This is a genomic window from Paraburkholderia caledonica (assembly GCF_000383275.1).
GTDB classification, from domain to species: Bacteria; Pseudomonadota; Gammaproteobacteria; order Burkholderiales; family Burkholderiaceae; genus Paraburkholderia; species Paraburkholderia caledonica.
Map to the genome: position 1 here is coordinate 1 of NZ_KB911038.1, position 457,976 is coordinate 457,976.

Consider the following 457,976-nt stretch of genomic DNA (forward strand, 5'->3'; position numbering starts at 1 on the left):
GTGTCGCTGAACCTGTATGCCGAGCATGAGTTCAACGCGTCGACGTTCACGGGGCGCGTGATCGCGGGCACCGGTTCTGACATCTACTCGGCAATCACGGGCGCAATCGGCGCGCTGCGAGGACCGAAGCACGGCGGCGCGAACGAAGTCGCGTTCGAGATCCAGTCGCGCTACCAGACGCCGGACGAAGCGGAAAGCGATATCCGCCGGCGCGTCGAGAACAAGGAAGTGGTGATCGGTTTCGGTCACCCGGTATACACGATCTCGGACCCGCGCAACAAGGTCATCAAGGAAGTGGCGAAAAAGCTTTCGAAGGAAGCGGGCAACAACAAGCTTTTCGACATCGCCGAAAGACTCGAATCGGTGATGTGGGAAGCGAAGAAGATGTTTCCCAACCTGGACTGGTTCAGCGCCGTGTCGTATCACATGATGGGCGTGCCTACGGCGATGTTCACGCCGCTTTTCGTCATTGCACGCACGGCCGGCTGGAGCGCGCACATCATCGAGCAGCGGATCGACAACAAGATCATTCGCCCGAGCGCGAATTACACCGGTCCCGACGATCTGCCGTTCGTGCCGCTCGCGAAGCGCGGCTAACGCCGTCAGAGCCCTCGCGCAAGCACGTGGACCCTGGCTCGCCGATACCCCGAGCCAGGGCCGTTCTTTGCCGTAGCGAGCTACACTAGACCGATTGCTTCACCCAGGCAGGAACGCGCCGTTAAAAACGCCCGCTCAATGCGATGGCCGCCGCCCTTGTTCCCGCATCATTACTGTTGGTCCCCACGCCATGAATACTGCCTACCGCAAACGCCTTCCCGGCACCCAGCTTGATTTCTTCGATGCGCGCGCCGCCGTCGACGCAATCCAGGCCGGCGCATACGACAAGCTTCCGTACACGTCGCGCGTGCTCGCCGAAAATCTCGTGCGGCGCTGCGATCCGGTGACGCTCGTCGCGTCGTTGAAACAGATCGTGGAACGCAAGCGCGAGCTGGATTTCCCGTGGTTTCCGGCGCGCGTGGTATGTCACGACATTCTCGGCCAGACCGCGCTGGTCGATCTTGCCGGTTTGCGCGACGCGATCGCCGCGCAAGGCGGCGACCCAGCGATGGTCAATCCAGTGGTGCCGACGCAACTCGTCGTGGACCACTCGCTTGCGGTGGAGTGCGGCGGCTTCGACCCGGACGCGTTCGCGAAGAACCGGGCAATCGAAGACCGTCGCAATGAAGACCGCTTCGATTTCATCAACTGGACGAAGCGGGCGTTCCGCAACGTCGACGTGATTCCGCCGGGCAACGGCATCCTGCATCAGATCAACCTTGAACGCATGAGTCCGGTCGTGCAGGTGAACGACGGCGTCGCGTTTCCCGATACGCTGGTGGGCACGGACTCGCACACGCCGATGGTCGACGCGCTTGGCGTGATCGCGATCGGCGTCGGCGGACTGGAAGCGGAAAGTGTGATGCTGGGCCGCGCGTCGTATATGCGTCTGCCGGATATCGTCGGCGTGAAGTTGACGGGTAAGCCTGCTGAAGGCATTACGGCAACCGACGTCGTCCTGTCGCTGACCGAGTTCCTGCGCAAGGAAAAAGTTGTCGGCGCATACCTTGAGTTCTTCGGCGAGGGTACGGCGAAGCTCACGCTCGGCGACCGCGCGACGATTGCGAACATGGCGCCCGAATTCGGCGCGACCGCCGCGATGTTCTATATCGACGAGCAGACCATCAAGTACCTGAAGCTGACCGGCCGCGACGACGAACTCGTGAAGCTCGTCGAAACCTACGCAAAAGAAGCCGGCTTGTGGGCCGACAGCCTCACGCATGCCGAGTACGAGCGCGTGCTGAAGTTCGATCTGTCCACGGTCGTGCGCACGCTCGCCGGGCCGTCGAATCCGCACCGGCGCTTGCCGGTTTCCGAACTGGCGGCGCGCGGCATCAGCGGCAAGGTCGAGAACGAGCCGGGCTTGATGCCGGACGGCGCGGTGATCATCGCGGCAATCACGAGTTGCACGAACACCAACAATCCGCGCAACATGATCGCCGCGGGCCTGCTCGCGCGTAACGCGAACCGGCGCGGGCTCACGCGCAAGCCGTGGGCAAAGACGTCGCTCGCGCCTGGCTCGAAAGCCGTCACGTTGTATCTGGAAGAAGCCGGCTTGCTGCCCGAGCTCGAACAGCTTGGCTTTGGCGTCGTCGCGTATGCGTGCACGTCGTGCAACGGCATGTCCGGCGCGCTCGACCCGGCGATCCAGAAGGAGATCGTGGAGCGCGACCTGTATGCAACTGCCGTGCTGTCGGGCAATCGCAATTTCGACGGCCGCATTCATCCGTTCGCGAAGCAGGCGTTTCTTGCTTCGCCGCCGCTGGTGGTGGCTTATGCGATTGCGGGCACGATTCGCTTCGACATAGAGAAGGATGTGCTCGGTGTCGATGCCGATGGCAATAACGTGACACTGAAGGACATCTGGCCGTCGGACGAAGAAATCGATGCAATCGTGGCTTCGAGCGTCAAGCCCGAGCAATTCCGCAAAGTGTACGAGCCGATGTTCGCGGTGTCGGTGGACACGCAGGAGAAAGCGAACCCGCTTTACGACTGGCGTCCGATGAGCACGTACATTCGCCGTCCGCCGTATTGGGAAGGTGCGCTTGCGGGCGAGCGCACGCTGCAGGGCATGCGTGCGCTCGCCGTGCTCGGCGACAACATTACGACCGATCACCTGTCGCCGTCGAATGCAATCTTGCCGGACAGCGCGGCAGGCGAATACCTGACGAAAATGGGTTTGCCCGAAGAAGATTTCAATTCGTACGCGACGCATCGCGGCGATCACCTGACGGCGCAGCGCGCCACGTTCGCGAACCCGACGCTCAGGAACGAGATGGTGATCGAAGACGGCAAGGTGAAGGCCGGTTCGTTTGCACGCATCGAGCCGGAGGGCAAGATCACGCGCATGTGGGAAGCGATCGAAACTTATATGGAACGCAAGCAGCCGCTGATCGTGATCGCCGGAGCCGACTATGGCCAGGGGTCGTCGCGTGACTGGGCTGCCAAGGGCGTGCGCCTTGCCGGCGCGGAAGCGATTGTCGCCGAAGGATTCGAACGGATTCACCGCACGAATCTTGTCGGCATGGGCGTGTTGCCGCTCGAATTCAAGCCGGGCGTGAACCGCATCACGCTGGCAATCGACGGCACGGAAACCTTCGACGTAATCGGCGAACGCAAGCCGCGCACGGATCTGACGCTGGTCATTCATCGCCGAAGCGGTGAGCGCGTCGAGGTGCCGGTGACCTGCCGGCTCGACACGGCCGAAGAGCTTTCCATCTACGAGGCCGGCGGCGTGCTGCAGCGTTTTGCGCAGGACTTTCTGGAGTCGTCGAAGGCGGCGGCTTAATCAATATCGTTCAGGACACTGTTTCATGGCGCATAAACCGCAGATCAGAATTCCGGCCACTTACATGCGTGGCGGCACGAGCAAAGGCGTGTTCTTCCGCTTGCAGGACTTGCCCGATGCGGCGCAAACGCCCGGCGCCGCGCGCGACGCGCTGCTGCTGCGTGTGATCGGCAGCCCGGACCCGTACGGCAAGCAGATTGACGGCATGGGCGGCGCGACGTCGAGCACGAGCAAGACGGTGATCATCGCTAAAAGCAGCAAGCCCGATCACGATGTGGATTACCTGTTCGGACAGGTGTCGATAGACAAGCCGTTCGTCGACTGGAGCGGCAATTGCGGCAATCTCTCTGCTGCAGTGGGCCCTTTCGCGATCAGCGCGGGGTTGGTCGAGGCGAACCGGATTCCGCGCGACGGCGTGGCGACCGTGCGGATCTGGCAGGCGAACATCGGCAAGACAATCATCGCGCACGTGCCGATGAGCGACGGCGCAGTGCAGGAAACGGGCGACTTCGAACTCGACGGCGTGACCTTTCCGGCGGCGGAAGTGCAGCTCGAATTCATGGACCCCGCTGCGGAAGAAGCCGGCGCCGGCGGCTCGATGTTTCCGACCGGCAATCTCGTCGACGATCTCGATGTGCCCGGCGTCGGCACGCTCAAGGCGACCATGATCAACGCCGGCATCCCGACGATTTTCGTGAATGCCGAGGCGATCGGCTACAAGGGCACGGAGTTGCAGGACGCCATCAATAGCGATGAAAAGGCGCTCGCAATGTTCGAGACGATTCGCGCACACGGCGCGCTGCGCATGGGGCTGATCAAGCATCTGGACGAGATTGCGACGCGCCAGCACACGCCGAAGATCGCGTTCGTTGCGAAGCCGGCCGACTACGTGTCGTCGAGCGGCAAGCGGATCGGCTCGGGCGACGCGGATCTGCTGGTCCGCGCGATGTCGATGGGCAAGCTGCATCACGCGATGATGGGCACCGCCGCGGTGGCGATCGGTACTGCGGCGGCGATTCCGGGAACGTTGGTGAATCTGGCGGCTGGCGGCGGTGAGCGTGAAGCGGTGAGGTTCGGGCATCCGTCGGGCACGCTGCGGGTGGGGGCGGAGGCTGCAGTTGTCGGTGGCGAGTGGGTTGTCAGGAAGGCGGTGATGAGTCGCAGTGCGAGAGTTTTGATGGAGGGTTGGGTCAGGGTGCAGGGCTAGGCAGAGGCGCTCCGGTGCCGGCCGGATGCATGGCATCGAACTCAGGCTCGGACGTGGACTTTTAGCGCGCCCGGTTGAACGTGCGTGGCTTCGCACTGGTTATAATCCCTGGGCCATCGAGAAACACTCAACGGTCAGGTCTGGAAGCTGTGATCGTAACCACGCATCCGCCCACATGAGGCATGCGTCTGTCTCTGCTGGGCTGTGTTGCCCGTCTCAACCGAATGCCCGCCGACCTACTGAAGTCTTAGCGAGATCGCACAATGAGTAAGAATAAACGCCGATCGCAAGCCGATTCCCGGCCACCCGTCGACGCTCTCCAGTACGAAAAGCTTGCGCTCTCGGCTTTCCATCTCTGTGACCGGCAGATGAGCAAGCTCGACTCGTTGATCACGCTTGCGTCCACGATATGTAGGAATCCTGCCGTCACGATTGACGAGCGCCGCCGGCAGCAGACCATGCTGGAATTGCTCATCAGCACCGGCGAGCAATATCAGCAGGAGCTTGCGTGCGACCGCGAACTCTTCCAGGTGATCGCACTCGATGCCAAAGGAGTGGCTAAGAAGCGCATCACGGCGAGCCGGGCGGCGCGCCTGCTTCAGGAAGCAAAGGAGCCCGCGTCGCGGGTGCCCGACATGAGCACCGGTCCGCAAGAAACCGCTTGCCTCGATGAAGCGTCAAGCGACGACGTGGAAGCCGGACCCGGCCCCGACGTCACGCGCCATTGAACGCACACAGCGTTGCCGGCGACTGAAGGCCGCCGTTCTCCGTGCGGGTGTCCGTCAGACTGCACGTCGCCTTCGCAGGCTTACTTCGCTCCGTGTTTGGCCTGCCAGCGTTGCATGAAGCCGATTTCGTCATGCTGCGCCTTGATGATGTTTTTCGCCAGGCGCTTCAACTCCGGGTCTTTGCCGTACTTGAGTTCGACCTGCGCCATGTCTATCGCGCCCTGGTGGTGCGGGATCATGTGCGCGACGAAGTCTTTATCGGCGTCCCCCGTGTAGGTCGGCGCGCTCATGTCTTTCATCATCTTTTCGTCGGCGGCTTTGAACGCCGGCGTCGAGTCGCCGGACGCCGCACCGGCTGAGGAAGACATGTCCATGCCGGGCATGGAGGCCGGGTGTTGCGCGTGAACAGGCGCGGTGGCGACGGCACATACCACACCGCCGAACACGCACAATGCACGAAAAGCGCGAAGTTTCTTCATAGTCGATTCCCATTAAAAAGTTGTTCGAGCGACGCGCGGCTATCAGTCCCTCACCGACGGATGAAATCCCGCCGCCGCGATGGCTTCCGTGAGTTGCGCCGAAGTTAGCGTCGACGCGACCTTGACGATCTTCGTGGACACGTCGATGTCGACCGCGGCAGCCGGATCAAGACCGGCAATCGCGCGAGCAATCGCGTTTGCGCATCCACCGCAAGACATATCCGGAACGGCTAATTCCAATTTCATTTTCAATCTCCTGAGACAAGTCTCAAGACGATCTTGCACCTTCCCACGGCGGTAAGGTCAAGCCTGCGAGCATGCGTCTTTACCTTTCCCGCTGACGCCAATCTGCGCCCGTCATTGGGAACGGTCCTACACAGGCGCTCGTCTTGGACGTCGATAATCGGCGTCACCTCATGCGCAGGCCAGCGTTCGCAGCCTGCGCCAGTCGAGGTCTCACGATTCATCCACGCAGACTCATCCACGCAGACTCATTCGCGCGAACATGCAAAACCAGTCCCCTGTATCACCCCAAGCCATTTCGCTCTGGTTCAACGAAGCGGAAGAAGCACGCCTCGCAGGTCGCTTCGACACGGCGCAGGCGCTTCTCGATCGAATCATTGTGCATGACTCGGCGCACGCGGCCGCGCTTTACTCGCGCGGACTGGTGGCGCTCGCACAGGACCAGCTGCCATTGGCGCAACGCTGGATCGAGCGGGCGGTCGAAGTCGAGCCGCAGCCGCCGTTCTTCGATATGTTGTGCCTCGTCCAGATCAGGCTGCGCGCGTTCGCGAGCATTGTGCACACTGCCAGCGCGGGGCTCACGTATCAGCCGGATTCGCTTTCGCTTCATTATTACCTCGGCGTCGCGCTGCAGTTGCAAGGGCGTGCGGAAGAGGCGGCAGCAGTCTATCGCAGGTTGATCGAACTCAAGCCGGACTATGTGCAGGCGCACGCTAACTTGGGCATCGTCGTGAAAGACCTGGGTTCGTTGAGCAAGGCCGAGCAGCACCTCAGGCACGCCATGACGTTAGACCCGTCCAATCGCGGCGCTCGCGCAAGTCTCAGTCAGGTGCTGCTGGCAGCGGGTCGCTACGAAGAAGCGTGGCCGTACTTTGAAGACCGTTGGGCCAATTTCGTCGATGCCGACGGGCAACCCGTATCCCAGCGGTCGGAACTCCCATGGCCGCAGTGGAAGGGCGAGGACTCCGGCGTGGCGGGCGGCGCGCGCCTCCTCGTTCTGCCGGAGCAAGGTCACGGCGACAGCCTGCAATTCGTGCGTTACCTGCCGCTCGCACTCGAACGTTTTGCCCAGGTGGGCTACATCTGCCCGCCCTCGCTGCGGCGCCTGTATGAAGAGTCGTTGTGCGTGCGCTGGCCGGGCCTCGTCATGCTCGACGACGTCATGCCTGATGCCAAAGAGTGGGACTGGCAATGTCCGTTGATGTCGTTGCCCCTCGCATTCGGCACGCGCCTCGACAACATCCCAGCAGAGCCGTATCTGCGCGCAGAGCCGCAGCGTTCCGCCGAGTGGCGTGCAAAACTCGGCGAGTTGTCGCGGCCGGACCTGCCGCGCGTCGGTGTCGTATGGGCCGGCGGCCACTCCGGGCTCACCGAAGATCGTGCGCGCAGCCTCACATCGGCGCAGTTCGCCCCATTGCTTTCTTTGTCGCGGATTCGCTGGATCAGCTTGCAGAAAGCCGACGACCTCGCAAAGCGTGCGAGCCCCTCGACAAAAGCGTATCTCACCGACTGGATGGACGGCGTGTCGGACTTTGCGGACACTGCCGCGATCATCGACAACCTGGACCTCGTCATTTCGGTCGACACGTCGGTCGCTCATCTGGCAGCGGCCATGGGCAAGCCGGTCTGGTTGCTGAATCGTTTTGCCGGTTGCTGGCGGTGGCTGCGCAATCGCGACGACAGCCCGTGGTATCCGACAGTGCGCATTTTCACGCAACCGCAACGGGGAAATTGGGACGAAGTAATCGAGCGCGTCGCGGCGCAATTGAAGCAGCGTTATGAACCGGGCATAACTTACCGTTCCTTTGTGCGCTAGCTAACTCAACGCCGCGCCAGATTTACTGGATGGTGAGTTCGGGGTGCTAAGCTCGGGCGCTGTCGTGTTGTGGTTTCTCTCGCCGGTGAGGCGGGTGCCGTTTGCCAAAATAGTCGATTAACAGGGGCCAGGCATGTTGAGAAAAGTCGTCGACAGGGCAAAACAGATCCGAAGGAGCGAGCGATTCAAGCATTCCGTCGCCACGCCTCGCCGCATATCGCTTCATGCGATGCAGCGCCTCAACCGGGGCGTCTTTGCGATCGAAATCAAGGAGAACTCCGGCTTTTTCTCCGTCATGCAAATGGTGTTGTTCATCCTCATGTTTTGTGAGGAAAAATGCCTGATGCCGCGCATTAGCGCTCGCGGCGGCCTGTATGGCGATGCCGATGGAAAGGTCGACTGGTTCTCCGCGTTCTTCGAACCGGTACGCGCTCCGGCTGCCTTGCCGCTCGCGCGCAAGCTCAGGACTTCGACGGTTCGTGACCTCGTGCAGTTGGGCTTCCGGCAACGTTACGAGCACTTGCTGGAACTCGGCAGCGCGAGTGAACTGTTCTTTGCATACTATCGGCCGGCGCAGCATATTCTTCGCGAGGTGGATGCAGTCTGCGAGCAACTCGGCATCGGCGCCTTTACACTGGGCGCGCACTTCAGAGGCACTGACAAAACGCTCGAAGCGGTTCCCGTTTCGTGGAAAGACTTTTGCCGTCACGTCGAAACGACGCTGGCGGAAAATCCGTGTTTGAACCACGTTTTCATTTCAAGCGACGAACAGGCCTTTGTCGACTACTTTGTCGCATGGCCGTTCAGCAAGCCGGTGAGCGTCGCGCCGGCGAGGCTGCTTGCGAACGGTGCGACGCCGGTTCATTTCAGCGGCTTTCCGGGGCTGGAAGTCGGGCGCGAAGCGCTCGTCTCCAGTCTGCTTTTGTCGCGCTGCGGCTATCTGGTCAAAACGCCGTCTTATCTGTCCGCGTGGTCGCGAATCTTCAACCCGGCGCTACCCGTCAAGCTCGTCGCTCCACCGAGGCCAGATGCGTTCTGGTTTCCCGACAGCCGGTTGTGGCTCGAACAGGAGGCGCACGACAAAGCGGCTTGAATGCCGCGTCGCTGACCCCGCGCGACTGCCCGACCTCGCGACATGCTCGAGCGGCTTGCGATATCCTTTTGTGACAAGCCGCGCACTGAGCGCTCAAGCACATCACAAAGGACTCGCAACATGAAAGCCGTCAAGATCGGAACGCCTGCCAGCGTCGACAATCTCCAGTTGGTCGATATCGACGATCCGGGACAGCCAGGCCCGGGCCAGGTTCGCGTGCGTATTCACGCCAGCTCGTTGAACTTTCACGACTACGGCGTCGTAAGCGGCGTGTTGCCCGCCGACGCCGGGCGTATTCCAATGGCGGACGGCGCGGGTGTCGTCGAAGCAGTCGGCGAAGGCGTCGGCGAATTCAAGGCTGGCGACCATGTCGTGTCGTGCTTCTTCCCTTTCTGGGAGAACGGTACGCCCACGATTGGCGACTTCAAAACCACACCCGGCGACGGCGTTGACGGCTATGCGCGCGAAGTCGTCGTGCTGCCGAGCCACTACTTTACGCATGCACCGAAAGGCTACAGCCACGCCGAAGCCGCGACGCTCACCACGGCCGGACTGACGGCATGGCGCGCGTTGATCGTCGACGGTCAGTTGAAACCGGGTGCGACGGTGCTCGTGCTCGGCACCGGCGGCGTGTCGATCTTCGGCTTGCAGCTTGCCAAGGCGATGGGCGCCTCGGTGATCGCGACGTCCTCGTCGGATGCGAAGCTCGAAAAGCTTCGCGCGCTTGGCGCCGATCACACGATCAACTATCGCGAGAATCCCGAGTGGGGCAAAACGGTGCGCTCGTTGACCGGGGGCAGAGGCGTCGATCATGTGATCGAAGTGGGCGGTCCGGGCACGTTGCCGCAGTCGATCACTGCCTGCCGGATAGGCGGCCATATTGCGCTAATCGGCGTGCTGACCGGGCGCGCGGGCCCGGTGCCCACCGCGGCGCTGATGGCACGGCAACAGCGGCTGCAGGGGCTGATTGTCGGCAGCCGGCAGGATCAGCGCGACATGACTCGCGCGCTCGAAGTGACCGGCATCAAGCCTGTCATCGACAGCACGTTCGAACTCGCGAAGCTCGGCGACGCGTTCAGGCATGAAGCGGCGGGCGCACACTTCGGAAAGATTTGCGTATCGATCTGAGCACGACGCGCTTGAGCGTCCGCGCAACGCGGTGAGGCTCAACTGCGCTGCGCGAGATCTGCGAATGTGACGCTTCTGGCCGCGCATGCTTCGGTGAACGCTTCGTCGTAGCTGGAGAAGAACACGGTGCGGGTTTGCGCGAGCGTCGTGAACAGATTCACCAGCACCGCACGCGCGGCGGCGTCGAGTCCGCCTACGGGCTCGTCCGCGATCAGCACTTTCGTTTCGCCAATCACCGCGGTTGTTAGAAAAAACTTTTTGCGCGTGCCGAACGACATCTGTTCAAAGCGCTTTTCCAGATGCGGCGTGAGTCCGAAGCGGTCGGCGAGCGCCAGCGTCGCGTCGCTGACCACCGCGTTTCTCGCCGAAGCCACGCGTTGCAGATATTCGCGACCGGTCGGATCAGGCGACGGCATGCAATCCTCCGGCACGTACGTCAGCAGCGATTGCGCGGCTTTACGCGCCGTGCGCAGTGGAAGGTTGCCGATCCAGATTTCCCCTTCATCAGCCTCGATTACGCCGGCAAGCATGCCGAGCAAAGTCGATTTACCGCTGCCGGACTCGTCGTTGAGCGCCACGCAGCCTGCGGCAGAGTCGTGCCACAGTCGCTGAAAGATGACGCGGTCGCCATAGCGCTTGCTGAGGTTTTCGAAACGAAGCATGAGTGTGACGTGTAGTGTGAATTGCTACGCAATGTCCATTGTGAGGAGCGCGCGCGATTTTAGACGGATGGCGAAGCCTATCAAAAACCGGACGATTGTTCCGATTTTCCGCGTGTTGACGGCGTTATCGCCATACCGCTAGCCCTTAATCTCAAAACTGCATCGCTTTCACAAAAAATAGGGCGGGGTGAAATGATAGGTCTACAGAATACGCGGCCTTTTTTGCGCTGCTAAACTGTGCGCCGGAGCAGTTTTCTTCCGCACCCATGCGCCACTCGCGCCCCCAATTTCCGCCAGCCTCAACCTGCGGGATAAGCGGTAGAAACAGGCCTTTTCTGCGATTTGGAAGAAGCAGCCGCACGGCATACTGGCTTATACGCGGTGGGTGAAAAAGGGACGCATGGTTGGATGTCCTTTCTTCCAGGCAGGCATGGCGTCGCAATTGCCGATTCCTCTCCCAACCGCTCATCCTCTCTAATTCGATATGTATCGGGGCTCGCTTGAGCCCGTTTTTGGAAGTGACTCATGAAGCCGGGAAAGAATTCGCTTGGGAAAACACGCACGCGCAAATTCGTCATTGCGGCGGCATCGGCGCTTGTCGCATTGACGCTCGCATTCAGTTTGTGGCATTACCAGCAGCGCTCCGCGCAGGTTGCGCCCGCGCTGACCGGCGTCGCCAACCAGATGCGCCATGACACGTCGGCCTGGACGCGCGAGGAGAAAGACGCGTCGCAAATGCTGCGCGACATTCATGACGCGAAGGTTGCCGCAATCGGCGTGAGTCCCAGTGCGATTCTCGTGTCGAAGCGCGACGGCTCCAAGTATTTCGTGACCGACCACAACGCGACCTTTTCGCACGCGCTGTTACTCGGCGAGCCGAAGAACGGCGACGCGGCTTCATACCAACTGGTGTGGCTGCCCGACGCGGACATCCGCACGGGCGGTTCGAACTGGGTGCAGGCTTTCGACCAGACGCGCGACGTAATCAGCCTGCTGCTGCCGTTGCTGCTGATCGGCGGCATGGTGTGGTTCATGCGCCGTGAGATGCGCGGCGGCGCGACGCTGCTCGGCAAGGCGCCCACGCTGCGCTTTGACGACGTGATCGGCGCCGGCGAAGCGAAGGCGGCGCTCGCGGACATTCGCGGCTATCTGTCGAACCCGAAGCAGTTCACGTCGATGGGCGTACGAGCGCCGTGCGGCATCCTGATGGTGGGCGGCCCCGGCGTGGGCAAGACGCGGCTCGCACAGGCGCTGGCAGGAGAATGCGGCGCGAGCTTCATCTCGATCACCGGCAGCTATTTCAGCGCGAAGTATTACGGCGTGGGCATCCAGAAGGTCAAACATCTGTTCGAAATGGCGCGCAAGAATGCGCCCACGGTGATCTTCATCGACGAAGCCGACGGCCTCGCGAAGCGCACCGACACGGGCGGCGGTCCCGTCGAAGCGGAGAGCAACCGCATCATCAATCAGTTGCTGGCGGAGATGGACGGCTTTGCCTCGAACGAAGGCGTGATTATCGTTGCGGCCACCAATCATCCGGACAATCTGGACGAGGCGTTGCGCCGGCCCGGCCGTTTCGATCGCACCGTGCAGGTTCGCCTGCCCGATCGCGAGGACCGCGCGAAGATTTTCCGTTTCTATGCCGAGAGGCTGAAGTCGAAGGCCGCGGACATCGACTACGATCAACTCGCGCGCCTTACCACAGGCTTGTCGCCGGCGACCGTCGCGATGGTCGTGAATCAGGCCGGTCTCGTCGCGCGCAAAGCCGGCGACACGGAAATCGCGGCGAAGCATTTCATCGAGGCGATCAAGATCGCGCGGATCGGCGACGTGAGCGGCGCGGAACGCGCATTGACCGAGGACGAACGCACGCGTATTGCCGTGCACGAAGCCGGGCATGGCCTGGTCGCGGCGCTGCTCGGCACCGGCGTACTCGAGGAGGTCACGATTCTGCCGCGCGGCGGCGCGCTGGGCGTCGCGCTTATCACGAAGGCGCAGGACAAGCATCTTTATCGTGAGACCGAAATCCGCAATGAAGTGAAGGTCTTGCTCGGCGGCCGTAACGCGGAAATTCTGGCGTTTTCCGAAGCGTCCAGCGGTGCGGCCTCCGATCTGCAGGAAGCGTCGCGTATCAGCCTCGATATGGTGTCGAAGTTCGGCTTCAACAGCGACGGCAATCTGTTTAGCCTCGCCGCGTTGCCCTCGCAATACGCGGGTTTGCAGATGAAGGGCGCGATCGAGCAGGCGAACGTGCTGCTCAAGGAGTTGAACGAGCAGTGCTATAGCCTGCTGCACGCGTATGAACCCGTGCTGCGCGCTATTGCAGACGAACTTCTCGAGCAGGAAACCGTGCCGGGCGAAACGGTGTATCGCCTGATCAAGGAGCACAAGAGCACGCTGAAGATCGTGCACGAGCCCGAGGCGGCTTGAGCGGCCACGCACTACCACGCCTGAGCGGCTAGACACCACCGCGCTACGCGAAGTCCGACGGCCCCGGAGGCGGAACGCCGGGAGGCGTTTCTGTCTCGCCCAAAGGATCGCGCTTGGCTTCGTCGTCAGCGGCGGGCAACGAGTCGGCGCCTTTTTCCGGCAGAGGCTGGTCGAGCCCCGGTTCGACCGGTGTCGGGATTGCATCGCCAATGGGCTTCGAGACCTCGGTGGGCGGACCGCCCGGATCGGCCGATTTGTCCTGGTCATGCTCGTTCGGGCTATTGGGCTGAGTGGCCACGGCGCATCTCCAATTGGTAACGGTCATTCATCTGTCAGCAACCGCTGTGCCACGAGTGCGACCTACGCAACCTCATGCTGCGTCTGAAGCGGTTCCCTCGTCCGTCAACGCACGCCGGCTATGCTGCTTCTCCTGTGAAGCGGACGTAAGCGTTGCCGCGTGCCTCGAATCAGCACTTACCTTGTCCGAAGCGCCACGCCGCGTCTTCAAACGAAGAATCGGTTCTTCGATGATTCGCCACGACAGCACCGCCATGCCGAGCGAAATCGCAAACGACGCCCCAATCCCGGCCACATGCGCCCACAGCGGTACCACGCCGCCAAACAACGCTTGCGCATGATGATTGCGCGTCAGGTCCGGAACGAGGTTGTGATACAGATAGAAGCCATAGCTGATGCGTCCGAGGCCCGCAAGCCAGCGCGCTTCCAGCAGAGCCAGCACGACCGTATTCCGGCAGCACGCAATGGAACACACCAGCGCCGCTATGCACAGCCCATACGCGCCGCTGACGACGGTAAAGACCAAGGGATTCTCGATGTCGCTCCACGCCGGCTCGGTTGCACAAAAGCCCACGAGACAAAGGCTTAAAACAAACAGCGTGGCGCCGTGTCCGAGCAAGGCCCGCACACCATGCGCACCACGTGAACCGCGTGCACCGCGTGAACCGCGTGCACCGTCTGCACCGCCGGCGTTCTCCGAAATCATCAAGCCGCCCATTCCACCGAGCGCCAGCAACCAGAAGTTGCTCAACGGATGCGTGTAGATCGTGATCTCCTGCCAATGCGCGGCGCGCATCGCCAGAAGCGAAACCAGTCCCGTCATGACGATCAGCGTGCATACCGCCAGATGCCGCCGCGCTGCGAGCAGCAACAGGAGCGGTGCGACCACGAGATAGAACTGCTCCTCGATGGCAAGACTCCACAAATGCGAGTAGCGCCCCGGCCAGTAGTGCAGCACCGAGCCGATCCAGAAGTTCGACAGGTAGGCGAAGTGATACGGCATGCCGCTCGCGAGTTCCGGACTCGCCATGCCCACGAGCATCAGCGCGCTCATCACCGTGAGCATCAGGTAGTAGATCGGAAAGATTCGCAGCGTCCGGCGAAACAGGAAGCGCTTGAGTGCTGCTCCGAAACCGCTGCCGCCTTGCTCGATGCGCTGCCGCTGGGCCGACAGAATGCGGATGATCAGAAAGCCGCTCAGCGCGAAGAAGATCCATACGCCCAGATGGCCTATCTCGCCGATATCGCCGAATAGCCGGTGTTGCAGAAAGACCATCAGGACTGCAATGGCGCGCAGTCCGTCGAAGCCGGCAATCCTGTTGTTCATGTGAGTGTCTTCCAATGCGAGGGCGGTGCGCGGCGCGCGACCGTTCAGGTCGGTAATGGAAGGACCGGTGCCGCGCAAATGAAAGCTCGATCACGCAAACGAGCAGCGGCAAAGAGAAGGCGTCGCACTGACGCTCAACGCGCCCGCCGGACGCAGGTCGGCAGGCAAGCGTGTCCGGTCCACATGAGTGGCCGCCGTGCGGAGAAGCCTGTTGCGCGGGTTGCGCGAACTCCGACGGTCATGCATGAATTCATCCTACGATGAAAAAAAGCGAAAAAAATCGCATCGAGCGATGAGCCGATTTTTTTCTACGACGCGAGTCGGCCGTCTTTGCTCGTTCCACATGAAAGCCGCAAAAGTTGCTGCAAATCCAATGCGCGGCGAATCACTCTTACCGCATGCCGACAAGCGGATTTCAGATTGCCAGCGCGGCGCTTCGAAAGACAGGCTGCTTGTCAGCACCTACAACGTGACCGCACGGCATCGGCAAGAAGGCGATATCTTGACGCGTTGCTGGATAACTTTCCTGCGAGAACATGAATGGAAATTCGCCGCGGACGCTCCCTCGAAGTGGACTTCTTTCGCGGCGTCGTGCTGATCGTCATCGTGCTGGACCACATGCCCAGCAGCACGCTTTCTCATCTGATGCTGCATGCGTACGCATTGTGCGATTCGGCTGAGGTGTTCGTGTTCCTCGGCGGCTATGCGTCGGCGGCGGCATACACAGCGGTGGTTGCGGCCCGCGGAGAGCGGGCGGCCAAGCTGCGCTTCGTGCGACGCTGCTGGGAAATCTACCGGGCTTATCTGTTGACGGCAGTACTCACGCTGCTGTCGGGCGCGGCGCTCGCATTTCTGCGACTGAATCACCCGATGGTCGAGCTTACCGGCTGGCCGCCGTTCGCCATCCAACCGCTGCATCAGACGTTCGAAATCGCGGTGTTGCGACGGCAGCCCTACCTGTCGAGCGTGTTGCCGATGTACCTGTTCTTCGCGCTCTGCGTGCCCCTCGTGGTGCCTCTGGCGCTGCGCTCGCGCATCGCGGCGCTCCTGCTCAGCACGGTTGTGTGGTGGCTCGCGCGGCCGCTGGCCGGGCTATTGAGCATTGACGACATGGCCGAGTGGGCTTTTAATCCGTTTGCATGGCAACTGATGTTCGTGCTCGGCATTGTGTGCCGGCTCGCACCCATCAGCGAGCAGTTTCATGCTGGCGAGGCGGCGCGCTGGTTCACGCGCGCCGCCATTGCCGCAGTGCTCGCGTTTGCCGCCGTCAAACTGTTCGTGCTGACGCAGCCGTTGGCCGGCACCCTTAAACAGAATCTTTCCGTGGATCGCGTGATCAACTTCATTGTCATTGCCTGGCTTGCCGCGCGGCTCGTGCGCATGGGCGCCATAGCGCGGCTCGCGCAGCGGTTGCCCGCCGTGGTCACCGTGGGCCGGACCGGCCTCGTATGTTTTGTCGGCGGCACGCTGGTGTCGTTGATCGTGGACACAGCGACGCCGCATACGTTTCACGGCTTTCGCGGCGTGTTGATTGGACTGGCCGGAGACTTCGTCGCCATTGGTGCGCTGCTCATGCTTGCGCGCGGCTGGCACGGCTGGAAGGGACAGCAGTTGCGTGCGGCTGCGAGCGGCGCGCGTTGCGGATGAGGGCGTTGTCGCGCCGCATGCGTTTCATGCGAATTCGAAGTGTCCGCGCCTGCGCGCTCGCGGCCACCATCGCCGGTACTCTGCTCGGGCCCGGCGCTCATACGGTGTTCGCCGCGCAGAAGGATGCGCCGCTCGCCATGCGTTGCGCCGAATTCGCGGGCGCCGTGTTGCCGCCGGAAGTGATCGCGTTGCCCACGGCCGGCGCGCAGATCGAGAGCGCGTCGATGGTCGGCGCAACCGCGCCGGGCAATCAGCAAGGCGGCGAGTATTGCCGCATCACGGGTCGCATCAAGGCGCTCAAGGCGACTACACCCGACATCCGCTTCGACCTGAATCTGCCGCGGCGCTGGAATGGCCGCGCGCTGCAAATCGGCGGAGGCGGCTATAACGGCGTCGTGGTGAGCGGCACGGGCGTGATGCCGTTCTCGCCCGATCGCGCGCCCCTCGCGCAAGGCTATGCGACCTTCGGCGACGATTCCGGACATGTCGGCGATTCCTCGCTCGCGGTGTTCGGTCTCGTCGACGAAGCGGTGACGAACTTCGGCTATGCGCATCTGAAGAAGACACACGACGCCGCGCTTGCACTGATTGCGCGCGCTTACGGCCGGCCGCCGCAGCGTATGTACTTTGGCGGCGGCTCAACGGGTGGCCGCGAAGGCTACACGGTGATACAGCGCTTTCCCGACGACTACGACGGCGTGATCGCCAATTCGCCCGCGCTCAACTTTTCGGGCGTTCGCCTGATCGGCGTCAAGCTCGGCCAGGCGGAATATGCAACGCCGGGCGGCTATGTTCCGCCGTTGCTGCTGGAGCAGGTCTATCAACGCACGCTCAGCGTTTGCGACAGGCTGGACGGTGCCGCGGACGGTATTGTGAGCGACGTCCCCGCCTGCCGCGAGCATGAATCGGAAATTATCGAGTCGTTGCGTTGCGCGGGACGCTCGCCTTCGAACGAGCAATGCCTGAGCGAGTCGCAACTTGCCACGTTGATGGTGATGCGCGACGGCTTGTCGCTGCCGTACAAACTCGCCTGGGATGTCGCCGGCTATCGCGGCTACAACGTGTTTCAGGGTACGCACCTGACAGGCTCGCTCGGGTTGGGACATCAAGCGGAGCGCCTCGCCGTGCCCAGATTTTTTGCTAACGGTTATCTGTTCGCGCAAGGCGACGGCTACATACGCTACTTCGTTGCGCGTGACGCGGGCTTCGACTCGCTCAGATTCGACCCGCAACGTCCGGGCAAATATCGCGCACAGTTGACCGCACTTTCCGAAACCATCGGCGCGATGAATCCGGACGTTGCGCGCTACATTGCGCGCGGCGGCAAGCTCATTACGCTGCAAGGTCTCGCCGACGAAGTCATTAGCCCGAATCAGACGATTGCTTACCATCAGGCATTGGTCGATCGCTACGGCGTGGACCAGGTCAATCGGTTCATGCGTCTTTACATGGTGCCGGGTTTTCAGCACGGTAGCGGCGCATTCATTCCTTCGGTGGACCTGCTCGGTGCGCTCGATAACTGGGTGACGCGCGGCGCGTCACCGGAGACTTTGATCGCCACCGACATCGCCGCGGCGACCAATGGACGCTCGCGCCCACTGTGCCGCTATCCGCTGTTTCCACGCTATACGGGCAAGGGCAATGTGAATCTTGCAAGCAGCTTCGTGTGCACGGAACCCTGACCATGTTCTGCGATTCTGCTTCGATGCAACGCGCGACTTCTTTACATTGGAGCCGTTGCAAAATCCACTAACTGGCTGCAAGCGTCGCAGCGCGGCTCGAAAAACAAAAGGACGGCGAGGCCGCGCAGCGGCACCGCCGTCCTTCTTAACGCCACTCGTGCAGCGTTAAAAGCTGCACGAACATCGACCTTCGTTACTGGCCGTTCTTCATCGTGCCGTTGGTGCTGCCCGTACCGTTGCTCATGCCGTTACTGGAGCGATTGGTGGTCGCGCTATTCGGCGACGCGCCGGTACCCGTGCCCATGCCGCCACCGGTGCCGGTCACGCCCGGCGAGCCATAGCCCGAGTCGCCCGGGTGCTTCATCGTGCCGGGGCCCACGCCCGGGGTTGCGGTTCCGCCTGCGCCACCCGTCGTGCCGCCGCCGGCGCCCACACCGTTACCGCCCGAACCGCCTGCCCCCGCGCCAGCGCCACCGCCCGCACCGCCGCCACCGGCCCCGCCGCCGGCCTGTGCAAAGGCTCCGCCCGAGAGTGCCACTACAAGCGCCGAAGCGAAAATCGTCTTGGTAAAGCGTTTCATGGTTCATCTCCATTAGAGTCGATCGATGTCACGCGAGCGCGTCGCACTCACATGCCAGGACTGCCGCAAGCACTGTGCCTTAAGTGCCGGCGCTAGATGCGCCGGCGCAGCAGCATGGCGAGGAATCGAGCATGACGCGTTCCTGGGACGGCGCGGGCCATGCATTCTGGAGGTCTTGAACCGGCACGCGCATTGCCGTTGCGCCCAGCTGATATCGCTACGGAAACCGAACTTTCTTGCAGCGCAGCGAAGGCCTCGGCGCCGAGAATCGCAGCATGCGCCGTCGAGGAGGCTTCCACCGCGGCGCGATCCTTTCGCTGCACGCTTTCGCAGATTCCATTACATTGCGGGTGCGGTCGCGCTTGCGCGTCATTTTCTCCACTTTCACAGCGGTGTCTGCCATCGTCGAATCCATGCAGCCAATCGTCTCAGTCACGAACCTGTCGAAAACCTATGCCAGCGGTTTTCAGGCGCTAAAAAACATCAATCTGGCGATCAACCGGGGAGAAATCTTTGCCCTTCTGGGGCCGAACGGGGCGGGCAAGACCACGCTCATCAGCATCGTCTGCGGCATTGTCAACGCGAGCGAAGGCAGCGTGACGGTCGACGGCCGCGATATCGCCGCCGACTATCGCGGCGCGCGCTCGCTAATCGGGCTCGTGCCACAGGAACTCACCACCGATTCGTTCGAAACCGTATGGGCGACCGTGTCGTTCAGCCGCGGCCTGTTCGGCAAGCCGAAGAACCCTGCGTATATCGAGAAGGTGCTGCGCGACCTGTCGCTGTGGGAAAAGCGCGATAGCAAGATCATCACGCTGTCCGGCGGCATGAAGCGCCGCGTGCTGATCGCGAAGGCGCTGTCGCACGAACCGCGCGTACTGTTCCTCGACGAACCCACGGCGGGCGTCGACGTCGAATTGCGCCGCGATATGTGGAAGCTCGTGCGCTCGCTTGCGGCAAGCGGCGTGACGATCATCCTCACTACGCATTACATCGACGAAGCGGAGGAAATGGCTGACCGCATCGGCGTGATCAACGGCGGCGAAATCATGCTCGTCGAAGAGAAAACCGAGTTGATGCGCAAGCTCGGCAAAAAGCAGTTGACGCTGCAGCTGGAAACCCCGCTCTCCGCGTTGCCGGCGGCGCTCGCAGGCTACGGCCTCGACGTCGCGAAGGGCGGCAACGAGTTGATTTACACGTATGAAGGCGACGGCGGCCGCACCGACATCATTGCGCTGCTCAAGGCGCTCGACGACGCCAGCATCCGTTTCAAGGACCTGCACACCACGCAGAGTTCGCTTGAAGACATCTTCGTGAGTCTGCTTCGAGGTAACCAATGAATCTCTACGCCATTCGCGCGATCTACAAGTTCGAGATGGCGCGCACCTGGCGCACGCTGATGCAAAGCATCATCGCGCCGGTGATCTCCACATCGCTGTACTTTGTCGTGTTCGGCGCGGCCATCGGCTCGCGTATCAAGGAAGTGGACGGCATTAGCTACGGCGCGTTCATCGTGCCCGGACTGATCATGTTGTCGTTGCTGTCGCAGAGTATTTCGAACGCGTCGTTCGGCATTTACTTTCCGCGTTTCACCGGCACGATCTACGAGTTGTTGTCGGCGCCAGTGTCGTATCTGGAAATCGTCGTGAGCTACGTGGGCGCGGCGGCGACCAAGTCGATTCTGCTCGGGCTCATCATTCTCGCGACGGCGGGCCTGTTCGTGCCGCTGCAAGTGCAGCATCCTTTCTGGATGATCCTGTTCCTCGTGCTGACGGCGGTTACCTTCAGCCTGCTCGGGTTCATTATCGGCATATGGGCGGATAGCTTCGAGAAGCTGCAACTGGTTCCGCTCCTGATCATTACGCCGCTCACGTTTCTCGGCGGAAGCTTTTATGCGGTGAACATGCTGCCGCCGTTCTGGAAAGTCGTGACGCTGTTTAATCCGATCGTCTATCTGGTGAGCGGATTCCGCTGGAGTTTCTACGGTCTCGCGGATGTCAACGTCGAGGTGAGTCTCGCGATGACGGCTCTCTTTCTGGCCGTGTTTCTTGCGATCGTTGCGTGGATCTTCAAGACGGGTTACCGGCTCAAGAGCTGATTACTTCTGCTGAAAAGAGAACGGCATGACGGCGCTCGCCGTCATGCCGTTCGCATGAGTTACTGCAACACCGACCCGGTCTACGACACGTACGCTTTCGCGACATTGATCAGCTGTACGCGGTTGCGAACATTGAACAATTGCCGCAGACGCCGCAAGTGATAGTCGACGTTATGCGGCGACAGCCCGAGGAAATACGCAATTTCCTTGTCGCGCTGCCCCTGAACCACCGCCTTCAGTACCGCGTGCTGCAACTCGCTCAGCGTGACGCGCTGCTGCTCGGGCGTCATGCCGATTACGCTTTTCGCGTGCGTCCAGATGAATTCATGAATCGTGTGCGCGAACATCAGCGTTTCCGCGACGATCGATTCGGTCATCCAGCGTGGGTTGCCGATCTCCGAATTGAAGCACAGGCTCGCGCTCAACTCCGGCTCGGGCAGCGGCATCTGCGTGAGGATGCCGCTTTTCCGGCCGGTCTCCTCCAGCATGTCGATCAGGCCGCCGAGCCGCTCGCTGCGCATTTGCGCGCGCGGCAGGTCGGCGCGCATGTCGACCGTGTTCCAGAGGAACGGCATGCCGGTCGGCGAGGCCAGCGCCACGCGCGGATCGAGTTCGAAATAGCGCTCGCGGAAATAGCGCGTCAGCCAGCTTTGCGACTCGTAGCTCGTCAGCACGAACATGGTCTTGCGATGCGCGAACGTGCGCGTGGCCGTATAGCTGAACGAGTTGAAGCCCAGTTGCCTGATGCGTTGCCGCACGAATTCGATGCGGTCCTGCGCACTGCCAAAACGCACCAGCGGACTGATGACGGGCGCGCGCCGTGCGGCGGGCGCGGGCGTGCCGATCTCCTCCTCGGTGAAGAGGGTCAGGAAACCAGCGGGCGCCGCGCCTGTTGCCGCGCGGCTCGATACCATCGATGCGTCAGCCGCGTGGGCTGACTTGGCGGGCTGCCGCGTGCCGGCCGGGTAGGCCGGTTGTGCGGTGACCGCCGGGTTGTATGCTGCGGATGCATGGCCGGATTCGCCCTGCGGCGAACCGGTCAGCCAATGCGGCAGCGTATCGCATTCGTGTTCCATGAAACGGTAGCTCCGGCGTTCGAAACGCGTGAAAGACGACACCCTAATGATTAGCTATTTCCGAAAATTGCGGTAGCCGGTTCCTTGCTATCATTTTCGCGATCTTGCGCTGACAGCCGACCGGTAACGCGGGTGTGACAGAGTTCTCTCATTTGCATACGGCACCTCCTTGGGAATGGACGTGATGACACGAATTCCAAAGCTGACAACGACGCTTGCCTACGACCGCTACATGGCGGGCCAAAAACTGGTGTCGAGCGTGGATCGCCCGTGGCGGCACCTGGTGTTGCGCTCCTATCTCGAACCGGACGAGCAGGAACTGCTGGAAGCACCCGGTCTGCAAGACCTCACGCTGATGACGCTCGCGAGCGGCGCCGAGCATCTCGAGCGCAATCTGAACGGGCGCTGGGAAAGCGCCGACCTTCGAGTGGGCGACGTCTGGTACGTGCCGCCCGCGCCGGTCTCCTGGCGGTGGCGTTCGATCAGCGATAAGCCGCTGTCGACCGTCCATTTACATATTGAGCGCAGCCTGATCGACAGCGTGGCCGATCAGATGGAGCTCGACGGATCGCGCCGCGAGCTATCGCTCAGCGACGCAATGCGGTTCCGCGACCCGCTGGTCGCAGCCATGCTGAACGCATTGCACCGCGCCGCCAGCGATCCGGCCGACTCGCGGCTTTATGTCGATGCGCTGATCCACGCGCTTGCCGCGCATCTTCTTCAACATTATTCAGGCGGCCGGCAAGCGGGGACGGCGCGCCTCGCGCAGCCCGAACGGCTGGTACCGCGCCGCATCCGCCGCGTGACCGAATACATACGCGCGAACCTGGGCGCGGATCTGGCCATTGGCGATCTCGCCGCGCAGGCTGGTTTAAGCAGCTTCCACTTTGCCCGCGTGTTTCGCCGTGAAACTGGCGAAACCCCGCACCAGTACGTGACGCGCTTGCGGCTCGAACAAGCGGCGAAGCTGCTGCGTTCGACCGATCAGACGGTGCTGCAGATTGCGATTGCGGTTGGTTACGAGAATGCCAGTCACTTCTCCGTACAGTTCAAACGCGATTACGGCGTCACACCGCTTGGCTACCGGCTGCGCGGCTGAACAGGCGGATGGCGCGCCAGCAACGGCGGGCAAGTGGACAGTGTAGCCGTAGGCGGGGTTCCGGCAACGGCCGGTGAGAAACGGGGACCGCTGCACTCGCAGGTGCAAGCGACGCCCTCCGAAGCCTGGCGGCGCTGCGCCTTTCGTTCGCGCTTTGGGTTGGCGGCCGGTCGACTGCGCCGTACAAGGGAAGGCTTAGCCGGAATGCCGTCTGTAGGAATCACGCACCTTTCGAAGTGTGCTGTGCATTGCGCGGCTTGCAAACTACGAACATTCGTGGCGCTACGGAGGCGAATCTGGCACGGGGGTGCCGCCTCCACCCGCGCACGCTGTGATTGGCGCCGGGCGTTGCGGGTCGAACTGGCCTGACAGGCGGGTTGCGAACTGTATCTGTCTAAGCCTTGCACGGGACGACAGAATGACCGGCCCACGGCTTGGCCCGAGCCGCATCCGACCGACCATCCTCATCCTCATCCTCATCTCACCGACTTACCGGATACCTAGCGATGACCCGACTTCGAATCACCTCCTGCGGCCACGTCTTTATCGCCGAAACGAATCCCGACGCGCCGCAAACCGTGGCCGCGTTCCTGAAGCTGTTGCCGTACCGCCAGAAGATCATCCATGTGCGCTGGAGTGGCGAAGGCTGCTGGGTGCCGCTCGGCGAGTTCAAGCTCGAGAACGACGGCGCGGCGGTCGGCTTCGAGAATCACACGAGCCATCCGTCGGTCGGCGACATTCTGTTTTATCCGGGTGGCTACAGCGAAACGGAACTCCTCATCGCCTATGGCTCGTGCTGCTTCGCGAGCAAGATGGGGCAGCTTGCGGGCAACCATTTCCTGACCATTGTCGAAGGCAAGGAGAACTTGCGCGAAGTCGGCGTCAAAGTGCTGTGGGAAGGCGCGCAAGACGTACTCTTCGAAAAGATCTGAGCGCTCCCAACATTTGGCACCGCGCCGCGACGCTCGCAGCGCCACAGTTTTTCTACTTACGAGCCAGCATTGACTGGCTCGTATTTCTTCCAGGCCGGTTCTCGGCCACTCTCAGCATTCCACTTAAAGCCGCTTAATTACGCAGATTCCGGATTAAGACATTTGGCAGTTTCCGTCTGAATCGCATTATGCCTTTTAGCTAATTAAAGCTAAAAATTAGCTTTTAGGATTAATCGTATTCGCGAATCCCGGAGGCGACTGCACACTCGCGGTTTAAGCCTTGTTTGCCGGTTAATCCGGGGCGTCCTGAGCCTCTTTATTGCAAATGATACTTAGGATGACATAAGAAAATATTGGCAAAAATTAATCGATTCCGAGTGGGAGGAATGTTGAACAAGACCTATAAAACTGTATGGAACGAAGCGAGGCGCGTGTATGTGGCGGCGTCTGAAGCAGCGAGGAGCGGCGGCGCGAGATGCGCTTCGGTATGCCGGGCCGTGGCCGCTGCGAGCGCTGGTCTGGTCGGCGCGCTGGTGTTTGCGCAGCCGGCTGGCGCTCAGGAATGCGCGCCAGCCGGCTGCGCGAATGTGGCCGACGCGTTGTTCTACGATAGCGCAGCACATGACATGGTGACGCTCGGCAACTCGGGTACTCCCGTCAAGCTGACCAACCTGGCGCAAGCTGCGCTGAACGCGAACAGCACCGATGCGGTAACAGGCGCGCAACTCCACGCAACGAATGACGCGGTCTCGCAGAATTCGGCAAGCCTTTCCAGCCTCGCCAGCAATCTCGACAACGGTCAGATCGGGCTGGTTCGGCAGGACCTCGGTACAGGCAATCTCACCGTTGGCGCAGGCATTGACGGCCGTTCCGTGGACTTCACCGGACTCGGCGGGCCGCGTGAGCTGGTCGGCGTCGCGGCGGGCACCGGAGCGCAGTCGGCGGTCAATGTGACCCAACTCAAGCAGGTCGTGTCGACACTGGGCGGCGGCGCATCCGTCAGTGCGAGCGGCTCGACAGTCGGCCCGAGGTACTACGTGCAGTCTGCCACGCAAACCACCGTGGGCAACGCGCTTACTTCGTTGGACGCGGGCATCACGTCGCTGCAGTCGCAAATCGTGTCCGGCAGCATCGGCCTCGTCAAACAGGATCTTGGTACGCGCGACATCCTGGTTGGGCCGTCGTCTACAGGTATTCGGGTCAACGTAGCGGGCTTGAACGGCAACCGCACGGTCACCGGCCTGTCGCGCGGCGCGATCGGCGCGTCGAGCACCGACGCCGTGAACGGTGCGCAACTGTACGGCAACGCGGCGAGTGTGGCCGCGGCGCTGGGCGGCGGGTCGGCGGTCAATGTAGATGGCACCGCAAAGGCCCCTGCCTACAACATCGGCGGAGTTACATATGGCGACGTCGGATCGGCCCTGGCGGCAGCCGTCACGACGAGCGTTGCAACCAGTACCGCGACGAGTACGGCGGCAGGCGCGAGCGCGATCGCGGCGGCCACCGCCAATTCGGTCCAATACGACTCTTCCGTGCACGACAGCATGACGCTCGGCAGCGCCGGCGCGCCGGTTCGCGTGACCAACGTCAGCGCTGGGCAACTCACGAGCGACAGCTTGGACGCAGTAAACGGCGGGCAACTGTTCGCAGCCAATCGGGCGATCGCGTTGAACAGCGACAACATCGCGACCCTCGACGGGCGCGTCGGCACCAACACAACGAACATCGCCAATCTCGATCAGCGCGTGAACGTGAACACAACGAAGATCGCCGGGCTGGACACGCGCACCACCACGCTCGAGGGCAACCTCACGAACGTTGCGAACCAGATCACGAACGGCGAGATCGGGGTCGTCCAGCAAGACCTGGTGTCGCGCATCATCAGCGTTGGACAGAATACGAATGGCGCACGCGTCGATTTTGCGGGCACCGGCGGCGCACGCCAATTAACCGGCGTCGCAGCGGGCCGCACGGACACGTCGGCGATCAACTTCGCGCAGTTCAGTCCGGTCGTGGCCGGACTTGGCGGCGGCGCACAGATCGGTATCGACGGTTCGGTGATTGCTCCGTCGTATCACGTGCAGGGCAGGACGCAGAGCAACGTCGGCGATGCGCTCGGCTCGCTCGACAACGGGTTGACCACCTTGCAGCAGAAAGTCGAGGTGGGCGGCATTGGCCTCGTAACGCAAGATCCGGCCTCACGCGTCATCCAGATCGGCGCGTTGACGGACGGCCGGGCAATCAGCGTGGCGGGCACGCTGGGCAATCGCGTGGTGACCGGCGTCGCGCGGGGCTCGCTGAACGCGGCGAGTACTGAGGCGGTCAACGGCTCGCAACTCTTCGCGCAGGCAGCGAGCACGGCCACGGCGCTAGGCGGCGGGTCCACGGTAAATGCCGACGGCTCGATTAGCGCGCCGTCGTACAGGGTGGGCGGCCAGGTGGTGAACACTGTCGGCGGCGCGCTCAGCAATCTCGATGGCCGCGTCACGCAGAACAGCGGTGATATCGCCGGCTTGCAAAACGCGGTCGGCCGCATCGGCGGAACGGTCGCGAACGCGCTGCAGTACGACAGCTCGGCCCATGACAAGGTCACGCTCGGCGGCATATCGGCTAATGCGGCAACAGTGCAGTTGACCAACCTGAAGAACGGCGAGGTCTCGGCAACCAGCAGCGACGCGGTCACCGGCGCGCAGCTGTGGCAAACCAACCAGCAGATCAGCAGCATCGACAAGAGCGTCAAGAACTATGCGGCCACTGGCAATGCCTACATGGCCGTCAACAGTTCCGCAGAAGCTCCGCAGGCCACCGGAAACGGTTCGCTGGCCTTGGGCGGCGGCGCGCAAGCATCGGCTGCAAACACGGTCGCGCTTGGCGAAGGGGCGGTCGCGGATCAGCCGGATACAGTCTCGGTAGGCTCGCCGGGCAACGAGCGACGTATCACCAACCTCGCGCCGGGACAGGCGGCGGGCGACGCCGTCAACATGCAGCAGCTCCAAAGCGGCATGGGCGATCTCGCCCGGCGCGCCTATGCCGGAACGGCTTCGGCAATGGCGATGAACATGGTTCCCGACGTCGACGCGACGAAGAACCTCGCAATCGGCGTGGGCACAGCGGGCTACATGGGGTATCAGGCGGTGGCGGTCGGGCTGTCGGCGCGCGTCGCGCAGAATTTCAAGGTGAAGCTGAGCGCGGGCATTAGCTCGGTGACGACTTCGGTGGGCGCCGGCGCCGCGTATCAGTGGTGAGGAGGTGAAGCCAGGCGGCGAGAGGTGCCGGTGGCGGGCACCCCACCGTGCAAACGGCGGGGTGCGGGTGCGGCTTACTGGAACAGTTTCATCGCTTGCGCGAGCGTGTTGTACACGCCCCACGCAAGGGGAACCATCACATACAGCCAGAATACGGCGAGCTTGACCTTGTTGGTCGGGTGTACGGGTTGAACGGTCGACATGCGAGTCTCCTTATGCGCCCTTGGCGACTTGTGCGTCGGTCATGTGATGCTTGTCGTCCACACGCTTGACCAACAGATTGCAGATGAAGCCGATCACCAGCAGCACGGCCATGATGTGAACCGTCATCGTGTAGGCGTCCGCTTTTGCCACGCCGTGCGCGACTTCATAGGCGCGAATGTAGTTGACCAGCACCGGGCCCGCAACGCCAGCCGCGGCCCACGCGGTCAGCAAACGTCCATGAATGCCGCCGACGAATGCCGTGCCGAACATGTCGGCGAGATAGGCGGGCACCGTCGCAAAGCCGCCGCCGTACATCGTGAGGATGATGCAGTAGGCCAGCACGAAGAGCGCCATCTGACCGGACGCGGCGAAACTCGGCACCAGGAAATACAGCACCGCGCCGAGCACGAAAAAGATGAAGTAGGTGTTCTTGCGGCCGATCCAGTCCGAAGCCGATGCCCACGCGAAGCGGCCACCCATGTTGAACAGCGACAGCAGGCCGACAAAGCCGGCTGCGGCGGCCGCCGTCACGGTGCCCTTGAAGCTTTCCTGAATCATGACCGAAGCCTGGCCGAGAATGCCGATGCCCGCAGTGACGTTCAGGAACAGCACGAGCCAGATCAGATAGAACTGCGGCGTCTTCAGGGCCTCGTCGATGTGCACGTGGTTGCGCGTGATCATCTTCTGCTGCGAGGTTTGCGGCGGAGTCCAGCCTGCCGGTTTCCAGTCCGCCGGCGGCACGCGAATCGCCAATGCGCCGATCGACATCGAGATGAAGTACACGATGCCGAGCACGATGAAGGTTTCAGCTACGCCGATGCTCGTTGCGCTGCGGAAGTGATTCATCAGCGCGACGGACAGCGGCGCCGCGATCATCGCGCCGCCGCCGAAGCCCATGATCGCCATGCCGGTCGCCATGCCGCGGCGGTCCGGAAACCAGCGTATCAGCGTCGACACCGGCGATACGTAGCCCAAGCCGAGCCCGATCCCGCCGATCACGCCATAGCCGAGATAGAGCAGCACGATCTGGTGCAAGTACACGCCCAGCGCGGAAATAAGGAAGCCGCCGCCGAAGCAGCAGGCAGCCGTGAACATCGTGCGACGCGGGCCGACGTGTTCGAGCCACTTGCCGGCGAACGCCGCCGACAGGCCGAGGAATACGATCGCGAGCGAAAAGATCCAGCCGAGAGAGGTCAGCGACCAGTCGTCCGCAGTGGATTGCGTGATGCCGATAACCTTGGTCAGCGGGCCGTTGAACACGGAGAACGCATAGGCCTGGCCGATACAGAGATGAACGGCAAGTGCTGCGGGCGGAACCATCCAGCGCGAAAACCCGGGTTTTGCGATGGTGGCTTCCTTGGAAAAGAATGGCGCGGAGCCTGAATTGTGCTGCGGCTCGGTGATACTGCTCATGGTCGGTCTCCCGGAAAGCGAAGTCTTTGTTATCGGCGCATCAGACCGAATGCTTTAGTGTTGGCGGCGTAAAAATTGCTACGGGATGCTGGTTCATATATGCGGCTGAGCTTCATATGAACGCGCGCAAATTTCGCTGGAAACTTGCTTGGTCGAACGATAGGGCGGCAGGCCCGGGTTGGCAATATGAGATAGAACTGCATAAGGCATTGCCCGAGGAAATGCGACGGAGATCTGTCACATCGCGGCAGCCAACGCGTGAACTCGAGGTACGGCCTACCGAAGAGAGCCGTTCGACCTGGTGCATAAAGTAAAAAAAGCCGGCGGTGGCCATCGCGCCACGCCGGCTTTTCTTAACTGCGGTCGGTCGTTCAGACAGTGCGCCCGGTTTTCATCTTCGCAGCGACTAGCACTGAAATCAGGCAGCCGATCGCGAGATAGCCCGCCACCGGATGCCACGAACCGCCGGCAAAACTGACCAGCGCGACCGCGATGAACGGCGTGAAGCCGCCGCCGACCACACTGGCTACCTGATAGCCGACACCCGCGCCGCTGTAGCGATATTCGGTGCCGAAGAGTTCGGTGAACATCGGCTGCTGAACGCTTACCACCATGTCGTGCGCGATGTTCGCGAGCATCACGGCGAACACCACGATCCATACGGTCGAGCGCGCTTCGAGAGCAAGAAAAAACGGCACCGCGCTGAACATGCCGACGAGCGCGCCGACAATATAGACGCGGCGGCGGCCGAAACGGTCGGCGAGCATGGCAAATAGCGGGATCGTCACGCAGCTCACGGCGCCGACGAGCAGGCCGACCGTGAGGAAAAATTCGCGCGGCATGTGAAGATTCGCCGTCGAGTAGTTGAGCGCGAACGCGGTCACGATGTACATCGTGAACAGCTCGGCAAGACGCAGCGCAATGATCAGCAGGAACGCCTTCGGATGACGCAGCAGAGCTTCGACAATCGGCAGCCGCACGCTGCGTTCGCCGCGCGCGCCGACTTTTTCGACGAACTCCTGCGACTCTTCCATGCTGGAGCGAATCCATATCGCGATCAGCACCAGCACCACGCTGAACAGAAACGGCAAGCGCCAGCCCCAGCTCATGAACGACGCGTTATCCATCGAGCGGCTGATCAGCGCGACGAGGCCCGTCGCCAGCACGAGGCCCACGCCGTAGCCGACCTGCACGCCGCTGCTGTAAAACGCCTTCTTCTTTTCCGGCGCGCTTTCGACGGCCATCAACGCTGCGCCGCCCCATTCGCCGCCGACCGCAAAGCCCTGAATCGCGCGGAGCGTGACGAGCAGCACCGGCGCGAGCCAGCCGATCGTCGAAAACGACGGTAATAATCCGATTGCAGCGGTAGAAAGGCCCATCATCATGACAGTGAGCACTAACATGCGCTTGCGACCGAGCCTATCGCCAAAGTGGCCGAACACAAAGCCGCCGAGCGGGCGGAACAGAAAGCCGACGCCGAATGTGGCGAAGGCGGCCAGCGTGCCCATCGCCGGGCTTACTTTCGGAAAGAACTCGGCGTTGAAGACCAGTGCTGCAACAATCCCGTACAGCAGGAAGTCGTACCAGTCGACGACAGCGCCGACAAAGCTGCCGAGCGCCGCTTTGCGTGCCCGGTTGCGCGCCGCGCGATTGTCGGCCACTGCGGCCGGCGAGAGGGTGGTGCTCATACGGTCTCCTTGGATTCTCGAAACAACTGCCGACCGGCGCCGTCGCGGCTTATGCGGGCGTGGCTGATCGGTTGCAGGATGTGCGGAAGATTAATACGAGGCAGGCGCCGAACAATCCGCAATTCGGCGATATTGCGCGATCATCGGACGCTGCTGCGCGCATAGCGCGCGTTTTCCGTGTATACACGGAGCGGCGCGAGTTTAATTGAAGGGCAGGCGGGACGGAGCGGTGCGTGCTACCGTAAGAGGTGATGTGAAAACAACAGTCGCTGATATACTACATACCGAATATTGATTTTTGCGGCGATGCAGCATATGATTGAGTCATTCCTTCACTCAATCGTTTGGAGCTACAAATGGAATTTGTTCCTCTCTCGCTGCTGGCTGCCGCTGTTGTTGGCTTGGGCTCTGCCGCCACCGTTCTGCTGGCCCGCTGGATTCCGCAGCCGGTCGCACAACTTGCAGCGCAACATGGCCGCTTCATCGGCCTTGATGAGCAGCGCGCGGAAGCGGCGGTGCCTTATCGTATGCATGTTCAACAAGAGGCGATGAATGTCGTCGGAACTTCAAACTGAAGCAGTGGCAACACCTTTGACATTGTCTTTACAGCCTATCGGCGCAAGCGCGAGCTTGCGCGATCAGGCTTACGCAATGTTGCGTCAGGCTATTGCCGACGCGGACATCTACCAGACTCGAGATGAAATCCGTCTGGACGAGCGCGTGCTGAGCGAAACGCTCGGAGTAAGCCGGACGCCGGTGCGCGAGGCAATGACGCTGCTCGAGCAGGAAGGCTTTCTGCGCATGGTCCCGCGTCGCGGCATTTACATCGTGCGCAAGAGCAAGCGCGAGATCGTCGAAATGATCCACATGTGGGCCGCGCTCGAAAGCATGGCTGCGCGTCTCGCGACACAGCGCGCTACAGACGAGGAAATCGCCCGCCTGCGGCACATGTTCGACAATTTCCGCGACGCGACGCCGGCCGAGCACATTGCCGAGTATTCGGACGCGAACATCGCCTTTCACCAGGCGATCGTCGAGTTGTCGAAGTCGCAGATCATTCTCGACACCATCAAGAATATTTTTATCCACGTGCGTGCGATCCGGCGCATGACGATCTCGCAGAGCGATCGCGCGTCGCGGTCGATCGTCGACCATTTACGCATCATCGAGGCGCTGGAGAAGCGGGACACGGAACTGGCGGAACGTCTCACGCGTCAGCATTCGCTCGACCTGGCGGCGTTCGTGGAAAAGAATTGCGATTTTCTCGACTGACAACGTAAGTTAGACGAGGCCGCTGCCAGCGGTCTTGCATCAGTAGCAAAAAGCCCGCGGTGTTCGCACGCCGCGGGCTTTTTTCATTTGGCGCGTGGCGCGTAGGGAAACACCGCGCTTGACGGCTCTTGAAATGTGGTATGTGATATATCAACAGTGAGCGTTTATGAAGTCCGCTCAGTGTTTTCCCTCGAACCGGTATTCGGGACCAGCCGCGATAAGCGGCAATCGCTCGTCCCGTAAGGCTCTGCAGGGAAATGCAGATGTTGAAAAAGCCGTTGGATAACTCTTGCCTCTTCTTGATATATCACATACCGTATGTGGAGAGGTCAGGCTAAACGCGAAGGCGGGTCCCGGAACGGGGCATCAGTCGATAACCGTTACAGAACCACCAAGCAGCAGTCTTTCATGGGACCGGAGTAAGCGCTCACGCGTAGACCTCCATCGATGCCAAAGCATGGGACCGGACCGAGCGCAAGAGCGCAGGCTCCGGTCGACACACAGGAGACGACCATGTCCGCAGTTGTTTCATCCCTGAACCCAAGCACAGCCAGCACCACCGCCGAAGACACGCTCAAGCAGAAGACGCGCAACGCGGGCGTCGTCTCGGGCGGCCATCTGGTCGCGAAGGCGCTGAAAAACGAAGGGGTCGATACGATCTTCACGCTGTGCGGCGGCCACATCATCGACATCTACGACGGTTGTGTGGACGAAGGGATTCGCATCATCGACGTGCGTCATGAGCAGGTCGCCGCGCACGCGGCAGACGGCTATGCACGGCAGACCGGCAAACTCGGCTGCGTGGTCACCACCGCGGGGCCCGGCTGCACGAACGCGGTGACAGGCATCGCGACCGCGTTCCGCTCGGAGAGCCCGATTCTGCATATCGGTGGACAGGGAGCGCTGACGCAACACAAGATGGGGTCGCTGCAAGACCTGCCGCACGTCGACATCATGGCGCCTATCACGAAGTTTGCCGCCAGCGTGTCGAGCACGGAGCGGGTCGCCGACATGATCTCGATGGCCGCGCGCGAGTGCTTCAACGGCGCGCCCGGTCCGGCATACCTTGAAATTCCGCGTGACGTACTCGACCGCGAAGTCGACCTCTCGCGCGCGGTCGTGCCGCAGCCGGGTCACTATCGCGCGTCGACCAAATCGATTGGCGACCCGCGCGACATCGAGAAACTCGCGGATATTCTCGTCAATTCCGAGCGCCCCGCGATTCTGTACGGACAGCAGGTGTGGACCGCGCGCGGTCATGAGGAAGCGATCGCGCTGCTACGCGGCCTCGACATTCCCGGCTATTTCAACGGCGCGAGCCGCGGGCTGCTGCCGCCGGGCGATCCGCATCACTTCGACCGCACGCGTTCACAGGCGTTTGCCAATGCGGACGTACTCATTGTCGTCGGCACGCCGTTCGATTTTCGCATGGGGTATGGCAAGCGCATCAGTAAAGAACTGACGCTTGTGCAGATCGACATGGACTACCGGACCGTCGGCAAGAACCGCGATATCGACCTCGGGCTGGTCGGCGATCCGGGTGCGATCCTCGCCGCTGTATTGCAAGCCGCAAGCGGCCGCCTGAAGGACGACAAACGCCAGGCACGCCGTAAGTGGATGGCGCAGTTGCAGGACGCCGAAGCGACGGCAACTGAAAAACTCATGCCGCTCTTCAAGTCGAACAGCACGCCGATTCATCCGTATCGCGTGGCTTACGAGCTCAACGAGTTTCTCGCCGACGACACCGTTTATATCGGCGACGGCGGCGACGTCGTGACGATCTCCGCGCAAGCCGTTCGTCCGCGCCGTCCTGGCCAATGGATGGACCCGGGCGCGCTCGGCTCGCTTGGTGTCGGTACCGGATTCGCGCTTGCGGCCAAGATCGCGCATCCGCAGAAAGAAGTGCTGTGCTACTACGGCGACGGCTCGTTCGGCATGACCGCGTTCGACATGGAAACGGCGAACCGCTTCGGCGCACCGTACCTCGCGGTGATCGGCAACAACTCGGCGATGAACCAGATCCGCTACGGCCAGCTCGCCAAATATGGCGACGAGCGCGGCAATGTCGGCAACCTGCTGAGCGACGTCCCCTTCAGCAAGTTTGCCGAAATGCTCGGCGGCCACGGCGAGGAAGTGCGCGACCCTGCGCAGATCGCAGGCGCATTGCAGCGTGCACGCGAAGCAATTCATCGCACGGGGCGCTCGGCTGTCGTCAACATCTGGGTCGACCCGCGCGAGTACGCGCCGGGCACGAAGAACCAGACCATGTACAAGTAATACGGACACCTTAGGAGACACGACATGGGCAAAGCACTCGACGGCGTGCGCATTCTCGATTTCACGCATGTGCAATCGGGCCCGACATGCACGCAATTGCTGGCGTGGTTCGGCGCGGACGTGATCAAGGTGGAGCGAGCCGGAGCAGGCGACATCACGCGTGAACAACTGCGTGACATTCCGGACGTGGACAGCTTGTACTTCACGATGCTCAACCATAACAAGCGTTCGGTCACGATCGATACGAAGAACCCCGAAGGCAAGCAGGTTCTCGAAGCACTGATCCAGAAATGCGACGTGCTGGTGGAGAACTTTGCGCCGGGCGCGCTCGATCGCATGGGTTTTACGTGGGAGCGCATTCAGGAATTGAACCCGCGCATGATCGTTGCGTCGGTGAAAGGCTTTGGCCCTGGTCCGTATGAGGACTGCAAGGTGTACGAGAACGTCGCCCAATGCGCGGGCGGTGCGGCATCCACGACGGGCTTCGACGACGGCCCGCCTGTCGTGACCGGCGCGCAGATCGGCGACAGCGGCACGGGGTTGCATCTCGCGCTCGGCATTGTCACCGCGCTTTATCAGCGCACCCAAACCGGCCGGGGGCAACGCGTACTTGCCGCCATGCAAGACGGCGTGCTCAATCTGTGCCGCGTGAAACTGCGCGATCAGCAACGGCTCGAACGCACCGGTGTGATGAAAGAGTATCCGCAGTATCCGAACGGCAAGTTCGGCGAAGCGGTGCCGCGCGCGGGCAATGCGTCCGGCGGCGGTCAACCCGGCTGGATTCTGAAGTGCAAAGGCTGGGAGACCGATCCGAACGCATACATCTACTTCATCACGCAGGCACCGGTGTGGGCGAAGATCTGCAACGTGATCGGCAAGGAAGAGTGGGCCACCGACCCCGACTACGCGACGCCCGCCGCTCGGCTGCCGCGCTTGAAAGATATCTTCGCGGAGATAGAGCGCTGGACCATGACCAAGACCAAGTTCGAGGCCATGCAGATCCTCAACAAGTACGACATTCCGTGCGGGCCGATTCTTTCGATGAAGGAGATCGCGGAGGAGCCCTCGCTGCGTCAAACCGGCACGATCGTCGAAGTCGATCATCCGACGCGCGGTAAATATCTGACAGTTGGCAATCCTATCAAACTGTCCGACAGCCCCACCGAAGTCAAGCGCTCGCCGCTGCTTGGCGAACATACCGACGAAGTCATGGCTGAACTGGGTTATTCACCCGAACAGATCAGCGCATTGCGTACCGCCGGCGCCATCTAGGCGCATTAGAAAAACCGTAGTGCAAGCCGCCCGCCGCTCGCCATTCAGGCGAGCGCGGTGCCGGGCGGCGCCTTTCGAACCCGCATTGGAGACGGCAGGACATGGCATACGAAGACACGCTCTCACTGAAAGAACGCGGCACCGCCCACACGCCCGACGGCCACGCGCAGGTCGCCAACAAGGACGTCGTGCGGCATATTCTCGATCACGCCAAAGCGGAAGGCCGCACCTCGCTTACCGCGCCGGAAGGCAAGCTCGTGTGCGACGTCTACGGCATTTCGGTGCCGAAAGAAGCGCTCGCCACGACCGCGGCCGAAGCCGCGCAATTTGCGACCGAGATCGGCTTCCCGGTCGTGCTGAAGATCGTTTCGCCCGAAATTCTCCACAAGACGGAGGCGGGCGGCGTGCTCGTCGGCGTGAAGAATGCTGCCGATGTCGTGCAGGGCTTCGCGACGATCATGGAGAACGCAAAGCGCTATAACGCGCAGGCGAACCTGCTCGGCGTGCAGGTGCAGCAGATGATCGGCGGCGGCCAGGAAGTGATTGTCGGCGCAGTCACCGATCCGTCGTTCGGCAAGCTGGTGGCGTTCGGCCTTGGCGGCGTACTCGTCGAAGTGCTGAAGGACATTACGTTCCGCCTCGCCCCGGCTACACGCGACGACGCGCGTTCGATGCTCGACGGCATTGCGGCAGCCGAGATGCTCAAAGGCGTGCGCGGCGGCGAGCCGGTCGATCGCGAGGCGCTCGCGGGCTTGATTGAAAACGTGTCGCGGCTCGTATCCGACTTCCCGGAGATATCGGAGCTGGATCTGAACCCGGTGTTCGCGAGCAAGCGTGGCGCGATTGCCGCCGACGTACGGATCGTGCTCGACTTCGAGCCGCCAGTCGAGCGCTACCGGCCGAGTCAGGAAGACATCGTGCGGCAGATGAACCGCATCATGAAGCCGGATCGCGTCGCTGTCATTGGCGCGTCGGCGGAAGACGGCAAGATCGGCAACTCCGTCATGAAGAACCTGATCAACGGCGGCTATCAGGGAGAGATCTATCCGATCCACCCCAAGGCCGACGAGATCATGGGACGCAAGGCTTATAAAAGCGTGCTGGACGTGCCGGGCGATATCGACGTTGCCGTATTCGCGATTCCGGCAAAATTTGTCGCCGGCGCGCTGACGGAAGTCGGCAAGAAAGGCATTCCCGGCGCGGTGCTGATTCCCTCGGGTTTTGCGGAAACGGGCAACGTGGAGGGCCAGCAGGAAATCGTTGCGATTGCGCGCGAATACGACATTCGCCTGATGGGCCCGAACATTTACGGCTTCTACTACACGCCCAAGAACCTGTGCGCAACGTTTTGCACACCGTACGATGTGCAGGGCAAGGCGGCGTTGTCTTCGCAGTCCGGCGGTATCGGCATGGCGATCATCGGCTTCTCGCGTTCGGCGAAGATGGGCGTGTCGGCAATCGTAGGTCTCGGCAACAAGTCCGATATCGACGAAGACGACCTGCTGACCTTCTTCGAACAGGACGAAAACACCGACATCATTGCGCAGCATTGCGAAGACCTGAAAGACGGTCGCGCATTCGCGGAGACGGCGGCGCGTGTCTCGAAGAAGAAGCCGGTGGTGGTGTTGAAAGCGGGCCGCACGAGTCTCGGTGCGCGCGCTGCGAGTTCGCACACGGGCGCGCTTGCTGGCAACGACCGCATCTACGAAGACGTGTTCAAGCAGTGCGGCGTGATACGCGCCCGCTCTCTACGCGATCTGCTGGAATTTGCGCGAGGCATTCCGAAACTGCCCACGCCGAAGGGCGAGAACGTGGTGATCATCACCGGGGCGGGCGGCTCGGGCGTGCTCTTGTCCGATGCTTGCGTGGACAACCGCCTGTCGCTGATGACCATGCCCGCCGATCTCGACGCCGCGTTCCGCAAGTTCATTCCTCCGTTCGGCGCGGCCGGAAATCCTGTCGACATCACAGGTGGTGAGCCGCCGTCGACGTATCAGAACACGATACGCCTCGGCCTCGAAGATCCTCGCATCCACTCGATCATTCTCGGCTACTGGCACACGATCATCACGCCGCCGATGGTGTTCGCTCGACTCGTTGTCGAGGTGAAGGAAGAGATGAAAGCGCGCGGCATCGAGAAACCGATCGTTGCATCGCTCGCGGGCGACGTGCAGGTGGAAGAGGCGGCCGAGTACCTGTATGCGCATGGTGTTCCCGCGTACGCGTATTCGACGGAAATTCCTGTCGCGGTGCTGGGTGCGAAGTATCAGTGGGCGCGCGGTGCCGGGTTGATCTGACCTGACGCGTAAAACAGGAGGCGGCACGGTTTTCGTCGCGATGAGCGACGAAGATCGTGCCGAAGCGCTCAAGGAGCGGCATATGGATACGTGGATGCGTTTCATGTCGAACGACGGCGGTGTAGTGTTCGGCCGCGTCGAAGGTGCCTACCTGCACGAGTACGAAAGTCTCGATCAGCCGGTGCCGACCGGCGTGGTGTTGTCCACGCGCGCACTGACGCCGCTCGCACCTTGTGCGCCCGGCAAGATCGTCGCGCTGTGGAACAACTATCACGCGCTTGCCGCAAAGCTCGAGAAGCCGGTGCCGACGCACCCGCTCTTTCTGCTGAAACCGGCGGGCTCGGTGATCGGCTCCGATGAGCCGATCCGCCGCCCGGCCAGCTACGCGGGCAAGATCGTCTATGAAGGTGAGCTGGGCATCGTGATCGGCCGGCGCTGCCGGGATGCCGACGTCGAGGAGGCCGCTCAGGCGATCTTCGGCTACACGCTCGTCAACGACGTGACCGCTGCGGATTTGCTCAACGAGAATCCGCATTTTCCGCAATGGTGCCGCGCCAAGGGCTTCGATACTTTCTGCTGCATTGGCCCGGCGATCGTCTCGGGCTTCGATTGGCAAAGCGCGAATCTGGTGACGATGCTCGACGGCGTCGAGCGGCAGAACTATCCGCTCTCCGACATGGTGTTTTCGCCGGCCGAGCAGGTGAGCCTCATTTCGCAAGACCTCACGCTTGAACCCGGCGACGTCATCGCATGCGGTACGTCGATAGGCGTGGGGTCGATCAAGGACGGAGCGACGGTGTCGGTTTCCATCGACGGGATCGGCACGTTGCGCAATACACTGAACGCGGCACGCGCGGCCGGTTCAGAGACGCAGAAACCAGGCGTCGTAGCGGGACTCGTTTGAACGGTGGGTCGGTCCGCGGGCCACGAGCGCGCGGAGTTGCATCGAGAACACGAAGGAGCACGCGTGTCGCAAGCGTCAGACAGTACCGTGTGGCTGGGGATGTTCGTACCGTTGACGGTGACGCTCGCCGGGCTGTCGGCTTGTGCGCTCGGCTCGGTGCTTGCGGCGCTCGGGCAATTGCCGTTACACGGACTGCCTGAGATGCTGCGGCCCTTGCCGCGGATGCCGATTCATCACTCGCGCTCGCGGTCGTGCTCGAATGCGGCGCTCGGAAGTCAGCCTTGCTGGCGTGCCGCCGCGTTGGCCGCCACCGTTTCCGGCGTATTCGCCGCGGGCCTGGGTGCTGGTGTCGCCGATGTTTGCGCGGCAGTTGCAGGCGCCCTTGCCGGTGCGCAGCTCGTGCGTCGGCGCAATCTGGCACGGCAGCCCGCGCTCGTCGCGCTGGTGGCGAGCGGCATGGGCTTGGCGATCGTGGTCGTCGGCGTCGCGCGGTATTTATCGCCGCCGTCGTCACTGCCGTCGTCGATCGAGGCGGTCTTCGAGCGGATCGAGCTTTGCATGGCCGTGTTCGCCGGCGCTTTGATCTTCGCCACATCGGCAATTGCATTCTGCAAATTTCGCGGTGTGTTGCCGCTTCGTGTGGCGGCGCGTCGGGGCCACGACGTCGTCAACGTCGCTGCATTTCTCTTATGTGGATGGCTCGGCTACGGGTTCGCGACTGAAGCGGTACAGCCGTTCGGACTCGCCGCGCTGCTCGCAATCAGTGCGCTTGCATCGTCAATAGGCGTGCATGCGATGCTCAGTCGCGAGTATTCCGATCGTTCCGAGCGTTCCGGGTATTCGGAGTTTTGCGAGTGTCCGAACGTCCACGCGCATGCACATGCCGCGCGCGGCGTTCGCAGCACTGCTGTCGCGTTGGAGTGGCGACATGACGCACAGCCCGAAGACATGCGTGAGGTGTGGGACGCCGGCATGGTGCGCGCGGCAGCATACCGTCACCGTCGAGGCTGGCATAACAGCGGCAACGGGCAATCGCAAGTTCGCGCCTATGCGGCGCGCCGCCTGCCCAGCCGATCCCCGGTAAGCCGACAGCCATGAAGCCCGCCACGATGAAAGCACAGACCTCGACGGCCTATCTGTCAGCAGAGGGAACGGGAACCACAGAGTCTCTACGCGGCGGGAACATGTTCCCGCCGTGCCGCTCATTCGCCAGTAGCGGCAAATTCGCTGTAGTACTGCGCTTTCTTCTGCAGGATCAGTTGAGCGAGGAAATCGGCGTCATAAGCGCGGTGAAGATGCGCGTGAAAGCGCTCGATAAAAGCGGTGATGCGAGCGGCTTCGCTGTTGAACTCGCTGAGAATATCGAGTGTGGCGTGGTCCCAGCGAAAGCGCAGACCCAGATCGCTGAACGCGGCGTTGTAAGCGCTCAGATGCGGGTCGTTGGGATGGTCGGCGTTAGCGCGGGCTGTCCGTGCGCTGGCATGAGTCGCAACCGAAGCGTGGTTCATGATCGGCCTCCTGGGCTGACAAGTGATGGAACTCGCTTGCAGCATAGAAGTACTGATCGATTTGCAATAGTTAAAGTTTTATTGGATTTCCATAGGCTATTGCTTATACACGCTCAGTTCCTTCACCCGAGTGATCTTCTCGATGAGGCTCGCGCCTTCTTCCATCAGGAAGCGCTTGAACGCCACGGCAACGGGCGGCAGACGCTTGTTCTTCCGATGAACGACATACCAGTTGAGCATGACCGGGAAGCTCTCGACATCGAGCACGACCAGGTGGCCCAACTGCAACTCGAGACTGATCGTATGCGCGGACAGAAATGCGATGCCCATGCCGGCAATGACCGCCTGCTTGATCGTCTCGGTGCTCTTGATCTCCATCGCGATTTTCAGATTCGAGAGGCGACCGGCGAAGCCTTCCTCCATGGAGTTCCAGGTGTCCGAGCCGCGCTCACGTACGATAAATGCCTCGTTCGCCAACTGGCTCATCCTGATGTTGCGCTTTTGCGCGAGCGGATGCGTAGGCGCGGCCACGATCACGTACGGGTGTGGCGCGAACGGCTCGTTCGTGGCGTCCATTTCATGCGGCGGGCGCACCATCACCGCGAGATCGGTCTGGTTAGTCGCGAGCTGATGCAGCAACTCCTCGCGATTGTGCACCGCAAGATTCAGCACGACGCCCGCGTAGCGCCGCGTGAACTCCGCGAGCAGTCGCGGAAAGAAGTAGTCGCCCGCGCTGATAACCGCCACATTCAGCTTGCCGCCGGAGACGCCTTTCAACTGGCTCATGGCTTCGTCGACTTCGTGAAACTGCTGAATGATCGCGCGGCTGTAGTGCAGCATTTCGGTGCCGGCTGGCGTGAGGTAAATCTTCTTGCCCAGCTGTTCGAAGAGCGGCAAGCCGGCGTGCTCTTCAAGCTGACGAACCTGTGTGGAAACGGCGGGTTGCGTGAGGTGCAACTCCTCGGCGGCGCGCGAAAAGCTCAGGTGGCGCGCCACGGTCTCGAATACCTTCAACTGCCGGAGCGTGGCATTGCGCATCGTCATGGCCGATGTATAAGCAAACGTGAATCAACATAATAACAAACTTTAATTATTAGTAATTCAGCAATGACCCTAGCATGAGTTTGTAAAGAAAAACAAAGCTGCCAGCCTCACACTCGGGTTAACGCTTGGATTCAGGCGTGGCGGGACCGATAGGGGATCGGCGGAAAGCAGCAGAAAGGATTGGTCGGAATTAAGAACTTCCCAAAAGGCGATGATTAATTCGCTAATTAAAAGGAAGCGATTTAAAGACGCAGAGATTAAAAATTCCCGAATTGCAAGGCTTTTCGGGTCATAACGATAAGGCGGGACACATACAGCACGGCGCATTGGCCGGCTGCACTAAATAATTGCGGAGACAAGGCACATGGACGATATCACTCAACAGACCACGGCCCGCGTATTCTGGGCGAACCGTTGGTGGCAGCTCGTCATCGGCATGGTGTGCATGGCGTTGGTGGCGAACCTGCAGTACGCGTGGACGCTGTTCGTCGCGCCGATGGACGCGCGGCATCACTGGGGCCAGGCCTCGATTCAGATGGCGTTCGCGATCTTCATCCTTACGGAAACCTGGCTCGTTCCACTGGAAGGCTGGCTCGTCGACAAGTTCGGTCCACGGCCAGTGGTGGCGGGCGGCGCGGTGTGCGCGGGCATTGCATGGGTCATGAATTCGTACGCGACGACCTTGCCGATGCTTTACGTCTCCGCGGTTATCGCCGGGATTGGTGCGGGCGGCGTGTACGGCACCTGCGTGGGCAATGCGTTGAAATGGTTTCCCGACCGCCGCGGCCTTGCTGCGGGCCTGACCGCGGCCGGCTTCGGCGCGGGCGCAGCAGTGACGGTGATTCCGATTGCGAACATGATCACCCGCTCCGGCTACGAGCACACGTTCTTCTTCTTCGGTATCTTGCAGGGCGTCGCGATTCTGCTGCTCGCCATGCTGCTGGTGAAGCCTGTGTTGCGCAAGCATGTGCCCGCAAAGAAGAAATTCGCGGTGTCGAAGGTGGACCTCACGCCCGGCCAGATGATCAAGACGCCAGTGTTCTGGGTGATCTACGTTTCGTTCGTGGCGGTGGCGGCCGGCGGCCTGATGGCAACCGCGCAGATTGGCCCGATCGCAAAAGACTGGGGTCTTGCGCGCATTCCCATGACGATCTTCGGCGTCACGCTGCCGCTGCTGACAGCCACGCTTTCCATCGACAATATCTGCAACGGCTTCACGCGTCCGCTGTGCGGTTTCATCTCCGACAAGATCGGCCGTGAAAACACGATGTTCGCGATCTTTATCGGCGAAGGGCTCGCGTTGCTCGGCATGATGGAGTACGGCACGAACCCGTATGCGTTCATGACGTTTGCCGCGCTGATCTTCCTCTTCTGGGGCGAAATTTTCTCGATCTTCCCGGCAATCTGCGCGGACACGTTCGGCAGCAAGTACGCGGCGGCGAATGCCGGCACGCTTTACACGGCGAAGGGCACGGCTTCGCTGCTGGTGCCGGTCGCGTCGGTGTTGTCGGCAACGGGTGGATGGAGCCTCGTGTTCACTGTTTCGGCTGTGATTACGATTGCCGCCGGCGTGTCCGCGAAATTCATTCTGGCGCCGATGCGCTCGCGCTGGATCCACTCGCAGGACGAGCCCCAGCCGGGCGTGCTCGCCGTCGCGGGTAACGGCAAAGCCTCGCGGCTGAGCCACTGGCCCGAGCAAACCGGCGAATAGGCTGCCGAGCCGTTCGCGGCCGGCCATGACCTCATGAATGTTTCGTTGCAGCAACTCAAGGTGTTTGTCGCCGTCGCGCGTGAACGGAGCTTCACGCGCGCGGCGCGCGAGTTCGATCTGACACAGTCGGCGGTGAGCCGGTGTGTGCGTGAGCTCGAAGATGCGGTCGAACTCAAACTGTTCGATCGCACGACGCGCCAGGTTCAACTGACGCACGCGGGCGCCAGTCTCGAACGAAGGATTGGCCGCCTGCTCGATGAAATCGATCTGACGTTGCGCGAAGAGCGGGCCGCTTACGAAGGGCACCGCGGCGTCGTCGCAGTGGCGAGCAATCCGGTGTTGTCGTCGGGATGGGTCGCACAGGGGCTCGCGCGTTGTGCGACCGCCTATCCGGAACTGACGGTCACCGTCGAGGATCAGCCCCAAAGCGGCGTACTTGCGAGCGTCGAGCACGGCGAAGTCGATTTCGGCGTGGTCTCGCTGGCCGCGCCGCTTGCCAACGACCAGTTGCACGCGCAGGTCATGTTCACGACGCCGCTGCACGCGGTGATGCCGTCGACGCATCCGCTGGCCCGCCACGCCAGCGTCGCGTGGGCGGCGCTGCATGACTGGGCTCTCGTCACATTGAACGCGGACGCGGGCGTGCGTGCGGCGCTCGATCCGGCCTTCAACGCGAACGGACTGAAGCGTCGCCCGGTGCAGGAATTCGGACATGTGGCGGCGGTGTTGCGCATGGTGGAACTTGGGCTGGGCGTCGGCGTTCTGCCCGTCGACGCGCGTTGGCCCGCAGTCGGCGAGTCGCTGGTGAGCCGGCCGCTCGTTCCTGAAATCGCATTGACGACGCTACTCGTGCATCGCCGCAATCGCTCACTAAGGCCGAATGCCGCGGCCGCATGGGCGGAGTTCGCGGCGCATGGCGTAGCGCCCTTTACGAACGGAAGTCCGGACGACGGTCCGGACGAGATATCCAGCCCGACCGCACACACGACGTCGGCCGCATCCCCGCACGCGACACCTCGCGACCCTTCCCGGCCTGCGGCCGCGCGCAGCGGCGCGGCGCTTCACGAGCCGTAGCGCTCGATCGACTTGCCGAAACCGGCCTTCGCCCCGAGGCCGGCTAGCAGCAATCAGCCCAAGCAACATTTCAATGCAAGGAGCTTCATGATGGACACTGATACCGGCCTCAGGCGCCATGACCTGTTGATCGACGGCAAGCGGTTGCCGCCGGGCACGGGCGAATATTCCGTCAATATCAATCCGGCTACCGAGGAGCCGATCGCGCACGTTGCACAAGGCAGCGCCGCCGACGTCGACACGGCAGTGCGCGCAGCGCGCGCCGCATTGAAGGTGTGGAACGGAATCAAGGCGGCAGAGCGCGGCCGCATTCTGTCCCGCCTTGCCGGTCTGATGCGCGCCAATCTCGACGAACTGGCCGCGCTCGAAAGTCTCGACGCGGGCAAGCCGATTGCCGCCGTCATGCGCCAGGACGTTCCGGCCGCGATCGATACGCTCGAGTACTACGCAGGCTGGTGCGACAAGATCAACGGCCAGGTGGTGCCCGTTCGCCCGGACGCTTTGACCTATACGTTGCGTGAACCGGTCGGCGTGGTCGCTGCGATCGTGCCGTGGAACTTCCCGCTGATGATCGGCATGTGGAAAATCGCGCCGGCGCTCGCGTGCGGTTGCACGCTGATCGTGAAGCCCGCGGAGATCACGCCGCTTAGCGCGTTGCGCATCGGCGAACTCGCGCTCGAAGCAGGCGTGCCGCCCGGAGTGCTGAATATCGTCACGGGCAAGGGACGTGTGGTCGGCGACGCGCTCGTCGCGCATCCAGGCGTGGACAAGGTGACGTTCACCGGATCGCCGTCGGTGGGGCGCGGCATTCTGCAGGGCGCGGCGGGCAACTTCAAACGCGTGACGCTCGAACTCGGCGGCAAGTCGGCCAATCTGATTTTCCCCGATGCGAATCTCGACAACGCAGTGCGTGCCGCGGCGTCGGGCATCTTCTTCAACACGGGGCAAGTGTGCTCGGCGGGCTCGCGCATTCTCGCGCATCGCGATGTCTACGACGAAGTGGTGGAGCGCCTCGCCGCGCGCGCAAAGTCGATCAAGGTCGGCGATCCGTCGTCGCGCGAAACGTCGATGGGTCCGCTTATCTCCGCCGCGCAAATGAAGACCGTGCTCGGCTATGTCGATGCCGGGCGCTCCGAAGGCGCGTCGCTCGTGACAGGCGGCGGCCGCATCGGCGAGCGCGGCTTCTTCGTGGAGCCGACGGTGTTTGCCAACGTCGAGCACGAAATGCGCATTTCGCAGGAGGAGATTTTCGGGCCCGTGGCGAGCGTGATTCGTTTCAACGACGAAGCGGACGCTATACGTATCGCCAACGGCACGTTGTACAGCCTCGCAGCGGGTGTGTGGAGCGCGGACATTGGCCGCGTGCATCGCGTGGCACGCGACCTGAGAGCAGGGACCGTCTGGATCAACACCTACGGCTATACCGATGTGCGCCTGCCTTGGGGCGGTTCCGGCGATTCGGGCTTCGGCCGCGAGCACGGCGATGTGGCGATTGAAAACTTCACCGAGCCGAAAGCGGTCTGGCTGGCCATCGATCAATAGCAGCTGTATTTTGCTGCGCGAATCAAAAGGATCGGACGCCTTGCGGCGTCCGATCCTTTTTCAACGTACCGCGATGAAGGTGAGAAGCGCGAGAAGCGCGAGAAGCGCGAGAAGCGCGAGAAGCGCGAGAAGCGCGAGAAGCGCGAGAAGCGCAGACAGACCCTATCGGATCAAGCGCCCTGCAATGCCATGCGTTCGCGCAGTTTGACGAGCGCAAGCACGACGTCGATGGTAGGCGTCGGCTCGTTGACGAGGCGTCCCATTTCCTGCACCACGGTCAGAAGCGGATCGATTTCCATGGGCCGCCGGTTCTCCAGATCCACGAGCGTCGACGTTTTATGTGCACCGACCGCGCCCGCGCCGTCAATGCGCTTTTCGACGTCGACCCGAAAGTGCACGCCGAACTGATCGGCAATGCGCTTTGCCTCGAGCATCATGGTGCGCGACACTGCACGCGTGCCCGGGTCGCTCGTTAGCACGTCGAGTGTTGCATGCGTCAACGCGCTGATCGGGTTGAAGCACAGATTGCCCCACAGCTTCAGCCAGATTTCGTCGCGGATGTTGTCGCGGATCGGCGCCTCGAAACCCGCTGCCTGCATGATCTCGTGCAACTGCTGGATGCGCGGCGTGCGCTCACCGCTCGGCTCGCCGATTGGAAACTTCTTGCCGTAAACATGCTTGATGAGGCCCGGTTCCACGATTTCCGCGGCCGGATAGAGCACACATCCGATCGCCCGTTCGGGGCCGAGCTTCGTCCACTGACTGCCGTCCGGATCGACGCTCGCGAGCCGCGTGCCGGCGAACTTGCCGCCGTGCTGATAGAAGTACCAATACGGAATGCCGTTGACACCGGTCACGACGGCAGTGTGTTTGCCGAGCAGCGGCTGCATCGCGTCGACCACGCCAGGCAACGAGTGCGCTTTCAACGTGATGATCACGAAGTCCTGCACGCCGAGCTCGCTCGGGTCGGACGTGCAGCGAACCGGCGCGCTGACCGTCTCGCCGTCGATAATCAGACGCGCGCCGTGCTCGCGCATTGCCGCGAGATGCGCGCCGCGCGCGATGAAACTGACGTCGGCGCCGGCGCGTGCCAACTGCACGCCCATCAAGCCGCCTATCGCTCCCGCTCCGAAGATGCAGATCTTCATGATGCCGCTCCTGTGACTATGAGAAGTCGCTTGCCCATGCCGCCTCTCGCCGAGCACGGCGGCGGGTCACTTAATGAGCATAGGGGCGTGCGGTCAATACAGATAGTTAAACTTTCTCGGCGCAAGCATTAGGCATTGCTTATGGACGGCGCGCTTCTGCTCGCGCTCCACCAAGGTCAGGCACGGCGGACGAGCAGGAAACTCAGTCCGATGGCAGCGAGGAATGCGCCGCAGCAGCGATTGAACCAGCGCCTGACGCGAGGGCGCACAAGCCACTTGCCCAGATGCATCCCCGCCCACGAGTACAGCGCGATAGCCACGCATTCCAGCACGAGAAAGCTCATGCCGAGCGCGGCGAATTGCGGAAGCATCGGTTTCCCGATGTCGACGAATTGCGGTAGAAACGCGGTAAAGACGAGTATCGCCTTGGGATTGCCCGCCGCCACGAGAAATTCCTGGCGTGCGATCCTCGCGAGCGATGCGGGCTGCTCTTGCGTAGTGTCCACCGCAGGCGCGTCGCTGCGCCATAGTTGAATGGCGAGCCAGATCAGGTAAGCGGCGCCTGCGAGTTTGATAGCGAGAAAGAACCACTCCGAAGCGTGCAGCACGACCGCGAGACCGGTGGCGGCGAGCGCAATCATGGTCGCAAACGCGACCAGCCGCCCGGTACCGCCGAGAAACGCGGTCATGAAGCCATGCCGCGCGGCCACGTTGATCGAGAGCAGATTGTTCGGCCCCGGCGCGAGATTGATCGCGAAACAGGCGGGGAGGAAGAACAGCCAGGCGGTGGTGGACATGGAGCCTCGCAGGGAATGAACGCGCGGGCGCGGGCCAGGTGAAAACCCGCAAATGCGCAAGCGCGCGAACACGCAAACGCGCAACGTGAAAACGCGCTGCGCTGCTTCCGATTGTAGCGAAACCGGTGGCGCTTCTGCTCGCGTCTGCGCTGACGGGCGTTTGCAGGTGTCGTTGGAAGACGCCTCTGGCGGAAAGCTCTTGCAGGCCCCTCAGTTCTCAGTTCACTGCATTGATGAACCCGCTATCGCCCACCAATGCGTCGACGCTAAGCCTCACCGTGTCTTCGATCGCAATGGAACTGCTAGTGAATTTCGGCGATTTTCGTTTGACGGTCTTGGTGGTCGAGAACACGACCTTTTGCGTGGCGGAATCCGTCACCACGTAGCGCATCTTCAGTGTCCACAGCGCGGGCGAACGGACGTCGTCGACAGTGAATTTTTCGATGTTGCCGCTCAGCACTTTCCTGCCATCGTTGAGATGGAAGCCAGCAACCTTGAGACGATTCGCGACGCTCTCGCGCACCGTCTGGTTGATATCGTTTTTCAGCACCAGGGCGGTCATCGCCGTGTTTTCGATGCGATTCGGCGACATGCGTCCTTCAATAGCCGGCATGTAGGCGAAATCGCGGGCGGGCGCGACGCTGAGCCAGCCCGTGGAGTGGGCCGCCGCGCGGGGCGGGCTATTCAGCCCGAACCATGACCACGAGCAGGCGGACAGCATCAGGGGCAGCGCGATCACGCCGCAGCCCTTGAGCACGATATTTCCCAAAGTCGCCGGCGTGCCCGCTGCCGGGCGCGCCGGATGACGCGAAAGCGAACCATGCCGCGCCGATTCGGGCGCTGTGCTGGAACAAGCGGCGGTCGAGATCAGAAGAGTGGCCCTTTAAGTGGTGATACATGCCGTTGAAGAACAGCATGGTAACAGCGGGCACCAGCGCGCCATCTTCGAAATAAAAAGCGCCGGGGCGTTGCCATTAGAAGAAGCCGGCTTTGCCCTGTGTCATATCGACTAGCGTGCGCCGTGCGTCTTCGACCGCGTTGACCGGCAAGCGGATGGTCATCTTCACGAGCATTGCGTGCGCGGTATCGGCGAGCGCGTAGCCTTGAGCTTCGATCCATCGCCGCAGTTTCGCTTCGTCGGCGTAACCGACTTCGACGGTCAGCGATCCCTGTGCGATCCGTTCGATTCGCGGCGCGTCCAGCAGCGCCGAAGCGATCGCGTCCGTATATGCACGCACGAGGCCGCCCGCGCCGAGTTTGACGCCGCCATAATAGCGGACTACCGCACCCAGCACGCCGTCCAGATCGTGATGCCGCAGCACTTCGAGAATTGGCCGGCCCGCGGTACCGGACGGCTCGCCGTCGTCGGACATGCCGGACTGACCGCCTGCCAGCAGCGCCCAGCACACGTGCGTTGCGGTGGGATGCTCGTCGCGCAGACGGCGCAATTCGTCCATCGCGGCGTCGCGATCCTCGACCGGCACGGCGTACGCAATGAACCGGCTCTTGCGAATCTCGAGTTCGTGGATGTGCCGCGTGGACAGCGTGTAAGTCACCTTGGGAATCCCAGTCAATAGCGATAATCGACACAACTCGCGAGCGCGTTGAAGCCCGAGACTCGAATGATAGCCAGTTTGCGGCGCCGGCAAGCGCGCTACGTGCGTCGCAAGTACACTGTTCGAACTGTCCGCTTGCATCGGACCGACGCAAACAATCTGGAGACGACATGCTCGAGCTATCCGCGTTAGGCACTTTCATTGCCGTTGTATTCGGCCTCTTTCTGATTCCCGGGCCCGCCGTGCTGCTGGTTTTAACACGCACGGTGCACGGAGGACGCAAGGCCGGCATCTTTACCGGCCTTGGCATTGCAGTGGGCGACTTCATTCACACGCTGGGCGCGGCGATTGGCCTCTCTGCCTTGCTGATGACGTCGGCACTCGCGTTCAACGCGGTCAAATGGATCGGCGCCGCATATCTGGTTTATCTGGGCATTCGGGCATTGCGTGAAAAGCAGACCAACGCGAATGTGCCCGCGAGTGCGCCCGTGTCCGCATCGAAAGCGTTCTTTCAGGCCATTCCCGCCGAGGTGCTGAATCCTAAGACCGCGCTTTTCTTTCTCGCGTTTCTTCCGCAATTCGTTCATCCCGCACACGGCTCCACGTTTTTGCAGTTCACGACGTTGGGCCTGATTTTCGTCGGCATGAGCGCGCTTTACACCACGCTGATCGTCTTGACGATTCGCCCGCTCGGCAGGCTTATCAAGCGCCTGACGTGGCTGCGCCGGTGGCAGAACAAGATCATCGGTGTGCTGTTTATTTCGCTTGGAGTGCGCGTGGCGACGCAAACGCGCTGAGCGCTTTCCCGTTCAACAGTCCTGCATTGCACGAGAATAGAGATGGACCACATCGCCGCTTCCGCAGCCACGCCGGCGCGCCGGATCGAGTTCTGGTTCGACTTCGGCAGCAACTATAGCTACCTGAGCGTCATGCGCATCGAGGCTGAGGCCGCGGCGCGAGGCGTGAGCGTCGATTGGCGGCCGTTTCTGCTCGGGCCGATCTTTCGCGCGCTCGGTTTCGACAATTCTCCGTTCGTTCTGCAAAAGGAGAAGGGCGCCTACGTGTGGAAGGACATGGAACGGCAGTGCCGCAAATACGGCATTGCGTTGACGCGTCCAAGCGTTTTTCCGCGCGCAGCGTTACTCGCGCTGCGTGTAGCGCTGCTCGGTGCAGAGCGCGAATGGATTGCCGCTTACTGTCGCGAGATCATGCAGCAGAACTTCGTGCATGACCGCGATATCGGTTCGATCGAAGTAGTGAGCGAAGCGCTCGCGAAACTCGGTTTGCCCGCACAACAGATCGTCGCCGAAGCGCAGAGCGACGCGAACAAGCTGCGTCTGCGTGAACAGACCGAAGCTGCCGCGTCGAAAGGCATTTTCGGCGCGCCTACTTTCTTTGTCGGCGACGAAATGTTCTGGGGCAACGACCGGCTGGAAGACGCGTTGGACTTCTGCTATTCGTCGCCGCGCTGACAGAAGCGCCTGCCAGGCACATGCGATACGACGGCCTGCGCAATTTCAAGCGGTGTACTTTCGGCGGGCACCACGCGGCGACTTGCTTCGGGCGTGTGCTTCATGGTCCATTCGACGAGCCGGTACGAACGTCCCCAAGGCGGTTGCAGCGGGTCAGAGACCTTGCATGAGTGAATCTGCCGGACCCATTCGTTGTCAGGCATGGCGCGCAGATGCTCGAATACCTTGTTCTCAACCATGGTGTGACCTCTTTCTTTTTCGCAGGCATGCAACCTGTCACTTGGCGCGTCGGCAAACATCGCTGAAAAAAACGCCGCCGGTGATCTGGCGGCTCAACAGGGGATGTTGAGTCACATGGTTGCAGCAAAGAATTAAGCGAGACTTAAGATCGCGCAAATCCGCACGCATACGCGTAGCGGTCGGGTCGAGCGCCACGCGTAGTGTCACGCATCCGGCGGCACGCCGAGCAGTTGCAACGCGCCGCCCGTTACGGCGCTGAACACCGGGCCGGCGACAGTGCCGCCATAAAACGCCTTGCCGGCCGGGTCGTCGATCATCACGGCGACGATCAGTCTCGGGTCGCTCATGGGCGCCATCCCGACGAAGAGTGCACGGTAGCGATTCTTCGCGTACGTCGCGCCGACCTGCTTGCGCGCAGTCCCGGTCTTGCCGCCCACGCGGTAGCCTTCCACTGTCGCGGCGCGCCCCGTGCCGCCGTCGCCCGTGGCCATTTCCAGCATCGAGCGGATCGCGCGTGCGGTGCCTGGCGTGGTAACCGCGTGGCGCGTTTCATCAGAAGCGCCTGCACTATTGCCGCCCGCCTCGGTGCCCTCGCGTAGCAACCGCACGCGGTGCATCGTTCCGTCGCCGGCATAGGCGGTGTAGATCTGCGCGATCTGCAATAGCGAAGCGGAAAGTCCGTAGCCGTATGCCATGGTTGCCTGCTCGATCGGGCGCCAGCGTTTGTACGGGCGCACCTTGCCCGATGCCACGCCTGGGAACGTCAGATCGGGCCGCAAGCCGAGCCCGTATTCCTGGTACTTCGTCCAGATTTTCTCGGCCGGCAAATTGAGCGCGAGCTTGGCGAGCGCAATATTGCTCGACTTCTGCACTGCTTCCGCAACGGTCATCGCGCCGTGATTCGACGTGTCGTGGATCACGGCGGGGCCGATCTTGTACCAACCCGGCGCCGTGTCGATCACGCTTTGCGGCCGCACTTTGCCTTCGTCGATGGAAAGCGCGACGACCACTGGCTTGATCGTCGAACCCGGCTCGAACGTGTCGACCACCGCGCGATTGCGCAATTGCCGCCCGGTCAGACGCGCGCGGTCGTTCGGATCGAAGCTCGGATAATTGGCGAGCGCGAGGATCTCGCCGTTGCGCGCGTCGAGCACGACTACGCTGCCTGCTTCCGCGCGATGTTTCGCAATCGCGTCCTTCAACTGTCCGTATGCGAGTTGCTGAATGCGCCGGTCGATGGTCAGATGGATCGTCTCGCCGTTCTGCGCGGGTACGAGCGGGCGCGTCTCTGACACGACGCGGCCGAGCCGGTCGCGGATGACTTCGCGATGGCCGGGCACGCCCAGCAGTTGTTCGTTGGCCGCCAGCTCGACGCCTTCCTGACCGTTGTCCTCGATGTCCGTAAAGCCGACCACGTGCGCCGCCGACTCGCCCTCCGGATAAAAGCGCTTGGAATCCGCAATCTGCGTGATGCCCGCGAGTCCGAGCTTGGAAAGATGACCGGCGGTATCGGCGTCGACCTGGCGCTTCAGCAGCACGAACGTCTTGTCGCCGCTCAGACGACGACGCAGTTCCGCGAGCGGCAGATCGAGCAGTTTCGAAAGCGGCGGCAACGCGGCTTCGTCGAGTAGTTTCGGGGACGCCCAGATCTCGTAAGTCGCCAGACTGACGGCGAGCATGGAGCCGTTGCGGTCGACAATGCGGCCGCGCGTTGCATCCAGTTCGATCGTGCGTTGGTAGCGCTTTTGCCCTTGATCGATGTAGAAGTCGCGATTCACCACCTGAACCCAGAGCGCGCGGCCGGCGAGCGCGGCAAACGCGCCGAACACCAGCACGACGATGAACTTCGAGCGCCACATTGGAAGACGCGCAACGAGCAACTGGTTCTTTGCGACTGGAGCGTACGGGTCGCGTGGTTGAGACTTTTTCTTCTGGATCATAGAGGCGGATAAACAGCGGATTGACTTGCATCGCTCAAAGGCGGTGCTGCTCATTGTAATGAGAACGTAATCTGTATGAGAGATTACTGCAAGTCAACTCGCGCGACGGGCGAAAAAAAGCCGCGCGGATCCGAAAATCCGTGCGGCTCGTATTCAAGTGCTTCTGTCAGTCGCGTTGTCTAGTTGTCCGTTGCTTCCGTTGTTTCCCGTTGCGTTCTCTCGCGCTTGTTATGCGCTTGTTACGCGCTTGTCACGCTAGTTAGCGTCAGGCCGGCAGCGCAAAGCTGGAAATCGCTTCGCGCAGAACGCCCACCTGGTCTTTCAGCGAATGCGCGGCGGCCGCGGCCTGTTCCACGAGCGCAGCGTTCTGCTGCGTGACCTGATCCATTTCCCCGACCGCGCGATTCACCTGCTCGATCCCCGCGCTCTGCTCGCGCGACGCGTTGCTGATTTCCTCGAGGATCTCGTTCACGCGACGCACCGATTGCACGATCTCGCCCATCGTCGAACCCGCGTTGGACACGAGCGATGCGCCTGCTTCCACGGTAGTCGTCGACGTTTCGATCAGCGCCTTGATCTCCTTGGCGGCCGTGGCCGAGCGTTGCGCGAGGCTGCGCACTTCGGCGGCGACCACCGCGAAGCCACGTCCCTGTTCGCCCGCGCGGGCCGCCTCGACTGCGGCGTTCAGCGCGAGAATGTTAGTCTGGAACGCGATGCCGTCGATCACCCCAATGATGTCGCCGATCTGCCGCGAGCTCGTCGTGATCTCGCCCATCGTACGGACCACGTCGTCGACGACGCGGCTGCCGCGCGTGGCGACGTCCGCGGCCTGACCCGCGAGTTGTGCCGCTTGCAGCGCGCTGTCGGCGTTCTGCTTCACATTGACCGTCATCTGATCCATGCTCGACGCCGTCTGCACCAGCGCGGCCGCCTGCTCCTCAGTGCGCTGCGACAGATCGGTATTACCCGCGGCAATTTCGCTCGCGCCGATGTTGATGTTTTCGGTGCCGGTACGAACGCGCGAAACGGTGTCGACGAGACCCGCCTGCATGGTCTGCAACGCATGCAGCAGGCTGCCCGCGTCGTTGTCCTTGACCGGCACGCGCGTCGCAAGGTTGCCGCGCGCCATCAACTGCGCATGTTCGACGGCCACTTCCAGATCGCCGCCGAGCGAGCGGCGGATGCTGCGCAACACGAGCAGCATGATGGCCGTAGCAACAGCGCCGAGTGCGACGGTGATGGCGAGCCAGCGCAGGAGACTTGAATAAAACGCGCGCTGCACGTCGTCCATATACATGCCGGTGACGACATACCAGTCCCACGGCTGGAAGTGCATCGCATAGCTCGTCTTGGCCACGGGCTTGTCGCTGCCGGGCTTAGCCCACAGATAGTCGACAAAGCCGCCGCCTTCGCGATTGCCTGCGTTGACGATATCCACGAACAGATGGTTGCCCGCTGGATCGGTGAATTGCGCCAGGTTCTTGCCGACCATCTCTTTCTTGAACGGATGCATCAGCATGACCGGCTGGGAATCGTTCACCGAGATGTAGCCGTCCTTGCCGTAGCGCATCGCCTCGATCGTTGCGAGCGCCTGCTTCTTCGCCTCGTCCTCGGTGATGACGTGCTGCTGCGCCAGCGTGTAATAACGGCTCACCACGTGGTTCGCCTGATCGATCAGCGACGTGAGCTGATCGCGCCGGTCGGCAATCATCGACGCACGGTTTTGCCATGCACCGAAGCCGCCGATCAGGATCAGGCCGAACCAGAGGACGGCGATCATTGAGGCCAGTTTTTTGTTCAAAGTCATAGCAATGGGTCGTGCTTTCACAAAGGGTCGATCGGTTGGCTGTTTGCTTTTCGCTGACTGTGTTTACGGCAGTCGCAAGGAGTCTCCTGAGGCAGGGGAAACCCGCTGTTTTAGCAGGGGTTTTGTCTGACTAAATGACCTCTGCGGCTTTGTAAGGCGACGAGTCGCCTGTTTATTAAAAATGCAATGAAGTTTGAACGCGGTAATCAATTAATCGTGAAGCGTTATTCAACTGTATTTCGCGATTAACACGATTTTCATTGGAATACGCTTGTTGCAATTTGCGTCGCTGGAGCACGCCGATTCGGCTGCCAGCGCGTGGGGACAGGGTGTCCTGTCAAGTTTCCACAAAACGCCAATTAACTCCAAAGGCCACGTGGCTGTGGATCTCTGCAAAAATCGACACATTTTTCCACTTAACAGCAAGGCCGAAAAAGCAGAGCCGTCTAAATGACCAATAAATGAAAATTCCGCTATAGTCGCCATTTTCCAGTCGCCAGCCGGGCAAAAAGAGCGCCAATAAGCCCGCCACAAGGAGTACCGAAAATGAATGCCCGCGAACCCGCCTTCGTCTCCGCTTCACGCAGCGCACGTCTGCGTCAGATGCTTGTCAGCAACGAACTCGAATTCATGATGGAGGCCCATAACGGCCTGTCCGCCCGCATCGTGCGCGAAGCAGGTTTCAAGGCGATCTGGGGCTCGGGCCTCGCGATTTCCGCGCAATTCGGTGTGCGCGACAACAACGAAGCAAGCTGGACGCAGGTAGTCGACAACCTCGAATTCATGGCCGACGCAAGCGATCTGCCCATTCTGCTCGACGGCGATACCGGCTACGGCAACTTCAACAACGTGCGCCGCCTCGTGCGCAAGCTGGAACAACGCGGCATTGCCGGCGTGTGTATCGAAGACAAGCAGTTCCCGAAAACGAATAGCTTCATTAACGGCGAAGCGCAGCCGCTCGCCGATATGGACGAATTCTGCGGCAAGATCAAAGCCGGTAAGGACTCGCAGTCGGACGAAAATTTTTCGATCGTGGCGCGCGTGGAAGCGCTGATCGCAGGCTGGGGCATGGACGAAGCGCTGCGCCGCGCGGAAGCTTATCGTCGCGCCGGCGCCGACGCGATTCTGATTCACAGCAAGCTCTCGCGTCCCGACGAAATTCTCGAGTTCGCGCGTGAGTGGGCGGGCCGTGGGCCGCTCGTCATCGTGCCGACCAAGTACTACAGCACGCCGACCGAAGTGTTCCGCGAAGCCGGCATCAGCACGGTGATCTGGGCGAACCATCTGATTCGCGCGGCGACCTCGGCCATGCAGGCGGTTGCACGAGAAATCCATACGAGCGAAACGCTCGTCAATGTCGAAGACCGCATTGCCGGCGTCAACGAAATTTTCCGCTTGCAGGACGCCGACGAATACTCGGAAGCGGAAGACCGCTATCTGTCGAGCGGCCGCGCGGCGAGCGCAGCTGTCGTGCTTGCGGCGAGCCGCGGCAAGGGCCTCGAAGCGGTCACTCAGGACCGTCCGAAGGTCATGTTGCCGATCGCCGGTAAGCCGCTGTTGCGCTGGCTGGTCGACGCGTTCAAGAAGCAGGGCGTCAACGACATCACCGTGGTAGGCGGTTATCGCGCCGATGCAATCGACACGGCCGGTATCAAGCTCGTGGTCAATGACAAGCATGCGGAAACCGGCGAACTCGCATCGCTTGCGTGCGCACTCGACAAGCTCGCGGGCGACACGCTGATTTCGTACGGCGATCTGCTGTTCCGCAGCTATATCCTGCGCGATCTGGTGGAGAGCGAGGCGGCGTTCAGCGTCGTGGTGGATTCGTCGTTGACCGATGCGGAAAACGCGAGCGTACGCGACTTCGCATGGTGCTCGTCGGCCGACGACCGCGGTCTCTTCGGCAACAAGGTGCTGTTGCGTCACGTTTCGAGCGGGCAGCAGGCGTCGTCGGAGATTGCCGCGCAAACGCCGCATGGCCGTTGGGTCGGTCTTCTGAACGTGCGTGGCGAAGGCTGCGAGCGTCTTCGGGCGGTCATGCAGCAGTTGCAGGCGCGTGCCGATTTCGCGTCGCTCGACATGCCCGCTTTGCTGAACGCGCTGATCGAGGCCGGTGAATCGATCGAGGTGCAATACGTGCACGGCCACTGGCGCGGTGTGAACGATCTCGAAGACTTCCGCCGCGCCGGCGACTTCGCGCATGGCCAGACGCCGCTCGCGGCGTCGGTCGGCACGCAGGCAACGGATTCCGCGAACGGAGCCGCGCAATGATCGAGGCGGCACAGTTCGTCGAGGCGGCGCGCGATCGCGGTTTCGACTGGTACGCGGGCGTGCCGTGCTCGTATCTGACACCGTTCATCAACTACGTGTTGCAGGACGAGTCGCTGCATTACGTGTCGGCGGCGAATGAAGGCGACGCTGTCGCGCTGATCGCGGGTGTCGCGCTCGGCGCGCGCGATGAGCGTGGTGGAGGCACACGCCGCCGCGGCATCACGATGATGCAGAACTCCGGGCTCGGCAACGCGGTGAGCCCGCTGACGTCGCTCACGTGGACCTTCCGTTTGCCGCAATTGCTGATCGTCACGTGGCGCGGCCAGCCCGGCGTCGCCGATGAACCGCAGCACGCGTTAATGGGTCCCGTCACGCCCGCGATGCTCGACACGATGGAAATTCCCTGGGAGACCTTCCCCACGGAAGCCGACGCAATCGGCCCGGCGCTGGATCGCGCCATCGCCCACATGGACGAAACGGGCCGCCCGTACGCGCTCGTCATGCAAAAGGGCAGCGTCGCGCCGTACGAGTTGAAGGCCGGCGCCTCCAGCGAGCGTCGCGTGCCGGCGACGGCGCGTTCGCAGTTCGCCAACGTGGCCGCGAGCGAACTCGCGTCGCGCCATGACGCGCTGAAGAAGGTGATCGCGCATACGCCGATCGAGTCGACGGTGGTGCTGGCGTCGACGGGTTTTTGCGGGCGCGAGCTTTACGCAATCGACGATCGTCCGAATCAGTTGTACATGGTCGGCTCGATGGGCTGCGTAACGCCGTTCGCGCTGGGTCTGGCACTCGCGCGGCCGGACCTGCATGTCGTCGCGCTCGACGGCGACGGCGCCGCGCTGATGCGCATGGGCGCCTTCGCAACGCTCGGCGCATACGGGCCGTCCAATCTCACGCACGTGCTGCTCGACAACGGCACGCACGACTCGACCGGGGGACAGGCGACGGTGTCGTCGCAAGTCTCGTTCGCAGGTGTCGCGGCGGCGTGCGGGTATGCGTCGGCGGTCGAAAGCGACGATCCGGCCGTGCTCGACCAGTTGTTCGAATCGGCCCCTCTCGACGGCCCGCGCTTTGCGCGCCTCGTGATTCGCCGCGGCACGCCTGACGGCTTGCCGCGTCCCGCCATCACTCCGCCCGATGTGAAAACGCGCCTGATGCGCCACATCGGCGCCGTGTGAAGTCAAAGTAAAGGAGCGCCCATGCTGCTGCTCAATCCCGGTCCGGTGACGCTCACCGAACGTGTTCGCAACAGCCTGTTGCAGACGGACCTGTGTCATCGCGAAAGCGAATTTTTCGACTTGCAGGAAGAGGCGCGCACGCGTCTCGTCGACCTGTACGGTCTCGACGCGAGCGAATGGCAAGCGGTGCTGATGACAGGCTCCGGCACGGCCGCTGTCGAAAGCATGACGGCCGCGCTGGTGCCGCAAAACGGCAAGCTGCTGGTGGTGGAAAACGGCGTGTATGGTGAGCGCATTTCGCAGATCGCCGCGCAGTACGGCATCGCGCACGAGTCGCTCAAGCACGACTGGATGCAGGCGCCCGACCTCGCGAAAATCGCCGAACGTCTCGACGCGGACAAAGCGTTCACACATGTTGCCGTGATTCATCACGAGACGACGACGGGGCGTCTGAACGACCTTGCGGCGTTGGGCACGCTGTGCCGTGCTCGCGGCTTGCGGTTGCTGGTGGACGGCGTGAGCAGCTTCGGCGCCGAAGCGATCGATTTCGCCGACGCGAGCCTCGACGCGGTCGCCGCGACGGCCAACAAATGTTTGCACGGCGTGCCGGGTGCCTCGTTCGTGCTGGTGCGCCGCGCCGCGCTCGCGCAGGCGGCGAGCCGCACGTACTACCTCGACCTCGGGCGGCTCGCGCGCTTGCAGGATCAGCGCAACACGCCGTTCACGCCGTCGGTTCATGCGTACTACGCGCTCGTCGAAGCACTGCGCGAGATCGCCGACGAAGGCGGCTGGCGCGCCCGTCATGCGCGTTACGCAGCGCTCGCGGAACAGGCGCGCGCGGGACTGGCCGAGCGCGGCATCGGCAGCGTGCTGGCGCCGGCGGAATCGTCGGTGGTGTTGCGTGCATACCGGCTGCCGAACGGCGTCACGTATCCGCAATTGCACGATGCGCTGAAGGCGCGCGGATTCGTCATCTATGCGGGACAGGGCGGGCTGTCAGCCGAGCTGTTCCGTATTTCGACGATGGGCAATATCCACGCCGCCGACATCGACCGGCTGTTGCAGGGCTTTACCGAACTGACGCGCTGAGCGCTGCGCAGCAGGCTCACACAGGGTCTTTGTCCGGCGGCCCTTCGGGGCGCTGCGGCTCTTCGGTGTGATGACCGGGCGATGGCGGCGTCAACGGATCGCCTTCCGGATCGCGGGTCGGATCGGCGTTAGGGTCGGGGATCGGGCTTGTATGCATGTCGTAGCTCATGGCATCACCTGTGGTTGAGAACTCTGCGATAGCGGGATTGCGTCCGGCGTTCTCTTCAAGCGTAGACGCTTCCTGTCAGGCTTGACCGCCAGAGTTGCTGCGCTGATCGTCCTGTTACTTCTTCACGCGACGGCCGACGGTGAGGTGCCAATAGCGCTCGGCGGCAAAAACATCCTCATAGTTGCCGGCGCCGAACGCGCGCAACTGGCTCTGATACGCATTGACCGCTTCGCGCTTGATCTGTCCGCGGCGCTGTGCGTCGATCGTGTGTCCGGCGCTCGGATTGGCCGGCGTCGCCACGATGCCGCGCTGCGCGAGATCGGCAAGCCGTGCCTGCACGACACCCGGCGTGCGCCGGTGAATGGCTTCTTCGTAGCCGAACCATTCGAGATGCGACAGGCGCGGCAGGATCTCGCAGCATGCTTCGAATACGCGCACATGGTCGTCGTGAAACAGGCCGAGCGGCATCAGCAACGTGTTCGCCGTGGTTCGGTAAATGGTTTCCTCTAACGCCGCTGCCATTTTGCTGATCGACGGCGAGTCGGAATACTGACTGTCGCGAAACGGCATTCGCAGCGGAATTGCATCGAGCAATTCAAGCGCGCGATTGTCTTCGAGCGTGCGCTCGTGTATCGCCTCATGTGCGTCGCTGAAGCCCGACTTTTCGTCCCATTCGGTACGCATCGTATGCTCGGGCGGCGCGGCGAAGACCGTACAAACCGCAGCGTCGGGATGCGCGGCGAGCAATGCGCCGCAACTGAAGACGGCGTCGTCGAAATGAGGTGACACGATGAAAAGGCGCGGACTGGTTTCGCTCATGGGAAGTCGGGTGGGTTCGGAACGTGCGCCGCGTGAGCGGCGTAGCGTTGCGTGACAATCGCGGCGTCACATCAGCTTAGGCGGAATTGGAGCGAGTTGCGCGGCTGATTCGCAGTCTACGAACGGTTCCGATTGCATCGAGCATTAATCATGTTCCGCGCAAGCCTCATGCCTGAGACCCTTTCGCTTTCAGCGGGCGGTCAACGCAGAGCCCGCAAATCGTCGGGCGTGTCTATATCGCGCAAGATTCCGGCGTCGTCGACATCTAGCCTCATGACGCGATCGGAGCCGAGCAACGAGCGCGCGCCGCTGTCGCCGTCGAGGCGCAGCAGCGCGTCGCGGTAGTCCACGCCGAACCCTACGGGATGGCCGCGCTGCCCGTCGTAAAACGGCGCCACGATCGGCGCGCCGCCGTCGAGCGCGCGAGCCACCGCTTCGATCGTGGTGATCTCGATGCGCGGCATGTCCGCGAGCGCGACGATCCAGCCCTCGGCGTCCTCGCTCGCCTGAATACCTGCAGCGAGGCTTGCGCCCATGCCGCGTTCGGCTCCGGGCGCGAACGCCACGTCGCAGCCCACATCGTTCAAAAGCCGCGCAAGCGCTTCAGCGCCCGGCCGCACCACGGCCAGCACGTGCGGCACGACCCTCAGTAGCCGGTGCGCCGCTTCCTGCGCGACCGGCGTGCCGTCGGGCAGCCGCGCAAGCAGCTTGTTTTGCAGACCGTGCGGATCGAAGCGGGAGCCGATCCCGGCCGCGAGCAATATGCCAGTGGCGAGCGACGCGTAAGCCATGGATGGGCACCGTTGAGTAAGATGCCACCGATTGTGCGGCGCAACGCACCGCGAGGCAAGCGGCCCGCGCAGCGCGCTCAGACCTGCGTCGTCGTCATCACCTTGTCGAGCGTTATCGGAAGATCGCGCACGCGCACACCGGTTGCGTGGTACACCGCGTTGGCAAGCGCGGCGCACACGCCCGTAATGCCGATTTCGCCGATGCCCCGCACGCCAAGGGAATTGATGTACGGGTCGGGCCGGTCGAGGAACGTGATATCCAGCGCGCCGATGTCTGCATTCACTGGCACGTGGTACTCGGCGAGATTTGCGTTCGTGAAACGCCCATAGCGCGTATCCAGCGAGGTTTCCTCCTGCAACGCTGCACCCACGCCCCATACAATGCCGCCGAGCATCTGGCTGCGCGCGGTTTTCTCGTTGAGCACGCGACCCACGTCGTACACGCCGACCACGCGCGGCACGCGAATCGTGCCGAGGTCCGCGTCCACATGCACTTCGACGAACACCGCGCCGAACGAGTGAAACGAGTACTTCTGCTTCTCGCCGCCCGGCTTGACGGTGGACGTCGCTTCGATCGGTTTGCCGCCGGAGCGCGCAACGATCGCTGCCGCCGGATCGCGCTTCGACGGTTGCGAGCGGCTCGTTACCCAGCCGTTCTCCACGGTGATGTCGTCGAGCGCCATGCCGTGCACGGGCGACGCAGGGTCCGCCAATGCCAGCGCGATGAGCCGCGCGCGCGCCTCGGTCGCGGCGTCGCGCACGGCCGGCGAAACGCTCGCCGCCGATTGCGAGCCGCCCGACACCGGCGCCTTTGGCAGCGACGAATCGCCGAGCGCAAAGTGGATGTTTTCCGGCGCGAAGCCAAGCGCGTCCGCGGCGACCTGGGTCATCACCGTGTACGTTCCAGTGCCGATGTCCTGCGTGCCCGAGGCCACCATCGCAGTGCCGTCGGGCAAGATCCGCGCGATGGCGCTCGCTTCGCTGCGATTGGCCGGGTAGGTGGCGGTCGCCATGCCCATGCCAATCAGCGTATTACCGTCACGCATGGAGCGCGGTGCGGGGCTGCGCCGCGACCAGCCGAATTTTTCCGCGCCGATCTGATAGCACTCACGCAACGACTTGCCCGACCAGGGCTTGTTTTCCTGCGGATCGGCTTCCGCATAGTTCTTCAGGCGCAGCGCTAGCGGGTCCATTTTGAGCGCGACCGCCAGTTCGTCCATTGCGGATTCCAGCGCAAACGAGCCGGTCGTCTCGCCCGGCGCGCGCATGAAGGTCGGCGTGCCGACGTTGAGCGGCACGAGCCGGTGCGTGGTCACCTGGTTCGGCACCGCATACAACATACGCGTGACCATGCAGCACGTCTCGGTCCAGTCTTCGATCATGGACGTGTTCGAAATGCTGTCGTGACGCATGGCGCTCAGCGTGCCGTCGCGCCGCGCGGCCAGCACGAGGCGCTGTTCGGTGCGCGGACGTGCGCCGACCGGACCGAACATTTGCGGCCGCTCGAGCACGAGCCGCACCGGACGCCCGGTCTGTTTCGCGGCCATTGCGCACAACGACACATGCGACCAGGACGAGCCCTTGCAGCCAAATCCGCCGCCGACGAACGGCGAGATCACGCGTATGTCGCCAGGTGAAATGCCGAGCGTTCGGGCCACCGCCTGCGCTTCGCCGCTCACGCCTTGGGTCGAATCGTAGAGCGTAAGCTGCGGGCCGTCCCAACGCGCCATGGTCGCGTGCGGCTCCATTGGATTGTGATGCTCGATGGGCGTCGTGTAGGTTGCGTCGATATGCACCGCGCTGTTCTGCATGCCGTCTTCGAAGCTGCCACGCTGCGTATCCGTTTGACGCCCTTGCGGCTTGTCCGGCGCATGTGCATTTGCCTTCGCCTGTGCGAAGTCGAGCGTGGCCGGCGTGCTCTGATACGTGATGCGCAACCGGCGCGCGGCATCGGTCGCATGTTCGAGCGTATCGGCGACGACTACGGCCACCGGCTCGTTGTTGTAATGCACCTGGTTGTCCTGCAGGAGCGACAGTCGACGCCCCGCAGGCGGGGCCAGTTGCGCCTTGCCGCCGTTCGGCAGACGCGGCGCGTTCTGATGCGTCATGACGAGCAGCACGCCGGGCACGGCCTGCGCGCGGCTTGCATCGATCGACGCAATCGTGCCGCGTGCAATCGTGCTCGTCACGAGCACCGCATGGGCGAGACGCGCTTCCGGAAATTCCGCGGCATAGCGTGCTTTGCCGGTTACTTTGAGAAGACCGTCGATGCGGTCGAACGGTTGACCGATCAGCGTCATGCGACACCTCCTGCGCGGCCGGCGGCCTGATTCACTGCACGCACGATCGCGCGTTGCGCGAGCTGCACCTTGAAGCGGTTGTCGGCGAGCGGCCGGGCATCGCGCAATGCAGCGGCAGCGGCGTTGGTGAGCGCGGCTTGTGTCAGCGGCTGTCCGTTCAGCATCTGTTCCGCTGCACTCGCGCGCCACGGTTTGTGCGCGACGCCGCCCAATGCAATGCGCGCGGTCTGCACGCGCTCGCCGTCCATCTGCAAGGCAGCGGCCACCGAGACCAGTGCGAATGCGTAACTGGCGCGGTCACGCACTTTCAGGTAGTGCGAATGTGCGCTGAAAAGCGGTGGAGGCAAATCCACCGCGGTGATCAGCTCGCCGGGCCGCAACGTGGTGTCGACATCGGGTCTGTCGCCCGGAAGCCGATGAAATTCGGCGAACGGAATGCTTCGCTCCCCGGCCGGGCCGTTCACGCGGACCACCGCATCGAGCGCGGCGAGCGCCACGCTCATGTCTGACGGGTTGACCGCGACGCACTGCGGACTCGCGCCGAGAATCGCGTGCATGCGGTTATGCCCTTCGAGCGCCGCGCAGCCGCTGCCCAATACGCGCTTGTTGCACTGGGAAAAAGCGGTGTCGTAGAAGCATGCGCAGCGGGTACGTTGCAGCAGATTCCCGCCGACCGTCGCCATATTGCGCAATTGCGACGACGCGCCCGACAAGAATGCTTGCGATAACAACGGATACTGTTCGCGCACCAACGCGTGGTTCGCGGCGTCGCTATTGCGCACGAGTGCGCCGATGCGAATGCCGCCGTCGGGCAGCGTCGTCACGCCGTCGAGTCCGCCGATATGCGTGATGTCGATAAGCCGCACCGGCCGCTCGACACCCCCCTTCATCAGATCAAGCAGATTCGTGCCGCCGCCGATGAATACCGCGCCCGGTTGCTGCACGGCGCGCACTGCGCCGGCGACATCGGCGGCGCGTTCGTAGGTAATCGCATCCATGCCGTCGCTCCGTTACGCGTTGTCGCGGTTATCGTGGTTATCGCGATGGTCACGATGGTCGGCGCCAGCCGTGCCCGCATTCTGACCACTGCCTTCATGCGCCGCGCGTATCGCGGCAACGATATTTGAATAGGCACCGCAGCGGCAAATGTTGCCGCTCATGCGTTCGCGAATCTCTTCGTCGGAAAGTTTGGCGGGACGTTGGCGCACATCGGCGGTCACAACACTCGCCGTGCCGTTACGAAACTCCTGGAGCAGAGCGGTCGCCGAGCATAGCTGCCCGGGCGTGCAGTAGCCGCACTGAAACGCATCGTGTTCGATGAACGCGCGTTGCAGCGGGCTCAATGCACCATTGCTCGCGAGCCCTTCGACCGTGGTGATGGTCTCGCCTTCATGCATGACGGCGAGCGTTAGACATGAATTGATGCGGCGTCCGTTGGCGATCACCGTACAAGCGCCGCATTGTCCGCGGTCACAGCCTTTCTTGGTGCCCATGAGACCCGCGTACTCGCGCAATGCATCGAGCAAGGTCACGCGCGGCTCGAGTTGCAACGTATACGCACGGCCGTTGACGTTCAATTCGACGGGGCGTGGCGGCACGGGAGCAGGAGCCTGCGCGGGTGGCGGTACAGATGTTTGCGCTTGTGCGCGAAGGTGCGGTGCCGCACCGACAGTCGCGGCTGCTGCAGCCGATTGTAGAAAACGGCGACGAGAAGGTTGGTGCAAGGCGGCGGCTTCGTCACCCGGATCATGACATTCGTTATCTGTTGCCATAACGTTCTATTGACTCCGCTGAAAGGTCAATGCAGGCTGACGATGCGTCGGTATCCGAAGCTTCGCGTCCAACAACCGAGGGTAACAAATCCGGCGCAGTTGCGTGAACAACGCTGACACAAAACGGTATTGTGAAAATAACGGAGACAGCACATATGAGATCACCCATTGGAGTCGGGCACGCGCTTCCCCTTGCAATCGTTGTCGCTCTCGGTCTGAGCGCCTGCCACGGCGACCACGACGACAGCACGCCCCAGCCGCAAGCCAACGTCCTGCCCAGCTTCATCGCGGGCACCGTCAGGACACAGTCATATGACGGCAATAGTGACGACCTGCTCACGGCCGGACTCGGTAAAACTGGCCTCGCTTCAGCCAGTGTTCCCGCGATTGCAAACGCCGCGCAACCGACAGCGGCGGAGCTGCGCCGACTCGCGATCTGGTCGAACTATCGCGCGCTCGTCGACATGAGTAGCAATGGCGGCTATGGGCGCTTCTGGGGTCCCAATATCGATGTGAACGGCAACGACACGTTGGGCGAAGGAAAGATAGCAGGCAAGGAATACCTCGCTTTCGCAGACGACGGCAGCGGTAAGCAGAATGTCAGCGTGCTCGTGCAAATTCCGGCGAGCTTCAATGCGGATCAACCGTGCATCGTCACGGCAACGTCATCGGGTTCTCGCGGCGTGTATGGCGCGATCTCCGCGGCCGGCGAGTGGGGTCTCAAGCACGGCTGCGCGGTCGCCTACACAGACAAAGGCTCGGGCAACGGCGCGCACGAACTGTCGACGAATCGCGTGACGCTGATCGACGGCACGTTGCAGGACGCGAATGCCGCAGGCAACGCGAGTCTCTTCACGGCCAACCTGGGCAACACGGATGCCGCCACCTACAACAGCCAGTTCCCTAACCGGTACGCGTTCAAGCACGCGCACTCGCAGCAGAACCCGGAGCAGGACTGGGGCAAGAACACGTTGCAGGCGATCAAGTTCGCGTATTGGGCACTCAACGATTCGTATGGAACGTTGAACGGCTCGACGCGCACGGTACGCTATAACCCGGGCAGCATCACGACGATCGCGGCATCGGTGAGCAACGGCGGCGGCGCGTCGCTCGCAGCCGCCGAGCAGGATACCTCCGGCCTCATCACCGCAGTGGTAGTCGGCGAGCCGCAGATCAACGTGCGAGTGCCTTCGCAAGTGTCGGTGACCCAGGGCGGTGTGCCCGTCGGCGCATTCGGCAAGCCGCTTGCGGATTACATGACGCTCGCGAATCTGCTTGAGCCTTGCGCAGCGCTCGCGCCTGCCGCAGTCGGCGCGCCGTATCTGACGGCGCTGCCGCTTGCCACGACCACCGCGATTCGCACCGCGCGATGCGCGGCGCTCGCGGCCAACGGTGTGATCACGGGGGCGGACACCGTCACCCAGGCAACCAATGCGCTCGCGCTGTTGCATCAGAACGGCTACGAGACCGACTCCGACGTGCTCCATGCGCCGATGTGGGATTCGCAGGCGGTGCCCGCCGTCGCCGTGACTTACGCGAACGCTTATGCGAGAGCGAGCGTGAGCGCGAACCTGTGCAACTTCAGCTTCGGCACGACGAGTTCGACGGGCGCGGCGGGCGTGACGCCGGCTGTGTCGCCCATGCTCACTGTGTTCGGCAATGGCAACGGTGTGCCGCCCACCAACGGTATCAACCTCGTCTATAACGCGGGCACGGCGGGCGCATTCGACCACCGGCTCGCAACCGTCGACGCAAGTTATGCGGGCGCAGCCTGCCTGCGTACGCTGTGGACCAACGGCACGCTGACAACGAGCGTTGAAGCGATCAAGGTGAATGCGAACCTGCATGGCAAGCCCACCATCATCGTGCAAGGCCGGGCCGATGCGCTGGTGCCGATCAATCATGCGTCGCGGCCCTATGTCGCAACGAACCAGCTGCTCGAAGGCGGCGCGAGCAAGCTCTCGTTCTATGAAATCACGAACGGCCAGCACTTCGACGCGTTCCTCGGCGTGGCGGGCTTCGACAACCGCTTCGTGCCGCTGCATTACTACAACATTCAGGCGCTCAATCTGATGTGGAGCCATCTGAAGAGCGGCACGCCGCTGCCGCCGTCTCAAGTGGTTCATACGGTGCCGCGCGGCGGCTCACCGGGCGCTGCGCCCGTATTGAACGTCGCCAACTTGCCGGCGATTGCGGCCAACCCTGGCGGCAATGCCATCACGGTGTCGAACGGGGTGGTGAACGTGCCGAACTGATGGCGGCTGTGTGTCGATAGCGGACCACGCGCGCGGTGTCTGATCGCGCGTGTGGCCGCTAGTTTGAATACCAGGCCGGGTATGAACGATGCTACCTGTATTCGGAGTCAAGCGCGTTCAGAGGACAGCCGATGCAGTTCGACTACAAGCATTTCCACATCGATTGCCGCGCACGCCACGCCGACGAAGGCGTCTACTACGCGCGCGCGAAAATCACTCGCATACCGCGGAAAAACGAGCATTTCCGGTCGCACGATTCCGGCGACATCGACGCTTTCTCGAACGAGGCCGATGCGATCGCCTGCGCAAGGTCGTGGGCAATCGAATGGTGCGATGAGGCGGCCGATGCCGTGTCGGGAACGGCGTCGAAATAACTTGCGTTGCAGGAGGAACCGCCGTGGCGAGGCTGCGCATTGCGACATTCAACATCAACGGAATCCGTTCGCGCCAGGCCGCGTTGCTGCAATGGCTGGAGCGCGAAGCGCCTGACATTGTCTGCTTGCAGGAACTGAAGGCCGCCGATAGCGCGTTTCCCGCCGACGCATTGCGCGAAGCGGGCTACCACGCCATCTGGCACGGCCAGAGCGCGTGGAACGGCGTTGCGATTCTGTCGAAGGGCGAGCCGCCGCTCGAAAGCCGCCGTGGCTTGCCGGGCTTCGAAGAGGACACGCATAGCCGCTATCTGGAAGCGGCCGTCGACGGCGTGCTGGTGTGCTGCCTCTATCTGCCCAACGGCAATCCGCAGCCCGGTCCGAAGTTCGAGTACAAGCTCAAGTGGTTCGACCATCTGATCGACCATGCGGCGAAGCTGCTCAAGAGCGGACATCCGGTCGTGCTGGCCGGCGACTTCAACGTCGTGCCCACCGACGAAGACATCTACAACCCGCGCTCATGGCTGAAAGACGCGCTGTTGCAGCCGGAAAGCCGCGAACGTTACCGGCGTCTCATCGCGCAGGGATGGACGGATTCGCTGCGCACGCATTTCGGCGAGGAGCGGGTCTATACGTTCTGGGATTATTTCCGCCGGCACTGGGACACCAACTCCGGCTTGCGCATCGACCATATTCTGCTGAGCCCGGACCTCGCGCCGCGCTTGCGCGACGCGGGCGTGGACCGCTGGGTGCGCGGCGAGCCGCATGCGAGCGACCATGCGCCGACATGGGTCGAGTTGGACATGGGCGCGTCGCGTCGCAAGACACGCAGCTGAAGCACGCGTCTTGCGACTGGCGGTGACGCATCGATGCGCGGGGTAACGCTAGCGAACTATCGTCGCGCCCGGAGCCGGATGCATGCGCGCTGCGACGGCCGGGATAGCCGAGCTGGCAGGCACGTTTTCATCGATCGACGTACGTCCGCCGTCGTGGAAGAACGCCTGCTCCGCGGCCTTGTTCATCACGAGAATGCTGATGCGCCGATTGGTCGGTTCGTCCACGACATTGCTGTTGAGCGGCAGTACATCAGCAAGACCGCGTACCTGCAACAGCTTTTCGACGTGCATGCCGCCTGCCACCAGCGCGCGCCGCGCGGCATTCGCGCGCTCGGAAGAAAGCTCCCAGTTCGAATAGCCGACCGGTCCGCCTGTGTATGCCACGGCGTCGGTGTGCCCCGCGATCGAGATGCGGTTCTCGACGTCGTTGAGTGCTGCGCCGATCTGCGTGAGTATCGCGACCGCGTAGCTCTGCAGTTTCGGACTGCCCGATGCGAACATCGGGCGGTTCTGCGAATCGACGATCTCGATGCGCAATCCTTCGTTCGTGATCGAAATGCGGATCTGGTCCTTGAAGGCCTTCAACGCAGGACTCTGTTCGATCAACGAGACCAGCTTCTCTTTCAGTTGCTGCAAGCGGGCCGTGTCAGCGGGCGCGACGGTCGGCGCCACGTTCACAGGAGTGGCCGGTTCGATCTGGGTTTTCTTGCCGTCGCCGGGGCGCGTGTCCGAGATGTCGCGGCCGCCGCCTTGCACGATGCTCGGCCGTGCTGCGGCCGTGCCTTCGTTGCCGCCGAGCAGGCTCGATAACGGCGTGTTGAAGTAATCTTCGATGCCTTGCTTGTCGAACTTCGACGTCGAGCCGAGCAGCCACATCAGCAGGAAGAACGCCATCATCGCAGTGACGAAGTCGGCATACGCGATCTTCCACGCGCCGCCATGATGCCCACCGTGGTCGTCGCCCTTTTTCGAGCGGCGCACGATGATCGGCGGCGGCGCCTCGTCCTGGGAGCCGCGTGACCTTCTTTGCGTCATGACGCGGCTCCCTCGGTGGCCGGCTTCGGCGATTTGGTCGCGCGCACGGCGTCGTCGAGTTCCTGGAAGCTCGGGCGATCGGCGGTGAACAGCACCTTGCGGCCAAACTCCACGGCGATGGGCGGTGCATAGCCCGACAGCGAGGCGAGCAGCACCGCCTTCACGCACTGGAACGGCTTCGCTTCGGCACGGCCCTTTGCGTTGAGCAGATCGGCGAGCGGACCGATAAAGCCATACGCGAGAAGAATGCCGAGGAACGTGCCGACCAATGCACCCGCGATCATCTCGCCGAGCACGGCGGGCGGCGCGCCGACCGAGCCCATGGTGTGAACCACGCCCATCACGGCGGCAACGATGCCGAAGGCAGGAAGGCCGTCGGCCATCTTCTGGATTGCATTGGCCGCCACCGAAGCTTCCGCGTGATGCGTGGCCAGTTCTTCATCCATCAGGTCCTGTACTTCGAGCACGTTGACGTTGCCGCCCGACATCATGCGCAAATAGTCGACGATAAAATCCAGCAGATGATGGTCGGCGAGGACGTGCGGATACTTCTGGAAAATCACGCTTTCTTCCGGCGCAAAGACGTCGGCTTCGAGCGACATCATGCCTTCCTTGCGTGCCTTCTGAAGCAGCTCATAAAGTAGAGCGATCAGCTCCAGATATTTTTCCTTTGTGTAACCGCCGCCCTTGAAACATTTAGGAATCGCCTTGAGGGTTTTCTTCAATGTCGAAGTCGGATTGCTCACTACGAATGCGCCAATTGCCGCGCCGAAAATGCATAGCAATTCGAACGGTTGAAGGAGCGCCGGCAAATGGCCGCCCACGCCAAGAAAGCTCCCAAGGACGGAGCCGATCACCAACAGCCAGCCAATCGCAACAAACATAAATTCTCCATAATCTTGCGCGCCGCACGTTGTGAGAATGAACCCCTGATCAAGGGCATTTGCGTGCGTCACTGAATTTCCGCATGTACTGGTAAACGGCTCGAAAGGGTGATTGCTGAAGAGCGCGAAGCAACCGGAATTCAAATATTGCGGGGCCCGCTCGCGCATTCATTCGGCATCGGTAAAAGCGCCCGCACCTTTTTACCGGTTGCTCTGCTAGCATGCAGTGCGACCCGCGTCAGGGCTCCTCGACGGTGAACTCTCAAGACGAACGAAGATGACTATGAAAGCCAGCACCATTGCGGAGCGCGAGGCCCGCGGCCGTGCCGCCCGCGAAAAATCGAAGCGGTCGAGTCATAAAACGGTCGGCGCATTAGACCGCGATCCAATCGACCTTATTAAGCAAAGCAGCGAAGGCCGTGTGCAGAACCTCGTGCCGTTGCGCTATGGGCGCATGGCCGTGTCGCCGTTCACGTTCTTTCGCGGCACCGCGAACCTGCAAGCTCACGATCTAAGCCAGGTTCACGACAGCGGCCTGACCATGCCGATCTGCGGAGACGGGCATCTGATGAACTTCGGCGGCTTCGCGACGCCCGAGCGCCAGCTGGTTTTCGACCTGAACGATTTCGACGAAGCGTCGGTGGGTCCATTCGAATGGGACCTCAAGCGCCTTACCGCCAGCCTCGTGCTGGCCGCGCGTCACATGCGCCTGAGTCGCGGCACAGCCGAGCATCTGGTGATGACCGCCGTGAGCGAATACCGCAATCGCATGGCGCAATACGCACAATGCGGCGCGCTGGAACTCTGGTATGAGCGCATTACCTTCGACCGCATGGCGGAGACGGCGCTGTCGCCGGAGCGCCGCCGCGCGGTGCGCCGCGGGATGGAGAAGGCCGCGAGCCGCACGCACGAAAGTCTGTTCGAAAAGATGGCCGAGCATGACGGCGAGCGCTGGGTGATTCGCGATGCGCCGCCTGCGCTTTTTCACGTGCTCGGCTCGAACACGCTCTTCACATCCGAAGAGACCGATGAACTGAAGGGCTCGCACGGACACAAGATACTCGACGGCATGTGGAGCGAGTACATGAAGACGATGTCGCATGACCGGCGCGAACTGCTTGGTCAGTTCAGCGTGCAGGACATCGTATTCAAGGTGGTGGGCGTGGGCAGCGTGGGGACGCGCTGCATGGCGGTGCTGCTCGTCGATCCCACGGGCAAGCCGCTCTTCGTACAGATCAAGGAAGCGAGGCCTTCGGTGATCGCCCGCTACTACAAGTCGCCACCGGTCAAGCATCAAGGCGAGCGCGTGGTGCAGGGGCAGCGCATGTTGCAGGCAGCGAGCGACATCTTTTTAGGCTGGGCGACGAGTTCGCTCGGCCGGCATTACTACTTCCGTCAATTGCGTGACATGAAGCTGTCGGCGAGCATCGAATTGTTCGACAGCGATCTGCTGGACGGTTACGCGAGGCTATGCGGCTGGGCGATGGCGCGTGCCCATGCAAAGGCGAGCGGCCAGGCGGTCGAAGTGAGCGCTTATATCGGGCGCGGCGATCAATTCGCCGAGGCGCTGGCAGCTTACGCGGCGAGTTACGCCGATCAGGTGGAGCGCGACTACGATGTCTTCGTCAAGGCATGTCGAAGCGGTGTTATCGAGGCGCGCTCGGACGAAGACATGGCGGCGGATTTTCACATGTGAATCAACGCAGTGAATCCACACTGTCAAGCGTCGACCCTCGCCTCGCGCAACGTCACGAAGCGCAAGTTCCTGTTGCGAGCCGCTTCTATGACACGTGGCAGCACGGCGAGAATCAGCGGCTTACCGTCGGCGGTCAGCGCGGCGTTGCCGTCGTGCAGCAGCAGTATGTCGCGCGGCGCGAGACCGTCGAGCAGCCTGCGCGTGACGACTTGCGGATCGCGTTCGCGTGTGTCGTAGCCGCGCCGCGTCCATGCCGCTAGCCGCAAATCGAGCTTGCGCAGCACCGGCTCCAGAAAAATATTGCGCAGGCCTGCCGGCGCGCGAAAGAACATGGGCCGCTCGCCGCTGAGTTCTTCGAGCGTGCGTTGCGCGGCATCTATCTCGCGCAGAAGCGCGCCCGGAAACGTCACGGAAAACGTGTGCACGTGAACCTGCGAATGGTTTTCGAGCGCATGACCACGCGCGACGATCTCGCGTGCGAGTTGCGGATAACGCCGCGCCTTTTCTCCTATGCAGAAAAACGTAGCGCGCACGTGCAGCGCATCGAGCAGGTCGAGTACTTGCGGCGTGACTACGGGATCTGGACCGTCGTCGATAGTCAATGCGATTGCATCCGCGTTGCGGGCGGCAGCGGGCAGGCGCGTCCAGTTCGGACCCAGCAGCGACGTACGCGGCAGCAGACCGGCCACGGTAAATACAGCGTGATTCGCGAAGATCGCTGCGAGCCACCACGGCCATGCGCGGGGTACCAGCAGCCATGCGGCCAGCACGAAGACGTGCCATGCGGCGGTGGCGGTGAGCATCGCGGGATAGCCGGTCTGAGGCCAGCGGCGCAGCGGTGGCGCTCCAGCGTCGTGGGGCGTGGAGAGTTGGTTCATAAAGCGTGCTTCCGGTAATTGCGCGGGCAAGCAGGGCACCGCGCGCAACGTCGAACGATACCATTGATGCGCGGACCGGCAAGCTCGCGGACAGGAACCGCAATGAAAGCGCGCCGGTTGCATGATGGAAGCTCTCGCAGGCGGCATTTGTGATCGACCGTCCGCTGCGGTATGGTTCGAAACAGGTGCCGAACAATGGTGCAGGAGCGATGGTGCGGGGCGGCCCTTCATTCATGAAACAGGGAGACGAGCGGTGACGGTGACGGGAATCAGAAAGGTGGCATTGGTAACGGGTGCGGGCAGCGGCATCGGCCGTGCATGTGCGGTGCGTCTCGCGGAGCATGGGTATAGCGTGGTGCTTGCGGGCCGTCGTCAGGCTGCGCTCGACGCCGTAGCCGAGCAGGCGCGCGCCGTGGGCGGAGAAGCGGCCGCGGTGCCTTGCGACGTGACGGACGCGAACAGCGTCGACGCGCTGTTCAACACGGTCCGCGAACGCTATGGCCGGCTCGACTTGCTGTTCAACAACGCTGGGCGCAGCGGCTCGCCGGTCGACATCGACGAACTCGACATAAACGAATGGCGTTCGGTGGTCGATACCAACCTCACCGGTGTGTTCCTCTGCACGCGCGCGGCATTCGGTCTGATGAAAACGCAGAATCCGCGCGGCGGGCGCATCATTAACAACGGTTCGATTTCGGCGCACGCGCCGAGGCCGAACAGCATTGCCTACACAGCGACCAAGCACGCGGTCACGGGCCTCACGAAAGCCGTGTCGCTCGACGGCCGGAAATACGACATCGTGTGCGGGCAGATCGATATCGGCAACGCGGCCACGGAAATGGCCGAGCGCATGGCGCGCGGCGTGCCGCAGGCGAACGGCGAGATCGCGGTCGAGCCGTTGATGGACGTGCAGCATGTCGCAGACGCCGTGCTGCACATGGCGCAATTGCCGCTGTCGGCGAACGTCCAGTTCATGACCATCATGGCGAGCAAGATGCCGTTCGTCGGGCGCGGCTGACGGCCACCCGCGCCGAGCGCGGCGCGGGAGATCAACATATACTGAGCGCTTTCCTTCTTCGCCTTCGCTGCCTCGCATTGCGTGCGTTCCGAGCATGTTCACGTGAAGTCATCAGCCGTGCCCCAAGCCAGCACCGTGGACGATCCAAAGCCCGCACCGCCGGTGCAGCCCGACCTCGAGGATTGTTGCCATAGCGGCTGTAGTCCGTGCGTGTTCGATCTTTATGACGACGCGCTGGAGCGCTACCGCGTCGCGCTGGCCGAATGGGAAGCGCGGCAGGCGCAACGTGCGGCGGTCCCAATCCAGGCGGCGAAGCGCGGCGTGCGCAAGCGCCGGTGAAGCACCGTCGCGCGCTTTTACGCCGCCGCAGTCATCAGTGATCCCGTCATGACCGACCTTTTTTCCGCGCCACTCGAACCCTTCAACGAATCGCACACCCTCGACGATCTGCACGACTTCGTGCAGCGCTATCCACGGCTCTTCGTTCTGACGGGCGCGGGCATCAGCACGGATTCCGGCATTCCCGGCTATCGCGACGACAACGGCGAGTGGAAGCGCTCGCCGCCCATCACGCTGCAGGAATTTCTCGGTACGGACGCAATGCGCCGGCGTTACTGGGCGCGCAGCATGGTCGGCTGGCCGGTCGTTGCACAGGCGCAGCCCAACGCCGCACATGTCGCGCTTGCGCGCCTCCAGGGGGCAGGCCATGTGCCGACGCTCGTCACACAGAACGTCGACGGATTGCATCAGCGCGCGGGTAGCCGCGACGTGATCGAATTGCACGGCGGCATAGACGGGGTCGTTTGTCTTGATTGCGGCACGCAGCATTCGCGCGCGTCGATCCAGCAGACGCTCGAGGCGGAAAATCCCGCGCTGCTGAGCGTGACCGCCGAAACTGCCGCCGACGGCGATGCGCATCTCGAATGGCACGCGCTCGAAGCGTTTCGCGTTCCGGCGTGCACGAATTGCGGCGGCTTGCTGAAACCGGCGGTGGTGTTTTTCGGCGAAAGTGTGCCGCGCGAGCGTGTCGAGGCGGCTTCGCATGCGCTCGATGCCGCGGACGCCGTGCTGGTGGTCGGCTCGTCGCTGATGGTCTATTCCGGCTATCGCTTCTGCGTGTGGGCGCAAAAGCAGCGCAAACCAGTCGCCGCGATCAATCTCGGGCGCACGCGCGCCGATCCGCTGTTGTCGCTGAAAATTGCGGCGCCATGCGCCGATACGCTGACCGCGTTGGCCGGCCGTCTCGCGGTAGATTGAACTGCGGCTCGGCACCAATACAAGCGAATGCAAGCTATGCAACCCGATCCAACGCAAACGATCCACACTACATCCACATGACCGAACCTGTTCCGTCGATGCGGCAACATTCGCCCTCCGCCGAGCGCAATCGCGAACCGATCCTCGCCGTCTTGCGCACGGCGTTGCCGGCCACGCGCCGCGTGCTCGAAATTGCGAGCGGTACGGGTCAGCACGCAATGTACTTTGCCGGCGCGATGCCCGGACTGGACTGGCAACCGACCGACGCCGACGCGCAAGCGCGCGAGTCGATTGCCGCATGGATCGCGCACGGCGCGCCGCCGAACGTGCGCGCGCCGCTTGCGCTCGACGTGCATCAGGCCGACTGGGGCGTAGGCGTGCTCGATGCGGTGGTCTGCATCAACATGATTCACATTGCGCCGTGGAGCGCGGCGCAAGCGCTGTTCGCGGGCGCGAGCCGCCATCTCGCTCGTGGCGGTGTACTGTATCTGTACGGCCCTTACAAACGCGGCGGCGCGCACACGGCGCCAAGCAACGAGGCTTTCGACCGGCAATTGCAAAGCCGCAATCCGGCGTGGGGCGTGCGCGACATGGAAGCGGTCGTGGCGCTCGCGGCATCGGAGGCATTCACGTGCGACGAGCCGGTCGCGATGCCGGCCAACAATTTCAGCCTCGTGTTCCGAAAGCGCGAAGCACAGGCGCATTGAACGCGCGGAAAGGGCGCAAAGCCGTGTTGCGTGCCCGTTAACGAGCGGCAAACCGGCATTTCTTTTATGCTTTCACCCTCGACGTCCGGCCGACGTTCTTTCCGGCGCGGCGTCACGACACTTTTGGACACTGGAGAATTCACATGGGCAAACAGGCAATCGGCGTGGTGGGGCTGGCGGTCATGGGCCGCAATCTGGCGCTCAACATCGAAAGCCGCGGCCACGCGGTGTCGGTCTACAACCGTAGCCGCGAAAAGACCGACGAACTCATCGCCGAATATCCGGACAAGAAGCTGGTGCCGGCGTTCACGCTCGAAGAGTTCGTGGAGTCGTTGGAAAAACCGCGCCGCATTCTGCTCATGGTCAAGGCCGGCGAGCCGACCGACGCGACCATCGCATCGCTCAAGCCGCTGCTGGAAAAGGGCGACATTCTGATCGACGGCGGCAACACGCATTTCACCGACACGATCCGCCGCAACCAGGAGCTGGCGAAGGCCGGCCTGCACTTTATCGGCACCGGCGTGTCGGGCGGCGAGGAAGGCGCGCTGAAAGGTCCGTCGATCATGCCGGGCGGGCAACGCGACGCATACGACCTGGTTGCGCCGATCCTGACCGAGATCGCCGCAAAGGCGCCGGACGGCGAGCCGTGCGTCGCCTACATGGGCCCGGACGGCGCTGGCCATTTCGTGAAGATGGTGCATAACGGCATCGAATACGGCGACATGCAACTCATCGCCGAAAGCTATGCGGTCCTGAAGCAGGTCGTCGGCCTGTCGAACGAGGAACTCGGCAAGGTCTACACCGAGTGGAATCAGGGCGAGCTCGACAGCTATCTGATCGAAATCACCTCGAAGATTTTCAGCAAGAAAGACGAGGAAACCGGCAAGGATCTGGTCGACGTGATCCTGGATCGCGCGGCGCAGAAGGGTACCGGCAAGTGGACGAGCCAGAATGCGCTCGACCTCGGCGCGCCGTTGCCGCTGATTACAGAGGCCGTGTTCGCGCGCGTGCTTTCGTCGCTGAAAGATCAGCGGGTTGCCGCAAGCAAGGTGCTCGACGGGCCGAGCGCGAAGCCGCTCGGAGCTGAGCGCGAAGCGTTCATTGAGTCGGTGCGCCGTGCGCTGTACTTCAGCAAGGTGATCTCGTACGCGCAAGGTTTCGCGCAGTTGCGCGCGGCTTCGGAAGAGTACAAGTGGGATCTGGATTTCGGCACAATTGCCAAGATCTTCCGCGCCGGCTGCATCATCCGCGCGCGCTTCCTGCAGAAAATCACCGACGCCTACACGAAAGAAAAGACGATCGCGAACCTGCTGCTGGACCCGTACTTCCGCGATATTGCGAGCAACTATCAGTCAGCGTTGCGCGAAGTGGTCGTCGCCGCAATCAATGCGGGCGTGCCGGTGCCGGCGTTCGCGTCGGCGGTTGCATATTTCGACGCTTACCGCTCGGAGCGGTTGCCCGCAAACCTCGTGCAGGCGCAGCGCGACTTCTTCGGCGCGCATACGTTCGAGCGTATCGACAAGCCGGGCAGCTTCCACGCGAACTGGAGCTGAAGCGCTGTAACCCCCCAGCGTCGCGCCCGGAGCATGCTGGGCGCGACGCTGGAGGGATTGAAATGCCTGGCTGGCATTATTGCTGCGAGCGTCGGTCATTTCGACACTGACAGGATTCGGACACCGACTATTGCAATTTCCGGAATAGAGTTTCGTCGTTTTAGGGGTTTCCCCTAGATGTTCTCGCTCCTAAACTTCTATTTAAGCGCTAGGGACAACAAAGCCCGAAGCGAATCACAACAAGTTCTGGAGGTTATACATCATGAAGACTCTTATCTCTGCCGTAGTCGTCGCCGCTGCTGTTTTCGCCGCTCCTGTCGCTTCGTTCGCTCAATCGAACCAGCCGGTCACGCGCGCTCAAGTTCGCGCCGAACTGGTCCAACTCGAGAAGGCTGGCTACAACCCGGTCGGCGACCATGTTGACTACCCCGAAAACCTGCAAGCTGCTCAAGCACGTGTCGACGCTCAGAACGGCACCGCGCAAGCCGCGGCTCAAGTGGCCAACAGCGGTTATGGCGCGCCGATCGCAGGCAGCTCGCAAGCAGGCCGCGCGGTCACGACCGATCGTAGCTCGGTTTATTTCGGCAACTAATCTGGTGGTCGAGCGGCGCCGAATCGGGCAGCCGTTCGCGTAGAAGCCAACCGGAGGCGCCGCCTGACTGACAGGTGGCCGCCGATACAAAAACGCCGTCAAGGTTTTTGCCTTGACGGCGTTTTTCTGTTTACCGCTTCGAGGACGCATGGCGCGTGGCAAGCGTTGCTGCACCGCGCGCCTTCTTCGTGCTCTTCGTGCCGGAACCAGGCGATTCACCGAGTCGGCAAATGTGGATCGCTTCGTTGCTCGTCAGATTGAGCTGCTGCATCTGCCGATGCGCCTTGTTCAGATGCGCCTGCGCGGCCACGCGTTGAGCTTCGAGCTGGGACACTTCCTTGCGCACCTGATGCTGCCGGGTCGACGCCGCCTGCTCTTGTGCGCTACGCCGCTGCAAATCGCTGCGTAGCCGTTCGGCTTGCGCTTCAGAGCGAGCAATCTGGCGGGCCAGCTGTTCGTTCTGCGCCTCCAGTTGCGCGCGGCGGGTTTCACAGTCCGAGAGCCGCGTCGCCTGGTCTTCGAAATGATGGAAGGCCGCTTCGGCGGCTTCGAGGTCGGCGGCTTTCAACGCGCGCCAGAGCGCGCCGTCCTGATAGAGCGCGACGTAGTACGTGACCTCCTTCGCATGAAACAGCAGGCTCACCGAATACGCGAAGCTGCGAAACACGCGAAACGGCATGAGCGCCTCTTCTTCGGCGAGCCATTCGACTTCGGCCGTATTCGCAATCTGCACGCCACGCGCGCTCACCTGCGACGGCACGGTCTGCACGGGCCGCAATGTCAACACCGGACGAGCGACGCCGCGCGCCACAGCCGCCTGCGCCGGGTCGGATGCGAATCCGGACGGAGCATCGGATGAAAGTGCAGACGAAAGCGCGGACGGCGCGTCGGACGCCGTCTCCGGCGACGCGTCGTCGGCATCGTCGGGCGGGACGGGCGCGCTGGCATTGTCCTGCGCGACCCTGACGACATGCGATGGGCCTGCCAGCACGCTACGGCGGTTAAGGAGACTTTTCACGGCGGTTCCTCCAGTTGACTCGCCCGAAGGGCCAGACGGCGCCGGCAATAAAGCGTTCCGGCTAACTGGCGGATTGGGCGGTGAGCGAAAAGCAATGGCTCAGCGGCGCGAGTGAGTGGATGCCACGGTTGCGCCGGGGCTGCGCGTGCCTGCGGATGTCGTCCGCGTGCGCAGTCCTAATGCAGGGTGCGATGCCGGCCTATGTCCGCGAATAACGCGTGGCTCGGCTCAAGCGCAAGCAGCCACGATTCGTCGTAGCCGCTCAGAATGTCGAGCGCCTCACGCAGACGCTCGATGGCCAGCGCGGGAATTTCGACGCGCGCCTCCACGCCGCCCGACAATCCCGCGATACTCGCAAGTTGCACGAGTGCGTCGGCGGCCTCGGCCACATCGGCGGCAAAAACCAGATGCGTGTTCAACAATTCGGCCAGTCCAGGCGACGCGGCCACGTCGTCGACATTGAGTTGCACGGCGAGAAATGTGGCTTTGTTCATCGTCGACTCCATGCGGGATCCGGTCGTTTCAGTCCACGCCCCGTCGGCGCAGCAAGGTTGAGTATAGGTGAGCGTCCAGAGGTTTCAATGATCACATCATTGCCGCGGCACTCGCTGACTGGGCGTGGAGCGCGTGTCGCGCGACTTATAATGAGCGTTCAAAAAGCTGCCCGGCAGCGCCCGGCGTGCGCTGCGTCCATGGCCGATTGCGACTGGCGCAAAGGGCTCTCTCTCTACCAAATGCGTTAGCGACCATGAAGATCATTCGCAGCAGGAGCTTCACCGCGACGCGCCCGTGGGGCGCGCTCGACATTGCCAACATGGGCGGCATCACGACACGTCTGCATTGGACGGATCAGCCCTACAAGTGGCACGTGAACGACGGCGAAGAAGTGTTCGCCGTGCTGGATGGCCGCGTCGAGATGCGCTATCGCCAGGACGGCGTGGAGCAGGCGGCAATTCTTGAAACGGGCGATGTGTTCTATGCGTCCGTGGGCACCGAGCACGTGGCGCATCCGATCGGCCCGGCGCGCATTCTCGTGGTAGAAGCCGAGGGCAGTGTTTAGGTTTGCAGGCGCGGTGATGTACGAGGTTGCAGTGTGCTGACCCGCGAGCGGTACGGCAATTGCTATGGGCATCGATCAAGACGATCGATCAGAAGCTCGAATCCAAAAAATGTCGAGGACAAATCACATGATGAGACCATGGCAACTGAAGGGGACCCGTTTGCTGGCGACTGCCGCGCTAGGCGTGATACTCAACGGCTGCGTGAGCGCGCCGTGGGACAACACGTCGTTCTACGGCAACACACAGTCCCGACCCACCACGCTCAGCACGGTGCCCGTGCCGGCGGGTTTCTATCGCGTCAATCCCGGCGATACGCTTGCCGGAGTTGCATCGGCTTATGGACACAGGCCGCAGGACATCGCGACCTGGAACGGTCTGCCGGTCAATGCGGCCGTTGCTCCTGGGCAGGTGCTGCGCGTTGCTCCGCCGATGGCGTCCGGCAGCGTCGCGGCGCCGCCCGTCGCTGCGGCGCCGAGCACGCCCGCAGCGCCGGCCGCGCCCTCAGCACCAGCCGCACCCACGGCGGCGGCGCCGCCGCAGCAGGGCGTGCTGCAATGGCCGTTGCGGGGGCCGATCCTCAAGACCTTCGCCGCAGGCAGGTCGAACGGCATCGTGATCGGCGGACGACCAGGCGACCCCGTCAAGGCAGCCGCCACCGGCCGTGTGGTCTACGCGGGTTCGGGCATCGAGGCGTACGGCCCGCTCATCATCATCAAGCACGACGACTCGCTGATCACCGCTTACGGCCAGAACAGCACGCTGCTCGTCAAGGAAGGCGATGCGGTTGCGCAGGGCCAGACCATCAGCGAAGTCGGCGTGGATAGCCGCGGCGTCGCGTCGATCCAGTTCGAGGTTCGTCAGAATGGCCAGCCGGTCGATCCGCTCGCATGGCTGCCTAAGTCAGGCGGGTAGGCGCGGTTGAGCCTCGCTTGAGCCCGACCTGTGCGAACTGAACTGCGGGCTGAGCCAGGCACGCTTCAACCGACTTTCACGCGGCCATGCGAGCGCCGCGTGAATTGAATACACTGTGTGGCTCACGAGCCGGCGCCGCTGCTGCCGTTGCAACCATTGCACGCGGACGTGGCAAGCCGGCCGTCCGTCATGGCCTCTCACACGAAAGACGCACAGGGACACACAATGATCGATTTGCGCAGCGATACCGTAACCCGTCCGACTCCGGCGATGCTCGCGGCCATGTCGGCCGCCGAAGTCGGCGACGACGTCTGGGGCGACGACCCGACCGTGCTGCGTCTGCAGTCGACGCTTGCCGAACGTACCGGCAAAGAGGCCGGTCTGTTCTTCCCGAGCGGCACGCAAAGCAACCTCGCGGCGTTGATGGCGCACTGCGCGCGCGGCGACGAATACATCGTCGGGCAGTTGGCCCACACGTACAAATACGAAGGCGGCGGTGCGGCGGTGCTCGGCAGCATTCAGCCGCAACCGCTTGAAAATGCAGCAGACGGTTCCATTCCGCTCGACAAGATCGCGGCCGCGATCAAACCGATCGACAACCACTTTGCGCGCACACGTCTGCTGGCGCTGGAAAACACCATCGGCGGGAAAGTGCTGCCGGAGGGCTATGTCGCCGAAGCAGTCGGGCTTGCACGCGAACGCGGTTTGTCGGCGCACCTGGACGGCGCGCGCGTCTTTAACGCGGCGGTCGCGTCGGGCAAGCCGGTTGCGGCGCTGTGCGAGCCGTTCGATTCGGTTTCGATCTGCTTTTCGAAAGGCCTCGGCGCGCCGGTCGGCTCGGTTCTGGTCGGCAGTCAGGCGCTGATCGACGTGGCCAACCGCTGGCGCAAGGTGCTCGGCGGCGGCATGCGCCAGGCGGGCGTGCTGGCGGCGGCCTGCCTGTATGCGCTGGAGCACAACGTCGAGCGTCTCGCCGACGACCACGCGAACGCCGCGCATCTGGCGGCGGGTCTTGAAGCCATCGACCAGGTGAAGGTGCAGTCTGTTGCAACCAACATGGTGTTCGCGCAGTTTCCGCAGCAGCATTGCGCGCCGCTCGAAGCCTGGCTCAAAGAGCGCGGCATTCTTACGCAGATGTTGTACGCGTCGAGGTTCGTTACGCACAAAGACGTGTCGCGTGAGGACATCGACACGTTCATCGCGGCAGTGAAGGGGTACTTTGCCGCACGTTGATTGCGTGCCGCTCGGGAGGCGATCGAGCGAAACGCGTCACGTGACATATTGATCGCCTCAGCGAACCGGCATTGCGCGGTGTCCGTCCGGCCGTGCTGACCCTCGCCATCGAGCGGATATCAAGCTGTAATCAATTGACGAGAACGGGCGCGCTGTCCAATAGCGCGCCCGTTTTCATTTCTCCGACGCTTTCGCGTGCGCGCCCGCGCGATGTGACGGTGCAAGGAGCCGCAATCCGCTCGCCAGACTCGCCGCGCCCGCGAAGAAGGCGCCCGCGCCGAGCGCGAGCGTCGGCCCGTGCCGGCCCGCGATTCCGAAGCTCAACGCGACCAGCGCCGCGCCGGTAGTCTGGCCGAGCAGCCGCGCCGTCGCGACGATGCCGCTTGCTCCGCCGCTGCGCTCGGGCGGCGCGCTCGCCATCAGCGCTTTCAGATTCGGCGACTGGAAAAAGCCGAAACCCGCGCCGCAAATCGCCATGCGAATGCCGATGTCGAGCACATGCGGATGCACCGGCAGTAGCGCAAGCGAGGCCATCCCCGCCGACATCACCGCGAGCCCGACGGCGCCGAGCAGGCCGGGCGGATAGCGGTCGGACAAGCTGCCCGCGAGCGGCGCCGCCAACGCGACGACGACCGGCCACGGCGTCATCAGGAAGCCGGTTTCAACCTGGCTGCGGTGCAGTACATCCTCGAAATAAAAGGGCAGCGAGACGAACGCCAGGCCTTGCGCGGCGAACGAGCACACGGCGGTCACTGCCGACAGCGCGAACACGGGCCGCCTGAAAAGATCGACCGGCAGCATGGGCGCCGGGTGCCCGGCTTCACGGCGAATCAGCAGCAGGCCAAAAATCACCGTGACGGCAGCGGCGCTCAGCACGAGTTGCGTCGATGCGCGCTGGGCCGCTTCGCCCAGCGCAAAGATCAGTGCGGCGAACGTCACCACGTTCAGCAGCGCGGCGAGCGGATCGAAGTTGTGGGCGCCGCGCTCCGTGTGCGGCAGCGCAGGCCATGCGAAGGCCAGCGCCAGCACGCCGAGCGGCACATTGACGGCGAATAGCCACGGCCAGGAAGCGACCGAGAGAATCAGCGACGCGACCGTGGGGCCCACCGCAAACGACACGCCGACGATCAGCGCGTTCATGCCGAGCCCGCGTCCGAGCCGGTGCGGCGGATACAGGAAGCGGATCAGCGCGGTATTGACGCTCATGATCGCGCTGGCCCCCAAGCCTTGCAGCACGCGTGCGCCCGCAAGCATCGGCAGGGTCGGCGCCATCGAGCAGGCGAGCGACGCGATGGTAAACAGCGCAATGCCGCCGATATAAATCCGCCGATGCCCAATGATGTCGCCGAGCGCTGCAAGCGGCAGCAGCGTCGCGACCATTGCGAGCTGATAAGCGTTGATGATCCACACCGATGCAGCGGGCGCCGCGTGCAGATCGGCGGCGATCGCGGGCAGTGCGGTGTTGGCGATCGCCGTGTCGAGCGTCGCGAGCGCGACGGCAAGCATGATCGCCGCCATCGCACTGCGGTTGGCGGCGGACATGGGAGCATCCGCGGGAAAGGGCGGCGCGGATGCCGCGCTCAGCTTGTCGGACAAGGCATGGCTCGTCGGGTGTGCGTGTCGACGCGGCAGAAATCTGAACATGCGGCGCGCGAGTGGCAAGGTTGTGCATAACGCAAGGCGCGGGCTTGTTGGGCGAAGCCCAAGGCCGCCGCGCGGAGAATGTAGCGATTGTTACAGAGCCCGGGAAATCCTGCAGCGCACGCGGGCGCTGTAAGGTGGATGAAAATCGAATGTGCATGCAACTAACTGTCAGCCCCGCGGCGCGCCTTCGAGTTGGCGCGCGCCGTCGCAGGTTGTGCGCTGTCGCCTGTTGCGCACGGCACCGCTAGCCGTCACACGCTTGATACGCTTGTCGCCAGCATCAGCCAGATGAAGCTTGAAACTCAATCGCTTGTTCGGCCGTCCGGACGTTAGGAGCCGAAAAAATAATTGCTTCTGTCACGTGATTTGCGTCGCATCCTGTCACGCTTGCGGCGAACACCTTCACACTTTGGCATCACTGGTCCGATCAACCGATGCACGCGCGCAGTGCCCGTTCACGCGCGCCTTGCACCGTGCGCGTGCGCAAAAGTGGCCGGCTCTGTACGTGGCCGCGCAGACAGGCGGGCATGGCATGTGCGTGACCAGCACCCGCGCTCGCCGGCATCCGGGAGTCGTAAAATGTCCTACTCTGATTCTTAACCCGCCTGACCGGCACGCGCCTCCCGTCCGTCATCTGTGCGGTTCGCGCATGTCGCAGCGTTTTTTCCCGGAGGCTTCGATGACAGCCGTCGATCTGGAATTCGACCAGCTCAACAGTACCGTCGACGCGCTACGGCGCTCAATTTCCAATCGCATGATGTACGGCGTCGGCAAGGACGCCGTCACCGCGCATCCGCATGACTGGCTGCACGCCGCGGCGCTCGCCGTGCGCGACCGGCTCGTCGCACGCTGGATGAAGACCACCCGCCTGCAATACGAGCAGGACGTGAAGCGCGTCTACTACCTGTCGATGGAGTTCCTGATCGGCCGGACCTTTACCAACGCGTTGCTCGCGCTGGGCATTCACGATCAGATGAAGGAGGCGTTGGCGAGCCTCGGCGTCGACATGGACGCGCTCATCGATATAGAGCCCGACGCCGCGCTCGGAAATGGCGGTCTCGGCCGGCTCGCCGCATGTTTTCTCGATTCGATGGCGACGCTCGGCATTCCGGGCTTCGGCTACGGCATCCGTTATGAATACGGCATGTTCCGACAGGAGATCGTCAACGGCGAGCAGGTCGAGGCGCCCGACTACTGGTTGCGCGCGGGTAATCCGTGGGAGTTTCCGCGGCCCGAGATCAAGTACACCGTGCATTTCGGCGGCCGCACCGTGCAGCGCGGCGATCAGGTCGAATGGATCGACACCGAGCATGTGAACGCAACGGCATACGACACGGTGATTCCCGGCTACGCGACCGACGCGACCAACACGCTGAGACTGTGGTCCGCGCGTGCCACCGACGAACTGGACCTCGGCGCGTTCAACCGCGGCGACTACCGCAATGCGGTGGACACGAAGAACATGTCGGAGAACGTGTCGCGCCTTCTCTATCCGGACGACTCGACGCCGGCCGGTCGCGAACTGCGGCTGCGTCAGGAATACTTCTTCGTCTCGGCGACCATGCAGGATCTGATCCGCCGCTATCAGCGCACGCACAGCACGTTCGGGCGTTTCTCCGAAAAGGTCGCGGTGCATCTGAACGACACGCACCCCGTGCTCGCGATTCCGGAGCTCATGCGTTTGCTCGTGGACGTGCACCACCTGCCGTGGGACAAGGCGTGGAAACACGTCACGCAGATTTTCTCGTACACGAACCACACGTTGATGCCCGAAGCGCTCGAAACGTGGGACGTCGAGATGCTGTCGAGGCTGCTGCCGCGGCATCTGGAGATCATCTTTGAGATCAACGCCGGCTTTCTGAAGCATGTCAGCGAGCGTTCGGGCCATGACGCCGAAATGATCCGCCGTATTTCTCTCGTCGACGAATACGGTCAGCGGCGCGTGCGCATGGCGTATCTGGCGATTGTCGCGAGCCATAAGGTGAACGGCGTGTCGAAGCTGCATTCGCAGCTCATGACGCGGGACATCTTCGCTGACTTCGCGCGCATTTATCCCGACCGCTTTACGAATGTGACCAACGGCATTACGCCGCGGCGCTGGCTGTCGCAGGCGAGCCCGTCGCTGTCGTCGCTGATCGATCAGCGGATCGGCACGCATTGGCGCAGCAATCTGTTCGAGCTCGAGCAGCTACGCGAGCTACGCAGCGATAGTGGCTTTGTCGAAGCATTCCGTGAAGCGAAGCGGCAGAACAAATTGCGCCTCGTGCAGCGGCTTGCACATCACACGAAGCTGCATTTCGATCCTGATGCGCTGTTCGATCTGCAGGTGAAGCGCATTCACGAATACAAGCGGCAGCTGTTGAACGTGCTGCATGTGATCGTGCGCTATAACCAGATTCGCGCGAATCCGGAGCACGATTGGGTACCGCGTGTCGTGATGTTCGCCGGCAAGGCGGCATCCGCTTACCGGATGGCGAAGACGATCATCAAACTGATCGGCGACGTGAGTCAGAAGGTCAATCACGATCCGCTGATCGGCGACCGCCTCAAAGTGGTGTTCGTGCCCAACTACGGCGTGAGCGTGGCGGAACTGATCATTCCCGCCGCGGATCTGTCCGAACAGATTTCGATGGCAGGCACTGAAGCGTCGGGCACCGGCAATATGAAGCTCGCGCTCAACGGTGCGTTGACGATTGGCACGATGGACGGCGCGAACATCGAAATCTGCGACGCCGTGGGCCGCGAGAACATCTTCATCTTCGGTCACACGGCGGACGAAGTGGACGACCTGCGTGCAAGCGGCTACCGGCCGCGGCAAGTGTACGAGGAGAACGCCGAGCTGCGCATGGCCCTCGACCAGATCCGCAGCGGTTATTTCTCGCCCGACGATCCGCTGCGCTTCTCCGATATTTTCCACACGCTGGTGGACTGGGGCGATCACTACATGGTGCTTGCCGATTTCGCCGCGTTTGCGAAGGCGCAGAGTGAAGTGGACGCGCGTTTCGTCGACAAGCGCGCGTGGACCGAGAGCGCGATCGAGAACGTGGCGGGCATGGGGCAGTTTTCGTCGGATCGAACGATCAGCGAATATGCACGCGAGATCTGGCGCGTCGATCCGCTCAATCTGGGCTGAGCTTTTGCGTTACTCCGCTGCGGATCGCGTGACTTCCGCAGCGGCGAAAAAAAAGGCCGCGCGTCAGTTGAACGACTCGCGGCCTTTTCTTGTTGAAGCTCTGTTACGGCGTGAGGTTTTCGACGGCCCGATTCGCGTAGAGACCCAATTGAGCACGCGGAAAATCGAACAGCACGTCGATATTCTGCATGCCCATCAGACCGATCACGATGCGGTTCTCGCCCGGTTGCGCCTTGACGATGGTCACTTGCGCGTCTTCGTAGCGGTGCACCCAGTTGCCCGAGCCGACCGCTGTGTTGTAGTTGCCCTGTATCAGCACTTTGCCCACGCTGTCGTCGCCGGTCCAGTTCGGCGCGGTATCCGTTTCAATGCGGATCATGCCGGTGGTGGCCGTGGCGAACACGAGCGGCGCGCAGAACGTCATCTTGTCGCCGACATTGATGCAGCCTCGCGGCCATTGCATCGTGCCGTCGTTCGATACGGTCATCGGCACGATTGTGTAGTCCTTCGTGATGGCGCTCGACGGACTCAATAGCAGATACGGCTTCGCGAAGTTCGAGTGCACGAGATACCGCTCGCCGATGTGGCCGGCCAATGCGCGTAGTGGCTGTGTGCAACAGACGTCGCCCGGTTGCGCTGCGCCCACGCCGAAAAGTCCCGAGAAGGCCCAGCCGAATTCGCCGCTGTAGCCGTCCATCGCAACGCAATGTCTCGAGGTGGCCTGGCAACTGACGGTGTCGACCGCTTGCGCGCCGATCTGTACGGCCTTCGATCCAGCGACGCTCAGCGGCAACTTCACGGCCGCGCCGGAAACCTGCGCGCCGTTCGCGAGCAGCAACGTGCTGGCCGGCGCGGCGCTCGCATAGTCAGACTCCGGCAGCACCGATTTCAATACACGCACACCTTGCGTGCCCGTATCGAGCGCGACGTAGACGGGTTTGCCGTCCAGTTCGACCGGCAGGCCGAGGCGCGCGTGATCCTCGTCGGCGCGTTCCACATGGAGTGGAATCAGCACGCCGTCTTTGCCGCCGTTGATCAGCGAGACCGCGGGAGCCGGCGGCGTGGGCGTCGGGAAAGTGACCGAGCATCCGCTCAACGTCGATAGCGCGCCAGCGGAGACCAGCACAGCAGCGGTGAAACGGGAAAAGTGACGGTGCAGGTGACGGCACGCGGCATCGACAATAGGTAGGAACATGGGGCACGCTCGCAAAAGCGCGGTCCCTGGCGAAGGCGATGCATACGACCGCTTCACGGAAAGAGATGCACCGGCAAGGCGCCAGCACAAGGCACCAGCAAAACGCACCAGCAAAGCCACCGGCTCTTACTGGTTGCTAGCAGTGCGAGCAGAGTGCCCCGATGCCGCGGCACATGCGGCTCGTGCGGCAACGCGAGGCCTGCGCCAGGGAACGCGCGATAACAGAAGCGGCGACTCTACCTGCGCACCAGCGCGCACTTGCAAAGATGTGTGAAGACCTGGAGCGTGGAGCGACGCGCAGCAGCGGGGTCTCTTGACGTCGATGGATATACCGCGCTGTGAGCACTGCCGGCGTTGGTTGCTTGAGCCCGCGAGCGCGGGCCCCGCTTTGACTTGCTCAGGCTTTCTGCGCCGCAGACGCAGCTGCGCTTTTAGCTTCGTTCACGGCCGCGCCGACGCGCTCGACGAACTCACGATCGACGCTCGAAAGCGCCTCGCGTTCGCCGTTGGCCGTTTGCACCATCAGACGATGCGTGATGTCCTGCGTCACCCAGGTGAGCCAGCCGACAACCACCAGCATCACGCCACACACGATGCCCACCGGCGCGTGCAATACGCCGCCAACAATCCCGCCGACGAGCCCCAGCAGCGAAATGGTGACGGGCAATACCTTGTTCTTCTCCACGGTGACGACCTGCACGCTGACGATGTCGCGCAGCGGAAAGACCTGGCCAGCGGATGAGAGCGCGTTGCGCGTGACAGACACGCCGCGATCGTTGAATGGGTTTTCCATCGAGATTGAATGCAAGCTGTTGCAAAGGGCGCAGGGTACCAGACTTCAAAGTTCCAACGGAAATCGGTTCTTTCATTGCCCGGCAGCGGATTGACTAGCGGGTCGCGGCGGGCAAGTACCCGATCCTGGCTGCGCACAGAAAAGCGCAGCATAATCGGAGGCACCAGGCGCACGGGGCGCACTGAATGCAGGTGCTTTCGCAACAGCTTTGCATGTGCGAACCATCAGCGCTTCGCAACGATTCAAAAGGTCAGATCGTGAAATCCGGACAAGGCGCGATATGCGTCGCTCTCATCGCCGCTGCGCTATTCGGCGCCGCCACGCCGTTGGCCAAAGCGTTGCTCGGATCAGTCGATCCGTTCATGCTGGCGGGACTGTTCTATCTGGGCAGTGGAGCCGGGCTCGGCCTGGGTATCGCGTGGCGTTCACTGACGTCGCCGGGCTCGCGACCCAGCACCGGCCATCGCATCAATAAAGGCGAGCTGCCTTGGCTCCTTGGGGCAATTGCTACGGGCGGCGTAGCGGGGCCGGCGCTGCTGATGATGGGACTATCGAGCACGCCGGCGGCCACGAGTTCGTTGTTATTGAATCTCGAAGGCGTATTGACCGCCGTAATTGCCTGGGCGATTTTCCGCGAGAATGTCGACGTTCAGGTCTTCCTCGGCATGGTGGCGATCGTCGCGGGGGGCATGATTCTGTCGTGGCATCCCGGATCGACGCGCATTCCCGTCGGGGCACTCCTGATTGTCGGCGCGTGTCTGTGCTGGGCTATCGACAACAATCTCACGCGCAAGGTCGCTGCAAACGACGCAATGGTGATCGCGTGCGTCAAGGGCCTCGTGGCCGGTCCGGTGAATCTCGCGATTGCGATCGCCGCCGGCGCTTCGCTTCCATCTGCTGGAACCGTGGCGGCGGCCATGCTGACCGGGTTAGCCGGCTATGGCGTTAGCCTCGTGTTGTTCGTCGTCGCTCTGCGCCATCTCGGTACGGCGCGTACCGGCGCTTACTTTTCGGTCGCACCGCTGTTCGGCGTGATGCTGTCACTCGTCATCTGGCCTGCGCTGCCCGATCTGTCTTTCTCAGCCGCCGCTCTTCTGATGGCGCTCGGAATCTGGCTCCACGTGCGGGAAAGGCACGAGCATCGACATAGTCATGAGCGACTCGAACACACGCACCGGCATCGTCATGACGAACATCATCGGCACGAGCACGACTTTCCTTATTCCGGCGACGAGCCGCATACTCACCCGCACGTCCATCTGCCGGTCACGCATTCGCATGCGCATTTTCCCGATATTCATCACCGCCACCGCCATTAGCGCCCGGCCGCGATAGGCAAGGGCAGTCATCCGCTTGCGCTTAGCGCCTTGAAAAGCGCGTGATGATCGAATGGTTTCTGACAGCGCGGATAGTGACGATAGCGTGCATCCACCGCGTCGATTCCATAACCTGTTGCGAAAACGAACCGTATATGTCTCGATGCGAGCGCGTCCGCCACCGGATAGGACGGTTCACCATTCAGATCGACGTCGAGAATCGCCGCGTCAATGTGTTCGTTGCCTTCCTCGACCAACGTGACAGCTTCGCGCGCTCCCGAAATCGGTCCAACAACGCTTGCTCCAGCGCCTTCCAGCACGGTGGAGAGCGCAAGCGCGACCAGGTAGTCGTCTTCGACTACCATGATCCTTTGACCTGTGAGCACGTTTGCGAACCCCATGTTCAACCCCTTTTGACCGCTGCCGCTAATGAACCGCAGGCATCGGTATTTCGATATGACACGAGACGCCGTCCGCATTGAACAGGAGCGCCGTCTTTGCGCCGAGAGTGAACTGCAGCGCCTTTTCGATCAATTGCCGGCCGAAGCCGGTCCGCGTGCTGTCCGGAGCGACACGCAAGCCGCTTTCGATCCAGTCGAACACCAGCGACGCAGCGCCCGGCAGTTCCGTTTCGACGCGCCAGCGCACCGCGAGCCGCGCCTCTTTGTCCTTGAGTGCGCCGTACTTCACCGCATTGGTTGCCAGTTCATGCAGCACCAGTGCAATTGTTTGCACGTTCCGAAAACCCAGCGGCACGACGGGCCCGCGCAGTTCGATGCGCTCGCTGTCGGCCACACCGAGCGCATCCAGTTCGAGGCGCACGATCTCCCGCAGATCGATCAGATTACCGTTTGCGTCGCCGATTAGCCCCTGTAGACGCCCAAGCGCCGCAAGGCGGCTCGTGAACGTGTCGAGTGACGAATCGCCTGCGAGCGTTTGTTGCGCGATTGACTGGATGACCGCCAGCAGATTACGCGTGCGGTGCTGCAGCTCCGCAATCAGAACCTCCTGACGTTCTTCCGCGTGCACCATGCCCGTTATCTCGACGAAGGCGATAACCACACCGTCGGTTTGCCGGTCGCCGTTGCGATAGGGGGCGAGGCGCACGAGAAAATGCGAAAGGCCGTCTTTCCCGCTGACCTGGCGCTCTCTCGGCTGGTTCGTAGTGAAGACAGCTTCGATATCGAGTTCCAGTCCGGGCAGATCGAGATGGCTGACGAGTTCCGTGATAGGGCGCCCCCGGTCAATGGGGCGAATATGAAAGATGCCGCCCATTGCCGGCGTAAACGAGCGAATGACCAGATTGCGGTCGAGAAAAACGGTCGCAACCGAGGTGCTTTCGAATAGGTTCTGCAGGTCGCTGTTGGAGCGGTCGAGCGCGTCGATCTTGCCGTTCAGTTCGAGATTGACGGTGTGCAGCTCCTCGTTGAGCGAAACCAGTTCTTCCTTCGACGCCTCCAGCTCTTCGTTCGACGACTGCAGTTCCTCGTTGACCGATACGAGTTCCTCGTTCGACGATTTGAGTTCCTCCAGCGCCGTTTCATACTCTTCGATCATCGATTGCAGGCGTTCGCGCGTGTCGCGCAACTCCTTTTCGAACTGCACGGCCGTGCCGTCATGCATGGACTGAGCGCGCGCAAGCGCCTCCTCGCGCGCGAGCCCCGGGCCCTGGTCCTCGAAGACAACGATATACATGTGCTCGCCGTGCACCTGCTCGCTCAGCGGTTCAACGGTCAGGCTGATGATCTGCACGCGACCGCCTTCGCCCTCGACCACCACGCCTGCGCGCGTAACCGTGCGGCCCGATTCGACAGCTTCGCGGAACACCGAACGCAGATCGAGGCTCAGTCCCTTGCGCGCCAAGGCGAACAGTTGCCGCGTCGGCACGCCGGGGGCCGGCTCCAGGTACTTGCCCGTGCGGCCCGAGTAATACACGACGTCGCCCTCGCGCGTGACCAGCACGTGCGGCGGCGTGAACCGCTCGAGCATGTGGTTGTCCACCACGTGCCGGAGCCCCGCGCTACCCAGCGAAGGACGCGTGGGCGTGAGTGAAGCAATCTGCCCGATCCTCAGCGCGGATATGGTGAGGGGCAAACGAAGTTGCGGCGCGACGTCGGCCCTGCGCCGGAAAATCCGGTGCTTCTTGTCGACGGGCGTAAAGAGTTCGTCGAACTGGCTGACGTTCTCCGACGTGCCCAGAAACAGATAACCGTCCGGACGCAACGCGTAGTGGAACGTCGGGATCACCTGGTTCTGGATTTCACTGCCGAAGTAGATCAGTAGGTTGCGGCACGAGACCAGATCGATGCGCGAAAAAGGCGGGTCGCGAATCACGCTGTGCGGCGAGAAAATACACATGTCCCGCACTTCCTTTGAAAGCACGTAGCTGCTGCCGTCTTCAACGAAGAAGCGACGCCGCCGCTCTTCAGAGACACCTTCGAGCAGCGGAAGCGGATAGCGTGCCGCGCGCGCGACGCCGAGCGCGCCGTCGTCAATGTCGGTCGCGAAAATCTGCACTTGCGGCGCGGCGGTGCGGCCCTCCATCTGCTCGCGCAGAAGCATGGCGATCGAATAGACTTCCTCGCCGGTCGCACAGCCTGGCACCCACACGCGCACGGTATCCTCGGCGCCGCGTCCGTCGAGCAACTTTGGAAGCACCGTGTCGGCAAGTGTCTCGAAAGCCGGGGCATCGCGGAAGAAACTGGTGACGTTGATCAGCAGGTCGCGAAAAAGCGCCGCGACTTCTTCCGGGTCCGCGGTGAGTCGCGCGACATAGGCGTCCGGAGTCTCGATTTCGAGCACCTGCATGCGCCGCTGTACGCGACGCAAGAACGTCTTGATCTTATAGCCGCTGAAGTCGTGCCCCACCTGATTGCGCAGGATCGCGTAGATCGCGTTGCGGGCTTCGTTGAAGTCGCTGGCGTCGCCTTCGCCGGACGGGCCTGCAGCACGTTCGTCGAGCGTATCGAGCCCGTCGAGCATGAAGGCACCCGCTGCGAAGTTGACGAGCTTGCCGCCCATTTGTTCGGCAGGCACCGCGAAATCGACAAGGCCTGTCGCGATAGCGCTTCTGGGCATGTCCGCATGGTGCGGACCGTAGCCGTCGCTAGCCTGGGCAAGGGTAAGTCCGCCGCGTTCCTTGATCGCCTTGATCCCCAGTGTGCCGTCTGTGTCAGCGCCGGAAAGGATCACGCCGGCAGAGAGTTCGCCGACGTCGGCAGCAAGCGTGCTGAGGAAAATGTCGATGGGTTTGCGCTCACGCCGGCTCCTGTCCTGTTCCTGAACATGGAGCGTTCGATTTGCCACGCTTACGACAGCATCGCTAGGCAGCAGGTAGACGTTGTCGGTCTGGATTCGCATGCCGTCGGTGATGGCGTGCACCGGCATATCGGTAAAGCGCGCCACGATCTCAGGCAGCATGCTTTCGCGGTCCGGGCTCAGGTGCGTGACGATCACGCAGGCGAGACCCGGCTTTTGAGGCAGTCCGCGAAAAAAGCCTTCCAGGGCCTCTACTGCGCCAGCAGAGGCTCCCACGCCGACAATGGGGAAGTCGGTGGCTGGCGCCATTGTTTCTCCTTGGTTCATGCCTCGCTACGGCCGTGGGTGCGCTCGATATGCGTTGTGCGCACCGCGCCGTTGCCGCCGCCGGACACTGCACGACGTGCAACGTCCTCGTTCAGCAAGCACAAACCGACACCCTCGACTTCACTGACGGTGCCGTAGCGGCCTTTATTGATTTCTTTCCGTACGAACGAAGCCAGATGCTCCGCCAAGCTGACATTGGATGCATGCTTGCTGAGCACGTGAGCCTTTCGTGACTGGTGGGATCACTCAATCTTACCCTTTCGATGCCACGACCGGCGCATTTGCCGCTTTGGGAGCCGCCTTGGGATCGGTCATGCAGCTGGTCACGCAACGACCGTTCCCGCTGCGCCGGGTGGATAGCCGGGCAACCGGATATGGCCCGAACCGGCTTGAACCGGCGAGTGCTGCTTACCTGCCGGCAGACGGGCGCAAATCCGCCGGCTTGCGGGTGATGCGTCGATATCCGGCGTACGGGGAGGTCGGCGCGCTGCCGCTTGCGTCGGTCACCGCGTTGGACGATGATGGTGCGATGGTCTTCGCCTGTGTGCGTGGGGGTAAATGTCATGGCTACTTTCGGTATCGACGCTGTGCGTATCGACCCTTCGACCGACCGCATCACGCACGTGCGCTGGGCGGCTGTCGATCCGGCAACACGTAGCTGGCTGTCTCCCACTTCGATTGTCGAGGTGCCTCAGGTCGTGGCCGCTATCCGTCGCGGCGACGCCGTCTGGTCTCTCTTTACGCTCGGCGGCACGCGCTTTCTCGGGCCGAAAATCGTGGCCGTCGCGCATACCAGCGGGCACGACGGGATCGACACCGACGTTCCGGACGGCCACATCGAAAAATGCATTGACGACCTGCCGCGCATCTAGCGCGCGGTCGGCTTTCGCTGCACTTCGTCGGCTACCGCAATTCACCACCTCGGCCGGTGGTCCGACGATTGGTTGCGCGCCAGGCTTGCAGCGGGCCCGCTGCATGTTGTTTATCGAGTCATGTCGATTTCCCAGTAGTCGGATCGTCGTATCGGTGTGTCCAACTTCTCAACTGAAAGGCTGACCATGACTACTGGAACCATCCGACTCCACCGTGTATTGCGCGCGCCTGCGGAACGCGTCTACCGAGCGTTCCTCGAACCGGACGCACTGGCGAAATGGCTGCCTCCGTATGGCTTTACTTGTCAGGTCCACCATTACGAAGGGCGCGTGGGCGGTACCTACAAGATGTCGTTCCGCAATTTCGGCAGCGGCAATAGCCACTCGTTTGGCGGCGAGTATCTCGAACTCGTGCCGTCCGAGAAGATCCGCTACACGGATCACTTCGACGACCCCAACCTGCCGGGCAAGATGTCCGCGACGATCACATTCCGCCGGGTGTCGTGCGGGACCGAGGTCTCGATTCTGCAAGAAGGCGTGCCCGAGGTCATTCCCGTCGAAATGTGCTACCTCGGCTGGCAGGAATCGCTGATGCAACTCGCGAAACTGGTCGAACCCGAGATCGCCGACTGACCAGCGACACCACCGATTTTGTCCGGCGCCATCTGCGCGTAGACTGAATACAGGTCCCGCTTCCGCGTGTAACGTGTCGTTCGTTGCATGCGGACGACGTGCTGCAAAGCGGCGATCTGCTGCAACGCGGCATACGACCAGGCGGGCGCCGGCTCACGACGGGAGGTGGCGATGACCGATTTCAACGAGGCGCGCGAGCGGATGGTCGAGCGGCAGATCGTCCGGCGCGGCATTCGCGATCCGCAGGTGTTGGCCGCAATGCGCGTTGTACCGCGCGAGGCTTTCGTGCCCGATTATGTTCGGGATCTGGCGTACGAAGACAGACCCCTGCCCATCGGCAACGAGCAGACCATTTCCCAGCCAGCCATTGTCGCCACGATGATCGAGGCCGCGGAACTCCAGCCCGGCGACATCGTGCTCGACGTGGGCACCGGTTCCGGCTATGCGGCTGCCGTCGCGGCGGCCATTGCCGCGCATGTTTATTCGGTCGAGCGACACGCGGAACTCGTTGCCACGGCCCGCGACATCCTCGCGCGGCTGAATATATCCAACGTCACCGTTCATCTTGGCGACGCCACGACAGGCCTCGCGGAACACGCGCCGTACGACGCGATCATTGCGGCGGCGGGGGGGCCGCATATTCCCGCTGCATGGCGCAACCAGTTGGCTATCGGCGGCCGGATCGTCATGCCGGTTGGCCGTGAGCTGCATTATCAACGGCTCGTCAAACTGGTTCGCCGCGGCGAAGACGACTATCGCAGCAGTTCGCTCGGCGAGGTAAGTTTCGTGCCGCTGGTAGGCGCCGACGCGTGGCCCGGACCGGATGCGGCTCAGTGCGATGCGGGCGGCACAGTCGGGACCATGGACCCAGGCGGCACAGGCGGCACAGGCGGCGCGGACGACCGGCGTCCGTGCCCGATGAGCGCCGGCGCACACGCCAGCCGGCATCGCTTGCTCGCAGTGGCTTGAACGGTATCGCACGGCGCCGGGGAGGCATCGACATGAACGGTTACCAGATCACGTTTTTCACACAGCACGATCGCCGTCATCGCGGCAAGCCGGTTGCCGACTGGCTCGTCCATCTGGCCGGCGAACTCGGCCTGCGCGGCGCGACCGTGATACCGGCAAGCGAGGGTATCGGCCACCATCGCCGCGTGCACTCGTCGCACTTTTTCGAACTGGCGGACCAGCCGTTGTCCATCGTGATGGCGGTGACGACCGAAGAATCCGGCCGATTGTTCGAACGCCTGCGGGCCGAGGGCGTGCATCTGTTCTACGTGAAGACAGCCGTGGAATTCGGCGTAGTTGGCGACGAGAACAGCGGCGGGGTCGCGAATTAAAGAGCCGCATTGATCGCGACACAGCGATCAATGCGGCTCTCGTGAGCGTGTCGAAACGAATGTTAGCCGTCCGGCTACGCGTTGGCATTCAGCCGTGTTGCTGCTTGCGCGCCCATTGCGCGAGACCGGCGCAGGCAATCAGCAAGCTGCCCGTGACGAAGAACACTGAATGCAATCCCAGGGCCACACCGATCTGCCCGCCGATCACCGGCCCGATCACCTGGCCGCTGAATTGCGCGGATTGCAGATAGCCGAGCATCTGGCCGGTTTTGCTTTCGTCGACGGAGTGCCTTGCAAGCTTTGAGATGGCTGGCAGCAGACCGGCGAGGCTCATACCCATCAACAATCGCAAGCCGGCGAGTTGCCACCATTGCGTGACGAAGGCTTGCGGAATCATCGCGATACCGGTCACGATCAGACACGCGACAATCACGTTCCAACTGCCGATACGGTCGGCGAGTGCGCCAAGCCGGGCCGCCGTCAATATGCTGCCCAGCGCGGAACACGCCATGACTACACCGGCGATACGAGTAATGTTCCCGGGCGCCACGCCGAGCCCGCCAATGTAGACGGTGATGATCGGTTCGATCGACATGTTGGCGAGCAGCACCATCATCGCGGTGGCGAGCAGCGCGGTGACGATCGCGTAGTTCGTGCGACGGGCTGGCGGTGCCGCGCTGGTCGCTTTGCGGGCGGCGGCGTCGGCAGGATGAAAATCTTCTTTGACGACGAAAATGGTCAGCAGGGCCGCGACCGCGATCATGGCTCCTCCCGCGAAAAACGTGCCGCGAATGCCGAGCCACGCAGGCAACACGCCGCCGACCAAGGGGCCGATCAGACTGCCGGCCAGCGCGCCGGTCGACAAGATGCCGAGCGCCCAGCCCGCGCGCTCGCGCGGCACCTGAGTGCCGACCATAACGGTAGACGCGGACGCATAACCGCCGACGAGTCCCGCAATCAGCCTCAGCGCGACGAGTTGATGCACGGTATGCGCGACGCCGATCAGCGACATGACCACGGCCATGCCTACAGCCGCGCGGACCAGCATGGGCTTGCGACCATAGCGGTCGGCAAGCCGCCCCCACAGCGGCGCGGTAACGGCGGTGCCGAGGAACGTCGCGCCGAATGCGATGCCCGACCATTCGATGATTGCCGACTGCGATGACACGCCGAGTTGCTGCACATACACCGGCAGGAACGGCAGCAACATGCTCAAGCTCACGAGCGTGGTGAACGATCCGAACACGCAGACAACCAGATTGCGCCGCCAGTAGTTTTCGTTGCGTTCGGCATAACCTGGCCGCGCGGACTGCAGTCCGGAAGAGAATGGGGAGCTGGCTGTCTGGTTCATGTCGTCCTCTGCGCGATGATCCGACCTGTGTGAGTCCAGTCAGTCTAGATTGCATCGCATCGCGCGAGAATCCACGGCACCCGGAAGATATTCTGCCGCCGAACGGTTTAATCCGGGCCGGTGATACTGCCGAGTACCTTGAAGTGCTTGCGCAGACGTGGCGCGGCAAAGTCGACGAATGCACGCACCTTGGGAACCGAAAGCCGCCCATGCGGTGTGAGCAGATGAACCGGCAGCGGCGCCTGTTCGCTGTTGGGCAAAACGATTTTCAGCGATCCCTTTTTGACTTCCTCGGCGACGTGATACAGGAACATCCGCGTGACGCCGTGACCGGCCGCCGCCGACGCGACGGCCGCACGAATCGTATTGACGATGAAGCGCGGCGTAAACTGAACGACCTGCGGTATCGGCGAGCCGCTCGACGTGGGAAAGGTCCATGAGTCCACGCCGAAGTGCGTCATTGAAATAATCTGGTGCTGTGCGAGATCGGCGGGGACCTTGATGCGCGGATGCTTTGCGAGGTACCTGGGCGAAGCAGCCACGACGCGCCTGACTTCACCCACGGGGACCGCGACGAGCGTCGAATCGGCAAGATGCGCGATGCGCAGCGCCACGTCGATTCCTTCGTCGATCAGGCTCACCGGCCGGTCGAGCAATTGCAACCGGATCGATACGGCGGGAAAGCGTTCGATGAATTCGTCGACGATTGGCCGCAGCAACTCTTCGCCCGCGGCGACGGGCGCGGTCACCGTCAGCAGACCGCGCGGCGCCGAGCGTTCGTGCGCGACGAGCATGTCCGCTTCTTCGAGGTCGGTCAGGATGCGCCGGCAGGCGGACGCATAACGCTTGCCCGCTTCGCTGAGCTTGATGCTGCGCGTCGTACGATGAAGCAGCGCCGTGTCCGTATGTGCTTCGAGGAACGCAATCGCACGGCTCACGGCCGCGGGCGAGCGGCCTAGCCTGCGGGCCGCGCCCGCAAGACTGCCTTCGTCCAGCGCGGCGATGAAAACTTTCATCGCGTCGATTCGGTCCATGGCGATTCCCTCATGCTCGACCAGGTGATGGTGCAAGCATTATCGCTTCACGACCGCGCAAAAATAGCGACGCCGCACCCGTAAAAGTGACGGCGTCGCGACGCTACGTTATTGCGGGCGGTCTCAAACGATCGCGATTACCACGTCGATATTGCCGCGAGTCGCCTTCGAATACGGACACGTTTGATGTGCGGCATCGGTGAGCGCTTGCGCGGTCTCGCGGTCGATTCCGGGCAGGCTGACGTTCAGCCGCGCTTGCAGGAAATAGCCGCTGTCGTTCATCGCCAGATCGATTTCAGCGTCGACGGCGGTGTCTGCCGGCAGTGCGACTTGCAGCTTCTTCGCGGCGAGCCCCATTGCGCCGATGAAGCATGCGGACCATCCGGCAGCCAGCATCTGCTCCGGATTCGTGCCGGTCGCCGACGCGCCGGGCGAGCCGAGCTTGACGTCGAGTCTGCCGTCCGAACTGCGCGATGCACCATCGCGTCCGCCGGTGGTATGCGTTTTGCCGGTGTACAGCACCTTGGTTGATGAGTTCATGATTGAAGTTCGCTTAATAGGTGGTGGGAACAGGTTGATCTCGAGTCTGACGCTTAGCTACCCTGATAAAGCTTGTTCAGTGAAGCGATCTCACCGCTTTTCGTCGCGCGAGCCAGTTCCTGACGCACTTCGGCACGGCTTTTCGCCGCAGTTTGCGTCGGCGCCCATTGGTGCGTTTGCTGCGCGTCCACATTGCTCATCGCAACCGTGGGATTGGCGGCAAAAGCGGAAAGAGTGGTGGCGGAAAGGGCCAAAGCCACAGCGATCGTAGATACTTTCATGTCGTGCTCCGTAAGAGATAAAGTAAAAAGCGTCCGTGGACCAGGAGCGCGCCGCAGTTCCGGTAATGCCGGCAAGATTGCGTCAGGAGCGCTGCCCGTGTTCCGTCGTTGAGGCATTAGAACGGCGGCGGGTATCTGGCTTGTGTCAGCAAAGCGGCGTATTGCAATGCTGTGTATCGCGTAAAGCCGCATATACACTGCGATACAAAGCCGCCGCCCGTGCAGTGAGATTTAGCGCATGACGCATCTGGCGATTTCCCGGCTCTCTGACCTGTTCGCGGATGCCCCCGTGGATGAGCTTTTTGTCTGACCGAACCGCGACGCCGCGGGGCCGCCACGGGCCTTGGTGCAATGTTATGTGTCAGGCGCCAGCCCGGATACATTGCGACATAAATCGCCGCTCTCCGCGCGCTATAAAGCAGACATTGCACTATCAGGAGAGTCCGCATGAACACCCATTTGCTGAAAGGAAGCTGCCACTGCGGGGCCGTCAAATTCGAAGTGAACACGCCTGTCGCACCCGCGGCGCGCTGCAATTGCAGCTTGTGCCGGCGCAAGGGCGCGCTGATGACCCCGCCGTTCACGGCTGACCAGCTGACGATCAAGCAAGGCGAGGATGCGCTGACGCTGTACCAGTTCAACACGCGCGTGGCGAAGCATTTCTTCTGCAAGCACTGCGGTATTTATCCGTTTCATCAAACGCGCAAGGATCCGAAGCTCTGGCGCGTCAATATCGGTTGCCTGGAAGGCGTCGATCCGTATACGCTGGATGCCGGTCTTTCCGACGGCGCCAGTCTTTCCGTCGTGGAGGACGCATGAGGCGGCTGCTGGCAATCATCGCGTTTATCGCGGGCGGCATGGCTGCGGAATGGGCGCATCCGGTGCAGTGTTCAATGCTGTGTGCGAGCCGGGTGCAGGTGAAACGTCAAAAGAGATGATCCATTGATGGACACGATCGACCACGTACTGATCGTCGACGACGATCGCGGAATCCGCGAACTGATCGCCGGCTACCTGGAAAAGAACGGCATGCGGGTTTCGCTTGCCGCCAACGGACGACAGATGCGCGCCGTGCTGGATCAAGGCGCGCCGGACCTGATCGTGCTCGATCTGATGATGCCCGGCGAAGACGGCCTCGTCCTGTGCCGCGAGTTGCGCGCGAGCAAGTTCCGCACGGTGCCCGTGCTGATGCTGACAGCGCGCAACGAGGAAGCGGACCGCATACTGGGTCTGGAAATGGGCGCCGACGACTATCTGCCGAAGCCGTTTGCCGTGCGCGAACTGCTCGCGCGCATTCGCGCCGTGCTGCGCCGCGCGCGCATGCTGCCGCCCGGCATGCAGGTAACGGAAACTGCGCAAATGCTGGAATTCGGCGACTGGCGGCTCGACACCACGGCGCGTCATCTGCTCGACTCGGAAGGCACGATGGTCGCGCTAAGCGGCGCCGAATACCGTCTGCTGCGCGTGTTTCTGGATAATCCACAGCGCGTGTTGACGCGCGACCAGTTGCTCAATCTGACGCAAGGCCGTCAGGCGGATCAGTTCGACCGCTCGATCGACCTGATGGTGAGCCGCCTGCGTCAGCGCTTGCGCGACGTCGCGCGCGAACCGCGTTACATCAAGACGCTGCGCAGCGAGGGCTATGTGTTCTCGGCGTCCGTCAGTGCGATCGAGGATCAGCAATGAGCCTTATTTCGTCGCTGCACTGGCCGCGCACGCTCTTCGCAAGGTTGACGGTGATCCTGTTCTTTGGGCTCGCCTCTGCGCAGGCGTTGTCGTTCTGGCTCACCATGACCGAACGCGACCAGACCATGACGAACGTGATGATGGGCTACATCGAGCGTGAAGTCGCGAGTTCCGTCGCGCTGCTCGACCATCTGCCCGCTAACGAACGTGCACAGTGGCTGCCGCGTCTCGCGCGGCGCAGCTACGAATTCATGCTCGGGCCGGGCGTGAGCGGTGGACCGGTGGACGCCAATCTGTCGGCGCGTGTCGCACGGTCTATCGACGAAGGCATAGGCACGAATTATCCGCTCACGGTGAATGCGGTCCCGGGCGACCGTGAACGGCTGCAGGTTCACTTGAAGCTCACCGACGGCACGCCGCTCACCATCGACATGCGCCCTATGTCCGGCGCGCCGTTATCGCGCTGGCTGCCGCTCGTGCTGCTGCTGCAACTCGTCGTGCTGCTTGGCTGCTGCTGGCTGGCTGTGCGCACGGCCACCCGCCCGCTGCACGATCTGGCCGTCGCCGCCGACGCGCTCGGCCCGGATCTCAAGGCTGCGCGTCTGAGCGAAAGCGGGCCGTCCGAGGTCGCCCGCGCGGCGCGTGCATTCAATGCGATGCAGGAACGCATCGCGATGTACGTCACCGAGCGCATGCAGATTCTCGCGGCCATTTCGCACGATCTGCAAACGCCGATTACGCGCATGCGTTTGCGCGTCGACATGATGGACGCTGAATCTGAAGGCATCAAACTGCGCCAGGATTTGCAGGAAATGGAAGCGCTCGTGAAAGAGGGCGTCACCTATGCGCGCACCTTGCACGGCGCAACGGAATTGCCGTGCCGTATCGACCCGGATGCACTATTCGACAGTCTGGTTTGCGATTATGTCGACGCCGGTCAGGCGGTGTCCTTGCAGGGCCGCTTCGGCATGCCGCTCATGACGCGCCCACAGGCGCTGCGGCGTATCGTCGGCAATCTGGTGGATAACGCTCTGAAGTTCGGCGGCAGCGCGGAGATCGACGTGACGATGTTGCCCGGTGGACAGGCGAGCGTTGCCGTGCTCGACCGCGGCCCTGGCATTCCGGCCGATTCGCTCGAAGATGTGTTCCAGCCGTTCTATCGGCTGGAAGCGTCGCGTAACCGTCAGACCGGCGGAACCGGGCTTGGCCTCGCAATCGCGCGGCAACTGGCGCTTGCCATGGATGCAACGCTCGGACTCCATAATCGTGCCGGCGGCGGCTTGGAAGCGAGGCTCACGTTGCGCAACCTGGTGATGGCGTCGCCTGCCGCGGTGGCGTAGAGCGGCCACGGCAGTGTTCGCTGCAATGCATATCACGATTGATCGTTTGGCCGCGGCGGCGTGCATTGCTAGCATCGTCGACTTCTTCATGAAGCGCCGCTGCCGCAATGACCCCAAGCAAAACGTCGCCCGATCTGCCGCCATCGCGTAGCCGCCGCCGGCTGCTGGGCCGTCTCGCCGCAGGCGGCCTGGTCGCGTCGCAAGCTGCGGCCGCTGGCGAGCTGCTGCGGCCGCTCGAAGTCGCACCGTCTAGCCGCACGCCCGGCGCGCCCGTACTCGATCATCCCTATGGCGTGCCGTCGCCGCGCGAGGCCGATGTGGTGCGCCGCAGCGCACGCGCATGGCCGCTGCCCGGCGCGGCCTCGTCGATGACGCCGCTCGCCGATCTTTTCGGCACCATTACGCCAAACGGGCTCGTCTACGAACGTCATCATGGCGGCGTGCCCGACATCAATCCAGATCAGCACCGCCTCGCGATTCATGGCCTCGTGCGCACGCCGAAACTGTTCACAATGGACGATCTGCTGCGCCTGCCTGCGGAGTCGCGAATCCACTTTCTCGAATGTTCGGGCAACACCGGCAGCGAGTGGAACGGTCCGAGCGGTCTGCCCGTACAACTGACTCACGGCCTGTTGTCGTGTTGCGAATGGACGGGCGTGCGTCTTTCCACGTTGCTGGAAGAGGTAGGCGGCGTGTCGACGCAAGGCAAGACCAAAGACGGCCCATGGCTGCTCGCTGAAGGCGCGGACGCCGCCGCGATGACCCGCAGCCTGCCGCTCCATCGCATACTCGATCGCGCGCTTGTGGTCTACGCGCAAAACGGCGAGCGCTTGCGACCGGAGAACGGCTATCCGCTGCGGCTGATCGTTCCCGGATTCGAAGGCAATACGAACGTTAAATGGCTGCGGCGGCTGAAAGTGGTCGACGCGCCGCTGCAAACGCGCGAGGAGACGTCCAAATACACGAATCTGCTGGCCGACGGCAGCGCGCGCCAGTTCGTGTTCGAAATGGACGCGAAGTCTGTCATTACCCGGCCGTCGCCGGGGCATCGCCTCACCACGCATGGTTATTACCCGATCAGCGGCATTGCGTGGTCGGGGCGCGGCACCATTTGCAAGGTCGAAGTGTCGACCGATGGCGGCGCGTCCTGGCGGCTTGCGCGTCTGGAGAGCGCCGCACGCGATCGCGCGCTGACGCGTTTCGAAGCGGATTGGCGCTGGGACGGCGCGCCGTCCGCGATTGTTTCTCGTGCCACCGATTCCACGGGCTACGTGCAACCCACGCGTGCGGAACTGGTCGCCGCGCGCGGCCTGAATTCGCAGTACCACTACAACGCGATCCAGCAATGGCGCGTCGATGCCAGCGGCGAGGTGCGCAATGCGTGAGCGCCGTTCAACCGGTAGTTCCGTCCGTTCAGCGTGCGTCGCGCTGGTGTCGATCATGGCGCTCGTTGCATGTTCAACGGTTGCTCCCGATGCCCGCAATGTAAGCGTGCCGCACGATATCGGCGCGCCGCTCACGGAGCAGGCTATCGCCGCATGGAACATCGACGTGGCGCCCGACGGCCGCGGCCTGCCAGCGGGCAGCGGCGATGTTGCGACCGGCGCGCATGTGTTCGCCGCGAAATGTGCGGCGTGCCACGGTGCGCACGGCGAAGGCGGTCTCGGCGATCCGCTGGTGGGCGGCCAGGGCACATTGTCGAGCGCAAAGCCCAAGCGCACCGTCGGCAGCTACTGGCCGTATGCAACGACACTCTTCGACTATATCCGCCGCGCGATGCCCTACAACGCGCCCCAATCCCTTTACGCCGACGAGGTCTATGCGCTCAGCGCTTTCCTGCTGAACCAAAACGGCATCGTTCCCGCCGATACGCGGCTGGACGCAGCGTCGCTGCCGCGTGTCGCCATGCCCAATCGCGACGGTTTCGTGTCCGATCCGCGTCCCGGACGACTGTGACGCACCGCGCAAACAAAGGCTCGCGCGCGGCGCTCGCGCGTTGAAACATCGGGTTTATCACTCCAGCAGATATCCGTATCGGATTTGCTTCGTTGTCCTCGCGCGTGTGCGCCGGTACATTCATCTGACTGCGCCGGAACGGCGCTCCGCGAACAGATACGACGAAGAGTTTCCCGTGACGACAGCCTTTGCTCCCACCGCCGCGCACGACGCCGGCGGCGCCATCGCCGATCAGCACATCGAGATTCGCGCTTTCGACGGCCCCGTCGGGGCCGAAGTGCTCGGGCTCGATCTCAGCAAGCCGCTCAGCCCGCAAAACTTCGCGCGCATTCACCGCGCGCATCTCGACCATCATGTGCTGGTGTTCCGCGATCAGCGCATCACGCCGGACGAGCAGATCGCATTTAGCCGCCGCTTTGGTCCGTTGCAAATTCACGTGCTGCACCAGTTCCAGTTGCCTGGCTATCCCGAAGTTCTGGTGGTATCGAATATCGTCGAAAACGGGCAGCCAATCGGCCTTGGCGATGCGGGTCACTACTGGCATTCGGACCTGTCGTATAAGGAAAAACCGAGCCTCGGCTCATTGTTGCACGCGCAGGAATTGCCGGCCGAAGGCGGCGACACGCTGTTCGCCAACATGCACCTTGCGTGGGACACATTGCCCGCGCATCTGCGCAGCGCGGTGGAGGGCCGCTCCGCCGAGCACACCTATCTCGCGAAATACGCCGAGTTGCAAAAGCGCAGCCCGTGGCGGCCGAATCTCTCTGCGGAGCAGATCGCGCAGGTAAAGCCGGTGGTCCATCCAATTGTGCGCACGCACCCTGAGACCGGGCGCAAGGCGCTGTTCGTGAGCGAACATTTCACGACGCGCGTGATCGGTTTGCCGGAAGACGAAAGCAGGCAATTACTCGATGAAATCTTCACGCATAGCGTGCGTGCCGAGCATGTGTACCGGCACCGCTGGGCCGAGCACGACATGGTGTTCTGGGACAACCGCTCTTTGATGCACCTTGCGGCGGGCACGCCTGACCATCTGCGCCGCAAGCTTTATCGCACGACGATTGAAGGCGATGTGCCGTTCTGATTACGCCTCGTGCGCCGAGCGTGGCGCTATAGCTGACATCTCAGACAACTCAAACAATTCACACCTCTCGCCGACCGGAGTTCCGATGTTTGCCAGGTTTCATTCGACCGCCGCGCGGTCGTTGCTTGCCCGCCGTTTCGCTGCCACGTTGATCGCCGTCTCTGTCGGCGCGGCCGGCATGAGCGCTGCCGCGTCTGCGCGAGCCGAAGGGCAGATCCGTATCGCCGAGCAATTCGGCATTGTCTATCTGCTCTTAAACGTTGCGCGCGATCAGCAGTTCATCGAGAAGGAAGGCCGCAAGCAAGGTCTCGATATCAAAGTGGATTGGGTGCAACTCTCCGGCGGGGCAGCCGTCAATGACGCATTGCTGTCGGGCGCGGTGGACATTGCAGGCGCCGGTGTGGGTCCGTTGCTGACTATCTGGGACCGCACGCATGGCAAGCAGAATGTGAAGGGCGTGGCTTCGCTCGGCAATCTGCCGTACTACCTGGTGAGTAACAATCCGGACGTCAGGAGCATTGCCGATTTCAGCGCTAAAGACCGCATCGCCGTTCCCGCAGTGAATGTGTCGGTGCAGTCGCGCGTGTTGCAATATGCCGCGGCGAAGCGGTGGGGCGACAAGGAATACAACCGCCTCGACAAATACACACAGGCACTGCCGCATCCTGATGCGGCGGCGGCGATCATTGCGGGCGGCACCGAGATCAGCGGGCATTTCGGCAATCCGCCGTTTCAGGATCAGGAACTCGCAGCGAACCCGAAGGCGCATATTGTGTTGAATTCGTACGATGTGCTCGGCGGCCCAAGTTCGGCAACGGTGCTCTACGCGACGGAAAAATTCCGCGACGGCAATCCAAAGACTTACCGCGCTTTTGTCGATGCACTGGCCGACGCGTCCAGGTTCATCGCCGCCAATCCGGAAGCTGCGGCCGACATTTATGTGCGCACGAACAAATCGAAAATCGACCGTGCGCTGCTGCTGAAGATCATCAGAAATCCGCAGGTGGAGTTCAAGATTGCGCCGCAAAACACATTGGGGCTCGCGCAATTCATGTATCGCGTGGGTGCGATCAAAAACGAACCGAAGTCGTGGAAAGACTATTTCTTCGACGACCCCGCAACGGCCGCCGGCAGTTGAGCATGACGCGCCGCGTTTTTAACATCGACGGAATGCAGCGAGTGCCTGACGGTTCCGCGCAATCCATATCTCGGGAGCGATCTGATGGTGGCTAATCCTACGCTTCTCTTTCCGGACAACACCGAGCGCACGGCGCGCAGCGGGCCCGCCGTCAGCGAAAAGCTGCTCGCGGTGGAGAACGTCAGCCTGGAATACCGGACGCGCGAGCGCATTGTCCGCGCGACGCACGACGTCAGCTTCGACGTCTTCGGCGGCGACCGCTTCGTGCTGCTCGGACCGTCCGGTTGCGGCAAGTCGACGCTGCTCAAGGCGGTGGGCGGTTTCATCGAGCCGGCGTCGGGCACCATTTCGCTCGACGGTCAGATTGTGCGCGGCCCAGGCGCCGACCGCATTGTCGTGTTCCAGGAGTTCGACCAGTTGCCGCCGTGGAAGACAGTGCTGCAAAACGTAGCCTTTCCGCTGCGCGTTGCGAAGAAGCTTTCTCGCGCGGAGGCCAATGAGCGTGCTCTGCATTATCTGGAGAAAGTCGGCCTCGCTGCGTTTGCGAACGCTTATCCGCATACGTTGTCGGGCGGAATGAAGCAGCGCGTGGCCATCGCGCGGGCACTCGCCATGCAGCCGCGCGTGCTGCTGATGGACGAACCATTCGCCGCACTCGACGCATTGACGCGTCGCAGGATGCAGGAGGAACTGCTGCGCCTGTGGGAAGAAGTGAATTTCACGCTGCTCTTCGTCACGCATTCAATCGAAGAGGCGCTCGTGGTGGGCAACCGCATTCTGTTGCTGTCGCCGCATCCAGGCCGCGTGCGTGCGGAATTGAACAGTCATCAGTATTCGCAGGACAGCTTTGGGCGCAGCGATTTCCAGCGCAGCGTCGCACGTATCCATCATCTGTTGTTCGACGAGACGGAGGCCGTGCAATGAGTTCGCCCGCTACATTACTGCCGCCGGTTCGCGAAGAATACGAGCGCCCTCTGGAACCGCTCGGCGAACTCGTCATTGAGGCGCCGTTGCCGCTGACGAGGCGCATTTTCGCGCAGAGCTGGCTGCGCAAAACACTGATTGCGCTAGTGCTGATCGCTGCATGGGAAATTGCGGCGCGCGTGGTCAACAACGATCTGCTGCTGCCCACGTTCGGCGCGACGTTCAACGCCTCCGTGCAGGGCGTGTGGTCCGGCGAATTGTTGCAAAAGACGGCCGTGTCGATGTCGGTACTGCTGCGCGGTTATCTGCTGGGCGCGGCGCTAGCGTTCGTGCTGACATCGCTTGCGGTGTCCACACGTGTGGGGCGCGATTTACTGTCGATGCTGACGGCGATGTTCAATCCCTTGCCTTCCATCGCGCTGTTGCCGATTGCGTTGTTATGGTTCGGTCTCGGCACGGGCAGCCTGTTGTTCGTGCTCGTGCACTCGGTGCTGTGGCCGCTGGCGCTCAACACGTATTCCGGCTTTCAATCGGTGCCCGCCACGCTGCGCATGACCGGACGCAACTATGGGCTGACGGGAATGCGCCACGTATTGCTGATTCTGGTGCCGGCCGCATTGCCTTCGATTCTCGCGGGCTTGCGTGTGGGCTGGGCATTTGCCTGGCGCACGCTGATCGCGGCAGAACTCGTGTTCGGCGCGAGTTCGGGCAACGGCGGACTCGGCTGGTACATCTTTCAGAACCGCAACGAGTTGTACACGGACCGCGTTTTCGCGGGGCTCGCCGCGGTGATCGTGATCGGACTGCTGGTCGAGCATTTGGTGTTCGATACGCTGGAGCGGGTTACGGTGAGGCGCTGGGGGGTGCAGCAGTAGTTATGGGCGCTGCGGCCGCTGGGCGAACGGCACGCACGCCGCCATGCGCTTCGCTGCACAACCGATCCGCGCACCAACGCAGCGGCGCAGTAAAGTACTGACGCAACGCACCATCACCCGCGCGAACGTGCCGCACCCACCGACAACGGCCGGTCTTTCTCTTCGTCCTTCACTTCGTTGCGTCCTGCGAGTTCGGCCGTCGTTTCCGCGCCGAACAGAAACACCGCTGCGGAGAAGTAAAGCCACATCATCAACACCGCGAGCGAGCCCGCTGCACCGAAAGAACTGGCTGTGCCCGCATGCGTGAGGTAAAGGCCGAAGAGGTGTCGGCCTACCGAGAACAGAACTGCTGCTGTCATCCCGCCAATCGCGGCGTGCATGAAACCCACGTGCGCGTCCGACATCCATCTGAGAAGCGCGGTGAATGCGGCGCCCAGCACGATAAGTCCGATTACCGTTTGCAGGATCGCGGTGACGACGACCAATGGCGAATCGCCGAAAATCGCATGGCCTGCATACGTGATCGCGGTGTCGAGCACGAGGGATACGACGAGCAGAAAGCCGAGGCCAAGCACCATGCCGACCGACACCAGCCGGGTCCGCACGAGCCAGGTGATGCTGCCCTTGCTTTTGGCGTCTTTCGCAGCTTCGAGGACGACATCGAGCGCGGTGTTCAATGAAGTGAAAGTCGCGGATGCGCCGACGATCAGCAGCACGAGGGACACCACTGCGGCGATGCCCCCGCCGCTCGCCCGATGCGCGTGCTCGACGATGGTCTGCATCGCCTCGGCCGCGTCTTTGCCGAGAATGCCACGCATCTGATCGAACAGACGTCCGCGTGCCGCATCTTCACCGAAGAACCAGCCGGCGACCGCGAGCACCATGAGGAGCGTGGGCGCCAGCGAGAAAGCCGAATAGAAGCCGACGCTGGCGGCCATCATCGGGCAGCGGTCCGACATGAAACGCTTGCCTGCGTTGACGCCGACAGTAAATGCGTTACGCAACCATCCGTGGTTTTTCGACACCGCTGCGCGGGATGAGATCTTGTTCATATACGCCTCGCCATTGAACTTGATGACGCTCCGCGGCTCCGGTTAACCGGCGGCTAAGCCCGCCCGGCGGACCGCAGCGCTGGATTGCACTGCGCATCCCTTGTGCCTGCCCGCTACGCGAGCCGAGGCTGTCAGCGTCGGTATCGACCCCGGCAACCGTGGCTTGCCCCTCTACGCTGTCCGATGCCGACTAGCGCCTCATCGAAGCGCGCGCGGCCGCCGTAGTTTTTCTTTTCCGCCGCAGCAGATCTTCTCGTTTGTCCAATGGCCGCTCAAAGCCGATAGTTCAGTCACCGAGGGCGCACTGCAAAACCCGCTCAGCAAGCGGCACCCGGCCAGGCAGCACGCCAGGCAGCGCGCTCTCATATCTGAATCTAAATACTTTGGAGCACAACATGAATACGTCGGAAAAAGTCGCAGTGGTGACGGGCGCATCGCAAGGCATCGGTGCCGAATTGGTTAAGGCTTTCCGTCAACGCGGTTATCGCGTGGTCGCTACGGCGCGCGGCATTACCCCGTTCGACGACCCGAACATCGCCACGGTCGCCGGCGACATCGCCGACCCGGCCACCGCGCGGCGCGTGATCGCAGAAGGTGTCGCCCGTTTCGGCCGGATCGATACGCTCGTCAACAACGCGGGCGTCTTCCTCGCGAAGCCTTTCACCAGCTATACCGCAGAAGACTACGCATTGGTGAAAGGCGTGAACCTCGACGGCTTTTTCAACATTACCCAACTCGCCATTGCCGAAATGGAAAAGCACCAAAGCGGGCACATCGTTACCATTACGACGAGCCTCACGGATCACGCTGTCAGCGGCGTACCGTCGGTGCTTGCATCGTTGACGAAAGGCGGCCTGAACTCAGCGACGAAGTCGATCGCCATTGAATATGCAAAAGCGGGGATTCGTGCCAATGCGGTGTCGCCGGGCATCATCAAATCGCCGATGCATGCGGTCGAAACGCACGCGGCGCTTGGTGCGCTGCACCCGGTCGGCCACATGGGCGAAATGGACGACATCGTTCAGGCCGTGCTGTATCTCGACGCGGCGCCGTTCGTGACGGGCGAAATCCTGCACGTGGACGGCGGCCAGAGCGCCGGTCACTAAACCCATCGAAAACCACCGGGCGCCGATTGGCGGCGCCCGCTTTACCATGGAGGACGACATGCCTATCGTCACGATTCAGGTTACGCGCGAGGGAACGAAGCCTGGCGCATCGTCGGTCACCGCCGACGAGAAAGCGCGCTTGATCAGCGGTGTCAGCCACGTGTTGCTCGACGTGCTGAACAAGCCGCTCGAAGCGACGTTCGTCGTGATCGAAGAAGTGGACATGGAAAACTGGGGTTGGGGCGGCTTGCCGGTTCAGGAATACCGCAAGCAGAAAGCGCTGAAAAGCGGCGAGAGCGGCAAGACCGATTGAGCCGCGCGGCTACCGCGCGCTTGCTTCTGCAAGAAGCCACTCCTTGAATGCGACCACCGCGGGCTCGTTGCCGTTGTCCTTTCGGTGGACCACGTAGTAGGCGAGTTCGCAAGTCTGCGCTTCCGGAAATGGCCGGACGAGACGGCCCTCCGCGATGTCGCGTTCCACCAGACAGGTTCTGCCGAGTGCCACGCCGTTGCCTGAGATTGCGGTGTGGATAGCTGCGGCCGAGTCGTTGATTTGCAGCCCGCGGTCGCAATCGACAACGCCCGCGTTACCCGTCTTCTGCACCCAGGAACGCCAGGTGGGGAAGGTGGGAGCCATGCGCATCGATATGTCGTGTATCAACGGGTGGTAATTCAGATCGGCGGGTGTCTTAAGCGGATGTTCACCCGCGAGTAGCGCGGGGCTGCACACCGGGAAGAACTCGTCGCGCATCAGGAACGTCGCGGTAAGCTCCGGCCACTGGCCGGTGCCGTAGCGAATGCCGGCATCCACTCTGTCGGCGGTGAAGTCGACGAGTTTGAGCGACAGGTCGATACGCAGATCGTAGCGCGGATAGTTGCGCTGAAATCGTTCCACGCGATGCAGGAACCACTTGTCGGCGAGAGCTGGCGGCACGGTGACCGTCACCGTGATGCGCTCCTTGCTGGCCTTCAAACGCTCTACAGCCGTCGCGAGCAATTCAAAACCCGCCTGCAGTTCGGGCATGGCCGCGCGGGCCGCGTCGGTCAGCATGAGCCGCGACGCGCCCGACGTCGAGCGATGAAACAGCTCGATCTCCAACGTTTCCTCCAGCCCGCGAATCATCTGGCCGATCGCGGCGGGCGTCACGTGCAGTTCTTCCGCAGCGGCGACATAACTCAGATGCCGGCCGACCGCCTCGAAAGCGCGCAGTGCATTCAGATGATTGGGTGCTCGCATGGGCCGTCGCCAAGCCTGGTTGGTTAAGATTGACGCATGCTGGCAGGCGGACCTGGCGTCGTCAATACCGGAATGCGGCGGCGCCGCATGACGTCAACCCGGTTGCGCCAGCAACTCGCGAATCTTTGCCTCCGTCTGTGCATAATCGCCTTCGCCGAAGTGGCTGTAGACGACGTGACCTGTCTTGTCGAACAGATACAGCGCGGGCCAGTACTGGTTATTGAAGGCGTTCCACGTCGCGTACTGGTTGTCGAGCGCCACCGGATATTGAATGTCGAACTTCTTGAGTGCCGCGCTCACGTGCCCGGCGTCGCGTTCGAACGGGTATTCCGGAGTGTGAACGCCGATCACTTCCAGTCCCTGATTGCCGTATTGCTTGTACCAGCTCTTCACGTACGGCAGCGTGTTGACGCAGTTGATACATGAATACGTCCAGAAGTCGACCAGCACGACCTTGCCGCGCAGTTGCGGCAGTGTGAGCGGCGGGCTGTTGAGCCACTTGTCGATGCCGGTTATCTGGGGCGCGGCCGGCGGATTGCGTTCAGCGGCGGTAAGCGCGCTGCCGCGCGTCGCAAGCAGACTGGCAAGCAGCGCAAGCGCGATAAATGAGCCGGCAGTGGCGATCGTTTTGAGTCGGGCGTGCATGATCGAATGTCCTTTTAGAAGACGCGGGTTGCGCACAAGGGTTGATCGGTAGACATGACGTCATTGGGCGCCGCCGACGTATCTGGCATGTGTCGCTGCCCAAGCTCGTGCGCAATGTTTTGTGTCAGCACTGCCGCCCGATACGCTGAGATACAAAGTCACGCCCGTCCCGCGAGGCCCAACGACTTTTGTGTCGCACTGTATCCAGGCAGCCGCCGATACATGAGCTTGCACTTCGCCGCATGCACCGACACAAGCCCGATACGTGCCGGTAGTTCAATGCATGTAAGCGTTCCGCCCTGGTCTGCTGACCTGGCCGACGAACTCATTGAACGAAAGGACATCGTTATGCTGCTCATACTTCTCGCCTTTGCCGGCGGCATGCTCACCATTCTCAGTCCGTGCATTCTCCCGGTCGTGCCCCTCGTGTTTGCGCGCGTCGATCAGTCATTCGTCCGGCACGGGTTGCCGCTGCTGGCCGGCATGGCGCTGACGTTCGCGGCCGTCGCGAGTCTCGCCGTGGCCGGCGGCACCTGGGTCGCACACGTCAACGAATACGGCCGGTGGATCGCGCTCGCGTTCTTTGGCGTATTCGGCGCTGCGCTGCTGTTCCCGACGCTGGCCGAGCGGCTCACGCATCCGCTCGTCAGTGCCGGCAATCGTCTCGACGGCGCATTGCGCCGCGACGGCGGCGAACCGCGCGTGGTGTCGTCGGTGCTGCTTGGCGTCGCAACCGGGCTGCTGTGGGCTCCGTGCGCAGGCCCGATTCTCGGTCTCGTGATGACCGGCGTAATTCTGCATCGGCCAGGCGGAGCGAGTGTCTTGCCGTTGCTCGCGTTCGCAGCGGGCGCGGCGACTTCGCTTGCCATCGTCCTCGCAATCGGCGGGCGGCTGCTCACCACGCTCAAGCGCTCGTACGGAGTGAGCGAGCGCGTGCGCCAGGTGCTCGGCGTGGCGGTGCTCGTTTCCGCTGGGGCAATTGCACTCGGCGTGGATACGCGCGCGTTGGCCTATGTGCCTTCGCTGAATACCACCGGCATCGAAGGAAAACTGGTTCAGCGCTGGTCCCCCAGGGCGAGTGCGCAGCGCCCGGACCACGGCGCGTTGCTGAAGGTCAGCGCGAGCGCTGAGGGCAGCGAAGTATCTAATCCGATGCGTGTTGCCGCGCCGCTTGCGCTGCCCGTGGAAGGCGCAATGCCGTCGCTGTCGGGCGCGGTCGACTGGCTGAATTCGCCACCGCTGAACACGGCCGATCTGCGCGGCAAAGTGGTGATCGTCAATTTCTGGACGTATTCGTGCATCAACTGTCTGCGTACGTTGCCGTATCTGAAGACGTGGTCGAGCCGTTATCGCGATCAGGGGCTCGTGGTCATCGGTGTGCACGCACCGGAATTCGCGTTCGAACACAACATTGCGAACGTGAAGCGAGCCGCGGCGGATCTGGGTGTCGATTATCCGATCGCGATCGATAACAAGCTCGCCGTGTGGCAGGCGTTCGACAATCAGTATTGGCCGGCCTTTTATATCGTCGATGCGCACGGCGACATCCGCTATCACCATTTCGGAGAGGGCGGGTACGAGCAGTCGGAAGAAGTCATCCGTCAATTGCTGGCGGACGCGGGCCATACGAAGCTGCCGGCGCCGGCGGGTGCGGCGAAGGCGACGGGAATCGAAGCTGCCGCCGACCCGCGGGATTTGCGCTCGGGCGAGACTTACGTCGGTTATCGGCAGGCGGAAGGTTTTGCGTCGCCGGAAACGCTCGCGCCAGACGTGCTTCGCACTTACACGTCGCCCGCACGACTGCCTTCCGGAAGCTGGAGCCTCGACGGCGAGTGGAATGTCGGCGGCGAGCGCGCGCAATTGGCCAAAAGCGGTGGAAAGATCGCCTACCGGTTCCACGCGCGCGACCTGCATCTTGTGCTGGGGCCGATGGCGGACGGCAAGCCGGTGAGGTTCAAAGTCACCATCGACGGCAAACCGCCGGGCGCTTCGCATGGCGCGGACACGGACGCGAACGGCGTCGGCGTTGTCAATGAAGAGCGGCTTTATCAGCTCGTGCGGCAAAGTGGGCCGGTTCAGGACCGAACGTTCGAGATCCAGTTTCTCGATTCAGGGGTGAGCGCGTACGCATTTACATTCGGCTAGCACAACCGGAGTTCGCTTGCGGAGCCGGCCGGGACAGGCAAGTGCGGCACGCTGTCCCTGCCTGTCCGCCCGCGCGACGCAGGAGAGCGACGCGACGACCTTCCTGCAAGCCCGCCGTGGAATGCGACTTGCTGCGCTGCGATAGTTTTTTATTGCAAATCGTGACACATGTCCCAGACAACGAGTAGCTGCCAGAGATGGAGCGCCCGCCAGGTGCGGGTATTGCACGAGGTGCCGCGCGTCCTCGTGGTCGACGACAACGCGGGCGCCGCGGAAGCGCTTGCTACCTATCTGTCGTACGAGGGGGTAGAAGCGCGTGCGGCGATTGGTTGTAATGAGGCGCTGCGTTGCGTGAAAGACTGGGTGCCCGACGTGGTGGTGCTAGACATCATGATGCCGGAGCGCGACGGCTATGAAACGGCAAGCGCGCTGCGCACCTATCTGCCTACGCCTAGTCTTGGCATTGTTGCATTTACCTCGCTCGACGAAGACCATGTGCGGGAAACCGGGCGTGGCCGTCACAATTTCGACGGCTACTGCCAGAAGGGCACCGCGCCGACCGCTTTGCTTGCGCTGATGCGCAATCTCTGGCGCGAGACAAACTGATTCTCTTTCGTGAAGGCGGCCGCGGCGGTTTCTGAGGACGCGCGACCGGGAAAAATGAGAGCGCTGCCCATGCAGTTCGTGCGGCCCGGTTGACGCCCGAGCCGCACGGCCTTCGTCAGCCCTTGACGTGGCTGCTCGAGAGCCAGCCGCCGCTCACGCCGATCTGCGCGATCTGCTTCGCCACCGCATCGGCCAGCCGCGTTGCGTCGGCGGACACGCCAGCGCGCTTCGTTTCGGAGACCGCGTGCAAACCGCCGCCCACGGCCGCCGACGTCACGATACCTCCCGCCGCCGCGCCCACGCCGGCCGTCTCGGCCATGCCAGGCGTCTTGCCGCTGTCGGCGCTTGCGTCGAAGGTTTGCACGAGCCGCGGCGCGCCGCCTGCGGGCTTATAGAAGATCTGCACCGAACTGCTCACCTGGCTCTTGCCGGCCCCGAGACCGATCAGTGTCCGACGGCGGCGGTTTCCCGCGTCGATCTTATCGAAGCTGCCTTGCACCATCAGCACGTTCTGATCGGCGGGCGCAGGTATGTCGGAGCGGATCGCGCGCAGGCCCATCGACTGCAACTGGTGCACGATTTCGTTCGCGACCTGCTCGCGAACTTCGGTTGCGTCGTTGGATTGCTCTTGCGCTGCCGATGAACCGCCAATATGCGTCTTCAATTTCTGCAGCATGCCGCCGTCGAGCTTCACCTGGTCGGCTTGCGTATCGAACGTGTAGACGTAGATGTTGTCCGGACGCACGGTCGGCTGCGCGGTCGCTGCGCTCGTATTGGTGACGCTGCCGCCCGCGCAGCCCGTCAGCAACGCGCTGACGCTGACAAGTGCGATGCAGGCAACACGGGCAGTGTTCTTTTTGATGAGCTTGATTGAATTGAGCATGGTTGTCTCGTTGTCGGCACGCGGTGCCGTAGTGTTCGAACCTATCTTCCGATGACCGGCAACCGGGGGATCGTGATCATCGGCGACAGGTATCGCACGTAAAGCACTCTTGATCGCTTGCGTTCTGTTTCGTACGCACCGGCAGCGAAACGAAGTATGGGGGAGGCGCTTGTCCAACTCCATCGAACAATTATTTCGCGCAATGTCACGCGCCAGGCGGGCGTTTTTGCGTGGGAGCAATGCACCGTGGACAGCTGAGATGCGTCGCGCGGACATGGCCGGCGCAACGTGCAGAAGGGTTCAGTTCAACGCAAGCGTCACGATGCAGCAGAGCACGAACACAAGCAAAGCGGCGGCAACGGCCACATCGACTGGATAACGCATGCTTCACTCGCACGGGCGTTTAGACAGCCTTTATCGTAATCACCTGACGGAAGACGAAAAAGCGGCCAGTGAGCGGCAATGTGCGAGAACTAACGCTGCGCGACGAACGTCGGCGAGGGCCTGTTCGCGGCAGCGCTTCCAGTGGGAATCACGTTGCTGCGAGTGTTACTGCGGCTTCGTCTGCGGCGCGTTTTCGAATGGCATGCGCGGCGGCTTGCTGGCCGCGGCGAGGTCTTCCGACAGGCTCGTGCGCAACGTCGCGATCGCCTGGTCGGGATTGGCGGGCTTCAACTGTTCGCGGGCGAGCGAGTCGTACACGTAGTGACGCAGCATCGGATCCTGCGTCCTGTTGAGCACGTCGTGATACACGGCGACGATGTCGCCCGGGCGTCCGCTCAGCGCGTACAGTCGGCGCAACTGTTCGAGGTCGTTGATCACGGCGAAACCGGGGCCGATGGGAGGCATTGGACCCATCGGGCCCATCGGACCCATAGCGTCATGCGGTTCTCGCGCGCCCTCAGTATGTGGCGTTCCGCCATGATGAAAGGTAGGCGGCGCCGGCAGGCTGTCTTCCGCATAGGCGGCCATTGCGGCCACGGTCAGCACGGCGGCCACCGCCGCGCCAAAAATCTGTTTTTTCATGAGGTCGCTCCTATCGACAGAGCGCCGGCGCGACAGTGCGCCGACTCATCCTAACGATAGACGAGACGCCGTTGTGCCGGGTTACACACTGGCTTCTCCACGCTTACGAAGTCTTGCGCCCATGCCTTTCGCCAGGCGAGCGATTCGCGTCGCGCGGCGTGCGGGAATGGCGCATGCGCTGGCGCAATAGCGTGGGATGGCGCATGATTGACGCAATGTGCCGTCCGACCCCACAACCGCGCATCGCTGTGGCGGGGCGCGGCGCACCGGATACCGCGGGCGCCTGCATCGCGTGAATCTTGCGGCGAGGCGCCCGTGGCGATTGTTCAACCGTAAAGGAGGATTTCGCATGGACCGACCTGATACCGCCAATCCGTTTGGCGATTTCACCAAAATGCTGGAGCAGTTCAAGCTGCCCGGGTTCGACGTGCCCGCTATCATGGAAGCACGGCGCAAGGACGTCGAAGCACTGGTTCAGGCGAATCAGACAGCGTTCCAGGGCATGCAGTCGCTCGCGCAGAAACAGGCCGAGATGCTGCGCACGACGCTCACCGAGTTGCAGTCGCTAACGGGGCAGCTGGCGGCGAGCGGTTCAACACCTTCGGCGAAGACCGCTGAGTTGATCCAGCAAAGCTTGCACAAGTCGCTCGCGGATATGCAGCAGCTCGCACAGGCGGCGTATCAGACGCAAGCCGAGTCGTATGCGGTGATCGCCAAGCGCGTGGAAGAAAACGTGCAGGAATTGCGCTCGCTTCTGCAACAGCAACAGCAACAGCCGAAGAAGTAACGCGTAAGAGTGCTGAATCGCTTCTCTGCGACTGACGTTGCAGAGCGCCAATGCCGCGAATGGCCGTCGGATTCCGTCGAGCCGTTCGCGGCTTTTTCTTGTATTGAGGCCGCCCCGAATGCGGCGCAATGTGCATCAGCGCACGCTTCTACGTTGCCTGCTTCGACGCCGCGTCCTTCGCCGGACTTTTCGAGCTTTGCGAAGTCGACGATTTATTGCCCGCGTCCGCAATCACGCGATGCACGAAGCGCAGTTTGTCCACTACCGGTACGGCCAAAGTGAATGGATAACCGTCCGGCATGCCGAGGCTGCGGTTCAGGCTGTTCAATGCGTAGGTGAGCGGATACCAGCGCTTCATCAGATTATCGAAGCTTGCGTCTTCAACCGGCGTGCGGTCGGTCAGCGTCGGTTCGCTGGGATCGTCAGGTAACAGCGCGACGCCGTACGAGGTCGATGTGTCCAGCACGTCGACGATCAACATGTAGTGCGCCCACGTTTCCGCCCAGTCTTCCCACGGATGCATCGTCGCATACGCGCTGATGTACGACGCCTGCCAGTCGGCCGGCGCGCCGTCGCGATAGTACGCGTCGAGCGCTTCGCCATAATCGGCGCGCTCGTCGCCAAAAAGCTTGCGGAACGGTTCGAGCCAACGCGGGTTGTTCTCCACCAGTTGACTGAAGTAGTAGTGGCCGATTTCGTGGCGGAAGTGGCCGAGCAGCGTGCGGTACGGCTCGCCCATTGCGGTGCGCACTTTTTCGCGGTGGGCGTCGTCGGCCTCGGCGATATTCAGCGTGATGAGTCCGTTGTCATGCCCGGTCATCACACGTGAACCGTCGCCGCCGTCCTCCAGAAATTCGAACGCGAGACCGTGCTCGGGATCTTCCTGGCGCGATTCGATATCGAGGCCAAATTCGGCCAGCGTGTACAGCAGCCTGCGTTTCGCCACTTCCAGCCGATACCAGTAAAGCCGGTTATCGGGCTCGCCGAGATTGGGAATGGTGTGTGTCAGCTGGCATGACTGGCATAACGTGTCCTCCGAATCGGCGGGGATCATCCAGTTACAGACGTTTTCAACGGAGTAGTTATGGCATTGCCGGTAAAGCGCGCCGTCCGCTTCCGGGTGCAGGCTGCGCCAGCGCCCTTCGCCCGCGTCTTCGAAAGCGCTGATCTCACGCAGTTCCGGCACATAGCCGAGTAGCGCCTCGCAGCGCTCGCACAGGACGTTCTCGAAGAACACGAGGTGCGAGCAGCGATTGCAGTGGAACGTTTTCATGGACGAAGCCTGAGCGGTGGGTGACGGTAAGGAGCGTGGACGTCGCGCAATGTTCATGCCGCATTTGCCAGACGTCACCGCTTTAACGCACAGTATGGGCATGATCGTGCATCGGCGCCGCCTCTATTTGGTGCACGGCGCTGCCAACAGCAGTACCGTGGCCGCATGCGGCTTTCAGACGAACGGCATAAAGCTTGCTTTTGGCGGGCTGCCAACCACAGACCAGGAGTCCGGTGTGTCCATACGCGTCGCGTTGAACCACGTCACACATTACCGTTACGACAGGCTGGTTGCGCTGTCGCCCCAGGTCGTGCGTCTGAAGCCCGCGCCGCATTGCCGGACTCCGATCCTTTCTTATTCGATGCGGGTCGAGCCGGCGCAACACTTCATCAACTGGCAGCAGGACGCGTTCGCCAACTATCAGGCACGGCTCGTTTTCCCGGAAAAGACGCGTGAGTTCAAGGTGACTGTCGATCTGGTCGCCGAAATGGCCGTCTACAATCCGTTCGATTTCTTCCTGGAGCCGTCGGCCGAAAAATTTCCGTTCGACTATTCGCCTGACCTCGCTCTCGAACTCGCGCCGTATCGCGTGAAGCGCCCCATGACACCGCGCTTCGCTGAGTTCGTCGAAAGTATCGACCGCGCGCCGACCGCGACCGCGGACTTCCTGGTCGCGTTGAATCAGCGGCTGCAACGCGAAATCCGCTACCTGATCCGGATGGAGCCCGGCGTCCAGACGCCCGAGGAAACGCTCGTGAGCGCCGCCGGATCGTGCCGCGATTCGGGCTGGCTGCTAGTCGAGACGTTGCGCCAGTTGGGCCTTGCGGCGCGCTTCGTGTCGGGCTATCTGCTGCAGCTTGCGCCCGATATCAAATCGATCGACGGCCCGAGCGGCACTGAAGTCGACTTCACCGACCTGCACGCATGGTGCGAGGTCTATCTGCCAGGCGCCGGCTGGATCGGGCTCGACCCGACTTCGGGTCTGCTTGCGGGCGAAGGCCACATTCCGGTCGCCTGCACACCGGAACCCAGCAGCGCCGCGCCGATTTCGGGCGCGGTGGACGAATCCGAGGTCGAGTTCAGCCACACCATGTCGATCAGCCGCGTGCTCGAAACGCCGCGCGTGACAAAGCCCTATAGCGACGAAGTCTGGAGCGACGTCCTCGCCATGGGCGCGCACGTCGACCGTCGACTCGTGGACATGGACGTGCGCCTCACGATGGGCGGCGAGCCGACGTTCGTGTCGGTGCGCGACCGCGACGCCGCCGAATGGAACACGGATGCGCTCGGCCCGACCAAACGCGGCTACGCCGTCGCGCTGATGGACAAGCTGCGCTCACGCTACGGCGCGAACGGCTTCCTGCATATCGGCCAGGGCAAGTGGTATCCGGGCGAGCAGTTGCCGCGCTGGGCCATGTCGTTGTACTGGCGTGCCGACGGCGAGCCGTGCTGGCAGAACCCCGAGCTGTTCGCCGACGAACGCGAGCCCGGCACCTACACGGCCGCCGACGCGCAACGCTTTCTCACGCACCTCGCCACGAAGCTGTCGCTCGACGAAGACTGCATCCTGCCCGGCTTCGAAGACGTCTGGTACTACCTGTGGCGCGAGCGGCGTCTGCCCGTCAATGTCGATCCACTCGATGCGCGACTCGACGACGAACTCGAGCGCGTGCGTTTGCGCCGCGTGTTCGACGCGGGACTCGGCGGCGCGACCGGCTATGTGCTGCCGCTTGCGCGCGAGCGCGATGTGCCGCTTGAGGCGCCCAAGTGGGTCAGCGGCCGCTGGTTCTTTCGCGACGAACGCATGTATCTGATTCCGGGCGATTCGCCGATGGGTTATCGCCTGCCGCTCGATTCGCTGCCATGGGTGTCGAAGACCGACTATCCGTATCAGCACGCACACGATCCGTTCGCGCCGGCGGTGCCGTTGCGTTCGGCCGCGCAGTTGCGCATGCAGTACGACGGCGAGCGGCACGAAATGACGGGTGCTGACGCGCGGCGCGCTGCGGCGTTGTCGTCGTCGGCGGGCGATCTGTTGAGCGGCATGCCCGGCAGTGCCGTCCTCGCGTATGCGCCGCAGCGTGGCGATACCGGTGCGTCTGTTGCCCCTGCGCGCGGTGAGTCGTCGAAGGAAACGCTTCGCACCGCGATTTGCGTCGAGGCGCGCGATCCGAAGCGCGCGGCCGGTCCCAAAGCGGAAGCCGATGGGCTCGGCAGCGGCCGCTCGCTCCTGCACGTGTTCATGCCGCCGCTCACCGAACTCGACGACTATCTCGATCTGCTGGCCGCCGTCGAAGCGACGGCTTCCGAATTGCGCATGCAGGTCGTGCTCGAAGGCTATCCGCCGCCGCGCGATGCTCGCCTGAAGATGTTGCAGGTCACGCCCGACCCCGGCGTGATCGAGGTGAACATTCATCCGGCAGCGGACTGGGATCAACTGGTCGATCACACCGAGTATCTCTATCAGTCGGCGGCGCAGAGCTATCTGAGCAGCGAGAAGTTCATGACCGACGGGCGCCACACCGGCACCGGCGGCGGCAATCACCTCGTGCTCGGCGGCGCGACGCCCGCCGACAGTCCGTTCCTGCGGCGTCCTGATCTGCTCGCGAGTCTGATCGCGTACTGGCATAACCATCCGTCGCTTTCGTACCTGTTTTCAGGGCTTTTTATTGGCCCGACGAGCCAGGCGCCGCGCATCGACGAAGCGCGCAACGATCAGGTCTATGAACTCGAAGTGGCGTTGCGCGAATTGCAGCGGCAGATCGATCTGCTCGGCGGGCGCGACAGTGCGAATCTGCCCGCGTGGATGATCGACCGCTCGTTACGCAACATTCTGATCGACGTAACGGGCAATACGCATCGCGCGGAATTTTGCATCGACAAGCTGTACTCGCCCGATGGACCCACGGGGCGCCTCGGCCTGCTCGAATTGCGCGGTTTCGAAATGCCGCCGCACGCGCGCATGAGCCTCGTGCAGCAGTTGCTGCTGCGCGCGCTCGTCGCCCGTTTCTGGCACACGCCGTACACGCAGCGGCTCACGCGCTGGGGCACGGAACTGCATGACCGGTTCCTGCTCGGCACCTTCGTGAAGATGGATTTCGACGACGTGCTGGACGAACTGAACCGCGCGGGTTTCGCGTTCGACAGCAGCTGGTTCGCACCGCATTTCGAGTTCCGCTTTCCGCTGGTCGGCGAGACCACGGTGAGCGGCGTGTCGCTGACCATTCGCAATGCGCTCGAACCATGGCATGTGATGGGCGAGGAGGGCTCGCCGGGCGGCACGGTGCGTTATGTGGATTCGTCGGTGGAGCGTCTCGAGGTGCGCGCGCTGGGGCTTAACGAGAACCGCCATGTGCTGACGGTCAACGGCGTGCCCGTGCCGTTGCAGCCGACCGGCCGCGTCAGCGAATATGTGGCGGGCGTGCGGTTTCGCGCGTGGTCGCAGCCTTCGGCGTTGCATCCGACCATCGGCGTGGACGCGCCGCTCACGTTCGATCTGGTCGATACATGGAATGGCCGCTCGGTGGGCGGATGCCAGTATCATGTCGCACATCCGGGCGGGCGCAACTACGAGACGTTCCCCGTGAACGCCTACGAAGCCGAAAGCCGGCGGCGCGCACGGTTCTTCGCGTCGGGCCATACGCCGGGGCCGCTTGCAGTCGATGCGCCGCAACGCAGCCTCGAATTTCCGTTCACGCTCGATCTGCGCTACTGGTAAGACAGCTCACCTTCAATAACGACACGACCTTGGCTTTTCAATCGACTTTTCCCTTCGAAACGTCCGCGACCCGTGCGGACCCTTCGTCCCTGTTGCGGCTTTTACCCGCTCACGAGGGACACTGGGACGAGTTGCGCGACGCGTCCGGCGCGCTGCGCGCCCCGTGGCGGCAGTTCTTCGAACGGCTCGGCGAAGACGGCATCGCGCGGCTCGAAGGTCACCGCGCTTCGGTCGCGCAGCAGATCCGCGACAACGACATCAGCTACAACGTCTACGCGGATAACGGCGAGCCGCGCGCGTGGGCGCTCGATTTGCTGCCGTTCCTGATCAGCGAAGCCGAGTGGGCGCATATCGAGCGAGGCGTCATACAGCGCGCGCATCTGCTCAATGCGATCGTCGCCGACATCTATGGGTCGCAAACCTTGCTCCAGCGTGGACAGTTGCCTCCCGCGCTGGTGTTCGGTCATCCCGGCTATCTGCGCCCCGTGAAGGGCTATGCGCCGCCTGGCGGGCAGTTCCTGCAAGTGGTCGCAGTGGACCTTGCGCGAGAGCCCAACGGCGAGTGGACGGTGATGGCGCATCGCACGGAGGCGCCCTCCGGCCTCGGCTATGCGCTGGAAAACCGGCTGATCGTTTCGGCGCTGTTTGCCGATCCGTTCCGTTCGATGCATGTGAGCCGCCTCGCGCCCACGTATTCGCAGCTGATGTCGACGCTGGTTCAGGCGGCGCAGGCGACCATGCGTCACGATTCGCCCCGCGCCGATGCTTCGCCTCATATTGCGTTGCTCACGCCGGGGCCCTTCAGCGAGACTTATTTCGAGCACGTGTTTCTCGCGCGGTATCTGGGCGTCACACTCGTGGAAGGCAAGGACCTCACGGTGCGCGGCGACATGCTTTATCTGAAGACGCTCGCCGGTCTGGAACGCGTGCATGTCGTGCTGCGCCGTCTGGACGATGCGTTTTGCGATCCCGTGGAATTGCGAGCCGACTCGACCATCGGCGTGCCGGGCCTGCTGCAGGTCATGCGTGCCGGCAACGTGATCGTTTCGAACGTGCCGGGCTCCGGCTTTGTCGAGTCGCCCGCCTTGCACGGATTTTTGCCCGGCATAGCCGAAACGCTGTTCGACGAAGACCTCGTTTTACCGAGTGTGGCGACTTGGTGGTGCGGCGAACAGGCGGCGCGCGAGCACGCGTTCGCGCACCTCGAAGAAGCCTTTATCGTGCCCACATGGCCGGTCGCACCCCGCGATGCGCCGCCGGGCGTCGAGCAGGGCAGACAGCGGCTGTCGACGTGGCGCGAGCGTATCGAGGCGACGCCCGGCAACTTTACGATCCAGCAGGCGCAGCGTCTTTCCTGCACGCCGCGTTACGAGGACGGCACCATTGGCGGGCGTCCTTCCGTGTTGCGCGCGTATGCGATCGCCGATGCGAACGGCGGCTGGCACGTCATGCCCGGCGGGTTCACGCGCATGGGCGCCGAGCGGCAGGCCACGGTATCCATGCAGTACGGCGGCAGCAGCGTCGACACGTGGGTGCTGTCCAGCCAGCCCACGTCGACCTTTACGCTGCTGCCTTCGCCGATGCAGCCTGCGGACCTCGCGCGCAAGCATCGCACCGTGTCGAGCCGCGCTGCGGAGAACCTCTTCTGGGCCGGACGTTACGGCGAACGCGCAGAAAACAACGTGCGTTTGCTGCGCTTCATTCTGGGCTCGCTCGAAGGCAGCGATGCCGACACGATGCTCCCGACGCTCGTCGAACTTGCGCTGCACTGCGGACTTCTGCAGGCAGGCGACATCTCCGTGCCGCATACGCCGCAAGCATTCGAGCGCGCGCTGGTCGCCAATCTGAGCGAGAGCACGGGCGCCGCGAGCATCGGTCAGAACCTGAACTGTCAGGCTCGCTCGAATGGCGAAGTGCGCGGGCGGTTGTCGAACGATCATTGGCGCATCATTCTCGCCGCGCGCAACGACTTCCGCGACGCATTGCAGACGCTGATGCCGGCTGCCGGTATCATCGACGCTTCTCCACCGGCAGCGCTGAACGGCCGTGCTACGAATGGCAGCAGCCGTTACGACCGCGTCACGCTGATGAACGCGCTCGAACGGCTGTCGGTGCAATTGTCGGCGATCAGCGGCGCGCAGGGCGACCGTATGACACGCGACGAGGCGTGGCGGCTCCTGTTCGTCGGGCGGCATATCGAACGCGTGTCGGCCATGAGCACGTTTGTGCGCGTAGCCGCCGACAAAGGCCAACTGGCAACGCCGGCCGGTTTCGATCTGCTGCTGCAGTTGTTCGACAGCACGCTCACCTACCGCTCGCTTTATCCGGGACGCTTCGAAGTGCCGGCTCTGCTCGATCTGCTAGTAATCGAGCCGACCAATCCGCGCGGAATTTATGGTGTGTACGAGCGGTTGCGCAAGAAGCTCGACGAAATCGCGGTGGCTGCGGGCAGCACGCGGCATCGTCCGTTTGCGGAATTGATGCCGCCTGCCGCGTCGTTGCCTACGCTTGCGTCGCTGTGCGAGGTTGACCGGGAAGGCGGATATTGCAGTTTGACTGCGGTATGCGATCAGATCGGCGGGTTCGTCGGCGCGGCGGCGCATGAAATCAGCGCGCGCTATTTCAGCCACGCCAGCACGGTCGCTTCGCAGGTGTGGTCATGAAAAACGCGCCCGTCGTGCTGTCGGTTTCGCACCGAACCACGTACCACTACTCAACCTATGTCGAGACCGCGCAGCATCTTGCGACTATCCGGCCTATTGTCTGCGCCTGGCAGCGCGTCGTATCGCACGACGAACGCATCGAACCGCGGCCTTCGTATCTGAATAGTCGTATCGATGCGTTCGGCAACGACGTTCTCTATTTCGCGCTCGACACGCCGCATGAGCGGCTGCAACTCGTCAGCGAAACGACCGTGGCGCTCACGCCGCGCTGGGCGGATCTCGATCCTCAGGCCACACCGGCGTGGGAAGAAGTGGCCGACGCGCTCGAATTTCGCGTGGGCGGAGAGTTTCGGGCCGAGGCGGAGTTCTGTTTCGCGTCGCCCAATATCGTGCCGCGGCCGTCGCTGCGCGATTATGCGTTGCCGAGCTTTGCGCCCGGCACGCCGGTTGCCGCTGGTGCGATCGATCTGATGCACCGCATTCACAAGGACTTCGCGTACAAGCCTTCGGCGACCATGTTCGATACGCCCGCCGAGCGTGCGTTCGAATTGAAGAGCGGCGTGTGCCAGGACTTCGCGCAGGTGATGATCGGCTGCTTGCGCTCGCTTGGTTTGCCCGCGCGCTACGTGAGCGGCTATCTGCGAAATGATCCGCCAGCGGGGCAGCCGCGGCTGATCGGCGCCGATGCGTCGCATGCCTGGGTGTCGGTGCATTGTCCCGGCAGCGGCTGGATCGACCTTGACCCAACCAACGACGTGCTCGCCGATACCGACCACGTCACGCTCGCTATTGGCCGCGATTACAGCGACGTGTCGTTATTGCGCGGCATGATCCTCGGTGGGGGCGCGCATCGCGTCGAAGTGGGCGTGACGGTTCTTGCGCTTTAACACCAAGCCTCTGCTGCGTAAAAGTACTTGACGAAGTGCATATGCACACCTAGACTGCGAAGCATGAACCGTCCTCTCTCTTACGACGAATGCAATTGCTTTGCGCTGCGCCAGGCGGCGCGGCACATCACGCAGCTGTACGAGCGCCATCTCAGCACGGTGGGGGTCACGGCAGCGCAATTCACCATTCTCGCGAAACTCGCGCGCACGCCGAACTTGCCGATCCTGGATCTGGCAGACGCAATGGTGATGGAGCGCACCACGCTCGTGCGCGCCATGAAACCGCTGCAACGAGACGGGCTGGTGGTTGCTGAATCGGCTGAACACGATGGCAGAACGTATCTGTTCAGCCTGACGGAGAAAGGCGAGAAGACTTTCGATCAGGCGGCTATCGCATGGCGTGCCGCGCAAACTGAGTTCGAAGAGAAGTTCGGACGCGATCGCGCCAAAGCATTACGCGCCGAGTTGTTCACAATTACCGGCTAAGGCCGGCGCATGGCTCGCAAATAGTTGTCGTTTGCGAGCTTTTTTATAGCTACGTGTGTGCGTATGCACTCATTGGAGTTGCAGCGATGGAAGAGCCATTCGACGACGATTGTTTCGCGATCCGCCAGGCGGCGCGTTATGTCTCGCAGATCTACGACCGCCATCTGGCAAGCGTAGGCTTGACGATCACACAGTTCTCCTTGCTTGGCCGCCTCAAGCGCACTGGCCCAATGACGATGAAGCAACTGGCTGAAGCCATGCGGATGCAGCGCACCACGCTGGTCCGCACGATCCAGCCGCTGCGCCGCAGCGGGCTGCTGTTGAGCGAGGCACACGGCCCGGACGCACGAGCGCTGTCGGTCACGCTCACACCAGAAGGTGAGGCGCGGCTCGAGGCGGGGCGTAAGCACTGGCACGCCGCGCAGGCTGAATTCGAGCACAGCTTTGGCGGGCAACGTGCGCAAGCGTTGCGCGGCGAGTTGTTTGCAATCACCGGTCACTTGTGAAATGAGCACAGAGCCATGACCGGCCGATAGCAATCAACGCAATGAACGGGCGCCATGAATCGGCGCTATTTTTTCAACTTCACCAGTGCATACGCACACATATAACCATCATGTCCACTACACCTTCGACTGTTGCGCCAGCGGGCGCCGCGCAGGCCGCCAAACCGGCCAGGCGCGTTCCGTGGATGCTGCTCGCGATCATCACGGTGCTTGCCGTGCTGGCGCTCGCCGCGTCGTACTGGTTCTTCGTGGGACGCTTCGTCGAAACGACGGACGATGCCTACGTGGGCGGCGACGTCACGGTCATGGCGCCGAAGGTGAATGGCTTCGTGGCTGACGTGCTGGTGAAGGACAACCAGTTCGTGCATGCGGGGCAAGTGCTCGTGAAGCTGGACTCGCGGGACTACGACGCACGCCTCGCGCAAGCCACGGCAGAGGTCCGCAGCGCCCAGGCCGCCGTGACCGAATTGCAGGCGAAGAAATCCTTGCAGCTTGCCACGATCGATGAACAGAAGGCGGAAGTTCGCGCCAACGGTGCAGAACTGACGCGCAGCGCAGCGGATCAGGCTCGCTATCGCGAACTCGTGAAAGACGACGCGGTATCGAATCAGGTGGTGGAGCGTGCTAATGCGGATCTCACCAAGGCGCATGCCGCGGTGGATCGCAGCGGCGCGTCGCTGATCGCGGCGCAGCGGCAGATAGCCGTGCTCGACGCGCAGATCGGCGACGCACTGGCCCGCATTGCCACCGCGGAGGCAGCGCAGCGCGTGGCGGCGTTGAACGTCGAGTACACCACCATTCGTTCCCCGATCGACGGCTACGTGGGCAACCGCACCGCGCGCGTCGGACTGCTCGCAAACACCGGCGTTTCGCTGCTGACGGTGGTGCCCGCGAGCGGATTGTGGATCGACGCGAACTTCAAGGAAGACCAGTTGAAGAAGATGAGCGTCGGCGACACGGTCGATGTCGATCTGGATGCTTCCAGCACACGCATTCGCGGCGTGGTGGAGAGCCTCGCTCCAGCAACCGGCGCAACGTTCAGTGTGCTGCCCGCCGAGAATGCGACCGGCAACTTCACGAAGATCGTGCAGCGCGTGCCGGTGAGAGTGCGCCTGGTCGTGCCGCAGAACATGCAAGGCGTGCTGCGTCCCGGTCTCTCGGCGACGGTAAAGGTTCACCTCGACCACGTGGACCACCTCGATCACGCCGGTGCTCAGAGCGCACCGGCTCGCGGATAAACCATCATGACCGACGCTTTCGCGAATCCCGCCGACCAGCCGACGCGCACGAAGGTTTTTGCGTTCGCGCTGATGTGCCTCGGCTTTTTCATGGCGACGCTTGATATCCAGATCGTCGCGTCGTCGCTCAAGGATATCGGCGGCGGCTTGTCCGCTAGTCAGGACGAGCTGTCGTGGGTGCAGACGTCGTATCTGATCGCTGAAATTCTCGTGATTCCGATGTCCGGCTGGCTTACGCGCGTGTTTTCCACGCGCTGGCTGTTCGCGTTCTCGGCACTTGGCTTCACTGTCACGAGCATGTTGTGCGGACTCGCATGGGACATCAATTCGATGATCCTGTTTCGCGGCCTGCAAGGTGCGCTCGGCGCAGCGATGATTCCGACCGTATTCACGACGGCGTTCGTGTTGTTTCCGGGCAAGCAACGCCTGATCGCGTCGACCACGATCGGCGCGCTTGCGTCGCTCGCTCCGACTGTGGGGCCTGTAATCGGCGGATGGATAACGTCGCAATGGTCGTGGCATTGGCTGTTCTATTTGAACCTGGCGCCAGGTCTTGTCGTCGCGTTGACGGTGCCGAAGTACGTGCATGTCGACAAAGCCGATTTGTCGCTGTTGAAAAAGGGCGACTACCTTGGCATTGCGCTCATGTCCGGCTTTCTCGGCTGCCTCGAATATGTGCTCGAAGAAGGGCCGCGCAAGAACTGGTTCGGCGACGACGTGATCGTTCTGTGTACATGGATATCGGCTATTTGCGGATTTCTTTTCCTGGTGCATGCGTTTACCGCAAAGGAACCGATTGTCGATTTGCGCGCGCTGGCGGTTCGCAATTTCGGCATCGGCAGTTTGCTGTCGTTTATCACGGGCATTGGAATCTTCTGCACCGTTTTCCTGACGCCAGTATTCCTGTCGCGCGTTCGCGGTTTCGACTCGCTGCAGATCGGCCTTGCGTTGTTGTCGGTAGGCTGTTTCCAGTTGCTGGCGCTCGTCGCGTACTCGACGCTCGCGCGCTTTGTCGATATGCGCCTCCTGATGGTGTTTGGTCTCGTGTTGTTCGGCCTTGGTTGTTATCTGTATGTGCCCCTCACTCATGAATGGGGCTGGCAGGAGTTGCTGATTCCGCAGGCGCTGCGGGGCATCGGTCAACAGTTCTGCATTCCCCCAATCGTCACGATGGCGCTCGGCTCACTACCGCCGTCGAGACTTCGGTCCGCGAGCGGCCTCTTCAATCTGATGCGTAATCTGGGCGGCGCAATCGGCATTGCAGTGAGCAGCACGATGCTGAACGACAGGCTCAATTTGCACTACGAGCGGCTCGACGAACACTTGACGGCGGGTCGTCCGGTAGTCGAATCGATCTTGCAACAGCAAGCCGCACATTTCGCGGCACTCGGCGGAAACGCGTTGAATGCAGCCAATGCAGGACTCGGCGCATTGCATGCGGTTCTGATGCGAGAAGCCTTGGTGCTGACTTTCTCCGACACTTTTCTCGCCGTGTCGCTGTGTTTTGTCGTGGGCTTGCTGAGCGTGTTTTTCTCGCGCCCATTCGGAAACGCCGCGCCCCCGCCCGATGCTCATTGAGGACCTGATGATGAAAACGATCGCTCTCAAAGTACTGACAAGCGCTCTAACGTTGGCGCTTGCCGCGTGCGCAGTGCAGCCGGCGACGCACGCGGATCTGCCGCAGACGGTGAGCGCGCTCGCGCCGCAAGCGTGGAGCGTCGACGCGCCGCAAGACAGCGTGAGTGCCAACGTGTGGTGGGATCAGTTTGGCGACCCTGTCATGCATCGGCTGGTCGAGTCGGTATTGACCGGCAATCTCGATGTGCAGGCGGCAGTGGAGCGCGTCAGGCAGGCGCAGGACCTGGTCACGCAGAATCGCGCTGCCTTGCTCCCTGAGTTGAATGCCGGCGCCAACGCGTCGTATTCGCGTCAAAACACGCCGCCGCCGCTCGGATACGTGCGCCAGGCGGGTGCCGGCCTCTCGGCCAACTGGGCGCCCGATGTATTCGGCGGCGAGCGTCTGGCCGTTCTGGCGGCGCAAGCGCAGGTGTCGGGCCGGCAGTCGGCGTTGAACGAGGTACGGCTTGCGCTCGCCGCCAATGCGGCAGCAGCCTATATCGATCTGCGTTGGGCTCAGGCGCAGTTGCAGATTCTCAACGAGAACGAGCAGATACGCGCTCGTGCGCTGAAGCTCACGCAGCAGCGTCTGCATTACGGCCTGTCGTCACAACTCGACGTTGCGCGCGCGCAGAACCAGTTGCAGGACTTGCAGGCGCAGATTCCACGCATGCAGACGGCCGTGCAGCATCAACTGAGTCTGATCGCGGTTTACTCGGGACGCACACCGGAGAGCGTGGATAGCCTGTTGCTCGCCGATGCGCGCGACATTCCCGTGCCTGCACAACGAGTGCCGCAAGTGCTGCCATCAGAAGCATTGTTGCAGCGGCCCGACGTGCGAACCGCGTATGCCACCGTCGAGCGGCGCGCCGCGGAAGTGGGCGTTTCGAAAGCAGAGCGCTACCCCAAGTTCAGGCTGAATCTCGCCGATGGTTTGCTGGCCTCTTCGTACCTTGGACTGCCCACGCTGACCGATAACCTGTTTAGCGCCGCATTGAGCGCGACGAGCCCGATTTTCAACGCCGGCCGAATTACCGCGAATATCGACGCGAGCGAGAGCCGCATGCGCGAATCGCAACTTGGCCTGCAGCAGACGATGCTGCAAGCGCTAAAAGAGATCGAAGACACGCGCAGCGAACTGGTGAATGGCGCTGTACAAGTCGAGCGCCTTGGAGGCGCGCTGGATGCGTCGAATCAGGCGTTGCGTTTGTCGAGTGACCTTTACAAAAGCGGTGCGTCCAGTTTCCTCGATGTCCTCGCTGCGCAGGAGGCGTACTTGCGCGACGCCGAATCGCTGAACCAGGCAAGGCGCGAGCATGCGCTTGCCGCCGTTGCCTTATATCGTTCGCTGGGCGGCGGCTGGGATGTTCCTGAAACGGTGACAGCAGTGTCGTCGAATAATTGACCTGCTATGTGACCGGTGCGCTGCGGATTGAGATTGTGCGGGCATGCAGAATGCGTGGCGAAAGTGCAGGCGGGAAGGCGGTTGGCTTACGCCTTGGTAACGCTACAATCCGATGACACGACGAAGCCGACGAGGTCATGATGGCACGGCCGTTCTTCACAATTGGGCACTCCACGCGCACGCTGTCCGAACTGATTGATTTGCTCAATAATTCGGAGGTCGAAACATTAGTCGACGTGCGCAGCATTCCACGTTCTCGTACCAACCCGCAGTTCAACCGCGATACGCTGCCGGAGTCGTTGGCGCCGGCACATATCAAGTACCTGCATCTGGCAGAACTCGGAGGGCGTCGTGGCCGACGCAAAGATGAGGGCCCGTCTCCAAACGGCTTCTGGACGCACCCCGCGTTTCGAAACTATGCCGATTACGCGATGACGGACCCTTTTCAAAAGGGCCTGGCAGAACTTCGCGAACTCGGACATCGCAGGCGCTGCGCGATCATGTGCTCGGAAGCAGTGTGGTGGCGTTGTCACCGGCGCATCATTACGGACTATCTGCTGATGCATGGTGAAACCGTAATGCACATCATGGATGCGCATCACGTGAACCCGGCGACCATCACGCCGGGTGCGAGCGCGCAGCCCGACGGTTTGCTCGTCTATCCGGCGCAGTCCGCTTCGCATTGAAGCGAACTGATTTCAATTAGCCCGCTTTGCCGATAGGCGCAAATCGCCGTTTGCCGCGCGCCGGCGTCAGACGACGGAACCGCTCTTTCTTGTGCTCTTCTTCAAAGTGACTGAGCGATGGCTTGACGAGATCGCTGCGCGAGACGATGCCGACAAGACGCATCGACTTTGCATCGGCTACAACGGGCAATCGTTCGAGGCCGTGCACTGCCAGTCTCGTCGCTACGAGACGACAGGTCTCCGAGGGCAACGCGAACGCCAGTGAACGCTGAAGGAAGACGTCCGCGACACTCATGGCGGGCCGCAGGTTCGGGTCCTCGTCGCGAAACTGTTCGAGCAGCGCGCGATCGGCCACGCCGATTACCACGGCGCCACGCACCACCGGGTACGCACGACGCGTCTGCTTTGCACCGAAGAATCTGTCGATCGCCGCGCCGACCGTCATGTCGGCTTCGATCGACTCGACGGAGGTTGTCATCACCTCGTCCACATGATGGCGCTCAAGAGGGTCCACGCCGTATTCGCGGTAGATGTGATAGCCGCGCCGCGCGATCTTTTCCGTCATGATCGAGCGGCGCATGGTGACCGTGGCAAAGCCGTGAGCGACTAGCGTAGCAGTGAGCAAAGGCAATAGCGCGTTGCTGTCGTGCGTGAGGCCGAACGCAAAGACGATGGCGGTCAACGGCGCACCGAGTGTCGCGCCGAGCGTTGCGGCCATACAGACGAGCGGCCATAGTGCAGGTTGATTGCCGGGCAGCCAGTGTGAGAGAACGGTGCCGAGTCCCGCGCCGAGCATCAGCAGCGGGGCGAGCACGCCACCGGATGTACCCGATCCGAGTGCGACGACCCACATGATGGCTTTCACCGCCAGCAGCACGATGGCGATCTGCAATGCAATGTGTTGATGCAGAAGGTCGCCGATCACGTCGTAACCTACACCAAGTGCTCGCGGCTCCAGCCACCCGCCGATACCCACCACGACGCCACCGAGTGCGGGCCACCACATCCAGTGGATTGGCAGCTTGCCGAACAGGTCTTCGGTTTTGTAAAGCGCGGCGGAAAGTCCCGACGCGAGCGCGCCGGACAAAAGCCCTGCAATCAGGCAAGAAAATAGCGACCACCCATCTGGCGCGGCTGTTTCGAGCGGAAACAACGGACCTGTGCCGAAGAACGCCGCGCGAGCGAAACCGGCCACCGCGCAGGCCACGGCCACGGGCAGAAAACTACGCGGCCGCCATTCGAAGAGCAGTAATTCCACGGCCAGCAGCACCGCCGCCACGGGCGTGCCGAACACGGCGGTCATGCCCGCTGCTGCGCCTGCCACGAGCAGCGTCTTGCGTTCCGCGGACGTGACTTTGAAGCATTGCGCAATCAGCGAGCCGAGCGCGCCGCCCGTCATGATGATGGGGCCCTCAGCGCCGAACGGGCCGCCGCTGCCGATCACGATGCCCGACGACAGCGGCTTGAGCACGGCCACCTTGGGTGACATCCGGCTTTTGCCGAACAGGATCGCCTCGATCGCCTCGGGAATGCCATGCCCGCGAATCTTTTCCGAGCCGAACCGCGCCATCAGTCCGACGATCAGTCCGCCGATTATCGGCACGCCAATGACCCACATACCGAGGTTGTTATGGGCGGGCGAACGTTCGGCGAACGACAATGTGCCGAAGAAAAACAGGTTCGTGAACAGATGAATCAGGTTCAGCAACACAAAAGCTGCGAGCGTGCTGACTGCGCCGATGCAAGCGGCGAGCGCGAAAATGCCCGGCAGTCGCGCGTTGGCGGAGAAGTCGCGCTTGTGGGAGTCGGTGTTCATGATTAGTCGAGGTCGATCTGAGGAACCTGGAAGGCGCCCTTGAGCGATCTGAGCTCGGCGCGATGAAGCTCGGCAAGTCTCGCAAGCACTCTTTCGCCTGCTTTTTCGATGTGTACTTCAACCTGGCGGCGGTCGGTCTCGCTAGTTTGACGGCGCACCAGACTGAGTGCTTCGCAGCGCGACACCAGCGCGACGACGCCATGATGCTGAGCCTGAAGCCGCTCCGCGAGTTCGCCGACAGTTGCCCAGTCGCGCTCCGGATATCCCTTGATATGCAGCAGCAACAGATACTGCAGCGGCGTAATGCCTTCGCTTTGCGCGGCCTGTTCCGAGAACCGTTCGAAGCGTCGCATCTGATAGCGAAACTCCGACAGTTGCTCGAAGTCGGCTTTACGCAATCCTGGAGACCGTTCTTTCATTGCTCACCGCCAGAGTAGATAAGCAAAAATTATATCACGAAATGATGTAATTCTGAGAACGCAACTCGCGCCGCAACCGTTTCCCGCTGCGATGTGGCGTGCAACCGCGAGCAGTGCAGTGCTGCGATCACGCCGCCTGCTGCGCCTTGACCACGGTCTGCCGATAGAGCCCGGAGATGAGATCCACTTGAGTAATCATGCCGACCACGTGTCCCGCGGTATCCAGCACAGGAATATGGTGGTGACCGAAGTTGGCAAACATCGGCACGAGGTCGGTAATCGGCGCATTGGTCTTGACGGTGCAGACGTCGGTGGTCATTACGCTGCCGACGGTTGGCGCACGCAGTGCATCGCCGCGCAGCCAGCCGTCTATATAGGCAATGAACGGCACGAACTGGCCGAAAATTCTTTTATCGACGAGATCTGCACGCGTGACAATGCCGATCAGACCGTGATCCGCGTCGATCACCGGAAGCGCTTTCACCTTGTTGCGTTTCAACAGTGCCCATGCAGCGACCGCGCGGGTGCCCGCCGACACCGACACCACATGACGCGACATGATGTTCTCGCAGGTCAGTTCGTTGAAACTGCGTGAGAAGGCTTGAAGCTGAGTCTCGCGCAGCAGCGATTCCAGGTCGTCCGGGTCGATGTCGAGCATTTCGCTGCGGCGCTTGAGTACGGCTTCCAGGTCGGCGCGTGTGAAGCCGGCGCGCGAGTCGGCGTCTGCGGTACTGCCCGCCGCGCTGCGCGACGCGCGTGCCGAATGAGGATAACGGTGGCCGGTGGCGACGTGATAGGCGATCGCAGCGGCGAGCAGCGCGACCGACTGTATTGCGATCGGTTCGAGCACGAACCGGTAGCCGAGCGCATGAATGGCCGGGCCCCCGAGCACGGCGGTCAACGCGACGGCACCCGACGGCGGGTGCACGCAGCGAAGTGCGAACATACCGCAAATGGCAAGCGCGACGGCCAGCGCGGCCGCCAGTGTGGGATCGCCGATCACATTCGCGCACGTCACGCCGATCGTCGCAGAAACGAGATTTCCGCCGATGATCGACCACGGCTGCGCAAGCGGACTCGCGGGCACAGCAAACAGCAGTACGGCGGAAGCGCCCATCGGCGCAACCAGCAGAGGAATGTTCGCGCCCGGTCCCAACAGCAGATACATCGAGCCGCCGGTGAATGCGATACCGAGCAGCGCACCCAGACATGAGCGCGCGCGCTCCTGCCATTTGACGGTGACCGGAACGGGAATAAAGCTGGAAAGCCAGCGCAGGACGATGGAGCGGGACAAGATGCGAACGAGGAGTTAGTCGATTGTACTGGGCTGCGAAGATACCCGCGAAAGCTGCGCCAACGCGAATACCGTGTGGTCATAATTATATGCCAATATGATATAAAACGCCGGCGGCGCTTAGCGGTGACGCTGGCGGCGAAGGGCATTCACGTAACAGGGCTCTTTGCGATTGACGATCAGCTTGATCGGGTTCCGCACTTCGTCAAAGAACTGAATGCGGATTTGATTTCCGGCGACAGAAACCAGCGGCTCAACGAATTTCGTGACCACCGTTCGCGCGTTCGACCTCGTTGACCCGATCGATAGCACGGTCGCGCGCATACATGTATGTCCGATTGAACGGATAGTCGCTGTGAGCCCATGGCATGCGGCCCGCGTGACCATCATCGGCTTTTACCGACTCTGCGGGGCGCGACGCGAGAATCTGAAACAGCGACGTCCATCCGCGCTCGAATCCCATTGCCGATCCGGCCAGATACAGCCGGTACGCGCGGATAATTTTCTCCGCGTCCTTGCCGAGCACTTCGCGTGCTTGATCGAGATGTGCTTCCAGTGCATCCGCCCAATGCCATAGCGTTTTTGCGTAATGCGGACGCAGGCATTCCGCGTCTACCGGTTCGAGATTGCCGCGCGTCATCGCATTCATCATTACGCTTACGTGTACCAGTTGGCCGCCCGGAAAAATGTATCTGTCGATGAAGTCGCCCATACCGCCGCCGACTTCCGCGTTGTCGGCGCCGCCTGCGGTAATGCTGTGATTCATCATGAGACCGCCCGGTCTGAGCAGACGTCGCATCTTCGCAAAGTACGCCGGCAGGTTCAGGCGGCCGACGTGCTCGCACATGCCGACCGACGCGACCTTGTCGAACGGCGCGGATTCATCGACGTCCCGGTAGTCCTGCAGCAGCATCGTGACGCGGCCCTGAAGTCCCTTTTGCTCGATCAGTCGGTTGACGTACGCATGCTGGTTCCTGGAAAGCGTAATGCCGGTTGCAGCAACGCCGTAGTATTCGGCGGCCCACAGCAACAGCGCACCCCAACCCGCGCCGACGTCGAGAAAGCGCTCGCCGGAGCGCAACATGAGTTTCCTGCAGATGTGGTCGAGCTTGGCCTGCTGCGCGTCGGCGAGAGACATATCCGGCGAAGAAAAGTAGGCGCATGAGTACACGCGTAGCGGGTCGAGCCACAGCGCGTAAAAATCGTCGGAGACGTCGTAATGATGCTGGATCTGAGCGGCGTCTTTGGCGCGGCTATGGTGCGTGCGCTCCCAGATCGCGCGGCGCGCACGGTTCACGTGGTCCAGCAGCCACCCATGTGTTTCGTGTGTGGGATCGCTGCGCAGCAAGGCCGGCGCCGCAGCCATGAGGTCGTGCATGCTGCCGTCTATTTCGAGCCGGCCTTCCACGTAGTCTTCCGCGAGCCGGCCGATCGCGCCCTGAGTGAGATGCAGCAGCGCCCTCGTGTCGCGTATCTCGAACGACAGACGCGGCTCGCGCGCGCCGATGCGCTGACCGTCGGGCAGGGCCACAGAGCAGGGCACGGGCATGCCGGCGATCTGCTGTTCCGCTGGCGAACGCAAGAGGCTCCAGAGCGTCATGGCGTTGGCTCCTTGCAACAACCTGGATGGTTCTTCCGAAGCATCATTCGTGCCGCAAGAACGGACCGCCGGCGGGTTCTGGCGTTGCCGTGCCAATGAACCGGTCTTTACAGTTAGCTATCCGGATCGTTTGCAGACTCGGCATGACTTGCGCCGAGGGTTTTCCATGAGAGTCGAATGCCCGCGAATCGACATTGCAGCGAGGCTCACCGCGCAAGTTCCGTCTGCTTCTACTAATTGCCACGCTTTCAGTGCAGTGACAGGATGCTTACATGATGGTGCCAACGGGAGCGCCATAGAACCATACGTTCATAACATCATGCAGCGCAGGAGCTTTGTACTCGCGGCATTGAGCACGGCCGGCATGCTTGGCCGGCCGCATGCCGGGTCGTCTGCTGACTTCGAGATCGTTCATCCGCGAATCCGCACCGGCGGTGAGGTTCATGCGGCATTTGCGCTTGCAGTGCTGGACCTCGCGATGAGATCGGCAAGAGTCACCTATACGATTCGTCAGGCCGACGTGACCATGGAGCGCGGCCGCGCGCTGGCTGAACTGGCCGACGGCGACTCCATTAATCTTCTTTGGACCAGCATGGACAGCCGGGCGGAAACCGGGCTGAACGTGGTCCACATTCCGGTGAACCGCGGCTTGATCGGCTATCGCGTGTTTGTGATAAGGAAAGACCGGCAGGCCGACTTCGACAAGGTCGACAACGTAGCAGATCTGCGCCGGTTGACGGCGGGCCAAGGGCTCGGCTGGGTCGACACGGACATTCTGCTCGACGCCGGCCTGAAAGTGGAGACGTCCAGCACGGACACGCTATTCGCAATGACGCGCGCGGGACGAATAGACTATTACCCGCGAGGCGTAATCGAAGCGTTCCCCGAACTCGAAGCGCGCAAGCAGGCGGAGCCCGACCTGACGGTTGAAAAACGTTTGCTGCTTAAGTACCGGTCGGACTTTCTCTTTTATGTGGCTCGTCGTGATCCAAAGCTCGCTATGACAATAGAGCGCGGCTTCATGGCGGCTTACAAAGACGGCTCATACATGCGGCTTTTCGATTCGCACCCGTACATTCAGCGCGCGCTGGCGCAAGCCAATTTGCGCGAGAGGAAGGTGATAGAACTGGACAACCGCTATCTGTCCACGGCTGACCGAAAGATTCCGGAAGAGTACTGGGCGCAGTGGCCGGCCATCGTGCGCGCGCGTGTGCCCTAGCGGGGAGAGCAGGGCGTGCCGCGTCGCTCGCGAGAACCGGTTAGCGGGGGTCAGGATTTCCTTACCCTCGAATCAGGATACCCTTGACGGATCATGCGCGCTGCCTGACTGTTGCGCGATGAGTATCGTTCTATGATGGATGAATCAAAATGGCCTAACCGGGTAACAGAGATGATTCCCTATCCGTCGCAGCGTGAAACCGAGGTGGAGCATATCAACTCGATCTGCTTCCGTCTCTTCGACATCTGGTGCGAACGACGCAGCATCACGCCGTTGGGTTATCTGATGCATTGCTGGCCGCTAGTCGATAGCGGACCCAAGGCGATCAGGCGAGTCGGAGAAACGTTGCGGGAACTACGAAAGTCCCATCCAATGGAACTGGATGGCGAGGCAACGGCAATGCTTCGCGAACTGACCGAATGCGTCGACGCTCTGCTGCTTCGTGCGGTTCACGAGCCGCAAGGCGTCATTGAAATCCGGCTGTCATCCTGAGCCGATGCCGGAAATTGGCGCGCACTGCGGCAAGCAATGGAGCAATGGAGTAGGCAACGAAGCAGAGTACATTGCGACGCGCGCGCATGGCGTCATAAGATAGTAACAACCGCTTTTCGGCGCGGGCGCCTGACATAGCAGCGCGCTGCGCCAGCACCGAACGAGTAACGACATCACCATGCTTGCGGGGGCAATATGGCTGTCAACCCCATGGGGGAGTGGTGGTATCCGCTCAGGCGGTTACGGCACAGTATCGTGCTCCGGCTTCTTGCCATCGCGATACTGTTTAGTTGCGTGCTCACCTTGTTGCTCACCGCGCTGCAGATTCATCGCGATTACAGCCAGGGCATTGCGCTCATAGAAAACCGCCTTTCGGACATCGACAAAAGTTACCGCGACAGTCTGGGCGAGGCGCTGTGGCGGCTCGACGAGGCGCAGTTACGACTTGAACTCGGCGGCATTCTGCGTCTGGCAGATATCAGTGTGGCAGAAGTGCGCCAGTCGGGCGGCAGTTCGGCGCCAACGCTCGTGAGCGCGGGCAGACCAGCCGGCGGCCCGGCGATAGCGTGTGAGTACCCGCTCATGCATCGCGTGCTCGGCAACGACCAGCGCATCGGCACGCTATACGTGCAGGCTACGTTGAACCATCTGTACGACGATCTGAAGCACACGGCGTTGCTGATTCTCATCACTCAAGCCGCCAACATTTTCCTCGTTTCGCTTTTCATCGTCTTTATTCTGAATCGGCTCGTGACGCGCCATCTTGCGGTGCTTGCGCGTACTGTCGACGGCTACGACTTTCGCGAGCCAGCCGAACCTCTGAAGCTAAACCGGCGTGTACCCCGCGAGCCCGACGAACTGGAGCGCGTGGTGACGGCGTTCAATTCGATGGGCGCCCGGCTGCATCGCGCTTATCTCGACGAGCGGGAGGCCGGTGCCGAGCGCGAGGCGCGCCGCGCTGCCGAAGCAGCGAATCGAGCGAAGGGCGAGTTCCTGGCCAATATGAGTCACGAGTTGCGCACGCCGCTGAACGCGATTCTCGGCTACGCGCAGATCTTGCGGCGCGACCCGAGTTTGAGCGAGAGACAACGCGACGGCGTCGGCGTCATTCAACGCAGCGGCGAACACCTGCTCGGACTGATTGCGGATGCACTCGATTTCGCGCGGATAGAAGCAGGCCGGCTGCGCGTCGAGATAGGCGACGTGCCGCTCGCCGGCACGCTCGATGCGATTCGTGAAATCATCGAAGTGAAAAATGCGCAGAAGCATGTCGAGTTCATCTGGCGGGTGGGGCCCGATGTGCCCGACGCCGTTCGCGCGGACGAACGGCGCTTGCGTCAGGTGCTGCTGAACCTGCTCGCAAACGCATTCAACTTCACGGATCAAGGCAGCGTGAGCTTGCTGGTCGAAATGACTGCGAAGAACAGCGTATGTTTCGAGGTGCGCGATACAGGCATCGGCATGGACGCCGACAAACTTCAGACCATTTTCGAGCCGTTCGAACAGATTGCGCACTTGGAGCGCGGCGCGGGTGGGACAGGGCTTGGGCTGACAATCAGTCAGCAGTTTCTGCACGCAATGGGCAGCGAAATCCACGTGCAGAGCCAGCCTGGCCGCGGCAGTGTATTCTGGTTCGAATTGCCGGCGGCCTCAGGCGCGTTCCCCGCCGCGCCGGTTATTGCCGATACACGCATGACGACCGGTTACAAGGGAGCGCGTCGCAAGGTGCTGGTGATCGACGACGTCGCGATGAACCGCGCGGTGCTAGTGGAATTTCTCGGCCGGCTCGGGTTCGATATTGTTGAAGCGACAGGCGGCCGCCAGGGACTGGCGAAAACGTTGAGCGAGCGACCGGCGCTGATCGTGACAGACATCGTAATGACCGATATGGATGGACTCGAAGCCACGCGCAGGTTGCGGCAGATTCAGGGTTTTTCGGAAGTGCCGGTGATCGCGACTTCCGCGAGTCCGTCAGGCGCCGACGAACAGCGCAGCCTCGAAGCCGGCGCAAATGCGTTTCTCCCCAAGCCGATCGACTTCGGGAAACTGCTCGCGCATGTCGCGCGCCTGCTCGATCTCGAATGGACCTACGCGCCCGCGGGCGCTACAACCGGCGTGCAGGATGCCCCTGCCGGGCATCCTGTCGCGGTACCCGAAGACGAACTCGAAGAGTTGCATCTGCTTGCGCGCCGCGGCGATATGCAGGAGATAAGGCTGTGGGCCGAACGGGTCGCGACGCATGATCCACATTACCGCGCATTCGCCGCGCGGATTCTGAGCCTCGCCAAAGGCTATCAATCGAAAGCGCTACTCCAACTCGTCGAGGAGCAACTCGAACGCAGGGCGGTCGGATGAACGGTACGGCGCTTCCCGCTGACGACTCGCCCACGGTCCTGATCGCGGACGACAACCCGGCCAATCTGGCGATAGTTGTCGAGAGTCTGGTAGCGCGCGGCTTCAAGGTGCTCGTCGCGCTAGACGGCCCGGAGGCCATCCAACGCGCGCAATTCTCGCAGCCCGACCTGATTCTTCTCGACGTGAGAATGCCGGGCATAAACGGCTTCGAAACCTGCCGGCGTCTCAAGTCGGACGAGCGCACGCGCAATATCGCCGTGATCTTCATGACGTCGCTAACGGGCAGCGAGGACATGGTGGAAGGTTTCTCGGCAGGCGGCGTCGATTACCTGACGAAACCCGTCCACGTCGACGAAATGATGGCGCGCATCAGCACGCATCTTGCGCTCAGAGGCATGCATCAGAAACTCATTGCGCAGAACCGGCAATTGCAGGACGAAGTGCTCGTGCGTCAGCGAGCCGAGGCCGCGTTGTCGCGCGTGCGCGACGGCCTCGAAGCAAGCGTCGCGCAGCGCACGGACGAACTGGGGCGCGCAAATGCGACGCTGCAGTCGCAGATCGAGGAACGCAGGCGTGCAGAAGCGCGGCTCGTCGCGAGCGAGTTCCGTTTTCGAACGATCGTCGAAACGAGTCCGGTGCCGCTTTGCATTACGTCGATGCCCGAAGGGCACGTTCTGTACACGAACAAGCCATTGCGCGAACTCTTCGGCATCGATTACGTGACCACGCATATCGGCAACATCGCCGAGTTGTATGCGGATATCGCAGACCGCGACCGGCTTGTCGAAGACCTGCGTCATGAAGGAAGCTTTCGCAACACCGAAGTTCGGTTAAAGCGTGCGGACGGCTCGACGTTCTGGGCCATCGCGACTGCGCGTGTCGCGACCTACGACGATGCGCCCGCGATTTTCGTCGGCCTCAACGATATTACGGAACGCAAGCGGATCGAGCAGGAACTGGTGGAATCGCGCGAGCAGTTGCGCGAACTGTCCGCGTATATGGAAGCCATTCGCGAAGAGGAAAGAAAGCGTATCGCGATGGAAATTCACGATGAATTGGGCCAGTTGCTAACGGCGCTCAAGATGGACGTGTCGCTGCTTAAAATGCGACTCTCCGGCGATCTAGAAGTGGCGAAAAGAACCGACGACATGCGCGAGCTCGTTGAAAGAACCATCTGGATGGTGCGCAACGTCGCGAGCCATTTGAGGCCTGCAGCGCTCAATTACGGAATCGTATCGGCGCTCGAATGGCTCGTCGACGATTTCGGGCGGCGCAGCGGACTTGCCTGCCAGTTTCGTCTGAATGGCAGAGAGCCCGTGCTCTCCGATGCACACGCAACCGCAATGTTTCGCATCGTGCAGGCTTCGCTGACGAACGTCGCACGGCATGCATGCGCGACGCGAGCGGACGTCACATTGACGAATACGTCGACGGCACTCGACCTGCATGTCAGTGACGACGGCTGCGGTTTCGATCAGGATGCCGTGCGTCGCGACTATTCGTACGGATTGCTCGGCATGAGCGAGCGGGCGCGTCTGATAGGCGGCTCGCTGCTGATCGACAGTGCGCCGGGAACGGGCACTGCGGTCTCGATACATATACCGCTTCAGGACGGGGTTCAGACATGATCAGGCTTCTGATTGCCGACGACCATCCGCTCGTGCGCGGAGGTCTCAAGCAAATAATCGAAACGACGCCCGACATTATGGTGGCGGGCGAAGCGGCGCAAGGTTCTGAAGTAATCGAGAAACTGCGCACCTGTCAGGTGGATTTGCTGCTGCTCGACATGACGATGCCGGGCATCAGCGGTGTCGATCTGATCCGGCGCGTGCGTGCGGAACGTCCGTCACTGCCGGTACTCGTGCTGAGTATCCATAACGAGGCACAGGTGGTCTCTCGCGCGCTGCGTGCGGGCGCAACGGGTTATGTCACGAAAGACAGCAATCCCGACGTGCTGCTCGCTGCAATTCATAAGCTCGCCGAAGGCGGACGCTTCATTGACCCGAAACTGGTGGAGGGAATCGTTTTCGAAACGTACTCGGGCGACGCGCCGCCGCATGAAATTCTTTCCGACCGCGAGTTTCAGGTTCTGCAAATGCTTGCGCTCGGCAAGAGCCTGAATGAAATTGCCGATGCTTTCGCGCTCAGCGCGAAAACGATCAGCACGCACAAGATGCGACTCATGCAGAAGCTCGGCCTTGCCAATAACGCGGACCTGATTCGCTACGCAATAAGGCACGGACTGGTCGCCGAATAGATAGTGGACACGCGTCAGGAAAACCTGAGTACTGAAGCAGGCATTCCTGATCTGACATTCCGCCGCCGCCGATGGAGGCGTTGCCACCGTCGTTCTACGATGCACCATGCGAATGAGCGGAGGAGTTATGGCGGCGTCAGAGCGATCGTTGCGCGAACTGGTCGAGAAGTGGCTGGACACGAGCGGTGCGGCATCGGCTCGAATCCAGTTGCAGCCCTCCGCCGGCCAAGGGAACAGACGCTGCATATGTGTCGAGGCACAACGTGAGACGGGCACGTTGACGCTCTTTTTCTTCCATCACGGCAACGGTTTGTGGCACGTATTCCCGCCTGACGAGCGGCCCGCCATGAGGGTAGCCACCACCGCCGGCCAGGCGGTAATTCGCGCGAAGAAGGGAGGATCATGACCCACGATGAATGGGGTTGGGGATCGCCGAAAGTATTGGCGCTGCGTATGTGGATGAGTGTGTGGTACGACCATGCGGTCGTGTCCGGCTTCATTCGCACGCCCTTCACGCTGAACGACGCGGACGCCGAGCGGCTCGAAGGCTATTTCAATCTCGGCCTGACACCGGAGGAAGGTGCTCGCGTGTTCTTTTCCAAATCGCATTAAATCCTGCTTTAAACATTCTCTCCGGCAGCAGTTTCGTTTAGCATCAGTGCCACTTTCATATGAAGAACCTGAGACATGGCACTCATCGCACGGAACGTACTCGGCATTGCCGTACTGCTCTTCATCGCTTTCATCTTTTCGACGAATCGGCGTGCCATTCGCTTACGGACTGTAAGTAGCGCATTGCTCGCGCAAGTTTGCATCGGCGCATTTATTCTCTTCGTGCCGCTTGGCAAGACGATTCTCGCGGCGGCTGCCGCAGGCGTAAATAACGTGCTTGGCTACGGCAATGCCGGCATCGAGTTCCTGTTCGGCGGACTCGTGCAGTCCAGAATGTTCGAGGTGTTCGGCAACGGTGGTTTCGTCTTTGCCGTACGGGTGTTGCCGGCCATTATCTTCGTGACCGCGCTGATTTCCGTGTTGTACTACCTGGGCGTGATGCGGTGGATCGTGATCGTGCTCGGCACGGTGTTTCAGAAGCTGCTCGGCGTGTCGAAGCTGGAGTCGTTTTCCGCTGTCACCACGATCTTTCTCGGCCAGAGCGAAATGCCCGCGGTCGTCAAACCGTTCACGCGCGACATGACAGGCGCCGAACTGTTCGCGGTGATGTCCAGCGGCATGGCCGCGGTTGCCGGCTCGGTGCTGGCGGGTTACGCGGGCCTTGGCGTACGGATCGAATATCTGCTGGCGGCGTCCTTCATGGCGGTGCCAGGCGGGCTGTTGTTCGCGAAGATCATTCATCCGTCAACCGAGCCGAGCCGCGTTCATCTCGACAACCTGAATTTCGACGAAAAGCGTCCCGCGAACGTGATCGAGGCAGCTAGCTCGGGCGCGACCGTGGGCCTCAGAATCGCGGTCATGGTGGGCGCGATGCTGATTGCGTTCGTCGGTCTGATCGCGTTGCTCAACGGCCTCGTTGGCGGCATAGGCGCCTGGTTCGGCCACCCGCAACTGTCGATGCAATCGGTCCTCGGCGTGGTGTTCGCGCCGCTCGCATGGCTGATCGGCGTCCCGTGGAACGAGGCGGTGATTGCCGGCAATTTCCTCGGGCAGAAGATCATTCTCAACGAGTTCGTTGCATACGCATCGTTATCGCCGTATCTGAAAGATGCGGCGAGCGTGACTGCTGCGGGCTTGCATGCGCTCGATCCGCGTACCATTGCTATTCTGTCGTTCGCGTTATGCGGCTTCGCGAACTTTGCGTCGATTGCGGTGCTCACGGGCGGCTTTAGCGCCGTCGCGCCGGAACGCCGCGCCGAAGTCGCGCGATACGGGTTGCGTGTCGTGCTCGCGGCAACGCTCTCCAATCTGATGAGCGCGACTATCGCGGGCATGTTCATTACGCTCAATTGAATCGAGGATGTCTTGCATGAGCATGGAACAGCTGTTGGAACGCGCGGGTGTGGCGCGAGAAAAGGCCTATGCGCCTTATTCGAAATTCAAGGTCGGCGCGGCGTTGCTGACGAGAGACGGCCGTGTGTTCGACGGCTGCAACGTCGAGAATGCGTCGTACGGTTTGTGCAACTGCGCTGAACGTACAGCGTTTTTCAGCGCGATCGCGGCAGGTTATCAGCGCGACCAGTTTGCCGCGCTCGCTGTGATCGGCGATACGGAGGGGCCGATCGCACCATGCGGCGCGTGCCGCCAGGTGATCATCGAACTGGGCGGTCCCGAGTTGCCGATTCGTCTCGGCAATCTCCACGGCGCAACGCGCGACACGACCGCGCGTGAACAACTGCCGGACGCGTTCTATCTATGAGCACGCCATGAGCACGCACAAGCTGATCTACGACACCGACCCCGGCGTGGACGATGCCATGGCGCTCGTGTTCCAGGCGCTGCATCCGGATATCGAACTGCTCGGACTAACAAGCGTATTCGGCAACGCCACGATCGAGACCACTACGCACAACGCGCGCTTTCTTGCAGGCCGGTTCGCGCCGGGCGTGCCGGTCGCGCGCGGCGCTGCGGCGCCGCTCAAGCGAGCCGCGCCGCAACCGCTCGCGTGGATTCACGGTGACAACGGACTCGGGAACATCGCGCTGGGCGCCACCGAACATGCGCCGCTCGATGCACGGCCCGCGCACCGATTCATTATCGACACGGTGCGTGCGCATCCTGGCGAAGTCACGCTGCTTGCAGTCGGCCCGCTGACCAATCTTGCGCTGGCGCTTGCGGAAGATCCGCAGATCGCGCCGCTCGTCAAGCAGGTCGTGATCATGGGCGGCGCATTCGGCACGGACGGCGTGCTCGGCAACGTCACGCCCGCAGCCGAGGCCAACATTCTCGGCGACCCCGATGCCGCCGACATCGTGTTCGGCGCGGCGTGGCCCGTCGCGATTGTCGGGCTCGACGTCACGCAGCGCACCGTCATGAGCCAGGAGTATCTGGCGTCGATCCGCGATCGTGGCGGCGCGGCAGGCCAGTTCGTGTGGGACGTGTCGCGGCACTACGAGGCGTTTCATCAGCAAAGCGCGCAGCTCCGGGGCATCTACGTGCACGATTCGTCGGCCGTTGCGTATGTGCTCGCGCCGCATCTGTACACCACGCGCAGCGGTCCTGTGCGAGTGCTGACGGACGGCATCGCGGTCGGCCAGACTATTCAGAAGCCGTCCACTATGCCCGTGCCCGCGCCGGACTGGGACGAGCGGCCGGATTGCCAGGTTTGCGTCGGCGTTGACGCGGCCGGCATGCTCGCGCTGTACGAGAGCACAGTGTGCGCAAGAGGTTGAACGGTCGGTCCCGTTGACCGGACGAAGAATGCCGGCTCACGTCAGGCCCAGCATGGGCGCTTGTCCGATGCGTTGCGTCGATCTTTGCTACATTGCTTCGAGCGACGACATTCACTCGAGAGGTCAGAGATGCGAATTCTAGTGGTGGGAGCGGGGGCGGTAGGCGGCTACTTCGGCGGACGACTCGCAGCGGCAGGACAGGACGTCACGTTCCTCGTGCGCGCGGGCCGGGCGGACAGGCTTCAGCGCGACGGACTGGTGATCAGGAGCCCGCGCGGCGATCTCACTCAGCACGACGTCAAAACGATTCTGGCCGGTGTGAACGCCGAGCCGTTCGATCTCGTGCTCCTAAGCTGCAAGGCATACAGCCTCGACGACGCAATCGATTCATTTGCTCCGCTCGTGGGCGAATCAACGCTAATTTTGCCGATGCTCAACGGCATGCGCCATATCGACGTGCTCACGGAGAAATTCGGCGAAGCGCGAGTGCTCGGCGGCCAATGCGTGATTGCGGCCACGCTCAACGCGGACCAGCAGATCGTGCACCTGAACGAGATGCATGCGGTTACGTTCGGGGAACTGGCGGGCGGCGTATCGGAACGTGTACAAGCCATTGCCGATGCAATGGCCGGCGCGAACTTCGACGTCACCGTTAGCGAGAACATCCTGTTGCGCATGTGGGAAAAGTGGGTGTTCCTCGCCACGCTGGCGGCGAGCACGTGTCTGATGCGCGGTTCGATTGGCGACATACTGTCCGCGCCCGACGGCAAGCGCGTCATTGAAGGCCTGCTCGGCGAGTGTCGCGCGGTTGCGGAACAGAACAGCTTCACCATGGCGCCAGACTTCGATGCGCGCGCAACGCAAACGCTCTTCACACCGTCGCCGCTCACGGCGTCCATGTTGCGCGACGTGGAAAATCACTCGCACACTGAGGCGGATCACATACTCGGCGATCTGATCTCGCGCGGCGGCGAAGCGCAAAACGGCGACCACGCTTTGACGTTGTTGCGCATCGCGTATAGCCATCTGAAGACGTATGAAGCGAGGCAGACGCGCACGTCGTAAGTCTTGGGTCGCAAGTCGCGAGTCGTGTGACCGGAGGTTGCCGTAACCGCTCAATGACCGGAGGCGAACATGCCGGCTCCAATCGGATCAGTGCCCGCGCTCAGCGCGGCGTCGGCTACGATTTTCTCGATCGGTATCGCGTTCCTCGGCTACTGGGGAATGTATGAGCCGACCGGGTGGCGTGTTGCCGACATTATTGTGTTCGTACTCGCGCTGATCGGCTTTGGATGCCTCGGGCTTGTACCGTGGATGGCCACGAGCCCCGTGGAGCCGGAGACAAGCGACGTCAGGATACGCATTGCGCGTCATCTGTTTCTTGCTGGCGTCGTGGCAATCTGGCTCGCGGTGGCGATCTCGGTGATCTTCTGAGCCGCCACCCACATGACGTAAAAACGCGCGCCCCGCAGCACGGTGGCGCGCGTTTCATTCAGGCGAAGCGGGAAGCCTAGCGTTCGATCTGCCGGTTCCAGCGCGTGTCCCATTGCGCACGGTGCGCATTGATAGTGTCCCAGTCCACCACCGTGACTTTGCGTACGAGGTCTTCCACGTTGCCGAGGCTTTGCTGCATCGGCGGCGTCATTTTCGCGAGACGGTTGGTCGGAATCTGGCGGCCGGCTTCAGCGGCTTTTGTCTGCGCCGGCGCGGACAGCAGGAACTGCGCGAGCTTTTGTGCAAGTTGCGGATCGGGGTTGTTATTGACCACGCACAGATCGACGAGCAGCAGCACGGGACCTTCCTTCGGATTCACATAGCCGACCGGAATTCCTTTATCGGCCAGATCGCCAACTGCGGTGGGCGTCAGCGGAAAGAGGCCGGCCTCGCCGGTTTGCACCATTTCCGAAATCTTCGCCGAGTTCGGCACGTACTCCACGACGTTGGGGCCAACCGTGCTGGCCCATTTCGTGAAGCCAGGTTCGACGTTCTGCTCGGTGCCGCCCATCAAACGGTTGATCGCGAGGAAACCGTGCAGGCCAAACGTGCTGCTCGAGGCGGATTGGAACACCACCTTGCCCTTGTATTTCGGATCGGCGAAATCCATCCATGACGTAGGCGGCGCCCAGCCTTTTTCAGCGAACAGCTTCTTGTTGTACGCAATACCGGTCATGCCGAGTTGCACGCCCGCGCCCATGTCGTCCTTCATACGCGCGAACGGATAGAGTTCTTTGAGCACCGGCGAGTCGTCGAGCTTTTTGCATACGCCCATGCTGACGGCGCGCGCCATCACGCCGTCGTCGAGAAACACTACGTGAATCTGCGGACTCGCCTTGTTTGCGAGCAGCTTAGCGAGAATATCCGACGACGTGCCCGGCACCACAACTACTTTCACATTGTTCGCTTTCTCGAAGTCGGGCAGCACCTGACTCGTGTACGCCTTTTCCATCGGACCGCCATTCATGCCGATGTAGATCGTCTTCGTTTGCGACCATGCGGGTGCTGCCGCGCCGAATGCGCACAATGCGGCCAATGCCGCGATCGTCCTGAACAATTTCATTGAAGGCTCCTGAGTTTCACAAACGTGATCTAAGCGACGGATGAAGTAGCAAGCTGTGCAAAGCGGCCAATCGAAAAAGCGTCGAGAGGCGTGGCCGTGGTGCCGTCGATAACGAGATCGGCGAGCACCTCGCCAACTCCGGGCGCGAGCAGAAAGCCCCCGCCCGAAAAGCCGAATGCATGCAACAGACGCGGCACTGCGCGGCTCGGCCCGATGATCGGATTGCTGTCGGGCGTCTCGCCTTCCACACCGCTCCATGTGCGAATCAGTAGCGCCTCGCGCAACGCGGGCAGCAGCGCGCACGCGTCGCGCATGACGGCCCGCGTGGTTTCCGTCGACGGTTGACCGTATTCGCCGTCGCCATGCCCGCGTCCGCCGCCGATCACGCAATTGCCGCGCGCCACTTGCCGCGCATAGATGCCGCCGCCATACACGCCCAGATTGTGCGTGATGAAAAGCGGCAGCGGCTCGGTGACCCACATGTTCGGATAGATCGGCTTCATCGGCGCGCTTTCGCCGAAGTAGCCCGCCACCGTATTCGCCCACGCGCCGGCGGAATTGATGAGCCAGTCCGCGCTGATCTGCGTGTCGCCCGCGCGCATATGGAAGCGCTTGCCGTCGTGATGAATGCCGCTCAATGCGGTCTGCTCGCGCACGTCCGCGCCCGCGGCACGCGCAGCGCGCGCAAATGCAGGCGACACGAGGCGCGGATTCGCGTGTCCGTCGCTCGCGCATAACGATCCTCCGACAGCCGCCGCGCCGAGCCACGGATAGCGCTCGCGAAACTGCGCGCCGCTCAGCAACTGCGCATGGAGTCCGTAGTAGCGCGCCATGTCCGCCCATTGCTGAAGCGCGGCAAGGTCGCTCTCGCTGCGAGCGAGGCGCAAATGTCCCGATACCGTAAATTCGCCGTCGATGCCGATCAGGTCCGGCAAGCGGTCCCAGATACGACGCGCGCGCATGGCGAGCGGCATCTGCTCAACCGGGCGGCCCTGGCAGCGTACGCCGCCGTAATTCACACCGCTCGCCTGCGCGCCGCAAAAGCGCCGCTCGAAGAGGCCCACGCGCAAGCCGCGCCTGGCAAGCGCGAGTGCCGCCGACGAACCGACGAGACCACCGCCCGCGATCGCCACGTCGTAGTGCGGTGCGTCACTCATCGCGGGCCTCCTCTGGGATAGCAGCGACGTCGTCGGCATACATCGCGGGCGACAGCGGGATGGGTTTGACCGGCGGCTGGCTACGCAGGCGGCCAACTGCTTCGAGTGGGCGGCCGGTTTCTTCGGCGAGCATTAGAAGCGCGGCTTCGCCGCACATGCGTCCCTGGCAACGACCCATGCCGACGCGCGTCAGCGCCTTCAGGCGGTTGATCTCGTTCGCTTCGCCGCCGCGGATGCAACGCCGTAACGTGCCCGCATCGACTTCCTCGCAACGACAGACGGTCATGTCGTCGGGCCATTGCGCGGCGCATTTCGGGGGCGGTTCGAATGCCGTCTCAATGCCCGCGCGGAAAACGGCGATATGTTGCAGCTTGCGTTCAATCGATGCGGCATCGAGCATGCCGGGTCCGCGTGGATGTTGGATGCCGAGGTCGTCGAGCAAGGCCAGCGCGGCGCGGCGTCCCGCGAGTTCGGCAGCGTCGGCGCCCGCAATGCCTGCGCCGTCACCCGCCAGATACAGGCCGCTCACGGAGCTGCGCCCGGCAGCGTCGAGTTCGGGCAGCCAGCAACGGTTGAGCGCGTCGAACCGGAAACGGCAACCGGCGAGATCCGCGAGCTGCGTTTCGGGCTTCAAGCCGAAACTGATGCCGACCGCGTCACATGCAATTGATTCGGTAACCGAACTATTTTCGGAGGGGCGCCATTCGATGGCCTCGACATTGCACGTGCCGCGAATGCCAACAAGCTTCACGCCCCGTTCGATACGTATGCGATGCGCGTTGAGCCAGCCGACGTAATACAAACCCTTGGCGAATGTCGCCGGAAGCCGGGCGAGTCTGGAAACGGCCGAAATCTGTTGGCTGAGCGGGCTCGTATCGAGCACGGCCATGACTTGCGCGCCCGCTTTGACGTACTGATATGCGACGAGATACAGCAATGGCCCTGTGCCCGTGAGCACTACGCGCCGGCCGATTGCGCAGCCTTGCGACTTCAAAGCGACCTGGGCCGCGCCGAGTGTATAGACGCCGGGCAAGGTCCAGCCGGGCACAGGCAAGACCCGGTCCGTCGCGCCGCTCGCAATGATCAGATGCGAGAACGGCACACTGATTTCGCGCCCCGCCTGAAGTGTGTCGAGTCGACCGCTTTCGCAAGCCCACGCGAGTGTGTCGGGCCGATAGTCGACGTAAGGCAGGAGCGCTTGCATTGTCGTATGCAACGCGTCGGCTTTGCGCGCCTCGAAGCCGTAGAGCGTTTTCTTCGAGCGCTGGAAGCCGCCATGTTCCGGTGGCTGCCGGTAGATCTGCCCACCCCAGCGCGCATTTTCATCTACCACGATGGGACGCATGCCTGCCGCAACCAGCGTTTCGGCAGCGCGCACGCCGGCCGGTCCGGCGCCGACAATCACAATGCGGCGATCGTCGCTCATTGCGCGTCTCCACTGTGGCTTTTCGCTGCGGCGCTAGCCGGTTCGATACGCGTCCGCACCCGCAGTCCCGGGGTGACGAGCGTCGAGCACGCGCGCAGACGTTTGCCGTCTTCGGTGCGCATCCAGCAGTCCTGGCACGCGCCGATCAGGCAGAAACCGGCGCGCGGCGCACCGCTGAATTCGCTGTCGCGCACGCGGCGCTGTTGCATCAGCACGGCGGTCAGCAATGTATCGCCCTGCAGAGCGGACACTTCCCGGCCGTCGAGATAAAAGTGCAGAGGTTCGCGCCGCGTTTCGGCGATGCGGACGAACTGAGCCTCACCTGTGGGCACTGCGGCGTCGGACGGCGAAGAATTGGACTGCATGAGGGCATGAACAGAAGAAGACATCAGTGCTGGCCGATCAGAATGCGGTTGAGTCCATACACGCGATCGAGCAGCAGCATTGCGCCCGCCGTAATGAAGATCACGAGCGCGGAGACTGAGGCCATCATCGGATCGATGGATTCTGTCGCGTACATATACATGCGAACGGGCAGCGTGACGGTTTGCGGCGACGTTACGAAGATCGACATCGTCAGTTCGTCGAAGCTGTTGATAAAGGCCAGCAGCCAGCCACCGGTTATGCCGGGCAGAATCATCGGCAACGTGATGCGGCGAAACGCGGTCCACGAATCGGCTCCGAGCGAATGCGCCGCGTGTTCCACGCTGCGGTCAAGGCCGCTTACCGAGGCCAGCACGAGCCGCATGACGAACGGCGTAATGATGATCATGTGCGCGAGGATCAACCACGCGAACGAGCCAGTCGCGCCGATCAGCGCGAAAAACCGCAGTAGTGCGATGCCGAGTACAAGACCGGGAATCACCAGCGGCGAGAGCAGCAAGCCGTTCAGAAAAGCACGGCCCGGAAAGCGCGTGCGGCCAATGGCGAGCGCGGCGGGCAGTGCGACGATCAGCGAGAGCGTCGCCGATGCAAACGCGAGCTTCAGGCTGTTGAAAAACGCCGAAATGAAGTCGGGGTAGTTGAGAATCGCGCGAAACCAGCGCAGCGAGACACCGTGCGTGGGCAGCGTGAGCGTTTCGTCGGGCGTGAAGGCGACCAGCACGACGATCACAAGCGGCGCGAGCACGAACGCAATGACGAGCGTGTGGAAAATCAACGCAATGGGACCGTTCTTTCTCATGATGTTTCCGCGCGATGAACCGCTGTGTCAGCCCAGGCTTCTGGTGTATCTGCGTTCCAGAACCCGGTAGTAAGTGAGCATCACGATCAGATTCGCAACCAGCAACAGCAGCGCGATGGTGGCGCCGAGCGGCCAGTTCAGCGAGCCGAGGAACTCGTCGTAGACGGCGGTCGCGGCGACCTTTAGCCGGCGTCCGCCGAGCAGTCCGGGAATCGCGAATGCGCTTGCCGACAAACCGAACACCATCAGGCTGCCCGACAGAATGCCAGGCGTGAGTTGCGGCAACACGATGCGGCGCAGCGTTGTTGCGGGCGACGCCATCAACGACAGCGCTGCGTTCTCCGTTTGCGGATCGAGTTTCTGCAACGCGGTCCACACGGGAATCACCATGAAGGGCAGCATGACGTGCACCAGTGCAATGACGATCGCGAAGGTGGTGTACTCGAGCTTGTAAGGGCCGAGGCCGAAGAGGCCGAACGCCTGATTCACGAGACCGTTGCTGTTGAGCAGCATGCTCCAGCCGAACGCACGCACGACGACCGAGACGAGCAGCGGCGCGAGAATCACCAGCAGAAACATCGAACGATACGGATCGCGCATGCGCGACAGCACATATGCCTCGGGCGTGCCGATCACGACGCACAGCAGCGTGACGAGAAACGCAATGCCGAACGTGCGCAGAAAGATCGTGTGGAAATACGATGAGCCCAGCACTTCCGCGTAATTGCCGAACTGGAACGCGGCGAGCGGGCCGCTTGCCGGATCGAAACGATAGAAGCTCAACACGAGCGTCATCAGAAGCGGCACGAGCACGAGCGCGACGAACAGCAGGAACGCGGGCAGGCACATGAGCCACAGCGGCAAGAATGCGCGCCACGGCGCACGCTTCGCGCCTGCGGATGCGGTCTTGCCGTTCTCCGTTGCAGGCAGCGTGCTATCCATGATGCGCATCCCGCTGGATAAAGCGGATCGCTTCGCTGTTCCAGTCGACGCCGACTGCCGCGCCTTCGGGCAACGGCTCATTGCCTTCGTTCTGGCAGCACACCAGTACTTCGCCGAGCCGGCTGTCGAGACGATACAACCACTGACTACCGAGGAAAAAGCGGCTCGTGACCGTGGCCGGCACACGTCCCGCGTCCGGCGGACAGAGCCGGAGTTTTTCCGGGCGAATGCACAGCGTCACCGCGTCGCCTACGCCGACCACGCGCTCGCGCATCGGCAATTGCGCGGTACGGCCGGTCTCGCACAGATCATGTCCGAGGTCGATGCGGATCGCGTCGCCCTCGCGCGCGACCACCGTGCCCGGCAGCATGTTGGCCTTGCCGATGAACTGCGAGACGAAGCGATTCTCCGGGCGCTCGTACGCCTCGTATGGCGTGTCGATCTGCGTGATGCGGCCGGCTTCCATCACCACCACGCGGTCGCTGATCGACAGCGCCTCTGACTGGTCGTGTGTGACCATGATTGTCGTCGTGCCGATCTTGCGCTGAATGCCGCGCAGTTCGAACTGCATGTCTTCACGCAGCTTGGCGTCGAGATTCGACATCGGTTCATCGAGCAGCAGCACGGGCGGTGCAATCACGATTGCGCGCGCAATCGCCACGCGCTGCCGCTGCCCGCCCGACAACTCGCGCGGGAAGCGGTGCGCGAGCTGATCGAGCCGCACGAGCGACAACGCTTCGCGCACCCGTTCGTTGCGCTCCGCCTTGTCGACATTGCGCATTTCGAGTCCGAAGCCGACGTTCTCCGCCACGCTCATGTGCGGGAAGAGCGCGTAGCTCTGGAACACCACGCCGAGGCCGCGTTTGTTCGGCTTCATATGCGTGATGTCGCGACCGTCGAGCGTGATGCGCCCACGCGTTGTTTCGAGGAAGCCGGCGATCATCTGCAGCGTCGTCGTCTTGCCGCAGCCCGAAGGGCCGAGCAGCGAAACGAACTCGCCTTTTTCCACCGACAGATTGACGTCCGCGACGGCCTGAAGGTCGCCGAACGATTTCGTGACGTCTGTAAGTGTGAGGAACGACATGATGTGGCCTTTAGATGCCTCGATGACGCCGACTCTAGCCAGCCAAATTATGCGGCGTCAATTTGAAATTCCGTTTGCCGATATTTAAATCAGAAACATTCCGCTCAATGGAATGCGCAGGCGGAATGCGGTGGCGAGTGTTTCACTGCGCAGCAGTGGTAAAAACCCTATGGAACCGCGGCGGTGTAGCGAGGCGGGGCGGAAGCCCACGATTCCACGAAGCACGCAAACGCTTTATAGTATTCCGGTGATTGAAATACAAACGAGCCCAAAGAGATGAATGCTGCCGCCAAGCGAGACACCAGAAGCGGGACCGCCGAAACCGCCGAACAGGGCGCGGTGCCCGGCACGGGCATGCTGGAACGCGCTTTTGCCGTGATTCGCGCATTGTCGGAAGCGCAGCCCGACGGCGGTCGCGTCACGCGTCTCGCGAAAGCAGTGGGTTTGACGCAGGCCACCGTGCATCGCATCCTGCACGCGTTGATCGCCGAAGGCATCGTCGAACAGGACGAAAACTCGAAGCTTTATCGCCTCAGCGTGAATTTTTTCGCGCTTGCGGCGCAAGCAGGAAACCCGAGTGGCATGCGCACGTTATGCCGCCCCGCGTTGTTGAGGCTTTGCGCGAGTCTTGGCGACACGATCTTCCTGCTTGTCAAAAGCAGTTTCGACGCGGTGTGTCTCGACATCTGCGAAGGCCCGTTTCCAATCCGCTCGTTCACGGGCGATATTGGCGGGCGCGTGGCGTTGGGCGTGGGGCAGGGCAGTCTCGCGATTCTCGCGTTCCTGCCCGAGGCGGAGCGCGAGGAAATCATCCGCTTCAATGTGCCGCGAATTCGCGGCTACGGAGTGCTGGACGAAGTGTACTTGCGCACCGAGATCGAACGCGTGCGGCAGTTGGGATATGCGGGCCGCAATAGCGGCGTGCTCGACGGCATGGCAGGCGTGGCTGTGCCGATTCTCGACCGCACCGGCGTGGCGGTCGCGGCATTGAGCGTGGGTACGCTCGCGGCGCGTTTGAGCGACGACCGCTTGCCGATGGTCGTCGAACTGCTGCGCCGTCAGGCCGAAGCGATCGGCCCGCAAACCAATCCGTTCGATGTCGCGCTGCGCCGGCCGATGCATGGCTTGTCGCGCGCCATGACCAGTGTGCGCATCGCGGGCTCGGAGCAGGAATAAGCGGCACAGGCGTGCGATTGAAAGGCGTCGCGCGCAAACTGCGCAACGCGACGCCCTTGCATCAAACGAGAACGGTGCGCCTAAAACACCTTCACGGGCACGTTCACGACGAGACGGTATTCCATGTTGTTGCCGTCCGAGTAGTGATAGCTGGCGTTATGCCACATCGCGATGAAGGTGACCTTGGTGTCCTTGAAGCGGCCGCTTTGCAGCGTATAGCTCGGAATAAAACCGAACTCGTGATGATGGCCGTGCACCGGCTCTCCGTTCTTCCAGTAGAGATCGTGCAGCGCGGCTGACGGCGACGCGTTTTCCGCAGCACCCGCCGACCCATCTGCGCCCCAGCCATACGCGCCCCAGAACATCGCCTTCAGCCCCGGCACGCCCGCGTATTTTCCGTCGAATGTATAGCGCAGTTGCAGCGACTGTTCATGCGGCGCGTTGTAGTCGACGTCCATCGAGTTCGTCAGGTAGATGCCGTTGGTTTCGTTCACGTAGTCGAAGAACTGGTCGCCGAGTACTTGCTGATAACCGAGCAGCAGCGCGTGCGGGCCGTGTTGCGCGGACACGGACACGCTGTATGCGTTGCTGTTGATGTGCCCCTGACGCGACGCGCCTGTGTCGTGCGTCGAGTAGATGTTGGCGAGCCCGCTCCATTTGATCGTGGTCGGATCGCCGAACGACTGCGCGACCGAGCCGTAGTACTGGCGCCAGACGTCGTCGGCCTGATCGACGTACAGAGCCATCTCGCCGTTCTTCGCATAGTGCCAGGTGCCGCCGAGATAGGTCACGCGGTCGATTCGCGTGCCGCCATACGAGGTGGTCAGATTGCTCAGATTCGTGTGACCGCGTGCATCGACCTTGGTGAAGCTGCCGGCTTCGAGCGTAGTGTGAGCAAGATCGTTGCTGACGAGCGAAACGCCAAGAAAGGTCGGCGGCAGCGCGCGGTTGTCGTGCGGTTCGAGAAACGGGTTCGTCACGTCTTGCAGACCGTATTTCACGACCGTTTCCGAAATGCGTCCTTTGATGTCGTACATGCCCGGGTACGCCCACGCGAGTTGTTGCGACCCGCCGCCGCTTTTCCCGACGTGCACCATGTTGCCCGCGCCGTTGCCGCCGTCGAGCTTCAGCGCCGCGAACAGCGACGCGTCGACGCCAAAGCCGATCAGACCTTGCGTAAAGCCGGATTCATAGTTGACCTGCATGCCTTGCACCCACGCATGACGGTAAGTCGTGGGTGGCGCCTGGAAGTAGTCGGAGTAATTGCGGAATTGCAGGTTCAGGTGGCTATCCGCGATGAAGCCCTGGCTTGCGGCCTGGCTCGATGGCGGCGTGGGCGGCGTGACGATTTGCGAGGCCTCGGCGTTGACGATCGCGTTCGTCGTGTCAGGCTGATCGTTCCGGATCTGACCGCCCTGGTCCGCGCGGCGCTTGTTCGCAGGCTGAGCCTGAGACACCTGCGCGGGCGACGACAACGTTTGCGCGGCAGGCGGAACGATAGCCGGGCTGGTCGAGGGCTGCGCTATGGCGTCGTCGGCATACGCATTCGCGGCAACGGCCATGGCGGGGAGGGTAATTGCACAGCAAAGCGCGGCAGTGAGTCCGGACTTTTTTGACCGGTTTTTTGTTGGGTTATGTTTCATTGGGAATGTCTCGACAGTTGTTATTGAAACTCTGGCTGGCGCTTAGCCAGTCCTTGCTAATCGCTCGTCATGCTGATGACATGACGAGCGAATCCCACGGCGTGGCATCAACGCCGCGCCGGTGAATGTGGGGCCGCTGGTTAAAACGTCCGGAACCTAATCGTTGCTAACGCGGATGCACGCCACTCGTGTCGAGTTCGCGCCGTGCGTCACGGGTTGCGGAATCTGAGCCGCACAAGCGTCGATCGCATCCGGACACCGTGTGCGAAACGCGCAGCCCGACGGTGGGCTCAGCGGCGAAGCGATTTCGCCGCGCAACAGCAGATGGCGGCGCGCTCGCTCGATCGCCGGATCGGGCACCGGCACAGCGGACAGCAAAGCGCGCGTGTATGGATGACGCGGCGTGCCGTACACATCGCGCTTGTCGCCGAACTCCATCACGCGCCCCAGGTACATCACGAGCACGCGGTGACTGATTGCCTTGACCACCGCGAGATCGTGCGCGACGAACAGCAGCGACAGCGACAACTCCCGTTGCAGATCTCGCAACAGATTGACGATCTGCGCCTGGATCGACACGTCGAGTGCGGACACCGGTTCGTCGCAGATCACCAGTTGCGGCTCGCCGATCAACGCGCGCGCAATGCCCACGCGTTGACACTGGCCACCCGAGAACTCATGCGGATAGCGGCGCAGATGCTGCGCGTTCAGGCCGACCCGCTCCAGCATGGTCAGTACGCGGCGCTGCACGTCGGCGCGCGCGATGTCCTTGCCGTGCGTGAGCAACGGTTCGGCGACGATCTGTTCGATCGTCATGCGTGGATCCAGCGATGCGAGCGGGTCCTGGAAAATCATTTGCACGTCGCGGCGCGCGTTGGGCAATACGGTTTCATTGCCGAGCCAACGCACACTGCCGCTTGCGACTGGCGCGAGCCCGATGATCGCGCGCGCGAGTGTCGACTTGCCGCAACCGGATTCGCCGACAAGGCCGATCGTCTCACCGCGTCGCACGTTGAACGACACGCCGTCCACGGCTCGCAATGTCGTCTTGCCTGACCACGGGTAGCCACCGCGTGGCACACCGAATTGCACCTTGAGTTGTTCGACTGAGAGCAAGGTCGTTGCTTCGCCGCTTGCGATGGAAGTCGCGTTCATACGTGTTGTGCCTCGAGTATTTCTCCGACCGGACGGTGGCAGGCGCGCAGTGCTTGCGGATCGCCGTCCGCTGCAACGAGCGCCGGACGCGACTGGCGGCACTGATCGCTGCAGTACGCACAGCGCGGCGCGAATGCGCAACCTGCGCCGACTTCGCCAGGCAGCGGCGGATTGCCGGGAATGGTTTGCAACGGACGGTCGTCGTCAGAGCTGTCGGTGAGACGCGGCAATGCGTTGAGCAGCCCGCGCGTGTACGGATGCGTGGGCGCGGCAAAAAGCGATGCGGCACTCGCCTGTTCGACGGTCTGGCCGGCGTACATCACCATTACGTCGTCGCAGAGGCCCGCGACGACGCCCATGTCGTGCGTGATCAGAATGATCGCCGTGCCCCGCTCGCGATTCAGTTCGCGCAGCAACTCGATGATCTGCGCCTGCACGGTTACGTCGAGCGCGGTGGTGGGTTCGTCGGCGATCAGGATTTCGGGCTCGGACAGCAGCGCCATTGCGATCATCACGCGTTGCCGCATGCCGCCGGAAAACTCATGCGGATACATGCCGATGCGGCGTGCGGAATCGGGAATGCGCACCGTTTCGAGCGTTTCGATCGCACGGCGGCGCGCGTCGCGGCGCGACATCTTGCGATGCAGTTGCAGCGTTTCGGTCATCTGCCGTTCGATCGTCAGGAACGGATTGAGCGAGGTCATCGGGTCCTGAAAGATCATGCCGATGCGATCGCCGCGGATTTTGTTCAGTGCCGCTTCGTTCATCGCAAGCAGGTTTTCGCCGCGATAGAGCGCTTCGCCGGAAACGTTGCCGTTGCCCGCGAGGAGACCCAGCAAGGCCATGACCGTCTGGCTCTTGCCCGATCCGGACTCGCCGACAATGCCGAGGGTGCGGCCTGGTTCGAGCGAAAACGACACGCGTTGCACCGCGTCGACGGGTGCGCCTTCGCGGCGCGTGAAGCGCACGCTCAGGTCTTTGACTTCGAGTAGCGGCATGTCAGCGGTCCTTCGGATCGAAAGCGTCGCGCAAACCGTCGCCGACAAAATTCACGCAATAGAGCGTCACGCACAGCATCACGGCCGGGCATAGCAGAAGCCAGGGCATGGATTCCAGCTTCTGCGCGCCGTCCTGAATCAGCACGCCCCAGCTTGTCATCGGCTCCTGCACGCCGAGACCGAGGAACGACAGAACCGACTCCGTCAGCACGATGTTGGGCACGGTCACACTGGCGTACACCACCACGACGCCGAACAGGTTCGGCACGATATGACGCACGATGATCGACCGCGAACTCACGCCGATGGCCTTAGCCGCGTCGATGAACTCGCGCGAGCGCAGCGACAGCGTCTGGCCGCGCACCACGCGCGCCATGTCGAGCCACGAAAACGCGCTGATGGTCAGCACGACGAGATAGAACGCGCGGCCGAACATCGTCATCATCAGAATCGCGATCAGCATGTAGGGAATCGCGTACATCATGTCGACGATGCGCATCATCACCGCATCGACGCGGCCGCCGAGATAACCCGCGGTCGCGCCATATGCAACGCCGATCAGTCCCGACACGAGCGTGCCGAGCAAGCCGACTTCGAGCGAGACGCGCCCGCCTTGCAGCGTGCGCGCGAGCAGGTCGCGGCCGAGCTCGTCGGTGCCGAACCAGTGCATGTTTTGCAGCGTGGGCGGCAGACTGATCGCGGACCAGTCGCTGTCGATAGGGCCGTTGGGCAGCAGCCACGGACCGGCCACGCATGCGATCACGATCAGCAACAGCACGGCAAAACCGGTGAACGCCGCGCGGTTGCGCACGAAGCGCGCGGCGGCGGTAGCGAGCGGCCCGCGCGAGCGGGGGGCGCTGGCAATGGCCGCGAGCGGATCGGGCGCCGCGGCAGTCGATTGAATGGAGCGGCCCATGATCAGTACCGGATACGCGGGTCGAGCCACGCATACGCGAGGTCGACCAGCAGATTGAAAAGCACTGCAACGGCGGTCGTCAGCACGACGAGGCCGAGCACGAGCGTGTAATCGCGATTGATCGCGCCGTTCACCACCAGTTGGCCGAGCCCCGGCAGTGCGAATACCGACTCGGTCACGACAGCTGCCGTGATCGACGAAATACAGACCGAGCCGAGCAGCGACACGACAGGCATGAGCGCCGGCTTGAGCGCGTGACGCAACACGATCGTGCGGCCCGGCAAGCCTTTCGCGCGAGCCGTGCGAATGAAGTTGCCCGACAGCACTTCGATCATGCTGCCGCGCATTACCCGCGCTATTGCAGCCACGTTGATGAACGTGAGCAGCACGATCGGCAGCACGCGATAGCGCCATTCACCCTCGCCCCAGCCGCCCGCAGGCAGCCACCCGTGACCTTCCGAAGTCTTCAGCAGGATCGCGAAGATCCAGACGAGCACAGGCCCCAGCACGAACGGCGGCACGACGTTGCCGATATTGCCGAGCACCATCACCGCGTGATCGACGAAACGGTCGCGGCGCACCGCGGCCAGCGTGCCTAGCGTGACGCCGATCACGACTGCAATCGGCACCGACACGCCGCCCACGCCGAGGCTCACCGGCAACGCTTTCCACACCAGGTCGTTGACCGACCAGTCGGCGTAGCGGAACGACGGCCCGAGATCGCCGTGCAGCAGCGAACCGAGGTAGTGGAAGTACTGCAGCCACAAGGGTTCGTCGAGGTGATACCTGGCGTTGAGATTCGCGAGCACGGCCGCCGAGAGTTGCTTCTCGGTGTCGAATGGCCCGCCCGGCGTGAGATGCAGCAGCAGATAGCACGCGGTGATGACGGCGAGAATCGTCGGGATCGCCCAGAGCGTGCGGCGCAGCGTATAGGCCAGCATGTCGATGCTCCGCGCTTAGTGCTTGATCAGATACATGTCTTGTGTGGCGCGCTGGTCGACGTAGTTGGTCGACGTATAGCCGCCCACGTACGGCTTCACGAGCCGCACCGCCGAGTACTGGAAGAGCGGCACCATCGGGTAGTCGTTCATCGCCGTGTCATGCGCCTTCGTGAGAAGCTCGGTGCGCTTCGCGTCGTCGAGTTGCTGGTTGGCTTCGTCGACGATCTTGTCCACTTGCGGATTGCAGTAGCGCTGATCGTTCTGCACGCTATTGCAGCGGATCAGGTCGAAGTACGACATCGCGTCGTTGTAATCGACGAACCAGCCGTCGCGCGAGGCCTGCACCTTGCCGTCATGCCGCTGCTTGAGCAGCACCTTGTATTCGACGTTTTCGAGCTTCGTGTTCACGCCGAGCTTGGTGCGCCATTCAGACGTCGCGAAAAGCGCGACCTTCTTGTGCAGGTCGTTCGTGTTGTACGTCAGCGTGAAAGTAAGCGGCTTCGCGTCGGAATAGCCGGCGCTCTTCAGCAGATTGCGTGCGTAGTCGACGCGCTTTGCCATCGGCCAGCCTGCCCAGTCCGGCTTGAAGACAGCCGCGCCTTGCGTACCCTTGGAGATGAGGCCGTACATCGGCAACTCGCCGTCGGCGGTCAGACGCTGCGTCAGCAGGTCGCGGTCGAGCACCATCGAAAGCGCCTGACGCACGCGCTTGTCCTTGAAGATCGGATCTTCGTTGTTCAGGCTGTAGTAGTAGGTGGCGATCTGCAGCCCGGTCTTGAGCTCGGGGCCAAACTGCTTGCTCACTTGTGCATAGATGCCCGACGGAATCGAATACGTGTAATCGAACTGGCCGGCCTGGTACATGCGCATGGCCGTTTCATCGTTTTCGATCGGCAAATAGGTCACTTTCGTGATCACGACCTTGCTCGCGTTCCAATAGGTCTTGCTCTTCGCGCCGACGAGACGGTTGTTGGGTTGCCAGTCGGCGAGCATGTAAGGACCGTTGCCGACGAAGTTGCCCGGCCGCGTCCACTCGTTTCCAAACCGGGCCACGACGTCGCGATTGACCGGCGCCATGGTCGGCATCGCGGCAAGCTGCGGGAAGAAGGCCGCGGGCACTTCAGTGGTGACTTCGATCGTGTATGGATCGACGGCTCGCGCGCCGAGGCTCGCGAGCGGCGCCTTACCCGCGAGAATTGCCTTCGCGTTCTTCACGAATTCGACCAGCACCGTGTATTTAGAGCCTGTCTTCGGATCGAGCACGCGTTGCCATGCGTAAATGAAGTCTGCCGCTGTGACCGGCTGGCCGTTGCTCCAGCGCGCGTCGTGGCGCAGCTTGAAGACCCACGTGTCGGGCCCGGTGCGCGTCCACGATTGCGCGACGCCCGGGACGACCGCGCCGGCCGCGTCGATGCGCGTGAGGCCTTCGAACATGTCGAGCGCAATGGTGTTGCCTGTCCACGATTCGATATGAGCGGGGTCGAGCGATTCGGTTTCCGCCGGCACCTGGCGGGTGATCTCCTGGCTGGCGGCGAGCGTGACGCCGGGCGGCACCGTGACGGCAAACGCGGACGAGGTAAATGTAAGGACGAGCGCACTCAGCGCCGTCGCATAGGCAAACGGGGTTTTCATCGGTTCAGAATCGCAGGAAAGGTCGAGAGAGAAACGCGCTGACGCGGGAGCGCCCGGCTATCTGTCTTATTCGGGCCTGGGCGGCCCTTGTTGTTTGTCCGACATGCAGGAATCCTTACATTTGGTAATGCAGGCTGTCCCTGCCGGATGAACCGGAAAAGGAGCCCGCTTCTTTAAAACAGTCTCGGGGTGCCGACCCAGACGACCACCGACTCCACGCGAGCGGTGTTCACCCAGCTGTGCGGCACCGTCGATTCGTAATGCGCGCTGTCTCCTGCGCGCAGCACAAACGTCTTGCCTTCCAGCGTCAACGACACTTCGCCGTCGATCACATACATGAACTCTTCACCGGCATGCGTCGTGACTTCCGAGCGCTTTTGCCCCGGCGGCATTCTCACGAGGATCGCCTCGAGCTGACGGCCGCCCGTCACATTGGTCAATCGGGCGAACAGATTGGCCGAGTCCGCGAAACCGAAAAACTTCAGCTGATCGCCGCGGCTCACCGACCGCTCTTCGCTAGGCGTGTCGACGAAATACTGAACCGTCACTCCGAGCGCGTGAGCGATGCCGGCAAGCGACGTGATGGAGGGCGACGCCAAACCTCTCTCCACCTGCGACAAAAACGGCTTGGAAATTCCCGCCGCGGTTGCCGTGTCGTCCAGCGTTCGCTTGAGTCGTTGCCGCAACGCGCGGATCTTGCTGCCTATTTCGAGTGCCGCATTGCTCTTATGAATTGTCGTGACCATAGCAGGAGGAAATTAGCCCGTCAAAATTTGTTTGATATATGCAAATATGGTTTGATGACGCCTTGGCGGGACTGCGGGCCTGGAGCCCCGCCTGGATACGCGCCACATTTTTCGAGACAGCACGCTATGTTGCCAGAAGCCACACGACCTCCGGCCAATTTGACCGATAAGGCCGAGGAAACCGGGCGTCTCTTCCGCCAGGTTAGCGCGAGGCTTCGGCGCTGTGCATGGCTATGCAAACTGGATTTCAAGACGTTAACGGCATGACACGAAGGACAGTCTTTCGCACACGCGCGCAACCGCGCGGCCGAATCGATGCCGCTCTCCAATCCCTAAGTATGGGCTGGCGAGATGCATCCCCCACCGCCGGGACCGACAACTCATGAACGCCGGACCGCTCTCCGCAATTCGATTTTTCGCGGCGGCTCGCAAGTCCTTGCCACCGCACACAACTGTTTCAAGCAAGAGGTAGATGATGGAATCATCCAGACGCGCTGGTGCGCATATTTCGCAGACGCGTTCTTTTTCGACCGTCTTTCTGATCGAGATGTGGGAACGTTTCGGCTACTACGGCATGGCCGCGCTGCTCGTGCTGTTCATGATCGACAAGCTTCACTTTGCGGACAGCCACGCGACTCTCACGTGGGGCGCCTTCACCGCGCTCGTCTATGCGTCGCCGTCGATTGGCGGCTGGATTGGCGACTCCATTCTGGGCGCGCGCCGCACGATGATTTTCGGTGCCGTAGTGCTGGCCGCGGGCTATCTGATGCTGGCGCTGCCCAACGACCAGCTTGCGTTCATGTACGCGTCGCTTGGCGTGATCGTCGTGGGTAACGGCCTTTTCAAGGCGAACGCGGCGAATCTCGTGCGGCGCATCTATGAAGGGGACGACGCGCGCATCGACAGCGCGTTCACGATCTACTACATGGCGGTCAATATCGGCTCGACGGTTTCCATGCTCGCCACGCCGTGGATCAAGGACCATTGGGGCTGGCACACGGCCTTCGGCGTCTGCTGCGCGGGCATGCTGTTGTCCGTGGCGAACTACTTCGTGATGTTCCGCACATTGGCGCATATCGGCTCGGCCCCGGACGCCGAACCGGTACGCTGGCGGCGCGTCGGCGCGGTCGCAGTCGGCGGCGTCGCGCTGGGCGTGGCGACCATGTTCGTGTTGCAGCACAAGGCGATCGCAGTCGCCTGCGTGTATGCAGCGGGCGCCGCGATTCTGGCTATTTTTGGCTACATGCTGCTTAAGTGCGAACGCTCGGAGCGCGCAGGTCTCGTGGCTGCGCTGATCCTCACCGCTCAGGTGATCCTGTTCTTCGTGTTCTATGTGCAGATGTCCACGTCGCTCACGCTGTTCGCGCTGCGCAACGTCGATCCGCGGTTCTCGCTGTTCGGCGCGACGCTCTTTACCTGGAGCGCGGCGCAATTTCAGGCGCTCAATCCCATCTGGATCATGCTGTTGAGCCCGTTGCTTGCGCTGCTTTATACGCGGCTCGCGAAAAGCGGCAACGACGTCCCGGTCGCAGTGAAATACGCGTTCGGCTTCGCGGTGGTGGCGGCCGGCTTCTTCGTCTATGCGGCAAGCGGTCACTCGGCTGTCAATGGACGCGTGTCGTCGTGGTTCATGGTCGGCGGCTACGGGTTGTATTCGCTCGGCGAACTGCTCGTGAGTGGTCTCGGCCTCGCGATGATCGCCCGCTACGTACCCGCTCGTATGGGCGGCTTCATGATGGGCGCGTACTTCGTAGCGACAGGTGTGTCGCAGTATCTGGGCAGCGTGGTCGCGAATTTCGCGCAGATGCCGGCCGGCGACATGGACCCGCTCGTGTCATTGCCGCTTTATACGAAGCTCTTCACCGGTCTCGGCTGGCTTGCCGCCGCCGGTGCGCTCGTCGCGGTACTGCTGTTGCCGCTGATGCGCAAGCTCTCGCGTGAACATCAGCGATCCGGCGACGAGACGCGCGACCGCGCAAGGCAATCTGCTGCGGCCGGCAGCGCGGTGACGGAATAAGCGCGGTTCGCCGGAACGCGGTGGACGCAGTTTGCGGCTGCCGTCTTGCTGCCGTCTTGCCTCGCCGAAGTATCATGGCGCGGACATTTCAGGTAGCCGGTCAAATGGAAATCCACATCGCCGTAGAAGGGCATCACGACCTGTCCGGACAGATTTATCGCCAGTTGCGAGCCGGCATACTCGAAGGGCGTCTTGCCGGCGGCACGCGGCTGCCGTCGACGCGCGATCTCGCGTCGCAGTTGGGCGTGTCGCGCAAGACAACGCTCGACGTGTTCGAGCGGCTTCTTTCGGAAGGCTATCTCACCGCGCGAGCCGGTTCGGGAACGTTCGTCGCCGACGGTCTCGAGCGCTTGCCGGTGGAGCGCTCGCCGCATGCGCGCGTGGCAGACTCGTCGCGTGAACGTGCGAAGGGCAGGCGGGACGCCGCGCGCGCACAACCGCTGTGGGAGCAGATGCCCGACAGCTTGCCGGTGCCGCGGCCATCGGTGGCGTCGCCGTACGATTTCATAGGCGGTGCCACCGACAAGACGCTGTTTCCATTCGACGTCTGGCGCCGCTGCGTGAATCATGCGTTGCGTACGCAAGCGCGCGGACAGGGAACGTATCGCGACGCAGCCGGCGAACAGGAGTTGCGTCTGGCGATCGCGCGCTATCTCGCGTTCAATCGGGCGGTGTCGAGCAACTGGGAAGAGGTGATCGTCACGCAAGGCGCGCAGCACGCGCTCGACCTGCTCGCGCGCGTGACGCTCGGTCCCGGCGAAGTCGCCGCCATCGAAGATCCCGGTTATCCGCCGGCGCATGCGTGTTTCGAGGCGACCGGTGCGCGCGTGGCGCATGTGCCCGTCGACCGTGAAGGTTTGATCGTCGGCAAACTGCCGGACAATGCGCGGCTTGTCTACGTGACGCCGTCGCATCAGTTTCCGCTGGGTATGCCGATGAGTCTCGAGCGTCGTGTCGAGCTCCTCGAATGGGCGCAGAAACGCGGCGCGGTGATCATCGAAGACGATTACGACTGCGAGTACCGTTTCGAAGGCCGGCCGATGGAGCCGTTGAAAAGCCTCGATCGCGCCGGCCTGGTCGCATACGTGGGCACGTTTTCGAAAACTATCTTTCCGGAGTTGCGGGTCGGCTACGTGGTGCCGCCCGCTTCGCTTTACGGGCCGCTTTACAAGGCGCGTCAGATTGCGGATTGGCACGGCTGCACGCTCACGCAAACCGCGCTGGCGTCGTTCATGCTCAACGGCGACTTCGCCAAGCACTTGCGGCGCATGCACAAGACGTACGCGGCGCGGCGCGCACGACTGCTCGAACATCTGCAAGGCGGGCTTTCACCGTGGTTCGAGCCGATCGTGCCGACGGCAGGCATTCATATAGCGGCGCGCCTGCGAGCGCCGCTGACGGAGCAGGCCGTGGTGACGGCGGCGCGCGAGGCGTCGATCGGTCTGTACGGACTCGCGCCGTTTTATCAGCGCGCCAAACCGCAGGCCGGTCTGATTTTCGGCTACGGCAACATCGCCGAGCCACATATCGATACGTCGCTCGGGAAACTTGCGGGCATCCTCGCGTGCCTCGCTTCGTCGCCTGGCAACTGAGACGTCCGATGCGACGCGATGGCGTTGCATGGATTCGCGTGGCGCGGCCAATGCGGAGTTACCCGAAGCGCCGGTTGCCGGTCGCTTCGCGAATCGAAGACAAGGCCAATGCCGTCCAGCGAACGTCGAGACGCGGTGCCCGCAGCGCCAAAAATGACCGGGCGATGGCACGTCTCGATCCATCGCGCCGTGCAGAATGTGCCGCTATACATGCACTGAAACCGCTTGTAACGCACGTTACGTGTCCGTGTTGAAGGAGCCGCCGAAGCAGTTTAGCCCTTGAAACAAGGATCAAAATGTGTCGCGCAGTCTGCGCCGCGCAACAAACCTGCGCTGTTATACATAAAAGAGTCGCGCAAATCGCATCAGCGCTTGTAGAATCCGGCGTTGAAGCGTGCACATACCGTATGCGCTTCGTGCAATTCACTGACCACAACAGGTAGGAGAAACATGCCGACTTCCGCAAAAAAGGTGGCCAAGAAGGCTGCTGCCCCGGTACCGACCAAGAAGGTTGCTGCAAAGAAAGTCCCTGCGAAGAAAGCTCCCGCAGCTAAGAAGGTCGCCGTGAAGGCGTCCAGCGCACCGTCGCCGATCAAGGACACCTTCACGAAGGCCTCGCTGGCTGCACACGTTGCTGAACGCGCCGCTGTGGAACCGAAGGCTGCGAAGGCTGTTCTGGCCGCACTCGAAGACACGATCCTCGGCGCTGTTCACAAGAAGGGCGCTGGCGAATTCACGCTGTCGGGTCTTCTGAAGATCGTCGTGCAAGCTGTGCCGGCCAAGAAAAAGCGCTTCGGCAAAGACCCGTTCTCGGGCGAAGAGCGCTGGTTCCCGGCAAAGCCGGCTAGCGTGCGCATCAAGGCACGCCCGCTGAAGAAGCTGAAGGACGCTGCAGCAGGCTAATTGCGCATCGCGCCTCGCCCAGGCGGTTGACCACGTTCGCGTTGGTTGACCTCCGCGGCTCACGCACTGCAATTCCGCACTGCAAGTCGTATGAATCCCCGTGAATGAAAATTCACGGGGATTTTTTTGCGCCCATGTTTGCGCTCGTTCTTGCGCTCTTAATGCGCGCCGCAGGTCCCAAAAGCGCGATGCGGTGCATCCGCCATTCGCGCGTGCACTGTACTAGCGCATCGTGTGCTGCCGCAGTACGATGACAGCGAGACCCTTTGCCCCGCTATGCGCTGTTCGTGTGCACGTCTGCGGTTTCATGCGCTAAAAGCCGAATGGCATAGCGCTTGCTTGAACGAATATCGAACACCGAATGCGCAGCGCATTCGCCTTCTATCCGACAACAAGAGCGGGGCGTGACATGCGATGCTATGACGAGATGCGTCATCATGACGATGCCGTGCGGCCACACTACGCGCGCTTCGAACGGTGGCTCTCGAAGCAGGGAAACGAAGCGATCGCACGCAAGCGTGCCGAAGCGGACCTGCTGTTTCGCCGGGTCGGTATTACGTTTGCGGTGAACGGCGACCTGTCGGGAACCGAGCGGCTGATTCCCTTCGACCTGATTCCACGCATCATTCCGCGCGACGAATGGAAGACGCTCGAAGCGGGTCTACGTCAGCGGGTTAGGGCGCTCAATCTGTTCATCCACGACGTGTACCACGATCGCAAAATCGTGCGCGCGGGCATCGTGCCCGCTGAGCAGGTTTATACCAACGCGCAATATCGGCCGGAAATGCAGGGTGTGAATGTGCCGCTCGGTGTTTACGCGCATATTGCCGGTGTCGACGTGGTGCGCGCTGGCGACGAGGGCGAGTTCTACGTGCTCGAAGACAATCTGCGGGTGCCGTCGGGTGTGTCGTACATGCTCGAAAATCGCAAGATGATGATGCGGCTTTTCCCCGAGCTATTCGTACAGAACCGCATTGCGCCGGTCGCGCATTATCCCGATCTGCTGCTCGATACGCTGCGCTCGGTAGCGCCCGAAGGCGTCGACGATCCGGTCGTGGTGGTACTCACGCCGGGCATGTACAACTCCGCGTATTTCGAGCACACGTTCCTCGCGCAGCAGATGGGTGTCGAGCTGGTGGAAGGCAAAGATCTTTTCGTCGACGACAACTATGTGTTCATGCGCACCACGCAGGGACCCAAGCGTGTGGACGTGATCTATCGTCGCGTGGACGACGATTTTCTCGACCCGCTCGCGTTCCGTAACGATTCGGCGCTGGGCGTGCCGGGCCTCCTGACTGCGTATCGCGCGGGACGGGTCGCGCTCGCGAACGCGATGGGCACCGGCATCGCCGACGACAAATCGATCTATCCGTACGTGCCGGAAATGATCGAGTTCTATCTGGGCGAGAAGCCGATTCTGAACAACGTTCCCACGTTCCAGTGCCGCAAGCCCGACGATCTGGCTTACACGCTTGCGCATCTGCCGGAACTGGTCGTGAAAGAGGTGCATGGCGCGGGCGGCTACGGGATGCTTGTCGGACCTGCTTCGACGAAGGCCGAGATCGAAGCGTTCCGCGAGCGTCTGATCGCGCGGCCGGCGGGCTATATCGCTCAGCCCACGCTGGCGCTGTCTGCGTGCCCCACGTTCGTCGAAGCCGGCATCGCGCCGCGCCACATCGATCTGCGTCCGTTCGTGCTGTCAGGCAAGACCGTCACGATGGTCGCGGGCGGACTCACTCGCGTCGCGTTGCAGGAAGGCTCACTCGTCGTCAATTCGTCGCAGGGAGGCGGGACCAAGGACACGTGGATGGTCGACTGACGCAGTTGCCGCGCGGTTGCAACCACCGCGCCCGCAACCCAGCGCGCCGGGGCGTTTATCACTAAGCCGCCGGCGCATACGGATAACCAGCGCGAGCTTTCACTTCATCGAGCTTCGCGTCATCAGATACGGAACGCCGTCATGTTAAGCCGCACCGCCGATCACCTTTTCTGGATGGCCCGCTACATGGAGCGCGCGGAGAACACCGCCCGCATGCTCGATATCAATCTGAAGGCGCTTTTGCTGCCGCAGACGCCCGATCAGGAGGCGCGCGCACAACGTTCGGTGCTGCGCATTTCCGAACTGGAAACAGCGTTCGCACAACGCTACGACGAGCCGACTCGCGAACACGTGCTCGACTTCATGGTGGCGGACGCGAACAACCCCTCGAGTATTCACTCGTGCCTGCAGGCGGCGCGCGAAAACGCGCGTGCTGTTCGCGGTACGTTGACGACCGAATGGTGGGAGACCATCAACGATACGTGGCTCGAATTCAACGAGCGCATTTCATCTGGCCAGGCGGCTGCCAATCCCGGCGCGTTGTTCGAATGGGTGAAGTTCCGCTCGCATCTTTCGCGCGGCGTGACGATCGGCACGGCGCTGCAGGACGACGCGTTTTTCTTCACGCAGTTGGGTACTTTCCTCGAACGCGCCGACAACACCGCGCGAATTCTCGACGTGCGCTTTGCCGACGTCGAACCGAATTCACGCGACGCCGCGCGCCAGCTCGAAGACTTCTACTACTGGACTTCGATCCTGAGTTCTGTGTCCGCGCTGGAAATTTACCGCAAGGTGTATCGCGACGTCGTCACGCCAGCCCGTGTGGTCGAGCTGATGATCCTGAACCAGCAGATGCCGCGTTCGCTGCTGGCTTCGCTCGAAGGCGTCTGCGCGAATCTGGCGATGCTGCGAACGTCCGGCTCGAACCAGTGCGAGCGTTTCGCCGGCAAGCTGCGCGCCGAACTGCTGTACTCCGACATCCGGCAGATTTTCGAAGCCGGCCTGCACGCCTACCTGACCCAGTTCCTCGCTCGCGTGTTCGAGCTGGGCAATCTCGTCGCGCGTACTTATCTCATGCTGCCAGTCGCCTGACGGAGTGCTTATGTACCTGACGATCCGCCACGACACGTCCTATCGTTACGAAGCGACTGTCCATTATTCAATCCAGCAATTGCGCCTGACTCCAGCCAACGGCGCTTCCCAGATGGTGCGGCGCTGGAGCATCGACACGCCGGGCAAGCTCGACCCGGCCTTCGACGCCTATGGCAACGTGCTGCATACGCTCGTCATCAACAAGCCGCATAGCGAGATCCGGCTGCAGGTTTCGGGCGAGGTCGAGACGATTGCGCTGATTGACGGCCGGCTTCTCGACGACGTCGGCCCGATTCCGCTCGAGCACTTCACGTGCGCGACGCGTCTGACCGAAGCGGACGCTGCGATCCGCGAACTGGCGGACTCGGTCCCGAGCCTCACCAGTTCGGCGAATCTGATCGCGCTGTCGGAACGGATCGTGGAGCGCGTGAAGTATCACCCCGGCATCACCGAGGTCACCAGCACGGCGGCGCAGGCGCTCGCGCTCGGCAATGGCGTCTGCCAGGACCATGCGCATCTGATGCTCGCTTGTTGCCGCGCGCGTGGAGTTCCGGCGCGCTACGTGAGCGGCTATATCGAACCCGGCGACGTGCCGCATGCGGCGAGCCATGCATGGGTGGACGTGTGGGTGGACGGCACGGGCTGGGTCTCGATCGACGTCACGCATGCGGCCTTTGCCAGCGAAATCTACTGCAGGCTGGCGGTCGCGCGTGACTACGAGGCTGCGGCGCCGGTGCGCGGCCGGCGAATCGGCGGCAGGGAAGAGGAGTTGGAAGTCTCGGTAACGGTCAGCGCGCAGATGTCGCAGTAGATTGCGGCAGGGCCGCAACTCACGCAAGGTGGCGGTGTACGCTGCCTTCGGCCGCGTTCGGTCCGCAATTGCCGGGCACGCGAGCCTGTTTTGAGCGGGCGCTTGTCGAGCGCGCGTGCTTTCCCGCTTGACGTTCCGCGTAGCGCCCACAGCGGCTGTCCGGCCGTGCCGGTGTTCGCCACTATCAAGAACAAACCGGCCGAGGCCGTAATACGGTGAAGAGGCGCATCTGCGCCGCATTACAATAGCGCCGTTCAGTCGTTTTTCGCGGGTATCCTCTCTTATGACTTACTGTGTAGCGATGTCCGTCGACGAGGGTCTCGTGTTCCTTTCGGACACGCGGACCAATGCGGGCGTCGACCACATCAGCACCGCCCGCAAGATGTCCGTGTTCGAGCAGCCGGGCGAACGCATGCTGGTGCTGCTCGGCGCAGGCAATCTGTCGCTGACGCAGGCGGTGTTGCACGAACTGTCGGAGCCGAGCGATCCGTCGCAGCCCACGCTCTGGAGCGCGCCCACCATGGCTGACGCGGCGCGCGTGATCGGCCGCGCGGTGCGTTGCGTGCATCAGCGGGAGGCGGAAGCGCTGCAGGAATTCGGCGTCGACTTCAATTGCAGCTTCATTCTCGGCGGGCAGATTGCCAACAACCGGCCGCGACTGTTCATGATCTATGCGGCGGGCAACTTCATCGAGGCCTCGGCGGTCAACCCGTATTTCCAGATCGGCGAGGCGAAATACGGCAAGCCGATTATCGACCGGGTGCTCACGCCGTCCACGCCGCTCGACGAAGCCGCGAAGTGCGCGCTCATCTCAATGGACTCGACGTTGCGCTCGAACCTGTCGGTCGGGCTGCCGCTCGATCTGCTGGTTTATGAGAAAGATTCGCTGCGGGTCACGCGTTTCGTGTCCATCGATCACGACAACGCCTACTTCGAGATGATTCATCGCACGTGGGGCGAGCGGCTGCGTCAGGTGTTCGGCGAGATCCCCGATCCCGACTGGCACGAATCGCCCGATGTGCCGATGCTCCAGCGCGAGCGCGCGCTTGTCATGCATCGCGCGCCGGTGGGTGCTGATGGCGTTGAGCACGATCTCGACGCAAGGCCCGCGCAGACTCTGGCGCAGGCGGAGAAGGGCAAGGCGCAGCGCAGGTAGCCGTTGGGCGGTTTCGTGTTTGCGCATGGCTGCGCGTCGCAATCGACGCGGCGCAGATCTTTGCCACAAGTAGATAAGCCTGGAATGCGCGGCTGACCGGATGCTGCTGCGGCGCGACGGCTTCGAGCCGCGCCGTGTGCCGAACTCGTCCATGCTGGACACCCGCGCCGTTTCCGTCGCCCAATGAAAAAAGCCAGCCTTCGGCTTGCGCCTCTGGCTGGCTTCAAGGTACGGCTCGATGTCTCGAGCCGTAGGCCATGCTGTTCTATTAGAACTTGTGACGGATACCCAGGCTGATGATTTCCTGGCTGCTCGAACCGGCCTGGTAGCCATACGAGCCAACCGATGCGCCTGCGTCGACAATGCCACCGGTCGCTGCGTCGCGCTGGCGACCGCTTGCGTGCTGGTATGCGCCAACGAGGTACAGGTCGGTGCGCTTCGACAGGAAGTAGTCGCCGCCCAGCGAAACCTGGTGATAGTTCGCCGACGTGTCGCCCGCGCCGTGCGTGTAGGTGTAGCCCAGGCCCAGCAGCATTGCCGGCGTCAGCTGGTAGCCAGCGTACGCGCCTGCAACGTGATACTTCTCTTGCTCACCGAAGCCCGAGAACGCGTCCGGCTTGTATTGCGCGAAGCTATAGCGAGCGTTGAACGTGAACGGACCGGTCACGTACTGTACAGCGGCCGACGTGATATCGATCTGCTTGGCCGATGCGTACGCGCCGTTGATGTTCGAGCCGTCGAACGTAGCGTCAGACGTCACGCCCGCGTTCCACGTGCCACCCTGGTTGGTGCCCGGAACGACGCCGCGGCTTGCCAGCGTGTTGCCGTTTTCCATGCGGAAGTAGCCAGCTGCAACGCTGAAGGGGCCGCCCGACCACGTTGCTGCACCTGCCCAGGATTGACCTGCGCCCGTTGCGCCTGCAACGCCGCCCAGTGCGTACATGCCTTCGAACTGGAAGCCGCTCCACACCGGAGAAACGTATTTGATTGCGTTGTTCGTACGCGAGCTGTTGTCGTTGTTGTCAACGTCGCCCGGCGTCGTGAACGTGCTGCCGAAGAAGTTGTCACCCGTCAGCGGCTGAACCAGGTCGACCAGCGGGTCGTACTGGCGACCCAACGTGAGCGTACCGTATGCATCTTGCGTCAAACCGACGTATGCCTGGCGACCGAACAGCTTCGTGCCCGTGCCGTACGAACCCATCTTGCCGTTGTTCGGGTTGAAGCCGCTTTCCAGTTGGAAGATCGCCTTCAGGCCACCGCCCAGGTCTTCCGTGCCCTTCATGCCCCAGCGGCTGCCTTGCAGGTTACCCGCTGCGAGCTGCCACAAGTTGTTGTTAGCCGGGTTGGCATTGTGAACGTACTGGACCGATTCATCGATCAAGCCGTACAGGGTCACGCTGCTTTGAGCGTGTGCAGCGCCGGTAACGCCGAGGAGCGCCAACGAGAGGGTAGACAGTGCGATTCGTTTCATCCAATTCTCCACGCAGATGATTAGTTTACTTGTTGCGGAAAGGAGAATAGCTCAGGGCGTCAATCGGTAAGAACTGGAAAAAAAAGAGTGTCGCCAAAAACCGACAATCGTCGCAAAGCCTTGTATTTAAAGCGGCTTTGGGATTGTTTCTTTTTTCGCAATATTGATTCGTTGTGTTCGCATTATTGTTGTTTCATTGACTCAGACGGTATCGGAACCGGCCGTTCAGGCAATTATGTGTAAGTAAAATGTAATAAAGTCGTCTAAACAGAGACTACGGGTTTTGGAGCGGGTCGAGGCAGGCGCGGAACGACTACGCCGAAAAGCGGACTAGACATGGTGGCTCGATTGTGATCCATGCGCACCATTGCGGGGCAAAAACAGTCGCAACAGCCGTTGCGCTACTTTGGCGCGATGTCGTCGTCCCGGTTGTGACGCGCGATGGTTGCCGCCGCGAGGCCGGCAGCCGCTGCCAGGGCGACTGATTTCCACGGGTGCTTGCGCACGTAGCGATCTGCCTCGACCGCTTTGCGGCTCGCCCCGAGCAACGTGACTGCGGCGAGATGGGTCGCTTGCGCCTCCGCCGAGATTACCGAGCGTCCGACGTTCAGCGCGGTCGCGCGCGCAGACGCCTTCTTTCGCAGTTGCATGCGGCGTAAGTCGTAAGCCGCCTGCGTGCCGGCGCCCGTCTCCGCGTGGGCGCTGCCGGGCGAGGCCGTCGGCGCGTCGTAGCCGGAAGCTTCGGCGCCGGCGTGCAAGGCCGCGTTTGCCGGCACCGTCGACGCCGCCAACACCGATGCGAGTTTCGCGCGGCTGCCCGGCGGCGAGTCGGCTTGCATGCCCCAGCCGCCACGCGGGTCGTTGAGACGGCCCCGCGCGGCCGAAAACTCAGCGCCGAGCAGCAGCACGGCCGCCGAGAAGTACAGCCACATCAGCAGCACGGCGAGCGATCCCGCCGCGCCGAACGAGCTTGCCATGCCGGCGTGCGCGAGATAGAGCGCGAACAGCTTCTTGCCGGCCGAAAACAGCACCGCCGCCACGACCCCGCCGACCAGCGCATCGCGCCAACGGACCTTCGCGTCCGGCAGGAATTTGAGCAGGCCGGCGAACGCAAACGCAAGCACCAGCAAACCCACGCCGAGTTGCAGCAGATTGCCGATCACGACATACGGCGAGTCGCCCCACAGCCATTTGCCGATGAACGTGATCACCGTGTCGAGCACGAGGGAGACGATCAGCAAAAAGGCGACGCCGAGCACCAGGCCGAACGAGATCAGCCGTACACGCACCAGCGCGATCACGCTCGATGTACGTGGACCGGTGTTCGGCCACACGACGTTAAGAGCACTGTTGAGCGACGAGAAAGTGGCTGACGCGCCGATTGCCAGCATCGAGAACGAGATGATGGCCGCGACGCCGCCCGCGCTGCCGCTGTGGTGCGCGTTCTCGACGATGGTCTGCACGCCCGCCGCGGCCTGGTCGCCGAGCAGCCCGTGGATGTGGTCGAACAGTTCACCGCGCGCGGCCTCGGCGCCGAAGAACCAGCCCGCCACGGCGATCACCATGACGAGGGTCGGCGCGAGGGAGAACGCGGCGTAGAACGCAATGCTCGCTGCCATTGCCGTGCAGCGGTCTTCGGAGAACTGCTTGAGCGCTCCGATTGCCCAGTTCGCTTGCTGGCGAGCCGCGTGCTGGAGGTTCTCGGCGGAAAGCGTGTCGATGTCCATGGTCGAAGTCTCGATGGGTACGGGCGCCGGCCGGTACGCGCGAACCGTTCGGCCAGCGCGGCGCAGCCGCGTATCGCTGTCTTCCGCAAACCTTGTGCCTGTGACTATAGCAAGCGCGTTAGTCCGCGAGCCGCTCGGCCACGCGCCGATGCGCATTGCCGCTAGACGCTAGAATGCGATGGCTTACCTCATCTACTTTTATAGACCGCCATGCATTCGCACGAAGCCTTAACGCAGTTGGACGTGATCCCCGCAGAAGAACTCGGAGCGCATCTGCCCGCGCATGTTCTCGCGCAGTTGCCGCCGCAAGGCGTAACGGTTTTCTCCGTGACCGACGACGCTTCGGACACCGCCGCCTTCAGCGCGCGCTACGGTTTTGGTCTTGAAGACTGCGCGAATACGATCGTGGTGCGCTATAAAAAAGACGGCGGCGAGCACTATGCGGCGCTCGTTTCGCTTGGGTCGTTGCGGCTCGACGTCAACGGCGCGGTGAAGGCGGCGCTCGGCGCGCAGCGGCTGTCGTTCGCCAAGCGCGAGGTGGCGGTCGAATTGAGCGCAATGGAGTTCGGCGGCATTACAACTTTCGGATTGCCGGCGGACTGGCGCATTCTCGTCGATGCCGCCGTGATGGAGCGCGCGCAGATCGTCATGGGAGCGGGCATCCGCGCGGCGAAGCTTCTGCTGGCGCCCGACGTGTTGCGTCAGTGGCCGCGTTGCGAGGTGGCCGACCTGACGTTGCCCGCGGAGTGAATCTCGTCAGCGTGCCTATCCAGGAGCACGCCGCAGGAGCACGCCGCATGAGCGCGAGGCATGAGACCCCTGAGGCGAACCCTCAGGCGAGCCCGACACCCGCGCGGCTCAGCAAGCGCCGGTTATGCTCGGAAAGGTTCTTCACGCTAAGTTGTTTGCCGGCTTTGCGATAACGCTCGTAAAGACCTTGCAGCGCTGCGAGCGCGGAATGATCTGCGAGCAGCAGATGACTGCAATCGATCGTGACGTCCGCCGGATCTTGCTGCGGATCGAACAACTCGTGAAAACGCACGGTGGAAGCGAAGAACAGCGTGCCGCGCGGCACATAGGTTCTATTGTCGGCGCGGTCTTCGACATGCGCGTGAATTTCGCGCGCGTGCTGCCACGCGAAGTTCAGCGCTGCGATCACGATGCCGCACAGCACGGCAATCGCAAGATCGGAAAACACGGTGATGAGCGTGACCGCAATGATCACGAGTGCGTCGTTGCGCGGCACTTTGCCGAGCACGCGCAGCGAACCCCATGCGAAAGTCTGCTGCGCGACCACGAACATCACGCCGACCAGCGCCGCAAGAGGAATGCGTTCGATGAGCGGCGACAGGAACAGGATGTACATCAGGATCATCACGCCGCTGACAATGCCTGAAAGCCGTGAGCGTCCCCCCGAATTCAGATTGATCATCGTCTGGCCGATCATCGCGCAACCGCCCATGCCGCCGAACAGACCCGAGGCGATATTCGCCGCGCCCAACGCGAGACACTCGCGGTTCGGCTGACCGCGGGTTTCGGTGATCTCATCGGTCAGGTTGAATGTCAGCAGCGTTTCCAGCAGACCGACAATTGCGATCAGCACCGCATACGGCAGCACGACTTGCAGCGTCTCCAGGTTCAGCGGGACGTCCGGCAGATTGAAACCCGGCAGCCCGCCCGCGATGTGCGCCATATCGCCGAGCGTGCGAGTAGGGAGATGCAGCAGTTGCGCAAATAAGCCCACGCCGACGATCGCTACCAGCGCGGGCGGCGCTGCCCGCGTGACGCGCGGCAGTACATAAACGATCAGCATGGTGAGCGCGACGAGGCCGCACATCATCGCAAGCGCGCTGCCGTGCAGCCATGCTTCGCCTTGCGGCGTGCTCTGCCGGAAATGCGCGAGCTGCGCGGTGGCAATCACGATTGCCAGTCCGTTGACGAAACCGAGCATGACCGGATGCGGGACCATGCGGATCAGTTTGCCGAGCCGCAATGCGCCGAACAGCGCCATCAGAACGCCGCTGAGTATGACGGTAGCGAGCAGATACTGCGCGCCGTGCTGAACGACCAGCGCCACGATAACAACCGCCATCGACCCGGCCGCGCCCGAAATCATTCCCGGACGGCCGCCGAAAAGCGCAGTGATCGTGCAGATGAAGAACGCGCCATACAAGCCCATGAGCGGATTGAGGTGCGCGACGAGCGCGAACGCGATGCATTCGGGAACCAGCGCGAACGACGAGGTCAGACCCGCGAGCACATTGGCGCGGATTCCGGAAAGCCTTGCGGGCCAACCGTGAGTAGGGCTAGCGGTATTCATCTTGAGCGAGGTGGTTTGCCGCGGCGAACGTTGCATCTGCAGATGCGGATGCCTGGCAACATGAGCGTCCTGGCCTGAGCTGTTTCGGGGGCCGGGCGTTTGCGAAAGGGGTGGATTTTACAGCAGGTCAGCGGTTTTGACCGGTGACGCTCTCAGCGTTCGCGGTGGATCGCGGTGGATCGCGCTGGTTCGCGCTGGTTCGCGCGGAGAAGCGCAAGACCGTCGCCACGCGGTCCGCAATGCGGCCGCGTGGCTTCTCACGTCGATCAGATGATCAGGCGCGAGACCTTCGTGCCTTCGAGCGATACGCCGGCCATCAGGCCGCCGTTCGTCAGAACGAATGCTTCAACCGGGCTCGTCGCGGTCGACGTATCGATCGCGCCGTTCGCGCCGACCTTCAGCACGGCAACGGTTGCGTCTGCACCGGCTGCCCAGCCCTGGCTATTGAGGAATTTGTCGAGTGCTTCCTGCGTCATGAAGAGGAAGACGAGCGCTTTCGACTGTGCGCCGATCTGCAAGCCGAACGAGCCGGCCACCGTGCTGTAGTAGCCGCTCGTGCGGCCACCCACGCGCAATGCGCCTTCGCCATATTGGCCGCCGACCCAGAAGCCCGCGGAGATCACCGACGGAAACACCAGCACCCCGCGCGCTTTCGCCACGAGTTCACGCGAGCCGCCGACGTTCGCATACAGACGCGACAGCGTTGAATCGACACCCGCGTTGATCGTGTCGCGCTTGCTGGCGTTGGCGGACGCCGACGCGTTCGAAGACGAGGACGTGGTGGTGCAACCGGCGAGGCCGAGACCCGCGGTAGCGAAAGCCGCGCCGGCCGTCGTGATGAATTGTCGTCTGCGCATGTTATTTGTCCTTTTACGTTATCGAGGTGGTTTTTCTTTATCGATGAAACGGTAATGCCATGACGCCGGCCGTTAGACCGGTGTCCATGATGATGCAGCATTTCCTGTGCCTGCGCATGCCGCATGCGCAAAGGCGGCATGGAGGCCCGCGTGGCGCGGAGTTCGCGCCCGCGGGTATGTCGATTTTCACGTTCCGCCGCTACACGGCTGGGCGAATGTTCTGGTTGTGACTGAATAGATTGTGCGGGTCATAACGGCTTTTCACGGCTACAAGCCGTTCGTAATTCGGACCATACGCGTCGGCGACGCGGCCCGCTTCTTCTTGCGTCATGAAGTTGACATAGACGCTACCGAGCGAGAATGGCGCCGATGCGTCGAAGAATGCGCGCGCCCAGGATATGCAACGGTCGTCGTCGGCGGGATCTTCCCAGCGGCCGTGCACGTTCATCGCGTATTGAGTATCGCGACTCGAATACGCTGTCGCGTTCACCGGTACGCGTTGCGTTTGTCCGCCAATCTGCCCAAAGAAAATTTCGCACTGCGGAGACGGCAGATTCTGGATCGACTGAAGCAGCGCCTCGATCAGGCCATCGTCGATGCTGGCGAGGTTGTGGGACTTCCAGTAGTTGCGCGATCCCGGCGCGAGCAACGGGTCGAACGCCTTTTGCCACATCGCGTACGGCATTTCGCCGAGATGTTCGCCGACCGGTGTGCCGAAGGTCTTCACTGGCGCGACGGCCGAAGGACCGTTTGCGGTCGGGCCCGTGTAGCACATCGCGAAGATGATGACAGGCTTGCCGTGCACGTCGGAGGGCAAGAACGGCAGGGGCGGGGCAAGGCGCAGAACGGCCCACACACTGAGTTCGTCCGGCATGTCCGGCGTTGCTGCGCGATATTTGGCGAGCGCGTCCCGCGCCTGTTCGAGCGGTAATACGACGAGTCCGCCGAACACCATCGGTCCTACCGGATGCAGCTCGAACACAAATGACGTAACTACGCCGAAGTTACCGCCGCCGCCGCGAATCGCCCAGAACAGGTCTTCATTCGATTCGGCGCTGGCGCGAAGCAATTCACCATCGGCGGTGACGACGTCGGCTGAAATCAGGTTGTCCACCGTCATGCCGTATCTGCGGCTAAGCCAGCCGAAACCGCCACCCAGCGTCAAGCCTGCGACGCCCGTAGTCGAGTTGATGCCCAGCGGCGTCGCGAGTCCGAAGGCCTGCGCTTCATGGTCGAAGTCGGCGAGCGTCGCGCCCGGTTCGACGTACGCGCGTTTCGCGAAGGGGTCGATTCGCACGGATTTCATCAGCGAGAAATCCAGCACGAGACCGTCGTCGCACACGGCGCTGCCGGCAATGTTGTGACCTCCGCCGCGAATCGCAAGCGGCAGACCGTTGTCGCGCGCGAAGGCTACGCCGCGCCGCACATCGGCGACACCGGCGCAGCGCAGGATCATCGCAGGGCGCCGGTCGATCATTGCATTCCAGATGCTGCGTGCTTCGTCAAAACCGGCATCGTCGGGCAGCATCAGCTGCCCGCGTATAGTGGTTTTCAGTTCCTCGATGGCGCTGTTCGACACGTGAGCCATGGTTTGTCTCCAAGGTTTGGTGAGGGCGCTCGTCGAGCACCGTTGACTGACCAGGTAGATCGCAAGAATCTTGACAGCTTGGTTCAGCGTTCAGTAAACGGGGCTGTCTTATTTAGTCAAACGCACGTAAACCCGCGTGCGGCTCGACGCTCGTGCGGAAGCCCGCAGCGCGGGCGTCCACAGACACGAGGCGGCACTACAGCGGCGCTCGCGTGGTCAATGGTGCATGTGCTTGCGGAAAAGGTCGTGTCTGAAAGTGTTGGATCGGCAGTTGTGCGAGCGTTGCGCTACGACACATATGACAAAAACGACGCAGCCGTGTGCAGCCCGGATGATCAGCCAGGCACCTCGATCACTTTCTCGTGAACCACGAGAAAGACTCTTTCGCCACTGGCGCGGCCGTCTTCGCGTGCGCCGCCGGTAAAGCTGCCGAACGCGGGCAATACGCCGTGTCGCGGGCCGAAACGAAAGCACGGTACGCGAACCGAGTCGTTGCGTGTTGCGATTCGATAGACGGGATGCAAATGGCCGGCGAGTGCATAAGCACCTTCGACATCCTGTGGGTGATGACACAACGCCCACGGTCCTATGCGCCAAGGCTCCTGCACATAGTCGACATTGAGTGTAGCGGGCAAGGCGCCCGCATGCCGATCGTGATTGCCTTCGACCAACACGACCCGCAAAGCCGCATGCCGGGCGCGCCAGGCGTGCAACGCATTGAGCATTTCGTCGGCGTGTGCCTCGCGCGCATGCAGCAGATCGCCGAGAAAAACGAGCGTGGTCGGTTCGAATTCGGCGATCAGAATGTCGAGGCGCATCAGGTTGTCGGCAGTCGAGCCGACTGGCACGGGAACGCCGCGCGCGCGGAATACCGCGTCCTTGCCGAAATGCGCATCCGCAACGAAAAGGCAGCGCAGCGCGGGATCGAACGCGGCGCGCAAGCTCGACAGCACGAGCGCGTGTCCGGCGATGTCGACCTGCAACGAAGCAGGCTTCATGTGCGAGCCGCCTTTTCCAGTTCCGCGAGCATTCGCTCGACGCGATCCGCGAGCTTCTCCGTGCTGACTTTTTCGCGTAAGCGTCCAACTATCAGCGGGAATGCAAACGGCGTTGGTTTTTTCGGGCGCGTGAGAACGAGGCGGCTTTCATTCATCCGTTCGAGCGCGGAGCGAATGCGTTTGGCGTCGAGTTCTTGCAATAGCACTTCGGCGTCTGCCTGATTGAGTAGTAAATTGCCGCTGTCGTGGTTGCGGAAGATATCGTAAAACAGGCCGCTGGAAGCCTGCAATTGCCGCGCGCTCTTCTGCTGGCCGGGATGTCCCTGGAATACCAGTCCTGACACCCGCGCAATTTCGCGGAAACGCCGTTTGGAGAGCTCTGACGAATTGAGGCTCGCGAGTATGTCGTGGTCGAGTTCTTCAGGGGACAGCAAACCGCTCTCGAGTTCCGCAGCCCAATCGAATGGTTGCGCGGACAACAGCTCAAAACCATAGTCGTTCATTGAAATGGAGAACGTGCCCGGTTTCTCTCGCGCCACTCTCCACGCGAGCAATGCGCCGAGACCGATATGCGCCGTGCGCCCTGCAAATGGATAACAGAAAAAGTGGTGCCCTTCGCGCGATTTCAGTACTTCTGCGACCAGAACGCCGGGCTCCGGCAACGCCGACCACCTCTGCTGCAATTCGAGCAGCGGTCGAACTGCGCGCATTTCCGGTTCGTTATAGATGCCGTCCGCGGCGCGCGCGAGCATTGTCAATGTCGCCTCGGCGAGTTCAGAGGAGAGCGGCATGCGGCTGCCCGCCCATTGGGGCATTGCACCGCGTCCAGACGTCGCGCGCTTGACCCATGCGGTCATGTCCTGCACCCGAATCAGTTCCAGCGCCCGTCCGCCAAAGGTAAAGATATCGCCCGGCTTAAGTCGCGAAACAAAAGACTCTTCTATTGCGCCGATGCGTCCGCCCGCGAGATAAGCGACATTCAGCGTGCCGTTTGCGACGATAGTACCGACGTTGTTGCGATGCCGCCGCACGAGGTCCTCGCGTGGCACGCGGTACAAGCCGTCGCTTTCGCGCACCACGCGATGGTAGTCGGGATACGCTCGCAACGCGGTGCCGCCGCCCTCGACGAAGCCTAGTGCCCAATCGAATTCATTTGGCGTGAGATGCCGGTACGCATACGCGGTGCGAATTTCGTCGTAAAGCTCACGCGCGTCGAAACCGCCGCCGATTGCCACGGTCACCAGGTGTTGAACGAGGACGTCGAACGGTTTCTCCGGTGTTTCGCGGCCTTCTATTTGCCGCTTTTCAACCGCTTCCCGCGCCGCGGCCGCTTCGACGAGTTCCAGCGCGTGCGTGGGCACGATCGTCACACGCGACGGCCGCCCCGGCGCGTGGCCGGAGCGGCCGGCACGCTGCATCAAACGCGCGACGCCTTTGGGCGAGCCGATCTGAAATACACGCTCCACCGGCAGAAAGTCGACGCCCAGATCGAGGCTCGATGTACATACAACTACTTTTAACAAGCCGCTCTTCAAGCCGCGCTCGACCCACTCGCGGACTTCCTGATCGAGCGAGCCGTGATGCAATGCAATTGCACCCGCCCATTCGGGCCGCGCTTCGAGCAGTGCCTGATACCAGACCTCGCATTGCGAGCGGGTGTTCGTAAAGACGAGCGACGTATGCGCTTCGCCAATAGCATCGGCGACCGCCTCGACCTGCCGCATGCCCATATGACCGCCCCACGGAAACCGTTCGATGGTTTCCGGAATAACCGTATCGACGATCAATGCTTTGGGCAGCTTGCCGTGCACGCTCACGCGCGGCGTTCTGACAGGCGCGAGGAGTACTTCGGCCGCGAAAGGAAGGTTGCCCAGTGTCGCCGACAAACCCCACACCTGCAGTTCCGGTCTCCAGTGCGCGAGCCGCGCAAGCGCGAGTTGCGTCTGCGTGCCGCGCTTGTTGCCGAGCAACTCATGCCATTCGTCGACGATCACGAACTTTAAGTGCGACAGTACTTCGCGTGCGTCGGCTCGCGTCAGAATGAGCGACAGGCTCTCGGGTGTGGTGATCAGCGCGGACGGCATGCGCCGATTCTGCCGCGCACGTTCTGCGGACGATGTGTCGCCGGTTCGCAGACCCACTGTCCATGGCACAGCCAGTTCGGTTGCCGAGCTTTGCAGTGCACGCGCGGTGTCGGCCGCGAGTGCGCGCATCGGCGTGATCCAGAGAACCGTGAGTGGTTCGGGCTGAGTAACTGCCGCTCGTTTTCGGGTGGCAGTGGGCGCGGACGACGCGCTCGACGCAAGGGCGGCGAGCGCGCCGAACCACACGGCCCATGTCTTACCCGCCCCGGTGGTTGCGTGCAGCAACCCACTCGCGCCTCGTTCCATTTCGCGCCAGACTTCGCGCTGAAAGTCGAAAGGCTGCCAGCCGCGCGCCTCGAACCACGCGTGAAGCTTGTCGGCGAAAGGGCGGCGCGCCGCATCTTCGTCGATGGCAAATGGCAGCGGCTCGAATCCCGGCTCACGCGCGTCGAGCCGCGCCTGCTCCTCGCGGCTGCGCGGAATGCGTCGTGGCCGGGGCGCGCGACGCCGCTCCGGCATGGCCGTAGGCGGTGGAACTTCGCGGTTGTCGGGATCGGCCGGTTCACTCATCGAAAGCGCTCATTAGCATCGGGTTCGCATCGCAGCGATTCTTCGCAATGCAGCTTCTGTGTGGACCATGCATGTACCGTGCTGGTTCACCATATCCTCGCACTCCCACTTTGTGACCGTCCGTGATTAAATGCCGTGGCTTCACATGTGCTTTGATAACGGAGTCTACGGTGAATAACAAGCTGGCGTCGTTGCCTCGAGTGCCATTGCAAATTGCCGCTGCCCAGGCGCAACCGGTTTGCGGGGACGTGACGGCAAACATAGCAAAGACGGTCGAATTGACCGGTCGTGCCGCCGACCGCGGCGCAAGACTGGTGGTTTTTCCCGAGAAGTTCTTGAGCGGGTATGAACCCGGCCTGATTGCGGGCGACCCGTCGGAATACGCATTCGGTCAATCGGATTCGCGCCTCGACCCGATTCGCGAAGCGTGCCGCCGGCACGCCATTGCGGCGATTGTCGGCGCGGCCACGCGCGACGCCGGTGAATTGCACATTTCATCGCTCGTGTTCGATCGTCGCGGCGAAGACGTCGAGCCTTATCACAAGCAGTACCTGTATAAAAGCGAAGCGGAGATCTACCGTGCAGGCATGCGAGGCTGCATGCTGGAACTGGACGGATGGCGGCTCGCGCTCGGCGTGTGCTACGACTCCGGCTTTCCCGAACATGCACGTCATGCGGCTGTGAACGGTGCGCATGCCTATCTGGTCAGCGGACTATTCAGCGTCAAGTCCGGCTATCACCAGTCACGTATCTGGTTCCCTGCACGCGCGTTCGACAACACAATGTATGTTCTCTTGTCCAACCATATCGGTACCACCGGCGGCTGGGATACGTGTGGCGCGAGCGCGATCTGGAGTCCGTATGGCGACGTGATTGCAGAAGCCGGTCGCGAGCGGGAAGAAGTGATTAGTGCTTTACTCGATCCCGCGGTTCTTGCCGATGTCCGGAAACGCGAAACGGCACTTGCGGACTTCGCCGCGCATGTCGACGCGCCGGAGCTCGACCATGCAATAAGGCGGATAGACCGACGGCACGCAGCAGTCGTTGCGCTAGAATGATCTGTACTACCCATCTGGAGATTCGTTTTGAAATCTATCGTTGCTCTGCTCGCTGCCACTGTACTTTCGTCCACCGCAATGGCCGCCGCTCCGGCTACGGAGAAGCTGCCTTCAGGCGTGATCGTCGAGCACCTCGTGCAGGGTACCGGCGCGCAGCCCGCGGCCACCGATGTCGTCAAGGTCAATTATCGTGGCACGCTTGCCAATGGCACTGAATTCGACGCTTCCGCAAAGCACGGTGGCGCCGCGACATTCCCGCTCAACCGTGTGATTCCGTGCTGGACGCAGGGCGTTCAGACCATGAAAGTGGGCGGCAAGGCCAAATTGACCTGCCCAGCGGCTACCGCCTACGGTAGCCGCGGTGTGGGCGTTATTCCGCCGAACAGCGACTTGACGTTCGAAGTCGAGCTGGTCGACATAGTGAAATAAGGCGGCGCACAATGCGCTGAAAAACAGACCCCGCTACGGATAACGCAGCGGGGTTTTTTTATGGCATGGCATTGGGGCAATGCCAGTTGGCGCACGCGGACAGGAAAACATCATCGAACAATAAGAAAGAATACCGGCAAGCGGCGACATGCTTTTAAGTCACCGCCCACTCGCTCGTTTACCAATGCTGTTGTTGTCATTCATCGTGCATGAGGAGCGTATGCCATGAACATCGACTTCCACTACGGCGTGGTCTATATCGTTGCCCGAGTCGGCGGGATGACGCCCAGCGAGGCGCTGACTGTCGCCCATGCCTGCCAGTATGTCGACGACGCAACTACGCCGGGCATCCTCCGTTTTCAGGGCGGAGAAACGTTCGAGCGCTTCGCCACCGCCCATAAGACGTTCGACTACGCCAACACCGAGAACGACCAGAACCGGCTCGTATGGGCGCCGTTCCATTTTCTGCCGGCAGGAGTGGGCGCAACGCTGGAGGAAAAAGCCGTGTGCCGTGCGGACAGCGCAGTCGCGCGCGAGGTCGTGCGGCGAGCGATCCGTCAGCGCGGCGCAGAGATGGGCTTGCATCGTCTCGGCGTCACGCTTCATACGTATGTCGATACATGGGCGCATCAGGGATTTGCCGGTATCGAAAGTCCGGGGAACCGGGTTCATTCACTCGTGGCGCAGGATTGCACGCGTCATGGCTGGCTCGCCAACCTCACGCTCGCGATGCAGCACCTGATCCAGCACGTCGAGGAGGACGTTCTTACGCTTGCCCTACCCGTCGGACACGGTGCTGCCTTGCACTATCCGGATCAGCCGTGGGCCAAGTGGCACTACATCGACGGCCGCAACACGCTGATACAGAGACATAACCTGCCCGAGTTCGTCGCGGCCGCGGATATGGCGTGCCGCGCGGTGCGCGCGTACGTTGCCGGGCGAGAAGACTTCGAAAACGAAGCGGGGCTGCCGGAAAACGTCAAAGAGGCCGTGACGGAATTGCTCGATACCAACCGTATCATGGACGACAACGAGCGCCTGCGCGCTGTCTGCGAGGTAGTCAGAAACGGCGGTATTCCCGGCTTGAGAGAGTCCATTCCCGATTACGTCCCCAAGGGCGTCGGCTCATGGAAATACAAAGCCACCGGTCTTCGTTCTGAAGACGACTCCGGCGACAAACCGGTCTGGACCGAGGCATTCGAAAAGAGCGATTACCGGCTCTTTCACGACGCCGTCAAACAGCACCGTTTTTTGACGACCCAGGAGATTCTGCCTGCCTATGGCCTGCGGATTGCCTGACGCGCATCGCTTTTTAAAGCTCACGTTTGGGAGGCTGACCTGCGCGCTGGACACGCGTAAAACGGCACCGCAAGACAAGTAACGCATGGTTACCGGCCAAAGCGGCGTTAAAAAACGAACTGGAAGCCTTTGAATATTCGAATGCTTGCCTATAGTAGAAGCGAGTACTGCCGCGACGCATAGTGGCGGCTCTTTCTTTATATAGGTGACGGGGTACCGACATGACGCCATCGAATGCTGCGATCTATCAGTCGCAGACTTGCACGCCTGAGTCGTTGCGGACACTGGCCGGCTACCTGGAACTCGCGCTCGACGAGGGGGAAAGCGTGGTTCTGATGCGGATCGGTACGCAGGTACGCAGCGTTTATGTCGGCGATCCGTCCGGCGCTTTCGAGGACCTGCGGGACGAAGGCGTCATACCTGCCCAGCAGGCGGACGAGATCCTGGCGTTGACGAGAATCGGCCTCAACCGGATTACCGCCGACGACCAGCAGTACCGCTTCTTGCGCGGCGTCAGATACATTGCCGACCGTCAGGTTGCTGTGTTTACGCCGATATGATCTGTGCTGCAACAATTGGAAAGATAAAGAGAAGGCGAATAGCAGAAAGAAGTAAGCCGATAGGGAGACCAAAAAAGATCGAGGGCAAAGAACGAAGGCTCGAAAAAGGCGTCTATTGAGTGCATCGAAGAAAAGTTTCGTACTCCGGCACGCATAGTGGAAATAAACTCGGGTTTTTACGGCCACTCGACTATGCCTTTCTGACGCTATTCATGGCATAGTTCGATCGATTACCACATAAGGAGCAATTCAATGCCCACGTTAGAGCAGATCCAGGCAAAGCTTAGGAAGCTCCAGGCGCAAGCTGACATCCTGATTGCAAGGAAAGCACAAGTTGCAATCGACCAGATCCGCGACCTGATGCTCAAGCACGGCCTGACCACCGCAGATATCGAAGCCAAAGCAAAAGCGCGGCGCGAAGCCAATCGTCTTAATGGCAATAGTGGAAGCGGCAAGGCAAAGCTCGCAGTTGCCGGTCAGAAAGTACCCAAGTATCGCGATCATAAAACAGGCGCGACCTGGACCGGACACGGTCGCGCGCCGGGTTGGATTGTCAGTGCGAAAGACCGGAGCGTGTTTCTGATCGACGGCGCAAGCGAATCGAACGGATTCACGAAGCTTGTCGCTCGTGGCGCGAAAGGCAAAGGTCAGCCCAAAGGCGCGCAACCGCCCAAGTATCGTCATCCCACCACTGGTGCGACGTGGAGCGGACGCGGCCCTGCGCCAGCATGGCTCGCATCGGTTAAGGATCGCACGAGGTTCCTGATAGACAGCAGTGCAGCACCGGCGTCTGGCGCCGCCAGCCAGAAAACGGCAGGCAAGGCGAAGTCGGCAGCCACGAGCGGCGTTGTCAGTAAAAAGGCCGCCGCGAAAAAAGTCGTGGCGAAAAAGGCGAAGGCGGGAGCGCAATCGATAACGGCCAAAACAGCCGCTGTAAAAAAGTCAGCCGCGAAGAAAGTTACTGCGCGAAAGGCGACCGCAAAAAAGGCCGCGAAAAAGATTGCAACAAACGCCGGAACGAAAGCCGCTAGCAAGGCACCAGGCCGCAAGAGGGCGGCAAAAGCGGAAACGGCAGCAGTAAGCGCGTCCGCACCGGTCGCTTCCACCGTGCAAGCCGGCGCGTAAGCGTACTGGAATAACGAAGTACATGACCAACGCGCTCGAATCATCCCAGCAGGAGGACCAGGTTCTTCTGCTGGACTCAGTTCCTCATCCCGCAGACGACGCTGCCGAACCGTTCATTGTCGCGAGCGACCGCCGTGTGATTCTCGCTTATCCCATTGCGGAGTCCGACTTCGAGCGGTTCGGTCCATTCGATCCGGACGACGACCCTTTCTGCACGGTGCTGTTTCCCGACACCACGTTTCATCGACTTGGGCCGCCGGGCGAGCACGATATGCAGATTCATCCGCTTGCGTCGCAAGGCCTCGCTGCTTACTCAGTCCACGAAGTCATCAATTCGTCTCTCGTCGAAGAGCTTTCCGCAGTTTCGTCACCGGAACTCACGAGGCGCCATTTCGTCATTACGTTTCAGCAATCGACGTTCGAATGTGTGGCGTCTGATTACACCGTGGTCGGCGTGTATGGCGCGGCGGAGATCGCCAGCCGCGAAGCATTTGCGCTGGTGCGGTAGGCAAATCGACCGCAGCGTCCATAAAGCGTGCGGCGCGACTCAGCTTTCTTCGCGCTAGTTGCCCGGATCGACTACAGGCCGGTCCGGGTCCGCAAGCGTTTTATACGGCAGTCTTGCGGCACGGGGATTAGTGGTCGTGTCGTCGATCACGCGTTCAACGTCCGCGGTTTTCGCGAGTTCGGAGAGGAATGTCTGCTTATCGAAACCTGCAGCAACGCAACCCTGCACATAAATAAAACGGCGTTGCAACGTGAGCCACAACGTCGACTGTTCGCGCCAATGCGTGGCGGCATTGATATTGGCCAGACGCCGCCGTACGGCTTCGGCGATTTCAGCGTCGTACAAATAGGCGTTCGATAAACGGCAGCGGCCTTCTATCCAGCAACTGTTGCCGCGCTCGATGCGGTAATGACTGTCGGCCAGCCATTCCTGTTCGGTTTCGAGCGGTCCCAGCGGCACTGGGCATCCGTCAATCGCTTTAGATATCTGAAAGAACGGATCGTGTCCGCGATTAATGCGCTCTTCCTGGCCGTGGGCGCCGGGCGAAACTGAAGCCAACGCTGACGCCAGCGTCACCCACATACATAACGCCGCGCATTGCAATGCACTGGCGGGCGTCCGCATTAATCGTCTCATTGTCTTTGTCTCCACTCCGTGTGCAGCGGGACATCGTTTCGTATTAACGGCTAGCGCGCCGATTCTCAACCGCGAACTTGATCAATTCGGCCTGACCTTCGATATCGAGCTTGCGCTTCAAATTCAGACGATGCGTTTCCACAGTACGCACCGACAGATCATTGCGCTGAGCAATCTGCTTGCTCGACAAGCCCTCGGCGAGTGCATCGAGAATATCCCGTTCGCGCGGCGTAAGCCGCTCGACCGGCGATTGCATGGCCGACGCATGAATCAGCCGGGCGCCGAGTCCCGCGCTGAAATACGTCTTGCCGTCGAGCACTGCGCCGATCGCCTGAATGATTTCGGTCGCCGGTGAGTCCTTCAGTACATAACCGCTCGCGCCTGCACGCACGGCCTGCGTGACGTATTCGAGGTTGTCGTGCATGGACAGCATCAACACTCGAATTGCCGGAAAGCGCTCATGGAACATGCCGGCGAGCGCAATGCCGTTCATTCCGTTCATGCCGACGTCCATCAACACGAGGTGAGGTTCATGACTCTCAGCGAGCGCAAGTGCTTCCTGCGCATTGCCCGCTTCGCCGACAACCTCGATGTTGCGCACGGCTTCGAGCCGCGCGCGCAGACCGTCGCGTACGAGTGGGTGATCGTCGACCAGGATAAGGCGGGCCGCTGCGTGCGATATGTCGTTCATAAAGAGGTCTCCTGCAGGCTCCGGGTAGGAAGCTCCGTGGTGCCGACGCCGAGCGGCACGCGCGCCGTGACCAGTGTGTGGCCGGGCTGGGAACTGAGTGCAAGCGTTCCCCCTAGTGCTTCTACGCGCTCGCGCATGTTGCGAAGGCCCACGCCTGAGCGGCGGCCAACGAAGGCGTGCGTGACGTCGAAACCCGAGCCGTTGTCCGCGATTGTCAGTGTGACCGCGTCGTGGGCGATTTCCAATGCGAGCGCCGCGCTTGACGCGTGCGCATGGCGCACGATGTTGGTCAGCGCTTCCTGTGCGATACGAAACAGCACCGTGTTGACCGCATCGGGCAGAGCCGGCGCATGAGTGTGCGCAATTTGCGTGAAGCCGATTTCAATTCCCGACTGTTCGCTCAGTTCGCGGGTGAGTTGTTCGATAGCTGCCGCAACGCCAAGGTCGTCGAGCATCGACGGGCGCAGCGCATGAGAAATGCGGCGCACTTCACGCAAGGTATCGCCGAGACGCGTGAGGCTCGTGGAGAGCGCGGCTTCGGCGGCAGGCACGCGGTTTTCGCTTCGTTCAAAGCGGGCAAGCGCGGACTCGAGCAGCAGTTTCACCGACACCATCATCTGGCTAATGCCGTCGTGCAATTCACGCGACAGCCGCGCGCGTTCGTTCTCCTGCGACTCGACAACCTGTTGCGCGAGCCGCTTCAGTTTCGCGTCCGCGCTGCGATATTCGGTGACGTTGAGCACGAGCGCACACAGTGCAATCGCGGCGAGCCCGGCCAGTGCGATCGCGTCGATCCACATCATGGTGCGGTCGATATTCATCGCCGCCCGTTCGTCGATATGCGCGAGCGTTGTGTCGACGTCGTCGAGATAAATACCTGTGCCGATCATCCAGCCCCAGCGTTCGAGCGGCACGACGTAGCCGAGTTTTGACGCCAGTTTGCCCGTCGACGGACGATGCCACAGGTAACGCACATAGCCGCCGCCTTGCGAAGCCGCGGCGAGCAGTTTGCGGATCGTCGGCACGCCTTGCGGATCGCGCAATTCCGATAGATCGCGCCCGACGAGGTCCGGTTCGCGCGGATGCATCAGCGAGCGGCCGTGCATGTCGTAGACAAAGAAATAACCGTCTTTGCCGAAATCCATCTTTTCAAGGATGTCGAGCGCTCGCGTGCGGCGCAGTGCATCGTCGCGCGCATTGTCCTGGCTTGCTTCATAAAGCGGTGCGATTGCGGAAGTGGCCAACTCCACGTAATGCTTGAGCTCGATCTCCTTGCTGGTCATGTACGCAGCCTGGGTCGTCGCGTGCTGCGTTTGCGCAAGCGCGGTCGCTTCGCGGCGCACACCGATTTCGATGCTGGCAATAGCCGCGAGAAATGGCACGATCGCCAGCAGAACAATCTTGGCTTTGAGTTTCATCGTTGAAAAAACGGCCGGTAGGCTACGTAGTAATACGTAGCCGGCTTACGTAGTTGCGCGCTTGTGAGGACGCTTACGAAGGCGAATACTACATCCCCGCGGCGTTCTGCGTCTTTGCGGGCCCTTTTCGCCCTCATGCCGCCGCGCATTTCGTATGAACGTTTGAGCCGGGCCCTGTTAATGCTGCGGCTGACAGGCGTTAGCAGCGCGCAAGGGCAAACCCGGTTTGGCACCCGGGGTATTGCAAACAGATGCCCGGTGCCGGCTTTCCGCGTGCCGGACCACAAGTCCGCATGCGTGGTGTCAATAATAGATCTAGGAGAAGTACATGGAGACCTCCCCCACCGCCGGCCGGTCATGGCTATGGCTCATTCTTTTGCTCCCGTACATCGCGTTGCTGTGGTTGCCGTTCTATAACGACACGCGTCCGTCGTTCGCCGGTTTTCCGTTCTTTTACTGGTATCAGTTCTTGTGGGTGCCGTTGACCTCGCTACTGATTTACGTCGTGTACCGAGGTGTCAAATGAACGATCTGAATCCCGTCAATCCGGTGGCGATGACCGTCTTCATCGCGTTCTTTGTTCTCGTTACGGTGATTGGCTTCTTCGCGGCGCGCTGGAAGCGCGGCGACCTCACGCAATTGCATGAGTGGGGGCTTGGCGGCCGGCAGTTCGGTACGGTGATTTCGTGGTTCCTGGTGGGCGGAGACTTCTACACCGCATACACGGTGATCGCGGTTCCTGCGCTCGTGTATTCCGTCGGTGCTTATGGTTTCTTCGCGCTGCCGTATACGATCATCGTTTACCCGTTCGTGTTCGCTGTCATGCCGAAACTGTGGAAAGTCGCGCATGCGAAAAACCACATCACGGCAGCGGACTACGTGCACGGTGAATACGGCGGCAAGTGGTTTCCGGCCGCTGTTGCGCTGACCGGCATTGTCGCGACCATGCCGTATATCGCGCTGCAACTCGTCGGCATGCAAGTAGTGATCAAGGGGCTTGGCGTGACCGGCGAATTGCCGCTGATCGTCGCGTTCGTGATCCTCGCGCTCTATACGTATGCGAGCGGCCTGCGTGCTCCGGCGATGATCGCGTTCGTGAAGGACATCATGATCTACATCGTCGTGATTGCGGCGGTGTGGCTGATTCCCGCGAAGCTCGGCGGCTACGCGCATGTGTTCGACGCAGCCGATACGTACTTCAAGGCAAAGGGCGGCGCGACCGGCATCATCCTCAAGCCGACGCAATTCACTGCTTATGCATCGCTCGCGCTGGGTTCCGCTCTCGCCGCGTTCATGTATCCGCATACGATGACGGCGGTGCTGTCTTCTTCGTCGGCGACAACGGTCCGCAAGAATGCGATTTTCCTGCCGGCTTATACGCTGTTGCTGGGTCTGATCGCGTTGCTCGGCTATATGGCGATTGCGGCCGGCGTGCATGTGAAATCGGCGTCGGACATTGTGCCGACCCTCTTTGGCACCCTGTTCCCGTCGTGGTTCGTCGGTTTCGCCGCGGCGGCGATCGCGATCAGCGCGCTGGTTCCGGCAGCGATCATGTCGATCGGTGCGGCCAACCTGTTCACGCGCAATTTGTGGCGCCCGCTGGTGTCCCCGAACATCACGCCGGAGGCCGAGGCGTCGAACGCGAAGATCGTGTCGTTGGTGGTGAAGTTCGGCGCGCTGCTGTTTATCGTGTTCCTGCCCACGCAATATGCAATCGACCTGCAATTGCTCGGCGGCGTGTGGATCCTGCAGATATTCCCGGCTATCGTGTTCTCGTTGTACACGCGTCGCCTGAATACGCCGGGCCTGTTCGCCGGCTGGCTCGTGGGTATCGTGTTGGGCACGGCACTCGCAATTTCGCAGGGGCTCAAGCCGGTGTTTGCGTTGCATCTCGGCGATGCCGTGTACCCGATCTATATCGGCCTCATCGCACTGGTGGTGAACATTGTCGTGACGTTTGTCGTCTCTGCCGTGTCGCCGCGCCGGGTGGCAGTTAGCGCCTGATCGTCCAGTTGCTGTTCAGCTTGGCAGACGCCGCGAGCCGTAAGGCCCGCGGCGTTTTTGCTTGATCGAAAGAACGAAGCGCAGCCTTCAGCAAACGCCCTAGACCAATACTTCGACCGATTGCATTGCCCGGCGAATGTCGCCCGTTCGGGCCCACGATTCGTCGCGAATCGTTTCGATCAGGCAATCGATAAAGCATCGCGACGCGGCATCGGCCGGCTCGCCAGTGCGCACTATGACGCCGACGGTGGAATCATCGAGTTCGTCCCGCAACGGGATCGCACACAGACCGTCACGCGCCGCACAAAGCTCGACAAGAGGCCAGGGAAAAATGCTGAGCATGTCCGTGCGCTTGAGCAGCGCGACCGCGACAGTCAGCGAGTGCAGATAGTGAATACTGCGTGGCTCGGGAAACGCGCGGCGGCCGAATATCTGATACGGCGCTTGCGCATCGGTTTCAGGGTCCAGCGCGACGAGCCAGTCGGCGTCGCGCAATTCCGCCAGCGAGCGGCACTCCGCACACGGATGATCGTGCCGCGCCACGACTGCGCGACTCGATGCGAATAGCGGTTGATAGGTGAAGTCGCAACTTGTCGCGCCCGGTGCCTGTCGGCCCACGTAAATGTCGAGGCTGCCGTCGCGTAAGCGCGGTGTCGCAATCGCCAATAAGCCTTCGAATAGCTCCAGCTGAATGGTCGGCATCTTCGCGCGAAACCGGGCCACTGTTTCCGGCAGAAAGGTAAGCGCGACCCATGCAGTCACGGCGATGGACAGCCGCCCACCCGGCTCCCCGCGTATTGCGTTCATGGCTTGCTGCGCGCGCTTCATTTGCGCGGCCACGAGTCGCGCGTGCAAGAGGAGGGTTTGTCCTGATGCCGTAAGCGTCACGCCGGAAGATGTGCGCACAACGAGTTGCATGCGTACCGCTTCTTCCAGTTGTTGAATGCATTGCGTGACGGCGGCCGGTGATGAATCGAGCACTCGCGCGGCGCCCCTGACACTGCCCGCATCCGCAATGGCGATGAGAGCGCGTAGCTGATGAATTTTCATTATGTTGTCCAGCGGTTTGTGCGGGACGTGGCGAAGCGTTTGCCGTTGCTTTACGCGTTCACCAACGCGACCCATTCTCAGAAGTGCTATGCCGGAATATCTTGGAGGCACGAATACGGCGTTGCAGTGCCGGCCTGTTCTCCCCGCTTTAACCAGATTCGATATACGGAGTCCTTAAGGTAAATGAAGATTCGGTAAATGCATAAAAACAAGCTGAATTTCGGTTGATGTGTAATGCTTATCATAGGAGCGTAGCGATGACTCAGCAAGTCTCGGTATTGCCGGCGAGCCGTTCGCACGCAAAGTCACGCTCTGCGTCTCGCAGCGCACCGTCGCACCATGCGCACAATTCGGGGGTGATAGCGCAAAGTCCGGATCCTGGAAACGTTGCGCGCGCATCGTCTTTCGATCTGCTCACGGGCGTGTACGACCGCGCCTGCGCAACGAGGCGCGCGGGACATTTGCTTGCGGCTGCGAAGGCGGGAGACGTTGCGATGCTGGTCGTCAACCTCGACGGCTTCAGCAGAATCAACGACATTGCCGGCTATGATCTCGGCGACCGGCTCCTGCGCCGCGTTGCGCAGCGGCTTGCAAGCTCCATCTCTGAGGACGAGTTGCTCGCCCGTATCGGCGGCGACGAGTTCGTGATCGTGATGCATAGGTTCGGCGATGTGTCGCGGCTGACCCGATTCGCGCAGCAAGTGCTCGCGTCGTTCGGCGAGCCATTCGTGATCGCCGGGCGCGAGTATCGCGTGCGTGCATCGGTGGGCGTTGCGGTCTCCGGCGACAATGTGCGCAATGCGGCTTCCCTGATGCGTGACGCCGGGGCCGCGATGCGCCACGCGAAGCGGTGTGGCCGCGGCACCGTGTGCTTCTTCACCGGCGAGATGCGGGAAGGCGTGCAGCGCCGATTTGCGATCGAAGGTCTGTTGCACCATGCACTTGCCCGCGGCGAATTCAGACTTGCCTATCAGGCGGTAGTGGATGCGACGTCACGCAAGACGATAGGCGTCGAGGCGCTGGCGCGGTGGACGAGCAACGAACTTGGCGACGTTCCACCCGCCGAGTTCATTCCCGTTGCGGAACAGGCCGGGTTGATGGAAAGCATCGGCGATTGGGTGTTGGAGATGGCATGCGCGCAGGCTGCAGACTGGCGCTGGAGTATCGCGCCGGACATCGCTGTCTCGGTGAACATTTCACCGTCGCAATTCAGCGAGCGTCTGGTGCGACATGTCGCTGCATGTCTCGACAACAGCGGTCTCGAGCCTTCGGCGCTGCAACTCGAAATCACCGAGGGCATGCAATTGCCCGATGACGCGGCCGTGCGCGCCACCACTGCGGCGCTTGCGAAGCTAGGCGTCAAGCTGGTGATCGACGACTTCGGCACCGGTTACGCGTCGATGTCATACCTGAAGCGGTTCCCGGTGGATAGCCTGAAGATCGACCGGTCGATCGTTGCGGGTTTGCCGCGCGATGCAGATTCGGTGGCGATCACGCATGCGCTCGTGACAATGGCGCACGCGTGCAATATGCGCGTAACGGCGGAAGGTGTGGAAACCGAAGCGCAGGCCGTTACGTTGCGCGAAATCGGTTGCGACGCGCTGCAAGGCTATCTGTTCAGCCGCCCATGCAACGCTGCAGAATGCGCGGCCGCATTGTCGCGGCGGCCCATACGAATGAAGAATTGCCACGTGCATAAGTGATCCTAACTAAAAAAAGTAGCGTTTTCTACCGTGGATTCTAGAATCAATTTTATAAAAACGACGAGATCGAGTGCCCGTCGCACGGGCGGTGTTGCACTAATGAGGAGAGAGACTATGTGCGATGCAGAAGTCGCTGCTGTGTTGCTGAACCGTTGCACACTTCAGCCATTGGACGAACCGGAGCCGTCTTATCTCGGCATACTGCGTGAAGGAAATCTGACGTTCAAACACGAGCATGGCTTCGTGGGCTTGCGCGATATTCCCGATAGCGACGCGTGCCGTACCGAGTCGCTGATTTTTGCCGACGGCTCGCGTGCGTTGCGGGTTAGCGCGGCCGAGAGCGAAGGTGGCTGGACCCGCTGGGCGGCCTTGCAACCGCTGCACTGAGCCCGGCGGCCCAATGGTGGCGCAGATAAAAGCGAGCGGCAATGACGCCGCTCGCGCTCGCCGTTAGAACCGGTCAACTCTGAACGGCCGCGGGTCCACCAGCGTTTGCTCTCCGGTCATCATTTCGGCGATGAGGCGGCCTGTCACTGGCCCCAGCGTGAGTCCGTGATGCGCGTGGCCGAATGCGAACCACAAGCCCTGATGTTTTCCAGCGCGCCCGATCACCGGCATCATGTCGGGCGTGCAAGGCCGCGCGCCCATCCACGGTTGATCGTCGACACGCTGGTCCAGTGGGAACAGCGTGCGTGCAATCGGTTCGACAGCGGCGAGTTGCGTGGGCGTTTTCGGCGCGTCGCGCAGCGCAATTTCGGCACCCGTCGTCAAGCGGATGCCGCGCGCCATTGGTGCAAGCAGATAGCCGTTTTCCACGTCGAGCACCGGATGATTGAGGCGTGCTCCAGCCCTTGGCGAATAGTGCATGTGATAGCCGCGCTTGACGCCGAGCGGCAGGGAGTACCCGAGCCTCGAAGTGAGAACGTCCGACCACGGCCCGAGTGCGACGACCACCGAAGAGGCCGCGATAGTCCCCGCGTCTGTCGTCACTTCCCAGCCATTGCGAAGCGTGTTCGCATCGCCGGTGAAGATGCGTCCGCCGAGTGTCTCGAAGTACTTGGCGTAGGCCGTGACGAGTGCGTTCGGATCGCTCACCGAATCAGCTTGCGTGTAGCGCAAGCCACCTTGCAATGCCTTGTCGAGATCGGGTTCGGCCTGCTGCAATCGAGCCGCGTCGAGCGTTTCGAATTCGACGCCATATTCGCGGCGCCATTGCTCCGCGAGACGTATTTCCGCGTCTTGGGCCGCATTACTGCGGAACACCTTGATCCAGCCGGTGGGCCGAAGCAATGCACTCGCGCCTGCGTTTGCGGCCAATTCGCGGTGTTCGCTAATGCAGTGTTCGATGAGCGTCGAGTAAGACTTCGCGATTGCAGCGTGTTTCGCGGGCTCGGAATTGCGCCAGTACCTCCACAGAAACGGCGCGGCGTGGAACAGCGCATCGCCATGGTAGCGAACGTCGAGCGACTGGTTACGCGCGTATCGAAGCAGGGCGCCGAGTCCGCGTGGGAACGCATACGGATAGACGCCTTCGCGCTGGATCAGGCCTGCGTTGCCAAACGAAGTCTCATTGCCGGGCAGCTTGCGATCGACCAGCGCGACCTGACGGCCGCGTTGTTGCAGATGCACGGCGACGCACACGCCGACAATGCCTGCGCCTAACACTACGGTATCGAATTTGATTGCAGTCATCGGTTAAAGCGCTTAAAGGCCCGAGCCATTCGAGCCGGACCGGTTGAGACGATAAGGTACGCGTCGAGCAGTTCCACCGGCGATTGTCTTCACGCCAATCATGCGGCGCAGCTCGACCGCTCCGCGCCGGGGCAATCCGGTGACGGTAGTCGTCGCCTGTTCGCTCATTGCATTCTTGCTTGTTGCCTGTTCATTGTCAGCCGAGCGCTTCGCCCGTACGGTCTCGGAGCCAGATCACGGGTACTAGCGAGATCGCGCAGGCAGCGGCCACATACCAGGCCGGTGCGAGCGGATTGCCGGTGCGCGCGACCAGCCAGCTTGCAATAAACGGCGAGAAGCCGCCGAAGAACGAAGCGCTCACCACATACGTCAACGCAATTCCTGTTGCGCGCACATGTTTCGGGAACAGTTCCGGAATCATCACCAGAACGGGCACGATCTGCCCGGACACGAACACGGCGAGCAGCGCCGAGACCATGCAAAGCGCTGCCATGGACTGATGCGCGCTCAGAAATGCAAACGCCGGATACACGAGCAGGAGCATTGCCACGCGGGAGATCACCAGCACCCGCTTGCGGGTGAAGCGATCGGCCAGCATGCCCGCGAGCGGCGCCGAAACGAAGAGCGCGAGCGAACTGACGATACCCGAGATCACCGCGGACGTGGAAGAAAGGTGCAGCGCGCGCACCGCATGGCTTGGCAGGAAAAACGCGGTGATATACACAGAAACCGAACCGCCCAATTCCGCGAAAGTGCCGAGAATCGTCAGCTTCAGGTGCGTGGTCAGCGCGGCCCTCAGCGCGCCGCGCGGCGCGGGTTCGCCGGGCTTGCGTTCGGTGAGCGTTTCTTCGAGGCGTCTGCGGATCAGCATGCCGGCCGGTGCCGCGACAATGCCGAGCACGAACGGAAGACGCCAGCCCCATTCGAGCACCGCCTCCTTCGGCAACAACACGTTGACGAGCGTTGCGACGAGCGCGCCGAGCACGAGCCCCGCTGCGGTCGCGGCGAAGTTCCAGCTTGCAAAGAAGGCGCGGGTGTCGTCGGTCGCGTATTCGACGAGCAGCGTCGTGCCAGGCCCGAATTCGCCGCCCGCCGCGAAACCCTGGATCAGGCGCGCCACGAGCACGATCAACGGCGCGGCGAGTCCCGCAACCGCATAAGTCGGCGCGCACGCGATCATCGCGCAACTGAGCGCCATTAGCATGATGGTCAGGACCATCGCGTTCTTGCGCCCCGCGCGGTCCGCATAGGCGCCGATCACCACGCCGCCCAGAGGCCGGACCACGAAGCCGACGCCGAATACACCGATCGACAGCAAGAACTGGTTGACCGGCGACGCGCCAGGAAAGAACAACTGCCCGATCTGAATAGCAAAAAAGCTGTAGATCGTGAAGTCGTAGAACTCGAGCGCGGTGCCGATGGTCGTGGCGGTGATGACGCGGGCCTTCGTCAAACCGGGCTTACTGAGAGCAAGGGTAGACACGATAGGGTTCCCACAGAAAAGGTGGAATCGACGTGAGTTATCATATACGAGAAAAAATAAATTTCTCACATACGAGAAATTTTCCTTGCAAGCGGAATCCGGTGAGATGGCCAAAGTAGCAGTGAAACAACAGGCGGCGTTAGGACATGAAGCGCCGCCCTTGCTCGATCACAAGCTGGTGGGCGCGCATTTGCGGCAGGCGCGCAAAACGCGCGGATTGACGCTGGCCGAACTGTCGGAGCGCTCGGGTATTGCGGTATCGACGATCTCGAAGGCGGAGCGCGGCGACATTGCGCTGACCTACGACAAGTTCGCGGCGCTGGCGCATTCGCTGGAACTCGAATTCGACGCGATCTTCGGGCGGCGTCGCAAGCCGGCCGCCGGTGCGATGAAGCCTTCTTTTACGGCGGCTGGCAAGCAGCAGATTTACGACACGCCGAACTACGAGTACGGGATGCTGGCGAACAGTCTGACCGGCAAACGCATGATGCCGATGCGCGCACACATTCACGCCCGCGCCGTGTCCGACTTTCCCGAATACATCCGGCACTCGGGCGAAGAATTCGTTTTTCTGCTGAGCGGCAAACTCGAACTGCGCTTCGAGAACGGCAAGTCGTTCAAGCTGATGCCGGGCGACAGTCTTTACTTCGATAGCTCGGTCGGGCACATCTATCTGAGCGTCGGTGACGAAGACGCCGATGCGCTCGTGTGCTGCGTCGATACGGACGAACATCGTCCCCGCGGGGCCATTTGAACGAATGCGTTTGCGCTCGTGCGTCGCGTGACCACGGGGCCGCGGGCCAGACGCGCAGCTCTACCGAACGCAATATGCTGGGCCGCGACACGTCCCTGTTGCGGACCGATCTTTGGGGGACGGAAGCCGTCGTCCGCGTCAGCGTGTAAACTGCTGACTTTTTTGCATCCGGTGGTATGTTGCAAGCCCTTCAGCGCACAGCTCCCAGCGGCCCGGCGCTCATCCGCCTGCTGGCGCGTTTCGCCGATGCCGATGTCCTCGAACCCCGGCAATCGCTGTCCGACAGGCTGAGCCAGTGGCTCGGCTGGACGGACGCGATTGCGCTGTCTTCGGCGCTTACTGGCGCGCCGCCCTCGGTGCCTGCGGCCGCGCGAGCGTTCGGCAGCGCGGAGGAGGCGGAATGCGCGCGCGTGCGTGCGTCGCTGGTCAAGACCATTACGGGCGACAGCGCCTTTGCCGTCGCGAGGCGCCGCGGTGCCGGGTACGTCGAGCCACAGGCCGTGCCGGCGGACTACGCGTTGTTTCGCCAACGCTACCAGGCCATGCAGCAGTCGATGGAAACGGGTGTCGGCAATCTGCGCGGCCGGCTGCGGGCGCTGCTCGCCGCGAAAACTCCCGCAATGGGCCGCCTTGCGCTGCTGGACGCCGTGATGGAGCGCGCGCTCGGCGAGCGTGAGCGGAATCTGCTGGCGAGCGTGCCCGTGCTGCTCGCCGGGCACTTCGAGCGGCTTCGCGAGGCCGCGCAGCAGGCGCAAGACAAGGACCCGGCGCCGGACGACGGTACGCAAGCGGAGAGTGCAGCGAGCCGCGCCGCAAGCACGGCAGCAGGCAACGCCGCAGCCGCAGCCGCGGCCGGCAGTGCCGCGGAGGGCAGCGTTGAGCCGAAGGTCCACGTCCAGGCTCAGCCCCAGCCCCAGCTGCAAGCGCCCGCTCTTGACGCTGCGCCGATGCCCGCCCAAGCGGTCGCGTCCAATGCGTGGCTCGACGTTTTCCGCAAGGACATGCAGAGCGTGTTGCTTGCTGAGCTGGATGTTCGTTTACAACCGGTCGAAGGGCTGCTCGCCGCCCTTCGTACTCGCTAACTGGGACACTATGTCCAGATTTCGTATTGAATTCGTTGTGTTCGCGGCAGGTCTCGCCGCGGTGTGCGGCATCGCTATCGGCTATGTCGGTTCGAACTGGCTGGCGCTGGCCGTCACGTTACTGATCGGCGCCTGCTATCTGGCGGGCGCGCTCGAATTGCGTCGCTATAGCCACGCCACTGGGACGCTCGCGCGTGCCGTGGCCGGTTTATCCGAGCCGCCGCAGCAGCTAGGCGCGTGGCTCGAACTGCTGCATCCGGGTCTGCGTAACGCGGTGCGACTGCGTATCGAAGGCGAGCGCGTTGCGTTGCCGGGCCCTGCACTGACGCCTTATCTGGTTGGCTTGCTGGTGCTGCTCGGCATGCTCGGCACTCTGCTGGGCATGGTCGTGACGCTGCGAGGCACGGGCATGGCGCTCGAAAGCGCGACCGACCTCGCAGCGATCCGCGCTTCGCTGGCCGCGCCGGTCAAGGGGCTCGGCTTCGCATTCGGCACGTCGATCGCGGGCGTCGCAAGCTCGGCGATGCTCGGCCTGTTGTCAGCGCTCTGCCGTCGCGAGCGGCTCGAAGCGGCGCAACGGCTCGACGTCAAGATTGCGACGAGCTTGCGCATCTACTCGCAGGCTCATCAGCGCGACGAAAGCTTCCGGCTCTTGCAAACGCAGGCTGAATTGATGCCGACGCTCGTCGATCGCCTGCAAACCATGATGGCGGCGATGGAGCAGCACAGCCTCGCTTTCAACGAGCGCCAGCTTGCGAGTCAGGAGGCATTCCACAGCAATGCGCAGGTCGCCTATACGCGGCTCGCGGCGTCGGTGGAGCAGTCGCTGAAGCGAAGTATCGCGGACAGCACGCGCGCGGCCGGCGAGGCGCTGGAGCCCGTCATGCAGGCAACGATGGCCGGCCTCGCGCGCGAGTCCGCGGCGTTGCACGCGAGCGTGGGTCAAGCGGTTCAGCAGCAACTGGATGGCCTGTCGAGCGGGTTCGAATCAGCCGCTGCGACGGTCGCCGACATCTGGAGCAAGGCGCTTGCGGGCCAGCAGCGTTCGAACGAGGACATGACGCAGCAGTTCCGCGCGTCGCTTGAGCGCTTTACACAGACTTTCGACGAGCGCTCGGCCGGCCTGGTCGACGGCGTGTCCGCGCGGCTGGAAGCCGCGGCGGGCAACGTCTCGCAGGCGTGGAAGGAAGCGCTTTCGCGTCAGGAGCAGGCCGGCGAGACGCTTGCAGTGCGGCACGAGCAGGCGCTCGCTGCCGCGGCGGCGAGCTTCGAAGAGCGTTCGGCGTCGTTGGTGCGGACCGTCGGGCAGTCGCATGCGGATCTGCGGACTGAACTGGCTTCTCAAGACGAAGCGCGGCTCGCGGCGTGGACGGCGACGCTGGCCTCGATGGCGGCCAATCTCGGCAAGGAGTGGCAACAGGCAGGCGAGCGTAATGAAGAGCGGCTCACGGCGTGGACCTCGAAACTCGATTCGATGGCGGCCAGCCTCGGCAAGGAATGGGAGCAGGCGAGCGAGCGCAGTGAAGAGCGGTTGACGGCGTGGACCTCGAAGCTCGATTCGATGGCGGCCAGCCTCGGCAAGGAGTGGCAGCAGGCAGGTGAGCGTGATGAAGAGCGGCTCACGGCGTGGACCTCAAAGCTCGATTCGATGGCGGCCATGCTCGGCAAAGAGTGGCAGCAGGCAGGCGAGCGTAATGAAGAGCGGTTGACGGCGTGGACCTCCAAGCTCGATTCAATGGCGGCCACGCTCGGCAAGGAATGGCAGCAGGCCGGCGAGCGCACGGCGAGCCGTCAGCAGGAAATATGCGACACGCTTTCGCGGACCGCGACCGATATCGCTGCGCAAACGCAGGCGCACGCGAGCGAGACCATCGCCGAAATATCGCGGCTCGTGCAGGCAGCGTCGGAGGCACCGAAGGCCGCCGCCGAAGTGGTCGCGGAACTGCGTCAGAAGCTCTCGGACAGCATGGTGCGCGACACCGCCATGTTGCAGGAGCGCAGCCGCTTGATGGAAACGCTCGAAACGCTGCTCGATGCTGTCAACCATGCATCGACGGAGCAGCGCACGGCGGTGGATGCGCTCGTCGCGACGTCGGCGGATCTTCTCGAGCGTGTCGGGACAAGGTTCACCGACAAGGTCGAAACCGAGGCGGACCGGATCGGCGCGATTGCCGCGCAGATCATCGGCGGCGCCGTCGAAGTGGCGAGCCTCGGTGAAGCGTTCGGCTCGGCCGTTCAGCGTTTCGGCGAGTCGAACGACAAGCTCGTCGCGCATCTGGAAAGAATCGAGGCCGCGCTCGACAAGTCGCTCGCCCGCAGCGACGAGCAGCTTGCGTATTACGTCGCACAAGCACGCGAGGTGGTCGATCTGAGCGTGATGTCGCAAAAGCAGATCGTCGAAGATCTGCAACTGCTCGCTGCCCAGCGCGCCACGGATGGAGCCGAGGCAGCATGAGCGTGATGAGCGAGGACATCGACGGCGGCGTGGAGCAGGGCGCGCCGATCTGGGCGGCGTTCGGCGACCTGATGTCGGTGCTGCTCGGCGCGTTCATGCTGATTCTGGTGGCTGTCATCGGCGTGCAGCTCGAACTGTCGAACAAGCTCGACCAGGAGGTCAAGCAGCGTCAGCTTGAAACGCAGCGCCGCAAGACGCTCGAGCAGGCGCTGGCGGGGCCGCTCGCGGCGGGCCGCGTGACGCTGGTGAACGGACGTATCGGCATCAGCGGCAACGTGCTGTTTGCGCTGAACTCCGACCAGTTGCAGCCGCAAGGGCGCGATCTGTTGAAGAGCCTCGCCGGGCCGTTGTCTGCGTATCTGGGCGCGAACGACCAGATCCTGATGGTGAGCGGCTTTACCGACGACCAGCGGCTGCGCGAAGGCAACCGTCGTTTCGCGGACAACTGGGAATTGTCGGCGCAGCGCGCGCTGACAGTGACCCGCGCGCTGATCGATGCGGGGGTGCCGGCGTCGTCGGTATTCGCTGCGGCGTTCGGCTCCGGACAACCCGTTAGCTCGAATGCCGACGAACCAGGACGGGCGCGCAACCGTCGCGTGGAAATAGCGCCGGTTCCGAGGCCGTCGGCTGCGGCAGGCAAGCCCCATGAGTGACAGCGCGAACGTCGACGCAAGGCCGACGCCGGGTGTGCCGCAGGCCGGAAGCACGGGTGAAACGGTGCACGCGTCCGAGGCAAACCACCCACCCGGGACCGCGCCGACGAATTCCACCGTGCAAACCCCGCGCGCCACCCTCGACGCGTGGCGCGAGCGCGGCGCCGACCGCCTTGATCCGCTGCGTTTCGCTTTCATCGACGCGTTCGAACGACGTGCCGCCGCGCACACCGGCGCTGCGCGCCACGTGCTCGACGAGAAGCTTGCCGCGCTGCTCGAAACCTATGCGCGCAAAGTCGACCAGGCGGTGACCACCGCCGGTCATTCGTCGTCTCCGGATGCGCCTGCAAGCGGCACGCTTGCCGAACTCGTCGGCTACATGCAAGACGAGCCGCGGCACCCTGCAAGCGAACGGGCCCCCTACCCGGAGCTTCCCGCTCTCGACTATTTCAGGGAAACCTGGGCCAAGGTCCGCACTGAAAAGCAGTTGCGGCAGTCGCTGCAACCGGCGCCCGGCAATGCCGGTCCGCTCAATTCGAGCAGCCTCGTGCACCGTTCGCTGTCGCTGATGCGCGAGTTGTCGCCGGGCTATCTGAAACAGTTTTTGTCGTATGTCGACGCGCTGTCCTGGATGGAGCAATTGAGCGGCGGCGTCCCGGCCAGCAAGGATGCGCCGCGCGCCGGGGCGTCCGCCAAAGGCACTCGCAGCAAGTCCCGCTGATGCCGGACGGCGTGTGCCGTGGCATATTGGTGGGGTAGCCATCGAAAGGAGCCCACCATGCGAATCCAGACGTCATTTTTATTCGATCTCGACGGCACGCTCGTCGACAGTGTTTATCAGCACGTGCTGGCGTGGAAAGAAGCGCTCGACAGCGAAGGCATTCCCCTGTCGGTCTGGCGGATTCATCGAAAGATCGGCATGAGCGGGGGACTCTTCACCAATCAGCTTCTGCGTGAGACCCACGGAGAGATCAGCGCCGAGCGCAGCGAGCGTCTTCGTCATGCGCACGCGGCTGCCTATCAAAACTTACGCGCGCAAGTATGTCCGCTGCCGGGCGCGCGCGAACTGCTCGATGCCTTGACGCAAGCGGGCACGCCCTGGGCGGTGGCGACCAGCGGGCGCATGGAAACCGCTGCGGTGAATCTCGAAGCGCTCGGCGTCGATCCGGCAAAAGCGGTCGTCGTGACGCGCGACGACGTTAAATATGCGAAGCCCGACCCCGACCTTTTCCTCGCCGCGGCCGAACGCCTTGGCGTTGAGATCGAACACTCGGTCGTGGTAGGCGACAGCATCTGGGACATGCTCGCGGCGCGGCGCTGCCGCGCGCTCGGTGTCGGATTGCTGTCGGGCGGCTACGGCACTGAAGAGTTGGAGCGTTCCGGCGCGCTGCGCGTCTACGACGACCCCGCGGCGCTACTCGACCATCTCGACGAAGTCGCTTCGCGGCCCTAATCACGAGCATCGCGCGGCCGCAGTCAACGCGGCCGCGGTGGCTCGTTCCACCCATGCTCATCCGGTTGATTCAACGCGCATAGGCTGCCGGCGCCACGCGTAACTTTGTACTGTTCGCGCCAAGAGCCCTGTACTATATGGTGAAACGGGGCCGGCCCTGCAACCTGCAATAGTTGACCGGCGTGTACGCATATGGCGGCGCGCCGGTATGTTCCATGAGCTCATGCGGTGGCCGGCGAGCCTGTCACGGTAACGCTCTGCGGCGGCCCGACGAACCACGCTAAAAACATGAACAAGTTTATTCGACCACCCGTCTCCTATCCGACAACGGTTGTTTTCGTCGACGACAACGACAACTACCTCGACGCCCTGCGCCGCTTCTTTCCGGACGTTTCCACCAATCTGTTCTTCTCGCGTCCGCAAGCGGGGCTTGCGTTCATACGCCAGCATGCGCGTGAGAACTCGCTGGAATTCGCGCCGGCTTCAGCATGCTTGAGCGAGACCGGTTTTGATCGCTTCGTCGAGTCATCGCCGCAGCGAGATGTGCTCGCGCGGGCAACGCGTTTCTCGGAAGTGGCAGCCGTCGTAGTGGACTACGACATGCCGGGCGTGAGCGGTGTCGAGTTTCTGTCCTCCATATCCAACCTGCATTGCGCGAAGATTCTGCTCACAGGCGTCGCGGACGAAACTGTCGCTGTGAAAGCGTTCAACGCCGGCATTGTCGATTTATATCTGCGCAAGACCGACGCCGATTCGGCGAACCGGCTCGTCCACTTCCTCAAAGACGCGAAGAACCGCCACTGCTCCGAAATGGGCTGGCTCGCGTTGGGCGAGAACGGCATGACGTATTGCGACCCGCGCACGCGCAAGGTGCTGGACGAAGTGGTGAAGGACAAAGGCATCGTCGAGTATTACTGGCGGCCCGAGCAGAATGCGATTCTCATGTTCGATCGCGAGGGAAGGGGCAGTGTCTTCGTCGCGTGGGCCGAGCACGACTGGATATCTCAGGGCGAGATCGTCGCAGACGAAAGCGGCCCCGCCGAGTTGCTGAAACAGATGGCAGTGCGCGAAGTCATGCCGCTTTTCTGGCCGCATCTCGCCTACCGCTCGGGCGTCGAATTCAGAATGCTCAAGCCGCAACCCATTCCCGGCTGGGGCGACGCGTTCTACTGCTGGAGCCCGATTGAGACGCCCGAAGTGGTCCAGGCCGGCGTCAGGCCGCTCACGTTCGCGCAGTGGCGGAGCGACCGGGCACGCTAACGTCTGCCGGCACGTCGAGCAACATGTACGCCATCCCCACTGCCTTCGTGTCGGCCATGTTCGTCGTGTTCGGCCTCTACGTGGTCATCACGCAAGGGGTGACGCGGCTCTCGGTGCCTTTCCTCCTGATGTGCGCGGCGACTTTCGCATGGCAGGGCACATGGACGCTGCTGTTCCAGACCAAAGATACGGAAGTCGCCGGCTTGCTGGTTCGCGTCGGCTATCTCTTCATTCTCTTTCTGCCGACCACGTTCTATCACTTCGTCACCGAAGTTGCGGCGCGGCGCCGGGAGCGGCCGCTGCTGCTGGCGTCGTATGGTCTGTGTTTCGTGCTCGCGGTGTTGCTGCCAGGCAATGAAGTCGTTGCCGGTTATCAGCATTATTTCTTTGGCTACTATCCGATTGCCGGGCCGCTGCATCCGCTGCATGTCGTGCAGACGGTGCTGCTTGCCGCGCGCAGCGGCCAGCTTCTGCTTGGCGCGCGAAAAAATGCTGGCGGGCAGGGGCGCCGGCGTCTGGACCTGTGTCTCGCCGCGCTTGGTCTCTACTCGTTTGCAGCCGTCGACTATGCGGTCAACTATGGCTACCCGTTCTATCCGCCTGGCGTGTTGTTCATCGCGCTGAGTCTGGGGCTGCTTGCCATCACGATTGTCCGCTACCACCTGATTCACCCGTATGCGCTTGCAGCTACCATCGCGCACGAGATCGCCACCCCGCTAGCCACGATCGGCATGCACGCCGACGAGATCGCGAGCGTCTGGAGTCATGTTTTCAAAGGCTATCGCCTCGCCGTCGCGCACGGCTTGTATGACGACGAAGAACATTCCGGCCAGTCCGAGCGCATCAGCCAGCTTGCCACGGCGATCAGACGCGAGGTGTCCGGCACGAGCGCGATGGTCGAAATGGCGCTGGCTTCGTACACGCTTGACCGGCTCGACCGCAGCCGTTTCAGTGCCCATCCGGTACGGCAGTGCGTGGACTCCGCGCTGGAACGCTACCCGTTTCGCGCCGACGAACGCGAGCGCATCACGATCTTGCCGATCGATCCGATGCTGCGCTTTTCCGGCTCCGATACGGTGGTGGTCTTCGTGTTGTTCAATCTGCTGAAAAACGCATTGCATGCGATTCATGTGAAAGGCGAAGGGCAGATCACGATCAGCGCGCTGGAAGACCAGGATTTCTGCATGCTGCAATTCCGCGACACGGGCCCAGGCATTGCGCCGGACGTTCTGCCGCATATCTTCGACGCATTCTTCTCGACCAAGCGGCACGGCAGCGGCGCGGGCATGGGACTCGCGTTCTGCCGCCGCGCGACGGAGCTGCTGGGCGGCAGTATCGAATGCACGTCGGTGCGCGGTGCGCACACCACTTTTATCGTGCGGCTGCCGCTGCCGGGCTCGGCAGCGGACAGGGCATTGTCCAGGTCGCCGGTACGCGAAGCGCGCCGGCGTTGAGACTTCGGTTGAGCGCTGTGGCTTATTCCGTCAGCGCCGACAACGGCAACTCATACTCCTTCACACGGTCGACGATTCCATCCGGAAAGCGGCGGATCTTCCGGTCGCGCCCGGCATACAGAATCTGCTGATAGCCTTGCGACACCTTGCGCCCGTCGACGCAAAAGCGGAACAGCAAGTACGCCGAGCACTGCCTTACTTGCACCGTGTTCAGGTAGCAATCGACCCGCTGGAACGGAAAGGTTTCATGCACGTATTCCTGGTGCGCCCGCTTGGTCACGAACATGCCGTCCGAGCCGAGCAGGTTGTCGTGAATGCACTCGTGGAACCACCGCTCGCGGCAAACGCCTTGCCACTCGAAATAGCGGGCGAAATACGTGTTCATGAACGCATTCGAATCTTTTAGATAGATGTCGAAAGAATGGACAAAGGTTTTCGGCGAATCCATTACCAGCGGGCTGTCCGAAAGATGAGCATTGCCACGATTCAAAGCGTGAGGGATAGCTTCTCGCATCAACATACGATTTTCCTTTTACAGGAACGGCTGCTTGTGGCAGCCACACATGCCGGCCAGCACGGCGGGCACATCCCATTCTCTTGGGGAAATGGCTGATATGGCTATTCGCGCGCAACAAGCGCCCGCAATTCGTGCGCGGCTCGCACGACGGGGCCCTGGTGAACGGACCATCAGTCCGACGACAGTGTTGATGCAGCGATTCTTTTATTCAGTGGGTCAGCCAACAGAACAAATCGAACTGCGACGCCGAATGCGGCAATGGGTATGAGCGGGAAGGAAACCCGCTATGCAGCGCGTTTCAGGTTTAATGACCGATTGACAAACGGCGTTTATCGAAAGCGCATAAATCACACGGCAGTTGCCGTTCACACCGCGTGAGCATTAGCGGACAGAAAGCGGCAGACTTCGCCATGCATCGCCTGCACGCCCGGGCTCGATTCGATAGCGCGCCAGCATCCATGTACGAGTCCTGTGCCGATCCACAGGTGCGCTTCTCCGCCGGCAGCCTGAATGCGTTCGGCGAACACACGCGCGTCGTCTCTCAGCGGATCGTGTTCGGCGCCTATCGCAAGCGTGGGCGGAAGTGCGTCATAACGCGTGGCGTCGAGCGGGATGGTCCACTTGGGGTATGGCGCCGTTTCGCCCCAATACATGTCGCGAAACGCGTGGACGTCGGTGAGCGTGAGCATGGGCGCTTGCGCTTCGGTATCGCGTGAGGGCGGCTGCGGGTCGGTGCCGAGCATCGGATAAATCAGCGCAAGACCGCTTATTCCTTCGACGCCCTCGTCGCGCAATCGCATCGCCACGCTGGCAGCGAGCGTGGCGCCGGCGCTATCTCCCGCGAGTTGCAGCGTGGCGCCGTCAGGCAAATCGAAGGGCAGCCGCCGTTCCAGCGCCGCGAGCGTGACCTCCATGCAGTCGTCATGCGCGGCCGGTGCGCGGTGTTCGGGCGCGAGCCGGTAATCGACGGCGATTACATCGAGGCCTGTATCCGCGGCAAGGCGCGCCGTGATGACCTGATGACTGTCGAGCGATCCGAGCACGAAGCCGCCACCGTGGAAATACAGCACAGTGCCGCGCGGCATCGCGCCCGCATTCGCACCGTTGCGATACAGCCTTAGCGCAATCGAATGGCCTGCCGCGGACAGGAATTGCGCGTCTTCGGTGACGACTTCTGCCGGCAAAGGCGGAGTGAGCGCAGCCGCGTAGCGATCGTAGATTTCGCGCTGCTCGCGCGGCGTCAACGAGGTGCTATGCCCCGGATAGACCGCGGCGGCTCGCGCGATAAATTCAGCCATCTGCGGCTCAAGCATGTTGGCTCCGGCTACGTTGTGCGGCGGCGGGCAGGCCGATCATGCGGCCCGCGTAGGTCGCGGGCTGCAACGCGGCATGTGCGTCGGCCAATTCCTGCACGCGAGCGGCCACGTCGGCATCGAACGCGACCGAGCGCGGCCCGCTCGTGTCGACGTGCAACAGCATCTGCTCGCCCGCCGCGACCGGCGTGTCGCTGCCGTCGGCGAACATCTCGAGGTAGAGTTGCAGCCGCTTGGCGTCGCACCCGAGCACGCGCATATCGACCCGCACGCGCGTGCCTTCCTTGATTTCGTGCAGATAGTTGATGTGCGCTTCGAGTGTGTAGATCGAGCGGCCACGCTCCTTGCGCACGGCGTCCGGCAAACCGATCTGGTCGATCAGCTGGTCGGTCGCGAAGCTGAAAATCAGCATGTAGAACGCGTCGCGTAAATGGCCGTTGTAATCGACCCAATCCGCGCGCACCGTGTCGCGATAGCAGGGCAGGGCAGCGGTTTGCAGCATGTTGCGGAGTCTCCTTGTCTGATGCCTCGCCTGCTTCGCGCTTGGCGGCGTACATGGCGGAAGCGGCGCGGCACGGTGCGGTGCCGCGCGTTGCGAGGCTCGCGTCATTCCGCCGGCGTCAGTCCGTGCCGCGCCTTGGCTTCGCCGATTGCGGCCAGCACACTCGTGATGCAGTCGTCGCGATAACGCTCCAGCTGCTTGATGGAGCGCGGGCCGACCTGCTCGGCGGTGCCGTCCACGACGCGGTCGATCAGTTCGCCGGTCAGCTTCGGCGCTATCAGTTTAGTCCACGGCAACTCCAGAGCGGGACCGAACTGTTGCATGAAGTGGCGCATGCCTGCATCGCCGCCTGCAAGGGTGTAAGTAAGGAACGTGCCCATGAACGACCAGCGGATGCCGGCGCCGAAGCGGATGGCGTCGTCGATCTCGCCGGTGGTCGCCACGCCTTCGTTGACGAGATGCAGGGCCTCGCGCCACAGCGCTTCGAGCAGCCGGTCCGCGATAAAGCCGGGCACTTCCTTGCGAACCCGCAGCGGGCGCATTGAAAGCGAGCGGTAAATGTGCAGCGCGGCGTCGATGGTTTCTGGCGCTGTGCGCTCCCCGCCGAGCACCTCGACGAGCGGCAGCAGATACACCGGATTGAACGGATGCCCGACGATGCAGCGTTCCGGATTCACAGCCCGCGCGTAGAAGTCGCTCGGCAATAGCCCCGAAGTGGACGAAGCGATGATCGCGTCCGGCTTCGCGGCGCGGCTGATCTGCTCGTGCAACGCGAGCTTCAGTTCTTCCCGCTCGGGCGCGCTTTCCTGAATGAAGTCCGCGTTCGCGACACACGCTTCGATCGTATCGACGAAGCGCAGTCTCGACTGCGACGCGCCCTCGGCGAGGCCGACGCGTTGTAGCGCGGGCCACGCATTGGCGACGTTCTCGCGCAGCTGCTTTTCCGCGCCCGGTGCGGGGTCCCACGCGATCACATCGAGCCCGTGCGCGAGCGCGCGCGCCACCCAGCCGCTGCCGATCACGCCCGCGCCGATCGCGGCGAATGTTTTGATATCGACGATCACTGCCATTGCTGACGTTTCCTTGTTTGCCTATGAGTTCTTCGATGCCCTAGCCATTCGTGAGCAACGCCGCACGCTTAAACGTATTCACCGGCCACGCGTCGTTCGAGTTGCCGTTCTCCGCGCGCGGGCAGGCCGAGCTTGCGTCGCCCTTCGGCGGGTGTCAGCGCACGTCCGCCCAGGCGTTCGATGATTTCCACCGCGCGCTGTACGAGCGTGCCGTTCGTTGCGGGCACACCCTTATCGAGCCAGATGTTGTCTTCGAGGCCCACTCGCACATGGCCGCCGAGCAACATCGCCTGCGCGACCATCGGCATCTGCATGCGGCCGATGCCGAAACCCGCCCATTGCGCGCCAGGCGGGAGGTTGTCGGCCATGGCTTTCATCGTCGTGGTGTCTGCGGGCGCGCCCCACGGAATGCCGAGGCAAAGTTGAAACAGCGGCGGCGCGTCGAGTAGGCCTTCCTTCAGCAATTGTTTTGCGAACCACAAATGGCCGGTATCGAAAATTTCCAGTTCCGGCTTCACGCCGAGTTCCTGAATGCGCGCTGCTCCGGCACGCAGTTGCGCGGGCGTCGAAACGTAGATGTAGTCGCCATCGCCGAAATTGAGCGTGCCGCAATCGAGCGTGCAGATTTCCGGCAGCAATTCTTCGACGTGCGCGAGGCGCGTCAGGCCGCCGACCAGATCCGTGTTCGCGCCAAAGCGCATCGGGTCTTCGCCGGGACCGATTTCGAGGTCGCCGCCCATGCCCGCAGTCAGATTGATGATGACGTCCGTGCCCGACGAGCGAATCCGGTCGACTACCTCGCGATACAACTGCGGATCGCGGCTGCCGCGTCCGGTTTTCGGATCGCGCACATGGCAATGGGCGACCGTGGCGCCCGCTTTCGCCGCTTCGATCGCGGCCTCGGCGATCTGCCTGGGCGTGACAGGGATGGCGGGATGCTTGCCGACTGTGTCGCCCGCGCCGGTGACCGCGCAGGTCACGATGACTTCATGGTTCATGCTTACCAGGTCCTGTAAATGAAAGTGTCACGACTCGCGCGCCGACTCATAGCCCGAGGTAGGCCTTGACCGCGGGCAAACCGTCCTTGCCGTCGTAGGTCTTGACGCCAACAAGCCATGCGTCGAGTACTTGCGGGTTTTTCTTCAGATACGCCTTCGCGGCATCGGAGGGCTTTTGCTTGTTCATCACCGATTGCATGACCAGGTTCTCCAGTTGCGTGGAGAAGCGCAGGTTGCTCACGAGCTTGCCGGCGTTCGGGCAACGCGTCAGATAATCGGGCGACGTCAGCGTATAAACGCGCGCTTCGCCGTCGTTCGGACCGAATACGCCCTCGCTGCCGGACAGGTATTTCATGTCGATCTGAATGTTCATCGGATGCGGCTCCCAGCCGAGAAACACCACCCATTTCTTGTCGCGGATCGCGCGGTCCACGGAAACGAGCATGCCCGCTTCGCTCGATTCGATCAGCTTGAATCCGCCGAGACCGAACTGGTTGGTCGCGATCATTTTCTGGATGGCTGCATTCGCACTGCTGCCGGGTTCGATGCCGTAGATCTTGCCGTCGAGCTGATCGCGATGTTTGGCGATGTCCGCGAATGTTTTGAGGCCCGCGTCATACGCATAGGCGGGCACCGCGAAGGTCGCCTTTGCGCCCGTCAGATTGGGCGGCTGCAACACCTGGATCGATTTCGATTCGACGAACGGCGCGATGGCTTTTTCCTGCACCGGCCACCAGTAGCCGAGCGACACATCGAGCTGCTTGCTCTTCAGGCCCGCGAACGAAATCGGCACGGAAGCGACGGTGGTAACCGGCTGATAACCGAGCCCCTCGAAAACGGTGGACGCGAGTGCAGTTGTCGACGTGATGTCAGTCCAGCCGATGTCCGCGAAATGCACGGCGCGGCAGGTGGCCGGGTCCTGCGCAAACGCAGGCAGTGCGGTAACGGCGCCGGCGAATGCGGCGGCGAGGTACGCAAGCCGGGCCAGCCGCGTTTTGATGCGTAATTCCATGACGTTCCCCTATTGACGCTTGTGCGCGTTTAACCGCGCGTTGTCGAATGGACCGCTTACCGGTGAGGCTGCAAGGCACGGCTGCCATCTCACGAAATCGCCTGCCTCGATGCCCTAACGTTAATGCCCCATATTGCCGCCAAAGCGACCGTCAGCGACCCGTTCTTGCTTCCACGCGACAACAAGGGAAAACCAGCATGCGCCGACGTTGCCGTGCGGTTGCAACGCAGCAATTGGCTGGGAGATTTTTGGCACGCCTTGCCCGCCCGCGACGCGCTTGCTACGCTCGCCCGGAACCGCGGGGCGGCTTGCGCTTGCCGCTTTCGTCTCGCATCTTCGTCTTCGCATCTGACCGGGTCCCGCGCAATGCCTGAAGAGATATCGTTCCTGCTGCTGCCTGGTTTTTCGGCGATCGGCTTCATGTCGGCGGTCGAGCCGTTGCGCGTTGCCAATCGCTTTCGCGGCGAGCTCTACCGCTGGCGCATCGTGAGCCTCGACGGCACACCGGTCGCAGCCAGCAACGGCATTTCGATTAACGCCGACGCGGCCATCGCCGAAGTGAACGATGCGCGGCTGCTGTTCGTGGTGGCGGGCTTCGAGCCGCTCGCCTGCTACACGCGCGAACTGGCCGAGTGGCTCAGGCGCCTGGACCGGGCCGGCGCGACGCTCGGCGGGATAGACACGGGCAGCTTCGTTCTCGCGGAAGCTGGGCTGCTCGGCGGCGAGGACAACGTGACCGTGCATTGGGAGGCGTTGTCGGCGTTTCGCGAGCGCTATCCGTCGCTGAATGCCAGTCAGGAACTCTTCGAAATCGGCGCGAGGCGCATTACATGCGCAGGCGGCACCGCGTCGATCGACATGACGCTCGACCTGATCGGCCGCAAGCACGGCGCGGCGCTGGCTTCGGCGGTGTCCGAGCAGTTCGTGGTGAGCCGCATCCGTCAGCGCTCCGACCATCAACGCATGGAGATCGCAGCACGCTACGGCGTGCACAACCGCAAGCTGATTCAGGTGATCGGCGTGATGGAGCAGCACATGGAAGAGCCGTTGACGCCCGACCGGCTCGCCCAGGAGATCGGCGTGACGCGCCGGCAGCTCGAACGGCTGTTCTGCGCGTCGCTAAAAGACACGCCGACGCACTTTTATCTGCAGTTACGGCTTGCTCGCGCGCGTGAGTTGCTGCAGCAGACCGACATGTCCATTACGTCGATTTGCGTCGCGTGCGGGTTTGAATCACCGTCGCACTTCTCGCGGACCTATCGCGCGCGATTCGGCACAAGCCCGCGCAGCGACCGTCAGGTGACCGGCGGTCTCGTGTCGAAGAACGCGCTAATCAGCGCGCATGCTGCCGAATTATCACAAATACGACAATAGTGAATTCTATGATCTGGGGTTTACCCTAGGTTCTTGGCCTCCTAAACTGTGTCCATCTGCTGAAGACAAACCGCCTTCAGCCCAGCACAGAACAATCTCTGGAGGTAGTAATCATGAAATCCCTGATCGAAGCTGCCGTTATCGCCGCTCTTATCTCTGCACCGCTCGCCGCTTTCGCGCAATCGAACCAGCCGGTTACCCGCGCTCAGGTCCGCGCCGAACTGATCCAGCTGGAGAAGGCGGGATATAACCCGGCAACGTCGAACGACTACGATTACCCGGCAAATATCCAGGCTGCCGAAGCGCGCGTCGCCGCACAGAACCGTGCGGCTCAAACGAGCGGCTACGGTTCGGCAACGAACGGCTCGTCGCAAGCAGGCAACCGCGCTGAAGTGACGTCGAGCTCGTATTCGGCTCCGGTCTACGTCGGGCAGTAACGGAAAGCGGCGCGGCGCCTTTCGCCGCGCGAAAAAAAACGGCACGCTTTTGCGTGCCGTTTTTGCGTTCAGATTCCACCCACGCACATGTATTTGATGACCACGTAGTCGTCGATGCCATAGTGCGAGCCTTCGCGCCCCAAGCCCGACTGCTTGACGCCGCCGAACGGCGCGACTTCGTTCGAGATGAGTCCTGTGTTGATGCCGACCATGCCGTACTCCAACGCTTCGGCGACACGCCAGACGCGTCCGATGTCGCGGCTATAGAAGTACGATGCGAGGCCGAACTCGGTGTCGTTCGCGAGCGCGATGACTTCCTCGTCCGATGAAAACCGGAACAGCGGCGCAAGCGGACCGAAGGTTTCGTCGCGCGCCACTTTCATGTCGGGCGTGACATCCGCGAGTATGGTCGGCTCGAAGAAGCCGTGACCGAGCGCATGACGCTTGCCGCCCGTCACGACGCGCGCGCCTTTGGCGAGCGCGTCTTCGATATGCGACTCCACCTTGAGCACCGCCGCCTCATTGATCAGCGGACCTTGTGTGACGCCTGCCTCGGTGCCGCGGCCCACGGTCAGTTGCTCGACGGCGGCGCGCAGCTTCGCGGCGAACGCGTCGTACACCTTGTCGTGCACGTAGAAGCGGTTCGTGCAAACGCAGGTCTGGCCGCTATTCCGATATTTCGATGCAATCGCGCCGGCCACGGCGGCGTCGAGATCGGCGTCGTCAAAAACGATGAACGGCGCGTTGCCGCCCAGTTCGAGTGACACCTTTTTTACCGTTGGCGCGCACTGCGCCATCAGCAGACGGCCAACGGGCGTCGAGCCGGTGAACGACAGCTTGCGCACGATCGGATTGCCGGTCATTTCCGCGCCGATCGCTTTCGGCTCGCCCGTCACCACGTTGAACACGCCGCGCGGTACACCTGCGCGTTCGGCCAGCACGGCGAGCGCGAGCGCCGAAAGCGGCGTCGCTTCCGCCGGCTTGACGATGATCGGGCAGCCCGCTGCGAGCGCCGGACCGACTTTGCGCGTGATCATGGCGGCCGGAAAATTCCACGGCGTGATCGCCGCGCAAACGCCGACGGGCTCCTTCGTCACGACAATGCGCTTGTCGTTTGCGGGAGTCGGAATGGTGTCGCCGTTCAGCCGCTTGCCTTCTTCCGCGAACCATTCGAGGAACGAGGCCGCATACTGGATTTCGCCCTTTGCCTCGGCAAGCGGCTTGCCTTGCTCGGTGGTGAGAATGAGCGCGAGGTCGTCGGCGTTCTCCAGCATCAGGTCATGCCATTTGCGCAGGATCACCGCGCGCTGTTTGGCGGTGCTCGCGCGCCATGCGGGCCATGCGGCGTTGGCGGCGTCGATGGCGCGGCGCGTTTCCGCGGTGCCCATGCGCGGCACCGTCGCGACGACTTCGCCGGTTGCGGGATTCACAACTTCGAAGGTAGAGCCGTCGTCGGCGCCTTGCCATTCGCCCGCGAGATAGGCGTGGGACTTCAGCAGAGCCGGGTCTTTGAGAGTGAGCGTGGTCATTGGGCGTTTCCTCAAGCTGCGACAGCTACGCTGTCCTTGATGACGTCTTCGAGAATCGCCAGCGCTTCGTCAAAGACCGTGTCCTCGATCGTCAGCGGGAACAGGAAGCGCACCACGTTCGAATAGACGCCGCACACGAGCAGCAGCAAGCCGCGTTTGAGCGCGCGTGTTTGCACGCGTTTCGTGAATTCAGCGTCGGGTTCCGTGCTGCCAGGCTTGCAGAACTCGACGGCCACCATGCCGCCCGGGCCACGCACGTCGGCGATTTGCGGCGCCTCGTTTTGCAGCGCGATCAGCTTCGCCTTGACGCGGTCGCCGAGGATCGTAGCGCGCTCGCACAGCTTCTCTTCGTCAATGATGTCGAGCACCGCAAGCGCGGCGGCCACCGCCAGCGGGTTGCCCGCATAGGTGCCGCCGAGCCCGCCGGGCGCGGCCGCATCCATGACGTCGGCGCGGCCGATCACGCCCGACAGCGGCATTCCGCCCGCGAGACTCTTGGCAACCGTCATCAGATCGGGCACCACGTCGTAGTGATGCATTGCGAACAGCTTGCCGGTGCGGGCAAAGCCGGTTTGCACTTCATCGGCTATCAGCAGAATGCCGTGCTCGTTGCAGAGCTTGCGCAGCGCGCGCACGAACTCGGCCGGCGCGGGATAGAAACCGCCTTCACCCTGAACCGGTTCGAAGATGATCGCGGCCACCCGTTTTGGATCGATGTCGGCCTTGAAGAGGAATTCGATGGCCTTCAGCGAATCGGCCGTGCTCACGCCATGCAGCGGATTGGGGAACGGAGCGTGGAATACGTCGGACGGGAACGGACCGAAGCCCGCCTTGTACGGCGCGACCTTGCCGGTCAGCGCCATGCCCATCAGCGTGCGGCCGTGGAAGCCGCCGGTGAAGGCAATCACGCCCGGACGGCCGGTCGCGGCTCGTGCAATCTTGATCGCGTTTTCAACGGCTTCCGCGCCGGTCGTGAAAAACGCGGTCTTTTTCGGATGATCGCCAGGCGCGCGCTCGTTGAGCTTTTCCGCGAGTTCCACATACGACGCATACGGCACGATCTGATACGCCGTGTGCGTGAAACGGTCCAGCTGGTCGCGAATGGCGGCGACGATCTTTGGATGACGATGGCCGGTATTGCACACTGCGATTCCCGCAGCGAAGTCGATGAAGCGGCGACCCTCCACATCCCATAGTTCCGCGTTCTGCGCACGCTCTGCATAGAAATCGCACATCACGCCGACGCCGCGCGGCGTGGCGGCATCCTTGCGGCTCTTCAATTCTGCGTTCTTCAGGTTCATCGCGTGGCTCCTCTGTGTCGGCGGACGCCGCGCGTCGCGCGGCACATGGAGCGACTATAGTTAGATTTGGCTCTTAGCTTCAGAGCCATTTAAATGAAAACGGTGGAGCCAATTGGGGGCGCTGAGGAGAAGGGCGGCGCCTGCGTGAGCACGCCAGGCGAAGTTCGAGATTGAGAATTTGCAGTTCCGAAGCGGCAACTTGTCAGCGCAAGGCCGCTGACCGCGCCGCCAGCATCAAATGCGGATCAGCACCGCACCCAACGTCACCAGTGCACATGCAACGATGCGCCGCGCAGTGAGCTTTTCCCGCATGAAAAGCCAGCCGATCAACACCGCGAAGATCGAGCTCAACTCGCGTAGCGCGGAGACCATCGCAATGGGCAGATAACGGTACGCCTCGATGATCAGGCAATACGCGACGAGCGCGAGCGCGCCGGACGCCATGCCCTTGAGCACCACCGAGCGGCCGATGAAAAGCCCTTTGGCGCCGCCGCGCCAATGCCATGCGAGCAGAAACTGCGGCACGTTCCAGATCAGATAGACCCACATGATGTAGCTAAGGCCATTGCCTGCGACGCGCGCGCCGATTCCGTCGACGACCGAATATGTCGCGATGAAAAATCCCGTCAACAGTGCGAACGGCACGCTTTCGCCGGAGAAGCGCATGCCGCGGCGAAACGCGAGCGAGACAATCCCGATCGACACCAGCGCGACGCCTATCGCGGCGAGCGGTTTGAGCGATTCATGCGCGAATACCAATGCGCCGACGAAGACGAGCATCGGCGACAGGCCGCGCGCAATCGGATAGATCTGCCCGAAGTCGCCGCTTCGATAGGCGCGGATCAGCGCCAGCAGATAGCCGAACTCCAGGACCACCGACGCGAAGATGTACGGCCACGCGGCGGGCGCCGGCAATGGCAGGACGATCACACCGACCGCGCTCACGGCGATGTAGGGAATCGCCATCATGCCGAGCAGCCACACACGGTCTTCGGACAGATGCAGGAAGGCGTTCCACGTGGCGTGCAGGAGCGCCGACAGCAGGACCAGCAAGACGACAAGGGTTTCCATCGAAGGTCAGGACAGGGCTGGGTTGGCTGGCCTGACTGCTGGCCGCAAGCCCGTGATTATTCCAGCAGAAGACGCAAATGGATGAGTGCACGACCAAAATGGAGGGGCTTTATGAGGAAAAAGGAGGCAATTTGTGGCGCGCCGGATGACGTCATGATGACGTCCATGCGACGTTAATATGACGCGCGTATGTCAGCGTTTCGCCTCTGCGCAGCCGTCATGCATCCCGACCTTCGGCCAGGCTATATTGCTTCATTCGCCGTGCCGTCCCCGATACCCAGCACTCCTCGCGACGCCCCCATGCAGCCTTTGAGCTTCCTTCCCGACAGCTTTGCCGAGTACGAAGATCTCAAGGCGATCCTCGATCAGGGCAGTGCGAGCTTTGCGATCCGCACGCTTTGCGAGACGACGGTGCGCGGCCGGCGTTTCGGCGTGCATACCGCGAGCATCGGTTCGACCGATCCGCGCGCGCCGGCCATCGGCTTCTTCGGCGGGATCCATGGGCTCGAGCGAATCGGCTCGCAACTCGTGCTCGATTACATGCGCGCGCTGCTTGCACGGCTCGAATGGGACGAACTGCTGGTCCGGCAACTTCAGTCGATTCGCCTTATCTTCGTGCCGATCGTCAATCCGGGCGGCATGTGGGCGGCCACGCGAGCCAATCCGAACGGCGTCGACCTCATGCGCAACGCGCCGCAAAACGCGGACGAGCGCGTGCCGCTGCTGGCGGGCGGCCAGCGCGTCGGCGCGTGGCTGCCGTGGTATCGCGGACGCCGCGGCGCTGCGATGGAAGCCGAGGCCGCCGCGCTGCTGCAGGTAGTCGAAACGGAACTGGCCGCGCGGCCCTTGAGCATCGCGCTCGATTGCCATTCGGGGTACGGCTGGAACGACAGCATCTGGTTTCCGTATGCGCGCACGCGCAAGCTGATGCCGCATCTGCCGGAAATGTACGTGCTGAAAACCATGTTCGAGCGTTCGCATCCGCATCATGGCTATACGTTCGAGCCGCAGAGTCATCAATATCTGCTGCACGGCGATCTGTGGGACTTCGCGTACGACCGCGCGCCCGCACCCAACGTCTTTCTGCCGATGACGCTAGAACTCGGTTCGTGGCTATGGATCAAGAAGAACCCGCGGCAATTGTTCTCGCGTCAGGGGATCTTCAATCCGGTGAAGGCGCATCGCACGGCGCGTGTTCTGCGGCGCCACGCGAACCTGCTCGATTTTCTGGCGCGCGCCGTTTTTTCGGCGCAGCGCTGGCTGCCGCAAGGCAATCGCCGCGAGCAATTGCTGCAAAGCGCGATCGATCACTGGTACAGACCGGACAACGCATGAGCACGTGGATCTTGCTGCGCGGACTGACCCGCGAGACACGTCACTGGGGCCGTCTGCCCGATGTGTTACGTGAAGCCGCGGGCGCTTCGGGCGTGAGCTTGATCGACTTGCCGGGCAACGGCGAATTTGCACACTTGCGCGCGCCAGCGACCGTCGCCGGGATGGTCGACTTCGTGCGCATTGCTGCTGTGCAAGGAGTGGCGGACGGCACGAGCACGGTCGGCGCCAATCCAACGGATATATCCACGCGCGGCCCATTCAACGTGCTGGCGATGTCGCTCGGCGGCATGGTCGCGACTGCCTGGGCGCAACGGTACCCCGACGAAATCGGGCGCCTTGTGTTGATCAACACGAGCATGCGTCCGTTCAGCCGCGTACACGAACGGCTGCGTCCGTCCGCATGGCCGGATCTTTTGACAACAGCCATGCATTGGAACGACGCGGTGCGCGCTGAGTCCGCCATTCATCGATTGACTTGTAATAACGTCGATACCCTTGAAGCCGATCTGCAATCATGGAGCATGATTCGCCGCAGCGCGCCGGTGAGCCGCGGCAATGCGTTGCGCCAGTTATCGGCGGCGGCGCGCTTTACCGCAGGCGCGGCCAAACCGGCTTGTCCGCTGCTGATTCTGTCTTCGCATGAAGACCGGCTCGTCGATCCGGTTTGCTCCGCGAAGCTGGCCGCAGCGTGGGGCGCGTGTCATCGCCAACATGCATGGGCAGGCCACGACCTGCCGCACGACGATCCCGCGTGGGTCGGCGAACAGGTGAGTGCATGGCTTGCGCACGAAGCCGCCGAAGCCGCCGAAGCGGACCACGTGCGGCAAATGGCGATTGCGCGCTTGCAGCATAAGGCCGGGCAGCGGGTATAACCTAAGTCGGTGCATGGGTCGCATTGCGGCGTGCAGGCGCATAATCCTTGTTCAGACGATGCATGCGATCCGGGCGATACCCGCCACTGCCGACAGCCGGGGAGTTCATCATGCAAGCAAAGAACGAAGAAGCCGTCACGCACTTGCTGAACGATGTCGTCGAGTTTGCACGAGCGCGCTTGCCCGAGCCGACGTTTCACATCGTCGAGCCCTTTCTGCGGCACTACTACGATTTCGTCGACGTCGACGATCTGCAAAGCCGCTCCATTCCCGATCTGTACGGCGCCGCGCTTGCCCACTGGCAGACCGCGCAACGCTTTGTGCCCGGCAGGGAAAGGCTGCGCGTCTACAACCCGATTCTCGAGCAGCATGGCTGGCACTCCGATCACACGGTAATAGAAATCGTCAACGACGATATGCCGTTTCTGGTCGACTCCGTTTCGATGGCGGTCAATCGGCAAGGGCTCGCGCTGCATTCGGTCGTGCATCCGGTGTTTCGCATCTGGCGTGGACCCGACGGCGACATCGCGCGTGTGACGCAGGGCTCGGAAGAAGCTGCCGACACGCGCTCGCAATTGGCTTCGTTCATTCACTTCGAAGTCGACCGTTGCGGCGACGCGGCGAAACTGGACGCGCTGCGCGACGACATCGCGAAAGTGCTGCGCGACGTGCGCGCCGCGGTCGAAGACTGGCCGAAGATAGTGGAACTCGCACGCGTCACGATCAAGGCCATGAAAGTCGGCGAGAGCGGGCCGGATGCGATGGAAGCTCGCGCGTTTCTCGAATGGATGGTCGCCGACCATTTCACCTTTCTCGGCCACCGCGATTACGAACTCGTGCAGCAGGGCACGGGCTACGGACTGCGAGCGGTGCCCGGCTCGGGCCTCGGCATCATGCGCGATGAACTGCGTGCAACGGATGGAGCCGCAGCGTCGCCAGAGGTGACGGTCTTACCGCCGGCGGCTGCCGAAATCATTTCGAGCGCCTCGCCGATTTTCCTGACCAAGGCCAATTCGCGGGCAACCGTGCATCGGCCCGGATATCTGGATTACGTAGGCATCAAACTCGCGGGTGCTGACGGCAAGGTGGTCGGCGAGCGGCGCTTCATCGGCCTCTATACGTCGACCGCGTATTTTGTGTCGGCGGCCGAGATTCCGATCGTTCGGCGCAAGTGCGCGAACATCGTGAGGCGCGCCGGATTCTTGCCGAAAGGTCATCTGGCGAAATCGCTCGTGACGGTGCTGGAAACGTATCCGCGCGACGAACTGTTCCAGGCCGACGAGAACCAGCTCTACGATATCGCGCTCGGCGTGCTCCGTTTGCAGGAGCATCAGCGCACGCGCCTGTTTGTGCGGCGCGACCGCTTCGACCGCTTCGTGTCGTGTCTCGTGTTCGTGCCGCGTGACAAGTACAACACCGATTTGCGGCAACGTATCGCCAATCTGCTTACTGAAGCATTCAACGGAGCGAGCGTCGAGTTCACGCCGCTGCTTTCCGAATCGACGCTTGCGCGCATTCACTTCGTCGTGCACGCAAAGCCGGGCGGCATGCCCGATGTCGATACGCGCGAACTCGAAGCACGTCTCGTGCAGGTGTCGCGCCGCTGGCAGGACGATCTCGCCGATGCGCTGCTCGACGCGTTCGGTGAAGAGCAGGGCAATCGTCTGCTGCAGCACTACGCGGATTCGTTTCCGCCGGGATATCGCGACGACTACGCCGCGCGCACGGCGGTGCGCGACATCGAACTGATCGAGCGCGTGCAGGGCAGCGAGCGCCTCGCGATGAACCTGTATCGTCCAATCGAAGCCGGGCCGCGCGCATTCCGCTTCAAGGTCTATCGAGCGGGAATGCCGATCGCGTTGTCGCGCAGTTTGCCGATGCTCGAACACCTGGGCGTGCGTGTCGATGAAGAGCGGCCGTATCTGATCGAAGCGCTGGGCGCGACACCGGCGTGGATTCACGACTTCGGGCTCGAAGTGGTCGACGACGCCGAGTTCGATATCGAGCGCGTGAAAGATCTTTTCGAAGATGCGTTCGAGCAGGTGTGGACCGGCGCGATAGAAAGCGACGACTTCAACCGCCTCGTTCTACGCGCGCAATTGAGCGCGCGCGAAGTGACGATACTGCGTGCGTACGCAAAGTATCTGCGTCAGGTGGGCTCGACTTTCAGCGATGCGTATATCGAACGCGCGGTGACCGGCAATCCCGCGATTGCGCGCATGCTGGTCGAACTCTTCATCGCGCGCTTCGACCCGTCATTGGCCGGCACACGTGAGACGCGCGTGGAGAATTTGCTGAAGACGATCGACAGCGCGCTCGACCAGGTGCCCAATCTCGACGAGGATCGGATACTGCGGCAGTTTCTCGGCGTCATCAAGGCCACGCAGCGCACCAACTATTACGTCTTCGATGCTGACGGACAGCCGAAGCCGTATCTATCGTTCAAGTTCAATCCGGCGCAGGTGCCCGGCTTGCCGGAGCCCAAGCCGATGTTCGAGATATGGGTCTACTCGCCGCGCGTCGAAGGGGTGCATTTGCGCGGTGGACGTGTGGCGCGCGGCGGCTTGCGCTGGTCGGACCGTCGCGAGGATTTCCGCACTGAAGTGCTGGGTCTGATGAAGGCGCAAATGGTGAAGAACGTCGTGATCGTGCCGGTCGGCTCGAAAGGCGGCTTCGTCGTGAAGAACCCGCCGCCGCAATCGGAACGCGATGCATGGATGCGCGAAGGCATTGCGTGCTATCAAACATTCCTGCGCGGTTTGCTCGATCTGACCGACAATCTCGCGGGCACGACGGTCGTGCCGCCGCGCGACGTAGTGCGGCACGACCCCGACGATCCGTATCTGGTGGTCGCCGCGGACAAAGGCACGGCTACGTTTTCCGACTACGCGAACGCGATCTCGCAGGAATACGGTTTCTGGCTCGACGACGCGTTTGCGTCGGGCGGCTCGGTCGGCTACGACCACAAGAAAATGGCGATCACGGCGCGCGGCGCCTGGGAGTCCGTCAAGCGGCATTTCCGCGAAATGGGCGTCGATACGCAGACGATGGACTTCACGGTGGTCGGTATCGGCGATATGTCCGGCGACGTGTTCGGCAATGGCATGCTGTTGTCGCCGCATATCAGGCTCGTGGCCGCGTTCGATCATCGGCATATTTTCCTCGACCCGAATCCCGATCCGGCAGCCAGTATTGCCGAGCGCGGACGTCTCTTTCTTCTCGATCGATCGAGTTGGGCCGACTACGACCCTTCGCTGATTTCAGCGGGCGGCGGCGTGTTTCCGCGCACGGCCAAGACCATTGCCCTTTCGCCGGCCGTGCAATCGGTACTCGGCATCAGCGCAGCGGCGCTCTCGCCGGCCGAACTGATGCGCGCGATTCTGCAAGCGCCCGTCGACCTGCTCTACAACGGCGGCATAGGCACGTATGTGAAGGCCTCACGTGAAACGCACCTGCAGGTTGGCGATCGCGCGAACGATGCGATCCGGGTGAACGGCGCGGACTTGCGCTGCAAGGTCGTAGCCGAAGGCGGCAACCTGGGGCTCACGCAACTCGGCCGTATCGAGTTCGCGCAGCGCGGCGGCCGCATCAATACCGATGCAATAGACAACTCGGCAGGTGTCGACTGTTCCGACCATGAAGTCAACATCAAGATTCTGCTGGGACTCGTGGTGGCCGACGGCGAGATGACCGCCAAGCAACGCAACGCGTTGCTTGCGGAAATGACCGACGAAGTCGGCCTGCTCGTGTTGACGGACAACTACTACCAGACTCAGGCGCTTTCCATTGCAGGCCGTTATGGTGTCGAACTGCTCGACGCTGAAACGCGCCTCATGCGCTATCTGGAACGCGCCGGCCGCCTGAATCGCGCGATCGAGTTTCTGCCGAACGACGAAGAAGTGGCCGAGCGGCAGGCCGCGAAACAAGGGCTCACCACGCCGGAGCGCGCGGTGCTGCTCGCGTACAGCAAGATGTGGCTGTACGACGCGCTACTCGATTCTTCGGTGCCCGAAGACCCGCTCGTCAGCGACATGTTGATCGAATATTTTCCGAGGCCTTTGCGCCAGCGCTTCAGCGAGCCGATGCAGCGTCATCCTCTGCGCCGCGAAATCCTTGCGACTCATCTAACCAACGCGTTGGTGAACCGCGTGGGCTGCGAGTTCGTGCATCGGCTGATGGAGGAAACCGATGCGCAACCCGGCGACATCGTGCGGGCCTGCATCATGGCTCGCGATGTCTTCGATCTCGACGATGTGTGGCGCAGCATCGACGCGCTGGATAACCGCGTCGCCGACGACGTGCAGGCTCGCATGTTCGTCGAGGTCGCGCGGCTCGTCGAACGATCGGCGTTGTGGTTCCTGCGGCATCTGTCGTCGCCGGGCGTGAACAGCGACGACGTGACCGGTCTGCTCGCGCGTTGCCGCGACGCCGCGCAGCGTCTCGCGCCACAGTGGCCCGCTTTGCTGCCGGCTGCCGATCTCGAAGCGCTATCCGAACGCCAGCGTGTGCTGGTCGACGCCGGCGTTGATAGCGAACTCGCGGTGCGCATTGCGAGCGGCGAAATTTCGGCCGCGCTGCTCGACATCGCAGAAGTGGCGTCCACGTGCAAGCGCAAGCTCGAACTGGTGGCGGGTGTGTACTTCGCGCTCGGCACGCTGCTCAACTACAACTGGATCAGCGAACGCGCGGCTGCGCTGCCCGCCCAGTCGCACTGGGACATGCTGGCGCGCGCGTCCGCATTGGCCGAACTTGCGCGACTCAAACGCGCGCTCACGATGAGCGCGCTTGCCAGCGCCGACGACGCGGCCACGCCGGACGCGCTGGTTCAGGCGTGGCGCGACAAGCGCGCCACGCAACTGGAGCGTTATGCGCGCCTGCTTGCCGACCTGAGGGCCACTGGCGGAGCGAGCCTGTCGATGCTGCTGGTGATTGTTCGGGAAATGGCTGCGCTCGAGAGGGCATGAGCATTGCGTGGAGGAAGCGGTAAAGAAAGGCTGGCCAAAGGTCCACGCACGCGGTGCGCATAGCACCGCGGTTGGACGCACGCTGCCCGGCATGTCCATAATACGGATTCCCGGCAAGTGAAAGCCTTTTGAAAATCAACTAACGCCCTCCACGACGATGAAAGAAGAATCGCCGAAAGCCATTATTTATGCGCTTGCCGCCAACTTTGGCATTGCCGTCTGCAAGTTCGCCGCTGCGTCGTTCACCGGCTCCGGTTCGATGTTCGCCGAAGCTATTCACTCCACCGCCGACTGCGGTAATCAACTGCTGCTGCTTTTCGGCCTGCGCCAGGCGCGTCGGCCCGCAAGCCCTTTGCATCCGATGGGCGGCGGGCGCGAGATCAACTTTTATTCGCTGCTGGTCGCGCTGCTGCTGTTCTTTGTCGGCGGCGCATTCTCAGTGTACGAAGGCGTGCATCGCCTGGTCGCGCGCGAGCCTCTGCAGTATGCGTATGTCGCGCTCGTAGTGCTCGGCGTCTCCGTGGTGCTGGAGGCGTTCTCGCTGTGGGGCGCGATGAGGGAGATCCGCAAGGTGCACCCCGAGAAATCGCTTTGGCGTTGGTTCCGGGAAACGCGCGAGTCTGAGTTGCTGGTGGTCGCGGGCGAGGATATTGCCGCGCTGGCCGGCCTGGGAATGGCCTTCGTGGCCGTGCTGCTCACTTTGGTGACCGGCAATCCTGTCTATGACGCGTTGGGTTCCATCGCCGTTGGTTTGCTGCTGATGGTGATTGCCGGCCTCGTGGCGCGCGAGGTGAAGTCAATGATCGTCGGCGAATCGGCAAGCCCTGAAGTGCGCCGCGCAATCGAGGCGCATTTGCGCGCCCGCGGTGAGATTCGCAGCATCATCAACATGATTACCCTGCAATGGGGACGTCATGTGGTGGTCGCCGTGCAGGCTGAGATGATCGACTACGCGAGCGGCCGCGCGCTGGTCGACGCGATCAACGTGATCGAGGCAGATCTGCAAGCCGCATTTCCGCAGGTGCGCTGGGTATTTTTTGAACCAGACGTGCCGCGCGTCTAACCATCTTTTTTCCGCACACGTAACTCGCGTAGGGCTTTGCGTGAGTTACGCAATCGACACTTCATGTAGTGGAAAATAATTTCTTCGCATCTATACTTCTTTCGGCTTGAAGGCGGCACTCTCCCAAACTGCATCACAAGCAAAAGGAAGATCACGATGCTGACTCGCACGTTTAACGCTCTCTCGGTCATTGCACTCGCGGCATGCACAGCCTTTACTTCCGGGCCGGCAAGCGCGGACGATAACGACACTTTCTCGCATGACGGCGGCGGCTCGCGCGGGCGGCCAGTCAAGGTGATGATTATTTCGATGTTCGGTCCGGAGGGCCAGGTGTGGCTCGATAAGCTCGGGCCATGGCGCGATATTCCGGTAGACGGCTTGTCACCCGATTACCCGGCGGTACATTGCAACCGCCAGGACGTATGCGTAATGACGACCGGCATGGGTCACACGAACGCCGCCGCGTCGATCATGGCATTGACGTTCTCACCGCGATTCGATTTGCGGCACACGTATTTCATGGTGGCGGGTATTGCCGGCATCGATCCTCAACAGGGCACGGTCGGCTCCGCTGCGTGGGCCAAATATCTCGTCGACTTCGGCATTCAATGGGAAATCGACGGGCGCGAGATTCCGGCCGGCTGGAATACTGGCTATCTCGGCATCAACACAAAGAGCCCGTCGGAAAAGCCGCCGCTCGATTACCGGACCGAAGTGTTCCAGCTCAATACGCAACTCGCCGATACCGCATTCGCCCTGTCGCGCAATGTGGTGCTTTCGGACAACGCGCAGGCGCAGGCCGCGCGGGCGAAGTATTCATACGCGCCGGCTAATCGTCCGCCGACCGTCATTCAATGCGATACGCTCGCCGGCGATACGTGGTGGTCGGGCACGCTGCTCGGGCAACGGGCTCGCGACTGGACCAAGATCCTGACGGATCAAAAAGGCGTGTATTGCACCACGCAGCAGGAAGACAATGCCACGTACGAAGCGCTAAAACGCGCGGCTTCGGTGCACAAGGTCGATTTGAACCGCGTTGCCGTGGTGCGTGCGGGCTCTGATTTCGACCGTCCGTACGACGGACAGACCAGCGCCGACAACCTGCTGAACTACTCCGCGCAAGGCGGCTTCACGATTGCTCTCGAAAATCTGTACCGCTCGGGTAATCCGCTCGTTCAGGACATTGTCACGCACTGGAGCGAATGGCGCGAGGGCGTGCCCAAACGCTAACCAGCTAATTGTGTGCGGGCCGCTTCATGCGGCCCGCACTGCAATGGCGCGCGACAATCAATGTTGTGGTGCGCGAAACGGTGTCCAGACGGCGGCGTCCGTATCCCAATGATCGAGTTCCGAAGGTGTCATGATGTGCTCCTTTATGAAAACTGGAAAGCTAGCGTGGCGATTCGCATTTATTCCGGAAAACTAACGATTCTGGCGTTTACTTTCCTTTTTGCTCAATGCCCCGCTTGTTGCTCCGCTCGTGCTTTGCTTATTGCCCGTTACTGGCCATTCGCGACACGAGTGACGTCGCCGCTCGTGCCTTCCTGCAACGCGATGCGCGCGGCCTGCGTCTGGCCGATCAGACCTTTGTTCGGGTAGCTCGTGCGATTGAGCGCGGGCAACGAACCGTCACGATATGCGGCAACCAGCTCGGCCTGCACTTCGGCGCGCGTTTTTCCGCTCGTCGTCGAAGTCGGTTGAGTCTGGTAAGAACCGGCGTGGCCAATGCCGTTGCCGCCGCCGTTGCTTTGTGCAAATACCGGCGCGCTGGCGAGCAGCGAGAGAGCAAGACCTGCGAGAAGATTGCGTTTCATGATTCACTCCTGTCGATTCGTTTGCAGCACGAGGGGCGCTGCGACAGGGTGAAATGTAGACTTCGAGCCGGCCTCGATAAATCGCGCTTTCGCGAAATGAATTGTCGCGATTTCGGAACAATCGCGCGACGACCCCTACAAACACGGGCTCAAACAACAACCGCGGCATTAGCGCCGCGGTTGGAATTCACTGTTCCAGATTTTGTACTTCAATCTAATTGAATTACGCGACCCATTCGGAAATAATCGGCGTGTCGAGTGCCGGAGCCGATTCGCGTTCTTCCAGTGTGCGTTGCGAGCATGTTGCATCGAGCGCACCGCGGCCGCTCAGCAAGGGGCAGCGATCGAATACTTCGGCGATCCAGTCTACGAAAACACGGACTTTAGGCGACAGATGCCGACTGTGCGGATAGACTGCGGAAATCGGCATCGGCAAAGGCTTGAGTTCTGGCAGTACTTCAACCAGTTGGCCTGAACGCAGATGCGGCAGCACCATGAAACGAGCCGGCTGAATCAGGCCAAAACCTTCCAGCCCGCAGGTCACGTAGGCATCGGCGTCGTTCACCGACACAATGCCCTTCATTTTTACTTCAACCTCTTTGCCATCAACCATAAACGCCCAGTCGAGCGTGCGTCCCGTACGGCTGGAGAAATAATTGACTGCTTTGTGATTTTCCAGGTCGTCGAGCGAAGTCGGCATGCCGGCCCGTTCAATGTATTCCGGGGCCGCGCACGTCACGCCCTCGAATAGGCCAATACGCCGCGCCACGAGCGAAGAATCCTGGAGTGCGCCGACGCGCACCACGCAATCCACGCCTTCCTGCAAAAGGTCGACCTGTCTGTCCGACAAGCCGAGTTGCAGGTCGATGTCCGGGTAGCGCGTGTGGAATTCACATAGTTGAGGAATCACCAGCAAGCGGCCGATCGAGCCGGGCATGTCGATGCGCAGCTTGCCGTGCGGTTTTTTATTGCCGCTCTGAAAACTGGCCTCGGTCTCTTCGACGTCCGCGAGAATGCGCACGCAGCGCTCGTAATAAGCGGCGCCGTCCGGCGTGAGCGACAGGCGCCGCGTAGTGCGGTGCATGAGCCGTGTGCCGAGGAACGCTTCGAGGTTCTGAATGATCGTGGTAACCGATGCGCGGGGCAGGTCGAGCGTTTCCGCCGCACGGGTAAAGCTGTTGGTGTCGACAACGCGTGTGAACACTTGCATGGCCTGAAGCCGGTCCATTGCAAACCTCCAGAAGGGGCAGGCGTACTGATCAGGATTCGAATCCGCGGAGCAATCGGTTGGATTGTTCAGGGGCGCCGAATTGTGTTGCCGGATTATAGGCATTTATTTACGAGTCTGCCGAACCCACAATTCGCACCATTGAAGTTCTTTGCGCATTGCGCGGCTCGACATGCAAGCATTTAAACCGCCGTACTCCTTTGAGCCCACCGGCAGTGCACCGGTAGAGGCCGACAGCACGGCACTCGAAGTCACTGACGTGCAGATAGAAGGGCACGCTCAGGACATCACATTGCGTTTGTATCGGCAGGGAAAGAAAACCGCACTGCCAGTACTGCTTTATTTTCACGGCGGCGGCTTTACGAAGGGATCTATCGATCAAGCCGACTTTGCCTCGCGTTATTTCGCAGAACATTTACCGGCATTGGTGGTGTCGGTCGGTTATTCGCTGGCGCCGGCGTTTCCGTTCCCCGCCGCGCCTGAAGACGCGCATCGCGCGGCATTGTGGGTACAGACGCGGGCGCGCGCTTTTGGCGGCAATAGCAGAAAGGTTGGCGTAGCGGGCCATGACGCCGGCGGTCAATTGGCCAATTGCCTCGCGTTCATCGCGCGTGATCGCGGCGACGTGCAGATCGCCGCGCAGGCTTTGTTCGGGCCGATGCTGGACCCGAGTCTCACCCGCCTCGGCGACGAAAAGCGCCTCGGCTCGGACATCACGGCGAGAGAGTGCGCGGCTTGTTACCGCGCGTACTTGCCGCAAGCGTCGCAACGCATGCATCCGTATGCGGCGCCGCTCGAATCGTCGCGACTCGCGGGCCTGCCGGCCACGCTGATCGCGACGGCGCAAAACGACGTGCTGCACGTCGAGGCGGAGAAATACGCGAGCAGCCTGATCGACGCAGGTGTGCTGACCCAGGTGGTCCGCTATCCGGCCGTCTCGCATGCGGCGTTGGCCGATCATCCGCCCGCCTTGCAGGAAGCGGTGCGATTTTTTCAGTGGCGCTTCGATGCGCGCGCCCATCGATGAAACACAAATAAGCAGAACTTCAATCAACGATACCGGGAGCTTCAAATGACCATTCTTCCTCTTTCCCGTCGCCGTGTGGCGATAGCCGCGCTAGCCGTGATCGTCGTAGCCGGACTGGGCACGTTCGGCGCGATTCGTGTCGACGCCAGTTCGCCTGCCGCGCCGACCATCGTGCCGGAAGTCGATGTCGCCACTGTGGTGCAAAAGACGATTACCGACTGGCAGAGCTATTCGGGCCGCCTTGAAGCTGTCGAAAAAGTGGACGTCCGTTCACAGGTGCCTGGCACGATCGTGTCGGTCAACTTCAAGGACGGCGCGCTCGTGAAGAAAGGCGACACGCTGTTCGTGATCGACCCGCGCCCGTATGCGGCGGAAGTGGCCCGAGCGGAAGCGCAGCTCGCGGCCGCGCAGGCGCGCACCGGCTACACGCAAAGCGACTGGGAGCGCGCGCAGCGCCTGATCACCGACAACGCAATCGCGAAGCGTGACTACGACGAGAAGCAGAATGCCGCGCGCGAAGCGAGCGCGAACCTGAAGGCCGCGCAAGCCGCGCTCGAAACCGCGCGCATCAATCTCGGCTACACGAAGATTGTTGCGCCGGTTTCGGGCCGTGTGTCGCGTGCGGAAATCACGGTGGGCAACGTGGTGTCGGCGGGCGCGAGCTCGACGCCGCTCACCACGCTCGTCTCGGTTTCGCCGATCTACGCATCGTTCGACGCCGACGAACAAACGTATCTGCAATACCTGCGTCGTGCAAAAGACGGCGGCAAGGTGCCGGTCGAACTCGGTCTCGCCGACGAAAGCGGCTACTCCCGCAATGGCGTTATCGAGTCGGTGGACAACCGGCTCGATACGTCGTCGGGCACGATTCGCGTTCGCGCGCGTTTCGATAACCAGGACGGCACATTGATTCCGGGCCTCTACGCACGCGTGAAAGTGGGCGGCAGCGAGCCGCACCCCGCGCTGCTGATCGACGACGCCGCCGTGGGCACCGACCAGGACAAGAAGTTCGTGCTGGTGGTCGATCAAAACAATCACGTTGCGTACCGCGAGATTTCCGTAGGCGATATGCAGGGCAACCTGCGCGTCGTGAAGGGCGGACTGAAAGCGGGCGACCGGATCGTCGTCAACGGCATTCAGCGTGTGCGTCCGGGCGATGCAGTGCGCGCGCACATGGTGCCCATGACGACCGACCAGGACCCGAACAGCGCGCCGCTTGCACAGACGCGCGCCAAAGCGGACAAGAATTCGTGAGCGTCGCCGCCGCGGCATTGAACGCGCGGCGCCTTGCTCCAACCGCTTGCTCCAACATCAAGAGCTTCCAATGAACATATCCAAATTCTTCATCGATCGGCCGATCTTTGCGGGCGTGCTATCGGTATTGGTTCTGCTGGCGGGCGTCATTTCGCTCTTCAAGCTGCCGATCTCCGAGTACCCCGAAGTGGTCCCGCCGTCGGTCGTGGTGCACGCGCAGTATCCTGGCGCAAATCCGAAAGTGATCGCGGAAGCCGTCGCTTCGCCGCTCGAAGAGCAGATCAACGGCGTCGAGAACATGCTGTATATGCAGTCGCAAGCAAATAGCGACGGCAATCTCACGCTGACGGTCACGTTCAAGCTCGGCACGAACCCGGACCTCGCAACGCAACTGGTGCAGAACCGCGTGAACCAGGCACTGCCGCGTTTGCCGGAAGACGTCCAACGGCTCGGCGTAACGACGATCAAGAGTTCGCCCACGCTGACAATGGTGGTCCACCTGATCTCGCCGAATAACCGCTACGACATGACGTATCTGCGCAACTACGCGCTGCTGAACGTCAAGGACCGGCTCGCGCGTATTCAGGGCGTCGGCGAGGTTCAATTGTGGGGCTCGGGCGACTACGCAATGCGTGTGTGGCTCGATCCGCAGAAGGTCGCGCAACGCGGTTTGACGGCGACCGAAGTAGTCAACGCGATTCGCGAGCAGAACATTCAGGTGGCGGCCGGTGTGATCGGCGCATCGCCTTCGGTGCCCGGCACGCAATTGCAGTTGTCGGTCAATGCGCGCGGCCGTCTGAAGACCGAGGGCGAATTCGGCGACATCATCGTGAAGACCGCGCCCGATGGCGGCGTGACTTATCTGCGTGACATCGCCCGTGTCGAACTGGCCGCGTCGGAATACGGTCTGCGTTCGTTGCTCGACAACAAGCCGGCGGTTGCGCTCGCAATCAACCAGGCGCCAGGCGCGAACTCGCTCGCGATTTCCGACGAAGTTCGCTCCGCGATGAAGGACCTCGCGCAAGACATGCCCGCGGGCGTCGAATACAAGATCGTCTACGACCCGACGCAGTTCGTGCGCTCGAGTATCGAGGCGGTCGTGCATACGCTGCTCGAAGCAATCGCGCTGGTGGTGATCGTCGTGATCGTGTTCCTGCAGACGTGGCGTGCATCGATCATTCCGTTGATCGCCGTGCCGGTGTCCATTGTCGGTACGTTCTCGCTGTTGCTTGCGTTCGGTTTCTCGATCAATGCGTTGTCGTTGTTCGGCATGGTGCTCGCGATCGGGATCGTGGTGGACGATGCGATCGTGGTGGTGGAGAACGTCGAACGGAATATCGAAAGCGGTCTCAGTGCGCGCGATGCAACCTACAAGGCGATGCAGGAAGTGAGCGGGCCGATTATCGCCATCGCGCTCACGCTCGTCGCCGTGTTCGTGCCGCTCGCGTTCATGACGGGCCTCACGGGTCAGTTCTACAAGCAGTTCGCGATGACCATCGCGATCTCGACGGTGATCTCGGCGTTCAACTCGTTGACGCTGTCGCCGGCGTTGTCCGCCATGCTGCTGCGCGGTCACGGTGCGAAGGAAGACTTGCTGACGCGTGTGATGAACCGCGTGCTGGGCCGCTTCTTCAAGGGCTTCAACAAGGTGTTTCATCGCGGCTCGACGGCATACGGCCGCGGCGTGACCGGCGTGCTGCGCCGTAAGGGTGCAATGCTCGCGGTGTACGCGATTCTGCTCGGTGCAACGGTGCTGATCTCGCGTGTCGTGCCGGGCGGCTTCGTGCCCGCGCAGGACAAGGAGTACCTGATTGCGTTCGCGCAGTTGCCGAATGGCGCATCGCTGGATCGTACGGAAAAAGTGATCCGCGACATGAGCGCGATTGCGCTCAAGCAGAAGGGCGTGGAAAGCGCAGTGGCGTTCCCGGGTTTGTCGGTGAACGGCTTCACGAACAGTTCTAGCGCGGGCATTGTGTTCGTCACGCTCAAGCCGTTCAAGGAGCGCGGCGACAAGAAGCTCTCGGCGGGTGCGATTGCCGGCGCGTTGAACCAGCAATATGGCGCGATCAAGGACTCGTTCGTCGCGGTGTTTCCGCCGCCACCTGTGCTCGGTCTCGGCACGCTCGGCGGTTTCAAGATGCAACTGGAGGATCACGGTGCGCTCGGTTACGCGGAACTGAACAAGGCAGCAGAGGCATTCGTGAAGAAGGCCGCGCAAACGCCTGAACTTGGCCCGACCTTCTCCAGCTATCAGATCAACGTTCCGCAATTGAACGTGGACCTCGACCGTGTGAAGGCGAAGCAGCTCGGCGTGCCGGTTACCGACGTGTTCAACACGATGCAGATCTATCTGGGCTCGCTGTATGTGAACGACTTCAACCGTTTTGGCCGCGTGTATCAGGTGCGGGTGCAGGCAGACGCGCCGTTCCGTCAACGCGCCGACGACATCCTGCAACTGAAGACGCGCAATGCCGCGGGCGACATGGTGCCGTTGTCGTCGCTCGTGTCGGTCACGCCGACGTTCGGTCCGGAAATGGTCGTGCGTTACAACGGCTATACGGCAGCGGACATCAACGGTGGACCGGCGCCGGGATTCTCGTCCGGTCAGGCGCAAGCCGCGGCTGAGCGCGTAGCAGCCGAAGTTCTGCCGCGCGGCGTCAAGCTCGAATGGACCGACCTCACGTACCAGCAGATTCTCGCCGGTAATGCGGGCCTGTGGGTGTTCCCGATCAGCGTGTTGCTCGTGTTCCTCGTGCTTGCCGCACTGTACGAAAGCCTGACGCTGCCGCTCGCCGTGATCCTGATCGTGCCGATGAGCGTGCTGTCTGCGCTGACCGGCGTGTGGCTCACGGGCGGCGACAACAACATCTTCACGCAGATCGGCTTGATGGTGCTGGTGGGCTTGTCGGCGAAGAACGCGATTCTGATCGTGGAGTTCGCCCGAGAACTCGAACACGATGGACATACGCCATTGTCGGCGGCGATTGAGGCGAGCCGGCTGCGTCTGCGACCGATTCTGATGACGTCGATCGCGTTCATCATGGGTGTGGTGCCGCTCGTGTTGTCGACCGGAGCTGGTTCGGAAATGCGTCACGCAATGGGTGTCGCGGTGTTCTTCGGCATGCTCGGTGTCACGCTGTTCGGGCTGATGCTCACGCCGGTGTTCTATGTGGTGCTGCGTACGTTGGCCGGCGGGACGATTCATGTCGCGCAGAAGGATTCGCCGCGCATTGGCGCACCGGTCACGGACGCCTGAGGAGAAAACAACAATGAAACGCTTTGAAAGTTTGAGTGGATGGGGCCGGGCAGCAGCCAGCGGTTTGCTGCTTGCACTGCTCGCCGCCTGCTCGGTGGAGCCCACCTATAAGCGGCCGGAAGTGGATACGCCCACCGCGTTCAAGGAAGCGCCGGTAGCGGCTTCGGGGGCCACGGAAGCTTCGGCGCCCTCCGCTGCATCGGCACCGGACGCCGGCACGTGGAAGACGGCGCAACCTGCCGACGACGCGCATCGCGGCGAATGGTGGAAGATTTTCGGCGACGCGCAACTCGACGCGCTCGAAGAGCAGGCAGCCGCCGCGAATCAGGACCTGAAGGCGGCAGCAGCGCGCGTGCAACAGGCCCGTGCGGTGACGCGTGCAGCCAAATCGGACTGGTTCCCGAAGTTCGATGCGGGCTTCGGCCCGACTCGCGAACGTGCGTCCGCAGCGTCGCAATTCCAGCCGGATAGCGCGGGCGGCACGACCGGCACCATCTGGCGTGCGCAGGTCGGCGCGTCGTATGAAGCGGATCTGTTCGGGCGTGTCGGCTCTAACGTCAATGCGTCGCGTGCGGACGAGCAGCAAAGCGAAGCGCTGTTCCGTTCGGTGCAGTTGTCGTTGCAGGCCGACGTCGCGCAAAACTATTTCCAGTTGCGCGAACTCGATACCGATCAGGACTTGTACCGCCGCACAGTGGCATTGCGTGAAGATACGTTGAAGCTCGTCGAGCGTCGTTTCAAGGAAGGCGACATCAGCGAGCTCGATGTTTCTCGCGCCCGCAACGAACTTGCGAGTGCGCGTGCGGATGCCGTGGGCGTCGCACGTCAGCGCGCGGCGTCAGAGCATAGTCTCGCGATTCTGCTCGGCAAGCCGCCGGCAGACTTCTCGTTCGCAGAAGCGCCGCTCGTGCCGGTAGCGGCGCGCGTGCCGCCGGGCTTGCCTTCGGCGCTGCTCGAACGGCGGCCGGACGTGTCGGCAGCCGAACGCGCGATGGCGGCGGCAAACGCGCGTGTCGGTCTCGCGAAGTCGGCGTTTTTCCCGAAGCTCGATATCACTGGCGCATTTGGCTATGAGTCGGCAACCTTGGGCAATCTGTTCATGTGGTCGAGCCGCGCGTTCATTCTCGGACCGTTTGCCGGCACTGCATTGACGTTGCCTCTGTTCGACGGCGGCCGGCGTAAGGCGAATCTCGCGCAGGCTCGTGCGAAATACGACGAGGACGTCGCGCAGTATCGTCAGCAGGTTCTGGTCGCGTTCCGCGAAGTCGAGGACAACCTGGCCGACCTGCGCCTGCTCGACGACCAGATGCGCGAGCAGAACAATGCCGTGCAGGCTTCGCAGCGCGCGGCGCGTCTGTCGCGCACGCAGTACACCGAAGGCGCGGTCAGCTATCTGGACGTGATCGACGGCGAGCGGCAGGTGTTGAGTACGCAACTGCAGGCGAGCCACTTGCAGGGCACGCAGGCTGTCGCGACGGTCAACCTGATTCGCGCCCTCGGCGGCGGCTGGGGCGATGTGGCTGCGTCCGACACCGCAGTCGGCTCCGCTGCACCGGCTGCAACGCCGGCTTCGTCAGCGGCGCCTGCCGAGCAGGTGGCCAGGCGCTAGACGTTTTACTGCTGAGGCTGGACTCGAGTGCTGCAAACAGGCCGGATCGCGCGATGAGCGCGGTCCGGCTTTTTTCTGCGCAAATCTTTTTTAGCACTTTCCATTCGAAAATCCGTTCGTAGACCCGTAGGTATCGTGGACTCTATGATGATTCGCACCATGACGCGGGCTGTCGAACAGGCTCGCCGCGAACCACATCACGTATCGACTACTAGAGTCCACCATGCGCAATTTCGCTTCAAACATGCGGCGTTTTTTTCACGCGCCGGCGCTCGCGCTTGTCAGCGCCTTCGGCTTCACACTGGCTGTGCCCGCAATGCACGCATACGCAGCGGACGCGCCGACACTGAAAATCGGCACGGCAACGAGTCCGCAAATCGAGGCACTCAAAGTAGCCGTGCGCGAGGCGAAAGAGCAGGGGCTCGACGTGAAGGTGATCGAATTCACAGACTGGAACACGCCGAACGCCGCACTCGCGAATAAGGATATCGACGTTAATTACTTCCAGCACATTCCGTTTCTTGAGAACGCGAAGAAGCAGGGCGGCTATAACTTTGTCGCAATTGCCCCTGGCACGATCATGAAGATCGGTCTGTACTCGAAGAAGATCAAACGCTTCGACGAGTTGAAGGACGGCGCGACCGTGGCGATTGCCAATGATCCCGTCAATGGCGGGCGCGGCTTGTTGCTGCTGCAACGCGCGGGGCTCATCAAGCTGACGCCCGGAATCGACTATCGCGCAACCACGCTCGACATTATCGACAACCCCCGGCATCTGAAGATCGTTCAACTGGAAGCATCGCAACTGGCGCGTTCGCTCGACGATGTCGATCTTGCACAAGGCTATCCGAGCTTCATCAAGCTTGCGGGTACGACGGACCCGAATAGCGCGCTGCTGTTCGACGGTCTGGAGAACAAGAACTACGCAATTCAGTGGGTCGTGCGTCCGGAGAGCGTGAACGATCCGCGCATTCGCAAGTTCATTTCGATCTATCAGCATTCGCCGGCTGTGCGCGCCGCGCTCGACAAAGCATTCGGCACTCTGTACGCGGTCGCCTGGTAAGCGGTGCATTCCGCGCTGATCAGAAACAACGGGAGTGACGCGATGCCGAAGAAGAAGATTCTGTTGAACGCATTCAACATGAATGCAGTGGGCCATATCAATCACGGCTTGTGGACGCATCCACGAGATCGTTCGGCGCATTACACCGATCTCGACTACTGGACGAGTCTTGCGCAAACGCTCGAACGCGGCAAGTTCGACGGGATCTTTCTCGCGGATATTGTCGGCGTGTACGACGTGTATCAGGGCGGTCCGGACACGCCATTACGCGAAGCCGTGCAGATTCCAATCAACGATCCCTCGCTGATCGTGCCCGCGATGGCGAATGTGACGCGTCATATCGGTTTTGGCGTGACGTCGAATCTGACGTATGAGCCGCCGTATCTGTTCGCGCGGCGCATGTCGACGCTCGACCATCTGACCAAAGGGCGGGTCGGCTGGAATATCGTCACCGGCTATCTGGATAGCGCCGCTCGCGGCATGGGTCTCGCGCAACAGATCAGTCACGATGACCGCTATGACCGTGCCGACGACTATATGGATGTGGTCTACAAGCTCTGGGAACAAAGCTGGGAAGACGACGCGGTGGTGCGCGACCGCGCTTCACGCATCTTCTCGCAACCGGGCAAGGTGCATCGCGTGAAACACGACGGTCCTTTCTATTCGATCGACGCGATTCACTTGAGCGAGCCATCGCCGCAACGCACACCCGTGTTGTATCAGGCCGGATCGTCGAGCCGCGGCGTGGATTTTGCGGCGCGCCATGCGGAGTGCGTGTTTGTCGGCGGACAGAACAAGCAGTTGACGCGTTCGATCGTCGACGACATTCGCGCACGAGCCGTGAGCTTTGGGCGCTCGCCTGACGACATCAAGATCTTCGCGGGCATCACCGTGGTGGTCGGCGAAACCGAACGAGCCGCACAGGAAAAGTTCGAAGAGTACCGGCGCTATGCAAGCGCTGAAGGCGGCATCGCGCATTTCTCCAGCTCGACAGGTATCGACTTTTCGCAATACGAGCTGGATGAGCCGATCTCGTATGTAAAGACGCAATCCATGCAATCGGCGGTCGAAGCCATTTCGAAGAAGAGCGTGAGCGGCGTCTGGACCAAGCGCAAAGTACTCGAACAGATGACGCTCGGCGGTCGCGCAAAACCGGTGGTGGGCTCGCCCCAGCAGATCGCGGACGAACTGGTGTCGTGGATCGACGAAGCGGGCGTTGACGGCTTCAATCTGACACGCACGGTGATGCCTGAATCGTTCGAGGACTTCGTGGACCTCGTCGTGCCGGAGTTGCAGAACCGCGGCGTCTACAAGGAAGACTACGATCCCGCGCCTACGCTGCGAGAGAAGCTGTTCGGCGGCGGCCGCGCGCGTTTACCGGACGTGCATGCCGGCGCACAGCATCGGCGAGCGCCGCAAAGCGGCATCAAACAAACCGTGGAAGCCTGAGAGGAACGAAGCGATGGCTAATCTTTTCGACGTGCCGCAGTTCATCGAAGAAGCACCGTCTGCCGCGGCCGATCATCGTGCGAACGCGGCGCCGGCGCAGTCGGCCGTTGTATTCGACCACGTCGGCAAAGTGTTCGCGGGGTCCAGCGGTGCCCCGACCGCGGCGCTCGCAGAGGTGACGTTGAACGTTGCGCGCGGCGAGGTGTTCGGCATTATCGGTCGCAGCGGCGCAGGGAAGTCCACGTTGCTGCGGCTCGTGAACGGACTCGAAAAGCCGAGTTCGGGCGCGGTGCGCGTGAATGGAATCAATGTCGGCGAACTCGACGAACGCGGACTCGTGACGCTGCGCCGTCGCATCGGCATGGTGTTTCAGCACTTCAATCTGCTCTCCGCGAAGACCGTGCGCGAGAACATTGCATTGCCGTTGAAGATTGCCGGCGTACCGAAAGCGGCGATCGACAGGAAGGTCGATGCGTTGCTCGAACTCGTCGGCCTCGCGGCAAAGCGCGACGCTTATCCAGCGAGCTTGTCCGGCGGACAGAAGCAGCGTGTCGGCATTGCGCGCGCACTCGTCACGGACCCCGACATTCTGCTGTGCGACGAAGCCACATCCGCACTCGACCCGGAAACGACACAAGCGATTCTCGCGCTGCTGCGCGACATCAACCGTCGGTTAAACCTGACCGTCGTTCTGATCACGCACGAAATGCAGGTGATTCGTGAGGTGTGCGATACGGTCGCCGTGATCGAGCGTGGCCGCGTAGTCGAAACAGGCCCGGTGTGGCGTGTGTTCGGCGAGCCGCAGCACGATGCAACGCGGGCGCTGCTGCGCACGCTGGTTCACGACTTGCCTGCGGATCTTGCCGATCGCGTGAAGCCGCTTGCCGGGATCGCGCAAGCCGACGCGCGCGTTCTGCTCGACGTGCGCTTTACTGGCGGCAATGCACGTGACCCGGACCTCGCCAGTCTGACTTCCGCGCTGAGCATCGACGGAGGCGGCGTGAGCTTCGTGCATGGCGGGATCGACCGCATTCAAGGGCATGCTCAAGGGCGCCTCATCGTATCCGCGCAGGTCCGTGCGAAAAAAGGCGCCACGGTGCATGCGCAGGTCGCCGCGTTGGTCGAACGCGCGCGCGGCCACGCTAACCACGTCGAGGTATTGGGTTATGTCTGATCTCTGGCTGTCGGAACTCGTCGGGGCGATACGCGATACGGTTGTAATGGTCGGCGTGTCCGCAGTAATCGCAGCACTGGTGGGCATTCCGTTGGCGCTGGTGCTGGTCACGACCACACGCGGCGGCATCTTCGAAAAGCGCGCGGTGAACAGCACGCTCGGCGCGCTCGTCAATGCGTTTCGCTCGACGCCGTTCATCATTCTGCTGGTCGCGCTGCTGCCCCTCACGCGCTTGCTGATCGGCACCACTATCGGCGTATGGGCGGCAATCGTGCCGCTCAGCATTGCCGCGATTCCGTTCCTCGCCCGCGTAGCCGAAGTGAGCCTGCGCGAAGTGGACCGCGGCCTGATAGAAGCAGCGCAGGCAATGGGCGCGCAACGCAGGCATATCATCTGGCATGTGCTGTTGCCCGAAGCTCTGCCCGGCATCGTGGGCGGCTTCACGATCACCGTAGTTGCGATGATCGGATCTTCGGCGATGGCCGGTGCGGTTGGCGCAGGCGGCCTCGGCGATCTTGCGATCCGCTACGGCTATCAGCGTTTCGATACGACGGTGATGGTGACGGTGATCGTGTTGCTGATTGCGATTGTAACTACGGTGCAACTGGTGGGCGATCGCTTCGTGCGGCGACTCGCGCAGCGCGCGTGAGGGGCGAATTCAAATACTGACTGCCGTGTTCGCGTCGGCCTGCTGACACAGTGCATTCGCATGACGAATGACGCGCGCCCTATCGGTCGCGGATCTCACCGCCTATCATGAAAGCTGCCGGATGCGCCGCAAGCCTCCCGCGAGCCCATTCCACCTGCACTGCAGGGTCGCCTCGAAAACATCATCACGTGGAAATAGCATGAACGATTTTCGCCAGACCGCGGCGCTGCAGACGCGCGAGGCGTCCGCCGCACCAACCGTGCGCGATCTCGCCGGCCTGCTCGCGGCACTGCATGCGAGTGCCGCGGAGCGCGACCTCGCCGGCGGCCACGCCGCGCAGGAGAAGCAGTGGATCGCCGACGCGGGCTTGCTCACGCTTGCCGTGCCGCGCGAATTCGGCGGCGAGGGCGCTTCGTGGCCGGAAATCTACGACACTATTCGCAAGATCGCGCAGGTGGACAGCGCGCTCGCGCATCTGCTCGGCTTCACGTTCTTGCAAGAGGTCAGCGTCTATGTGTGGGGTAACGCAGAGCAGCGTGACCGCTACCTGGGCGGTACGGTAAAAGAGCGCTGGTGGTGGGGCAACGCGGTGAATCCGCTCGACACCCGGCTCGTTGCCAACGCAACCGGCGACGGCGGCTATGTTCTGAACGGCGAGAAAGGCTTTTGCTCGGGCACGCGCGGCTCGCACATGATGACGGTTTCCGGGCACGACCCGCAGACCGGCAGCACGATGTTCGCAGTCGTGCCGACCACGCGCGAGGGCATCACCGTCAACGAAGACTGGAATCCGATCGGGCAGCGGCAGACCGATAGCGGCAGCGTGTCGTTTGTCCAGGTCCGCGTCGAGCCGGAAGAAGTCCTGCAACGTGGCGATACGCCGTATGCGAGTTTGCGCACGCTCGTCTCGCAGCAGGTCATGACCAATCTGTTCGTCGGCATCGCACAAGGCGCGCTCGAAGAAGCGCGTGCGTACGTCTCGCAATACGGCAAGCCGTGGATGACTTCGGGCGTGACGAAAGCCACCGACGATCCATACTTGATCCAGCGTTTCGGCGAGATGCGTATTCAGGCGGTGAGCGCCGAAGCGCTGGCCGTGCGCGCCGCGCAAGCGCTCGATGCCGCATGGCGCGAAGGCCCGTCGCTTTCCGCCGAAGCGCGAGCCCACGTTGCGCTCGCTACTTCAGAGGCGAAAATCGTCGCGCATCGTGCGGCGCTCGACGTCAGCGAAAAACTGTTCGACGCCTGCGGCGCGCGCGCCACACATGCACCGCTCGCGCTCGATCGTTTCTGGCGCAACGCCCGCGTGCACACGCTGCACGATCCGCTCGACTATCGCGTGCGCGATGTCGGCCGTTATGCACTCAGCGGGACATTGCCGGAAGTTTCTTTGTACACTTGAGGCGGTCCGCGGTGCAGCCAGTCTGCGCCGCGTTTATTCCTTCTCAAGAGATCTCCGGATTGCAGTTCAAATTACCGACCACGGCAACAGCGCCGTTTTGCCCGTCTGAAGTGCAAGGCTCGGTCGCCGTCTCGCAAGGCGCGCCTTTCTGGAAAAAGATCCTGCAGTTCGCCGGCCCCGGTCTGCTGGTTTCCATCGGCTATATGGACCCGGGCAACTGGGCGACCGACATTGAAGCCGGCTCGCGTTACGGCTACAGCCTGCTGTTCGTCGTCATGCTGTCGAGTCTCGCGGCGATGGCGTTGCAATGTCTGAGCATGCGCCTGGGTATCGTGACAGGGCGCGATCTGGCCGAATTGTCGAGGGCGCGTTATTCGCCTGCGGTCGCGCGAGGGCAATGGTTTCTTGCCGAGCTTTCGATCGTCGCGTGCGATCTCGCGGAAGTGCTCGGCGGCGCGCTCGCTTTTCATCTGCTCTTCAAATGTTCGCTTACCACGGGCGTGCTGCTGACCGCGTTCGACACGTTGATCGTGCTCGGCCTGAAGGGCAAGAACTTCCGCGACCTGGAAGCGATCATGCTTGGACTGATCGCGACAATCGGCGTCGGGTATATCGTCGAACTCGCACTCGTGAAGCCGCATTGGCCGTCGGTCGCGCAAGGACTGATTCCGTCGTGGCAGGCGTTGAGCTCGCGCGAACCGGTGTATCTCGCGATCGGGATTCTGGGCGCGACGGTCATGCCGCATAACCTGTATCTGCATTCGTCGATCGTGCAAACGCGAGCGGTGAAGCGCGATCCGGCGAGCATCGGCTCCGCGATCGGCATGTCGCGCATCGATACGATCGGGTCGTTGCTGCTGGCGCTGATGATCAACATGGCGATCCTGATTCTCGCGGCCGCCGCGTTTCATGCGACCGGCCATAATCAGGTCACCGAAATCGAAGACGCCTACAAGCTGCTCGCGCCGATTGTCGGCACCGGCTTCGCGGCGGTATTGTTCGCGATCACGCTGCTCGCGTCGGGACAAAGTTCGACCTTCACCGGCACGGTTGCCGGGCAGGTCATCATGGAAGGCTTCCTGAAGCTGAAGATTCCGTGCTGGCAGCGGCGCTTTATCACGCGGGCGCTTGCGTTGATTCCCGCACTGATCGGCGTGCAGATGATGGGCAACGGCGCGGTGGGCAAGCTGCTCGTCGCGAGTCAGGTCGTGCTCAGCCTGCAATTGCCGTTCGCGCTTTATCCGCTGATCCGCATGACCGGCGACCGCTCGCTGATGGGCGAGTTCGCGAATACGCTGCTCACGCGGATCGTCGCGTGGACGCTATTCGCGGTGATTACCGCGGCGAACCTGTGGCTCGTCGTGCAGACGGTGGGACTCGTTGGGGAATGAATGGGCGAAGTGCGGCGCGGCCTGATGCATCGCCGCGTTGCCGCGCGAAGAGCGCGAACGTCGAACAAAAAAAGGTCCGCGCAAATTGGCGGACCTTTTACTTTGAGGCTTCGGATTCGAATCGGGCGGACCAGCCGTCATCGAATTTCAATCTGGCAAGCCGCGTGGCTCAGGCGGCCTGGGCGACCTGCGCGGCTTCGAGTGCTTCCTGGCGAGCGGCTGCGGCTTTCTTCGTCTTGCCGGCACGCGACGGCGGCTGGCATGCGCCGCACACGACGTTGTGCTGCAGGTCGTGCTTGTGTGCGACGAACTTGCCGGTGCAACGGCAGCACTTCGTCAACTGCAGGATGTCGGCGTCGAAGAAACGCACCAGCGTCCAGGCGCGCGTCAGGTCGAGCACCGGCTCGGTTTCGCTGTGCTTGCAGTGTTCGAGATACAGCCGATACCCTTTGGTCAGCGCATCGAGATGCGAGCAACGCGCTTCGTTCTTCAGGAACAGGTACGTGTTGTAGAACAGCGACGCGTGAATGTTCGCAAGCCACGTCATGTACCAGTCCGCCGAGAACGGCAGCATGCCCTTGGGCGGCGATACGCCCTTCACCTCGCGGTACAGGCGGATCATGCGGTCACGCGAGAGCGTCAACTCGCTCTCGAGCACCTGCATGCGTGCGCCGAGTTCGATCAACGCGATCGCACGAAACACTTCTTGTGCATCTTCCGTCAGGCTACGCTTGAGCATCGCAGTCACCCTATTAGGCAAATTGCTCAGCGGGCTGGCCTGCAAGCAGGATGGCCGCGTGAGTCGGTGCAACTGCGGTGTGCTTCGTCGTTTGCGTCAACGCCGACAGCATCGAGTGGTCGTTGAAGCGGAAGAAACACAACAGCTGATCGGAAGAGGCCAGCTTGACGATCTGTGCGAGCGACAGCCCGGCAAGCAGATCAGCCAGTTCCGACGACAAACCCAGACGGAACATTCCGATCGGTTTGTCCTCACGCAACATACGTTGCGCAAGCATGATGTACGACAGGTTAATCTCGCGGATTGAGTCCAGCGTCTCGCTGCTACGGTCCATTTTCTCTGTTTCCGAAGCCCCGAATTACTATGTCGGCTTTTTGCCGTTATGTCTTTTATGCCTCGCCGAAAACGTTGTCCTTCGGCTACAAGTCGTCCCTGATACACATGGCGACCTTTTGATACATCGCGTTACATTTCGTAACAGCTTGGGACGAATTGTATGAAGGGCAAAACTAGAAATCAATCCCTTCTCAAAAAAATATCTCGAAAAAGTACATGAAATTTCGGTAAGAATTTCACGGACTTGTAATGGGCCGCGCTGGACGCCTTTTCCGCCTTGTCGAGCTTTCGTCAGATCCATGAAAACCCTTGTACGGCGGGGATTAGACCGTGTCGTCCGCGCAACACCGAGGCGGTTCGGAGAGAACCGGTAATTAAGACTGAATGGAAACGAAGCGAAAAGCGCGCGCCGGGTCGTGTAATTACTACCTTCCGATTTCCTGTTTCAGGGACGGACCGATTTTGTAACGAAAAGATGGCGCCCCGGTTACAAACTCGGCGAGTTTGTAACCGGATCGGTAAGAATTAGCAGCCCGTCGGGCGAACTCGCTCGACTTCGAGCCCAAACGCGGGCCGCAGGCGCGTGCCGAGCACGTTTCCGATGAAGGCGGCGACGAGCCACAGCCAGCCGTGGAGGCTGCCTGAGACGATGCCGCTGAAGTAGGCGCCGATGTTACAACCATAGGCGAGGCGGGCGCCGTAGCCGAGCAGGAGGCCGCCGACGACAGCCGCGATTAGCGAGCGCGCCGGCACTTTCCAGACCGGTGCGTAGCGGCCGGCGAGCGCGGCAGCGGCCATGGCGCCGAGAATGATGCCGACGTCCATCACCGTGGTGACGTCATGTGTAACAGGCGCTGCCAGCGCGCCCGCGTTCGCGCGGGTCGCCCAGTACGGCCAGCTCGCCACGTTCACGCCCAGCGCGGCAAAAAGCTTGGCGCCCCACAACGCGAACGCCGAGGTCACGCCCCACGGACGGCCCGACAGCGCAAGCGTCGCGAAGTTGAGCAGCACAAGCGCGAGCGCGCCGACAAAGAGCGGCCACGGCCCTTGCAGCCAAGGCGATGCGCGCGGCGCACGTGCCGGCTCGTTGACGAGGCGCCCATGCCGCCGCCGTTCGACGATGACGGTCAGCGCCGCGATCACCGCGAAAATGACCAGGTTCAGCGCGATCGCGGCGCCGGCGCCGAGCGTGTTGACCATCGACAGCGGCTTCAAGGCGGGCAGGGCGGTCCAGAACGGCATGTGCGCGGTCGCCACCACCGAGCCTGTTACAAATGCCGCGAGCGTGACGATCATCCGCGTGCTGCCGCCGCCGACGGTGTACAGCGTGCCGGACGCGCAGCCGCCACCCAGCTGCATGCCGATGCCGAACATGAAGGCCCCGACGAGGACGGACGTGCCGGCGGGCGCTACGAGCCCCACCACCGGATGGCCGAACAAGGTCCCCGACGCGAGCACCGGGAAGAACAGCACGACGCCCACGGCGAGCATCAGCATTTGCGCGCGTAGCCCCGCGCCGCGGCCGTCGGCGATAAATACCCGCCACGCCGACGTGAAACCGAACGCCGCGTGATAGAGCGACATGCCGAGCAGTGCACCGACTATATAGAGCGCGGCCTGACGGCCACTGACGGTCTGAGCCAGATACACGGCACCGAGCGCGATCAGAAGGAGAGCCGCGGCAAGCGGTTTTGGGTTGAGGTCGAAACGGCGTGGCGCGGGAGAAAGAGTAGAGGAAAGTTCGGACATGATGAGATTGACTGTCAACGCACGCGCGCCGGCGGCCCGGCGGGCGGCTGGCGAGCGTTGTTGGCAGACGAGCGAAAGCGCAATGAGGATCGAAAAAGATAGCACGTAGTGCATATCCTCGCAGGCGCGGGGCGCGTCGCTGTTTGTCACCGTTTGCCGCTGCCGCGCCCGATGGCGCCGACGCCGCCGCCCGCAACCCCTCACGTGCCGGCGGTCGCCCCGTGCACGCCGTCTGAGCGCCGGTTGTCGGTCAAGCCGTGCAATGCGGCAGCGGTCTGCGGATCGGCCGGAAAGAACGCTTCAATCGCCAGTTCCGACAAGGTCACGTCCACCGGTGTACCGAACACCGTCGTCGTGCTGAAAAACGACAGCACGCCAAGCGGCGTGCGCAGACGCAGCGGCACCGCAATCTGGTTGAGCGGGCTCTCGCCGGGCTCGGGCGGCTGCGCTCCCGGCGGCGTCGGATAGGCCGCCAGTTCGTCGCGCAGCGCGCTGAGCGTTTGGTCGGCGCTTACGTCGATCTGCCGTTGCAGCCGCGCGAGCACGTGCTCCCGCCACGCATGCCAGTTGACGATGGACGAAGCAATGCCTTCCGGATGCAGGCTCAGGCGCAACGCATTCACGGGCGGCTTCAGCAGATCGGGACTCGCGCCCGACAGGAGCGGCCCGAGGGCGTTATTCGTGGCGACGATGTTCCAGTGCCGGTCGACGGCGAGCGCCGGATACGGTTCGTGGCCCTTCAACACCAGTTCGACGGCTTCGCGCGCGGCGCTCAGTTGCGGGTCCGATAGCGGACGCTCGCGAAACAGCGGCGCGTAACCGGCCGCGACGAGCAACGCATTCCGTGCGCGCAGCGGCACGTCGAGGCGCTCGGCAAGATGCATGACCATCTCGCGGCTCGGCATTGCGCGGCCGGATTCGACGAAGCTCAGATGCCGCGTCGAGATGTCGGCTTCGGCGGCGAGCAGCAACTGACTCATCCTTCGCCGCTGCCGCCATTCACGCAGCAGATCGCCGACGGTGCGGCTGGTCGCGGGCCGTGGCGACGGGGCGCTTTGCGCAGAAGAAAGTGTGTTCATGCCAACGATGATAGCTAAAGCGCCGCGCCGATCCATTACCTGCGAGGTAATGCGCTCGACGCATTGCCGCGCACTAACACCGGGACCGCCGGGACGCGCCGCACAACGATTACCTGCGACGTAATCGACGCGCGGCCCGCTATCCGCGAATCTTCACTCCGAGCCCGCCGCATGCGACGTGTATGCCGAGCGTAGCGCTCAGTCATTGCCAATCAAGGAGTTGCAGATGAACGCGCATACCGATCTGATCGACCGTTATTTCGACGCATGGAACGAGACCGATGGCGAGCGCCGTCGCAAGCTGATCGCCGCGACATGGGCGACCGACGCCGACTACCGCGACCCGCTGATGGCCGGCTCCGGCCACGACGGCATCGACGCGATGATCCGCGCGGTCCAGGAGCGCTTTGCGCATCACACGTTTCGCCGCTCGACCGACGTGGACGGTTTTGGCAACCGCCTGCGCTTTTCGTGGGCGCTCGTCACGCCCGACGGCGAGGCGATCGTCAAGGGCTCCGACTTCGGCGTGGTCGACGCGCACGGCCGTCTGCAGGCGGTGACCGGCTTCCTCGATCAGGTGCCCACGGGCGCCTGATCGCACAGCGTTCGCTGCTTCGCTACTGTCATCTTTGCGTGGAGACGATCATGCACGAGCCCGTCATCAAGTTTGCGCGATACGCACACGCCATCGACGCGCTCTGCGGCGCGATTGCCGGCTTCGCGCTGCTCGCCGGCCCGCGGGCATTCATGTTTACCGCGTTACTCGGCTGGCGCGAACCGGTGGCGGGCGGCGCGGGGCTGATGCTGCTCGCGGTCGTCGGATGGTTGCGGTGGCGTTGCGGCGGCGCGCCGCGGCGCGGGGGCGGCACGTCGTGCACTCTTCACTGGAATCTCCCCGAAACGCGCAACGTTGCTTGCTACAATCGATTGCCGCAATGCGAGCCATTCGAATAACCGCAAGCAACTTGCATGGAGACACAGTGCTTAAGAATCTCGATCCTCTGCTCAACGCCGACATACTGCATGCCCTGCGCTCAATGGGACACGGCGACGAGCTCGTTATTTGCGACGCCAACTTTCCGGCCAACTCCGTCGCGCGCTCCTCGGTGCTCGGCAAGCTGCTTCGTCTCGACGGCGTGAGCTCGCCGCGTGCGATCCGCGCCGTGCTCTCGGTCATGCCGCTCGATACGTTCATCGACCAACCCGCATCGCGCATGGAAGTGGTCGGCGAGCCGCATACCATGCCCGCCGTGCAGCGCGAGGCGCAGGCCGAGGTCAATGCCGCCGAAGGGCGCGACGTGCCGTTTGCGTCCATCGAACGGTTCGCGTTTTATGAGCGCGCGCGCAAGGCGTATTGTGTGATCGCCACCGGCGAGGAGCGCGGCTATGGCTGCTTCGTCTTCACAAAAGGCGTTTTGCTCGCGCCGGACGCCCCTCGCTCGTAGTCGTCAGTCTGCCGCTTTGCGTCGTTCAAATGCTTGCCCGTCTTGGAAAGCGCGGGCAATGCACATATGCTCAGAGGCAAAGTAGGGAACTGCGGCCTTTTAGTCGGGTCTGCTGCTTATTCATCTACAGGAGTCCCCCATGACGCGTCCCGTCGATTCCGGCGTTATTCTCATCGCACGCATTGCTCTCGCTGTTCTGTTTCTATGGGGCGGTGTGATGAAACTGCTGGGCTATGCGGGCTTTGTCGGCTACCTGCACTCCAAGGGCGTGCCCTTCGTGCAGATCGCCGCGCCGATCGCCACCGCGGTCGAGGCAGTGGGCGGGCTCCTGCTGATAGTCGGCTTCAAGGTGCGTCCGCTCGCGCTCATCATGGCGGTTTATACGGTGGCTACGGCGGTCCTCGGCCACGACTTCTGGAACGTGACGGACGCCGCCTTGCAGCGCGACATGGTGATCCATTTCTGGAAAAACATTGGGATCGCCGGCGGTTTTCTGCTGCTGTTCGTGACCGGCGCGGGGCGTATCAGTATCGACGGTGCGCGCGCGCCGCGCAGCGGGTTGGGTCTTTGAGCGCACCACGCTCAGCGATCCCCCGCTGGTTTTGCCTGACTGACGTATTCCGGCTGCAAACAAGGGAGTAAATATGATTCAAAGTTTCGAGCAATCCATTGGCGGCAAAGTGTTGCAGTTGTGCGCGAGTCTTGGAGAAGGGCCCACGCCGCATCGCGTGATCATCAGCCTCGCCGAGTCCGCAAAAACACTCGTGGTGCTGGATGCGTCCGGCTTCCTGAGCGCAATCAAGGCCGAGATCGAGGAGCCCGAAAAACTGATTGCCGACGCAATCAGCAAGGCGCAAAGCGAAGGGCTGATCGAAGCCGCGATCAATACCGGAACGATTCAGGAGGCGTCGCTGTAGCGCGCCTGGCTGCTTTACGCACGCGGTCTTATTCACCGCTGACAATTCTGTCGACGACCCCCGAGGCGCCCGAGCCGCGGGGGTCGTTTTTCATGTGTCGTCGGCAAAGGCCGTCCGGCCGGACGCGCAGGCTCAGCGCGAATTGCCGACTGGCGCAGAATCCGCCTCACGCCTTGCCTGCGACGACGAATGCGGCTGCGGATGCACGAGGCAGCTGATCACGCCAGCGAACGCGAGCAGGCCGACCGAGATCGCGGTCGCCGCTTGCATCCCCGAGACGATTTGCGTGGCCGCCGACCCGCTCGCGAGCGCGCCGAATGCGGCCACGCCCACTGCGCCGCCCGCCTGCCGGGCCGTGTTCAATACCGCCGACGCCGTGCCCGCCCGCGACGCTTGCGCCGACGCCAGCACGGCGGTCGTCATCGCGGGGACGGCGAGTCCCATGCCTGACGGAATCAGCAGGAACGGCAGCAGCAGGCCGATCAGCGGCGTGCTCGCGTCGACCAGATGCAGCAGGCCGTAGCCAAGCCCGGCGGTGATCGCGCCGGCAATCATCGGTACACGCACGCCGAAGCGGCCCACCACCCAGCCGCTTGCGACGTTCGAGATCAGGAAGCCGCCCGTCAACGGCAAAAATGCGAGACCGGCCTGCAACGCTGTGTAGCCGCGCACCCGCTGCAGGTACAGGCTCAGCACGAACACCATCCCGTAATAGGTCATGTTCACGCAGATGCCGAACAGCACGGCCGCGCTGAAGCTGCGCCCGGCGAATAGCGAAAGCGGCAGCATCGGCGCGCTCGCGCGCGCTTCGACCGCGACAAACGCGCTGCCGGCGAGCGCCGCAAGCACGAAACCGCCCGCGACGAGCGGATGGCTCAAGCCGAGTGGCCGCCATTCGATCACCGCGGCGACGAACGCGGTCAACGCGACAATGGCGAGCGTCTGGCCGCTCAGATCGATGCCGCGCGGCGTCGGCGGAGCGGTTTCAGGATCGGCTGTTTCCGGATGAGCGGTTGCCGGGACAGCGGCTTCAGGGCGTGGCACCCATAACAGGGTCGCCAGAAAACCGGCAGCGCAGATCGGCAGATTGACAAGAAAAATGCTGCGCCAGCCGAAGGCGGCGATCAGCAGCCCGCCTGCTACCGGGCCGGCCGCGATGGAGATCGCGCCCGCCGCCGTCCACAGCCCGACGGAGCGAGCCCGCAGTTTCGGGTCGTGTCCGTACGACTGATTCAGCAAGGCGAGCGAGTTCGGCAGCATCGCGGCGGCGCCGATGCCTTGCAACGCTCGCGCGGCGACCAGCATCGGCGCGCCGGACGCGACGCCGCAAGCCAGCGACGCGAGCGCGAACAGCACGATACCCGCCGCGTACAGCCGGCGCGCGCCGAAGCGGTCGCCGAGCGCACCGGCCGACAGCATCAGCACCGCGAAGGCGAGCGTGTAGGCGTCGACGACCCATTGAAGGCCCGCGACATTGGCGTGCAGATTCGCGCCGATTTCAGGCAGCGCAATATTGACGATGGTCACGTCGAGTTGCGTGACGACGAAGCCCACGCTGACAGTCGCGAGCACGCGGCCGAGGGCGGGCGAAACGGTACGTTTTGTGGAGGTCATGCGCTATATCGTAGGCGCGATGTGGCGCACCATGTTTCGGGCCGGCGTGAAGTGTCGATGTCGGTCGAAAACTGTAGCTGCCGTGGTCTCCGGAATGGGGTGACGAGTCGGGCGCTGTCTACAAGCGGACAGGAAAACGCCGCCGCAAATAAAAACGGCGCACCCGAAGGCGCGCCATTCTCTTCACCACCGCGTGCGCTGGATCAGCGCTTCTGCGGCGCATCCTTGATGAACAGCGTGGTCAGTGCACCGATCACGCAGATCGCGCCGACATACAGCGGCGCGGCCATCGGGTTGGACTTCATCATCAGCGACACGGCGATTGGCGTGAGGCCGCCGAAGATCGCATAGGCGACGTTGTACGAGAACGAGATGCCCGAAAAGCGCACGACCGGCGGGAAGGCTTTCACCATCACGAACGGAATCGCGCCGATTACGCCGACGAGCAGCCCGGTCACGCCGTACAGCGGCACGAGCGCCGAGGCATCGACGGAGAGTTGCTGGAACATCACGTAATACGTCACGGCCAGCGCAAGGCCGCCGATGAAAATAGTGCGTCCCGCGCCGATGCGGCCGGCGATCGAGCCCGCCAACACACAGCCGATCGTCAGGCACAGCGTCGCCACGCAGTTGGCCAGCAAAGCGGTGGCCGGCGCAATGTGAAACTGCTTCTGCAGCAGCGTCGGCGTCATCAGAATCACGACGACGATAGCGGCGGACAGCATCCACGTAAGCAGCATCGAGACGATCACCGCGCGGCCGTGGTCGCGCAGCACGGCCTTGAGCGGTACTTCGGCGGCAATCGCCTTGCGCTGCTTCAGTTCGGCGAAGACCGGCGTCTCGTGCAGCCAGCGGCGCAGGTAGACGGAGAACATGCCGAACACGCCGCCGATCAGAAACGGAATGCGCCACGCGTAGTCCGCGATCTCGGCGGGCGCGAAATTGCGATTGACCGCCGACGCGATCAGCGAACCGAGCAGGATGCCGGCAGTGAGGCCCGCCGTCAGCGTGCCGCACGCATAGCCGATGTGCCGCTGCGGCACGTGCTCGGAGACGAACACCCATGCGCCCGGCACTTCACCGCCGACAGCCGCGCCTTGCATCACGCGAAATAGCAGCAGCAGGACCGGCGCCATGACGCCGATGCTCGCGTAGGTGGGCAACAGGCCCATCATCAGCGTCGGCACGGACATGAGCAGCACGCTCAGCGTGAACATGCGCTTGCGGCCGAACAGATCGCCGAAGTGCGCCATGATGATGCCGCCGAGCGGTCGCGCGAGGTAGCCCGCGGCGAAGATGCCGAAAGTCTGCACCTGCCGCAGCCAGTCCGGCATCGCGGCCGGGAAGAACAACTGGCCGATTGCCGGTGCGAAGAACACGAAGATGATGAAGTCGTAAAACTCGAGCGCGCCGCCTAGAGCGGCGAGGCCGAGTGTCTTGTAGTCGCTGCGCCCAAGAGGGCGTGGGGTGACAGCCTGCGCTCCACCCAGATTTGTCGCTTGCATTGCTTTGTCGTTGTCTTGAATTGGAAACCACGTGTCGCGTGGAAAAACGGCGGTCGTCGGGCGAGAAGTGTGGCGGCGGCTGGGTAGAGCGCGGGACACCGGCGCACCGGCCCGGGTAGGGCGGCGCGATGACGAAAGAAGCCAGCGCGGGATTTTACAGGATGAAAGCGATTCGCTTCGGGAAGTGCTTAATTAGATTGGGAAAAGTTCCGCCTGTCCTGCAATTTCCCGGATCTTGCGACGAACCCTGCGTGTCGTGCGAAGGCGGCTGTAGTCCGTCGGCCACTCGTCGATGCGATTCGTCAGAGCGCGCGTCAAATTCGGATTGATCCTATGGGATAGGGGCCAGGCGCCTTTGAGAATCGCGTCCACGCCACCTGTTAAGAGTCATCCCATGCGCATTGCCATTCTTCAACGTGATCCCGTCATGCGTCAGTCGATTGAAAAAATCCTGACGAGTGCCGGCCATACCTGCGCGGGCTACGACGACGGTCTCACCATGTCGAAAACGCTGGCCCGGTCCACCGTGGATCTGCTCGTGCTGGACTGGCACGGCACCCGTCTGTCGGGCACCGAGGTGTTGAGGACGGCGCGGGCGGTCGGCGGCGACCGCGTGCCGGTGATCTTCGTGTCGAGAGACACGTCGGAAGAAAGTATGGTGCGCGCGTTCGTCAACGGCGCCGACGACTACACCGCGCTGCCGGTGCGTCCCGCCGAGTTTCGCGAGCGCGTCGCGGCGATGCTGCGGCGCGCCTATCCGGACCGCTTCAGCACTTCGAGCTTCGACGTAGGACCGTACCGTTTCGACACGCATCGGCAGATCGTCATGCTGCGCGGTCAGCCGGTCTCGTTATCCGGCACGCAATACCGGCTGGCTTCGCTGTTCTTCTCGAACATTGGCCGCGTCATGTCGCGCGATCACATCTTCGCGATGGTGTGGGGCCGTGAATTCCGCGAGTTCACGCGCACGATCGACAGCCATGTGTCGCGGCTGCGCCTGTTGCTCGAGATCGAGCCGCAAAACGAGTTCCGCTTGCAGCCGGTCTATAAGAGCGGCTACAGGCTGCTGCATCTGCGTCAGGAAGAGGCGATACATGAGCAGCAGCAGGCCGCCTGAACTTTGCGGTTAGCTCTCGTCCGCGCTTCTTCAAGCCGTCCTGCTTTCAGCAGTTTGTAGATCGCCACCGTCGCCTGCGTATGCCAGGAATGCAGCGTGACGATCGACGGACGCGCGCACGCGCTCGCGTGTCAGACGCTTTGCCGCGACGGCCAGGCGGTACGCACGCAGCAAGAGGGCGCTCGATGACCCGGCCGCGAGTGTCTACTTCGGCTGGCCGTCGGCGACGCCCCGTCCGCCGTTCAATCCCACGCAAATCGGCACGCTGATCGCGGCAAGCGCACAGCCGCCGCAGGTGGACTGACTCGCACCGCGCGTCCGGCGAGCGGATATTGTCGGTCAGCCTGCCGCTTTATAATCGACCGCGCATGCAGCGCGAATCGACCGCAAGCCAACCGCCCGGCATGCAGCGCTTACTCCTGCGCTCTTATAAACGGCTTGGACCCACGGGACCTGCACGATGAACACGCTGGCTCATCAGTTTTCACCTGACGAAGCAACGTTGTCCGGCATGCTGTCGCACTTCAGGCAGTTGGAGCCCGTGTTCGACGCGCTGCCCGACGTCGTTTTCTTTGTGAAAGACGCGGACGCGCGCTATGCGCTGGTCAACCGCACGCTGGCTTCGCGTTGCGGCTTCAAGGAAAAGACGGCGCTGTTGGGCAAAACCGCGGAGGATGTGTTCCCGCGCCGCTTCGGCCGCATCTATACGGCGCAGGACGAGGGGGTGATCCACGTCGGCAACCAGATGATCGATCAACTGGAATTGCACCTTTATCCTGGCCGCCAGCCGGGCTGGTGTCTGACCACCAAACAGCCGTTGCGCGACGCCACGGGCGTGATCGTCGGGCTTGCGGGCATTTCACGCGATCTGCGGGCGGACGAAAGCAGCCATCCTGCCTATAGCCGGCTCGCCGCGGTGGTGCAGTTCATCCAGGAAAACTATGTGCAGCCGCTGAATCTCAAGCAGTTGGCGGTGATGGCGGACATGTCCGTCGCGCAACTGGAGCGGTATTTTCACAAGGTATTTCATCTGACTCCGCGCCAGGTTCTGCTGAAGACACGGCTCGACGCCGCCACGGCACTGCTGGTCTCGCACGACAAGGTAACCGACGTCGCCGCACTGTGCGGCTACACGGACCACAGCGCCTTCACGCGTCAGTTCAAGGCGACCGTCGGCGTTACGCCGACCGAATACCGGATGCTGCTGCACGGCACTTCGCGGAGTTGAGCGTCGGCATATGGTTCGCCGTAAGCATCATTACTATGTGTACGTCGTCGCACTCGACGACAAGGTCTGGAACGAGGCGCGCTTTCGCCGCGCGAATCCGGATTACCGGTTCGACAAGCCGTGTGTGTATGTGGGGATGACCGGGCTCGATCCCGATCTGCGCTTCGACCGGCATAAAGCCGGCATTCAGGCAAATCGCTATGTGCGCGATTATGGCGTGCGCCTTGTGCCCGAGCTGTATGAAGTGTTCAATCCCATGCCGTATCGCGGCGCACAGGAAATGGAAGTGGAACTGGCGATTGGACTACGCGAAGCAGGGTACGGCGTATGGCAGGCGTAAAGCGTGCGTTACTTGACGCCCAGCCCGCGCAGCACGGCATTGCCTTCAGGCGTGAGGCGGATGCGCGAGCCGCCCGCTTCGTTCGAGATCGTTTCGATCAGGCCGGCTTCGTGCAGTTGCGGAATCTCGGGTTTGGCGGACGCGTCGATAGGCGCGTGCAGCAAAAGCAGCAACGTCGCCAGTTCGTGATGACTCAGGAGGCGCCGCAGGATGGTCGGACGCCTTGCCGGCGCGGGCGTGTCGTTGGTATTCGGTTCGGGTTGGTTCATGGTGCGCACCTCGTGCTGGGTCGTGTCCGAGGCATCATGCGGACGAAGTCTTAAACGATTCTTAAGACCCATTGTCCTGTAACACCGTGACACGAAGATGGCACCGCCGCACCTTACCAACGCTTAACAGCGCCGCGTTTTTTGCCCGCTAGGGCAACCCCGGCTTACGGCGCGCAGGTTTTTCCCGCCGTTTCGATCCACAGATTGTTCACGTGGCGCTTGCCCGCATAGAAACGGTAAGTGGTCGCCCCGTTGTCGCTGCGCACCTTGATGATGTTCGAATCGCCGAAGTCCAGCATCTGGCCTTGCGGAATCGACGTGGATTTGAACGCGGCATTATGATTCGACGCCAACTGCGTCAGGCAGGCGATGACATCGTTGACCGAGCGCTGCGTATTGGTGTCCGTGACCGGCTCGCCGGCATCCGGGTTCTTCTGAAAGTAGGCGCAAGCGCTGAGAAGCACGGGAACTGACAGGACTACGGCAAACTTCTTCATATCTCTCCTGGCGTTTCATTCGGCTGACGGTGGCCGCGGGTTCGAGCTAAAGGCGTCGCGAGCGCTGCTATCGCGTAGCCGCCGCCCTAGCCGACCTGCTTGAACCGCCCGACCCGAGTACCGACGCGGCCGCGCGGCGCGGACCGCGACTTAAGGCGCCATTATATCGGGCGTAGGGCGTACTCCCGCGGATGCCGCACGACGCGTGCCCGCGCCGTCACGTTTCTCAAGGCGGCCGATGCGACGCGACTTGCCGTGAATCTCGATTGGCGTTCCCGGTCCACGCAAGGCGCCGGCGAGCGCCGCCTACTTGCGCCGCTGCGCTTGCGCGGCGAGCCGCACCGCCGCGTTGCTTGCACCGTAGCCGTCGTAACCGCCGCGCCGCTCGACGATCTCCATGAAGAAGCGCTGATCGAGCTGTTCCGTGTAAGCGTGGAAAAACTCGCCGCCGCGTTCATCGCGGTCATAGAGGATATTGTGCTCGCGCAGCGCTTCCAGCATGTCGTCGGGCAGTTCGTAGCGGGCGGCGAGATCCTCGTAGTAATTACGCGGGATGCGCAGCACCGGCAAGCCATCGGCGACGAATTCCGGAATCGCGCTGAAGATGTCGCTCGTGCTGAATGCAACGTGATTTAAACCGGAGCCGTGATAGGTATGCAGCGCCTCGGCCACCGCCGTGTGGTGATCGACTGAAGCGTTCAGCACCACTCGGACCGAGCCGTCGCGGCTGCGCAGCGCGCGGCTGCGAACAAGGCCGTAAGGATCGGGCACGAGCACGCCCGGCTCCGCCTGAAAGCCGAAGGCGGTGCGCAGAAACAGCACCCACGTATCGAGCGAATTCGCCGGCACGGCGAGGCACACATGATCGATGCGGGTCAACGGCCCGACTTCGAACGGGCCGTTGACGTCCGTGAGAACGAAGTCGGCTTCGAACAACGTGGGCTGATCGGGTGTTTCGTCGACGAAATAATTCAGGCTGCCGTCTGGCGCCTGCACGGCCGGAAGCACGCGTTCGTTAGGGCCGATCTGACCGGAAAACGGCGCGTAGCCGAAGCCGGCGGCGCGCTCGAAAGCCTGATTCGCGTCATTCACCCGAAACGCCGACGCGCACAGCGACAAGCCGTGCTGCTGGAAGAACGCATTGGCGAACGAATCCGGTTCCGCGTTCAGCACGATCGAAGCGGCACCGTGCTGATACAGCGTCACATCTTTCGAACGATGCTGGCCTGCCTGGCGAAAGCGCAGCTTGCCGAGCCAGTCGGCGAGATGCGCGCGTGTGGTGTCGTCAACGGCGAATTCCAGAAACTGATAGCCGACGTGCGCGGGAGCCGCGGGCGATTCGTACAGCTCGCCGACCGGCTGGCGCGCGGCTTGCAGCAACGCACGCGTCTGTTCTTCCAGGAACAGCAACGAGCGATGCCCGTCCGCAGCCGTGATGTTGGTGGGCGCGGCGCGAAAGCCGTCGTTGAATATCTCCAGCGAAAGCGGGCCCTTGTAGCCCGTCTTGACGACTTGCGCGGTGAAGTTGGCTACGTCGAAATCGCCCTGGCCCGGAAAGCAGCGGTAATGGCGGCTCCATTCCAGCACGTCCATGGCGAGCTTGGGTGCGTCCGCGATCTGCACGAACGCGATGCGCTCGCCTGGAATGTCGGCGATTGCGTCCACCGCATCGTTGAGCGACAACGTGTGAAAGCTGTCGAGCACGAGTCCGAGATTGCGGTGATTTACCGCGTTCACGAGCTTCCACGCGTGCCGGTACGTCTTGACGTGCCGGCCCCACGCGAGCGCTTCATAACCGGCGACGACGCCCGCCGCCTCTGCAGCTTCCGCGAGCGCGCCGAGCTGGTCGGTCATTAGCGCATCGTCGCAGATGGTGTCCGGCGACACGTTGCTGCATACGAGAATGCGGTCCGTGCCCAGTTCATGCATCACGTCGAATTTGCGTTTTGCGCGGTCCAGATTGCGCGCGAGACGCTCAGGGCTTACGCCGTCGAAATCGCGGAACGGCTGAAACAGCATGATTTTCAGCCCGAGATCTTCGGCGATACGCCGCACGTCGGCGGGCGAACCATCGAAATAGAGCAGGTCGTTTTCGAAGATCTCGACGCCCTCGAAGCCGGCCGCCTGGATCGCGGTGAGCTTCTCTACGAGGGTGCCGCTGATCGAGACGGTGGCAATCGAACGTTGCATGAACAGCTCCTGCAAAAACAGTCGGACGGAGATTGCGAGCGCGCGCCATTGAAGCCTACGCGCCCGGCCACTGCCATGTTGCGGCGCGCAAAATGGGCTAGTTCGTTACTCGTGAAGCAAGCGACAGGCCGCAACTGTCCATAGTAAGCGCATTTTTCGATAGTCTATACAAACTAACTAGATGGTACAAATTCGTATAAACCCCGAATGACGGAGAGGGCTCATGCGAGCACACTTCGCTTTACGTTGAGGAGCGTTTTGCGCTTGTCGCGATCCGCTTCATTGTTCGAGTTTGTTGCAACTGCGTTGGATGGGGCGAGAGTAAGCGCTGAAGCGCTAACTCCCGTCGACAGCTTTGCATGGGACTGGAGTAAGCGCTAAAGCGCTAACTCCAGTCGACAGCTTTGCATGGGGCAAGAGTAAGCGCTAAAGCGCTAACTCTTGCCGACAGGAGATCGATGTCATGAGTTTTGCTTCCGTACTGGTCCTCAATGGACCCAACCTCAACCTGCTCGGCACCCGCGAGCCGGCCATCTATGGCGCCGAAACGCTCGACGATGTCGCGAAACTCTGCCGCGATGCCGGTGAACGCCTCGATCTTTCAATCGACTTCTGCCAGTCGAACGCCGAGCATCAACTGATTGACTGGCTACACGCAGCGCGCACCAAGGTCGACGGCATCGTCATCAATCCCGCTGCATACACGCACACGTCGGTGGCCATCGCCGACGCGCTCAGCGCAATCGAAAAGCCCGTCATCGAAGTGCATATTTCAAACGTGCATCGACGTGAACCGTTCCGTCATCACTCGTATGTGTCTGCGGTGGCGGATGCAATCATCGTCGGGTGCGGCACGCAAGGCTACGTGCTCGCGCTGGAGCGAATGGCCACCATCCTCAAGAATAGGGCGGCGAAATGAACGTGCCAATGAATGAACAAGCGAATGCAAAAACGAGCGCACGGGCCAGTGCAAATTCTTATCTGGTCGGTCTGATCGGATCGGGCATCGGCGGCTCGCTGAGTCCCGCGATGCACGAGGAAGAGGGCAGCAAGCTCGGCTTGCATTACGTGTACCGCCGAATCGATCTGGAAGCGTTGAAGCTCGATGTAGCAGCGCTGCCCGATCTGCTGGTCGCGGCCGAGCGCATGGGCTACAACGGTTTGAACATAACGTATCCGTGCAAGCAGGCCGTCATTCCGCTACTCGACGAATTGTCCGACGACGCCCGTGCGCTGGGCGCAGTCAACACCGTGCTTTTCAAGGACGGCAAACGGATCGGGCACAACACGGACTGGTCCGGTTTTGCCCGCGCGTTCCGCCGCGGTTTGCCGGACGTGGCGCTTGACCGGGTGGTGCAACTGGGCGCGGGCGGCGCGGGCGCTGCGGTCGCTCACGCAGCCCTCGCCATGGGCACACAAACGCTCACGCTGTTCGACGTCGACGCCGCTCGTGCCGCGTCGCTCGCTGCCGAGTTGCAAAAGCGCTTTGCGGATCGGACGGTCACTGCTGGCACGTCGCTCGGAGAGACGCTCGCGGCCGCCAACGGCCTGATTCACGCAACGCCGACCGGCATGGCCAAATTGCCGGGACTGCCTTTGCCCGCGGAATTGCTGCATAGCGGTCTGTGGGTGGCCGACATCGTCTATTTCCCGATTCGCACCGCGCTGTTGCAGGCAGCTGAAGCTCTCGGCTGCCGCACGCTGAGCGGCGGCGGCATGGCGGTGTACCAGGCCGTCGACGCAATGCGCATTTTCACCGGGCTCGAACCGGACGCCGAACGCGTCTACACGCATTTCCAGTCGTTGCTGGAACGCTAACCGGTAGCGCACACCGGCAAACGACGATAGATGATCAATGAGAGGAGACTACAACCCCATGCCGCAATCGACTCAAACCAGACCGGCCGACGTGACGCGTCAGGCCGGCGCAAGCACCACTGCCAGCACCGCGCGACGCTCCAACGCCCGTTACCAGATACTGGGGTTGCTGGCCGTCGGCACGATGATCAACTATCTCGACCGCACGGTACTCGGCATTGCCGCGCCGCAGCTGACCAAAGAACTCGGCATCAACGCTGCAATGATGGGGCTGCTGTTCTCGGTGTTCTCGTGGAGCTACGTTGCTTCTCAGATTCCGGGCGGCCTCTTCCTGGACCGTTTCGGCAGCAAGCTCACTTACTTCCTCTCGATGACTTTCTGGTCCCTGTGCACGCTCGCGCAAGGGCTCGTGCACGGCATTGCCGGACTGTTCGTGTTTCGCCTCGGTCTCGGCGTGTCGGAAGCGCCGTGTTTCCCGACCAATAGCCGCGTGGTCGCGACGTGGTTCCCGCAGAGCGAACGCGCGATGGCGACTGGCACCTACACTGTCGGCGAATATATCGGCCTCGCGTTTTTCAGCCCGTTCCTGTTCATGCTGATGGGCGCATTCGGCTGGCGTTCGCTGTTTTACGTGGTGGGCGGCGTGGGTATCGTGTTCGGTGTGATCTGGTGGCTCATGTATCGCGAGCCGCGAGATCATCCGTCGGCGAATCAGGCGGAGCTCGACTATATCGAGGCTGGTGGCGGTCTCACGCACCGTCACAAGGATGGCGGCGCTGCTGCCGCGCCCGCGAAAGGCGGCTTTGAATGGCGCACCATTGGCCGCCTGCTCAAGCACCGTCAATTGACGGGTATCTGTCTTGGTCAGTTCGCCGGCAACTCGACGCTCGTGTTCTTTCTCACGTGGTTCCCGACTTACCTCGCCACCGAACGTCATATGGGCTGGCTGAAGATCGGCTTTTTCGCGATCATGCCGTTCATCGCGGCGTCGATTGGCGTGATGTTCGGCGGGCTCTTCTCCGACTGGCTGCTGCGCCGCGGCAAGTCCGCCAACGTCGCGCGCAAGCTGCCGATTATCGCCGGCCTGTTGCTGGCCTCGACGATCATTCTGGCCAATTATGTGGAGAGCAACGTCGCGGTGATCGCAATCCTGTCGGTCGCATTCTTCGCGCAAGGCATGGCTGCGCTCGGCTGGACGCTGGTGTCCGATATCGCGCCCGAAGGACTGCTCGGCGTGACCGGCGGCATCTTCAACTTCGCCGCGAATCTGGCCGGCATCGTGACGCCGCTCGTGGTCGGCTTTATCGTCGCGGCGACCGGGTCGTTTGTCGGCGCGCTCGTGTTCATCGGCGTGATTGCGTTGATTGGCGCGCTGTCGTACATCTTTATCGTCGGCGATATCAAGCGGATCGTGCTGGTGGATTGAGCACCCGTTCGACTGCGAAAAAAAAGGGACGTGGCGCAGGCCACGTCCCTTTTTTCATTCGTCCGTGAAAGTGGACTATAAGAGGCTCGTCAATTTTCCTTGCGAACGAAGCGCAGCACCGCATCGACGATCATTGCGCGATGACGCGCGCGCAATCTGGGATGTGACGGATCGCGCCCAAATGCCGTGCCGAACGTATGACGATTGCCGACGCGATGAAAGCACAGTGAGCTGATCAGCAGATGCAGGTCGATCGGGTCGACGTCGCTGCGAAACTTGCCCGCCGCGATGCCGCGCGCGAGCAGGTCTTCGATTGTATGAATGACGGTGACGTTGCGGCCTTTGAAGCTCTTCACCTGCTCGACATACTTTGCGCCGTTGATGTTCTCGATCGTGACGAGGCGCACGAAATCCCGCTGGCGGTCGTGATAGTCGAACGTAAATTCGACCAGCGCACGCATGCCCTCGACCGGGTCGAGCTCGCTGACATGCAGATCCTGTTCGAGCTCGCGAATGTCGCCGTACACCTTCTCCAGCACCGCCTGGTACAACCCTTCCTTGCTGCCGAAGTAGTAGTACAGCATGCGCTTGGTGGTGTTGGTGCGCTCCGCGATTGCATCGACGCGCGCACCCGTCAGCCCCATCGCGGAGAACTCCTGGGTCGCGACGTCGAGGATATTGCGCTTCGTCTGCTCGGGATCGTACTTGCGGCGGGCGTCGCTACGTCGGGCGTCTTTGCGCGGCGCGTCGGACGGGATGCCGTTGGTATCGGGCTCGGCGGCCTTGCTTCCCTTTTTCATTGTGTATTCGAGCGGCAGTGACCGCGCATTCTAGCATGGCGAAAATGGCCTCTGGCGCGGGGTTTTTACGCGAAACGGGCGGCATATCGCAGCGGTCTGGCAGCGTTTCGGGCACATGAGCGGAAGCCGCCTGCATCGACGTGCCGCTGCCTCGGCACACCGCACCGGCAACGCATTAAGCTGTGCAGACATAGCCGCGCGTTTGCAGCCCGCGCGATGTGTTTTCAGACGGAGTGGCGCGCCCGCGTGCGGCGCGCGGCGAATACGTCGCGCGTTTGCATCGCGGTGTACGTGAGTTGAGCGGCGGCGAGACCGAGCGCGCCATAAGCAGGCGTGAGGCCAAACGCGGCGAATGCCTCCGGAACCGCACGCTCGCCTGCAATCGCCGCGGCCAGCAGTTCGCCGGACACGGTGGTCGGTGCCATGCCATGTCCGCCAAAGCCGACCGCATGCCAGACGCCGTCCGCGGTGCGGCCGATCTGCGGCATCTTGTGACGCGCGTAGCTCATGAGGCCACCCCACGCGTAGTCCACGCGCACGTCGTGCAATTGCGGATACACCTTCAGCAGATCGCGCCGCAGTAATCGGGCGATGACTTCCGGCGCGCGGTCGCGCACCGAGATGCGTCCGCCCCAGAGAATGCGCGTGTCGGGCAGAGGCCGGTAGTAGTCGAACGCGAAACGCGTGTCGTAGACGGCCGCGCGCGTGTCGATCGCATCGTGCAGCCGCGCGCCGAGGGGCTCGGTCGCCATCACATAGGTGGCGATGGGCAGTACCGCGCGCTCCACCTTCGCGTAGACGTTGCGCGCGTACCCGCCGCCCGCCATCACGACGTGCCGCGCGTCGATGACGCCTTGCGGCGTGCGCAGGACGAAGCCCGCACCGTCGCGCTGCAAATGCACGACGGGCGACTGCTCATGAATCCGCACGCCGGCGCTGACCGCTGCCTGTGCCACGCCAAGCACGTATTTCAGCGGATGAAAGTGAAACGCGTTGCGCTCGTACAGGCCGCCGTGATAGCGGCGCGTTTTCAACTGGCGCGCCAGATGTTCGGCTGCCACCGGTTCCCAGTCGACGCCGAATGATTCGAGCATGAGACGACGCTGAGCTTCTAGCCGCGCAGGTTCGTCGAACCAGTTCGCGAGAATTACGCCGGCGTCGGTGACATCGCAATCTATGCGGTAACGCGCGATGCGGGCCCGCATCAGATCGACGGCGTCGGTGGTAAGCGCATATAGCTCGCGCGCGCGAGACGCGCCGAGCGTTTTCAGCAGGTCGGCACAATCGAGGCTGTAGCCACCGAAGACAAAGCCGCCGTTGCGTCCCGATGCGCCGTAACCGACCTGCCGCGCCTCGAGTACCGCGACGTTCTTCACGCCTCGCTCAACGAGCCCTAGCGCCGTCGACAGCCCCGCAAGTCCGCCGCCGACAATGCAAACGTCCGCGCTATGTTGGCCGACGAGCGGCGCATAGGCGGACGGGCGTGTAACAGTGGCTTCGTAGAAACTTTCCATGGCGGCTAGCGTAGCGGCAATCGCATGTCCGCGTCCAGCCGCGCCGCTTCTTCTATGGCGCCGATATCGCTTCTAGTGAGCCCAGCGCAGCACCAGCGGATCGAGCCGTCGCGCGATTTTGAGCAGTCCCTCACGCGTGGCCGGGTGCATTGCCGGCAATGGATGACGTACTGCGTCGGAGCGAATCACGCCGCCTTCCTTCATCAACGCCTTGCACGATGCGAGGCCGCCCTGGCGGTTCTCGTAGTTGATCAGCGGCAGCCACTGCTGATAGTGAGCGGCGGCTGCTTCGGTGTCGCCTGCAGCATAGGCGTCGACGATCAGCCGGATACCGTCGGCATAGCCGCCGCCCGTCATCGAACCGGTTGCGCCTGCATCGAGATCGGCCATCAGCGTGATTGCTTCCTCACCGTCCCACGGTCCCACGATCGCGTCGCCGCCCAACTGAATGAGCTCGCGCAGCTTGTTCGCCGCTTGCGGCACTTCGATCTTGAAGTACGACACGTGTTCGATCTCATTGGCCATACGGGCGAGAAACGGAGCGGACAACGGCGTACCGCTGACCGGCGCGTCCTGAATCATGATCGGGATATCGATCGCGTCGGACACCGTGCGGTAGAACTCTTCAATGCCGCGCTCGCCGATACGAATCGTTGCGCCGTGATAGGGCGGCATGATCATGACCATTGCGGCGCCCGCTGCCTGCGCGCGGCGGCTGCGTTCCGCGCATTGATGCGAACTGAAATGCGTGGTCGTGACGATAACGGGTACGCGGCCCGCCACATGTTCGAGCACGACATGCATCAGCGTCTCGCGCTCTTCGTCGGAAAGGGCGAACTGTTCCGAGAAGTTCGCGAGAATGCACAAACCGTTCGAGCCCGCGTCGATCATGAAGTCAATGCAGCGCTTCTGGCCTTCCAGGTCGAGCTGGCCGGCGTCGTCGAAAATGGTGGGCGCAACGGGGAACACGCCGCGCATTGCCGCGGGATTAACGGGTCGATTCATGATATGGGCGCTTTGGAATGTGATGAGGCGGTGGAAGTGTCTCTGTCGGTCGCGATTCGCGCTTCAAGTGCTTCAAGTGCTTCAAGTGCTTCAAGTGCGTGAAGTGCGTTAAGCGGTCTCATGGTGCTTATTGCCGCCGACTATACGACTGCGCGGCACGCAGGTATATTGAATTGTTTCCATCTCGTGATCGCTTTTACGACTCACCCGCCGTCTTCATGAAAAATACGTTGAATGTTCTGCTGGGCAAACTGCGCATGAAGCAACTCCAGTTGCTGATCGCGCTCGACGACCAGAAGTCGTTGCATAAAGCGGCAGGCATGATGTCCATGACACAATCGGCCGCAAGCAAAGCGTTGCAGGAACTCGAATCAATGTTCGAAGCGCCGCTTTTCGAGCGCACGAAAAGCGGCATGATCCCGAACCAGCTCGGGCATTGCGTGATCCGCTACGCGCGCCTCGTGGCGACGGATCTCGCCGCGCTATGTCAGGACGTTGCCGAAATTCGGTCGGGGCACGGCGGGCGCCTTGCGATCGGCGCGATCATGGGCGCGATTCCCGAATGCGTGATTCCGGCCATCAACCAGTTGCATGCGCGGCAGCCGAACCTTTCTATCGAAGTGGTGGAAAACACGAGCGCGCGCATGCTCGCCCAACTCGACGACGGCCGCCTGGATCTCGTGATCGGCCGAGCCGCCGTGGCTGCGGATCCGTCGAAATACCAGTATCGTCCGCTCGCCGACGAGCCGTTGTCCGTCGTGGTCGGGTACGGTCATCCGGCGCTGCCGCGAAAGAATGTGCAGCTGAGCGACCTCGCGGATCACCGTTGGGTGGTGTATCCGTCGCATATGCCGCTGCACGCGCTGCTCGAACGGGAAATGGATCTTGCGGGGCTGGCCATGCCGGACAACCCGATCTCCACTGCATCCACTTTTGTGACTGTCGCCCTGCTGCAAAGCAGTGCGGATCTGGTGTCGTTGTTGCCGACCGCCATTGCTGACATGTTTATTCGGCAAAAAATGCTGCGCCGCGTGCCGGTTGCGCTCAAGTCGCCTTCGCAAACGTTCGGCGTCGTGACGCGTAAAGGCGGCGTGCTGTCGCCGCCTGCGGAGCGCTTCGTGGAATTGCTGCGGCAGCAGATGCAAGTAGAGGAGAACTTGCCGGAAAAAACCCGTCAGTCAAAACGCGCGCCCGGGTCGGCGTCTACCCTGACGCCAAAGCCGGGGCGCAAATTCGCTCATGCAACTGCGAAGCGAAAACTTGCCTGAGTCAGCGTTTTTTCAGAGCCCGACAAGACGTCGAATATCGCACGGCAATTCGCGCTTTGCTATGTTCTTGCGACGGGTGTTGTAGCGGCGACACTGGGGGTAAATCCGAACCAATTGCGCGTGTGCCCCCGCGCTACACTGCTTTGAGGGCGTCGGATTGAAAAGGCTGGCGCCCATTCGGGGAGAGCAGTCATGAATCGGCCATCGGTTCGATTTCCGCTTCGCGCCACCGGCACCGCTTCGGTGCGCAAGTGGTTCAAATGGGCGCTGGCGGCGGCGTTGTTGTTGGGATTGGCGTGGGTTGTGCGCCTGTGCGAACTTGAAATAGAAACTTCCCGACTGCAGGCCCACTACCTCTCCGAACTCACGCGTGACATCGCCTTCTCTGTAGACGACGGTCCGAGCCATTCCATCCGTTTTCCCGAGGCGGACAAAGGTCCGTACGACACCCGCCTCGGCTACGCATTGCTGCCGTCAATCCAGCAGCGCTTGCTGCAGCGCGGCTTCGAAGTCACCGCACAGGCGCGCGGTTCGGAGCGCATGCTTTCGATAGCAGATAGAAACCTTTTCTTGCCGTACGCCGAGAAGGACCAGGCCGGCTTGCAACTGTTCGACGGCACCGGCACACCGCTGTTTAGCGCGAGTTTTCCGGGGCGAGTGTACGACAGCTTCGAGGCGATTCCGCCTGTCATCGTCAACTCGCTTCTGTTTATTGAAGACCGTTATCTGCTCGATCCGAATCAACCTAACCGCAATCCGGCCATCGACTGGGGCCGCTTTAGCCGCGCGCTGGCCGATCAGGGCGCACGCGTATTCAACCATCACCAGGCGGCGCCCGGCGGCAGCACGCTCGCCACGCAGATCGAGAAATTCCGTCACTCGGCGGGCGGCCGCACCGCGACGCCGCCGGAGAAGCTGAGGCAGATTGCGTCCGCTTCGGTGCGTGCCTATCTGAACGGTCCGCAGACCATGCCTGCGCGTCGGCAGATCGTCATGCACTATCTGAATTCGGTTCCGCTTGCGGCGCAACCTGGCGTCGGTGAAATCAGCGGCATGGGCGACGGTCTCGCCGCGTGGTACGGACGCGATTTCGCGGATGTGAACCGCATACTGAACGCGCCTGCAACCACAGAGAACCTGCCGCAGCAAGGCGAGGCATTTCGCCAGGTGCTTTCTCTGATGATCGCCCAGCGCGCGCCGTCGTATTTCCTGCATCGCGGTTACCCCGAGCTTGAACGATTGACCGACAGTTATTTGCGGCTGCTCGCGAACGGCGGCGTGATTTCCGCCGCTTTGCGCGACGCGGCGCTTTCTGCCACGGTCGATTTGCACCGCGCGGGCAAACCCGCTCAAAACGCCGGCTCGTTCGTGTCGCGCAAAGCCGTCACGTCGATGCGCTCGAACCTGCTCGCAGCGCTCGGCATTCCGAGCTTTTACGAACTCGACCGGCTTGATCTGCAAGCCACCGGCACGCTCAACAACGCAGTGCAGCAGGCCGTGAGCGAACGGCTTGCCGCTGCCGCGACACGCGACGGCGCGAAGGCAGCGGGCCTTGTCGGCTTCGAAATGCTGCGCGCATCGGACGATCCGTCGAAAATCGCCTACAGCTTCACGCTATTCGAGCGGCGCGACGGAGCGAACCTCGTGCGCGTGCAAACGGACAGCGTGAACCAGCCGTTCGACATTAATTCGGGTGCACGTTTGAACCTCGGATCCACTGCAAAACTGCGTACTGTAGTGACGTATTTGCAGATCGTGTCCCAGCTGCATGCGCGTTACGCTGCTCGAAGCGCGGCGGAACTCAAAACCATCAAGGCGGATCCGAGCGATCAATTGACACGCTGGGCGCTGGACTATCTCTCGCACACCAAGGATCGCTCGCTTCAATCCATGCTCGACGCGGCCGTGGAGCGCAAGTACTCCGCGAGTCCCGGCGAAACCTTTTACACGGGTGGTGGCGCGCAAACCTTCAACAACTTCGAATCCGACGACAACGGTCGCATTCTTACTGTCCGTCGTGCGTTCCAGCATTCGGTGAATCTGGTGTTCGTGCGGCTGATGCGCGATATCGTCCACTACGAGATGGTGCAAACCACGGGACCGTCGTCGCAATGGCTCGGCGATCCGGCGATCCGCAAAATGTACTTGACGCGTTTCGCCGATCAGGAAAGCCGTGTGTACATGAATCGTTTCTACACGAAGTATCACGGCAAAACGCGAGAGCAGGCATTGGCGCTGTTGCTGCTCGGCGTGCGCAAGTCACCGCCCAAGATCGCGACGGTGCTGCGTAGCGTTGCGCCCGACGAATCCAACGCGTGGTTCAACGAGAAGATGCGCGCCGCGCTGAAAAATACGCCGGCCGCTTCGGTGCTCGACGACGAAGACCTCGCGAACCTTTACGCGAAGTACGCAATCGACCGCTTCAACCTGAACGATCGGGGCTATATATCGAGTGTGCATCCGCTCGAACTGTGGACGCTCAACTATCTGCGCGAACATCCGAACGCCACGCTCAGCGACATTCAGAACGCAAGCAGCGATGTGCGTCTGTCGACTTATTCGTGGCTCTTCAAGACGCGCTATCACGCAACGCAGGATCGCCGCATCAAACGCATGGTCGAGCTGCGCGCGTACGACACAATCGGCAAGTCGTGGCAGGCGCTCGGCTATCCGTTTGCAACGCTTACCCCTTCGTATGCCGCTGCGATCGGTGCGTCGGGTGACAGACCCGCAGCGCTTGCACAACTGATCGGCCTGATCGCAAACGACGGCAACAAGGTTCCGACCGAAAACCTGACGCAACTGGACTTCGCGAAAGACACGCCGTACGAAACGCATTTCCGTCGTGCGTCCGTCGCTCCGCAACAGCAACTTTCGCCTGAAATTGCGGGGATCGTGAAGGCCATGTTGCGCGATGTCGTGACGGGCGGCACGGCACGGCGTCTCGCGCAGGGCATGACATTCCCGGACGGCCGGACCATGGAGGTCTACGGCAAGACCGGTACGGGCGATCAGCGCTTTAACGTATTCGCCAAGGGCGCGCGCCTTATTGAATCGCGCAAGGTGAACCGCAGTGCGACGTTCGTATTCGCCATTGGCGACCGCTTTTACGGCACGCTGACCGCGTGGGTGCACGAACCTTACGCGGCGCACTATGAATTCACGAGTGCGCTTTCGGTGCAACTGCTGAAGTCGATGGCGCCCGCGTTGCAGCCCTTGCTCGAATCTGCGCCTGCAAAGACCGCTTCTATCTCTGTCGAGAAGGTCGTCGCGCAGTGAAGCGGCCGCGGTACGTCAACTTCAATATGCGGCTTCTGTCGCGGGTTTGAGAAATAGTTCGTGCACCGGCGCGAAGTGTGCGTAGAGCGGCAGAATTGCGCCGCCCATTGCACGCGCGTCGGCACCAATTGCGCCTTCCAATAGTTGCGGGCGCACCATGCCTTCCCATTCGAATCGGTCCAGCACGCGCTCGGTACGGCGAATGATTTCGCGCACCATTTGCCGGTCCAGTTCGCCGTCTATCACGACCGCTTCGAGGTCCAGCAACGCGGCGGCGCTGGTGAGCGCGTTGGCAATCGCAGGGCACGCGGTATCGAGCCATTCCTCGGTATGCCGCCACATTTCCGGCGACAGCGCGCGATGATCGTGCGCGGCGGCTGCCGGTTTTCCCGCGTCGCTCAACAGGCGTTCCAGTACGAAACCGGAGGCGGCGTGCAACAGTTGCCGCGCAGGTTTGCGCGCGCCGCCGTCGCGCAGCGGAATCGAGCCGACCGCGCCGGCGTTGTCGTGCGGCCCGCCGTGCAGGCGGCCGTCGATTACCAGGCCGCCGCCAATGAACGTGCCGACGAACAGGTACAGGAAGTTGTGAATGCCGCGCCCTTGGCCCATCACGAGTTCTGCAGCGCACGCGGCTGTCGTGTCCTTCGCGAATTCGACCGGCAGCCCCGTCATGGTCGCGATGCGCGAGCGCAAGTCGATCTCGTGCCATGCGTCTAGCGCGTCGGGCGGCGCGCCGAGAAAATCGCGCCAGCCGCCGAGCCACAACGGCGCAGCCACGCCCACGCCGACAACTTTGCTGGCGTTCGCGCCGAGCGCCTGATTCACGCGCGCGAGTTTGCTTTCGAGTGCGGGAAACAGCGTGCGCGGATCAGGGTACGGGTACTCGAACACATCGCGACATACCACGCGGCCGGCGAAATCCATCGCCAGTACGTCGAGACTGCGGCGGCCTACCTTGATGCCGATCGTGTACGCGCCGTCCGCGCGCAACGCAATCGGCACCGACGGCTGGCCGATCCTGCCGCGCACTCGAGCCTGCTTTTCCAGCAGACCATCGTCGATCAGACGATCGACGATCATCGATACGGTCTGCATCGAAAGACGCGTGAGACGACCCACGTCTGCCTTCGGCAACGGTCCATGCAGACGGATTGTCTGCAACACGATGCGCTCGTTGAATTGCCGCATGCCGACCTGATTGGAGCCGACCGTGCGTTTGAGGGGCGGGCGCATGCCTGTGGTATCCATGCTCATGAGCCCCTCAGCGATGTGATTGCATCATGCAATCGCCTTGACGTCGGCCTCTTTTGCGCCAGTCATGATCGCAACGGCCTCCGACATATGCACGTCTTTCGTATTGACGAGCGCGGCGCGGCGGCCGAGCCGCTGAATATGGATGCGGTCCGCCACTTCGAATACGTGCGGCATGTTATGGCTGATGAGAATCACCGGCAGCCCGCGGTCGCGCACGCGGCGAATCAGTTCGAGCACCATGTTGCCTTCCTTCACGCCGAGTGCTGCGGTGGGCTCGTCGAGAATCACCACATGCCGCGCGAACGCCGCGCTGCGCGCAACGGCAACGCCTTGACGCTGACCGCCGGAGAGCGTTTCGACCGCCTGACGCATCGAGCGAATGCCGATTTGCAGATCCTTCATATGAGCGGTCGCTTCTTCAAGCATGCGGCGTTTGTCGATCATCTTGAAGATCGAACCGCGCCAGCCGGGCTTGACCAACTCGCGCGCCAGAAACAGATTTTCGGCGATGCTCATAGCCGGCGCGACCGCCAGTTCCTGATACACGGTCTCGATGCCTTGCGCGCGGGCATCCAGCGGACTGCGGAATTTGACGGGCTTGCCGTCGAGCAGAATTTCGCCTTCGTCCGGCACCGTCGCGCCGGAAAGTGCCTTGATCAACGACGATTTCCCGGCGCCGTTGTCGCCGATCACTGCGAGAATCTCGCCGGGCAGCACTTCGAAGTCGCAGCCGTCGAGCGCGGTCACATTGCCATAACGTTTGACGAGGCCACGCGCCTGCAGAACGGGCAACGCGGCGGAAGCGGAAGTAGTTGTCGACATGACGGGCTCCTGTCGGCCTGAGTTAGCCAATGCGCTGACTCAGGCTCCATGCAATAAGGTTGCGATTGAATGCTCAACCGCGGCGATGAGAGAGTTTGTCCGCGGCCACCGCGAGAATCACCAGCATGCCGGTGATCAATACCTGGTAGACCGAAGAAACGCCGATCAGGGTCAAGCCGTTGCGGAACACGCCGACAATCAGCGCGCCGAGCAGCGTCCCGGAAATCGACCCGCGTCCGCCGAAGAGACTCGTGCCGCCGAGCACTACTGCCGTGATGCTATCGAGGTTCTCAGTTTGGCCTGCTTGCGGATCGCCCACGCCGGTGCGCGACACCGACAGCAACGCAGCAACGCCGTAAATGGCGCCGGCCAGTGTGTAGACGGTCAGCAGGATCTTCTGCGACGACAAACCCATCAGCCGCGCGGCCTCGGCGTTATTGCCGAGCGCATACAGATGGCGGCCGGGCACCGTGTCGCGCAACACGAACCACGTGGCCAGATACATCAGCAATGTGAGGACGGTGCCGTAGGTGACGTCGGCGGGTCCGAGCTTGAACGTGTTGCCGAAGAACATGATTGCGTCCGGCAGATTCGACACGCTTTCCGCATTCGAATAGATCTGCGTGAGCGCGAACGCAATGTTCAGCGTGCCGAGCGTGACGATGAACGCCGGCAATTTGATGCGCGTAATGAGTACACCGTTGAGAACGCCGAACAATGTGCTCGCGCCGATGCCGCACAGAATCGCGAGTGCGGGCGGCAGGCCCAACGTCACCGCGAACTTCGTCATGATGATGGAGCCGAACGCCATCACCATGCCGCAGGAGAGATCGATGCCGCCCGTCAGCACAATCAGCGTCTGGCCGATTGCGATCACCGCAACGACCATCGTCTGTTGAAGGATCAACGAGAGGTTCTGGAACGACAGGAAACGGCTGCTCTGCGAGATGAAGAAACCGCAAGCCAGCACGAGCGCTATGAGCGGCCCGACTTCGGCAAGCGACGGCAGACGGTCTGAGAAATGGCGCGGATGGCCCGCGGGAGCGGAAGGAGTCGACATGATGGATGTCCTCGAAACATGAGCGTGGCGTGCGCCGCGCGGCGAATCATCCGGCGGCCCGGCGAGCGGGCCGCCGTACAGTGCGTGTTACTTGTTGCCCCAGCAGTTGTCGAGGCCGAAGGTCGTGTCCTTGCTGTCGATGCCGGACATCGGCTTGTCCGTGATCAGCGTCACGCCCGTGTCCTGGTAGCCCGAAACCTTCTTGCCGGTCTTCGCGTAATCGACGCCTGCCGTTACGCCGAGCGCGGCCATCTTCAGCGGATACTGCTGCGAGGTCGCGGCGATCGAACCGGCCTTGACGTTGCGCACGCCCTCACAGCCGCCGTCGATCGAGACGATCATCACGCTCTTGTCCTTTCCCGCTGCCTTTAGCGCGCGATACGCGCCCGCAGCCGCCGGTTCGTTGATCGTGTAGACCACGTTGATATCCGGCGATTTCTGCAGGCAGTTTTCCATCGCCGTCTGGCCTTTGGCCTGATCGCCGCGGGTGTCCTGGCTGCATACGATCGAAGGGTCGCCTTGCTTTACGCCGAACCCTTCCAGAAAGCCGTTATGCCGCAGCACGCCCACCGAGACGCCGGGCGCGAGATCGAGAGTGGCGATCTTCGCGGGCTTGCCGTTCAACGCCGCCTTCGCGTATTTGCCGATCAGCACACCGGCTTTGAAGTTGTCGGTCGCGAAGAGGGCGTCCGTGGCGTCTTGAGGGTCAGTCGGCGTGTCGAGCGCGACCACCATCACGCCGGCGGCGCGCGCTTTCTTGATGCTCGGCACGATCGCCTTCGTATCGCTTGGCGTGATCAGAATCGCCTTCGCGCCAGCCGTCATCATGTTTTCGATTGCCGTCACCTGGCTCGCGTTGTCGCCGTCGAATCTGCCGGCTGCGGTAATCAGCTTGGCGCCGTCTTTCGACGCTGCCGCCTCCGCGCCTTGCTTCATCTTCACGAAGAACGGATTGGTGTCGGTCTTGGTGATGAGACCGACGACCGGCTGGTCGGCTGCCTGACTTGCGCTCGCGCACCAGACCGCCGACGCCGCGACGCACATCGAGACGATCTTCCTGGCGACAGGAAGCCTGCGGGAATTCAGATTCATGGGACGCTCCTCCGGTTATTGGCAATGACGTTCTTGGAACTGCTGGCGGTTGCACACGCGAACGCTGCGCGGGCGCAACCTGGAATGCGGCACGTCCGAGCGGTCGAAGTAGGACCGTGGACGCCGCCTAAATCACTTTGGTTGATTTAGTACAGCAGGCGGGGAGGGGCGCGTCAAGGAATCCCGTTGGACGGGGACCGAGCTTGACGCACCTTGGAAAGTCCGGGAAAGCCTTGTGCGGCGGGGGCTTTGGCGAGATGGTGCAGCGCAGCGCCGGGGCGGCCGGATTGGGGAAAGTCCTGGCTTCAGTGAAAGCAGGTAGAAAGGTGTTTCGTGCGTTTTGACTGCATCGAGGAGGGCGTGAGGGGCGCCCACGCGGCTCACGACGACGAGGTTTCCAGCTTCAATTCGCGTTCAGCGGGAGCGCGGCGTGCCAGTCGACGCACGCACCACGAGCTTCGGCGGCGACGAAATTCGCATCGGCACATTGGCCTCGCCGGGGCCGGCCTGTCCATACGACGATTCGATGAGTTCGCGCAGCAACGAAACCGCAAGCCCGGCGACTTCGACGGTCGGCACGGCGACAGTGGTCAATGCAGGCCGCGACTCGCGCGCGAGCTGGATGTCGGTGATGCCCATCACGGAAAGATCGGCTGGTACGGCGAGGCCGAGGTCGGCAGCGGCATGCATCGCGCCGAGCGCCGGCAGGTCGTTGGTCGCGAAAATCGCAGTGAGTTGCGGATCGGCCTCGAGCAACTCGCGCGCCGCGCTGTAGCCACCCTGGATCGTATCTGCAGCATGTTTGACGCGGTTTTTGCGGACCCCGGCCGCACGCAGCGCATCGACGAACCCTTCATAGCGGGCCGCGTGAATACCGGAAGCCTTGCTGCCGACAATCGCCCCTATCCGCCGATGTCCCAATTCGAGCAGATGCTTTCCGGCAAGCTCGCCGGCCAGACGAAAATCCACCGCAACGCAGGGCAGGCCCGGCGGCTCGTTGGGTCGCTCCCACATGCACAAAACCACAGGAGTGCCGCGCGATTCCGTCACGTGAAGGTCTGCGAACTGCAGGTTCGCGTTGGTCACGAGCACGCCCTCGGAAAGCGTGCCGGCTATCTGGTCGAGGTACGCGCGGCCCGTTAGCGGATCTTCGTTAGTATTGCAAATGATCACGAAATGCCCGCTGGTTCGCGCCGCGCGTTCGACGGCTAGCGCAAACTCGGGATAGAACGGATTGGCGATGCTCGACACCATCAAGGCGAGCGTCGGGGCGCGCCCTTCGGCGAGCGCGCGGGCGGCGAGGTGCGGCCGGTAGCCGAGCGCGTCGACGGCTTCGAGAACGCGTTGACGTGTGCTCTCGCCGACGCGCCCGCGATTGCGCAGCACATTCGATACGGTGGCAGGCGTGACGCCGGCATGGCGCGCGACTTCGCTAAGTGTGGGCATGTCTCTTCATTATTTGGGATGGCTGCCCGGCATTTGCATCGACGGGCAAGGCGCGGCACCATCTGTCGCACAGACAAAACGATAGCGGAGACAGGCAAGGCCCGACGATCGCACGCGATCGATTTTTTAGGCCCTGCTGATTAAGCGCTTAATCTCCGCCGTCGAGCCGATTAAATCACGGAGTCGAGACGATGGCGAGCATTTCGTTAAGAGGCGTGCAGAAAGCGTATGGCGACGGTGCGCCGGTGATTCGCGACGTCGATCTCGAGATCGGCGAGAACGAGTTCTGCGTTTTTCTCGGCCCTTCAGGCTGCGGCAAGTCTACGTTGCTGCGCATGATCGCAGGGCTCGAAGATCTCACCGACGGCGACCTGTTCATCGGCGGCAAGGTCATGAACGACGTGCCGGCGGCGCAGCGCGGCGTGGCGATGGTGTTTCAGAGCTACGCGCTCTTTCCGCACATGACCGTGTTCGAGAACATGGCATTCGGACTGAAGCTCGCCAAAACCCCAAAAGACGAGATCGACCGCAAGGTGCGCGAAGCCGCGCGCATTCTGCAACTGGAAGCGCTGCTCGAGCGCCGGCCGAAAGCACTGTCCGGCGGTCAACGTCAACGCGTTGCAATTGGCCGCGCGATTGTGCGCCAACCCGGCGTGTTTCTCTTCGACGAACCGCTCTCCAATCTCGACGCAACGCTGCGTGGCCAGACCCGCATCGAAATCGCGCGGCTGCACAAGCAGTTCGCGAAGGCGAGCGTGGTGTATGTGACGCACGATCAGATCGAGGCGATGACCCTCGCGGACAAGATCGTCTTGTTGCATGCCGGGAAAGACACCGAACGTTACGGCAGCATCGCGCAAATCGGTGCGCCGCTGGAGTTGTATCACCGACCCAGGAGCCGCTTCGTCGCGGGGTTCATCGGGTCGCCGCGCATGAACTTTCTGCCGGGACGTATCGCTTCTGTCGACGCGCAAGGCGTGGTAGTGACGCTCGATCACACGCACGAGAACGTCCGCGTGCCTGCGGATGGTGCCGCGTTGCAAGTCTCGCAAGCGGTGACGCTCGGCGTGCGTCCTGAACACCTTGAATTCGCCGACTTGTCCTCGTCTCACGACGACGCCGTTCTTTCGCGCACCGTCTCGCTCGTCGAACAGCTTGGCGAGCACAGCTATGTGCACCTCGATCAACCCGGCGGCGTCGCGCTCATCGCGAAAGCACCGGGCGATACGCGACTCGCACCAGGCGATCGCGCGAACCTGCGGGTACCGCGCCACGCCACTCATTTGTTCACCGAAGACGGCTTCGCCGCTCCTTCGCTTGAATCCGTCGAACACTACGCATAAAGGACATTCGGATGCGCCTTGGAGTCTGTTATTACCCGGAACACTGGCCCGAGTCGATGTGGGAAGACGACGCGCGCCGGATGAAAGCACTCGGTATCGAGCAGGTTCGAATCGCCGAGTTTGCGTGGAGCCGCATCGAGCCGACGCCTGGCGAATACGATTGGGCGTGGCTCGATCGCGCAATCGAAGTACTCGGCGCCGCAGGCTTGCAAGTCGTGATGTGCACGCCCACCGCGACACCTCCAAAGTGGCTGATCGACCGCCATCCGGACATCTTGCCGATTGGCGCGGATGGCCGACCGCGCGCGTTCGGCTCGCGCCGTCATTATGACTTCTCGTCGCCGTCGTATTTCTCGGCATCGCAGAAGATTTGCACTGCAATTGCCGAGCGTTACGGCAAACATCCGGCCGTTGCGTACTGGCAGACCGATAACGAGTTCGGCTGTCATCACACAGTCGTGAGTTATTCGCCCGCAGCAGTGGCGCGCTTTCGCGAGTGGCTAAAGGCACGCTACACAACAATCGACGAATTAAACCGCGCGTGGGGCACCGTGTTCTGGAGCATGGAGTACCGCAGCTTCGACGAGATCGACGCTCCGGTGGCGACTGTGACCGAGGCACATCCTTCGCATCGGCTCGATTACCGGCGCTTCGCGTCCGACGAAGTTGCGCGCTATAACCGCATGCAGGTCGAGATCATCCGTGCGCATTCGCCGGGGCGGCCGGTTGCGCACAACTTCATGCAGCTCTTTACCGAGTTCGATCACTACAAGGTCGCTGCCGATCTCGACGTTGCCGCTTGGGACAGTTATCCGCTCGGCGCGCTGGAAGAACAATGGTTCGCGCCCGATGTGAAAGCGCGCTGGCTGCGCAGCGGTCATCCGGATTTTGCATCGTTCAATCACGACGTATATCGCGGTATGTCGAAGCTGCCGTTCTGGGTGATGGAGCAACAACCGGGTCCGGTGAACTGGGCGCAGTGGAATCCGGCGCCATTGCCGGGCATGGTTCGGCTGTGGAGCTGGGAAGCGTTCGCGCACGGCGCGGGCTGCGTATCGTATTTCCGCTGGCGTCAGGCGCCGTTCGCGCAGGAGCAGATGCATGCGGGCCTGAACACGCCGGATAACCGGCTCGACGTCGGCGGTAGCGAGGCGGCACAGGTGGCGTCGGAAATTCGCACGGTGCTTGCGGCTAATGCGCATGCCGATGCCGCGGTCCGTTCGAAAGTGGCGCTCGTCTACGACTATGAAGCTAAGTGGCTGTTCGAGATCCATCCGCAGGGTGCGGACTTTCACTATCCGCGCTTCGCATTCGAGTACTACTCGGCATTGCGTGCGTTAGGTCTCGATGTCGATGTCGTGCCGGTCGACGCGTCGCTCGACGGCTACAGCCTGATCGTCGTGCCGCCGTTGCCGGTCGTGCCGGCGGATCTGGCCGCGCGTCTTGCCAGCTCGGGGGCGCAGGTGGTGCTTGGGCCGCGCACCGGTTCGAAGACTCAGGACTTGCAGATTCCCGCGAATCTGCCGCCGGGTGCGCTCGCCGATGTGTTGCCGCTGCGTGTCTGGCGCGTCGAATCGATGCGGCCTAATGTGACCGAGGCCGTGCGGCTTGCCGGTACGCAAGACGCGAGTGTTGAAGACGGCGTCGCGCGTCACTGGCGCGACTTCATCGAAAGCAAGGACACGAATTCTTTCGATGTACTGGCGCGTTTCGCCGACGGACAACCGGCGTATGTGCGTAGCGGTGCGTTCCATTACCTCGCCAGCTTGTTCGACGACGCGCTGACGACCCGGCTCTTCGAGCAGATCGCACAACGCGCCGGTGTCGAAACGGTGCGGCTCGGCGAGAGCGTCCGCATTAGCCGGTGCGGCGCGCTGACCTATGTGTTCAACTACGGCGACAACGCGCACACGATCACCGGTGCGGCAGATAACGCATTTGTGATCGGCTCAAGTACTGTCGAGCCACAAGGCGTGGCAGTGTATCGAGCCGGATGACAGTTGCGGGGAGCAGGACGATGTGCAAACCGGAATTCCATGCAGTAATGACAACGATGCAAAATCAGGAATAAAGGAGACAGGTAGCATGACAATGAAACCACGCAAGGTTCTGCTGGCACTCGCGGTCGCTGCGGCGGCTCTCGGAACGTCGGTTGTCAGCACTGCTCAGGCCGGCACGCTGACCGCGAATATCGCATTCAAGGGGGCGAGTCAGCGCGCGGTCTGGCAGTCTGTTGTCGATGAATTCAAGAAGGCACATCCCGGCATCGACGTGAAGGTGTCGTTTATCGACGAAGAAGCGTACAAAGTGCAATTGCCGGGTTGGCTCTCCACTGTCGCGCCCGATATCGTCAACTGGCATGACGGCGAGCGCATGGCGTATTACGCACAGCGCGGTCTTTTTGAAGACTTGAGCGGCGATTGGGCGAAGAACAGCTGGAACGACATGTATGCCTCGACGAAGGAAGCGTCGTCGTATAAGGGCAGGCAATATGCGGCGCCTACGGTGTATTACTCGTGGGGCATGTTCTATCGCAAGGATCTGTTCCAGAAGGCCGGCATCTCTGGTGAACCGAAAACGTGGGATCAGTTTCTCGACGACTGCAAGAAGCTGAAGGCCGCCGGCATTACGCCGATTGCCGTGGCGGGCCGCGATGCGTGGACGCTCGCCGGCTGGTTCGACTATCTCGATCTTCGCCTGAATGGCAATGCGTTTCATCAGAAGCTGATGGCGGGTGAAATTGCATACACCGATCCGCGTGTGAAGAAGGTCTATACGACGTGGAAGCAGTTGATCGACGCGGGTTATTTCATCGACAACTCCCTGTCGTACGATCTGGATTCGGTGCAGCCGTTCCTGTTCCAGGGCAAGGCCGCGATGATGCTGATGGGCACCTTCATCACCGCAGGCTTTCCGCCGAATGTGAAACCGGAGATGGGCTACTTCCAGTTCCCGATCATCGACGCCAATGTGCCGACCGCCGAAGACGGACCGGTCGAGTCGCTGCATATCCCGTCGAAGGCGAAGAACAAGGCGGACGCTCACACGTTCCTCGCGTTTGTCGAAACGCCTGAAATCGGCGCGAAGCTTGCTGCCGGTCTCGGGTCGCTGTCGGCTAATAGCAAGTCGCCGGAGCCGGAAGATCCGATCTCCAAGATCGGCTTCCAGATTCTTGCCAATACGAAAGGCGGCATTGCGCAGTTCTACGATCGCGACATGACGAAGGAAATGGCGGATGAAGGCATGAAGGGGATGCAGCAGTTCGTCTCCGATCCGTCGAAGCTGGACAGCGTGCTCGCGCAACTGGAGCAGACGCGCAAGCGCATTTACAAGAAGTAGTGGGCGGTGGCGGCCGTTGAGGCGCCTTTCGGGGTGTCTGGACGGCGACTTTGCACGGGACCGGAGTAAGTGCTGAAGCACTAACTCTGGTCGACCGCTTTGCATGGGACCAGAGTAAGTGCTAAAGCACTAACTCTGGTCGACAGGAGAATGATTTTGTCGCATTCCGTCACTCGTCATACTGTGGGCGGTCCCGCTGGACCAGGCGGCTCGCCGCTGCCTGCGTCGGGCAGCACCACGCGGATCCACGCGCGCGGGCGTCGTCCTTCGCCTACCGCACGGCGTCAACGACGCGCCGCCTTTCTGTTTCTCGCGCCCGCTTGTGTGATGGTGGCCATTTATGTGATCTGGCCGATTCTGTCGACGATACGCCTGAGCTTCTTCAACTGGGACGGCATGACGGAGCCGACTTTCGTCGGCCTCGCCAATTACACCGAGTTGTTCCATACGCAGACGTTCTATACGGCGCTAAAGAACAACCTTATCTGGCTCCTGCTGTTTCTGCTCGCACCGCCGATGGGACTCGCCGTCGCGTTGTATCTGAACCAGGCAGTGGCAGGCATCCGGATCGTCAAGTCGCTCTTCTTTGCACCGTTCGTATTGTCCGGTGTGGTGGTCGGGCTGATCTTCTCGTGGTTCTACGATCCAACGTTCGGCTTGCTCGCGGTAATTCTCGGCCACGGCGTGCCGGTACTCGGCGATCCGCGCTACGCAACGCTAGGCATTGTGTTCGCCGCACTATGGCCGCAAACGGCCTATTGCATGATCCTTTATCTGACAGGCCTCACTTCGCTCAACGCGGAACAGATCGAGGCGGCGCGCATGGAGGGCGCACGCGGCTGGTCGATGCTGTGGCATGTGATCCTGCCGCAATTGCGGCCCACCACCTTTATGGCAATCGTCGTCACGATTATCGGCGCATTGCGTAGTTTCGATCTGATCTCGGTGATGACCGGCGGCGGTCCTTTCGAAAGTTCGACCGTGCTCGCCTATTACATGTACGACCAGGCAATCAAGTACTACCGCATCGGCTATTCGGCGGCAGTGGCCGTCGTGCTGTTCGGCATCATGCTGGTGTACATCGTTTATCACTTGCGGCGGATGCTGCGCGCCGAGCAATAAGGAGCCAACCATGTTTCCAATTCCAATCGACAAGTGGAAACCGGCAACGCGCCGCGTCTACAAGCTGACGCTGCCGATCGCATTGCTGATCTGGCTTCTACCGATGATCGCAGTGCTCGTCACATCGATACGTTCGAGCGAAGAACTCAGCGAGGGTAACTATTGGGGATGGCCGAAGCATTTTGCGCTGTTCGACAATTATCGCGAGGCGCTGACCACTTCGCCGATGCTGCATTACTTCTGGAACAGCGTGCTGATTACCGTGCCCGCGGTGATCGGTTCCATTGCACTCGCCGCAATGGCCGGCTTTGCGCTCGCAATCTACCGCTTTCGCGGCAATTCCTCGCTGTTCGCTACTTTTGTCGCGGGCAACTTCGTGCCTGTGCAGGTATTGATGATCCCGGTACGCGATCTGTCGTTGCAGCTAGGGGTTTTCAACACGGTGAGCGCCCTGATTCTTTTCCATGTGTCGTTCCAGACAGGTTTTTGCGCTCTCTTTTTACGCAACTTCATCAAGCAGTTGCCGTTCGAACTGGTCGAGGCGGCGCGAATCGAAGGTGCGAACGAGTGGACGGTGTTCTTCAGAATCGTCCTTCCGCTGATACGGCCCGCGCTCGCCGCATTGGCGATTCTCGTGTTCACCTTCGTGTGGAACGACTATTTCTGGGCGTTGTGCCTGACGCAAGGCGACGACGCCGCGCCGATCACCGTCGGTGTGGCCGCGCTGAAGGGGCAATGGACGACCGCATGGAACCTCGTTTCCGCCGGCTCGATCCTCGCTGCGCTGCCTTCCGTCGCAATGTTCTTCGCGATGCAGAAACACTTTGTCGCAGGCTTGACATTCGGCGCGACGAAGGGTTAAAGCGGCTACCGGTGACCTTGCCGACTCGTGACCAAAGAAATAGCAAATCGAGTCGCGCGTATTGAGCGTTGAGAGTAGGAGTGGCAAACGTTTGCGCGATCGCCGTCGCGTTTGCCCTCATTAAAGATTGGGATGAGCTTGTCGTTATCTAGTGAAATATGTCAGACCGTCGAACTGACTCGTGCCTGAAGAAGGCACGCGCTGGACCAAAAGCTCATCGGGGGTACCAATCTTGAACCAACAACGCACGCCATGGACGCGCACCGCGGCTCCGGGCGAAGTCATCTATTCAGAAGGCTTCCTGGGTGACGCCGTGATCTACGTCATTGCAGATGGCAAAGTCGAAATCTCCACCCAGTGCGATGAAAAAAAGGTCATTCTGGCCACGCTCGGCAAGGGCGAGTTTTTCGGCGAAGCGGCGTTGTTGCCGCCCGAGCCGCGAGCCCACACCGCGAAGGCACTGAGCTTCTGCCAACTTACCGCCATCGCGGGCGGCATTGTCGAAGAAGAACTCGAGCGCGTCTCGCCGCTGCTGCGCCATATCGTGCGCACGATGATCCGTCGCGTCAAAAAGAAAGACGACATTCTCGCGACTAATACACATGCCGATTTTCTACCCGGCGTCCTTTCCTATGCGCACGTTCTTTCGTTGATGGCCGGAGCCGAACCGAACGACAGATTCGACGGACGCGCGCGCCGTCCTCAAAACGAGGAAATCTCGATTCCGCTTTCCGAAGTCATCAAGAAATGCAACGCGATAGCGGGCCACTCGCGTCCACATGTGATGGCAATGCTCAAGCGCATGGAGAAGCTCAATCTCGTATCCATCGAAGGGGGACGCTCGGAGCGGCTGAACAATACGTCTGGGCGCTATTCGGCAAGTGACGGCGCGGCGGGCCGGCAACTCGTCACGTTCGACGCCGTGAAAATCACTGAACGCGCGCAGCAGGTCGCGGACCACGATCTGGATGTATCGATCAGCAGCGAACTCGAACTGATCGAACTGGACGACCTGGAAGCCCTGATCGGCGTCGACCGGAAAGTGATTCTGAACAAGCTCTCTCACGCGGAGATCGCCGAGGACATCTTCGCGTTCCGCAAGACCAAGGTACTCAACTACGTCGAGGAAAAAGGTCTCAGCTACTTCTCGCGCCGCACCGCGCGTGGCGCAGGCGAGCTGAAATCGCTCGACGATCTGGAGTTTGTCGATCAGCGCACGTTGTTCGAAGCGGTGAGTGCTTTCGATACCTATGACCTCGCGAAACTGCTGTCCGCGTCTGAGGGACAGCCGATTGACGAGCGCCTGCAATCGGTGATGACGGAAGCCCGGAAGAAAGAGGTGTCGTGGGTCATGCGTCGAGAGATCAAGATCGACCCGGTCGAGATCATCGAAATCGAGCAGCGGTTCCTCGATACGGTGCGAGCGCTGAAGTCACCCGTGGCAAATACTGCTCCGGCGGAGTCCTGATGCCTGCGGCGCCCGGTCCGCAACACCGGGCGCAACGCTTGAACGTTTAACTGTAATTCGCAGGCTGCAGCAGCCGGTGGCGAGGACGTATGGATCTTCTAACGATATTTGGCGTAGTGTTCGGCCTGACGGCAATCGTCGCGGGCTTCTCGCTCGAGGGCGGTAACTTCACGTCGCTCTTTCAACTGGAGGCATTTGTCATCGTGCTTGGGGGCACCTTCGGGGCCGTGATGATCCAGAACACGTGGGCGCGCTTCTATGACGGCGTGAAGCAATTGCGCTTTGCTTTTGTCAAGGCGCGGCAAGTGGATCGCGAGAGCCTTTCTGTTCTGCTCGAATGGGGCGATCAGGCGAAACTCAATGGCATGCTGGTATTCGAGTCGATCGACGCAAACGGGATTAGCCCGTTTGCCAAGCGAGGTCTGGAGCTGCTGGCAAACGGCGTATCGACCGCAGTGCTCGAAGATGCGTTGCAACGCGAGGTCGATGCCTATGAGCGTAACCACATGGCGGCCGCGCGAATCTGGCAGCAGGCGGGCGGTTATGCGCCGACGTTCGGCATTCTGGGCGCGGTGCTGGGCCTCATTCAGGTGACGGGCCATATGCTGGAACCGTCGCAACTGGGGCAGGGCATTGCGGTCGCGTTTGTTGCAACGCTGTATGGCCTGGCCGTAGCCAACCTCGTGTTTCTGCCGCTATACGGAAAGATCCGCGCTCAGGTGGACAGCGAATTGCGTTTCAGGCGTTTGTACCTCGACGGCCTACTCGCGATCTCGCGAAAGGAATCGCCGCACACCATCGAAACGCGCCTGGCTGGCGACGTGCGCGAACGATCCGCCGAACTGCTCGGCTAATGGCTCGGCAATGCCTGAGCATCAATTCATAGCGGACTCGCGTGTATGAGCACTTCGACTGGCAGCAAGCGTCTTCCGACGGACAAGACAGCGCATCAGGACGGTCACGATAGCGGCGAGCAGTCGGACCGCTGGCTGCTTTCATACGCCGATCTGATCACCACGCTGATGGTGCTCTTTCTCGCGCTGTATGTGTTGCAACTCGCGAAGAACAGCGAGTTGCAAATAAAAACGCTCCAACATCACCCGGTGAAAGAGGCTGTCGACGTGCAGCCGCCCGTTGCCGCAACGGATGCAAAAGAAGCTGCGAAGAAGCAGCTTCTCTCGTTGCTGGAGCCTTTGCAGGGCAACCGTCAGATCACGATTTCGCACACGCCTCAAGGCGTTGAAATTGCGATCAACGCGAAAGTACTGTTCAACTCCGGCGACGCTCGCCTTTTGCCCGAATCGTTCGCTGTGCTGGATCAGATCGCCAAGGTGCTGCGTGAGCGCGCGAGAAACAACGTTCTGGTTGAAGGACACACGGACAGTTTGCCAATATCGACGGCGAAGTACGAATCCAATTGGGAACTGTCTTCCGCTCGTGCTGGGGCTGTCGTGCGCTTCTTCGCTGACAAGGGTATTGAAGCGCACCGTATGGCCGCCATTGGCCGCGCCGACAATTTTCCGCTGGTTATCGGCAACGACGCGGCGGCCAATGCTGCGAATCGGCGCGTCACCATACTCGTCGAGTATTGAATGTCACGGTGCGAGCGCAAGGTACTGGTGTAGGGACTGAATCGCGGCCGCGCCCTCCCCGACGGCCGCCGCGACTCTTTTCACCGAACCGCTGCGCACGTCGCCCACTGCGAAAATGCCGGGTCTGCTGGTTTCGAGGAAATGCGCGGGACGTTCCGACGTCCACTTGTGAGCGACATCGGGGCCTGTCAGCACAAAGCCATTCTTGTCCAGTTCGACGCAGTCGCCAAGCCATCCGGTACTTGGCTGCGCGCCGAGAAACAGGAACACGTGGCGAATAGCCTTTTCCTCGATTCGCCCCTGCTGGTTCCACTGAATCGACTCGAGATGTTCTTCGCCATTTAGCGCGACGATTTGTGTTCGCACGTGAACCGTGATGTTCGGCGCCGCTTCGATCCGCCGGATCAGGTAGCTGGACATGCTGGCGTTGAGTCCTTCGCCGCGAATCACGATATGCACGTGACGGGCGAATCCGGATAGAAAGACCGCTGCCTGTCCCGCCGAATTGCCTCCGCCGACAATGACGAGTTCTTCATTTCCGCAAAACGCGGCTTCCATGAACGTTGCGCTGTAATAGACGCCCCGACCCTGGAAATGCTCGAGCCGCTCAAGCTCCGGCTTGCGATAACGCGCGCCTGTTGCGATCACAACGGCGCGGGCATAAACATGCTCGTCGTAATTCAGGCGGATATGGAACGGCTGTCCCTTGTCGCATTCGATACCGAGTGCCTCGATCGGCACACCGACTTCCGCACCGAACTTCCGGCATTGGGACAAGCCACGACCGGCGAGTGCCTGGCCGGAGATGCCCGTCGGAAAACCAAAGTAGTTTTCGATCTTCGAGCTGGTGCCCGCCTGGCCACCGGGCGCCTTGGTGTCGAGAACCGCAACCCGCAGTCCTTCCGATGCGGCATACACGGCCGCTGCAAGACCGGCGGGTCCGGCGCCGACCACCACCACGTCGAATCGCTCGCCATTCAATCTGTCGGGGCTCAGGCCAATCGCGTCCGCCACCGCGCGATTCGTCGGCCGCTTGAGAATAGTGCCCTGCAACGTGACGAGTACCGGCAGATCTTCCTCAGTCGCGCCGTAGCGATCGAGCAGTGCTTTGGCCTCTTCGTGCTCGGCAATGTCGAAGTATGCCGACGGTTGCGCGTTGCGGCTCAGGAAGTGCCGCAATACGAGTGTCGGAAAAGAGCCGGAACTGCCGATGACGACTACGCCGCCGCTTTGATCCTGAATGTACGCGACGCGGCGCAGGATATAGGCGCGCATGATCGTCTCGCTCAGTTCCGCTTCGGCAACCACGAGTGCGCGCAGCGATTCCTCGTCGATCACGATCACCTCGCAATCGCTCGTTGCGCGTGTCGACGCCACCGCACCGCGCCCAGCCAGCGTGCCGACTTCGCCGGTAAAGCTGCCGGGCCCGTGAGTACCCAGAAAATGCAGGTTCTCGCCGCTGCCGCGCGTCGCCTCGATGGTGCCTGACACAATCGCGAACATCGGAACGTGGCGATCGCCTTCGGTGAACAGTACCTCGCCGGCGCTCAGCTTGCGCCGCTCGCCGTATCTTTCCAGTACCGCAAACTGCGCGTCGTTCAGCCTGGGAAAGATCTGGTGGTGACGGCTGCCGCCTGCCAGCAGATCTTCACGCTTACCAGAAGTTTTGTCGCTCATGAGGTGTCCAATTAGAAAGACGCACGGTGCAGCACGTCGCTACGCTGCCGGATTGGAACGACGATGCGAATAATCGGCATCATGGGAATGGCGATGGACAGCGGTTTCGGCTGAGATTGTGCGCCAGAGTCGGTCCGCCAGTAAAGAGCGGCGTCAGGCCGGACAGGGCAAGGCGGCGCATGCAGTGGGGTGCCGATGCACCGCGCGGGGCCGGTCACATTCAAGTTCACGCATCATCTGCCGTTAATAACCAGAGAGACAGGCAACGAACGGGTTCGGAAAGCATGCGCGATTTCACAGTAAGAAAAAGCTTACTCGCAGTACTGGTCCTGTTTGCCGCGATGATCACGTTTGGCGGCGTGGTGGGTGTCTTCGCGCTTGGCCGCTCGAACGAGAACGCGCAACGGCTCCAGGAGATTGCGACTCAGGAGATACTCGCTAACGACGGCTACAAAGACAGCACCCGTACCCGCGCAGCCCTCACTCGCGCCTACGCGGCGCTGAAGGAGCGCAACGATCTCGCCACTCGCGATTCTGCACTCGCTAGCGCGCAGCGAACCCTCGATCGCGCGGACGCCGAAACGCGTGCTTTCGCGTCGGCGTCCCGATTCGTGGGACAGGACGATGCGCTGAAACAGCAGCTTGTCGACTCTTCGAATGCGCTGGCCGCAACACTGAAGAAGTCGTTCGACGCACTCCAGCGTGGCGACACCGACGCCTACGTTGCAATCAACGACCGCGACATTACGCTTGCCGGTCAGGTCTATTCGGCGAACGTGGAGAAGTTTCAGAACCTTGCCGGTGCGTTGGCGAAGGAGTCCGCGGCGAGAAACGAACGGGAATACGGCTGGATTGTCACGATGGTCGTCACGGGCGTCGCACTCGCTCTCGCATTGATCGTTGCCACGCACTTCGCGTTGCGTAAGATCGTGATCAACCCATTACAGCAGGCGTCCAGACTGCTCGACCGGATTGCCGGCAATGATTTGACCACCTCTATTCCTGAAGGCAGCAAGAGCGAAATCGGCCAGTTGTTCATGTCGATGTCGCGCATGCAGGCCGGGCTCGCGCAAACGGTGTCGAACGTTCGCGTCAATTGCGAGGCGATTCACGGCGGCGCGCGTGAGATTGCCGCGGGCAACCTCGACTTGTCGAGCCGCACGGAGGAGCAGTCGGCATCGCTCGAAGAAACGGCGGCGAGCATGGAGGAGCTGACTTCCACCGTGAAGCAGAACGCGGATAACGCTCGCCAGGCGAGCACGCTCGCGGCAAGCGCTGCCGACGTGGCGCAGCGTGGCGGCGACGTCGTGCAGCGCGCGGTGCAGACCATGACCGCCATCACCGCTAGCTCGCAGAAGATCGCGGAGATTACCGGCATGATCGACAGCATCGCGTTTCAGACCAACATTCTGGCGCTCAATGCCGCTGTGGAGTCGGCGCGGGCCGGCGAGCAGGGTCGCGGCTTCGCTGTCGTTGCCGGCGAAGTGCGCACGCTCGCTCAGCGCAGCGCGAGTGCCGCGCAGGAAATCAAGTCGCTCATTTCCGCTTCGGTAGATGACGTGCGGCACGGTAATGAACTCGTCACGCAGGCCGGCCACACGATGACCGAAATCGTTGGAGCGGTTCAAGGCGTTGCGACCATCATGGCGGAGATCACGTCGGCAACCGTCGAGCAAACCGCTGGCATCGAGCAGGTTGGCAAGGCCGTGAGCCAGATGGACCAGGTGACGCAGCAGAATGCGGCCCTCGTTGAAGAGGCTGCAGCCGCAGCGAGTGCTCTTGAGCATCAGGCCCAGTCGATGACCGATGCGGTGTCGGCATTCCGCCTCCGCTAACCCAGGTTGATGTTCGTATCCAACTCAATCGGAAAATAAAAACATGGGCGTTAAAGCCGTCTCGCGTGTATTCGCAATTCTGTTAGCCGGTGTAACGATGTCCGCCGCTACACATGCCGCCACCTACGCGTACATGTCGAACGCGGATAGTCAGGACATCTCGGTGTTCAGCCTCGATACAGCGAATGGCGCACTGAAGCCCGTGGAGACGGTGGGGCTCGCCGGCACCGTCATGCCAATGGCTTTGTCGCCGAACCACTTGCGGCTTTACGCAGGGGTGCGTTCGAAACCTTATCGCGTGGTGAGCTTCGCAATCAATCCGCTCGACGGCCGCCTCAGCGAACTGGGCAAGGCGCCGCTCGCGGAAAGCATGGCCTACGTGTCCACCGATGCGAGCGGCCGTTACCTGTTCTCTGCTTCTTACGGCGGCAATCTGCTGGCCGTGAACAGCATCGACTCGAATGGTGTGGCGCTAGACGTTCAGCAGATCATCAAAACAGGCCCAATGGCGCATGCTATCCGCAACGCGCCGGATAACCGTTATGTATTCGCGTCGGTGCTCGGCTCCGACGCCTGGTTGCGCCTGAAGTTCGATCCGTCGAAGGGTTCATTGACCGAAGACGCCACGCCCGCGTATTCGCTTGCCGCCAAATCGGGACCACGCCATTTCGTGTTCTCGCCGGATCACCGGTTTGTTTATCTGATCGATGAACTCGACGGCAAGCTGCATGTGCTCGCATTCGACAATCAGCGTGATTCGGTTAAACCGGTGCAGACCATTTCCATTCTGCCGCCCAATTTTTCCGGCGATAAGCCATGGGGCGCCGATGTTCACATCACGCCGGATGGCCGCTTCGTGTACGCGTCGGAACGCACTTCGAGCACGCTCGCTGCTTATCGCGTGGAGCGGGCGTCGGGCAAGCTGACACGTATCGGCACTTACGCCACCGAAAAACAGCCGCGCGGCTTCAACGTCGATCCATCGGGCAATTATCTGCTCGCGGTCGGACAGTTGTCGACGAGCCTGAGCGCATACAGGATCGACCCGAAGACCGGTGCATTGAGCGCGCTGGGGCAATACCCGGTGGGCAAGGGCGCGAACTGGATCGAGATAGTGCAGTTCGACGGTTCGAACGCAGAGTAGATAACACGGCCAGCTGCGACCGCTCGCAGCCGCCGATGCAAAACCGCGTCGGCGGCCGCGGCTAACGCGGGCATGCTCTTTTACTCGATCCCTTCGTGTTTCAGCGCGAGTTGTACAGCAGGCCGCGTCCGCATGCGTTGTGCGAATTCCGAAAGTTTTTGCGGCACTTCGATGTTCGCTTCTTTGGCCCATAGAAGCATGGTGAACAGGTACGCGTCCGCGACGCTTGCTTCTGCACCGAACAGATAGTCGCCCTTCAACATGGTCGAAACGAGCTGGAAGCGCTGGCCGAGCTTCTCCCGCGCGGCACTTGCTTCTTCATTCGACGCGGGTTTGAATACGCGGCCGAATTGCTTGTGCAACTCTGTTGAAATGAAAGCCAGCATCTCGACCAGACGTGTCGCGCCTAGCTCGCCCGACGGTGACAGTGACGGCTTGCGTTGCGCGACCCATGACAGGATTGCGACGTTTTCCGTGAGCCGTTGACCGTCGTCGAACTCCAATGTCGGGACATAGCTCTTCGGGTTGATTTCGTTGAAATTCTGACCCGTCTCCGTGGTTTTCGTTTTCAGGTCGACGCGTACGCGGTCGAAATCCATGCCTGCTTCGTGCATGGCAATGTGATCGGCCAGACTGCACGCGCCCGGTGAGTAATAGAGCTTCATGATGCGGTCCTCCATCTAGTTAGTTGGCGATTTTCTTTAGGGCAGCATTCGCCATGCCGTACGAAATGGTCAGCTATGCGACTTACCGTTCGCCATGTGAAGCGGTCGATTGCCAGCGCCGCACGCTTACTCGTCGTGGTGACCCGGAAGCACTGCGCCGAGCACCTGCTTCGCGGTCTGCACGATCACATTGCCTTCGTCGGGATCGCCCTTCAGCAAGGTCGATGCAAATGCCTTGGCCTGCGCCAGCGTGATATGCGGCGGCAACGGCGCGATGTTCGGATCCGCCTTCACCTCGATCACGACGGGACGATCGGCGGCCAGCGCTGTGTCCCACGCGGCGCCCATCTGCTCTGCGTCGTCGACATAAATGCCTTTCAGGCCGATCAACTCCGCGAACTTGTGATACGGCACGGAGGGAATGTCCTGTGATGCCTCGAATTTTGGATCGCCTTCCATCACGCGTTGTTCCCACGTCACCTGATTCAGGTCCTGGTTGTTCAGCACCATGCAGATCCAGCGCGGATCGGCCCAGCCTTTCCAGTACTTCGAAACGGTAATGAGTTCGGCCATGTTGCTCATTTGCATCGCGCCGTCGCCGACCAGAGCGATCACTGGGCGCTCTGGATAAGCGAACTTCGCCGCGATCGCATACGGCACGGCCGCGCCCATCGACGCAAGACCTCCTGACAGCGAGCACATCATGCCGCGTTGTACTTTCAGATCGCGTGCGTACCAGTTCGCGCAGGAGCCCGAATCGCTCGTCACAATCGCGTTCGAAGGGACGCGCGGCGACAGTTCCCACACGGTGCGTTGCGGATTGACCGCGTCCTTGCCCGGCTCATGTGCGCGCTTGTCGAGCGTCTTCCACCAGTCGGCAGTCCAGCCTTCAATCGTTTTGCGCCACTCGCGATCCTGCTTGTGTTCGAGCAACGGCAGCAACGCGCGCAGCGTTTCCACGCTATCGCCGACAAGATTCACTTCCATTGGATAACGCAGGCTCAGCATGTCGGCCTTCAGGTCGATCTGCACACCGCGCGCCGCGCCTTCCTTCGGCAGGAACTCTGCGTATGGGAAGCCCGAGCCGATCATCAGCAACGTATCGCACTCGGTCATGAGGTCATAGCTTGGCTTGGTGCCGAGCAGACCGATGGAGCCGGTGACCCACGGCAGATCGTCGGGCAGTGCGGCTTTGCCGAGCAGCGCCTTCGCGACACCAGCGCCCAGTTTCTCAGCAACGGCGATGACCTCATCGGTCGCGTGCAAGGCGCCGGCGCCGACGAGTATCGCGACTTTCTTGCCGGCGTTGAGCACGTCCGCGGCCTGTTGCAGATCTTCCGCTTGTGGAACGAGACGCGGCGCCCGATAGCCGACACCCGAATGCAACGTGCCATGTTTGCGAGCGGGCGGCTCGTAAGGCAAGTCCTGCAAGTCGTTCGGCAGAACGAGCGCGGTCACCTTGCGCTCGGAAAGTGCAGTACGTATCGCACGATCCACGAGATGGCGCACTTGCGCGGGCACCGTGGCCTGCTGGACGAACGCCCCTGCGACATCTTTGAACAGCGAGACGAGATCGACTTCCTGCTGATAATGACCGCCGAGCGCTGAGCGTGCCTGCTGACCTGTTATCGCGAGCACTGGCATGTGATCCATTCGGGCGTCGTAGAGTCCCGTAACAAGGTGCGATGCGCCGGGTCCGGACGTCGCAATGCAAACTCCGAGTTCGCCGGTGAATTTGGCATGAGCCGATGCCATGAAGGCCGCCATTTCCTCATGACGAACCTGAATGAATTCGATCGGCTCCGGCTGACCGGTGGTCTTGCGATGCTTTTTGGCCTCCGTTTGTGCGCGATTCAGCGCGCCGAATACGCCATTGATGCCGTCGCCAGGGTAACCAAAAATACGGCGCACGCCCCACGCCTGTAGTCGCTCGATAATGAAGTCGCCGACGGTAATGGACATGGATGGCTCCTCACAAAAGTAATCACGATGTAGATCCAGACAGCGTTGCAAAGCGCGTTCCGCGTTCTTTCATGCAGAAAGAATCAACATGTCATGCAAATCGAGTGGGCTCGCTTTTTGCTGCACTGCTATGCGGACGTGTTGTGCGCACGAAGCACAAGGGATCGCTATGAACAAAGTTGTCGTCGTAACCGGGGCGGGTGCCGGAGCGGGACGCGCGGCTGCAGAGGAGTTCGCGCGGCACGGCTACGATGTGGCATTGCTATCGCGCGACCCGGCGCGGCTCGCGCGCGCCGCCAACGAGATCCAGCATGCTTATGGCGTTCGCGCACTAGCCATTCCGACGGATGTCGCCGATGCTGAACGCGTAGAAGAAGCCGCCACGCGCACGGAGTCGGAACTCGGTCCTATCGACGTATGGGTCAACGTTGCAATGGCCACCGTCTTTGCACCCATGTCGAAACTTACCGCTCAGGAATTCGAGCGAGGAACCCAGGTAACCTATCTCGGCCAGGTGCATGGCACGATGGCCGCGCTGTCGCGAATGCGTACGCGCAATCGCGGCACTATCGTCAACGTGGGTTCCGCGCTTGGGTATCGCTCGGTGCCGCTGCAGTCGATTTATTGCGGAGCGAAGTTCGCGGTGCGCGGCTTCACCGACGCGTTGCGTTCCGAGATCATCCACGACCGGCTCAATGTGCATTTGACCATGGTCGATCTACCGGCACTGAATACGCCGCAGTTCGACTGGGCGCTCAACAAGATGGGCAGGAAGGCAAAACCGGTCGCGCCTATTTTCCAGCCGGAAGTGGCCGCACGTGCCATCTATTTCGCCGCAACGCATAAACGACGCCAGGTATGGGTGGGATTTCCGACGGCGAAGGCGATTCTTGCAAACCGCGTCGCACCCGGATTGCTCGACAGATATCTGGCAAAGGCGGGCTACGAGGGGCAACTCACCGACGAACCACTCAGCCCCGACGCGCCAAGCAATCTCTTCGATCCAGTACCCGGCGATTTTGGCGCGCACGGACGTTTTGACAGCGAGTCGAAGCCCGCAAGCCTCGAAATGTTAGCGGTTCGGCACCGCGGCGTTTTATGCGCTTTGGCCAGTATCGGGATCGCTGGCGGAATCGGTTTGCTGATCAGAAAGAGCCGAGGCGCATAGCGCGCACGCGTGCAGCGGTGCGCCTTGCCGCGCTGGGAGACGTGAATAGCCGGGATCGGTAACAATATGCCTGTTTCCGACTGTCTCGACCTGTTACCCCATCGCCTTTAGGAAAGCCATGTCCCAACCGCTCACAATTGATTTCGTCTCCGATATCGCATGCCCCTGGTGCGCCATCGGCCTTTCCTCGCTGCAACTCGCGTTGGCGCGCCTGGGAGATGCCGTAGATGCACAGATCGTCGTGCATCCGTTCGAACTGAACCCGCAAATGGGTCCCGAGGGCGAGGCGATCGTCGACTATCTGGGTAAGAAGTATGGGCGCACGCCCGAGCAGATTGCGCAGACGCAAGAGATGATTCGCGAGCGCGGCGCAGGCGTCGGCTTCAATTTCGGACCGCGCAATTATGTCTATAACACTTTCGATGCGCACCGCCTGTTGCATTGGGCCGGTCTCGAAGGCAAGCAGTTGCCGCTCAAGCTCGAATTGCTGCGCGCTTATCATTCCGAGGGACGCGACCCGAGCAACCATGATGTACTCGTCGCAGCGGCTCAAGCGGTGGGACTGGACGCCGATGCGGCGCGCAACGTGCTGCAAAGCGGCGACTACGCGGACGAGGTTCGCGCGGAAGAAGAGGAATTCCAGTCACATGGCATCCAGTCGGTACCTGCGATCATTTTCAATCGCCGCTACCTGGTGAGCGGCGGCCAACCTGTCGAGACTTTCGAGCAGGTCATCCAGCAGATTCTCGCCGAGGCGTAAGCCGGCACTCCCGAATTGAAACGGCCGCATGCCGTCATGCGCGCGGTGACGCAAACGAAGTACCGCTGGAGGCAATCGTCGATGATCACAAAGCGGATCGCTGCCGCGTTGTTCGGCTTCGTGCTAATGGCGCTTGCCTGCGTGTGCCATGCGCAATACACGACCGACTGGCTCGCCAATACCTACGGCACGCTCGCGGCGCACGTAGGCAACGGCGCGCGCTCGATGTGGGTTGCGCCTGAAGGGGTGATTTACACGTCGTCGCTGTGGGACGAGAACGAGGGCGGTGTGGCGATCTATCAGAATGGCCAGAGCATCGGCTCGATCGGCACCCACGCGGACTTTCAGGGCAGCGCGATAACAGGAAATGCGACGTCGATCTTTACGGCGTTGCAGTACAACAGGTCGTTTGGCAGCGGCTCCGTGGGGCGCTATAACCGCGCGACGAAAGCGCTCGAACTTCGTATTCCCGTCAGCGTGTGGACCGGCATACCTCACGCCGATGTCATCACCGGGCTCGCCACGGCAGGCACGCTGCTTTACGTCAGCGACTTTTATGGCAACCGTGTCCGCGTCTTTACGACCGACGGCGTCTGGCAGCAAGACATTAACGTATCCGCTCCAGGCGCGCTTGCGCTCGATAGCGCGGGCAATTTGTGGGTGGCGCGAAAAAGTGCAGGCGTTGTAGCCGAATTCAGTGCGGGCGGTGCGCCTTTGAGCACGATCCAGATGCCTGCTGCATCGCGGCCCTCGGCACTTTATTTCGATGTGTCGACGGGACGACTCATGGTCGGCGACGAAGGGCCCGACATGAACATCAAGATCTACAACGTTGCGGGCACGCCGACATTGGCCGGCACCTTCGGCGTTCAGGGCGGCTATCTGGACACGACGACGGGAATCAAAGGACAGGTTGGCGACAAGCGCTTCACGCGTGTGGCGGGCATTGGCAAAGACGCATCCGGTACCCTTTATGTGCTGAACAATCCGTGGGGCGGCGGCTGGGATCTCGGGCGCAACGGCCCGACGGATCTGCATGCATACGACGGCGGCGGCAATATGAAATGGAAATTGCAGGCACTGAACTTCGAAGCCGTCGCGGCGCCCGACCCGATGACAGACGGCGCCTGGTTTTACAGCGGCGCGCACATTTATACGGGCGGCGCGGGCGGCACCTTCGTTGCGAATACCGTCGATCCGTTCACCTATCCTTCAGACCCGCGACTGAACATTAACGACACCCAGCGCGGGCAGCACTTCGGTCAACTCGTCAGCGTGGGCGGAAACCGTATTCTGGTTGCGTCAGGTCAGAATCCCGATACCTTTAACTTCTATCATTTCAACGCGGCGAGCGGCTACATTGCGATACCTGACGGATCGATCCCGGGACCCGCGTTCAACACGACGGTGAAGATAACGGGGGGCTTTTGCATTGATAGCCGCGGCGATGTGTGGGCCGGTCTCGACAGGACCAATCATATCTATCACTACCCGCTCACCGGTTTCGACGGAAACGGCAAACCGTTGTGGGGACCGGCAATCACGATTTCCATTCCGCTGAGTATCCGGCCGTTGACGCGCATCATCTATCTGCCGGAGAGCGACACGATGATTCTCGCGCAAGGCGTTGCGGGGAGTTGGGACTGGACGGCGATTCAATCGCGCATCGAGGTTTATCACGGCTGGAGTGCGGGCAATACCACGCGGCCGCAGCCGGTGATCAAACTCACCGGTGCCAATCCGAAGTCGATTACAGCAGCGGGCAATTATCTTTTCGTCGGGTACGTGCATACGGTGCCGAACATCGACGCGTTCAATCTCACCACGGGTCAACTCGACACCACGCTAATCAACAACAGTCCCGGTACGGTGGATGTCGGCAACGACGTCGATTCGATGTACGGGCTTCGCGCGTTCATGCGAGCGAGCGGTGAGTACGTGGTCACAAAAGACAACTACAACGGGTCGAGCATGATCGTTTACCGCTGGACTCCGTGAGGCGGCGCGATACAACGGGGCTATCGGATAAGATACGGCCCTCGTGGCAATTTTCCTGCTTAAAAGGAGTGGTTTCAGTGATTCAGGCGAGTAACGTATTCAAAGAGAACCTTGCGCAAATGCCCGCAATCGACGGTATCGTGCGCATCGATTTGATCGACGCGCAAGGCACGGTGGCGGCAAGCATCGAGAACAAGCCTGGCAAGCAGGGCTCGCTCGCGGTGTACAACTATTTGCAGCAGACATTCGGCACGCTCGACGCCAAAGCGGCCGAGCATGGTCTCGCGGTGTTCGGCGAACATACCGCCGACGCGCGCAACCGGCCAGGCGCGCATCCGAATGTCGATCATCTTCTCGCGATTGCAGCAGGCGCGCCGGCTTTGCGCATCGACGTTATTCAGGCGGGCTGAACCGCTTACGGTGCGCTTGAAAGTCTTTCGGGCGCACGGTGTTACCCTTCCGCCGACTCATACGGTGTAACTCGGTCGCGCCGCGAAGCACGTCCGAATAGTACGCGGTCGCCGAGCCACACTACGATCAGCGTGGCCCCCATCAACGGAAAGACGATGCCCAGCATGATTAGGCCGGTCTTCCAGCCGCGCATCGGCGGTGCGGCTCTTTCCCGCGAAGGCGCTCCGAGCGAGCGCTGCGGCCTGCGCTTCCACCACATCACGCAGCCGGTTACGGCCATCATCGCAAGTCCGAGCGAGATCATGGCGCACAAGATCTGATTGGCAACGCCGAAATAGCGGCCCATATGCAATGACGTGCCGTAGGAAACCGCTTTCGATACTGCGCCGTAGTCCGCATAGCGAATGTCCTTGAGCACCGTGCCGCTGTACTGGTTGATATAGATGGTGCGTTCCTTTTGCGGATCGGCCGGGAAGTACGAGACGGTGTACACGCCCGTTGCCGAGGTGGGCAATGCGATGTTGTAGCCGCTCGTCACGCCGAGCGCCGCCGCTTGCGAGACGATCCGCCCGAGCGGTAGCGGGGGCGTTGTTCCTGCATTGGTGGAAGCGGGCACAGGCGCATTGCCGACGGCCCACGGCGCTTGCGGCAACGGCAAGTCGTCCATGACCATGCCGGGCATCGAGTTATCCTGCGCAGCCTGTGTGTCGTGCCCGGCGTGTCCGGCGTGCGTTGCATGAGCTTTTGTTTCCGTCGTGTTCGCCGTCACGTCGCCGCGCGCCGCGACAGGCAGCACGGAGCGCAACGGCAAGCCGCCCCAGCTGCCGGGCGGCGCGCCGAGATTGGCGGCGCTCGCGAGTGCCTTGAACTGCTTGCCCCACGAGCCGGACCATGGAAGACCCGTCAACACGAATGCCAGCGCGCCGAGTGCGAGCCAGATGCCCATTACCGCGTGAACGCTTTTCCACAACGGGCGGCCTTTCAGTGTGAAGCGCGGAACCAGCGCATCGCGTGCCCGCGTCGCTCCAAGCGGCCACCACAGCGCAACGCCAGTGCCGATCATCACGAGAGTCCAGCATGCGGCGAGTTCCATCAGCAACTCGCCGGGCTTGCCCAGCAACAGCTTGCGATGGAGCATGCGGTCGATTTGCATGAAGCGATTCTCGACGCTCAACGTGCCGAGTACTTCTGCGTTATACGGATTCACATACACGCTTTGCTTTTCTCCATCCGCGAGACGGAAGATGAATTCCATGCTGCGCTCAGGCGTGTCCGGGATAACGGTGGTCACTGCAACGGAACCTGTCGGCATCGCAGCCTGCGCTCGCGCGAGCAGTGCGTCGGCTGGCATACGCGGTGCGGTTCGAGATTCGACGACGAGAAGCTGCGGATAAAGCAGCGGTTCAATCTGCGGTTGAAAGCAGTACAGCGTGCCTGTTATTGCGAGCACGACGAGGAACGGCATCACGAACAGTCCGGCATAGAAATGCCATCGCCACAGCGTGCGATAGCCGCTGCTGTTGGTCGCGGTGCCCGATGCAGCATTTTGCTGAATGGTGGTGGACATGAAATCCTCCTGCAAAAATGATCTGGTATTTCCGGTTTGCACGGCGCCGCGCATTACATGCGCAGCTTCGCTTCCACATAGAAGGTGCGGCCCGGATACGGGTGATAGACGTAGTAGCGCTCATCGAAAATGTTATCCACGCCAATGCCCACTTCGCTTAGCTTCGTGGGCTTGAACGTGAACTTCGCGTCCGCCACTGCGTATGAGCTCGTACCGCCGAATACGTCCGGATTCGTGTCGGTGTTAGTGAGCGTGTTGTATTGGCGGCCTGAGTAGCGCGCGGCAAGGGTCAGTGCCGAACGCTCGTCGAAGTGATAGGTCGCTGCAATGTTCGCGCGCCACAATGGAATGCGATAAAAGTACTTGCCGACGCTTGCGGGGTTTTGTGCGTTAGCGAGAATCTTCGACTGCGTATATGCGACGCTCGCAAGCAGATCCAGTCCACGCATGAATACGTTCTCGCCCGCATAACTCGTTTCGACACCTCGCGAGCGCACCTTGCCGATGTTCTGGAAGTTCGTTACGTTTGGAATCACGGTCGTATCCGTCTGGCTGAAGATCGTGTTCTTCACGTCGTCCTGAAACAGCGAGAAGCGGAAAATGCCATTCCAGTGCGCCCATTCGGCTGTGAGTTCTTTCGAGAGATCGTCTTCCGGTTTGAGGTTCGGATTGTTATTGACGATTGACGAACCATTGATTTGCCCCTGGAACAGTTCGCTGACGGTTGGGAAGCGATACGCGCGGCCAATTGAAGCGCGCAACGTCAGGTCGTCGCTCACGTCGAACGAAAGAGAAGCCTTCGGGGAAAAGTGCCGCTGATTCGCGTCGCCCGGCGCGATTGTGGTACCCGAAAGAGACTGAGATCCGTCGTACGCATGCCAGTCTTCGTAACGTATGCCGTACACGAATTTCCAGCGCGGCAGGAAGCGCCATGCATCCTGTGCGTACAGCGCCTGAGTTTGCGTCTTGCCGGCGAACGAGTTGGCAAACGTAGCGGCTGCGCCATCGCGCCAGTTGGGCGTCGAATAGCTTTCGTTGTCGAGAAAGTAATTGTCGTAGTGATAGCCGAAGCTGAGCGCGTGATTGGTCAGCCCCGCCTGCGTCGACTCTGGTGTGTAGGTGGTGCGCAGATCGAGCGTTTTCCAGCCGGTACCGTCGCCGAAAGTGACAGTGCCCGCGCCATTGCCGGGCGCTCCGGAATTGGCGAGACGCGCGACGCTATTGCCCACGTCGTAATACGATGCGATTGCCTCGCCATTCCAGCCCGTCGCATGGCGCGTTTTCAATGACACGCCGTACAGCCAGTTCTCGCTATGTCCGAGGCTCGGTGCAAACGCGGCTGCTGGAACGGTGTACTCGTATCCGTCAATGGCTACCTTTCCGCTGTACACAGGATTGCCGTTTGCGTCGCGCAGAAAGCTCGACGTCTGACTGTTATACGTTTGATGCCAATAGCCCAGCGTGAAACCACCTTGCAGTGTCGGCGTAAAGTCGTACTGCATCTTCAGCTTGAACTGGTCTTGCACCGTGTGTTCAATGCCTTCGCCGTTAATGCCGAGTATGGCTGTCGGCGTATTGGTCTGGTTGTTGTAGAAGTAGGCGCCGGTCACGGGCGTGTCGCCTGCTCTCGCAGGCGTGCCCGATTTGGCGAGTGTGGCGAATTGCAGCGGCTGGCTCGTGTTTTCGAGGTGGTTCACGCCCAGCGAATAAGAGAACTTGCCGATCCGGTCGCCTAGCGAAGCACTCGCTTCGCTGCCGTTGAAATTGCGATTCACGCCGTAGAGACTGAAATGCTGGGTGAATGCTTTTACGTCGGCCTCGGCTTCGAACTTCTTCGGCATGCGCGTGCTGATCAGCACCGTCGCGCCGAGCGAATTGCCCGGATATAGCGCGGAATAGGGGCCGTAAATCACATCGACTCGCTGGATCTCGTCGGGAGAGACCATCGACCAGCGCGGCGGAAAAGAAAAGCTGTTGCCGAGCAGATTGCTGAGCAGCAGGCCGTCCGCATAGACGAGACCGCGTGCGCTCTGTGTGTTGCTTGTGCCGCGTACTGCAATGATCGAATTCAGATCGCCGATAAAACGCTTACGGACCGCAAGGTTCGGCATGTACTTCAACACGTCTTCGGTGTTGACGACATTCCAATTGGAGAATTGATCGCGCGTAACCGTTTCGACCGTGGCGGGCAGATCCGGATCGACCGCGCGCGTTGCGGCGCTCTGATCGGCGGAGCTATTCGCGCTCACGCTTACGGTGGGCAACGTGGTGTCGGCGCTGACGGTATCGGCACGAGCGGGCGACGCTGACAACGCCGCGAAACCTGCCAGGCCCGTCACAGCAGCCGGGAAGAATGCGTGCAAATACGACGCAAATGAAGCGCAATGCAATCGCGCGAATGTGAAACCCCGAAAGGTGTGGAAGGCACGAGTGGCGACGCCGGCGCCACGCTCGAAGCGGACGCGAGCGGGCAACCTTCGCAACGCGAAGATGAACATGACAGTTTCCTTGATGCATTGAACGGACGATCGCGCGCGCCGTCGACGGATGCGACGAATGCGGTCAATGCGCGATCAGGAACAACGACAATCAGGAAACGACAGGGGGTGCTCTTGGGCGCCCGGACGGGAACGCGCCGAGCGGTGTAAAGCGGGTGGAGAGAACAGGCGGTGCAGTGCCCGCAGCCATAACGGCTAGCGGCGCGGGCGTTGCGGCAACCGTGGGCATTGCCACGTGATGTTGCAGGAGATGGCAGTACCCACAAGCGCCGAAGGCGTCGTCGTGACTGAGATGCACCGCCATTGCATCGGCATGGGCTGCCTGATTCGCCGCGCCGGGCTGGACCGTTTGCAGCGCCGAACACAACGCGGCGATCGGCTCCTGCGCGCGGTTGGACGCCAGCACCTGACTCGCGGCAGGCGCAAACACGACGAGCCACATGGCGATGAGGCCAAGCCAGGCGGTCAGACGGTTGCGGGAACGTGGAGTCATGGCGATGAGCAAGGAAACGCGGGCGATTCTAGCATTGCGCGCCGCTTTTTTCTGCCTGATCCCGGCTATAGCAGCGGATTGACGGTGTAAAACCGCTCATTTCGCGCCGTTACAATCGCGCCGCATCGCTTAATCTGCGTGCTACATGTTCGCTTTCGTGCAACATGCGCGACTCCGTGCGCGAATGCCAGACCGCAACGTAACCCGACTCATGAATCTCACGCAGACGCTTGCCTCTTCTATTACCGAACTGAACCAGCAGGCGATGGCGCTTTATTCCGCGGATCAATTTGCTGCGGCATTATCGACCGTCATGCCGGTGATCGAGCGGGACGAAAGCGCGCTGGACGGCGCTGCGATTCACGCAATGGCCGACGCGCTCAACCTTGCGGGCGCTTCTTCGTGCCGTCTCGGCGAGCCGGACGATGCCGAGCGTTATTGGCGCCGGTGTTTGCGCATGATGCCCGGCTACGTCGAGGTATATGAAAGCCTCGGCGAGTTGCTGAAAGCGCGCGGACGTCTGTCCGCGGCAAAGGCAATCTACCGGCAACTGATCGTTCTGCAGCCCGGCCATGCAGATGCCCACAATCAGCTAGGCGCAGTGCTTTATGCACAGGGCTACCACGAAGATGCGGAAGCGTCGTACCGCAGGGCGCTCGTGCTACGCCCGGATCACGCAGAAGCGCATTACAACCACGGCGTCGTGCTGCACGCACTGCAACGCCTGGACGAGGCCGAAGCCGCTTATCGCGAGACGCTCGTCCGATTGCCGGCGCATGCGGAAGCACACAACAACCTGGGCAACGTATTGATGGACCTTGGCCGCGTCGCGCAAGCGGACGCTGCTTATCGCGAGGCGCTCACGATCAGGCCGCAGTATCCAGAGGCATTGAACAATCTTGCAGGCGCGCTCAAGGCAGCGCAGCGCCTGACCGAGGCAGAACTCGCGTGCCGGCTTGCGTTGACCATGCGGCCCGATTACGCGGAAGCCCACGTCAATCTCGGGGCCACGTTGACCGATCTGCAGCGGCTGCCCGAGGCGGAGGCGGCCTACCGCAAGGCAATCGCGCTTCGTGCCGATTACGCCGAGGCGTACTACAACCTCGGCATTACACTCTTCAAGCTCGAACGTCTGACCGAGGCCGCAGAGGCTTACCGGGAAGCGGTTCGTCTGCGGCCCGGCATCGCGCCCGCGCACAACAATCTCGGCTGCGTGCTGCGCCTGCTCGATTGTTTGCCTGAAGCTGTTGAGTGCTTCGAGCAGGCTCTATCCGTTCATCCCGATCTCGCTGAAGCGCATTACAACCTCGGCGCTACGCTCGCGCAGCTGAAGCGCTGGCCCGGAGCAGAGAGTGCGTATCGTCGCGCGCTTGAATTACGTGCGGATTACGGCGAAGCGCGCTTCGGGCTAGCTACGTTGTTACTCGGCATGGGGCGTTTCGACGAAGGGTGGCGGCTATACGAATGCCGTTATCAACTAGCCGGTTTCGTGCATCGGCACTCTGCTCAGAGACTGCGTTGTCCGCAGTGGCAGGGCGACGCGCTGTCGGGGCGTTCGCTGCTCGTCTGGCAGGAAGACGGTCTCGGCGATATGCTGCAATTCAGCCGTTATTTCGCCTTGCTGAAGGCGCAGGGCGCAGCGAATGTCGCGTTCGCCTGCGCGCCTGCGCTGCATAGGCTAATGGCTCGCGTAGACGGCGTTGATGCCGTACTCGACCACGACACGGCCGTCGCGCGCGCCTCCGCTTACCACTGCTGGACGAGTCTGCTGAGCGCGCCGCTGCATCTGCGCACGGCTGTCGACACCATCCCGCGACCGGTCCGACTTTCGGTGGAACCGTCGCTCGTCGAACGGTGGCAGACCGTTATCGACGCGCTGCCGCCGGGTCGCAGAATCGGCCTCGTATGGAAGGGCAACGCGAAGCATCATAACGACGCGAACCGCTCGATTCCGTCACTCGCTACGCTTGCGCCGCTGTGGAGCGTAGACGGCGTGAGTTTCGTGAGTCTGCAAAAGGGGCAGGGCGAGGACGAAGCACGAAATCCGCCTGCCGGTCAGCCGTTGCTTCACCTCGGCTCGATGGTGACCGATCTGGCCGACAGCGCTGCGATTGTCGGGCAACTCGATCTGGTGATTTGCGTGGATACGTCGATCGCGCATCTCGCTGCGTCGCTCGGCAAACCCTGCTGGGTAGTCCTGCCGGAAAAAGATGTCGACTGGCGCTGGATGCACGAGCGTAGCGATTCGCCGTGGTATCCGCACACGCTGCGGCTATTTCGTCGCGAGCGAGGGGAGGAATGGGCCGTGGTCGTCGAAAGAGTGAGGCAGGCGTGCGTGGCGCGATTCGGCGTGCGCAATTAACAAGGAGCGGCGCAAGCGCGCCTCGACTTGCAGGCACTGCGGCCCGGAGCCGCGACTACTTCGCTCGCTTCGGCTTTGCCTTTTTGCTGGACGTGTTCAACGCGATTGCGGCGCGAATGAGGGACTTGAACGCATCCGCGTCGAGTTCTTCACCCTCATGAATGTCGATTGCGCGCCGCACGTTTCCGTCGAGGCTGGAGTTGAACAGCTTCGCCGGGTCTTCCAACGATGCCCCCTTCGCGAAGGTCAGTTTCACGACCGACTTGTAAGACTCGCCCGTGCAGATGATTCCGTCATGCGACCACACAGGCGTGCCCATCCACTTCCATTCTTCCACCACATCCGGATCAGCCTCTTTGATGAGCTTGCGCATCGCGCTCAAGGTCGTCCCGCGCCAGTCTCCGAGGTCCGCGATTCTTTTGTCGATCAGTTCGGAGGCCGACTGGGTTTCTGTGGAAGCGGAGCGGTTCATATCGTTCTCCTCGGCTTTCCGGTTCAAAGGCCGAACTGCTTTGCGTATTCGGTATTCAGGCGCGGCCACTCGAATTTCATTGCTTCGCCGGCAACGATGCGTCCAATCGGATCGTCGGCAAGCAAGCGGTCGAGTACGTCGAGGCAGATGTGCCAGCCGGCCGCACCCATCGATATGAAGTTGCGATCGATGTTGTGCCATAGCGTGAGACGCGTGCCGTCGCCGAGCGCTTCGAGCTGCCAGCGAAGATCGTTCTCGCCCCAGCGATACTCGAGCAGGTTGGGCGCGTCGGCGCGGGTCACTTGAGTCTCGGACACTTGCGGTGTGGGCGTGCCCACCGTGGAGAGCTTGACTGGACCGACCGAGCCAAGGCTGTGGTCCGCGTCGAACGGTGCCCATTCGCGCAGGCTGGCAGGATCTGTCAGCGCTTGCCACACTTTGTCCGGCGAATGGCACAACTCACGCACGAGGACGAGTGTCCATCTGTCTCCGTCTTTCTGAACTTTGGCTCCGGCGGCAGGACCGGGCCGGTAAGACTCGCGATTGCTCATCGTTTCTTCTCCTTGCGGGGCGGTGCGGGATGGGTCTGATCGAGATGACGCTCGAGCGCGTCGAGATGAACCGACCAGAAACGGCGAAACGGAGCGAGCCAGGCGTCGATTTCCATAAGCGGCTCGGGCTTGATCCGATACACACGCCGCTGCGCCTCAACACGCGACTCAACGAAGCCGGCGTCTCGAAGCACTCGCAAATGCTTTGAAACAGACGGCTGCGAGAGCTTGAGCTGTTCCTCGATATCGCCCACGGATTGCTCCGAAGAGGCAAGCAGACTGAGGATAGCGCGGCGGCTCGGCTCGGCGATGACAGCAAATGTTGAGTCCATAGTGTTTATATACCTCGTGGAGTATATAAATGTCAAGCCGCGAGGCATGACGAAACGCGGTTGCCTTACGGTGCTGGTTGCGGCCTTGCTTGCGGCTCTTTAGTACCCGCCCCGCGCGCTGACGCGCGATCCCGCAGTGTTCTTATACGATGCCGCCAGATCTGCTGCCGCGCGGCTCAGCAAACCCGTATCCGTTCCGACAGCGACAAACGTCGCACCGGCCGCAAGATATTCTTCGGCGATCGCCCGATCCGGCGCCAGTACGCCCGCTGCCTTGCCCGCGCGCCGTACGCTTTCGATGCCGCCGCGAATCGCCTCGCGCACGCTGGCCTCGCCGGGTTGGCCAAGCAGACCCATCGACGCACTCAGATCCGCAGGTCCGAAAAACACGCCATCCACGCCGTCGACAGCGGCAATCGCCGCCAGGTTGTTCATGCCTTCCACGGTCTCCACCTGAACCAGTACGCAGAGTTCGTCTGCGGCGCGGGTCAGGTAGTCGGGGATGCGGTTCCAGCGCGATGCGCGCGCCAATGCGCTGCCCACGCCCCGAATGCCTTGCGGCGGATAGCGCGTTGCCGCCACCGCGTCGGCCGCCTGACTTGCGGTGTCGATCATCGGCAGCAATAGCGTTTGGGCGCCGATGTCGAGCAGCTGCTTGATCAACGCGCTATCGCTTCGCACAGGACGTACCACCGGATGCGACGCATAAGCCGCGACCGCCTGCAACTGCGCGAGCGTGCTGCGCACGTCGTTCGGTGCGTGCTCGTTGTCGATCAATAGCCAGTCGAAACCCGCAGTGGCGAGTAACTCGGTCACGTAGGCGTCGGCCAGTGCCGCCCACAAGCCGAATTGCGGCGTACCTTCACGCAGTGCGCGTTTGAATGTGTTCTGCGGCAGGGACATGTGCGTACTCAAATGAAGTTCAATCCGATGCCGCCGAGCGGACCATAATCGACGTGGAAGGTGTCGCCTGCTCTGGCGGGAATCGGGCTCGTGAAAGAACCGCTAAGAATCACGTCGTTCGCATTCAGCATTTCGTCGTAAGGGGCGATCTTGTTCGCGAGCCACGCGACGCCTGTAGCCGGATGATTCAGCACGGCCGCCGCAAGCCCGCTTTCTTCGACGGCGCCGTTCTTATAAAGCAACGCGCCGACCCAGCGAAGATCGACATCGAGCGGACGCACCGGACGCCCGCCCAGCACGATGCCCGCATTCGCCGCAAAGTCGGAGATAGTGTCGTAGACCTTGCGCGGGGCACGCGTCTCGCGGTCGAACTGCTCGATGCGCGCGTCGATGATTTCCACTGCGGGCGTCACATAAGCCGTTGCATCGAGCACGTCGAACAGCGTAACGCCCGGGCCTTTCAGGGGCCTGCTAAGCACAAACGCAAGTTCTACTTCGACGCGCGGCGCAATGAAGCGGTCCGCGCGAATGTCCTGACCGTTTTCAATAAACATGCTGTCGAGCAGCGGCGCATAGTCCGGCTCGTCGATCTGAGAAGAACGCTGCATCGCGCGCGACGTGAGGCCGATCTTGCGCCCCTTGATCACATGTCCTTCGGCGAGCTTGAGGTTCACCCATTCGCGCTGGATCGCGTAACCGTCTTCGACAGTCATCTGCGGATAAGCCGCGGAAAAGTGGCGCAATTGCGTGCGTGTTTTCTCCGCGTTGTCGAGTTGTGCGGCGAGCTCGCGAATGGTTTGTTGGTCTAGCATGATGAGTTCTCTATTGAGCCGCTGTCAGTGTGTTCCGGCTCGCTACTGCGCTTTGAGCCGCGCGTGCAGGTTGTTATGCTTCCAGGTGCCTGCTTCGCTGAATTCGTTGATTTCCAGCGATAACGCTAGCCCGCTCTGTTCGAACTCATTGGCGAAGTGCTGTTTGATGAGCGCGAATAGCGCATCGCCCGTTGCCTTCTTCGTGGCATCGGAGCGGCCCGCAGCGATCTTCAGGTTTGCGTGGAGAAATGCTGCGTCGGCGCGTCCGTCTGCAATGCAATAGTGTTCACACCGCAACGCGCGGACGCGAATGCCGCCAAGCGGAAAGACACGTTGTTCGTTATCGCGCTGTTCAGCAAGACATTGAGCGAGGGTATTGCACAGGCGGCTAATACTTTCTGCGTCAGAAAGATTCGCGCTGTACTCGAGTGTTAGATGCGGCACGTCAGTCTCCTTTACGCAAGTCAGGCGGTCAGTGGAGTCACTGGAAAGATCGCATTGATCTGTCCCGTACCCGAACTGCCGAAATAAGGCGTGACGACTTCCACCTTGCCGTCATAGCGGTCCCAGCCGAGCGCGCCCAGCAGCATTGCCGTGTCGTGCATGCCGCCTTCGCCCCAGCATTTTTCGTTGTAAAGCGGCAGCATTTCGCAGAACGTCTTCCAGTCACCGGCTTGCCACAACTCGACAACCCTGCGGTCCATCTGTTCGAGGAACGGGCTCCATACTTTATGCATGAACTGCTCGGCGGTGCCGTTGTTGGCGAAATGGTGACTCAGCGAACCGCTTGCCAGAATCGCGACCGTGCCGTCGTAACGCTCTTCGATCGCCTTGCGCACCGCGAGACCGAAGCGCGCGCTCGTATCAAGGTCATGCCACATGCACCAGCCGGCTACCGACACCGCCTTGAAGTGCTGATCGCCGTTCATATAGCGCATGGGCACCAGCGTGCCGTATTCGAGTTCGAGCGTGGTCTCGCTATGCGCGCGGCTCTTCACGCCCATTTCGTTGGCCACTTCCGCAATCAGATTGCCGAGGTCCACGTTGCCCGGGTAAGCGTAGGGCATGTTCTTGATGAAATGCGGTAATTCGTTGCTCGTGTAGATGCCCTCGAACTTCGGCGCGCAATTGATGTGGTACTCGCTATTAACGAGCCAATGCACGTCGAACACGACGATCGTATCCACGCCCAGTTCGCGGCAACGCCGGCCAATCTCACGATGGCCGTCGATTGCGGGCTGACGGCAACCCTTGTGCGGACCGTCGAGCTCGGACAGATATAACGACGGCACGTGTGTCACTTTTGCTGCCAGCGCGAGTTTGCCCATCGCGGTCTCCTCTTGTTTATGTCGCGAAACGCAATGCGGCTCGCGCTCGACACGTCGGCGTGTCAGACGCCCCAGCGTGGAATGTGATGCGAGCCGAGCGACACGCAAACGTTCTTCGGTTCGAGGAACACTTCATAACTCCACGTCCCGCCTTCGCGCCCCACGCCCGATGCCTTTGTGCCACCGAACGGCTGGCGCAGGTCGCGCACGTTCTGACTGTTGACGAAGCACATGCCGGCTTCGACGGAAGCCGCCACACGGTGCGCGCGCCCCGTGTTCTCCGTCCAGATGTAGCTCGACAGACCGTATGAGATGTCGTTAGCGAGTCTGATCGCATCGGCTTCGTCGTCGAATGGGATCAGGCACGCAACGGGGCCAAAGATCTCTTCCTGCGCAATACGCATACGGTTGTCGACATCGACGAATACCGTGGGCATCACGAAGTTGCCATGACGCATGGAGTCGGGCAACCCGGGCATGTCGAGACCGCCGCAGGCAAGCGTTGCGCCTTCTTTCGGTCCGAGTTCGATATAGCTGCGCACTTTCGCCAGGTGCCCCTGGCTGATCATCGGTCCAATGATCGTGCTGTCGGCAAGCGGATCGCCAACCGTGAGGCGCTTCGCGCGTTCGATAAAGCGTTCAGCGAATTTCGCGTAAATCGACTTTTGCACAAGGATCCGCGAGCCGGCCGTGCAGCGCTCGCCGTTGTTCGAGAAGATCATGAATACGGCGGCATCGAGAGCGCGTTCGAAATCGGCGTCGTCGAAAATGACGAACGGCGACTTTCCACCGAGTTCCATTGAATACTTCTTGAGTCCGGCGCTCTGCACAATCCGGTTGCCCGTTGCAGTCGATCCGGTAAAGGACACCGCGTGCACGTCCGGATGCGCGACGAGCGGCTCGCCCGTTTCTTTGCCGAAACCATGCACGACGTTCAACACGCCTGCTGGGATTCCCGCTTCCAGAGCGAGATTGCCGAGCATCGACGCGGTAAGCGGCGAAAGCTCGCTCATCTTCAGAACCGCGGTATTGCCGAACGCGAGACAGGGCGCGACCTTCCATGTCGCCGTCATGAACGGTACATTCCACGGTGAAATGAGCGCGCACACGCCGACCGGATGAAAAAGCGTGTAGTTCAGATGCGTGTCGGTAGGGTACGTGTGGCCGTCCACGCGTGTGCACATCTCGGCGAAATAGCTGAAGTTGTCGGCCGCGCGCGGCACGAGTTGTTTGCGCGTCTGCGAAATGGTCTGGCCTGTGTCCTTCGTTTCGGTTTCCGATATCTCGGGCACGTTCTTCGCGATCAGTTCGCCGAGCTTGCGAATCAGCTTTGCGCGTTCCGCAGCGGGCTTGCCTGCCCATGCGGGGAATGCTTCCTTTGCGGCTCGCACCGCGGCATCGACTTCCGCCTCTGTGCCACGGGCCACTTCCGCAAGTACTTCTTGCGTCGCCGGATTGACCGTTTCGAAATAATCTTTCGCGCCGCCTGCTTTGCCGTTGATCAGATGTTCGATTCGCATTGCGTTGTCCTTTGCTTTTTTCTGGCGGTCAGGCGCGGCCGAAGTCCGCGTCGGATGCAATCGTATTGACGAGACGGCCAAGGCCGTCTATCTCGCACACCACTTCGTCTCCCGCGTTCACATTGACAATACCCTCGGGCGTACCTGTGAGGATCACGTCGCCGGGTGCGAGCGTCATGAAGCTGCTGAGATATTCGATCAACGCGGGAATATCGGTCACGAGATCGCGCGTATTGCCGCGCTGTTGCAGCGTGCCGTTGACGAACGTACGCAACTCCAGTTGCGTGACGTCTTCAATGTCGGCGGCGTCGACGAACCATGGGCCGAGCACCGTGCCGCCGTCGCGATTCTTCACGCGCAGGTTGGGGCGGTAATAGTTTTCGAGGTAGTCGCGGATCGCGTAGTCGTTGGCGATCGTATAGCCGGCCACGTGTTGCATCGCATTGTCGCGCGTCACATGGCGCGCTCCCTGGCCTATTACGACAGCGAGCTCGCACTCGTAGTGCATGAAGGCGACGTCGGCCGGGCGGCGCGTAAAGCCCCGATGACCGAGAACCGTGCCCGGTCCCTTCAAGAAAACGAGCGGCTCTTCCTGCTTGTTGAATTGCAACTCTTTCGCGTGCTCGGCGTAATTCAAACCGAGCGCGAAGATGGTGCCGACTTCAATGGGCGCGAGCCAGACGACCTGATCTTCGCGACACACGCGGCCGTCTGCAAGCAGCACGCCTTGTGGATGCGGATAGGCTTCGTGAATCGCTCCGGCAAATGCAACACGGCCGCGCATCATGGCTGTTCTCCGTCTAATTCTTTTGGGCCGGTGAACGACACGTGAAGCGGCGGCAGCTCGCCGATCGAAAGGGTCGCCGCGTCGCCGACGTGGGCAATGGGCGAGCCATGCGGAACGCCGAGCGTGATGACGTCGCCCGCCGCGAGCGTCATGAATTCGGTGACGTCGGCAAGCAGTCGCGCCACACCGCGTACCGACGAAGCGGTACTGGCCGCTATAGCACCGGCACCGTTCAACGACACCGCGATGGCCAGGTCGTCGGGATTCGCAACATGGCGCGCCGCAACAACCGCGGGTCCGACCACACAGAAGCCGTCGCGGGCGCGAAAGCGCACCGACGGTCGATAGACACTCGCATGCGGCACGCTGAGATCGGCCACGACCGTATAGCCCGCGATGTAATCGAACGCGCGCTCCACGCTAACCTGCGTTGCGGTGCGCCCAATCACGATGCCGAGCGACGCGCCTATTTCTACGCCGAGTGTATCGTCGGGTATGACGATTTTCGCGCGATGCCCCGCGAGCGTGTTGCGCGGCTTCAGATAAAGAACCGGCGCTTTCGGCGGTGATTTGTACGGCGCCGCGTGCATTGCATCGCCTAGCGCCTCTAGCGCCGCACGGTCATTGAGCAATGTTCCGTAAATCGCGCCGCTAACCGGCGGACGGCAGGCGATGCCGCGCGCGAGTAACGCCGCTGCGGCTTGCGCGTCGACATCGCGAGGCAGCGCGTCGCCTTCAGGGTGCAACAGATGATCGGCAAGTACAAACATGACCTGACAGTGCCCTTGGATAGATACTTGGCATAAACACTAACATGTTAGTAGTATTGCGCTTGATATGATCCAGGGTCAATAGCCAGTCGGCTGATCGCGGGTTTTCCCTTAAGCTTCGACGGCTGCTTCCAACCATCGTCCACTATGTCTTCGTCCGCTTCCACACGAGTTCTGCACCGCAATCTGCCGATGCTGTTGCTGCGCGCCCGAGAAAAAATGATGGAGCGTTTTCGTCCATTGATTACCGCGCATGGTTTGACTGAGCAGCAATGGCGCGTGATTCGCGCGCTCAACGAGCACGGTCCGATGGAGCCGCGCCATATCTCCGACATCTGCACGATTTCGAGCCCGAGCATGGCAGGCGTGCTCGCACGCATGGAGAGCATGGAACTGGTGACGAAGGAGCGTTTCGCGGAAGATCAGCGCCGCGTGCTCGTGTCGCTAACGGACACGAGCGTCGAGCTGGTGCGCGTGATCTCGAAGGATCTGGAGGCGCACTATCGGGAGCTGGAGCGCAAGGTGGGGCCGGAGATCGTCGAGCGGGTTTATCGCGCCGTGGACGATCTGCTGGCCGGTCTGGAGGAAGAAGACGACTGAGCGGGCACGCGGCGTTGCTTACCAGCCCTGAAAACGCATCCAGGGCGTGCTCTGGCCGTCTGGCGCAACGGCGTAGTACTCAGGAAACTGCGCGCCCGTCGCGCACGCGTGATTGGGCAGAATGCGCAGTTTCATGCCGATCGGAAAGCGTCGCGTAATGTCGCCGTTAGCTTCATGAGCGCCTTCTTCGATCGGTGAAAGAATGCCGTGTTCCTGATTCGCGCCGCTCACCACGTAGCCGGCAAGCGGCGTGCCGTTGAGCAGACACGGCTGGCCATAGCCGAAATCGTGCGCCTGCTCCGACGTGCCGCGATCGCGGCTAAAAGCCATCCATCCGGCGTCGAGTATGGCCCAGCCTTTCTCGGGCTGATGACCGATCACGGTGGCCAGCACGCTCAGCGCAATGTCCTCGAGCGCACAAACGCCGACGTTGTGCATGACGAGATCGAAGAATACATAGACGCCCGCCCGCACCTCGGTCACGCCATCCAGTTGCGTGGCCGCGAGCGCGGTGGGCGTGGAGCCGACACTGACCTGCGGGCAAGGAATGCCGGCCTCGCGCAAGCGCTGCGCCGCGCGAACACAGCCGGCGCGCTCCTGTTCCGCCAGCGCGGCGAGCGCTTCTGGGGTGTCGAGTTCGTAACTGGAACCCGCGTGCGTCATGACACCGCCGACTGTCATGCCGTTCTCGTGCAGAATCCGGCCGACGTCGAGCAAGCTCTCATGCTCCGGCGTGATGCCGGAGCGGTGCCCGTCGGTGTCTACTTCGATCCATACCTCGAACGTTGCGCCGTGTTGATCGCCGAACGCGGCGATGGCCGCTGCCGCGGTCGGGTTGTCCACCACCAGCTTGAGATTGCAGCCCTGGCGGCGCAGCGCCAAGGCTCGCGGCAGTTTCGAAGGCGCGATGCTGACTGCGTAAAGAATGTCATTCACGCCGGCGGCATGGAACGCTTCGGCTTCCTTTAGCGTGGAGACAGTGATGCCGCGCGCGCCGGCCGCAATTTGCGCCCGCACGACGTCGATACATTTGGTGGTCTTTACATGCGGACGGAACGCGACGCCGAGCGTGTTCATATGCGCCTGCATACGCGCAATGTTCTTTTGCATCCGGCCGATGTCGATCAGGGCCGCGGGCGTTTCGATCTGTTCGAGTTTCATGCTTTCACCGGGAAATGGGCGGGATTTGGAGGATACGGCTCAAGCCCGTGGGAGCGGGACACCAGGCGCCAATTATAAAGTCGGCATGCGGCGCGAAACTTCAACCGATCGAATTCATAGATTCAGTCTGGCTTAATGCGAGATTCGCCACGGCGGCAGCGGCCGGAATCTCGCCTGCAAGTGCTGCATGAAAGTTCGTGTACGCGCGGGCAAGCCAGCACGTTGATGGGTGAGCGCGATGACGTTCGCGTCCGGAGTTTTCCACGCGGGCAGCAGGCGCACGAGCCTTCCTTTCGCGATGTCGTCCGCCACGTCCCATTCGGAGCGCAGAATCACGCCGCGGCCTTCGCATGCCCATTGACGGATCACGTCGCCGTCGTTGCAGCTCAGGTGCGATGAAACGCGTACGCTACGGCGCGTGCGGCCGCGGCTGAACTGCCAGAGGGTGACGTCTTCGTTATTCTCACGAAGCACGATACAGGGCATCCCGGCGAGGTCGTCGGGCGACTCGGGCGCGCCGATACGCTTGACGAGCGCGGGCGCCGCGCATACGAAGCGCGCGTTCGGGGCGATCGTGTAACCCACGCGGTTGGATATCGGCAGGTCGCCGATATGCACGACGATGTCGAAGCGTTCAGCCGTTTCCATGAGCGGCTGGTCCGACAGCGTCAACGCGACGTCGATATCCGGATGCTGCTGCTGAAAGTCGGCAATTGCGGGCGCCACGTAACGCCGCCCGAAACCGAGCGGCGCGTTGACTTTCAATGTGCCGATCAGGCCGCCGCGGCGCGTCTGCAGATCTTCGAATAGTGTATCGAACTGCTGAACCAGTTCCGCGCCGCGCTCGCAGAGCAGCGTACCTTCTTCGGTAAATTGAAGGCGGCGCGCGCTGCGATTGAGCAGTTGAGCACCGAGCTTCTTCTCCAGTTGTTGCAGACGCTGCGTAATTGCCGAAGGCGACAGCCCCAACTTTCGCGCCGCGGCGACGAGGCTGCCGCTTTCGCGTATGGTCAGCAGGAAGCGTATATCGGCGGAATCGTTCATGAAGGTGCTGTTTTCAGTCCTGGACCCTGGAGCTTAATGCGTTTGTCCGCACGCTTCCAGTGGCGGTGCAGGATGAAAGGTAAAGTGGTGCTTCTGTAACGCAGACGACAGCTCTAAACGCTACAGTATGCGCAGATGATTCCCTACCGCTTTCACTAAAGAGAACACCGATGCCGTTGTCACATGAGGTCGACGCCGCGCCGAAAAGTGCCCTGAAACAGGGCGTATTTTTGCACACCGGGTGGCGGAGCGCAGGCACCTGGGTGTGGTCCCGTCTCCGGGCGCTCAACGCTGTAACCGGATTTTACGAGCCGCTCAGCAACGTACTGGCTGATTTGAGTCTCGCCGATGTTGCCGCAAGCCGTCCCACGCTGACCTCCGGACATCCGCCGCTCGATGCCCCTTACTTCAACGAGTACACGCCCTTTCTGCAAGAAGGCGCGCGCGGCGTGGCCGGCTACAGCAGGCAATTCAGCATTGACCGTTTCGGCGACGTGCCGGATGCCGGATTCCCCGCGCTGCACGCGTATTTACGCAACTTGTGCGAGCACTCGACGCGGCAAGGCAGCGTGCCGGTGTTCAAGTTCTGCCGGTCATCAGGAAGGTTGCCGTGGCTCAGACACGCCTTTCCCGATGCGATGCATGTCGGTGTGTTGCGCAATCCCGCTTCGCAATTTGCTTCTGGCTGGCTCCTCAACCAGCAGTGGCGTAATCCGTTTTTTGTGGCCGCGCCTTTTCGCGTGCTTGGATTGAATCGTGCGGAACCCGTGGTGAGGCAGGTTATCGACATGTGCGATGCAAAGTTGCCGCCCGCCACGCCGGCTTCCGACGACGCCTACGCCATGGCCTGCGAACAGTACGCACGCAGCGCGGAAGGCAATAATGCATACCGCGCATTCGTCGCGCTGTGGATTCTTTGCGCGTGGCGAATGGGGCAAGGAGTCGATCTGCTCATCGACATGGACCAGCTTGGGCAGTCGCGCGAATACGCAACTCGTCTGCGAGCGAGCTTCGAGGCGCAGAGCGGCTTGTCGCCCGATTTCAGCGGCGCGCGCGATCTGGTCGAGGAAACGCGACGCAACGCGGCGCGCATCGGCGCAATAGACGGCGGGTCGATGCGCGCAGTCCATTCGGCAGCGCTAAAATTTCTCAAGGCGCAAAGCGGTATGGAGGCAGCCTTCATCGAACGAGTGCGCGAGCAAATGGTCCTCGCTAACGAGTTGACTGCGCAATGGCGCTAAACGCGCATTGTTCTTCTGCCTAAGAAGCCACGGCCTTTTTCGATTCCGCCATTGTTTCTGCCCTCAGCCGGTCGTAGCTGGTCTTGTCGAGCGGCACCGCGCCCGGCTGGCCCAGATCGGACAGTTTGACCCGGTAGTTCTCCCGCGCGCTCCATGCGGTCACCGCCGCGATAATCGTGATGCCGAACGTGATCGCTCCAATCGTGAGCGGAACATTGTGCGATCCCGGCGGCGCGACATACGCAAATAGTGCGGGCAGCAGCGCCGTAATCGTCGTCCCGATGTTCTGCCCGATCGCCATCGCGGAGACGCGCGAGCGGGTCGGAAAAAGTTCTGGATAGAAACTCGGGAATGTGGCGTTATAGCCCTGGTAGACGATGCCCCACATCAGGATCGACATGACGATCGCGAGCGCTACGTTGTGGATACTGATCGCATAGAGGTACGCAAAAGAGAGAAGCCCCGCGCCGAGTGCGCCGACAATGATCGGCAGGCGTCTGCCGATCCGGTCCGACAGATTGCCCACGTAAGGGATCACGAGCACGGCCACAATGTTGCCGATCACCGGAATCCATAGATAGACGCTTTTCGAAAAGCCGATACCGTACGCGGCCTGCACCGCATAGGCAGCGCCGAAAATCGTCGCAACCACGGGAATCACGTTCATCAGCGAGCAGCCCACCACACGCAGCATGTCGACCCAGTTGTAGCGGAACGCCTCGGCAATCGGCGACTTCGGCACGCCGCCGCTCGCGTCTTCTTTGGCGAAAGCGGGCGTTTCCTCGACCTCGCGGCGGATGATATAGCCAGCCACCAGCACCACGGCACTCAGTAGAAATGGAATACGCCAGCCCCACGAATTGAAAGAACTCTCCTCCATGAAATAGGCGAGCGGCAGAAACACGGCAGCAGCGAGAATCTGTCCGGCCTGCACGCCTTGCAGCGTGAAACTGGCGTAATAGCCGCGTCGTCCAAATGGCGCATGTTCGAGAATCATCGAGCTCGCGCCTGAGATTTCGCCGGCGACCGCAAAGCCCTGAATCAGACGAAGCACAACGAGCAGCGCCGGTGCAAGCAAGCCGACATGCTGATAGGTGGGCAGGAAGCCCACGGCCATCGTCGAAAAGCCCATCAGGAACATGCAGAGCAGCAGAACGTTCTTGCGGCCATGCGTGTCGCCCCAATGTCCGAGCACGAACGCGCCGATTGGCCGTGCGACATAACCCACACCGTAAGTCGCCAGTGAGGCGACGATCGCGATCTTTGGATTGCCGGACGGAAAAAACAGCTGAGGAAAGATCAGCGCCGCTGCCTGCGCATAAATGAAGAAATCGTAGTATTCGAGTGCCGAGCCTATCCAGCCACTGGCGGTTGCCTTGCGCGCCTGCCCGCGATGCTTGCGGTCATCCACCGATACATTCGTTGTCATGTTGCGCCTCCTCACCTGATTTTTTGGGTGACCAGCTTCTGCGGCTGCCTCATTTGGCGACCGGCGGGCCAACTATGCAACCAGGATTTGTACGACGGGGTCAAGGTTGCGGCAAACGCATGCTGCGATGCCGCAGAACGCAAAACGCCGCCGGTCGCGCGCAGTGCGCCCAGCACAGTTGCCGCGCAAAAAACAATACAGTGAGGCGCGGTTCTGTTTTGCTGTATCGGGAATATGCGACGCAGCGTGGATACAGTTGACGGACTCCAATCCGTCTGTCCGCCCGGTCCGTATGCCGCGGCACATCCCGAATCCGAGGTAATCAATGAACGCAGCAAACGAACAAGCGAAACTTTCGGTGCAGCAGATCGGCCACTATATCGGCGGGGTTGCGGTCGACCCTGCCAGCGGCCGCTTCAAGGAAGTGTTCAATCCCGCGACGGGTCAGGTGACAGGGGCGGTCGCGCTTGCGTCGATCGAGGAAGTGGATGCTGCAGTGCAATCCGCGAAAGCCGCCTTCGCCGCGTGGAGCGAAACCGCGCCGCTCAAGCGCGCACGCATCCTGTTCAAGTTCAAAGAACTGCTCAACAAGCACCACGACGAACTCGCGATGCTCATTACGCGCGAGCACGGCAAGGTGTTCACGGACGCGCAAGGGGAGGTCGTGCGTGGCATCGAAGTGGTCGAATTCGCGTGCGGCATTCCGAATCTGCTGAAGACCGATTTCACCGACCAGATCGGCGGCGGCATCGACAACTGGAATCTGCGTCAGCCGCTCGGCGTGGTCGCGGGCATCACGCCGTTCAATTTCCCGGTCATGGTGCCCATGTGGATGTTCCCCGTGGCGCTGGCTTGCGGCAACACCTTCGTGCTGAAACCGTCGGAACGCGATCCTTCGGCGTCGCTGCGAATTGCGGAACTGTTGAAAGAAGCCGGTTTGCCGGACGGCGTGTTCAATGTGGTCAACGGCGACAAAGTGGCCGTCGATGCACTCATCGAACATCCGGACGTCGCCGCACTGTCGTTCGTCGGGTCGACTCCGATCGCCGAGTACATCCATACGGAGGCGTCGAAGCGCGGCAAGCGCGTGCAGGCTCTCGGCGGCGCCAAGAATCACCTCGTGGTGATGCCCGACGCCGATCTCGACCAGGCCGTGGACGCGCTGATCGGCGCGGCATACGGATCGGCCGGCGAGCGTTGCATGGCAATTTCGGTGGCGGTGGCAGTGGGTAATGTCGCCGACAAGCTGATCGAAAAACTGGTGCCGCGCGTCAAGTCGCTCGTGATCAAGAACGGCGAGAACCTCGACGCTGAAATGGGCCCGCTCGTGACCGCGGAGCACAAGGCGAAAGTCGCGGGCTATATCGCATCGGGCGAAGAAGAGGGCGCGACGCTCATCGTGGACGGCCGCGCGCATCCGGTCGCGAACGAAGCAGGCTTCTTCATTGGCGGAACGCTGTTCGACAATGTCGGCACGCAAATGAAGATCTATAAGGAAGAGATCTTCGGCCCAGTGCTTGCCGTGGTGCGAGTGCCCGATTTCGCAAGCGCGGTGGAACTCATCAACGCGCATGAGTTTGGTAACGGCGTGTCGCTCTTTACGTCGGACGGCGGTGTGGCGCGCGCTTTCGGCCGGCAAATTCAGGTGGGCATGGTCGGCATCAATGTGCCCATTCCGGTGCCAATGGCATGGCACTCGTTCGGTGGATGGAAGAGGTCGCTATTCGGCGATCATCACGCGTATGGCGAAGAAGGCGTGCGCTTCTATACACGTTACAAGAGCATCATGCAGCGCTGGCCGGATAGCATCGCAAAGGGTGCCGAGTTCACGATGCCGGTCGCGAAGTAACTCGCGCTACACACCTGATGAAGACTCTTCTTCAGCTTCATCCAGGACTGCGTTTTGTACGGCCATCGCGGGGCTCACATAAGGCGGCGCCTGGCGTGGCTCGTCAATGCTGTAGTGCAGACGTCCCGCGTCGACATACACGCGAAAGCCCCTGTATTTGACGAGGTACAGCAAGCCCACGAGCGCGGCGGCGAAGCCCGACGCCGCGCCCACGCCAAGCGCCCAGCGCGGGCCGAAACGGTCCGCGACCCAGCCGACCACGGGTGCGCCAAGCGGAGTGCCCCCGAGCGCAATGGCGAGCAGGATCGCGATCACGCGGCCACGCATGGCCGGCTCCGTGGAGAGTTGCACGAGACTGTTGGTGGACGTGTTGAAGGTTTGCGTCGACACGCCGATGAAGGCGAGCATCACGCCGAAGAGCACATAGTTTGGCATCAACGAAGCTGCCGTGCAGCCCACGCCGAATACTGCCGCAGCGCCGAGCAGCAACGCCATGCGCGGTTGCGCGCGGCGCGCGGCCAGCAGCGCGCCGGTGACGGAACCGATCGCCATGGTCGAACTCAACACGCCGTATTCGCCCGCGCCCGCATGAAATGCGGTGACGGACATCGTCGAAATAAAAATAGGGAAGTTAAGGCCGAACGTGCCGATCAGGAACTGCATGAGCAGTGCCGCCTTCAGATCGGGGCGCTTCCATACGTAGCGGAAACCTTCCACGAAGCTGCCGCGCGAGCGCATTGCGCGAGGCTTTGCATGTAGCTCGCGAGCGCGCAACATGCGCAACGCGCCGAGGACGGCGATAAACGAGAGCGCGTTGATCAGAAACACCCAGCCCGTTCCGACCGACGCGATCAGCAGACCCGCCACCGCCGGACCGATCATTCGCGCGGCATTGAACGACGTGGAGTTCAGCGCGACCGCATTGGAAAGATCGCTTTCGCCGACGAGGTCCGACACGAAAGTCTGACGCGCGGGCGAATCGAATGCGGTTACGCAGCCGAGCAGTCCTGCGAAAACGTAGACCTGCCAGAGTTGCACGAGGCCGGTGATCGTAAGCAGCCCAAGGCCGAGCGCGAGACTGCCCATTGCCGCCTGCGTGATGAACAGGAGCTTGCGACGGTCGAAATGATCGGCCGCATAGCCGGTGAGCGGCAGTAAAAGCATTTGCGGCCCGAACTGCAGCGACATCACGATACCTACGGAAGTCGCGTTGTGTTGCGTGAGTTCCGTGAGGACGAGCCAGTCCTGCGCGGTGCGCTGCATCCATGTACCGACGTTGGAAACGATCGCACCACTCGCCCACACACGGTAATTGAAGTTGCGCAGCGAACGGAACGTACTGCTCACCGGAATTTATCTCCTACGAATGTCTGGATGGTGTCTGGCCTGCAGCGCATGCTCATGCGCGCGTTTGTTCGAGCATGTCGAGCACTTCCTGCGTGGTGCCCGTTTCGCCGAGCCGAGGGAAGATTCGCGTGAGGCTGTTCGTGTGAGCGTCCAGGTGCAGGTCGGTCATCGCGTCGACAGCAAACGCGATGTTCAGACCTAGCTCGTGGGCGAAACGCGCGGTTGATTCAACGCCGACGCTGGTCGCCACACCCGCCAGCACGATTTGCGTCACGCCTTGCTCGCGCAGATACGCTTCGAGATCAGTATTCGTGAACGCGCCCCACGTGCGTTTCGTCACCAGATGATCTGACTCCTGCCGGTTCAGTTCGGGCACGAGATCGGCAAAACCCGCGGGGAAATTGCCGGTAGGACGCGCCTGCTCCGCGCGCCCCGGCGCGCCGCCCGCCACGTTCACGAGTACGACGGGCAGACCGTGGCGGCGAAACGCGTGGGCTAATTGGGCTGCGCGCGCGACCACTTCAGCCGTGGGATGAGCGGTGGGCATTGCGACGATGCCTTGCTGTAAGTCGATCACCACCAGTGCGGTCTTTGCGTCGAGCGTGGTCAGTGCCATGTGAGCTCCAGTTCTGGTTTGCGTGAGAATTACGATTCGGTCAGGCGTTTGAGCAATTCGACGCCAGCGGCAAGTTGCTGCTGCTCGGCTGCCGAAAAGCGCGTCTGGATAGTGCGAAACAGCCAGTCTTCGCGTGCGGCGCGACTTGCCTTGATCTTCTTGCGGAAGGCGGGCGTGAGCGAAAGAACCGTTTGCCGGCCGTCGTTCGGATCGGGCGCGCCGCTCACTAGCCCTGCGGCTTTCAAAACAGAAAGCGTCTCGCCCATGGATTGCGGACGCATGCCCTGGCTGCGCGCGAGTTCGGTGACCGTTGCGGGGCCGTCGCGCTCAAGCAGGCCGAGAACCTGTATCTGCGAAGGAGTGAAATCGCCCAGATGCGCCTCTTCGCGCAGACGGCGACGCAGCTTGCCGGTCAGCACCCGCAGGTCTTCGGCGAGTGTGTGAAGCGAATCGGAGTCGAGCGGCGGATCGTTCTTGCCCATGTGTGCCAGCAGAAAGCCAGACGAATATATGAAGGTAACCTGTGTAGGCTACCTTCATATATGGCACGGGTCAAGTGGACCGTCAGTCTCTCAGGCGGTTGGCACGCGGTGCGGCCGCGGCGCGACCGGCGTTCTGCTACGCGTGTCTTTCTGTTCTTCTTCCGCGCGAATGATCGTGAGCAATTGTTCGAGCCGCATCGGACGGCCCGTCAGGAAGCCTTGAACCACATCGCAGCGCGCGTCGCAAAGCCATTCGAGTTGCGCGGGATACTCGACGCCTTCCGCGACGACCAGCAGGCCGAAGCTATGCGCCATCGAAATGATCGCGGTGACGATGGGCTGACCGCCATTGGGCAATGGACAGATGAAACTGCGGTCAATCTTGATGCTGTGCACGGGAAAAGACTGCAGGTATGACAGCGACGAGTAGCCTGTGCCGAAGTCGTCGAGCGACAGGCGCACGCCGGCGGCGCGCAATTCCTGCATTGCCTGAATGCCCACCGACATATTGGACATCAACTGGCTCTCGGTCAGTTCGAGTTCGAGCAGCGAAGCCGGCAAGCCGCTTTTCTTCAGCGCGGTGCAGACTTCGTCCGTGAAGCCTTCGGTTCGCAGTTGGCGTGCGGAAATGTTCACGGCCACATGCACGCCTGCATTCTTGCCGGCATTCCAGTTCGCGGCGTCGCGGCAAGCGCGCCACAAGACCCAGCGGCCAAGCGCGACGATCAGATCGCTGTTTTCGGCAATCGGAACGAATTCGGCCGGCAAAATGGGGCCTTCCGTCGGATGCGTCCAGCGGACCAGCGCCTCCGCGCCGAGCAGGCGGCCGGAAAGGCAATCGAATTGCGGCTGATAGACAATGTCGAGCCCGTCCTGTTCGAGCGCCTTGCGCAGTTCGGCTTCGATGCGCGCGCGCCGTTGCGCCTCGGCTGTCATCTCGCTCTGAAACTCGACGGCAATGCTCTTGCCCCTGCTTTTAGCCGAATACAGCGCAATATCCGCATTGCTCACCAGCTCCGCGATTTCGGCGGTGTCCTCGGGATAAACGCTGAACCCTACGCTTGCCGATACGGCCGACTCAATACCGTGCAGAACGAATGGGCGTGACAGGTTGCGTGCGACGCGGCCCGCAGTCGCGCGTGCGCGAACCCGGCTTGCATCGGGCCCGAGCACGATAGCGAATTCGTCGCCGCCGATTCGGCTCACCAGGTCGTGAGGCCGGACGACGTTGCGCAACGCCTCGGCGACCTGTTTGAGCAGTTCATCGCCGGCGCCATGGCCCAGCGTATCGTTGACGGTCTTGAAGTTGTCGAGGTCCACCATCATCAGCGCGACGCGTTTGTTGGCGGCGCTTGCCTTGTGCAGGCGCATCTTCAGTTCATCGTAGAACGCACGGCGGTTAGGCAGATCCGTCAGCGGATCGGTCGAAGCAAGATATTCGAGGTCTTTCTCCGCGCGCGACACTCGCTCGCGCATACGCTTCATGACGAGCGATGCGATCCATACCGAACACAGCGACGCGCCAATGAGAAAACAGCCGTACTGGGCAAGCTGCATTTTTATCGCGTCAGTTGCTGCTACGACGACGATGCTGCCGAGCAACCGGTCGTTATGAATGATGGGCGCCGCGACGAAGATGTCTTCGAGTGAAAGACGGCGCGAGTTGCCCACGTTCTCGAGCGTGCCTTCTTCGTAGTCAGCGCGGCGGAGCCCGGGGCGCGCATAGCGCACGAACAGTTCGCCATCTGGCGTATAGACGGTTGCGCTCTCGACATGCGGAACCTTGCGAAGCGAGCCTAGTATTTCAGCAGTCGCCTCGCGGTCGCCGAACATGGCCGAGGCGGTCAGATTCTCCGCGAGCACCGATGCCTGCATGCTGACGTCGTCGGTCAGCGACGCGCGCAGCGAAAGCGCCTGATAGATCAGCAGCACGACACTCGAAATGAGCAGCGCGATCGCCACGCCGACCAGGTTCACATGCTCGCGTGGCCATGCAAGCCGTGACCATGCGGAGAAACTTTTCATAGAACCGTCCTCGCGAGGCGCATGAGTTTCGAACTGAGCGTGATGCGCCGCCGTGAAGCCTCGCTGACGTTGATATCGAACTTCAGATGATCGCCGTCGCGCACGAGGCGAATCACCCAGCCCTGCTCGGTGGTGTCGACCTCGCTCACGATCACGACGGGCGCGTCGGATGTCAGCAGCGCCTTGACTGCGGCGCTCAATGGAGTGCTTCCGGTTAACACGACGAGGTGGCAATCGGCGGCTTTTTCCGTGCGAGGCAGCGGCCGAACGCGCCATCCCTGTTTGCCCGCACGCTTGCCGTCGAGCTTGGTGAGTGCCTGACCGAGCGGGCTCTCCTGATCCACGCATACCGAGAGCAGGTTGTCCGCCGAACGTCCCGCTGGCCAGTCGGTGAACTGCGCGAAGTTGAAGATGTAGGCCGCCTCGAGCGCGGACAGGTCCACCTGCGCATCGACCGATGTCTGCACGATCAGCGGCGACGCGAACACGAAACACGCCGCTATGGTCCTGATGCGAACGCGATTCATGTCAGAACCCGTAGACGGCCTTGAACACGAAGGTCCGGCTTTGCTGCGCAACTGTCTCCTGGGTGAAGCCCGGACCCACTGGGTCGGCGTACCGTTTATCGGTCAGGTTATAGATGGAAAACGACAGGTCCGCACCGCGAATCAGCCGGCGCGAACTTAGCGTCACGTTCGCGAGGCAGAAACCGCCGGTCTCGCCGACCGCAGCCAGTCGCGTGGACGTGCATTGCACTTCGAGTCCCGATACCAACGCATTCGCGAAGAAGGGCACAGCGACATTGGCCTTCGCGAGATGCTTCGGCGAATTCTGGAGTGCGGCCCCGGTGTTGGAGTCGTGAGCTATCTGGTACGAATAGCTCGCGCGCACCCGCGTGCCTGCCATTTGCTGCTCATAGGCGAGTTCCGCGCCTCGCGCGGTGGCGCGATCGACGTTGCGGAAGATATAAAGACCGGAGCTCTGCTGTGTCGACGAGATCAGCTCGCGCGCGTTGTACTGGAACAGCGAGAGTGTCGCGCGGGCCATCGCGGACACGGCTCTTTCATATACGAGTTCGGTCGTCGCGATGTGCTCTGCCTTCAGCGATGAATTACCCAACTGGCCGTCGGCGCCGCCTACAGCGTAGTACATCTCGTATGCGTTCGGCGCGCGATAGGCCTCGCCGTACAGCAGCTTGAACGTATCGCGCGGAGTCAGCTTGTAGATGAGCCCGATGCGCGGACTCAGGTTGCCGCCCGAGGCCGTCTGCTGGTCGTAACGCAAGCCCGCATTCAGCGTGAAATTGGCGGGCAACGTGATTTCGTCTTCGATATAGACACCGGCGCGGTTGCCGCTGTGATGGTCGTCGAGCAATTGCGCATACGGGTCGACGTTGTAGTTGTACTGGTTCAGGCGCGCGTCTCGGGTGAAGTCCGTACCGATCACGATTCGATGTTTGTCGATCGACGACACGGTCGCGTGCACGTCGGCGCCGTACCAGAGCGCGTGGCTGCCGTCGACATTGGCCACATACGGTTGCGGACCGTAGACCGACGGCATCCGGTAGTCGTAGCGGCCCCAGTACACTTGCGATGCCAGCGTGACGCCGTCGGCAAGCAAATGCTGGTACGAGAGATCCAGATAGCTTCGCGTGTCCGTCACGCTGAAGGGCGCATTGAACACCGCGCCGTACGGCGCATCGGGCACGCCCTTCGTGCGGTTTCCGTAAATGAACGTGAGGCGGAAATCGCCATACGCGGCCTTGCCGAGGAAGTTCTGCGCGCGGTCGTAGTCGAGCCGGTTGGCGACGCCGTTGTTCTGCTCGGGCGTGTCGAATGCCGGATAGTACAGATCCTGACCGCTGCGTCCATACGACGTCGCGGAAACAAGAATGTCGGCACCGTGCGCACCATGCCAGCCGTATGACGCACGCGCCTTTTTCTCGCCGAAGCTCCCCACCGCGACGGCGGCTTCCGCGCCCGCCAGATCGCTGCCGGTTTTGGTGATCACGTTGATCACGCCGAAAAGCGCGTTCGCGCCGTACATCGCCGAACCGGGGCCCGGCACATACTCGATGCGCTTCACCAGATCCATGTCGAGCGGGAAGTCCGTGCCGATGGGCGCCTGACCGTATACGCCGTCGTTCGTACGCATGCCGTCGATCAGCAGCAGAAACCGGCTGTTGTAATCGCCAGGACGCTGAAAGCCGCCAGAGCCGAGGTATTCATATGAGCGGTCGTTTGTCACATACAGGCCCGGCAACGACGCGAGCGCGTCGGCAAGCGTGCGCCAGCCGAACTGACTGATGTCTTCCGCGGTAAGAACGACCACGGCGGCCGGTGCGTCGGTAACCGACTGATCGAAACGTGACGCCGTGCTGACAGTGACCTGCATCAGCGCCTCCAATGGCATCGCCGCCAACTCCTCTGTGTCCGGGGTCGAAGCTGCGCTCGCGCGAGGCTCGTTACCGGCGACAGCTGCCGGCGAACAGAGCGTTGCCAATCCCGCGACAGAACAGGCGACCAGGCGTTGAGAAAGGAAAAAAGAAGCGCGCGTAGTTGGAACCATGACAGCCGGTAAATCGGGAACGCTCCTTCAAAGTGGATCGTCACCTGTTTGTTATCGGCGCGGGGAAGGGAAGCTTGAATCGGCGTGAGTCTTCGCGTTGTGCGCTGGCTGGCTTCACAGCGGCAGGGACAGGCTTGTAAAAAGGGAATAGGGATATCCACCGTTTTGGGCCATGCCTGGCGCGAAAAACCGGGAGCCCATGCCGCGTGCATGAGCTTTTCCAAATCGTCGAATAGCGCGTGGCGCATGGATTTCGGCGGTATCGAACGGAGGCCGTGTGAAGTCGCGGCACGCGGCTTGCTGTAATAGCCGTTTTTACCGCCGCCCTCACTGTCATGCAACAAACTTTCAATTCCAGAACTCTCGGCTCCATGCGACAGGCGATGATCGAACGTGATCTCGCCCATATCGAACAGGTTCTCGTGCGCTCGCATGCAAGTGCCCGCGACAATTCAGCTTTTCCGCTCAGCTACTGGCACGAGCGTCTGAGTCGCATCAAAGACGGCGGCCAGCTGTGGGGCGTACATCTTCGCAAGATCGACACACTGCAGCGTCTGCTCAACGGCGCATTGCCGCAAAGTTAAACCACTCGTCCGACACTGAAACGCGCGCCTCCAACGCATAGGCGCGCGTCATGACTTACCCTGGTTGCGCCAACGCGCACGTCCATGTAACGGCGCGTTTTTGACGTCGGGCACAGGCTCGATGCTTTCGATACGCGCGATGCGCTATTCGTACTTCGCTTGTATCCGCCGTTTCTCTCGCCGCATCCGCCGTTCTCGTCCCTGTTCCTCTCTCTTGCGCGCCGGCTTCCTTCGGCTCACTCCCGTCTACTACCGATGAGTTCTCCTCGGGCGTTCACGCGGCGCGCTTCTTGCGGCGTGACGACAACGCATGCCGGGGCTCCGGCTGCGCGGCCAGTGTTGTGCACCCTAGTGCGCGCAAACCACGGAGAGCAAACATGGAAACAGGAAAAGTGGAAGGGGCAGTGAAGGAAATAGGCGGCAAGGTGCAGGAGGCGGCGGGCGAGATGCTCGGCGACACCGGAACCCAGATGGCCGGCACCGCCCGCGAACTAAGCGGCAAGGCTCAACAGGTGTGGGCGGATCTCACGGACGTCGTGCGCGAGACGACCACGGAGCGGCCGTTCACTGCGCTCGCGATTGCGGCGGCCGCGGGTTTCATTCTCGGCGCGCTGCGCTCGGCAACCGCCCGCGACGTTCGCGGCGACAGGGATTACCGTTAGATACGGTTGACACAGAGTCGATTGCATCGTTCGGATCAAGCGCTCGTCGTCGGTTGACGCAACCGGTGGCGAGCGCCCGTGACGGCAATTGCTGGCGGGAGATACAGGATGTCAATACATACCAAAGTGAGCCAGTGGCGCAACGTGGCGCGTTTCTGTTCCAGTCGGGCGGTGGACTACGCCGAACTTCTGGCACTCGAACTGGAGGAGGCGAAAGGGCGGTTGGTGCGCGAAGTCATCGCGATGGTCGTGCTGGCGGTCGCTGCCATGTTCACCCTCTCTTTTCTGTGCGTGGCCATCATCGTGACGGCGTGGAACACGCCTTACGTCATTTCTGTTGCGTGGGGTGTTGCGGCCGCATGGCTCGTCATATCGATCGCCACCTTCGCGATGATGAAGGCCCAGAAGCCCGTCGAGCCGTTGCATGTGCTGCGCGACGAAGTGTCCCATGACCTGGAAGCCCTGAAGGACGCCCTGAAATGAAACACGATCCAGCCTGGCATCAGGAACGCCGCGCGGCGATCCTTCAGCGCATGGCCGCCTCTCGCGCGCGCCTGCTGTCTGCAAATCTGGCGTTGCACACACCTCGGCGAACCACGATAGCGGGTGTGCCGGCCGTCAACGCAATGAGTTCTCTCGCCGACACGCCTTACCTGGCTCTGGTGCTCGCGGCCGGTCTTGCGGCCGTGCTTCTCGGGCCGCGCAAAGCGATCGGAACGCTCGCACGCACAAGCGTAATGGCGTGGCTCACGAGGACTGCGCGCAGTGTGTTTCAGCGCTAGCGCGATTTGACGCTTTCATGCCGGCGCCATCGCTCCACGTGCGATGCGGCGACTATTGCGCGGTACGAGACCGCGCGGCACGCGGGATGCGCATGTGTTCGCGTTTCACCCGCGAGTAGTTGAACCGTTCAGTGTGGAGGATATATGAAGGCGCTTAGATGGCATGGCAAGAAAGACATCCGCTGCGACACTGTGCCCGATCCGAAGATCGAACATCCGCGCGACGCGATCATCAAGGTATCGAGTTGCGCGATATGCGGCTCCGACCTGCATCTTTACGACGGCTTCATGCCCGGCATGGAGTCCGGCGACATCATGGGCCACGAATTTATGGGCGAGGTGATGGAAGTCGGCAAGGAGAACAGCGCACTGAAGGTGGGTGACCGCGTGGTCGTGCCGTTCACCATCATCTGCGGCGAATGCGATCAATGCAAACGCGGCAACTTTTCTGTGTGCGAACGGAGTAATCGCAACAAGGACATTGCCGACAAGATGTTCGGCCATACCACGGCGGGCCTGTTCGGCTACACGCATCTGACGGGCGGCTATCCCGGCGGGCAGGCCGAATTCGTACGCGTGCCGTTTGCGGACAAAACGCATGTGAAGATTCCGGACGGTCTGAGCGACGAGCAGGTGCTTTTCCTCGGCGACATTTTTCCGACCGGCTGGCAGGCTGCGGTGCAATGCGATATCGAGCCTACCGATACCGTCGCGATCTGGGGCGCCGGCCCGGTCGGGCAAATGGCGATTCGCAGCGCCGTGCTGCTCGGCGCAAAGCAGGTGATTGCGATCGACTACGTCCCTGAGCGCCTTTCGATGGCGCGCGCGGGCGGCGCTGTCACGATCGACTTCAAGGAAGAGAGCGTCCTCGAACGGTTGAAGGAACTGACGGGCGGCAAGGGGCCGGAAAAATGTATCGACGCTGTCGGCATGGAATCGCACGCAACGCGTTCGGTTGACTCCATGTACGACCGCGCAAAGCAGGCCGTGATGCTCGAAACCGACCGGCCCCACGTGCTGCGCGAGATGATCTACGTTTGCCGTCCTGCGGGAACGTTGTCGGTGCCGGGCGTCTACGGCGGTCTGGTAGACAAGATTCCGTTCGGTGCGTCGATGAACAAGGGCCTGACATGGCGCATGGGACAGACGCACGTCAACCGCTGGACCGACGATCTGTTGCGGCGAATCCAGGAAGGGCAGATCGACCCGTCGTTCGTTATCACGCACACGGTTTCGCTCGATGAAGGCCCGCGCATGTACAAGACGTTCCGCGACAAGGAAGACGGCTGCATCAAGGTCGTGCTCAAACCTTGACGCGTCGGGCAGTAATCGTCGCGGCACAGGCGCTGTTTGTTATTTCATGTGAGCTGCGCTGACGTGGCTCCCCAGAATGAAGGTGATGTAAATGGATTCCCGTACTGAACCGAAGCAGGAGAGCGCTCGCGCTCTGAAGGAACGACTGCCGCAACCGGATTCGATCGCGCGCGGCCTTGGGTGGTACAGCATTGCGCTCGGCCTTGCAGAACTGGTCGCGCCGCGCATGATGGCTCGCGTGGCAGGCGTCGAGACAGGACCCGGCACCATGCGCTTTTACGGTTTGCGCGAACTTGCGTGCGGCGTCGGCATACTGGCGTCGCGCGATCCGCGGCCGTTCTTGTGGGCGCGCGTGGGCGGCGATGCGCTCGACCTTGGCACGCTCGCGCTGTCGTCGAACAAGTGGAACGCACGCGACCGGCAACGGGCGGCAGCCGCGGCCGTGAACGTGGTCTGCGTCACGGCGCTCGACGTGTATGCCGCCAATTGCGCGGAGAGCGCGCCGCGTTTGCCGTCGGCGGACTATAGCGACCGCACCGGTTTTTCCAGCTCGCCCGAGCAGATGCGCGGTGCCGCGCTCGCGGACTTCGAAACGCCACGCGACATGCGCACGCCGGACGCGCTTGCGCCCTATACGCGCGGTGATCAGTCGTCGACGACGGGTCAGCGCCTGCGTGCGGGAAGCGCGACGAGCGCCGCATAAGCCTTCGCATCGGCGTAGAAAGCGTGCCCTCCGCGACGGCGGGCACGCTTGATTCAGCGTTGAGTTTGCGCGCTATATCGGCTTATCTTGCACGGTGTGTTTGCAGACCATCTGGTAATGCGAGCAACACGCGAACAGCGTTACGCCGACAAATCACCCTTGCTGGTTGGATGGCCTTCGGCGCCACCCGGTTCGAGATCGGGGTCCACGTGATCGTGCTCAGGGGTGTACGGCCCTTCAGACGGGTGATCTTTTCCCTTCGGAACCAGAGTCGGGTCGATGCTTCCATGCTCCCGCTCTTCCACTGTGCCGTCGGATTTGATCTTGACGTCTCCATCACCCAGCTTCTCGCGTCGCTGGTCCGCGCGTTCCACGGGATCGGACGGTTCCTGGTTCATGCTTTTCTCCTCTCTGGTTGATTGACGCTTCGTTCACGCACATCGAAATCGAGCAAAAGCGATACCCGCTTCGCTGCCGACGCTTCACACGAAGCGTTGCACGCGGATTGCTGTGCCGTAACAAGGCCCGCGGAATCGACGCGGGCTGTCGATGCAGGCAGCCATAAGCCGCGACGCTGCCAGACCTGAGAGAAGGAGAGTGCAGATGAAAGCAGTGGTATTTCACGGCATAGGGGACATCCGTCTCGACAATGTTCCCGATCCCAAACTCGAGCAGCCTACCGACGCGCTCGTACGTCTCACGTCCAGCGCGATTTGCGGCACCGATCTGCATATGGTGCGTGGCACGTTGGGCGGCATGGTGCCGGGCACGATTCTCGGTCATGAGGGAATCGGCATCGTCGAGGAAGTGGGCCGCAGTGTGCGCAATCTGCGCCAAGGCGATCGCGTGCTGATTCCGTCGACTATCTCGTGCGGATTTTGCTCCTATTGCCGCTCGGGCTACACGGCCCAATGCGACAACGCAAATCCGAATGGCGCGAGCGCCGGCACTGCATTCTTCGGCGGCCCGAAAACGACCGGCCCATTCCAGGGTCTGCAGGCGCAATACGCGCGCACGCCGCTGGCGCACGCGAGCCTGATCCGTTTGCCCGACGAAATCGACGACGATCGCGCGATCCTGCTCTCCGATATCTTTCCCACCGGCTATTTCGGCGCCCAGCTGGCGGGCGTTCGCACCGGCGATACGGTCGCGGTGTTCGGAGCGGGTCCAGTGGGCCAATTTGCCATTGCGAGCGCGAAGCTGATGGGCGCCGGCCGCGTGATTGCGGTGGATCGCATAGCGTCGCGGCTGGACATGGCTCGCACGCAAGGCGCAGAAGTGATCAATTTCGACGAGGAAGATCCGGTCGACATGATTTTGCAACTGACCGGCGGCATCGGCGTGGATCGCGTGATCGATGCAGTGGGCGTGGACGCGGTGCGTGCCGAGCACGGCCCGGCTGCGCAGAAAGAGCGCGACCAGCAACAGGCTTTCGACAAGGAAGTGAAGGAGATTGCGCCCGATACGAACCCCGATGGCGATAACTGGCGTCCGGGCAGCGGACCGTCGCAAGTATTGACGTGGTCGGTCAGAGCGGTGGCGAAAGCGGGCACCGTGTCGATCATCGGCGTGTATCCGCCGAACGACCGCGTTTTCCCGATCGGCGAAGCAATGAATCGCAATCTTGTCGTGCGCATGGGCAACTGCAATCACCGCGCGATTACGCCGCATCTCGTTGAGATCGTGCGTAACGGCTCGTTCGATCCGCTTGCCGTGCTGACGCAGCGCGAGCCGATTACCGACGCGATCGAGGCCTATCGCGCGTTCGACAATCGCGAGCCGGGCTGGATCAAGGTCAAGCTGCAGCCGTGAGCGGCGGGTCACGCCGCTACGCGCGGGAATTCGTCTTTCACACTCATCTCACTACAACCGCGGGCGAAAACGCCCGCAAGGACGCTTGTTTCCAACTATGACAGTCGACCAACGGCTTCGCAGCATGCGCAAGACCATGCGTGACATGTTCGGTATCGTGCGCTTGCGCGCCGGTCAGGAGGACATTATCCGCAGCGTATTGCAACACAACGACACGCTTGCCACGATGCCGACGGGCGCGGGCAAGTCGCTTTGCTATCAGTTGCCGGCGCTGCATCTCGAGGGCACAACGCTCGTCGTGTCGCCGCTGATCGCGCTCATGAAAGACCAGGCCGACAAGCTGCTGGCCGCTGGAATCGACTGCACACTCGTGAACAGCACGCTGCGTAGTCGCGCCGAGCGCGAAGCGCTGGAACGGATTGCGGCAGGCGAGAGCGGCATTGTGTTCGTGACGCCGGAGCGCCTGGCGCAACCGGCCTTCATCGAAACGTTGCGCGCGCGCCCCGAAAACCGCGTTGGACTAGTGGTGGTCGACGAGGCGCACTGCGTATCGCAATGGGGACACGACTTTCGCCCCGCGTTCCTGCAGATCGCGGCTGCGGTGAAGTCGCTCGGGCAGCCGCCGGTGCTTGCGTTGACTGCTACGGCCACGCCGCGCGTGCTCGACGACATCGTGCACTCGCTTGCGTTGCGCGAACCGCGTGTGGTTCGCACTGGAACGTATCGCGAGAATCTGCGCTACCGCGTCGTGCAGGTCAGCACGGCGGGAGGCAAGGACGGCGCAGCGCGCGCCGTGACCGCCAAGCGCGAGCAATTGTCGAAGCTGATTGCATCGCTCAGCGGGACCGGCATCGTCTACGCGGCGACTGTGCGCGACGTCGATCGCATTTACGGCTGGCTCACGGAGGCAGGCGAGTCGGTCTCGCGCTATCACGGGCGAATGGCGGCTGACGCTCGCGAAGAGGCGCAGGAGCAGTTCATGTCGGGCGCCACCCGTTTGATGATCGCAACCAACGCGTTCGGCATGGGCATCGACAAGGCGGACATACGCTTCGTGATCCATTACCAGATTCCCGGCAGCCTCGACGCTTACTACCAGGAAACGGGACGCGCGGGCCGCGACGGTGAGCCCGCCGATTGCGTGCTGCTATTCGATCTGAACGACCGGCGCATCCAGCAATTTTTCCTTGCGGGACGCTATCCGAGTGTCGAACTCGCGCAGCGTGTGTATGACACGCTTGTCGCGCGTATTGCCGACGAACCTAAGGGCGTCACGCTGGGCGCGCTCAAGCAGGCATTGCCGGATGTCGGTGCGGGCAAGCTGGAAACCGCGTTGAACATGCTGGTCGACGCCCGCGTGGCCGGCCGCGACCGGCAGCGTCGCTATCGTCTGCGAAGCCGCGAGGGCGCGAAGGAATCCGCGCGCGACGCGGTTGCCAATGCCGCAGCGCAATTCGAGCAGATGAGCGCGCACGACAGGGAAACGCTGCAGCAGATGATCGACTACGCGCAAACGGGTCAATGCCGGTGGCGCGCGATTCTCGACTATTACGGCGACTCGCCTGCCGCCGAGCGCTGCGGCGTCTGCGATAACTGCGTGAATCCGCCGCAGATCGACATGGCGTCCGACGCTATCGTTGCACCGGAGACGCACGCGAATGAAGTTGCACAACGCAAGCGTGAGGAGTCGCGCAAACCACGCGTCTGGACTCCGGGCGATGCCGTGCGCGTGCCGCGCTATGGCGCCGGTGAGGTCGCGCTGGCGAGCGGCGAGCAGGTGGCCGTGCAGTTCCCCGACGGCAGCACCCGCACGTTTCTGGCGAGTTACGTGAGGGCGGGGCGCTGATCCGCATGCGCTCCAATCGAGGCAACGTCGCCAGTCGCTTCCGACGATGCCTCGATCCGCGCACGGAAATAGCGCGCGGTCTCTTTGAGTCCGTCGTCGAGTGAGGTTTTTGGCTGCCAGCCGAGCAGCTCGCGCGCGCGTGAAATGTCCGGCTGACGATGCCACGGATCGTCGGTCGGCAGCGGATGCAATTCAAGCGGCGAACTGGAGCCCGTAATCGCCACAATCCGTTGCGCGATTTCGCGCATGCTCACTTCGTGCGGATTGCCGAGATTGACCGGCCCGCCGGGGTCTTCGGCGGTGTTCATCAAACGGATGAACGCGTCGATCATGTCGTCCACGTAGCAGAACGAACGCGTCTGGGAGCCGTCGCCATACAGCGTGATCGGCTCGCCGCGCAGTGCCTGCATCATGAAGTTCGACACGACGCGGCCATCGGCGGGATGCATGCGCGGTCCATACGTGTTGAAGATTCGCGCAATGCGAATGGAAAGCCCATGTTGACGGCGGTAGTCCATGAAGAGCGTTTCAGCGCAGCGCTTGCCTTCGTCGTAGCAGGAGCGCGGTCCGATCGGATTGACGTGGCCCCAGTAGTCTTCTTTCTGCGGATGCACGAGCGCATCGCCATACACTTCGCTCGTCGATGCCTGGAAGATTCTTGCTTTCACGCGCTTGGCGAGTCCGAGCATGTTGATCGCACCGTGCACGCTCGTCTTGGTGGTTTGTACCGGATCATGCTGGTAGTGAATCGGCGACGCAGGGCAGGCGAGGTTATAAATTTCGTCGACTTCCACATAGAGCGGAAATGTCACGTCGTGACGCATCAGCTCGAAGTTCGGGCAATCGAGAAGATGCGCGATGTTGTCCTTCGTGCCCGTATAGAAGTTGTCGACGCACAGCACGTCGTGGCCTTGCGTCACGAGCCGCTCGCACAGGTGTGAGCCGAGAAAGCCGGCGCCGCCTGTGACCAGAATCCGCTTGCGGGTAAGTTCTTTCATGTTGCGTGGTCCTAGTCGTCTTACGTTTGTTCGGCGCAAGCCGCGCCGATCTGTGGCCTACGCGGTCACTTGCAGCAGCGCGTCGTGCCAGTCCTGTGCGAAACGGTCGATGTGGAACCGCTCCTGCGCCGTGCGTCGCGCGCCCTCGCCGAGGCGCCGGGCTTCCGCAGGATCGCGCAGCAGTTCGTGCATTGCGTCGACAAGCGCATTCACGTCTGTATGCACGAAACCGTTTTCGCCATTGCGGATCACCGTCGCCAGTTCGGTAGTCGCGAGGCCCACGATCGGCATGCCGATCGTCATCGCCTCTACGATGGCGAGGCCGAGACTGGTCCAGCGAATCGGATTGAAGAAGAAGCGATAGCGCGCGGTGAACGCGGCGAGATCCAGATTGCCGACCTCACCAATGCCGTCGAGCCGCTCGGCGTCCATGCCGACCAGGTCGAGCGGCACGCGCGTGCGCACGTCGGCGAATACGTCGGCGCCGAGGCGCCGGCCGCGCTGAGCGAGATGATTCACGACGACAATGCCGCGCTCCAGTTCGCCGGTATAGCGCACGCCTTCCGGCACCACCACGCCATGTTCGATTACGCGCGTGGGCGTCACGCCGCAATCCCACATCAACTGATTGAAGTGCGTGACGTGAACCAGCAGCGTGTCCGGATCGTCGACCCAATGCCATTGCTGGAACGGGTTTTCCTGCGGCGGATCGTGTTCGATATACACGCGCGGCAAGCGGCGCTGCGCGTCGCTCAACACATGCTCGCGGTCGTATTCCCAATGCGTCTTGTGCTGATACAGGATCACGTCGAACTCCTGATCCGGCACGTCGTCCGCATTGATTTCGTGGACGTTGTCGCCCCACGGCAACACGCCCACTTTGCCCGCATAACCAGGCGGATGACCCGGCTTCGTCACCAGATAAAAATCGTGCGGCGCCTGTGTCAGGTAGTACAGGTAGTTGCCGTGCACGTGCCATGTCAGCACACGGAGACGGCGGCAGTTACGCAGCATGGTGCAACTCCTCGAAGGATCCGGTTTCGGCATGCGTATGCAATGCGCAGGCACTGGCCGGATGCGCGTCGCGAACTTCGGCCAGTTGGGCGCGCGCCGTCTCGGCGACGCGGTCCACGCCGATGTTCAGGGCACAAGGGTGGCCGTAAGGACACTCGCGGAACATGCACGGGCGGCACGGCGGATAGTCGGCAAGCACGCGGTGCCGCTCGTGATCGAGCGGCGCCCATCGGCGCGTATCGCTGCCCGACGCGACGACGACGGACGCGGTCGCCATGGCCGCGGCGATATGCGAAATGCCCGTGTCGTTGCAGACGACGAGTCGCGCGTGCGCGACGAGCGCAGCCAGTCCGCCGAGCGATGTCGAACCGGCGAGGTGCAACGCGGGCGCGGTCATCGCGCCGAGCACCGCGCCGGTCAGCGACGCTTCCGCCGCCGTGCCGGTGATGGCGATCTGCCAGCCGTCGGCGGCGAGTCGGTCGGCGACTTCCGCGAAACGCTCGACCGGCCAGCGGCGCGAGGGCAATTGCGCACCTGGATGAACCAGCACGAGGCGCTCTGCTTCGATGCCGTGCGCGGCCACTAACGACGCGTATTCGTCGCCATCCCGCTCGCAAAGAGGGAACGACAATTGCCGCTCGGTGGTTTCGGCGCCGAGCGCGCTCATCAATGCAAGGTAGCGCTCGGGTTCGGGCAGGTCGTCTGGCCAGTCGATAAACACGCCTTCACGCGGCCGCTCGTCAGGTTGTACGAAGCCCGCATAGGCGTTGGCACCGAACTCAAGCAGCAGATCGTTCGCAATGCCGCCGCTGCCATGAAGCTGGATCGCGAGGTCGAAGCGTTGGGCGCGCATCCATTCACGGAATGCGGGCAGCCCTTCGTCCGTCTCGGGTTGCTCGGGAAAGCCTGCGGCTCCAGGAAAGACGATCAGTTCGTCGATGAGATCGGCGTAGCGCTCGACAAACGACCGCGCCCACGGCAAGCCGATCAGCGCGATATGCGCTTGCGGCGCGGCCGCGCGCAGCGCTCGCAGCGCGGGCACCGAGCAGAGCATGTCGCCCAGTTGCAACGCGCGGAAGATCGCTATGCGGCGCGGCGCGGCAGAGGCGATGAACGAGTCTGCATTCATAAGAAGAACACCTTGTAACGTACAGCGCCGTAGAGCCGCCAGAAGATCGACAGGAATGGAATCGGGATGGACGTCCACGCCATTTCGGCAACGTGGCGCAAGCTGCGGTCTTTCCCGCGCAAACGCATTGCGCAGAAATAAGCCGTCAGTGCGAACCACGCCAGCACCGCTAGCGTCACGGTATTGCCATCGCCCACGAAAATGCCGACCAGCGCGGCCAATGCGGCGCAGAGAATGAGGTAGTACAGCAACGGAGGCGACGAGCGAATCCGCGTTTTGAACAGTTCAGGGTGCTTCTTGTAGAGCAACGCGTCGAACTGACTCTTTTTCTGCTGCGAGATGCTGACGCCCCAGCGCGCGGGACGCACCGGGTGCACGACCACCGCATCGCTTGCACGCACGATCTTGCCGCCCGCTTGCAGCAGCGTGAACTGCAAGTCGGAGTCTTCGCGCCACGCCGAGGTGAAACGCTCGTCGAAGCCCCCTGTCATCGTCAGAAAACTGCGCGCTACGAATACGTTTGCGGTCGCGAATTCCGCACGCTCGAGGCCGCTCGCATCCGCCTCGTAGTCGGTCGGCGACGAGGGCAGCGGCACGACGATCCGGCCCGCGGCGGCGGCCGCCCCCTGGCGAATCGCCGCAAGCCCTTCTTGCAGCCATTGCGGATCGGGCAGCGTGTCGTCGTCGGTAAAGGCGATTACCGGCGAGCGCGCGTGTTGCCAACCGGCATTGCGCGCGCCCGCGGGGCCTTGTGTGCGAGTCACCGGCACGTAGCGCACGGCGAGGCCGCGCTCTGCCTGCTCGCCCGCAATGCGCGCGACGCATGCGCGAGTTGCTTCGTCGGGACCGTCGTCGCAGACCACGATCTCGTAGCGATCTGCGGGAAAGTCCTGTTCCGTCAATGCGCGAAGACACGACGCGAGCATGTCGGGCCGCCGATAAGTCGGCACGACCACCGACACGTCGAGGTGCGCGAGCAGCACGCCCGGATACCCGGCCGCAATCGGCTCGGCCTCGCTATGCGGATTGCCGAAGCTGCCTCCTACGTCGATCGGTCGCGTAGCGGATGGACTCATGCGCCGCCCCGCGCTTTCTCGACGACGAAGGGGCCGATCACGAGCGCGTCGAGCGGCGAAGTCCAGAACGACTCGACCGCATCGCGGGGCGAATTCACCATCGGCTCGCCGCGCGTATTGAATGACGTGTTGACGAGAATCGGCACTCCGGTGCGCTCGTTGAACGCGGACAGGAGATCGTAGTAGAGCGGGTGCTGCGAACGGTTCACGGTCTGCACGCGCGCGGTGCCGTCCACGTGACGCACTGCCGGAATGCGCTCGGCCTTGTCGGCGCGCACGTCGAACACGAACAGCATGAACGGCGCGACCTGGCCATTCACGAACCATTCGCTCGCATGTTCTTCCATGACGACCGGCGCGACCGGGCGGAAGTCCTCGCGATCCTTGATCTCGTTGAGCTTCGCCTGCATGTGCGGATCGACCGGCGAAGCGAGGATCGAACGCGCCCCGAGTGCCCGCGGACCGAACTCGGTGCGGCCCTGATACCAGCCGATCACCTTGCCGCTCGCGAGCAGGTCGGCGGTCTCGCCGGCAATGTCGTTGAGCCGCCGGTACGGCACCTTCGACCATTGCAGGAACTGTTCGATTTCCTGTTCCGGATATTCGGGACCGAGGTACGCGTGGTCCATTACCCAATGACGCTTGCGATCGCCGCGCTCGCCGCGTTCGCGCGAATCGATCCACAACGCTGCGCCAAGCGCGGTGCCCGCGTCGCCCGCTGCGGGCTGGACCCACACATCGTCGAATGGACCTGCGTCGCGCAGCTTCGAATTCATCACGCAGTTCAATGCGACGCCGCCTGCCATGCTGAGCTTGCTCAAGCGGGTCTTCTCATGCAGCCAGCCCGCGAGTTGCAGTACCGTTTCTTCGAGCACGCGCTGCAACGAATGGGCAATATCGAAGTGGCGCTGTTCGAGCGGGCCGCCGCGTTCGCGTGCCGGACCGAAGCGTTGGACGAGGCGCGGGGCGTCGACCGTATAGCTGCCGTCGCCGCGATAACGCACGATATCGCGGAACACGTCGAGGTATTCCGGCTTGCCGTACGACGCCAACGCCATCACCTTGTACTCGTCGGACGAATGCAGGAAGCCGAGCCAGTCCGTTACCGCTTCGTAAAGCAGTCCGAGCGAGTGCGGCAGTTCGACCTGCTTGAGCCGCGTGTATTTCCCGTCGACGAACTGGCCCATGCTGGTCGTCACGCCTTCGCCGCGGCCGTCCATGGTGAGCACCGCCGTATTCTCGAACGGGGCGGCGAGAAACGCGCTGGCCTCGTGCGCGAGGTGATGGTCGACGAAATGCCACTTGAAGCCGTTGTCGCGGTCCACACCCTGAAAGCGCTTGCGCAAATGATGCGGCGCGCCGTCGAGCAACTGGCCCTTGGCGTTCGCGATATAGCTGAGAAAGAGCGGGTCCCACGGCGATGCAGACGGGTCGGACAGACGCGTGTTCGCGGGATCGAAGGGCAACTCGATAGTCGCGCCGGGACGCTTCGGCATGCCGCTAAAGAGGCTCGGATCGTATGAGTAGGCCACATGATCGACTTCGGCGAGCGTGATGCCGGCGGCTTTCAGGCAGTAATCGATTGCGTCGAACGGCAGTTGCCAGGTCGAGAAGGGCACGGGGCGCTTCGCATGCTTGACGTGCGTGAAGCGTTCGTCTTCGGCGGCGGCGAGCACCACACCGTCGCGCAGCAGGGCTGCGGCGCTGTCGTGATAGACGGCATTGATTCCGAGTGTGTACATGGGCGTTCGCAGTAGGAGTGGGTTTCAGGGAGCCACGGGTTCATCGGCGAGCGGCGGCGCCGCGTCGCTGTGGTGGGCGTTGAATTCGATAGCGTCCGAGCGGTGAGCGTCGGAGTCGACGGAGGCTGCGCGAGTTCGTGCTTCGGCACGCAACTCGAGCGCCGCTTTCACGACCTCGCCGGGCGTGACGCCCAGCAGGCACGCATGATGATGCTGAGGACACACGCTGCGGTAGCACCAGCGGCATTCGACATCGCGAAACAGCACGCGATTCGGCGTCTGCCACGGCGTGTGCTGCGGATTGGTCAACGCATACAGATCGACGACCGGCGTGCCGAGCGCGGACGCGAGATGCACGGGCCCGCTGTTGTTCGACACCAGCACGCTCGCTTGTTCGATCAGCGCTGCCAGTTCGCCGAGCGTGAGCGCGCCGCTCATATCGTGCAGTTGTGAGCGAACTCGCGGCGCAGCGGCGGCGATCACCGCGTCGACGAGAGGACGCTCGCTCGCACTGCCGGTGATCAGAAGCGGGGCTCCGGTTTCGGTGGCAAGGCGCGTCGCGATGTGACCGAAGCGCTCGGGCGGATAGCGTCGCGATGCGGCGGTTGCACCGGGGTGCAACACGATGCACGGCGTGTCGGCTTTTGTGCCGCTGTGGATGCCTCTCGCGGCAAACTGCTCTGCAAGCGTTCGCCGGTCCGACTCATGCACCGTGAAGCGCATACGCGTGTCGGGGGCTTCTGCGCCGACCTGGCGCACGAGGTCCAGTTGCCGTTCCACCTCATGACGGGTGCGCTGCTGCGGCTCCGGTTCACGCAGCCAGTCTGTCAGCAACTCATACGGGTTCTCGCGGCAATGCGCGAGCCGCCGCGGAATGCCCGCCAGATGGCACAGCATTGCCGCAGGCAATGGGCTCTGGCTATAGACCGTGAAAATCACAGCGGCATCGAAGCCGCCGCGACGCAATCGTTCCTGCATGCGCTGATCGTCGGCAAGCGAGCGCGCGCTCGTCGGCGGATTCGCAACCCACGGCGCTTCGTATTCGATCACGTCATCGACATCGTCGAGAAACGGCGCGAGTGCAACGCCGCTGCGCGACGCAAGCAGCGTGATGTGGCGGCCGGGTGAGGACTCGCGCAGTGCGTGCAGCGCGGGCGTGGTCATCAGCACGTCGCCGAGATTGTCGAGCCGCACGCACAGAATGCGCTTGATCTCCTCGCCCCAATGCGCAAGCTGCGGGCTGTCGGGCACGCGAGCGTGAGCGAGTGTCGGCTGGGTGATCAGCAGCGGCGCATTCATTGAGCGGTTTCCTCGCCGGCGGGCGCGGGCGGCGCCGCTGCTTCCAGAGCGTTTGCGATGATCCGGGCAGCCTCGTGCAGATCCGCGGCGCGCGCGGTAGGAACGCGCTGAGGTCCTTCTATCCACTCGGTCTCGTGGCCGTTGTCGAGCAGAATCGTGCGGCATCCGGCACGATTGCCCGCTTCGACATCGTCGAGAATGTCGCCGATGAACCAGCTGCGCGCGAGGTCCAGCCGATGCTCGCGGGCTGCGCGCAGCAACAGGCCTGGCGCTGGCTTGCGGCAATCGCAGGCGGTCGAATAAGGCGCAACGGTGCCGTCCGGATGATGCGGGCACCAGTACGCGCCGGAGAACATCGCGCCGGATTCGGCGAACATGTGCGTGAGTTCGGCTTCCACGTTCTTTAGCGCCGCTCGCGGGAATTTGCCGAGTGCGACGCCTGACTGATTGCTGATCACGAACAGCTCGAACGGCTGGGTCGCGAGCAGCGTCAACGCTTCGCGCGCGCCCGGTGCGAGGCGCATCAGCGAAGGGTCGATGTTGTAGGGCACGTCCTCGAGCAACGTGCCGTCTTTGTCGAGAAATACAGCGGGTCGCAGCATGACGAAGGCGGTGTAGAAAAATGTGGGCGGAATCGCCGCAAGCGGACCATGCGTCCGCACCGGCTCGACACAACTGGCTGCGCTATCAGCGCTGCAATGCTGCGCGGCGCCTAACGGAACGATGCGCCGGCCGCAGCTCGCAGCGGAACTTCCACGCGGTCTTCCGTGGGTTTGGCGGGCACGAGCCGCGCGGTGCGCATATAGATCTGCGCGAGCGATTCGCCCACACCGCGCCATGTGAACTCCTTGCGCGCGCGTTCGACGCCCGCTTCGCCCATCCTGCGAGCGAGCGCGGGGTCGCGCCGCAACTGGTTCAGGCGCGCGGCGAGCGCAGCCGGATCGCGCGGCGGCACGAGAAAGCCGGTGATGCCGTCTGCAACCGAATAGCGGATGCCGCCGACATCGGCGCCGATCACCGGCGTGCCGCAAGCCATGGCCTCGACCGGTGTGATGCCGAACGGTTCGTACCAGGGCGTCGTCACGAACACGTCTGCCGCGCTGTAGTAGTAGCGCAATTGCGCGCGCCCGCGCCGTCCCACGAAAATGGTTTGTTCAGCTACGCCGCATTCGCGCGCGATGCCACGAAGGCGCGCGATTTCCGGCGTGGCCTTTTCATTCGGCGCGTCGGAGTTGCCGCCCACCACGTAGAGTTGCGCGGAAGTCCTGAAGGCTTTCTTCAGTACACCCACGCCGCGAACCACGTTGTCGATACCCTTACGCTGCACGAGCCGTCCGAGCTGAAGCACGGTGAACTGGTTTTGCTGCCAGCCGAGTGCGTCGCGAGCGGCTGCACGATCCATCGGGTGAAACTCGTCGGCGTCGAAACCGCACGGCACGATCTCGATGCGCGCGGGGTCGGCGTGGTAAAGCTCGATCAGGTCTGCTTCATCCTGCGGGCATTCCGCGACCACCACGTCGGACTGCGCGACGAGGTCGTCTTCAATTGCGAAGCGCTCGTCAGGAAAGCCGTCGCTCGCGCCCTGATGTATCCGCCGAACACGGCCGAGCGCATGAAACGTCGTGACGAGCGGCACGCCGAGCGCCGCTTTGACCTTCAATGCCGCGAGGCCCGACATGAAGAAGTTCGCGTGCATGACGTCGTATGGCGTTTTCTCGCGGCGGAAGAATTCGATCAGAAACGCGGCGAACTCATCCATGAAGGGCAGCAGCAGTTCTTTCGGCAACTGCATCGGCGGCCCTGCCGGGACGTGGATCACGCGGACGCCCTCCATGTCGGATATGAGCGGTAGCAACGCGCGGTCGCGCCGCGTGAACACGTCCACTTGATGGCCCATCTCTGTCAGTTCACGCGCAACATTCGCGACATAGATGTTTTGTCCTCCGCTGTCGACGCCTCCGGCGACGGCGAGGGGCGAGGCGTGTTCACTGATGAGGGCGATCTTCATTGAGATTCCTTCGCGGAGATTGGCATTAGCGGGGGTGTCCATGGCGCGTTTTGCTGAGCACTCTTATGCAATTTCACGCAATACAACGCTGTTATCCGGCATCAGCATGCGCTGTGCCTATGCGCTGCGAGTGACGGGCGAAGCGCAATGCGGTGTTGGGTGCGGAGAAGCGCTGTAGCGTTCCCTTTTTTCGAGCAAGGAAACGGTGTGGCGTTCCCTTTTTCTACAAGCGGCCATGTAAGTTCGATCACCGTCACCAACGTGGACGAAAATATTTTCTTCAACGTGCGGCTTTCATCGCGTGCCGCTAATGTGTCGTCTATGCTAAGTTTTGTCCGGCGGCGGGCGCAGGGTTTGCTGCGAGGTGTGCTCCGCTGTGTGGGCATTACTGCCCCTGGCGCACGTGCCCGACATGCACGCTACTCGTCGCGCCGCTTTGCGAATCCGCTTCGTGGAATCTAATGCCGGGCTGCAGTTCACGCGCTGCCGCGGCCTTCTCAGGACACCATGCCGAACTCCGCAACGCTGCCCCGTTCCCAGTTGACCCGCCGCATTGCCGCCGACCTGATGCGAGCAGTCTGGCGTTATCGCAACCAGACCGTCGCTGCCTTGCTGCTGATGGTTGCCGCGAAGCTCTCCACTGTTCTGATCCCGCTCGTGCTCAAGCATGTGGTCGACGAACTGGGGCACCCGGTCGCGCAGGCGCTGTTCCCGGTGTTCCTCGTGTTGGCTTATGCATTACTGCGTTTTCTCGGCGATGCATTGAACGAAGCGCGCGACGTGGTATTCAGCATCGTCACGCAGCGCACCGTCGCCGCATTTACCGAGCGGACTTTCGCGCATCTGCATCGTATGAGTGCGCGCTTTCACACGAAACGCGAGACCGGCGCAATAGTTCGCGACGTGCAAAAGGGCGCCGACGGCATCGGCTTTCTGCTCGGCGTCGCGCTATTTACGATCGTGCCGACCGCGTTCGAGATCGCGACTATCGTTGCGATCATGGTCCACAATTACGCGCGCGAATTCATGATCGCGATTGCGGCAACCTTCGTTTGCTATGCGGCATATACATTCGTGTTCACCCGGCGGCGCGTTGCGTTCCAGCGCGCGGTGAATGCTCTGGAGGCGCAATCGGATGGCCGGCTCGTCGACAGTCTGCTTAACTACGACACGGTCAAATACTTCGCCACCGAAGACACCGAAACGAAGCGGTTGTCGGTCGTGCTCGACAAGTGGGTGCACGCCAGAACGGCCAATCAGCGCGCGCTGACGGCGCTGCACGTAGGGCAGAGCGCGGTGATCGCGTTCGGCATTGGCGCAATCATGCTGCTCGCGGCGCAGCACGTGGTGGCCGGAAGCATGACTGTCGGCGATCTGATTCTGGTCAATGCGTACATCATCCAGATCTGCATGCCGCTGAATACGCTCGGCTTCGTATTTCGTGAGACGAACGACGCGATGGTCAACGTCGAGCGCATGTTCGAAATACTCGCCGCGCGTGGGCGCGTTGGCGAGGATATCGACGAACCGGCCGCGAAACCGCTAGTGGTGAGCGCAGGGCAAATCTCATTCGAGCATGTGGACTTCGGCTACGACCCGGCTCGGCAGATTCTGCGCGACGTGGACTTTCATGCGTATCCTGGCAAGACGCTGGCGATTGTAGGCGGCAGTGGGTCGGGCAAGTCGACACTCGTGAAGCTGCTCTTTCGTCTTTATCAGCCAAACAGCGGCAGGATTCTTATAGACGGACAGGACATCGGTCATGTCACGCAAAAGAGCCTGCGCGAAGCAATCGGCATCGTGCCGCAAGACACGGTGCTGTTTAACGAAACCATTGCCTATAACATCGCGTACGGCAGGCCTTCGGCAACGCGTGCGGATGTGGTGCGGGCGGCGCGCGCGGCCCAACTCGACGAATTTATCGAACGTCTGCCCGATCATTACGACACCCGCGTCGGCGAGCGCGGTGTGCGGCTCTCGGGCGGCGAGCGCCAGCGCATTGCCATTGCACGCGCCATTCTGAAGGACCCGCGCATCATCGTATTCGACGAGGCCACCTCCGCGCTCGACACGCGCTCCGAACGGGCGATCCAGACTGAATTGACGCGGCTCGCGCAAGGCCGGACGTCGATCGTGATCGCGCACCGGCTATCGACCGTGGTCGACGCCGACTGGATTCTGGTGATGGAGCATGGCCGCGTGGTCGAGCAGGGCACGCACCGCGAGTTGCTCACGCGTGAAGGCGTCTACGCGAAGATGTGGTCCCTGCAATGGCAGCAGGGCGAACTCGAGCACGCGCAACGCAAGCTCACCGCGCAGTCGGTCAGCCTCGCGGCGCTGATGGCCGGCGTGATCGACGCGTTGCACGACGAAATTGCCGCGCAGCGGGTGACGCTGTATCCGCAGATCAGCGACAACGATCTGCGTGTGACCGGCGACCCGAGCGTGCTGCAACCGCTGATCGCCGAGTTGTGCCGCAACGAGATCGTGCACGCGAGGCCGGGGCAGCGCATCGAGCTTCGCGTCGAGCGGCATAACAATCAGGTGTGGGTCACGGTACTCGGCATGGGCGAAAAGCCCGCTGAACTGTCGCAAGCGGCTGCTCGTTATATGGAGGAAGCGCTGGCTGCGGCGGGCGGCAGTTTCACGCTAATGACGCTCAACGGGCGGCTCGCCTATGTCGCCATGCTGCCTTTGCGTCCGGTGGCCGACGCTGATTCAGGCGCCGGTTCAGCAGCGGTACCGTTGACCTCGGAAGTGGACGGCGCGGCGCCGCTAGAAGGTCTCTTTGTCATGGCTATCGACGACCAGGAAGATGCGCTCGACGCATTAGAAGCGGTGCTTGTGTCGAGTGGCGCGCGCGTGCGAACCGCGTCGTCGGGCAAGGAGGCCTTGGACTGGTTCGCCGCCACACCGACCACACAATGGCCGCATGCGTTGCTATGCGACATCGTGCTCGCGGACGAAGACGGTTATGACGTACTGCGCCGTTTGCGACGCCTTGAAGCCGATCGGCAACTGCCGCTGCAGGACCGCGTGCCGGCGATCGCAATCACCGGCTACGCGGAGGGGGAAGACCGTATGAGAGCGCAGATGGCCGGTTTCCAGGCGCATCTTTCGAAGCCGGTTGCACCTGAAAAGCTGATAGGCGAAATTCGCAATCTGGCGATGGCGTCCGCACGCACGGGCGTATGAAGCGTGAGGCGGTGCGCGTTCGCCGCGCGCATGTGCGCCTCTCCACGTCCTGCGGCTCAGGTACGCGCGTCGACTTTGCTTACCGTTGGTTTTGCGCGGGCAGTGGGCGGCACCGGCGCCGCCATTTGACGCTCGCCCGTGCGTACCCGTTCGCGCAGGCTCAGCACCTGAGCCGGTACTGGCTTGCGGTGTCTCAATGCCCATGCGAGCCCGCTCAACAGCGGAACGGCGTCGCGCGCGAGGGTGCCTTCACGTGAGAACGTCACAAGCGCATGCATGGTCGCGCGGCTCACCTCGGGCCAGGGCAGGCGCAAGCACGCGATCCACGCGGCATTACGCGCGAGTGTGCGGCGCCGCAAGCCGCTATCGCGTGACGGCGACGGATGATGGTGCACGGTCAATTGATCGCAATAGACAATCGAGTGCCCGGCTGCCAGCACGTCCAGCGCGACGAGTTCTTCTTCGCCGCCGATAAAAAGGCGTGGCTCGTAGCCGCCCAGTTGGCGAAACAGCGACGTGCGAAAAACGCATGCGCCTGCCATATAGCCGATCAACGAGGGGCCCGGCAGCCCTTCGCTGCCGAGTGGACTTGCACGCATGACCGAGCAGGTCGGGTCCGTGAGGTTATCTTCGCCGACCACCACGCGCGCGCTCAGTACGCCCGCATTCGGCCACGCATCGAGCAATTGCACCGCGCGATCGAGGGAGCCCGGCTCCCACCACGTGTCGTCGTCGCAGAAGGCCACGTAGTCCGTGCCGACGTACGCGGCGGCGCGATTACGTCCGGCCGCGCCGAGATTCGCCCCGCATTCGACGATGCATACAGTGGGAAACAGCGCCTTCACGAGCGCGACGGTGTTATCGCTGGAGCCGTTGTCCGCGACAAAAATGGGCGGGTTTTCGGGAAGGGCGAGTAGGCGCTCGAGGGTGGCCACAAGCTCATCGGCGCGGTTGTACGTCAGAACGACGACCGAAATGCGCCGGGAAAGCGATTTTTTTTCCATGCGGTTCTTTATTCTTGACGAGGCGATGCCCCGTTCAAGCAATCGGTGTGCCGTCCGCTTTCAACTAGCTTGAGGCTCTTTGCAGCCGCCAATACTTTTCGGTCGAATAAAGCGAGCTTTGCCCCTGTGGGCCGAACGCGCGCAACTGGCTCGCGTAGGCGGCAATGGCTTCTCGCTTGATCTGCTCCTGCGCGCTGAATGCATTGACCGGCGCGCCCATGTCGGTGGTGGGCGACAGCGCGTAGCCGCTTTTGGTCAGTTCTTCAATGCGCTCCAATACCGCTTCTTGCCTCTGCCTATACGGCACGTCTTCGTAGCCGTGAAATGCGGTGTCGGCCATGACGTCGATCAGCGCGAGACATGCGTCCGACACTAAAGTGTGGTCGGAATGGAAGATGCCCAGCGGGAAGAACACGTTCTCTGGACTGTGCTCGTTGAGCGTGCGGCGAAGCGCTCCGGTCAGATCATCGGGGCTCGGTGTCAACAGGTATTGCGCATCGCAGAAGGACAGATGTACCGGCTGTGCGCCGAGCTTTTGCAACGCCCGAATGTCCTCCTGCTTGCGCGTCTGCATTGCCTCAAACGCATCCGTGAAACCGGATTGCCGGTCCCAGTCAGTGGACATGTTCTCCGGCGGCGGCGCGGTGAACACCGTGCAAACAATGGCCGATGGATTAGCTGCGAGAAGCAGCCCGCAACTCAGAACGGCGTCGTCGAGATGTGGAGAAACGACGAGCAGACGTGCGCGCGATTGCATCATTTTATGATGGACTTGCTTAAAGACGACAGGAACAGATGGAGTGCAAATTGCGGGCCTGGTTCTGAAACGTGACCTGAAGCTAACAGGAATGACCTTTGCAAACCGGTGGGAGTATTGTTTCCGATGAGCCGAAAGGATCAGCATGACAGACAACGACAAAACCGCCATCGAGCGGCGCAGGCTCGGCGGCTGGCTGCCATCGAACGAAGAGCATCTCGCGCGATATCGCACCGACCTCGCGGAAAAAGCCCGCGCTCGCGCGATGCACGCGCCGCGAACGTCGGCGGTAGAAGATCTGGCCGCGCTTCTGAGCGGCGACCCCGTTCTTCGCATGGATATGACGCGCGCAATCGATCAGGCCCGCGACGCTGGTTATGTGCTCGGCTATACGTCAATAGACGAGTTGATGGTGATCATCGATTACGTAATGACTTATGCGCCGCCGTTCAGCGAGACCAGTCTGATTCACTGCCCATTGAATGCGGTGCTGGACTGGCCGATGTGCATGCCGTCCGGCTACGCGCTGTTCCGCGACCCGGCATTGAACCAGCGGCTTAAACGCGTGCTCAATTGCTGGTGCGGGTTCCTGAGTGGGCCGCATTCGCGTGAACACCTGAATACGTCGGCGCCGAATGGATGGTTTTCGCCCGAGGCCGATGAGCAGATCGGCATGTCGCAGTTCGTCTGCGATACCGACAAGCCGTATTGGGGCTTTTCGTCATGGAACGACTTCTTCACGCGCCGGTTCCGCGAGGGCGTACGGCCAGTCGATCAGCCGGATAACGACAAGATCATTGTCAGCGCCTGCGAGGCGGCTCCGTATAACATCCAGACAGACGTCAAGCTGACCGATACCTTCTGGATCAAGGCACAGCCTTATTCGCTACTGGATATGTTTTCTGCGAGCCAGCGCGAAGTTGCACAGCGTTTTGTCGGCGGCTCGATCTATCAGTCCTTTCTCAGTGCATTCAATTATCACCGGTGGCATGCGCCGGTAAGTGGCGTCATCAAAAAAGCGTACGCGCTGGATGGCACCTACTATTCCGACGCCGATTCGGAAGGCCGCGACGCCGGCGGTCTGAACGATTCGCAGGGCTACATTACCGCGGTGGCGGCGCGCGCCGTGATCGTTATCGAAAGCGACGATCCTGCGATCGGTCAGGTCGGCTGCCTTTTCGTCGGCATGGCCGACGTGTCGTCGTGCATGATAGAGGCGTTGCCTGGCCAGCGCGTCGCCAAGGGCGATGAAATAGGCTTCTTCCAGTACGGCGGCTCGACCTGCTGTCTCGTCTTCGAGCCGGGTGTCATCAGCAGTTTCGTGCCGCAACCACCTTTCGACCACCCGCCGCCAGTCAAGGTGAATGCGCACATTGCGACCGCGAGGTAATCCTCGCTGCGGACGCCTATGCTTTTAAAAGAGCGTGGAACTGATGTTCGAATGCCGCGAAGCGCAATGCGCTTCGCGGCATTTTTTCTTCTTGATCGCGGGGCAGCCCGCCGTGGATAAGCGCTTAGCCCGGCTGCTTACCCGAGCCAAGATCGGCACCCGTCATCGGATCCGATTCCGTATCCGATGCGGTTCTCTCGGCCAGCGCGCCTAGCACTTCGACATCTGCTTGCGTCACGTTGACCGATGGCAGACCGTCGCCGCCATCCACTGCCGGCTGCGGTGCCTCGACGAATTCCCATTCCGGGCCCTCGTTCCACGGACCGCGTGCGTCGCCTTCGCCGGCCGACATGTTGTAGTACACGTTTGTAAATTCCGGAACACCCGGCAGCTTGCCTTGCGGGAAGTTGGGCTGAATCGAGTGCAGCGCTTTCTCGAACGACTTCTGGTGAGCGATCTCGCGCGTCATCAGGAAACCGAGCGCTTCCTTGATGCCCGGGTCGTCCGTGACATTCAGCAGGCGCTCATAGACGATCTTCGCGCGCGCTTCGGCAGCGATATTCGAGCGCAGGTCGGCGGTCGGTTCGCCAATCGTGTCGATGTACGCAGCCGTCCACGGTACGCCCGCGGAGTTCGTGAGCGCAGGTCCGCCGCCATACAGCAGCGCGGTGGTATGCGAGTCGTTGCCGCCGCCTGTCAACGAGCGATACAGCTCTGCTTCCTGCTCGACGCCTTCAGCGAGTTGGCCTTTCGCGCCCTTGTTCAACATAGCGACGATGGAGCCGATTACTTCAAGGTGACTCAGTTCTTCAGTAGCGATGTCGAACAGCAAATCCTTGCGGCCCGGGTCGTCTTCTGCGACGGCCTGAGTAAAGTACCGGCACGCGGCCGCTAACTCGCCTTGAGGTCCGCCGAATTGCTCGAGCATCAGATTGGCGAGGCCCGGATTGGGGGCGGCGACACGCACGGTATATTGAAGTCGTTTGTTGTGGACGAACATTGGTTTCTCCGCTGAGTATGGTTGGGAAACTTTCGACTGCACGCTTCCTTGCGCATCCCGCATACCTGAGCCATTAAATCGTCACAACGCGCGTGCCAATGTTCTGGCACACGCGTTGCGGATTGCAGGGCTCCTAACCACTACCTTGGGAGTTGCACATGACACAGCGAAAGACCATCGACGATCTGTTCGTTCACATGCTGTCGGATATCTACAGCGCCGAGAAGCAGTTGACCAAGGCATTGGCGAAACTCTCGCGTGCTGCGTCCGATCCGCAATTGAGCGAGGCGTTCAAAATGCACCTGGAGGAAACGCAAGGACAGGTGGAAAGAATCGATAAGGTTGTAGAAACGAGTGGCGTGAAGTTGAAAAGAATGAAGTGCGTCGCGATGGAAGGCTTGATCGAGGAAGGGCAGGAGCTAATCGACGAAATGGAGAAAGGCGCAGTGCTCGATGCCGGCCTGGTCGCTGCCGCGCAAAAGGTGGAACACTACGAAATCGCCGCATACGGCAGCCTGTGCGCGATCGGAAAGCAGCTGGGTTTCACCGATGCCGTCAATCTGCTGAAGGAAACGCTGGAAGAAGAAAAGGCGACGGATTTGAAGCTGACCGAATTTGCTGAGCGAGCCGGCAACGAAAAGGCGAAGCAGCAGAAGTAAGTGGGGAAGTCCCGCCGGCGAAAAGCGACGCGGGACTGAGAGAGCGGTTTTGATCGTGTGATCCGGCCCATTCAAGGGCCGGTTTTTTTGCGAGCCACGCGCCCCGCATGGCCCGCGACAACTTCGCGCGTCAGGTCTTGTCGCCGACCGCACGGCTGCCGACTGCGTCGAGCTTGCCCTGCAGTTCCATCTTGCGCTGCGCGATTTTCTGACCCAGTCCCTTCACATTGAGATTGGCCTTTCGCAATTCCGGAAACAGTTCGTTCTCTTCTTCTTCCACGTGATGTTGGACCATTTCGCTCATCACTTTGAACGTCGCGTCGAAGCCTTTATCGCCCGCCTTGAGCGTTTCGAATTTGCTGATCAGTGTTTTCACGAGAAAGTGCTCGACGTACGCTTCCTCCACGTCGACCACATCGCCTGACGGCAGCGCTTCAGCCGCAGCGGGGTAGAGCAGTTCTTCTTCGATGATGGTGTGAATGGTGAGCTCTTCGCACGCGCGCTGCGCCAGCGTGGCTTTCGCTTCCAGATCGTCTTCTTTAGCTTCTTTGAACGCGGTGAATAGCCGCTCGACGGCGCGATGATCCGCGATCAGCAGTTCGAGTGCATCGTCTGTATTTGGGTTCGGTTGTTTCTCGGGCATGTCGCTCTCCGTGTTGAAACGCCGCCTGGCGGCAGGTTTGAACGGGGTAACGCAAGCACTGTGCCCATGCGCCGCAGTTTAGTTTTTGCTCTTGCGCGGTGCTGCAGCGTTCAGCAGCGGATTGAACGCTGCCGTTCTCTTCGGCTGCCGCGTGGGCGAGTCGGAGTCTCTCTCTTTGTTTTTGGCGGTGTCTTTCGCTTTGTCTTTCACGTTCGCGGCACGGCCGCGCCGCGGAGCGCGAGCACTCCCGGACAATTGCTGCGCCAGTTCTGCGCTGTCGTCGTCCTGGTCCGCGGATTCTTCTTCGTGCTCGTCTACGTCCTCCGCCGCGCTCGCAGGATTTTTAGTTCGCGATACGCCGCCTATGTGCTCGATTACCGACAGGAAGGATTTGCTCGCCGAACGTAAAGATTCGCCTGGCAGCATGGTGAGAATGACCACTTCGTGAAGCGAGCGTCCGTCGACGGTGCGTTGAGACGGTTTCGTGTCCCAGTCCGTGTTCTCTTGTGCGAAAACGGCCAATAGCCGTTCGAGGACAGCGGGCGATAGCACGCCGCCGTCGTACAGGCTGATGATTGCGCGCTCGGCAAGAGCGAACGGCGAAGCGGAAGTTTTAGGCATCGTTCTGTGCTCCTCGCCGGGCGCGCTGTTTCGACGATTTGTCGCCGGTTAGGCGTTTTGCCTTGCTTCACTTCCCTTCAGCTCACCGTGCCGATGCGCGTGCGTGGCCGCATATTTGAGCTCGAAGTGTGCGCCTTTGCCGCTGCGCGTAGGCGGAAAATGTTCTCCCTCCACGCACGTTACTTCGAAGGTGTCTTTGCCGTCGTCGTGAACGACTGAATAGATGCCGGAGGTCTTGACGATTTCGCCGGGCTTGAACGAGTTATCTCCTGCCATTGTGAAACTCCGTGGGTAAGTAAGCGACAAGCTTCGTCATGCAACGCTCGTGCCACGCTTGCCGGTGCGCTCAGAACGCCCGCAATGGACTCGACCTCCGAGCGGGCCCCATCGGACTGCTCTCTTCCAGAAGTATCTGAACGATGCCGCGAGTCGACACGCTGACCCATGCCGAACGAACGTCTTTCACGCTGACCCAGCGGCATCGGCTGATTTCATTGCTCGGTATCGGCTCGACGTGCTCGGGAATACGCGCGGCAAATACATAGTGTCGAGTGCGGGCGCCCCAGAACTCGAAAATGTACTGGAGCGGGATGCCGCTCATTTGAGTCTCTTCAAGAAGCTCGCGAGCGGCCGCGTCGAACGCGGGCTCACCGATCTTGCATCGACCGCCGGGCAGCGCCCACCGTCCGTTGGATCTCGCGACCAGCAGGATGTGATTAGCGCGCAGGCAAAGGACGGTGGCTCGATGCTTCATGACATTTCGGGGTAATCAGTGCGACTTTGGCACACGTTGCATGTTGCATGCCTTGCCGATGAGTCCACCGGGAACTGTAAATGCTACTTGCACAAACGGCGCTTTCGGCCAAACGGTCGGTTTTTCTCGTGTAATCCAATTCGAATCATTGTCTGTAGAGGTGGTGAATATGTCGAAGCCACATCGGTTTCCTCCCGCACTTGCCGTCCCCGCTGTCGTCTTTATCATTATCGGCCTGGCGCTAGCTGGGGGCGGAGTCCCGCTCGTCGCGCTGGGTGGTTCGTGGTATTACGTGGTGACCGGGATCGCGATTGCGCTGACCGGCGTGCTGCTCAGCATTCGCCGACGTTCGGCGCTATGGTTATTCGCGCTGATTCTGTTCGGTTCGACGATCTGGGCCGTGGTGGAAGCGCGCTTCGACTTCTGGCAATTGTTGCCGCGCTTGTGGGTGTGGCTCGTACTTGCTTTGTGGCTATTGCTGCCGCCCGTCACACGCAAACTGGTGTTCGGGCCACCGGCCGCGCATCGCGAGGGCGTCGTGCCGTTGACTGCCGCCGTGATCCTGACCGTACTCCTCGGCCTCGTCACAGCGTTCAATCATCCGTATGATCGCGCGGGCACCCTGGCTTCCACTGCCGCTCCACCCACTACACCAATTGCCGGTGACGCGAACCGGCAGGCGGCCGACTGGACCGACTACGGCGGCTCGCCGCTCGGTCAGCGCTATTCGCCGCTTACGCAAATCACACCGGAGAATGCGGGGCAACTGAAAGTGGCCTGGCAATTCGAAACAGGCGACAAGCCGGGCCCGGGCGACCCCACCGAAACTACCGATGAGAACACGCCGATCAAGGTCGGCAACAAGCTCTTCCTTTGCACGCCGCACAGTATCGTGATCGCGCTCGATCCGGCGTCGGGCAAGGAACTCTGGCGATACGATCCGCATATTCAGAGTCCCGTTGGCTTCAAGCACTGGGAGCATATGACTTGCCGCGGCGTGTCATATCACGACGACGCGATGTATCCGGCAAATGCCGCGGTAGCAGCGGCCGATAATGCGGCGGCATCAGCGCCTACTGAAGGCGCGGCTGCAGGCGCGCCTGCAAGCACTGATGCGAGCGCTGCCGCTTCGAATCCCCAAGCATCGGCCTCGGCGCCTGCAGCGGATGGCGCATCAGCGACCACTGACGCGGCCAACGGTGCTTCCACAGCGGCGGGCGCAGAGCAATCGGCATCCGCCGCCACGGCCGCCAGCGATACATCGGCTGCGACCCAACAGACGGCCGCCGCTGCCGTGAGCGCCGAATGTCCGCGCCGCATTTTCCTGCCGACCGCCGATGCACGACTGATTGCGCTCAATGCCGACACGGGTCAGCCATGCACGCATTTTGGCAATAACGGTCAAATCGACCTGCGCACGAATATCGGTCCCTTTACCCCTGGCGGTTATTACTCGACGTCGCCGCCCGCGGTAACTCGCGATCTGGTCATTATCAGCGGCCACGTCACGGATAACGAGTCGACCAACGAACCCTCGGGAGTCACCCGCGCGTTCGACGTGCACGACGGCCATCTCGTGTGGAACTGGGATGCGGGCAATCCAGACGAGACCCAGCCGATTACCGGCAATCAGACGTACGTTCGCAATTCGCCGAACATGTGGTCGGTCTTCAGCGTGGATGAAAAACTCGGCATGGTGTATCTGCCGCTCGGCAATCAGACACCCGACCAGTGGGGCGGCATGCGTACGCCCGCTTCGGAGAAGGTGGCGGCGGGCGTCGTTGCACTGGATCTCGCGACCGGCAAGATGCGCTGGAATTACCAGTTCACTCACCACGATCTATGGGACATGGACGTAGGCGGCCAACCTTCGCTGATCGATCTGCAGACACCCAGTGGCGTGCAACCTGCGCTGATCGCATCGACGAAACAGGGCAGTTTGTACGTGCTGAACCGCGAGACCGGCAAGCCGATCGTGCCGATCACGGAAGAACCCGTACCGCAGGGCGCGGGAACCGGCGATCACACTTCGCCTACTCAACCGTTCTCCGCACTGAACTTCAAACCGCCGAAAGTACGCGAGCGCGACATGTGGGGCACCAATCCTTTCGATCAGCTGTGGTGCCGCGTCAAGTTCAAATCGCTGCGATATGACGGCATGTTCACGCCCCCGTCCGAGCAGGGATCGCTCGTATTTCCGGGCAATTTCGGGGTGTTCGATTGGGGCGGCATTGCAGTGGACCCGGTTCGGCAAATACTGATCGCGAACCCGAGTTACATGGCTTTCACTTCAAAGCTGGTGCCGCGCTCGCAGATTCCGTCCGATAACGGAGAGAAGAAGGGCAGTGAAACAAGCGGCATCAAGCTCGCTCGCGGCACGCCTTATGGATTCGAGCTCAATGCGTTCCTTTCGCCGCTCGGCATTCCGTGCCAGGCGCCGCCGTGGGGATATGTCGCGGGCGTCGATCTGCGCACGAACCACATTGTGTGGGAACACAAGAACGGCACCATCCGCGATAGCGCGCCGCTGCCCATTCCCATGCCGCTCGGCGTGCCGAGTCTGGGTGGCATGATCACGACTGCTGGCGGTGTGGCATTCCTCTCCGGTACGCTTGATTACTATCTGCGCGCTTACGATGTACGGACTGGCGACCGGCTGTGGCAAGCTCGCTTGCCCGCAGGCGGGCAGGCAACGCCAATGACCTACGCCGACAGCAACGGCAAGCAGTATGTGCTGGTCACCGCGGGCGGGCACGGCTCGCTCGGCACGAAGCAAGGTGATTACGTGATCGCGTACACGCTGCCCTGAAAGAGCGTTTGAGGATCGCGCGCGAGCGGGCGCCGCAGGAGCGTCGCGGTTAAGGCCCGCCGCGCGCTTGCGACAGGCGCGCGAGTTTCTGCGTCAAGTAAGCGAATGCACTCCAATGTGCATCCGGTTGAAAACATTACGCGTCGGCGCGCAAACATTCCAGCCGCCGCGGCGCGTGCAAAACGTTCGAAGATCGCTTAATGCGTAGCGGCGTGTAATACAGCTTTCAATATGCCTGCCACGAGCGCGACGGTCGCAACGCCCAGCAACCACAGGCCGACAAACCATGCGAATCGTCGCCACATGTTAGTGATATCCCTCGCCGGGACGCATTTTGCCTTTGAAAACCGAATAGGCATACACCGTGTAGCCGAGAATCATCGGAACGGTAATCGCTGCGCCCACCAGCAGAAATAAGAGGCTTGCGTGGGGCGCGGCCGCGTCGCGGAAGGAAATGGCAGGTGGCACGAGATACGGATACAGACTGATCAGAAGACCTGCATAGCAAAGAACGAAAATGCCATAGGCGAAGAGTAGAGGCAGCGCCTGGCGCCGCGCCGAAAGGCTGCGCCAGAAGCCGGCCGCGAGAAGAATCAGCAGTACCGGCACGGCGGCGGTGAATGCAATGTCCGGCCAGCGGAACCAGCGCGCAGCGAGCGAGCCTTGCAACATTGGCGTCCACAGCGTGACGACGACGATCAGCGCAAGCACCGCCACTGCCGTGGTGCGCGCATAACGCCGGCAGCGCTCGTGCAGCGGTCCTTCGGTGCGCCAGATCAGCCAGCACGATCCAAGCAATGTATAGCCGACGACCACGGCGAGGCCGCACAGCACGGTGAAGCCGGTAAGCCAGTCCCACCAGCCGCCGGAATACGACACTCCCTTCACGTGGATGCCCTGAAGCAGTCCGCCCAGCACGAGTCCCTGGCACAAGGCGGCCATGGTGGAACCCGAAAAGAAAGCGACGTCCCACCACGCGCGGCCGGAACCCGTCGCGCGAAAACGGAATTCAAAGGCCACGCCGCGAAACACGAGTGCGAGCAGCATCGCGATGATCGGCGGATAGAGCGCTGGAAGGATGATCGAATAGGCGAGGGGAAACACGGCGAAAAGTCCGCCGCCGCCGAGCACGAGCCATGTTTCATTGCCGTCCCATACGGGCGCGATGGTGTTCACCATCAGGTCGCGATCGTCCCGGCTGCGCTCGACGGCGAACAGGATGCCCACGCCGAGATCGAATCCGTCGAGCAGCACATAGGCAAGCACGGCAAACGAGAGGATGGCCGCCCAGACGAGCGGCAGATCAATCGTGGCGGTCATGGCGATCGTCCCGTGCAGAAGTGTTGCCAGTGGTGGTCGATGCGGGCTGCCGTTGCGCCGGTCCGGGCGTGATGCCCGCGCTGCGATGCGGCTTGTCCTTGGCGGGCCCTTCTGTCGCGAGCGATGGCGGCCTCGCCATGAGCCGCAGTACGAATACCATTGCCGCGCCGAATACGATCAGATACACGACGCCGAAAGCCGCAAGCGATGTCGCGACGCCGGGCGCGGCGATGGGCGACACGCTGTCGGCGGTGCGCAAATGGCCATACACCGTGTAAGGCTGACGGCCCACTTCGGTCACGGTCCAGCCGCATAACAGGGCAATGAGGCCGGACGGTCCCATTGCGACCATCAGCCGGTGCAGCCAGCGCGCGCGATAAAGCGAATGACGCGCCCGAAGTGCCAGACTCGCGAAACCGGTCAGCGCCATCAGCACGCCAAGGCCGACCATGACGCGAAAAGCCCAAAAAATAAGCGGTGAAAAGGGGCGGTCTTCTCGCGCGAATTCCTTGAGTCCTCTAATAGAACCGTTCCATGTATGTGTGAGGATCAGCGCGCCCAGATGCGGGATCTCGACTGCGTAGTCGGTAGTCTCGGTCTTCATGTTTGGCATACCGAACAAAATCAGCGGTTGGCCCGGTTTGGACTCCCAGTCGCCTTCGAGTGCGGCGATCTTTGCGGGCTGATGCTTGAGCGTGTTCACACCGTGCGCGTCGCCGGCGAGAATCTGGATCGGCGCGACGATGCACGCCATCCATAGCGCCATGGAAGCCATGAGCCGCGCAGGCTCGTTACCGGGATCGCGCAGCAAGTGCCACGCACCCACCGCGCCGACGATGAACGCCACGCTCAGATAGGCCGCGAGCACCATATGCACGAGCCGGTAAGGGAACGAAGGGTTGAAAATGATGCTGAGCCAGTCGGTGGGCACAAAGCGACCGTCGACCATCTCGAATCCTTGCGGCGTTTGCATCCATGAATTTGCAGCGAGAATCCAGAAGGCGCTTAGCAAAGTGCCGATAGCGACGAGCACTGTGGCAAGAAAATGCAGCTTGGGGCCGACACGGGTCATGCCAAACAGCATCACACCAAGAAAGCCCGATTCAAGGAAGAACGCGGTTAGTACTTCGTAACCCATAAGCGGGCCGACAACGGGTCCCGCGCGATAGGCAAAGCCCGCCCAATTGGTGCCGAACTCATACGACATGACAAGGCCAGACACCACGCCGACGCCGAATACCACTGCGAAAATCGTCAGCCAGTAGCGGAATACGGCCAGGTATACCGGCTTGCCGGTGAAGAGCCATGCGCCCTCGAGCACTGCAAGATAGCTGGCAAGCCCGATGGACATTGCCGGGAAAATAATGTGAAAGGCGATGGTGAAACCGAACTGCGTTCGGGCAAGAAACAGTGCGTCGACCGAGGGGGGCATTACGGTACCTCGAATAAGGACGTGGCTGACCTGATGGACGGATTCGCAATTTGCGCCGCAGCGCATGCTTCTGAATATAAGCAATGTAAATGCAAATGCGTGGCCTGACTGTGTCTGCAGGCATAGCGCGGGTACCCGCGCAAGACCATGCGAAAGGCGTGTAAACCTATTGTCAGGAGCATGCGCTCTTTTCGCCAACAGGTACACACTTTGCTCTCGTTCTGTACTGACGTTCGCGCGGAGACCGTAATGAAAGAAAAGGACACGACACGAGATTACCCCTACGCATCGGGCGGATGGGGATCGCTGAAGGCAGTCACCACAATTCTCGCGCAGGAACATGTCGGCCTGAAAGACAGTGCCGTGCTCGCGAAGCAGAACAAGCCGGACGGCTTTATGTGCGTGAGCTGTTCGTGGGCCAAGCCGGCCGACCCGCACGTATTCGAGTTCTGTGAGAGCGGCGCGAAGGCTACTGCCTGGGACCTGACGTCCAAGCGAATGACGCCTGAGTTCTTTCAGCTGCATACCGTGACCGAACTGCTGTCATGGCACGACCATGACCTGGAAGAAGCGGGGCGGCTCACCGCGCCGATGCGCTACGATCCAGCCACCGACAAATACGTGCAAGTGGAATGGCAACAGGCGTTCGATGAAATCGGTCGCGAGCTCAGCAAGCTCGAGCCGGACAGTGTGGTGTTCTATGCGTCGGGCCGCGCGTCGCTCGAAACGTCGTACATGTACCAGCTTTTAGCGCGCATGTACGGTACGAACAATCTGCCCGACAGCTCGAACATGTGTCACGAAAGCACCAGCGTCGGGCTGAAGGAAGCAATCGGGGTAGGCGTCGGCACCATTACGCTCGACGACTTCGAGAAGACGGACCTGATGTTCTTCTTTGGCCAGAATGTGGGTACCAATAGCCCGCGCATGCTTCATCAATTGCAGGACGCGCGCAAACGCGGGGTGCCGATCATCACGTTCAATCCGCTTCGCGAGCCGGGGCTCGTGCGTTTTGCGAATCCGCAATCGCCGGTGCAAATGCTCACGCCCGACAACACGCAGATCAGCACGCAATATCATCAACTCAAGACCGGCGGTGATACCGCTGCGATTCTCGGCATCTGCAAGGCGGTGATTGCCGCGGACGATCTCGCCATCCAGCAAGGTGCGCCGCGTGTCGTCGATGCGGATTTCATCCGCGATCACACGACCGGTTACGAAGCATTCGCGAACTATGCACGCGAGGCTTCGTGGGCGGACATAGAAAAGGTCAGCGGTCTGACTCGCGACGCGATACAGGCGGCCGCAGACGAATACATGAAGGCGAATGCAGTGATCGTCCACTACGGAATGGGACTGACGCAACACCGGCTGGGCGTGCAAAACGTCCGCATGGTGTGCAATCTGCTCTTCCTGCGGGGCAACGTGGGCAAGCCCGGCGCTGGGCCATCACCTGTGCGCGGTCATTCCAACGTGCAGGGGCAGCGCACGGTCGGCATTACAGAAAAGCCCGAACTGGCGCCGCTCGATAAGCTGGCAAGCCAGTTCTCGTTCGAGCCGCCGCGCAAAACAGGCATGAATACCGTCGAAGCGTTTGAAGCCATGCTCAAAGGAGAGGTGAAGGGCGTATTCAACCTCGGCGGCAATCTCGTGCGTTCCGTGCCGGACCGCTTGCGGATAGAACCCGCGTGGCGAGGTTTGCGCCTTAATGTGAACGTTGCGACCAAGCTCAATCGCAGTCACCTCGTACATGGCGAGATCTCGTACATTTTGCCGTGCTTGAGCCGCATCGAAATCGACCGGCAGGCGAGCGGCGACCAGGCTGTCTCGATGGAAGACAGCACCGCGTGCATGCACGGTTCGCGCGGCGTGGCGGAACCGGCCAGCGACAACATTCGCTCGGAGCCCTATATCGTCGCGGGAATCGCGAAAGCGACACTGGGCACTCGCTTCAACGTTGATTGGGATGCGTGGCGAGATGATTACTCGATCGTGCGTAATGAAATAGAAAAGACTTATCCGGAGATATTCCACGACTTCAACCAGCGCATGTGGACGCCGGGCGGATTTCACAAACCTCTACCCGCGCGCGAGCGGCAATGGAAGACGAAAAGCGGGAAGGCGGAGTTCCAGGTGCCGAAGGCACTCGGCGAAGATCCCGACATGCCCGAGCGCGAGACGGACGCGCTCAGACTGATGACACTGCGCTCCGACAGCCAGTTCAATACGACGATCTACTCGCTGGACGATCGCTTTCGCGGCGTGAAGGGTAACCGCATGATTGTGCTGATCAATGAAGACGATATGGCGGCGAGTGGTCTAACCGAAGGCGACAAGATCGGCTTGCAGACCATTTCCGACGACGGCTTCGACCGGCGCGTAAGCGGACTCACCGTCAAGGCTTACGACATTCCGCGTGGCTGCATTGCCGGCTACTACCCGGAATGCAATCCGCTGCTGCCGCTCTGGCATTACGCCGAAGAAAGTAAAGTGCCTGGCGCCAAGTCCATTCCGGTGCGGATTGTCGAAAAGCCGGTTGCTACATCTGGTGCATGACAGACCCGCCGGGCGACGATTGCCCGGCGGCGGATTCCGGAGCCGCTTTCAGCGCGGTCAATCGGCGTAGCGCGATCTGCGCGACTTCGGCAAGCATTGCGTCGCGCCAATCACGAGCAGAGATCCGAGCAGGAAAGTCGCAATCGGGAATGTACCTGCGGTATTCACTGCAATTTCCCGCGGACGCTCACCAAGAAGCTGCATTCTACGGCGCGTCATTTTCGAGCCGAGCGAACGCAGCTCGCCTTTCAAGGCCCGCTCAGCGGCAGGCAGCAGTACGGTTTCTTCGTCGGCCACGTGATGCATGACCTCGCGCATCAGTTGCTGAAAAAGACCGTCGTATGCAGCATCCTCGGGTCCGCTTGCGCGTAGCTTTGCGATCGTGGCGCGCATTTCGTCGTGTTCGGGCTGGCTCTTTTCGAGCGTTTTATCCTCGCTCATTACACCGGCCAATGCCGGGTAGAAGATTTCTTCTTCCAGTTGTGCGTGAATTTCGAGTGCCGCACAGACCGAATTGACGATTGCGCGCTTGCGCCACCACGGCGTGTCTGTGTGATAACGATGAAACGCGGCAAGTACATGCATATGATCGAGCCGGATCATCGCGGTAATGGTGGGAGACATCGACGAATTGGTATCGGGCATGGCAGTTCTCCAGAATGACGCGGCGCCGCGCGTCGGTTTGTGGGGATTGTCTGCACGCGAAGTCGACATGCACATGAGCACGCGAATCCGGCATGCGGGCGCTCGCGGATGCGCCACACACCGCATTCGCCATACCTGCAACGTCCCGCTAGCCGGGAATCCTTTCGATGTCTCGCAACCAGACCGTCGCCTCGCTGTCGCTCGGTGCACGCCAGTCGCCGCGCGGCGACAAGGAGCCGCCCGATCCCACCTTGGGTGCATTCGGAATGCAGGAGCGCTTGAACTGGCTGGTGTGAAAAAAGCGCTCGGCGAAGATCGCCATATTGCGCTTGATGTCGCCAAGCGTGTATTCGTTGCGCGCCACATGTGGACCCGCCGGCCAGACGCCGCGCTCGCGGTCGGCCCATGCGCAATGCGCGAGGAACGCGACCTTCGACGGTGAAAAGCCGAAGCGCAACAGGTAATAGAGATTGAAGTCCTGCAACTCATACGGACCGATAATGCTTTCGGTCTTCTGGTCGATGACTTTGTCGACCTTGCCGGGCACCAGTTCCGGGCTGATCTCGGTCGCCAGGATCTGCTCCAGCACATGCGAGCCCGCGTCGCCGACTTGGCCCGACTCGGCGACCCAGCGCACGAGATGCGTGATCAGCGTCTTTGGCACGCTCGCATTGACGCTGTAATGCGACATGTGATCGCCCACGCCATAGGTGCACCACCCGAGCGCCAGTTCGCTCAGGTCGCCTGTGCCGATCACAATTGCCTGATGGAAATTGGCGAGCCTGAAAAGGTGGCTGGTGCGCTCGCCCGCCTGAACGTTTTCGAACGTGACATCGTATTGTTTTTCGCCCGACGCAAACGGATGGTGCAAGTCGTGAAGCATTTGCATGCAGCTCGGGCGTATGTCGATTTCCTCCATCGAGCAGCCCACGGCTTGCATCAGATCTTTCGCCTGCTGGAGTGTGCGGCTGCTGGTCGCGAAGCCCGGCATCGTGTAACCGAGAATATTCGAGCGCGGCAGCTTCAACCGGTCCATGGCTTTTGCGCATACGAGCAGCGCCTGCGTGGAATCGAGGCCGCCCGAGACACCAATAACCACTTTCGAGATTCCGGCCGCGCCGAGTCTTTGCAGCAGCCCATGCACCTGAATGTTGTAGACCTCGGCGCAGCGTTCATCGCGTGTCGCGGGATTTGACGGCACATACGGGAAACGGTTGATTGAACGCATGAGCGGCAAATGCTCCGCATCGGGAAGCGAAGCCGGCACGCTGATCACCTGGAATTTGCAGACCTCGTTTGCATGGCGGCGCGTGGACTGGCCGAAAGTGGTTTGCCTCATCCGTTCGCGCGACAGCCGTTCGAGGTCGATGTCGCCGTAAATCACATGGGACGTGTCGACGAAACGCTCCGATTCGGCGAGCAGTTCGCCGTTTTCGTAGATCAGCGCCTGGCCGTCCCATGCAAGGTCGGTTGTAGATTCGCCCCGGCCCGCAGACGAATATAGATACGCGGACAGGCATCGCGCGGATTGCTGCCCCACTAGTTGGTGCCGATAACCGGACTTGCCGATCACGATGTTGGATGCGGAAAGATTGACGAGCACCGTTGCACCCGCGAGCGCCGCAAACGACGACGGCGGCACGGGAACCCATACGTCCTCGCATATTTCTACGTGGAAGCGAAAGAGCGGCGCGTGCGGGACGTCGAACAGCAATGACGCGCCGAAGGGCGCATGCTGTCCGCATAACGTCACTTCGGAGCTAGACGCGTTCTCCGCAGCACTGAACTGGCGGGCTTCGTAGAACTCGCCGTAGTTGGGCAGGTAACTTTTGGGCACCACACCGCACAGCTTGCCGTTCGAAATCACCAATGCGCAATTGAACAGCTTATGCTCGATCTTCAGTGGCGCGCCGATGAGCAGTACCGCGGGAATACTCGTAGAGGCCGCAACGATCTCACCGATAGCCGATTCGCACGCGTCGAGCAGTGCTCGCTGGTGGAAGAGATCGTCGCACGTATAGGCCGATATGCCGAGTTCGGGAAACACGACAAGCAGTGCGCCCTTTTGTGCGGCCTCGCGGGCCAGTTTCAGCGTCTGCTGCGCGTTGAATTGCGGATCGGCCACGCGGCACACGGGAACCGCAACTGCGACACGTGCAAAATCGTGACTGTACAAATTGAAGAATGATTGCGTCATGATGTGCGGCGCCTATGAATAGCCGGTCGGAAGCGGCAGCTTATCCGCTCCAACCAGTGTTGAACACAGCCCGATGCGGCGTTCGCGACGCGTTCAGGCGGAGTGCGGCGAACCGGGTCGAGCGTATCGTACGTTCGGCAACTGATTGAAGTAATACTCGACTCGCGAAAGCGCGTAAAGCGCTGCGTTTCGCCGGATAGTGGTGCGGTCTCCGTCGAACACTCGCGTTTCGGCAAACATGAATTCACCGTCCCGGCGCTTGTAACGCCACGCAAAGCATTGTGTGCCTGCCGGCAGATCCGTGCCTTTCGGCGGCGGACCCGCGAGCCCCGTATTCGAGACTGCGATATTGGCCGAGCACCCTTCGAGGGCGAGTACACCTGTGGCCATCTCCCGGGCGACTGCCTCGCTCGTCAGGCCATGTTCTTCGATCGTCTGCGACCGCACGTTCAGTACACCGCATTTACCCGTTGGCGAGTAAACGACGAGGCCCACGTCGAGGCATGCGCCGCTGCCCGGCACGTCTGCCAGCAGGGATGCAATGAGACCGCCGGTACACGATTCGGCGGTGGCGATCACAAGACCGCGCGACGATAGAAACCCAACCACGCTGCGGGGAATGTTCATTTTTGCGTCCTCGTTTATCCGGGCTCGTTTGTCACGATAAGCCAGTCAGTTGTCAGCGAGCAAGTGCAATACCCGTTGCGCAGTCGTCTTCATCCAGCGGCACGGCGATTGCTCGATCAACGTGTCCCTTCACCGGGACGCCATGGTTGTTTGTTCGGTTAGGCTCGCCACACGGCGAGCCGCTTTTTTTTCGCCCCATGTTCAGCGTTTGCGCGCTGCTTTACCGTCGGTACAGCGCTTGCTCTTTTTGCTTCGCATGCGACGGCAAAGGAGGCGACGTACATGATGTTTCCAACAATCGTTATCAACCGCGAGGATCCGTCCTCGACTGACGCGCAGACGCTACTCGACGAACTGAGCGCGACGCTGGCCGTGTTCACCGGCGACGGCGGACAAAGCCGCTTTTCCATTCACGACGTCGCGCTTGAGCGCTCGCGCTTTCTCGTTGCGAGGACCGGTTTTTCGACGCCGCTTGGCTGTGGCGCGTTTCGTCCGTTAGGCGAGCACATTGCCGAGATCAAGCGCCTTTATGCGCGCCCCGGCGCGGAGGGCGCAGGCAGTGCGATTCTCGCGCGACTCGAGAAAGAAGCAGCAGAGCTAGGCTATCAGGCGTTATGGCTCGGCATGCACGTGAACAATCGTCGCGCGATCGAGTTCTACGAGCGACACGGTTTCCATCGCATCGAACCGTATGGGCCGTATGTGGGCAAAGACGATTCGTGCTGCTTCGAAAAGCGCCTCGACGGACAGGCGCCCGATAACCAGCGCGAAGCCACCACGCGAGGGGCGTAATGCAATCGGATCGCGCGGGCTGCGAGCCGCGCTACTTGTGAATTTTCTCGCGCAACGACTGAATGTCGTTGGCCGTTACAGGTCGCGCGTCATTGCCCCATGAGGTGCGGATCCATGAAAGCACGTTCGCCATTTGCGCATTGGTGAGCGTTTGAGCGAAGCCCGGCATTGCTTGACGCGGCGGTCCACTGATAGTCGCGGGACTGTTGCCGCCTTCCACCATTAAGCGAATCAGCGAAGTCGTATCTTCGGTGATCACTGACGGGTTGCCTGCTAGCCGCGGAAATACATTGGGCATGCCCGCACCTTGCACACCGTGGCAGCGCGCGCAGAACGAGATATAGACCCGCGCGCCGACCGATTGAGGCGCATCGACCCGATTGCCGTTGCGCGTCGGCAAGTCGGGCTGGGCATGCGGCTCATAGCTCCCGGACGGCTTTTGCGCCGGCAGTGACTTGACATAGTGCGCCATGGCGAGCGCATCTTCGTCGGTCAGATATTGAGTGCTGTCTTCCACTTGCTCGACCATAGAACCGAATGCGACGAGACCCGCACCGTGTCCCGTCTTCAGAAATGCGGCAAGATCTTTTTCGCCGATACGTCCGAGTCCCGAGCCCGGATCGCCGGTCAGATTCGGCCCGAACCAGTTGTCATTGACTCCACCCGTCAAATACATGGGCGACGACTCGTCGTAGCCGCGTTCCTGAAAGCCTGGACCGCGAGGTGTGTGACATGCGCCGCAATGCCCCGGACCTTGCACGAGAAATGCCCCGCGATTCCACTGCGCGTCACGTCCGGCCTTCGGCCGATAGGGTTCTGTTGGTGCGAACGCGAGTTGCCAGAAATAGAGCACCCAGCGCTGATTGAAGGGGAACGCCAGCTTGGTGGGCGGAGCCGGTTCGGGCGCCGGTTTTACTCCGTGCATGAAATACGCGTAAAGGGCGCGCATGTCGTCGTCGGACATTTTTGAAAACGACGCATACGGCATCGCCGGATAAAGCCGCTTGTTACCCGGCGACACGCCCTCGCGCACGGAGCGTGCAAAATCTTCGTAACTGTAGGCGCCAATGCCGTATCGGCGGTCCGGCGTGATGTTGCTGCTCATGATCGTGCCGAATGGCGATGTAAGTCCCAAGCCGCCGCCATAGGCTTGTCCGCCGACGGCCGTGTGGCAACCCGCGCAGTCCGACGCTTTGGCGAGATATTCTCCACGCGCTACGAGGGCCGCGAGCGCCGGGTCCGATGCGCCGGCGGGCTCGGCTGTGACACACGGAGTCGTGAACGCGCCGAGCATCGCCGTGCCGGCCAGCACGATCAGTTTGAAGCGCCGCATCATGAGGTGGTATCCCGCCGCGCGGCCAGCGTGTTAGGCATGAGCGTCACTGGCGCACGATGCATCAGCCAGCGCGCGCCAGTCAGAAGCGCTGCGATCAGATACGCCAGACCGCCAGGCACCCACATCACGAGGCCGCCGAGTTGTTGATCCTGCAACGGATCGAAGCCGAGCGCCGAGGTTGACTCGATGTACGCCGGGTACCAGAGCCCCGGCGCAAGCGTCAGCAATGCGCCCAGCGCGCCGGTGTGAACCATCGTCGTGAAGAGCGACAACATCGCATAGCCGCTTTGATCGCGCCGCGCGCCTTCGCCGAAAACGACCCACCAGAACAGGAGCGCGCTTAGCAGGAAGCTCGCGTGCTGAAGCGTATGAATAGCGGCCGACGCGAGCGCCGCTTCAAAAAAGCGCGGCATATGCCACGCCCACAGCGCGGCGGCGTGCAGCAGCCATGCGACGGTCGGCGCACACAGCGCGTGCCACAGTCCGTACAGCACCGGCGTGCGGACGGCGGCGGCTATCGCGTGCCGTGCCGCCGGAGGAAAGGCCCACAGCCATACCGCGAGCGGTCGGCCGAGCACGAGCAGCGGAGCGGCCACGATCATCATCAGTTCATGTTGAACCATATGCGCGGAGAAGAGCGCCGCGCTCAATGCGTCGAGTGGCGAATTGAGCGCGGCGACGAGCGCGAGCCATCCGGCTACGAATGCGCATAGCTGACGCGTGCGAATGCCGCGCCCGCGTCGGCTGCGCGCGCGCAGGCGCCGGTAGCCGGCTGCATAGAGGCCGAGGCTCACGACCAGCAGTGCGACGACCCATGGTTCGAAAGTCCAGCGCAGCACGGGCGGCGCGCTTCTCTCCGCGGCAGTCAACACATGTGCGTGTACGCCTGGCGGAATACACAACGCGGCGAACGCGAGTGCGCGGCGCATTGATTTGTTCATTGCACGCAGGGGGAAATAAGCCATTGCGGTATCCACATTGCGACGAGTGCGAGCGTCGAAAGCATGCCGACCCACGTGGCCGCGCACGCAAGCATTGCGGGACGCGCGGGGAGCGCGGTCGCTGTCGCGGGGGCGATCATGCCGGCCTCGCGCCAGCGGCGCCACGCCAGCAGCGTCGCGACCATTGAAAACAGCAGCGCAGTGCCGGTCACACTGCCCAGAGGCAGGACCGTTCGCCACGCACAGGAGGGCGTGACGAGCGCATAGTCAGCGCTCAGCGCGGCCAGTACCGCGGAAGGCGCACCGAGGAGCGCGAGCCAGGTTCGCATGGCAAACCTCCATCACAAGCGGGGAGCGAGGTAGATCACCGCATAGATCGGCAACCAGCTGAGTACGACGAAGTACCAGTACAGCGCGTTCTCGCTCACGTCGACGAAACGTTTCCCTTCGAACGGACCGGTGAACAGCAGCACGGCGAGCACCGCGGTGTCCAGTGTGTCCGTAATGAGGTGCGTCGTGTGCAGGCCGAGCAGCAGCCACACGACCGAGCCGTAGGCGTTCGTGTACCAGCTCACGTTCAGTGCGGCGAACTCTACGGCGCGCACCACCAGAAAGCCCACAGAGAAAACCAGGCATACGCAGAGCCACAGACGCGCGCGGGCGCGCTGCTGGCGGTCCGCAGCGCGCTTTGCAAGCTGGTTTGGCCACATGCTCACGAGCAGAATCGCGGTGTTTGCGGTGCCCCACAGAAGATCGGGCGGCGCCGCGTTGAGCGGCCACTTTGCAGTGAGCCCGCGCAGATAGAAGTACGTCATTGCCGCGATGGCAAAAACGGTCCCCTCGATCAGCATCAGGCAGATGGTGCTCCACCACATCAGGCTGCGATGCCCGAAGCCGAAGCTCGGCAGATGGCGGACGTCCAGCATCAGCACGGGAGTGGCGCCCGCATCGTTTTGCATCGCGTCTACCGGCGCTTTGCGCAGTTCCGTCATGGCCGCTGCTCCAGTTGGACCGCTTGCTGGTTCTGGCCGCGATTTGGCCAGAACCAGCCTATCAACGCGATCGTGACCGGCACCGAGCCCCACACGACAGCCCACGGCGAAAAGATCGAGCCGATAAACAGCACGGTGGTCGCCACCGCACTGATAAACGGCCAGATGGAAGGCGCCGGAAACAGCAGACGCAAATCGGGCAACGCGTCGAGCGCAGTAGTAGACAACACTTCACGCGCTTCGGCAGCAAGGCCGCTGACATAGGCAGGCTGCGCGGACGGCTCCCACAACGGGTCGCGTCCGTGAACCACGGGCAGCGCGTCGAAGTTGTGCGGCGGCGGCGGACTCGTGGTACTCCACTCGAGCGTGCCCGCGCCCCACGGATCGGCGCCTGCCACTTCACCATGCCGGTAGCTGTGCATCGCGTTGACTATAAACAGCAGCACGCTGACGCCTATCGTCAACGCGCCTATCGTGGCAGCCAGGTTCATGCCGTCCCAGCCCATGCCGTGCGGGTAGGTCCACACGCGGCGCGGCATGCCGTGCAGACCGAGCACGTGCATCGGAAAGAACGCGACGTTGAAGCCGATAAAGAACAGCCAGAATTGCAGGCGCCCCAGCGTCTCGTTCATTAGCCGGCCAGTTGCTTTTGGATACCAGTAGTAGAACGCGCCGAATAGCGGAAACACCGCGCCGCCGAGCAAGACGTAATGCAGATGCGCGACCACGAAATAGGTGTCGTGTACCTGCAAGTCGAGCGCTACCGATCCGAGCATCACACCGGTCATGCCGCCCAGCACGAGAATGAAGAAGAAGCCGAGCGCAAACCATAGCGGCGTCTTCAGATTGAGACGTCCGGTCCACAGCGTCGCGATCCAGCAGAAGATCTGTACGCCTGACGGGATGGTGATCATCAGGCTGGCTGCTGTAAAAAAGCTCTTGCCGAGCGCCGGAATGCTCGTTGCGAACATGTGATGCACCCAGAGACCGAACGCGAGAAAGGCCGTCATGATCAGCGCGAGCACCATGACCGGGTAGCCGAAAATCGGGCGGCGCGCGAAGGTTGGAATGATCGAAGAAAGAAAGCCGAGCGGAGGAATGAAGATCAGGTACACCTCGGGATGCCCGAAGAACCAGAATAGGTGCTGCCACAACAATACGTCGCCGCCGCGCGCCGCGTTGTAGAAATGCGTTCCGACCAGACGGTCGAGAATCAGTGCGGTGCTGCCGAGCATCACCGCCGGCATCGCGAACAGCACCATGAATTGCGTGATCAGCGTGGCCCACACGAATAAGGGCATGCGGTTGAGCGACATGCCGGGCGCGCGCATCTTGAAGATCGTCGTAATGAGCACGACCGCTTCGAGCAGCGAGGCGAGTTCGGTGAAGGTGATCATCTGCGCCCATATGTCGACGCCCTTGCCCGTCGAGTAATCAGGCCCGGCGAGCGGCACGTAACTGAACCAGCCTGCGTCCGGACCGGCGCCGAGCACGAACGCCACGTAAAGCGTCACGCCGCCGAACAGGAAGACCCAGTAGGCGTAGGCATTCATCCGCGGGAAGGCGACGCTGCGCGCGCCGATCATCAGCGGCACGAGCCAGGTGGCGACGGCCTGCATGACCGGCACGGCGAACAGGAACATCATCGTCGTGCCGTGAATCGTAAAAAGCTGGTTATATAGCTCGGGACCGACGAGGCGATTGCCGGGCCGCGCGAGCTGAAGTCGCATGGCGAGCGCGAGGAGGCCGCCCAACAGGAAGAAAACGAACGTGGTGATCACGAAGCGCCGCGCCACGGTCTTGTGGTTGACAGCGGAGAGCCGGCCCAGCCAGCCCGGTGAATCGCTCCATGTGCGCGCAAGCGCTTCGGCGACCTGCTGGCCGGCAGCGGGGCCATCCACCAGATGTGCGGCCGACCGCCCGGGCGAAGATTGACGTTCGCTCATTGGAGAGTTCTGATCCATGCGATAAGGGCATTCAGATCCTGCGCCGACAGCTGGGTTGCCGGCATCGTGGTGCCGGGCTTCATGCTGCCGGGCGCCTTGATCCAGGACTCTAGGTTGGCGGGCGTGTTTTCGAATGTTTCGGCGGCCAGCATCGGACGGCTCATCACGTGGGTGAGGTCCGGGCCGATCACCCCGTTTGCGGAGGTGCCCCGCACGGTATGGCAGCCGGCGCAGTTGCCGGTCGTGAAGAGCCGCTCGCCTTGCGCCTGTAGCGCGTCGACAGGCTGCGGCGCGGGCGTTCGTTGCCGCGCGACCCATGCGTCGTACTGGGCGGGCGGCTCGGCGACCACCGTGAATGCCATCAGCGCATGTTCGAGACCGCAGAATTCGGCACATTGCCCGCGATACGTGCCGGCGCGGTCGGCACGGAATTCGATTGTCGATTCGCGGCCTGGAATCATGTCCTTTTTGCCATGCAGATTCGGCACCCAGAACGTATGAATCACATCGTCGGCTTTGAGCGAAATGACGACAGGCCGCCCAACTGGCACGTGCAGTTCGTTCGCGACGGCGAATCCGCTGCCGGGCGTGTCGTCCGCGTAGCGCGCTTCCCACCACCATTGATGCCCGGTCATCTCCAGATGAACCGCGTCGGCGACGGGCAGTCGGGAGAGCGCGCGATCGGTCATGATATCGGCGAGCAGCAGCCCGAACAGCAACACTACCGACGCAATCGACGCCCCGCTCACCACGCGGCCCACGCGTCTCTCCGGGCGCTCGAGCGAGCCCAGATCCGGGCTCGCATCGCGGCTGACACGCGGCGCCCGCGCCACGGCGAAGAGCAGCGCGATCAGCACCGCCGCGAACACGAGCGAGCAGACGGTCAGCGTAACGGTCCAGAGTGAGAAGATGTGTGCGGCCTGCGCGCCTGCTGGGCGCAGCGCATCATGAGCCGGAGCGGCCTGTGCTTCGAACGCAAGGCCGCCGGATAGAGCAGCCGCCACAGCGACTGCGAAAGCGGCTGCGGCCCTGGGCGCAGTCGCGCCGCGCGGCGGCCTGCCTGCAACGCTCTGCAGATCGGTTCGGGATGCTTGGCCGGTTTTCATGCTTGGGCGCATTGGCTCGTGGGGCGTTTGTGAGTGGCTTAGCAATCCCTGTACCGGGCCGGATCAGGGGTTGGGGCGTACCATGAGCGGCTCAGGCCGCTTACACTCGCTTACGCTCGTCGTGGCGGTCTTACGGAAACACTCTTCATATCGCCGGCGTTCGCTAATAAAATGTCAGATGCGCATAAAGCCGCAAAAGGACCGGCTTGCCTTGAGCTTTACGTGCAAAACAACGGGAAGAGTAGAAAACAATATGCGGTGCGCCGTCAGCGGCGTGCCAGAAGCAGACTAGGTCCACAGCCTATTCTCGACGGAGCAGGTTAATGGCGCATGCATACGAGCCCGATGACATCGTTCAGAACTGGGCCAACATCTGGGTTCAATCCCTGCGCGACTACGCGGTGATCGGTTTGTCCGAAGACGGCCGCATCCGCTCGTGGAATGCGGGCGGCGAAGCCATTCACGGCTTTCGCGAGGACGAGGTCGTCGGCAAGCCGCTAGATATCTTCTACACGGCTGAAGAGCGCGCGAAGGGCTCGCCGCAAAGGGCGCTCGACACGGCGCGTAGCGAAGGGCGCTTCGAGAGCGAAGGGTGGCGCCTGCGCAAGGACGGTAAAGCATTCTGGGCGAGCGTCGTGCTCACGGCGCTGCGCTCGCAGGACGGCACGCTTCTCGGCTATGGCGAGATCGTGCGCGACATGACCGACAAAAAGACGGTGCACGACGCGGTGCTCGAAAGCGAGCGCCGTTTCCGCCTGCTGGTGGACGGCGTTACCGATTACGCGATCTTCATGCTGTCGCCGGAAGGCATGGTGACCAACTGGAATTCGGGCGCGCGCCGTATCAAGGGCTATACGGCCAGTGAAATCATCGGCTCGCATTTTTCGCGCTTCTATACGCCTGAAGACGCCGGCAGCGGACTGCCGCAGCGCGGGCTCGCCGCCGCTGCACGCGACGGCCGTTTCGAAGCAGAAGGCTGGCGCGTGCGCAAGGACGGCTCGCGTTTCTGGGCACACGTCGTGATCGACGCGATCCGCGACGGCGGCGCGCTGGTCGGCTTTGCGAAGATCACGCGCGACATCACCGAGCGCATGGAAGCGAATCGTCTGCTGGAAGAGACGCGCATCGCGCTCGTGCAGTCGCAGAAAATGGAAGCCATCGGCAAGCTGACGGGCGGCGTCGCGCACGATTTCAACAACGTCATGCAGATTTTGCGCGGCAACCTCGAATTGCTGGAAAGCCGGCATAAACGCGACGGCTGGACACGCGAGCGCCTCGACAAGGCGATCGACGCGGTGGAGCGCGGCGCGAAGCTCGCGTCGCAATTGCTCGCGTTCGGGCGCCAGCAGCCGTTGCGGCCTATCGTCATCAATCTTGCGGCCGCGATTCGCGGCATGGACGACCTGCTGCGCCGCGCGCTCGGCGAAACGGTCGAGATCGAGACCGTCGTGTCGGGTGGATTGTGGAATACCCTCGTCGACGTACACCAGATGGAGAACGTGATCCTCAATCTCGCGATCAATGCCCGCGACGCGATGAAGGAGGGCGGCAAGCTCACGATGGAAGTGTCGAACGCCATGCTCGACGATCAGTACGTCGCGGGCTTCCCGGACGTGCCTTCCGGCCAGTACGTGATGCTTGCCGTAACCGACACCGGTACGGGCATGGCGCCCGATATCGTGCAGCGGGCGTTCGATCCGTTTTTCACGACCAAGCCCGAAGGCGAGGGCACCGGCCTCGGCCTGAGCATGGCGTATGGCTTCGTCAAGCAGAGCGGCGGCCACATCAGGATCTACAGCGAAGTCGGACACGGCACGACCGTGAAGATCTATCTGCCGCGCTCGATGGAAGAAGCGGTCGAGGCGCCGACCTCGCCGCCGGTCACCCTGGCGCTGCTCGGCGGGACGGAAACGATCCTGGTGGTGGAAGACGACCAGGAGGTGCAATCGACGGTGGTCGACACGCTGTCGGGTCTCGGCTATAGCGTGCTGAAAGCCAACGACGCCGAGCAGGCGCTCGCAGTGGTTCGCAGCGGCGTGCACATCGACCTTCTCTTTACAGACGTGGTGATGCCCGGCCCGCTGCGCAGCCCCGCGATGGTCGCCCAGGCGGTGCAGTTGTTGCCGCGCATGAAGGTGCTGTTCACGTCCGGCTATACGCAGAACGCGATCGTGCATGGCGGTCGGCTCGATCCCGGCGTTGAATTGCTGAGCAAACCATACAGCCGCGAACAATTGGCATACAAGATCCGGCAGATACTCGGCGTCCCTCCGCTCGCCCGTAACGATGACACTGGCGAAAATCAGGAGGGAGCGGCTGACAAGGGTCTGCGCCTGCTGCTGGTCGACGACGATCTCGATACCTCCGAGGCCATCGGCGAGCTGCTGAAGCTGCTGGGCCACGACCCCGCTGTCACCGGCTCGCCGCAAGAAGCGCTGCAGCTCCTCGCGGAACAACCATTCGACGTGTTGATCACCGATCTGTCCATGCCGGTCATGTCCGGTCTCGAACTCGCGCAGCGGGCTACGCAGATTCGGCCCACGTTACGTGTGATTTTTGCTTCGGGTCACGAGATGCCGTCGGTGGACAAGCTGCCGTTTCGCTGGGGCGCGCTGCGCAAGCCCTATAGCATGGACGAATTGGGTGCGATGCTGCGCGGTTTCGACAAGTAGTCGGAGTAGGCTTCCCGCGCGTCAGCGCCCGGCGCAATTGCAGACGAACTTGAATTGAGCGACCGCAAGCGCGGCTTCCTTCTTGCCGCGTTGTCGCAATTCTTCTGCGAGGAGCTTCTGGAACAGGGGCAGCTTCGCTTCGCCGTACAGGTCGCAAAACTCGCCGATCGTCTCGACGATTGCGCGCCTTTCGGTTTCCGGACTTAATGTACTGCTAATGTGCGAGGCACCCCGCGCGAGTTCAACCGCGTAAGTAACACGGGCAGTCGCGGTGGCGGCGGCTGAAGGTCCCTTCGGCATAGGGGTTCTCTCGTATTTTTATTTGATGTCTGGCGAGCGTTGCTCGCCAGTGTCGCGTGGCAAAAGGCTTTCATTAAATTTATCGCGCAATTCTGAAGGAAATCTTAAGGCTGGGCTTTTGCGGTCAACATGCTCAGCTTTTGCTGCGCAGAGCGTCAACGGTGTCGGAAAACTCCAACGTGCCCAAGGTGTCTTGCGCCGCTGTCTGTGCGCAAAGGCGCGCGCTATCCTGCTCAATGCGCCCGATAGGCGCCAGTCCACTGATCTTCTCGGCCAGCATCCGTTCGTATACGCCGAAGTGCAAGTCCACTTCTTCCTGCGTGACGACTGTCACGAAGATCCGCACTTGCGAGGGCATCAAACCGAGAACCGTGGCAATTGCCGCTTCGAGTTGCGGGGCGCAAAGCCGGTCTTCCGCGAAGGTCGTTCCGACCGATACGTCGTACGATTTTTCCTCTCGCACCGTGACATCCACGAGCCTTGCGCGCGCACTCATATTGTTTTCTATCGCAATGCGTATGACGTCCACGGCGGTTCGCATTGCTTCCGTTGGAAAGCCTCCTGGCGAGCGCAGGTAGACCCGATGCCGTCCAAGAGTCAGCCAGTCCGAATCGAATTCCATGCCTGTTTATCCGACACTTTGATCTCGCACGACTATGTGGTTTCCGTTGTGTTTTTCAAGGCCAAAAATTTGCGCACAAGGGTCTTGAAATCGTCGTGGCCGAATCTACTTTAGATTCCGCTCAGGCAGACGCGCCGTTTCCGGCGGCGCGCTGCGTGTTTCGATTTGTCTGTCAGCGGGTGCGGGCAGGCGGACTGGAGCGCGTAGGCCCGTCCGTCTCCTTGCCCCGGTACTACCGAGGAGGAAACGATCATGAGTGACCTTTACTTCGCGACCGACCTGTTCAGCCAGCTCGACCGTTTGCAGCAGCAGATGTCGGCGGTGTTCGGCGGTTTCCCTTCGAGCATCCGCTCTGGCCGTCTGTCGGCCTTTCCGCAAATCAATATCGGCACCACCGACGACTCGATCGAGATCGTCGCGTTTGCGCCCGGTATCGATGCGTCGCAACTCGACGTATCCATCGACAAAGGCTTGCTGACGATTGCCGGCGAGCGCAAGCGCGTCGCGCCGGAGGCGGACGAGTCCACGCGCCAATATGCTCAGGAGCGTTTTACAGGCTCTTTCCGCCGCGTAATCGAACTGCCGCAGCAGGCCGACCCCGACAAGGTCGAGGCGCGCTACACGAACGGCTGTCTGTCGATTAGCGTCGGCAAGCGCGAGTCGTCCAAACCGCGTGCAATCACCATTCAATGACCTCACGATGATGGAGCGAATCATGAGCGATACGACCGAAGTTGTTCAAAAGGAGCAGCAACCCGTGGCGCGCGGCGAGCGCGAGCCGGCTGAGCAGCGCGCGACGCTGACGCCGCCCGTCGACGTGATCGAAAACGCGCACGGCGTCACGCTGTGGGCCGACCTTCCGGGTGTGTCGAAAGAGAAGCTGGAGGTGCGCGTGCACGACGGCAATCTGCACATCGAGGCCGAAGCGAGCGTGCCGACGCGCGCCGGCTTGCGTCTGCAACACGCGGAAATCCGCGCGCCGCATTTCTCGCGTTCGTTCACGCTGGGTGCGGAATTCGATACTTCGAAAATCGAGGCGAACCTTCAGGATGGTGTGCTGAAGCTCGTCATTCCGCGCCGCGAAGAAGCGCGGCCACGCCGCATTGAAGTGAACGTCGGCTAATGCTGTTTGCCACGGCCCCGCCGCGGGCCGTGGCGGATTGATTCGGCCCGGCGGATTGCTAGCCGAAAAGTCGTGCGCCCGCGCCGGTGTCTGTATCGGATGCCGGCGCCGGCGCACGCGTTCCCGCGAGAAGATTTTCATACACGCGCAGATAGTCGCCTGCCATGCGTGCAGCCGTGAAGCGCTGCTCGAACGAGCGGCGGCATTCTGCGCGATCTATTTCGCCGATGCGCGCGACCGCGCTGACAGCCTGTTCGACGTTATCGACGATGAACCCGTTCACGCCATGCGTCAGCACTTCGGGCACCGCGCCACGTCCAAATGCAATGACCGGCGTGCCGCATGCCATTGCCTCGATCATCACCATCCCGAACGGCTCCGCCCATTCCACTGGAAACAGAAGCGCTCGCGCATTCGCGATGAGTTGCCTGCGTAGGTCACCGCCGACTTCGCCGAGGTAGTCGGTGAAGTCGCGCGAATCTTCCAGCAGCGGTTCGATTTGCTGTGCGAAGTACTCCCGCTCGCCGGGATGGATTTTGCCGGCCATTTTCAACGGCAGTCCGGCGCGCCTTGCGATTTCAACGGCGAGGTCGGGCCGCTTGCCGGGCATCAAGCGGCCGAGAAAGAGCAGATACGACGCAGGCTCCGGCTGAAACTCGAATTCGTCGAGTGGCAGACCGTGATAGATGGTTGCTTGCCAGTTGGCGGATGGCACCGGCTTGCGCTGATCGTTGGAAATCGACACGAGCGGCGCTGACGCGAATTCGCGAAAAAGCGGCCCGTGATCCACAGGCAGCAATTGCCCATGAAGCGTCGTGAGCGACTTGCACGGTAACGCTCGTGCTAGCGGGAAGTGCAGCGGATCGCCATGAAAATGCACGACGTCAAACTCGTTCGCCAGATCTGCGACGCGTGCCAGCTGCCTCACGTGGTGCGTGAGCGTGTCCCACACGGTCGTATCGCGCCATAGTCCGCGCTCGCAGATCGGTACAAGACGTGCAGCCGTGGTGGAGTCGGCGGTAGCGAACAGCGTGACATCGTGGCCACGTCGAACGAGTTCTTCAGTGAGGTAGGACACGACGCGCTCGGTGGCGCCGTAAGCGAAGGGGGGGACGCATTCGTAGAGAGGGGCGACTTGAGCGATTCTCACGGGGCAGTCGTGTCTTGAGGTTGGGTGGCTGCCGCGTCCGCGCAACATGCGAACGCGGCCATCGTCGCAGGCTTCAGGAGTTGTCTTTCTTCACTTCCGACAGATCGTCCTCTTTTACTTCCGCTTGCCGGACTGTGGTGCCCTCGTCGTCGGTTTCGGAGACATCGGTTTCAAATGTTCCTTCTCCAGATTGGTCGTTACCCGTGCTTTGCGCGGTGTCGTCCTGGTCATTCGGTTTCGTCGCCATTTCATTCTCCCGTGGGTTGGTTGGAAGGCAACGGGAGTCGAGCAAGGGGCGCTCCCGGCTAGCATCCCAGGATGTATTCAAACGGCGCCGATTCTCGTCAAGCATGCTTGTAATCGTTGCGATAGAACCGCGCAATTTCTGCTTGGGGAATGCTGCGGTCACGAACACGCGTCGGGCCAAAATCGACGTAATGCGCATCACGGCCGCAGAGGCGGCATGGCGGTTGCTGCGTCTCTCATGTCGCAACGAACATTGCGCCGCTTTGAGCTACCCGTTAGAAAATCAGTGAGGAAACGCATGAAAAAGATGACAGTAATTGCAGTAGCGTGCGGTTGTTTCAGCCTGCTTCCGGTCGCCGCGAATGCACAGACACAAGCCGCTTCCACTACCGCCGCCAATCCGCTCGCACAGGTGGACAAAGACTTTGTTCAGGCCGCTTCGATGTCTTCGTCGACGGAGATCGACGCGGCAAAACTCGCGACTAGCAATTCCAGTGATAAAGACGTGAAATCATTTGCGCATCACATGATGCTCGATCACACGAAGCTGACCGTCCAGCTGAAAATGGCCGCGCCGCATGGCGTGGAAGTACCGAAAGACAATTCGGACCCGAGTGTGCTCGACGCATTGAAGCCGCTGAAGGGCAAGGAATTCGATCAGGCGTATATCCAGAAGGTCGGTCTTGAAGGCCACAAGCAAGCCATTGCCGCCTTCGAAAAGGAAATTGCTGAAGGGCAGAACGCCGACCTGAAGAAGGCCGCGCAAAAGGCGTTGCCGACAATCAAGGAGCATTACCAGCGGGCTCAACAACTTGCGGCGAAGAAGGGCGTGACCCAGTAGTACTGTTGTTGTCTGCGATTCGGGCTCGACGTCAATGCTCGAATCGCAGACGAAATGGCATGCGCGTGGCGGGTGGTGTGCCGCGTGGCACGCGGCCTGCTGCGCTCTTCGGCGGGCGCCGGGCATTGCGTTGATTCGGGCTCGCGAGTCTGTACCGCAACATCGTATTGGGAGAGCGATATGCACACTGAGGACGCCCCGCGCTCGGCAGCCGGCAAGACGGCGCAGACCGGTGGGTGCGCATGCGGAGCCGTGCGGTTCGAGGTGAGTGCAGCGCCGAGGCGCGTCTCTCTGTGCCATTGCATGACCTGCCGTCGCGTGCATGGCAGTGCATTCGGCGCATATGCGATGTTCGCGCGCGACGCCGTCCAGTTGTCCGGGCCGGTCCAGATGTGGCAAAGCTCGGCGGAAGGCAGGCGATATTTCTGCCAGACCTGCGGGTCAGTTGCGTTCATGGAGTACGTGGACAGCGATGAACTCGACATACCGCTAGGCGCGTTCGATAGCGTCGGGCTTTACGAGCCGAGTTACGAATTATGGTGCTGCCATAAAGAGCCTTGGCTGCCGCAGGGTGTTCGTACCGAATACGAGGAAGAAAGTCCCCATTAGTGTTGCAAGCAGTGCGCAGTACTTCGACGAACTACTTCGTGCATGAAGGAGCTGAAAATGAGCGATCCGAAGCAATCCAATACACAACCGGGTAATCCGAAGAACGCGGGCAAGCAGAGCGGGCAGCAACAGCAGAATCAGCAGAAGACGCCGCAGCACCAGGGCGGCCAACGTCAGCCCTGATCGGCCGCTGAACGTTTCACCGGCGCCGTAATTCAGGCGCTGATGTCCCGTTCCGCGGGAGAGGGCGCGGCGCGCATTCGATGTGCGCCGCGCCTGCGTTTGACGCATCGATGCGCGTTTTTCCCGGCCCCTGAAACAGTCGACTCGCAATTGCAGGAATCGAGATGGTGAGAAGGAAGTTGCACTTTCACAATAGTTCGCTGCGGCATCCGGCATCGCCCGACGGTATAACCATTACCGCCAGCGATTACAGAATCTACCCGACGTATCGGCGTACTGTGACCGGCACGTTTACCGGCGACCTGAAGGTCGTACGCATAACAGACGACCGGCTGATATTTCCGTACGACGGCGCGCCGATGATAGGTCCGTTCGAAACCGCGCTTGAAGCACGTGAGGCCGCAGCGCGCAAGGGCGCCGAAGTTGTCGCGGCGGACCTGCTGAACCCGGAGTACTGATCCGCCTGATAGGCGGGGAGCCATCGCGTTGCGCTAATAACAATGGAGACGTCAATGAAGTCACTGGACATCGATCGTTTGCGCCCCACGCAAGTCACGCACGGATTGCGCGAGGTAGAGGAGAAAACGCGCTTCTATCAGTCGCTGTCCGGTCATGACCTTGACATGGCCATTGCGGAGAAACCCGTCCCGATCGTCCTTGGACCCCAGGAAGAGCCGTACGTGATCGACCATCACCACGTGGCTGCGGCTCTTTGGCAGGCCGATATAACGTCGGTACCTGTCGTGCTGATCCGGGATCTGTCCACGTGTTCGCCGGCCGAATTCTGGCTCACGCTCGAAAACAATCGTTGGACATTTCCATACGATCAGCGTGGCCAGCGGGTGTCCTTTGCCGATATGCCGCTCCACGTCTGGGAAATGATAGACGACGAATTCCGCAGCCTCGCCGCTTCGGTGCGCGATGCCGGCGGTTATCAGAGAACGAGCGTGCCTTTGGCGGAATTCCGCTGGGCGGATTTCTTCCGCCAAAGGCTCCCGCTTCCCGCAGACTCATCGGAGTACGCTGCACTGGTGCAACGAGCGGTTGAACTGGCGAAGAGCCAGGCTGCGCTGGGCCTGCCTGGCTATCTCGATTCCGACGCTGGTGTACAAGGCGCCTCGGCCGATTCGGGCGACGCACAGAATTAAGCGCGTTCGTGCTCTTTGCCCTTTCCGGCGCCGGTTTTCTCCACGCAAGCATCCACGTCGACAGTGTGCTTGCCTTGCGTGCCTACCTTGCTCGCCAACCGCAAATACGCTTCGGCGAGCCGGCGAAGATCGTCTTCGGATGCGTCTTCAATGCCGATTAACTGATTGTTTGCCGCGCGATGCGAAGCCAGCAATTCATTGAGCTTCAGATGCATCGCAACACTGTCCTTGTTCTGACTTTGCTGGATCATGAAGACCATCAGGAAAGTGATGATGGTCGTGCCGGTATTAATGACGAGTTGCCACGCGTCGGAATAGTGGAAGAAGGGTCCTGTGACGGCCCAAACGATAACCGTGATGACGGCGATACCAAACGCAATCGGTGATCCGGCAAGCCGCGTTACCGAACTCGCGAAGTTGTCGAACGCGCGCGTGACGGGGTTGCGCGCTGCGTAGGCAGGGCTGGACGTCTGCGGAACGGTGTCGATGCTTTCCGCGCTTGAGCGGGATTCTCCTGGTCGCATTTCTTTCTCCGGGATGTTGGCTCATGACCGGGAGATAGCACATTGCGTGCCGACATCTCAGCAGCAGGAGCATCCGCCAAAATGCCGCATCCCATAGCCTCCGGTTTCTTCGCGCGCGTCGGGCGAGCCGCCACCGAGCGAAGGCGCGCCGATTACCACCCGTGCAGCGGTGGCCCCACACTGAGGGCACGCCACTGGCTCGTCACGCTCCGCAATGCGGCGCACCGTTTCGAAAGCGCCGCATTCGGCGCACTCATAGTCATAAACTGGCATGGCGTGTGGCTCTGTTAGGTCAGTAGCCACTCGAGTCTACTGACGGCGGGTTAAGTAAACAGTCTAGTCTGCATCGGTACGCAATTGTTCGAGCTTTGCGCGCACGCGGTCGGCGAGTACTTCGGGAGCGAAGGGTTTGCGGATGACTTCCATATCGGAGAGCGCATCGCCTGGCGCATAGCCGGTGACCAGAATGACCGGCATCGACGGATACCGTTGTCTCACGGCCTCGGCGACCTGCCGGCCGTTGACCGTGCCGGGCAAAGCGACGTCGCTGATCAGCAGATCGAAACGCGCGCCTGCATGCAGCAGCCGCAGTGCCGCCGCGCCGCTGTCCGCTTCCAGTACGCGGTAGCCCTGTTCCCTCAATTGCTCCGCGGTGACTTCCCGCACGATTTCTTCGTCCTCGACAAGGACGATGGTTTTTGCGGGGTCCTTGTACTCGTCCTGCATATCTTCCTTCTGCACGGAGGCGGGCAGGCACAGGCGTACGGTCGTTCCTTTGCCGAGGGCGGTTTCCATCTGCACGATTCCGCCGGATTGCCTGACAAAGCCATAGATCTGGCTGAGGCCAAGACCGACGCCCTGGCCCGACGGTTTTGTCGTGAAGAACGGCTCGAACGCGTGTTCCATGATTTTCGGTGACATGCCGGTGCCCGTGTCCGACACAGCAATGCAGCAGTAACGTCCGGGTTGAGCGTCGTCGAATCCGGCAACTTCTGCGTCGGTCAATATCACTTCGCTCGTGCTGATGGTGAGCCATCCGCCGTCCGGCATCGCGTCGCGAGCATTCACGCACAGGTTGACGAGTGCGCTTTCCATCTGGTTCGGGTCGCACAAAACCAGCCACGTCCCGTCACCGAGTTTAAGTTCCAGGTTGATGCCCGAACCGACGACACGGCGAATCATGTCTTCCATGTCGTGCGCAATCGCATCCAGGCTCACGAGACGCGGCTCGAGCGTTTGTTGGCGTCCGAACGCGAGTAGCCTGTGTGTCAAGGTCGCCGCACGGCTTGCGCCTTTTTCCGCGCGCTCGACCAGCGTGACGACGTCGGTTGGCCGGCCCTGCTGCATGCGCACCCGGATCAGACTCAGGCAACTCATGATGGCCTGCAGCATGTTGTTGAAGTCGTGGGCGATGCCGCCGGTGAGCTGGCCAATGGCCTTGAGTTTCTCGCTGTGGCGCAAACGTTCTTCGGCGCGCGAGCGTTCGCGGCTTTCACGATGAAGCGTATCCACCGCCCGCTGCAATTCCGCGGTGCGCTCGGATACACGTCTTTCGAGCTCCTCGCTGCCGCGTTCGAGCGCTTCGCGTGCGCGAACCTGATCTTCGATATCGGTCGATGTGCCGAGCCATGCCGCGATTCCGCCTTCTGCACGCAACGGCTTCGCGCGGGTCTGGAACCAGCGGTACGTGCCGTCGGACGCGCGGCGAATGCGGTGCTCGACCGCATATTCTCCTTCCACACCGCACGTGCTCCACGCCGCCATGGTTGCCTCGCGATCGCCGGGATGCACTGCATCCAGCCATCCGAAGCCGAGGCTGTCCTGCTCCGAAATGCCGCTATATTCGATCCACTGAGGACTGCCCCACGTGCGCTCGCCGGTAATGAGGCAGGTGAACACCAGTTGCGGTATCTGTGTCGCAAGCATGCGGTAGCGCTCTTCGCTCTCGTGCAGCGAGACGGCATGTTTGCGCGTCTCGGCCGCAATCCGAAGCCGTTCGACCGCGGCGGCGAGCAGGTTCGCATATGAGCGCAGGAATTCCGTGTCGAGGTCGTTGAAGTCGCGCGGTGTGCGACTGTCGACTTGCAACACGCCGTATGCAGGCCGTTCTTTTCCGCCGAGAATCACGACGTTGATCAGCGCCTTCACGCCCGCGTCGACGATGAACTGCGAATAACGAAAGCGCTTTTCAGCAGCGATGTCGGGCGAAATTGCGGGCTTGCCCGTTTGCAGCGCATAACCTTCCGACGAGCCGCGTTCGGCTCGCGCCGTGGCATGGCCCACGACGCCCGGCGGCCAGCCCACGCCGGCGCGCACGAGAAGCGTAATTCGATCGGCCTGCAATTCCATGACTTTGGCCATGTCGGCTTGCAGCGCTTGAGCGACGAGACGGCACGCTTCGCACAATATTTCGTCGAGGTCGTCGGAGCGAAGCGCAAGTTCGCCGAATTCCGCCAGAATCGCTTGCTGGTTGAAGAGAATGGCTTCGCGGTCCGCTGTGCTCACGGCAAGATCCCCTGCTTGCAATAGTGAAGAAAGTGAGCCATCCCAACTAACGGGGGCTCTTTGAATCAAACTGTCGAGCCAGATTCATTCCTGCTATGCAGATACACAGACTAGTGGTGCATTGCGGCGGCAGGACACGCGTAAAGGGCTGGGCGCCCGCGAGGAACGCGCGATGCTGAATTAGCGGGACTGCATGCCAACCAAGGAGAGGCACATGGCGACGTCTAATTCAAGTTCGAACGGCGGTCCCATCCGCAAATTCATCGATGTCCAGAAGGCGCTGAAGGGCGCTTCGTATCCCGCCGACAAAGCAAGCCTGCTGGACACCGCAAAGGGCAATGGCGCCGACGACGAGGTGCTCGATGCACTCGAACGCTTGCCGGATCAGGAGTACGGCAGCCCCGCCGAGGTATCGAAAGGAGTGGGCGACGAATAGCGCCCGGTAGACCAACCCGGGCGCGTGACGCGCGGAGGCCACTGTCTCCGCTGTCAAATGTGCAAGCGTCCGGGAAGTAAATACACGTGGCTCGCGCGTCCTTGTTAAGGCATTGCCATGGAATCTCCGACGGGCGTTCCAGGCGTGTGGTGATCACCGTTGCTCTGGCTCGTCGAGCATCACCGACAGCGTGCCCGAATCGTTCTGGATCCCTGCATCGAGATTGATCGCCCCTGGCGTTTCTTTTTCGATTGCGCGCAGCAGGCGCGGGGTAAACGACGCGCCGAAGCGTCCAATCATCGCCTCGCGCGCCATATCGTCTGCGTAGGCGAGGTTGCGTAACTCATCGAGCGGCAATCCGACGAAGAGGTTCAACGGATACGGCGGCGCTTCTGGGTCCTCCGATGCCGCGTCCGACGCTGGGGCACGGATGCGCAGTCCCGGTTGCAGATGCGTCTCGAATTCGGCGGTGACTTCATAATTCGGTGCGAAGTTGAGCGACGTCTTCGCCTCGCTCTCGAGAAACGGCGCGACGCCGTCAAGGCGCGCAAGTTCTTCGTCGCTAAGCAGCATGATCCGGTTCTCCCTGGGTTTGACGGAGTGCAGTGTGCGATATGTGGGCCATGTAACGGGAGTTGCAGCAAACCGCTTGCCGCGCCGCGTGGAATGATTTATTAGTTTCACCAGGCACAGTCGATGCTGCGCCGTTCTGCTATCGAGGAGTCATGCCGCGCTTCGCGCAACGACGAATCGAAACCGAACGGGTGCCACCATGCTTTGCAATCCGAAGAGCGCGTTACTCGCCATATCCATTGCGGCGCTGGCCGTGGGTGCGTCTGGCTGCAAGAAAGAGGACAACACCAGCAAGGACACGATGAGTTCCGCGAGCAGCGGCGTGATGAGCAATTCGGCGGGCGCGAACGGAACCAGTGGCCAAAGCGACGCCGCGAAGCGTGCGAGCGAGAGCGCGGCCGCGGGCGGCACGAGTCAACCCAGCAGCGCGGCGCCTGCTTCGTCCGCCAGCCAATAGTATGCGCGCGGCTGAGTGGATGCGCGGTTCGATCCGCGGTCATTCAAGTTGCGTTTGCTGAGCCTGCAAGGGGATGTCATGAGCGAATCGTTGCATCGACCGTCATTCGGCGCGGCGCTCTATTACAAAGATCCGTTGGCCGCTCTTGAGTGGCTCGAACGGGCTTTCGGCTTCACCCGGCAACTCGTGATTACCGACGACGCCGGGCAACTCGCACACTCCGAAATGCGTTACGGCGACAGCTACGTGATGATCAGCCGTGAATGGTCGGCCGACTCCGTGAGCCCGGTTACTGTGAGCGGGAAAAATACACAGTCAGTGCATGTGCAACTGAGCGACGGTATCGACCAACATTGCGCTCGCGCGCGTGCGGCCGGCGCGGTCATTACCCGCGAACCCGCGGATCAGTTTTACGGCGACCGCGTTTACGCGGCGCGGGACCCGGAGGGGCATATCTGGAGCTTCGGGCAAACCGTGCGCGCTGTATCGCGGGAAGAAGCTGAACGCGCGAGCGGGCTGAATATCGAAGGCTGGATCTAGCGGTGCATGCGGGGGAGCAAACGCGGGGCGGCAGCCCCGCGCGATTCGCGCAGAGGAGCGCACAGAAAGTAAGCTGAAAGCACTCGCTCAATGAATGCGCGAGCGGCTGTTGACGAGTCGCCACAACGCGCTTGCGATCAGCGATCCGACGCCTAGCGCGACGCCTAACAGCACGATGGAACTCATGTGATCGCGTACGAGCGGCACATTGCCGAACAGATAGCCGGCCGCGACGAGAGAGCCGATCCACAGTGCGGCGCCCGCGGTCACGAACGACACGAATCGCGCAAACGTCATGCGCGAAACGCCGGCCGCGAACGGCGCGAAAGTACGCACTACGGCGATGAATGGCGATAACAGAAAGGTCAGTCCGCCGCGAGCTTCGTAGAACGCATGCGCGCGGCGCAGCGCATTCTTGTCGAGCCAGCGGTAATCGGCCGTATAAACCTTTTCACCGATCGCGCGCCCAATTGCATAGTCGACGATGCTTCCCGCCACAGTAGCCGCGAATAGCACTGACATCACGAGCCAGACGTTCAACGCGCCGGTGGCTGACAGCCCGCCGCAAATGAAAATGAGCGGATCGCCCGGCAGGAAAAATAACGGCAGAAAGCCGATTTCAACGAACACGATAATAAACAGCATCGCGTACACGGCTGTACCGTATTGGACGATCAGGCTGCTCAGGTGCTGATCGAAGTGCAGAGCGATCTGCAGCATTTGCATGAGTTGCATGCTGGCCCCAGGTTGTCGGATGTTCAGCAGTGTAGTCCGGCCGCCGCGCGGATACTTGTGTATTTGGCCGCGCGGATGTCAATATCGCGTGTCGCATCCGTGAACGGGCCGAACATCAACCGTCAAAAAACACCATGCAACAGTTAGCCGATGTGACTTTCCGTCTTGCCGCGCCCGGCGATGCCGAAACGGTTCGCACAATCGAATTCGAGGCAAGCTTGCGCTTTGTCAGCGTCGGCATGTCGGGCATTGCCGATGCGCCGCCAATGAGTCTCGCTTTCGTGGAGCGGAAGATCGCGGCGCAGGAGCTGATCGTGGCGGTGAATGCCGAGGGAACCTGCGTCGGATTCGTGATGTTCGAGCCGCAGCCCGCGCGTATCTACATCCAGGAGCTCGATGTACTGACGTCGCATGCCGGTCGACGCATCGGCGCCGCGCTGATCGAGCAAGTTGCGCAACTCGCGCGCTCGCGGCAGATCATGCAACTGGTCCTGTCGACGTATCGCGAAGTGCCGTGGAATGCACCGTATTACCGGCGACTCGGTTTCCGCGACATAGACGAAGCCGAACTCGACGTGGCTCTACGCGCACGGCGTGATGCACATATCGCGCGAGGCCTCGACGAGTCAAAACGCATTTTCATGCGGCGCGATCTTGACTAACGGTTTGCGTTACAGAGACGAGCGTCGCCGCAGACGGAAAAAAGCGGCGGGCGCCGCCGGAGATTCACTCTCCGATGACGCCCGCCGCTTTTCGCTGCGCGTCGTTTCGCTGCTCGTTACAGCCGCTGCTTTTACAGCCACATTACGGCTCATTCACGATCACGCGTTTGCGTTTACTCCACCGTTTCAAGCGTAGGGTAGTCGATGTAACCCGTCTCACCACGTGCGTAGTACGTGGACGGATTCGGCTTGTTCAACGGCGCATTGGTCGCAAAGCGGCGCACGAGGTCCGGATTTGCGATGAACAACTGGCCCCACGCCACCGCGTCCGCTTCGCCTGCGTCGAGTACTTGCTGCGCGGTTTCCTTCGTGAACTTCTCGTTTGCGATGTACGGGCCACCGAACTCTTTCTTCAGCTGCGGGCCGAGACGGTCCTCACCCAACGCTTCGCGCGCGGCGATGAACGCGATCTTGCGCTTGCCGAGTTCGCGAGCCACATAGCCGAAGGTCGCGGCCGGATCCGAGTCGCCCATGTCGTGCGAGTCGCGGCGCGGCGCGAGATGTACGCCGACGCGATTCGCGCCCCACACGTCGATACATGCGTCGGTGATTTCGAGCAGCAAACGCGCGCGATTTTCGATCGGGCCACCATACGCGTCGGTGCGCTTGTTGGTGCTGTCCTGAAGGAACTGGTCGATCAGATAACCGTTTGCGCCGTGCACTTCAACGCCGTCGAAACCTGCTGCTTTCGCGTTTTCAGCACCTTTGCGGAATGCCTGCACAACGCCCGCGATTTCATCGAGTTCGAGTGCGCGAGGCGTGACATACGGGCGCTCCGGACGCACGAGGCTCACGTGGCCTTTCGCGGCGAGCGCGCTCGGCGCGACCGGCAATTCGCCATTGAGGAACAGCGGATCGGAAATGCGGCCCACGTGCCACAGTTGCAGGAAAATCTTCCCGCCGGCTGCATGCACTGCGTTGGTAACGAGCTTCCAGCCTTCCACCTGTTCCTGCGACCAGATGCCCGGCGTCTCGGCATAACCGACGCCCTGCGGCGTGACTGAGGTGGCTTCGCTGATGATGAGGCCCGCCGTGGCGCGTTCTGCGTAGTACTTCGCCATCAGCGCGTTCGGCACGCGGATTTCCTCGGCGCGCTGACGCGTCAGCGGCGCCATGATGATGCGGTTGGACAACGTCAGGTCGCCAATTTGCAGCGGATCGAAAAGAGTCGGCATAAATGTTCACCTTTGGCTGAGGCGAGGACGCCTTGAGCCGAGAGATAGTTGCATTGCAACGAAAGAGTGAAAGAAGCGGCGACGCAAGACCGGTCAAAGCTTCGAGTTCATATGCTCGAGAAAAGCCTGAATCACGGGCTCGTTGCGTTTGAAGAACACCCATTGCCCCACGCGTTTCGACGTGACGAGCCCCGCGCGCTGCAACGCCGCGAGGTGGGCCGACACCGTGGACTGCGAGAGTCCGCAGCGCGCGTCGATCTTGCCGGCGCATACGCCATGGTCGAGCGGGAGTTCCTGATCGGCGAAGTGCGCATGCGGCTCGCGCAGCCAGCCAAGAATCTCTCGACGCACCGGATTGGCGAGCGCCTTGTGGATCGCGTCCATGTCAGGCGCGATGGGAGTTCGTTTCATTCGTCAACTACCAGAGCTGCTTTAATGGTCAGGCGTGGGCAAATTGCCGCCCACAAGTTTGCATCGCTACAGAACGAAGTATATATCGGAATTTCACGATATGCTTGGAGGCACTACCGGCGGTAGGGAAAAGACTCGTGGCTATGCCAAAAAATCCAGCCGCGTCATGCAAAATGAGCACATCTAGGATGTGGAGAGTAACTCGTGGGCGTCAATTTCGATTTGAACGACTTGCAGGCGTTTCGCGCGGTGGTGGAACTGGGGAGCTTTCGCAAGGCCGCCGAGGCTGTCAGCATCTCCCAACCGGCCTTGAGCCGTCGCATTGAGAAACTCGAGGAAGCGCTCGGCGTGCGTCTCTTCGAGCGCACCACGCGCAGCGTCACGCTCACGACCGTCGGCCGCGTGTTCGCCCCGAGCGCCGAACAACTGCTCGACGATCTCGACGTCGCGTTGCTCGGCATCCGCGATGTCTCTTCAAGCCGGCTGGGTCATGTGACCATTGCCTGCGTGCCGTCGGTGGCGTATTACTTTCTGCCCAACGTCGTCGCAAGCTACCATCGCCGCTTTCCGCGCATCAGGGTGAAACTGCTGGATTCGAGCGCGAATGAGGTGCTTGGCGCTGTGATCAGCGGTGAGGCTGATTTTGGCGTGAGTTTCATGGGTAGCCAGGAGTCCGAGGTCGAGTTCAAGGTGCTGCTGCAGGAGCGCTTCGTTGCCGCTTGCCGTCGCGATCATCCGCTCGCACGCAAGAAGCGCGTCACCTGGAATGAGCTTTACGAGCATGAGTACGTGTCAGTGGACAAGACTTCCGGAAACCGTCTGCTGCTCGATCAGGCACTCTCGGCAGTGGCGCCGCGCGCGCCGAGCGTTTGCGAGACCCGTCACGTCACGACCATGCTCGGCCTCGTCGAAGCGGGGCTCGGTGTCGCCGCCGTGCCGTCGATGGCCATGCCCGGCCGCGATCATCCGATCCTCACGAGTGTGCCGCTCGTTGAACCGGTAGTGAAGCGGCGCGTAGGAATCGTGAGGCGCCGGGGGCGTCCGCTTACTCCGGCCGCGCAGGAGTTTCACAGAACGATTGTCGAGATGAGGCGGGGCGGGGTCGAAGGCAGCGATGGTTCTGACGTCAACACGTCTGCGAAAGAACGGACAGTCCGGAAGACCGCATCGTGAGGTCGGCAAGACCGCTTCGTTCGCTTTATGTGCAGGTCCTGCTGGGCATGGTGCTCGGCGTCGCAGTCGGTCATTTCCTGCCGCAAGCGGGCGCGCTGCTCAAGCCCTTCAGCGATGCGTTCGTCGGCCTTGTAAGGATGATGATTGCGCCAATCGTCTTCTGTACGATCGTCTCGGGGATCACGTCGCTTGCGAGCGGCAAGGCGATCGGGCGCACGATCTTCAAGGCGCTGGCGCTCTTCTACTTGCTCACCGTCGTGGCGCTAGCTTTCGGGCTCGTCACCGCGATCGTTCTGCGACCGGGCGCGGGTATGCACATCGACGCGCACGGTCTGGACACGAGCATCCTCGCGCAATATGTGAAGCACGCACAGCCGGGCGGCCTGGTCGCATTCGCGCTGAGTGTCATCCCCGAGACGATGCTCGGCGCCTTCGAGAAGGGTGACGTACTGCCCGTACTGCTGCTCTCGCTACTCTTCGGCTTCTCGCTGAACTCCTGCCCGAAGGCGGGCCGGCCGGTGCTCGCACTAATCGACGGCGTCGCGCACGTCCTGTTCCGGATCCTCGCGATGATCATGCGGCTTGCCCCGCTCGGCGCATTCGGTGCGATGGCGTTCACGGTGGGCCGCTTCGGCATTCGCTCGGTCGGCTCGCTCGGCATGTTGATGGTGTGCTTCTACGTGGCATGCCTGCTGTTCATTGCGCTGGTGCTCGCTTCACTCGCGCGGCTGCATGGTTTCGCGCTTTGGCGGCTCTTGCGCTACATGCGGGAGGAGTTGCTCATTGTTCTCGCGACATCTTCCACGGAGCCGGTACTGCCGCGCCTGATCGTCAAGCTCGAGGCGCTCGGTTGCGACAAAGGGGTCGTGGGGCTTGTGCTGCCCGCCGGATATTCGTTCAATCTCGACGGCACCGCGATCTATCTGACGCTCGCTTCGATGTTCATCGCGCAGGCGTGCGACGTGCCGCTTTCCGCGTCTCAGATCGCGATGATGCTAGCGGTCATGCTGCTCACGTCAAAGGGGGCTGCCGGCGTGTCGGGTAGCGGACTCGTCGCGCTCGTCGCGACGCTGACGGTGATCCCGGATCTGCCGGTAGCTGGTGTGGCGCTGCTGGTGGGCATCGACCGCTTCATGTCCGAGGCGCGCGCGCTGACGAGCGTTATCAGCAACGCTTGCGCTGTGATCTTCGTTTCGATGTGGGAAGGGGCGTGCGACCGTGCGCGTCTCGCTCAGATGCTGGGGGCGGCAGCGGCACCTGCAGGCGACGCGGACGGTGCGGAGGACTCGGCGAGGCGAACCCCGGGAATGTGACAGGAAGGCCGCAGCAAGCAAGCCTTCCTTCAAGTTTGCGTCAATGAGCGGAAACGGTATCGAGTCCGGTCGATTTCACTTCTGGCTGGACGCCGGGCGAAGCGAGATAGTCGAGCAGAGCTTTTGCTTCTTTCGGATGCTGTGCACTGACCGGAATGCCGGCCGCGAAACGCGTGACTGACTGCAGCGATTCGGGAATCTTGCCGACGAACGTCGCGCCCTTGACAGGCAGCAACTCGCTCACCTGCTGAAAGCCGATTTCGTAATCGCCGTTCGCCACGACCGAGGCCACTGGAATGCGCGGGATCATCTTCGCCTTCGCTTTGACCTGATCCTCGATGCCAAGCTTCTTGAACAATTCCCGCTCGATATAGACACCGCTGGCGCTGTCCGAGTAGGCGATCGATTTCGCATGCAGCAGCGTCTGCCGGAGCCCGTCTACGGAACTGATATCGGGCTTCGCCGCACCTTCGCGAACGACCATGCCGATACGCGAATCGGCCAGTTCGACCCGCGATCCGGGGACGACCTTGCCTTTCTGGATCAGATCGTCGAGCGCGTATCCGACCATGATGACGGCGTCCGCCGGCTCGCCACGCTCCAGCCGGTTGGGAATCGCTTCGGGCGATTTGCCCATCGACGGACCGAGCGCGGTGTCGAGCGCGTTGCCCGTCTCCGCCGAGAATTTCGGGCCAAGCACCTTGTACGCCGCAGTAAAGCCGCCGGAACTCATGACGTGCAAGTCGGCGGCGTGCACGTTCGCCGCGGCGGCCGAGGTTGCAATCAGTGCTGCGGCGCACAGTTTTCGAATCAGGTTTCTCATGATCGTAGTGGTGTCGGAATGAGGGTGTATCTGGATGCGGAGCGCGGAAGCGGATCAGTGCGCCGGAGTCAGCGTCGTTGCGCGGCGGCGATACAGTGCGAACGTCGCCATCAGCGCGCATGCAGCGGCAAAGCTCATCCAGTAGCCAGGTGCGGCCTTGTCGCCCGTCATGTGGATGAGCGCCGTGGAGATCGCCGGCGTGAAACCGCCGAACACCGCCGTCGCGAGGCTATAGGCGAGCGAGAAGCCCGCGACGCGTACTTGTGCCGGCATCACTTCGGTCAGTGCGACGACCATCGCGCCGTTGTAGATGCCGTACATGAACGAGAGCCAAAGAAGCGCGAGCAGCATGTTGAGGAAGCTCGGCGCGTGGGCGAGGAGCGACAGCGCCGGGTAGGCAGTCGCGATGGCGAGCACCGTCATCGCGACGAGGAGCGGCCGGCGGCCGAGCTTGTCGGACAGAGCGCCGCCGATCGGCAGCCACACGAAATTCGACACGGCGACACACAGCGTAACGAGCAGACTGTCGGCGGTGCTCAGGTGCAGAACGGTCTTGCCGAAAGTCGGTGCGTAGACGGTGATGAGATAGAAGCTCGCGGTGGTCATCGCCACCAGCATCATGCCTGCAATCACTACGGTCCAGTTCTGGACCAGCGTGCGGAACACCTCCTTCATGCTCGGACGATGCTGGCGCGCCTTGAACTCCTCGGTTTCCTGCAGGTTACGACGCAGCATGAAGATGAACGGCACGATCATGCAGCCGACGAAGAACGGAACGCGCCATCCCCAGGACGCGATGGTAGCGGCGCTCATCGACTGGTTGAGCGCGAAGCCGAGGGCTGCGGCCACGACAATCGCGACCTGCTGGCTCGCGGACTGCCAGCTCGTGAAGAAGCCCTTGCGGCCCGGCGTGGCCATTTCGGCGAGATACACCGAGACGCCGCCCAGTTCCGCGCCCGCCGAGAAACCTTGCAGCAGCCTGCCGATCAAGACGAGCGCCGGCGCCAGCAGGCCAAGCGTTGCGTAACCCGGCACGAACGCGATCAGGATGGTGCCGCTCGCCATGATGGAGAGCGTAACGATAAGACCTTTGCGGCGACCGACGTCGTCGATGTACGCGCCCAGCACGATTGCGCCCAGCGGTCGCATCAGGAAACCGGCGCCGAAGACCGCGAACGTCATCATCAATGAGGCGAATTCGCTGTCGGCCGGGAAGAAGACCTTGGCGATCTGGGTGGCATAGAAGCCAAACAGGAAGAAGTCGAACTGCTCGAGAAAGTTTCCGGCCGTTACGCGGAAAACCGCCGCGGCCTTTGAACGGCCCGACGAAAGGGTAGAGGGCGAGGGGTGCATCGTTGTCTCCTGAAATCCCGAAAGATGCTGTGGTTCCGCTCTTTGTGGATTCGCGAATATTGGCCCTTGCCCGGCAAAACGATAAGTGCAATCTTTTTAACGATTGATGTCCATTGGTTATCAATCGGCGCTGTGCCGGCCCTGCCTGGGCAAGCTGCGTGGTCGCGGCGCAATTCTGCGATCATTGCTGACAATCTGAACTGCTGGAATGAGCATGGAACTTCGGCATCTTCGTTATTTCATTGCTGTTGCTGAGTTGCGCAGCGTACGGGCGGCGTCCGAGCAGCTGCACGTCACGCAACCTGCAATTTCCCGCCAGATACAGGATCTCGAAGACGCCATCGGCGCCGCGCTGTTCGAGCGCACGCCGCGCGGGCTGAAGCTGACGCCCGCCGGCGATGCGTATCTCTCGGAAGCACGCGAGATCCTTGCGCGTGTCGATGCCGCCAACCGGCTGGCGCGGCGCATCGCATCCGGCGTGCAAGGTCACCTGCGCATCGGTTTCGTTGAAAACGCCGTGTGGAGCGGGCCCGTTTCGAGCGCGTTGAGCGCTTTCGAACAGGCAGCACCGAATGTCGCCCTCGAACTCACGCCGATGAACACGCCCGAGCAACTCGACGCGCTCGCCGCGGGACGGCTCGACGGCGGCTTCTGCTATCGCTTCGGCGCGTTGCCGGAAGGCATCGCGAGCCTGCATGTGCTCGATCAAGGCGTGGTGCTTGCCGTGCCGCAAGCGTGGCCGCACGGCAGCGCAGGCGCGGTCAGCGCACATGAACTCTCCGGCAGGCCGTTCATAGCGTTCCCGCGCCGCGTCTATCCCGCTTACTACGATCGTCTGCTGTCCGCCTGCGCCGAGCGCGGGCTCACGCTCGATATCAGACAGGAGGCGTCGACGGAAACCGCGATACTTTCACTGGTTTCGGCAGGGATGGGCGCGGCCATCGTCAATGCCGCGAATCGCGACAGGCCGCCCGCACGAGTGCGTTTCGTCGACTTGCTGGACCTGGAGATTTCCTTGCCGCTTGAATTCTGCTTCGTCGCACATGAGGCGGCGCACGCAGCGAATCCCACGCTGAAGCGTTTTCTGGACCTGCTGACATAGCGACCGGCAAGCGATGCCTGCAAGGCATCGCCAGGAGCAGAAAACGGCATTGGCCGGACGTTTTTTCGTCGCCGATAGTAAAGGCACCCCAAGCTCTTTACTGTTCGCGCCATGTCCACTTCTGCTTCGCTCATCGCTACCGATATCGACTTCGAACGCTCCGGCTTCCAGACCGGCACACTGCGTCTGCCGTATTCGCACGACCGCTCGGCATACGGTCACGTGCCGATCCCGCTTGCCGTGCTCAACGCTGGTGCTGGTACGGGCCCGACCGTTCTCCTGACGGGCGGCAATCACGGCGACGAATACGAAGGACCGGTCGCGCTGATGAAGCTGATGCAGCGCATGCCGTCGATGACCATACGCGGTCGCCTGATCGTGATACCGGGTCTGAACTTTCCAGCCTTCGTCAACGGCACGCGCACGTCGCCGATCGACCGCGGCAACCTGAACCGCCTGTTTCCTGGTGCCCGAAATGGCCAGCCGACGGAAATGATCGCGCACTACGTCGAAAGCGAACTCCTGCCACGCGCCGATGTCGTGATCGACCTGCATGCCGGCGGCGCGTCGTTCGAGCATGCGCCCACGCTGCTCGCGTCGCCGCCTGCCGACGGCGAGCGCCACGCGTTGTATATGGACCTCGTGCGCGAGTTCGGCGCGCCGAACACGATGATCATGGACCTGCTCGGCGAAGACCGCACGTTCGCGGCCGCAGCCGAACGGCACGGCAAGCTTTTTCTGTGCGGCGAGTTCGGCGGACATGCGGGCTGCGACGCCGCGAATCTGGCGATTGTCGAAAGCGGCTTGCAGCGCGTGTTGGTCCGGCTCGGTGTGGTCTCCGACACGCAGCCGGCACCGGCCGGCAAAACGCGCTTTCTACGTGTAGAAGGCGCGCGTGCATACGTGTATGCGCCGCTTGCGGGTGTATTCGAACCCGCGTTCAGACTCGGCGATCAGGTGCGCGAGGATCAGCTGGCGGGGCGTCTGTACGATCCGCACCGCCCGTGGCAGGCGCCGGCCGATATTGCGTTCCGCAGCGACGGCATGGTCATTTGCATGCGGACCTTTGCACGGGTGGAACCCGGCGACTGCATCGCGCTACTCGCTGCACGAGCCAACGCCGATTGAGCCAAGTCCATCAACGCCGGAGACCGCGCATGAACGTTCACCCTGTTTCGACCCAACCCGCCGATGTCGTTGCACATACCGGGTCTTTCGATAGCGTGCGCCATCCCGTGTATGTCGTGCTGCTGTTCTTCGTCTGTTTCGCATTTTCGTATCTGGACCGCCAGGTCGTCAGCATTCTCGTACAGCCGATCAAGCAGTCGCTCGCGCTTACCGATACGCAGATCGGCCTGCTGCAAGGATTTTCATTCACGATGTGCTACGCAACGGCAGGTGTGTTCGTCGCGAGGCTCGTCGATCGCGGCAACCGCGTGAAACTGATCGCCGCATGCATCGCGATCTGGGCGATCTCGACAATGGCGTGCGGCTTCGCGACCAACTTCACGGAACTGCTGCTCGCCCGCGCCGGAACGGCGGTTGCCGAGGCCGCCTTGAGTCCCGCGGCGCTGTCGATCTTCAGCGACATCTTTGCGCCGCGCCGCGTCGCACGCGCGAGTAGCGTGTTCATGCTCGGGCCGTATGTAGGCGGCGGCGCCGCGCTGTTCGGCGGCGGTATGTTGTTGTCGGCGGCAGCTGCGGGCGACGGCAGCGCGTGGCTCAGCGCACACGGCTTTGCGCCGTGGCAAGCGGTGTTTGTTGCCGTGGGATTGCCCGGCATTCTGCTGGCCGCGCTCGTCGCGTTCACGGTTCGCGAACCGGCGCGGCTCGAAACCAGCATGCGTGGAGCGCAGGCGCAGAACGAGATGCCGTCGCTGCGCGACGTACTCGCCGAACTGTTCGTGCGCAATCGCTTCTGCCTGCCTTACTTTGCGGCCTACGTCGCGCTGATTACGCTGTTCTACTCGCACGCCGCATGGTTCCCGACCTTGCTGATGCGCCATTTCCACCTCGCACCGAAAGCCGTTGGACAGATGGCGGCACCTGCGTACATGGTCGGCGGTATTCTAGGGGTGGCATGCGCGGGAATGCTCGCAACGCGCGTCACCGACGACACCACCTTGCGCAAAGTGCTCGGCTTCTCCGCGTGCGCCGTTGCCTTGCTGGTGCCCGCCGCGATCGCGATGCCGCTCGTCGCGAGCAGCAGCCTTGCCATCGTGCTCTATGGCGTCAGCGCTTTTGCCGCCAGCATCGCAATGGGACTTGCACCCGTGCCGTTGCAAATCGCCGTGCCGAACCGCATGCGCGGCCGTTCGCTGGCGCTGCTCGTCTTCATGACCAATGCGATCAGCGGCGGCGTGGGGCCGCTGTCGGTTGGCTATCTGAACGAACGGCTGGGACACACGGAAACGAGTCTTGGAAGCGCGCTGGCGATGGTCGGTGGCGTGTCGGCGCTCGTCAGCGCGTTACTCTATGCAGTGGCGACCCGGCGCGTTCGCGCTGCGACGGCCGAGTGAAACGCGCACTGACACACATACTAAAACCTGCATTCGAACCGAAGAGAACGGATTGCCATGAAACCCGCCTCACAAGTCCATCACGTCGGCGCCGCGACCATCACGCGGGTCGATGAAACCGGCTTCGCGCTCGCGCCGAACCTGTTGTTCCCGGCGTGGAGCGATGAAGATGGTCAGGAGCTCGAGGAACGCTTCGCCACCGAAAGCCTGGATCTCACTAACGCGCGAGTGCCGTTGAAAACGCATCTGTGGGTCGTGGAAGTCGGCGGGGTGACGATGGTCGTCGATACGGGCATCGGCAATGGCAAGTCCCGGCCGTTCAGCGCGCTCTTCGACAAGCTCGATAATCCCGTGCTCGAACGCTTCGAATCGGCCGGCTTCAGGCGCGAGGATATCGACTACGTGCTGCTCACACATCTGCACGTCGATCACGTCGGCTGGAATACGCATTGGCAGGACGGTCGATGGACGCCCGTGTTTCCGAACGCGACCTACGTATTCGGCGAGCGCGAACGCGACTTCTTCGCTACTCCGGAAGGCGCATCGCGGCGGATGGTGTTCGACGACAGTGTGCTTCCGGTCATCGCGTCCGGTCAGGCGCGTGCCGTGCCGGATGCAGGTGCGGAGATTCTCGACGGCATCCGCTTCCTGCCGACTTTCGGCCATAGCATCGGTCACATGGCCATCGAGCTCCGTTCGCGTGGCGAGACCGCGCTTTTTTCCGGCGACGTGATGCACAGCGCGGTGCAAGTGCATCGGCCCGAATGGAATTCAATGTTCTGTCTCGATCAGGAGCAGGCCCGCGCTTCACGCGAGCGTCTGCTCGCACATGCAGCGGACACGGGCGCGACGGTGTTTGCCGCGCATTTTGCCGAGACATCGGCGGGGACCGTGCGGCGCGTCGAAAAGGGTTTTGAATGGCGCTATGGGTGAGGGCGGGGACACCGCAGCGCGCGAAGTATGGCGTCCCTTCCGATCACGGAATCTCTCGTGCCGATCGCCTTGAAGCTGGCGACGCCGACGCAGAACTGGTGAAAGCCAATCATGAGCGATAAAGAACAGCGCGAAGCCAGCCGGCAGAAACCGATATTGCCATCAGCTTGAAACTACTGCCGTATTCACCGCTTTCAAAGCCGCGATAAACCTTGAACCGTTTTCGCAGGCAACTATGCTGTAAATGAGCCGGAGTGCAGTGCTTAAAGAGCTTCCCGCTCGAATCGACCGCCCCGCAGGACGACGGTCAACATGGGCTAGCGCTGACGCGGCGGCCCGGAACCGCAACGGTGTACATCATGCGTTCTGCTCGTTTCTGGACGGTGGCAGGCCTCTTTGCGCTGTGCGCATGGAGTACGGTTTGCGCCGCAGCTGGACCGGCAACCAAGGCTTCGGCTGCGTCGTCGCCGTCCGTGCCTTCCAAACCGGTGCCTGCGAGCCCGCCGCGCCGGATCGATCTGACAAACAAGCCGTGGCGCGGCGATTTCGACGCAATGCTCGAACGCCGCGTGATCCGCGTGCTCGTACCTTTTAGTCGTACGCTGTATTTCAATGACCGGGGACGTGAACGAGGATTGAGCGCAGATTTCGTGCGCGATTTCGAACGGTACGTCAACAAGACCTACGCCGATCGACTCGACAAGCGCCCGATCACCGTGTTCATGATTCCGACGACGCGCGATCGGCTGCTGCCCAGCCTCAACAGCGGCATGGGCGATATCGCCGTTGGCAACCTGACCGTCACCGACGAGCGTCTGAAACAGGCCGACTTCGTCACGGCGCGCGCCCTCAAGCCAACCCGTGAGCTGGTACTGACGGGGCCGAAATCGCCGGAATTGTCGAAGCTCGACGATCTAAGCGGAAAGACGGTTCACGTGCGCCGCTCCAGTAGCTACTACGAAAGTCTGAATGCACTTAACGGCCGCTTCCAGAAAGCCGGTAAGCCGCCGATGCGGCTTGTGCTGTTGCCGGATGCACTCGAAGACGAAGATGCGATGGAGATGCTGAACGTCGGTCTGCTTCAGATCCTGGTGGTGGACGACTGGAAGGCGCGGATGTGGGCGCAGATGCTGCCGAATGTGAAGGTGCACGACAACATGTCAGTGCGTGAGGGAGGCTATGTGGGTTGGGCTATTCGCAAACAGAGTCCCAAGCTCAAAGCTGTGATCAGCGATTTTTACGACAATTTCATCACGAAGCAAAGCGTCGCTGAGGTTCGCCTCAAACAGTATATGCAAGGCATCAAGCAGATCCATAACAATGCTGAGAGTGCCGAACTCAATCGCTTCAATCAGACGGTGGCCTTATTCGCGAAGTACGGCCAGCAATACGGCTTCGATCCGCTCATGCTCGCGGCCCAGGGTTATCAGGAGTCGCAGCTCGATCAGCAGGCCAAGAGCCGCGTGGGAGCCGTCGGCATCATGCAATTAATGCCGGCCACAGGTAAGGAACTTAATGTCGGCGACATCCGGATAACGGAGTCGAATATTCATGCCGGCGCCAAGTATCTCGATCGACTCATGACGCGTTACTTCCAGGACGCGCACTTCTCCGAGGTGGACCGCCCGCTGTTCGCCTTCGCGAGCTATAACGCCGGACCCGGAAGCATCGCGAAGATGCGCAAGGAGGCCGCGGCCCGCGGCCTCAACCCGGACGTCTGGTTCAACAACGTCGAGATCGTGGTGGCAGAGAAGATTGGCATTGAGACAACCACGTACGTGCGAAACATCTACAAGTACTACGCGTCGTACCGCCTGCTGATGGACGCGCAGGCGCAGCGAACCCGCGCGGAGCAGCAACTGGGCCGCCAACCTTGACGTTCGGTGAACGCCTCGCGGGGTTGCTTCGGGCCTGCTCAACCTCGTTGCGTACCGGTGACTACTTCGCGACGACGCCGAGTTGCTGCAGGAAGGTCAGATTGTCTTCGAGATGCCAGTTGTCTGTGATCTTGCCGTCGCGAATGCGGTAGATGTCCGTTGCGATGAAATCGACTGTTTGGCCTTTGCCCTGAGTGCCGTTGAAGGTGCCGGTGAAGTGACCGGTGAAATGTAGATGCGTCACGACGCGATCGCCGGCCACGATCATCTGCTCGACCGACGCCTTAACGTCGGGCACGGCCGCATGGAACGCCCTGGATGCTGCGAGCGGTCCGGCGATGCCTTGCGGACGGCCGGGCGGCAATGTGCGATCGGTGAAGTTCTCCGCCAGCGCGGCGCGGGCCTGCGCTTCGTCGCCGGTGGTCCAGAAGGTATCGTAAGTCCGAGCGGCGCGAATCTGCGCATCGAGCTGCTTCTTCGGAAGCGTGTGATCGACAATCAACGTTTGCGGCTTTACGAGGTGGTCGTCAGCAGCGGACGTCGCGGCTGCGGTCGCAGGCAATGCGGCGGCAAACAGCATGACGGCCGAAGCAGCGAAAGCGGCACCGACTTGCGAAACGAACGGGAAAGCGCGGGACATGATTGTTCTCCGGATGTGTTGGTTTGGTGAGAATCGGTTTTGAGTTGCTCGGTGGCACGGAGCGCTGCGAACCGGATGCATTCTCCATTCAGCAGGGCCTTGTGATAATTGGTCTAGGGCTTGATTGTTTTTCAACCAGAACTGAATAATTTTTCGCCTCGAGAAGGCGCAAAAAGCATAGGTATCGGCATGCATCGGCGACACGGGTGTCTATTCTTCAGACACTACGACCAACGCGGTGTCAGGTCAGCTCTGCAGTCGTCGTCAGCCATTCCGCGCCTCGCGCGGAATGGGGGACTGACATCTCCAACCTACCTCGGCCCGCACGGACGCAATGCGTCGCCGGCAGTCAAACGGACGCCTGTGGCTCGGCATGGGCAGCTGGTCAATAGATGGCGAACGCCTGGCGGCAAGCGCATGGACCTCGCATGAAGCAAATGCTTCGGTGAGAATCGTTTCAGCTGTTCACCTTAGGGAGGTCAGCGATGAAATGCTCCATTCGTGCAAGGCTTATCCGGTCTGCGTGGATCATGCTGCTTGCCGTACCTTATGCAGCATGGGCGCAATCTCAAACAATAGTCACGATCGCTGGCACTGGGGTGCAAGGGTACGCTGGCGACGGGGGGCAGGCTACGTCAGCACTCATTGCTCCAGAGGGTCTGTCTGTCGACCACCACGGCAACCTGTTTGTTGCCGAACCGGTGAACCATGTGGTCCGGCGTATCGACCACGCCACCGGGATCATCACCACCTTCGCGGGCACCGGTCAAACGGCCTATAACGGCGATGGGTTGAAAGCAACAGCGACAAACCTCGACTATCCACAAGGTGTAGCGGTCGGACCAGACGACGATGTATATATCGCCGATTATGGGTCGACCAGCCGCATCTTGCGCGTCGATCATCACACGCTGACGATTCACACGGTTGCCGGAGGAAGCCAACGTGGGTTCTCCGGAGACGGAGGGCCCGCAAGTGCTGCGTTGATCAACGCGACGGACATCGCCTTCGATCGCGACGGAAACCTCGTCATCAGCGATTCTGGCAACGAGCGCATTCGGCGCGTCGATCGACGCACCGGCATCATCGCGACAGTGGTGGGCGGTGGCATAAATGGAGCGGGTCCGGCCAGCGGCCCCGCGGCGGAAGCCGGCTTCCTCTACTACATCACGACGGCGTTCAACCGGCGCAACGACATGTTCTTTGCCGACGCTGGTCTTAACACCGTTCGCGAACTCGACAGACAGCGTCAAACATTTACGACAGTCGCGGGGGTCTATCCGGGGACGACAGGAGTAGCTTTTCAGGCGGGCTACAACGGTGATGGACAGCCTGCCACGCAGGCGCTACTTAACTATCCATCGCATATTGCGGCCGATTGCGCAGGAACGCTAACAATCAGCGATAGCGCCAATTACCGCGTGCGGCAGGTAGACCGGGAGACGGGAACCATTGAGACTATCGCCGGCACGGGTACGGCGGGCTACTCGGGTGACGGAGGTCTCGCCATTCAGGCTATGCTCATGCAGCCACGGGGCCTCGCGTTCGCGCGTGACGGTGCCCTGTATGTCGCCGATGGTCTCCGGATTCGCAAGATTGCCGGGCTGCCGGGCCATCATCGCTGGGATTGCCGCGACAACCGTCGCTACGGTCTTGACCGCGACGGTCGTGACGATGACGACAACCACAACCACTGAGGAATCTTGACCGGCCGAGATTCGCTGTACGCCGCTAGCTGCAGTCGGTCAGTTTTTAGCCGCTCGCTCGAGTCGTAGGGCGGCTACTCGAAGGGTGCCGCGGGGGGCGGCACTTGTTGCCTTGGTCCGTCTTCGCGGATCAGCGCAATTCGAGCCACAGCGGTTGATGATCGGACGAGCGGCTATTCTGGTCCACGTCACAATCCACGATGCGCGGCTTCAGATCTTCGGTGACAAAAACAAAATCGCATGCGAACGGTCCGTCGGACCATTGCTCGTGATCATACAGACCGACTGTGGCAGCCCGCGGGGTGCCGGGGTGCGCGCAGGCCCATGCGTCGGCGAAGGCGGGCGCGCCTGAAATCGGCTCCAGCATCCTGCAATAAGCAGAACTTTCGAACGCGCTGTTGAAATCGCCGCACACGATGGCAGACATAGGACGTGCCGTGTCGGCGAAGGGACTGTCCAGTTTTTCCGCTTGCGCGGGACGGCGCGCATGGTCGCACGCTTCCTGATGCAATTCGTGCAGCCTCGTCACTTGCGCCAGCCGCTGTGCCTCGGAATAGAACTCAAGATGAGTGCTGATGGCGCGCAGCGGGCCAATATCGGTTTCGATAACGGCTTCGAGAGCGACACGCAGCATCGACGGCTTGGCGGGGTCGGCCGGCCACGGGAGCGAATGACGCAGCACCTGCTTGACAGGCAGTCGGCTCACGATTGCATTGCCGAACTGACGCCGCTGTCGTGCTGGCCCGATAGGCGGAAGATCGGAACCGATCGCATCGACCACCGTCGCGTCCGGCAGCAACGCGGCGAGTTCGGCGAACTGGTCGGCAGAGGGGCCGCCTGCCAATCCGCCCTGCGTCTGTCCCTCATGAAAGCCGCGCGTGACTTCCTGAAGGCACAGGATGTCGAAATCGCACAGCGCCTTTGCCTCGCGCACAATGCGGGCGAGGTCGACGCGGCCGTCTACACCGCGTCCCCACTGAACGTTCCAGTCGACGAGACGCATGATGTCCTCCTGCAGAAGCCATGACTCACAGTTTACTGCGGCGGCGTCAAATGGATAAGCCGTTAGTGCCCAGGAAACGACAAAGTGTTTGCCTGGTTGCGAGCGCGCCTGCCTCATAGACGTCAAGCAAGATGCATGATTCAAAGCAACCGGTACGCGAGTCGCGCGGCCGCTCTCGCGGTGCGTCTGTCCTGATCGAGCGTCGGGTTGTACTCTGCGATATCCGACGCGCGGAGCTTGCCCGAAGCCCGCACGCGCAGCACCATCGCTTCAACCACCGATAGCGGTACGCCCAGCGCAGCGGGTGCCGACACCCCCGGCGCCGTGGCGGCCGGCAACACGTCGAGATCGATTGTCAGATATACGTCATCCGCCGCGTCCAGCAACTTCTGAAGCTCATTCAGACGCTGCGGCAGTTGCGTTTCCTGCATATCGACGTCTAACACATAGCGCACGCCGAGTCGCTCCGCATGCGCGAATAGCGACGCAGTATTGCCGAGATCGCTGATGCCGAAGCACACATAGTTGAACGACACCCCTCGTTCCTCACAGTCAAGCGCGATCTGATCGAACGGCGTTCCGGAATTCGCAGGACGCTTCTGACGCAGATCGAAGTGAGCGTCGAAGTTGATGATTAACAACTTGCGCGATATGAGCAGCGTGGCTTGATTCCCGGCTTCACGCTGCTGATGCAGTCGTAAACCGCTATACGTGCCCCACGCGACCTCATGACCGCCGCCGAACACCAACGGGCGTGCGCCGCTCGCCAGCACCTCGCTGACCACGTGGGCCAGTTCCGCCTGCGCGGCTTCGAGGTCGCCGTCATCGCACACCACATCGCCTGCGTCGGCAAGCGCGGCGATCGCCGCTTTGGCCGGCAAGCCTGCCAGCACACGGCGCAATTCCTTGGGCGCATGCGCTGCGCCGATCCTGCCTTGATTGCGGCGCACTCCTTCATCAGAACTGAAGCCCACGATCACCGGCACATCGCGCTGCACCTGCTGCGCGCTACCGAACGGCGTCACCTGATTGAAAACACGCCGCGTGTCGCCGGGCTCGCCGTCGTCGGAACGGCCTGCCCACACCTTGCCATCAAATGGGACTCTCATGCGCGTGACAACACCGCCTGCAGGAATGCGCGTGTGCGCGGCTGCGATGGCGCAGAGAAAATCTCCGCGGGCGGTCCTGCTTCGACGATCACACCGCCGTCCATCACGACCACCACGTCGGCCACTTCCTTCGCGAAGCCCATTTCGTGCGTGACGACCACCATCGTCATGCCTTCGCTCGCGAGCAGTTTCATCACTTGCAGCACTTCGCCGACCAGTTCGGGATCGAGGGCAGACGTCGGCTCGTCGAACAGCATGACCCGTGGCTGCATCGCTAGCGCGCGAGCAATCGCAACCCGTTGTTTCTGACCGCCCGACAGACTCGCCGGCATCACATCCGCCTTGTGCGCAAGCCCGACTTTCTCCAGCAACGCGATCGCAGCCGCTTCGGCCTGCGCCTTGCTGGCGCCACGCAACATGCGCGGACCCACGGTAATGTTATGCAGCACCGACAGGTGCGGAAACAGATTGAACGACTGAAACACCATGCCGACTTCGGTGCGCAGCGCATTCAGCGAACGCTCCTTGAGCATCGCACCCTGGTCGACTAGCCGATGCCCACAAATGTCGATCGTGCCGCGTTCTGCCTGTTCGAGTCCGTTACAGCAGCGTAGAAATGTACTCTTGCCCGAGCCGCTCGGCCCGATCACCACCACGACCTGCTGCGGATGGATATCGAAATCGATGCCGTTGAGCACGGTATGCGAGCCGAACGATTTGGTCAGCCCGCGAATGCTGACGATAGGCTCATTGACTTTGGCCACGGTATTCATTGCACCATTCCTCCAGCACGCAAGCGGCGTTCGACGCGATGCAGCGCGTAATTAGTCGCCTGTGTCAACACCAGATACACCAGCGCGATGGCGAGATACACCTCTAGCGAACGATAGGACACGCTGATGATCTTCTGGCCTTCATGCATCAGATCGTCGATTGTCAGCAGCGACACCAGCGCCGAGTTCTTGATCAACGCAATGAATTCGTTGCCGAGCGGCGGGATCATGCGCACGATCGCCTGCGGCAGAATGATCGCGCGCATCGCCTGCCCGGACGACATGCCGATCGAACGCGCCGCTTCCATCTGCCCGCGATCGACTGACTGAATCGCGCCGCGCACGATCTCGGATACGTAAGCCGCCGAATACAGACCGAGCCCCAGCATGCCGCACAAAAACGCCGGCAGCAGAATGCCGAATTGCGGGAGGCCGAAAAACAGCAGGAAGAGTTGCACGAGCAACGGCGTGCCGCGGAAGAACGTCAGGTACGCGGTGCAGAACCCGTACACGATGCGCCGCTGCGGCGTGAGCCGGCCGATGCCGATCAACAGACCAAGCACGCAACTGAGCGCGAGCGACGCGGCGGTCACTTCGACCGTCACTATCGCGCCGTGCATGATGTCCGGCCAACCGGCAATCACCGGCGAGAAGTCAAGTTCCATTTGGTTTGTCCGGCCGTTTATTGCGCACTCGCGCCGAACCACTTCTTGACGATCGCCGCATACGTGCCGTCAGCCTTGATCTTGGCTAGCGCGGTGTTGAGGTCTGCCTTCAACTGCGGCTCGTCTTTGCGCACGGCGATGCCGTAGGCTTCAGTTGTCAGCGTTTTGTCGAGTACGCGGAAGCCGGCCCGCGTTTTCGCAACTTGATACGCAGCTGGCTTACCCGTCACAGCAGCGTCGGCCCGGCCGATGCCTACCAGGTCGAACATTTCCTGGTTCTTCTCGACCTCGACGCGATTGATTTGCGGGAAGTTATCGCGCAGGAAATTCACCGACTTCGTGCCCACCTGCACTGAGACTTTCTTGCCGTTCAGATCGGTTACCGTCTTGACCGGTGAATCGCTTTTGACCAGCACGGCCAGGCCCCCCGCGTAGTACGAATCGGTGAAGTCGACCACTTTCGCGCGCTCGTCGGTAATGTAGATGCCGGAGATCGCAGCGTCGAAACGATGCGCGATCAGACCTGGAATCAGCCCTTTGAAGTCAATGTCGGTCCATTGCACGCGTTTGCCCATCGCTTTCGCGAGCGCATTCATGAGGTCGACGTCGAAGCCGGTGCGCGCGCCGTTCTCGGTGTACTCCATTGGCGGGAAAGTGGCGTCGGTGGCAACGTTCAGTACATCCGGCGTTTGTGCTGACGCCGCGCCGGGAAATCCGCCAAACGTCACGGCGAACGAGATGCATGCGAGGGACAACAGTCGTTGCAGCTTCATGGAGTAGGCTCCTTGTGGTTTTATCAAGTCGTGCGGTTAAGTCGAGACCCGAATCGAAGGACGAAGTTGAAAAACGCTTCGTCCCGTTAGTCGGTTTGCATATGCTCGGAAATGGCGCGGGCCGTACGTAGCGTCCCGTCGATGAATTGGGTTTCTCGTCCGATGGCGCGCGTCGATGGCGCCATCAACGTGATCGACGCGCCGCTACCGGTGCCGCGTCCGCTGTGATGAAAGATCGGGGCGCTGACGCCCCACACGCCCGGGTCGACTTCGCTGTCGCTGACGGCGTAACCCTGCGCTCGAATCTGTTGAAGTTCTACTTCGATCGCGGCGCGGCCGACGGGGTCGTTGTCGAACACGATGTCGAGCACTTCGGCGCGCGCCCTGCCGGCCATGAATGCCAACAGGCATTTCGCCGAGGCGCCCGCCTTGAGAGGCACGGCGCGGCCTTTCTCGAACGAGCAGCGCAACGAATGCTGGCTGTCGACCATCTCGAGACACATCACCTGATGCCTGACCGCGACCACCAGCCCAATGCTTTCCTGCGACGCGCGCGCGAGCTGCTGCATCTCACTGCGGCTCGCTTCGACGAGCAGTGAATTCACATCGAAGCCAAGCGCGAGTTGCAAGCTGATCGGACCGGGCGCGTAGTACCCGGCGTTTTCGGCGACGAAACCCCAGCGCTTGAGCAGCGCGATCTGACGGTACAGCGTGCTCTGCGCAAGCCCGGTTACGGCCAGCAGATCCTTGACCGACATCGCCTTGCCATGACTGGCGAGCGCGGCCAGCACCAGCAACACGCGTTCAGCCCCTGTCACACCCTGTTCAACGTTCACGATTACGCGGCCCACGACCTATCAAGAACGCAGAATGCCAGATGATTCTCGAATTTCAAAAATCATATTCCCACTCAATGGGAACAGTAGGGCAGGGATTTCCCTTGGGGCGGGCATCGGGGCGTGCCAATCGTCGTGCCTACTACTCCGCCGTAAAATAGCTTCGCCTGTTACAGCGAACGGCACGAGGCGCTATGCAAACCCGTACACGGTTCGTTACCGCAATATTGGCGGTGCTCGTCGCGATTGCGGTGCTCTTTTTCCCATTGCCGCGGCGGATCGAGTTCGACACGCGCATCGTTACCGTTGCGTCGATACAGCGCCCGCCCTCGGTAGTGTTCGACTATGTCACGACGCCGGCTCACTGGCCCCTCTGGCATCCGTCATCGCTCGCGGTCAGCGGATCGGTAGACCATTCCCTCGATGTGGGCGAGCAGGTGACGGAGGAGTTCAGGGTGGCGGGGAGGCGCGGCCGCGTTGTATGGACAGTCGCTGCACGTGTTCGGCCGAGCAAATGGGTGATAACAGGCAAGATCGACGGCAGATCGGCCGGCACAGTCACTTATTCGCTGACATCGACCGTGAGCGGAACCCGTTTTGAACGTGACTTCACTTATCGCGCGCCGTCGTTATGGTTTGCGATATTGAACTGGTCCGTGCTGCGCGCGCGGATTCAGTCTGAATCGGATACGGCAGTCCTGCGACTCAAAAGCCTTGTGGAAGCGTCACCGCAGCAGTAGCGACGTTGCTCGACTGGCGTGACGACCTGCGGTGTCACGACCGGACTGAATGCTGGCGTGCAAGCCTGCCAGCCTCATTCCCGCCTCCTCCCACTACCTGTCTCCCGTCAGCAAACTCACGCGCAACATCCGTTGGCCACCACGCAACACAATTCCGCGCCGGCATGCAGCGCGGTCCTCTGCACGCCCGCTACATAAGGTACTGGGCGCAATGGCACGGTCGATGCGTAATAAACACCACCCAGTCGTGCACTTACCAACATCCGTTGAATCGAGGTGCGTCATGTCGAGTGTGCAGAGCCAACGTCGACCAGTGAACTGGCGAAGCCGGCCTTTTCGCGTGGGCGGCCGTTCAAAGCGCCATACGGCACGGCGCGACTTCCCGGTGGGATTGGTGCCGTTCGGATTGCGGGCCGCCGGCTTCATCGGACGAGGCCCGAAACAATTGTGGCCGTATGTTTTGCCGTGGGTTTTCGCGGTGCTCACCATCGGTTTTTTCTGCCTCGTCGTGCGCGGCGTACTCACGCGGCAATTGCTGGTGCCGCCCGTCGAAACGCCGCAGTCGCTGGTGGAACGCGGCTATACATCGCACTTTCTCGCGGAACGCATCATGTCTTCGATGCGAGCCATCGGTCAGGACGCCGAGTCGATTCCGCACGACACGATGACAGACAACGACGCACAACCGGACATTCAGATACCCGGTCAGGAGATGTCGTATGCAACCACCGTGCGCTTCATCAAAGGCGTCATCAAGCGCACGGACGTGGTCGTTCATGTCGGCATCACAAAGGTCAACGGCAGCGCGGATTCTTACGTGGCGCATGTGCAGATTGAAGGCGGTCCGTTTAATTCCCGCGAAAGCACCGTGTCGTTCGAAGGACGCGATCTGGAGAAGTTCGTACACGACATCGCAGTCAAAGCCATGCGTCTTGCGGAGCCGAATATTCTCGCTAGTCATCTCTACTCGCAAGTGCAGAAAACCAGGTGTTCGCTCGCGCAATGCGACTACGGTGAGATCGTCGCGATCTACGACGAAGTGCTCGCACTGCCCGCCTCCGAGCAAGGCGAATGGGCGCTCGCCGGCAAAGCGTGGCTGCTTGCCGATCAGGGGCTGTCCAAAGAGGCCGAGCAGCAGACACGTGAGGCGCTGACCTTGTACCAGCATTCAGCGGTGCTGCACGCAAGCCTTGGCATTGCACTCGAACAGCAGCATCGAATCGACGACGCACTTGAAGCCTTGCGAGCCGGCGCGAGCGAGAAATCGAAGACGGCGGAAAACTTGCGTCTTCTCGGCGACGTGCTGTTGCACGCGAATCGCTATTCCGAAGCCCTCGATGCGTTCAAGCAGGCAGACCGAATGAAGTCAGACTCTGTCGACAACCTGCACGATTGGGGCGAAGCACTCGTCACTGTCGGCCGCTACGACGAAGCCATCGAAAAACTCTCGCGCGCCGTCGCACTTCGCCCAGATCTGGCGCCCTCCTACGCGGAATGGGGCCGGGCACTGGATCGCAAGGGCGATCTGTCCGGCGCGTCGCGCAAATACGCTCAAGCGTTGCAACTCGACGCCGGGACTTTGTCGGTGCGCGAAAGTCATCTGGCGCGGCTCGCCAGAGCGGCGCAGGGAGGCGATCGCCCAGACCCGTCGAAGCCCAATGACGGAGTCAGGCCTGTTGCGATTCCGCCCGCCTCGCTTGCGTTGCAAACCGCGTAACGAATAGCCGGCCATGAAGATGGCTTAGTCCCGCAGTACCCACCCGTTGCAGTAACACACCTGGTTGAATGGGAGATGTTCGATGGACAGTTTCGACGATGCGTTCAGGGCCCTGATTGGTAGTGAGGGCGGTTACTCCTTCAATCCGCATGACCCTGGCGGTGAAACGATGTGGGGTGTCACGGCGCGCGTGGCACGCAGCGCGGGCTATGCGGGCGCCATGAAAGACCTGCCGCTCGATACCGCCAGACAGATTGCCAAACAGAAGTATTGGGACCCGCTGCATCTCGACGAGCTCGACCCGCGCGTTGCCTTCCAGATCTTCGACGCCAATTACAACGGCGGCCTCGTGGTGTTGTGGATGCAAAAAGCTTCCGGCGCGAAAGAAGACGGCAAGTTCGGCCCGGACACACTCGATGCAGTCAAAAGCGCGGACCCGCTGAAGTTCGTCATGCGCTTCGCCGCTTATCGCTTGCGTTACCTGCGCAACCTGCATGCATGGCCCAATTTCAGCCGTGGATGGACCGAACGAATGGCCGCTAATCTTCTCCTGGGAGCAGCATGATGGACTGGTCTAAAGTAGCGTCGAACATCGGCAGCAGCGCACCGCTTCTCGCGGGCCTCGTGGGTGGTCCAATCGGTGTGGGCGTGACCGCCGCCGCCGCGATCATTTCGCATGCGCTCGGCACGCCGAGCGACCCCGGCGTCGTGGAACTCGCGTTGAACGATCCCAGCGCACTCGAGAAGGTCCGGCAAGCCGAGAACGCAAACTCGTTGCAGCTCCAACAGTTGATGGTAACTGCCGCCCAGGCGAGCCTCGCGCATGAAAGCGATATGGCGCGTATTCAGGCTGCCGATCGGGCCGACGCGCGCGCAATGGGAGTCAGCACCAAGGACTGGGTACCCAAAGTCCTTGCGATGGCGGTCACCGCCGGCTTTTTCGGCATTCTGCTGCTGATGGCCTTTCAGCCGCTGCCGGGCACGAACAAGGATCTCGTCAACGTCGTCGTCGGGGCTTTGGGTACGGCGTGGATCAGCATCATCGGCTACTACTTCGGAACATCGGTGGGATCGATGCGAAAGACCGAACTCCTCGCCAAGCCCAGCGTGCCGATCACCGCGGACAGCGCGCTTACGCTGCGCGAGCCGGCAACGGCTTCAGCGGCGCGGCCACAAGCGGCGCCGGCTCCGTCGCACAGCGAGGCATTCCAGCAATTCACACCGGGTGGACAGGGCCCGATTTACTCGGGCAGCTGACGCTGCGCGTAATGCTCTTCGATGCCTCGTGCGAGTTGCGTGACGAGCCGCGTCATGGCCACCTGTGTCCGCCATGCAACATGCGGCGTCACGATCAGATCGGTGCGCGCGCGGGACAGCAGCGGATGATCGGCCGCGGGCGGTTCCTGCTCGAGGACGTCGAGCGCGGCATTCGCGATCAGCTTGCGGTCGAGTGCCTCGATCAGCGCCCCTTCGTCGACAATACCGCCGCGTGCGGCGTTCACGAGTGACGCGCTGCGCTTCATTTGCTCGAATTCTGCGAGACCGAACAGATGCCGCGTTTCGTCGGTAAGCGGGCAATGCAGGCTGATCGTATCGGCCTCACGCAGCACCTCGTCGAATGCCACATAGCCGTCGCGCACGCACCTCGCGCGCTTGCGCTCCGCGAACAGTACCCGCATGCCGAACGCGCCGGCCAGTTCGGCAAGACGCTTTCCACCGTGACCCGCACCGACGATACCGAGCGTCGATCCGTGCAGATCCTGGATCGGATGCAGTTCGGCGTAGAACGTGGGTGATCCGCTCCATCCGCCAGCATAAACATCGTGCCAATAAGGCATAAGGTTGCGGCGGAGCGCCAGCATCAACGCGAACGCGTGCTCGGGCACGGAAATCGTCGAATAGCCCGGACACGCGACGATGCCGATGCCCCGTTTGCGACATGTTTCGGTATCCAGATGATTGACGCCCGCAGCCGGGACGCCGATCAGTTCCAGATGCGGCAACTGCTCGAGCACATCGCCCGACAGTGGAACCTTGTTGGTCACGACGATATGCGCATCGCGGCAACGCTCCACCACATGTTCCGGCGTCGTAGACGGATATTCGATCCAGCGATGCGGAAACGGAAAATCCGGTAGATCGGCCGACAGCGTCGCGCGGTCCAGAAAGACGATGGTTTTCAACGAGCTGCTCCACTTCATTAACGTTCGGACGAGCTCGTGGACACAGTGTCGAGCATGCGTTTCTTTCCGGTCTGCACGTGGTTCTCGAAAGCCTCCGCAGCCGCGTCGGCTTGACCCGCGAGCAGCGCCTCGAAAAGTTCGCGGTGTTCTTTCGAGGAGCGCTGCATTTGCGTGAATGAATACACGCCCTTGTGAATGTAGAGCGTCAGCTCGTCTTCGACGGCCTGATTGATCGTGATCAGCCGCGGATTCTTGGTCGCCGCCATTAACTGACGGTGGAACTCGGTGTTCAGGGTCTGATACTGACGGCTGTCGCGCTCGGCCACGGCCGCGTCCATCTGGTCAAGGAGGAGCCCGAGCAGATGCTCCTCGTCGGTCGTCAGGCGCAGCGCGGCGAGGCGTCCCGCCGTGCGTGCGAGTCCGGCGCGGATTTCGTAGAGGTCCATTGCCTCTTCTAGCGACAGCCGCCGCACTTCCGCGCCCCGGTTCGGCACAATGCGAACGAGCCCCGCCTGTTCAAGCGAGCGTAGCGCCTCACGCGCCGAATTACGGCCGACGCCGATCTGATTCGCGAGCGCCTGCTCGTTCACGCGTTCACCGGGGCGCAACTCCCCCCGCTGGATCATGGCGCGCACCTGATCGCGAATGTCGTCGAGTTTCGACGCAATCACCTCCGGTGCGCGGGCGTTCACCTTGCTGTTCTGTGCACCATTGAGCGCGCTTTTCATGACGATTGCCTTATCTGTGCCATTTTTTGCTACCTATTTTACGTACAGAAAACCTACCGATACCCATGGAACCAGCACTATCACGACGAGGGCTGCCGCCAATGCCCCCAGATACGGCCAAACGCGGCGCATCGCGGCGGACGGGTCGACCTTGCTGACCGCGCACGCCGCATAAAAGCCAAGGCCGAGCGGGGGGGCGAACAGGCCCAGTCCCATCGCGAACACCACGACCATTGCATAGTGCACGTCCGAGATGCCCATCGCGCGCGCGATCGGGAACAGTAGCGGCCCGAATAGTACGATCGCCGGGATCCCTTCAAGAAAGCTGCCGAGCATCACGAACGTAATCGCGGAGATCGCCAGGAAGCCGAGCTTGCCCCCCGGCGCAGCCATCATCATAGAGGCGAGTTGCGCGGAGAAGCCTGACTGCGTGAGCGCCCATCCCATCGCGGTCGCACACCCGATGATGATCAGAATCGCGCCGGACAGCGACGCCGCTTCCACCAGAATAGGATAGAGCCGGCTCCAGTCGAAGCGGCGATAGAGTAGCAAACCCACCACACAGGTGTAAGCCACGCCGATTGTCGCCACCTCCGTCGCCGTCGCGATGCCTTCCACGACGGCCGCCCGAATCACGAAGGGCAGCGCGAGCGCAGGCAGCGAGATCAGGAATGCGCGGCCGACCTCGCCCCAGGAGGCCCGTTGCACGCCTTGCAGGCTTTCCCTACGGCTCTTGAACCAGACCACTGCCGCGAGCGCTACCGCGCCGACCACGGCGGGCATGAAGCCGCCTGTGAACAGCGCCGCGATCGAAACTCCCGTCACCGAACCGATCGTTATCAGCACGAGGCTGGGCGGAATGGTTTCCGACATGGCAGCCGCCGAACTGAGCATTGCGACCAGGTCGCCTTCGTTTGCGCCGCGCTTTTTCATTTCCGGGAACAGGCCGGGCGCGAGCGCGGCCATGTCCGCCACCTTCGAGCCGGAGATGCCGGACACGAGGTACATAGCGCCGATTAGCACGTAGGCGAGGCCGCCACGCTTGTGTCCGATCAGCGAAGCGAGGAAACGGATCATCGCTTCGGCAAGTCCCATCGCTTCCATTAGTGCGCCCAGCAGGATGAACAGCGGGACGGCGAGCAGGATCAGGCTGGACATTCCCTGATTCATCGTGCTCACAACAATGGTCAACGGTGCGCCCGTGACGGTTGCGAGATAAGCAAACGTACACACGCCGAATGCGACCATGATCGGCACACCGAGACAGATGATCGTGATCACGCCGACGGCGAAAAACAGGACCAGACTCAGCGCGGTCAGTGGCGCGAGCGCTTGCCGTGCGATGTAAAGCGCAATGGCAACACCGGCCACGAGCGCGAAAGCCTTCAGGCAATCGCGAAGCGACGAGCGCTCGAGCAACCGCGTAATGGCGAGCACGAGCATCAGCGCAGCCGCCACGGGAATCGCGGCCGCGGGGATGGTATTGGGCAGCTCGAGCGCCGGCGTGCTGATGATCCATTCGTTCATCGCCCAGTCGGTAGCCGGTCGAACCAGCAGCAGCACGAAAGTCATCACGATGAAATTTCCGACCGTCTCCGCAAACGCACGATTTTGCGGGGACATTCTGTCGACAAACATCGTCAGTCGCATATGTTCGCCGCGGCGCAGCGCCACCACTGCGCCCAGCATCGACAGCCAGATGAACAGGATCGACGCAAGTTCGTCACCCCAGATCAACGGATCCTGCAACACGTAGCGGCAGAAAACGTTGGTGAGGAGCAGCACCACTTCGGCCACCAGCAGCAACGCAGCGGGCACTTCAGTGATCCACTTGATGGCCGTATCGAGTGTGCTGCCGACACGCACGACCTTCGATGCCGCATGTCGTTCCTTCGGCGCGCCCATGTCGTGGGCGAACACCTGCTCGGGATGAACTCGGGAAGTCATGACTCGTTCTCCAGAAACTCTTCGGTGGTCCGCGCTCATGCGAGCTTCTGCGTGTACTTCTCGAGCAACGCCCAGGCTTCATCGCCGTATTTCTTGCGCCACTGGTCATAGAAGCCGGCCTTTTGCAGCGAGGCGCGGAACGGCTGGATGTCGGGCTTGTTGAACGCCATACCGTGCGATCGCAACGTTTCGACGAGCGATGTGCTCAGTGCGGCGACGTCCGCCCGTTCAGCCACCGCGGCCGCATTCAGGTGTTTTGCCACAATGGTCTGCAAGTCCGGCGGCAGGTTGCCCCACGAACGCGCGTTGGCAAGGAACCAGAAGCCGTCCCAGATATGGCCGGTCAACGAGCAGTACTTCTGGACTTCATAAAAGCGGCCGGTTTCGATCAGCGCGAGCGGGTTTTCTTCCGCGTCGACCACCTTGGTTTGCAATGCCGAATAGGCTTCGCTGAAGTTAATGCTGGTCGGCGACGCGTCGAGCGCCTTGAACATCGAGGTCCAAAGAGGGCTGACCGGCACACGGATCTTCAGGCCCTTGAGGTCGGTCGGACTTAGCACCGGCTTGACCGAACTCGTGAGATGGCGAAAGCCGTTGTCCCACGGTTTTTCCATCGCGATGAGCCCCACCTTCGAAACCGCCCTGCGGATGTAGCTGCCGAGGTCGCCGTCCATCGCCGCCCACACCTGGTTGTAGTCCTTGAACGCGAAGCCGATGCCGTTGATCGCGGAGACCGGCACGAGCGTCGACAGCACCACGCCACCTTGAGTGAGAAAGTCGATGGCCCCCGAACGGACCTGCGACAGCATATCGGTATCCGTCCCCATCTGACCGTTCGGGAAAATCTGCAAGTCGACGCGGCCGCCGGTTTCTTTCCTGATGGCGTCCGCCGCTTCTTTTGCGCGGACATTGAGCGGATGCGACAGCGCCAGGTTGTTCGCGTACTTCAGCTTGAACTGCGCGGTCTGGGCGCACGCCAGCGATGGAAACAAACCGGTCCCGGTTGTCGCCACCGCGGCTGCTCCAAGGGTTTGCAGAAAGGTACGACGGGAATACGAACTCATTTTGTCTCGCTCCATAGGAAAGGGAGGGCTGCATGACGCGTTCGGCGGCGCCGCGGCGTTCTTTTTAGCGATCCGTCGGTTTCGCAAGTGCATGCGACGGATCGTATTTCGCTGACACACACTCTAAAAGTGTTGACACTTAGCTGTCAAGGTGTTGATATAAGAAAAAGAGTGCATGCACTGAAACACCGGGAAAGCACCTGGAAGATGGGTGGTCCGTGATACTTATCAGGAGGAGGCAATGGAACTAGAAGGGCACTACCGCGAGCACGGCATGCTGATCGCCGGTCGCTGGCAGTCTGCGACGGCTGACAACGGGCAGGTCTCGATCAATCCGGCGACCGAAGAGCGGCTGGGCTATATGCCGCTGGCCACGCCGGCGCAGGTCACTGAGGCCATCGATGCCGCGACCGAAGCTTCAGCCGCAATGCGCAAGCTCACGCCGTGGGAGCGCACAGCACTGCTGCGCCGAGCCGCAACGCTCATCCGCGAACGCGCGCCGCAGCTCGCACGAATCGTGGCACTGGAAACCGGCAAACCGATCGCCCAGGCCACTGGGGAAGCTAACGCGTCAGCTGAGTCGATCGACTGGTTCGCCGACGAAGCACGGCGCGTGTTCGGCATGTCATACGAAAGCCGCGTCAAGGGCGGACGGTATCTGGTGCATTACGAGCCGCTCGGTGTGGTCGCCGCCTTTACGCCGTGGAATTTCCCGTTGTTGCTGCTGGCCCGCAAGATGGGACCGGCGCTGGCCGCGGGCAATGCGATCGTGATCCGGCCGTCAAACGAAGCGGCCGGGGCGACGATGGGCCTGGTGCGCTGCTTCGTCGACGCCGGGTTTCCCGAGGGCGCGGTCAATCTGGTGATCGGCAAAGCCGACGCAATTACGCCGACGGTCATGGCCGATCCACGCGTGGCGAAGATCAGCTTCACCGGCTCGGTGCCCATCGGTCGTCAGATCGTCGAGATGTCCGCGAAAACGCTCAAAAAGGTCACGATGGAACTCGGCGGCCATGCGCCCGTGATCGTGCATCGCGACGCAGACATTGATGCTTTCGCGCATCTCGCATCGCTGGGCAAGTTCCGCAATGCGGGCCAGGTTTGCGCGTCGCCGACGCGGTTCTATATCCACGAATCGATTTTCGACAAGACTGTGAAAGCGCTGGTCGAGCGCTCGACGGCGCTACGCGTCGGCGATCCGCTGCAGCAGAACACCGACCTCGGTCCGCTGACCACGTCGAAGCGCCGCGAGGCGATCGAACGCCTCGTCGACGAAGCCGTGAGTGAAGGCGCCAGCGTTCTATGCGGTGGCCGCCGTCCATCGCAATTCGGCCGTGGCTGGTTCTACGAGCCGACGCTCATTTCTAACCCCGCCCCGCACATTGGCCTGATGAACGACGAGCCGTTCGGCCCGGTCGGCACTCTCAACCGGTTCACGACGATGGACGAAGTCATCACCGAGGCGAACCGGCTGCCATTCGCGCTTGCGGCCTATGTCTTTACGCGCTCGATGCGCAACACGCTGGAAACAACCGAGCGCTTGCAGGCTGGCGTCGTCGGTGTGAATACGTTCGTGGCGTCGACGGCGGAGACGCCATTCGGCGGCAGTAAGGACAGCGGGTTTGGACGTGAAGGTGGTCCGAACGCGATCCGCGACTACCTGGACACCAAATTCATCAACCTCGAACTGGCTAACGACGAGCCGCTCGACGCAACCGCCTGAATGGAATCCATCATGCAAACCATCAAGAACCACGCAAAAGCACAATTGGCCGCAGGTGAATTGGCACTCGGCATGGGGCTGCGCCAGGCTCGCACTGTCGACATCGCGCAGATCGCGCAGACGGCCGGCTTCGACTGGCTGTTCATCGATATGGAACACAACTCCATGGACATCGACACCGCCGCGCAGATCTGCGCGGCGGCCCTGGTGGGCGGTGTGACGCCGATCATCCGCGTGCCGGGCCATGAGCCGTTCCACGCCACACGACTGCTCGATACCGGCGCGATGGGCATCGTGGTGCCGCACGTCAGTACGCCCGAACAGGCCATGCAGATCGCCAATATGTGCCGCTTCCCGCCGGCGGGCGGTCGGTCGATCCCGGGCATGCTGCCGCAGGTCGGATTCCAGGCTCTCCCGATCGCCGATGTGGTTCGGGCGATCAACGACGAGGTGCTCGTGGTGGCAATGATAGAAACCCGCGAAGGCCTCGAGAACGCCGACGCGATCGCGGCGGTGCCGGGCATCGACGTGCTGCTGGTCGGCACGACCGACCTTGCGGCGGATCTGGGTATCACTGGACAACTTGGCCATACGCGTGTGGCGGCCGCCATCGACGCCGTGTGCGCCGCATGCCATCGGCACGGCAAGGTACCGGGCGTGGGCGGCGTGTACGACGAAGCGCTGATGACCGCCTACGTGCAGAAAGGCGCGCGTTTCATTCTCAGCGGCTCGGATCTCGCGTTTCTGATGACGGGGGCGAAGTCGCGTTCGCAAATGTTGCGTGCCATTCCGCTCGGGCAGGCAGAAGAAGTCCTGGCGCAACGCAAGGTGTCCTGATCGGACAAGGAGGAGACACAGTGAATCCCGAATACGCAAGCAATCTCGTCAACCGGCGCGACCTTAAACCGTATCTGAACGCCGATCAATTCGAATTCCGCGATTCAGTGAATCGTGTGCTGACGCGCCATGCGTCGCCGGAGTATGTCCGCCAGTGCGACGAAGAGAAGCGCTTCCCCGAGGAACTCGTGAAGGTGGCCGCGGAACAGGGCTGGTTCGGCATCACGCTGCCCGAGGAGTACGGCGGCGTCGGTGGCTATCTTGACATGGCCGCTTATCTCGAGATCGTCGCATATCACACCATTGCGCTTGCGCGCTTCTGGAATGCGAACGTGAACATGGTGGGCGGCGCGCTGGCTCGTTTCGCGCCGGACAATATCAAGGGCGAGGTGTTGCCGAAGCTCGCTGAAGGTCGCGCCTTTCTCGCCTTCGCCCTGAGCGAAAACGGCTCCGGCTCAGATGCTGCCTCGCTGACGACGCGCGGCGTGGCTGACGGAAACGACTTCATATTGGACGGCACCAAGATGTGGATTTCCGGCGCGATGCAGGCCGACTATATCTTGACCGCTGTGCGCACCAATCCAGAAGCGAAGAAGCACGACGGGATCAGCCTCTTTCTGGTACCTAAAGAATCAAGAGGCCTGACGATCAATCCGATCGACCTGCTCGGCGGCCACGCCATCCGCACCTGCGAAGTGGTGTACGACGGCGTCCGTGTTCCCGCAGAAATGATTGTGGGCGGCTTGCACGTGGGCTGGAAGAAACTCACCACGGTGCTGTCCAAGGAGCGCATCGCTTTGTCGGCGATGTGTGTGGGCGGCGCTCAGGCGGCGATCGATCTTGCACGCTGGTATGCGAACGATCGCAAGCAGTTTGGGCAGTCGATCATCGATTTCCAGGCGGTGTCGCACATGCTCGCCGACATGCAGACTCGCGTCGATGCTGCTCGCATGATGGCGTTTCGCGCGGCCAAACTGCTCGACGAAGGCGAAACGTGCGACGTCGAGTCGTCACAGGCGAAGTACCTGGCATCGGATACATACGTGCAGGTCGCCACTGACGGCATCCAGATCATGGGCGCCAATGGCTACTCCGCCGAATACGCGATGCAGCGCCATTACCGCGAAGCCAAGATGTTCCAGATCTTCGGTGGCACCAATCAAATCCAGCGCAACATCGTGGCGCGCGCGCTTAAATCGTAAGCGGAGACAGACGTGACGGCAGTTCAGACATTGGAAAAACTCGGCTTTGGCGTCGACTACGCGCAAGCCGACGTAGTCGTGGTTGGCGGTGGTGGCGCGGCTTCGCGTGCAGCGGTGTCGGCGGCACAGGCTGGTGCGAAGGTCCTCGTGCTGGCAAAGGCGCCGGTCGGGCAGGGCGGTAGCACCGTGCACGGCGCAAGCGAAATCATGAGCATGGGAGCGGCTGGCTATGGCAGCGCCGACGACAGCGCCACGGTGCATTACGAAGACACGATGCGTCCGGCGGGCGGCTTCATCGACCGCGAGCTGGTGCGCGTGCTGGCGGAGGACGCACCGAAGCGCATTGCCGACCTGATCAAGCTCGGTGTGCCGTTCGACCGGGTCAACGAGGGCTATAAACTCATCCGCAGCGACTTCGGCACGTATGCGCGTGCGCTGGGCGTGAAGGGGAAAACTGGCAAGGCCTTCGTGAGCGCGCTCGCGGACGAAGCGAGGAAGCTAGGAGTCGAGACGCGTCAGCCAGCGGCACTCATCGACCTTTTGCGTGATACAAGTGGGCGCGCAAGCGGCGTGGTCGCGATGGACCTTGCATCGCGGCGGCTGCTGGTGGTTTCCGCGAGCGCCGTTGTGCTTGGCACCGGCGGCGCGCACGGTCTGTTCTCGCAGCAGGTATCGACAGCGGAAATGACCGGTGACGGCCAGGCCATCTGCTTCCGCCATGGCGCCGAACTTGTGAACATGGAGTTTCACCAGTTCGGGCCGGCGATGGTGCACCCTTACGTGCAACTCTTCAGCAAGTCCTGCTTCATTCTGCATCCGAGGATGCTCAATCGCGACGGTCATGAGTTCCTGGCAGACTACCTACCGGCAAGCGTGACGCCTGAAGCCGCGATGGACGAGAAAGTGTTCCCGTTCACGATCTCGAATGAATCGCGCTACATCGATATCGCGATCGCGACGGAAATCGCTCAGGGCAGAGGTACGGAACGCGGTGCGGTGCACTTCTCGTTCGCCGATATTCCGGACGAGCGGTTGGCGGCCACCATTCCGAACACCCTGCGCTGGATGCGCGCGAAGGGACTCGACCCGAAGCGCGATCTGCTCGACGTCGGGATTGCGTTCCAATGCCTGAACGGTGGCGTGCGGATGACGAACACCGACGCGATGTCGACCATCGAGGGGCTGTTCGTAGTCGGGGAGCTCGCTGGTGGCGTGCGAGGCCCGGATCGCCCGGGCGGCAACTCGCTTGCCGAAGGTCAGGTTTTCGGACATCGCGCAGGCGTCGGCGCGGCCGCGTTTGCGCGCGACAGTGGTGCGCCGGGGAAGCCCGACGTAACGCCGCTCGCAACGCGCCTCGGAACAGCGCTAAAACCGAACGCCTCGTTCGACGCTCAACGTATCGCCGCCGATCTGCGCGCGGCGATGCAAGCGCATTGCCTCGTCGAGAAGACGGAGAGTGGTCTGAACATCGCGTTAGCCGCCGTTCGCGAGGCGCGCGCGCAGTTCGCGGCGGGTGGCGCTGCCTCGCCGCAGCAAGCGATCGATGCGTTGACGATCGACAACATGGCGACCACTGCCGAAGTCATCTTGCAGGCGTGTATCGAGCGGCGCGAGTCGCGCAGCAGCCACTACCGCACCGACTTTCCCGAGCGCGACGATGCCCGTTTCGGCCATGCGTTGACCATCACGCGTGGTGAGGCCGACCCGTTCAGTCTCGCCTTCGACGTGCTCGATTACCCGCGGGCCGAACTTACGGACGCATCGCATTTGCAGGCGGCACATCATGGATAAGAAACAAGTCGGCCCGTTGTCGGGTTACCGTATTCTCGATCTCACCGTCATGACCGCTGGTCCGGTCGGCACTGTGCTGCTTGCTGACCTCGGCGCGGACGTGGTTAAAGTCGAGGAGCCAATGGCGGGTGACCTCTCGCGCAAACTGGGCAATCAATTCGTCCAGGGCGAAAGCGTGCAGTTCCTATCGCAAAACCGCAACAAGCGCAGCATCCGCCTCGATCTGAAGTCGCCGAAAGGGCGTGATGCGTTTTTGCGCATGGCGGAGCAGGCGGATGTTGTCGTGGAGAACTTTCGGCCGGGCACGGTGGATCGGCTGGGCATCGGCTACGCGGCTGTCAAGGCGCGCAATCCTAAGATCGTCTACGCCAGCGTGTCGGCGTTCGGACAAAGCGGTCCCTACGCCGCATGGCCCGCCAACGATCCGATCGTGCAGGCAGTGGCCGGTCTCATGGACATGACCGGCGAAGCTGGCGGCAATCCAGTCCGGCTCGGTGCGCCGTTGCCGGACTTCGGCGCGGCGGCGCTGCTCGCGTTCGGGATATCGGCCGCGTTGCTACATCGCGAACGGCATGGCGAAGGCCAGCGCATTGATACGTCGCTGCTCTCAGCTGCGCTGTTCAGCACCATCCCGCGCGACGGCGAGACGCTGAGAAGCGGCAAAGCGCCGGAACGTCTCGGCAGCGGTCATCCAACGATGGTGCCGTACCGCAACTATCAGGGCTCCGATGGCCGTTATTTCTTTGCAGCCTGCTTCACCGAGAAATTCTGGCAGAACCTTTGCCGCGCGCTTGGCCGCGAAGAATTGCTGAGCGATGAACGCTTTATCGGCAACACCGCGCGAACTGCGAATCGACATGCACTCGACGTGATCCTCGAGGAGCAATTTCTGCTGCATACCGCGGAATATTGGGTAGCGCATCTTAGCGCCGCGGACGTGCCATGCGCGATCGTGCAGGACTATCACACCGCGCTGACGCAGGACCCGCAGATCTCGCACAACCATGCGGTTGTCGAGATCGAGCATCCGGTCGCGGGTAGGGTAACGAACATCGCGAGTCCGGTGAATTTTCACGGCAGCCCCGTTGCCTACCGCCGCCCGCCGCCTACGCTCGGACAACATACAGCTGAAGTACTTGCCGAATACGGCTTCGGCGAGGAGGAGATCGCTGCACTGGAAGGTCGTGAATTAGCCGCTGCCGGAGCGAAGTCATGAAATCGTACACAGCAGATTATGTGATCGTCGGCGCGGGGACGGCGGGCTGCGTGCTCGCGAACCGTCTGACCGAAGATCCAGCCATCAAGGTGATTCTGGTCGAGGCCGGCGAGCGCGATCGTCACCCGTTCATCCACGTGCCGGCAGGCTTCGTGCGATTGCTCGATCATCCCACTGTGACATGGCGCTATCGCACTGAGGCCGACGCCGGGACGAGTGGCCGTGCCATCCTGTTTCCACGCGGACGCGGGCTCGGCGGCTCCAGTGCCATCAACGGCCTGCTGTACGTGCGCCCGTTTGCGGAGGATATCGATAGCTGGGAGCAGTCGGGTGCGAATGGCTGGAACTTCAAAAACTGTCTGCCGTTTTACAGCCGCTCGGAAACGTGGACCGAGGGCAGCAGCCCGCAACGAGGCACGCACGGTCCTATCCAGGTCAGCCGCGTGAAGAACCCGCCGGAGATTTGCGGTGCGGTCGTCGAGGCCGCCCAGAGGACGGGTCTCGATTTCGTCGATGATCCGAACAGCGACACGCGCGGTCCGTCGATCTGGTACTACCAGCAAACGCGCGACGGACGTCGCCGGTCGAGCGCAGCGCGCGGTTATCTACGGCCGGCAATGGCGCGCCCGAACCTTACGGTAGTGACCGGCCTTCAGGTGTCTACGCTCGAGATGAACGGCACGCATGTGAGCGGCATCAATGGGACGACGGGCGCGGGCATTCCGGTGCAGATCCGCGCGACCCGCGAGGTGATTCTGAGCGCGGGTGTGGTCGGCACGCCGAGGCTGCTCGAAATGAGTGGCATCGGCGACAAGGCTGTGCTGGACAATGCAGGCGTTAAAACCCGGATCGCGTTGCCTGGCGTGGGCAACAATTTGCAGGACCACTATGTCGTTCGGCTCGGCTATAGAGTGCGCGGTGCCGGTACCGCGAACGAGCGCGCGCACGGACTTGCGCTCGCGCGCGAGATGATGCGCTACGTCGTGTCAGGGACCGGCGTATTGACCTATAGTGCGGCGCTCGTCGGCGGCTTTGCGCAGACGCGCCTCGCTACCCGTCCGGACGTGCAGTTCGTGATCGCGCCCGGCAGCTTTGCCGAGGGACGGATCGGCGTGCTCGAGTCGGAGCCCGGTGTCTCGTGCGGCGTCTGGCAGATGCGCCCGGAGAGCCGTGGACATGTGCACATCACCAGCAGCGAGATCACGGCAGCGCCGACCATTGCACCGTCATACCTGAGCAGTGAACTCGACCGCAACACGATGGTGGAAGGACTCAAGATTGGCCGGCGGATCTTCGCTCAACCCGAGGTCGCCCGTTATATCGTCGATGAAACCGTACCGGGCCGTCAGGCCGACACCGACGAAGCGCTATTGCAATACGTGCGTGACAATGGCTCGACTGTGTACCACGCGGTTGGCACGTGTCGGATGGGCGAGGACGAAATGAGCGTTGTCGATTCTGAAATGCGGGTGCGCGGAACGACAGGCCTGCGCGTCGTCGACGGCTCGGTGATGCCGTCGATAACCTCGACCAACACCAATGCGACGGTGCTCATGCTGGCTGAGCGCGCGGCAGACATGATCCGTTCGCCAATGGCGGCGCACGCGTCGTCGACGTATTCGAAGGAGACGGTATGAAAATCCTGGTGCCAGTCAAGAGAGTGGTCGATTACAACGTGAAGGTTCGAGTGAAGTCGGACGGCACGGGCGTCGACATTGCGAACGTAAAGATGTCGATGAATCCGTTCGACGAAATCGCGGTTGAAGAAGCGGTGCGTCTGAAAGAAGCCGGTGTGGCGACTGAAGTGATCGCGGTATCGGCCGGTGTCACGCAATCGCAGGAAACGCTGCGCACGGCGCTCGCCATCGGCGCGGACCGCGCGATCCTGATCGAGTCGTCGGAAGAACTGCAGCCGCTGGCGGTCGCCAAACTGCTCAAGGCGCTGGTCGACAAGGAGCAGCCGCAACTGGTGATTCTCGGCAAGCAGGCTATCGACGACGATTCGAACCAGACCGGTCAGATGCTTGCCGCACTGGCTAACCTGCCGCAGGCAACGTTCGCGTCGAAAGTGGTCGTGGCCGACGGCAAGGCAACCGTTTCGCGCGAAGTCGACGGCGGCGCCGAAACGCTGTCGCTAAAGCTGCCCGCAGTGGTCACCACCGACCTGCGCCTGAACGAGCCGCGCTATGTGACGCTGCCGAACATCATGAAGGCGAAGAAAAAGCCGCTCGAAACGATCAGGCCTGAAGACCTCGGCGTCGATGTCGCGCCGCGTCTGAAAACGCTGAAGGTTGTCGAGCCGCCGAAACGCTCCGCCGGTGTGAAGGTGCCGGATGTGAAGACGCTGGTCGAGAAGCTGAAGACCGAAGCCAAGGTGCTGTGAGCAGCGCACGGAGACGAATGAAATGACGAATCTGGTGAATCTTGTAATAGCAGAACACGACAACACGTCGATCAAGGGCGCTACGCTGAATACAATCGCAGCCGCGCAGAAGGTCGGCGGCGATATTCATGTGCTGGTCGCAGGTCAGAATGCGCAGGCTGCAGCGGATGCGGCGGCGAAGATCGCCGGTGTTTCCAAAGTGTTGCTGGCCGACGCGCCGCAACTGGCCGAAGGGCTCGCGGAAAACGTCGAAGCAACGGTGCTGAACATCGCGAAGGACTACTCGCACATCTTCGCGCCGGCCACCGCCTACGGCAAGAACATCGCACCGCGTATCGCAGCGAAACTCGACGTCGCGCAGATCAGCGATATCACCGCGGTCGATTCCCCCGACACATTCGAGCGCCCGATCTATGCGGGCAACGCCATCGCGACGGTGCAGTCGGCCGATCCGATCAAGGTCATTACCGTACGCACGACGGGCTTCGACGCAGTTGCAGCCGAAGGCGGCAACGCGACGGTGGAGAAGATCGAAGCAGCCGCGGACGCGGGCATCTCGCAGTTCGTCAGCCGTGAAGTGACGAAGCTGGATCGTCCGGAACTGACGTCGGCGAAGATCATCGTTTCGGGCGGGCGCGGCCTGGGCAACGGCGAGAACTACACCAAGGTTCTCGAGCCGCTGGCCGACAAGCTGAACGCGGCGCTGGGTGCATCGCGTGCAGCAGTGGACGCGGGCTTTGTGCCTAACGACTATCAGGTCGGCCAGACCGGCAAGATCGTCGCGCCGCAGCTGTATGTAGCGGTCGGCATCTCCGGGGCGATCCAGCATCTGGCGGGCATGAAGGACAGCAAGGTGATCGTCGCGATCAACAAGGACCCGGAAGCGCCGATTTTCAGCGTTGCCGATTATGGCCTTGTTGGCGATCTGTTCACGCTGGTGCCGGAACTTCGCGATGCACTGAAGTAGCTAAGCCCTCACCGCTTACACGACTAAGGTTGCGGCTAAGTGGGTTCATGACCCACTTGAGCTTGTAGGCATATCCAGCGGGGTAGTTCTCCAGTGTGTATTTACTTTCGGCGGATCGCGGCGAAATAAAATTGTTGTGAAGCTGCCGCTCGGGATGTGTCAAAAACTCCCCCTCGCGATTTCGGCCGGTCGCCCCGTCTTTTCGTCTCCCGAAGCGTCCTTTAACCACGGCAGAAAATTGAAGCTCGCCAATGGCCCAGCCCATGCCGTTAGCCACCGCGTGACGAGATCCCTCTCAACGTCTGACCCGGCATGCATGAGATGGTCGGTCGCGAGACGCAAGCGGTTCATCGCGTACTGCTTACGCGTGCGCTCCCGGCATCGGCTCGAGGCGTGTGTCTGCATCGCTGGTGTATGAGGGCCGTCACCAGCCAGCAATGATATGGCTGCATCCGTGTCGACCATCCGCATGCAGCGCACGGCACATGGCTATTTATTCCGCGTCGTGAAATCGGATGAAGGTCGAACTAATATCTGTTTATCGAAACCGTTTGCGCGAATGTCGATACATCGGTACGGCCGTAGGGAGGTAGAGCGTGCCTTTGACGCCGTGGGCGCTTTGGGCAGGTCGGACGTGATCGTCAAGTTCCTCCCAATCACCGGCCGGGCAAGAAACCTCAAGAGAGAACCGGCCTGCCAATATTGAGTTCGCGGACGTCACACATTGGTCGTGTTTTCGCTAATTCGAGTTCCCGTTCGCTTTCAGAATTCCGGCAGATCAGGCAGGATATGTCTGCGAAGCTGCAAAGCGTGACATCGATCCGAACAAAACGACGACTTTGGAGCGATCACATGCCACTGGCCAGAAGCGGAAGCCCGGGGCGCGCAATGGGCATAGCCGGGATTGCGGCCATTGCTGTGTCGGCGTGCACAAACGCACCGTCCATTGGCGTGCTCGGTGCGTACTTTCCAGACTGGCTGTTCTGTATTGCCGCGGGTGTTGTGCTCACGATCGTCATCTTTCTCGTTCTCAAGCGTCTACAAATCGACCATCTGCTGGGACCTTCAGCAGTCGTGTATCCCACTCTCGTCACTTTCATCGCACTCGCTGTTTGGCTGATGTTGTTTCAACATTGAATCTCCTTCAGGTGGATACAATGGCAACGAATGCCGGCAAGACAAAGAAGCAGGCATGGCCGGCCATCATACTGGTCGTGGTGACGTTGTTACTGCTGATTTTTGTCATACGTCAGTTGGACCGCGAGCCACGCACCGACGACGCCTATGTCTACGCGGATACGATCGACGTCGTGCCCGAGGTGAATGGGCGCATCGTCGAGCTGGCGGTGCGCGACAACCAGGCAGTGAAGCAGGGCGATCTACTGTTTCGCATCGATCCGCGACCGTATCAGGATGCGCTGGCACGGGGCAAGGCATCCCTCGTCGCGCTCGACCGTCAGATCGAGCTGACCCAGCGCACGGTCAATGCGCAGCAGTACAACGCGCAGTCGGTGCGCGCGGTTGTCGAGCGTGCACGAGCCGCCGCGACCCAGGCGTCTGACACGCTGCGACGTATGGAGCCGCTGCTGTCACATGGTTACGTATCCGCGGAGGAGGTCGACCGCGCACGCGCCGCTCAACGCGCAACGCAGGCCGAACTCAGCGCCGCGCAACTGCAGGCGCAGCAGGCGGCAGCAGCTGTAAGCGGCGTCGACGCGCTGGTCGCGCAACGTGCCGCTGTCATGGCGGAAATCGCGATCGCCGACTTGAACCTCGAATATGCGACGGTGCGAGCACCGTTCGACGGACGCATCGTGTCGTTGAAGAGTTCGACGGGGCAGTTCGCGTCGGTGCTCAAACCCGTCTTCACGCTGATCGACACGCGCCACTGGTACGTGGTTGCGAACTTTCGCGAGACGGAACTCAAGGACATCCGTACGGGCACACCCGCCACGGTTTACCTGATGAGCGATACGGGCCAGCGCTTCCAGGGGACCGTCGATTCGATCAGCTACGGCGTCGCGCCCGATGAAGGCGGCTTGGCCTTGCCGGGGGGGTTGCCGCGAATTCAACGCACGCTTAACTGGGTGCACGTGGCGCAGCGTTTCCCGGTGAAGATCCGCGTCGACAAGCCGAACCCCGAACTCTTTCGCGTCGGGACATCGGCGGTGGCTGTGCTGCACCCCGGGCGCGGCGACGACGGCGAAGCCCGTTGAGGAGCGTCCATGGCCGCCGCCGAATACCTGCTCGCCATGCCCGTATTGCTGCGCAATACCGGCGATTTCCTGAAGCGCGAGCTTGCTCCATTTCCTGGGCGGCTCAACGTGATGTTGCGCTGCGTGCTGACGAGCGCGATCGTGATCGTCGCGTCGATGACGCTTGAAGTACCCGAACTCGCGCTGTCGCTGCTGGTGGTGTTTTACGTCACGCAGTCGAACGTGGTGCTCACGCGGCTGGTTGGACTGATGTTCATGATCGGGTCGACACTCGCCATCGGTCTGTCAATCCTGCTGCTGAAGTTCACCTTCGACTACCCGTTGCTGCGCATCGTCATCGCGAGCCTGCTGTTTTTTTGCAGCGTGTACCTGCTTCGCGTGCTCAGGATCGGCGTCGTGTTCTTCATCGTCGCGATCGTTGTGATCTACGTGCAGAGCTTCGTGGACCGGACCGATCAGGCGGAGCTCCTGATCCGGGCCGTGTTATGGGTGTGGGTTGCCGTCAACTATCCGATCGCGCTGACGCTCGTGGTCAACACGCTGCTGCTGCCTGCCGAGCCTCAACTGCAACTCAAGGCGGAAATCCATCGGCAACTGACGGCGCTGCAAACGCGCCTCACGCAACTGATCGACGGCACGACGCATACTCCGCCGATCACGCTGGCGGCCGTCCAGCGAGACGCGGTGACGCTGCAAAAGCTGCTGCGATTCACGACGATGCGCGATGCCCACTATCGCGAGCATCAGGCGTTGCAACTGGCGTGCATCGCGACCGTATCGCGCCTTTATCGCGGCGCGAGTGAACTGCCGCCTGACTGGCAGGGAGCGACAGCCGGGCAACTGGCTGCGTTGCGCGAGCTGCGCGTCAACTGCCGCGCGCTCGACGAGGCGGTAATGTCAGGCGAGCCGTATCGTTACATGAGCACGGCAACACCTGAAGAACGGGCTGCCGCCGACGCGATTCCCGCCGCAGGCGAGTTGCAACGGGCGCTGCGCGCATTCGCCGATCGGGTTGCAAGCGATGCCGAACCCGGCAAGCCGCCCGCGAGCGAGCCCATGGTCGCGCCGGACGCATGGACCAATCCAGCGTACATGCGCTTTTCGCTGAAGACGCTGCTTGCGGTGCTGGTCTGCTACGTGTTCTACAACGCCGTGGACTGGCAGGGCATTCACACGATCATGCTGACCTGTCTGATCGTCGCGCTGCCGAGCCTCGGCGCATCGACGCAACGTGCGTTGCTGCGGCTGGCGGGAGCCGCCGTCGGCAGTGCGCTGGCGCTTTTCATGGTCGTGTTCGTCGTTCCGCATCTGGAGGATATCGTCGGTTTGCTGCTGATGGCGCTGCCCGTTGCCGCGTTTGCGGCGTGGATCTCGGCAGGTTCGGAGCGCATCAGCTACGTCGGCGTTCAGCTGATGTTCACCTTCTCGCTCGCGTTGCTCGATCAGTTCAGCCCCACCACGAACCTCACTGATATCCGCGACCGGATGGTCGGCATTCTGCTGGGTGTCGGCGTGGCGACCTTCGTGCAGATGTCGTTCTGGCGCGAGGGCGAGGGCGACGTGCTGCGGCAGAAACTCGCCACGATGCTGCGTGCCATTGCCGCGCAATTGCGTGTTTTCCAGGCGGGCGCCGACCAACAGGATCCGTTGAGCGATGCGCAGCGGCAGTTGCAGGCGTGGGCCGTGCTGGCCGATGTCGAAGCGACGCTGTCGCGCGTCGCGCTCGAGCCCGCCTGGCAGGAAGGGGAGCAGGGCGAGCTTACGCTGCGCGCGCAAACTGTTCTCGCGCAGGGCCGCGAGATCATGCTCGCTGGCGATGCGTTGCGCAGCACGCTCGCGGCGCAAGCGGGATCGTCAAGCCCGAACACTGTCGACGCAGTGCGCATGGCCCAGAAACAGGTCTGCGTCGAACTCAACCGGTATGCGGATGAGCTTGCGGCCAACCCACCCGATGCGCAGGCACCGCGGCGCATTGAGATCGCTGCGCCAGCCATCGAACCGGCCGACAAGCCGCTCTTCGACGCCGCACAAGACTTGTCGCGGCAGGTCGCGGGGCTGCCAGACTGGCGCGTCGAGGCAGCCGTCGCGCCGCCGCCATCACAGGCCATACGCACATGAATACGCGAACGGGTTTGCGTGGTTGGCGATGGCGTCGATGCTTCTTATGCGTCGCGTGGTTGTCGTCGGTGCTGCCGGGTTGCGCACTGATTCATCATAACGGCACGCCCTATGCCGAGATCGCGCCCGAGCAGATCAATCTTGCTGATGACATCCACCTCGCGCGCGATGGCTGGCCCTCCGCCCGCTGGTGGACGCGCTATCACGATGTGCAGCTTGACGCGCTGATCGAGCAGGCGCTGAGCGACGCGCCGACCATGGTGATTGCGCGCACACGCGTCGCGCAGGCCAGGTCGGATGTCGAGCTTGTCAGGACGGGATCGAGCCTTCAGATGGTCGCGCTGGCGTCGCTGGATCGCGAACATGTATCGGCGAACGGCTTTCTCGGCCCATTTGCGATGAACGTACCGGCGCTGGGGCTGACAGGCCCTTGGTACACCGAGGGCATCGTCGGAGTGGGCGCAAGTCTGGACGTCGACATCTGGGGCAAGCAGCGCGCGCAGATCGCGGCGTCGGTCGGCGTGAGCAATGCGCGGCTGGCCGAGACGTCCGCTGTCGAACTCGAAATCTCGACCGACGTCGCGCAGCTTTACTACGGCATCCAGACGACTTATCAACTCATCGATCTGCTGAACGAGTTGCACGAGGTAGCGGTGTTCACAGTGCAGGCGCACGAAGCACGCGCGGCGCGCGGCCTCGAAGCCAGGACCCGGCTCGAAGAAGCCCGCGCGCAGCAACTGGGCATCGAACGGCAGATCGTCTCGGCGCAAGCGCAGATCAGGCAGTTGCGCGAATCATTGCGCGCGCTGATCGGCGCGGGCCCCGATGGCCTGCCCGTCATCAATCCCGTTGCGTTGCCGCGCTCGCAGGCGGCCCTGCCGGCGACGCTCTCTTATGAACTGCTAGCCCGGCGGCCCGATTTGCAGGCCATGCGCTGGTATGTCGAGGCATCGTTCCACCGGATCGACGCGGCCAGGGCGGCATTCTATCCAAGCTTCGACATCAAGGCTTTCTTCGGCTTCAACGCGTTGCACCTTGCCGACCTGTTCACGCATGCGAGCCAGCAGATCAACCTGATTCCGGGCCTGACTCTGCCGATCTTCGATGGCGGCCGGCTCAACGCGAATCTGAGCGGTGCACGCGAGGGCAGCAACCTGTTGATCGAGCAGTACAACCAGGCTGTTCTGAACGCGGTGCGGGATGTCGCGCAGACGGGCAGCCGTCTGCAGGCCCTCGATGCGGAGGCGCAGTTGCAGAAGCAGCGGATCGAATTCGTTGCGTTCGCGCGAGACAGCGTCGAAGCTCACTATCAGCGAGGGTTGGCGAGCCGAGTGGCGGCGCTCGAGGCACGTCAGCCGGTGATCGCGGAACAGGTCGCGCTGCTCACGCTCAACGGTCAGATGCTCGGTGAGGAGATCGCACTGACGAAGGCGCTCGGCGGCGGCTATCGCGCCGATCCACCTGTCGAACTCACGCCGCGTTGAACGGGGCGTGAGCAGGTTTCAGAACTGCTGCGCGCGCAGCGACTCGAATTCCGCGCGGCACACTTCGCCAAAGTTGCCGAGGATGTCGATCGAGCCGTCCGCGATCATCTGACGCAACTCGACAAAGGTCTTGTCCGGCGCGAGGTAAGTGTCGACGATCTTGCGTCCGATAAGATCGGCTTCATCCGCGACTTTACGCGACGACTGGACCCGCATGCGGCTGATCTTCGCATAGAGGTTGGCGAGTGCATGCAGGTCCGGCTCGCCGTGTTGCAGCGCGTCAACGTAGCACTTCGTCGCTTCTTCGATGAACTCCTTGTAGAGTTCCTGCCGGCGGACGCGGTCATGCGCCAACCATTCCGCGCGAACCTGGGTGCGCTGGGTCAGCCATGAAGCAAGAACCGAAGTCAGGCCGCCAATCGCAGCGCCGACAAGTGCCGCCAGAGCCGAAATAACCGATGCGTTCACGGAGCTATCCTCACATTGCCATTCGCGGCCATTCATATTAGTGCTCGTGCGTGCTTTCAGGTTGGCATATGGATACGTGAGCAAAAGATAACTAAGCCGAAGCAAAGGTATTTCGTCTCTATCTGGGAAGCACGAAGAGAGCCATTGATGTCTCAGCATGTGACCGTCCGGCCTCGGAGCGCTCGATGCATTCGACCATCATGGCAAAGTCGGCCCTTGTCGCATTCCGCGCGATCAGTCGGGGCATCAGGGCCGGACGTTCAGGTATCTGAGGCTGAGGAAAGCGTAACAAATCACCGCGGCGGTAAGACCAAGCAGGATGTAACCGGTTCTGGGCAATAGCAGGGCAAACCCGGCCAACACGAAGACGACCAGGGTGTTGACGACCAGTTGGGGACGCAGCTCGGGACGCTCCATAAAATAGCCGTACTGCTTGCCAATGAAAAAGCAGACCGCGCCGATGACCGACAATACGCGGAAATCGGATACCACCATGTCGTCCAGGGTGGCGTGCCGGATCAGGCTGGCTAGAATCGACAGGCCGATGAAGACGAAAAAGTGCGAGTACAGGACCGAATGGCCGGTCGTGATCTTCTGTTTGGTCAGCAGGTGAAAGCTGTCAAAGTAGACCCACCAGATGCCCGATATCATCACGAAGCCGGTGGCGGCGGTCAGCAGCCTCTCCACAGTCCAGCTGATGTTGGCCAGTCCCGTGGACAGGCTGCTAACGGACTCTCCGAGCAGGATGATCGTGAGCAGGCCCACACGCTCGATCAGGTGTTCGGTATGCACTGGGATGACCTCGAGACGACGCGGCAAAAAAAAGATGAATACAACCAGATCGAACAGTATTCCAAGGTAAAACACGACATATCGCTGTGGCGCCGGGAACAGGATCGAAGCGAGGCTGATGGTGGTGCCGGCGACGATCACCCAGCCAACTGCCGTTGTGAGTCCCTCGCTTTTCTTGTGCCGGTATTTCGACACGAAATACATCATGGCGATGATGTATTTCGAACCCACGTAGCAGACGACGATGGCCTCAAAGCTGGCCAGGAATCGTCGGTCGATCAGGCCTGAGATGATAATCAGCAGGAACATGATGAACAGGGTTGCCAGCCGATGCTTCCGGTCATCGGCATCGAACCGATTGGCATACATGGTGTGGCTGGCCCAGATCCACCACAAAGGTATGAAAATCAGGACGAATTTCCAGAACTGGAGTGGGTCGAGATGACCCTCGCGCGTGTGGCTCAAGATATGCGTTACGTCAGCGATCGCCACCGCAAAAATCAGGTCGAAGAACGCCTCGAGCCAAGTGGTATGGCGATTGGACTCGAAATACTTTATGTTGTGCATATCGCCTCATTGTCGTGCTTGCGCCGGGGACACGTCGGGTGCCGGGACTCTCACGCTGTGCCGGGTGCCGTTTTGAGGCGTGCGGCCTTGGACCTGCTGGGTGTGTCAACTTGTTTAAAGGCACGCAGGCGAAAGTTCTTGCGATAGGGATAACTAAGTTATACGCCAAGGCGATCTAGGATCGGATTGTCAGTTATGTGGGGGCAGAATCGGGACTTATGTGGTTGCGCTCGATGTCGGTCGACGCCAACTCGCGATGTTGAAGGGGATCATTGGTGTCCAACTTTGGACGAGGCCCAGCAAGATGCTGAGCAAGGGTATGGTGTCGAGCCGACCGCATGGCAGGCCATGCCGGACGAGAAAGATGAACTTTACCAACTTAGTGTGATGCCGATCACCGGACACTCCTACGACAGGGATAGTGCAAAATGGGTCGCATCCAATAGCACCGATTATTCTCCAAAATCGGGGCGCTAAGTCAGGCGGCGGTCGGCCAGTTACGGTCATTTGCTGGCTGGTTGGCCCAGGCACTCAATCGTCGGCTCTACTCAGCAAGCGGTCATTCGGCACTGATATCTTCAGGCGGCGAATGGTCGCTTCGAAGAATGCATCGGACCGAAGAGTCCAGTGTCCTCCGCGGGCGCTAATCACCGCCGCCCGCGACTTCCCAACGGCCTGGTTGCGGCATCTTCTATTTTGGAGGTCGACAGAGGCGGCCCCCGTCACGCGAACAATCGCGAGGCCGCACTAAAGCTTTTGAAACGTCGGGCTTCTACGCAAGGGCCAACCGCTTTTTACGGAATGAGGTCGCCTCCACCATGTATGTCCCTAGGCCGCCCGAACTCAACGTAACGAACGTCTTGCCGACAGCCGGGAGCCGTCGCGCAGTCGGTCGAGCGCGTTGGATCGACGAGCTTGATCTCGTAACCCAGGGTGCTAAACAGGCCGCTCGAGTTTCCAACCCTACGGAGCGACAGGTAGTCACCCGAACGTGTACAGCGTCCCTTTACTGCACCGCCGGATGCGTCGTCGCAACCCGTTGTTCCTGCCGTGTTGAGAGAGAAGGTCACGTCACTGGAGGTGGTTATCCAGACCACGAAGTCGCCGAGGAATCCGACGGCATGATTCAGGTAGAATTTGTCTCCGCCCCCCCACATCAACGAAATAGCGACTTCCGATGTCGTGGAGTTGGCAGCAAGCGCAGGATAGGCGTAAGCGTTGTTTGAGTTCCAGACCTCAAGCTCGCTGGTGACATCGAAGCTGCTATCGCTCAGTTTTGCGATGATCACATACGGCTGGGCGAACGTTGTGTCGCGCGCTGCCGTCCAGGCGAACCACAACTCGCCCGGTCGATGAACTGCGCTGGTGATGTTATCCCCCTTCGGTCGCGGAGCGTACCAATACTGGCCGTCCGGGGCCTTCGAAGTGTAGTCCGCACTCGCGTAACTATTGTGCGGCTTTGGCGCGCTCCAGAAATAGCGGTTCGATCCATCTGCCCAACTGAACACTCGCAAGTGACTATTGTCGTCATGGCCCGCCCAATACATCGTGCCTGTCGCATTTTGAGCCAGGTGAGAAGCTACCGCTGACTTTGCATTTTTTGGAGCGGTGAAATCCCAGGTCACAATATTGCCGGCGGGAAGCTGCAAGTCTTTGTAGGAGATGCGCATGACCACAAGGCCGCCCGCTGTCACATCGTCCACTGACGCGTAGAGGTAGCCATCCGACGTCGACAGATCAGGATAGTCCAGCCAATCACTGCCCAATCCGAGAAAGTTTGAAGTGACATCGAACCATGTCCAGGCCGTGTTGAAGTTGGCGGCAACATCGGCGGGTCTCGCCCAGGCTATCCGCAACCGGTTCCCACCGGTCGGCTTTCCTGCCGAATCTTTGGGCTGGTTAGTCTGAATCAGCCAGACCAAACGATCGATGCTCGGCATGTAGTGAACCACTTGATCGCAGCAGTACCCGCCGTCCGGCTGATCGCCGAATACGGTTGAGAAATTGGAAACGGTCGTAAAAGTTGATCCACCGTCAGTTGAGTACTTGAGGTACAGGTTCGCGGTAGCCAGGACCAGATTCGATGAAGTTCCAGACCCAACGGCGCTCGGGTCCGGTGGGAAACGATCTGCAATTCCGTTCGCGTTGGTGTTGACGATGAAGCCTACCGCTCCGTCAGGTGATGTCCCCGGATAAGACGTTAATTGCAGCGCTTTTGGGCCGGTGTCGGTGGCCGTATGGGGGAACAGAAAGCTTGGGGATCCGATCGGCGTCGGTGCGCGGTCTTCATTGCTCTCAGTTTGCGGCGGCTGTGGCAGTAGCGGATACGGCCCCTGCGTTGCATGGGTGGGACCACGGTTGCTAGAGGAAGTGTCCGAACCCGGTGCGGGCGGCGGTAATTGCACATCAACTACAAAATGAAATTCGTGATCATGCTCGCCCTTACCCCTTTCGTCCCTATCGTCCCTATCTTTTCCATTCTCTCGCCGCTCGTCGCGATTATTGCCGTGATGCGCCCCGCCGGCAGTTCGACCACCATATTGCCCTTCGATGAGCACCTTGTAGGTTTTTGCTGGGTCGAGCTTCCGCACAATGAAGCTCAGATTAAGTACTCCCCGCTCGCCCGACGCAATGGTGCCGAGCGATACAGGCAAACGAGCCGGGCTCTGGAGATATCCGCCCAGGAGTACGACGCTACGAATCACGACATTATCAGCGTCCGTATCGCCAAAATTTTTGATAGGAAGCGCGACAAGCAGTACCGTGCTGTTCTGTATCGCGGCACCCGGTAACGTAGGACTTAGGGAAACGCTTGCAAATACGTGGGTGCTCCAGATCAGCAGGATGAATGCTAATCTTCTCGAAAGCTGCGCAATGGGAACTGACATCGTGTTCATTGCGATCTCTCCTCTCATAATCCCCCGAGAGCATGCGCGCATGCTTTTATTGGTTGCGCAACGCAATGCTTAAAGCAAAAAATCTACGCCGCAAAGCTTGACCGGATCGCGCGCAACCGAAGCCAGGCCTTAGGTCCAAACAGCAGAACCGATGCTTCCGAATATTCAGTAGTGCGTTTCAGTTCCCCCTTGCTGAAATACGTAAGCTACACGTTAGGCGAGACTAACGAAAACGCAAGCCAGTGAGTCGTCGTGCACGCGCCAAAATGCTGGCGGCGCCGGCCACGCGCACTGCTGTGATTGACTTTTGATTGGGAATATTTGCGCGGATCTCTGCAGTCTTTGGTGCCCGGCTGGCGCGCAAGAAGGCTGGCAGTTTTTTCCTTTGCCGTGTGAAGCCATCGAGCGCGTCCTTGATCCGACGTTGCGGACGACGGCATGTCCTGCACAACGAGCCAGCGGTCCAGACCAGTACGGTGGCGTCTCCTTCGCCCCTGAGAACGCCTGCGAATCTCGCGGCGAGTTTCTATTTGGTTCCAATCACCATTGAATCGGGGCCGGCAAGTGGCTCGACGCGTACCTGTGTAAAGCCGACTTGCTGCATCCATTCGCGACACTGCGCACCGGTATAGTCGAAACCGCCTGGTGTCTCGATAAGCATGTTCAGGCTCATCAGCAGGCCAAAGGCATTGCGCCTGCGGTCATCGTCAATTACCGCGTCGTAGACGATCAGGCAACCGCCGGGCGGGAGCGACGCATAGCACTTCGCGAGAAGCTCGAGCTTCTGCCCGAGATCCCAGTCGTGGAGGATGTGTCCCATCACGAGCACATCGGCCGCCGGACAGGAATCCCTGAAGAAGTCGCCCGGATAGAAATTTAGCCGCTCCTGAAGGCCGTGCGATGCTACGTATTCTTCAAACACAGGGCCCACTATGGGCAGATCGAAGCCGCCGCCGCGCAAGTGGGGATGGGCGAGCGCGACCTGTACAGGTAAGGCGCCTTGGGCGGCGCCGATGTCAATGAAAGACTTGTAGTTTTGCCACGGGAATTGTTGCGCAATCGCCTTGGCCGCGCCCAGGCTGACCCCGCTCATCGCCCGGAGAAAACAACGTAGTTTCTGTTCGTCGCTATACATGGCATCGAAGGGATTGCCGCCCCCTTTCGCCTCGTTCTGGGGCAGCCCCGTGCGGAGGGCTTCCGTCAAAGAGCCCCAGAACGGATACAGGCGCGCGTTGGCCATTTCCAGCAACCCACCTACGTAGCTGGGCTTGGCCATGTCCAGAAAGAGCCCGGCGTCTGGCGTATTGCGGTACTTGCCGTCTTCGCGTTCCAGCAGATTCAATGCGACCAGCGCGTCAAGAAAATCAAGGGCCGATCTCGGATGCAGTCCGAGAGCCTCACTGAGCTCCGCAGCGTCGCGAGGTCCGGTCGCGAGGCACGAGAACACACCGAGTTCGACTGCGGACAATAAGGTTTTGGACGCCCAGAACCCCATGCCCAGCTGAAGCAGCCGTTCAGGGGACGGTTCCTGTTGGCGCGGATTGTTAGCGCCAGGCTCCTGTCGAACCATGCTGGATGTGCTTTCCATCATTGCTCCCGGGGGACGTGTGAAGAAGCATCAGACAGGATGGTAGGCGAAACGAAAGTTTTCGAGCGTTCGCTACCGTACAGACGGTTTGCACGTCGCGCCATCAATGCGAATGCCCGATCAATTCCGTGTTTCCAAGCCTGGTCAAGCGTGTCTTAGTCCGCCGCATTCCGTTTCCCTGCAGCGCGGCGAGGGGATACTCGTGCGCAAAATAGTATGTGGATGCGCCGGAATGCGTTCAAAGGCCTGACTGCGCAGGTAAGCGCCGACGACGTGCGGCGTTGATTCACCGTTTCTCTCGAACCACATTAAGACCGGGCGGCGTGCGATCTAAAACAGCACGTCCGCCCGCCTCGAACAACAGCAGCGAACCCAGTCAGCACTCGACCAGTGCCTTCACGACGGTCCGCCCAGGCTCCATCAACTTGGGAAACTCGGTAGGCACGTCGGCCAGGCTCATGCGGTCAGTATTGAGCGCCTTGTCGGGAATGCGGCCTGCGCGCATCGCTTCAAGAACCGTCTCGAAGTCTTCGGCGGTCGCATTGCGGCTGCCGAGCAAGGTCGCTTCGCGCTTATGAAACTCCGGATCCGAAAACGTGATCTGGCCCGGCACGATTGAAATCAGCACGTACTTGCCGCCGTGGGCGATGAACTCAAAGCCGCGGTTCATTGCATTGACGTTGCCGGTTGCATCGAACACTACGTCGAAGAACTCGCCGTCCGTGAGCGCCGCAAGTTCTTGCACGTCGTTCGGACCGATCTGAACTGTCGAAACGGCAATGTGCTCGCGGCAGAACGCAAGACGATCCGCGCGCGTGTCCAGGCACGAGACCCGCCCGCCGCGCAGGTTCGCAAACAGCATGGCCGCCATGCCGATCGGCCCCGCGCCCACGACGAGAACCCGCTGACCGGCCGACACGTCGGCGCGCCGGACCGCGTGTGCGCCGATCGCGAGAAACTCGAGCATCGCCGCCTGGTCGAGTGTCACGCCGTCGGCCTTGTGCACGAACTGCGCGGGTACCGACAGATATTCAGTCAACGCGCCGTCACGATGCACGCCGAGAACCTTGATGTTGACGCAGCAATTGGTTTTCCCCTGCCTGCAGGCAATGCACTGTCCACACGACAGGTAGGGCATCACATAGACGGCGTCGCCGGGCGCGACGTGCGCGCCGGGGTCCGCCTCGGCGACGATGGCCGATAGTTCATGTCCCATCACCCGCGGGTATTGCAGGTAAGGCTGATTCCCCGAGTAGATGTGCATGTCCGTGCCGCAAATACCCACGCGGCTAACGCGCAAAAGTACTTCGCCGTCTGCGCGGCGAGGTGGTTCGCGGTCTTCGCGGCGCAGCACGCCGGGCGATTCACAAATGACGCTGAGCATTGGCATCCTTTATTGGGCTTGTCGATCGCCGGACGGCTGATCGGTTGTGAAGAAACGGCGGGCCTCGGGAACCGGAGCCGATCCGGCTATCAGCCCTTCGTGCTGCAAGGCCTGCCACAGCTCTGGCGGAACTGGCGTTTCAAGCCATGCGATGTTCTTTTGCAACTGCTCGATACTGCGCGCACCGACCACGCACGACACGACAGCCGGGTGGGCCAACGGAAACTGGAGAGCCGCTGCAGCGAGCGGAACCTCGAACTTCGCGCAGGCGTCGGCAAGACGCGCGACTTTCCGTGCCACTTCGGGCGGCGCGTCGGTGTAGTTGAACTTGCCGTTGCCCACGAGCACGCCGGAATTGAATACGCCGCCAGCGACGATCCGCACGCCGTTGCTCACACACTGGTCGAGTAATGGCGAGAGCGCTTCCTGTTCGAGCAGCGTATAGCGGCCCGCCAGCATGACGAGGTCGAGATCCGCTTCCTGCATCGAATCGACTGCGACCTGCCATTCGTTCACGCCGAGTCCGATCGCGGAAACGGCGTGCGAGTCGCGCAGTTCCGCGAGAGCCCGAAAGCCGCCGCCACGTGTCAGCTGTTCCCAGTAGCGTGAATGCGCATCGCCGTGCGTCGCCGCGCCGATGTCGTGAACATAGAGGATGTCGATCGTCTGCATGCCGAGACGTTGCTGGCTATCCTCGTACGAGCGCATGATGCCGTCGAACGTATAGTCGAAACGAGGCCGGAAGGGCAGGGGTTGCGCCCAGTTGTCATCGCCTGGCAGCACCGTGTCGTCGGGCCGCATGAGCCGCCCGACCTTGGTGCTCAGTACGTAGCGTTCGCGCTCGCGCATCTGCAGCGATTGTCCGACGCGCCGTTCCGAAAGCGTATAGCCGTAGAACGGCGCAGTGTCGAAGTAGCGGATACCGGCGTCCCACGCCCACTCGAGGAGCGCATTGGCCTCGGCGGTCGACATGGGCTTGTAGAGGCCGCCCAGTTGCGAGCAACCGAGGCCGAGTGTGGTCATCGCCAGCCCGCTTCGTGGCAGCGCTTGAGTTGCAAAAGCTTTCATGGAGGCGTGTCTGAATGGAGAAGATGCCGGCGAACGGCTTCTAAAAACCGCTGCGCCGGCCCGTTCGTCAATAGAGAACGTTCTTTGCTTCGGACGAGTCGAGGTTCTGTTTCTCGACCATCATGACGCCCGTGTCGACCTGCTTCGAAACGGGCTTGCGTTCAATGACGTTGACGAGGGTCTGGATGCCCTTGTAGCCCATCTGATAAGAGCTTTGAACCGCAATGGCCTGAATCGTGCCGTCACGAACGAAGCCTTGCAGGTCCTGATTGCCGTCGAAGCCGATTGCAATGACCTTGCCGCCTTTTCCGGACTGCTGAAGAGCGCGTCCCATCCCCACGGCGGTCGGCTCGTTCGCGCCGAATATGCCCTTCAGGTCGGGATTGGCGGACAGCACGTCGGTCGTCTGATTCAGAGCGTTCGCCATCTGCGACTGCGAGTAGAACGGACCCACCAGTTGCAGCTTCGAATGGGCCGCGATGTACTTGCGGAAGCCGCCGACACGGCCCACTTCCGAGCCTGCACCCGGCACGTACGACATGACCGCCACCTTGCCGGTCTGCCCAACCCGGTCGATCATGGCCTTCGCGCAGAGTTCGCCGGCTTTCACGTTGTCGGTAGAGAGGAACGACTGGTAGTACTGCTTGCCGGCATCGGACACCGTCGAGTCGATCAGCACGACAGGGATATGGGCTTCCCACGCTTTCTTCATGGCGGGAACGAGCGCATCGGGGTCGGACGGCGCCAGTACGATGCCCGCGACATGCCGGTTCACTGCATTCTCGACCATGTTGACTTCATCGGCGATGGCGGATTCGGCTGCGGGACCCTGGAAGGTCATCGTGTAGCCCTTCGCATCGGCCATCGCGGCGGTCGCGCCTTTCTGCACGTTCTGCCAGTAGTTGGAGTTCGCCGTCTTCACGATTACTGCAATTTCGCCGCCCGCCGCCTGCGCATACGCGCTGAACATTGCACACATTGCTGCGGCCGCAGCCAGCACGGATACCTTTTTCATGTCTCGCTCCTTGATTGTGGTCTGGACTTCGTCTTCTGATTACAACTTCCGGTTTCGGAGTTGGTCGATCCATACAGTGCCGAGAATCACGACACCGATGATGATCTGCTGGATAAAGCTCGATACACCGTTCATGTTCAGGCCGTTGCGCAGCACGCCGATCACGAATGCGCCGATGGCGGTGCCGGAGATCGTGCCGACGCCGCCCATCAATGACGTGCCGCCGATCACCGCGCTTGCGATGGCGTCGAGTTCGTACATCACGCCTTCGTTCGGCTGGGCGGTGACGAGGCGCGACATCAGCACGCAACCGGTAGCGCCGGCCAGCAATCCGGACAGCACATAGGTGAAGAGCTTGACGCCCTGCACGTTGACGCCGGAAAGCCGCGCGGCTTCTGCGTTCGACCCGACCGCGTAGATGTGACGGCCGAGCGAGGTTCGCGACAGCAGAACAGAAACCGCCACGAATAGAATCACCATGATGACGACGGGATAGGGAATGCCTGGGAAGACCGTGTCGGGAAAGCCGTCAGCGCCGATATGCGAGACCTTGAAGAGCGCGCCGTTGCCCAGTTCGCCAAAGGCGTCGCCGAGCCCGGAGACGGGTCTTGCGCCGGTGATCTGCAGCGCGAGACCGCGAGCGACCAGCATCATGCCCAAGGTTGCGATGAACGGAGGCAGCCCCATGCGCGTCACGCAGATGCCGTTGACCCAGCCGCAGGCGGCACCGACGAGCATGCCGCCCGCCATCGCGACGGGTACCGGTACGCCGGCCTTGACGAGCAGGGCGGCCGCAACACCCGCCAGCGCCAGCACCGATCCGACCGACAGATCGATGCCGCCGGTGATGATGACGCACGTTGCGGCCACGCCGAGATACGCAATGGACGTGACCTGCAGCGCAACCGTCATCAGGTTGCCGACAGAGAAAAATGCAGCGCTGGTGAGCGAAAATGCGACGATCAGTACTACGAGGCTACCCAGCGCGGCGAATTTCTGTATCAGATCGCGACGGCGCTGTCGTGCCTGTTTGTCCAGGGCCTGCGTGCGGCCCGATGTAATTTCAAGCATGACTTCTCCCGGATGCGTAGTGCAAGATCTCCTCCTGACTGGTCTGTCTGGTCTCGAGTACTGCGGTAATGAGCCCCTCGTGAAACACGGCGATGCGATCGGTCATGCCGAGCAGTTCGGGCAACTCGGAACTGATCAGGACAACGCCGACTCCGTCCGCGGCCAGCCGGTCCATCAGCTTGTAAATGGCGTACTTCGCACCGACGTCGATGCCTCGCGTCGGCTCATCGAAAAAGAGGATGCGCGAGCCGCGGTACAACCATTTGCTGATAACGATCTTCTGCTGGTTGCCGCCAGAAAGATTCCTTGCGATCTGCTTCACCGTCGGTGTACGGATCGCGAGTTCGCGAACGTAGCGCTCGGCAATAGCCGTCTCTTCCGAAAAACGCAGGAAGCCACGCGACGATATAGCGCGGACATTAGACAGCGTGATGTTTGCGGCCACCGGCATCGACAGTGCAAGACCGTCTTTCTTCCGGTCCTCCGACAGGTAGGCGATCCCGTGGCGGATAGCCTCGCGCGGCGAGCGGATCGTCACGGGCGTGTCGCCCAGCTGGATCGAGCCGGAGTCGAGCCGCTCTGCGCCGAAGATCGCGCGGGCAACCTCGGTGCGCCCCGCGCCCATCAGGCCCGCGAAACCGAGAATCTCGCCCTTGCGCAGGTCGAACGAGAGCGGGCCGAACGTGTCAGTCCGCTGCAGATCGCGCACCCGCATCAGGACCTGTTCCGTCGGAACCGACTCGCGTGGCGGATAGGCGTCGTCGAGCGCGCGTCCCACCATCCGGGCCACGATTTCGTTGATAGTGGTCGATGCGAAATCGCTCGTTGCGATATGGCGGCCGTCGCGCAACACGGTGACGCGATCCACGATCTCCGCCATCTCGTCGAGCCGATGCGAGATGTAAAGAATCGCTACGCCGTCGGCGCGCAGTTCGCGGATGATGCGAAAAAGTTGAACCGTTTCCGATTCGGTCAGCGATGACGTGGGCTCGTCCATGATGAGCACACGTGCATCCAGCGATAGCGCCTTTGCGATCTCCACCATCTGCTGCTGCGCAATCGAGAGGGCGCCGACCAATGTGGTTGGCGACACGTTCAGCCCGATGCGCTGCAGGCAGCGCTGCGCGTTGGCATTCAGCGTGCGGTAGTCGACGAACGGGCCGCGCTTGGGTTCGCGCGCAAGGTAGATGTTCTCCGCGACCGACAGGTGCGGCACCAGGTTCAACTCCTGGTGGATGATCGCGATGCCTGCAGCCTGCGCGTCCGAGGTGGAGGCGAACTGCACCGGCTTGCCCTCGTAGCAAATGACGCCGTCATCCGCGTGATATTGGCCGCTGATGATTTTCATCAGCGTCGATTTGCCCGCGCCGTTCTCTCCGCAGACGGCGTGTACCTCTCCGGAGCGCAGATCGAGATCGATGCCATCGAGCGCCACGACACCGGGGAATCGCTTGCTTACACCCTTGAGTTGCAGGATTTCCCGAGGTGCCGGCACATCGGGCTCACGGCCCGGCCTCCGCTGCGTGGTCGCTTCTGTCAATCCCGTCTCCAATATGTTCAGAACTTCACCGTTCGACCCGTCGAAGCCGGGCTAGCGGTCAGTCCAATTTGGGCAGATTAAAACGCACAAACGGCTGTTTGGTCAAGCCAATGTAGAATTTCAGAACTGTTCATTCCAGTAGGGAAAACCCCGGCGGCGACTCTGTCTGCTGGCCCGCCGAGGCCATCAGGCCCCATGCTAGACTTTGCTGCGGTCCGTTTCGCGGCTCGTCGACAGGACATTTTGAACAATGAAGCAAACTGAACCAAAGCGGCTTTACCAATCTGTGGCCACGCAGATCCTTTCTCTCATTCGAAAGGACGAACTGGCGCCCGGCGCACGTCTTCCGCCCGAGCGCGAGCTTGCCAATACGCTGGGTGTCTCACGCCCTTCATTGCGCGAAGCATTGATTGCGCTCGAAATCGGCGGCCAGATCGAGATACGGATGGGGTCGGGCGTGTACGTGCGCGCTCCGGACGTGGGCGGTGACAACGCGGTGCCGGCTCTGGGCGAAAGTCCGTCCGAATTAATGCAGGCCAGAGCGGCAATAGAAGGGACAGTGATCGTACTGGCCGCCGGCAAACTTTCGGCGGCCACGCTCGACAGGCTGCGGCGCACGGTCGAGCGAATGAAACGCCTCGCATCTGCCGGAAAGTCGCCAGTCGATGCGGACCGGCAATTTCATATGCTGATCGCTGAGACGGCGGGCAATTCAGTGCTGAGCCGCTTCGTTGCCGAAATGTTCGATAGCCGCCACGACCCGATCGCTGCGGCGATTCGTGACCATTCGGAAAGCACCGAAACGTGGTCGGTCGCGGTAAGGGAGCACGAGGAAATTCTGAAAGCGCTGCAGTCGGGCGATCCGATCGCGGCGCAGACGGCGATGCGGACGCATCTCAAAGCGTCGGAGGAACGCTGGATAGCAGGCGCATTGCGGCAGGAAGACGTTTGAGTCTCCAGCCGGCGCATCTTCGCCCTAAGCGTCTTTCCGTGAACTAGCCGGCGGTCACGTTCAGTGGTGAGCCGCCGGTCGTTCAGCAGATAACGTGCAGTGCGTCAGGCGATCGTGTCGGCCACTGCACCATCCAACGCGCAACGGCGCGCCGGTGGTGAATGTTCTAGGCGTCGATCTGCCGGCGCAAATTCTCGCCGGCCAACGGCATGTCGCGCAGCCGCTTGCCGGTCGCATCGAATAACGCATTGGCGATCGCGCCCGCGGTCGGACCCATCGATGCTTCTGCCGCGCCGAGAAACGGCGCGCCCGGCCGGTCGATTAAATGCACGTTGACGCTGTGCGGCGCCGCCGAGTACCGCAGAATAGGGTAGCTGCTCCAGTCGAAACTGCGAATTCGCGATGTATCGAACTGCAGCTCCTCGTAAAGTGTCCAGCTCGCCGATTGAATGACGCCGCCTTCGATCTGGTTGCGTATGCCGTCAGGATTCACGATCTGGCCGGAGTCCACTGCCACTTCCGCATGTTCGAGCCTGACCTGGCCGGTCTCGGGCACGACCGACACCTCGACGGCGATCGCGACATACGCCATCAGATTTTTATACTTCCCGAACGCAAAACCCACGCCGTGATTACGCTTGCGCGGCGGTCTGGGCCAGCCGAATCGACGCGCGGCTAGCTCGATCACGTCACGGGCGCGCGGATCTTGCATATGCTTGAGCCGGAACGCCACCGGATCGGCGCCAGCGGCCGCGGCGAGTTCGTCCATGGTGGCTTCGATCGAGAAGACATTCATGTGCGCGCCCAGCGAACGCATGGCCGACGTGTGCAGCGGCATGGTCGGCGAGAAGTTGTTCATCACATGCATGTTGGGGAATGCGTAGAGCGGAATCGCATTGCGGTCGCCGCCGCCTTCGGGTTGCACCATCGGCACCGACGGCGCCGGCGCGAACGGCTTTTCCAGCATCTGCGCGGGAATGAGCCGGCCCGCGTTGACGATACGTTCATTGTGGGAACTGCTCCACAGCGAATAATTCCAGTCGACGATAGTGCCGCCCGCATCGAGCGACGCGCTGACCTCCGTGACCATTGCAGGCGTGAAGTGATCCCACGTGTGTTCCTGCTCGCGCATCCACTGTACGCGCACGGGTGCGCCGTCCATCTCGCGTGCGATCAACGCCGCGTGCGCGGCCACGTCGTCGGCGCCGTTATGGCCGTAGCAGCCGGACCCCTCGACATGGATGCAGCGAATCTTTTCCTTTGGCATCGACAGCATTTCGGCGAGCCCGTCGCGCAGCGGATACACGCCTTGCGAATGCGTCCAGACTGTCATCGCGCCGTCTTTATAGAGCGCCACCGCGCACGACGGTCCAATTGAGCCGTGCATCATGTAGCGCTTGCTGTACTTCGCGCTCAATGTTTTGGCCGGCGTTCCGGCCGGCGTATGAACGTTGGCGATCTCGATGTGTTCGGTTGAAATCTGCTTCAGGTCACGGTGCACCGTAGACGGATCGGGCAAGCTGCGCCCGGCAGTCCATCTGGAACCCGCCGACAGCGCTCGCTGTGCTTGCACGGCCTGCCATTCACCTTTCGCAACCACGGCGAGCATGCTGCCGTTGCGAACCACCTTGACCACTCCCGGCATCTTCAGAATCTCGGGCGCGTTGGTCTCCAGCAGTTTCGCCTCATAGACGGGCGGCATGACGACGCGTGCGTGCAGCATGCCGGGCATCGTCATGTCCTGGACATAGCTTGGGAGGCCGGTGACCTTCGCGGGAATATCCAGCCGCTGCAGCGAGGTGCCGATCACGTCGAACTTCGCCGGGTCCTTCAGCGGTGAAGTCGGCGTAGCCACCCGATGCAGATCCACAAGACGGACCGCTTCGCCGTACGTTATGGCGCGTCCGTCCGGCGCTTTGATCACTGCGTTGCGGGCGATCAGTTCGCCGCTCTGCACGCCGAAGTGCGTCGCTGCCGCGTCGAGCAGCAGACCGCGCACCTGGGCTGCGGCGTTCAACAGTGCGCTGCCGCTATCGGCAATCGTGTGGCTACCGGCGGTGAGGCCTTCGTCCGGCGACGCGCCGGTATCGGCTGTCAGAAACGTGATCAGCGAAGGTGCCATGTCCAGTTCTTCCGCCGCGACCTGCAACAGCGCGGTGCGCACGCCGGTGCCGAGCTCGACCTTCCCTGTATGTACGGTCACCTTGCCCGCCGCGTCGATCCTGATCCAGGCGTCGAGATACGGGTTGGTCTTCAGGCTGCCTGCGAGCGCTTGCGTTGCCTTGCCGATATGTACGGCGGCACCTTCGTCGGCGATCACTTCCTGCGCCATTGCCTTGACGCCCGGCAACATGCTGAAGCTCACCATCAGCGCGCCGGACATCATGAAGCGGCGGCGCGTTTCATCGATCTTTTCGTCGTTGCCGCTCATTGCGCGCCTCCGCGGCTTGCCGTGTGTAACGGTTCGTTCGTGAGCGTGCCGCCGGCGGGCAGATGCGCAACCTCGCGGATCGCGGCGAGAATTCGCAGATGCGTGCCGCAACGGCAAAGGTTGGGCTCCATGTGCTCGAGCATTTCGCGCTCGGTCGGCCGCGGGTTGCGATCGAGCAGAGCCTGCGCGCGCATGATCATGCCGGCGATGCAGTAGCCGCACTGCGCCGCCTGATGATCGATGAACGACTTCTGCAACGCTCCGGGGTGCTCGACGGTGCCGAGGCTCTCGATGGTGCGAACCGGCCGCGCACCGATCGACGAGACCGGAATCAGGCACGAAAACACGGCCTGATCGCCCACGATAACCGTGCAGGCTCCGCATTGTCCGAGCCCGCAGCCGAACTTTGCGCCATGCAGATGCAGGTCGTTACGCAGCGCATACAGCAACGGGGTGGACGGATCGATATCGAGCGAGTGCTGCACGCCATTGACGGTTAGGGTGATCATCGCGCGTCGTTCTCCTGTCTGACTTTAGCTACCGACTCTTCGACGTCGTCCCACGGGCCGCGCTGCGAGTAGGTCGCGCGAATGTACGACGCCAGGTCGGCGACCTGCCTGTTGTTGTAAATCTGTGCGAAGGCGGGCATGTAGTTGAGCGCATCTTCGCCATGCCAGTCGATGCCGCCAAGGATCATCTGGATCGCGTTGCGCGGCGTCGAGGCATTGACGGCTGTGCTGAGCGCGAGACTCGGGCGCTCTCCGATGGATTGCATCGGCGCTTGCGGACCATGGCATTGCGCGCACGACGCAGCGAACAGCACGGCGCCCCTTTGCGCTTCGGCTGGAAGCGACGTGGTGACCACCGGCCTTGCATCGGCGGGCCGCGGCTTCTGGATCGACAGGATGTAGGTGGCGATGGCCTGCTCATCCTGCTCCGGCACGGTGGCCAGATCGCGCGTGACGGGCAGCATCGGCCCGGCTGCGGCGCCATGCTCGCTGGCCCGGCCGGTGCGCAGGTAGGTCACCAGTTGCGCCTGCGTCCAGGGCTTGGGCGCAGCACCGAGAGCATTGAGCGCGGGGGCTTCCCATCCGTCCACGATGCCACCGTCGAACGCGTGGCCCGACTTTTCTCCGCCGATCGCATTGAGCGGGGAGTGGCACGACGCGCAGTGACCCAGGCCGTCGACGAGGAGCTTGCCGCGGTTCCACTGCGCATCTTTGGTTGCGTCCGCCGCTTCGGGGCCGGGGCGCAGGAACAAGATGTTCCAGAAAGCGAGCAGAGGCCTGAAGTTCAGCGGAAAGATCAGCTCGTTGGCGGGCGCGTTTGCCTTCACCGGCTCGCGCGTCATCAGATACGCGTAGGCGGCCGAAATGTCTCCGTCCGACATGCGGGTAAAGTGAATATAAGGAAACGCGGGGTAGAGCAGGTGCCCGTCACGGGCGACGCCGTGTCGCATCGCACGCGTGAACGCTTCAAGAGACCAGTTGCCGATACCCGTGTCGACGTCGGGCGTAATGTTCGTCGAGTAGATCGTGCCGAAGGGCGTCGCGAGTGGCAGCCCGCCTGCGAACGGCTGGCCGCCCCTGCCGGTGTGGCAGACGATGCAATCGCCTAGCGCCACCACGCGCGCGCCGGCGAGCTTCGTCTGCGCGTCGAACGATGCAACTGGCGGCGCACCGACGGGCGCGATGGCCGGCTTCCACATCAAGGCCGCGGCGATAGCCAGCACGGCCACGACGGCCCCGCCGGTTCCCCACAGCAATCTGGGTCCTGGAGTCATTCACACGCCCTTTTCAAATGGATTGATTGCAAAACTTCGGATGCCTTAGCGTATACGTTGGCGCATACGCTGATAGATGCGCTGTCAGGCTTCAGCAGCACCGGGTCGCAAACCGTGGCCGGCGCTGCTGCCGAACGGATAGTCGATATAGCCGCTCTCGCCGCCGCCATACCAGCCGGCCGATTTCGGCGCCGCGAGCGGTGTTGCCGTAGCAATCCGCGCGACGAGATCCGGGTTCGCAATGTAGGCGCGGCCGAACGCGACGAGATCGGCGTCGCCAGCGCGGATCAACGCGTCGGCCCGGTCGATGTCAATGCCGCCGTTGACCATCAGCGTGCCGTCGAAAACCTTGCGAGTGCGTTCGATAATGCGCGGCAAGTCGGGTGCGCCGCTCCAGCCGTTCGTATCAGCCGCATGCACATACGCGACGCCGAATTCGTCGAGCATCGCGCCGACGTAGTCGTAGGTGCCGTCGGGGTTGGTGTCGCGAACGTTGTTGTAATGCGCGTACGGCGAGATGCGCACGCCGACCTTGTTCAGCGGAACCGCCGTGCCGATTTCCGTCAGTACATCGCGCAGGAAATTTGCCCGCTTTGCAATCGATCCGCCGTAGCGGTCGTCGCGGGTGTTCGTTGTGGACGAGAGGAACTGGTGCGGCAAATAACCATTTGCCGCATGCACTTCCACACCGTCGAATCCTGCGGCGATCGCGTTGATCGCGCCTTGCCTGAACGCATCGATCGCTGATCTGACTTCCTGCAGCGACATCGCGCGCGACGGCGTTGCATGAATGCGCGTGTAGTGGCCGTTCTGCAATTGCGCCCACACCTGCAAGCGTTCGAGGTCGTCATTCACGCCGGAGGGCGACAGCGGCACGTCGCCTTCAGGCAGCGTGAATGAACTGACGCGCCCGCCGTGCCAGAGCTGCATGAAGATTCGACCGCCGGCGGCATGCACGCGGCTCGTGACCATGCGCCAGCCGTCGATCTGCTCAGCGGTCATGATGCCCGGCGTGAGTTCGAATGCAGCCGACGCGGGACTTACGTTCGTCGCTTCGGTAATGATCAGTCCGGCCGACGCGCGCTGTGCGTAGTATTGCGCCATCATTTCGTTTGGCAGCCCACGCACGGGTGCGCGCGAACGCGTCATGGGCGCCATGACCACGCGATTAGGCAGGCTCAGGCCATTCAGGTCGTAGCTGTTCAGCAGGGACGATTGGGAAGACATGTTCTATTCCTTTTGCACGATCGGGTGTTGCTCAGACGCGGCACTGCACGCAGTAGCGTATTCGCAGTGCCGCGCTTATTCCTGAAATCGCGCTGAATTTTTGTTAAGCCGGTCGGCATGTGCGCTCGGCCCGGCCGCAACTCGCATCTCTGCAAGATCGGCTTATGCGTTGCGTGCGGCGTGCGGCCGTCCGATGACGAGGTAATGAATCAATGCGACGACCGGGAAGGCCGTGGCCACTGCCGCGACCAGCGGCCAGCCGCCGTGCTGATACAGCGGGCTTGCGAGTGCGGAACCGGAAGCGCCGCCGACGAAGATGCTCGTCATATACAGCGCGTTCAGGCGGTTCCTGCTCGCTGCGTGTAACGCGTAGATCTCGCGTTGACCCAGCACCATGTTCATCTGCACGGCAAAGTCCAGAATGATTCCCGTCGCGACGAGGCCGAACACGCCCCACGCCGGATGGATCAAGGCCGGTGTATAGGCAAGCGCGCCGACCACGAGTGCGATCAACGTGGCGCGGACCGTGTGCCCGGCGTCGGCAAGGCGTCCTGCAACCGGTGCGGACGTCGCGCCGATTGCGCCGACTAGCGCGAAGATGCCGATCGCCGTTTGCGACAGCCCGAAGTGCCGCGTCAACTCGACGGGAATGGCGGTCCAGAACAGGCTGAACGAAGCAAACATCAGCCCTTGGTACAACGAACGGTGACGCAGAACGGGCATGGTGCGCAGCAGATGCGCAAGCGAGCCGATCAACTCGAAGTAGGTGGCCTTATGTTCCGGCTGGCGGCGCGGAATGGTCAGTGCAAGCACGCCCGTCACCAGTGCCATGAGGACGGCGGCGGAGCCGAACACCGCGCGCCAGCCAAAATGACCGGCGATCACGCTGGAGATCGGACGCGACAGCAGGATGCCGAGCAGCAAGCCGCTCATGATCGTGCCGACTACCTTGCCGCGCGATTCGTCGGGCGCAAGATGGGCGGCAAGCGGAATGAGGATCTGCACGGCTACGGAACTGAAGCCGACCAGCAGCGAGATACCGAGGAACCAGCCCGGCTGATGCGCGAACGCCGCAGCACCCAGACTCGCGATGGACACGAGCGCGGTCGTAATTATCAGCTTGCGGTTCTCGAGCAGATCCCCGAGCGGCACGAGAAAGAACAGGCCGAGCGCATAGCCGATCTGGGTCAACGACACGATCAGACTCGCCGTATTGGAGGACATGTGAATGTCCGGGGCGATCAGCTCGGTGATCGGCTGAGCGTAATAGAGGTTGGCGACGATCGCGCCGCAGCAGAATGCGAACAGCGCGATCAGCGATTGCGTTAGTTTGACGGTACTCGTGCCGGGAGTGGCAACAGATGCCTCGGTTGACATGACAGCTCCTTGAACTGGGGTAACGAAATAGGGAAAGGGAAAATCAGCGCGAGATGTTCATCAGCCGGTTGCCGAGCGATATGCCCAGCTCGGTCATGCGCCTGCCGCGCTCTAATTGCTGGGTCTCCCAACGCTTGAGCGCCGAATCGATCGAGTCGCCGCTTTGCTGTGCCGAGCGCAGCGCGAGCGCCAGCGCGTGTGCATTGGAAGCGGCCTTTGCCGTGCTGCCTGCAGTATGCGGACGCGGCACCGAAGCGGCGTCGCCGAGCAGCAGGGCGCGGTCGAAGACCATCTGCGGAGCGCGCAGATCGACGATGGGCTGCATGAACGGCTCGTCGGTCGCATCGACCAGCGCGCGAAATGTCGAGCCCATCATGAGCCTCGCGTCGTCCCGCAACTGGGCGATGTCCGCACGCTTCGTCGAGCCAGGTGGCAACGAGAACGACCGCGCCACGCCGTCACGGTCCATGAGCAGCGCGTCTAGTTGCGCGCGGCTGTATTTGCGGTACCAGACCCAGTTCCAGCGACGCTCTCCGGCCACCGTCGAATCATCGTCGCCGGGTATCAGGTACGACAGCGCCGAATGGCCGTCGCCATGCTGGAACGAAAAGCGCTCACGCAGCATGTCGGCCGCGTGAACCGGCAGATCGCGTTCCTGGACGAGTCCACGCCAGGCGACATAACCTGCGTACGCGGGCACCACTTCAGGCAGCAGGCGGCCTCTCACCGTCGAGCGGATACCGTCGGCGCCGATCAGCAGATCCGCCTCTTCATGCCGGCCGCTTTCAAAGAGCGCGATGGTTTGCTCGCCCTGCACGCGATAGTTGACGAAGGCTTCTCCAGCATGCAGATGTTCAGCCGGCAGTGCGTTCTTCATTGCGCGATACAGCAGACTCCACGACGTCTGCATCTGCGGCATGTGCAGCTTCTCGACAATGTCGTCATGCCGGTCGAGATAAATGCGCTCGCCCGAAGCGACGCCGGGCGGATCGGGCAATTCGACGCCGGCAAAGTGGAGCGCCTGCAGTACGTCGGGCTGCAGCACGACGCCGCCGCCGCGGCTCTCGAGTTCATTCGGCGACGTCTCGAACACGTCCACGTGCCAACCCACCGCGCGCAACGTTGCGGCCGTCAGCAGGCCGCCGAGCGAACCGCCAATGATCACGGCGCGAAGTCCGGAAGCGGAACTCATGCTGCGCTCCTCAGTGCCGCGGATCGCAGCGCATGCGCGAAGACGACAGCTGGCTGTGCGCCGCTCACAGTTTCGCCCTCGATCACGGTGGTCGGCACTGCCTGTATGCCGAGTTTGTCGGCCCGCGCGCGCGCAGCGTCGATCTTCTCTTCGCCTGCGTTCGACAGCAGATACGCGCGCACCGCCTGTTCGTCGAAGGTATGCGCGGCGGCAATTGCAGCAAGCGTGTCGAGCGAGCCGATGTCGCGTCCTTCGAAAAAATAGGCGCGGTAGATGGCTTCGTAGAGCGCCGCTGTCGTGTTCGGTTGGTCGCGGTCCTGGGCGAACTGCATCAGACGATGCGCGAGACGCGTGTTCGGTGTCAGCAACACCCGGCTGTAGTCGAAGTGCGCGCCGGCTGTCAGTCCAGCGGCCGCGACCTGCGCGTCCATTGCCTGCGAATGCGCCCAGCTACCGAACTTCCTGCTGCGATAGGCGCGCCGGTCCATTCCTGCCACCGGCATCGACGGATTCAATTCGAACGGCACATAGCGGATCGAAACCGCGTGAGCCAGGCCCGAATCCGCGAGCGCGGCGGCAAAGTTGCGTTGACCGATCCAGCACCACGGGCAAATGAAGTCGTAATTGACCTCGATATCGACGGTTTGCATGTTGCACCTCTCACGATGTGTAGGAATGCAGCATAGGCGTTGCGCAATGGTGGCGGAATGGGCCTAAAATGCAATCTCGCGTTGCGCTGGGCGCAATGAAACGTCGATTGGCTCAAATATGGACAAACTCCTCGCTCTCACCACATTGCTCGAAGTCGCCGATGCGGGCGGCTTTTCGAAGGCCGCACAGCGTCTTGGAGTGGCGACCTCGTCGGTCACGCGCCTCATGGATTCGCTCGAAGCCTCGTTAGGCACTGCTTTACTGACTCGCACGCCGCGCAAGGTGAGCCTGACTGACGCCGGCATTGCTTATGTGGAACAGGTGGGCAAGGTGCTCGACGATCTGGCCGAGGCGGACGAGAGCGTGTTCGACAGCGGCGCCTCGCCGGTGGGGGCGCTGCGCATATCGGTGCCGTCCACCTACAGCCGGTTGCGGCTTGCCCCGCACCTCGCGGCGTTCCTGTGCGCCAATCCTCGCGTGTTTCTCGACGTCGTCGTTGCGGATCACTTCTCCGACCTCGCGCTCGACCGGATCGACGTCGCGGTTCGCATCGGTCTGCCCGATCGCGACGCCAACCTGATCGTGCGCAAACTGACGGACAACCCGCGTTATGTCGTAGCGAGCCACGACTACCTGGCCCGTTGCGGCACCCCGCCAACTCCAGACGCGCTCGCCTCGCACGAGTGCCTTCGGATTGCATACGGCGGCGGCTATCGTTCGCGGCAGGTGTGGGCCTTCCGGCGCGAGTCGGTTGAAGGGCGCGTCGAAGAGCGTGTCGAGGTGCGAGGGCATCTGCTATCCAACAGCCTCGATATCCTTCACGAAGCGGTTCTTGCAGGACGGGGCGTGGCCTTGCTGCCGGAATGGCTCGTCGGCGACGAGATTCGTGCGGGACGTTTGATGCGACTCTTCGAAAACTTCGATGCAAGCCCTCATCAGGGCGACGCAATCGTGTATGCGGCGTACCTGCCGAATCGACGTCATT

At 61.9% G+C, this 457,976-nt stretch carries 410 protein-coding genes and 2 pseudogenes (1 of these 412 running past the window's edge); 213 read left to right on the forward strand and 199 right to left on the reverse strand.

Annotation, left to right across the window (positions count from 1 at the left end):
* From H281_RS0115375 to H281_RS0115390, 4 genes are all read left to right on the forward strand, one after another.
* The coding region (locus tag H281_RS0115375) for a citrate/2-methylcitrate synthase (RefSeq protein WP_020068017.1) at positions 1 to 597 on the forward strand (597 nt) is incomplete at its 5' end.
* 190 nt (positions 598 to 787) lie between these two features.
* A complete protein-coding gene (gene acnD, locus H281_RS0115380; RefSeq protein ID WP_020068018.1) occupies positions 788 to 3,385 on the forward strand; it encodes a Fe/S-dependent 2-methylisocitrate dehydratase AcnD in 2,598 nt (865 codons plus the stop codon).
* A gap of 25 nt (positions 3,386 to 3,410) precedes the next feature.
* Entirely contained in the window at positions 3,411 to 4,592 is a 1,182-nt protein-coding gene (prpF, locus tag H281_RS0115385) for a 2-methylaconitate cis-trans isomerase PrpF (RefSeq protein WP_020068019.1), read from the forward strand.
* A 263-nt stretch (positions 4,593 to 4,855) separates the two neighbouring features.
* Positions 4,856 to 5,320, forward strand: coding sequence for a hypothetical protein (locus tag H281_RS0115390; RefSeq protein WP_027804627.1), 465 nt, complete (start codon positions 4,856 to 4,858; stop codon positions 5,318 to 5,320).
* Between the two features lie 80 nt (positions 5,321 to 5,400).
* On the opposite strand, the gene copM is transcribed toward H281_RS0115390, so the two are convergent.
* A complete protein-coding gene (copM, locus tag H281_RS0115395; RefSeq protein WP_020068021.1) occupies positions 5,401 to 5,799 on the reverse strand; it encodes a CopM family metallochaperone in 399 nt (132 codons plus the stop codon).
* A 42-nt stretch (positions 5,800 to 5,841) separates the two neighbouring features.
* On the reverse strand, positions 5,842 to 6,039 hold the full coding sequence (locus tag H281_RS0115400) for a heavy-metal-associated domain-containing protein (RefSeq protein ID WP_027804628.1): 198 nt from the start codon (positions 6,037 to 6,039) through the stop codon (positions 5,842 to 5,844).
* 265 nt (positions 6,040 to 6,304) lie between these two features.
* Between H281_RS0115400 and H281_RS0115405 the strand changes: the two genes are divergently transcribed.
* The 3 genes from H281_RS0115405 (at position 6,305) to H281_RS0115415 (ending at position 10,079) form a co-directional block, all read left to right on the forward strand.
* Complete coding sequence (locus H281_RS0115405) at positions 6,305 to 7,858, forward strand: tetratricopeptide repeat protein (RefSeq protein WP_020068023.1); 1,554 nt, start codon at positions 6,305 to 6,307, stop codon at positions 7,856 to 7,858.
* 133 nt (positions 7,859 to 7,991) lie between these two features.
* A complete protein-coding gene (locus H281_RS0115410; RefSeq protein WP_027804629.1) occupies positions 7,992 to 8,951 on the forward strand; it encodes an O-fucosyltransferase family protein in 960 nt (319 codons plus the stop codon).
* Positions 8,952 to 9,071: 120 nt separating this feature from the next.
* Entirely contained in the window at positions 9,072 to 10,079 is a 1,008-nt protein-coding gene (locus H281_RS0115415) for a zinc-dependent alcohol dehydrogenase family protein (protein ID WP_020068025.1), read from the forward strand.
* A gap of 38 nt (positions 10,080 to 10,117) precedes the next feature.
* Here the strand turns inward: H281_RS0115415 and H281_RS0115420 are convergent, their stop codons facing one another.
* A complete protein-coding gene (locus H281_RS0115420; protein ID WP_020068026.1) occupies positions 10,118 to 10,741 on the reverse strand; it encodes an ABC transporter ATP-binding protein in 624 nt (207 codons plus the stop codon).
* Positions 10,742 to 11,266: 525 nt separating this feature from the next.
* Here H281_RS0115420 and H281_RS0115425 point away from each other — a divergent pair.
* On the forward strand, positions 11,267 to 13,171 hold the full coding sequence (locus H281_RS0115425) for an AAA family ATPase (RefSeq protein ID WP_020068027.1): 1,905 nt from the start codon (positions 11,267 to 11,269) through the stop codon (positions 13,169 to 13,171).
* A gap of 43 nt (positions 13,172 to 13,214) precedes the next feature.
* Here H281_RS0115425 and H281_RS0115430 read toward each other — a convergent pair whose 3' ends face one another.
* A complete protein-coding gene (locus tag H281_RS0115430) occupies positions 13,215 to 13,469 on the reverse strand; it encodes a hypothetical protein (RefSeq protein WP_020068028.1) in 255 nt (84 codons plus the stop codon).
* Between the two features lie 72 nt (positions 13,470 to 13,541).
* Positions 13,542 to 14,795, reverse strand: a complete 1,254-nt coding sequence (locus H281_RS0115435; RefSeq protein WP_027804630.1) for an acyltransferase family protein — start codon at positions 14,793 to 14,795, stop codon at positions 13,542 to 13,544.
* A gap of 244 nt (positions 14,796 to 15,039) precedes the next feature.
* Between H281_RS0115435 and H281_RS36860 the strand changes: the two genes are divergently transcribed.
* From H281_RS36860 to H281_RS0115445, 3 genes are read left to right on the forward strand one after another with little or no spacing between them, the layout of a single operon-like run.
* The gene (locus tag H281_RS36860; RefSeq protein ID WP_164701894.1) at positions 15,040 to 15,393 is read left to right on the forward strand and encodes a hypothetical protein; all 354 of its coding nucleotides are present in this window, start codon (positions 15,040 to 15,042) and stop codon (positions 15,391 to 15,393) included.
* Complete coding sequence (locus H281_RS0115440) at positions 15,336 to 16,442, forward strand: OpgC domain-containing protein (RefSeq protein WP_020068030.1); 1,107 nt, start codon at positions 15,336 to 15,338, stop codon at positions 16,440 to 16,442. Before H281_RS36860 ends, H281_RS0115440 begins: the two co-directional genes overlap by 58 nt.
* 26 nt (positions 16,443 to 16,468) lie before the next feature.
* On the forward strand, positions 16,469 to 18,124 hold the full coding sequence (locus tag H281_RS0115445) for a tannase/feruloyl esterase family alpha/beta hydrolase (protein ID WP_241077887.1): 1,656 nt from the start codon (positions 16,469 to 16,471) through the stop codon (positions 18,122 to 18,124).
* Between the two features lie 193 nt (positions 18,125 to 18,317).
* Here H281_RS0115445 and H281_RS36865 read toward each other — a convergent pair whose 3' ends face one another.
* Positions 18,318 to 18,704: a hypothetical protein gene (locus tag H281_RS36865; RefSeq protein WP_020068032.1), complete on the reverse strand. Its 387-nt coding sequence runs from the start codon at positions 18,702 to 18,704 to the stop codon at positions 18,318 to 18,320.
* 413 nt (positions 18,705 to 19,117) lie between these two features.
* Here H281_RS36865 and H281_RS0115455 point away from each other — a divergent pair, with 413 nt between their 5' ends.
* A complete protein-coding gene (locus H281_RS0115455; RefSeq protein ID WP_027804631.1) occupies positions 19,118 to 20,044 on the forward strand; it encodes an ABC transporter ATP-binding protein in 927 nt (308 codons plus the stop codon).
* Positions 20,041 to 20,802, forward strand: a complete 762-nt coding sequence (locus H281_RS0115460) for an ABC transporter permease (RefSeq protein WP_020068034.1) — start codon at positions 20,041 to 20,043, stop codon at positions 20,800 to 20,802. The genes H281_RS0115455 and H281_RS0115460 overlap by 4 nt, the downstream gene beginning before the upstream one ends.
* 80 nt (positions 20,803 to 20,882) lie before the next feature.
* On the opposite strand, the gene H281_RS0115465 is transcribed toward H281_RS0115460, so the two are convergent.
* Positions 20,883 to 21,878, reverse strand: coding sequence for a helix-turn-helix transcriptional regulator (locus H281_RS0115465; RefSeq protein WP_027804632.1), 996 nt, complete (start codon positions 21,876 to 21,878; stop codon positions 20,883 to 20,885).
* Positions 21,879 to 22,053: 175 nt separating this feature from the next.
* On the opposite strand from H281_RS0115465, the gene H281_RS0115470 reads away from it, so the two are divergent.
* From H281_RS0115470 to H281_RS0115480, 3 genes are all read left to right on the forward strand, one after another.
* Positions 22,054 to 22,977, forward strand: coding sequence for a helix-turn-helix domain-containing protein (locus tag H281_RS0115470; protein WP_020068036.1), 924 nt, complete (start codon positions 22,054 to 22,056; stop codon positions 22,975 to 22,977).
* Between the two features lie 506 nt (positions 22,978 to 23,483).
* Positions 23,484 to 23,909, forward strand: coding sequence for a DUF3830 family protein (locus H281_RS0115475; RefSeq protein ID WP_020068037.1), 426 nt, complete (start codon positions 23,484 to 23,486; stop codon positions 23,907 to 23,909).
* A gap of 386 nt (positions 23,910 to 24,295) precedes the next feature.
* Positions 24,296 to 27,154: a YadA-like family protein gene (locus H281_RS0115480; RefSeq protein ID WP_020068038.1), complete on the forward strand. Its 2,859-nt coding sequence runs from the start codon at positions 24,296 to 24,298 to the stop codon at positions 27,152 to 27,154.
* 74 nt (positions 27,155 to 27,228) lie between these two features.
* On the opposite strand, the gene H281_RS0115485 is transcribed toward H281_RS0115480, so the two are convergent.
* The 3 genes from H281_RS0115485 to shiA all read right to left on the reverse strand — a co-directional run bounded on the left by H281_RS0115485 (position 27,229) and on the right by shiA (position 30,459).
* On the reverse strand, positions 27,229 to 27,357 hold the full coding sequence (locus H281_RS0115485; RefSeq protein ID WP_020068039.1) for an MFS transporter small subunit: 129 nt from the start codon (positions 27,355 to 27,357) through the stop codon (positions 27,229 to 27,231).
* Between the two features lie 10 nt (positions 27,358 to 27,367).
* Positions 27,368 to 28,771 (reverse strand): L-lactate MFS transporter, encoded by a 1,404-nt coding sequence (locus H281_RS0115490; RefSeq protein WP_020068040.1) that lies wholly within the window; start codon positions 28,769 to 28,771, stop codon positions 27,368 to 27,370.
* A gap of 371 nt (positions 28,772 to 29,142) precedes the next feature.
* Positions 29,143 to 30,459, reverse strand: coding sequence for a shikimate transporter (gene shiA / locus H281_RS0115495; RefSeq protein ID WP_020068041.1), 1,317 nt, complete (start codon positions 30,457 to 30,459; stop codon positions 29,143 to 29,145).
* A gap of 356 nt (positions 30,460 to 30,815) precedes the next feature.
* On the opposite strand from shiA, the gene H281_RS0115500 reads away from it, so the two are divergent.
* From H281_RS0115500 to H281_RS0115530, 7 genes are all read left to right on the forward strand, one after another.
* Entirely contained in the window at positions 30,816 to 31,034 is a 219-nt protein-coding gene (locus tag H281_RS0115500) for a hypothetical protein (RefSeq protein ID WP_020068042.1), read from the forward strand.
* Positions 31,012 to 31,731, forward strand: coding sequence for a GntR family transcriptional regulator (locus H281_RS0115505; protein ID WP_027777423.1), 720 nt, complete (start codon positions 31,012 to 31,014; stop codon positions 31,729 to 31,731). The genes H281_RS0115500 and H281_RS0115505 overlap by 23 nt, the downstream gene beginning before the upstream one ends.
* 513 nt (positions 31,732 to 32,244) lie before the next feature.
* A complete protein-coding gene (locus tag H281_RS0115510) occupies positions 32,245 to 34,008 on the forward strand; it encodes a thiamine pyrophosphate-binding protein (protein WP_020068044.1) in 1,764 nt (587 codons plus the stop codon).
* A gap of 24 nt (positions 34,009 to 34,032) precedes the next feature.
* Entirely contained in the window at positions 34,033 to 35,280 is a 1,248-nt protein-coding gene (gene frc, locus H281_RS0115515; protein WP_020068045.1) for a formyl-CoA transferase, read from the forward strand.
* A gap of 101 nt (positions 35,281 to 35,381) precedes the next feature.
* Positions 35,382 to 37,577 carry an acetate--CoA ligase family protein gene (locus H281_RS0115520; RefSeq protein ID WP_020068046.1) on the forward strand — a complete coding sequence of 732 codons (2,196 nt, stop codon included), beginning with the start codon at positions 35,382 to 35,384 and terminating at the stop codon, positions 37,575 to 37,577.
* Between the two features lie 82 nt (positions 37,578 to 37,659).
* Positions 37,660 to 38,481 carry a fumarylacetoacetate hydrolase family protein gene (locus H281_RS0115525; RefSeq protein ID WP_027804633.1) on the forward strand — a complete coding sequence of 274 codons (822 nt, stop codon included), beginning with the start codon at positions 37,660 to 37,662 and terminating at the stop codon, positions 38,479 to 38,481.
* 63 nt (positions 38,482 to 38,544) lie between these two features.
* The gene (locus tag H281_RS0115530) at positions 38,545 to 39,579 is read left to right on the forward strand and encodes an NAD(P)(+) transhydrogenase (Re/Si-specific) subunit beta (protein WP_020068048.1); all 1,035 of its coding nucleotides are present in this window, start codon (positions 38,545 to 38,547) and stop codon (positions 39,577 to 39,579) included.
* A 104-nt stretch (positions 39,580 to 39,683) separates the two neighbouring features.
* On the opposite strand, the gene H281_RS0115535 is transcribed toward H281_RS0115530, so the two are convergent.
* Positions 39,684 to 39,989, reverse strand: coding sequence for a hypothetical protein (locus H281_RS0115535; RefSeq protein ID WP_020068049.1), 306 nt, complete (start codon positions 39,987 to 39,989; stop codon positions 39,684 to 39,686).
* Between the two features lie 96 nt (positions 39,990 to 40,085).
* The gene (locus tag H281_RS0115540; RefSeq protein ID WP_027777430.1) at positions 40,086 to 41,033 is read right to left on the reverse strand and encodes a LysR family transcriptional regulator; all 948 of its coding nucleotides are present in this window, start codon (positions 41,031 to 41,033) and stop codon (positions 40,086 to 40,088) included.
* A gap of 364 nt (positions 41,034 to 41,397) precedes the next feature.
* Here H281_RS0115540 and oxlT point away from each other — a divergent pair, with 364 nt between their 5' ends.
* From oxlT to H281_RS0115555, 3 genes are all read left to right on the forward strand, one after another.
* On the forward strand, positions 41,398 to 42,744 hold the full coding sequence (gene oxlT, locus H281_RS0115545; protein ID WP_020068051.1) for an oxalate/formate MFS antiporter: 1,347 nt from the start codon (positions 41,398 to 41,400) through the stop codon (positions 42,742 to 42,744).
* 33 nt (positions 42,745 to 42,777) lie between these two features.
* Positions 42,778 to 43,818, forward strand: a complete 1,041-nt coding sequence (locus H281_RS0115550; RefSeq protein WP_020068052.1) for a LysR family transcriptional regulator — start codon at positions 42,778 to 42,780, stop codon at positions 43,816 to 43,818.
* Positions 43,819 to 43,908: 90 nt separating this feature from the next.
* On the forward strand, positions 43,909 to 45,360 hold the full coding sequence (locus H281_RS0115555) for an aldehyde dehydrogenase family protein (RefSeq protein ID WP_020068053.1): 1,452 nt from the start codon (positions 43,909 to 43,911) through the stop codon (positions 45,358 to 45,360).
* Between the two features lie 170 nt (positions 45,361 to 45,530).
* Here H281_RS0115555 and H281_RS0115560 read toward each other — a convergent pair whose 3' ends face one another.
* The 4 genes from H281_RS0115560 to H281_RS0115575 form a co-directional block, all read right to left on the reverse strand.
* Positions 45,531 to 46,508 (reverse strand): 2-dehydropantoate 2-reductase, encoded by a 978-nt coding sequence (locus H281_RS0115560; RefSeq protein ID WP_020068054.1) that lies wholly within the window; start codon positions 46,506 to 46,508, stop codon positions 45,531 to 45,533.
* A gap of 176 nt (positions 46,509 to 46,684) precedes the next feature.
* Entirely contained in the window at positions 46,685 to 47,305 is a 621-nt protein-coding gene (locus H281_RS0115565) for a LysE family translocator (protein WP_020068055.1), read from the reverse strand.
* A 217-nt stretch (positions 47,306 to 47,522) separates the two neighbouring features.
* Positions 47,523 to 48,062 carry a hypothetical protein gene (locus tag H281_RS0115570; RefSeq protein WP_027804634.1) on the reverse strand — a complete coding sequence of 180 codons (540 nt, stop codon included), beginning with the start codon at positions 48,060 to 48,062 and terminating at the stop codon, positions 47,523 to 47,525.
* Between the two features lie 217 nt (positions 48,063 to 48,279).
* Positions 48,280 to 48,861 (reverse strand): IMPACT family protein, encoded by a 582-nt coding sequence (locus tag H281_RS0115575; RefSeq protein ID WP_027804635.1) that lies wholly within the window; start codon positions 48,859 to 48,861, stop codon positions 48,280 to 48,282.
* A gap of 170 nt (positions 48,862 to 49,031) precedes the next feature.
* Here H281_RS0115575 and H281_RS0115580 point away from each other — a divergent pair, with 170 nt between their 5' ends.
* Together H281_RS0115580 and H281_RS0115585 are read left to right on the forward strand one after the other, a co-directional pair.
* A complete protein-coding gene (locus H281_RS0115580; RefSeq protein ID WP_020068058.1) occupies positions 49,032 to 49,658 on the forward strand; it encodes a LysE family translocator in 627 nt (208 codons plus the stop codon).
* 42 nt (positions 49,659 to 49,700) lie between these two features.
* Complete coding sequence (locus tag H281_RS0115585) at positions 49,701 to 50,333, forward strand: 2-hydroxychromene-2-carboxylate isomerase (protein WP_020068059.1); 633 nt, start codon at positions 49,701 to 49,703, stop codon at positions 50,331 to 50,333.
* On the opposite strand, the gene H281_RS0115590 is transcribed toward H281_RS0115585, so the two are convergent.
* The 3 genes from H281_RS0115590 to H281_RS0115600 form a co-directional block, all read right to left on the reverse strand.
* Complete coding sequence (locus H281_RS0115590) at positions 50,315 to 50,572, reverse strand: DUF2866 domain-containing protein (RefSeq protein ID WP_020068060.1); 258 nt, start codon at positions 50,570 to 50,572, stop codon at positions 50,315 to 50,317. The genes H281_RS0115585 and H281_RS0115590 overlap by 19 nt on opposite strands.
* A gap of 204 nt (positions 50,573 to 50,776) precedes the next feature.
* Positions 50,777 to 52,513 (reverse strand): peptidoglycan D,D-transpeptidase FtsI family protein, encoded by a 1,737-nt coding sequence (locus tag H281_RS0115595; protein WP_020068061.1) that lies wholly within the window; start codon positions 52,511 to 52,513, stop codon positions 50,777 to 50,779.
* 265 nt (positions 52,514 to 52,778) lie between these two features.
* Positions 52,779 to 54,320 (reverse strand): methyl-accepting chemotaxis protein, encoded by a 1,542-nt coding sequence (locus H281_RS0115600; RefSeq protein ID WP_027804636.1) that lies wholly within the window; start codon positions 54,318 to 54,320, stop codon positions 52,779 to 52,781.
* A gap of 546 nt (positions 54,321 to 54,866) precedes the next feature.
* Between H281_RS0115600 and aepX the strand changes: the two genes are divergently transcribed.
* The 3 genes from aepX to H281_RS0115615 are packed head-to-tail and all read left to right on the forward strand — an operon-like array spanning position 54,867 to position 58,858.
* Positions 54,867 to 56,591, forward strand: coding sequence for a phosphoenolpyruvate mutase (gene aepX / locus H281_RS0115605; protein ID WP_020068063.1), 1,725 nt, complete (start codon positions 54,867 to 54,869; stop codon positions 56,589 to 56,591).
* The gene (gene aepY / locus H281_RS0115610; protein ID WP_020068064.1) at positions 56,588 to 57,769 is read left to right on the forward strand and encodes a phosphonopyruvate decarboxylase; all 1,182 of its coding nucleotides are present in this window, start codon (positions 56,588 to 56,590) and stop codon (positions 57,767 to 57,769) included. Before aepX ends, aepY begins: the two co-directional genes overlap by 4 nt.
* A gap of 21 nt (positions 57,770 to 57,790) precedes the next feature.
* A complete protein-coding gene (locus H281_RS0115615; protein ID WP_020068065.1) occupies positions 57,791 to 58,858 on the forward strand; it encodes a 2-aminoethylphosphonate aminotransferase in 1,068 nt (355 codons plus the stop codon).
* 16 nt (positions 58,859 to 58,874) lie between these two features.
* Here H281_RS0115615 and H281_RS36870 read toward each other — a convergent pair whose 3' ends face one another.
* The 6 genes from H281_RS36870 to H281_RS0115645 all read right to left on the reverse strand — a co-directional run bounded on the left by H281_RS36870 (position 58,875) and on the right by H281_RS0115645 (position 64,709).
* Positions 58,875 to 59,027, reverse strand: coding sequence for a hypothetical protein (locus H281_RS36870; protein ID WP_164701897.1), 153 nt, complete (start codon positions 59,025 to 59,027; stop codon positions 58,875 to 58,877).
* Between the two features lie 114 nt (positions 59,028 to 59,141).
* Positions 59,142 to 59,846, reverse strand: coding sequence for a PIG-L family deacetylase (locus H281_RS0115625; RefSeq protein ID WP_020068067.1), 705 nt, complete (start codon positions 59,844 to 59,846; stop codon positions 59,142 to 59,144).
* A gap of 200 nt (positions 59,847 to 60,046) precedes the next feature.
* The gene (locus tag H281_RS0115630) at positions 60,047 to 60,637 is read right to left on the reverse strand and encodes a nucleotidyltransferase family protein (RefSeq protein WP_020068068.1); all 591 of its coding nucleotides are present in this window, start codon (positions 60,635 to 60,637) and stop codon (positions 60,047 to 60,049) included.
* A gap of 77 nt (positions 60,638 to 60,714) precedes the next feature.
* On the reverse strand, positions 60,715 to 62,937 hold the full coding sequence (locus H281_RS0115635) for a xanthine dehydrogenase family protein molybdopterin-binding subunit (RefSeq protein ID WP_020068069.1): 2,223 nt from the start codon (positions 62,935 to 62,937) through the stop codon (positions 60,715 to 60,717).
* Positions 62,934 to 63,935, reverse strand: coding sequence for an FAD binding domain-containing protein (locus H281_RS0115640; RefSeq protein WP_020068070.1), 1,002 nt, complete (start codon positions 63,933 to 63,935; stop codon positions 62,934 to 62,936). The genes H281_RS0115635 and H281_RS0115640 overlap by 4 nt, the downstream gene beginning before the upstream one ends.
* 12 nt (positions 63,936 to 63,947) lie before the next feature.
* Positions 63,948 to 64,709 carry a (2Fe-2S)-binding protein gene (locus H281_RS0115645; RefSeq protein ID WP_027804637.1) on the reverse strand — a complete coding sequence of 254 codons (762 nt, stop codon included), beginning with the start codon at positions 64,707 to 64,709 and terminating at the stop codon, positions 63,948 to 63,950.
* 155 nt (positions 64,710 to 64,864) lie between these two features.
* Between H281_RS0115645 and H281_RS0115650 the strand changes: the two genes are divergently transcribed.
* From H281_RS0115650 to H281_RS0115660, 3 genes are all read left to right on the forward strand, one after another.
* The gene (locus H281_RS0115650) at positions 64,865 to 66,964 is read left to right on the forward strand and encodes a D-(-)-3-hydroxybutyrate oligomer hydrolase (RefSeq protein WP_020068073.1); all 2,100 of its coding nucleotides are present in this window, start codon (positions 64,865 to 64,867) and stop codon (positions 66,962 to 66,964) included.
* Between the two features lie 131 nt (positions 66,965 to 67,095).
* Positions 67,096 to 67,338, forward strand: a complete 243-nt coding sequence (locus H281_RS0115655) for a hypothetical protein (RefSeq protein WP_020068074.1) — start codon at positions 67,096 to 67,098, stop codon at positions 67,336 to 67,338.
* Positions 67,339 to 67,361: 23 nt separating this feature from the next.
* On the forward strand, positions 67,362 to 68,171 hold the full coding sequence (locus H281_RS0115660) for an exodeoxyribonuclease III (RefSeq protein ID WP_020068075.1): 810 nt from the start codon (positions 67,362 to 67,364) through the stop codon (positions 68,169 to 68,171).
* A 48-nt stretch (positions 68,172 to 68,219) separates the two neighbouring features.
* Here H281_RS0115660 and motB read toward each other — a convergent pair whose 3' ends face one another.
* Together motB and motA are read right to left on the reverse strand one after the other, a co-directional pair.
* Positions 68,220 to 69,206 carry a flagellar motor protein MotB gene (gene motB, locus H281_RS0115665; protein WP_020068076.1) on the reverse strand — a complete coding sequence of 329 codons (987 nt, stop codon included), beginning with the start codon at positions 69,204 to 69,206 and terminating at the stop codon, positions 68,220 to 68,222.
* Positions 69,203 to 70,090 (reverse strand): flagellar motor stator protein MotA, encoded by an 888-nt coding sequence (gene motA, locus H281_RS0115670; protein ID WP_020068077.1) that lies wholly within the window; start codon positions 70,088 to 70,090, stop codon positions 69,203 to 69,205. The genes motB and motA overlap by 4 nt, the downstream gene beginning before the upstream one ends.
* 283 nt (positions 70,091 to 70,373) lie before the next feature.
* Between motA and H281_RS0115675 the strand changes: the two genes are divergently transcribed.
* Positions 70,374 to 71,786: a DUF2252 domain-containing protein gene (locus H281_RS0115675; protein ID WP_027804638.1), complete on the forward strand. Its 1,413-nt coding sequence runs from the start codon at positions 70,374 to 70,376 to the stop codon at positions 71,784 to 71,786.
* Positions 71,787 to 71,809: 23 nt separating this feature from the next.
* Here the strand turns inward: H281_RS0115675 and H281_RS0115680 are convergent, their stop codons facing one another.
* On the reverse strand, positions 71,810 to 72,664 hold the full coding sequence (locus H281_RS0115680) for a polysaccharide deacetylase family protein (RefSeq protein ID WP_020068079.1): 855 nt from the start codon (positions 72,662 to 72,664) through the stop codon (positions 71,810 to 71,812).
* A gap of 253 nt (positions 72,665 to 72,917) precedes the next feature.
* Here H281_RS0115680 and H281_RS0115685 point away from each other — a divergent pair, with 253 nt between their 5' ends.
* From H281_RS0115685 to H281_RS0115710, 6 genes are all read left to right on the forward strand, one after another.
* Complete coding sequence (locus H281_RS0115685; protein WP_020068080.1) at positions 72,918 to 73,682, forward strand: SDR family oxidoreductase; 765 nt, start codon at positions 72,918 to 72,920, stop codon at positions 73,680 to 73,682.
* Positions 73,683 to 73,784: 102 nt separating this feature from the next.
* A complete protein-coding gene (locus H281_RS34680; protein WP_033379581.1) occupies positions 73,785 to 74,021 on the forward strand; it encodes an oxidoreductase-like domain-containing protein in 237 nt (78 codons plus the stop codon).
* A gap of 48 nt (positions 74,022 to 74,069) precedes the next feature.
* On the forward strand, positions 74,070 to 74,939 hold the full coding sequence (locus H281_RS0115695) for an NAD-dependent protein deacetylase (RefSeq protein WP_020068082.1): 870 nt from the start codon (positions 74,070 to 74,072) through the stop codon (positions 74,937 to 74,939).
* Between the two features lie 77 nt (positions 74,940 to 75,016).
* On the forward strand, positions 75,017 to 75,646 hold the full coding sequence (locus tag H281_RS0115700; RefSeq protein ID WP_020068083.1) for a DUF938 domain-containing protein: 630 nt from the start codon (positions 75,017 to 75,019) through the stop codon (positions 75,644 to 75,646).
* Positions 75,647 to 75,789: 143 nt separating this feature from the next.
* Positions 75,790 to 77,199 carry an NADP-dependent phosphogluconate dehydrogenase gene (gene gndA / locus H281_RS0115705; RefSeq protein ID WP_020068084.1) on the forward strand — a complete coding sequence of 470 codons (1,410 nt, stop codon included), beginning with the start codon at positions 75,790 to 75,792 and terminating at the stop codon, positions 77,197 to 77,199.
* A gap of 262 nt (positions 77,200 to 77,461) precedes the next feature.
* The gene (locus H281_RS0115710; RefSeq protein WP_020068085.1) at positions 77,462 to 77,791 is read left to right on the forward strand and encodes a DUF4148 domain-containing protein; all 330 of its coding nucleotides are present in this window, start codon (positions 77,462 to 77,464) and stop codon (positions 77,789 to 77,791) included.
* 130 nt (positions 77,792 to 77,921) lie between these two features.
* Here H281_RS0115710 and H281_RS35430 read toward each other — a convergent pair whose 3' ends face one another.
* Positions 77,922 to 78,809 (reverse strand): DUF2968 domain-containing protein, encoded by an 888-nt coding sequence (locus tag H281_RS35430; RefSeq protein WP_241077888.1) that lies wholly within the window; start codon positions 78,807 to 78,809, stop codon positions 77,922 to 77,924.
* Positions 78,810 to 78,985: 176 nt separating this feature from the next.
* The gene (locus H281_RS0115720) at positions 78,986 to 79,303 is read right to left on the reverse strand and encodes a hypothetical protein (protein ID WP_020068086.1); all 318 of its coding nucleotides are present in this window, start codon (positions 79,301 to 79,303) and stop codon (positions 78,986 to 78,988) included.
* 254 nt (positions 79,304 to 79,557) lie between these two features.
* On the opposite strand from H281_RS0115720, the gene H281_RS0115725 reads away from it, so the two are divergent.
* The 3 genes from H281_RS0115725 to ltaE all read left to right on the forward strand — a co-directional run bounded on the left by H281_RS0115725 (position 79,558) and on the right by ltaE (position 82,015).
* A complete protein-coding gene (locus H281_RS0115725) occupies positions 79,558 to 79,869 on the forward strand; it encodes a cupin domain-containing protein (RefSeq protein ID WP_020068087.1) in 312 nt (103 codons plus the stop codon).
* A gap of 127 nt (positions 79,870 to 79,996) precedes the next feature.
* On the forward strand, positions 79,997 to 80,782 hold the full coding sequence (locus H281_RS0115730; RefSeq protein ID WP_020068088.1) for a peptidoglycan DD-metalloendopeptidase family protein: 786 nt from the start codon (positions 79,997 to 79,999) through the stop codon (positions 80,780 to 80,782).
* Positions 80,783 to 81,007: 225 nt separating this feature from the next.
* A complete protein-coding gene (gene ltaE / locus H281_RS0115735) occupies positions 81,008 to 82,015 on the forward strand; it encodes a low-specificity L-threonine aldolase (protein WP_020068089.1) in 1,008 nt (335 codons plus the stop codon).
* Positions 82,016 to 82,189: 174 nt separating this feature from the next.
* Here the strand turns inward: ltaE and H281_RS0115740 are convergent, their stop codons facing one another.
* Positions 82,190 to 83,557, reverse strand: coding sequence for an MFS transporter (locus H281_RS0115740; protein WP_027804639.1), 1,368 nt, complete (start codon positions 83,555 to 83,557; stop codon positions 82,190 to 82,192).
* Positions 83,558 to 84,338: 781 nt separating this feature from the next.
* Here H281_RS0115740 and H281_RS0115750 point away from each other — a divergent pair.
* Positions 84,339 to 86,792: a glycogen/starch/alpha-glucan phosphorylase gene (locus H281_RS0115750; RefSeq protein WP_027804640.1), complete on the forward strand. Its 2,454-nt coding sequence runs from the start codon at positions 84,339 to 84,341 to the stop codon at positions 86,790 to 86,792.
* Between the two features lie 103 nt (positions 86,793 to 86,895).
* Here the strand turns inward: H281_RS0115750 and H281_RS0115755 are convergent, their stop codons facing one another.
* Both H281_RS0115755 and H281_RS0115760 read right to left on the reverse strand, forming a co-directional pair.
* Positions 86,896 to 87,987 carry a hypothetical protein gene (locus H281_RS0115755; RefSeq protein ID WP_020068093.1) on the reverse strand — a complete coding sequence of 364 codons (1,092 nt, stop codon included), beginning with the start codon at positions 87,985 to 87,987 and terminating at the stop codon, positions 86,896 to 86,898.
* Between the two features lie 397 nt (positions 87,988 to 88,384).
* Positions 88,385 to 88,780 (reverse strand): DUF6232 family protein, encoded by a 396-nt coding sequence (locus tag H281_RS0115760; protein WP_020068094.1) that lies wholly within the window; start codon positions 88,778 to 88,780, stop codon positions 88,385 to 88,387.
* 257 nt (positions 88,781 to 89,037) lie between these two features.
* Between H281_RS0115760 and H281_RS0115765 the strand changes: the two genes are divergently transcribed.
* Positions 89,038 to 90,099, forward strand: a complete 1,062-nt coding sequence (locus H281_RS0115765) for a DMT family transporter (RefSeq protein WP_027804641.1) — start codon at positions 89,038 to 89,040, stop codon at positions 90,097 to 90,099.
* A 26-nt stretch (positions 90,100 to 90,125) separates the two neighbouring features.
* Here H281_RS0115765 and H281_RS0115770 read toward each other — a convergent pair whose 3' ends face one another.
* The 3 genes from H281_RS0115770 to H281_RS34690 are packed head-to-tail and all read right to left on the reverse strand — an operon-like array spanning position 90,126 to position 93,899.
* Positions 90,126 to 90,497: a response regulator gene (locus tag H281_RS0115770; RefSeq protein ID WP_020068096.1), complete on the reverse strand. Its 372-nt coding sequence runs from the start codon at positions 90,495 to 90,497 to the stop codon at positions 90,126 to 90,128.
* A 25-nt stretch (positions 90,498 to 90,522) separates the two neighbouring features.
* Positions 90,523 to 93,663 carry a CheR family methyltransferase gene (locus H281_RS0115775; RefSeq protein WP_020068097.1) on the reverse strand — a complete coding sequence of 1,047 codons (3,141 nt, stop codon included), beginning with the start codon at positions 93,661 to 93,663 and terminating at the stop codon, positions 90,523 to 90,525.
* Positions 93,664 to 93,677: 14 nt separating this feature from the next.
* The gene (locus tag H281_RS34690) at positions 93,678 to 93,899 is read right to left on the reverse strand and encodes a type II toxin-antitoxin system ParD family antitoxin (protein WP_020068098.1); all 222 of its coding nucleotides are present in this window, start codon (positions 93,897 to 93,899) and stop codon (positions 93,678 to 93,680) included.
* 345 nt (positions 93,900 to 94,244) lie between these two features.
* On the opposite strand from H281_RS34690, the gene H281_RS0115785 reads away from it, so the two are divergent.
* The 4 genes from H281_RS0115785 (at position 94,245) to H281_RS0115800 (ending at position 96,526) form a co-directional block, all read left to right on the forward strand.
* Positions 94,245 to 94,553: a hypothetical protein gene (locus H281_RS0115785; RefSeq protein ID WP_020068099.1), complete on the forward strand. Its 309-nt coding sequence runs from the start codon at positions 94,245 to 94,247 to the stop codon at positions 94,551 to 94,553.
* A gap of 186 nt (positions 94,554 to 94,739) precedes the next feature.
* A complete protein-coding gene (locus tag H281_RS0115790) occupies positions 94,740 to 95,186 on the forward strand; it encodes an SRPBCC family protein (RefSeq protein ID WP_027804642.1) in 447 nt (148 codons plus the stop codon).
* A 171-nt stretch (positions 95,187 to 95,357) separates the two neighbouring features.
* The gene (locus tag H281_RS0115795) at positions 95,358 to 96,155 is read left to right on the forward strand and encodes a protein-L-isoaspartate(D-aspartate) O-methyltransferase (RefSeq protein WP_020068101.1); all 798 of its coding nucleotides are present in this window, start codon (positions 95,358 to 95,360) and stop codon (positions 96,153 to 96,155) included.
* A gap of 32 nt (positions 96,156 to 96,187) precedes the next feature.
* A complete protein-coding gene (locus H281_RS0115800) occupies positions 96,188 to 96,526 on the forward strand; it encodes a DUF190 domain-containing protein (protein ID WP_020068102.1) in 339 nt (112 codons plus the stop codon).
* Between the two features lie 88 nt (positions 96,527 to 96,614).
* Here the strand turns inward: H281_RS0115800 and H281_RS0115805 are convergent, their stop codons facing one another.
* The 4 genes from H281_RS0115805 to H281_RS0115820 form a co-directional block, all read right to left on the reverse strand.
* Entirely contained in the window at positions 96,615 to 97,877 is a 1,263-nt protein-coding gene (locus H281_RS0115805; RefSeq protein ID WP_020068103.1) for an MFS transporter, read from the reverse strand.
* Between the two features lie 107 nt (positions 97,878 to 97,984).
* On the reverse strand, positions 97,985 to 98,911 hold the full coding sequence (locus tag H281_RS0115810) for a LysR family transcriptional regulator (RefSeq protein WP_020068104.1): 927 nt from the start codon (positions 98,909 to 98,911) through the stop codon (positions 97,985 to 97,987).
* 123 nt (positions 98,912 to 99,034) lie between these two features.
* Positions 99,035 to 99,451: an organic hydroperoxide resistance protein gene (locus H281_RS0115815; protein ID WP_020068105.1), complete on the reverse strand. Its 417-nt coding sequence runs from the start codon at positions 99,449 to 99,451 to the stop codon at positions 99,035 to 99,037.
* 53 nt (positions 99,452 to 99,504) lie between these two features.
* Positions 99,505 to 99,732, reverse strand: a complete 228-nt coding sequence (locus H281_RS0115820) for a DUF4148 domain-containing protein (protein WP_020068106.1) — start codon at positions 99,730 to 99,732, stop codon at positions 99,505 to 99,507.
* Between the two features lie 447 nt (positions 99,733 to 100,179).
* On the opposite strand from H281_RS0115820, the gene H281_RS0115825 reads away from it, so the two are divergent.
* The 9 genes from H281_RS0115825 (at position 100,180) to H281_RS0115870 (ending at position 108,735) form a co-directional block, all read left to right on the forward strand.
* Complete coding sequence (locus tag H281_RS0115825; RefSeq protein WP_020068107.1) at positions 100,180 to 100,551, forward strand: GFA family protein; 372 nt, start codon at positions 100,180 to 100,182, stop codon at positions 100,549 to 100,551.
* Between the two features lie 126 nt (positions 100,552 to 100,677).
* Positions 100,678 to 101,418, forward strand: coding sequence for a response regulator (locus tag H281_RS0115835; RefSeq protein WP_020068109.1), 741 nt, complete (start codon positions 100,678 to 100,680; stop codon positions 101,416 to 101,418).
* Positions 101,415 to 102,758 (forward strand): ATP-binding protein, encoded by a 1,344-nt coding sequence (locus H281_RS0115840; protein WP_020068110.1) that lies wholly within the window; start codon positions 101,415 to 101,417, stop codon positions 102,756 to 102,758. The genes H281_RS0115835 and H281_RS0115840 overlap by 4 nt, the downstream gene beginning before the upstream one ends.
* Before the next feature lie 107 nt (positions 102,759 to 102,865).
* The gene (soxC, locus tag H281_RS0115845) at positions 102,866 to 104,143 is read left to right on the forward strand and encodes a sulfite dehydrogenase (RefSeq protein WP_020068111.1); all 1,278 of its coding nucleotides are present in this window, start codon (positions 102,866 to 102,868) and stop codon (positions 104,141 to 104,143) included.
* Positions 104,136 to 104,714, forward strand: coding sequence for a c-type cytochrome (locus tag H281_RS0115850; protein WP_020068112.1), 579 nt, complete (start codon positions 104,136 to 104,138; stop codon positions 104,712 to 104,714). Before soxC ends, H281_RS0115850 begins: the two co-directional genes overlap by 8 nt.
* Before the next feature lie 175 nt (positions 104,715 to 104,889).
* Entirely contained in the window at positions 104,890 to 105,798 is a 909-nt protein-coding gene (locus H281_RS0115855) for a TauD/TfdA dioxygenase family protein (protein ID WP_027804644.1), read from the forward strand.
* Positions 105,799 to 105,883: 85 nt separating this feature from the next.
* A complete protein-coding gene (locus tag H281_RS0115860) occupies positions 105,884 to 106,936 on the forward strand; it encodes an ABC transporter substrate-binding protein (RefSeq protein WP_020068114.1) in 1,053 nt (350 codons plus the stop codon).
* Between the two features lie 84 nt (positions 106,937 to 107,020).
* Positions 107,021 to 107,860 (forward strand): ABC transporter ATP-binding protein, encoded by an 840-nt coding sequence (locus H281_RS0115865; protein WP_020068115.1) that lies wholly within the window; start codon positions 107,021 to 107,023, stop codon positions 107,858 to 107,860.
* Complete coding sequence (locus tag H281_RS0115870; protein ID WP_020068116.1) at positions 107,857 to 108,735, forward strand: ABC transporter permease; 879 nt, start codon at positions 107,857 to 107,859, stop codon at positions 108,733 to 108,735. The genes H281_RS0115865 and H281_RS0115870 overlap by 4 nt, the downstream gene beginning before the upstream one ends.
* 113 nt (positions 108,736 to 108,848) lie before the next feature.
* Here the strand turns inward: H281_RS0115870 and H281_RS0115875 are convergent, their stop codons facing one another.
* Entirely contained in the window at positions 108,849 to 109,787 is a 939-nt protein-coding gene (locus H281_RS0115875; RefSeq protein WP_020068117.1) for a YihY/virulence factor BrkB family protein, read from the reverse strand.
* Between the two features lie 395 nt (positions 109,788 to 110,182).
* On the opposite strand from H281_RS0115875, the gene H281_RS0115880 reads away from it, so the two are divergent.
* Both H281_RS0115880 and H281_RS0115885 read left to right on the forward strand, forming a co-directional pair.
* The gene (locus H281_RS0115880; RefSeq protein ID WP_020068118.1) at positions 110,183 to 110,893 is read left to right on the forward strand and encodes an SDR family NAD(P)-dependent oxidoreductase; all 711 of its coding nucleotides are present in this window, start codon (positions 110,183 to 110,185) and stop codon (positions 110,891 to 110,893) included.
* Positions 110,894 to 110,951: 58 nt separating this feature from the next.
* On the forward strand, positions 110,952 to 111,206 hold the full coding sequence (locus H281_RS0115885; protein WP_027777491.1) for a tautomerase family protein: 255 nt from the start codon (positions 110,952 to 110,954) through the stop codon (positions 111,204 to 111,206).
* A gap of 9 nt (positions 111,207 to 111,215) precedes the next feature.
* Here the strand turns inward: H281_RS0115885 and H281_RS0115890 are convergent, their stop codons facing one another.
* Complete coding sequence (locus tag H281_RS0115890; RefSeq protein WP_020068120.1) at positions 111,216 to 112,130, reverse strand: LysR substrate-binding domain-containing protein; 915 nt, start codon at positions 112,128 to 112,130, stop codon at positions 111,216 to 111,218.
* A 93-nt stretch (positions 112,131 to 112,223) separates the two neighbouring features.
* On the reverse strand, positions 112,224 to 112,775 hold the full coding sequence (locus tag H281_RS0115895; RefSeq protein WP_020068121.1) for a thioredoxin family protein: 552 nt from the start codon (positions 112,773 to 112,775) through the stop codon (positions 112,224 to 112,226).
* Positions 112,776 to 113,123: 348 nt separating this feature from the next.
* On the opposite strand from H281_RS0115895, the gene H281_RS0115900 reads away from it, so the two are divergent.
* Both H281_RS0115900 and H281_RS0115905 read left to right on the forward strand, forming a co-directional pair.
* Entirely contained in the window at positions 113,124 to 114,920 is a 1,797-nt protein-coding gene (locus H281_RS0115900; protein WP_020068122.1) for a cytochrome c biogenesis protein DipZ, read from the forward strand.
* 168 nt (positions 114,921 to 115,088) lie between these two features.
* On the forward strand, positions 115,089 to 115,526 hold the full coding sequence (locus H281_RS0115905) for a response regulator (RefSeq protein WP_174447052.1): 438 nt from the start codon (positions 115,089 to 115,091) through the stop codon (positions 115,524 to 115,526).
* A gap of 115 nt (positions 115,527 to 115,641) precedes the next feature.
* Here the strand turns inward: H281_RS0115905 and H281_RS0115910 are convergent, their stop codons facing one another.
* Together H281_RS0115910 and H281_RS0115920 are read right to left on the reverse strand one after the other, a co-directional pair.
* A complete protein-coding gene (locus H281_RS0115910) occupies positions 115,642 to 116,409 on the reverse strand; it encodes a DUF4410 domain-containing protein (RefSeq protein ID WP_020068124.1) in 768 nt (255 codons plus the stop codon).
* 549 nt (positions 116,410 to 116,958) lie between these two features.
* A complete protein-coding gene (locus H281_RS0115920) occupies positions 116,959 to 117,435 on the reverse strand; it encodes a hypothetical protein (protein WP_020068125.1) in 477 nt (158 codons plus the stop codon).
* Between the two features lie 349 nt (positions 117,436 to 117,784).
* Here H281_RS0115920 and H281_RS0115930 point away from each other — a divergent pair, with 349 nt between their 5' ends.
* Positions 117,785 to 118,222 carry a phasin family protein gene (locus H281_RS0115930; RefSeq protein WP_020068127.1) on the forward strand — a complete coding sequence of 146 codons (438 nt, stop codon included), beginning with the start codon at positions 117,785 to 117,787 and terminating at the stop codon, positions 118,220 to 118,222.
* 148 nt (positions 118,223 to 118,370) lie between these two features.
* Here H281_RS0115930 and H281_RS0115935 read toward each other — a convergent pair whose 3' ends face one another.
* The gene (locus H281_RS0115935) at positions 118,371 to 119,495 is read right to left on the reverse strand and encodes a zinc-binding metallopeptidase family protein (RefSeq protein ID WP_020068128.1); all 1,125 of its coding nucleotides are present in this window, start codon (positions 119,493 to 119,495) and stop codon (positions 118,371 to 118,373) included.
* Positions 119,496 to 119,730: 235 nt separating this feature from the next.
* Between H281_RS0115935 and H281_RS0115940 the strand changes: the two genes are divergently transcribed.
* The 9 genes from H281_RS0115940 (at position 119,731) to H281_RS0115980 (ending at position 132,701) form a co-directional block, all read left to right on the forward strand.
* Positions 119,731 to 123,213 (forward strand): transglutaminase family protein, encoded by a 3,483-nt coding sequence (locus H281_RS0115940; RefSeq protein WP_027804645.1) that lies wholly within the window; start codon positions 119,731 to 119,733, stop codon positions 123,211 to 123,213.
* A 29-nt stretch (positions 123,214 to 123,242) separates the two neighbouring features.
* Positions 123,243 to 125,876, forward strand: coding sequence for a circularly permuted type 2 ATP-grasp protein (locus H281_RS0115945; protein WP_027804646.1), 2,634 nt, complete (start codon positions 123,243 to 123,245; stop codon positions 125,874 to 125,876).
* The gene (locus tag H281_RS0115950; RefSeq protein ID WP_020068131.1) at positions 125,873 to 126,763 is read left to right on the forward strand and encodes a transglutaminase family protein; all 891 of its coding nucleotides are present in this window, start codon (positions 125,873 to 125,875) and stop codon (positions 126,761 to 126,763) included. The genes H281_RS0115945 and H281_RS0115950 overlap by 4 nt, the downstream gene beginning before the upstream one ends.
* 63 nt (positions 126,764 to 126,826) lie before the next feature.
* The gene (locus H281_RS0115955; protein WP_020068132.1) at positions 126,827 to 127,249 is read left to right on the forward strand and encodes a MarR family winged helix-turn-helix transcriptional regulator; all 423 of its coding nucleotides are present in this window, start codon (positions 126,827 to 126,829) and stop codon (positions 127,247 to 127,249) included.
* An 86-nt stretch (positions 127,250 to 127,335) separates the two neighbouring features.
* On the forward strand, positions 127,336 to 127,755 hold the full coding sequence (locus H281_RS0115960; RefSeq protein WP_020068133.1) for a MarR family winged helix-turn-helix transcriptional regulator: 420 nt from the start codon (positions 127,336 to 127,338) through the stop codon (positions 127,753 to 127,755).
* Positions 127,756 to 127,865: 110 nt separating this feature from the next.
* Positions 127,866 to 128,993, forward strand: a complete 1,128-nt coding sequence (locus H281_RS0115965) for an HlyD family secretion protein (protein WP_027804647.1) — start codon at positions 127,866 to 127,868, stop codon at positions 128,991 to 128,993.
* 6 nt (positions 128,994 to 128,999) lie between these two features.
* Complete coding sequence (locus H281_RS0115970; protein ID WP_020068135.1) at positions 129,000 to 130,571, forward strand: DHA2 family efflux MFS transporter permease subunit; 1,572 nt, start codon at positions 129,000 to 129,002, stop codon at positions 130,569 to 130,571.
* Between the two features lie 10 nt (positions 130,572 to 130,581).
* Positions 130,582 to 132,015, forward strand: a complete 1,434-nt coding sequence (locus H281_RS0115975) for an efflux transporter outer membrane subunit (protein ID WP_027804648.1) — start codon at positions 130,582 to 130,584, stop codon at positions 132,013 to 132,015.
* A 140-nt stretch (positions 132,016 to 132,155) separates the two neighbouring features.
* The gene (locus tag H281_RS0115980) at positions 132,156 to 132,701 is read left to right on the forward strand and encodes a DUF488 domain-containing protein (protein ID WP_020068137.1); all 546 of its coding nucleotides are present in this window, start codon (positions 132,156 to 132,158) and stop codon (positions 132,699 to 132,701) included.
* Positions 132,702 to 132,717: 16 nt separating this feature from the next.
* On the opposite strand, the gene H281_RS0115985 is transcribed toward H281_RS0115980, so the two are convergent.
* The 5 genes from H281_RS0115985 to H281_RS37315 all read right to left on the reverse strand — a co-directional run bounded on the left by H281_RS0115985 (position 132,718) and on the right by H281_RS37315 (position 138,275).
* Positions 132,718 to 134,517 (reverse strand): chloride channel protein, encoded by a 1,800-nt coding sequence (locus tag H281_RS0115985; RefSeq protein ID WP_020068138.1) that lies wholly within the window; start codon positions 134,515 to 134,517, stop codon positions 132,718 to 132,720.
* Between the two features lie 2 nt (positions 134,518 to 134,519).
* Complete coding sequence (locus H281_RS0115990; protein WP_027804649.1) at positions 134,520 to 134,936, reverse strand: MarR family winged helix-turn-helix transcriptional regulator; 417 nt, start codon at positions 134,934 to 134,936, stop codon at positions 134,520 to 134,522.
* Between the two features lie 127 nt (positions 134,937 to 135,063).
* Positions 135,064 to 136,230 (reverse strand): HPP family protein, encoded by a 1,167-nt coding sequence (locus tag H281_RS0115995; RefSeq protein WP_020068140.1) that lies wholly within the window; start codon positions 136,228 to 136,230, stop codon positions 135,064 to 135,066.
* 253 nt (positions 136,231 to 136,483) lie between these two features.
* A complete protein-coding gene (locus H281_RS0116005; RefSeq protein WP_020068142.1) occupies positions 136,484 to 137,830 on the reverse strand; it encodes a class I SAM-dependent methyltransferase in 1,347 nt (448 codons plus the stop codon).
* Between the two features lie 268 nt (positions 137,831 to 138,098).
* Positions 138,099 to 138,275: a hypothetical protein gene (locus H281_RS37315; protein ID WP_241077889.1), complete on the reverse strand. Its 177-nt coding sequence runs from the start codon at positions 138,273 to 138,275 to the stop codon at positions 138,099 to 138,101.
* Between the two features lie 33 nt (positions 138,276 to 138,308).
* On the opposite strand from H281_RS37315, the gene H281_RS0116010 reads away from it, so the two are divergent.
* The 12 genes from H281_RS0116010 (at position 138,309) to H281_RS0116065 (ending at position 148,931) form a co-directional block, all read left to right on the forward strand.
* Entirely contained in the window at positions 138,309 to 139,049 is a 741-nt protein-coding gene (locus H281_RS0116010) for a transporter substrate-binding domain-containing protein (RefSeq protein ID WP_241077890.1), read from the forward strand.
* Positions 139,050 to 139,220: 171 nt separating this feature from the next.
* Positions 139,221 to 139,541 (forward strand): hypothetical protein, encoded by a 321-nt coding sequence (locus H281_RS0116015; RefSeq protein WP_020068144.1) that lies wholly within the window; start codon positions 139,221 to 139,223, stop codon positions 139,539 to 139,541.
* A gap of 195 nt (positions 139,542 to 139,736) precedes the next feature.
* Complete coding sequence (locus H281_RS0116020; RefSeq protein WP_027804651.1) at positions 139,737 to 141,896, forward strand: ATP-binding protein; 2,160 nt, start codon at positions 139,737 to 139,739, stop codon at positions 141,894 to 141,896.
* On the forward strand, positions 141,893 to 143,524 hold the full coding sequence (locus tag H281_RS0116025; RefSeq protein ID WP_020068146.1) for a hybrid sensor histidine kinase/response regulator: 1,632 nt from the start codon (positions 141,893 to 141,895) through the stop codon (positions 143,522 to 143,524). The genes H281_RS0116020 and H281_RS0116025 overlap by 4 nt, the downstream gene beginning before the upstream one ends.
* Positions 143,521 to 144,153: a response regulator gene (locus H281_RS0116030; protein ID WP_020068147.1), complete on the forward strand. Its 633-nt coding sequence runs from the start codon at positions 143,521 to 143,523 to the stop codon at positions 144,151 to 144,153. Before H281_RS0116025 ends, H281_RS0116030 begins: the two co-directional genes overlap by 4 nt.
* Positions 144,154 to 144,265: 112 nt before the next feature.
* Positions 144,266 to 144,559, forward strand: coding sequence for a hypothetical protein (locus H281_RS34695; RefSeq protein WP_227471260.1), 294 nt, complete (start codon positions 144,266 to 144,268; stop codon positions 144,557 to 144,559).
* The gene (locus tag H281_RS0116040) at positions 144,556 to 144,765 is read left to right on the forward strand and encodes a hypothetical protein (RefSeq protein WP_027777516.1); all 210 of its coding nucleotides are present in this window, start codon (positions 144,556 to 144,558) and stop codon (positions 144,763 to 144,765) included. The genes H281_RS34695 and H281_RS0116040 overlap by 4 nt, the downstream gene beginning before the upstream one ends.
* Positions 144,766 to 144,840: 75 nt before the next feature.
* On the forward strand, positions 144,841 to 146,118 hold the full coding sequence (locus H281_RS0116045; protein ID WP_020068150.1) for a NupC/NupG family nucleoside CNT transporter: 1,278 nt from the start codon (positions 144,841 to 144,843) through the stop codon (positions 146,116 to 146,118).
* Between the two features lie 16 nt (positions 146,119 to 146,134).
* Positions 146,135 to 146,524 carry a cytidine deaminase gene (locus H281_RS0116050; protein WP_027804652.1) on the forward strand — a complete coding sequence of 130 codons (390 nt, stop codon included), beginning with the start codon at positions 146,135 to 146,137 and terminating at the stop codon, positions 146,522 to 146,524.
* A gap of 7 nt (positions 146,525 to 146,531) precedes the next feature.
* Entirely contained in the window at positions 146,532 to 147,497 is a 966-nt protein-coding gene (locus H281_RS0116055; RefSeq protein WP_020068152.1) for a nucleoside hydrolase, read from the forward strand.
* Positions 147,498 to 147,626: 129 nt separating this feature from the next.
* Positions 147,627 to 148,562 (forward strand): 2-dehydropantoate 2-reductase, encoded by a 936-nt coding sequence (gene panE, locus H281_RS0116060; RefSeq protein WP_020068153.1) that lies wholly within the window; start codon positions 147,627 to 147,629, stop codon positions 148,560 to 148,562.
* A 69-nt stretch (positions 148,563 to 148,631) separates the two neighbouring features.
* A complete protein-coding gene (locus tag H281_RS0116065; protein WP_020068154.1) occupies positions 148,632 to 148,931 on the forward strand; it encodes a hypothetical protein in 300 nt (99 codons plus the stop codon).
* A 76-nt stretch (positions 148,932 to 149,007) separates the two neighbouring features.
* On the opposite strand, the gene H281_RS0116070 is transcribed toward H281_RS0116065, so the two are convergent.
* From H281_RS0116070 to H281_RS0116100, 7 genes are read right to left on the reverse strand one after another with little or no spacing between them, the layout of a single operon-like run.
* Positions 149,008 to 150,054 carry an ABC transporter substrate-binding protein gene (locus tag H281_RS0116070; RefSeq protein ID WP_020068155.1) on the reverse strand — a complete coding sequence of 349 codons (1,047 nt, stop codon included), beginning with the start codon at positions 150,052 to 150,054 and terminating at the stop codon, positions 149,008 to 149,010.
* A gap of 29 nt (positions 150,055 to 150,083) precedes the next feature.
* Positions 150,084 to 151,211 carry an NAD(P)/FAD-dependent oxidoreductase gene (locus H281_RS0116075; RefSeq protein WP_020068156.1) on the reverse strand — a complete coding sequence of 376 codons (1,128 nt, stop codon included), beginning with the start codon at positions 151,209 to 151,211 and terminating at the stop codon, positions 150,084 to 150,086.
* Positions 151,204 to 152,637 (reverse strand): FAD/NAD(P)-dependent oxidoreductase, encoded by a 1,434-nt coding sequence (locus H281_RS0116080; protein WP_020068157.1) that lies wholly within the window; start codon positions 152,635 to 152,637, stop codon positions 151,204 to 151,206. The genes H281_RS0116075 and H281_RS0116080 overlap by 8 nt, the downstream gene beginning before the upstream one ends.
* A complete protein-coding gene (locus H281_RS0116085; RefSeq protein ID WP_020068158.1) occupies positions 152,634 to 153,002 on the reverse strand; it encodes a (2Fe-2S)-binding protein in 369 nt (122 codons plus the stop codon). The genes H281_RS0116080 and H281_RS0116085 overlap by 4 nt, the downstream gene beginning before the upstream one ends.
* 23 nt (positions 153,003 to 153,025) lie before the next feature.
* Positions 153,026 to 153,820 carry an ABC transporter permease gene (locus H281_RS0116090; RefSeq protein WP_020068159.1) on the reverse strand — a complete coding sequence of 265 codons (795 nt, stop codon included), beginning with the start codon at positions 153,818 to 153,820 and terminating at the stop codon, positions 153,026 to 153,028.
* Between the two features lie 27 nt (positions 153,821 to 153,847).
* Entirely contained in the window at positions 153,848 to 154,762 is a 915-nt protein-coding gene (locus tag H281_RS0116095; protein ID WP_027804653.1) for an ABC transporter permease, read from the reverse strand.
* Positions 154,755 to 155,846 (reverse strand): ABC transporter ATP-binding protein, encoded by a 1,092-nt coding sequence (locus tag H281_RS0116100; RefSeq protein ID WP_020068161.1) that lies wholly within the window; start codon positions 155,844 to 155,846, stop codon positions 154,755 to 154,757. Before H281_RS0116100 ends, H281_RS0116095 begins: the two co-directional genes overlap by 8 nt.
* A gap of 276 nt (positions 155,847 to 156,122) precedes the next feature.
* Between H281_RS0116100 and H281_RS0116105 the strand changes: the two genes are divergently transcribed.
* Positions 156,123 to 157,022, forward strand: coding sequence for an IclR family transcriptional regulator (locus H281_RS0116105; protein WP_020068162.1), 900 nt, complete (start codon positions 156,123 to 156,125; stop codon positions 157,020 to 157,022).
* An 80-nt stretch (positions 157,023 to 157,102) separates the two neighbouring features.
* Here the strand turns inward: H281_RS0116105 and H281_RS0116110 are convergent, their stop codons facing one another.
* From H281_RS0116110 to H281_RS0116140, 7 genes are all read right to left on the reverse strand, one after another.
* Positions 157,103 to 158,665 (reverse strand): OprD family outer membrane porin, encoded by a 1,563-nt coding sequence (locus H281_RS0116110; RefSeq protein ID WP_027804654.1) that lies wholly within the window; start codon positions 158,663 to 158,665, stop codon positions 157,103 to 157,105.
* Between the two features lie 156 nt (positions 158,666 to 158,821).
* Positions 158,822 to 159,820 carry an ABC transporter ATP-binding protein gene (locus H281_RS0116115; protein WP_020068164.1) on the reverse strand — a complete coding sequence of 333 codons (999 nt, stop codon included), beginning with the start codon at positions 159,818 to 159,820 and terminating at the stop codon, positions 158,822 to 158,824.
* Complete coding sequence (locus H281_RS0116120; protein ID WP_020068165.1) at positions 159,817 to 160,818, reverse strand: ABC transporter ATP-binding protein; 1,002 nt, start codon at positions 160,816 to 160,818, stop codon at positions 159,817 to 159,819. Before H281_RS0116120 ends, H281_RS0116115 begins: the two co-directional genes overlap by 4 nt.
* Before the next feature lies 1 nt (position 160,819).
* Positions 160,820 to 161,734 carry an ABC transporter permease gene (locus H281_RS0116125; RefSeq protein WP_020068166.1) on the reverse strand — a complete coding sequence of 305 codons (915 nt, stop codon included), beginning with the start codon at positions 161,732 to 161,734 and terminating at the stop codon, positions 160,820 to 160,822.
* 2 nt (positions 161,735 to 161,736) lie between these two features.
* The gene (locus H281_RS0116130) at positions 161,737 to 162,675 is read right to left on the reverse strand and encodes an ABC transporter permease subunit (protein ID WP_020068167.1); all 939 of its coding nucleotides are present in this window, start codon (positions 162,673 to 162,675) and stop codon (positions 161,737 to 161,739) included.
* Between the two features lie 15 nt (positions 162,676 to 162,690).
* On the reverse strand, positions 162,691 to 164,307 hold the full coding sequence (locus H281_RS0116135) for a peptide ABC transporter substrate-binding protein (protein ID WP_020068168.1): 1,617 nt from the start codon (positions 164,305 to 164,307) through the stop codon (positions 162,691 to 162,693).
* A gap of 173 nt (positions 164,308 to 164,480) precedes the next feature.
* A complete protein-coding gene (locus tag H281_RS0116140) occupies positions 164,481 to 165,053 on the reverse strand; it encodes a cupin domain-containing protein (protein ID WP_020068169.1) in 573 nt (190 codons plus the stop codon).
* Between the two features lie 475 nt (positions 165,054 to 165,528).
* Here H281_RS0116140 and H281_RS0116145 point away from each other — a divergent pair, with 475 nt between their 5' ends.
* The 7 genes from H281_RS0116145 to H281_RS0116175 all read left to right on the forward strand — a co-directional run bounded on the left by H281_RS0116145 (position 165,529) and on the right by H281_RS0116175 (position 174,443).
* Positions 165,529 to 167,070: a peptide MFS transporter gene (locus tag H281_RS0116145; protein ID WP_027804656.1), complete on the forward strand. Its 1,542-nt coding sequence runs from the start codon at positions 165,529 to 165,531 to the stop codon at positions 167,068 to 167,070.
* A 104-nt stretch (positions 167,071 to 167,174) separates the two neighbouring features.
* Positions 167,175 to 168,662, forward strand: coding sequence for a MocR-like pyridoxine biosynthesis transcription factor PdxR (pdxR, locus tag H281_RS0116150; RefSeq protein WP_020068171.1), 1,488 nt, complete (start codon positions 167,175 to 167,177; stop codon positions 168,660 to 168,662).
* A 450-nt stretch (positions 168,663 to 169,112) separates the two neighbouring features.
* Positions 169,113 to 169,565 (forward strand): HU family DNA-binding protein, encoded by a 453-nt coding sequence (locus H281_RS0116155; protein ID WP_020068172.1) that lies wholly within the window; start codon positions 169,113 to 169,115, stop codon positions 169,563 to 169,565.
* Between the two features lie 409 nt (positions 169,566 to 169,974).
* Positions 169,975 to 171,384 (forward strand): circularly permuted type 2 ATP-grasp protein, encoded by a 1,410-nt coding sequence (locus H281_RS0116160; protein WP_027777539.1) that lies wholly within the window; start codon positions 169,975 to 169,977, stop codon positions 171,382 to 171,384.
* A 141-nt stretch (positions 171,385 to 171,525) separates the two neighbouring features.
* Entirely contained in the window at positions 171,526 to 172,476 is a 951-nt protein-coding gene (locus H281_RS0116165; protein ID WP_020068174.1) for an alpha-E domain-containing protein, read from the forward strand.
* Between the two features lie 10 nt (positions 172,477 to 172,486).
* Positions 172,487 to 173,287, forward strand: coding sequence for a transglutaminase family protein (locus tag H281_RS0116170; protein ID WP_020068175.1), 801 nt, complete (start codon positions 172,487 to 172,489; stop codon positions 173,285 to 173,287).
* A 283-nt stretch (positions 173,288 to 173,570) separates the two neighbouring features.
* Positions 173,571 to 174,443 carry a proteasome-type protease gene (locus tag H281_RS0116175; protein ID WP_027804657.1) on the forward strand — a complete coding sequence of 291 codons (873 nt, stop codon included), beginning with the start codon at positions 173,571 to 173,573 and terminating at the stop codon, positions 174,441 to 174,443.
* Between the two features lie 268 nt (positions 174,444 to 174,711).
* Here the strand turns inward: H281_RS0116175 and H281_RS0116185 are convergent, their stop codons facing one another.
* Positions 174,712 to 175,914, reverse strand: coding sequence for a porin (locus H281_RS0116185; RefSeq protein WP_020068177.1), 1,203 nt, complete (start codon positions 175,912 to 175,914; stop codon positions 174,712 to 174,714).
* A 401-nt stretch (positions 175,915 to 176,315) separates the two neighbouring features.
* Positions 176,316 to 177,641 (reverse strand): YihY/virulence factor BrkB family protein, encoded by a 1,326-nt coding sequence (locus tag H281_RS0116190; protein WP_027804658.1) that lies wholly within the window; start codon positions 177,639 to 177,641, stop codon positions 176,316 to 176,318.
* A gap of 210 nt (positions 177,642 to 177,851) precedes the next feature.
* Here H281_RS0116190 and H281_RS0116195 point away from each other — a divergent pair, with 210 nt between their 5' ends.
* Positions 177,852 to 178,391, forward strand: coding sequence for a YbaK/EbsC family protein (locus H281_RS0116195; RefSeq protein ID WP_020068179.1), 540 nt, complete (start codon positions 177,852 to 177,854; stop codon positions 178,389 to 178,391).
* An 82-nt stretch (positions 178,392 to 178,473) separates the two neighbouring features.
* Here the strand turns inward: H281_RS0116195 and H281_RS0116200 are convergent, their stop codons facing one another.
* The 5 genes from H281_RS0116200 to H281_RS0116220 all read right to left on the reverse strand — a co-directional run bounded on the left by H281_RS0116200 (position 178,474) and on the right by H281_RS0116220 (position 186,058).
* Positions 178,474 to 179,961: a SulP family inorganic anion transporter gene (locus H281_RS0116200; protein ID WP_027804659.1), complete on the reverse strand. Its 1,488-nt coding sequence runs from the start codon at positions 179,959 to 179,961 to the stop codon at positions 178,474 to 178,476.
* Positions 179,962 to 180,227: 266 nt separating this feature from the next.
* Positions 180,228 to 180,818, reverse strand: a complete 591-nt coding sequence (locus H281_RS0116205) for a BPSL1445 family SYLF domain-containing lipoprotein (protein ID WP_020068181.1) — start codon at positions 180,816 to 180,818, stop codon at positions 180,228 to 180,230.
* Between the two features lie 199 nt (positions 180,819 to 181,017).
* A complete protein-coding gene (locus H281_RS0116210; protein ID WP_020068182.1) occupies positions 181,018 to 182,406 on the reverse strand; it encodes an FAD-binding oxidoreductase in 1,389 nt (462 codons plus the stop codon).
* 335 nt (positions 182,407 to 182,741) lie between these two features.
* A complete protein-coding gene (gene pdeM, locus H281_RS0116215; protein ID WP_020068183.1) occupies positions 182,742 to 183,404 on the reverse strand; it encodes a ligase-associated DNA damage response endonuclease PdeM in 663 nt (220 codons plus the stop codon).
* Positions 183,401 to 186,058, reverse strand: a complete 2,658-nt coding sequence (locus tag H281_RS0116220) for a ligase-associated DNA damage response DEXH box helicase (protein ID WP_020068184.1) — start codon at positions 186,056 to 186,058, stop codon at positions 183,401 to 183,403. The genes pdeM and H281_RS0116220 overlap by 4 nt, the downstream gene beginning before the upstream one ends.
* A 170-nt stretch (positions 186,059 to 186,228) precedes the next feature.
* Here H281_RS0116220 and H281_RS0116225 point away from each other — a divergent pair, with 170 nt between their 5' ends.
* The 6 genes from H281_RS0116225 to H281_RS0116250 all read left to right on the forward strand — a co-directional run bounded on the left by H281_RS0116225 (position 186,229) and on the right by H281_RS0116250 (position 191,037).
* Positions 186,229 to 187,116: a carbon-nitrogen hydrolase family protein gene (locus H281_RS0116225; RefSeq protein ID WP_020068185.1), complete on the forward strand. Its 888-nt coding sequence runs from the start codon at positions 186,229 to 186,231 to the stop codon at positions 187,114 to 187,116.
* Positions 187,117 to 187,143: 27 nt separating this feature from the next.
* Positions 187,144 to 187,545, forward strand: coding sequence for an FKBP-type peptidyl-prolyl cis-trans isomerase (locus H281_RS0116230; RefSeq protein ID WP_020068186.1), 402 nt, complete (start codon positions 187,144 to 187,146; stop codon positions 187,543 to 187,545).
* Between the two features lie 225 nt (positions 187,546 to 187,770).
* Positions 187,771 to 188,844 (forward strand): DUF6765 family protein, encoded by a 1,074-nt coding sequence (locus H281_RS0116235; RefSeq protein ID WP_020068187.1) that lies wholly within the window; start codon positions 187,771 to 187,773, stop codon positions 188,842 to 188,844.
* 221 nt (positions 188,845 to 189,065) lie between these two features.
* Positions 189,066 to 189,404, forward strand: coding sequence for a hypothetical protein (locus H281_RS0116240; RefSeq protein WP_020068188.1), 339 nt, complete (start codon positions 189,066 to 189,068; stop codon positions 189,402 to 189,404).
* A 252-nt stretch (positions 189,405 to 189,656) separates the two neighbouring features.
* Positions 189,657 to 190,529 carry an H-NS family nucleoid-associated regulatory protein gene (locus tag H281_RS0116245; RefSeq protein WP_020068189.1) on the forward strand — a complete coding sequence of 291 codons (873 nt, stop codon included), beginning with the start codon at positions 189,657 to 189,659 and terminating at the stop codon, positions 190,527 to 190,529.
* Positions 190,530 to 190,551: 22 nt separating this feature from the next.
* Positions 190,552 to 191,037, forward strand: coding sequence for a hypothetical protein (locus H281_RS0116250; RefSeq protein ID WP_020068190.1), 486 nt, complete (start codon positions 190,552 to 190,554; stop codon positions 191,035 to 191,037).
* Positions 191,038 to 191,091: 54 nt separating this feature from the next.
* Here H281_RS0116250 and H281_RS0116255 read toward each other — a convergent pair whose 3' ends face one another.
* The 3 genes from H281_RS0116255 to H281_RS0116265 all read right to left on the reverse strand — a co-directional run bounded on the left by H281_RS0116255 (position 191,092) and on the right by H281_RS0116265 (position 193,782).
* A complete protein-coding gene (locus H281_RS0116255) occupies positions 191,092 to 191,619 on the reverse strand; it encodes a hypothetical protein (RefSeq protein ID WP_020068191.1) in 528 nt (175 codons plus the stop codon).
* 97 nt (positions 191,620 to 191,716) lie between these two features.
* Positions 191,717 to 192,364, reverse strand: a complete 648-nt coding sequence (locus H281_RS0116260) for a response regulator (protein WP_020068192.1) — start codon at positions 192,362 to 192,364, stop codon at positions 191,717 to 191,719.
* On the reverse strand, positions 192,361 to 193,782 hold the full coding sequence (locus tag H281_RS0116265) for a cache domain-containing protein (RefSeq protein WP_020068193.1): 1,422 nt from the start codon (positions 193,780 to 193,782) through the stop codon (positions 192,361 to 192,363). Before H281_RS0116265 ends, H281_RS0116260 begins: the two co-directional genes overlap by 4 nt.
* Before the next feature lie 328 nt (positions 193,783 to 194,110).
* Here H281_RS0116265 and H281_RS0116270 point away from each other — a divergent pair, with 328 nt between their 5' ends.
* Complete coding sequence (locus H281_RS0116270; RefSeq protein WP_020068194.1) at positions 194,111 to 194,308, forward strand: DUF3311 domain-containing protein; 198 nt, start codon at positions 194,111 to 194,113, stop codon at positions 194,306 to 194,308.
* A complete protein-coding gene (gene mctP / locus H281_RS0116275) occupies positions 194,305 to 195,786 on the forward strand; it encodes a monocarboxylate uptake permease MctP (RefSeq protein WP_020068195.1) in 1,482 nt (493 codons plus the stop codon). Before H281_RS0116270 ends, mctP begins: the two co-directional genes overlap by 4 nt.
* Before the next feature lie 99 nt (positions 195,787 to 195,885).
* On the opposite strand, the gene H281_RS0116280 is transcribed toward mctP, so the two are convergent.
* On the reverse strand, positions 195,886 to 196,836 hold the full coding sequence (locus tag H281_RS0116280) for a LysR substrate-binding domain-containing protein (protein WP_020068196.1): 951 nt from the start codon (positions 196,834 to 196,836) through the stop codon (positions 195,886 to 195,888).
* A gap of 257 nt (positions 196,837 to 197,093) precedes the next feature.
* Here H281_RS0116280 and H281_RS0116285 point away from each other — a divergent pair, with 257 nt between their 5' ends.
* Together H281_RS0116285 and H281_RS0116290 are read left to right on the forward strand one after the other, a co-directional pair.
* Positions 197,094 to 198,539: a putative bifunctional diguanylate cyclase/phosphodiesterase gene (locus H281_RS0116285; protein ID WP_020068197.1), complete on the forward strand. Its 1,446-nt coding sequence runs from the start codon at positions 197,094 to 197,096 to the stop codon at positions 198,537 to 198,539.
* 114 nt (positions 198,540 to 198,653) lie between these two features.
* Positions 198,654 to 198,926: a hypothetical protein gene (locus tag H281_RS0116290; RefSeq protein WP_020068198.1), complete on the forward strand. Its 273-nt coding sequence runs from the start codon at positions 198,654 to 198,656 to the stop codon at positions 198,924 to 198,926.
* Between the two features lie 63 nt (positions 198,927 to 198,989).
* Here H281_RS0116290 and H281_RS0116295 read toward each other — a convergent pair whose 3' ends face one another.
* Positions 198,990 to 200,222 (reverse strand): NAD(P)/FAD-dependent oxidoreductase, encoded by a 1,233-nt coding sequence (locus H281_RS0116295; protein ID WP_027804660.1) that lies wholly within the window; start codon positions 200,220 to 200,222, stop codon positions 198,990 to 198,992.
* Between the two features lie 205 nt (positions 200,223 to 200,427).
* The gene (locus H281_RS0116300; RefSeq protein ID WP_027804661.1) at positions 200,428 to 201,714 is read right to left on the reverse strand and encodes an MFS transporter; all 1,287 of its coding nucleotides are present in this window, start codon (positions 201,712 to 201,714) and stop codon (positions 200,428 to 200,430) included.
* A gap of 106 nt (positions 201,715 to 201,820) precedes the next feature.
* Here H281_RS0116300 and H281_RS0116305 point away from each other — a divergent pair, with 106 nt between their 5' ends.
* The 8 genes from H281_RS0116305 (at position 201,821) to H281_RS0116340 (ending at position 210,825) form a co-directional block, all read left to right on the forward strand.
* Complete coding sequence (locus H281_RS0116305; RefSeq protein WP_020068201.1) at positions 201,821 to 202,468, forward strand: helix-turn-helix domain-containing protein; 648 nt, start codon at positions 201,821 to 201,823, stop codon at positions 202,466 to 202,468.
* A gap of 176 nt (positions 202,469 to 202,644) precedes the next feature.
* Complete coding sequence (locus H281_RS0116310) at positions 202,645 to 203,550, forward strand: DUF3348 domain-containing protein (RefSeq protein WP_020068202.1); 906 nt, start codon at positions 202,645 to 202,647, stop codon at positions 203,548 to 203,550.
* A gap of 10 nt (positions 203,551 to 203,560) precedes the next feature.
* A complete protein-coding gene (locus tag H281_RS0116315) occupies positions 203,561 to 206,005 on the forward strand; it encodes a DUF802 domain-containing protein (RefSeq protein WP_027804662.1) in 2,445 nt (814 codons plus the stop codon).
* 5 nt (positions 206,006 to 206,010) lie between these two features.
* Complete coding sequence (locus tag H281_RS0116320) at positions 206,011 to 206,658, forward strand: OmpA family protein (RefSeq protein ID WP_027804663.1); 648 nt, start codon at positions 206,011 to 206,013, stop codon at positions 206,656 to 206,658.
* A complete protein-coding gene (locus H281_RS0116325; protein ID WP_020068205.1) occupies positions 206,651 to 207,379 on the forward strand; it encodes a DUF2894 domain-containing protein in 729 nt (242 codons plus the stop codon). The genes H281_RS0116320 and H281_RS0116325 overlap by 8 nt, the downstream gene beginning before the upstream one ends.
* A 57-nt stretch (positions 207,380 to 207,436) precedes the next feature.
* On the forward strand, positions 207,437 to 208,111 hold the full coding sequence (locus H281_RS0116330; protein ID WP_020068206.1) for an HAD family hydrolase: 675 nt from the start codon (positions 207,437 to 207,439) through the stop codon (positions 208,109 to 208,111).
* A gap of 288 nt (positions 208,112 to 208,399) precedes the next feature.
* Positions 208,400 to 209,371 (forward strand): response regulator, encoded by a 972-nt coding sequence (locus H281_RS0116335; protein ID WP_027804665.1) that lies wholly within the window; start codon positions 208,400 to 208,402, stop codon positions 209,369 to 209,371.
* Between the two features lie 23 nt (positions 209,372 to 209,394).
* On the forward strand, positions 209,395 to 210,825 hold the full coding sequence (locus tag H281_RS0116340) for a sensor histidine kinase (RefSeq protein WP_020068208.1): 1,431 nt from the start codon (positions 209,395 to 209,397) through the stop codon (positions 210,823 to 210,825).
* 22 nt (positions 210,826 to 210,847) lie between these two features.
* On the opposite strand, the gene H281_RS0116345 is transcribed toward H281_RS0116340, so the two are convergent.
* The 6 genes from H281_RS0116345 to H281_RS0116370 all read right to left on the reverse strand — a co-directional run bounded on the left by H281_RS0116345 (position 210,848) and on the right by H281_RS0116370 (position 216,237).
* Positions 210,848 to 211,345, reverse strand: coding sequence for an acyl-CoA thioesterase (locus H281_RS0116345; RefSeq protein ID WP_020068209.1), 498 nt, complete (start codon positions 211,343 to 211,345; stop codon positions 210,848 to 210,850).
* Between the two features lie 362 nt (positions 211,346 to 211,707).
* Positions 211,708 to 212,655: an alpha/beta hydrolase gene (locus H281_RS0116350; RefSeq protein WP_020068210.1), complete on the reverse strand. Its 948-nt coding sequence runs from the start codon at positions 212,653 to 212,655 to the stop codon at positions 211,708 to 211,710.
* Positions 212,648 to 213,157, reverse strand: coding sequence for a thioesterase family protein (locus H281_RS0116355; RefSeq protein ID WP_020068211.1), 510 nt, complete (start codon positions 213,155 to 213,157; stop codon positions 212,648 to 212,650). The genes H281_RS0116350 and H281_RS0116355 overlap by 8 nt, the downstream gene beginning before the upstream one ends.
* Before the next feature lie 104 nt (positions 213,158 to 213,261).
* Positions 213,262 to 214,227, reverse strand: a complete 966-nt coding sequence (locus H281_RS0116360) for an L-carnitine dehydrogenase (RefSeq protein ID WP_020068212.1) — start codon at positions 214,225 to 214,227, stop codon at positions 213,262 to 213,264.
* 68 nt (positions 214,228 to 214,295) lie between these two features.
* On the reverse strand, positions 214,296 to 215,225 hold the full coding sequence (locus tag H281_RS0116365; RefSeq protein ID WP_020068213.1) for a BKACE family enzyme: 930 nt from the start codon (positions 215,223 to 215,225) through the stop codon (positions 214,296 to 214,298).
* A 46-nt stretch (positions 215,226 to 215,271) separates the two neighbouring features.
* Complete coding sequence (locus tag H281_RS0116370) at positions 215,272 to 216,237, reverse strand: choline ABC transporter substrate-binding protein (protein WP_020068214.1); 966 nt, start codon at positions 216,235 to 216,237, stop codon at positions 215,272 to 215,274.
* A gap of 366 nt (positions 216,238 to 216,603) precedes the next feature.
* Here H281_RS0116370 and H281_RS0116375 point away from each other — a divergent pair, with 366 nt between their 5' ends.
* Both H281_RS0116375 and H281_RS0116380 read left to right on the forward strand, forming a co-directional pair.
* Positions 216,604 to 217,611, forward strand: a complete 1,008-nt coding sequence (locus H281_RS0116375) for a GlxA family transcriptional regulator (protein WP_027804666.1) — start codon at positions 216,604 to 216,606, stop codon at positions 217,609 to 217,611.
* Between the two features lie 113 nt (positions 217,612 to 217,724).
* A complete protein-coding gene (locus H281_RS0116380) occupies positions 217,725 to 218,048 on the forward strand; it encodes a DUF4148 domain-containing protein (protein ID WP_020068216.1) in 324 nt (107 codons plus the stop codon).
* 68 nt (positions 218,049 to 218,116) lie between these two features.
* On the opposite strand, the gene gabD is transcribed toward H281_RS0116380, so the two are convergent.
* The 3 genes from gabD to H281_RS0116395 form a co-directional block, all read right to left on the reverse strand.
* Positions 218,117 to 219,577, reverse strand: coding sequence for an NADP-dependent succinate-semialdehyde dehydrogenase (gene gabD, locus H281_RS0116385; protein ID WP_020068217.1), 1,461 nt, complete (start codon positions 219,575 to 219,577; stop codon positions 218,117 to 218,119).
* Positions 219,578 to 219,588: 11 nt separating this feature from the next.
* Positions 219,589 to 220,878 (reverse strand): 4-aminobutyrate--2-oxoglutarate transaminase, encoded by a 1,290-nt coding sequence (locus tag H281_RS0116390; RefSeq protein WP_020068218.1) that lies wholly within the window; start codon positions 220,876 to 220,878, stop codon positions 219,589 to 219,591.
* 234 nt (positions 220,879 to 221,112) lie between these two features.
* On the reverse strand, positions 221,113 to 221,949 hold the full coding sequence (locus H281_RS0116395; RefSeq protein WP_020068219.1) for a DMT family transporter: 837 nt from the start codon (positions 221,947 to 221,949) through the stop codon (positions 221,113 to 221,115).
* A 300-nt stretch (positions 221,950 to 222,249) separates the two neighbouring features.
* On the opposite strand from H281_RS0116395, the gene H281_RS0116400 reads away from it, so the two are divergent.
* From H281_RS0116400 to H281_RS0116420, 5 genes are all read left to right on the forward strand, one after another.
* Complete coding sequence (locus H281_RS0116400; RefSeq protein ID WP_020068221.1) at positions 222,250 to 223,284, forward strand: M14 family zinc carboxypeptidase; 1,035 nt, start codon at positions 222,250 to 222,252, stop codon at positions 223,282 to 223,284.
* Entirely contained in the window at positions 223,281 to 224,156 is an 876-nt protein-coding gene (locus H281_RS0116405) for an alpha/beta fold hydrolase (protein ID WP_020068222.1), read from the forward strand. Before H281_RS0116400 ends, H281_RS0116405 begins: the two co-directional genes overlap by 4 nt.
* 110 nt (positions 224,157 to 224,266) lie before the next feature.
* Positions 224,267 to 229,120 (forward strand): NAD-glutamate dehydrogenase, encoded by a 4,854-nt coding sequence (locus H281_RS0116410; protein WP_020068223.1) that lies wholly within the window; start codon positions 224,267 to 224,269, stop codon positions 229,118 to 229,120.
* 157 nt (positions 229,121 to 229,277) lie between these two features.
* The gene (locus H281_RS0116415; protein WP_020068224.1) at positions 229,278 to 230,183 is read left to right on the forward strand and encodes a cation diffusion facilitator family transporter; all 906 of its coding nucleotides are present in this window, start codon (positions 229,278 to 229,280) and stop codon (positions 230,181 to 230,183) included.
* Between the two features lie 156 nt (positions 230,184 to 230,339).
* Positions 230,340 to 231,413 (forward strand): purine-nucleoside phosphorylase, encoded by a 1,074-nt coding sequence (locus H281_RS0116420; RefSeq protein WP_020068225.1) that lies wholly within the window; start codon positions 230,340 to 230,342, stop codon positions 231,411 to 231,413.
* A gap of 269 nt (positions 231,414 to 231,682) precedes the next feature.
* On the opposite strand, the gene H281_RS0116425 is transcribed toward H281_RS0116420, so the two are convergent.
* Both H281_RS0116425 and H281_RS0116430 read right to left on the reverse strand, forming a co-directional pair.
* On the reverse strand, positions 231,683 to 231,997 hold the full coding sequence (locus tag H281_RS0116425; RefSeq protein ID WP_020068226.1) for a DUF4148 domain-containing protein: 315 nt from the start codon (positions 231,995 to 231,997) through the stop codon (positions 231,683 to 231,685).
* Positions 231,998 to 232,220: 223 nt separating this feature from the next.
* Entirely contained in the window at positions 232,221 to 233,225 is a 1,005-nt protein-coding gene (locus tag H281_RS0116430; protein ID WP_020068227.1) for a LysR family transcriptional regulator, read from the reverse strand.
* A 172-nt stretch (positions 233,226 to 233,397) separates the two neighbouring features.
* Between H281_RS0116430 and H281_RS0116435 the strand changes: the two genes are divergently transcribed.
* The 10 genes from H281_RS0116435 (at position 233,398) to H281_RS0116480 (ending at position 247,499) form a co-directional block, all read left to right on the forward strand.
* A complete protein-coding gene (locus H281_RS0116435) occupies positions 233,398 to 234,252 on the forward strand; it encodes an alpha/beta hydrolase (RefSeq protein ID WP_027777587.1) in 855 nt (284 codons plus the stop codon).
* 45 nt (positions 234,253 to 234,297) lie between these two features.
* A complete protein-coding gene (locus H281_RS0116440; protein ID WP_020068229.1) occupies positions 234,298 to 235,506 on the forward strand; it encodes an efflux RND transporter periplasmic adaptor subunit in 1,209 nt (402 codons plus the stop codon).
* 70 nt (positions 235,507 to 235,576) lie between these two features.
* Positions 235,577 to 238,762: an efflux RND transporter permease subunit gene (locus tag H281_RS0116445; protein ID WP_020068230.1), complete on the forward strand. Its 3,186-nt coding sequence runs from the start codon at positions 235,577 to 235,579 to the stop codon at positions 238,760 to 238,762.
* A gap of 13 nt (positions 238,763 to 238,775) precedes the next feature.
* Positions 238,776 to 240,371, forward strand: a complete 1,596-nt coding sequence (locus tag H281_RS0116450; RefSeq protein ID WP_020068231.1) for an efflux transporter outer membrane subunit — start codon at positions 238,776 to 238,778, stop codon at positions 240,369 to 240,371.
* A 223-nt stretch (positions 240,372 to 240,594) separates the two neighbouring features.
* The gene (locus tag H281_RS0116455; protein ID WP_020068232.1) at positions 240,595 to 241,434 is read left to right on the forward strand and encodes a MetQ/NlpA family ABC transporter substrate-binding protein; all 840 of its coding nucleotides are present in this window, start codon (positions 240,595 to 240,597) and stop codon (positions 241,432 to 241,434) included.
* 42 nt (positions 241,435 to 241,476) lie between these two features.
* Positions 241,477 to 242,883: an LLM class flavin-dependent oxidoreductase gene (locus H281_RS0116460; protein ID WP_020068233.1), complete on the forward strand. Its 1,407-nt coding sequence runs from the start codon at positions 241,477 to 241,479 to the stop codon at positions 242,881 to 242,883.
* A 13-nt stretch (positions 242,884 to 242,896) separates the two neighbouring features.
* The gene (locus H281_RS0116465; protein WP_020068234.1) at positions 242,897 to 244,057 is read left to right on the forward strand and encodes a methionine ABC transporter ATP-binding protein; all 1,161 of its coding nucleotides are present in this window, start codon (positions 242,897 to 242,899) and stop codon (positions 244,055 to 244,057) included.
* Complete coding sequence (locus tag H281_RS0116470) at positions 244,050 to 244,706, forward strand: methionine ABC transporter permease (protein WP_020068235.1); 657 nt, start codon at positions 244,050 to 244,052, stop codon at positions 244,704 to 244,706. Before H281_RS0116465 ends, H281_RS0116470 begins: the two co-directional genes overlap by 8 nt.
* Before the next feature lie 199 nt (positions 244,707 to 244,905).
* Positions 244,906 to 246,108, forward strand: coding sequence for an acyl-CoA dehydrogenase family protein (locus H281_RS0116475; protein WP_020068236.1), 1,203 nt, complete (start codon positions 244,906 to 244,908; stop codon positions 246,106 to 246,108).
* 59 nt (positions 246,109 to 246,167) lie between these two features.
* On the forward strand, positions 246,168 to 247,499 hold the full coding sequence (locus tag H281_RS0116480; RefSeq protein ID WP_027804668.1) for an Nramp family divalent metal transporter: 1,332 nt from the start codon (positions 246,168 to 246,170) through the stop codon (positions 247,497 to 247,499).
* A gap of 169 nt (positions 247,500 to 247,668) precedes the next feature.
* Here H281_RS0116480 and flhC read toward each other — a convergent pair whose 3' ends face one another.
* The 4 genes from flhC to H281_RS0116500 form a co-directional block, all read right to left on the reverse strand.
* Positions 247,669 to 248,238, reverse strand: a complete 570-nt coding sequence (gene flhC, locus H281_RS0116485) for a flagellar transcriptional regulator FlhC (protein WP_020068238.1) — start codon at positions 248,236 to 248,238, stop codon at positions 247,669 to 247,671.
* Between the two features lie 13 nt (positions 248,239 to 248,251).
* Positions 248,252 to 248,572 (reverse strand): flagellar transcriptional regulator FlhD, encoded by a 321-nt coding sequence (gene flhD, locus H281_RS0116490; protein ID WP_020068239.1) that lies wholly within the window; start codon positions 248,570 to 248,572, stop codon positions 248,252 to 248,254.
* Positions 248,573 to 249,099: 527 nt separating this feature from the next.
* Entirely contained in the window at positions 249,100 to 250,323 is a 1,224-nt protein-coding gene (locus tag H281_RS0116495; RefSeq protein ID WP_027804669.1) for a YeeE/YedE family protein, read from the reverse strand.
* A gap of 200 nt (positions 250,324 to 250,523) precedes the next feature.
* Positions 250,524 to 251,402, reverse strand: coding sequence for a helix-turn-helix domain-containing protein (locus H281_RS0116500; protein ID WP_241077891.1), 879 nt, complete (start codon positions 251,400 to 251,402; stop codon positions 250,524 to 250,526).
* Positions 251,403 to 251,628: 226 nt separating this feature from the next.
* Between H281_RS0116500 and H281_RS0116505 the strand changes: the two genes are divergently transcribed.
* The 5 genes from H281_RS0116505 (at position 251,629) to H281_RS0116525 (ending at position 253,764) form a co-directional block, all read left to right on the forward strand.
* Complete coding sequence (locus tag H281_RS0116505) at positions 251,629 to 251,997, forward strand: nuclear transport factor 2 family protein (RefSeq protein ID WP_020068242.1); 369 nt, start codon at positions 251,629 to 251,631, stop codon at positions 251,995 to 251,997.
* A gap of 50 nt (positions 251,998 to 252,047) precedes the next feature.
* Positions 252,048 to 252,356: a hypothetical protein gene (locus H281_RS37320; RefSeq protein WP_020068243.1), complete on the forward strand. Its 309-nt coding sequence runs from the start codon at positions 252,048 to 252,050 to the stop codon at positions 252,354 to 252,356.
* A gap of 26 nt (positions 252,357 to 252,382) precedes the next feature.
* Entirely contained in the window at positions 252,383 to 252,847 is a 465-nt protein-coding gene (locus H281_RS0116515) for an RbsD/FucU family protein (RefSeq protein WP_020068244.1), read from the forward strand.
* Positions 252,848 to 252,986: 139 nt separating this feature from the next.
* Positions 252,987 to 253,418 carry a DoxX family protein gene (locus H281_RS0116520; RefSeq protein WP_020068245.1) on the forward strand — a complete coding sequence of 144 codons (432 nt, stop codon included), beginning with the start codon at positions 252,987 to 252,989 and terminating at the stop codon, positions 253,416 to 253,418.
* Positions 253,419 to 253,491: 73 nt separating this feature from the next.
* Complete coding sequence (locus H281_RS0116525; protein WP_020068246.1) at positions 253,492 to 253,764, forward strand: hypothetical protein; 273 nt, start codon at positions 253,492 to 253,494, stop codon at positions 253,762 to 253,764.
* Positions 253,765 to 253,896: 132 nt separating this feature from the next.
* Here H281_RS0116525 and H281_RS0116530 read toward each other — a convergent pair whose 3' ends face one another.
* Both H281_RS0116530 and H281_RS0116535 read right to left on the reverse strand, forming a co-directional pair.
* Positions 253,897 to 255,378 (reverse strand): MFS transporter, encoded by a 1,482-nt coding sequence (locus H281_RS0116530; RefSeq protein ID WP_020068247.1) that lies wholly within the window; start codon positions 255,376 to 255,378, stop codon positions 253,897 to 253,899.
* A 203-nt stretch (positions 255,379 to 255,581) separates the two neighbouring features.
* Positions 255,582 to 256,883: an MFS transporter gene (locus H281_RS0116535; protein ID WP_020068248.1), complete on the reverse strand. Its 1,302-nt coding sequence runs from the start codon at positions 256,881 to 256,883 to the stop codon at positions 255,582 to 255,584.
* A gap of 394 nt (positions 256,884 to 257,277) precedes the next feature.
* Here H281_RS0116535 and H281_RS0116540 point away from each other — a divergent pair, with 394 nt between their 5' ends.
* From H281_RS0116540 to H281_RS0116555, 4 genes and pseudogenes are all read left to right on the forward strand, one after another.
* Positions 257,278 to 258,000, forward strand: a complete 723-nt coding sequence (locus tag H281_RS0116540; RefSeq protein WP_020068249.1) for a response regulator transcription factor — start codon at positions 257,278 to 257,280, stop codon at positions 257,998 to 258,000.
* 78 nt (positions 258,001 to 258,078) lie between these two features.
* Positions 258,079 to 258,189, forward strand: a pseudogene (locus tag H281_RS36020) (2Fe-2S iron-sulfur cluster-binding protein); the annotation flags it as partial.
* Between the two features lie 271 nt (positions 258,190 to 258,460).
* A complete protein-coding gene (locus H281_RS0116550) occupies positions 258,461 to 259,228 on the forward strand; it encodes an AraC family transcriptional regulator (RefSeq protein ID WP_020068251.1) in 768 nt (255 codons plus the stop codon).
* A 10-nt stretch (positions 259,229 to 259,238) separates the two neighbouring features.
* Positions 259,239 to 259,568: a hypothetical protein gene (locus tag H281_RS0116555; protein WP_020068252.1), complete on the forward strand. Its 330-nt coding sequence runs from the start codon at positions 259,239 to 259,241 to the stop codon at positions 259,566 to 259,568.
* Between the two features lie 8 nt (positions 259,569 to 259,576).
* On the opposite strand, the gene H281_RS0116560 is transcribed toward H281_RS0116555, so the two are convergent.
* From H281_RS0116560 to H281_RS0116570, 3 genes are all read right to left on the reverse strand, one after another.
* Positions 259,577 to 259,837 (reverse strand): hypothetical protein, encoded by a 261-nt coding sequence (locus H281_RS0116560; RefSeq protein WP_020068253.1) that lies wholly within the window; start codon positions 259,835 to 259,837, stop codon positions 259,577 to 259,579.
* 164 nt (positions 259,838 to 260,001) lie between these two features.
* A complete protein-coding gene (locus tag H281_RS0116565; protein WP_020068254.1) occupies positions 260,002 to 260,334 on the reverse strand; it encodes a hypothetical protein in 333 nt (110 codons plus the stop codon).
* Between the two features lie 306 nt (positions 260,335 to 260,640).
* Positions 260,641 to 262,524: a bifunctional sugar phosphate isomerase/epimerase/4-hydroxyphenylpyruvate dioxygenase family protein gene (locus tag H281_RS0116570; RefSeq protein ID WP_020068255.1), complete on the reverse strand. Its 1,884-nt coding sequence runs from the start codon at positions 262,522 to 262,524 to the stop codon at positions 260,641 to 260,643.
* Positions 262,525 to 262,987: 463 nt separating this feature from the next.
* Here H281_RS0116570 and aroQ point away from each other — a divergent pair, with 463 nt between their 5' ends.
* The 3 genes from aroQ to H281_RS0116585 are packed head-to-tail and all read left to right on the forward strand — an operon-like array spanning position 262,988 to position 265,768.
* Entirely contained in the window at positions 262,988 to 263,443 is a 456-nt protein-coding gene (gene aroQ, locus H281_RS0116575) for a type II 3-dehydroquinate dehydratase (protein ID WP_020068256.1), read from the forward strand.
* Positions 263,440 to 264,342: a shikimate dehydrogenase gene (locus tag H281_RS0116580; RefSeq protein ID WP_020068257.1), complete on the forward strand. Its 903-nt coding sequence runs from the start codon at positions 263,440 to 263,442 to the stop codon at positions 264,340 to 264,342. Before aroQ ends, H281_RS0116580 begins: the two co-directional genes overlap by 4 nt.
* 58 nt (positions 264,343 to 264,400) lie before the next feature.
* Positions 264,401 to 265,768: an MFS transporter gene (locus H281_RS0116585; RefSeq protein WP_020068258.1), complete on the forward strand. Its 1,368-nt coding sequence runs from the start codon at positions 264,401 to 264,403 to the stop codon at positions 265,766 to 265,768.
* A gap of 89 nt (positions 265,769 to 265,857) precedes the next feature.
* Here H281_RS0116585 and H281_RS0116590 read toward each other — a convergent pair whose 3' ends face one another.
* From H281_RS0116590 to H281_RS0116600, 3 genes are all read right to left on the reverse strand, one after another.
* Positions 265,858 to 266,568, reverse strand: coding sequence for a TetR family transcriptional regulator (locus tag H281_RS0116590; RefSeq protein ID WP_020068259.1), 711 nt, complete (start codon positions 266,566 to 266,568; stop codon positions 265,858 to 265,860).
* 224 nt (positions 266,569 to 266,792) lie between these two features.
* A complete protein-coding gene (locus H281_RS0116595; RefSeq protein WP_020068260.1) occupies positions 266,793 to 268,082 on the reverse strand; it encodes an NAD(P)/FAD-dependent oxidoreductase in 1,290 nt (429 codons plus the stop codon).
* 72 nt (positions 268,083 to 268,154) lie between these two features.
* Positions 268,155 to 269,087 carry a dihydrodipicolinate synthase family protein gene (locus H281_RS0116600; RefSeq protein WP_027804670.1) on the reverse strand — a complete coding sequence of 311 codons (933 nt, stop codon included), beginning with the start codon at positions 269,085 to 269,087 and terminating at the stop codon, positions 268,155 to 268,157.
* Positions 269,088 to 269,305: 218 nt separating this feature from the next.
* Here H281_RS0116600 and H281_RS34705 point away from each other — a divergent pair, with 218 nt between their 5' ends.
* Complete coding sequence (locus H281_RS34705) at positions 269,306 to 270,355, forward strand: LysR family transcriptional regulator (RefSeq protein ID WP_033379583.1); 1,050 nt, start codon at positions 269,306 to 269,308, stop codon at positions 270,353 to 270,355.
* 192 nt (positions 270,356 to 270,547) lie between these two features.
* Positions 270,548 to 273,634: a transglycosylase domain-containing protein gene (locus H281_RS0116610; protein ID WP_020068263.1), complete on the forward strand. Its 3,087-nt coding sequence runs from the start codon at positions 270,548 to 270,550 to the stop codon at positions 273,632 to 273,634.
* A gap of 21 nt (positions 273,635 to 273,655) precedes the next feature.
* On the opposite strand, the gene H281_RS0116615 is transcribed toward H281_RS0116610, so the two are convergent.
* The 5 genes from H281_RS0116615 to H281_RS0116635 form a co-directional block, all read right to left on the reverse strand.
* Entirely contained in the window at positions 273,656 to 274,882 is a 1,227-nt protein-coding gene (locus H281_RS0116615) for an ROK family transcriptional regulator (protein WP_027804671.1), read from the reverse strand.
* Positions 274,883 to 274,912: 30 nt separating this feature from the next.
* Positions 274,913 to 275,710: an ATP-binding cassette domain-containing protein gene (locus H281_RS0116620; protein ID WP_020068265.1), complete on the reverse strand. Its 798-nt coding sequence runs from the start codon at positions 275,708 to 275,710 to the stop codon at positions 274,913 to 274,915.
* A 73-nt stretch (positions 275,711 to 275,783) separates the two neighbouring features.
* Positions 275,784 to 276,770, reverse strand: coding sequence for an ABC transporter permease (locus H281_RS0116625; RefSeq protein ID WP_020068266.1), 987 nt, complete (start codon positions 276,768 to 276,770; stop codon positions 275,784 to 275,786).
* Positions 276,771 to 276,857: 87 nt separating this feature from the next.
* Positions 276,858 to 277,862, reverse strand: coding sequence for a sugar ABC transporter substrate-binding protein (locus H281_RS0116630; RefSeq protein WP_020068267.1), 1,005 nt, complete (start codon positions 277,860 to 277,862; stop codon positions 276,858 to 276,860).
* 414 nt (positions 277,863 to 278,276) lie between these two features.
* Entirely contained in the window at positions 278,277 to 279,308 is a 1,032-nt protein-coding gene (locus tag H281_RS0116635) for a LacI family DNA-binding transcriptional regulator (protein ID WP_020068268.1), read from the reverse strand.
* A gap of 191 nt (positions 279,309 to 279,499) precedes the next feature.
* On the opposite strand from H281_RS0116635, the gene H281_RS0116640 reads away from it, so the two are divergent.
* The 8 genes from H281_RS0116640 to H281_RS0116675 all read left to right on the forward strand — a co-directional run bounded on the left by H281_RS0116640 (position 279,500) and on the right by H281_RS0116675 (position 289,034).
* The gene (locus H281_RS0116640; protein WP_020068269.1) at positions 279,500 to 280,651 is read left to right on the forward strand and encodes an ABC transporter ATP-binding protein; all 1,152 of its coding nucleotides are present in this window, start codon (positions 279,500 to 279,502) and stop codon (positions 280,649 to 280,651) included.
* A gap of 11 nt (positions 280,652 to 280,662) precedes the next feature.
* The gene (locus H281_RS0116645; protein ID WP_027804672.1) at positions 280,663 to 282,648 is read left to right on the forward strand and encodes a beta-galactosidase; all 1,986 of its coding nucleotides are present in this window, start codon (positions 280,663 to 280,665) and stop codon (positions 282,646 to 282,648) included.
* Between the two features lie 88 nt (positions 282,649 to 282,736).
* Positions 282,737 to 283,990 carry an ABC transporter substrate-binding protein gene (locus H281_RS0116650; protein WP_020068271.1) on the forward strand — a complete coding sequence of 418 codons (1,254 nt, stop codon included), beginning with the start codon at positions 282,737 to 282,739 and terminating at the stop codon, positions 283,988 to 283,990.
* Between the two features lie 150 nt (positions 283,991 to 284,140).
* Positions 284,141 to 285,112 (forward strand): carbohydrate ABC transporter permease, encoded by a 972-nt coding sequence (locus H281_RS0116655; protein ID WP_020068272.1) that lies wholly within the window; start codon positions 284,141 to 284,143, stop codon positions 285,110 to 285,112.
* A 10-nt stretch (positions 285,113 to 285,122) separates the two neighbouring features.
* Entirely contained in the window at positions 285,123 to 285,974 is an 852-nt protein-coding gene (locus H281_RS0116660; RefSeq protein WP_020068273.1) for a carbohydrate ABC transporter permease, read from the forward strand.
* 232 nt (positions 285,975 to 286,206) lie between these two features.
* Positions 286,207 to 287,442, forward strand: coding sequence for a Crp/Fnr family transcriptional regulator (locus H281_RS0116665; RefSeq protein ID WP_027804674.1), 1,236 nt, complete (start codon positions 286,207 to 286,209; stop codon positions 287,440 to 287,442).
* A gap of 89 nt (positions 287,443 to 287,531) precedes the next feature.
* The gene (locus H281_RS0116670) at positions 287,532 to 288,296 is read left to right on the forward strand and encodes a flagellar motor protein (RefSeq protein ID WP_020068275.1); all 765 of its coding nucleotides are present in this window, start codon (positions 287,532 to 287,534) and stop codon (positions 288,294 to 288,296) included.
* Positions 288,297 to 288,341: 45 nt separating this feature from the next.
* A complete protein-coding gene (locus tag H281_RS0116675) occupies positions 288,342 to 289,034 on the forward strand; it encodes an OmpA family protein (protein WP_020068276.1) in 693 nt (230 codons plus the stop codon).
* Between the two features lie 3 nt (positions 289,035 to 289,037).
* Here the strand turns inward: H281_RS0116675 and H281_RS0116680 are convergent, their stop codons facing one another.
* A complete protein-coding gene (locus H281_RS0116680) occupies positions 289,038 to 290,711 on the reverse strand; it encodes an FAD-dependent oxidoreductase (protein ID WP_020068277.1) in 1,674 nt (557 codons plus the stop codon).
* Between the two features lie 284 nt (positions 290,712 to 290,995).
* Between H281_RS0116680 and H281_RS0116685 the strand changes: the two genes are divergently transcribed.
* Both H281_RS0116685 and H281_RS0116690 read left to right on the forward strand, forming a co-directional pair.
* Entirely contained in the window at positions 290,996 to 292,546 is a 1,551-nt protein-coding gene (locus H281_RS0116685; RefSeq protein ID WP_020068278.1) for a methyl-accepting chemotaxis protein, read from the forward strand.
* 43 nt (positions 292,547 to 292,589) lie between these two features.
* Complete coding sequence (locus tag H281_RS0116690) at positions 292,590 to 293,690, forward strand: lactonase family protein (RefSeq protein ID WP_020068279.1); 1,101 nt, start codon at positions 292,590 to 292,592, stop codon at positions 293,688 to 293,690.
* 80 nt (positions 293,691 to 293,770) lie between these two features.
* Here the strand turns inward: H281_RS0116690 and H281_RS0116695 are convergent, their stop codons facing one another.
* Both H281_RS0116695 and H281_RS0116700 read right to left on the reverse strand, forming a co-directional pair.
* Positions 293,771 to 294,355: a glutathione binding-like protein gene (locus H281_RS0116695; RefSeq protein WP_027804675.1), complete on the reverse strand. Its 585-nt coding sequence runs from the start codon at positions 294,353 to 294,355 to the stop codon at positions 293,771 to 293,773.
* Between the two features lie 126 nt (positions 294,356 to 294,481).
* A complete protein-coding gene (locus H281_RS0116700; RefSeq protein WP_020068281.1) occupies positions 294,482 to 296,317 on the reverse strand; it encodes a thiamine pyrophosphate-requiring protein in 1,836 nt (611 codons plus the stop codon).
* 169 nt (positions 296,318 to 296,486) lie between these two features.
* Between H281_RS0116700 and H281_RS0116705 the strand changes: the two genes are divergently transcribed.
* The 4 genes from H281_RS0116705 to H281_RS0116720 all read left to right on the forward strand — a co-directional run bounded on the left by H281_RS0116705 (position 296,487) and on the right by H281_RS0116720 (position 300,653).
* Positions 296,487 to 297,485, forward strand: a complete 999-nt coding sequence (locus H281_RS0116705) for an SDR family oxidoreductase (protein ID WP_020068282.1) — start codon at positions 296,487 to 296,489, stop codon at positions 297,483 to 297,485.
* 118 nt (positions 297,486 to 297,603) lie between these two features.
* Positions 297,604 to 298,245 (forward strand): DsbA family oxidoreductase, encoded by a 642-nt coding sequence (locus H281_RS0116710; RefSeq protein ID WP_020068283.1) that lies wholly within the window; start codon positions 297,604 to 297,606, stop codon positions 298,243 to 298,245.
* 81 nt (positions 298,246 to 298,326) lie between these two features.
* Complete coding sequence (locus H281_RS0116715; RefSeq protein WP_027804676.1) at positions 298,327 to 300,243, forward strand: NHL repeat-containing protein; 1,917 nt, start codon at positions 298,327 to 298,329, stop codon at positions 300,241 to 300,243.
* Positions 300,244 to 300,320: 77 nt separating this feature from the next.
* Complete coding sequence (locus H281_RS0116720) at positions 300,321 to 300,653, forward strand: DUF2322 family protein (protein ID WP_020068285.1); 333 nt, start codon at positions 300,321 to 300,323, stop codon at positions 300,651 to 300,653.
* A gap of 41 nt (positions 300,654 to 300,694) precedes the next feature.
* On the opposite strand, the gene H281_RS0116725 is transcribed toward H281_RS0116720, so the two are convergent.
* The 3 genes from H281_RS0116725 to H281_RS36025 all read right to left on the reverse strand — a co-directional run bounded on the left by H281_RS0116725 (position 300,695) and on the right by H281_RS36025 (position 305,212).
* A complete protein-coding gene (locus H281_RS0116725) occupies positions 300,695 to 302,221 on the reverse strand; it encodes a PepSY-associated TM helix domain-containing protein (protein ID WP_027804677.1) in 1,527 nt (508 codons plus the stop codon).
* A gap of 53 nt (positions 302,222 to 302,274) precedes the next feature.
* Complete coding sequence (locus H281_RS0116730; protein WP_020068287.1) at positions 302,275 to 304,719, reverse strand: TonB-dependent receptor; 2,445 nt, start codon at positions 304,717 to 304,719, stop codon at positions 302,275 to 302,277.
* 91 nt (positions 304,720 to 304,810) lie between these two features.
* The gene (locus tag H281_RS36025; protein ID WP_027804678.1) at positions 304,811 to 305,212 is read right to left on the reverse strand and encodes a DUF2946 domain-containing protein; all 402 of its coding nucleotides are present in this window, start codon (positions 305,210 to 305,212) and stop codon (positions 304,811 to 304,813) included.
* A gap of 211 nt (positions 305,213 to 305,423) precedes the next feature.
* Here H281_RS36025 and H281_RS0116740 point away from each other — a divergent pair, with 211 nt between their 5' ends.
* Positions 305,424 to 307,574 carry a tetratricopeptide repeat protein gene (locus H281_RS0116740; RefSeq protein ID WP_027804679.1) on the forward strand — a complete coding sequence of 717 codons (2,151 nt, stop codon included), beginning with the start codon at positions 305,424 to 305,426 and terminating at the stop codon, positions 307,572 to 307,574.
* Positions 307,575 to 307,629: 55 nt separating this feature from the next.
* Here H281_RS0116740 and H281_RS0116745 read toward each other — a convergent pair whose 3' ends face one another.
* From H281_RS0116745 to H281_RS0116790, 10 genes are all read right to left on the reverse strand, one after another.
* Positions 307,630 to 308,046, reverse strand: a complete 417-nt coding sequence (locus tag H281_RS0116745; protein WP_020068290.1) for a DUF1801 domain-containing protein — start codon at positions 308,044 to 308,046, stop codon at positions 307,630 to 307,632.
* Positions 308,047 to 308,069: 23 nt separating this feature from the next.
* Positions 308,070 to 308,597, reverse strand: a complete 528-nt coding sequence (locus H281_RS0116750; protein WP_020068291.1) for an SRPBCC family protein — start codon at positions 308,595 to 308,597, stop codon at positions 308,070 to 308,072.
* Positions 308,594 to 308,929 (reverse strand): ArsR/SmtB family transcription factor, encoded by a 336-nt coding sequence (locus tag H281_RS0116755; protein ID WP_020068292.1) that lies wholly within the window; start codon positions 308,927 to 308,929, stop codon positions 308,594 to 308,596. Before H281_RS0116755 ends, H281_RS0116750 begins: the two co-directional genes overlap by 4 nt.
* A gap of 99 nt (positions 308,930 to 309,028) precedes the next feature.
* Entirely contained in the window at positions 309,029 to 309,832 is an 804-nt protein-coding gene (hpaI, locus tag H281_RS0116760; RefSeq protein WP_020068293.1) for a 4-hydroxy-2-oxoheptanedioate aldolase, read from the reverse strand.
* 8 nt (positions 309,833 to 309,840) lie between these two features.
* Positions 309,841 to 310,644, reverse strand: coding sequence for a 2-oxo-hept-4-ene-1,7-dioate hydratase (gene hpaH / locus H281_RS0116765; protein WP_020068294.1), 804 nt, complete (start codon positions 310,642 to 310,644; stop codon positions 309,841 to 309,843).
* Between the two features lie 42 nt (positions 310,645 to 310,686).
* On the reverse strand, positions 310,687 to 311,088 hold the full coding sequence (locus H281_RS0116770; protein ID WP_020068295.1) for a 5-carboxymethyl-2-hydroxymuconate Delta-isomerase: 402 nt from the start codon (positions 311,086 to 311,088) through the stop codon (positions 310,687 to 310,689).
* 20 nt (positions 311,089 to 311,108) lie between these two features.
* On the reverse strand, positions 311,109 to 311,972 hold the full coding sequence (gene hpaD / locus H281_RS0116775) for a 3,4-dihydroxyphenylacetate 2,3-dioxygenase (protein ID WP_020068296.1): 864 nt from the start codon (positions 311,970 to 311,972) through the stop codon (positions 311,109 to 311,111).
* Between the two features lie 62 nt (positions 311,973 to 312,034).
* Positions 312,035 to 313,492 (reverse strand): 5-carboxymethyl-2-hydroxymuconate semialdehyde dehydrogenase, encoded by a 1,458-nt coding sequence (gene hpaE, locus H281_RS0116780; RefSeq protein WP_020068297.1) that lies wholly within the window; start codon positions 313,490 to 313,492, stop codon positions 312,035 to 312,037.
* Between the two features lie 28 nt (positions 313,493 to 313,520).
* Positions 313,521 to 314,279: a fumarylacetoacetate hydrolase family protein gene (locus tag H281_RS0116785; protein ID WP_020068298.1), complete on the reverse strand. Its 759-nt coding sequence runs from the start codon at positions 314,277 to 314,279 to the stop codon at positions 313,521 to 313,523.
* On the reverse strand, positions 314,276 to 315,049 hold the full coding sequence (locus H281_RS0116790; protein WP_020068299.1) for a fumarylacetoacetate hydrolase family protein: 774 nt from the start codon (positions 315,047 to 315,049) through the stop codon (positions 314,276 to 314,278). The genes H281_RS0116785 and H281_RS0116790 overlap by 4 nt, the downstream gene beginning before the upstream one ends.
* Positions 315,050 to 315,241: 192 nt before the next feature.
* On the opposite strand from H281_RS0116790, the gene hpaR reads away from it, so the two are divergent.
* Complete coding sequence (gene hpaR, locus H281_RS0116795; protein ID WP_020068300.1) at positions 315,242 to 315,649, forward strand: homoprotocatechuate degradation operon regulator HpaR; 408 nt, start codon at positions 315,242 to 315,244, stop codon at positions 315,647 to 315,649.
* A gap of 18 nt (positions 315,650 to 315,667) precedes the next feature.
* Here hpaR and H281_RS0116800 read toward each other — a convergent pair whose 3' ends face one another.
* Together H281_RS0116800 and H281_RS0116805 are read right to left on the reverse strand one after the other, a co-directional pair.
* Entirely contained in the window at positions 315,668 to 316,810 is a 1,143-nt protein-coding gene (locus H281_RS0116800) for a DSD1 family PLP-dependent enzyme (protein ID WP_020068301.1), read from the reverse strand.
* A 132-nt stretch (positions 316,811 to 316,942) separates the two neighbouring features.
* On the reverse strand, positions 316,943 to 317,854 hold the full coding sequence (locus H281_RS0116805) for a LysR family transcriptional regulator (RefSeq protein ID WP_020068302.1): 912 nt from the start codon (positions 317,852 to 317,854) through the stop codon (positions 316,943 to 316,945).
* A gap of 170 nt (positions 317,855 to 318,024) precedes the next feature.
* Here H281_RS0116805 and H281_RS0116810 point away from each other — a divergent pair, with 170 nt between their 5' ends.
* Positions 318,025 to 319,095, forward strand: a complete 1,071-nt coding sequence (locus H281_RS0116810) for a hypothetical protein (RefSeq protein ID WP_020068303.1) — start codon at positions 318,025 to 318,027, stop codon at positions 319,093 to 319,095.
* A 19-nt stretch (positions 319,096 to 319,114) separates the two neighbouring features.
* Here the strand turns inward: H281_RS0116810 and H281_RS0116815 are convergent, their stop codons facing one another.
* Entirely contained in the window at positions 319,115 to 320,524 is a 1,410-nt protein-coding gene (locus H281_RS0116815; RefSeq protein ID WP_020068304.1) for an MFS transporter, read from the reverse strand.
* Between the two features lie 325 nt (positions 320,525 to 320,849).
* On the opposite strand from H281_RS0116815, the gene H281_RS0116820 reads away from it, so the two are divergent.
* Positions 320,850 to 322,373 carry a CoA-acylating methylmalonate-semialdehyde dehydrogenase gene (locus H281_RS0116820; RefSeq protein WP_020068305.1) on the forward strand — a complete coding sequence of 508 codons (1,524 nt, stop codon included), beginning with the start codon at positions 320,850 to 320,852 and terminating at the stop codon, positions 322,371 to 322,373.
* A gap of 6 nt (positions 322,374 to 322,379) precedes the next feature.
* Here H281_RS0116820 and H281_RS0116825 read toward each other — a convergent pair whose 3' ends face one another.
* From H281_RS0116825 to H281_RS37325, 7 genes are all read right to left on the reverse strand, one after another.
* Positions 322,380 to 323,720 (reverse strand): MFS transporter, encoded by a 1,341-nt coding sequence (locus H281_RS0116825; protein ID WP_020068306.1) that lies wholly within the window; start codon positions 323,718 to 323,720, stop codon positions 322,380 to 322,382.
* A 52-nt stretch (positions 323,721 to 323,772) separates the two neighbouring features.
* Positions 323,773 to 324,336 carry an isochorismatase family protein gene (locus tag H281_RS0116830; protein WP_020068307.1) on the reverse strand — a complete coding sequence of 188 codons (564 nt, stop codon included), beginning with the start codon at positions 324,334 to 324,336 and terminating at the stop codon, positions 323,773 to 323,775.
* 29 nt (positions 324,337 to 324,365) lie between these two features.
* Complete coding sequence (locus H281_RS0116835; RefSeq protein WP_020068308.1) at positions 324,366 to 324,818, reverse strand: MarR family winged helix-turn-helix transcriptional regulator; 453 nt, start codon at positions 324,816 to 324,818, stop codon at positions 324,366 to 324,368.
* A gap of 90 nt (positions 324,819 to 324,908) precedes the next feature.
* The gene (locus H281_RS0116840) at positions 324,909 to 326,843 is read right to left on the reverse strand and encodes a putative bifunctional diguanylate cyclase/phosphodiesterase (protein ID WP_020068309.1); all 1,935 of its coding nucleotides are present in this window, start codon (positions 326,841 to 326,843) and stop codon (positions 324,909 to 324,911) included.
* A complete protein-coding gene (locus H281_RS0116845; RefSeq protein WP_027804680.1) occupies positions 326,840 to 327,370 on the reverse strand; it encodes a YfiR family protein in 531 nt (176 codons plus the stop codon). Before H281_RS0116845 ends, H281_RS0116840 begins: the two co-directional genes overlap by 4 nt.
* 1 nt (position 327,371) lies before the next feature.
* Complete coding sequence (locus tag H281_RS0116850; protein ID WP_241077894.1) at positions 327,372 to 329,237, reverse strand: TonB-dependent receptor plug domain-containing protein; 1,866 nt, start codon at positions 329,235 to 329,237, stop codon at positions 327,372 to 327,374.
* Entirely contained in the window at positions 329,237 to 329,818 is a 582-nt protein-coding gene (locus tag H281_RS37325; RefSeq protein ID WP_241077895.1) for a hypothetical protein, read from the reverse strand. The genes H281_RS0116850 and H281_RS37325 overlap by 1 nt, the downstream gene beginning before the upstream one ends.
* Between H281_RS37325 and H281_RS0116860 the strand changes: the two genes are divergently transcribed.
* From H281_RS0116860 to H281_RS0116885, 6 genes are all read left to right on the forward strand, one after another.
* On the forward strand, positions 329,795 to 329,995 hold the full coding sequence (locus H281_RS0116860; RefSeq protein WP_020068313.1) for a hypothetical protein: 201 nt from the start codon (positions 329,795 to 329,797) through the stop codon (positions 329,993 to 329,995). The genes H281_RS37325 and H281_RS0116860 overlap by 24 nt on opposite strands.
* 377 nt (positions 329,996 to 330,372) lie before the next feature.
* Positions 330,373 to 330,657, forward strand: coding sequence for a CsbD family protein (locus H281_RS0116865; RefSeq protein WP_020068314.1), 285 nt, complete (start codon positions 330,373 to 330,375; stop codon positions 330,655 to 330,657).
* Positions 330,658 to 330,765: 108 nt separating this feature from the next.
* On the forward strand, positions 330,766 to 331,140 hold the full coding sequence (locus tag H281_RS0116870) for a phage holin family protein (protein ID WP_020068315.1): 375 nt from the start codon (positions 330,766 to 330,768) through the stop codon (positions 331,138 to 331,140).
* Positions 331,137 to 331,439, forward strand: a complete 303-nt coding sequence (locus H281_RS0116875; RefSeq protein ID WP_020068316.1) for a hypothetical protein — start codon at positions 331,137 to 331,139, stop codon at positions 331,437 to 331,439. Before H281_RS0116870 ends, H281_RS0116875 begins: the two co-directional genes overlap by 4 nt.
* Before the next feature lie 144 nt (positions 331,440 to 331,583).
* Positions 331,584 to 332,753, forward strand: a complete 1,170-nt coding sequence (locus H281_RS0116880) for a zinc-dependent alcohol dehydrogenase (RefSeq protein ID WP_020068317.1) — start codon at positions 331,584 to 331,586, stop codon at positions 332,751 to 332,753.
* 91 nt (positions 332,754 to 332,844) lie between these two features.
* A complete protein-coding gene (locus H281_RS0116885) occupies positions 332,845 to 333,456 on the forward strand; it encodes a hypothetical protein (RefSeq protein WP_020068318.1) in 612 nt (203 codons plus the stop codon).
* A 140-nt stretch (positions 333,457 to 333,596) separates the two neighbouring features.
* Here the strand turns inward: H281_RS0116885 and H281_RS36030 are convergent, their stop codons facing one another.
* The gene (locus H281_RS36030; RefSeq protein WP_020068319.1) at positions 333,597 to 333,854 is read right to left on the reverse strand and encodes a hypothetical protein; all 258 of its coding nucleotides are present in this window, start codon (positions 333,852 to 333,854) and stop codon (positions 333,597 to 333,599) included.
* Between the two features lie 205 nt (positions 333,855 to 334,059).
* Here H281_RS36030 and H281_RS0116895 point away from each other — a divergent pair, with 205 nt between their 5' ends.
* Together H281_RS0116895 and H281_RS0116900 are read left to right on the forward strand one after the other, a co-directional pair.
* Positions 334,060 to 335,268: a zinc-dependent alcohol dehydrogenase gene (locus H281_RS0116895; RefSeq protein WP_020068320.1), complete on the forward strand. Its 1,209-nt coding sequence runs from the start codon at positions 334,060 to 334,062 to the stop codon at positions 335,266 to 335,268.
* Positions 335,269 to 335,365: 97 nt separating this feature from the next.
* Positions 335,366 to 337,114, forward strand: a complete 1,749-nt coding sequence (locus H281_RS0116900) for a RecQ family ATP-dependent DNA helicase (protein ID WP_020068321.1) — start codon at positions 335,366 to 335,368, stop codon at positions 337,112 to 337,114.
* On the opposite strand, the gene H281_RS0116905 is transcribed toward H281_RS0116900, so the two are convergent.
* The 8 genes from H281_RS0116905 to H281_RS0116940 form a co-directional block, all read right to left on the reverse strand.
* A complete protein-coding gene (locus H281_RS0116905; RefSeq protein ID WP_020068322.1) occupies positions 337,093 to 338,112 on the reverse strand; it encodes a UDP-glucuronic acid decarboxylase family protein in 1,020 nt (339 codons plus the stop codon). The two genes, H281_RS0116900 and H281_RS0116905, sit on opposite strands and share 22 nt — an antisense overlap.
* Before the next feature lie 57 nt (positions 338,113 to 338,169).
* Positions 338,170 to 339,126, reverse strand: coding sequence for a glycosyltransferase family 4 protein (locus H281_RS0116910; protein WP_020068323.1), 957 nt, complete (start codon positions 339,124 to 339,126; stop codon positions 338,170 to 338,172).
* Positions 339,116 to 340,255, reverse strand: coding sequence for a glycosyltransferase family 9 protein (locus H281_RS0116915; RefSeq protein WP_020068324.1), 1,140 nt, complete (start codon positions 340,253 to 340,255; stop codon positions 339,116 to 339,118). The genes H281_RS0116910 and H281_RS0116915 overlap by 11 nt, the downstream gene beginning before the upstream one ends.
* Positions 340,252 to 341,331, reverse strand: a complete 1,080-nt coding sequence (locus H281_RS0116920; RefSeq protein WP_020068325.1) for a glycosyltransferase — start codon at positions 341,329 to 341,331, stop codon at positions 340,252 to 340,254. Before H281_RS0116920 ends, H281_RS0116915 begins: the two co-directional genes overlap by 4 nt.
* Positions 341,328 to 343,073, reverse strand: a complete 1,746-nt coding sequence (locus tag H281_RS0116925) for a carbamoyltransferase family protein (protein WP_020068326.1) — start codon at positions 343,071 to 343,073, stop codon at positions 341,328 to 341,330. The genes H281_RS0116920 and H281_RS0116925 overlap by 4 nt, the downstream gene beginning before the upstream one ends.
* 24 nt (positions 343,074 to 343,097) lie before the next feature.
* Positions 343,098 to 344,372: a lipopolysaccharide heptosyltransferase II gene (waaF, locus tag H281_RS0116930; protein ID WP_020068327.1), complete on the reverse strand. Its 1,275-nt coding sequence runs from the start codon at positions 344,370 to 344,372 to the stop codon at positions 343,098 to 343,100.
* The gene (locus H281_RS0116935; RefSeq protein WP_027804684.1) at positions 344,369 to 344,974 is read right to left on the reverse strand and encodes a D-glycero-alpha-D-manno-heptose-1,7-bisphosphate 7-phosphatase; all 606 of its coding nucleotides are present in this window, start codon (positions 344,972 to 344,974) and stop codon (positions 344,369 to 344,371) included. Before H281_RS0116935 ends, waaF begins: the two co-directional genes overlap by 4 nt.
* A gap of 110 nt (positions 344,975 to 345,084) precedes the next feature.
* Positions 345,085 to 346,380: a glycosyltransferase family 4 protein gene (locus H281_RS0116940; protein ID WP_020068329.1), complete on the reverse strand. Its 1,296-nt coding sequence runs from the start codon at positions 346,378 to 346,380 to the stop codon at positions 345,085 to 345,087.
* Between the two features lie 507 nt (positions 346,381 to 346,887).
* Here H281_RS0116940 and H281_RS0116945 point away from each other — a divergent pair.
* Positions 346,888 to 349,575 carry an ATP-binding cassette domain-containing protein gene (locus H281_RS0116945; RefSeq protein ID WP_020068330.1) on the forward strand — a complete coding sequence of 896 codons (2,688 nt, stop codon included), beginning with the start codon at positions 346,888 to 346,890 and terminating at the stop codon, positions 349,573 to 349,575.
* 56 nt (positions 349,576 to 349,631) lie between these two features.
* Here H281_RS0116945 and H281_RS0116950 read toward each other — a convergent pair whose 3' ends face one another.
* Together H281_RS0116950 and H281_RS0116955 are read right to left on the reverse strand one after the other, a co-directional pair.
* On the reverse strand, positions 349,632 to 350,579 hold the full coding sequence (locus tag H281_RS0116950) for a glycosyltransferase family 2 protein (RefSeq protein ID WP_020068331.1): 948 nt from the start codon (positions 350,577 to 350,579) through the stop codon (positions 349,632 to 349,634).
* 64 nt (positions 350,580 to 350,643) lie between these two features.
* Entirely contained in the window at positions 350,644 to 351,483 is an 840-nt protein-coding gene (locus H281_RS0116955; RefSeq protein WP_241077896.1) for a PIG-L deacetylase family protein, read from the reverse strand.
* Between H281_RS0116955 and H281_RS0116960 the strand changes: the two genes are divergently transcribed.
* Positions 351,482 to 352,726, forward strand: a complete 1,245-nt coding sequence (locus H281_RS0116960) for a phosphatidylserine decarboxylase family protein (RefSeq protein WP_020068333.1) — start codon at positions 351,482 to 351,484, stop codon at positions 352,724 to 352,726. The genes H281_RS0116955 and H281_RS0116960 overlap by 2 nt on opposite strands.
* A gap of 124 nt (positions 352,727 to 352,850) precedes the next feature.
* Here the strand turns inward: H281_RS0116960 and H281_RS0116965 are convergent, their stop codons facing one another.
* Complete coding sequence (locus H281_RS0116965) at positions 352,851 to 353,726, reverse strand: manganese catalase family protein (protein WP_020068334.1); 876 nt, start codon at positions 353,724 to 353,726, stop codon at positions 352,851 to 352,853.
* A 158-nt stretch (positions 353,727 to 353,884) separates the two neighbouring features.
* On the opposite strand from H281_RS0116965, the gene H281_RS0116970 reads away from it, so the two are divergent.
* Positions 353,885 to 354,385, forward strand: a complete 501-nt coding sequence (locus tag H281_RS0116970; RefSeq protein WP_020068335.1) for a YciE/YciF ferroxidase family protein — start codon at positions 353,885 to 353,887, stop codon at positions 354,383 to 354,385.
* A gap of 130 nt (positions 354,386 to 354,515) precedes the next feature.
* On the opposite strand, the gene H281_RS0116975 is transcribed toward H281_RS0116970, so the two are convergent.
* The 4 genes from H281_RS0116975 to H281_RS0116990 all read right to left on the reverse strand — a co-directional run bounded on the left by H281_RS0116975 (position 354,516) and on the right by H281_RS0116990 (position 356,403).
* Positions 354,516 to 355,028, reverse strand: a complete 513-nt coding sequence (locus H281_RS0116975) for a hemerythrin domain-containing protein (protein ID WP_020068336.1) — start codon at positions 355,026 to 355,028, stop codon at positions 354,516 to 354,518.
* 78 nt (positions 355,029 to 355,106) lie between these two features.
* A complete protein-coding gene (locus H281_RS0116980; RefSeq protein WP_020068337.1) occupies positions 355,107 to 355,649 on the reverse strand; it encodes a hypothetical protein in 543 nt (180 codons plus the stop codon).
* A 48-nt stretch (positions 355,650 to 355,697) separates the two neighbouring features.
* Complete coding sequence (locus tag H281_RS0116985) at positions 355,698 to 355,925, reverse strand: hypothetical protein (protein WP_020068338.1); 228 nt, start codon at positions 355,923 to 355,925, stop codon at positions 355,698 to 355,700.
* A 70-nt stretch (positions 355,926 to 355,995) separates the two neighbouring features.
* On the reverse strand, positions 355,996 to 356,403 hold the full coding sequence (locus tag H281_RS0116990; RefSeq protein ID WP_020068339.1) for an NUDIX hydrolase: 408 nt from the start codon (positions 356,401 to 356,403) through the stop codon (positions 355,996 to 355,998).
* A gap of 169 nt (positions 356,404 to 356,572) precedes the next feature.
* Between H281_RS0116990 and H281_RS0116995 the strand changes: the two genes are divergently transcribed.
* Positions 356,573 to 359,212 (forward strand): glucose/quinate/shikimate family membrane-bound PQQ-dependent dehydrogenase, encoded by a 2,640-nt coding sequence (locus H281_RS0116995; RefSeq protein WP_027804685.1) that lies wholly within the window; start codon positions 356,573 to 356,575, stop codon positions 359,210 to 359,212.
* Between the two features lie 306 nt (positions 359,213 to 359,518).
* Here H281_RS0116995 and cydB read toward each other — a convergent pair whose 3' ends face one another.
* Together cydB and H281_RS0117015 are read right to left on the reverse strand one after the other, a co-directional pair.
* Positions 359,519 to 360,532, reverse strand: a complete 1,014-nt coding sequence (gene cydB, locus H281_RS0117010) for a cytochrome d ubiquinol oxidase subunit II (RefSeq protein WP_020068343.1) — start codon at positions 360,530 to 360,532, stop codon at positions 359,519 to 359,521.
* Positions 360,516 to 361,964 carry a cytochrome ubiquinol oxidase subunit I gene (locus tag H281_RS0117015; RefSeq protein WP_020068344.1) on the reverse strand — a complete coding sequence of 483 codons (1,449 nt, stop codon included), beginning with the start codon at positions 361,962 to 361,964 and terminating at the stop codon, positions 360,516 to 360,518. Before H281_RS0117015 ends, cydB begins: the two co-directional genes overlap by 17 nt.
* A gap of 249 nt (positions 361,965 to 362,213) precedes the next feature.
* On the opposite strand from H281_RS0117015, the gene H281_RS0117020 reads away from it, so the two are divergent.
* Positions 362,214 to 364,520, forward strand: a complete 2,307-nt coding sequence (locus H281_RS0117020) for an FdhF/YdeP family oxidoreductase (RefSeq protein WP_020068345.1) — start codon at positions 362,214 to 362,216, stop codon at positions 364,518 to 364,520.
* A gap of 57 nt (positions 364,521 to 364,577) precedes the next feature.
* On the opposite strand, the gene H281_RS0117025 is transcribed toward H281_RS0117020, so the two are convergent.
* The 3 genes from H281_RS0117025 to H281_RS0117035 all read right to left on the reverse strand — a co-directional run bounded on the left by H281_RS0117025 (position 364,578) and on the right by H281_RS0117035 (position 367,989).
* Positions 364,578 to 365,165 (reverse strand): hemerythrin domain-containing protein, encoded by a 588-nt coding sequence (locus H281_RS0117025; protein WP_020068346.1) that lies wholly within the window; start codon positions 365,163 to 365,165, stop codon positions 364,578 to 364,580.
* Positions 365,166 to 365,313: 148 nt separating this feature from the next.
* A complete protein-coding gene (locus H281_RS0117030; protein WP_020068347.1) occupies positions 365,314 to 367,362 on the reverse strand; it encodes an NAD(+) synthase in 2,049 nt (682 codons plus the stop codon).
* A 93-nt stretch (positions 367,363 to 367,455) separates the two neighbouring features.
* A complete protein-coding gene (locus H281_RS0117035) occupies positions 367,456 to 367,989 on the reverse strand; it encodes a CinA family protein (RefSeq protein ID WP_020068348.1) in 534 nt (177 codons plus the stop codon).
* 282 nt (positions 367,990 to 368,271) lie between these two features.
* Here H281_RS0117035 and H281_RS0117040 point away from each other — a divergent pair, with 282 nt between their 5' ends.
* Positions 368,272 to 368,781: a GNAT family N-acetyltransferase gene (locus H281_RS0117040; RefSeq protein WP_020068349.1), complete on the forward strand. Its 510-nt coding sequence runs from the start codon at positions 368,272 to 368,274 to the stop codon at positions 368,779 to 368,781.
* Between the two features lie 31 nt (positions 368,782 to 368,812).
* Here the strand turns inward: H281_RS0117040 and H281_RS0117045 are convergent, their stop codons facing one another.
* The 6 genes from H281_RS0117045 to coxB are packed head-to-tail and all read right to left on the reverse strand — an operon-like array spanning position 368,813 to position 375,102.
* Positions 368,813 to 370,117: a cytochrome c gene (locus H281_RS0117045; protein WP_020068350.1), complete on the reverse strand. Its 1,305-nt coding sequence runs from the start codon at positions 370,115 to 370,117 to the stop codon at positions 368,813 to 368,815.
* The gene (locus tag H281_RS0117050) at positions 370,114 to 371,082 is read right to left on the reverse strand and encodes a cytochrome c oxidase assembly protein (protein WP_027804686.1); all 969 of its coding nucleotides are present in this window, start codon (positions 371,080 to 371,082) and stop codon (positions 370,114 to 370,116) included. The genes H281_RS0117045 and H281_RS0117050 overlap by 4 nt, the downstream gene beginning before the upstream one ends.
* Positions 371,055 to 371,387, reverse strand: coding sequence for a hypothetical protein (locus H281_RS0117055; RefSeq protein ID WP_020068352.1), 333 nt, complete (start codon positions 371,385 to 371,387; stop codon positions 371,055 to 371,057). The genes H281_RS0117050 and H281_RS0117055 overlap by 28 nt, the downstream gene beginning before the upstream one ends.
* A gap of 12 nt (positions 371,388 to 371,399) precedes the next feature.
* A complete protein-coding gene (locus tag H281_RS0117060; RefSeq protein WP_020068353.1) occupies positions 371,400 to 372,050 on the reverse strand; it encodes a cytochrome c oxidase subunit 3 in 651 nt (216 codons plus the stop codon).
* The gene (gene ctaD, locus H281_RS0117065) at positions 372,047 to 373,996 is read right to left on the reverse strand and encodes a cytochrome c oxidase subunit I (RefSeq protein WP_020068354.1); all 1,950 of its coding nucleotides are present in this window, start codon (positions 373,994 to 373,996) and stop codon (positions 372,047 to 372,049) included. Before ctaD ends, H281_RS0117060 begins: the two co-directional genes overlap by 4 nt.
* Positions 373,993 to 375,102 carry a cytochrome c oxidase subunit II gene (coxB, locus tag H281_RS0117070; protein ID WP_020068355.1) on the reverse strand — a complete coding sequence of 370 codons (1,110 nt, stop codon included), beginning with the start codon at positions 375,100 to 375,102 and terminating at the stop codon, positions 373,993 to 373,995. The genes ctaD and coxB overlap by 4 nt, the downstream gene beginning before the upstream one ends.
* A gap of 323 nt (positions 375,103 to 375,425) precedes the next feature.
* Between coxB and H281_RS0117075 the strand changes: the two genes are divergently transcribed.
* Positions 375,426 to 377,774 (forward strand): hybrid sensor histidine kinase/response regulator, encoded by a 2,349-nt coding sequence (locus tag H281_RS0117075; protein ID WP_020068356.1) that lies wholly within the window; start codon positions 375,426 to 375,428, stop codon positions 377,772 to 377,774.
* Between the two features lie 21 nt (positions 377,775 to 377,795).
* On the opposite strand, the gene H281_RS0117080 is transcribed toward H281_RS0117075, so the two are convergent.
* Entirely contained in the window at positions 377,796 to 378,074 is a 279-nt protein-coding gene (locus tag H281_RS0117080) for a hypothetical protein (protein ID WP_020068357.1), read from the reverse strand.
* 244 nt (positions 378,075 to 378,318) lie between these two features.
* Positions 378,319 to 378,696, reverse strand: a pseudogene (locus H281_RS34715) (hypothetical protein); the annotation flags it as partial.
* A gap of 252 nt (positions 378,697 to 378,948) precedes the next feature.
* Between H281_RS34715 and H281_RS0117090 the strand changes: the two are divergent.
* Both H281_RS0117090 and H281_RS0117095 read left to right on the forward strand, forming a co-directional pair.
* Positions 378,949 to 379,389 (forward strand): Hsp20/alpha crystallin family protein, encoded by a 441-nt coding sequence (locus tag H281_RS0117090; protein ID WP_020068359.1) that lies wholly within the window; start codon positions 378,949 to 378,951, stop codon positions 379,387 to 379,389.
* A 22-nt stretch (positions 379,390 to 379,411) separates the two neighbouring features.
* Positions 379,412 to 379,819 carry an Hsp20/alpha crystallin family protein gene (locus H281_RS0117095; RefSeq protein WP_020068360.1) on the forward strand — a complete coding sequence of 136 codons (408 nt, stop codon included), beginning with the start codon at positions 379,412 to 379,414 and terminating at the stop codon, positions 379,817 to 379,819.
* Between the two features lie 58 nt (positions 379,820 to 379,877).
* Here H281_RS0117095 and H281_RS0117100 read toward each other — a convergent pair whose 3' ends face one another.
* The gene (locus tag H281_RS0117100) at positions 379,878 to 380,969 is read right to left on the reverse strand and encodes a glycosyltransferase family 4 protein (protein WP_027804687.1); all 1,092 of its coding nucleotides are present in this window, start codon (positions 380,967 to 380,969) and stop codon (positions 379,878 to 379,880) included.
* 73 nt (positions 380,970 to 381,042) lie between these two features.
* Positions 381,043 to 381,378: a hypothetical protein gene (locus H281_RS36875; protein ID WP_164701892.1), complete on the reverse strand. Its 336-nt coding sequence runs from the start codon at positions 381,376 to 381,378 to the stop codon at positions 381,043 to 381,045.
* 135 nt (positions 381,379 to 381,513) lie between these two features.
* Here H281_RS36875 and H281_RS0117115 point away from each other — a divergent pair, with 135 nt between their 5' ends.
* The 5 genes from H281_RS0117115 (at position 381,514) to H281_RS0117135 (ending at position 383,996) form a co-directional block, all read left to right on the forward strand.
* Complete coding sequence (locus H281_RS0117115) at positions 381,514 to 382,056, forward strand: DUF4142 domain-containing protein (protein WP_020068364.1); 543 nt, start codon at positions 381,514 to 381,516, stop codon at positions 382,054 to 382,056.
* A gap of 180 nt (positions 382,057 to 382,236) precedes the next feature.
* A complete protein-coding gene (locus H281_RS0117120) occupies positions 382,237 to 382,665 on the forward strand; it encodes a GFA family protein (protein ID WP_020068365.1) in 429 nt (142 codons plus the stop codon).
* Between the two features lie 57 nt (positions 382,666 to 382,722).
* Complete coding sequence (locus H281_RS37490) at positions 382,723 to 382,848, forward strand: hypothetical protein (RefSeq protein WP_006049380.1); 126 nt, start codon at positions 382,723 to 382,725, stop codon at positions 382,846 to 382,848.
* A gap of 164 nt (positions 382,849 to 383,012) precedes the next feature.
* Positions 383,013 to 383,306 (forward strand): DUF6723 family protein, encoded by a 294-nt coding sequence (locus H281_RS0117130; protein WP_020068367.1) that lies wholly within the window; start codon positions 383,013 to 383,015, stop codon positions 383,304 to 383,306.
* A 54-nt stretch (positions 383,307 to 383,360) separates the two neighbouring features.
* The gene (locus H281_RS0117135) at positions 383,361 to 383,996 is read left to right on the forward strand and encodes a ParB-like protein (protein WP_020068368.1); all 636 of its coding nucleotides are present in this window, start codon (positions 383,361 to 383,363) and stop codon (positions 383,994 to 383,996) included.
* On the opposite strand, the gene H281_RS0117140 is transcribed toward H281_RS0117135, so the two are convergent.
* From H281_RS0117140 to H281_RS0117150, 3 genes are all read right to left on the reverse strand, one after another.
* Positions 383,993 to 384,520 carry a low affinity iron permease family protein gene (locus H281_RS0117140; protein ID WP_020068369.1) on the reverse strand — a complete coding sequence of 176 codons (528 nt, stop codon included), beginning with the start codon at positions 384,518 to 384,520 and terminating at the stop codon, positions 383,993 to 383,995. The two genes, H281_RS0117135 and H281_RS0117140, sit on opposite strands and share 4 nt — an antisense overlap.
* Positions 384,521 to 384,577: 57 nt before the next feature.
* Entirely contained in the window at positions 384,578 to 384,793 is a 216-nt protein-coding gene (locus H281_RS36035) for an FmdB family zinc ribbon protein (RefSeq protein WP_020068370.1), read from the reverse strand.
* A gap of 63 nt (positions 384,794 to 384,856) precedes the next feature.
* A complete protein-coding gene (locus tag H281_RS0117150) occupies positions 384,857 to 387,025 on the reverse strand; it encodes a response regulator (RefSeq protein ID WP_020068371.1) in 2,169 nt (722 codons plus the stop codon).
* 214 nt (positions 387,026 to 387,239) lie between these two features.
* Between H281_RS0117150 and H281_RS0117155 the strand changes: the two genes are divergently transcribed.
* Positions 387,240 to 387,461, forward strand: a complete 222-nt coding sequence (locus tag H281_RS0117155; protein WP_020068372.1) for a DUF2795 domain-containing protein — start codon at positions 387,240 to 387,242, stop codon at positions 387,459 to 387,461.
* Between the two features lie 153 nt (positions 387,462 to 387,614).
* Here the strand turns inward: H281_RS0117155 and H281_RS0117160 are convergent, their stop codons facing one another.
* The gene (locus H281_RS0117160; RefSeq protein WP_020068373.1) at positions 387,615 to 388,034 is read right to left on the reverse strand and encodes a hypothetical protein; all 420 of its coding nucleotides are present in this window, start codon (positions 388,032 to 388,034) and stop codon (positions 387,615 to 387,617) included.
* Between the two features lie 199 nt (positions 388,035 to 388,233).
* On the opposite strand from H281_RS0117160, the gene H281_RS36040 reads away from it, so the two are divergent.
* Together H281_RS36040 and H281_RS0117170 are read left to right on the forward strand one after the other, a co-directional pair.
* The gene (locus tag H281_RS36040; RefSeq protein WP_084690126.1) at positions 388,234 to 388,491 is read left to right on the forward strand and encodes a hypothetical protein; all 258 of its coding nucleotides are present in this window, start codon (positions 388,234 to 388,236) and stop codon (positions 388,489 to 388,491) included.
* A 78-nt stretch (positions 388,492 to 388,569) separates the two neighbouring features.
* On the forward strand, positions 388,570 to 389,031 hold the full coding sequence (locus H281_RS0117170; protein WP_027804688.1) for a VOC family protein: 462 nt from the start codon (positions 388,570 to 388,572) through the stop codon (positions 389,029 to 389,031).
* Positions 389,032 to 389,118: 87 nt separating this feature from the next.
* Here the strand turns inward: H281_RS0117170 and H281_RS0117175 are convergent, their stop codons facing one another.
* Positions 389,119 to 389,766: a VTT domain-containing protein gene (locus tag H281_RS0117175; protein ID WP_020068376.1), complete on the reverse strand. Its 648-nt coding sequence runs from the start codon at positions 389,764 to 389,766 to the stop codon at positions 389,119 to 389,121.
* Between the two features lie 134 nt (positions 389,767 to 389,900).
* On the opposite strand from H281_RS0117175, the gene H281_RS0117180 reads away from it, so the two are divergent.
* Positions 389,901 to 390,428, forward strand: a complete 528-nt coding sequence (locus tag H281_RS0117180; RefSeq protein ID WP_020068377.1) for a GNAT family N-acetyltransferase — start codon at positions 389,901 to 389,903, stop codon at positions 390,426 to 390,428.
* 173 nt (positions 390,429 to 390,601) lie between these two features.
* On the opposite strand, the gene H281_RS0117185 is transcribed toward H281_RS0117180, so the two are convergent.
* Both H281_RS0117185 and H281_RS0117190 read right to left on the reverse strand, forming a co-directional pair.
* Positions 390,602 to 391,663, reverse strand: coding sequence for an alkene reductase (locus H281_RS0117185; RefSeq protein ID WP_020068378.1), 1,062 nt, complete (start codon positions 391,661 to 391,663; stop codon positions 390,602 to 390,604).
* Positions 391,664 to 391,756: 93 nt separating this feature from the next.
* Entirely contained in the window at positions 391,757 to 392,074 is a 318-nt protein-coding gene (locus H281_RS0117190) for an ArsR/SmtB family transcription factor (RefSeq protein ID WP_027777718.1), read from the reverse strand.
* A 204-nt stretch (positions 392,075 to 392,278) separates the two neighbouring features.
* On the opposite strand from H281_RS0117190, the gene H281_RS0117195 reads away from it, so the two are divergent.
* A complete protein-coding gene (locus H281_RS0117195; RefSeq protein WP_020068380.1) occupies positions 392,279 to 393,247 on the forward strand; it encodes a LysR family transcriptional regulator in 969 nt (322 codons plus the stop codon).
* Positions 393,244 to 394,560 carry a C4-dicarboxylate transporter DctA gene (dctA, locus tag H281_RS0117200; RefSeq protein WP_027804689.1) on the forward strand — a complete coding sequence of 439 codons (1,317 nt, stop codon included), beginning with the start codon at positions 393,244 to 393,246 and terminating at the stop codon, positions 394,558 to 394,560. The genes H281_RS0117195 and dctA overlap by 4 nt, the downstream gene beginning before the upstream one ends.
* A gap of 40 nt (positions 394,561 to 394,600) precedes the next feature.
* On the opposite strand, the gene H281_RS0117205 is transcribed toward dctA, so the two are convergent.
* Together H281_RS0117205 and tcuC are read right to left on the reverse strand one after the other, a co-directional pair.
* A complete protein-coding gene (locus tag H281_RS0117205; RefSeq protein ID WP_020068382.1) occupies positions 394,601 to 395,383 on the reverse strand; it encodes a substrate-binding domain-containing protein in 783 nt (260 codons plus the stop codon).
* Positions 395,384 to 395,437: 54 nt separating this feature from the next.
* On the reverse strand, positions 395,438 to 396,736 hold the full coding sequence (tcuC, locus tag H281_RS0117210) for an MFS transporter (protein ID WP_020068383.1): 1,299 nt from the start codon (positions 396,734 to 396,736) through the stop codon (positions 395,438 to 395,440).
* Between the two features lie 214 nt (positions 396,737 to 396,950).
* Between tcuC and H281_RS0117215 the strand changes: the two genes are divergently transcribed.
* The 5 genes from H281_RS0117215 to H281_RS0117235 all read left to right on the forward strand — a co-directional run bounded on the left by H281_RS0117215 (position 396,951) and on the right by H281_RS0117235 (position 403,167).
* Positions 396,951 to 397,838: a LysR family transcriptional regulator gene (locus H281_RS0117215; RefSeq protein WP_020068384.1), complete on the forward strand. Its 888-nt coding sequence runs from the start codon at positions 396,951 to 396,953 to the stop codon at positions 397,836 to 397,838.
* A 111-nt stretch (positions 397,839 to 397,949) separates the two neighbouring features.
* A complete protein-coding gene (locus H281_RS0117220; protein WP_020068385.1) occupies positions 397,950 to 398,966 on the forward strand; it encodes a succinylglutamate desuccinylase/aspartoacylase family protein in 1,017 nt (338 codons plus the stop codon).
* A 29-nt stretch (positions 398,967 to 398,995) separates the two neighbouring features.
* Complete coding sequence (locus H281_RS0117225; protein WP_020068386.1) at positions 398,996 to 400,357, forward strand: MFS transporter; 1,362 nt, start codon at positions 398,996 to 398,998, stop codon at positions 400,355 to 400,357.
* 57 nt (positions 400,358 to 400,414) lie between these two features.
* Positions 400,415 to 401,290: an MBL fold metallo-hydrolase gene (locus tag H281_RS0117230; protein ID WP_020068387.1), complete on the forward strand. Its 876-nt coding sequence runs from the start codon at positions 400,415 to 400,417 to the stop codon at positions 401,288 to 401,290.
* Positions 401,291 to 401,649: 359 nt separating this feature from the next.
* Positions 401,650 to 403,167, forward strand: a complete 1,518-nt coding sequence (locus tag H281_RS0117235) for an MltF family protein (RefSeq protein ID WP_027804690.1) — start codon at positions 401,650 to 401,652, stop codon at positions 403,165 to 403,167.
* Between the two features lie 61 nt (positions 403,168 to 403,228).
* Here the strand turns inward: H281_RS0117235 and H281_RS0117240 are convergent, their stop codons facing one another.
* Positions 403,229 to 403,807 (reverse strand): ester cyclase, encoded by a 579-nt coding sequence (locus H281_RS0117240; RefSeq protein ID WP_020068389.1) that lies wholly within the window; start codon positions 403,805 to 403,807, stop codon positions 403,229 to 403,231.
* Between the two features lie 485 nt (positions 403,808 to 404,292).
* Between H281_RS0117240 and H281_RS0117245 the strand changes: the two genes are divergently transcribed.
* Positions 404,293 to 405,504 (forward strand): NHL domain-containing protein, encoded by a 1,212-nt coding sequence (locus H281_RS0117245; protein ID WP_027804691.1) that lies wholly within the window; start codon positions 404,293 to 404,295, stop codon positions 405,502 to 405,504.
* Positions 405,505 to 405,643: 139 nt separating this feature from the next.
* On the opposite strand, the gene H281_RS0117250 is transcribed toward H281_RS0117245, so the two are convergent.
* The 6 genes from H281_RS0117250 to H281_RS0117275 form a co-directional block, all read right to left on the reverse strand.
* A complete protein-coding gene (locus H281_RS0117250; protein ID WP_020068391.1) occupies positions 405,644 to 406,516 on the reverse strand; it encodes an endonuclease/exonuclease/phosphatase family protein in 873 nt (290 codons plus the stop codon).
* A gap of 140 nt (positions 406,517 to 406,656) precedes the next feature.
* Positions 406,657 to 407,625 carry a formimidoylglutamase gene (gene hutG, locus H281_RS0117255; protein WP_027804692.1) on the reverse strand — a complete coding sequence of 323 codons (969 nt, stop codon included), beginning with the start codon at positions 407,623 to 407,625 and terminating at the stop codon, positions 406,657 to 406,659.
* Positions 407,622 to 408,398, reverse strand: coding sequence for an amino acid ABC transporter ATP-binding protein (locus H281_RS0117260; RefSeq protein ID WP_020068393.1), 777 nt, complete (start codon positions 408,396 to 408,398; stop codon positions 407,622 to 407,624). The genes hutG and H281_RS0117260 overlap by 4 nt, the downstream gene beginning before the upstream one ends.
* Complete coding sequence (locus tag H281_RS0117265) at positions 408,395 to 409,063, reverse strand: amino acid ABC transporter permease (RefSeq protein ID WP_020068394.1); 669 nt, start codon at positions 409,061 to 409,063, stop codon at positions 408,395 to 408,397. Before H281_RS0117265 ends, H281_RS0117260 begins: the two co-directional genes overlap by 4 nt.
* 17 nt (positions 409,064 to 409,080) lie before the next feature.
* Complete coding sequence (locus H281_RS0117270) at positions 409,081 to 409,836, reverse strand: transporter substrate-binding domain-containing protein (protein WP_020068395.1); 756 nt, start codon at positions 409,834 to 409,836, stop codon at positions 409,081 to 409,083.
* Positions 409,837 to 409,922: 86 nt separating this feature from the next.
* A complete protein-coding gene (locus H281_RS0117275) occupies positions 409,923 to 410,672 on the reverse strand; it encodes an IclR family transcriptional regulator (RefSeq protein WP_027804693.1) in 750 nt (249 codons plus the stop codon).
* Positions 410,673 to 410,866: 194 nt separating this feature from the next.
* On the opposite strand from H281_RS0117275, the gene H281_RS0117280 reads away from it, so the two are divergent.
* The 4 genes from H281_RS0117280 (at position 410,867) to H281_RS0117295 (ending at position 414,386) form a co-directional block, all read left to right on the forward strand.
* A complete protein-coding gene (locus tag H281_RS0117280) occupies positions 410,867 to 411,412 on the forward strand; it encodes an SRPBCC family protein (protein ID WP_020068397.1) in 546 nt (181 codons plus the stop codon).
* A 283-nt stretch (positions 411,413 to 411,695) separates the two neighbouring features.
* Complete coding sequence (locus H281_RS0117285; protein WP_027804694.1) at positions 411,696 to 413,129, forward strand: tetratricopeptide repeat protein; 1,434 nt, start codon at positions 411,696 to 411,698, stop codon at positions 413,127 to 413,129.
* Positions 413,130 to 413,211: 82 nt separating this feature from the next.
* The gene (locus tag H281_RS0117290) at positions 413,212 to 413,694 is read left to right on the forward strand and encodes a glycoside hydrolase family 108 protein (protein ID WP_020068399.1); all 483 of its coding nucleotides are present in this window, start codon (positions 413,212 to 413,214) and stop codon (positions 413,692 to 413,694) included.
* Positions 413,694 to 414,386: a hypothetical protein gene (locus H281_RS0117295; protein ID WP_020068400.1), complete on the forward strand. Its 693-nt coding sequence runs from the start codon at positions 413,694 to 413,696 to the stop codon at positions 414,384 to 414,386. Before H281_RS0117290 ends, H281_RS0117295 begins: the two co-directional genes overlap by 1 nt.
* On the opposite strand, the gene H281_RS0117300 is transcribed toward H281_RS0117295, so the two are convergent.
* The 4 genes from H281_RS0117300 to H281_RS0117315 form a co-directional block, all read right to left on the reverse strand.
* The gene (locus tag H281_RS0117300; RefSeq protein ID WP_123282690.1) at positions 414,371 to 415,312 is read right to left on the reverse strand and encodes a D-2-hydroxyacid dehydrogenase; all 942 of its coding nucleotides are present in this window, start codon (positions 415,310 to 415,312) and stop codon (positions 414,371 to 414,373) included. The two genes, H281_RS0117295 and H281_RS0117300, sit on opposite strands and share 16 nt — an antisense overlap.
* A gap of 17 nt (positions 415,313 to 415,329) precedes the next feature.
* Positions 415,330 to 416,040 (reverse strand): GntR family transcriptional regulator, encoded by a 711-nt coding sequence (locus H281_RS0117305; RefSeq protein ID WP_020068402.1) that lies wholly within the window; start codon positions 416,038 to 416,040, stop codon positions 415,330 to 415,332.
* A gap of 33 nt (positions 416,041 to 416,073) precedes the next feature.
* Complete coding sequence (locus H281_RS0117310) at positions 416,074 to 417,945, reverse strand: TRAP transporter large permease (protein WP_084690130.1); 1,872 nt, start codon at positions 417,943 to 417,945, stop codon at positions 416,074 to 416,076.
* A 77-nt stretch (positions 417,946 to 418,022) separates the two neighbouring features.
* Positions 418,023 to 419,051 carry a TRAP transporter substrate-binding protein gene (locus H281_RS0117315; RefSeq protein WP_033379586.1) on the reverse strand — a complete coding sequence of 343 codons (1,029 nt, stop codon included), beginning with the start codon at positions 419,049 to 419,051 and terminating at the stop codon, positions 418,023 to 418,025.
* Between the two features lie 241 nt (positions 419,052 to 419,292).
* Between H281_RS0117315 and H281_RS0117320 the strand changes: the two genes are divergently transcribed.
* From H281_RS0117320 to H281_RS0117380, 12 genes are all read left to right on the forward strand, one after another.
* Positions 419,293 to 420,774 carry an NAD-dependent succinate-semialdehyde dehydrogenase gene (locus H281_RS0117320; RefSeq protein ID WP_020068405.1) on the forward strand — a complete coding sequence of 494 codons (1,482 nt, stop codon included), beginning with the start codon at positions 419,293 to 419,295 and terminating at the stop codon, positions 420,772 to 420,774.
* Positions 420,775 to 420,786: 12 nt separating this feature from the next.
* The gene (locus tag H281_RS0117325; protein WP_051121002.1) at positions 420,787 to 421,611 is read left to right on the forward strand and encodes an HpcH/HpaI aldolase family protein; all 825 of its coding nucleotides are present in this window, start codon (positions 420,787 to 420,789) and stop codon (positions 421,609 to 421,611) included.
* Between the two features lie 20 nt (positions 421,612 to 421,631).
* Positions 421,632 to 422,813: an acyl-CoA dehydrogenase family protein gene (locus H281_RS0117330; RefSeq protein ID WP_020068407.1), complete on the forward strand. Its 1,182-nt coding sequence runs from the start codon at positions 421,632 to 421,634 to the stop codon at positions 422,811 to 422,813.
* Positions 422,814 to 422,825: 12 nt separating this feature from the next.
* Complete coding sequence (locus H281_RS0117335; RefSeq protein WP_020068408.1) at positions 422,826 to 424,604, forward strand: FAD-binding protein; 1,779 nt, start codon at positions 422,826 to 422,828, stop codon at positions 424,602 to 424,604.
* On the forward strand, positions 424,597 to 425,820 hold the full coding sequence (locus H281_RS0117340) for a CaiB/BaiF CoA transferase family protein (protein ID WP_020068409.1): 1,224 nt from the start codon (positions 424,597 to 424,599) through the stop codon (positions 425,818 to 425,820). The genes H281_RS0117335 and H281_RS0117340 overlap by 8 nt, the downstream gene beginning before the upstream one ends.
* Positions 425,817 to 427,457, forward strand: a complete 1,641-nt coding sequence (locus tag H281_RS0117345; protein WP_020068410.1) for a GMC family oxidoreductase — start codon at positions 425,817 to 425,819, stop codon at positions 427,455 to 427,457. The genes H281_RS0117340 and H281_RS0117345 overlap by 4 nt, the downstream gene beginning before the upstream one ends.
* Positions 427,454 to 428,203, forward strand: coding sequence for an electron transfer flavoprotein subunit beta/FixA family protein (locus H281_RS0117350; protein WP_020068411.1), 750 nt, complete (start codon positions 427,454 to 427,456; stop codon positions 428,201 to 428,203). Before H281_RS0117345 ends, H281_RS0117350 begins: the two co-directional genes overlap by 4 nt.
* A 31-nt stretch (positions 428,204 to 428,234) precedes the next feature.
* Complete coding sequence (locus tag H281_RS0117355; RefSeq protein WP_027804697.1) at positions 428,235 to 429,170, forward strand: electron transfer flavoprotein subunit alpha/FixB family protein; 936 nt, start codon at positions 428,235 to 428,237, stop codon at positions 429,168 to 429,170.
* 852 nt (positions 429,171 to 430,022) lie between these two features.
* Positions 430,023 to 430,307 carry a YtcA family lipoprotein gene (locus H281_RS0117365; protein ID WP_123282682.1) on the forward strand — a complete coding sequence of 95 codons (285 nt, stop codon included), beginning with the start codon at positions 430,023 to 430,025 and terminating at the stop codon, positions 430,305 to 430,307.
* Between the two features lie 20 nt (positions 430,308 to 430,327).
* Positions 430,328 to 431,386 (forward strand): multidrug transporter subunit MdtN, encoded by a 1,059-nt coding sequence (mdtN, locus tag H281_RS0117370; protein WP_020068415.1) that lies wholly within the window; start codon positions 430,328 to 430,330, stop codon positions 431,384 to 431,386.
* A gap of 9 nt (positions 431,387 to 431,395) precedes the next feature.
* Positions 431,396 to 433,504: an FUSC family protein gene (locus H281_RS0117375; RefSeq protein WP_020068416.1), complete on the forward strand. Its 2,109-nt coding sequence runs from the start codon at positions 431,396 to 431,398 to the stop codon at positions 433,502 to 433,504.
* A complete protein-coding gene (locus H281_RS0117380; protein ID WP_027804698.1) occupies positions 433,501 to 434,988 on the forward strand; it encodes an MdtP family multidrug efflux transporter outer membrane subunit in 1,488 nt (495 codons plus the stop codon). The genes H281_RS0117375 and H281_RS0117380 overlap by 4 nt, the downstream gene beginning before the upstream one ends.
* An 18-nt stretch (positions 434,989 to 435,006) precedes the next feature.
* Here H281_RS0117380 and H281_RS0117385 read toward each other — a convergent pair whose 3' ends face one another.
* The 9 genes from H281_RS0117385 to H281_RS0117430 form a co-directional block, all read right to left on the reverse strand.
* A complete protein-coding gene (locus H281_RS0117385) occupies positions 435,007 to 435,456 on the reverse strand; it encodes a hypothetical protein (RefSeq protein ID WP_033379603.1) in 450 nt (149 codons plus the stop codon).
* 246 nt (positions 435,457 to 435,702) lie between these two features.
* The gene (locus tag H281_RS0117390; RefSeq protein ID WP_020068419.1) at positions 435,703 to 436,815 is read right to left on the reverse strand and encodes a low temperature requirement protein A; all 1,113 of its coding nucleotides are present in this window, start codon (positions 436,813 to 436,815) and stop codon (positions 435,703 to 435,705) included.
* Between the two features lie 794 nt (positions 436,816 to 437,609).
* Positions 437,610 to 439,712 (reverse strand): hypothetical protein, encoded by a 2,103-nt coding sequence (locus tag H281_RS36880; RefSeq protein WP_164701902.1) that lies wholly within the window; start codon positions 439,710 to 439,712, stop codon positions 437,610 to 437,612.
* Between the two features lie 526 nt (positions 439,713 to 440,238).
* Positions 440,239 to 441,282, reverse strand: coding sequence for a methyltransferase (locus H281_RS0117405; protein ID WP_020068422.1), 1,044 nt, complete (start codon positions 441,280 to 441,282; stop codon positions 440,239 to 440,241).
* 394 nt (positions 441,283 to 441,676) lie between these two features.
* On the reverse strand, positions 441,677 to 442,684 hold the full coding sequence (locus H281_RS0117410) for a zinc-binding alcohol dehydrogenase family protein (protein WP_020068423.1): 1,008 nt from the start codon (positions 442,682 to 442,684) through the stop codon (positions 441,677 to 441,679).
* A gap of 9 nt (positions 442,685 to 442,693) precedes the next feature.
* On the reverse strand, positions 442,694 to 443,752 hold the full coding sequence (locus H281_RS0117415) for an aldo/keto reductase (protein ID WP_051120986.1): 1,059 nt from the start codon (positions 443,750 to 443,752) through the stop codon (positions 442,694 to 442,696).
* Positions 443,753 to 443,819: 67 nt separating this feature from the next.
* The gene (locus tag H281_RS0117420) at positions 443,820 to 444,767 is read right to left on the reverse strand and encodes an ABC transporter substrate-binding protein (protein WP_020068425.1); all 948 of its coding nucleotides are present in this window, start codon (positions 444,765 to 444,767) and stop codon (positions 443,820 to 443,822) included.
* 39 nt (positions 444,768 to 444,806) lie between these two features.
* Positions 444,807 to 445,838 carry an ABC transporter permease gene (locus H281_RS0117425; protein ID WP_020068426.1) on the reverse strand — a complete coding sequence of 344 codons (1,032 nt, stop codon included), beginning with the start codon at positions 445,836 to 445,838 and terminating at the stop codon, positions 444,807 to 444,809.
* Positions 445,831 to 447,378 carry a sugar ABC transporter ATP-binding protein gene (locus H281_RS0117430; RefSeq protein WP_027804701.1) on the reverse strand — a complete coding sequence of 516 codons (1,548 nt, stop codon included), beginning with the start codon at positions 447,376 to 447,378 and terminating at the stop codon, positions 445,831 to 445,833. The genes H281_RS0117425 and H281_RS0117430 overlap by 8 nt, the downstream gene beginning before the upstream one ends.
* Before the next feature lie 250 nt (positions 447,379 to 447,628).
* Here H281_RS0117430 and H281_RS0117435 point away from each other — a divergent pair, with 250 nt between their 5' ends.
* Positions 447,629 to 448,330, forward strand: coding sequence for a FadR/GntR family transcriptional regulator (locus H281_RS0117435; protein ID WP_020068428.1), 702 nt, complete (start codon positions 447,629 to 447,631; stop codon positions 448,328 to 448,330).
* A gap of 166 nt (positions 448,331 to 448,496) precedes the next feature.
* On the opposite strand, the gene H281_RS0117440 is transcribed toward H281_RS0117435, so the two are convergent.
* The 7 genes from H281_RS0117440 to H281_RS0117470 all read right to left on the reverse strand — a co-directional run bounded on the left by H281_RS0117440 (position 448,497) and on the right by H281_RS0117470 (position 456,990).
* Positions 448,497 to 450,761, reverse strand: coding sequence for a xanthine dehydrogenase family protein molybdopterin-binding subunit (locus H281_RS0117440; RefSeq protein WP_020068429.1), 2,265 nt, complete (start codon positions 450,759 to 450,761; stop codon positions 448,497 to 448,499).
* The gene (locus H281_RS0117445) at positions 450,758 to 451,270 is read right to left on the reverse strand and encodes a (2Fe-2S)-binding protein (protein WP_020068430.1); all 513 of its coding nucleotides are present in this window, start codon (positions 451,268 to 451,270) and stop codon (positions 450,758 to 450,760) included. Before H281_RS0117445 ends, H281_RS0117440 begins: the two co-directional genes overlap by 4 nt.
* Positions 451,267 to 452,544: a c-type cytochrome gene (locus H281_RS0117450; RefSeq protein WP_027804702.1), complete on the reverse strand. Its 1,278-nt coding sequence runs from the start codon at positions 452,542 to 452,544 to the stop codon at positions 451,267 to 451,269. Before H281_RS0117450 ends, H281_RS0117445 begins: the two co-directional genes overlap by 4 nt.
* Before the next feature lie 84 nt (positions 452,545 to 452,628).
* A complete protein-coding gene (locus H281_RS0117455) occupies positions 452,629 to 453,771 on the reverse strand; it encodes an alkene reductase (protein WP_020068432.1) in 1,143 nt (380 codons plus the stop codon).
* 162 nt (positions 453,772 to 453,933) lie between these two features.
* The gene (locus H281_RS0117460) at positions 453,934 to 455,148 is read right to left on the reverse strand and encodes an MFS transporter (protein WP_020068433.1); all 1,215 of its coding nucleotides are present in this window, start codon (positions 455,146 to 455,148) and stop codon (positions 453,934 to 453,936) included.
* 43 nt (positions 455,149 to 455,191) lie between these two features.
* The gene (locus H281_RS0117465) at positions 455,192 to 456,340 is read right to left on the reverse strand and encodes an FAD binding domain-containing protein (RefSeq protein WP_020068434.1); all 1,149 of its coding nucleotides are present in this window, start codon (positions 456,338 to 456,340) and stop codon (positions 455,192 to 455,194) included.
* Positions 456,337 to 456,990: a DsbA family oxidoreductase gene (locus tag H281_RS0117470; RefSeq protein WP_020068435.1), complete on the reverse strand. Its 654-nt coding sequence runs from the start codon at positions 456,988 to 456,990 to the stop codon at positions 456,337 to 456,339. Before H281_RS0117470 ends, H281_RS0117465 begins: the two co-directional genes overlap by 4 nt.
* A gap of 118 nt (positions 456,991 to 457,108) precedes the next feature.
* On the opposite strand from H281_RS0117470, the gene H281_RS0117475 reads away from it, so the two are divergent.
* On the forward strand, positions 457,109 to 457,976 hold the 5' portion of the coding sequence (locus tag H281_RS0117475; RefSeq protein WP_020068436.1) for a LysR family transcriptional regulator. Its footprint extends 65 nt past the window's final position; 868 of the gene's 933 nt are visible here — the first part of the coding sequence; the start codon lies at positions 457,109 to 457,111; its stop codon lies off the right edge, out of view.

What these genes read in the sequence shown, in the direction of transcription:
- H281_RS0115485 (WP_020068039.1), bottom strand. Translation starts at nt 27,357, where the DNA reads ATGTCGACCGTTCAACCCGTACACCCGACCAACAAGGTCAAGCTCGCC.
- H281_RS0115695 (WP_020068082.1), top strand. Translation starts at nt 74,070, where the DNA reads ATGACCGACCTTTTTTCCGCGCCACTCGAACCCTTCAACGAATCGCAC.
- H281_RS0116950 (WP_020068331.1), bottom strand. Translation starts at nt 350,579, where the DNA reads ATGGAAAAAAAATCGCTTTCCCGGCGCATTTCGGTCGTCGTTCTGACG.
- H281_RS0116340 (WP_020068208.1), top strand. Translation starts at nt 209,395, where the DNA reads ATGTACGCCATCCCCACTGCCTTCGTGTCGGCCATGTTCGTCGTGTTC.
- H281_RS0117035 (WP_020068348.1), bottom strand. Translation starts at nt 367,989, where the DNA reads ATGAACATTCCCCGCAGCGTGGTTGGGTTTCTATCGTCGCGCGGTCTT.
- H281_RS0117470 (WP_020068435.1), bottom strand. Translation starts at nt 456,990, where the DNA reads ATGCAAACCGTCGATATCGAGGTCAATTACGACTTCATTTGCCCGTGG.
- H281_RS0115950 (WP_020068131.1), top strand. Translation starts at nt 125,873, where the DNA reads ATGAAAAACGCGCCCGTCGTGCTGTCGGTTTCGCACCGAACCACGTAC.
- H281_RS0116700 (WP_020068281.1), bottom strand. Translation starts at nt 296,317, where the DNA reads ATGTCCATTACCGTCGGCGACTTCATTATCGAGCGACTACAGGCGTGG.
- H281_RS0116590 (WP_020068259.1), bottom strand. Translation starts at nt 266,568, where the DNA reads ATGAAAAAGGGAAGCAAGGCCGCCGAGCCCGATACCAACGGCATCCCG.
- H281_RS0115405 (WP_020068023.1), top strand. Translation starts at nt 6,305, where the DNA reads ATGCAAAACCAGTCCCCTGTATCACCCCAAGCCATTTCGCTCTGGTTC.
- H281_RS0115955 (WP_020068132.1), top strand. Translation starts at nt 126,827, where the DNA reads ATGAACCGTCCTCTCTCTTACGACGAATGCAATTGCTTTGCGCTGCGC.
- H281_RS0115445 (WP_241077887.1), top strand. Translation starts at nt 16,469, where the DNA reads ATGCGAATTCGAAGTGTCCGCGCCTGCGCGCTCGCGGCCACCATCGCC.
- H281_RS0116675 (WP_020068276.1), top strand. Translation starts at nt 288,342, where the DNA reads ATGAGCACTTCGACTGGCAGCAAGCGTCTTCCGACGGACAAGACAGCG.
- H281_RS0116325 (WP_020068205.1), top strand. Translation starts at nt 206,651, where the DNA reads ATGAGTGACAGCGCGAACGTCGACGCAAGGCCGACGCCGGGTGTGCCG.
- H281_RS0115790 (WP_027804642.1), top strand. Translation starts at nt 94,740, where the DNA reads ATGACTACTGGAACCATCCGACTCCACCGTGTATTGCGCGCGCCTGCG.
- H281_RS0117415 (WP_051120986.1), bottom strand. Translation starts at nt 443,752, where the DNA reads ATGAAAGCTTTTGCAACTCAAGCGCTGCCACGAAGCGGGCTGGCGATG.
- H281_RS0116980 (WP_020068337.1), bottom strand. Translation starts at nt 355,649, where the DNA reads ATGCCTAAAACTTCCGCTTCGCCGTTCGCTCTTGCCGAGCGCGCAATC.
- H281_RS0116155 (WP_020068172.1), top strand. Translation starts at nt 169,113, where the DNA reads ATGCCGACTTCCGCAAAAAAGGTGGCCAAGAAGGCTGCTGCCCCGGTA.
- hpaE (WP_020068297.1), bottom strand. Translation starts at nt 313,492, where the DNA reads ATGCGAATCGAACATCTGATCAACGGCAAAGCAGGCGGCGCGAAAGAT.
- H281_RS0116690 (WP_020068279.1), top strand. Translation starts at nt 292,590, where the DNA reads ATGGGCGTTAAAGCCGTCTCGCGTGTATTCGCAATTCTGTTAGCCGGT.
- flhD (WP_020068239.1), bottom strand. Translation starts at nt 248,572, where the DNA reads ATGGACCGTAGCAGCGAGACGCTGGACTCAATCCGCGAGATTAACCTG.
- H281_RS0116835 (WP_020068308.1), bottom strand. Translation starts at nt 324,818, where the DNA reads ATGGGCAAGAACGATCCGCCGCTCGACTCCGATTCGCTTCACACACTC.
- H281_RS0116660 (WP_020068273.1), top strand. Translation starts at nt 285,123, where the DNA reads ATGTTTCCAATTCCAATCGACAAGTGGAAACCGGCAACGCGCCGCGTC.
- H281_RS0116190 (WP_027804658.1), bottom strand. Translation starts at nt 177,641, where the DNA reads ATGGACATCGACACGCTTTCCGCCGAGAACCTCCAGCACGCGGCTCGC.
- flhC (WP_020068238.1), bottom strand. Translation starts at nt 248,238, where the DNA reads ATGCTCAAGCGTAGCCTGACGGAAGATGCACAAGAAGTGTTTCGTGCG.
- H281_RS0115910 (WP_020068124.1), bottom strand. Translation starts at nt 116,409, where the DNA reads ATGCTCAATTCAATCAAGCTCATCAAAAAGAACACTGCCCGTGTTGCC.
- H281_RS37490 (WP_006049380.1), top strand. Translation starts at nt 382,723, where the DNA reads ATGAGCGATCCGAAGCAATCCAATACACAACCGGGTAATCCGAAGAAC.
- H281_RS0116250 (WP_020068190.1), top strand. Translation starts at nt 190,552, where the DNA reads ATGACCAACGCGCTCGAATCATCCCAGCAGGAGGACCAGGTTCTTCTG.
- H281_RS0115770 (WP_020068096.1), bottom strand. Translation starts at nt 90,497, where the DNA reads ATGGGGTTCGCAAACGTGCTCACAGGTCAAAGGATCATGGTAGTCGAA.
- H281_RS0117325 (WP_051121002.1), top strand. Translation starts at nt 420,787, where the DNA reads ATGCAAACCATCAAGAACCACGCAAAAGCACAATTGGCCGCAGGTGAA.
- H281_RS0116050 (WP_027804652.1), top strand. Translation starts at nt 146,135, where the DNA reads ATGAGCATGGAACAGCTGTTGGAACGCGCGGGTGTGGCGCGAGAAAAG.
- H281_RS0116435 (WP_027777587.1), top strand. Translation starts at nt 233,398, where the DNA reads ATGCAAGCATTTAAACCGCCGTACTCCTTTGAGCCCACCGGCAGTGCA.
- H281_RS0117380 (WP_027804698.1), top strand. Translation starts at nt 433,501, where the DNA reads ATGAATACGCGAACGGGTTTGCGTGGTTGGCGATGGCGTCGATGCTTC.
- H281_RS0115555 (WP_020068053.1), top strand. Translation starts at nt 43,909, where the DNA reads ATGGACACTGATACCGGCCTCAGGCGCCATGACCTGTTGATCGACGGC.
- H281_RS0115885 (WP_027777491.1), top strand. Translation starts at nt 110,952, where the DNA reads ATGCCTATCGTCACGATTCAGGTTACGCGCGAGGGAACGAAGCCTGGC.
- aroQ (WP_020068256.1), top strand. Translation starts at nt 262,988, where the DNA reads ATGAGTTTTGCTTCCGTACTGGTCCTCAATGGACCCAACCTCAACCTG.
- H281_RS0115600 (WP_027804636.1), bottom strand. Translation starts at nt 54,320, where the DNA reads ATGACTTTGAACAAAAAACTGGCCTCAATGATCGCCGTCCTCTGGTTC.
- motB (WP_020068076.1), bottom strand. Translation starts at nt 69,206, where the DNA reads ATGACGCAAAGAAGGTCACGCGGCTCCCAGGACGAGGCGCCGCCGCCG.
- H281_RS0115630 (WP_020068068.1), bottom strand. Translation starts at nt 60,637, where the DNA reads ATGGCTTACGCGTCGCTCGCCACTGGCATATTGCTCGCGGCCGGGATC.
- H281_RS0116470 (WP_020068235.1), top strand. Translation starts at nt 244,050, where the DNA reads ATGTCTGATCTCTGGCTGTCGGAACTCGTCGGGGCGATACGCGATACG.
- H281_RS0115975 (WP_027804648.1), top strand. Translation starts at nt 130,582, where the DNA reads ATGAAAACGATCGCTCTCAAAGTACTGACAAGCGCTCTAACGTTGGCG.
- H281_RS0116465 (WP_020068234.1), top strand. Translation starts at nt 242,897, where the DNA reads ATGGCTAATCTTTTCGACGTGCCGCAGTTCATCGAAGAAGCACCGTCT.
- H281_RS0115740 (WP_027804639.1), bottom strand. Translation starts at nt 83,557, where the DNA reads ATGTCCGCCGCCAACCGCAGTGCGATGGCGGCGATCATGCTTGCCGTC.
- H281_RS0115880 (WP_020068118.1), top strand. Translation starts at nt 110,183, where the DNA reads ATGAATACGTCGGAAAAAGTCGCAGTGGTGACGGGCGCATCGCAAGGC.
- H281_RS0115905 (WP_174447052.1), top strand. Translation starts at nt 115,089, where the DNA reads ATGTCCCAGACAACGAGTAGCTGCCAGAGATGGAGCGCCCGCCAGGTG.
- H281_RS0117315 (WP_033379586.1), bottom strand. Translation starts at nt 419,051, where the DNA reads ATGAGTTCGTATTCCCGTCGTACCTTTCTGCAAACCCTTGGAGCAGCC.
- H281_RS0117435 (WP_020068428.1), top strand. Translation starts at nt 447,629, where the DNA reads ATGAAGCAAACTGAACCAAAGCGGCTTTACCAATCTGTGGCCACGCAG.
- H281_RS0116635 (WP_020068268.1), bottom strand. Translation starts at nt 279,308, where the DNA reads ATGCCCACACTTAGCGAAGTCGCGCGCCATGCCGGCGTCACGCCTGCC.
- H281_RS34695 (WP_227471260.1), top strand. Translation starts at nt 144,266, where the DNA reads ATGAGCGGAGGAGTTATGGCGGCGTCAGAGCGATCGTTGCGCGAACTG.
- H281_RS0115810 (WP_020068104.1), bottom strand. Translation starts at nt 98,911, where the DNA reads ATGGACCGAATCGACGCGATGAAAGTTTTCATCGCCGCGCTGGACGAA.
- H281_RS0115460 (WP_020068034.1), top strand. Translation starts at nt 20,041, where the DNA reads ATGAATCTCTACGCCATTCGCGCGATCTACAAGTTCGAGATGGCGCGC.
- H281_RS0115920 (WP_020068125.1), bottom strand. Translation starts at nt 117,435, where the DNA reads ATGAAAAAACAGATTTTTGGCGCGGCGGTGGCCGCCGTGCTGACCGTG.
- H281_RS0115490 (WP_020068040.1), bottom strand. Translation starts at nt 28,771, where the DNA reads ATGAGCAGTATCACCGAGCCGCAGCACAATTCAGGCTCCGCGCCATTC.
- H281_RS0116860 (WP_020068313.1), top strand. Translation starts at nt 329,795, where the DNA reads ATGATCGAACGTGATCTCGCCCATATCGAACAGGTTCTCGTGCGCTCG.
- H281_RS0117305 (WP_020068402.1), bottom strand. Translation starts at nt 416,040, where the DNA reads ATGAAAAGCGCGCTCAATGGTGCACAGAACAGCAAGGTGAACGCCCGC.
- H281_RS0115505 (WP_027777423.1), top strand. Translation starts at nt 31,012, where the DNA reads ATGTCGTCGGAACTTCAAACTGAAGCAGTGGCAACACCTTTGACATTG.
- H281_RS0116445 (WP_020068230.1), top strand. Translation starts at nt 235,577, where the DNA reads ATGAACATATCCAAATTCTTCATCGATCGGCCGATCTTTGCGGGCGTG.
- H281_RS0117115 (WP_020068364.1), top strand. Translation starts at nt 381,514, where the DNA reads ATGAAAAAGATGACAGTAATTGCAGTAGCGTGCGGTTGTTTCAGCCTG.
- H281_RS0117155 (WP_020068372.1), top strand. Translation starts at nt 387,240, where the DNA reads ATGGCGACGTCTAATTCAAGTTCGAACGGCGGTCCCATCCGCAAATTC.
- hutG (WP_027804692.1), bottom strand. Translation starts at nt 407,625, where the DNA reads ATGAGAGTCCCATTTGATGGCAAGGTGTGGGCAGGCCGTTCCGACGAC.
- H281_RS0116345 (WP_020068209.1), bottom strand. Translation starts at nt 211,345, where the DNA reads ATGTTGATGCGAGAAGCTATCCCTCACGCTTTGAATCGTGGCAATGCT.
- H281_RS37320 (WP_020068243.1), top strand. Translation starts at nt 252,048, where the DNA reads ATGCACGAGCCCGTCATCAAGTTTGCGCGATACGCACACGCCATCGAC.
- H281_RS0115675 (WP_027804638.1), top strand. Translation starts at nt 70,374, where the DNA reads ATGAAAGCCAGCACCATTGCGGAGCGCGAGGCCCGCGGCCGTGCCGCC.
- H281_RS0116205 (WP_020068181.1), bottom strand. Translation starts at nt 180,818, where the DNA reads ATGCGCAGACGACAATTCATCACGACGGCCGGCGCGGCTTTCGCTACC.
- H281_RS37315 (WP_241077889.1), bottom strand. Translation starts at nt 138,275, where the DNA reads ATGAACCTCACCGCCGGTGCGGATTCGCGGATGAACGATCTCGAAGTC.
- H281_RS0116530 (WP_020068247.1), bottom strand. Translation starts at nt 255,378, where the DNA reads ATGACCTCCACAAAACGTACCGTTTCGCCCGCCCTCGGCCGCGTGCTC.
- H281_RS0117215 (WP_020068384.1), top strand. Translation starts at nt 396,951, where the DNA reads ATGGAACTTCGGCATCTTCGTTATTTCATTGCTGTTGCTGAGTTGCGC.
- H281_RS0115595 (WP_020068061.1), bottom strand. Translation starts at nt 52,513, where the DNA reads ATGATCCAGAAGAAAAAGTCTCAACCACGCGACCCGTACGCTCCAGTC.
- H281_RS0115930 (WP_020068127.1), top strand. Translation starts at nt 117,785, where the DNA reads ATGGACCGACCTGATACCGCCAATCCGTTTGGCGATTTCACCAAAATG.
- H281_RS0117140 (WP_020068369.1), bottom strand. Translation starts at nt 384,520, where the DNA reads ATGCGACCAGGAGAATCCCGCTCAAGCGCGGAAAGCATCGACACCGTT.
- H281_RS0116805 (WP_020068302.1), bottom strand. Translation starts at nt 317,854, where the DNA reads ATGAACGATTCCGCCGATATACGCTTCCTGCTGACCATACGCGAAAGC.
- H281_RS0116810 (WP_020068303.1), top strand. Translation starts at nt 318,025, where the DNA reads ATGCCGTTGTCACATGAGGTCGACGCCGCGCCGAAAAGTGCCCTGAAA.
- H281_RS0116425 (WP_020068226.1), bottom strand. Translation starts at nt 231,997, where the DNA reads ATGAAACGCAATCTTCTCGCAGGTCTTGCTCTCTCGCTGCTCGCCAGC.
- H281_RS0116750 (WP_020068291.1), bottom strand. Translation starts at nt 308,597, where the DNA reads ATGAGCAATCGCGAGTCTTACCGGCCCGGTCCTGCCGCCGGAGCCAAA.
- oxlT (WP_020068051.1), top strand. Translation starts at nt 41,398, where the DNA reads ATGGACGATATCACTCAACAGACCACGGCCCGCGTATTCTGGGCGAAC.
- H281_RS0117460 (WP_020068433.1), bottom strand. Translation starts at nt 455,148, where the DNA reads ATGTCAACCGAGGCATCTGTTGCCACTCCCGGCACGAGTACCGTCAAA.
- H281_RS0116655 (WP_020068272.1), top strand. Translation starts at nt 284,141, where the DNA reads ATGATTTTGTCGCATTCCGTCACTCGTCATACTGTGGGCGGTCCCGCT.
- H281_RS0116600 (WP_027804670.1), bottom strand. Translation starts at nt 269,087, where the DNA reads ATGAATCGACCCGTTAATCCCGCGGCAATGCGCGGCGTGTTCCCCGTT.
- H281_RS0116070 (WP_020068155.1), bottom strand. Translation starts at nt 150,054, where the DNA reads ATGAAATTGTTCAGGACGATCGCGGCATTGGCCGCATTGTGCGCATTC.
- H281_RS0115935 (WP_020068128.1), bottom strand. Translation starts at nt 119,495, where the DNA reads ATGAAAACGTTCCACTGCAATCGCTGCTCGCACCTCGTGTTCTTCGAG.
- H281_RS0115420 (WP_020068026.1), bottom strand. Translation starts at nt 10,741, where the DNA reads ATGCTTCGTTTCGAAAACCTCAGCAAGCGCTATGGCGACCGCGTCATC.
- H281_RS0116415 (WP_020068224.1), top strand. Translation starts at nt 229,278, where the DNA reads ATGAAAGAAGAATCGCCGAAAGCCATTATTTATGCGCTTGCCGCCAAC.
- H281_RS36040 (WP_084690126.1), top strand. Translation starts at nt 388,234, where the DNA reads ATGCTTTGCAATCCGAAGAGCGCGTTACTCGCCATATCCATTGCGGCG.
- waaF (WP_020068327.1), bottom strand. Translation starts at nt 344,372, where the DNA reads ATGAATGCGCCGCTGCTGATCACCCAGCCGACACTCGCTCACGCTCGC.
- H281_RS0116370 (WP_020068214.1), bottom strand. Translation starts at nt 216,237, where the DNA reads ATGGAATTACGCATCAAAACGCGGCTGGCCCGGCTTGCGTACCTCGCC.
- H281_RS0116455 (WP_020068232.1), top strand. Translation starts at nt 240,595, where the DNA reads ATGCGCAATTTCGCTTCAAACATGCGGCGTTTTTTTCACGCGCCGGCG.
- H281_RS0115985 (WP_020068138.1), bottom strand. Translation starts at nt 134,517, where the DNA reads ATGAACACCGACTCCCACAAGCGCGACTTCTCCGCCAACGCGCGACTG.
- H281_RS0117170 (WP_027804688.1), top strand. Translation starts at nt 388,570, where the DNA reads ATGAGCGAATCGTTGCATCGACCGTCATTCGGCGCGGCGCTCTATTAC.
- H281_RS0115980 (WP_020068137.1), top strand. Translation starts at nt 132,156, where the DNA reads ATGGCACGGCCGTTCTTCACAATTGGGCACTCCACGCGCACGCTGTCC.
- H281_RS0115775 (WP_020068097.1), bottom strand. Translation starts at nt 93,663, where the DNA reads ATGGCGCCAGCCACCGACTTCCCCATTGTCGGCGTGGGAGCCTCTGCT.
- H281_RS0117445 (WP_020068430.1), bottom strand. Translation starts at nt 451,270, where the DNA reads ATGATCACCCTAACCGTCAATGGCGTGCAGCACTCGCTCGATATCGAT.
- H281_RS0117075 (WP_020068356.1), top strand. Translation starts at nt 375,426, where the DNA reads ATGGCGCATGCATACGAGCCCGATGACATCGTTCAGAACTGGGCCAAC.
- H281_RS0117205 (WP_020068382.1), bottom strand. Translation starts at nt 395,383, where the DNA reads ATGAGAAACCTGATTCGAAAACTGTGCGCCGCAGCACTGATTGCAACC.
- H281_RS0117095 (WP_020068360.1), top strand. Translation starts at nt 379,412, where the DNA reads ATGAGCGATACGACCGAAGTTGTTCAAAAGGAGCAGCAACCCGTGGCG.
- mdtN (WP_020068415.1), top strand. Translation starts at nt 430,328, where the DNA reads ATGGCAACGAATGCCGGCAAGACAAAGAAGCAGGCATGGCCGGCCATC.
- H281_RS0117080 (WP_020068357.1), bottom strand. Translation starts at nt 378,074, where the DNA reads ATGCCGAAGGGACCTTCAGCCGCCGCCACCGCGACTGCCCGTGTTACT.
- H281_RS0116200 (WP_027804659.1), bottom strand. Translation starts at nt 179,961, where the DNA reads ATGAATACCGCTAGCCCTACTCACGGTTGGCCCGCAAGGCTTTCCGGA.
- H281_RS0116500 (WP_241077891.1), bottom strand. Translation starts at nt 251,402, where the DNA reads ATGAACACACTTTCTTCTGCGCAAAGCGCCCCGTCGCCACGGCCCGCG.
- H281_RS0116620 (WP_020068265.1), bottom strand. Translation starts at nt 275,710, where the DNA reads ATGTCGACAACTACTTCCGCTTCCGCCGCGTTGCCCGTTCTGCAGGCG.
- H281_RS0116120 (WP_020068165.1), bottom strand. Translation starts at nt 160,818, where the DNA reads ATGCCGCTACTCGAAGTCAAAGACCTGAGCGTGCGCTTCACGCGCCGC.
- H281_RS0116555 (WP_020068252.1), top strand. Translation starts at nt 259,239, where the DNA reads ATGGTTCGCCGTAAGCATCATTACTATGTGTACGTCGTCGCACTCGAC.
- H281_RS0115650 (WP_020068073.1), top strand. Translation starts at nt 64,865, where the DNA reads ATGAGATCACCCATTGGAGTCGGGCACGCGCTTCCCCTTGCAATCGTT.
- H281_RS0116025 (WP_020068146.1), top strand. Translation starts at nt 141,893, where the DNA reads ATGAACGGTACGGCGCTTCCCGCTGACGACTCGCCCACGGTCCTGATC.
- H281_RS0115655 (WP_020068074.1), top strand. Translation starts at nt 67,096, where the DNA reads ATGCAGTTCGACTACAAGCATTTCCACATCGATTGCCGCGCACGCCAC.
- H281_RS0117190 (WP_027777718.1), bottom strand. Translation starts at nt 392,074, where the DNA reads ATGAAACGAACTCCCATCGCGCCTGACATGGACGCGATCCACAAGGCG.
- H281_RS0115805 (WP_020068103.1), bottom strand. Translation starts at nt 97,877, where the DNA reads ATGAACCAGACAGCCAGCTCCCCATTCTCTTCCGGACTGCAGTCCGCG.
- H281_RS0116095 (WP_027804653.1), bottom strand. Translation starts at nt 154,762, where the DNA reads ATGGATAGCACGCTGCCTGCAACGGAGAACGGCAAGACCGCATCCGCA.
- pdxR (WP_020068171.1), top strand. Translation starts at nt 167,175, where the DNA reads ATGGAAATCCACATCGCCGTAGAAGGGCATCACGACCTGTCCGGACAG.
- H281_RS0115440 (WP_020068030.1), top strand. Translation starts at nt 15,336, where the DNA reads ATGGAAATTCGCCGCGGACGCTCCCTCGAAGTGGACTTCTTTCGCGGC.
- H281_RS0115730 (WP_020068088.1), top strand. Translation starts at nt 79,997, where the DNA reads ATGATGAGACCATGGCAACTGAAGGGGACCCGTTTGCTGGCGACTGCC.
- H281_RS0116630 (WP_020068267.1), bottom strand. Translation starts at nt 277,862, where the DNA reads ATGAATCTGAATTCCCGCAGGCTTCCTGTCGCCAGGAAGATCGTCTCG.
- H281_RS0115760 (WP_020068094.1), bottom strand. Translation starts at nt 88,780, where the DNA reads ATGGAAAACCCATTCAACGATCGCGGCGTGTCTGTCACGCGCAACGCG.
- H281_RS0115535 (WP_020068049.1), bottom strand. Translation starts at nt 39,989, where the DNA reads ATGAACCACGCTTCGGTTGCGACTCATGCCAGCGCACGGACAGCCCGC.
- H281_RS0117120 (WP_020068365.1), top strand. Translation starts at nt 382,237, where the DNA reads ATGCACACTGAGGACGCCCCGCGCTCGGCAGCCGGCAAGACGGCGCAG.
- H281_RS0117265 (WP_020068394.1), bottom strand. Translation starts at nt 409,063, where the DNA reads ATGGAACTTGACTTCTCGCCGGTGATTGCCGGTTGGCCGGACATCATG.
- H281_RS0117130 (WP_020068367.1), top strand. Translation starts at nt 383,013, where the DNA reads ATGGTGAGAAGGAAGTTGCACTTTCACAATAGTTCGCTGCGGCATCCG.
- H281_RS0116195 (WP_020068179.1), top strand. Translation starts at nt 177,852, where the DNA reads ATGCATTCGCACGAAGCCTTAACGCAGTTGGACGTGATCCCCGCAGAA.
- H281_RS0117250 (WP_020068391.1), bottom strand. Translation starts at nt 406,516, where the DNA reads ATGCGTCTCGTCGACTGGAACGTTCAGTGGGGACGCGGTGTAGACGGC.
- H281_RS0116350 (WP_020068210.1), bottom strand. Translation starts at nt 212,655, where the DNA reads ATGCTTGAGCCGCAGATGGCTGAATTTATCGCGCGAGCCGCCGCGGTC.
- H281_RS0117270 (WP_020068395.1), bottom strand. Translation starts at nt 409,836, where the DNA reads ATGAAGCTGCAACGACTGTTGTCCCTCGCATGCATCTCGTTCGCCGTG.
- H281_RS0116375 (WP_027804666.1), top strand. Translation starts at nt 216,604, where the DNA reads ATGCCTGAAGAGATATCGTTCCTGCTGCTGCCTGGTTTTTCGGCGATC.
- H281_RS0116865 (WP_020068314.1), top strand. Translation starts at nt 330,373, where the DNA reads ATGGAAACAGGAAAAGTGGAAGGGGCAGTGAAGGAAATAGGCGGCAAG.
- panE (WP_020068153.1), top strand. Translation starts at nt 147,627, where the DNA reads ATGCGAATTCTAGTGGTGGGAGCGGGGGCGGTAGGCGGCTACTTCGGC.
- H281_RS0116260 (WP_020068192.1), bottom strand. Translation starts at nt 192,364, where the DNA reads ATGAACGACATATCGCACGCAGCGGCCCGCCTTATCCTGGTCGACGAT.
- H281_RS0115755 (WP_020068093.1), bottom strand. Translation starts at nt 87,987, where the DNA reads ATGTTCCTACCTATTGTCGATGCCGCGTGCCGTCACCTGCACCGTCAC.
- H281_RS0116045 (WP_020068150.1), top strand. Translation starts at nt 144,841, where the DNA reads ATGGCACTCATCGCACGGAACGTACTCGGCATTGCCGTACTGCTCTTC.
- H281_RS0116550 (WP_020068251.1), top strand. Translation starts at nt 258,461, where the DNA reads ATGAACACGCTGGCTCATCAGTTTTCACCTGACGAAGCAACGTTGTCC.
- H281_RS0115470 (WP_020068036.1), top strand. Translation starts at nt 22,054, where the DNA reads ATGGACGTGATGACACGAATTCCAAAGCTGACAACGACGCTTGCCTAC.
- H281_RS0117280 (WP_020068397.1), top strand. Translation starts at nt 410,867, where the DNA reads ATGCAAACCCGTACACGGTTCGTTACCGCAATATTGGCGGTGCTCGTC.
- motA (WP_020068077.1), bottom strand. Translation starts at nt 70,090, where the DNA reads ATGTTTGTTGCGATTGGCTGGCTGTTGGTGATCGGCTCCGTCCTTGGG.
- H281_RS0116135 (WP_020068168.1), bottom strand. Translation starts at nt 164,307, where the DNA reads ATGAAAACCCCGTTTGCCTATGCGACGGCGCTGAGTGCGCTCGTCCTT.
- H281_RS0115720 (WP_020068086.1), bottom strand. Translation starts at nt 79,303, where the DNA reads ATGAACAAAGCCACATTTCTCGCCGTGCAACTCAATGTCGACGACGTG.
- H281_RS0117260 (WP_020068393.1), bottom strand. Translation starts at nt 408,398, where the DNA reads ATGAATACCGTGGCCAAAGTCAATGAGCCTATCGTCAGCATTCGCGGG.
- H281_RS0115725 (WP_020068087.1), top strand. Translation starts at nt 79,558, where the DNA reads ATGAAGATCATTCGCAGCAGGAGCTTCACCGCGACGCGCCCGTGGGGC.
- H281_RS0116395 (WP_020068219.1), bottom strand. Translation starts at nt 221,949, where the DNA reads ATGGAAACCCTTGTCGTCTTGCTGGTCCTGCTGTCGGCGCTCCTGCAC.
- H281_RS0116540 (WP_020068249.1), top strand. Translation starts at nt 257,278, where the DNA reads ATGCGCATTGCCATTCTTCAACGTGATCCCGTCATGCGTCAGTCGATT.
- H281_RS0117055 (WP_020068352.1), bottom strand. Translation starts at nt 371,387, where the DNA reads ATGCGAACCTGGCTCGCGCTCCTCGGTGCGCCTTCCGCGGTACTGGCC.
- H281_RS0115590 (WP_020068060.1), bottom strand. Translation starts at nt 50,572, where the DNA reads ATGGTTGAGAACAAGGTATTCGAGCATCTGCGCGCCATGCCTGACAAC.
- H281_RS36035 (WP_020068370.1), bottom strand. Translation starts at nt 384,793, where the DNA reads ATGCCAGTTTATGACTATGAGTGCGCCGAATGCGGCGCTTTCGAAACG.
- ctaD (WP_020068354.1), bottom strand. Translation starts at nt 373,996, where the DNA reads ATGAGCGAACGTCAATCTTCGCCCGGGCGGTCGGCCGCACATCTGGTG.
- H281_RS0116745 (WP_020068290.1), bottom strand. Translation starts at nt 308,046, where the DNA reads ATGAACCGCTCCGCTTCCACAGAAACCCAGTCGGCCTCCGAACTGATC.
- H281_RS0116460 (WP_020068233.1), top strand. Translation starts at nt 241,477, where the DNA reads ATGCCGAAGAAGAAGATTCTGTTGAACGCATTCAACATGAATGCAGTG.
- H281_RS0116495 (WP_027804669.1), bottom strand. Translation starts at nt 250,323, where the DNA reads ATGTCCGAACTTTCCTCTACTCTTTCTCCCGCGCCACGCCGTTTCGAC.
- H281_RS0115835 (WP_020068109.1), top strand. Translation starts at nt 100,678, where the DNA reads ATGGACACGATCGACCACGTACTGATCGTCGACGACGATCGCGGAATC.
- H281_RS0115480 (WP_020068038.1), top strand. Translation starts at nt 24,296, where the DNA reads ATGTTGAACAAGACCTATAAAACTGTATGGAACGAAGCGAGGCGCGTG.
- H281_RS0115425 (WP_020068027.1), top strand. Translation starts at nt 11,267, where the DNA reads ATGAAGCCGGGAAAGAATTCGCTTGGGAAAACACGCACGCGCAAATTC.
- H281_RS0115525 (WP_027804633.1), top strand. Translation starts at nt 37,660, where the DNA reads ATGGATACGTGGATGCGTTTCATGTCGAACGACGGCGGTGTAGTGTTC.
- H281_RS0117245 (WP_027804691.1), top strand. Translation starts at nt 404,293, where the DNA reads ATGAAATGCTCCATTCGTGCAAGGCTTATCCGGTCTGCGTGGATCATG.
- H281_RS0115410 (WP_027804629.1), top strand. Translation starts at nt 7,992, where the DNA reads ATGTTGAGAAAAGTCGTCGACAGGGCAAAACAGATCCGAAGGAGCGAG.
- H281_RS0116030 (WP_020068147.1), top strand. Translation starts at nt 143,521, where the DNA reads ATGATCAGGCTTCTGATTGCCGACGACCATCCGCTCGTGCGCGGAGGT.
- H281_RS0116015 (WP_020068144.1), top strand. Translation starts at nt 139,221, where the DNA reads ATGATTCCCTATCCGTCGCAGCGTGAAACCGAGGTGGAGCATATCAAC.
- H281_RS36025 (WP_027804678.1), bottom strand. Translation starts at nt 305,212, where the DNA reads ATGACTCCACGTTCCCGCAACCGTCTGACCGCCTGGCTTGGCCTCATC.
- H281_RS0116090 (WP_020068159.1), bottom strand. Translation starts at nt 153,820, where the DNA reads ATGAGAAAGAACGGTCCCATTGCGTTGATTTTCCACACGCTCGTCATT.
- H281_RS0116280 (WP_020068196.1), bottom strand. Translation starts at nt 196,836, where the DNA reads ATGAAAATTCATCAGCTACGCGCTCTCATCGCCATTGCGGATGCGGGC.
- H281_RS0115850 (WP_020068112.1), top strand. Translation starts at nt 104,136, where the DNA reads ATGCGTGAGCGCCGTTCAACCGGTAGTTCCGTCCGTTCAGCGTGCGTC.
- H281_RS0117350 (WP_020068411.1), top strand. Translation starts at nt 427,454, where the DNA reads ATGAAAATCCTGGTGCCAGTCAAGAGAGTGGTCGATTACAACGTGAAG.
- H281_RS0116125 (WP_020068166.1), bottom strand. Translation starts at nt 161,734, where the DNA reads ATGGGCCGCTCCATTCAATCGACTGCCGCGGCGCCCGATCCGCTCGCG.
- H281_RS0116305 (WP_020068201.1), top strand. Translation starts at nt 201,821, where the DNA reads ATGGCCAAAGTAGCAGTGAAACAACAGGCGGCGTTAGGACATGAAGCG.
- H281_RS0117375 (WP_020068416.1), top strand. Translation starts at nt 431,396, where the DNA reads ATGGCCGCCGCCGAATACCTGCTCGCCATGCCCGTATTGCTGCGCAAT.
- gndA (WP_020068084.1), top strand. Translation starts at nt 75,790, where the DNA reads ATGGGCAAACAGGCAATCGGCGTGGTGGGGCTGGCGGTCATGGGCCGC.
- H281_RS0115580 (WP_020068058.1), top strand. Translation starts at nt 49,032, where the DNA reads ATGCTCGAGCTATCCGCGTTAGGCACTTTCATTGCCGTTGTATTCGGC.
- H281_RS0116010 (WP_241077890.1), top strand. Translation starts at nt 138,309, where the DNA reads ATGAGATCGGCAAGAGTCACCTATACGATTCGTCAGGCCGACGTGACC.
- H281_RS0116330 (WP_020068206.1), top strand. Translation starts at nt 207,437, where the DNA reads ATGCGAATCCAGACGTCATTTTTATTCGATCTCGACGGCACGCTCGTC.
- H281_RS0116975 (WP_020068336.1), bottom strand. Translation starts at nt 355,028, where the DNA reads ATGCCCGAGAAACAACCGAACCCAAATACAGACGATGCACTCGAACTG.
- H281_RS0116355 (WP_020068211.1), bottom strand. Translation starts at nt 213,157, where the DNA reads ATGCTGCAAACCGCTGCCCTGCCCTGCTATCGCGACACGGTGCGCGCG.
- aepX (WP_020068063.1), top strand. Translation starts at nt 54,867, where the DNA reads ATGAATGCCCGCGAACCCGCCTTCGTCTCCGCTTCACGCAGCGCACGT.
- pdeM (WP_020068183.1), bottom strand. Translation starts at nt 183,404, where the DNA reads ATGAAGCCTGCTTCGTTGCAGGTCGACATCGCCGGACACGCGCTCGTG.
- H281_RS0117295 (WP_020068400.1), top strand. Translation starts at nt 413,694, where the DNA reads ATGGACTGGTCTAAAGTAGCGTCGAACATCGGCAGCAGCGCACCGCTT.
- H281_RS0115750 (WP_027804640.1), top strand. Translation starts at nt 84,339, where the DNA reads ATGACAGCCGTCGATCTGGAATTCGACCAGCTCAACAGTACCGTCGAC.
- H281_RS0116270 (WP_020068194.1), top strand. Translation starts at nt 194,111, where the DNA reads ATGGAGACCTCCCCCACCGCCGGCCGGTCATGGCTATGGCTCATTCTT.
- H281_RS0116990 (WP_020068339.1), bottom strand. Translation starts at nt 356,403, where the DNA reads ATGAAGCATCGAGCCACCGTCCTTTGCCTGCGCGCTAATCACATCCTG.
- H281_RS0116945 (WP_020068330.1), top strand. Translation starts at nt 346,888, where the DNA reads ATGCCGAACTCCGCAACGCTGCCCCGTTCCCAGTTGACCCGCCGCATT.
- acnD (WP_020068018.1), top strand. Translation starts at nt 788, where the DNA reads ATGAATACTGCCTACCGCAAACGCCTTCCCGGCACCCAGCTTGATTTC.
- hpaR (WP_020068300.1), top strand. Translation starts at nt 315,242, where the DNA reads ATGCTGTTGCTGCGCGCCCGAGAAAAAATGATGGAGCGTTTTCGTCCA.
- H281_RS0116130 (WP_020068167.1), bottom strand. Translation starts at nt 162,675, where the DNA reads ATGCTGGCCTATACGCTGCGCCGCACGCTCTGGGCGATCCCGACGATT.
- H281_RS0116840 (WP_020068309.1), bottom strand. Translation starts at nt 326,843, where the DNA reads ATGAAAAGTTTCTCCGCATGGTCACGGCTTGCATGGCCACGCGAGCAT.
- H281_RS0117160 (WP_020068373.1), bottom strand. Translation starts at nt 388,034, where the DNA reads ATGCTGCTTAGCGACGAAGAACTTGCGCGCCTTGACGGCGTCGCGCCG.
- H281_RS0116710 (WP_020068283.1), top strand. Translation starts at nt 297,604, where the DNA reads ATGTCCCAACCGCTCACAATTGATTTCGTCTCCGATATCGCATGCCCC.
- H281_RS0115475 (WP_020068037.1), top strand. Translation starts at nt 23,484, where the DNA reads ATGACCCGACTTCGAATCACCTCCTGCGGCCACGTCTTTATCGCCGAA.
- H281_RS0116905 (WP_020068322.1), bottom strand. Translation starts at nt 338,112, where the DNA reads ATGAAAGAACTTACCCGCAAGCGGATTCTGGTCACAGGCGGCGCCGGC.
- H281_RS0115800 (WP_020068102.1), top strand. Translation starts at nt 96,188, where the DNA reads ATGAACGGTTACCAGATCACGTTTTTCACACAGCACGATCGCCGTCAT.
- H281_RS0117220 (WP_020068385.1), top strand. Translation starts at nt 397,950, where the DNA reads ATGTCCACTTCTGCTTCGCTCATCGCTACCGATATCGACTTCGAACGC.
- H281_RS0115550 (WP_020068052.1), top strand. Translation starts at nt 42,778, where the DNA reads ATGAATGTTTCGTTGCAGCAACTCAAGGTGTTTGTCGCCGTCGCGCGT.
- soxC (WP_020068111.1), top strand. Translation starts at nt 102,866, where the DNA reads ATGACCCCAAGCAAAACGTCGCCCGATCTGCCGCCATCGCGTAGCCGC.
- H281_RS0117185 (WP_020068378.1), bottom strand. Translation starts at nt 391,663, where the DNA reads ATGCCGACTCTTTTCGATCCGCTGCAAATTGGCGACCTGACGTTGTCC.
- H281_RS0115965 (WP_027804647.1), top strand. Translation starts at nt 127,866, where the DNA reads ATGTCCACTACACCTTCGACTGTTGCGCCAGCGGGCGCCGCGCAGGCC.
- H281_RS0116525 (WP_020068246.1), top strand. Translation starts at nt 253,492, where the DNA reads ATGATTCAAAGTTTCGAGCAATCCATTGGCGGCAAAGTGTTGCAGTTG.
- H281_RS0116940 (WP_020068329.1), bottom strand. Translation starts at nt 346,380, where the DNA reads ATGAAGATCGCCCTCATCAGTGAACACGCCTCGCCCCTCGCCGTCGCC.
- H281_RS0115455 (WP_027804631.1), top strand. Translation starts at nt 19,118, where the DNA reads ATGCAGCCAATCGTCTCAGTCACGAACCTGTCGAAAACCTATGCCAGC.
- H281_RS0116255 (WP_020068191.1), bottom strand. Translation starts at nt 191,619, where the DNA reads ATGTGGGTGACGCTGGCGTCAGCGTTGGCTTCAGTTTCGCCCGGCGCC.
- H281_RS0116075 (WP_020068156.1), bottom strand. Translation starts at nt 151,211, where the DNA reads ATGAGTGACGCACCGCACTACGACGTGGCGATCGCGGGCGGTGGTCTC.
- tcuC (WP_020068383.1), bottom strand. Translation starts at nt 396,736, where the DNA reads ATGCACCCCTCGCCCTCTACCCTTTCGTCGGGCCGTTCAAAGGCCGCG.
- H281_RS0116915 (WP_020068324.1), bottom strand. Translation starts at nt 340,255, where the DNA reads ATGAATGCAGACTCGTTCATCGCCTCTGCCGCGCCGCGCCGCATAGCG.
- H281_RS0116910 (WP_020068323.1), bottom strand. Translation starts at nt 339,126, where the DNA reads ATGCTGCGTAACTGCCGCCGTCTCCGTGTGCTGACATGGCACGTGCAC.
- H281_RS0115680 (WP_020068079.1), bottom strand. Translation starts at nt 72,664, where the DNA reads ATGAACCAACTCTCCACGCCCCACGACGCTGGAGCGCCACCGCTGCGC.
- H281_RS0117050 (WP_027804686.1), bottom strand. Translation starts at nt 371,082, where the DNA reads ATGGCTTATTTCCCCCTGCGTGCAATGAACAAATCAATGCGCCGCGCA.
- H281_RS0116560 (WP_020068253.1), bottom strand. Translation starts at nt 259,837, where the DNA reads ATGAACCAACCCGAACCGAATACCAACGACACGCCCGCGCCGGCAAGG.
- H281_RS0116410 (WP_020068223.1), top strand. Translation starts at nt 224,267, where the DNA reads ATGCAAGCAAAGAACGAAGAAGCCGTCACGCACTTGCTGAACGATGTC.
- H281_RS0116815 (WP_020068304.1), bottom strand. Translation starts at nt 320,524, where the DNA reads ATGACAACGAATGTATCGGTGGATGACCGCAAGCATCGCGGGCAGGCG.
- H281_RS0116790 (WP_020068299.1), bottom strand. Translation starts at nt 315,049, where the DNA reads ATGTTTGTACTTGCCGATCATCTGTTGCACCCTGAAGGCGACGCGCTG.
- H281_RS0117060 (WP_020068353.1), bottom strand. Translation starts at nt 372,050, where the DNA reads ATGACGGAACTGCGCAAAGCGCCGGTAGACGCGATGCAAAACGATGCG.
- mctP (WP_020068195.1), top strand. Translation starts at nt 194,305, where the DNA reads ATGAACGATCTGAATCCCGTCAATCCGGTGGCGATGACCGTCTTCATC.
- H281_RS0116785 (WP_020068298.1), bottom strand. Translation starts at nt 314,279, where the DNA reads ATGATGCGCGGCCGTGTTGCATTTGCCGGAGCGATTCACGAAGCCTAT.
- H281_RS0116365 (WP_020068213.1), bottom strand. Translation starts at nt 215,225, where the DNA reads ATGAACCATGAAGTCATCGTGACCTGCGCGGTCACCGGCGCGGGCGAC.
- H281_RS0116145 (WP_027804656.1), top strand. Translation starts at nt 165,529, where the DNA reads ATGGAATCATCCAGACGCGCTGGTGCGCATATTTCGCAGACGCGTTCT.
- H281_RS0116625 (WP_020068266.1), bottom strand. Translation starts at nt 276,770, where the DNA reads ATGTCGACTCCTTCCGCTCCCGCGGGCCATCCGCGCCATTTCTCAGAC.
- H281_RS0116335 (WP_027804665.1), top strand. Translation starts at nt 208,400, where the DNA reads ATGAACAAGTTTATTCGACCACCCGTCTCCTATCCGACAACGGTTGTT.
- H281_RS0115435 (WP_027804630.1), bottom strand. Translation starts at nt 14,795, where the DNA reads ATGAACAACAGGATTGCCGGCTTCGACGGACTGCGCGCCATTGCAGTC.
- H281_RS0115510 (WP_020068044.1), top strand. Translation starts at nt 32,245, where the DNA reads ATGTCCGCAGTTGTTTCATCCCTGAACCCAAGCACAGCCAGCACCACC.
- H281_RS0116005 (WP_020068142.1), bottom strand. Translation starts at nt 137,830, where the DNA reads ATGACGCTCTGGAGCCTCTTGCGTTCGCCAGCGGAACAGCAGATCGCC.
- H281_RS0116170 (WP_020068175.1), top strand. Translation starts at nt 172,487, where the DNA reads ATGTACCTGACGATCCGCCACGACACGTCCTATCGTTACGAAGCGACT.
- H281_RS0115960 (WP_020068133.1), top strand. Translation starts at nt 127,336, where the DNA reads ATGGAAGAGCCATTCGACGACGATTGTTTCGCGATCCGCCAGGCGGCG.
- H281_RS0115465 (WP_027804632.1), bottom strand. Translation starts at nt 21,878, where the DNA reads ATGGAACACGAATGCGATACGCTGCCGCATTGGCTGACCGGTTCGCCG.
- H281_RS0116405 (WP_020068222.1), top strand. Translation starts at nt 223,281, where the DNA reads ATGAGCACGTGGATCTTGCTGCGCGGACTGACCCGCGAGACACGTCAC.
- H281_RS0116400 (WP_020068221.1), top strand. Translation starts at nt 222,250, where the DNA reads ATGCAGCCTTTGAGCTTCCTTCCCGACAGCTTTGCCGAGTACGAAGAT.
- H281_RS0117425 (WP_020068426.1), bottom strand. Translation starts at nt 445,838, where the DNA reads ATGCTTGAAATTACATCGGGCCGCACGCAGGCCCTGGACAAACAGGCA.
- H281_RS0116065 (WP_020068154.1), top strand. Translation starts at nt 148,632, where the DNA reads ATGCCGGCTCCAATCGGATCAGTGCCCGCGCTCAGCGCGGCGTCGGCT.
- H281_RS0116920 (WP_020068325.1), bottom strand. Translation starts at nt 341,331, where the DNA reads ATGAGTCCATCCGCTACGCGACCGATCGACGTAGGAGGCAGCTTCGGC.
- H281_RS0116245 (WP_020068189.1), top strand. Translation starts at nt 189,657, where the DNA reads ATGCCCACGTTAGAGCAGATCCAGGCAAAGCTTAGGAAGCTCCAGGCG.
- H281_RS0116585 (WP_020068258.1), top strand. Translation starts at nt 264,401, where the DNA reads ATGCCGCAATCGACTCAAACCAGACCGGCCGACGTGACGCGTCAGGCC.
- H281_RS0116115 (WP_020068164.1), bottom strand. Translation starts at nt 159,820, where the DNA reads ATGAACGCGACTTCCATCGCAAGCGGCGAAGCAACGACCTTGCTCTCA.
- H281_RS0117340 (WP_020068409.1), top strand. Translation starts at nt 424,597, where the DNA reads ATGGATAAGAAACAAGTCGGCCCGTTGTCGGGTTACCGTATTCTCGAT.
- H281_RS0115540 (WP_027777430.1), bottom strand. Translation starts at nt 41,033, where the DNA reads ATGACGATGCGCAATGCCACGCTCCGGCAGTTGAAGGTATTCGAGACC.
- H281_RS0115970 (WP_020068135.1), top strand. Translation starts at nt 129,000, where the DNA reads ATGACCGACGCTTTCGCGAATCCCGCCGACCAGCCGACGCGCACGAAG.
- H281_RS0117040 (WP_020068349.1), top strand. Translation starts at nt 368,272, where the DNA reads ATGATGTTTCCAACAATCGTTATCAACCGCGAGGATCCGTCCTCGACT.
- frc (WP_020068045.1), top strand. Translation starts at nt 34,033, where the DNA reads ATGGGCAAAGCACTCGACGGCGTGCGCATTCTCGATTTCACGCATGTG.
- H281_RS0117465 (WP_020068434.1), bottom strand. Translation starts at nt 456,340, where the DNA reads ATGAGTTCCGCTTCCGGACTTCGCGCCGTGATCATTGGCGGTTCGCTC.
- H281_RS36870 (WP_164701897.1), bottom strand. Translation starts at nt 59,027, where the DNA reads ATGAGCTACGACATGCATACAAGCCCGATCCCCGACCCTAACGCCGAT.
- H281_RS0116310 (WP_020068202.1), top strand. Translation starts at nt 202,645, where the DNA reads ATGTTGCAAGCCCTTCAGCGCACAGCTCCCAGCGGCCCGGCGCTCATC.
- H281_RS37325 (WP_241077895.1), bottom strand. Translation starts at nt 329,818, where the DNA reads ATGGGCGAGATCACGTTCGATCATCGCCTGTCGCATGGAGCCGAGAGT.
- H281_RS0115820 (WP_020068106.1), bottom strand. Translation starts at nt 99,732, where the DNA reads ATGAAAGTATCTACGATCGCTGTGGCTTTGGCCCTTTCCGCCACCACT.
- H281_RS0116235 (WP_020068187.1), top strand. Translation starts at nt 187,771, where the DNA reads ATGAACATCGACTTCCACTACGGCGTGGTCTATATCGTTGCCCGAGTC.
- H281_RS0117345 (WP_020068410.1), top strand. Translation starts at nt 425,817, where the DNA reads ATGAAATCGTACACAGCAGATTATGTGATCGTCGGCGCGGGGACGGCG.
- H281_RS0116080 (WP_020068157.1), bottom strand. Translation starts at nt 152,637, where the DNA reads ATGAGCGACGATCGCCGCATTGTGATTGTCGGCGCCGGACCGGCCGGC.
- H281_RS0115500 (WP_020068042.1), top strand. Translation starts at nt 30,816, where the DNA reads ATGGAATTTGTTCCTCTCTCGCTGCTGGCTGCCGCTGTTGTTGGCTTG.
- H281_RS0116595 (WP_020068260.1), bottom strand. Translation starts at nt 268,082, where the DNA reads ATGGAAAGTTTCTACGAAGCCACTGTTACACGCCCGTCCGCCTATGCG.
- H281_RS0116925 (WP_020068326.1), bottom strand. Translation starts at nt 343,073, where the DNA reads ATGTACACACTCGGAATCAATGCCGTCTATCACGACAGCGCCGCAGCC.
- H281_RS0116970 (WP_020068335.1), top strand. Translation starts at nt 353,885, where the DNA reads ATGACACAGCGAAAGACCATCGACGATCTGTTCGTTCACATGCTGTCG.
- H281_RS0116085 (WP_020068158.1), bottom strand. Translation starts at nt 153,002, where the DNA reads ATGCAGTCCAATTCTTCGCCGTCCGACGCCGCAGTGCCCACAGGTGAG.
- prpF (WP_020068019.1), top strand. Translation starts at nt 3,411, where the DNA reads ATGGCGCATAAACCGCAGATCAGAATTCCGGCCACTTACATGCGTGGC.
- H281_RS0115860 (WP_020068114.1), top strand. Translation starts at nt 105,884, where the DNA reads ATGTTTGCCAGGTTTCATTCGACCGCCGCGCGGTCGTTGCTTGCCCGC.
- hpaI (WP_020068293.1), bottom strand. Translation starts at nt 309,832, where the DNA reads ATGTCCCTGCCGCAGAACACATTCAAACGCGCACTGCGTGAAGGTACG.
- H281_RS0116020 (WP_027804651.1), top strand. Translation starts at nt 139,737, where the DNA reads ATGGCTGTCAACCCCATGGGGGAGTGGTGGTATCCGCTCAGGCGGTTA.
- H281_RS0116220 (WP_020068184.1), bottom strand. Translation starts at nt 186,058, where the DNA reads ATGAGTGAACCGGCCGATCCCGACAACCGCGAAGTTCCACCGCCTACG.
- H281_RS0116705 (WP_020068282.1), top strand. Translation starts at nt 296,487, where the DNA reads ATGAACAAAGTTGTCGTCGTAACCGGGGCGGGTGCCGGAGCGGGACGC.
- H281_RS0116320 (WP_027804663.1), top strand. Translation starts at nt 206,011, where the DNA reads ATGAGCGAGGACATCGACGGCGGCGTGGAGCAGGGCGCGCCGATCTGG.
- H281_RS0115585 (WP_020068059.1), top strand. Translation starts at nt 49,701, where the DNA reads ATGGACCACATCGCCGCTTCCGCAGCCACGCCGGCGCGCCGGATCGAG.
- H281_RS0116885 (WP_020068318.1), top strand. Translation starts at nt 332,845, where the DNA reads ATGGATTCCCGTACTGAACCGAAGCAGGAGAGCGCTCGCGCTCTGAAG.
- hpaH (WP_020068294.1), bottom strand. Translation starts at nt 310,644, where the DNA reads ATGCTAGACCAACAAACCATTCGCGAGCTCGCCGCACAACTCGACAAC.
- H281_RS0116895 (WP_020068320.1), top strand. Translation starts at nt 334,060, where the DNA reads ATGAAAGCAGTGGTATTTCACGGCATAGGGGACATCCGTCTCGACAAT.
- H281_RS0116535 (WP_020068248.1), bottom strand. Translation starts at nt 256,883, where the DNA reads ATGCAAGCGACAAATCTGGGTGGAGCGCAGGCTGTCACCCCACGCCCT.
- H281_RS0116175 (WP_027804657.1), top strand. Translation starts at nt 173,571, where the DNA reads ATGACTTACTGTGTAGCGATGTCCGTCGACGAGGGTCTCGTGTTCCTT.
- H281_RS0115640 (WP_020068070.1), bottom strand. Translation starts at nt 63,935, where the DNA reads ATGGATGCGATTACCTACGAACGCGCCGCCGATGTCGCCGGCGCAGTG.
- H281_RS0115900 (WP_020068122.1), top strand. Translation starts at nt 113,124, where the DNA reads ATGCTGCTCATACTTCTCGCCTTTGCCGGCGGCATGCTCACCATTCTC.
- H281_RS0116730 (WP_020068287.1), bottom strand. Translation starts at nt 304,719, where the DNA reads ATGTTCATCTTCGCGTTGCGAAGGTTGCCCGCTCGCGTCCGCTTCGAG.
- H281_RS0115520 (WP_020068046.1), top strand. Translation starts at nt 35,382, where the DNA reads ATGGCATACGAAGACACGCTCTCACTGAAAGAACGCGGCACCGCCCAC.
- H281_RS0116380 (WP_020068216.1), top strand. Translation starts at nt 217,725, where the DNA reads ATGAAATCCCTGATCGAAGCTGCCGTTATCGCCGCTCTTATCTCTGCA.
- H281_RS36865 (WP_020068032.1), bottom strand. Translation starts at nt 18,704, where the DNA reads ATGAAACGCTTTACCAAGACGATTTTCGCTTCGGCGCTTGTAGTGGCA.
- H281_RS0116430 (WP_020068227.1), bottom strand. Translation starts at nt 233,225, where the DNA reads ATGGACCGGCTTCAGGCCATGCAAGTGTTCACACGCGTTGTCGACACC.
- H281_RS0116670 (WP_020068275.1), top strand. Translation starts at nt 287,532, where the DNA reads ATGGATCTTCTAACGATATTTGGCGTAGTGTTCGGCCTGACGGCAATC.
- H281_RS0117175 (WP_020068376.1), bottom strand. Translation starts at nt 389,766, where the DNA reads ATGCAACTCATGCAAATGCTGCAGATCGCTCTGCACTTCGATCAGCAC.
- H281_RS0116645 (WP_027804672.1), top strand. Translation starts at nt 280,663, where the DNA reads ATGCGCCTTGGAGTCTGTTATTACCCGGAACACTGGCCCGAGTCGATG.
- H281_RS0115785 (WP_020068099.1), top strand. Translation starts at nt 94,245, where the DNA reads ATGGCTACTTTCGGTATCGACGCTGTGCGTATCGACCCTTCGACCGAC.
- H281_RS34705 (WP_033379583.1), top strand. Translation starts at nt 269,306, where the DNA reads ATGAAAAATACGTTGAATGTTCTGCTGGGCAAACTGCGCATGAAGCAA.
- H281_RS0115710 (WP_020068085.1), top strand. Translation starts at nt 77,462, where the DNA reads ATGAAGACTCTTATCTCTGCCGTAGTCGTCGCCGCTGCTGTTTTCGCC.
- aepY (WP_020068064.1), top strand. Translation starts at nt 56,588, where the DNA reads ATGATCGAGGCGGCACAGTTCGTCGAGGCGGCGCGCGATCGCGGTTTC.
- H281_RS0116680 (WP_020068277.1), bottom strand. Translation starts at nt 290,711, where the DNA reads ATGAGCGACAAAACTTCTGGTAAGCGTGAAGATCTGCTGGCAGGCGGC.
- H281_RS0115635 (WP_020068069.1), bottom strand. Translation starts at nt 62,937, where the DNA reads ATGACGCTGATCGGTCAACCGTTCGACCGCATCGACGGTCTTCTCAAA.
- H281_RS0116285 (WP_020068197.1), top strand. Translation starts at nt 197,094, where the DNA reads ATGACTCAGCAAGTCTCGGTATTGCCGGCGAGCCGTTCGCACGCAAAG.
- H281_RS0115895 (WP_020068121.1), bottom strand. Translation starts at nt 112,775, where the DNA reads ATGCACGCCCGACTCAAAACGATCGCCACTGCCGGCTCATTTATCGCG.
- H281_RS0116110 (WP_027804654.1), bottom strand. Translation starts at nt 158,665, where the DNA reads ATGAAACATAACCCAACAAAAAACCGGTCAAAAAAGTCCGGACTCACT.
- gabD (WP_020068217.1), bottom strand. Translation starts at nt 219,577, where the DNA reads ATGACCACGCTCACTCTCAAAGACCCGGCTCTGCTGAAGTCCCACGCC.
- H281_RS0116870 (WP_020068315.1), top strand. Translation starts at nt 330,766, where the DNA reads ATGTCAATACATACCAAAGTGAGCCAGTGGCGCAACGTGGCGCGTTTC.
- H281_RS0117410 (WP_020068423.1), bottom strand. Translation starts at nt 442,684, where the DNA reads ATGCTCAGCGTCATTTGTGAATCGCCCGGCGTGCTGCGCCGCGAAGAC.
- H281_RS0117015 (WP_020068344.1), bottom strand. Translation starts at nt 361,964, where the DNA reads ATGCCCCCCTCGGTCGACGCACTGTTTCTTGCCCGAACGCAGTTCGGT.
- H281_RS0116055 (WP_020068152.1), top strand. Translation starts at nt 146,532, where the DNA reads ATGAGCACGCACAAGCTGATCTACGACACCGACCCCGGCGTGGACGAT.
- H281_RS0116725 (WP_027804677.1), bottom strand. Translation starts at nt 302,221, where the DNA reads ATGTCCACCACCATTCAGCAAAATGCTGCATCGGGCACCGCGACCAAC.
- H281_RS0115615 (WP_020068065.1), top strand. Translation starts at nt 57,791, where the DNA reads ATGCTGCTGCTCAATCCCGGTCCGGTGACGCTCACCGAACGTGTTCGC.
- H281_RS36860 (WP_164701894.1), top strand. Translation starts at nt 15,040, where the DNA reads ATGAATTCATCCTACGATGAAAAAAAGCGAAAAAAATCGCATCGAGCG.
- hpaD (WP_020068296.1), bottom strand. Translation starts at nt 311,972, where the DNA reads ATGGGCAAACTCGCGCTGGCAGCAAAAGTGACACACGTGCCGTCGTTA.
- H281_RS0117135 (WP_020068368.1), top strand. Translation starts at nt 383,361, where the DNA reads ATGAAGTCACTGGACATCGATCGTTTGCGCCCCACGCAAGTCACGCAC.
- H281_RS0116740 (WP_027804679.1), top strand. Translation starts at nt 305,424, where the DNA reads ATGAATCTCACGCAGACGCTTGCCTCTTCTATTACCGAACTGAACCAG.
- H281_RS0116315 (WP_027804662.1), top strand. Translation starts at nt 203,561, where the DNA reads ATGTCCAGATTTCGTATTGAATTCGTTGTGTTCGCGGCAGGTCTCGCC.
- H281_RS0116830 (WP_020068307.1), bottom strand. Translation starts at nt 324,336, where the DNA reads ATGGCACTGACCACGCTCGACGCAAAGACCGCACTGGTGGTGATCGAC.
- H281_RS0116755 (WP_020068292.1), bottom strand. Translation starts at nt 308,929, where the DNA reads ATGGACTCAACATTTGCTGTCATCGCCGAGCCGAGCCGCCGCGCTATC.
- H281_RS0116440 (WP_020068229.1), top strand. Translation starts at nt 234,298, where the DNA reads ATGACCATTCTTCCTCTTTCCCGTCGCCGTGTGGCGATAGCCGCGCTA.
- H281_RS0116565 (WP_020068254.1), bottom strand. Translation starts at nt 260,334, where the DNA reads ATGAAGAAGTTTGCCGTAGTCCTGTCAGTTCCCGTGCTTCTCAGCGCT.
- H281_RS0117230 (WP_020068387.1), top strand. Translation starts at nt 400,415, where the DNA reads ATGAAACCCGCCTCACAAGTCCATCACGTCGGCGCCGCGACCATCACG.
- H281_RS0116615 (WP_027804671.1), bottom strand. Translation starts at nt 274,882, where the DNA reads ATGGATACCACAGGCATGCGCCCGCCCCTCAAACGCACGGTCGGCTCC.
- H281_RS0115645 (WP_027804637.1), bottom strand. Translation starts at nt 64,709, where the DNA reads ATGGCAACAGATAACGAATGTCATGATCCGGGTGACGAAGCCGCCGCC.
- H281_RS0117020 (WP_020068345.1), top strand. Translation starts at nt 362,214, where the DNA reads ATGAAAGAAAAGGACACGACACGAGATTACCCCTACGCATCGGGCGGA.
- H281_RS0116160 (WP_027777539.1), top strand. Translation starts at nt 169,975, where the DNA reads ATGCGATGCTATGACGAGATGCGTCATCATGACGATGCCGTGCGGCCA.
- H281_RS0115415 (WP_020068025.1), top strand. Translation starts at nt 9,072, where the DNA reads ATGAAAGCCGTCAAGATCGGAACGCCTGCCAGCGTCGACAATCTCCAG.
- H281_RS0116820 (WP_020068305.1), top strand. Translation starts at nt 320,850, where the DNA reads ATGAACGCAGCAAACGAACAAGCGAAACTTTCGGTGCAGCAGATCGGC.
- H281_RS0115825 (WP_020068107.1), top strand. Translation starts at nt 100,180, where the DNA reads ATGAACACCCATTTGCTGAAAGGAAGCTGCCACTGCGGGGCCGTCAAA.
- H281_RS0116900 (WP_020068321.1), top strand. Translation starts at nt 335,366, where the DNA reads ATGACAGTCGACCAACGGCTTCGCAGCATGCGCAAGACCATGCGTGAC.
- H281_RS0116420 (WP_020068225.1), top strand. Translation starts at nt 230,340, where the DNA reads ATGCTGACTCGCACGTTTAACGCTCTCTCGGTCATTGCACTCGCGGCA.
- H281_RS0116610 (WP_020068263.1), top strand. Translation starts at nt 270,548, where the DNA reads ATGAATCGGCCATCGGTTCGATTTCCGCTTCGCGCCACCGGCACCGCT.
- H281_RS0117320 (WP_020068405.1), top strand. Translation starts at nt 419,293, where the DNA reads ATGGAACTAGAAGGGCACTACCGCGAGCACGGCATGCTGATCGCCGGT.
- H281_RS0116580 (WP_020068257.1), top strand. Translation starts at nt 263,440, where the DNA reads ATGAACGTGCCAATGAATGAACAAGCGAATGCAAAAACGAGCGCACGG.
- H281_RS0117180 (WP_020068377.1), top strand. Translation starts at nt 389,901, where the DNA reads ATGCAACAGTTAGCCGATGTGACTTTCCGTCTTGCCGCGCCCGGCGAT.
- H281_RS0117225 (WP_020068386.1), top strand. Translation starts at nt 398,996, where the DNA reads ATGAACGTTCACCCTGTTTCGACCCAACCCGCCGATGTCGTTGCACAT.
- H281_RS0117310 (WP_084690130.1), bottom strand. Translation starts at nt 417,945, where the DNA reads ATGGGCGCGCCGAAGGAACGACATGCGGCATCGAAGGTCGTGCGTGTC.
- H281_RS0116875 (WP_020068316.1), top strand. Translation starts at nt 331,137, where the DNA reads ATGAAACACGATCCAGCCTGGCATCAGGAACGCCGCGCGGCGATCCTT.
- H281_RS0116955 (WP_241077896.1), bottom strand. Translation starts at nt 351,483, where the DNA reads ATGCTGATCCTTTCGGCTCATCGGAAACAATACTCCCACCGGTTTGCA.
- H281_RS0116800 (WP_020068301.1), bottom strand. Translation starts at nt 316,810, where the DNA reads ATGAAACTCGAACAGATCGAAACGCCCGCGGCCCTGATCGACATCGGC.
- H281_RS0116475 (WP_020068236.1), top strand. Translation starts at nt 244,906, where the DNA reads ATGAACGATTTTCGCCAGACCGCGGCGCTGCAGACGCGCGAGGCGTCC.
- H281_RS0117420 (WP_020068425.1), bottom strand. Translation starts at nt 444,767, where the DNA reads ATGAAAAAGGTATCCGTGCTGGCTGCGGCCGCAGCAATGTGTGCAATG.
- H281_RS0116040 (WP_027777516.1), top strand. Translation starts at nt 144,556, where the DNA reads ATGACCCACGATGAATGGGGTTGGGGATCGCCGAAAGTATTGGCGCTG.
- H281_RS0116985 (WP_020068338.1), bottom strand. Translation starts at nt 355,925, where the DNA reads ATGGCAGGAGATAACTCGTTCAAGCCCGGCGAAATCGTCAAGACCTCC.
- H281_RS0116520 (WP_020068245.1), top strand. Translation starts at nt 252,987, where the DNA reads ATGACGCGTCCCGTCGATTCCGGCGTTATTCTCATCGCACGCATTGCT.
- H281_RS0115875 (WP_020068117.1), bottom strand. Translation starts at nt 109,787, where the DNA reads ATGAACAAGATCTCATCCCGCGCAGCGGTGTCGAAAAACCACGGATGG.
- H281_RS0115890 (WP_020068120.1), bottom strand. Translation starts at nt 112,130, where the DNA reads ATGCGAGCACCCAATCATCTGAATGCACTGCGCGCTTTCGAGGCGGTC.
- H281_RS0116450 (WP_020068231.1), top strand. Translation starts at nt 238,776, where the DNA reads ATGAAACGCTTTGAAAGTTTGAGTGGATGGGGCCGGGCAGCAGCCAGC.
- H281_RS0116965 (WP_020068334.1), bottom strand. Translation starts at nt 353,726, where the DNA reads ATGTTCGTCCACAACAAACGACTTCAATATACCGTGCGTGTCGCCGCC.
- H281_RS0115840 (WP_020068110.1), top strand. Translation starts at nt 101,415, where the DNA reads ATGAGCCTTATTTCGTCGCTGCACTGGCCGCGCACGCTCTTCGCAAGG.
- H281_RS0116290 (WP_020068198.1), top strand. Translation starts at nt 198,654, where the DNA reads ATGTGCGATGCAGAAGTCGCTGCTGTGTTGCTGAACCGTTGCACACTT.
- H281_RS0116695 (WP_027804675.1), bottom strand. Translation starts at nt 294,355, where the DNA reads ATGAAGCTCTATTACTCACCGGGCGCGTGCAGTCTGGCCGATCACATT.
- H281_RS0116960 (WP_020068333.1), top strand. Translation starts at nt 351,482, where the DNA reads ATGACAGACAACGACAAAACCGCCATCGAGCGGCGCAGGCTCGGCGGC.
- H281_RS36030 (WP_020068319.1), bottom strand. Translation starts at nt 333,854, where the DNA reads ATGAACCAGGAACCGTCCGATCCCGTGGAACGCGCGGACCAGCGACGC.
- H281_RS0116650 (WP_020068271.1), top strand. Translation starts at nt 282,737, where the DNA reads ATGACAATGAAACCACGCAAGGTTCTGCTGGCACTCGCGGTCGCTGCG.
- H281_RS0115865 (WP_020068115.1), top strand. Translation starts at nt 107,021, where the DNA reads ATGGTGGCTAATCCTACGCTTCTCTTTCCGGACAACACCGAGCGCACG.
- H281_RS0116100 (WP_020068161.1), bottom strand. Translation starts at nt 155,846, where the DNA reads ATGTCGTTCCTCACACTTACAGACGTCACGAAATCGTTCGGCGACCTT.
- H281_RS0116505 (WP_020068242.1), top strand. Translation starts at nt 251,629, where the DNA reads ATGAACGCGCATACCGATCTGATCGACCGTTATTTCGACGCATGGAAC.
- H281_RS0116360 (WP_020068212.1), bottom strand. Translation starts at nt 214,227, where the DNA reads ATGGCAGTGATCGTCGATATCAAAACATTCGCCGCGATCGGCGCGGGC.
- H281_RS0116935 (WP_027804684.1), bottom strand. Translation starts at nt 344,974, where the DNA reads ATGCTGCGACCCGCTGTATTTCTCGACAAAGACGGCACGTTGCTCGAG.
- coxB (WP_020068355.1), bottom strand. Translation starts at nt 375,102, where the DNA reads ATGAAAACCGGCCAAGCATCCCGAACCGATCTGCAGAGCGTTGCAGGC.
- H281_RS0116265 (WP_020068193.1), bottom strand. Translation starts at nt 193,782, where the DNA reads ATGAAACTCAAAGCCAAGATTGTTCTGCTGGCGATCGTGCCATTTCTC.
- H281_RS36880 (WP_164701902.1), bottom strand. Translation starts at nt 439,712, where the DNA reads ATGAACACGATGTCAGTTCCCATTGCGCAGCTTTCGAGAAGATTAGCA.
- H281_RS0116165 (WP_020068174.1), top strand. Translation starts at nt 171,526, where the DNA reads ATGTTAAGCCGCACCGCCGATCACCTTTTCTGGATGGCCCGCTACATG.
- H281_RS0116570 (WP_020068255.1), bottom strand. Translation starts at nt 262,524, where the DNA reads ATGCAACGTTCGATTGCCACCGTCTCGATCAGCGGCACCCTCGTAGAG.
- copM (WP_020068021.1), bottom strand. Translation starts at nt 5,799, where the DNA reads ATGAAGAAACTTCGCGCTTTTCGTGCATTGTGCGTGTTCGGCGGTGTG.
- H281_RS0115990 (WP_027804649.1), bottom strand. Translation starts at nt 134,936, where the DNA reads ATGAAAGAACGGTCTCCAGGATTGCGTAAAGCCGACTTCGAGCAACTG.
- H281_RS0117405 (WP_020068422.1), bottom strand. Translation starts at nt 441,282, where the DNA reads ATGGTTCGACAGGAGCCTGGCGCTAACAATCCGCGCCAACAGGAACCG.
- H281_RS0115870 (WP_020068116.1), top strand. Translation starts at nt 107,857, where the DNA reads ATGAGTTCGCCCGCTACATTACTGCCGCCGGTTCGCGAAGAATACGAG.
- H281_RS0117440 (WP_020068429.1), bottom strand. Translation starts at nt 450,761, where the DNA reads ATGAGCGGCAACGACGAAAAGATCGATGAAACGCGCCGCCGCTTCATG.
- H281_RS0116240 (WP_020068188.1), top strand. Translation starts at nt 189,066, where the DNA reads ATGACGCCATCGAATGCTGCGATCTATCAGTCGCAGACTTGCACGCCT.
- H281_RS0117455 (WP_020068432.1), bottom strand. Translation starts at nt 453,771, where the DNA reads ATGTCTTCCCAATCGTCCCTGCTGAACAGCTACGACCTGAATGGCCTG.
- H281_RS0116185 (WP_020068177.1), bottom strand. Translation starts at nt 175,914, where the DNA reads ATGAAACGAATCGCACTGTCTACCCTCTCGTTGGCGCTCCTCGGCGTT.
- H281_RS0116390 (WP_020068218.1), bottom strand. Translation starts at nt 220,878, where the DNA reads ATGAACCTGAAGAACGCAGAATTGAAGAGCCGCAAGGATGCCGCCACG.
- H281_RS0116640 (WP_020068269.1), top strand. Translation starts at nt 279,500, where the DNA reads ATGGCGAGCATTTCGTTAAGAGGCGTGCAGAAAGCGTATGGCGACGGT.
- H281_RS0117045 (WP_020068350.1), bottom strand. Translation starts at nt 370,117, where the DNA reads ATGATGCGGCGCTTCAAACTGATCGTGCTGGCCGGCACGGCGATGCTC.
- H281_RS0116850 (WP_241077894.1), bottom strand. Translation starts at nt 329,237, where the DNA reads ATGCAGGTCACTGTCAGCACGGCGTCACGTTTCGATCAGTCGGTTACC.
- H281_RS0115560 (WP_020068054.1), bottom strand. Translation starts at nt 46,508, where the DNA reads ATGAAGATCTGCATCTTCGGAGCGGGAGCGATAGGCGGCTTGATGGGC.
- H281_RS0117450 (WP_027804702.1), bottom strand. Translation starts at nt 452,544, where the DNA reads ATGACTCCAGGACCCAGATTGCTGTGGGGAACCGGCGGGGCCGTCGTG.
- H281_RS0116715 (WP_027804676.1), top strand. Translation starts at nt 298,327, where the DNA reads ATGATCACAAAGCGGATCGCTGCCGCGTTGTTCGGCTTCGTGCTAATG.
- H281_RS0117390 (WP_020068419.1), bottom strand. Translation starts at nt 436,815, where the DNA reads ATGCACAACATAAAGTATTTCGAGTCCAATCGCCATACCACTTGGCTC.
- H281_RS0115390 (WP_027804627.1), top strand. Translation starts at nt 4,856, where the DNA reads ATGAGTAAGAATAAACGCCGATCGCAAGCCGATTCCCGGCCACCCGTC.
- H281_RS0117285 (WP_027804694.1), top strand. Translation starts at nt 411,696, where the DNA reads ATGTCGAGTGTGCAGAGCCAACGTCGACCAGTGAACTGGCGAAGCCGG.
- H281_RS0115700 (WP_020068083.1), top strand. Translation starts at nt 75,017, where the DNA reads ATGACCGAACCTGTTCCGTCGATGCGGCAACATTCGCCCTCCGCCGAG.
- H281_RS0116105 (WP_020068162.1), top strand. Translation starts at nt 156,123, where the DNA reads ATGAATGCTGCCGCCAAGCGAGACACCAGAAGCGGGACCGCCGAAACC.
- shiA (WP_020068041.1), bottom strand. Translation starts at nt 30,459, where the DNA reads ATGAGCACCACCCTCTCGCCGGCCGCAGTGGCCGACAATCGCGCGGCG.
- H281_RS0115625 (WP_020068067.1), bottom strand. Translation starts at nt 59,846, where the DNA reads ATGAGCGAAACCAGTCCGCGCCTTTTCATCGTGTCACCTCATTTCGAC.
- H281_RS0116995 (WP_027804685.1), top strand. Translation starts at nt 356,573, where the DNA reads ATGTCGAAGCCACATCGGTTTCCTCCCGCACTTGCCGTCCCCGCTGTC.
- H281_RS0117290 (WP_020068399.1), top strand. Translation starts at nt 413,212, where the DNA reads ATGGACAGTTTCGACGATGCGTTCAGGGCCCTGATTGGTAGTGAGGGC.
- cydB (WP_020068343.1), bottom strand. Translation starts at nt 360,532, where the DNA reads ATGACCGCCACGATTGATCTGCCGCTCGTCTGGGCGGCCATCCTCTCG.
- H281_RS0115815 (WP_020068105.1), bottom strand. Translation starts at nt 99,451, where the DNA reads ATGAACTCATCAACCAAGGTGCTGTACACCGGCAAAACGCATACCACC.
- H281_RS0117240 (WP_020068389.1), bottom strand. Translation starts at nt 403,807, where the DNA reads ATGTCCCGCGCTTTCCCGTTCGTTTCGCAAGTCGGTGCCGCTTTCGCT.
- H281_RS0116880 (WP_020068317.1), top strand. Translation starts at nt 331,584, where the DNA reads ATGAAGGCGCTTAGATGGCATGGCAAGAAAGACATCCGCTGCGACACT.
- H281_RS0117235 (WP_027804690.1), top strand. Translation starts at nt 401,650, where the DNA reads ATGCGTTCTGCTCGTTTCTGGACGGTGGCAGGCCTCTTTGCGCTGTGC.
- H281_RS0116140 (WP_020068169.1), bottom strand. Translation starts at nt 165,053, where the DNA reads ATGGTCACGACAATTCATAAGAGCAATGCGGCACTCGAAATAGGCAGC.
- H281_RS0116685 (WP_020068278.1), top strand. Translation starts at nt 290,996, where the DNA reads ATGCGCGATTTCACAGTAAGAAAAAGCTTACTCGCAGTACTGGTCCTG.
- H281_RS0115795 (WP_020068101.1), top strand. Translation starts at nt 95,358, where the DNA reads ATGACCGATTTCAACGAGGCGCGCGAGCGGATGGTCGAGCGGCAGATC.
- H281_RS0117025 (WP_020068346.1), bottom strand. Translation starts at nt 365,165, where the DNA reads ATGCCCGATACCAATTCGTCGATGTCTCCCACCATTACCGCGATGATC.
- ltaE (WP_020068089.1), top strand. Translation starts at nt 81,008, where the DNA reads ATGATCGATTTGCGCAGCGATACCGTAACCCGTCCGACTCCGGCGATG.
- H281_RS0116210 (WP_020068182.1), bottom strand. Translation starts at nt 182,406, where the DNA reads ATGGCTCACGTGTCGAACAGCGCCATCGAGGAACTGAAAACCACTATA.
- H281_RS0117365 (WP_123282682.1), top strand. Translation starts at nt 430,023, where the DNA reads ATGCCACTGGCCAGAAGCGGAAGCCCGGGGCGCGCAATGGGCATAGCC.
- H281_RS0117030 (WP_020068347.1), bottom strand. Translation starts at nt 367,362, where the DNA reads ATGACGCAATCATTCTTCAATTTGTACAGTCACGATTTTGCACGTGTC.
- H281_RS0117090 (WP_020068359.1), top strand. Translation starts at nt 378,949, where the DNA reads ATGAGTGACCTTTACTTCGCGACCGACCTGTTCAGCCAGCTCGACCGT.
- H281_RS0115565 (WP_020068055.1), bottom strand. Translation starts at nt 47,305, where the DNA reads ATGTCCACCACCGCCTGGCTGTTCTTCCTCCCCGCCTGTTTCGCGATC.
- H281_RS0116845 (WP_027804680.1), bottom strand. Translation starts at nt 327,370, where the DNA reads ATGAATCGCGTTCGCATCAGGACCATAGCGGCGTGTTTCGTGTTCGCG.